This window comes from Pseudomonas syringae KCTC 12500, assembly GCF_000507185.2.
In the GTDB taxonomy this organism is placed as follows: Bacteria; Pseudomonadota; Gammaproteobacteria; order Pseudomonadales; family Pseudomonadaceae; genus Aquipseudomonas; species Aquipseudomonas syringae.
This window is the reverse complement of sequence record NZ_AYTM02000002.1, coordinates 4714730-5176102: the sequence shown is the minus strand read 5'-3', so window position 1 is coordinate 5176102 and position 461373 is coordinate 4714730. Positions and strand designations below refer to the sequence as shown.

At 58.5% G+C, this 461373-nt stretch carries 397 protein-coding genes, 1 tRNA gene and 12 pseudogenes (2 of these 410 only partly in view); 169 read left to right on the top strand and 241 right to left on the bottom strand.

Annotated elements, in window-relative coordinates:
• Positions 1-548 carry the 3' end of an ATP-binding protein gene (locus V476_RS23175; protein ID WP_032629035.1) on the top strand. Its footprint begins 2437 nt before the window's first position, so only the last 548 of its 2985 coding nucleotides appear in the window; its start codon lies beyond the left edge, outside the window; the stop codon is at positions 546-548.
• The gene (locus V476_RS23170; RefSeq protein ID WP_003420894.1) at positions 545-922 is read left to right on the top strand and encodes a response regulator; all 378 of its coding nucleotides are present in this window, start codon (positions 545-547) and stop codon (positions 920-922) included. Before V476_RS23175 ends, V476_RS23170 begins: the two co-directional genes overlap by 4 nt.
• A 22-nt stretch (positions 923-944) precedes the next feature.
• Here the strand turns inward: V476_RS23170 and V476_RS23165 are convergent, their stop codons facing one another.
• From V476_RS23165 to V476_RS23150, 4 genes are all read right to left on the bottom strand, one after another.
• A complete protein-coding gene (locus tag V476_RS23165; protein ID WP_024959808.1) occupies positions 945-1682 on the bottom strand; it encodes a DUF72 domain-containing protein in 738 nt (245 codons plus the stop codon).
• Complete coding sequence (locus tag V476_RS23160; protein WP_003318400.1) at positions 1682-2113, bottom strand: hypothetical protein; 432 nt, start codon at positions 2111-2113, stop codon at positions 1682-1684. Before V476_RS23160 ends, V476_RS23165 begins: the two co-directional genes overlap by 1 nt.
• A 174-nt stretch (positions 2114-2287) precedes the next feature.
• Positions 2288-3148, bottom strand: coding sequence for a CAP domain-containing protein (locus tag V476_RS23155; protein WP_024959807.1), 861 nt, complete (start codon positions 3146-3148; stop codon positions 2288-2290).
• Positions 3149-3264: 116 nt separating this feature from the next.
• Entirely contained in the window at positions 3265-3507 is a 243-nt protein-coding gene (locus V476_RS23150) for a hypothetical protein (protein WP_003349168.1), read from the bottom strand.
• 206 nt (positions 3508-3713) lie between these two features.
• Between V476_RS23150 and V476_RS23145 the strand changes: the two genes are divergently transcribed.
• The gene (locus tag V476_RS23145; protein ID WP_024959806.1) at positions 3714-5021 is read left to right on the top strand and encodes an APC family permease; all 1308 of its coding nucleotides are present in this window, start codon (positions 3714-3716) and stop codon (positions 5019-5021) included.
• Between the two features lie 90 nt (positions 5022-5111).
• Here the strand turns inward: V476_RS23145 and araH are convergent, their stop codons facing one another.
• From araH to V476_RS23125, 4 genes are all read right to left on the bottom strand, one after another.
• Positions 5112-6077 carry an L-arabinose ABC transporter permease AraH gene (gene araH / locus V476_RS23140; RefSeq protein WP_004403886.1) on the bottom strand — a complete coding sequence of 322 codons (966 nt, stop codon included), beginning with the start codon at positions 6075-6077 and terminating at the stop codon, positions 5112-5114.
• 40 nt (positions 6078-6117) lie between these two features.
• Entirely contained in the window at positions 6118-7641 is a 1524-nt protein-coding gene (gene araG / locus V476_RS23135) for an L-arabinose ABC transporter ATP-binding protein AraG (protein ID WP_024959805.1), read from the bottom strand.
• 54 nt (positions 7642-7695) lie between these two features.
• Positions 7696-8709 carry a substrate-binding domain-containing protein gene (locus tag V476_RS23130; RefSeq protein ID WP_024959804.1) on the bottom strand — a complete coding sequence of 338 codons (1014 nt, stop codon included), beginning with the start codon at positions 8707-8709 and terminating at the stop codon, positions 7696-7698.
• 183 nt (positions 8710-8892) lie between these two features.
• Complete coding sequence (locus tag V476_RS23125; protein WP_024959803.1) at positions 8893-9765, bottom strand: SMP-30/gluconolactonase/LRE family protein; 873 nt, start codon at positions 9763-9765, stop codon at positions 8893-8895.
• Positions 9766-10044: 279 nt separating this feature from the next.
• On the opposite strand from V476_RS23125, the gene V476_RS23120 reads away from it, so the two are divergent.
• Positions 10045-11193: an aldose epimerase family protein gene (locus tag V476_RS23120; RefSeq protein ID WP_003420913.1), complete on the top strand. Its 1149-nt coding sequence runs from the start codon at positions 10045-10047 to the stop codon at positions 11191-11193.
• A gap of 50 nt (positions 11194-11243) precedes the next feature.
• Here V476_RS23120 and V476_RS23115 read toward each other — a convergent pair whose 3' ends face one another.
• Genes V476_RS23115 through V476_RS28655 form a run of 4 tightly spaced genes read right to left on the bottom strand, consistent with a single transcriptional unit; the run spans position 11244 to position 13907 of the window.
• Entirely contained in the window at positions 11244-12140 is an 897-nt protein-coding gene (locus V476_RS23115) for a metal ABC transporter substrate-binding protein (RefSeq protein ID WP_003349192.1), read from the bottom strand.
• Positions 12141-12151: 11 nt separating this feature from the next.
• A complete protein-coding gene (locus V476_RS23110; RefSeq protein ID WP_024959802.1) occupies positions 12152-13021 on the bottom strand; it encodes a metal ABC transporter permease in 870 nt (289 codons plus the stop codon).
• A complete protein-coding gene (gene aztA / locus V476_RS23105) occupies positions 13018-13764 on the bottom strand; it encodes a zinc ABC transporter ATP-binding protein AztA (RefSeq protein WP_016568024.1) in 747 nt (248 codons plus the stop codon). Before aztA ends, V476_RS23110 begins: the two co-directional genes overlap by 4 nt.
• Positions 13761-13907 carry a hypothetical protein gene (locus V476_RS28655; RefSeq protein WP_154219799.1) on the bottom strand — a complete coding sequence of 49 codons (147 nt, stop codon included), beginning with the start codon at positions 13905-13907 and terminating at the stop codon, positions 13761-13763. The genes aztA and V476_RS28655 overlap by 4 nt, the downstream gene beginning before the upstream one ends.
• Positions 13908-14120: 213 nt before the next feature.
• Between V476_RS28655 and V476_RS23100 the strand changes: the two genes are divergently transcribed.
• The 3 genes from V476_RS23100 (at position 14121) to V476_RS23090 (ending at position 17241) form a co-directional block, all read left to right on the top strand.
• Positions 14121-15341: a putative DNA modification/repair radical SAM protein gene (locus tag V476_RS23100; RefSeq protein ID WP_003405604.1), complete on the top strand. Its 1221-nt coding sequence runs from the start codon at positions 14121-14123 to the stop codon at positions 15339-15341.
• Positions 15338-16177 carry a TIGR03915 family putative DNA repair protein gene (locus V476_RS23095; RefSeq protein ID WP_003348380.1) on the top strand — a complete coding sequence of 280 codons (840 nt, stop codon included), beginning with the start codon at positions 15338-15340 and terminating at the stop codon, positions 16175-16177. Before V476_RS23100 ends, V476_RS23095 begins: the two co-directional genes overlap by 4 nt.
• A 218-nt stretch (positions 16178-16395) precedes the next feature.
• Positions 16396-17241 carry an NAD-dependent protein deacetylase gene (locus V476_RS23090; protein ID WP_024959801.1) on the top strand — a complete coding sequence of 282 codons (846 nt, stop codon included), beginning with the start codon at positions 16396-16398 and terminating at the stop codon, positions 17239-17241.
• Here V476_RS23090 and V476_RS23085 read toward each other — a convergent pair.
• Positions 17238-19601, bottom strand: a complete 2364-nt coding sequence (locus V476_RS23085) for a DNA polymerase II (protein WP_024959800.1) — start codon at positions 19599-19601, stop codon at positions 17238-17240. The genes V476_RS23090 and V476_RS23085 overlap by 4 nt on opposite strands.
• A gap of 223 nt (positions 19602-19824) precedes the next feature.
• Between V476_RS23085 and V476_RS23080 the strand changes: the two genes are divergently transcribed.
• Positions 19825-20265, top strand: a complete 441-nt coding sequence (locus V476_RS23080) for a CBS domain-containing protein (RefSeq protein WP_024959799.1) — start codon at positions 19825-19827, stop codon at positions 20263-20265.
• A gap of 53 nt (positions 20266-20318) precedes the next feature.
• Here V476_RS23080 and V476_RS23075 read toward each other — a convergent pair whose 3' ends face one another.
• Together V476_RS23075 and V476_RS23070 are read right to left on the bottom strand one after the other, a co-directional pair.
• The gene (locus V476_RS23075; RefSeq protein WP_003318380.1) at positions 20319-20864 is read right to left on the bottom strand and encodes a DUF4174 domain-containing protein; all 546 of its coding nucleotides are present in this window, start codon (positions 20862-20864) and stop codon (positions 20319-20321) included.
• A gap of 124 nt (positions 20865-20988) precedes the next feature.
• A complete protein-coding gene (locus tag V476_RS23070) occupies positions 20989-22191 on the bottom strand; it encodes an aspartate aminotransferase family protein (protein WP_024959798.1) in 1203 nt (400 codons plus the stop codon).
• A 103-nt stretch (positions 22192-22294) separates the two neighbouring features.
• Between V476_RS23070 and V476_RS23065 the strand changes: the two genes are divergently transcribed.
• Complete coding sequence (locus V476_RS23065) at positions 22295-23200, top strand: LysR family transcriptional regulator (RefSeq protein WP_003420933.1); 906 nt, start codon at positions 22295-22297, stop codon at positions 23198-23200.
• Positions 23201-23281: 81 nt separating this feature from the next.
• On the opposite strand, the pseudogene V476_RS29490 reads toward V476_RS23065, so the two are convergent.
• Together V476_RS29490 and V476_RS29485 are read right to left on the bottom strand one after the other, a co-directional pair.
• Positions 23282-23881 (bottom strand): annotated as a pseudogene (locus tag V476_RS29490) (methyl-accepting chemotaxis protein); the annotation flags it as partial.
• A 255-nt stretch (positions 23882-24136) separates the two neighbouring features.
• Positions 24137-25183: pseudogene (locus V476_RS29485) on the bottom strand (methyl-accepting chemotaxis protein); the annotation flags it as partial.
• Between the two features lie 224 nt (positions 25184-25407).
• Between V476_RS29485 and V476_RS23055 the strand changes: the two are divergent.
• Entirely contained in the window at positions 25408-25914 is a 507-nt protein-coding gene (locus V476_RS23055) for a GAF domain-containing protein (RefSeq protein WP_003318374.1), read from the top strand.
• A gap of 7 nt (positions 25915-25921) precedes the next feature.
• Here V476_RS23055 and V476_RS23050 read toward each other — a convergent pair whose 3' ends face one another.
• From V476_RS23050 to V476_RS23040, 3 genes are all read right to left on the bottom strand, one after another.
• A complete protein-coding gene (locus tag V476_RS23050; protein WP_003318372.1) occupies positions 25922-26173 on the bottom strand; it encodes a hypothetical protein in 252 nt (83 codons plus the stop codon).
• Positions 26174-26265: 92 nt separating this feature from the next.
• Positions 26266-27105 (bottom strand): TauD/TfdA dioxygenase family protein, encoded by an 840-nt coding sequence (locus tag V476_RS23045; protein WP_024959797.1) that lies wholly within the window; start codon positions 27103-27105, stop codon positions 26266-26268.
• An 82-nt stretch (positions 27106-27187) separates the two neighbouring features.
• The gene (locus V476_RS23040; RefSeq protein WP_235810964.1) at positions 27188-28417 is read right to left on the bottom strand and encodes a YegJ family protein; all 1230 of its coding nucleotides are present in this window, start codon (positions 28415-28417) and stop codon (positions 27188-27190) included.
• Positions 28418-28552: 135 nt separating this feature from the next.
• Between V476_RS23040 and V476_RS23035 the strand changes: the two genes are divergently transcribed.
• The gene (locus V476_RS23035) at positions 28553-29056 is read left to right on the top strand and encodes a GNAT family N-acetyltransferase (protein WP_024959795.1); all 504 of its coding nucleotides are present in this window, start codon (positions 28553-28555) and stop codon (positions 29054-29056) included.
• A gap of 289 nt (positions 29057-29345) precedes the next feature.
• Positions 29346-29924: an ATP phosphoribosyltransferase regulatory subunit gene (locus tag V476_RS23030; RefSeq protein ID WP_024684113.1), complete on the top strand. Its 579-nt coding sequence runs from the start codon at positions 29346-29348 to the stop codon at positions 29922-29924.
• A gap of 58 nt (positions 29925-29982) precedes the next feature.
• On the opposite strand, the gene V476_RS23025 is transcribed toward V476_RS23030, so the two are convergent.
• Positions 29983-30882 carry a LysR family transcriptional regulator gene (locus tag V476_RS23025; RefSeq protein WP_024959794.1) on the bottom strand — a complete coding sequence of 300 codons (900 nt, stop codon included), beginning with the start codon at positions 30880-30882 and terminating at the stop codon, positions 29983-29985.
• Positions 30883-31066: 184 nt separating this feature from the next.
• Between V476_RS23025 and V476_RS23020 the strand changes: the two genes are divergently transcribed.
• Together V476_RS23020 and V476_RS23015 are read left to right on the top strand one after the other, a co-directional pair.
• Positions 31067-32083 (top strand): zinc-dependent alcohol dehydrogenase family protein, encoded by a 1017-nt coding sequence (locus tag V476_RS23020; RefSeq protein ID WP_024693156.1) that lies wholly within the window; start codon positions 31067-31069, stop codon positions 32081-32083.
• A 122-nt stretch (positions 32084-32205) separates the two neighbouring features.
• A complete protein-coding gene (locus V476_RS23015) occupies positions 32206-32664 on the top strand; it encodes a metallophosphoesterase family protein (RefSeq protein ID WP_017278254.1) in 459 nt (152 codons plus the stop codon).
• Positions 32665-32835: 171 nt separating this feature from the next.
• On the opposite strand, the gene V476_RS23010 is transcribed toward V476_RS23015, so the two are convergent.
• From V476_RS23010 to tssA, 13 genes are all read right to left on the bottom strand, one after another.
• Positions 32836-32964: a hypothetical protein gene (locus V476_RS23010; protein WP_024959793.1), complete on the bottom strand. Its 129-nt coding sequence runs from the start codon at positions 32962-32964 to the stop codon at positions 32836-32838.
• A 59-nt stretch (positions 32965-33023) separates the two neighbouring features.
• Positions 33024-36527: a type VI secretion system membrane subunit TssM gene (gene tssM, locus V476_RS23005; RefSeq protein WP_024959792.1), complete on the bottom strand. Its 3504-nt coding sequence runs from the start codon at positions 36525-36527 to the stop codon at positions 33024-33026.
• Between the two features lie 13 nt (positions 36528-36540).
• Positions 36541-37428, bottom strand: coding sequence for a type IVB secretion system protein IcmH/DotU (gene icmH / locus V476_RS23000; protein WP_024959791.1), 888 nt, complete (start codon positions 37426-37428; stop codon positions 36541-36543).
• Entirely contained in the window at positions 37410-38741 is a 1332-nt protein-coding gene (gene tssK / locus V476_RS22995) for a type VI secretion system baseplate subunit TssK (protein ID WP_024959790.1), read from the bottom strand. Before tssK ends, icmH begins: the two co-directional genes overlap by 19 nt.
• Positions 38738-39247 (bottom strand): type VI secretion system lipoprotein TssJ, encoded by a 510-nt coding sequence (gene tssJ, locus V476_RS22990; protein ID WP_024959789.1) that lies wholly within the window; start codon positions 39245-39247, stop codon positions 38738-38740. Before tssJ ends, tssK begins: the two co-directional genes overlap by 4 nt.
• 271 nt (positions 39248-39518) lie before the next feature.
• Positions 39519-41063 carry a sigma 54-interacting transcriptional regulator gene (locus V476_RS22980; RefSeq protein ID WP_373365878.1) on the bottom strand — a complete coding sequence of 515 codons (1545 nt, stop codon included), beginning with the start codon at positions 41061-41063 and terminating at the stop codon, positions 39519-39521.
• Entirely contained in the window at positions 41050-43641 is a 2592-nt protein-coding gene (gene tssH / locus V476_RS22975; RefSeq protein WP_024959787.1) for a type VI secretion system ATPase TssH, read from the bottom strand. Before tssH ends, V476_RS22980 begins: the two co-directional genes overlap by 14 nt.
• 9 nt (positions 43642-43650) lie before the next feature.
• Positions 43651-44658, bottom strand: a complete 1008-nt coding sequence (tssG, locus tag V476_RS22970; protein ID WP_024959786.1) for a type VI secretion system baseplate subunit TssG — start codon at positions 44656-44658, stop codon at positions 43651-43653.
• Positions 44622-46409 (bottom strand): type VI secretion system baseplate subunit TssF, encoded by a 1788-nt coding sequence (gene tssF, locus V476_RS22965; RefSeq protein WP_024959785.1) that lies wholly within the window; start codon positions 46407-46409, stop codon positions 44622-44624. The genes tssG and tssF overlap by 37 nt, the downstream gene beginning before the upstream one ends.
• Positions 46410-46506: 97 nt before the next feature.
• Positions 46507-46917, bottom strand: a complete 411-nt coding sequence (gene tssE, locus V476_RS22960) for a type VI secretion system baseplate subunit TssE (protein ID WP_080278476.1) — start codon at positions 46915-46917, stop codon at positions 46507-46509.
• Positions 46918-46928: 11 nt separating this feature from the next.
• Complete coding sequence (gene tssC, locus V476_RS22955; protein WP_024959783.1) at positions 46929-48404, bottom strand: type VI secretion system contractile sheath large subunit; 1476 nt, start codon at positions 48402-48404, stop codon at positions 46929-46931.
• 28 nt (positions 48405-48432) lie between these two features.
• Positions 48433-48933 carry a type VI secretion system contractile sheath small subunit gene (gene tssB / locus V476_RS22950; protein WP_004417964.1) on the bottom strand — a complete coding sequence of 167 codons (501 nt, stop codon included), beginning with the start codon at positions 48931-48933 and terminating at the stop codon, positions 48433-48435.
• 31 nt (positions 48934-48964) lie between these two features.
• A complete protein-coding gene (gene tssA / locus V476_RS22945) occupies positions 48965-50515 on the bottom strand; it encodes a type VI secretion system protein TssA (RefSeq protein ID WP_024959782.1) in 1551 nt (516 codons plus the stop codon).
• A gap of 601 nt (positions 50516-51116) precedes the next feature.
• Here tssA and V476_RS22940 point away from each other — a divergent pair.
• The 6 genes from V476_RS22940 to V476_RS22915 all read left to right on the top strand — a co-directional run bounded on the left by V476_RS22940 (position 51117) and on the right by V476_RS22915 (position 59508).
• Positions 51117-51635 carry an Hcp family type VI secretion system effector gene (locus tag V476_RS22940; protein ID WP_024959781.1) on the top strand — a complete coding sequence of 173 codons (519 nt, stop codon included), beginning with the start codon at positions 51117-51119 and terminating at the stop codon, positions 51633-51635.
• Positions 51636-51703: 68 nt separating this feature from the next.
• A complete protein-coding gene (locus V476_RS22935; RefSeq protein WP_024959780.1) occupies positions 51704-53737 on the top strand; it encodes a type VI secretion system Vgr family protein in 2034 nt (677 codons plus the stop codon).
• Positions 53734-54615 carry a DUF4123 domain-containing protein gene (locus V476_RS22930; protein ID WP_024959779.1) on the top strand — a complete coding sequence of 294 codons (882 nt, stop codon included), beginning with the start codon at positions 53734-53736 and terminating at the stop codon, positions 54613-54615. The genes V476_RS22935 and V476_RS22930 overlap by 4 nt, the downstream gene beginning before the upstream one ends.
• Positions 54605-57985: a toxin VasX gene (locus tag V476_RS22925; protein WP_051128935.1), complete on the top strand. Its 3381-nt coding sequence runs from the start codon at positions 54605-54607 to the stop codon at positions 57983-57985. The genes V476_RS22930 and V476_RS22925 overlap by 11 nt, the downstream gene beginning before the upstream one ends.
• A gap of 4 nt (positions 57986-57989) precedes the next feature.
• Positions 57990-58733: a hypothetical protein gene (locus V476_RS22920; RefSeq protein WP_024961348.1), complete on the top strand. Its 744-nt coding sequence runs from the start codon at positions 57990-57992 to the stop codon at positions 58731-58733.
• Between the two features lie 199 nt (positions 58734-58932).
• Positions 58933-59508 carry a GNAT family N-acetyltransferase gene (locus V476_RS22915; protein WP_003367325.1) on the top strand — a complete coding sequence of 192 codons (576 nt, stop codon included), beginning with the start codon at positions 58933-58935 and terminating at the stop codon, positions 59506-59508.
• A 70-nt stretch (positions 59509-59578) separates the two neighbouring features.
• Here V476_RS22915 and V476_RS22910 read toward each other — a convergent pair whose 3' ends face one another.
• The gene (locus V476_RS22910; RefSeq protein ID WP_024961347.1) at positions 59579-61147 is read right to left on the bottom strand and encodes a TerC family protein; all 1569 of its coding nucleotides are present in this window, start codon (positions 61145-61147) and stop codon (positions 59579-59581) included.
• 654 nt (positions 61148-61801) lie between these two features.
• On the opposite strand from V476_RS22910, the gene V476_RS22905 reads away from it, so the two are divergent.
• From V476_RS22905 to V476_RS22885, 5 genes are all read left to right on the top strand, one after another.
• Positions 61802-62083 (top strand): hypothetical protein, encoded by a 282-nt coding sequence (locus V476_RS22905; protein ID WP_003424123.1) that lies wholly within the window; start codon positions 61802-61804, stop codon positions 62081-62083.
• 154 nt (positions 62084-62237) lie between these two features.
• Complete coding sequence (locus V476_RS22900; protein ID WP_024961346.1) at positions 62238-62579, top strand: FKBP-type peptidyl-prolyl cis-trans isomerase; 342 nt, start codon at positions 62238-62240, stop codon at positions 62577-62579.
• Between the two features lie 129 nt (positions 62580-62708).
• Positions 62709-62936 carry a hypothetical protein gene (locus V476_RS22895; RefSeq protein ID WP_003317903.1) on the top strand — a complete coding sequence of 76 codons (228 nt, stop codon included), beginning with the start codon at positions 62709-62711 and terminating at the stop codon, positions 62934-62936.
• 50 nt (positions 62937-62986) lie between these two features.
• Positions 62987-63691, top strand: coding sequence for a YoaK family protein (locus V476_RS22890; RefSeq protein ID WP_017278376.1), 705 nt, complete (start codon positions 62987-62989; stop codon positions 63689-63691).
• A 65-nt stretch (positions 63692-63756) separates the two neighbouring features.
• A complete protein-coding gene (locus V476_RS22885; RefSeq protein ID WP_024961345.1) occupies positions 63757-64719 on the top strand; it encodes a class I SAM-dependent methyltransferase in 963 nt (320 codons plus the stop codon).
• Positions 64720-64776: 57 nt separating this feature from the next.
• Here the strand turns inward: V476_RS22885 and V476_RS22880 are convergent, their stop codons facing one another.
• Both V476_RS22880 and V476_RS22875 read right to left on the bottom strand, forming a co-directional pair.
• Complete coding sequence (locus V476_RS22880) at positions 64777-66396, bottom strand: methyl-accepting chemotaxis protein (RefSeq protein WP_024961344.1); 1620 nt, start codon at positions 66394-66396, stop codon at positions 64777-64779.
• Between the two features lie 194 nt (positions 66397-66590).
• Positions 66591-67430: an IclR family transcriptional regulator gene (locus tag V476_RS22875; protein ID WP_024961343.1), complete on the bottom strand. Its 840-nt coding sequence runs from the start codon at positions 67428-67430 to the stop codon at positions 66591-66593.
• Between the two features lie 241 nt (positions 67431-67671).
• Between V476_RS22875 and V476_RS22870 the strand changes: the two genes are divergently transcribed.
• From V476_RS22870 to moaA, 9 genes are all read left to right on the top strand, one after another.
• Positions 67672-68700 carry an ABC transporter ATP-binding protein gene (locus V476_RS22870; RefSeq protein WP_024961342.1) on the top strand — a complete coding sequence of 343 codons (1029 nt, stop codon included), beginning with the start codon at positions 67672-67674 and terminating at the stop codon, positions 68698-68700.
• Entirely contained in the window at positions 68697-69569 is an 873-nt protein-coding gene (locus V476_RS22865) for an ABC transporter permease (protein ID WP_024961341.1), read from the top strand. Before V476_RS22870 ends, V476_RS22865 begins: the two co-directional genes overlap by 4 nt.
• A 3-nt stretch (positions 69570-69572) precedes the next feature.
• Entirely contained in the window at positions 69573-70367 is a 795-nt protein-coding gene (locus tag V476_RS22860) for an ABC transporter permease (protein ID WP_003348289.1), read from the top strand.
• Positions 70368-70383: 16 nt separating this feature from the next.
• The gene (locus V476_RS22855) at positions 70384-70674 is read left to right on the top strand and encodes a (2Fe-2S)-binding protein (RefSeq protein WP_003304481.1); all 291 of its coding nucleotides are present in this window, start codon (positions 70384-70386) and stop codon (positions 70672-70674) included.
• Complete coding sequence (locus V476_RS22850; protein WP_024961340.1) at positions 70671-72062, top strand: FAD/NAD(P)-dependent oxidoreductase; 1392 nt, start codon at positions 70671-70673, stop codon at positions 72060-72062. Before V476_RS22855 ends, V476_RS22850 begins: the two co-directional genes overlap by 4 nt.
• Positions 72059-73243: an NAD(P)/FAD-dependent oxidoreductase gene (locus tag V476_RS22845; RefSeq protein WP_024683124.1), complete on the top strand. Its 1185-nt coding sequence runs from the start codon at positions 72059-72061 to the stop codon at positions 73241-73243. The genes V476_RS22850 and V476_RS22845 overlap by 4 nt, the downstream gene beginning before the upstream one ends.
• Complete coding sequence (locus V476_RS22840; protein ID WP_024961339.1) at positions 73240-74292, top strand: ABC transporter substrate-binding protein; 1053 nt, start codon at positions 73240-73242, stop codon at positions 74290-74292. The genes V476_RS22845 and V476_RS22840 overlap by 4 nt, the downstream gene beginning before the upstream one ends.
• Before the next feature lie 149 nt (positions 74293-74441).
• Positions 74442-75788: a cation:proton antiporter gene (locus tag V476_RS22835; RefSeq protein ID WP_024662739.1), complete on the top strand. Its 1347-nt coding sequence runs from the start codon at positions 74442-74444 to the stop codon at positions 75786-75788.
• Between the two features lie 265 nt (positions 75789-76053).
• Positions 76054-77052: a GTP 3',8-cyclase MoaA gene (moaA, locus tag V476_RS22830; RefSeq protein WP_003317890.1), complete on the top strand. Its 999-nt coding sequence runs from the start codon at positions 76054-76056 to the stop codon at positions 77050-77052.
• Between the two features lie 39 nt (positions 77053-77091).
• Here the strand turns inward: moaA and V476_RS22825 are convergent, their stop codons facing one another.
• The 3 genes from V476_RS22825 to V476_RS28500 all read right to left on the bottom strand — a co-directional run bounded on the left by V476_RS22825 (position 77092) and on the right by V476_RS28500 (position 78684).
• Positions 77092-77625, bottom strand: coding sequence for a DUF3833 domain-containing protein (locus tag V476_RS22825; protein WP_024961338.1), 534 nt, complete (start codon positions 77623-77625; stop codon positions 77092-77094).
• Between the two features lie 17 nt (positions 77626-77642).
• Positions 77643-78161 carry a chalcone isomerase family protein gene (locus tag V476_RS22820; RefSeq protein WP_017278384.1) on the bottom strand — a complete coding sequence of 173 codons (519 nt, stop codon included), beginning with the start codon at positions 78159-78161 and terminating at the stop codon, positions 77643-77645.
• Between the two features lie 205 nt (positions 78162-78366).
• Positions 78367-78684: a hypothetical protein gene (locus tag V476_RS28500; RefSeq protein WP_024961337.1), complete on the bottom strand. Its 318-nt coding sequence runs from the start codon at positions 78682-78684 to the stop codon at positions 78367-78369.
• Positions 78685-78718: 34 nt separating this feature from the next.
• Between V476_RS28500 and V476_RS28360 the strand changes: the two genes are divergently transcribed.
• Positions 78719-79078, top strand: a complete 360-nt coding sequence (locus V476_RS28360) for a hypothetical protein (RefSeq protein ID WP_161780175.1) — start codon at positions 78719-78721, stop codon at positions 79076-79078.
• 224 nt (positions 79079-79302) lie between these two features.
• On the opposite strand, the gene V476_RS22805 is transcribed toward V476_RS28360, so the two are convergent.
• From V476_RS22805 to V476_RS22790, 4 genes are all read right to left on the bottom strand, one after another.
• Positions 79303-81264 (bottom strand): methyl-accepting chemotaxis protein, encoded by a 1962-nt coding sequence (locus V476_RS22805; protein WP_050428350.1) that lies wholly within the window; start codon positions 81262-81264, stop codon positions 79303-79305.
• A 371-nt stretch (positions 81265-81635) separates the two neighbouring features.
• A complete protein-coding gene (gene poxB / locus V476_RS22800) occupies positions 81636-83354 on the bottom strand; it encodes a ubiquinone-dependent pyruvate dehydrogenase (protein WP_024961335.1) in 1719 nt (572 codons plus the stop codon).
• 156 nt (positions 83355-83510) lie between these two features.
• Positions 83511-85400 (bottom strand): penicillin-binding protein 2, encoded by a 1890-nt coding sequence (gene mrdA / locus V476_RS22795; RefSeq protein ID WP_024665435.1) that lies wholly within the window; start codon positions 85398-85400, stop codon positions 83511-83513.
• A 138-nt stretch (positions 85401-85538) separates the two neighbouring features.
• Positions 85539-86003, bottom strand: coding sequence for a winged helix-turn-helix transcriptional regulator (locus V476_RS22790; RefSeq protein WP_024662734.1), 465 nt, complete (start codon positions 86001-86003; stop codon positions 85539-85541).
• An 88-nt stretch (positions 86004-86091) separates the two neighbouring features.
• On the opposite strand from V476_RS22790, the gene V476_RS22785 reads away from it, so the two are divergent.
• The 5 genes from V476_RS22785 to V476_RS22765 all read left to right on the top strand — a co-directional run bounded on the left by V476_RS22785 (position 86092) and on the right by V476_RS22765 (position 88799).
• Complete coding sequence (locus tag V476_RS22785) at positions 86092-86949, top strand: SDR family oxidoreductase (RefSeq protein WP_024961334.1); 858 nt, start codon at positions 86092-86094, stop codon at positions 86947-86949.
• Positions 86950-87046: 97 nt separating this feature from the next.
• Positions 87047-87355: an RcnB family protein gene (locus tag V476_RS22780; protein WP_003317877.1), complete on the top strand. Its 309-nt coding sequence runs from the start codon at positions 87047-87049 to the stop codon at positions 87353-87355.
• Between the two features lie 336 nt (positions 87356-87691).
• Positions 87692-88180 carry a DUF3828 domain-containing protein gene (locus tag V476_RS22775; protein ID WP_016567990.1) on the top strand — a complete coding sequence of 163 codons (489 nt, stop codon included), beginning with the start codon at positions 87692-87694 and terminating at the stop codon, positions 88178-88180.
• 63 nt (positions 88181-88243) lie between these two features.
• Positions 88244-88447 (top strand): hypothetical protein, encoded by a 204-nt coding sequence (locus V476_RS22770; protein WP_004404016.1) that lies wholly within the window; start codon positions 88244-88246, stop codon positions 88445-88447.
• 154 nt (positions 88448-88601) lie between these two features.
• Positions 88602-88799, top strand: a complete 198-nt coding sequence (locus tag V476_RS22765; RefSeq protein ID WP_024961333.1) for a hypothetical protein — start codon at positions 88602-88604, stop codon at positions 88797-88799.
• Positions 88800-88805: 6 nt separating this feature from the next.
• Here V476_RS22765 and V476_RS22760 read toward each other — a convergent pair whose 3' ends face one another.
• On the bottom strand, positions 88806-90257 hold the full coding sequence (locus tag V476_RS22760; protein WP_024961332.1) for an MFS transporter: 1452 nt from the start codon (positions 90255-90257) through the stop codon (positions 88806-88808).
• 61 nt (positions 90258-90318) lie between these two features.
• A complete protein-coding gene (locus V476_RS22755) occupies positions 90319-91638 on the bottom strand; it encodes an Nramp family divalent metal transporter (RefSeq protein ID WP_004417997.1) in 1320 nt (439 codons plus the stop codon).
• 303 nt (positions 91639-91941) lie between these two features.
• On the opposite strand from V476_RS22755, the gene V476_RS22750 reads away from it, so the two are divergent.
• Entirely contained in the window at positions 91942-93360 is a 1419-nt protein-coding gene (locus V476_RS22750) for an MFS transporter (protein ID WP_024961331.1), read from the top strand.
• Between the two features lie 21 nt (positions 93361-93381).
• Here V476_RS22750 and V476_RS22745 read toward each other — a convergent pair whose 3' ends face one another.
• Positions 93382-93606 carry a DUF6555 family protein gene (locus tag V476_RS22745; RefSeq protein WP_003349366.1) on the bottom strand — a complete coding sequence of 75 codons (225 nt, stop codon included), beginning with the start codon at positions 93604-93606 and terminating at the stop codon, positions 93382-93384.
• 429 nt (positions 93607-94035) lie between these two features.
• Here V476_RS22745 and V476_RS22740 point away from each other — a divergent pair, with 429 nt between their 5' ends.
• The 5 genes from V476_RS22740 to V476_RS22720 are packed head-to-tail and all read left to right on the top strand — an operon-like array spanning position 94036 to position 99983.
• Positions 94036-95487, top strand: a complete 1452-nt coding sequence (locus V476_RS22740) for a UbiA family prenyltransferase (protein ID WP_024961330.1) — start codon at positions 94036-94038, stop codon at positions 95485-95487.
• Positions 95484-96800 carry an FAD-binding oxidoreductase gene (locus tag V476_RS22735; protein WP_024961329.1) on the top strand — a complete coding sequence of 439 codons (1317 nt, stop codon included), beginning with the start codon at positions 95484-95486 and terminating at the stop codon, positions 96798-96800. Before V476_RS22740 ends, V476_RS22735 begins: the two co-directional genes overlap by 4 nt.
• On the top strand, positions 96797-97537 hold the full coding sequence (locus V476_RS22730) for an SDR family oxidoreductase (RefSeq protein ID WP_024961328.1): 741 nt from the start codon (positions 96797-96799) through the stop codon (positions 97535-97537). The genes V476_RS22735 and V476_RS22730 overlap by 4 nt, the downstream gene beginning before the upstream one ends.
• Positions 97534-98502 (top strand): lysylphosphatidylglycerol synthase transmembrane domain-containing protein, encoded by a 969-nt coding sequence (locus V476_RS22725; RefSeq protein WP_024961327.1) that lies wholly within the window; start codon positions 97534-97536, stop codon positions 98500-98502. Before V476_RS22730 ends, V476_RS22725 begins: the two co-directional genes overlap by 4 nt.
• A 53-nt stretch (positions 98503-98555) precedes the next feature.
• Entirely contained in the window at positions 98556-99983 is a 1428-nt protein-coding gene (locus tag V476_RS22720; RefSeq protein WP_024961326.1) for a glycosyltransferase family 39 protein, read from the top strand.
• A 55-nt stretch (positions 99984-100038) separates the two neighbouring features.
• Here V476_RS22720 and V476_RS22715 read toward each other — a convergent pair whose 3' ends face one another.
• The 4 genes from V476_RS22715 to V476_RS22700 form a co-directional block, all read right to left on the bottom strand.
• Positions 100039-101865 carry a glycoside hydrolase family 15 protein gene (locus V476_RS22715; RefSeq protein WP_024961325.1) on the bottom strand — a complete coding sequence of 609 codons (1827 nt, stop codon included), beginning with the start codon at positions 101863-101865 and terminating at the stop codon, positions 100039-100041.
• A complete protein-coding gene (locus tag V476_RS22710) occupies positions 101858-102658 on the bottom strand; it encodes an SDR family oxidoreductase (RefSeq protein WP_024961324.1) in 801 nt (266 codons plus the stop codon). Before V476_RS22710 ends, V476_RS22715 begins: the two co-directional genes overlap by 8 nt.
• 66 nt (positions 102659-102724) lie before the next feature.
• Positions 102725-103762 (bottom strand): NADP(H)-dependent aldo-keto reductase, encoded by a 1038-nt coding sequence (locus tag V476_RS22705; protein WP_024961323.1) that lies wholly within the window; start codon positions 103760-103762, stop codon positions 102725-102727.
• A 97-nt stretch (positions 103763-103859) separates the two neighbouring features.
• A complete protein-coding gene (locus V476_RS22700; RefSeq protein WP_024961322.1) occupies positions 103860-105671 on the bottom strand; it encodes an ABC transporter ATP-binding protein in 1812 nt (603 codons plus the stop codon).
• An 88-nt stretch (positions 105672-105759) separates the two neighbouring features.
• On the opposite strand from V476_RS22700, the gene V476_RS22695 reads away from it, so the two are divergent.
• Positions 105760-106185, top strand: a complete 426-nt coding sequence (locus tag V476_RS22695; RefSeq protein ID WP_003348499.1) for a DUF1810 domain-containing protein — start codon at positions 105760-105762, stop codon at positions 106183-106185.
• Positions 106186-106192: 7 nt separating this feature from the next.
• Here the strand turns inward: V476_RS22695 and V476_RS22690 are convergent, their stop codons facing one another.
• The 3 genes from V476_RS22690 to V476_RS22680 all read right to left on the bottom strand — a co-directional run bounded on the left by V476_RS22690 (position 106193) and on the right by V476_RS22680 (position 109145).
• On the bottom strand, positions 106193-107263 hold the full coding sequence (locus V476_RS22690) for a DUF1615 domain-containing protein (RefSeq protein WP_003317857.1): 1071 nt from the start codon (positions 107261-107263) through the stop codon (positions 106193-106195).
• Between the two features lie 87 nt (positions 107264-107350).
• Positions 107351-108259 carry a glutaminase B gene (gene glsB / locus V476_RS22685; RefSeq protein ID WP_003424029.1) on the bottom strand — a complete coding sequence of 303 codons (909 nt, stop codon included), beginning with the start codon at positions 108257-108259 and terminating at the stop codon, positions 107351-107353.
• 70 nt (positions 108260-108329) lie between these two features.
• The gene (locus V476_RS22680; protein WP_024961321.1) at positions 108330-109145 is read right to left on the bottom strand and encodes a class II aldolase/adducin family protein; all 816 of its coding nucleotides are present in this window, start codon (positions 109143-109145) and stop codon (positions 108330-108332) included.
• 150 nt (positions 109146-109295) lie between these two features.
• Here V476_RS22680 and V476_RS28495 point away from each other — a divergent pair, with 150 nt between their 5' ends.
• Entirely contained in the window at positions 109296-109517 is a 222-nt protein-coding gene (locus tag V476_RS28495; RefSeq protein WP_154619083.1) for a hypothetical protein, read from the top strand.
• Positions 109518-109857: 340 nt separating this feature from the next.
• On the opposite strand, the gene V476_RS22675 is transcribed toward V476_RS28495, so the two are convergent.
• The 7 genes from V476_RS22675 to V476_RS22645 all read right to left on the bottom strand — a co-directional run bounded on the left by V476_RS22675 (position 109858) and on the right by V476_RS22645 (position 116805).
• The gene (locus V476_RS22675) at positions 109858-112260 is read right to left on the bottom strand and encodes a TonB-dependent receptor plug domain-containing protein (protein WP_024960591.1); all 2403 of its coding nucleotides are present in this window, start codon (positions 112258-112260) and stop codon (positions 109858-109860) included.
• A 281-nt stretch (positions 112261-112541) separates the two neighbouring features.
• Positions 112542-112943 (bottom strand): ExbD/TolR family protein, encoded by a 402-nt coding sequence (locus V476_RS22670; protein WP_003317853.1) that lies wholly within the window; start codon positions 112941-112943, stop codon positions 112542-112544.
• Position 112944: 1 nt separating this feature from the next.
• A complete protein-coding gene (locus V476_RS22665; RefSeq protein WP_024960590.1) occupies positions 112945-113673 on the bottom strand; it encodes a MotA/TolQ/ExbB proton channel family protein in 729 nt (242 codons plus the stop codon).
• Between the two features lie 128 nt (positions 113674-113801).
• A complete protein-coding gene (locus V476_RS22660) occupies positions 113802-114635 on the bottom strand; it encodes an energy transducer TonB (RefSeq protein ID WP_024960589.1) in 834 nt (277 codons plus the stop codon).
• A 350-nt stretch (positions 114636-114985) separates the two neighbouring features.
• Positions 114986-115480 carry a copper chaperone PCu(A)C gene (locus V476_RS22655; RefSeq protein ID WP_024960588.1) on the bottom strand — a complete coding sequence of 165 codons (495 nt, stop codon included), beginning with the start codon at positions 115478-115480 and terminating at the stop codon, positions 114986-114988.
• Positions 115474-116079 (bottom strand): SCO family protein, encoded by a 606-nt coding sequence (locus V476_RS22650; RefSeq protein ID WP_003424002.1) that lies wholly within the window; start codon positions 116077-116079, stop codon positions 115474-115476. Before V476_RS22650 ends, V476_RS22655 begins: the two co-directional genes overlap by 7 nt.
• A gap of 174 nt (positions 116080-116253) precedes the next feature.
• Complete coding sequence (locus V476_RS22645; protein ID WP_003317850.1) at positions 116254-116805, bottom strand: TetR/AcrR family transcriptional regulator; 552 nt, start codon at positions 116803-116805, stop codon at positions 116254-116256.
• 178 nt (positions 116806-116983) lie between these two features.
• Between V476_RS22645 and V476_RS22640 the strand changes: the two genes are divergently transcribed.
• Together V476_RS22640 and V476_RS22635 are read left to right on the top strand one after the other, a co-directional pair.
• Positions 116984-118144, top strand: coding sequence for an efflux RND transporter periplasmic adaptor subunit (locus V476_RS22640; RefSeq protein WP_024960587.1), 1161 nt, complete (start codon positions 116984-116986; stop codon positions 118142-118144).
• Positions 118145-118177: 33 nt separating this feature from the next.
• A pseudogene (locus V476_RS22635) lies at positions 118178-121287 on the top strand (multidrug efflux RND transporter permease subunit).
• Positions 121288-121344: 57 nt separating this feature from the next.
• Here V476_RS22635 and V476_RS22630 read toward each other — a convergent pair.
• Both V476_RS22630 and sfnG read right to left on the bottom strand, forming a co-directional pair.
• Positions 121345-122937 carry a sensor domain-containing diguanylate cyclase gene (locus V476_RS22630; RefSeq protein WP_024960586.1) on the bottom strand — a complete coding sequence of 531 codons (1593 nt, stop codon included), beginning with the start codon at positions 122935-122937 and terminating at the stop codon, positions 121345-121347.
• A 320-nt stretch (positions 122938-123257) separates the two neighbouring features.
• Positions 123258-124358 carry a dimethylsulfone monooxygenase SfnG gene (gene sfnG, locus V476_RS22625; protein ID WP_003423982.1) on the bottom strand — a complete coding sequence of 367 codons (1101 nt, stop codon included), beginning with the start codon at positions 124356-124358 and terminating at the stop codon, positions 123258-123260.
• Positions 124359-124679: 321 nt separating this feature from the next.
• Between sfnG and V476_RS22620 the strand changes: the two genes are divergently transcribed.
• On the top strand, positions 124680-125015 hold the full coding sequence (locus V476_RS22620) for a hypothetical protein (protein ID WP_024960585.1): 336 nt from the start codon (positions 124680-124682) through the stop codon (positions 125013-125015).
• Positions 125016-125222: 207 nt separating this feature from the next.
• Positions 125223-126260 carry an LLM class flavin-dependent oxidoreductase gene (locus V476_RS22615; protein WP_024960584.1) on the top strand — a complete coding sequence of 346 codons (1038 nt, stop codon included), beginning with the start codon at positions 125223-125225 and terminating at the stop codon, positions 126258-126260.
• A 507-nt stretch (positions 126261-126767) separates the two neighbouring features.
• Here V476_RS22615 and V476_RS22610 read toward each other — a convergent pair.
• The 4 genes from V476_RS22610 to glnT form a co-directional block, all read right to left on the bottom strand.
• A complete protein-coding gene (locus V476_RS22610; protein WP_003423978.1) occupies positions 126768-128108 on the bottom strand; it encodes an FMN-binding glutamate synthase family protein in 1341 nt (446 codons plus the stop codon).
• A 15-nt stretch (positions 128109-128123) separates the two neighbouring features.
• Positions 128124-128807 (bottom strand): GltB/FmdC/FwdC-like GXGXG domain-containing protein, encoded by a 684-nt coding sequence (locus V476_RS22605; protein WP_024960583.1) that lies wholly within the window; start codon positions 128805-128807, stop codon positions 128124-128126.
• Positions 128804-129724 (bottom strand): class II glutamine amidotransferase, encoded by a 921-nt coding sequence (locus tag V476_RS22600; RefSeq protein WP_024960582.1) that lies wholly within the window; start codon positions 129722-129724, stop codon positions 128804-128806. The genes V476_RS22605 and V476_RS22600 overlap by 4 nt, the downstream gene beginning before the upstream one ends.
• A gap of 143 nt (positions 129725-129867) precedes the next feature.
• Complete coding sequence (gene glnT / locus V476_RS22595; protein WP_003317840.1) at positions 129868-131202, bottom strand: type III glutamate--ammonia ligase; 1335 nt, start codon at positions 131200-131202, stop codon at positions 129868-129870.
• Positions 131203-131490: 288 nt separating this feature from the next.
• Between glnT and V476_RS22590 the strand changes: the two genes are divergently transcribed.
• Positions 131491-132096 (top strand): helix-turn-helix domain-containing protein, encoded by a 606-nt coding sequence (locus V476_RS22590; protein ID WP_003348330.1) that lies wholly within the window; start codon positions 131491-131493, stop codon positions 132094-132096.
• A 48-nt stretch (positions 132097-132144) separates the two neighbouring features.
• Here V476_RS22590 and V476_RS22585 read toward each other — a convergent pair whose 3' ends face one another.
• The 4 genes from V476_RS22585 to V476_RS22570 form a co-directional block, all read right to left on the bottom strand.
• Entirely contained in the window at positions 132145-133311 is a 1167-nt protein-coding gene (locus V476_RS22585; protein WP_024960581.1) for an acetyltransferase domain-containing protein, read from the bottom strand.
• A 140-nt stretch (positions 133312-133451) separates the two neighbouring features.
• The gene (locus V476_RS22580) at positions 133452-134012 is read right to left on the bottom strand and encodes a gamma carbonic anhydrase family protein (RefSeq protein ID WP_003317836.1); all 561 of its coding nucleotides are present in this window, start codon (positions 134010-134012) and stop codon (positions 133452-133454) included.
• An 11-nt stretch (positions 134013-134023) separates the two neighbouring features.
• Positions 134024-134929: a GTP cyclohydrolase FolE2 gene (gene folE2 / locus V476_RS22575; RefSeq protein ID WP_003317835.1), complete on the bottom strand. Its 906-nt coding sequence runs from the start codon at positions 134927-134929 to the stop codon at positions 134024-134026.
• A 174-nt stretch (positions 134930-135103) separates the two neighbouring features.
• The gene (locus tag V476_RS22570) at positions 135104-136012 is read right to left on the bottom strand and encodes a LysR substrate-binding domain-containing protein (protein WP_003408081.1); all 909 of its coding nucleotides are present in this window, start codon (positions 136010-136012) and stop codon (positions 135104-135106) included.
• Between the two features lie 207 nt (positions 136013-136219).
• Here V476_RS22570 and V476_RS22565 point away from each other — a divergent pair, with 207 nt between their 5' ends.
• The 9 genes from V476_RS22565 to V476_RS22520 all read left to right on the top strand — a co-directional run bounded on the left by V476_RS22565 (position 136220) and on the right by V476_RS22520 (position 147381).
• Complete coding sequence (locus V476_RS22565) at positions 136220-137740, top strand: ABC transporter substrate-binding protein (protein ID WP_024960580.1); 1521 nt, start codon at positions 136220-136222, stop codon at positions 137738-137740.
• A gap of 102 nt (positions 137741-137842) precedes the next feature.
• Positions 137843-138760 carry an ABC transporter permease gene (locus V476_RS22560; protein WP_003348343.1) on the top strand — a complete coding sequence of 306 codons (918 nt, stop codon included), beginning with the start codon at positions 137843-137845 and terminating at the stop codon, positions 138758-138760.
• Between the two features lie 8 nt (positions 138761-138768).
• A complete protein-coding gene (locus V476_RS22555; RefSeq protein WP_003396030.1) occupies positions 138769-139677 on the top strand; it encodes an ABC transporter permease in 909 nt (302 codons plus the stop codon).
• Between the two features lie 16 nt (positions 139678-139693).
• Complete coding sequence (locus tag V476_RS22550; RefSeq protein WP_024960579.1) at positions 139694-140695, top strand: ABC transporter ATP-binding protein; 1002 nt, start codon at positions 139694-139696, stop codon at positions 140693-140695.
• Positions 140692-141714 carry an ABC transporter ATP-binding protein gene (locus V476_RS22545; RefSeq protein ID WP_024960578.1) on the top strand — a complete coding sequence of 341 codons (1023 nt, stop codon included), beginning with the start codon at positions 140692-140694 and terminating at the stop codon, positions 141712-141714. The genes V476_RS22550 and V476_RS22545 overlap by 4 nt, the downstream gene beginning before the upstream one ends.
• Positions 141711-143138, top strand: a complete 1428-nt coding sequence (locus tag V476_RS22540) for a M20 family metallopeptidase (RefSeq protein WP_024960577.1) — start codon at positions 141711-141713, stop codon at positions 143136-143138. Before V476_RS22545 ends, V476_RS22540 begins: the two co-directional genes overlap by 4 nt.
• Positions 143135-144286, top strand: coding sequence for a M20 family metallopeptidase (locus V476_RS22535; RefSeq protein ID WP_024960576.1), 1152 nt, complete (start codon positions 143135-143137; stop codon positions 144284-144286). The genes V476_RS22540 and V476_RS22535 overlap by 4 nt, the downstream gene beginning before the upstream one ends.
• A 76-nt stretch (positions 144287-144362) precedes the next feature.
• Positions 144363-145738 (top strand): IS3 family transposase gene (locus tag V476_RS27675; protein WP_103715870.1). Its coding sequence is split into 2 segments (ribosomal slippage): positions 144363-144834 and positions 144834-145738, totalling 1377 coding nucleotides; the frame shifts between segments, so codons are not numbered across the junction.
• A gap of 119 nt (positions 145739-145857) precedes the next feature.
• Positions 145858-147381 (top strand): amidase, encoded by a 1524-nt coding sequence (locus V476_RS22520; RefSeq protein ID WP_024960086.1) that lies wholly within the window; start codon positions 145858-145860, stop codon positions 147379-147381.
• 9 nt (positions 147382-147390) lie between these two features.
• On the opposite strand, the gene phnP is transcribed toward V476_RS22520, so the two are convergent.
• The 15 genes and pseudogenes from phnP to V476_RS29475 all read right to left on the bottom strand — a co-directional run.
• Positions 147391-148143 (bottom strand): phosphonate metabolism protein PhnP, encoded by a 753-nt coding sequence (gene phnP / locus V476_RS22515; protein ID WP_024960087.1) that lies wholly within the window; start codon positions 148141-148143, stop codon positions 147391-147393.
• Positions 148134-148700 carry a phosphonate metabolism protein/1,5-bisphosphokinase (PRPP-forming) PhnN gene (gene phnN / locus V476_RS22510; RefSeq protein WP_003403600.1) on the bottom strand — a complete coding sequence of 189 codons (567 nt, stop codon included), beginning with the start codon at positions 148698-148700 and terminating at the stop codon, positions 148134-148136. Before phnN ends, phnP begins: the two co-directional genes overlap by 10 nt.
• Complete coding sequence (locus tag V476_RS22505; protein WP_024960088.1) at positions 148700-149845, bottom strand: alpha-D-ribose 1-methylphosphonate 5-triphosphate diphosphatase; 1146 nt, start codon at positions 149843-149845, stop codon at positions 148700-148702. The genes phnN and V476_RS22505 overlap by 1 nt, the downstream gene beginning before the upstream one ends.
• Positions 149839-150555, bottom strand: coding sequence for a phosphonate C-P lyase system protein PhnL (gene phnL / locus V476_RS22500; protein ID WP_024960089.1), 717 nt, complete (start codon positions 150553-150555; stop codon positions 149839-149841). Before phnL ends, V476_RS22505 begins: the two co-directional genes overlap by 7 nt.
• A gap of 41 nt (positions 150556-150596) precedes the next feature.
• Positions 150597-151418 carry a phosphonate C-P lyase system protein PhnK gene (gene phnK, locus V476_RS22495; protein ID WP_024960090.1) on the bottom strand — a complete coding sequence of 274 codons (822 nt, stop codon included), beginning with the start codon at positions 151416-151418 and terminating at the stop codon, positions 150597-150599.
• Positions 151415-152287: an alpha-D-ribose 1-methylphosphonate 5-phosphate C-P-lyase PhnJ gene (locus tag V476_RS22490; RefSeq protein ID WP_170855885.1), complete on the bottom strand. Its 873-nt coding sequence runs from the start codon at positions 152285-152287 to the stop codon at positions 151415-151417. Before V476_RS22490 ends, phnK begins: the two co-directional genes overlap by 4 nt.
• A gap of 11 nt (positions 152288-152298) precedes the next feature.
• Positions 152299-153378, bottom strand: coding sequence for a carbon-phosphorus lyase complex subunit (locus V476_RS22485; RefSeq protein ID WP_024960091.1), 1080 nt, complete (start codon positions 153376-153378; stop codon positions 152299-152301).
• Complete coding sequence (phnH, locus tag V476_RS22480) at positions 153378-153974, bottom strand: phosphonate C-P lyase system protein PhnH (protein ID WP_024960092.1); 597 nt, start codon at positions 153972-153974, stop codon at positions 153378-153380. Before phnH ends, V476_RS22485 begins: the two co-directional genes overlap by 1 nt.
• Positions 153974-154438, bottom strand: a complete 465-nt coding sequence (gene phnG, locus V476_RS22475; RefSeq protein ID WP_024960093.1) for a phosphonate C-P lyase system protein PhnG — start codon at positions 154436-154438, stop codon at positions 153974-153976. The genes phnH and phnG overlap by 1 nt, the downstream gene beginning before the upstream one ends.
• 14 nt (positions 154439-154452) lie before the next feature.
• Positions 154453-155172, bottom strand: a complete 720-nt coding sequence (gene phnF, locus V476_RS22470) for a phosphonate metabolism transcriptional regulator PhnF (RefSeq protein ID WP_024960094.1) — start codon at positions 155170-155172, stop codon at positions 154453-154455.
• Between the two features lie 36 nt (positions 155173-155208).
• Positions 155209-155997 carry a phosphonate ABC transporter, permease protein PhnE gene (gene phnE, locus V476_RS22465; protein ID WP_024960095.1) on the bottom strand — a complete coding sequence of 263 codons (789 nt, stop codon included), beginning with the start codon at positions 155995-155997 and terminating at the stop codon, positions 155209-155211.
• A 28-nt stretch (positions 155998-156025) separates the two neighbouring features.
• Positions 156026-157036 (bottom strand): phosphonate ABC transporter substrate-binding protein, encoded by a 1011-nt coding sequence (phnD, locus tag V476_RS22460; protein WP_003396071.1) that lies wholly within the window; start codon positions 157034-157036, stop codon positions 156026-156028.
• A 44-nt stretch (positions 157037-157080) separates the two neighbouring features.
• The gene (phnC, locus tag V476_RS22455; RefSeq protein WP_003346938.1) at positions 157081-157914 is read right to left on the bottom strand and encodes a phosphonate ABC transporter ATP-binding protein; all 834 of its coding nucleotides are present in this window, start codon (positions 157912-157914) and stop codon (positions 157081-157083) included.
• Between the two features lie 227 nt (positions 157915-158141).
• Positions 158142-158906, bottom strand: coding sequence for a methyl-accepting chemotaxis protein (locus V476_RS29480; RefSeq protein ID WP_370683538.1), 765 nt, complete (start codon positions 158904-158906; stop codon positions 158142-158144).
• Between the two features lie 93 nt (positions 158907-158999).
• Positions 159000-160031 (bottom strand): annotated as a pseudogene (locus V476_RS29475) (HAMP domain-containing protein); the annotation flags it as partial.
• Between the two features lie 333 nt (positions 160032-160364).
• Here V476_RS29475 and V476_RS22445 point away from each other — a divergent pair.
• The 3 genes from V476_RS22445 (at position 160365) to V476_RS22435 (ending at position 163804) form a co-directional block, all read left to right on the top strand.
• Positions 160365-161192: an HDOD domain-containing protein gene (locus V476_RS22445; RefSeq protein WP_024960097.1), complete on the top strand. Its 828-nt coding sequence runs from the start codon at positions 160365-160367 to the stop codon at positions 161190-161192.
• A 170-nt stretch (positions 161193-161362) separates the two neighbouring features.
• Entirely contained in the window at positions 161363-163339 is a 1977-nt protein-coding gene (locus V476_RS22440) for a DNA topoisomerase III (RefSeq protein WP_024960098.1), read from the top strand.
• Between the two features lie 63 nt (positions 163340-163402).
• The gene (locus V476_RS22435) at positions 163403-163804 is read left to right on the top strand and encodes a RidA family protein (protein WP_024960099.1); all 402 of its coding nucleotides are present in this window, start codon (positions 163403-163405) and stop codon (positions 163802-163804) included.
• Between the two features lie 6 nt (positions 163805-163810).
• Here V476_RS22435 and V476_RS22430 read toward each other — a convergent pair whose 3' ends face one another.
• The 4 genes and pseudogenes from V476_RS22430 to V476_RS29465 form a co-directional block, all read right to left on the bottom strand.
• Entirely contained in the window at positions 163811-164122 is a 312-nt protein-coding gene (locus tag V476_RS22430; RefSeq protein ID WP_024960100.1) for a DUF6482 family protein, read from the bottom strand.
• A gap of 178 nt (positions 164123-164300) precedes the next feature.
• On the bottom strand, positions 164301-166097 hold the full coding sequence (locus V476_RS22425) for a methyl-accepting chemotaxis protein (protein ID WP_010410346.1): 1797 nt from the start codon (positions 166095-166097) through the stop codon (positions 164301-164303).
• 162 nt (positions 166098-166259) lie between these two features.
• Positions 166260-166985: a methyl-accepting chemotaxis protein gene (locus V476_RS29470; RefSeq protein WP_370683537.1), complete on the bottom strand. Its 726-nt coding sequence runs from the start codon at positions 166983-166985 to the stop codon at positions 166260-166262.
• A 132-nt stretch (positions 166986-167117) separates the two neighbouring features.
• Positions 167118-167873 (bottom strand): annotated as a pseudogene (locus V476_RS29465) (MCP four helix bundle domain-containing protein); the annotation flags it as partial.
• A 204-nt stretch (positions 167874-168077) separates the two neighbouring features.
• Between V476_RS29465 and V476_RS22415 the strand changes: the two are divergent.
• On the top strand, positions 168078-169022 hold the full coding sequence (locus tag V476_RS22415) for a DNA/RNA non-specific endonuclease (protein WP_024960102.1): 945 nt from the start codon (positions 168078-168080) through the stop codon (positions 169020-169022).
• A gap of 97 nt (positions 169023-169119) precedes the next feature.
• Here V476_RS22415 and V476_RS22410 read toward each other — a convergent pair whose 3' ends face one another.
• The 4 genes from V476_RS22410 to V476_RS22395 form a co-directional block, all read right to left on the bottom strand.
• Entirely contained in the window at positions 169120-170040 is a 921-nt protein-coding gene (locus V476_RS22410) for a substrate-binding domain-containing protein (RefSeq protein ID WP_024647905.1), read from the bottom strand.
• An 18-nt stretch (positions 170041-170058) separates the two neighbouring features.
• Positions 170059-172044 (bottom strand): methyl-accepting chemotaxis protein, encoded by a 1986-nt coding sequence (locus V476_RS22405; protein ID WP_024960103.1) that lies wholly within the window; start codon positions 172042-172044, stop codon positions 170059-170061.
• A gap of 208 nt (positions 172045-172252) precedes the next feature.
• Positions 172253-173089 carry a DUF1206 domain-containing protein gene (locus tag V476_RS22400; RefSeq protein WP_016567949.1) on the bottom strand — a complete coding sequence of 279 codons (837 nt, stop codon included), beginning with the start codon at positions 173087-173089 and terminating at the stop codon, positions 172253-172255.
• 108 nt (positions 173090-173197) lie between these two features.
• Entirely contained in the window at positions 173198-174289 is a 1092-nt protein-coding gene (locus V476_RS22395; protein ID WP_024960104.1) for an SMP-30/gluconolactonase/LRE family protein, read from the bottom strand.
• A gap of 199 nt (positions 174290-174488) precedes the next feature.
• Here V476_RS22395 and V476_RS22390 point away from each other — a divergent pair, with 199 nt between their 5' ends.
• From V476_RS22390 to V476_RS22380, 3 genes are all read left to right on the top strand, one after another.
• Entirely contained in the window at positions 174489-174860 is a 372-nt protein-coding gene (locus V476_RS22390) for a hypothetical protein (protein WP_003315516.1), read from the top strand.
• A gap of 2 nt (positions 174861-174862) precedes the next feature.
• On the top strand, positions 174863-175045 hold the full coding sequence (locus tag V476_RS22385) for a DUF1289 domain-containing protein (RefSeq protein ID WP_024960105.1): 183 nt from the start codon (positions 174863-174865) through the stop codon (positions 175043-175045).
• 105 nt (positions 175046-175150) lie between these two features.
• Positions 175151-176404, top strand: a complete 1254-nt coding sequence (locus tag V476_RS22380) for an MFS transporter (protein WP_003423883.1) — start codon at positions 175151-175153, stop codon at positions 176402-176404.
• Between the two features lie 6 nt (positions 176405-176410).
• Here the strand turns inward: V476_RS22380 and V476_RS22375 are convergent, their stop codons facing one another.
• Positions 176411-177160, bottom strand: a complete 750-nt coding sequence (locus tag V476_RS22375; RefSeq protein WP_024960106.1) for a carbon-nitrogen hydrolase family protein — start codon at positions 177158-177160, stop codon at positions 176411-176413.
• Between the two features lie 161 nt (positions 177161-177321).
• Between V476_RS22375 and V476_RS22370 the strand changes: the two genes are divergently transcribed.
• From V476_RS22370 to V476_RS29455, 11 genes and pseudogenes are all read left to right on the top strand, one after another.
• Positions 177322-178623, top strand: coding sequence for an Nramp family divalent metal transporter (locus V476_RS22370; RefSeq protein ID WP_024960107.1), 1302 nt, complete (start codon positions 177322-177324; stop codon positions 178621-178623).
• Between the two features lie 186 nt (positions 178624-178809).
• On the top strand, positions 178810-180921 hold the full coding sequence (locus V476_RS22365; protein ID WP_024960108.1) for a TonB-dependent siderophore receptor: 2112 nt from the start codon (positions 178810-178812) through the stop codon (positions 180919-180921).
• Positions 180922-180974: 53 nt separating this feature from the next.
• Positions 180975-181703 (top strand): DUF4198 domain-containing protein, encoded by a 729-nt coding sequence (locus V476_RS22360; RefSeq protein ID WP_024960109.1) that lies wholly within the window; start codon positions 180975-180977, stop codon positions 181701-181703.
• Positions 181704-181977: 274 nt separating this feature from the next.
• Positions 181978-182844, top strand: coding sequence for a formyltetrahydrofolate deformylase (gene purU / locus V476_RS22355; RefSeq protein WP_024960110.1), 867 nt, complete (start codon positions 181978-181980; stop codon positions 182842-182844).
• Positions 182841-183743 carry a bifunctional methylenetetrahydrofolate dehydrogenase/methenyltetrahydrofolate cyclohydrolase FolD gene (gene folD, locus V476_RS22350; protein ID WP_024960111.1) on the top strand — a complete coding sequence of 301 codons (903 nt, stop codon included), beginning with the start codon at positions 182841-182843 and terminating at the stop codon, positions 183741-183743. Before purU ends, folD begins: the two co-directional genes overlap by 4 nt.
• On the top strand, positions 183725-184966 hold the full coding sequence (locus tag V476_RS22345) for an FAD-dependent oxidoreductase (RefSeq protein WP_024960112.1): 1242 nt from the start codon (positions 183725-183727) through the stop codon (positions 184964-184966). The genes folD and V476_RS22345 overlap by 19 nt, the downstream gene beginning before the upstream one ends.
• 13 nt (positions 184967-184979) lie before the next feature.
• Entirely contained in the window at positions 184980-185285 is a 306-nt protein-coding gene (locus V476_RS22340) for a sarcosine oxidase subunit delta (RefSeq protein ID WP_003396121.1), read from the top strand.
• Positions 185282-188188, top strand: coding sequence for a 2Fe-2S iron-sulfur cluster-binding protein (locus tag V476_RS22335; protein WP_024960113.1), 2907 nt, complete (start codon positions 185282-185284; stop codon positions 188186-188188). Before V476_RS22340 ends, V476_RS22335 begins: the two co-directional genes overlap by 4 nt.
• Positions 188189-188191: 3 nt before the next feature.
• Positions 188192-188764, top strand: a complete 573-nt coding sequence (locus tag V476_RS22330; RefSeq protein WP_024960114.1) for a sarcosine oxidase subunit gamma — start codon at positions 188192-188194, stop codon at positions 188762-188764.
• A 214-nt stretch (positions 188765-188978) separates the two neighbouring features.
• Positions 188979-190061 (top strand): annotated as a pseudogene (locus V476_RS29460) (HAMP domain-containing protein); the annotation flags it as partial.
• A gap of 90 nt (positions 190062-190151) precedes the next feature.
• A complete protein-coding gene (locus V476_RS29455; RefSeq protein WP_371834353.1) occupies positions 190152-190919 on the top strand; it encodes a methyl-accepting chemotaxis protein in 768 nt (255 codons plus the stop codon).
• 104 nt (positions 190920-191023) lie between these two features.
• On the opposite strand, the gene V476_RS22320 is transcribed toward V476_RS29455, so the two are convergent.
• Positions 191024-191914: a LysR family transcriptional regulator gene (locus V476_RS22320; RefSeq protein ID WP_024960115.1), complete on the bottom strand. Its 891-nt coding sequence runs from the start codon at positions 191912-191914 to the stop codon at positions 191024-191026.
• Positions 191915-192022: 108 nt separating this feature from the next.
• Here V476_RS22320 and V476_RS22315 point away from each other — a divergent pair, with 108 nt between their 5' ends.
• On the top strand, positions 192023-192898 hold the full coding sequence (locus tag V476_RS22315) for an MBL fold metallo-hydrolase (protein WP_024960116.1): 876 nt from the start codon (positions 192023-192025) through the stop codon (positions 192896-192898).
• Between the two features lie 122 nt (positions 192899-193020).
• A complete protein-coding gene (locus V476_RS22310; RefSeq protein ID WP_024960117.1) occupies positions 193021-193419 on the top strand; it encodes a hypothetical protein in 399 nt (132 codons plus the stop codon).
• 87 nt (positions 193420-193506) lie between these two features.
• Here V476_RS22310 and V476_RS29105 read toward each other — a convergent pair whose 3' ends face one another.
• The 4 genes and pseudogenes from V476_RS29105 to V476_RS29445 form a co-directional block, all read right to left on the bottom strand.
• On the bottom strand, positions 193507-193632 hold the full coding sequence (locus V476_RS29105; RefSeq protein ID WP_003315538.1) for a hypothetical protein: 126 nt from the start codon (positions 193630-193632) through the stop codon (positions 193507-193509).
• A 55-nt stretch (positions 193633-193687) separates the two neighbouring features.
• Positions 193688-195175 (bottom strand): chemotaxis protein CheW, encoded by a 1488-nt coding sequence (locus tag V476_RS22305; protein WP_024960118.1) that lies wholly within the window; start codon positions 195173-195175, stop codon positions 193688-193690.
• Positions 195172-195639 (bottom strand): annotated as a pseudogene (locus V476_RS29450) (methyl-accepting chemotaxis protein); the annotation flags it as partial. The pseudogene V476_RS29450 and the gene V476_RS22305, both read right to left, overlap by 4 nt.
• A 207-nt stretch (positions 195640-195846) precedes the next feature.
• Positions 195847-197211, bottom strand: a pseudogene (locus V476_RS29445) (PAS domain-containing protein); the annotation flags it as partial.
• Positions 197212-198136: 925 nt separating this feature from the next.
• Between V476_RS29445 and V476_RS22295 the strand changes: the two are divergent.
• From V476_RS22295 to V476_RS22285, 3 genes are all read left to right on the top strand, one after another.
• The gene (locus tag V476_RS22295; protein ID WP_024960120.1) at positions 198137-199483 is read left to right on the top strand and encodes an LLM class flavin-dependent oxidoreductase; all 1347 of its coding nucleotides are present in this window, start codon (positions 198137-198139) and stop codon (positions 199481-199483) included.
• Positions 199480-200439 (top strand): D-isomer specific 2-hydroxyacid dehydrogenase family protein, encoded by a 960-nt coding sequence (locus V476_RS22290; protein ID WP_024960121.1) that lies wholly within the window; start codon positions 199480-199482, stop codon positions 200437-200439. Before V476_RS22295 ends, V476_RS22290 begins: the two co-directional genes overlap by 4 nt.
• 76 nt (positions 200440-200515) lie before the next feature.
• The gene (locus V476_RS22285; RefSeq protein WP_024960122.1) at positions 200516-201490 is read left to right on the top strand and encodes an aliphatic sulfonate ABC transporter substrate-binding protein; all 975 of its coding nucleotides are present in this window, start codon (positions 200516-200518) and stop codon (positions 201488-201490) included.
• 59 nt (positions 201491-201549) lie between these two features.
• On the opposite strand, the gene V476_RS22280 is transcribed toward V476_RS22285, so the two are convergent.
• From V476_RS22280 to V476_RS22270, 3 genes are all read right to left on the bottom strand, one after another.
• The gene (locus tag V476_RS22280; protein WP_027902985.1) at positions 201550-203085 is read right to left on the bottom strand and encodes an amidase; all 1536 of its coding nucleotides are present in this window, start codon (positions 203083-203085) and stop codon (positions 201550-201552) included.
• Between the two features lie 223 nt (positions 203086-203308).
• Positions 203309-203941, bottom strand: coding sequence for an ANTAR domain-containing response regulator (locus tag V476_RS22275; RefSeq protein ID WP_003407311.1), 633 nt, complete (start codon positions 203939-203941; stop codon positions 203309-203311).
• Positions 203938-205086, bottom strand: coding sequence for a transporter substrate-binding domain-containing protein (locus V476_RS22270; RefSeq protein ID WP_004412535.1), 1149 nt, complete (start codon positions 205084-205086; stop codon positions 203938-203940). Before V476_RS22270 ends, V476_RS22275 begins: the two co-directional genes overlap by 4 nt.
• A gap of 728 nt (positions 205087-205814) precedes the next feature.
• Here V476_RS22270 and urtA point away from each other — a divergent pair.
• From urtA to V476_RS22215, 11 genes are all read left to right on the top strand, one after another.
• Positions 205815-206996: an urea ABC transporter substrate-binding protein gene (gene urtA / locus V476_RS22265; protein WP_024960123.1), complete on the top strand. Its 1182-nt coding sequence runs from the start codon at positions 205815-205817 to the stop codon at positions 206994-206996.
• A gap of 66 nt (positions 206997-207062) precedes the next feature.
• A complete protein-coding gene (gene urtB, locus V476_RS22260; protein ID WP_003407314.1) occupies positions 207063-207965 on the top strand; it encodes an urea ABC transporter permease subunit UrtB in 903 nt (300 codons plus the stop codon).
• A 1-nt stretch (position 207966) separates the two neighbouring features.
• Entirely contained in the window at positions 207967-209109 is a 1143-nt protein-coding gene (gene urtC, locus V476_RS22255; RefSeq protein WP_024960124.1) for an urea ABC transporter permease subunit UrtC, read from the top strand.
• Positions 209106-209843 (top strand): urea ABC transporter ATP-binding protein UrtD, encoded by a 738-nt coding sequence (urtD, locus tag V476_RS22250; protein ID WP_003367067.1) that lies wholly within the window; start codon positions 209106-209108, stop codon positions 209841-209843. Before urtC ends, urtD begins: the two co-directional genes overlap by 4 nt.
• Before the next feature lie 2 nt (positions 209844-209845).
• Positions 209846-210535, top strand: a complete 690-nt coding sequence (gene urtE / locus V476_RS22245; RefSeq protein WP_004410673.1) for an urea ABC transporter ATP-binding subunit UrtE — start codon at positions 209846-209848, stop codon at positions 210533-210535.
• Between the two features lie 22 nt (positions 210536-210557).
• Positions 210558-210998, top strand: a complete 441-nt coding sequence (gene ureE, locus V476_RS22240; protein WP_024960125.1) for an urease accessory protein UreE — start codon at positions 210558-210560, stop codon at positions 210996-210998.
• Entirely contained in the window at positions 210995-211726 is a 732-nt protein-coding gene (locus tag V476_RS22235) for an urease accessory protein UreF (RefSeq protein ID WP_024960126.1), read from the top strand. Before ureE ends, V476_RS22235 begins: the two co-directional genes overlap by 4 nt.
• A 33-nt stretch (positions 211727-211759) precedes the next feature.
• Positions 211760-212455, top strand: a complete 696-nt coding sequence (locus V476_RS22230) for an urease subunit beta (protein ID WP_024960127.1) — start codon at positions 211760-211762, stop codon at positions 212453-212455.
• A 3-nt stretch (positions 212456-212458) separates the two neighbouring features.
• On the top strand, positions 212459-214171 hold the full coding sequence (gene ureC, locus V476_RS22225) for an urease subunit alpha (RefSeq protein ID WP_024960128.1): 1713 nt from the start codon (positions 212459-212461) through the stop codon (positions 214169-214171).
• Positions 214172-214198: 27 nt separating this feature from the next.
• Positions 214199-214870: an urease accessory protein UreG gene (gene ureG, locus V476_RS22220; protein WP_024960129.1), complete on the top strand. Its 672-nt coding sequence runs from the start codon at positions 214199-214201 to the stop codon at positions 214868-214870.
• Entirely contained in the window at positions 214867-215724 is an 858-nt protein-coding gene (locus tag V476_RS22215; RefSeq protein WP_024960130.1) for an urease accessory protein UreD, read from the top strand. The genes ureG and V476_RS22215 overlap by 4 nt, the downstream gene beginning before the upstream one ends.
• Before the next feature lie 226 nt (positions 215725-215950).
• Here the strand turns inward: V476_RS22215 and V476_RS22210 are convergent, their stop codons facing one another.
• From V476_RS22210 to V476_RS22200, 3 genes are all read right to left on the bottom strand, one after another.
• The gene (locus tag V476_RS22210) at positions 215951-219070 is read right to left on the bottom strand and encodes an efflux RND transporter permease subunit (RefSeq protein WP_024960131.1); all 3120 of its coding nucleotides are present in this window, start codon (positions 219068-219070) and stop codon (positions 215951-215953) included.
• Positions 219067-220170 (bottom strand): efflux RND transporter periplasmic adaptor subunit, encoded by a 1104-nt coding sequence (locus V476_RS22205; protein WP_024960132.1) that lies wholly within the window; start codon positions 220168-220170, stop codon positions 219067-219069. The genes V476_RS22210 and V476_RS22205 overlap by 4 nt, the downstream gene beginning before the upstream one ends.
• 76 nt (positions 220171-220246) lie before the next feature.
• A complete protein-coding gene (locus V476_RS22200) occupies positions 220247-220861 on the bottom strand; it encodes a TetR/AcrR family transcriptional regulator (protein WP_003396139.1) in 615 nt (204 codons plus the stop codon).
• Between the two features lie 87 nt (positions 220862-220948).
• Here V476_RS22200 and V476_RS22195 point away from each other — a divergent pair, with 87 nt between their 5' ends.
• Positions 220949-222421: an efflux transporter outer membrane subunit gene (locus V476_RS22195; protein WP_024960133.1), complete on the top strand. Its 1473-nt coding sequence runs from the start codon at positions 220949-220951 to the stop codon at positions 222419-222421.
• Positions 222422-222459: 38 nt separating this feature from the next.
• Here the strand turns inward: V476_RS22195 and V476_RS22190 are convergent, their stop codons facing one another.
• Positions 222460-223551 (bottom strand): NADH:flavin oxidoreductase/NADH oxidase, encoded by a 1092-nt coding sequence (locus V476_RS22190; protein ID WP_003396141.1) that lies wholly within the window; start codon positions 223549-223551, stop codon positions 222460-222462.
• Positions 223552-223610: 59 nt separating this feature from the next.
• Between V476_RS22190 and V476_RS22185 the strand changes: the two genes are divergently transcribed.
• Positions 223611-223946: an ArsR/SmtB family transcription factor gene (locus tag V476_RS22185; protein WP_003315550.1), complete on the top strand. Its 336-nt coding sequence runs from the start codon at positions 223611-223613 to the stop codon at positions 223944-223946.
• A gap of 196 nt (positions 223947-224142) precedes the next feature.
• Here V476_RS22185 and V476_RS22180 read toward each other — a convergent pair whose 3' ends face one another.
• The 16 genes from V476_RS22180 to thrS all read right to left on the bottom strand — a co-directional run bounded on the left by V476_RS22180 (position 224143) and on the right by thrS (position 239629).
• Complete coding sequence (locus V476_RS22180; protein ID WP_024960134.1) at positions 224143-225765, bottom strand: methyl-accepting chemotaxis protein; 1623 nt, start codon at positions 225763-225765, stop codon at positions 224143-224145.
• A gap of 577 nt (positions 225766-226342) precedes the next feature.
• Positions 226343-227665: an MFS transporter gene (locus tag V476_RS22175; RefSeq protein WP_024960135.1), complete on the bottom strand. Its 1323-nt coding sequence runs from the start codon at positions 227663-227665 to the stop codon at positions 226343-226345.
• Positions 227666-227748: 83 nt separating this feature from the next.
• The gene (locus tag V476_RS22170) at positions 227749-228627 is read right to left on the bottom strand and encodes an SMP-30/gluconolactonase/LRE family protein (RefSeq protein WP_024960136.1); all 879 of its coding nucleotides are present in this window, start codon (positions 228625-228627) and stop codon (positions 227749-227751) included.
• 47 nt (positions 228628-228674) lie between these two features.
• Entirely contained in the window at positions 228675-229607 is a 933-nt protein-coding gene (gene kce / locus V476_RS22165) for a 3,5-dioxohexanoate:acetyl-CoA acetone transferase (protein ID WP_024960137.1), read from the bottom strand.
• A 90-nt stretch (positions 229608-229697) separates the two neighbouring features.
• Entirely contained in the window at positions 229698-230486 is a 789-nt protein-coding gene (locus V476_RS22160; RefSeq protein WP_024960138.1) for an SDR family oxidoreductase, read from the bottom strand.
• The gene (locus V476_RS22155; RefSeq protein ID WP_024960139.1) at positions 230483-231205 is read right to left on the bottom strand and encodes a GntR family transcriptional regulator; all 723 of its coding nucleotides are present in this window, start codon (positions 231203-231205) and stop codon (positions 230483-230485) included. The genes V476_RS22160 and V476_RS22155 overlap by 4 nt, the downstream gene beginning before the upstream one ends.
• Positions 231206-231514: 309 nt before the next feature.
• Positions 231515-231793, bottom strand: a complete 279-nt coding sequence (locus tag V476_RS22150; protein ID WP_024960140.1) for a hypothetical protein — start codon at positions 231791-231793, stop codon at positions 231515-231517.
• A 386-nt stretch (positions 231794-232179) separates the two neighbouring features.
• Positions 232180-232256 (bottom strand) — tRNA-Pro (locus V476_RS22145).
• Between the two features lie 88 nt (positions 232257-232344).
• On the bottom strand, positions 232345-232701 hold the full coding sequence (locus V476_RS22140; protein ID WP_003315559.1) for a MerR family transcriptional regulator: 357 nt from the start codon (positions 232699-232701) through the stop codon (positions 232345-232347).
• Complete coding sequence (gene ihfA, locus V476_RS22135) at positions 232682-232984, bottom strand: integration host factor subunit alpha (protein WP_002553164.1); 303 nt, start codon at positions 232982-232984, stop codon at positions 232682-232684. The genes V476_RS22140 and ihfA overlap by 20 nt, the downstream gene beginning before the upstream one ends.
• 3 nt (positions 232985-232987) lie before the next feature.
• Positions 232988-235366, bottom strand: a complete 2379-nt coding sequence (pheT, locus tag V476_RS22130) for a phenylalanine--tRNA ligase subunit beta (protein WP_024960141.1) — start codon at positions 235364-235366, stop codon at positions 232988-232990.
• 27 nt (positions 235367-235393) lie between these two features.
• Entirely contained in the window at positions 235394-236410 is a 1017-nt protein-coding gene (gene pheS / locus V476_RS22125; protein ID WP_003367019.1) for a phenylalanine--tRNA ligase subunit alpha, read from the bottom strand.
• Positions 236411-236514: 104 nt separating this feature from the next.
• Positions 236515-236871: a 50S ribosomal protein L20 gene (rplT, locus tag V476_RS22120; protein WP_002553161.1), complete on the bottom strand. Its 357-nt coding sequence runs from the start codon at positions 236869-236871 to the stop codon at positions 236515-236517.
• A 29-nt stretch (positions 236872-236900) separates the two neighbouring features.
• Positions 236901-237095 (bottom strand): 50S ribosomal protein L35, encoded by a 195-nt coding sequence (gene rpmI, locus V476_RS22115; RefSeq protein WP_002553160.1) that lies wholly within the window; start codon positions 237093-237095, stop codon positions 236901-236903.
• Between the two features lie 60 nt (positions 237096-237155).
• Positions 237156-237707, bottom strand: a complete 552-nt coding sequence (gene infC / locus V476_RS22110; protein ID WP_170855886.1) for a translation initiation factor IF-3 — start codon at positions 237705-237707, stop codon at positions 237156-237158.
• Positions 237707-239629 (bottom strand): threonine--tRNA ligase, encoded by a 1923-nt coding sequence (gene thrS / locus V476_RS22105; RefSeq protein ID WP_003315564.1) that lies wholly within the window; start codon positions 239627-239629, stop codon positions 237707-237709. Before thrS ends, infC begins: the two co-directional genes overlap by 1 nt.
• Before the next feature lie 349 nt (positions 239630-239978).
• Here thrS and V476_RS22100 point away from each other — a divergent pair, with 349 nt between their 5' ends.
• Positions 239979-240284 carry a hypothetical protein gene (locus V476_RS22100; protein WP_003416229.1) on the top strand — a complete coding sequence of 102 codons (306 nt, stop codon included), beginning with the start codon at positions 239979-239981 and terminating at the stop codon, positions 240282-240284.
• A 295-nt stretch (positions 240285-240579) separates the two neighbouring features.
• The gene (locus V476_RS22095; RefSeq protein WP_003315566.1) at positions 240580-240792 is read left to right on the top strand and encodes a cold-shock protein; all 213 of its coding nucleotides are present in this window, start codon (positions 240580-240582) and stop codon (positions 240790-240792) included.
• A 66-nt stretch (positions 240793-240858) separates the two neighbouring features.
• Here the strand turns inward: V476_RS22095 and V476_RS22090 are convergent, their stop codons facing one another.
• Complete coding sequence (locus tag V476_RS22090) at positions 240859-241212, bottom strand: I78 family peptidase inhibitor (RefSeq protein WP_024960142.1); 354 nt, start codon at positions 241210-241212, stop codon at positions 240859-240861.
• A gap of 309 nt (positions 241213-241521) precedes the next feature.
• Between V476_RS22090 and V476_RS22085 the strand changes: the two genes are divergently transcribed.
• Positions 241522-241716: a hypothetical protein gene (locus tag V476_RS22085; protein WP_003315568.1), complete on the top strand. Its 195-nt coding sequence runs from the start codon at positions 241522-241524 to the stop codon at positions 241714-241716.
• Between the two features lie 22 nt (positions 241717-241738).
• Here V476_RS22085 and V476_RS22080 read toward each other — a convergent pair whose 3' ends face one another.
• From V476_RS22080 to V476_RS22045, 8 genes are all read right to left on the bottom strand, one after another.
• A complete protein-coding gene (locus tag V476_RS22080) occupies positions 241739-242764 on the bottom strand; it encodes a nucleoside hydrolase (protein WP_016567905.1) in 1026 nt (341 codons plus the stop codon).
• A gap of 23 nt (positions 242765-242787) precedes the next feature.
• Positions 242788-243192: a D-ribose pyranase gene (gene rbsD / locus V476_RS22075; RefSeq protein WP_003320864.1), complete on the bottom strand. Its 405-nt coding sequence runs from the start codon at positions 243190-243192 to the stop codon at positions 242788-242790.
• Positions 243189-244109 (bottom strand): ribokinase, encoded by a 921-nt coding sequence (gene rbsK / locus V476_RS22070; RefSeq protein ID WP_024684328.1) that lies wholly within the window; start codon positions 244107-244109, stop codon positions 243189-243191. The genes rbsD and rbsK overlap by 4 nt, the downstream gene beginning before the upstream one ends.
• A 30-nt stretch (positions 244110-244139) precedes the next feature.
• Complete coding sequence (locus tag V476_RS22065) at positions 244140-245156, bottom strand: LacI family DNA-binding transcriptional regulator (protein WP_024960143.1); 1017 nt, start codon at positions 245154-245156, stop codon at positions 244140-244142.
• Position 245157: 1 nt separating this feature from the next.
• Positions 245158-246150, bottom strand: coding sequence for an ABC transporter permease (locus tag V476_RS22060; protein WP_016567902.1), 993 nt, complete (start codon positions 246148-246150; stop codon positions 245158-245160).
• Entirely contained in the window at positions 246147-247700 is a 1554-nt protein-coding gene (locus tag V476_RS22055; protein WP_024960144.1) for a sugar ABC transporter ATP-binding protein, read from the bottom strand. The genes V476_RS22060 and V476_RS22055 overlap by 4 nt, the downstream gene beginning before the upstream one ends.
• 53 nt (positions 247701-247753) lie before the next feature.
• Positions 247754-248713 (bottom strand): sugar ABC transporter substrate-binding protein, encoded by a 960-nt coding sequence (locus V476_RS22050; RefSeq protein WP_024960145.1) that lies wholly within the window; start codon positions 248711-248713, stop codon positions 247754-247756.
• Positions 248714-248906: 193 nt separating this feature from the next.
• Entirely contained in the window at positions 248907-249131 is a 225-nt protein-coding gene (locus tag V476_RS22045; RefSeq protein ID WP_003315580.1) for a YgdI/YgdR family lipoprotein, read from the bottom strand.
• Positions 249132-249268: 137 nt separating this feature from the next.
• Between V476_RS22045 and V476_RS22040 the strand changes: the two genes are divergently transcribed.
• From V476_RS22040 to V476_RS22030, 3 genes are all read left to right on the top strand, one after another.
• Complete coding sequence (locus tag V476_RS22040) at positions 249269-249520, top strand: DUF1654 domain-containing protein (RefSeq protein ID WP_004418201.1); 252 nt, start codon at positions 249269-249271, stop codon at positions 249518-249520.
• Between the two features lie 4 nt (positions 249521-249524).
• The gene (locus tag V476_RS22035) at positions 249525-250226 is read left to right on the top strand and encodes an endonuclease (RefSeq protein WP_003423784.1); all 702 of its coding nucleotides are present in this window, start codon (positions 249525-249527) and stop codon (positions 250224-250226) included.
• A gap of 222 nt (positions 250227-250448) precedes the next feature.
• Complete coding sequence (locus V476_RS22030) at positions 250449-250685, top strand: DUF6555 family protein (protein WP_003315582.1); 237 nt, start codon at positions 250449-250451, stop codon at positions 250683-250685.
• A gap of 75 nt (positions 250686-250760) precedes the next feature.
• Here the strand turns inward: V476_RS22030 and map are convergent, their stop codons facing one another.
• The 4 genes from map to V476_RS22010 form a co-directional block, all read right to left on the bottom strand.
• Positions 250761-251552, bottom strand: a complete 792-nt coding sequence (gene map, locus V476_RS22025; protein ID WP_003423781.1) for a type I methionyl aminopeptidase — start codon at positions 251550-251552, stop codon at positions 250761-250763.
• Positions 251549-251806, bottom strand: a complete 258-nt coding sequence (locus tag V476_RS22020) for a ParD-like family protein (protein WP_003346037.1) — start codon at positions 251804-251806, stop codon at positions 251549-251551. The genes map and V476_RS22020 overlap by 4 nt, the downstream gene beginning before the upstream one ends.
• 87 nt (positions 251807-251893) lie before the next feature.
• A complete protein-coding gene (locus V476_RS22015) occupies positions 251894-252091 on the bottom strand; it encodes a hypothetical protein (protein WP_003393020.1) in 198 nt (65 codons plus the stop codon).
• A 102-nt stretch (positions 252092-252193) separates the two neighbouring features.
• Complete coding sequence (locus tag V476_RS22010) at positions 252194-253225, bottom strand: Ldh family oxidoreductase (protein WP_024960146.1); 1032 nt, start codon at positions 253223-253225, stop codon at positions 252194-252196.
• 271 nt (positions 253226-253496) lie between these two features.
• On the opposite strand from V476_RS22010, the gene V476_RS22005 reads away from it, so the two are divergent.
• Both V476_RS22005 and V476_RS22000 read left to right on the top strand, forming a co-directional pair.
• Positions 253497-254525 (top strand): FecR family protein, encoded by a 1029-nt coding sequence (locus V476_RS22005; RefSeq protein WP_024960147.1) that lies wholly within the window; start codon positions 253497-253499, stop codon positions 254523-254525.
• A 225-nt stretch (positions 254526-254750) separates the two neighbouring features.
• Positions 254751-255143: a Fe2+/Zn2+ uptake regulation protein gene (locus tag V476_RS22000; RefSeq protein WP_024960148.1), complete on the top strand. Its 393-nt coding sequence runs from the start codon at positions 254751-254753 to the stop codon at positions 255141-255143.
• 30 nt (positions 255144-255173) lie between these two features.
• On the opposite strand, the gene V476_RS21995 is transcribed toward V476_RS22000, so the two are convergent.
• Entirely contained in the window at positions 255174-255362 is a 189-nt protein-coding gene (locus V476_RS21995; protein WP_003393013.1) for a hypothetical protein, read from the bottom strand.
• A 244-nt stretch (positions 255363-255606) separates the two neighbouring features.
• Here V476_RS21995 and V476_RS21990 point away from each other — a divergent pair, with 244 nt between their 5' ends.
• Positions 255607-257415 carry a monovalent cation:proton antiporter-2 (CPA2) family protein gene (locus V476_RS21990; protein WP_017277858.1) on the top strand — a complete coding sequence of 603 codons (1809 nt, stop codon included), beginning with the start codon at positions 255607-255609 and terminating at the stop codon, positions 257413-257415.
• A 37-nt stretch (positions 257416-257452) separates the two neighbouring features.
• Here the strand turns inward: V476_RS21990 and V476_RS21985 are convergent, their stop codons facing one another.
• From V476_RS21985 to moaB, 3 genes are all read right to left on the bottom strand, one after another.
• The gene (locus tag V476_RS21985) at positions 257453-258379 is read right to left on the bottom strand and encodes a glycosyltransferase family 2 protein (protein WP_024960149.1); all 927 of its coding nucleotides are present in this window, start codon (positions 258377-258379) and stop codon (positions 257453-257455) included.
• 89 nt (positions 258380-258468) lie between these two features.
• Positions 258469-259680: a molybdopterin molybdotransferase MoeA gene (locus tag V476_RS21980; RefSeq protein ID WP_024960150.1), complete on the bottom strand. Its 1212-nt coding sequence runs from the start codon at positions 259678-259680 to the stop codon at positions 258469-258471.
• Positions 259681-259686: 6 nt separating this feature from the next.
• Positions 259687-260226 carry a molybdenum cofactor biosynthesis protein B gene (gene moaB / locus V476_RS21975; protein WP_002553131.1) on the bottom strand — a complete coding sequence of 180 codons (540 nt, stop codon included), beginning with the start codon at positions 260224-260226 and terminating at the stop codon, positions 259687-259689.
• A gap of 75 nt (positions 260227-260301) precedes the next feature.
• Here moaB and mobA point away from each other — a divergent pair, with 75 nt between their 5' ends.
• Together mobA and V476_RS21965 are read left to right on the top strand one after the other, a co-directional pair.
• Positions 260302-260907, top strand: coding sequence for a molybdenum cofactor guanylyltransferase MobA (gene mobA, locus V476_RS21970; protein ID WP_024960151.1), 606 nt, complete (start codon positions 260302-260304; stop codon positions 260905-260907).
• A gap of 96 nt (positions 260908-261003) precedes the next feature.
• Entirely contained in the window at positions 261004-261228 is a 225-nt protein-coding gene (locus tag V476_RS21965) for a YgdI/YgdR family lipoprotein (protein ID WP_003315600.1), read from the top strand.
• A gap of 77 nt (positions 261229-261305) precedes the next feature.
• On the opposite strand, the gene V476_RS21960 is transcribed toward V476_RS21965, so the two are convergent.
• A complete protein-coding gene (locus tag V476_RS21960) occupies positions 261306-262196 on the bottom strand; it encodes a pseudouridine synthase (RefSeq protein WP_024960152.1) in 891 nt (296 codons plus the stop codon).
• Positions 262197-262381: 185 nt separating this feature from the next.
• Between V476_RS21960 and V476_RS21955 the strand changes: the two genes are divergently transcribed.
• A complete protein-coding gene (locus V476_RS21955; RefSeq protein ID WP_024960153.1) occupies positions 262382-263236 on the top strand; it encodes a shikimate dehydrogenase in 855 nt (284 codons plus the stop codon).
• A gap of 3 nt (positions 263237-263239) precedes the next feature.
• On the opposite strand, the gene V476_RS21950 is transcribed toward V476_RS21955, so the two are convergent.
• Both V476_RS21950 and quiC read right to left on the bottom strand, forming a co-directional pair.
• A complete protein-coding gene (locus tag V476_RS21950) occupies positions 263240-263896 on the bottom strand; it encodes a TetR/AcrR family transcriptional regulator (protein ID WP_024665557.1) in 657 nt (218 codons plus the stop codon).
• A 107-nt stretch (positions 263897-264003) separates the two neighbouring features.
• Complete coding sequence (gene quiC, locus V476_RS21945; protein WP_024960154.1) at positions 264004-265911, bottom strand: 3-dehydroshikimate dehydratase QuiC; 1908 nt, start codon at positions 265909-265911, stop codon at positions 264004-264006.
• Positions 265912-266528: 617 nt separating this feature from the next.
• On the opposite strand from quiC, the gene V476_RS21940 reads away from it, so the two are divergent.
• On the top strand, positions 266529-267857 hold the full coding sequence (locus V476_RS21940) for an MFS transporter (RefSeq protein WP_003423759.1): 1329 nt from the start codon (positions 266529-266531) through the stop codon (positions 267855-267857).
• Between the two features lie 616 nt (positions 267858-268473).
• Here V476_RS21940 and V476_RS21935 read toward each other — a convergent pair.
• A complete protein-coding gene (locus tag V476_RS21935; protein ID WP_003423758.1) occupies positions 268474-269361 on the bottom strand; it encodes a DMT family transporter in 888 nt (295 codons plus the stop codon).
• 236 nt (positions 269362-269597) lie between these two features.
• On the opposite strand from V476_RS21935, the gene V476_RS21930 reads away from it, so the two are divergent.
• Positions 269598-270854, top strand: coding sequence for an OprD family porin (locus V476_RS21930; RefSeq protein WP_024960806.1), 1257 nt, complete (start codon positions 269598-269600; stop codon positions 270852-270854).
• Positions 270855-270912: 58 nt separating this feature from the next.
• On the opposite strand, the gene pcaC is transcribed toward V476_RS21930, so the two are convergent.
• The 8 genes from pcaC to V476_RS21890 form a co-directional block, all read right to left on the bottom strand.
• On the bottom strand, positions 270913-271311 hold the full coding sequence (pcaC, locus tag V476_RS21925) for a 4-carboxymuconolactone decarboxylase (RefSeq protein ID WP_003423756.1): 399 nt from the start codon (positions 271309-271311) through the stop codon (positions 270913-270915).
• Entirely contained in the window at positions 271308-272669 is a 1362-nt protein-coding gene (locus V476_RS21920) for a 3-carboxy-cis,cis-muconate cycloisomerase (RefSeq protein WP_024960807.1), read from the bottom strand. The genes pcaC and V476_RS21920 overlap by 4 nt, the downstream gene beginning before the upstream one ends.
• Positions 272670-272693: 24 nt before the next feature.
• On the bottom strand, positions 272694-274043 hold the full coding sequence (gene pcaK, locus V476_RS21915; protein ID WP_024960808.1) for a 4-hydroxybenzoate transporter PcaK: 1350 nt from the start codon (positions 274041-274043) through the stop codon (positions 272694-272696).
• A gap of 86 nt (positions 274044-274129) precedes the next feature.
• Positions 274130-274732: a protocatechuate 3,4-dioxygenase subunit alpha gene (gene pcaG, locus V476_RS21910; protein ID WP_024960809.1), complete on the bottom strand. Its 603-nt coding sequence runs from the start codon at positions 274730-274732 to the stop codon at positions 274130-274132.
• Positions 274733-274743: 11 nt separating this feature from the next.
• Positions 274744-275463, bottom strand: coding sequence for a protocatechuate 3,4-dioxygenase subunit beta (gene pcaH, locus V476_RS21905; RefSeq protein WP_003416184.1), 720 nt, complete (start codon positions 275461-275463; stop codon positions 274744-274746).
• A 138-nt stretch (positions 275464-275601) separates the two neighbouring features.
• Positions 275602-276522 (bottom strand): pca operon transcription factor PcaQ, encoded by a 921-nt coding sequence (gene pcaQ, locus V476_RS21900; protein WP_024960810.1) that lies wholly within the window; start codon positions 276520-276522, stop codon positions 275602-275604.
• 52 nt (positions 276523-276574) lie between these two features.
• Positions 276575-276817 carry a glutaredoxin family protein gene (locus V476_RS21895; protein WP_003315616.1) on the bottom strand — a complete coding sequence of 81 codons (243 nt, stop codon included), beginning with the start codon at positions 276815-276817 and terminating at the stop codon, positions 276575-276577.
• 57 nt (positions 276818-276874) lie between these two features.
• Positions 276875-277945 (bottom strand): acyltransferase family protein, encoded by a 1071-nt coding sequence (locus tag V476_RS21890; RefSeq protein WP_024960811.1) that lies wholly within the window; start codon positions 277943-277945, stop codon positions 276875-276877.
• A 247-nt stretch (positions 277946-278192) separates the two neighbouring features.
• Here V476_RS21890 and V476_RS21885 point away from each other — a divergent pair, with 247 nt between their 5' ends.
• The 15 genes and pseudogenes from V476_RS21885 (at position 278193) to V476_RS21810 (ending at position 295123) form a co-directional block, all read left to right on the top strand.
• On the top strand, positions 278193-278507 hold the full coding sequence (locus V476_RS21885; RefSeq protein WP_003315618.1) for an ElaB/YgaM/YqjD family protein: 315 nt from the start codon (positions 278193-278195) through the stop codon (positions 278505-278507).
• Between the two features lie 4 nt (positions 278508-278511).
• Positions 278512-278904: a phage holin family protein gene (locus V476_RS21880; RefSeq protein ID WP_003392988.1), complete on the top strand. Its 393-nt coding sequence runs from the start codon at positions 278512-278514 to the stop codon at positions 278902-278904.
• Complete coding sequence (locus tag V476_RS21875; RefSeq protein ID WP_003346087.1) at positions 278901-279257, top strand: hypothetical protein; 357 nt, start codon at positions 278901-278903, stop codon at positions 279255-279257. The genes V476_RS21880 and V476_RS21875 overlap by 4 nt, the downstream gene beginning before the upstream one ends.
• 179 nt (positions 279258-279436) lie before the next feature.
• Positions 279437-280768: a deoxyguanosinetriphosphate triphosphohydrolase gene (locus tag V476_RS21870; RefSeq protein ID WP_003392987.1), complete on the top strand. Its 1332-nt coding sequence runs from the start codon at positions 279437-279439 to the stop codon at positions 280766-280768.
• Positions 280769-281017: 249 nt separating this feature from the next.
• A complete protein-coding gene (locus V476_RS21865; RefSeq protein WP_024960812.1) occupies positions 281018-281410 on the top strand; it encodes a response regulator in 393 nt (130 codons plus the stop codon).
• A 359-nt stretch (positions 281411-281769) separates the two neighbouring features.
• Positions 281770-282396 (top strand): response regulator transcription factor, encoded by a 627-nt coding sequence (locus V476_RS21860; RefSeq protein WP_003423744.1) that lies wholly within the window; start codon positions 281770-281772, stop codon positions 282394-282396.
• A gap of 8 nt (positions 282397-282404) precedes the next feature.
• Positions 282405-284732: pseudogene (locus tag V476_RS21855) on the top strand (transporter substrate-binding domain-containing protein); the annotation flags it as partial.
• Between the two features lie 420 nt (positions 284733-285152).
• Positions 285153-287423, top strand: a complete 2271-nt coding sequence (locus V476_RS21850) for a hypothetical protein (protein WP_024960813.1) — start codon at positions 285153-285155, stop codon at positions 287421-287423.
• Positions 287416-289707, top strand: coding sequence for a hypothetical protein (locus tag V476_RS21845; RefSeq protein ID WP_235810931.1), 2292 nt, complete (start codon positions 287416-287418; stop codon positions 289705-289707). Before V476_RS21850 ends, V476_RS21845 begins: the two co-directional genes overlap by 8 nt.
• Positions 289704-290231, top strand: a complete 528-nt coding sequence (locus V476_RS21835) for a hypothetical protein (protein WP_024960815.1) — start codon at positions 289704-289706, stop codon at positions 290229-290231. Before V476_RS21845 ends, V476_RS21835 begins: the two co-directional genes overlap by 4 nt.
• 83 nt (positions 290232-290314) lie before the next feature.
• Positions 290315-291616 carry a site-specific integrase gene (locus V476_RS27650; protein ID WP_080278583.1) on the top strand — a complete coding sequence of 434 codons (1302 nt, stop codon included), beginning with the start codon at positions 290315-290317 and terminating at the stop codon, positions 291614-291616.
• A 264-nt stretch (positions 291617-291880) separates the two neighbouring features.
• Positions 291881-292213: an IS66-like element accessory protein TnpA gene (gene tnpA / locus V476_RS27640; protein WP_235810930.1), complete on the top strand. Its 333-nt coding sequence runs from the start codon at positions 291881-291883 to the stop codon at positions 292211-292213.
• Complete coding sequence (gene tnpB, locus V476_RS28980) at positions 292210-292545, top strand: IS66 family insertion sequence element accessory protein TnpB (RefSeq protein ID WP_024960816.1); 336 nt, start codon at positions 292210-292212, stop codon at positions 292543-292545. The genes tnpA and tnpB overlap by 4 nt, the downstream gene beginning before the upstream one ends.
• An 83-nt stretch (positions 292546-292628) precedes the next feature.
• Positions 292629-294155, top strand: coding sequence for an IS66 family transposase (gene tnpC / locus V476_RS21815; protein ID WP_024960817.1), 1527 nt, complete (start codon positions 292629-292631; stop codon positions 294153-294155).
• Positions 294156-294280: 125 nt separating this feature from the next.
• A complete protein-coding gene (locus tag V476_RS21810) occupies positions 294281-295123 on the top strand; it encodes an AraC family transcriptional regulator (RefSeq protein WP_024960818.1) in 843 nt (280 codons plus the stop codon).
• Between the two features lie 264 nt (positions 295124-295387).
• Here the strand turns inward: V476_RS21810 and V476_RS21805 are convergent, their stop codons facing one another.
• The 10 genes and pseudogenes from V476_RS21805 to V476_RS21765 form a co-directional block, all read right to left on the bottom strand.
• Positions 295388-297301 carry a DUF3732 domain-containing protein gene (locus V476_RS21805; RefSeq protein ID WP_024960819.1) on the bottom strand — a complete coding sequence of 638 codons (1914 nt, stop codon included), beginning with the start codon at positions 297299-297301 and terminating at the stop codon, positions 295388-295390.
• A complete protein-coding gene (locus V476_RS21800) occupies positions 297298-297762 on the bottom strand; it encodes a three component ABC system middle component (RefSeq protein ID WP_024960820.1) in 465 nt (154 codons plus the stop codon). The genes V476_RS21805 and V476_RS21800 overlap by 4 nt, the downstream gene beginning before the upstream one ends.
• Positions 297755-298912: a hypothetical protein gene (locus V476_RS21795; protein WP_024960821.1), complete on the bottom strand. Its 1158-nt coding sequence runs from the start codon at positions 298910-298912 to the stop codon at positions 297755-297757. The genes V476_RS21800 and V476_RS21795 overlap by 8 nt, the downstream gene beginning before the upstream one ends.
• A gap of 406 nt (positions 298913-299318) precedes the next feature.
• The gene (locus V476_RS28350) at positions 299319-299903 is read right to left on the bottom strand and encodes a transposase (RefSeq protein WP_146050750.1); all 585 of its coding nucleotides are present in this window, start codon (positions 299901-299903) and stop codon (positions 299319-299321) included.
• Positions 299904-300125: 222 nt separating this feature from the next.
• Complete coding sequence (locus tag V476_RS21785) at positions 300126-301043, bottom strand: hypothetical protein (RefSeq protein ID WP_146050749.1); 918 nt, start codon at positions 301041-301043, stop codon at positions 300126-300128.
• Positions 301040-302002 carry an MvdC/MvdD family ATP grasp protein gene (locus V476_RS21780; protein ID WP_024960824.1) on the bottom strand — a complete coding sequence of 321 codons (963 nt, stop codon included), beginning with the start codon at positions 302000-302002 and terminating at the stop codon, positions 301040-301042. Before V476_RS21780 ends, V476_RS21785 begins: the two co-directional genes overlap by 4 nt.
• A 292-nt stretch (positions 302003-302294) precedes the next feature.
• Positions 302295-302480: a hypothetical protein gene (locus V476_RS21775; RefSeq protein WP_024960825.1), complete on the bottom strand. Its 186-nt coding sequence runs from the start codon at positions 302478-302480 to the stop codon at positions 302295-302297.
• A gap of 1058 nt (positions 302481-303538) precedes the next feature.
• Positions 303539-303901 (bottom strand): OST-HTH/LOTUS domain-containing protein, encoded by a 363-nt coding sequence (locus V476_RS21770; RefSeq protein ID WP_346243011.1) that lies wholly within the window; start codon positions 303899-303901, stop codon positions 303539-303541.
• A 66-nt stretch (positions 303902-303967) separates the two neighbouring features.
• Positions 303968-304230, bottom strand: a pseudogene (locus V476_RS29200) (NYN domain-containing protein); the annotation flags it as partial.
• Positions 304231-304439: 209 nt separating this feature from the next.
• Positions 304440-305429, bottom strand: a complete 990-nt coding sequence (locus V476_RS21765) for an RES family NAD+ phosphorylase (protein WP_146050748.1) — start codon at positions 305427-305429, stop codon at positions 304440-304442.
• A 529-nt stretch (positions 305430-305958) separates the two neighbouring features.
• On the opposite strand from V476_RS21765, the gene V476_RS21760 reads away from it, so the two are divergent.
• The 3 genes from V476_RS21760 to V476_RS21745 all read left to right on the top strand — a co-directional run bounded on the left by V476_RS21760 (position 305959) and on the right by V476_RS21745 (position 311770).
• A complete protein-coding gene (locus V476_RS21760; RefSeq protein WP_024960827.1) occupies positions 305959-307221 on the top strand; it encodes a hypothetical protein in 1263 nt (420 codons plus the stop codon).
• A 143-nt stretch (positions 307222-307364) separates the two neighbouring features.
• Positions 307365-309905 (top strand): nuclease-related domain-containing DEAD/DEAH box helicase, encoded by a 2541-nt coding sequence (locus V476_RS21755; RefSeq protein ID WP_024960828.1) that lies wholly within the window; start codon positions 307365-307367, stop codon positions 309903-309905.
• Positions 309906-311314: 1409 nt separating this feature from the next.
• Complete coding sequence (locus V476_RS21745; protein ID WP_024960830.1) at positions 311315-311770, top strand: hypothetical protein; 456 nt, start codon at positions 311315-311317, stop codon at positions 311768-311770.
• Positions 311771-312124: 354 nt separating this feature from the next.
• Here V476_RS21745 and V476_RS21740 read toward each other — a convergent pair whose 3' ends face one another.
• From V476_RS21740 to V476_RS21730, 3 genes are all read right to left on the bottom strand, one after another.
• Positions 312125-312544: a hypothetical protein gene (locus tag V476_RS21740; protein ID WP_235810954.1), complete on the bottom strand. Its 420-nt coding sequence runs from the start codon at positions 312542-312544 to the stop codon at positions 312125-312127.
• A 76-nt stretch (positions 312545-312620) separates the two neighbouring features.
• Positions 312621-312839: a hypothetical protein gene (locus tag V476_RS28345; protein ID WP_154232066.1), complete on the bottom strand. Its 219-nt coding sequence runs from the start codon at positions 312837-312839 to the stop codon at positions 312621-312623.
• A 524-nt stretch (positions 312840-313363) separates the two neighbouring features.
• A complete protein-coding gene (locus V476_RS21730; RefSeq protein WP_024960833.1) occupies positions 313364-313750 on the bottom strand; it encodes a hypothetical protein in 387 nt (128 codons plus the stop codon).
• Positions 313751-314114: 364 nt separating this feature from the next.
• On the opposite strand from V476_RS21730, the gene V476_RS21725 reads away from it, so the two are divergent.
• Both V476_RS21725 and V476_RS21720 read left to right on the top strand, forming a co-directional pair.
• Positions 314115-314393, top strand: coding sequence for a helix-turn-helix domain-containing protein (locus V476_RS21725; RefSeq protein ID WP_024960834.1), 279 nt, complete (start codon positions 314115-314117; stop codon positions 314391-314393).
• Between the two features lie 1067 nt (positions 314394-315460).
• Positions 315461-316759: pseudogene (locus tag V476_RS21720) on the top strand (ATP-binding protein); the annotation flags it as partial.
• 93 nt (positions 316760-316852) lie between these two features.
• On the opposite strand, the gene V476_RS21715 reads toward V476_RS21720, so the two are convergent.
• Complete coding sequence (locus V476_RS21715) at positions 316853-317197, bottom strand: YggL family protein (RefSeq protein ID WP_003346101.1); 345 nt, start codon at positions 317195-317197, stop codon at positions 316853-316855.
• Between the two features lie 338 nt (positions 317198-317535).
• Between V476_RS21715 and dacB the strand changes: the two genes are divergently transcribed.
• Positions 317536-319002, top strand: a complete 1467-nt coding sequence (gene dacB, locus V476_RS21710; RefSeq protein WP_003346102.1) for a D-alanyl-D-alanine carboxypeptidase/D-alanyl-D-alanine endopeptidase — start codon at positions 317536-317538, stop codon at positions 319000-319002.
• 52 nt (positions 319003-319054) lie between these two features.
• On the opposite strand, the gene V476_RS21705 is transcribed toward dacB, so the two are convergent.
• Together V476_RS21705 and rlmKL are read right to left on the bottom strand one after the other, a co-directional pair.
• Complete coding sequence (locus V476_RS21705; protein WP_024960835.1) at positions 319055-321445, bottom strand: sensor domain-containing diguanylate cyclase; 2391 nt, start codon at positions 321443-321445, stop codon at positions 319055-319057.
• A 202-nt stretch (positions 321446-321647) separates the two neighbouring features.
• Positions 321648-323900: a bifunctional 23S rRNA (guanine(2069)-N(7))-methyltransferase RlmK/23S rRNA (guanine(2445)-N(2))-methyltransferase RlmL gene (gene rlmKL, locus V476_RS21700; protein WP_003416174.1), complete on the bottom strand. Its 2253-nt coding sequence runs from the start codon at positions 323898-323900 to the stop codon at positions 321648-321650.
• A gap of 588 nt (positions 323901-324488) precedes the next feature.
• Here rlmKL and rmf point away from each other — a divergent pair.
• Positions 324489-324704, top strand: a complete 216-nt coding sequence (gene rmf, locus V476_RS27630; protein ID WP_002553055.1) for a ribosome modulation factor — start codon at positions 324489-324491, stop codon at positions 324702-324704.
• A gap of 141 nt (positions 324705-324845) precedes the next feature.
• On the opposite strand, the gene V476_RS21695 is transcribed toward rmf, so the two are convergent.
• Positions 324846-325877: a quinone-dependent dihydroorotate dehydrogenase gene (locus V476_RS21695; RefSeq protein WP_003346110.1), complete on the bottom strand. Its 1032-nt coding sequence runs from the start codon at positions 325875-325877 to the stop codon at positions 324846-324848.
• A gap of 477 nt (positions 325878-326354) precedes the next feature.
• Between V476_RS21695 and V476_RS21690 the strand changes: the two genes are divergently transcribed.
• Both V476_RS21690 and V476_RS21685 read left to right on the top strand, forming a co-directional pair.
• Positions 326355-327566, top strand: a complete 1212-nt coding sequence (locus V476_RS21690) for a CmpA/NrtA family ABC transporter substrate-binding protein (RefSeq protein ID WP_024960836.1) — start codon at positions 326355-326357, stop codon at positions 327564-327566.
• 14 nt (positions 327567-327580) lie between these two features.
• Positions 327581-328156 carry an ANTAR domain-containing response regulator gene (locus tag V476_RS21685; RefSeq protein ID WP_003392969.1) on the top strand — a complete coding sequence of 192 codons (576 nt, stop codon included), beginning with the start codon at positions 327581-327583 and terminating at the stop codon, positions 328154-328156.
• Between the two features lie 59 nt (positions 328157-328215).
• Here the strand turns inward: V476_RS21685 and V476_RS21680 are convergent, their stop codons facing one another.
• Complete coding sequence (locus V476_RS21680) at positions 328216-329463, bottom strand: glycoside hydrolase family 68 protein (protein ID WP_003423725.1); 1248 nt, start codon at positions 329461-329463, stop codon at positions 328216-328218.
• Between the two features lie 902 nt (positions 329464-330365).
• Here V476_RS21680 and V476_RS21675 point away from each other — a divergent pair.
• The 5 genes and pseudogenes from V476_RS21675 to cobA all read left to right on the top strand — a co-directional run bounded on the left by V476_RS21675 (position 330366) and on the right by cobA (position 338241).
• Entirely contained in the window at positions 330366-331577 is a 1212-nt protein-coding gene (locus tag V476_RS21675) for a nitrate/nitrite transporter (protein ID WP_003423722.1), read from the top strand.
• Positions 331578-331584: 7 nt separating this feature from the next.
• Positions 331585-333246: a bifunctional protein-serine/threonine kinase/phosphatase gene (locus V476_RS21670; protein WP_024960837.1), complete on the top strand. Its 1662-nt coding sequence runs from the start codon at positions 331585-331587 to the stop codon at positions 333244-333246.
• 276 nt (positions 333247-333522) lie between these two features.
• A pseudogene (locus V476_RS21665) lies at positions 333523-334722 on the top strand (NAD(P)/FAD-dependent oxidoreductase); the annotation flags it as partial.
• Between the two features lie 26 nt (positions 334723-334748).
• Positions 334749-337469: a nitrate reductase gene (locus V476_RS21660; protein ID WP_024960839.1), complete on the top strand. Its 2721-nt coding sequence runs from the start codon at positions 334749-334751 to the stop codon at positions 337467-337469.
• Between the two features lie 10 nt (positions 337470-337479).
• Positions 337480-338241 carry a uroporphyrinogen-III C-methyltransferase gene (gene cobA / locus V476_RS21655; RefSeq protein ID WP_017277874.1) on the top strand — a complete coding sequence of 254 codons (762 nt, stop codon included), beginning with the start codon at positions 337480-337482 and terminating at the stop codon, positions 338239-338241.
• A gap of 87 nt (positions 338242-338328) precedes the next feature.
• Here cobA and V476_RS21650 read toward each other — a convergent pair whose 3' ends face one another.
• The 8 genes from V476_RS21650 to ppsA form a co-directional block, all read right to left on the bottom strand.
• Positions 338329-339363 (bottom strand): OmpA family protein, encoded by a 1035-nt coding sequence (locus tag V476_RS21650; RefSeq protein WP_003315685.1) that lies wholly within the window; start codon positions 339361-339363, stop codon positions 338329-338331.
• A gap of 105 nt (positions 339364-339468) precedes the next feature.
• Positions 339469-340059: an RNA polymerase sigma factor SigX gene (gene sigX / locus V476_RS21645; RefSeq protein WP_003315686.1), complete on the bottom strand. Its 591-nt coding sequence runs from the start codon at positions 340057-340059 to the stop codon at positions 339469-339471.
• An 82-nt stretch (positions 340060-340141) separates the two neighbouring features.
• Entirely contained in the window at positions 340142-340966 is an 825-nt protein-coding gene (locus V476_RS21640; RefSeq protein ID WP_003315687.1) for a mechanosensitive ion channel family protein, read from the bottom strand.
• A gap of 2 nt (positions 340967-340968) precedes the next feature.
• Positions 340969-341217, bottom strand: a complete 249-nt coding sequence (locus V476_RS21635) for a hypothetical protein (RefSeq protein ID WP_024960840.1) — start codon at positions 341215-341217, stop codon at positions 340969-340971.
• An 85-nt stretch (positions 341218-341302) separates the two neighbouring features.
• Positions 341303-342298: a zinc transporter ZntB gene (locus tag V476_RS21630; RefSeq protein WP_003315689.1), complete on the bottom strand. Its 996-nt coding sequence runs from the start codon at positions 342296-342298 to the stop codon at positions 341303-341305.
• An 11-nt stretch (positions 342299-342309) separates the two neighbouring features.
• On the bottom strand, positions 342310-342798 hold the full coding sequence (rraA, locus tag V476_RS21625; RefSeq protein WP_003315690.1) for a ribonuclease E activity regulator RraA: 489 nt from the start codon (positions 342796-342798) through the stop codon (positions 342310-342312).
• Positions 342799-342896: 98 nt separating this feature from the next.
• Positions 342897-343886 (bottom strand): alpha/beta fold hydrolase, encoded by a 990-nt coding sequence (locus V476_RS21620; protein ID WP_024960841.1) that lies wholly within the window; start codon positions 343884-343886, stop codon positions 342897-342899.
• Positions 343887-344078: 192 nt separating this feature from the next.
• On the bottom strand, positions 344079-346454 hold the full coding sequence (gene ppsA / locus V476_RS21615) for a phosphoenolpyruvate synthase (protein ID WP_004418234.1): 2376 nt from the start codon (positions 346452-346454) through the stop codon (positions 344079-344081).
• Between ppsA and V476_RS29440 the strand changes: the two genes are divergently transcribed.
• Together V476_RS29440 and ppsR are read left to right on the top strand one after the other, a co-directional pair.
• The gene (locus V476_RS29440) at positions 346401-346637 is read left to right on the top strand and encodes a hypothetical protein (RefSeq protein ID WP_373365893.1); all 237 of its coding nucleotides are present in this window, start codon (positions 346401-346403) and stop codon (positions 346635-346637) included. The genes ppsA and V476_RS29440 overlap by 54 nt on opposite strands.
• 39 nt (positions 346638-346676) lie before the next feature.
• A complete protein-coding gene (ppsR, locus tag V476_RS21610) occupies positions 346677-347495 on the top strand; it encodes a posphoenolpyruvate synthetase regulatory kinase/phosphorylase PpsR (RefSeq protein WP_003347114.1) in 819 nt (272 codons plus the stop codon).
• A 34-nt stretch (positions 347496-347529) separates the two neighbouring features.
• Here the strand turns inward: ppsR and prpF are convergent, their stop codons facing one another.
• The 5 genes from prpF to V476_RS21585 all read right to left on the bottom strand — a co-directional run bounded on the left by prpF (position 347530) and on the right by V476_RS21585 (position 354532).
• Positions 347530-348720 (bottom strand): 2-methylaconitate cis-trans isomerase PrpF, encoded by a 1191-nt coding sequence (gene prpF, locus V476_RS21605; protein WP_024960842.1) that lies wholly within the window; start codon positions 348718-348720, stop codon positions 347530-347532.
• Positions 348721-348856: 136 nt separating this feature from the next.
• Entirely contained in the window at positions 348857-351445 is a 2589-nt protein-coding gene (gene acnD / locus V476_RS21600) for a Fe/S-dependent 2-methylisocitrate dehydratase AcnD (RefSeq protein ID WP_024960843.1), read from the bottom strand.
• Between the two features lie 209 nt (positions 351446-351654).
• Complete coding sequence (prpC, locus tag V476_RS21595; RefSeq protein WP_024960844.1) at positions 351655-352782, bottom strand: bifunctional 2-methylcitrate synthase/citrate synthase; 1128 nt, start codon at positions 352780-352782, stop codon at positions 351655-351657.
• Positions 352783-352922: 140 nt separating this feature from the next.
• Positions 352923-353816 (bottom strand): methylisocitrate lyase, encoded by an 894-nt coding sequence (gene prpB, locus V476_RS21590; protein ID WP_024960845.1) that lies wholly within the window; start codon positions 353814-353816, stop codon positions 352923-352925.
• Positions 353813-354532, bottom strand: a complete 720-nt coding sequence (locus V476_RS21585; RefSeq protein ID WP_003315698.1) for a GntR family transcriptional regulator — start codon at positions 354530-354532, stop codon at positions 353813-353815. The genes prpB and V476_RS21585 overlap by 4 nt, the downstream gene beginning before the upstream one ends.
• A 297-nt stretch (positions 354533-354829) precedes the next feature.
• On the opposite strand from V476_RS21585, the gene rloA reads away from it, so the two are divergent.
• The 4 genes from rloA to pabB all read left to right on the top strand — a co-directional run bounded on the left by rloA (position 354830) and on the right by pabB (position 359302).
• On the top strand, positions 354830-355366 hold the full coding sequence (rloA, locus tag V476_RS21580; protein ID WP_024960846.1) for a retropepsin-like aspartic peptidase RloA: 537 nt from the start codon (positions 354830-354832) through the stop codon (positions 355364-355366).
• 4 nt (positions 355367-355370) lie between these two features.
• On the top strand, positions 355371-356906 hold the full coding sequence (gene rloB, locus V476_RS21575) for an osmotic stress tolerance membrane protein RloB (RefSeq protein ID WP_003416135.1): 1536 nt from the start codon (positions 355371-355373) through the stop codon (positions 356904-356906).
• Positions 356906-357883, top strand: coding sequence for an alpha-L-glutamate ligase-like protein (locus V476_RS21570; RefSeq protein WP_161420918.1), 978 nt, complete (start codon positions 356906-356908; stop codon positions 357881-357883). The genes rloB and V476_RS21570 overlap by 1 nt, the downstream gene beginning before the upstream one ends.
• A 75-nt stretch (positions 357884-357958) precedes the next feature.
• Positions 357959-359302: an aminodeoxychorismate synthase component I gene (pabB, locus tag V476_RS21565; RefSeq protein ID WP_024960848.1), complete on the top strand. Its 1344-nt coding sequence runs from the start codon at positions 357959-357961 to the stop codon at positions 359300-359302.
• Positions 359303-359436: 134 nt separating this feature from the next.
• Here the strand turns inward: pabB and thrH are convergent, their stop codons facing one another.
• Positions 359437-360054 carry a bifunctional phosphoserine phosphatase/homoserine phosphotransferase ThrH gene (thrH, locus tag V476_RS21560; protein ID WP_024649038.1) on the bottom strand — a complete coding sequence of 206 codons (618 nt, stop codon included), beginning with the start codon at positions 360052-360054 and terminating at the stop codon, positions 359437-359439.
• A 139-nt stretch (positions 360055-360193) separates the two neighbouring features.
• Here thrH and V476_RS21555 point away from each other — a divergent pair, with 139 nt between their 5' ends.
• Positions 360194-360928 carry a phosphoadenylyl-sulfate reductase gene (locus V476_RS21555; RefSeq protein WP_003423678.1) on the top strand — a complete coding sequence of 245 codons (735 nt, stop codon included), beginning with the start codon at positions 360194-360196 and terminating at the stop codon, positions 360926-360928.
• 91 nt (positions 360929-361019) lie between these two features.
• Here V476_RS21555 and cysB read toward each other — a convergent pair whose 3' ends face one another.
• The 4 genes from cysB to V476_RS21535 all read right to left on the bottom strand — a co-directional run bounded on the left by cysB (position 361020) and on the right by V476_RS21535 (position 364611).
• A complete protein-coding gene (cysB, locus tag V476_RS21550) occupies positions 361020-361994 on the bottom strand; it encodes an HTH-type transcriptional regulator CysB (protein ID WP_003315705.1) in 975 nt (324 codons plus the stop codon).
• Between the two features lie 150 nt (positions 361995-362144).
• Complete coding sequence (locus V476_RS21545) at positions 362145-362639, bottom strand: universal stress protein (RefSeq protein ID WP_003315706.1); 495 nt, start codon at positions 362637-362639, stop codon at positions 362145-362147.
• Between the two features lie 76 nt (positions 362640-362715).
• Positions 362716-363636, bottom strand: coding sequence for a 5'-nucleotidase (locus V476_RS21540; protein WP_003406772.1), 921 nt, complete (start codon positions 363634-363636; stop codon positions 362716-362718).
• Between the two features lie 3 nt (positions 363637-363639).
• Entirely contained in the window at positions 363640-364611 is a 972-nt protein-coding gene (locus V476_RS21535) for a putative 2-dehydropantoate 2-reductase (protein WP_024960849.1), read from the bottom strand.
• A gap of 233 nt (positions 364612-364844) precedes the next feature.
• On the opposite strand from V476_RS21535, the gene V476_RS21530 reads away from it, so the two are divergent.
• On the top strand, positions 364845-365921 hold the full coding sequence (locus tag V476_RS21530) for a 3-deoxy-7-phosphoheptulonate synthase (protein WP_024960850.1): 1077 nt from the start codon (positions 364845-364847) through the stop codon (positions 365919-365921).
• A 90-nt stretch (positions 365922-366011) separates the two neighbouring features.
• Here the strand turns inward: V476_RS21530 and V476_RS21525 are convergent, their stop codons facing one another.
• Complete coding sequence (locus V476_RS21525) at positions 366012-366299, bottom strand: GNAT family N-acetyltransferase (RefSeq protein WP_003315710.1); 288 nt, start codon at positions 366297-366299, stop codon at positions 366012-366014.
• A gap of 461 nt (positions 366300-366760) precedes the next feature.
• Here V476_RS21525 and V476_RS21520 point away from each other — a divergent pair, with 461 nt between their 5' ends.
• Positions 366761-367012 carry an Lpp/OprI family alanine-zipper lipoprotein gene (locus V476_RS21520; RefSeq protein WP_003347084.1) on the top strand — a complete coding sequence of 84 codons (252 nt, stop codon included), beginning with the start codon at positions 366761-366763 and terminating at the stop codon, positions 367010-367012.
• 172 nt (positions 367013-367184) lie between these two features.
• Here V476_RS21520 and V476_RS21515 read toward each other — a convergent pair whose 3' ends face one another.
• From V476_RS21515 to V476_RS21505, 3 genes are all read right to left on the bottom strand, one after another.
• On the bottom strand, positions 367185-368150 hold the full coding sequence (locus V476_RS21515) for a L,D-transpeptidase family protein (RefSeq protein ID WP_024960851.1): 966 nt from the start codon (positions 368148-368150) through the stop codon (positions 367185-367187).
• Between the two features lie 112 nt (positions 368151-368262).
• Positions 368263-368544 (bottom strand): hypothetical protein, encoded by a 282-nt coding sequence (locus V476_RS21510; RefSeq protein WP_003315714.1) that lies wholly within the window; start codon positions 368542-368544, stop codon positions 368263-368265.
• 56 nt (positions 368545-368600) lie between these two features.
• The gene (locus tag V476_RS21505) at positions 368601-369206 is read right to left on the bottom strand and encodes an arylesterase (protein ID WP_024960852.1); all 606 of its coding nucleotides are present in this window, start codon (positions 369204-369206) and stop codon (positions 368601-368603) included.
• Between the two features lie 10 nt (positions 369207-369216).
• Here V476_RS21505 and V476_RS21500 point away from each other — a divergent pair, with 10 nt between their 5' ends.
• Positions 369217-369900, top strand: a complete 684-nt coding sequence (locus V476_RS21500; protein ID WP_003406778.1) for an ABC transporter ATP-binding protein — start codon at positions 369217-369219, stop codon at positions 369898-369900.
• Positions 369900-372416: an ABC transporter permease gene (locus tag V476_RS21495; protein WP_024960853.1), complete on the top strand. Its 2517-nt coding sequence runs from the start codon at positions 369900-369902 to the stop codon at positions 372414-372416. The genes V476_RS21500 and V476_RS21495 overlap by 1 nt, the downstream gene beginning before the upstream one ends.
• A 92-nt stretch (positions 372417-372508) precedes the next feature.
• Here the strand turns inward: V476_RS21495 and greB are convergent, their stop codons facing one another.
• The 5 genes from greB to V476_RS21470 all read right to left on the bottom strand — a co-directional run bounded on the left by greB (position 372509) and on the right by V476_RS21470 (position 375985).
• A complete protein-coding gene (gene greB, locus V476_RS21490) occupies positions 372509-372982 on the bottom strand; it encodes a transcription elongation factor GreB (protein ID WP_024960854.1) in 474 nt (157 codons plus the stop codon).
• Positions 372983-373029: 47 nt separating this feature from the next.
• Positions 373030-373359: a hypothetical protein gene (locus V476_RS21485; RefSeq protein WP_003316621.1), complete on the bottom strand. Its 330-nt coding sequence runs from the start codon at positions 373357-373359 to the stop codon at positions 373030-373032.
• Between the two features lie 104 nt (positions 373360-373463).
• Positions 373464-373772, bottom strand: a complete 309-nt coding sequence (locus tag V476_RS21480) for a hypothetical protein (protein ID WP_003316620.1) — start codon at positions 373770-373772, stop codon at positions 373464-373466.
• Between the two features lie 244 nt (positions 373773-374016).
• Entirely contained in the window at positions 374017-374451 is a 435-nt protein-coding gene (locus V476_RS21475; RefSeq protein WP_003316619.1) for a DoxX family protein, read from the bottom strand.
• A 112-nt stretch (positions 374452-374563) separates the two neighbouring features.
• Positions 374564-375985 (bottom strand): MltF family protein, encoded by a 1422-nt coding sequence (locus V476_RS21470; protein WP_024960855.1) that lies wholly within the window; start codon positions 375983-375985, stop codon positions 374564-374566.
• A gap of 180 nt (positions 375986-376165) precedes the next feature.
• Between V476_RS21470 and V476_RS21465 the strand changes: the two genes are divergently transcribed.
• The 3 genes from V476_RS21465 (at position 376166) to V476_RS21455 (ending at position 378915) form a co-directional block, all read left to right on the top strand.
• Positions 376166-377005 (top strand): TatD family hydrolase, encoded by an 840-nt coding sequence (locus tag V476_RS21465; RefSeq protein ID WP_024960856.1) that lies wholly within the window; start codon positions 376166-376168, stop codon positions 377003-377005.
• An 84-nt stretch (positions 377006-377089) separates the two neighbouring features.
• Positions 377090-378565 (top strand): methyl-accepting chemotaxis protein, encoded by a 1476-nt coding sequence (locus V476_RS21460; protein ID WP_024960857.1) that lies wholly within the window; start codon positions 377090-377092, stop codon positions 378563-378565.
• 107 nt (positions 378566-378672) lie between these two features.
• Complete coding sequence (locus V476_RS21455; RefSeq protein WP_003392889.1) at positions 378673-378915, top strand: hypothetical protein; 243 nt, start codon at positions 378673-378675, stop codon at positions 378913-378915.
• Between the two features lie 12 nt (positions 378916-378927).
• On the opposite strand, the gene V476_RS21450 is transcribed toward V476_RS21455, so the two are convergent.
• The 12 genes from V476_RS21450 to kdpF all read right to left on the bottom strand — a co-directional run bounded on the left by V476_RS21450 (position 378928) and on the right by kdpF (position 393622).
• Positions 378928-379725, bottom strand: a complete 798-nt coding sequence (locus V476_RS21450) for an acyl-CoA thioesterase (RefSeq protein ID WP_024960858.1) — start codon at positions 379723-379725, stop codon at positions 378928-378930.
• A gap of 119 nt (positions 379726-379844) precedes the next feature.
• On the bottom strand, positions 379845-380606 hold the full coding sequence (locus V476_RS21445) for a CHAD domain-containing protein (RefSeq protein WP_004418259.1): 762 nt from the start codon (positions 380604-380606) through the stop codon (positions 379845-379847).
• 24 nt (positions 380607-380630) lie between these two features.
• A complete protein-coding gene (locus tag V476_RS21440) occupies positions 380631-382640 on the bottom strand; it encodes a transglutaminase TgpA family protein (RefSeq protein ID WP_080278589.1) in 2010 nt (669 codons plus the stop codon).
• Entirely contained in the window at positions 382637-383620 is a 984-nt protein-coding gene (locus V476_RS21435) for a DUF58 domain-containing protein (RefSeq protein ID WP_024960860.1), read from the bottom strand. The genes V476_RS21440 and V476_RS21435 overlap by 4 nt, the downstream gene beginning before the upstream one ends.
• A complete protein-coding gene (locus V476_RS21430; protein WP_003392881.1) occupies positions 383590-384507 on the bottom strand; it encodes an AAA family ATPase in 918 nt (305 codons plus the stop codon). The genes V476_RS21435 and V476_RS21430 overlap by 31 nt, the downstream gene beginning before the upstream one ends.
• 811 nt (positions 384508-385318) lie before the next feature.
• Entirely contained in the window at positions 385319-385597 is a 279-nt protein-coding gene (locus tag V476_RS21425) for a lipoprotein (RefSeq protein WP_003316607.1), read from the bottom strand.
• A 96-nt stretch (positions 385598-385693) separates the two neighbouring features.
• Complete coding sequence (locus tag V476_RS21420; RefSeq protein WP_024960344.1) at positions 385694-386386, bottom strand: response regulator; 693 nt, start codon at positions 386384-386386, stop codon at positions 385694-385696.
• On the bottom strand, positions 386383-389046 hold the full coding sequence (locus V476_RS21415) for a sensor histidine kinase (RefSeq protein ID WP_024960345.1): 2664 nt from the start codon (positions 389044-389046) through the stop codon (positions 386383-386385). The genes V476_RS21420 and V476_RS21415 overlap by 4 nt, the downstream gene beginning before the upstream one ends.
• Positions 389047-389113: 67 nt before the next feature.
• Positions 389114-389686 (bottom strand): potassium-transporting ATPase subunit KdpC, encoded by a 573-nt coding sequence (gene kdpC / locus V476_RS21410; RefSeq protein ID WP_024960346.1) that lies wholly within the window; start codon positions 389684-389686, stop codon positions 389114-389116.
• 54 nt (positions 389687-389740) lie between these two features.
• Positions 389741-391819 (bottom strand): potassium-transporting ATPase subunit KdpB, encoded by a 2079-nt coding sequence (kdpB, locus tag V476_RS21405; protein ID WP_017278185.1) that lies wholly within the window; start codon positions 391817-391819, stop codon positions 389741-389743.
• Positions 391820-391829: 10 nt separating this feature from the next.
• The gene (kdpA, locus tag V476_RS21400; RefSeq protein WP_003419975.1) at positions 391830-393524 is read right to left on the bottom strand and encodes a potassium-transporting ATPase subunit KdpA; all 1695 of its coding nucleotides are present in this window, start codon (positions 393522-393524) and stop codon (positions 391830-391832) included.
• A 2-nt stretch (positions 393525-393526) separates the two neighbouring features.
• Positions 393527-393622, bottom strand: coding sequence for a K(+)-transporting ATPase subunit F (gene kdpF / locus V476_RS21395; RefSeq protein WP_003406089.1), 96 nt, complete (start codon positions 393620-393622; stop codon positions 393527-393529).
• A gap of 242 nt (positions 393623-393864) precedes the next feature.
• Between kdpF and V476_RS21390 the strand changes: the two genes are divergently transcribed.
• Entirely contained in the window at positions 393865-394128 is a 264-nt protein-coding gene (locus tag V476_RS21390) for a helix-turn-helix domain-containing protein (RefSeq protein ID WP_003316599.1), read from the top strand.
• Between the two features lie 83 nt (positions 394129-394211).
• Here the strand turns inward: V476_RS21390 and V476_RS21385 are convergent, their stop codons facing one another.
• The 5 genes from V476_RS21385 to V476_RS21365 all read right to left on the bottom strand — a co-directional run bounded on the left by V476_RS21385 (position 394212) and on the right by V476_RS21365 (position 409217).
• A complete protein-coding gene (locus tag V476_RS21385) occupies positions 394212-399017 on the bottom strand; it encodes an RHS repeat domain-containing protein (RefSeq protein WP_024960496.1) in 4806 nt (1601 codons plus the stop codon).
• A gap of 96 nt (positions 399018-399113) precedes the next feature.
• On the bottom strand, positions 399114-399599 hold the full coding sequence (locus V476_RS21380) for a hypothetical protein (RefSeq protein ID WP_024960495.1): 486 nt from the start codon (positions 399597-399599) through the stop codon (positions 399114-399116).
• 36 nt (positions 399600-399635) lie between these two features.
• On the bottom strand, positions 399636-404834 hold the full coding sequence (locus V476_RS21375) for a hypothetical protein (protein WP_024960494.1): 5199 nt from the start codon (positions 404832-404834) through the stop codon (positions 399636-399638).
• A gap of 49 nt (positions 404835-404883) precedes the next feature.
• Positions 404884-407370 (bottom strand): hypothetical protein, encoded by a 2487-nt coding sequence (locus V476_RS21370; RefSeq protein WP_024960493.1) that lies wholly within the window; start codon positions 407368-407370, stop codon positions 404884-404886.
• A gap of 38 nt (positions 407371-407408) precedes the next feature.
• Positions 407409-409217: a hypothetical protein gene (locus tag V476_RS21365; RefSeq protein WP_024960492.1), complete on the bottom strand. Its 1809-nt coding sequence runs from the start codon at positions 409215-409217 to the stop codon at positions 407409-407411.
• A gap of 281 nt (positions 409218-409498) precedes the next feature.
• Between V476_RS21365 and V476_RS21360 the strand changes: the two genes are divergently transcribed.
• From V476_RS21360 to V476_RS21340, 5 genes are all read left to right on the top strand, one after another.
• Entirely contained in the window at positions 409499-414580 is a 5082-nt protein-coding gene (locus V476_RS21360; RefSeq protein WP_024960491.1) for an RHS repeat-associated core domain-containing protein, read from the top strand.
• Positions 414581-414979: 399 nt separating this feature from the next.
• Positions 414980-415540, top strand: coding sequence for a fimbrial protein (locus V476_RS21355; RefSeq protein ID WP_024960490.1), 561 nt, complete (start codon positions 414980-414982; stop codon positions 415538-415540).
• Positions 415541-415647: 107 nt separating this feature from the next.
• Positions 415648-416394, top strand: coding sequence for a fimbrial biogenesis chaperone (locus V476_RS21350; RefSeq protein WP_024960489.1), 747 nt, complete (start codon positions 415648-415650; stop codon positions 416392-416394).
• Positions 416395-416431: 37 nt separating this feature from the next.
• Positions 416432-418945, top strand: a complete 2514-nt coding sequence (locus V476_RS21345) for a fimbria/pilus outer membrane usher protein (RefSeq protein WP_024960488.1) — start codon at positions 416432-416434, stop codon at positions 418943-418945.
• Positions 418946-418992: 47 nt separating this feature from the next.
• Positions 418993-420108, top strand: a complete 1116-nt coding sequence (locus V476_RS21340; RefSeq protein ID WP_024960487.1) for a fimbrial protein — start codon at positions 418993-418995, stop codon at positions 420106-420108.
• Positions 420109-420149: 41 nt separating this feature from the next.
• On the opposite strand, the gene V476_RS21335 is transcribed toward V476_RS21340, so the two are convergent.
• The 3 genes from V476_RS21335 to V476_RS21325 form a co-directional block, all read right to left on the bottom strand.
• Positions 420150-421688 (bottom strand): hypothetical protein, encoded by a 1539-nt coding sequence (locus tag V476_RS21335; RefSeq protein ID WP_050428341.1) that lies wholly within the window; start codon positions 421686-421688, stop codon positions 420150-420152.
• 102 nt (positions 421689-421790) lie between these two features.
• Positions 421791-423989: an autotransporter outer membrane beta-barrel domain-containing protein gene (locus V476_RS21330; protein ID WP_024960485.1), complete on the bottom strand. Its 2199-nt coding sequence runs from the start codon at positions 423987-423989 to the stop codon at positions 421791-421793.
• 297 nt (positions 423990-424286) lie between these two features.
• Positions 424287-426365: a hypothetical protein gene (locus V476_RS21325; protein ID WP_024960484.1), complete on the bottom strand. Its 2079-nt coding sequence runs from the start codon at positions 426363-426365 to the stop codon at positions 424287-424289.
• Positions 426366-426771: 406 nt separating this feature from the next.
• Here V476_RS21325 and V476_RS21320 point away from each other — a divergent pair, with 406 nt between their 5' ends.
• Entirely contained in the window at positions 426772-427521 is a 750-nt protein-coding gene (locus V476_RS21320; protein ID WP_010426439.1) for a response regulator, read from the top strand.
• Positions 427518-428558, top strand: a complete 1041-nt coding sequence (locus V476_RS21315) for a sensor histidine kinase (protein WP_003423602.1) — start codon at positions 427518-427520, stop codon at positions 428556-428558. Before V476_RS21320 ends, V476_RS21315 begins: the two co-directional genes overlap by 4 nt.
• Before the next feature lie 8 nt (positions 428559-428566).
• On the opposite strand, the gene V476_RS21310 is transcribed toward V476_RS21315, so the two are convergent.
• The 8 genes from V476_RS21310 to V476_RS21275 form a co-directional block, all read right to left on the bottom strand.
• Positions 428567-429613 (bottom strand): AI-2E family transporter, encoded by a 1047-nt coding sequence (locus tag V476_RS21310; RefSeq protein WP_003394617.1) that lies wholly within the window; start codon positions 429611-429613, stop codon positions 428567-428569.
• A 69-nt stretch (positions 429614-429682) separates the two neighbouring features.
• The gene (locus tag V476_RS21305) at positions 429683-430501 is read right to left on the bottom strand and encodes a DUF4892 domain-containing protein (protein ID WP_024960483.1); all 819 of its coding nucleotides are present in this window, start codon (positions 430499-430501) and stop codon (positions 429683-429685) included.
• Positions 430502-430640: 139 nt separating this feature from the next.
• Complete coding sequence (locus tag V476_RS21300) at positions 430641-431495, bottom strand: alpha/beta fold hydrolase (RefSeq protein WP_024960482.1); 855 nt, start codon at positions 431493-431495, stop codon at positions 430641-430643.
• A complete protein-coding gene (locus V476_RS21295; RefSeq protein ID WP_024960481.1) occupies positions 431492-432301 on the bottom strand; it encodes an alpha/beta fold hydrolase in 810 nt (269 codons plus the stop codon). The genes V476_RS21300 and V476_RS21295 overlap by 4 nt, the downstream gene beginning before the upstream one ends.
• A 250-nt stretch (positions 432302-432551) precedes the next feature.
• Positions 432552-432995, bottom strand: coding sequence for a hotdog fold thioesterase (locus V476_RS21290; RefSeq protein WP_003343540.1), 444 nt, complete (start codon positions 432993-432995; stop codon positions 432552-432554).
• A 62-nt stretch (positions 432996-433057) separates the two neighbouring features.
• Positions 433058-433513 (bottom strand): phosphohistidine phosphatase SixA, encoded by a 456-nt coding sequence (sixA, locus tag V476_RS21285; RefSeq protein ID WP_024960480.1) that lies wholly within the window; start codon positions 433511-433513, stop codon positions 433058-433060.
• On the bottom strand, positions 433510-433854 hold the full coding sequence (locus V476_RS21280) for a DUF4389 domain-containing protein (protein WP_016567778.1): 345 nt from the start codon (positions 433852-433854) through the stop codon (positions 433510-433512). Before V476_RS21280 ends, sixA begins: the two co-directional genes overlap by 4 nt.
• Before the next feature lie 24 nt (positions 433855-433878).
• A complete protein-coding gene (locus V476_RS21275; protein WP_003316574.1) occupies positions 433879-434904 on the bottom strand; it encodes an NAD(P)H-dependent glycerol-3-phosphate dehydrogenase in 1026 nt (341 codons plus the stop codon).
• Between the two features lie 286 nt (positions 434905-435190).
• Here V476_RS21275 and V476_RS21270 point away from each other — a divergent pair, with 286 nt between their 5' ends.
• The 3 genes from V476_RS21270 (at position 435191) to fabB (ending at position 439099) form a co-directional block, all read left to right on the top strand.
• The gene (locus V476_RS21270) at positions 435191-437128 is read left to right on the top strand and encodes an ATP-binding protein (RefSeq protein WP_016567777.1); all 1938 of its coding nucleotides are present in this window, start codon (positions 435191-435193) and stop codon (positions 437126-437128) included.
• Between the two features lie 221 nt (positions 437129-437349).
• Positions 437350-437865: a 3-hydroxyacyl-[acyl-carrier-protein] dehydratase FabA gene (fabA, locus tag V476_RS21260; protein ID WP_003316569.1), complete on the top strand. Its 516-nt coding sequence runs from the start codon at positions 437350-437352 to the stop codon at positions 437863-437865.
• Between the two features lie 10 nt (positions 437866-437875).
• Positions 437876-439099 (top strand): beta-ketoacyl-ACP synthase I, encoded by a 1224-nt coding sequence (gene fabB, locus V476_RS21255; RefSeq protein ID WP_003394585.1) that lies wholly within the window; start codon positions 437876-437878, stop codon positions 439097-439099.
• Between the two features lie 252 nt (positions 439100-439351).
• Here the strand turns inward: fabB and V476_RS21250 are convergent, their stop codons facing one another.
• A complete protein-coding gene (locus tag V476_RS21250; protein ID WP_003316567.1) occupies positions 439352-440080 on the bottom strand; it encodes a dienelactone hydrolase family protein in 729 nt (242 codons plus the stop codon).
• 90 nt (positions 440081-440170) lie between these two features.
• Positions 440171-442078 (bottom strand): molecular chaperone HtpG, encoded by a 1908-nt coding sequence (gene htpG / locus V476_RS21245; RefSeq protein WP_003423593.1) that lies wholly within the window; start codon positions 442076-442078, stop codon positions 440171-440173.
• Between the two features lie 313 nt (positions 442079-442391).
• Between htpG and V476_RS21240 the strand changes: the two genes are divergently transcribed.
• Positions 442392-442652 carry a lipoprotein gene (locus tag V476_RS21240; protein WP_003316565.1) on the top strand — a complete coding sequence of 87 codons (261 nt, stop codon included), beginning with the start codon at positions 442392-442394 and terminating at the stop codon, positions 442650-442652.
• Positions 442653-442745: 93 nt separating this feature from the next.
• Here the strand turns inward: V476_RS21240 and brnQ are convergent, their stop codons facing one another.
• Complete coding sequence (gene brnQ, locus V476_RS21235) at positions 442746-444059, bottom strand: branched-chain amino acid transport system II carrier protein (RefSeq protein ID WP_024960479.1); 1314 nt, start codon at positions 444057-444059, stop codon at positions 442746-442748.
• Positions 444060-444360: 301 nt separating this feature from the next.
• Between brnQ and V476_RS21230 the strand changes: the two genes are divergently transcribed.
• Complete coding sequence (locus tag V476_RS21230; protein WP_024960478.1) at positions 444361-444936, top strand: GNAT family N-acetyltransferase; 576 nt, start codon at positions 444361-444363, stop codon at positions 444934-444936.
• Positions 444937-445035: 99 nt separating this feature from the next.
• Here V476_RS21230 and sucD read toward each other — a convergent pair whose 3' ends face one another.
• The 9 genes from sucD to sdhC form a co-directional block, all read right to left on the bottom strand.
• Complete coding sequence (gene sucD / locus V476_RS21225; RefSeq protein WP_003316562.1) at positions 445036-445917, bottom strand: succinate--CoA ligase subunit alpha; 882 nt, start codon at positions 445915-445917, stop codon at positions 445036-445038.
• Complete coding sequence (gene sucC, locus V476_RS21220) at positions 445917-447083, bottom strand: ADP-forming succinate--CoA ligase subunit beta (RefSeq protein WP_003316561.1); 1167 nt, start codon at positions 447081-447083, stop codon at positions 445917-445919. Before sucC ends, sucD begins: the two co-directional genes overlap by 1 nt.
• A gap of 208 nt (positions 447084-447291) precedes the next feature.
• The gene (lpdA, locus tag V476_RS21215; RefSeq protein ID WP_003394569.1) at positions 447292-448728 is read right to left on the bottom strand and encodes a dihydrolipoyl dehydrogenase; all 1437 of its coding nucleotides are present in this window, start codon (positions 448726-448728) and stop codon (positions 447292-447294) included.
• Positions 448729-448900: 172 nt separating this feature from the next.
• Positions 448901-450136 (bottom strand): 2-oxoglutarate dehydrogenase complex dihydrolipoyllysine-residue succinyltransferase, encoded by a 1236-nt coding sequence (gene odhB, locus V476_RS21210; RefSeq protein WP_024960477.1) that lies wholly within the window; start codon positions 450134-450136, stop codon positions 448901-448903.
• Positions 450137-450177: 41 nt separating this feature from the next.
• Positions 450178-453009 (bottom strand): 2-oxoglutarate dehydrogenase E1 component, encoded by a 2832-nt coding sequence (locus tag V476_RS21205; protein ID WP_003394564.1) that lies wholly within the window; start codon positions 453007-453009, stop codon positions 450178-450180.
• A 259-nt stretch (positions 453010-453268) separates the two neighbouring features.
• A complete protein-coding gene (locus V476_RS21200) occupies positions 453269-453973 on the bottom strand; it encodes a succinate dehydrogenase iron-sulfur subunit (protein WP_003316554.1) in 705 nt (234 codons plus the stop codon).
• A 12-nt stretch (positions 453974-453985) separates the two neighbouring features.
• Positions 453986-455758, bottom strand: a complete 1773-nt coding sequence (sdhA, locus tag V476_RS21195; protein ID WP_003394562.1) for a succinate dehydrogenase flavoprotein subunit — start codon at positions 455756-455758, stop codon at positions 453986-453988.
• 3 nt (positions 455759-455761) lie between these two features.
• A complete protein-coding gene (gene sdhD / locus V476_RS21190) occupies positions 455762-456130 on the bottom strand; it encodes a succinate dehydrogenase, hydrophobic membrane anchor protein (protein WP_003316551.1) in 369 nt (122 codons plus the stop codon).
• Positions 456124-456498: a succinate dehydrogenase, cytochrome b556 subunit gene (sdhC, locus tag V476_RS21185; RefSeq protein WP_003423585.1), complete on the bottom strand. Its 375-nt coding sequence runs from the start codon at positions 456496-456498 to the stop codon at positions 456124-456126. The genes sdhD and sdhC overlap by 7 nt, the downstream gene beginning before the upstream one ends.
• Positions 456499-456859: 361 nt before the next feature.
• Between sdhC and gltA the strand changes: the two genes are divergently transcribed.
• Positions 456860-458149, top strand: a complete 1290-nt coding sequence (gene gltA, locus V476_RS21180; protein WP_002552974.1) for a citrate synthase — start codon at positions 456860-456862, stop codon at positions 458147-458149.
• Between the two features lie 65 nt (positions 458150-458214).
• Here gltA and V476_RS21175 read toward each other — a convergent pair whose 3' ends face one another.
• The 4 genes from V476_RS21175 to V476_RS21160 all read right to left on the bottom strand — a co-directional run.
• Positions 458215-458826 carry an START domain-containing protein gene (locus V476_RS21175; RefSeq protein ID WP_024960476.1) on the bottom strand — a complete coding sequence of 204 codons (612 nt, stop codon included), beginning with the start codon at positions 458824-458826 and terminating at the stop codon, positions 458215-458217.
• A gap of 56 nt (positions 458827-458882) precedes the next feature.
• Complete coding sequence (locus V476_RS21170) at positions 458883-459140, bottom strand: YkgJ family cysteine cluster protein (RefSeq protein ID WP_024960475.1); 258 nt, start codon at positions 459138-459140, stop codon at positions 458883-458885.
• 94 nt (positions 459141-459234) lie between these two features.
• Positions 459235-459876, bottom strand: coding sequence for a translation initiation factor 2 (locus V476_RS21165; RefSeq protein ID WP_074907932.1), 642 nt, complete (start codon positions 459874-459876; stop codon positions 459235-459237).
• A gap of 114 nt (positions 459877-459990) precedes the next feature.
• Positions 459991-461373 carry the 3' portion of an aminotransferase-like domain-containing protein gene (locus tag V476_RS21160; protein WP_003423583.1) on the bottom strand. The gene runs 57 nt beyond the window's last position, so 1383 of the gene's 1440 nt are visible here — the last part of the coding sequence; the start codon falls outside the window, past its right edge; the stop codon is at positions 459991-459993.

The window sequence follows — 461373 nt, the reverse complement described above, 5'->3', positions numbered from 1 at the left end:
CCGTCCAGGCCATAGCTTCTCTTACTGTCAACAGCTCTGCGTCACTGGAATCCTTTCACAAGAGCTTCGGTGCGCGCCTGTTCGCCCTGAGCCAGGCGCACGATGCACTGGCGCGTGCAGAATGGATTTCCACCGAACTGGTCGACCTGATAGAGCAGCTGCAGGAGGTGAACTCGGGGGCACACAGGATCTGTTTCGAAGGCGACCCGGTGACCCTGGAGCCGCGTTTTTCACTGACGCTCTCCATGGTGCTCCATGAACTGATGGCCAACGCAGTGCAACACGGTGCGCTTTCTTCAGCAGCAGGTCAGGTGGCAGTGAGCTCGACGCTGACTGCCGCCCCCTCCCCGCCCACGCTGAAGATCGAATGGAAGGAAACAGGCGGACCGCCGGTCGTCGCAACCACTGTGAAAGGCTTTGGCTTGCGCTTGATACGCCGCAGCATAGAGCGAGAACTCAAAGGCCAGGCCGACATTCAGTTCGCCCGTACAGGGATCATCTGGTCAATGCTGATTCCCTGGCCAGACAAACCGGAAAGCCACTTATGAGCTCAGAATCGAACGACCAGACCTCGCTCCCCAAAGTGCTGTTGGTGGAAGACGAGACCATGCTCGCCATGTTGATGGAAATGCTGCTTGAGGATCTGGGTTTCGCGACCGCTTACCACGCCAGCACGCTGAACGAAGGCATTGAATATGCACGTAACGGCGAGTACGACCTGGCCATCCTGGATATCAACATTATCGGCGGTAACTCGTTCCCGATAGCCGCCGCCATTGCCGATCGCGGCATACCCTTCATGTTTTGTTCCGGTTACGGGCGGCTGGGGATCCCCGACACGTGGCTCGACCGACGTTGCGTTGCCAAACCGTTCAGTGCCGAGCAACTGAGCGAAGCGTTGAGTGAGCTGCTTCAGGTCTGACCACCGCAGCCGCTCTTGCCCGTTACTCAGCCCTATTGCACTTAACCAGTGCCTGCAGCGCGAGCGCGTCACCCACAGCGGCTCCGCTGGCCGTGTTGTCAAAGATGCACCAGGTCTCGATTCCCTGTGCTACAGACGCTGACGCTCGCCCGGCCAAGCCTTCCAGATGCTCGACGGTATAGGCGCTGTGATAAATTTTCGGTGCACCGTGCAGGCGCCAGTAGTGAGCACCCTGCCACCCAACGGGCAGGTGCCCATCGCTGATCACTGAAGGATCGGCAGCCACCTGCGCAATGCGATGCTCGATCAGCAGCCCCTGAGCCTGCCGCCAGGATTGATGGCGCGGTTCCAATACCACCCTCCCGGCGTACTGATTGCGTAATGCTTTGAAAAACCCTTCAGCTATCTGTGGTGCATAGTCCAGAGAGGGCGGGAGCTGGACCAGCAGACAGCCCAGCTTGTCATCCAGCGCAGTGCATTGAGAAAGGAACGTAGCTAGAACGGCCTCGCACTCGCGCAGACGGAGTTCGTGGGTAATGAGTTTCGGCATCTTGACCGAGAAGCGAAACCCGGCGGGCACCGACTGCGCCCAGCGTGCGTAGGTCTCGGCACGATGTGGACGATAGAACGAGCTGTTGATCTCGACCGCGTTGAAGCGCGAGGCATAGCGCTGCAAGTGGCTGCCTTCGTCAGGGAAGTCGGGCCAGTGCTCACGCGCCAGGCTCCAGCCTGCACAGCCGATATAAAGTCCCGGCATCATCAATACAGCACCTTGCCGGCCTCACGCATGAAGATTTCAACGGTCTTGGGGCCGACACCGGCGAACTCGCAGAGTCGCTTCTCGAAGTGCGCCTGGTCCTCACTCACCTCGCGGATTCGACCTATCTTGCCCGCATAATCGTCATTGAGCTTGGCGCACAGCGCAGACAATCTATACGCCGTTGACTCGTCGTAGCGCACGTAATGAGCCTGCCCGAGCATGGCGACCAGCTCTCGGTGGGTACAGTGAGCAAGCTTGCGCGGGGTGTCGCGCTGGTGTTTTTCGACGATAACGCGATAGGCCTCGCAGGCAATGTCGGCCTGAATGCGCTTGCCCATCAGAAAGCTGGCAACGAACCACTTGAACAAGGCCTTTTCGAGGTTCTCGCTGAAACAGATATTCAGCTCTGCAGCATCAATGGTTCGTTTCATGACGTCTGTTACACCTCGCTGACGTTGCCACCGGACACACCGTTCAAGCGCGCCTCTTGTGGTACAACCGACCCTTGCTCATCAGCGAGGGTTTTCAAATAACATCGAACGGGCGACAAACGGTATTCAGATTGACTGCCAGGTGTTCCAAGTCGCTGCGGTGCTGGCTGCCGATCAGGGCGCACCAAACAGCATGGTCCAGTACACACCGTAATCAGCGTTGGTAGCCGTCGCATAGGCCGCGCCGACCTCGGTAAACATCGGGTTCATCAGGTTGGCGCAATGCCCCGGGCTGGCCAGCCAGCTCGCCATGGCCTTGCTGGCCGTGCTCTGCCCTGCAGCAATGTTTTCACCGATCTGCCGTCCGCCGTAACCGGCAGCACGCGCGCGGTCCGCCGGCGAGTCATTATCAAAACCGCGATGGGTAAAGTAATTCTCGCTGGCCATCGACTGGCTGTGCCCCTGCGCGGCGGTTTCCAGCGTGGTATTCCAGCTCAACGGCCGAGCCGACGGAAAAGGCCGCTTGCCACACATGCGTGGCTTGGCACGCGCGGCATTGACCTGCGCCAGCAGCGCCCGGCCAGCGGAGCGCGCGTCTTCAAGGCTCTCGTCGATCAACGGCTTCGCCAGCACTACACGCCAGTCACCACCCTGCCGAGTGATGCCGATGTCAGCGTATTGCGGGTCGAGCAACGCGCCGCAGTAGCGGCTACTGAGCATCTCGAACGCTGCATCGGCGCTTTGCGCGCCGGCCAGTCGCAAGGTCCGCACAATGACCGCCTGATAGCCGGATGCCTTGAGTGCGTCACGTAAGTTACCACTGAAACCGATGGGCAATGCCACGCTGGAATTGAGCGCCAGGGCTCTGGAGATGTTTGTCGTACGCGCTTCGCAACGCTGCGGCTGGCCGCGAAAATCATTGATTGCCTGGACCAGTCGCTGCTCTTCGGCAGCACTGACAGGGCTCGCGTACAGGGGCAACAACGGGACCAGGTACAACCAGATACGCCAGGAACAACGGGGCAGTGCGGGCATGAGAACGGACTCGGAGAGGAAAAGGCGTGGCATGCATGTCAGAGCCCGAATAAGACCCGAAAAAGCGCTCATGGTTCACGCTGCACACTTGAGTACGGTACCGCCCCGCCATGCGCTCAAAGCTTGCCGATCTCGCCAGTGGCCTCACCAATGCTGGCAAGCGTTACTTCCATATCATCGATAGCCTGTTCAAGTGCCACGAACGATTGTTCAATGACCTCCCTGTCGTCCACTGTCTGATGACCGCGCAGGCTCTCTGCACGCTCGAGTTCACTGAGCTGCAGATCAGCCACTTGCTTGCGTAACGATTGCAGGGTTGCCCAGACTGACCTGAACTGTTGCTGGCTGCTATGACTCATGTTCGCCTCTTGGCTGATCCGTCAAATGTCTCATTGAGACCCCTCCCCGACGCAATGCTCCGCCTTTTTTGCCAACAGCGTTCATTTCAGCATCAAGCCGGCAAACAGTGCCGCTGGTCCAGGCCAGCCGCCATCGTTTTGAATTTACCTGTCGCGCGACGCTCTGCTGTTGATACCCGCATCTGTAGAGAAAGGAATCCTTGACCATGGCCACTGCCGAGACTTCATCGCTGCGCCGGGCAATCACGGCGCCCATGCTGACCCTGTTCATCCTTGGCGACGTGCTCGGGGCTGGCGTCTACGCATTGGCCGGCACGATCGCCGGACGCGTCGGCGGAGCCATCTGGGCGCCCTTGCTGATTGCCCTGTGCTTTGCCTTGTTGACTGCAGCGTCCTACGCCGAACTGGTGACCAAATACCCGCGTGCGGGTGGTGCCGCGGTGTACGCCGAAAAAGCCTTCGGCAAGCCGCTGCTGTCGTTTCTGGTTGGCTTTTCCATGGTCGCGGCAGGTGTTACCAGCGCTGCCGGGCTGGCCGTTGCGTTTGCCGGCGACTACTTCCAGGCACTGGTCGACTGGCCTGCGCAATGGGTCTGTGTGGCATTTCTGGTCATCGTCGGCCTGCTCAACGCACGCGGTATCAAGGAATCGCTTTCAGCCAACCTGGTCATGACGGTCATCGAGCTGAGCGGTTTGCTGATGGTCATCGCAGCAGCAGTGTGGTTCGTCAGCCAAGGGCAAGGCGTGCCGCAACGGGTGTTCGAACTGGACACCGCCTCACCTGCCACGGCGATTCTCGGCGCATCGCTGCTGGCGTTCTATTCGTTCGTGGGGTTTGAAACCTCGGCCAATCTTGCCGAAGAGATCAAGGACGTGCGCAGGGTCTATCCACGTGCCCTGTTCGGCGCGCTGCTGGCGGCGGGTGCGGTGTACATGCTGGTTGGCGTGGGCGCGGCGATGGTCCTGCCCGTTGATCAATTGAAAGATTCGCAAGCCCCCCTGATGGACGTGGTCAGTGCCTCGGGGCTCGGCATACCTGCGCCGTGGTTTGCAGTCATTGCGCTGATTGCGGTAGCCAACGGCGCGCTGTTGACCATGATCATGGCCAGCCGACTGACCTTCGGCATGGCTCGCGAAGGCCTTTTACCTGCGGTGATGGGTTCGGTGCTGCCCAAGCGGCGCACGCCGGGGCTGGCGATTCTGGCGACCACTCTGGTAGCCATTGCCCTGTCCTTCACCAGCACCCTGACCATCCTCGCCGAAACCGTCGTGCTGTTGCTGCTCTTCGTGTTTCTCAGCGTGAACATCGCCGTGCTGGTGCTCAAGCGCGACAAGGTCGAAGCCGGGCACTTTCAGGTGCACTGGGTTATCCCGCTGCTGGGCATTCTTTCGTGCCTGTTGCTGCTCACTCAGCAAGGTCCGGAAACCTGGCTGCGGGCGGGCATCATGCTGGCGGTCGGTGCTGCGCTTTACGGACTGACCCGGCTGGGCAGCTCAGCGCTGGCGTCGCAGTAGCCACACTTTTGGCGGTTGATGAAGCGCAGTAACAGACTGAATCAGGTATGAAGCCGGGAGCTGGTTCAAGAGAGCCAGCGCCCGGACGACTCAGCGCCTTTTCATGCGGTCAATGATCACCGCCAGCAACAGGATCGTGCCGCGGATCACATACTGATAGAAGGTGTCGATGTTCTTCAGGTTCATCGCATTCTCGATAATCGCCAGAATCAGCACCCCGGCGATCACATGACGGATCATGCCGATGCCGCCACTCAGCGAAACCCCGCCCAATACGCAGGCAGAGATGATCGTCAGCTCGAAGCCCTGCCCGATCATCGGCTGACCCGAGGTCATGCGTGAAGCCAGCACCACACCCGCCAGCGCACCGACCAGGCCGTGGACGGCGAAGATGATGATCTTCGTACGGTCCACGTGGACACCCGCCAGCAGCGCGGCTTCCTGGTTGCCGCCGATAGCCATGGTGTTGCGCCCGTAAGTGGTGTAGTTGAGCAACCAGCCGAAGAATATGAAGCAGGCGATGGTGATCAGAATCGGTACTGGCACGCCGTACACCTGACCATTGCCAAAGATGAAGAAATCCTCGTTGGAAACGCCGACTGCCTTGCCGTTGGAGAAAATGTACGCCAGGCCGCGCACGATCTGCATCGTTGCCAGAGTCGTGATCAGGGCATTGATGCGCAGCTTGGCGATCACGATGCCGTTGATAAGGCCCACGACCAGCCCGAGCGCCAGGGCTGCAGAGACGCCAAGAAACACACTGTCGGTGTCGCGGATGACGATACCGGCGATCACCCCGGAACAGGCCAGCACCGAACCGACCGAGAGGTCGAAGTGCCCGGACGCCAGGCAGAAGAGCATGGTGCAGGCGGCGATGCCCACGGTGGAAATCGCCAGGCCCAGGCCGCGCATGTTCAGCGGCGACATGAAGTTATCGATGAACACGGCACACAGCAGGAAGATCCCCACGGCCGCCAGGAGCATCACCCAGTCATCGGCAAAACGACGCAGGTTCATGCCCTGACGGGGAGCCTGCAGGCTGGATTCGGTAGACATACGCACCTCTTTTTTATTGTTCATGGTCAGGGACCGATTTTCAGCCGCGCGTGCGAGGCAGAGCCAATTGCAGGAGTCGCGACTCGTCAGCCTCGTCGCGATTGAGTTCACCGGTGATTGTGCCTTCGCTCATCACCAGAATGCGGTCTGAAATACCCATCACTTCCATCAGATCGCTGGAGACCACAATCACCGCAATACCGTCCGCGGCCAGGTTGTGAATGATCTCGTAAATCTCGGATTTGGCCCCGACGTCGATCCCGCGAGTCGGCTCGTCCAGCAGCAGGACTTTCATGGGCATCGACAGCCAGCGGCCAAGAATCGCTTTCTGTTGATTACCGCCCGAGAGGTACATGATCTGCTGCTCGGGCGATGGCGTCTTGACGTTCATCGACTTGATCTGGCTGCGCGCATTGTCACGCTCCCAGCGGCCCTGAATCAGGCAACCGAGATTCACATGCCGCGGACGCGCACCAATGTTGATGTTCTCCGCGACGCTGGACAAAGGCACGATGCCTTCCTTCTTGCGGTCCTCGGGGCAGAGCAGGATGCCGGCCTCGATGGCATCACGCGGTGACTTCAGTGTCAGCGGTTTGCCGTCCAGTTGCAGGGTGCCTGCAGAGCTGCGGGTAAGCCCCGAGAGCAGGCGAAACAGCTCGGTACGACCGGCGCCGACCAGACCGAAGAAGCCCAGCACTTCGCCTTTCTGCACGGCAAAAGTGACCGGCTCATGAAGGCCCGGCCCCAGCAGACCGGTAACCCGCAGGCTTGGCCCCTGATGCTCGCGCGGACGGTAGTTGTAGATGTTCTGGATATCGCGACCGACCATGCAGGTCACCAGTCGGTCATGGTCGAGATCGGCCATCTGCTCGAACGTCTTGACGAAGCGTCCGTCCTTGAACACCGTCACCGCGTCACAGACACGGAAGATTTCTTCCATGCGATGCGACACGTAAAGAATCACTCGGCCCTCGTCGCGCAGGCGCACGATGATTGCCATCAGTCGGTCGATCTCACGCGCCGACAGGCTGCTGGTGGGCTCGTCGAAGGCGATGACGTGGGCATTGCGCGACATGGCCTTGGCGATCTCGACCAGTTGCCGCTGGCCCAGCGAGAGGTCGCCCAGACGTGTGCGTGGGTCAATCTCGTCAGCCAGCCCTTTGAGCAGCTCGCCGGCGCGGCGATACATCGCACCGCGATTGATCAGGCCGAAGCGATTGGGCATGTGCCCGAGCAACAGGTTCTCGGCAACGGTCATTTCCGGCACCAGGTGCAGTTCCTGGTGAATCACCGCCACGCCCGCCGCAATGCTCTCGGCGGTGGACTTGAACTGATAGCTCTGCTCGCCGATCTGCAAGGCGCCGCTGTTGGGCTGATAAGAGCCGCCGAGAATTTTCAGCAGCGTGGATTTACCGGCACCGTTTTCACCCATCAACGCATGGACGCTGCCGGGGCGCGCTTCGAAACTGATGTCCGAAAGCGCCTTGACGCCGGGGAAGACCTTGCCGATGCCGTTGAAGCGCAAGGCACCGCCTGTGGCGTATTGCTCGATAGCCTGTTGCATGAACCAATCTCCTCGCACGTGTGAGGGGCCTGAACACCAGGCCCCTCGTTCAGCTCACTTCCACAGACCACGCTCGGTCAGTATTTCCTGGAAGTTGGTGCGCTTGATCAGTGTCACGTCGTCCAGGGCGGTGTACTTGGGTGGTTCTGTGCCCTTGGTGGCCCACTCGTAAACATGCAACGCGGTGTCATAACCCTCTTTGCCAGGGTTCGGCAACATAGAGCCAAAGAAGCCGCTTTTTTTCTTCTTGAGTTCGTCGATCGCATCGGTGCCGTTGATACCGATCCCGATCACGTTGTCTGCTTCAAACCCATTGGTAGAAGTCGCACGTACCCCACCCAATACGGTGTTGTCGTTCATACCGCCGATGATCAGCCTTTTGGCATCGCCTGGCAGTTTTGGCAGCGCCGAGTTGGTGGCGTCCATGCTGCCTGGCACATCGAGGGTTTTCTGTGCGGTGAAGACAATATGGTCTTTCGGCAAGCCGGCTTCCTCAAGCGACTTCACCGAACCATCCGTGCGTTTCTTGCCGGTATCCAGCTCGTTATAAGTGTTGATGATCGCGTAGGTGCCCTTCCAGCCATCCTCGTCCCACTTGCGATTTTTCGCTTCCTTGGCCATTTCGACACCCTGCTTCTGGCCTACTTCAAAGGCAGCCATGCCCAGGTACGGCACGTCCTCCATGAAGTTGCCCTTGGCATCGACAAAGCGATCATCCACGGCCATGACTTTCAACCCCAGCGCTTTGGCCTTGGCCACGATCGCAGGGCCGAGCGACACGTCCGGCGGGCAGATCACGAAACCCTTGGCACCGTTGGCGGCGAGGTTATCGATAGCGGTCAGGGTCTTTTCACCGTCTGGCACGGCAATCTTGATGACGGTAAAGCCATGCTCCTTGCCGGCTTTTTCGGCACCCGCCCATTCGGCCTGGAACCACGGTTCTTCAGCCTGTTTGACCAGAAAGCCGATTTTGACTTGTTCGGCAGCGGAAGTGATGCCACTCATGCCCAGAATGGCGGTAGTGACGGCGACACAGCACAGGGAACGAATCCCGTGACGACTCAACATAGCTAGCTCCTTATTTTTATTGAATAGCTACAGCGTTCAGCGAGGTGGCGGTCGAGAACGCGAATGCGTCCGAAACCGGTCAAATAGTCATACCATATAACGGGTGACTGCTATGTAACCTAATGTCACCCCTGCATCTACCCTCATGCTGCCGCCAAAAAAGACGGCGGCGCGACACGCTTGTCAACCGGCGAAACGCTGACACGGCGTGCCCTTGACGCCGACCTGCGCCATCAGCAGCGCACCGTCGAAGCGACCCTTTGCATCGGCAGGTGCGGCACTGGTGACGTACAGCGTTTCCAGGTCAGGACCGCCGAATACACAACTGGTGGGATGGCTGACTGGTAACTCGACAACCCGGTCAACGCTGCCATCCGGGGCAAAACGGATCAGGCAATTGCCACCCCAGCGCGCATTCCAGACATACCCTTCGGCATCCATCGCCGAGCCGTCGGGTGAGCCTCGATGGTGTTTTGCCGCCCATACCTTGCGTGGCCCCAAAGCACCGTCTGCGAGCACCGGATAGTGATAAATGACGTCGTCCAGGGTATCGGCGCTGTACAGCACGCTACCCTCTTCATTCCACAACAGGGTGTTGACGATCCCCTGCCCGTCCAGCAAACGGGTCACGCGAGCATCAGGCTCAACGCGGAACAACCCGCCTGAACGACGCACCAGAGGCACGTCGCCGCCCTCGGCATCGATGTTGTTCTGCATGCTGCCAAGCCAAAGGTGGCCGCGTGCATCGCAGCGGGCTTCGTTGGCGCGATTGCCGGGAGTGGGGTCTGCCACGCAGAACGGCAGCAAGGAAGTCTTGTCGGAGTCCAGGTCCAAACGATAGACGCCGCTGGCCAGTGTCACCAGTGCATCACCCTGCTCGGTCGGAATAAAGGCAGAGACCGGCTCAGGCATGCGCCATTGGCGGATCTGTCCGGCGACCAGCCGACACACCAGAAACCCGGAAATGTCGACCCAGTACAAAGCCTGCTCCTCGGCATCCCAGAAGGAGCCTTCGGCCAGCTTGAAGCGGTGCTCGGAAACGGGCAGCCAGTTCATGAAAAATGTCCTTTGTTATTGTTGTAAAGGCACTTTTGGATATTTGTGTCGCTGTCTTGTCCAACCTCTGCCTGCGCCGCTGCATTGCTCGGCGTCAGGCTGCATGGCAAAAAAACCGGCAGATCGGCTAAGGTGAGTCACAAGCCTTCAGCGACGATGGCACTACTAAATAGTATTACAATTTATTTTTCAAGCTGCATTTTATAGGCTATACATCCATGCATCGGCTTGAATCCGATCAAATAGTCTTACCAATAACAATAAAAGCAGGCAGATCAGATGAAAAAACATGCGCTCCTCAGCACCCTTGGACTGTCCTTGATGATCAGCACCCTGACCGCACAGGCCGCGGCACTCTCCAGCGAACACAGCACGTTTGGCCAACTGCCCGACGGCTCTGCCGTCGAAAAATACACCCTGCGCAACAGTCACGGCGTGCAGGCCAGCATCATCACCTACGGCGCGACGCTGCAATCGCTGCTGGTGCCTGACAAGGCCGGAAAGGTCGAAGACATCGTCCTGGGTTTCGACGATGTGCAGGGCTACCAGAACAACGGTACTGTTTATTTCGGCGCGACCATCGGCCGCTTCGGCAACCGGCTGGCAGGCGGCAAATTCAGCCTGGATGGCAAAACCTATCAGGTCCCGCTCAACGACAAGACCAACGCGCTGCACGGCGGCACGCAGGGCTTTGACAAGCGCCTGTGGAAGGCAGAAGAAACCAAGACCGGTGATTCGGTCGGCGTGAAACTGACCTATCTGTCGCCGGACGGTGAGATGGGTTTTCCAGGAGCCCTGCTGACCGAAGTGACCTACAGTCTGAACGAAAAGAACGAGCTGAAGATCGACTACCGCGCCACCACCGACAAACCGACGGTGCTGAACCTGACCAACCACAGTTATTTCAACCTGGCCGGCGCTGGCAGTGGTGATGTGCTCAAACAGGTCGCCACCCTGCACGCCTCGCACTACACCCCGGTCAACGACAAGCTGATCCCGACCGGCGAACTGCCTGCTGTGGCTGGCACGCCCATGGACTTCCTCAAGCCCACCGCGTTTGGCAAACACATCAAGGATGACCATCAACAGCTGAAATACGCCGAACCCAAGCAAGGCGGGTTTGATTTCAACTGGGTGCTCGACACCAAGGGTGACGTGAAGAAACTGGCCGCCGAGGTCAGCGATCCGCAGTCAGGCCGCAGACTGCAACTGTTCACCACAGAGCCCGGCGTGCAGCTGTACACGGGTAACTTCCTGGATGGCAGCATTCACGGCAAGGCAGGCAAGGTCTACCCGCACTGGGGCGCCTTTACCCTGGAAACGCAGCACTACCCCGATGCACCCAACCAACCGAAATTCCCCAGCACCCGACTGGATCCTGGCAAGGCCTACACCCAGACCACTGTGTTTAAATTCCTCAACGACTAAAGCGTTGAGCTGCCCGGCGCCCGCAATCAGGGCACCGGGCAGCTTCAGGCTTACTGATTGCGCTTCATTGCCGCAGTCAGAGTATCGACGTTGTAACGGAACATCTTGGCGTAGGTTGGCGCCGGGCCGTCGGCTGGCGACAAGGACTCCACGTACAGTTCACCCCCTGGTTGAGCGCCACTGGCTTCGGCTATCTGCTTGACCAGACGCGGGTCGCTGGAGTTTTCAAAGAAGTAGGCACTGACATGTTCGGTCTTGATCTGACGGATCAGTTTCGACACATCGGCGGCCGACGCCTCAGACTCGGTAGACAAGCCCAGCGGCGACAGGAAGGTCACACCATAGGCATCGCCAAAGTAGCCGAACGCGTCATGAGAGGTGAGGATCTTGCGTCTGGCAGCCGGAATCGAACGGATCTGATCGCGAGCGTAGGTATCCAGTTGCTGCAACTCAACGATGTAGCGATCACCATTGGCCTGATACACGCTGGCCCCTTCCGGATCGGCTTTCTTCAGCGCCGCGACGATGTTGCGCACATAAATCACGCCATTGGCCGCGCTGTTCCAGGCATGCGGGTCGACAATGCGTTTGCCGTCCTCATCCATGCTGCGCGTCTTGATGCCCTCGGACAGCACCACCGGCTGCCCCTTGTAGCCTGAAGCCTTGATGAGACGATCCATCCAGCCCTCCAGATGCAGGCCGCTGACAAATGCCAGATCGGCGTTTTTCAGCGCCTGGGCGTCACTCGGTGTCGGCTCGTAGACGTGAGGATCGCCGTTCGGACCGATCAGCGATCGAACGTGCACACGTTCACCGCCTACCGTACTGACCATATCGGCAATGACCGTGAACGAAGCAACGGCTTCCAGCGGTTTGGCCTGGGCGAGGCTGGCGAATGCCGACAGCGCCAGTGCAGCCAGGGAACTCAACATCATCAATCGTTTCATGACGTACCTTTTCAGTGAGCCAGGTGAGGTTTGGGGAACAGCCGACGCACGATGCCCGTGCGCCCGAACAACAGGGAGATGCCGTAGAACGCACTGGCCGTGAGCACGATGGCCGGCCCCGAGGCGACGCCTAGGTGGTAGGAAACGATCAGCCCGATCAGCCCGGACAAGGTCGCCAGCAGCGTCGAAATCACCATCAAGCCACTCAGCGAGTTGGTCCAGAAACGTGCGGCGGTTGCCGGCAGCATCATCATGCCCACCGCCATCAGCGTGCCCAGCGCCTGAAAGCCTGCGACCAGGTTGAGCACCACCAGCAGCAGAAACAGAACGTGGTACAGCGAGCCGCGCCCGCCGACCGCGCGCAGAAAGCCCGGATCGAAGCACTCCAGCACCAGCGGCCGATAGATGATCGCCAGCAGGATCAGGGTGAAGGAGGCAATGCTGCCGACCATGTAAATAGCGGTGTCATCAATGGCCAGAATGGTGCCGAACAGCACGTGCAGCAGATCGACGCTGGAGCCGTGCAGCGAAACAATCAGCACCCCGGTGGCCAGCGAGGTCAGATAGAAGCTGGCAAAGCTGGCGTCTTCGCGTAACGAGGTCAGTCGACTCACCAGACCGGACAGCAAGGCCACTGCCAGCCCGGCGATCAGGCCGCCGAACCCCATTGCCGGCAACGACAGCCCGGCGACCATGAAGCCCACCGCTGCGCCCGGCAGCACCGCGTGGCTCATCGCATCGCCCACCAGGCTCATGCGCCGCAACATCAACAGCACGCCGACCGGTCCCGAGCCGATGCCCAGAGCCAGACACGCCACCAGCGCGCGACGCATGAAACCGAATTCGATAAACGGCTCAACCACCAGGCTATAGAGCATCATGCGTCGTCCTCGGCATCACACAACAAGGCATCCGGGCTCCAGTACTCAGCCATGTTGCGCGCCTTGCGCAGGTTGGCAACGCTGAGCACTTGCGCTGTCTCGCCCCAGGCGATGGCTTCGCGAGCCATCAGCAAGGTTTGCGGGAAGTGCTGACGGACCTGTTCGATATCGTGCAATACGGCAATCACCGTGCGCCCCTGCCCGTGCCAGGCACGCACCAGCTGCAACAAATCACGCGTGGTGCGCGCGTCGATGGCGGTGAACGGCTCATCCAGGAGGATCACCGAAGCGTCCTGCAACAGCAGTCGGGCGAACAGCACCCGCTGAAACTGACCCGATGACAGCGAGCCCACGCTACGCCCTTCGAACCCCTCAAGGCCGACGGTCATCAGCGCCTCGCCGGTCAGACGCGCATGATTGCGCGTCAGACTGCGGAACGGACCGATACTGTGCCAGGCGCCCATCGAAACGGTATCGGCGACACTCAGTGGAAAGCTGCGATCGATTTCCGCGGCCTGCGGCAGATAGCCTATCGTGCGGGTTGCAAGACGCCCCCGGTCGACGCGTCCCTGAGCAGGCTTCATGGTTCCGGCGATGGCCTTGATCAGCGTCGATTTGCCCGCGCCGTTAGGCCCGACGATAGCGGTCAGGCTACCGGCCTCGAAGCGCCCGCTGATGTGGTGCACGGCCGGACGGCGTTCATACGCCACCGTAAGGTTTTCCAGAGCGATGGCGGCACTCATGGAACTGCCACCGACCAGCCAATGGCCAGCCAGAGCAATGTCAGTATCGCCAGGGAAAACAGGACCCGCTTCCAGGCCGCCTGGGCCAGCACGGAGCCTGCTATCGAAGCGCTTGCTGTCGAAGCGTCAGAAGGATTTTTCAAGTAAAAATAACCCGCAACTATTTGTTACAGTATTACATACCAAACGTGCAAGTGTTATTAAATAACGTTCATGCTGGCACCTTGCTTTCCAGTCGTGCAGATAAACGCCGGGACGGATCCGATTCGGCATCGCCTCGCAGAACTCCGCCGTGCGGTACTTGTGACACTGCACGCACCCCTATACTGTATATACAAACAGTCAAGGGGCACTTCATGCAGCTTATCGACAAGCTCAGCATTCTGGCAGACGCCGCCAAGTACGATGCGTCGTGCGCCAGCAGTGGAGCACCCAAGCGCAGCTCGCAGGACAAGTCCGGGCTCGGCTCTACCAATGGCATGGGCATCTGCCACAGCTACACGCCGGACGGGCGTTGCGTGTCGCTGCTGAAGATTCTGCTGACCAACTTCTGTCTTTACGACTGCCAATACTGCGTCAACCGTCGCTCCAGCGATGTGCCCCGTGCGCGCTTCACTCCCGAAGAAGTGGTCACGCTGACGCTGGACTTCTATCGCCGCAATTGCGTGAGCGGGCTGTTTTTGAGTTCCGGGATCATTCGCTCTGCGGACTACACCATGGAGCAACTCGTCGAAGTCGCCCGGCTGTTGCGCGAGGTGCATGAGTTTCGCGGCTACATCCACCTCAAGACCATCCCTGACGCCGATCCTGCGCTGATCGAAAAGGCTGGTCGTTATGCCGACCGCCTCAGCGTCAATATCGAGCTGCCGACCGACCTGAGCCTGCAGACCCTCGCACCGGAAAAAGACGTCGCGTCGATCAAGCAAGCCATGCAGACGATTTACACCGGCGAGCAAACGGTGCGCAACGAGCCTCGCTCGCCGCGCTTTGCGCCTGCCGGGCAGAGCACGCAGATGATTGTCGGTGCCGATGCCACCGACGACAGCACTATCCTGCACAGCGCGCAGTCGCTGTACAGCAACTTCAAGCTGCGCCGGGTCTATTACTCTGCGTTCAGCCCGATACCCAACAGCCCCAACAGCGTTCCGCTCGCGGCACCGCCCCTGATGCGCGAGCATCGCCTGTATCAGGCTGACTTTCTGCTGCGCGGCTATGGTTTCACTGCCGGTGAACTGCTCGACGGCCCCGGTGATCTGGCGCTGGACATCGACCCCAAACTGGCCTGGGCGCTGGGCAACCGACAGGTTTTCCCCCTGGATCTGAACCAGGCCGACCCGGCACTGATCGCCAGGGTGCCGGGCATTGGCATCCGCACCACGCAGCGGCTGGTCGAGTTGCGCAGACAACGGCGCATCCGCTACGAAGACCTCACCCGCATGCGCTGCATACTGGCCAAGGCCAAGCCGTTCATCATTACCAGTGATTACCACCCGCCGCACGCGGAAACCACCAGCGAGTTCCTGCATCACCAGTTGCGCGACCGGCCTCAGCCTCAGCAAATGGGCCTGTGGGGATGATCTGCCTCGACTGCGACGACCTGTTCGTCACCTGGCGGCAACAGGCGCGCTGGCTGTTGAGTCACGAAATCGACCCCAGTCAGGTCAGCTGGAAGTCGCCGGATGCCGCCGATCTGTTTGGCAGTGAGGAAGACTACCCCAAAGAAGCCGGGCCGTTTCAGGCACGGGTTCCGCTGGAGCTGGTGCAACTGCTGGAAAGCGCCTCGCGTTACCGGGGCGATCAGCGCTGGAGCCTGCTGTACGAAGTCTTGTGGCGCGTTACCCATGGGGATCGCACGGCGATGATGGCCGGTGACAGGCTCGGCAGTGAATTGCATCGCCGCCTTAAATCGGTAAGGCGCGAGGCCCATCATCTGCACGCCTTCCTGCGGTTTGTCGCGCTGCCGTCCGTGGCTGACGACGAAGCCCTGATGCGCCCGCAGTACGTGGCCTGGCACGAACCGGCGCACGATATTCTGCTCAGTGCCAGCGAGCATTTCATCGGCCGCATGGGTCAGCACCGCTGGATGATCGCAACGCCTCAGGACGGCGTGTATTACGACGGCCAACAACTGATTCATGAGCGACGCTGCCCGCAAGCCTGGCAGACCATGGCCAGGCAGGTGGAAGACCCGCATGGCGAACTGTGGCTGACCTACTATAGCCACATCTTCAATCCTGCGCGCCTGAACCCCAAGGTCATGGAAGGCCACTTCCCTTCGCGATTCTGGAAGAACCTGCCGGAAGGCCCGCTGATTCCGGCCCTCATCACCCAAGCCCGCACCGGCAAGCAGCGTGATGGCCAGGCTAGCGACATCGCCGCCAGACGCGGCAAGAAGATTGCGCTGAAGGACTGAGCGCGAGGGACAGAGCCCTCCTCACCTGCCCGTTACGGACACACGCCCCTCGCGTCGGAGCACAGTGCCCTGACCGACGACGTAGCGATCCGCTGCCAGGACCCGCGATTGAACCAACCTCTGCCACGGCGGCTCACAGCTGTGGCATCCGCGACGCTGCCTGCACGCCAGATGATAATGTGACCCGTCACAAGAGGCAGGCCACCCGAGGTTCAAACATGCTCGACAGCCCAACCCGACATCTGCTCGACACGCTATGCCAGACGATGGCCGACAAACCGTTTCTGGTGGTGACCGGCGCAGGCATCAGCACCGCTTCCGGCATTCCGGACTACCGCGACAAGGATGGCGTGCGGCGCGGCAAGCAGCCGATGATGTATCAGGAATTTCTCGGCAACCCTGCAGCGCGCCAGCGCTACTGGGCACGCGCTATGCTCGGCTGGCCGCGGATACGCGCGGCACAGGCCAATGCTGCGCACCGGGCCCTGGCTGCGCTGCAGGCTAAAGACACTATCACGGGACTGATCACCCAGAACGTCGACGCACTGCATGCGCAAGCCGGCAGTCGGGACGTCATTGAGCTGCACGGCAGTCTGCACCGGGTACTGTGTCTGGATTGCCAACAGCGCAGCGAGCGGGCAGCCATTCAAGAGCAGATGCTGGAGCAAAACCCTTATCTGATCGGCGTCCACGCAACACAGGCACCGGACGGCGACACCCTGCTCGACCCGGCTTTCGAGGCCAGCTTCAAGGTGCCCAACTGCCCGCACTGTGAAGGCGACAAGCTCAAGCCCGACGTGGTGTTCTTCGGCGAAAACGTCGCCGCGCAGACCGCTGCCAAGGCTACGCAGAGTGTCGAGGAGGCCGAAGGTCTGCTGGTGGTCGGCACCTCGCTGATGGCCTGGTCGGCATTTCGCCTGTGCAAGGCCATGGCCGAACAGGGCAAGCCGGTCATCGCCATCAACCATGGCAAGACCCGGGCCGACGAACTGCTTGAAATGAAAATCGAGGCGTCCTGCGAGCAGGTATTGCCGTGGCTCGCTGAGCAGCTGGTTTCGCGCTAGAACAGCCCTAACTGCCCACCAATCAGGGTGCTGAAATCGTCGTCCACGAAGGGCAGGATGGCATCTGCCAGCGGTTGCAATTGACGAGTCACGTAGTGATCGTAGTCAATCGGGGCGTGACGAATTTCCAGCGGCTCCGGCCCGGCGGCGGTCATCACGTAGCTGATCCAGCCGCCACTCTGATACTGACGCGGTCGGCCCTGCTGGTCGTTGTATTCATCGGCCAGCCGCGCGGCGCGCACATGGGGCGGCACGTTACGCTGGTAGTCATCGAGCTTGCGACGCAAGCGCTTGCGGTAGATCAACAGGTCATCCAGCTCGCCTGAAAGGGTGCGCTGCACGTAGTCACGCACATAATCCTGATACGGCTGACGCTTGAAGATCCGCAGGTACAGCTCCTGCTGAAACCGCTGAGCCAGCGGCGACCAGTCGGTGCGTACGGTTTCGAGGCCCTTGTAGATCATCTCTTCGAAACCGTCAGCACGGGTCACCAGACCGGCATAACGCTTCTTGCTGCCCTCCTCCGCACCGCGCACGGTGGGCATCAGGAAGCGCCGAAAATGCGTTTCGTATTGCAGCTCAAGGGCACTGTGCAAACCGTACTCGGCGTGCAAGTGCTCGCGCCACCACTGGTTGACCTGCTGCACCAGCGCCTTGCCGATGCTTGCTGCCTCTTCCTGCCCATGAGGGCGACCCAGCCAGACGAATGTCGAGTCGGTATCGCCGTAGATCACGGTGTAGCCCTGCGCCTGAATGAGGTCGCGGGTCTTGAGCATGATTTCATGCCCGCGCAGGGTGATCGATGAAGCCAGGCGCGGATCGAAAAAACGGCAGCCGCTCGAACCCAACACACCGTAGAAGGCATTCATGATGATTTTCAACGCCTGGGACAAGGGCGCATTCTTGTCGCGCTTGGCGGCTTCCCGCCCCTGCCACACGCGCTCGACAATGGCTGGCAGGCTGTGACGGGTGCGCGAAAAGCGCGCGCCGCGAAAGCCTGGCACCGACTCGCTGTCCGCAGGATGCCTAAGGCCTTCGATCAAACCCACTGGATCAATCAGAAAAGTACGAATGATCGACGGATAAAGGCTTTTGTAGTCCAGCACCAGCACCGACTCATACAGCCCTGGCTGGGAATCCATGACAAAACCGCCAGGGCTGGCCTCCGGCAGGCGCTCGCCCAGGTTGGGCGCAACGAAACCCTGGCGATGCATCAGCGGGATATACAAATGGCAGAACGCCGCAACCGAACCACCACTGCGATCGGCAGGCAGGCCGGTGACCGTGGCGCGCTCGAGCAGAAAAGTCAGCAATTGGGTCTTGGCAAAGATGCGCGTAACCAGTTCGCAGTCCTTGATGTTGTAACGTGCCAGCGCCGGCTTGTCCTCGGCGAACATGCGGTTGATTTCGTCCATGCGCTGATAAGGCGTGTCGATAGCCTTGCCTTCGCCCAGCAGGGTCTGCGCGACGTATTCAAGGCTGAACGACGGAAAACTCCAGGTCGCCGAGCGCAGCGCCTCGATTCCGTCGATGATCAGCCGGCCGCTCACGTCGGCAAAAAAATGGTTGTTGCGACTGCCGTGCTCACGCCAACCCATCGCTTCACCACCACGCCCGAGCCTTAATGGCACTTGCAGGCGCTGGGCATGCTCATGCAGCACGCGCAAATCGAACTGGATAACGTTCCAGCCGATAATCGCGTCAGGGTCGTGCAGCGCCAGCCACTCGTTAAGGCGCTCGAGCAACTGCGCGCGGGTATCGCAATAGTCGAGCTGAAAATCCAGCGCCTCGTCGCCACCATTGACCGGGCCCAGCATGTAGACCTGGCGCTGACCACAGCCCTCCAGCGCAATCGAATACAACTCGCCGCGGGCCGTTGTTTCGATATCCAGCGAGACCAGCTTCAGGTTGGGACGGTAATCGGGTGCCGGCTTGATCTGCGCGTTGCAGAGCACGCCATCGGCATCCGGCGTGCCGCCAAACTGCACCGGCGCAGTGATGAAGCGCTCCATCAGGTAGCGTTCTGGCGGTCGAATGTCCGCTTCGTAGACGTCTACATTGCCCCTGCGCAGCAGCTTTTCGATATTCATCAACTGGCGGTGCTGCTGGCAGTAAACACCCAGCACCGGGCGGTGACGGAAATCACAGAGTTCCAGCGGGCGCAGCTCCACGCCACGCTCGCTACGCAACAACGATCGGGCTCGCTCGCCCTGATCGGCGGGAATAAAGGCAACCGAGGGCTGGCAAGGCAGGCGGATATGGCGCGGGCCCTGATCGGTGGCCAACCAGAAGTCGACCTCGGTCCCGGCGGGCGTGTCTTGCCAGTGCCGACTCAGGATAAAGCCCTGCTGTACATCCAACGCTGTTACCTCGACCGCCCGGTGAAACGAATGATTCTACTTGGCTATGAGGCCAAAGGCGCGCCTGACAGGCGAATTAACGGCACATTGAGGGCGCGGATAATTGATTCCTCCTATTCCCGTGATCCTTATTTACTGCTTGCTCGTTTCTGCGTGCTGGATGATTCTGTAGTGGTTCTGGCAATGCACTACAGCCATCCAGGTCCCGATCACGGAGAGCCCCATGAAAACCGTCGCCCAGCTACTGAAATTGAAAGACCTGCAGAACCAGCAAGTGCATACCATCGGACCGGATCAGATGGTGCTCGAAGCACTCAAGTTAATGGCTGAAAAGAACATCGGTGCGCTGCCGGTAGTCGAGGGCAACGTGGTGGTCGGCGTCATCAGCGAACGTGACTATGCGCGCAAGGTGGTCCTCAAGGGGCGCTCGTCGGTGGGTACACCGGTGAGGGACATCATGAGCAGCAATGTGATCACTGTCGACTCGCAGCGCAGCGTCGAGGCGTGCATGGGCATCATGACCGACAGCCACCTGCGCCACCTGCCGGTCGTGGAAGGCGGACAGTTGCTGGGCCTGCTGTCCATCGGTGATCTGGTCAAGGAAGCCATTGCAGAACAGGCTAGCCTCATTCAACAGCTCGAGCAGTACATTCGCGGCGAATGAACTGAGCAACACATCAGGCGCAGCGCGCTATCGCCGCGCGCCACGCCGTTCACTCAGTCGTCCAGCGTCTTGCCAGGCGCCCCGCCCTTGACCGGCTTGCCCGGTTTTTCGGCCGGCGCAGGTTTGGCTGGCGGCTCGGGAGCAGGTGCTGCGGCTTCCTGCTCGCGCATCGGCATCTGATCGATAGTGGCGAAGATTTCCTTGGGGTCTAGCGATTCCGGATTTTTGAGAGTCTTATCGACCTTTTTCTCGCCGTCCTTGCCCACCAGAATGACCTTGGTCCCCGCCCCCGCCCCGAGCTTAAGCTCACGGATCAATGCCATGGTCGACTGCGGGTCCATGCTTTTGCCGTCGCGCTCGCCCATGGTGTTGACCACTGTGAACAACACCATATTGCGCTGTGCAAAGGCCTCACGGTTGGCAGGCTCATCCAGTGACTTCTTGAGCTTGACCAGCACCGGATCTATGGTGCTGGGAGCGATGATGATCAAGGGACGCGACTTGCCGCGCTCCTGTGCCAGAGGGCCGTCGTTGTCAGCGGCAAGCGCTGTACCGGCAGCGACAAACAGGGTGGCGAGGGTCAGGGACCGGATTAACATGGTGGGCTCCTTTCAAATCCATTGGGTAGCCATCGCGTACAGACCGACACGATGCTGGTCTGTTCTACCGCATATGGGTCATCCCGGTACAGCCCGATGTAGTCCTTTTCCTTAATCCGTTGCGTCAGGCCGAGCGTACAAACGAACGATCACAGGCGCTGTCGAGGCTCGCCGCCAGGCCTTGGACAATCTGCGCCACTTCCGCGGCGTCCAGCACCAAGGGCGGCAACAGGCGGATGATTTTGCCCCGAGTGACATTGATCAGCAGGCCATGTTGCTCGGCTGCAATGCGTGTCAGTTCAGGTATCGCCTGGCGCAGTTCGATACCGATCATCAAACCCTGGCCACGAACGTCCAGCACGTTCGGGTGAGCACCCAGTGCATTGCGCAGCCCGGCCAGCAACTGCCGGCCTTGCAGTGCGGCGTTTGCCACCAGCGCCTGTTGTTCGATGATATCGATCACCGTGCAGCCGACCCGGCAGGCCAGCGGATTACCGCCGAAGGTACTGCCGTGGCTGCCGGGCGTGAACAGTTGCGCCGCCCTGCCCCGCGCCAGGCAGGCACCGATCGGTATGCCGTTGCCCAGCCCCTTGGCCAGGGTCATGACGTCCGGGACGATACCCTCATGCTGAAAGGCAAACCACTTGCCGGTCCGGCCCATCCCGGTCTGGATTTCGTCGAGCATCAACAGCCAGTCACGCCGCGTGCAACGCTCTCTCAAGGCCTTGAGATACCCGGCCGGTGCCATCTGCGCGCCGCCCTCGCCCTGAATCGGCTCGACCAGCACGGCGCAGATCCGATGCCCATAGGTCGTGCAAACCTTGTCGAACGCCGCCAGATCGCCAAATGGCACCTTGATGTAATCGCCGGGCAAGGTACTGAAACCCAGGCGTACGGCCGGCCCGTCGCTGGCCGACAGTGTGCCCAATGTGCGGCCGTGAAAGGCGTTTTCCATGACCACGACCAAGGGCCGTTCGATGTCCTTGTGCCAGCCATGCAGACGCGCCAGCTTGAGCGCCGTCTCGTTGGCCTCGGCACCGGAATTGTTGAAAAACACCGCGTCCAGCCCCGACAAGGCCGTCAGTTTCTGCGCAAGGCGCTTCTGCCAGTCGACGGTGTACAGATTGGACGTGTGCAACAGCAGGCCCGCCTGATCACGAATCGCCTCGACCAGCAGTGGATGCGAGTGCCCCACGTTGGTCACAGCCACGCCTGCCACGGCGTCCAGGTACTCGCGCCCGCCCTGGTCCCACAGACGTGTGCCCAGACCATGGGTGAAACTCAGGGCCAAAGGTTGGTAAGTGCTCATCAGGCAGGTGGCGGTCATGAGGTGAAGCTCCTTGGGTATGTTTCGGTTTTTGCAGTATCGTTAACCACCCCAAATGGATAAACAGCGAAATACTTCAATCATTTTAAAGCTGAGATTGATAATGGATTTGTTTCAGGCAATGCGCGTGTACGTGAAAGTGGTCGAGGCAGGCAGCCTGACGGCAGCGGCGCAAGCGTGTTCGATTTCCACCACCATGGTGGGCAATCACTTGCGCGCACTGGAGGAACGCCTGGGCGTCAGCCTGTTGCAGCGCACCACACGCCGTCAGCGATTGACGGAATTCGGTACCGCGTATTACGAGCGTTGCCTCGAGGTGCTGGGGCTGGTGGCCGAGTCCGAGCAGTTGGCCGAGCAGGCCCACGGCGACCCCACAGGTACACTGCGCATCACCGCGCCACTGACATTCGGTTCGGAAGTATTGGCGCCTGCTCTGGTCGAATTTTCGCGACGCTTTCCCGAGGTCAAGCTCGACCTGGTGCTGACCAATCAGCGTCTGGACATGATCGACAATGGCTTTGACGTCGCCATTCGCCTGGGCAACATTCCAGAATCCTCACCACTGATCGCTCGCCCCCTGCAGGATTACACCTTGACCATCTGCGCCGCACCGGACTATCTGGCCCGTCACGGCACGCCGACGCATCCAGAGGATCTTCGTCAGCATAACTGCCTGGCGTTCGCCTACCCGGCGGGAGACGAATGGCGCACTGCCGGCACACAGTGGCGTATGACTGGCGCCGACGGCGACGTGCTGGTGGAGGTAAGCGGTTCGATGGTGGCCAACACTTCCGCCGGTCTTTATCAGGCGGCTCGTGCAGGCATGGGCGTAGTGATGCTTCCGGATGCGCTGGTGCAGCGAGACTTGCAGGAAGGCCGGCTGGTTGCGTTGTTCCCCGACTACCATTTGCCCAGACGACCGACAAACCTGCTGTATGTACAGGATCGCTATCGACTGCCCAAACTGAGAAGTTTTGTGGAGTACGCGACGGGGCTTTGGGGGCGGTAAAGGCTTACCGCCGGAGGGTTAGCGGGTCGACTCCGGCGCGCAGCCTGTGCGGTGCGCGCCGGGGTTTACCGGGAATGAACGTCAGACCCGGAATCGACTGACCAGGCTCTGCAGATGCACGCCCAGACGAGCGAGCTCTACGCTCGACGCGGCAGTCTCTTCACTGGCGGAAGCCGTCTGTTCGGAGATGTCTCGCACATTAAGAACACTGCGATTGATCTCTTCGGCAACGGCGCTCTGCTCTTCGGCGGCAGCGGCGATCTGATGGTTCATCGTCTCGATCGTCGAGATTGCCTGAGTCATGTTATTGATGGAAACACCCGCATTGCGTGTCAGCTCGACACTGTTTGCAGTCAGTGCCTGGCTGTTGTCGAGGATCGTTGCCACCTGCGCCGTACGGGTATGCAGACCGCTGATCAATGCCGCGATCTCTTCGGTCGACGTCTGCGTGCGCTGGGCCAGGCTTCTCACTTCGTCAGCCACCACCGCAAAGCCTCGGCCTGCTTCGCCCGCACGCGCGGCTTCGATTGCAGCGTTGAGGGCCAGCAGATTGGTCTGCTCGGCAACGGCCTTGATGACATCCAGCACACCACCAATCTTGTTGCTTTCGTTCTTGAGCTCGTCCATCGCGGACTTGGAATGCGTGACTTCAGTCGCGAGTTTCTCGATCTGAGCAACTGCCTTGGAAACCACACCGTCGCCTTCGCGAGCTTCTTTCGATGCGTTGACCGCAGCATGTGACGCCTGCTCTGCGTTGCGTGCAACTTCCTGAACGGTCGCAGACATTTCGTGCATCGCAGTGGCGACCTGATCGGTTTCGCTCTTCTGGCTGTTGACGCCGGCGCTGGTCTGCTCGGTGACGGCTGACAACTGTTCGGCGGCACTGGCGATTTGTGTCACGCCGTCGCGCAGGCCACCAATAAGCTCGCGCAGGTTGCCGGTCATGCGCATCATGCTGCCCTGCAGCTGGCCCAGTTCGTCCTTGCGGGTGATCACCTGATTGTTCGTCAAGTCACCATCAGCGACACGCTCTGCCAGTTTCAGTGTGTCACGCAGCGGGCCTACGATAAGGTTGGTAATTATCCATGCCGCCAGGGCGCTCATGATCAACGCTGCAATCAGCCAGACAGAGAGCAGCATCTTGGCCTGACTCACATCTTCCACTCTCAGGTTGACCTGGTTCTCGGACAGCTTGTCAGCACATTCAAACAGAATGCCGATGTCTTTGGTGATGCCTGCCTGAGCCAGATCAATCCTGGCCTGCGCCGCGGTGAACTGATTCAAGGTGTTCTGATAGCTGATCACCGAGTCCACAAGATGCTTGATGATCGCCGACTGGCCATCGAAACCTTGCAGATTTTTGAACGATTCGATAACCGTATTCATCGATGTTTCCGCTGGGGCACGGTTCTCCGGCTTCAGCGAATAGGTGTAGCCACGCAAGTCAAAGCGCATTTTCTGGAACAGCGTCATCGCCTGCACGATGGCGTCGCGCTGTGCGGGAGTGCCGTCATCGGATCGGGCAATGGCGTTGAGCTTTTGCAAATCGTCAGCGCCTGCATCGGCATACTGGCCAAACACCGAACGGGTAGCCTCACGGGCAGCGGTCGCCTGCATGAGGTTGTCGTAGTGGATACGGTAATCCTTCAAGGCGTCTGCGGCAGTATTGACCAGCGGCACATTCAACGGGGAGTCGAACACCTTCTGCGCGTACTTCACATGATTTTCGAGACTTTCGAAAGCTTTCAGCCAGTTGCTGGCGCGCTCGGCGTCATAGTTGACCGAATAAGCCAATCGGGCTATCCGGACGTCCCGCGTGAGCGAGCTCAGCTTGCCGATGTCGGAAATACGCTCGCTTCGTTCACTCAGCGAGGTGATGCCTGTCCAACCCGTCAGCGCGATCAGCACCGTCAGTACGATGACCAAAGCAAACCCGAGCACAAGCTTGGACCTGACAGAAATATTGCGCAGAGTGTTTATCACAGGGAGTCGCTCTTTCGTTGGTCATCAGTGGAGTACAAGAGGCCTGTCCTTGCCAGCTAGCTATACAATCCACAAATGTCGGCAGCGAGGCTTCAAACTTTAAAACTGGCGTCAATATTTCGCTTGAAAATAAATCCTCGCAGGCGCGACCAACCCCGATGGCATTTTCATTCCAGTCAGTTAGCATGGGCCGTTACCCACACTTGGGTATTCTGGAGAAGTGCATGAGTCTGGAATTGATCGCCTCAAAAAGCAGCTTGTTGACCATCGAGGAGCGCGCTGCGATTGCCGAGATCGAGGCCACGACCAATGTGCTGCGACTTGTCACTCGCCTGACAGGCATGCGCTTCGCTGGTATCGCCAAATTTACCGACGCAGACTGGATCGCCTGTTCTGTCTATGACCCCACTGACCTGGGTATGGACGACGGCGATGTGTTCGAACTCGAGACCACACTCTGTAACGAGTTTTGTACCAATCCCCAGGCACTGTTCGTGCCGCAGATCAGCACGAACGGCCGGTATGCGAACCTGCCAGTTGTGAAGCGCTACGCCATCGAAAGCTATGCGGGCGTGCCGATCTACCTTCCCGACGGACAGCTGTATGGTGCGTTATGCGCTCTGGACTCCAGAACGACGCTGTTTGACGACCCCGATCTGGCGGAAACCCTGACCCTGTTCGCCCGATTGATCGGGTGCATTTTCTTCGCCAACATCAACGAAGGTAGCTGACCCGAGCTCACGGGCTGCCGGGCGGCTCTGCCAGCGCGTACAAGGGCATCGACTCAAGCAAAGCGCTGCTGAACTGGCCTTCGTCGAGTTGCATGCGATGTCGGGGCGGAACGGGTGTCGCAGGGTGATCGCTGTCCAGCAAGGCTTCGACAGGCAGATCGATCCCGAAATGAGGAAATGGCTCCTGAGCCACCCAACCGCCAGCGGCCAGGACCAACAATAGAAAAATACCCGCAATGGGTTCTTTGGGTCTGCACATTCTCGTTTCTCCAGTCCGGCAAAACGATCCGGCTCATGATGAGCCACTCAGTATAAAAGCCAGGGCGTCACCCGGCTCTCGCGGTCGTCGCATTACGCGAAGGGCTCTTCGCCCTGCAACTTGGTGCGGTGCATCATTCGCCCGCACTCGGGGTCATAGGCTTCGGCCCGGTGCATGGTGCCGGTGTTGTCCCAGATCACCAGATCACCGACCTGCCACGCATGGCTGTAACTGAACGCCTCGGACGTGGCCCACTCGCGAAGGCCGACCAGAATTCGCGCACTTTGCGCCAGGCTGAGGCCAACGACTTGCTGCGCGGTGCAGCCCAGAATCAGCGACTTGCGACCGGATCGGTGCTTCCAGACCAGCGGCAACTCCTTCTCGCCGATAGCCTGCATGGCCTCGAGCATCGCAAGGCCAGGCTCCGGATTGTAATAGAGTAACGATGCCCATGGGGCATGAATGACGCGCAGACCGTCGTAATGCTGTTGCTCAGCGCTCGATAACCCCTCATACGCCGCGTAAGTGTTACAGAAACCCGTGTTGCCTCCCCAACTGGCCGGCACCTTGCAGGACAACAGTGAAGCCAGAATGGGTGAATCGCTGCTCGTACCGTCTATGTGCCAGTAGAGCGAACCTTTGAGAAACTCCGCGCCTGCCGGATTCTCTTTCACATCCAGGCTGATCCGGGTGATGTTCTGCCCATCGCCGGGTTCAGGGCAGAACGTACCCAGCGTGCGAGTGAAGGCTATCTGCTCTGCATCGGAAAAATGAATCTGCGGGAACACCAGCACCCCTCGCTGCTCCAGCAGTTCCCGGATCTCCCCAGCAAAACGCCCCGACAGCAGGTCCTGCTTGCCGTTGAAAACACGCGCGCCAATGCCTGGCTTGATGGGCTCCTGCGACAGCTGAACGAGCGAAGTGGCTAACATGGTGCGACCCTCTTCATAAGTGAACACAACGGTACACTTATGAAGAAATGGAAGCAATAGCTCTGTTTTGCCGCGGGACGTTTTAAAGGGAATGCAGGTAATTACCCAAGTGATCGTGCAGGAAGAAAGCGAGCAATACTCCGATAAGCATTGCCAGCAAATCCAGCGCTCTGGCCTTGCCCCATATCGGCGTGCGCTCCCGGAGTCGAAAATACCAGGGGCCCGTACAGAGAATCAGACCCTGCCCCAGGAACCAGACAAGAGCAATGAAAAGCCCAGTGCTTAAGAGGCTGTCGTTTCTGACAATCAGAGAACCTGTCGACTGACTCAAGGCAGCAAAATAAAGGCCGACCACCCCGATGACCGCCATCGTCAGCCCGATGGGCCAGGCTGGAAAACCGCGACGCTGTACGTGCTTTTCAAGGTTCGAACAATCTCCCTCCAACAGCTCGATGGTTCTCGGCCATCCTGCGATACGCGCAAGCGTCAGTACGTCATGGCCGTTGCTGTTGGTCGCCGCAGAATCTGCCCCCATGTACAGAAGCGTGGCAACGAAATTGCAATTACCGGCGAGGGTTTCGCGATGGATCATTTGCCAGCCCGAGTCGTCGTAGTCAGTGGCCAGACCCGGATCATCCCGAAGGCCCTCTTCCACGGCACCCTGTGCGTTGAGTCCCATCGGATGCTCAAGCCGCTCCAGCTTGTTCAAGGCACGTTTATCCGATGCACTGTCCAGTGCGCGCGTAAAGCAGACCGGTGACTTGCCCTCTGCTGGCGGAACAAGCATAACGGTCCCCGCCTCACCAAAGTCCAACCCCCACGCCTGGTCATGCTCGACGCGCTCGGCCGCAGACATGCCGGACCGCAGGGCATCGATAGTGAAACCGCCGAATGCGCGACCGCCAAACACATAGACCCAGTCATTCAAGCGGTCCAGGGAAACCGACACAGGGTCCCCGGCATTTATCGAACTCACCCACACAGGCTCATTCATGAGAATGCCCGAGAGGGTCAGGCCGTCGAAATCGACATCCGTGACCCACATGTTCTCAACCGATGGGCTGTCGGGATCGGCTGAGTCAGTCGTGAAGGACACCTTTACGGCAGCCAGGTCCAGCGCTTTTACAATTCGGCGACGCTCCCAGGACATCTCGCGCCAGAAGAATCTGAACGTGCGCTGCGCACTGGCAACCGCGACACGAAAGTCCTCGCTCTCGCCTTCAACACCGTAAATTTTTTGCTCCGTCATTGGCAGGGTCATTCCTTGTTTGATGAGTGCGAACAGAATGGCGGTGTCGCGGCCCTCATTCAATTCGGCTGTTTTAAATACATTACTTCTTGAGTCACTGTGGCGCCAATCTCGATATTAGCTGCTTGCGGCGAGGATAATCCGCTGCCAAAGTGCCTCGAACGAACGCCTGATATGCAATTCAAGGAAAGAATCAACGTGCACGCCCCTGCCCCGCAAATCCTCATCCAGCGCATGGCCGACATTCACCTCGAAGGTGTCACTGCACTCTATAACGAGCCTGCGGTGTGCCGTCAGGTGTTGCAGATGCCCTATCAGTCCATCGAAGTCTGGCGCAAACGCCTGGCTGCCAGTACCGAGCGACACGTGAAACTGGTGGCGCTCCATGGCAACGAGGTGGTAGGCAGCATTGGCCTGGAGCAGTATTCGCGCAGTCGACAAAGCCATGTCGGCGCTATCGGTATGGGCGTGGCGTCGGCCTGGCAGGGCAAAGGCGTCGGCTCGAAGTTGCTGGCAACCGCACTGGACATCGCAGACAACTGGATGAACCTGCACCGGGTGGAGTTGACCGTGTATGTCGACAACGAAGCAGCCCAGGGTCTGTATCGAAAATTCGGTTTCGAAACAGAGGGCCGACTGCGCGACTACGCGGTGCGCGATGGCCTGTTCGTCGATGCCTTGAGCATGGCGCGGCTCAGATAAACCGTGTCTGTCAACACCGCGACTTGAGCGATGCGTTAAAGCATGCAAGGATCAGCCATGAATCAATTTCCCCAAAGCAACCGACATCACCACCACAGCCCGCTTCAAGGTGCTGCGGTTGCTTGTGCTCATCGATTGGCCAGATATAGATCCACGTTCTGACCCATCAGTGAAACCGACCAAGGCGCCCATGGCGCCTTTTTTATTGCCTGAAAAAACTGGAGATCATCACCCATGACCATGCTACGCGGAACCCGCATCGTGACCGGAACAGAAGCAGCAACCCTGCGTGACACAGAAAACCGTTTCCGGAGCTATCTTCATCGAAGCCGGAGCTGAGGAAGCGATAGTGCCGGCCTTATGGGGCCAGGACACCTTTATCGAAAAAGCCGGCGGCAGCGAAATCATCGGCCAGATGTGGGCCTTCGAGGACAAGGCCGGACGCCCCTGTTGCCTGATACCCGAAGCCACGGCGCTGTTTCAGGAGCGCAGCGAAGCGCTGCTTGAGGGGCGACGTGAAGCAATGTTTTTCTACGTGGCACGCTGTTATCGCTACGAGCGCCCGCAAGCCGGACGCTACCGCGAATTCACCCAGCTGGGACTGGAGATCCTTGGCCCGTCGCCGCAGCAAGCGTTGCTGCGCAGCCAGGCCATCTGCACAGGCTTTCTGGATTCGCTGGGCCTGGACTATGAACTCAATACCGCCGTGAAACGGGGCCTGAGCTACTACCTGGAAGGCAACGGCTTCGAGGTACGTTGTTCGCGCCTGGGTGCGCAGCAACAAGTGGTCGGCGGCGGTGCCTATCGAGAGGGTGCCGGGTTTGGCATCGGACTGGAGCGGCTGGTATTGGCGCTTGGGTGCGGTTGACCTCGCTTGCCCGGAAGCGTCTTGCAAAGAGGCGCTTCTCTACCCTGCTGCTCGTGTTTCAGCGCACATCAAACCAACGAAGATGGAGCTTTGGAAAATGCTCTCTCAGCCAGGCGATGAATGCTTGTACCTGTGGGGCCAGATGCGTGCGGCTCGGATACAGCACAGACACCGGACGCGGCAACGGGCGAAATTTCTCAAGTACCTCGACCAGCTCTCCGCTAGCCAGAAATGACTCCACCGCAATGCCCGGGGCCTGAAGAATACCGAACCCCGCAAGCCCGCACTGCACATAGGCATTGGACTCGTTGACAGTGATGCCGCCACGCGGTGGCAAAGCAAAATCGTCGCCATTCAACGAGAAATGCCAAGGTAAAGGCCGGTTGCTCTGGCCAGACAGAAAACTGACACCACAATGGCCTGCCAGCTCGTCCAGCGTCTCGGGTGTGCCGAAAGCTTGCAGGTAAGAAGGCGCGGCGCAGGTCACCATCGTAGCCCTGCCTATTTCCCTGACCACCAGACTTGAATCGGGCAGCTCTCCGATGCGCAGTGCGCAGTCGATACCCTCTGCGACCAGATCCACCGTGCGGTCCGTTACCCCCAGCGCCAGCTCTATGTCGGGGAATGCCCGAGTAAATCCTTTCAGGCTTTCCATGAAACTACGCTGGCTGAAAGCCGCAGGAATATCGATCCGAAGCCGCCCCCGCAGCGTCGAGCCGTTTCGGTCGAACATGGAGGTGGTTTCGGCAAGATCAGCCAGATTGTTCTTAACTCGCTCGTAAAAACGCTGACCTTCCGCAGTGAGTTTGACGCTGCGGGTCGTACGTTGAAACAGTCGAACATCCAATGATGCTTCAAGGTCCTGAATGATCCGGGTCACATGTGGACGCCCGACCTGCGTGGCATCCGCCACTTTGGTAAAACTGCCCAGTTCGGCAAGTTTCACGAACACCTGCATCGACTGTAAAAGGTCCACCGACGAATCCCCCCAGAAACACAAACCGAGCCATTGTTGCCTCGCAGGATAACAATCCTGTCGATTTCCGCCCATTTATCTGCAACAGCGTTTTACCAACAATGACCTCAGCGGCTACAAGGCAGATGCCCCTGTGCGCCCCCACATGATTTGCTGGAGACATTAAATGAAAGCGTGGCTGTTAAAAGACTTCGGGCTCGAAAATCTGGTTCTTGGAGACGCTGAAACGCCAGTTCCCAAAGCGGGTGAACTGCTGATCAAAGTCGGTGCTGTATCGCTCAACTTCCGTGACAAAGCGATTGTCGACGGCATCTATGAACCGCATCGCGTTCCCAAGCCACTCATTCCGGTCAGCGATGCAGCGGGTACTGTTGTGGCGGTAGGCGAAGGCGTCAGTCGCTTTGCGGTAGGCGATCGAGTGAACTCGCACCTCTACTCACGCTGGATCGATGGCCCTCCAGGCCCGGACGAACCGGACTATTGTTTCGGCTCGCCTTTGCCGGGCGGCTTGGCCGCCTACATGATCATTCATGAACAAAGTGCAGTCCGTGCACCCGATGCCATGTCGGATGAAGAAGCCGCTACATTGCCGATTGCCGCATTGACGGCGTGGTATGCGCTGGTTGATTTCGGTCAGGTAGAAGCTGGACAGACCGTCCTTGTGCAAGGCTCAGGCGGCGTGTCGATCTTTGCCGCTCAGATCGCGACGGCATTGGGTGCCAACGTCATTGCGACCTCCAGCAAGGATGAGAATCTGCACGCAATGAAGGCGCTGGGGACAGTCGCTGGAGTGAATTATCGAACCCATCCCGAGTGGGCAGACGAAGTCCTCAAACTCACCGATGGCAACGGGGTCGACCTTTTGCTGGACGTGGCAGGCGGCGACGGCATCAACCAGTCGATTGCTGCAACCAAGGCAGGCGGGCGCATCGCGCAGATTGGTTTCCTGACCGGCCAGACCTCGGCACTGAACCTGATGCCGATGATCTTCCGTCAGACCACCTTCCGCGGCATTGCCGTAGCACCTCGCTCGTCGTTTGAGCGGATGAACGCGTTTCTCAACGAGCATAAAATTCGTCCGGTGATCGATCACGTTTACCCTTTCGAACAGGCTCGCGAGGCTTATCAACACTTGGCCAGAGGTGCATTTGGCAAGGTAGTGATCAAAGTCGATCAGGCCTGACAAGGGCTTGAGGCTGCGACGCGCGAGAACGTCTCATGCGTCGCAGACTGCGTTCGCCTGTCAACCATTCAAACTCAACGGGTTACACTGCACCACTCCCCCGCCGCAGACCGAGGCCCCGTATGAAAGTTGGTGTAATTTCCGACACCCACGGACTGCTCCGTCCTGAAGCCATCGCTGCGCTACAGGGCTGCGCACAGATCATCCATGCCGGTGACATCGGCAGCCAGGATATCGTCGAGCAACTGACCGCCATCGCCCCGCTGCACATCGTGCGCGGCAACAACGACATGGATGCAGACTGGGCAAAACCCATCGCCGATCACCTGCGCTTCGACATCGACGGCTGGCAAGTCCTGCTGGTCCACGACATCGCCGACGTTCCAGCGCTAGTTGATGACAGCGTGAAACTGGTCGTGACCGGCCACTCGCACAAACCCCTCATCGACTGGCGCGGCGACACGCTGTACCTGAATCCGGGCAGCGCCGGACGGCGGCGTTTCAAACTACCGGTGACGCTGGCGCTGCTTGAGGTGAGTCCGGATGCGATTGAGCCGAGTCTGGTGCAGCTGGTTGACTGAAACACAGGGCTAAGGCTGCGTATTCCTTCACGCAAAAACGGGGTTTCGAGCAATGATTATCGTCCCCAGGCTCCGCATGGGAATGCAGTTCGTGACGCTCCGCGTCACCCTGAACGCAAGACTCATCCCTGTATCGATAAACGCTCCGAATGCCGATGCAACACAGGACCTCTAAAGATCCTGCGACATCAGATAACGCTCCTTGCCCCACGCCTCAATACGCTCCAGAACCCGCCAACCGCGCTTGGCGTAGAACCTGTGTTGATCATGGGTATGCGGCAATGCAGATAGACCTTGCATGGCTGCAAACTCATGCAAGGCCCTTTCTATTAATCAGCATTACAGTTCATTAACTGGCATCAAAGCTGCGCAGGCATACGAAAATCGCGCAACGCACTCATATCAAACGGATTGGGTGCCCGCTGGCTCGACAAAAGATAGTTGGCGCGCATACCGCCCACGTCGGCCTTGAGCAGCAGAACATCGCGCCCTTTCAAAGGCTCGATCTGCATCAGCTCCAGAAGGCGAAACAGCGACCAGGGACCGGTGTTTTTTTCAATCCCCAGTGGCCTGCCAACCATCCCTTCCATCACCAGACTCGTACGCCCCTCTTCAGCATCAGCAGGCCATTTGAACAAGGTCGGAACGATGGGGCCATGCCGATACTCCAGTGACTGCTCGCCTAGCCGGAACTCTGCGCGGCGAACATTTGGGTCGAGCGTATAGGGTTCAAGGAAAAACTGCACCTGCGGTTCTGGCGTACGATGGGCAAAGAAACTTTTGCGGATTCGATGCACACCCGCCATCTGATCCAGATAAGCACGGCTCATGGGCAGGCTGTAGCCGTCAATGCTGCGCAGTTTGTATCGCCCCGGATCACCATTGACGAAAGGTTTCAGGTAATTATCAAAGAAGCGCTCGGCTATCCCCTGCGAGCCGAAGAACTCGCGAAAATCATTAAGCGCCACATCACTGCTGCTGTGTGCATGAAACGGATAGCGCTTGTCGAGAGACTGCTCATAGAAACTGTAAAGCTCGGCCTTGTAGCGCTGGTTGAGGTACCGATGAGACTGATACAGCACGAAGCTCCAGGTGTCCTCCGCAAGCGTATTGAACAACCCGCCCAGAGGCTGCGCCAGACCGGTCGCCGCGTTGCGCAGGTTGCTCAGTGCATCCCGCTGTCCAGACATCCGTCCCTTTGCCATTTCGTAGGCAGCAAGATCGGGCTGACCTGAGCGCCCCAAAGCAGCCATTTGCATCTGCAACTCATTGATCGCGTTCAATGCGGCAATCAGTTCGGGAGTCGGACCATTATCCCCGTCCAGTAAACGGTGTAAGGGATCAAAACGGCGCTGCAACGATTTCTTTGCCGTCCCGGGCAGACTGACGGTCACCGTCTGCTCAACTTTATCGCCAATCGCGGCCACTTGAGTAACTGGCGATGGTCGCGATACAGCCTTATCAGCTTCAGCCTTCATTGCGTCGAGACTGTCTGCAAGGACCGGAAAAAGAGTGTTGTCACGTACTTCGATCAGTAATTGCAACAACGGTGAATGGGCTGCCGTCAGCCCGGCCATCTGCACAGCAGCCGCACCAGGCCCCTCGAAGGGTTGCAGCGAAACCCGTCCGATCGCTTCGGCCCAATAATCGGCATAATCCCGGAAATAGAGCTTTTCCAGCTCGACCATCAGCACCCGCAGCTGTTGTGCATCGAACTGCGCGCCTTCACCCAGAACCCAGTTGTCATGCATGAGTTCGGTCACTAAACCCGTGCCACGAGTGACGAAATACTGCTCATAACCATGGCGGGTGTAGAGCCCGGGAATTCGGTAGTCAGTACCCGCCAGTAAACCTGCCTGAGGGCCGACGTGGTGGGCCAGACTGTAGTCCGGGAGTGTACTTGCCCTTTCGCGCAATACTCGATAAACGACGCTGGCAAAGGACTCGTTGCGCAGAACCTGTCGAGCCTGTGCCACTAACGCGTCGTTTACAGGGTAGGCAAAGGACTGAGCAAGCAGACGTTCGAAATGCTGAGTCAGCTGGTTCTGAGCCTGCGCATGACCGATATAACGAACTGACCAGTCGGTCGCTACCCACGCTTTCAGCGCAGAGGGTTCCCGGTGCTCGTCCTTGACCAGCATCAGGTAGGCACGCAGGCTATCCAGCAACTGCTCGCGATCCCCCAGACTAGCCATTATGCGCGCCTCGATCATGTGGGCCACGCGTGGCAGCAACTGCCTCTGCAGCTCCGCATGATAGGTGCGCCTCAGAACATCGTTGGCAGGCTTGCCCTGATAGAGGCCACTGCGTTCATACAGCCCGACCTCATCGCCTTCCGGAAATACGCGAACCGCCAGATAAAGCGTGTTCAAGCTATCAAGGACCGTCAGCAGATCGTCCTCGGCGCCCAGTGATGATCTTTGGTGGGCCCATTGCTCGCCCAGAACACGCAGCCTTTCCAGCCGATCATGATTGGCACTGAAACCGGTCGCCCACAGCACACCGAACACAGACAAGAACAACAACGCCGCGCAACACATACCCCGCTGACGCCACTGAATCTTTCGGCGTGCTGTTTTATCGAAAATCGCGAGATCGGCCTCAGGGAAAATCACATGCCGTAGCAGATCATGAATAAACCGAGCTTTCCCGAGATAGCGGTTCGGTGATCCGGTGTCGCTTTCCCTGTCAGAGGGCTGATCATTCTGAAGAAATTGCGGCGCTCGGGTCAGGTAAAATCCACGAAACTGACTGGCACGCTGATAGCGATTTCCGGAAAATGCCAGCTCGACAAAGACGCTCAGTCGATACGCGATGCCTCCAAGCTGGTTGGGGAACTCAAGCATTTCGCCACGGCGTCGGCTGTCCCGCTCCTGATGAATGCGAGTGATAACCTGACTGCCAAGGCGTTGCAGCAAGGCATCGAACGCCTTGCCAAGAACATCGACGTCACTGCCTTGCTCGCCCTGCCGGAACGTAGTGCCCAGGACCTGTTCACTTTCTTCCCGGGAGAGTTGATCGAAAAAGGCGTCGAAGCCTGCAACCGAGTCGGCTTTGGTCAGTACCAGGTAAACCGGCACATCGACATGCAACTGATGAAATATGTCGTCCAGGCGAGCCCGCACGTCTTCGGCGATTTTCTCCAGACGCTTGTCGTGCTCGTCAAACAAAGTGTCGACTGGCAGTGTTACCAGCACCCCGCTGAGTGGATGCGCGCGGTGGCGGCCTCGCAACAACTCCAATAACGTGGTCCATGCACTGCCGTCGACCTCGGGCACGGGCTGCTCAAAATAGCGCCCGGATGTGTCCAGCAGAACTGCCTGCTCAGTGAAATACCAGCCACAACTACTGGTGCTGCGCATATCGTGCGTCAACCTGCGCCCGCGCCTGTCCAAGGGAAAATCGAGCCCGGAAAAATCCAGCAGACTGGTCTTGCCGCTACCTTTGGGGCCGATCACTGCATACCATGGCAGCTCATTCCGGCCCCGAGTACCCAATACGCCGTACAGGTCCGAATCCTTGAGCACGCGCAAGGCATCCCTGAACCGCCCCACAAGTTCCAGGCGCTCTTTTTCTACCGCGACAGTTCTACGCAGATGCTCCTGACCTGCCGGGCTTTCCTCCGCCTGCCTTTTCTGCAAGCCGCGGCGCCAGTTAAAGAATACAACCCCGAGGCCCCAAATCAGCAACAACATGCTGATAGTTGCAAGGCGCGCAACGGGACTCTTCCAGAACCTGTTATCAGCCATCGCCAGCAATGGCCCGAATATCCAGATACAGGCAGCCAGCGTCAGTACCAATAGCAGCGACCAGAACCAGCTGCTGCCCAATAGCGTCATGAGTTTTTTTAACAAGATTTTCACTGCATTTCTCATTTCAAGACCGCCGCTCAATGACTACCGCATCCGCTGACTGATAAGGCCTGAGTACGGCCTCACGCTGCTCGCCGAGTACCCAGGCAAATCCGCAATACAGCGCGGTCAGGCTTATAGCGGTAAACAACACAACCAGCCACGCAGGCATAATGCGCAGCCGGTCGGCTGCGCCGGAGCGCGCGCCCTGCCAGTGAGGCGAAAGCGTTCGCGAAACGTCGCCTCTTACGTGTTTTATCTGCAGATAGAGGTTATGCCGGATATCTTCCAGCTCGTTGCCATTGCGACGATGGGAGCGGTACTTCCCCTCAAAACCGAGTGCCAGGCACAGGTACATCAACTCGAGCATCGAGAGATGCCTGAAAGCGTTTGCGGAGAGCTTTTCAAGCAGTTGAAAGAATTTTTCGCCGCCGAAGGTTTCCTTGTGAAAGCGGCTTAGCAGACTGATCTTCGACCAGTCACTCTGGCTACCCCAAACGGTGTTCAGCACAGCTTCATCCACTACCGTACACAGTACATAGCGCGCGGCCAGCATTTGATCGTTTGCTATCGCGTTTCGCCTTGCCCTGGCTTCGAACAGTTTCACCTGGTCGGAAAGCTGTACGTTCAGAAGATGGATATCCCCAACGTCATCTGCTGCGCCCAGCTTTGCCACCTGAGCCAGCAGTTCGCTGGCTGCAGCAACCAGTGGATTGACGTGGCTACCGGCCTTTCTTTCCGATACTCGCCGAGTGCTGCAGAGCAACTGCTCCTGCAGACCTTCGAAAAGATTCGTGTGGTGGGTGTCGGTGAAGTAGCCGCTTCCCGACTCGGTATTGTCCCGGTCGAACGCAGCATGATCTTCGAGACCGCTTTGCACATCCGCCACCCTGTTCAATTTCTGATCGCCCAGAACTGCAGTTCAAGACCGGGAAACTCCCCTGATACATGGAAAGCGAACCCTCCCGACTGATCGATCCCGGTCTGCTCCCGGTCATCGACATCGAGAATGAAATAGCTCTTGGCAGCATGAAACGGTATTTGCCGAGGCGCCACAGGCAGAGGCCTGATGCGTAAGCCTGGCAAATGCAAGCTCACCAACTCGCGAATACGTTCTACCGAACCGACTTTAAGATGCGAAGGCAGTCGCAGACGCAGTTCTTCAGCATCGCAATCTGCACGGGCAGCAATAATGAATGAGGCATCCCCCAATAGCTCACGATCCACCCGAGGCGAAACCAGAACTCCATATTGTCGAGGCTGCAACTCCAGTTCCTGAGCCTGCTGTTCGAGAACCATCGACAGCATCTGACGAATCTCGAACATTACGCCTCTGAATGTGCCGCCCTGGTCATTGTGCTGATAAGTAACCTCCAATCGAGGACGTCTGCTTTCACCGCCAAATGTCGATAACTCGCCCAACAGCGACAGCAGTGCGCGGTATAGCTCTTCAGGGTGGAGGCTTCGAATATTGAGATAGTGTTGAAAAACCAATGCATTGCGATTGATCAGCTGCAACATCATCAAATCGCTTGCCTCTGCGCCACTGGCCTGACCACGAACACCGATACGTTCGGCAATCACGTCACCACGGTGATTCAGCAGACCTGCCACTTCCCTCAGGCACGACATCACATATCGGGAACCGCTGGCGTTGATAAAGGCAGGTGAAAACTCGAGGTCCAGCGAAAGCGACTTGTCAGGACTGCAGATCAGAATGTGGCAGACCTTAAGCATGCTGTAGGTGTGCTCTCCCTGGGGCTCCCCCATAAACAATCGGAACTCTGGGCGGGCGCACAAAACTGGCGTGGAACGGTCTTCACCCGCGTTTGAATCGCGGATGCTCGTTGAGTAGCTTGTAAACCGTGCGACCACATCCGGCTGTTCGTGACTGCGCGACTCAATGCAATTACCTGCCATGATCGGCAGTGCCAGGTACACCGACACGTTTGAAGTATTGGGAGGAATATCCAGCGCCAAAGGACTTTCATGGCCGCGTATATCGAAGACACTGCCATCCGGCAGGATGCCCGAGGCCTGGGCAATCACGATCTGCCCTGAACCCAGAAATTGCGGATCAATTTCCAGGGCTGTAAAGCCCCAGTTGTAGGCGCCTGCCAACCGAGTCCGAATCCGCAACTGATCGTCATAGTAACGATCATGATGCTGAAAGTGCTGCGGGCGAAGCAGCATGCCTTCCTGCCAGACAACCTTGTGCGAATTCATAGCGACTTTCCTGTGCGTGTTGGTCTGTCTGCCAGTTGAAGGCCGGAATCCCCCAATACGAAAACAGCACTGTTCTGTTGGTTGGGGAAGATTTGAATCACCTGACGCCAGCGGGTCTCGGACACGTTGCGGTAAGCCGCGAGCACCGCGACATAACGACTGCTGTCGTCGAGTTTCAGCTTCAACTCAATACTGTCGCCGGGACGAAGTTGGAACTCCTCACTGGCCACCAGATCATTTCCCAGTACCTGCCCGGTACGTTTATAAAGCGAGAGAAAATCCATGCTCTCAAACGTGACGGGACGCCGAAGTTCAAGCAGCTTGAAAACAACCGGAGACGGTCTGCCATTCACATCGGGATTCAGTCGATCATCCGCGTTCAGTCTGATATCCAGACGTGTTTGCGTTGAGTACGGCGATAGTGCGGAGCAACCCGAGATCAAAACCAGGAGTACTATCAGTACCTTTTGGAAGACTCGGGTAACACAAGAGCTAACCGAGATCATTTCTGGAAATCCTGACGCAGGGCCGCAATCGAAAAAGCATGCGACGCTGGCATCTCTTTTTCATGCATCGAATCCTGACGCAACGCATTCAGTGGGATAGAGGGTTCTGGACTGCCCAGCGCGCGGTATTGATCATCACTGAACTTGAAATGACCTTTGCACCCTCCGAGGCAAATCAGCGCAACGAATGTGATAGGCACAGTGCGCCAACAATGAAAGTTCATTGGAACGTCTCCAGACAAGAAATTAACTAAACGTGATTATTGAATGGCTAGGTACGCCGTCCATGAGCAGCACCGATCTTCAGATGTGCCAGGCGATAAAGCAGCGTGCGCCGCGACACCCCCAACGTGCGTGCTGCAAGGCTCCGGTTACCGCCGCTATCGCGCAGACTCTCAAGCAGAACGCCACGCTCGAACTGTTCGATGCGCTCACGCAGAGAAAAACCAACCGGATGGCTTGGCGAGTCGGCGGCAACGGGAAAATGTTCCGATCGCAACTCCCCGTCTTCACATAACAATACTGCACGCTCGACGAATCCCTTCAGCTCTCGAACGTTTCCAGGGAAGGCATAACCCGATAACGCACTCAACGCGGCTTCCGACCACTGCACAGGCTCTCGCCGTGAATTCTGGCAAGCTATGCCGGAGAAATGCCGGGCCAGTATTTCGATGTCTTCCACGCGATGACGTAGCGGAGGAAGCTCGATAGGGAACTGCGCCAAGCGGTAGTAGAGGTCTTCTCGAAAGCGCCCTTCGGCGACCAATGTCGGTAGATGGCGATGAGTCGCCGCGATGATTCGCACATCCACCTTACGAACGTCGTTGCCGCCCAGTGGACGAATCTCGCCCTCCTGCAAGACCCGCAAAAGCTTTGCCTGTAATTGCAGCGGCATATCGCCAATTTCGTCGAGTACCAGCGTACCGCCATCAGCTGCGTCGAACAGGCCAAGCCGATCACGATCGGCGCCGGTAAACGCGCCTTTGCGATAACCGAAGAGTTCGCTTTCCAGAAGAGCTTCTGGAAAGGCGGCGCAATTCTGTACCACGAGCGCGTTGGAGCGACGAGGCCCGTGTTCGTGAATGGCACGAGACACTATCTCCTTGCCTGTACCGGTCTCACCGGTCAGCAACACTGTGCAGGTACTGTTGAGAATCTTGCTCAGCAGATGGGTGGTTCGATCCAGGGCAGCGCTACGCCCTATAAGTCCAAAGCGCTCTGCCTGCAGGGCGCACCTGCGCGGATGAAGCCTCGCGCCCACTGGCCCGGCTGATGAATGCAGAACGGATAATTGAGAAATCACAAACGACCCTAGCGCGCCCAGGGATTCTGCGTAGCCTTCCAACTCTCCAGAATGCCTGCTCACACAGACCAGCACCCCGACAGTTGTCCGCTCACGATTGTGCAGCGGAACGCACAGCAGTGATTTCCACTCTTGCGCCTGTACCGGTAAAAAGCTGGTTCCGTAAAGACTGCTGCTGATTTTCGGCACGCTGACAACCCGGTTCTGAAGCAGACAGAACTGCAGTAAAGGCTCGTCCCGATAGTCTTTAAGTGAAGTCGTTTCCTGGTCAGGCTGAATGACGCTGTCGATGGCTTGCGCAGCAAGGCAGAGGCGCTTATGGCTCGCGTCGAGCAGAAACAACTGGCTTGCCTGACAGTTACTGAGCTCGGCAGCAGATAGTACAAAATCATGCTGCAACGACTGGCTGTCGGCTGATCGGGAGAGCGCCGAGTATCGCGAAACCAATGTTTGCGCATAGCCTAATGGGTCGTGTAACGAATGAAAGGACGAGACCACCTTATTCGAACTCACAGACAACACCACCTGAACTGTCCAGTGTTGCGTGAACCCTGACGACTTTGTCACCACGGCTCATGGCGCCAAGTAAATGGTCTGCTATCAAAGGGGTCAGACTGGACTCCAGTAACTGATCGATCAGCCGGGCGCCGCTGTCGTCTTGCGTACACTGTTCAAGCAGATGACAAACCAGATCATGCGAATGGCTGAAGGTCAGGCCACGGGATTGAAATCTCTCGCCAAGACGAACCAGTTTTAGCTCGACCAGTTCACGCAGCGCCGACCCCATGATCGGGTAATAAGGCACAACCCGCATTCTAGCCAGCAATGCCGGTTTGAAATGCGCACTCAGTATCGGTTTCAGCCTGGTTTTCAGTTCTTTGACATCAGGTCGTCTGCCCTCGTGGCAGCTTGCATGGATCAGATCGGCACCTAGGTTGGAGGTCATCAGAATGAGTGTGTTGCGGAAATCGATTTCCCGGCCCTCTCCGTCGTTGGCCGTGCCTTTATCGAAAATCTGGTAGAACAGATTCAGTACATCCGGATGAGCCTTCTCCACCTCATCGAGCAGAATGACTGAATACGGTTTGCATCGAACGGCATCGGTCAACATGCCCCCTTCGCCATAACCAACATAGCCCGGAGGAGCGCCGATCAATCGGGAAACGGTATGCTTCTCCTGAAATTCGGACATATTGATCGTTGTGAGAAAACGCTCGCCGCCATATAACAGGTCAGCCAGAACAATGGCTGTTTCCGTCTTGCCCACTCCGCTGGGTCCGACCAGAAGAAATACGCCTGTTGGGGCACCGGGTGCATTCAAATCCGCAGCCGATGCCCGGACTGCCTTTTCAATGGTCAGCATCGCCGGTTCCTGACCCCGGATGCGCATACGCAGTTCTGAGGAAAAGCTGTTGATTGCCGAACTGTGCTCCTGAGCCAGACGCGATACAGGAATCCCGGTCCAGCCACCCACTACTTCAGCTATCAGCCTGGGGCATACTTCAAAGCTCACGAGACGGTCGTTCAGTTGAGTATCGCTCAAGGTCTGTCTAACCTGGGTCAACTCGGACTCGAGCGCGCGTATGGACTCACACCCACTCGCCTCAGCCGACTGTGCTGCTCGTTCAGCCAGTTGTTTGCGCAATTCCAGCAGACGCTCGACGACTGCCCGTTGATCAGCCCACCTACACTCCAGCGCTACAGCCTCGCTCTGCAGCCGTGACAGATCGGAAGCCAGCGTCTCCAATGCCTTGTCATCAACCGACAGACCGGCATTGGCATCACGCAGCACTGCCTCGGACTGCCTCTGCTGACGCGCCATCTCGCTTCGTAGATATTCAAGACGCTCCGGCACGGCGACCAGACCGATTCGTGCTCGAGCGCAAGCTGTATCAAGCAGATCGATTGCCTTGTCCGGCAACTGTCGCTCGGTGATATAGCGCGCCGAAAGCCGGGCGGCGGCGACTACAGCATCATCGCGCAGATAGACACCATGAGTACGTTCATATAGCGGAGCAAGCCCGCGCAGAATGGTGATGGCCTGCTCTACTGTAGGCTCCAGCACCCGGACCGGTTGAAAGCGGCGTGCAAGCGCCGGATCCTTTTCAAAGTATTGCCTGTACTCGGCCCACGTCGTCGCTGCAATTGTCCGTAACTCGCCGCGTGCCAACGCCGGTTTCAACAGATTGGCCGCATCCGAACCGCCCGCCTGCGCGCCGGCGCCGATGAGTGTGTGGGCTTCATCGATGAAAAGAATAACCGGCCTGGATGAGGATTTGACCTCGTCAATTACGCCCTTCAAACGACGCTCGAACTCGCCCTTGATACTGGCACCCGCTTGGAGCAGCCCCATATCCAGAGACAGTAATTCAATGTTTTCTAATAGATCGGGGACTTCCCCGTGAACGATTTTAAGCGCCAGCCCTTCGACAACCGCAGTCTTGCCGACACCCGCCTCGCCCACCACAATGGGATTGTTCTTGCGTCGACGAGACAGGATATCGATCATCTGACGCAGACAGTCATCACGGCACAGCACAGGATCGAGCAACCCCTCCCTGGCCTGCTGCGTCAGGTTATGAGTGAAGCGTTCGAGCAGCGAATCACATTGATTCACTGACGGTTTTGTTACCTCCGGCATCTGTTCGGCAAGGGCATGATCGCGAAAGCGCTCGATATTAATCTTCGCCAATAATGGCTGGTATGGACGGTCGGCGTAGCGCAAGGGATTACGCAGCAAGGCAAGAATCAACGCAGACTGATCAATCAGGCTTTGGCCCAGATCCAGATTGGCAATCAACAGCGCGTCCTGAAGCCATTGAACAAGTTCAGCAGAAAATGCCGGGCTCCGGGTAGCACTTTGCTCGACCGGCGGGTGAAGAAACCCTGCAAGTTCGTCAGCCCCAACCTCGGCGTCCAGTAGCGCACGGGCAAGCATTCCATCAGGTCTTTCCAACAGGGCAAGCAACAGGTCTTCAACCAGAATTTTGCTGCTGCCTCTCGAAACGCATCGTTCGGCCGTTCCCTCCAGTTCTCCGCGTGTAGGCGCATCGAGGGCATTGACGAGTTGCTGCAAATCTACATCGATCATGAGTCGTCCTTAATGTATCGGTCTGTTGAGCATGACCAGACCCAGGGCATGCTCGCGCCCGAGCCATGTGGTCCAGCCCAGGTGACAGGTGTTCGATTGGCCAATGCGCAGTTCTCTGATGTCTTCATGGCGCAGCTCAAGACAAACGTCGTAGTCCAAAGGGTCGCGCAATGTGAATCGGACAAGAGCGCCCAACGGACGGTAGCCAGGGCCGATGGGTAAAAATTCGTGGAACCGCTCCCAATCGAGTTCTTTCACGTGGACGCGGAACTTGCCACTCCGATCAGGGACCCGATTACCCAGCACAACAGCGCGTCCTAACTGATGATTGGTCACTCCAAGGCAATTAAGCTGAACGCTGCGAACATCGACGGTTCGCTCAACGCACTGCTCGATAAACAGCTGAGCGTGCTTGAAGTAATAACGAAGCACCGACTCGATCAAGGCAGCCGAATGAGCGCGCAGGCTCAAAAGCCCCAGATAGGGCAACAGCCGTTTCCAGTTCAATTCGGGAGTTTCGCGAATGCGCTGCCCGTGCAGGCCGATCAGTGCAAACAGCTGTTCGGAAAACGGATCTGTCGCGCCACGGGTGAACATGGCGTGATAGCGATACTTGCGCCATACGGGGAGCATTAACATCTGCAATCGACGATTAAAGATATCCAGAAAATCGCGAGTCACATTAGGCTTGTCCCGCTCACCCAAGGCTTGTTCAGCATAAAAAGCGGGTAATGGAGAGCTGGAACCGACCAGGCTCATCACATTTAGATCAAGTCGTACGTGCAACTGACCCTGCTCGTAAAAAAGCTCCATGCATTCAATATCACTGCCAGGAAATCCAAGACCCGGATTTGCCCGCAATTCGAGAAAATCATGAACGCGGTGCTCATCCGTATCCGGATGGATTTCACGCAAAGTATTGAGAATCAGCGGTATCGCCTGATAAACAGAGTAACGCCGTATGTCCTGACTCAGCCTGGCTAAAGCAGCGGTTGCATACCCATGCGCGGTGCCCATTCGTATCCTCCACCTTGTGTGCTCTTTACATGCAGTTCGTGAAAGGAATTCAGGCTCGCGTAGAGCGCAAAGAATTCGTTGAGGACGGAGGCGAACAAGAACAAGCTGCCCTCCCCTGCAAAGCCGTCAGGTTCGACGGTCAACTCCGTCCTGACTCCCCTTACAGGCAGCCCGTCATGCAGGCAGTCGATATGTTGGTGCCGAATGGACTTCAACCCGCCCAGGAGATGCTTGCTGACTTTCTCTGCCTGCGAATCGTAATACCGAGGCAAATCGTACGTTTCGAGAATCACTTTCAGCGCTTCGATATTTTCGAGCGACAAGTAGTTGAGCGACATGTTGCTGATCACACGCCAGAAAAAATCCCCGTTCATGGGTGGCGCAAATGTTTTTGTGGCAGGCGATATATTTCTGAAACGCAAAAAGTCAGGGGTCCCCTCACATGGTTTACATAGGCCTCCTGCCTTGATGTGCCACGGAAGGTCACCGTTAGTGCATGTCATTTCAATAGACATTGTCTCGTCAGTTCGCCCCGCTCGAAGACCGAAGCTTAAAAATGTATCGAGCCCCTTGTGTTGCAGGGAAGTACGATGCCTCACGCTGTAGTAAGGCGAGTTAGTATCCACATCGACCGCAGCGTCATGTTCAAACGATTCAAAGGGTACGTAATTCTGATAGCCCAGCCCTCCAGGCTGCCAGCCAACAACCTTATCGACCGAGTACACACCACAACCGCCGTGTGCGTAATGCGCAGGAATGAGCAGATATTCGTCCTGCCGGGCATCCGCAAGAATGGGCAAGGCATCCTGTTTGAACAGGTTCACGACCGGCGTGCAGTAAAGCTTGATGTTTTCGAGGGTAGGACGAAGGAGTTGCATGTCCTTTCCTTGCACATCAAAAACAAGTTGTAACCCGCGCGCGCGCTTCAGCAGGTCGTCAGTCAATGAGTGAATGACATCGAAACCGATAACGTCGACAAAAAGGAACTTCTCAGGGAAAAAGAAATACTCTTGCAGGTAGCGATAGCCCCGAAAGGTATTTAGTGGGTAAGGAATCAACGACTCCTCTTCAGCGAAGCCTACAGGTTTCACTTGCTCCACAGGAATCATCAGTTCGATCGCTTTGCCTGAAGAGTTCAGTAACGGTTCGCCCATCGCATCAAGAGGCAATAATGTGATGCCCTTGAGCTTCTGCATCATCGCGAAGTAAATAGCTTGGCTGACGCGACGCTCACCCGCCAGGTGCAAGCGCAACTGACTGAACTTTACCTCGCCTAAATGGCTGTCTCCATTCATCGCCAGACACAGCTTCAGCGTTGTCCCGCCCCCGCTTGACGAACAATAGAGGTGAGTCAGTTTCAACGGTAATACCTGAGTGGCAAAGCAGGTACGGAAATGGCACACCTGATCATTCACTGGTTCGCTTTCTACAGGTGTTGCTCGCTCCACCACGAAACCCGGGCCGGAGCCGTCCAGAGCGTCAAACTGAAGCATGCTCACCGAGGGCAGAGGTCGAAGGTAATTGGGCCATAACAACTGCATGAGGGAGTGGGTCAGCTCAGGTAAGTCTTCATCCAGTTTTTGACGCAAACGGCCCGTCAGGAAAGCAACTCCCTCGAGTAAACGTTCTACGTCCGGGTCCTGGCCCGCCTGCCCTAAAAAAGGAGCCAACGCCGGATTACGTTCGGAAAACCGACGTCCAGACTCTCGAAGAGCCGTCAGTTCTTCTTGATAATAGTGGTTAAATGACACCGTTTTTTCTACCTGGCCGATCGTAAATCGATAATGAAAAATCTGGGTGTAAAACTGTGGATAATTGGCGCACCGCTTCGCGAGGCGAAAAACATACTCAAACAATGCTTATTTTGCCGTCGCCACCGAGCAGTGCAGAAAATCGAATGGACTTCTTTACACCTGCAATGTCCAGAGCCGCACCGATCGAGAATGTTCGCCTCAGCAGACAACCTTCGTATTCTTCCACCGTCACGTGAACATCGAACAATCGTGGTTCATATGTTCGAATCATCTTTTCGATGATCATGCGAGAGTGCCTAAGCGTATCGTCAAGGCTCAGCCCCATATTGTTCAAGTCAGGCAAACCATAATCAGGCAGCATCTTTACGCTACCGGCTCGCCTACCCAGCATCTTGGTCAGATGAGCCGATATCGACATCATTAACTGCTCCTCTTTGTCAAAAGACTGCTGTTGCAGTACGTCACCTGCCAGGCGTTGAAAGAGGCTACCTTTTGGATTCATCATCAACAGATGTTCTACTCTTTATCCATTTTGCCCACCAGCGACAGCGTAAAGTCAGCGCCCATGTACTTAAAATGAGGACGAACATTTAGACTGACCCGGTACCAGCCGGGATCACCCTCCACATCACTGACAATGACCTGTGCCGTGCGCAGGGGCCGTCTGCCACGTACTTCTGAACTCGGATTATCCTGATCCGCAACGTACTGACGTATCCATTTGTTAAGCTGACTCTCCAGGTCCGCTCGCTCTTTCCAGGAACCTATCTGCTCTCTCTGCAGCACCTTGAGGTAATGTGCGAGGCGATTGACGATCATCATGTAGGGCAGTTGAGTGCCTAGCTTGTAATTAAGCTCGGCTATTTTCCCCTCTGGATTGTTGCCAAAAAACTTGGGCTTCTGTACTGAGCTGGCAGAAAAGAATGCCGCATTGTCGCTGCCCTTGCGCATGGTCAATGCGATAAAGCCCTCTTCCGCCAGCTCGTATTCACGACGGTCAGACACCAGTACCTCAGTCGGAATCTTGGTCTCGATTTCACCCATACTGTGGAAGTGGTGTAAAGGCAGGTCTTCAACAGCACCTCCGCTCAAAGGGCCAATGATGTTGGGGCACCACCGAAATCTGGCGAAGCTGTCTGTCAGCTTGGTAGCAAATGCATAGGCCGTATTGCCCCACAGATAGTGCTCGTGGTCGTTCGAGACGTCTTCCTCATAGGCAAACGTCTTCACCGGATTTTCCTTCGGCCCGTAGGGGCTGCGTAAAAGAAAACGCGGTACTGTCAGTGCGAAATAACGCGCGTCTTCCCGCTGCCGAAAGCTTTGCCATTTGGCGAACTGCGGCCCTTCGAAGTGATCTTTCAGATCCTTTAGATCGGGCAGACCGGTGAACTGCTCAAGCCCGAAGAAATCGGGGCCCGCAGCCGCAACAAAAGGTGCATGCGCCATGCAGGCAACGCTTGAAACGTACTGCATGGTCTTGACATCGGGAGCGCTTGGCGAGAAGAAATAATTAGCAATGATCGCGCCCACGGGATTACCGCCAAACTGACCATATTCAGCGGTATAGACATGTTTGTAGAGGCCCGATTGAACCACTTCAGGCGAGCCTTCAAAATCGTCCAGAAGATCTTGCTTGGAAACACTTAACAACTCGATTTTTATATTTTCGCGGAAATCGGTTCTATCAATCAGTAACTGCAGCCCGCGCCATGATGCTTCCAACGCCTGAAACTCTGCATGATGGATGATCTCGTCCATCTGGCGACTCAGCTTGACGTCAATCTCGGTAATCATCCGATCAACCAGCGCTTTTTTGACTGGCTCATTGTTATTACGCGGTTTCAGCAGTTCTTCAATAAATGCAGCCACCCCTCGTTTGGCAATACCATAGGCGTCGTCACAAGGCTCTAATCGGGTATGTGCAATAATCTGATCGAGAATTCCATGGTGAAGCTCACTTGCATCGCGCTGCGGTATGGCTTTTGTGTTCATATGTTAATTCCTGACAATGGGTCCGATGTTACTGTTGCGCCGCGACATCCAGGCCAAGCTCATCCAGCACGTTCTTACGCGATGTTTCATCCGTAATGACCTGCTCGATGGCCTTACGAAAAGAAGGCATGTTCCCCAACGGCCCCTTGAGCGCCATGAGGGCGTTGCGCAGCTCCATCAACTTTTTAAGCTCAGGAATCTGTTCGACGAGACTGGCAGGGTTGAAGTCTTTCATCGAAGAGACCTTGATGCTGACAGTGAGATCGTTAGCCCCGCTTTCAGCCTGCAAGCGGTCAGGTACATTCAGTACCAGCTCAAGCTCCTGCTTCGCCAGCACATCATCGAAATTGTTCTTGTCGATACTGATTGATTTACGGTCCTCAAGCTTTCGCTCGTCCGCGCGCTGTATGAAATCGCTAAGAACCAGCAACTTAAGTGGCAGCTCTATTTCTTCCTGCGCGCCACCAACAGCAGGCTTGAACGTCACGTTGATCCGCTCTTTGGGCGCTACAGAGCCTTCTCTGGCCATTCCATTTCCCCTCAATTTATTAAACTGTACGTTAGCCATCAATAAATCTTTCAAGGTCGTGATGACACAACCTCTGGTAAATCACTTCTTTGCGCGCTGCTGCCTTATCGTTCAGCGCCGTTCGCTCGTAACAGCTATATAACAAGCGCGACACATCGAGGAAGATCGCGGGTTCCCATGCCGGGAGGCTTGCTGATTGGAGCTCCTGATCAAGATACTCAAGTTGAACCTTCGCTAACTCGTATTTGTTTGCATCGATACAGAGACGTGCGATGCATAGCTTGCAGAAAAATCGCTCTCGCCCGCCTTCCACACCGTTCAAGTGATCATTCACTAATTGCACAGCGGCTTTAAGCCCTTTTGTCTGCAAAACCGGCAGTGCGTCGTGGTACCGCGAACTTCGTTCTGAGGCGTCATGCTGACTTTCGCTGCCACACGCATTTCCGACATGGACCTCGGCAGGCAGGATATAAGCGGCGATCCACTGTAATGTCTCCGCGTCTGCAAACGGCACACCGTCGTGAAAGCGAAGTTCAACAAGGTCTGGAATGCGCTTTAAAAGCAAAGCTAACTGAGCTTCCACTTCGCGCATTGCCGCTTCGCCCCCCAGGGCTTTCAGACAGTTCCAGACCATTCGCTGACCATCAAACCAAAAAGGCGACCCTGCAAGACTTGCTTCAACATCCACAATAAGGTCTGCGTAAAGCCCCTGTTCGAATCGCTCTTGGTAACTGCTCAATTTGTCAGCGGGCAACCTCCTTAACAGGGTTATTTTTTCACTGTTTCTCTCAGGAAGACTGTCCACTGCATACCAGGCCTGCGAGCGACCCAGGCGGAAAGCTCGCGGATCTGTAGTTTTCTGCTTAAGCCACCATCTGCAAAGGCTGCGTACCGAGTTCTCTTGCACACTTAACGTCCGCTGGGCATCTTTCTCATTGTCGATGTGAGAGTCACTTGAAAACAACTGGACCGCAGCCTGCTTGACACGCTCCACCACCTTCACAGGCTCTTTCTCAACTTGCTCAGCACGCTGAATCATACGGGCGAGCCGTCTTCTCAACGGCAGCAGCAAAGGGGCATCGCTTCCCATATACAGATTAAATATCTCATCCAGGCCATCAAGCTGTCTGAGCAGTTGCTGGAATTCAGGAAGCTGGTGAGTAATGGAAGTATCTTCTCCCAGCGCCTTGTCGATTTTCAGCAAGAGCCATTGCATAGTCGCTGAACGTGTTCGTAGTTTTTTGGGATGAAAAAGCAGCCAATGCTCTTTGCACAAACAATGAATCAATCCCAGCCCCGCAGATAATCCGTTAACAGACTCGCATTCATATAGAGCCCACGCCAGCCAGCTGGCGACGCGCAGGTCTTTGGACTGATTTGAAAGGATATGTTCGCAGCCCTCTCTGATCCGCAGCCAGTCTACATTCACTTCCCCGAGAATGGCCTGTGCACCGCCCAACTCACGCTCCAAGGCTTCAAACGCCGTAGAAAAACGGATGTCTTCGCCTGCATAATCACCCGTTGCGACAGGATGCCGGGCCAGATCCAGATATCGAATAGAGAGTTTGTCTTTATTGGCCACTGCTCATATTCCCACACACCGTGCATTTCATTGTTAACGATTTTTCCAACCACTCATAAAGCCAGACAGACCTTATCGCCATGAAAACCAGCAAGCAAGGTGACACCTGAAAGATATTAAACTTTCGGAAAATTCTTACAAACAAACGAAGAAAATACGTAGGAACGCATATGATTTATGTACCAAGATATTTAACAACCTAACTATCTATTGACTAAACACGCGGTCACATGATCATCAGAACACACATATATATTCGGCTTAAAACTCACCTAGGAGGCGCCATGAAACGTCCAGCAACCTTGCCACTAGCACGTACAAAATTCATGACCTTCCGCACAAAAAGACCAGATATAAAAATATGGTTATATTCGGAGGCAATCCTGGAAAGCTGCGCAAAAAAATTAAAATAGTGCGCAGAGACTTGCGCAAGTCACTCGAAAAAACCCACAGCGAGCGGCACCCTTACATCCTTTCAAATGGCCAAACCAGCTGACAATACTGACTTAAGAGACACCTGGCACGTAACTTGTTATAGCGATGCTTCGACCTCCAAGCCGATTTGCTTGTGAGGCGCCACCGACTGTAAGGAAGGACGTTAATGCCTACACCCGCCTATATGACTGTCATAGACGCCAATCAGAAAATACTGACAGCAGGAGCTTTCACAGCAGACTCTGTCGGCAACGTCTATCAGGAAGGCCATGAAGATGAAGTAATAATCCAGGCATTCAGCCATAACATCATTAAACCCTGTGATCCTCAGTCAGGGCAGACTACTGGCCAACGAATTCATGGTCCTGCGTGTGTCACGAAAACTTTCGACAAGACCTCGCCATTGCTTCTGGAGGCTCTTTGCTCAGGCTCAAAGCTAAGCGAAGTCGAAATCAAGTGGTACCGGACGTCTATCGATGGCAAGCAGGAACACTATTACACCACCACCCTGGAGGATGCGGTCATCGTCAACATCAAGTCCTACATGCACAACTGCCAGGATCCGACGAACTCGCACTTTGGACACCTGGAGGACGTTCAATTCAGCTATCGCAAAATAACCTGGGACCACGTAAAGGCCACTACTACCGGGTCTGATGACTGGAGAAGTCCGAAGTCGGCATAACTCCGCTGCCCCGGCGGTTCGACAGGATCGGCGGGGTTTTCATAAACCGGCTAGGCACGGTGGTCCATATGACGCTGAACCCCACTGATAGACCTTATTTCAGCCTGAGCATCGACGGCCCTGAGCATGATTTTCAAATCCTTTCATTTACCGGCCATGAAGCGATCAATCAGCCCTTCTGTTTCAAGCTTGAGCTGGTCAGCGAGCGCGCTTCGCTCAATCTCGAAAGCCTGCTGAATTGCCCCGCATTTCTGCAGTACACATCCAGGGGCAACGGCATTCATGGAGTGATCGATCAGGTTTCCCAAGGCGATTCCGGCAGGCGTCTTACGCACTACTCAGTCACCTTGCGACCGAATCTGGCAAGGCTCAGGCATCGTACCAATCAGCGTATTTTCCAGAATCGAACAGTAAAGGAGATTATTGAGCAGGTACTGAAAGAACATCACCTGATAGGCGACGCCTACAGCTTCCAGCTCGGTATGACTTACCCCGAACGCGAATACTGCGTGCAGTATGGCGAGTCCGACCTGCACTTCATCCAGCGGCTTTGCGAAGAGGAAGGCCTGCACTACCACTTCAAACACAGCCACACAGCACATCAACTGGTGTTTGGTGATGACCAGACCGTATTTCCTAAACTAAATCCGGTTATCTATAAGCCGGACAGTGGCCTGGTACCGGGTGATTCGGTCATCAAGCGCTTCAGGTTGCGCCTGGAAACACGTACAAACAGCGTTACTCATCGCGATTACCACTTTGAAAAACCACTTCTGAAAATGGAAGGCTCGGCATATGACGACGCCCGGCCGGAGCTGGAGCACTACGAATACCCAGGCGGCTTCATTCATCGGGATCGAGGAGCGCATCTGGCGAGCCGCGCACTTGAGCGCCATCGCCAGGATTACCGACTGGGCGATGGCCAAAGTGATCAACCCACCTTGGTCAGCGGCCATTTTCTACCTTTGCGCGAGCACCCCAACGAGGAATGGAACGACCTGTGGCTGTTGACCGAAGTTCGTCATGAGGGCCGCCAGCCGCAGGGGCTTGAGGAGTCCGCCCATGCATTACAGAACAAGGGGGGCTTTCATCAGGGCTATCGCAATACCTTTCTCGCTACGCCGTGGCCATCCTCGTATCGCCCTCCCCGGCGTCATCCCAAGCCAAGAATATTCGGCAGCCAGACCGCTGTGGTCACCGGTCCGAAAGGTCAGGAAATACACTGCGACCGGCACGGCCGGGTCAAAGTGCAGTTTCATTGGGACCGCGAGGGACAGGCCAATGATCGCAGCAGTTGCTGGGTAAGGGTTTCGTCCGGTTGGGCCGGTCATCACTACGGCAGCATGGTCATCCCGCGAGTGGGTATGGAAGTACTGGTGACGTTCCTTGACGGCGACCCTGACCGTCCATTGGTCAGCGGCTGCCTGTATCACGCAGAGCACGTCCCACCCTACGATCTGCCTGCACATCAGACGCGCAGTGTATTCAAGACCCTGAGCAGCCCCGGTGGCAATGGTTCCAACGAGCTGCGCATCGAAGACCGGGCCGGTCAGGAGCAGATCTACGTTCATGCCCAGCGCGACTGGGAGCAGAACATTGAGCATGAGCAGAAAATCCGGGTCGGTCATCATCGGCATGAGCGGATCGAAGGCAACAGCTACAGCGAGTTCAAGATCGAGGAACATCGGACTGTCGATGGCGACCGGCTGACCGAGGTAAAAGCGAGCGATCACGTCACGGTGGGCGGAACCCGGCACATCAAAGTGGGTGATGGATTACTGGCCCACGCCGGACAGGAAATCCACCTCAAAGCCGGTAACAAACTGATCATCGAGGCAGGGCTGGAAATCACGCTAAAAGCAGGCGGCTCCTTTATCAAGGTCGATGCCAGTGGCGTGACCGTGAACGGGTCTCAGATAAAGCTCAATTCGGGGGGCAGCCCCGGAAACGGCTCTGGAGCAAACCCGCTACTTCCGGGTAATGCAGAGCGGCCAGAAGCTGGCGAATCAGGTGACATGCTTATCTCCGCACAGCGACAGGCAATGATACGCAGCCCATTGTGTAGCCAATGCTCGCAAGCAACCGAAGAACCGAAAAAATGAATCAAGCCAATTATCTGTTGATTGACGGAGTGCTCAGACCTGACGCCGTAAAACAGCTATACCAGTGCGACGAACCTATCGAGATCGCTCCGCTTTATCTCGGCACACGGTGGGCGGAGATCATGGATTTAGGCCCGGTACTTGTGCGCGCGGTTCATCCCTCCGAACTCATAGCGCAGTGGCATCGACATCCTGAACAACGTATCGACGCCTGCATTTTTTTCAGCAATGCGTCCTTGAAAATCGTCTCTGAACATTTGCAGCGTTTCCTGAGCCCCCTTGGTTATCTCGGTCATTCAAGTCTGCTGCGCTTCGCAGATCCGCTGGTGATGCACTATTGGCTATCGAGCTATGACCCTGAACATTTGAACTTGACGCTAGGCCCCATCGATCAACTCTGGGTTCAGTCACCCCTGCGCAGCTGGCAACAAAACCTCGATCCAGCGATCACGACATTTGTTAACGAGCGTGCGCAAAAAGTCTCTCGAGCGCATTTTCCTCTGGTGAGCGAACGTCAGTTGCAAGCCTTCGAAAGCTGCCATCGATGGCTATTCGAAGGGCGCCTATATGAATGGATCAAAAAGCAGGATCCGCGGGCCTTTCTGGATCAGAGCGACGATCAAATCGAAATCTGGCTGACGCATGTCGTGGACAGCGCAATTGAGTGGGGGCTGGTCAGTCAGTACGCACTGGCGACCTGGGCCGACATCTGCCACGACTGGGGCCTGGGCTTTGTAAGCTCGCCAAAGGGCCACTACCAATCCTGGTGCGCTCAGTCCCCCGAGCATCAGCATTTGCCACCGGAACTGCGCATAAACGCACTCGATGAATACCGTCAGAAAGTTCGTACCGACAGAGATTCCATGCATGACCGATAAATCCGGCACACTAACGCAACGACGTGCTGCAACGTTCGCCAAGATACCCGCCACGGCTACCAGTCTGTGCCCTTTCCGAAAACCTGAAGTCGCCATCGTGCCAGTGCGCTATGCGCTGGACCGCTCCCGCTACGATGCCGCGCCCGAGAAGCTGAAACCGCTACTCAAGGGCAGCCGCTGGGCGGTGATGCCGAAGCTGAAAACACGCAGCTATACCCTTCGCCAGCTGTATGACGGCTATGTGTATGTCTACGACGAAACGGCCGAAGTGTTGCATGAGTACGCGGTGTCAGCCGCCACCGGCAACCTGAGCCGTATTGTCTGGACCGATGCGCAGCTTGGCAGCGACCAGCGCAGTGGCGGCAGCGATGCCAAGCCTTTTCTGCTCTATCCGCGAAACAACCTGCTGCGCATCGCCTTTTCAGCGCAGCAGTGGACCTGGCGAATTTGCGAACACCTGCGTTCGAACCCGGCAAACCGCTCTTCATGGATGAAAGCGCTGGATCTGAAACGCTACTGCATGACCATGGCCGAGCCGGATACCCTGCCGTTGAACCGCATCGCCGAGGCGGTGGCGGACATCGACAAGGAGCATGTGGTTGGTGATGACCGCTTTGCAGACTCGGCGATTCCTACATCCAAGGCCTCCAGCGAAGAAACCCAGCCGCTGTTTTCGCCAATCGGCGCTGACGTTTTCTGGCAGGGCAGCGTAGAAGATCAGGACAGCTCCCTGCTCATCGCTCTTGATGATCCGCTGGCCATTTTCAACGATCTGGGCATGCAACTGGCCGCCGATCAGGCCGCTTACCGCAACTGGCAAGCCGAGCACGAACACAAGATTCAGATCGCCCAGACTGTCACCGCACTGTGTGGCGCTGAAGGCGAACCGGAGAAATTGCCGGCATCGGTGCGCAGCAATGCGGCGCTTACCCACCAGTACCTGAGCGACGTCGAAGCCTATTTTGAACAATGCATGTTTGAACAAGACCAGATCGGCAACAACACCGCTCCCGGTGGCGTACTGTTGCTGTCGGATGTTTTCAAGAGCCCGGAGATGCGTAAATCGATTGAAATGCGATACGGCAGCGCGCCCTCCGACGAGGCCCTGCAAGCCTGGAAAGATCGCCACAAATGGCGGCGCGAGGTCGATCTGAGCGGTGCGCGTGCGTACCTTCAGCAGCACCTGCCAACCGGCGACACACTGCTGCAACAGGTGCGTGACACGCAAAGCGACTTTCGGCAATGGTCGACCCATCTGGGCACAGAACCGCTCAAGCTGTTTGTCGACACCACCCACCCAGAAAGCCTGCTGTATCTGCAAACAGTCATGCTCAACCTGCAGATCATTTACGCTCAGGACAACGCCGCCAGCGCCTGGCTCGCCGAGCAGGAAGCCAGCGACAGCAGCCCGTTTGGCAACTTGCGCTACGGCTTCTCACCGGCGCTCAAGCACGCGCTGCATCAGGAGGCCAACGCGCTGTTGAACGGCCTTGGCGACGTCACCAACCTGGCCACCCGAATCGGCGAACTCAACGGCACGCTCAATCACCAGGGCTTTGCCGACAAGCCGTGGATGAAGGCGTTGAAACAACCTGTTCAGGACACCTTCAAAGCCCTCGGCCAACTGGCCAGCAACGCAGGCAAAGCGACGTTCGAAAGTATCCTGCTGGCCTGGGTGCCCATCGACAGCCGCCTGGCGGTGGGCAAGCAGCAGAACATCGTTGCACTGATACGCACGCTGTTGATCGGTCAGATTTTGCTCGACTCAAAGGCGCGTATTGCAATCGATCACACAATGCTCGCGAAGCTGAAAAACTGGATCAACGAGTGGCGGGTACTCAACAAACAGATCAGCGACACCCGCCGCAGCTGGCTCTATCCAACCGCTTACAACCCCCGCAAAAGCATCGCCAGCCACCTGCGTGCGCTCGAGCAAAAACTTCGCCTGCACGAACTGAGCATGCCAGCCCTGCTCGACTTTCAGAACAACGAATATGCGAGGCAACTGCAGGGCGAGATTCGCCAGCACTTCCAGTCAGGCAAAACACTGGCCAAGGACTGGCTCGCTTCCGCCAAACGCTGGATCGACAACCTGGGCGGTATGGCGGGCTCGATCACCTGGGGCGTGATCATGCTCAACTTCATCAACACCGCCTTCACTTATCGCGACCTTACTCGGGATGGCGACTTCAGCACCAAGGACATCGGCAAGGTGACGTATGGGTTGGGGTATAGCTTTAACTTGCTGATGGCGGTGTTTGTTGAAGCGCCGTGGGCAATTATCAGGGATGCGACGCCGGTGCTGATCGATGGCAAGAATGTCGGGATTCTGGATCGCTCTGCGGGTTATTGGAGGGCGAAGGGAAATCTCGCGTGGGGTGATGCGGTACGTGGGTTCAGGGTTTCGATGGTGGCGATGGGGGGGGTTGGGGTAGCGGCGTCTACGTTGGAGTTGATAGACATCTACGATGACCTGACTAAAACAAAAACAACTGAAGAGGCAACTGTCACACGTATAAAATTTGGTTCAGTAGGCCTTATGGCGATAGGCAGCACATTCCAGCTCGCTGCAGGAATTCTTCCAACCAGTTCTTATACATTGGTTGCAATGAACCCGTGGTTTAGCGTAGCAATTCTGCTAACAGGTGTGATTTATCTATTGACTAATATGGCGTTGAATTATTTCAAGCAAGATAGCGTTGGATGGTGGCTGCGAAAATGCAGCTGGTCCAAATCAATCAACTACCATTATTCAACAGATGCAGATGGTCAACTTGAAGAAAAACTTGCTCTGCTCACGATACAGCTGAGCCCTCAGGTTCATGTTAAAAGCACCACACGCGACGAAGACCATTATTTTGGTAGAGATACCCCCTATAGCGCTCCGGTACAATACGGTGCTGGTGTGCAAATTCTTCTGCCAAGCGCAGTGCGCGGACAATCAGTACATTTCAATATCATCAGTAGTAAACGTCCACTGGGCGTGCTGCCTGTAGCAAAAATTGATGACCCGATACTCGACCCCTTTCTCGATAGAGGACAGTTCAAGAAGGTTGATCAATTTAAAAAGCTTGTCAATCAGCCCGCTCGCAAAGCCCAAGAAGATTTCACATTTCCGCTTATGCCCCCTGAAAGTGAAGATGTTGTTTGGGAAACCTGGGTGCCGCTTGAGAAAGACGCAACGTATCTGGAACTACAAATATGGTATCCCGACAGTCTGATAAGACCTGGTCAACAGGACGTAGGCTACCTGTTTCAACTGAAACTTGATAGTCAGGGAGATACAGCAGTCGACGGGCTGGCACATGTCGAACTGGAAATAAAAGCGTCTAGTCGAATCAGCACCTTGACACTTGAAATAGCGGAATAACATCATGACTGATAAAACGAAAGCCCCTATCTTGCAAAAAACAAAAAACAACATCGCTGATGATTCAGGTAATGCTAAAACAATCAGTCCGAGCCTAGCGAGCAACGATATTTTTAACTGGTCCATAAAAACCATGGCAAGATCCCCCAATGAAATATTTTGGACCCAGCTAGGTACGATATTTATATGCGCGCTGCCCATGAGCTTCTGCATATGGCTTGGCAGGGATGTCTATCTAGAGAAGCCCTCTGAGGCACTTTTTCTGGTGTACACATTTGCGGGCGCCGCCATCTACATCATAGCGTTAGGCGTCCGCCAAAAAACCATCTACAACTACACCATCAAAACCGACAGAGCCCACCTCGAGTACTACCTCCACTACCCCGACTTCGCCTCTTCCTTTTTCAAAGGCATCGCCATCTCCGTGATCATGCTGTTCGTATTCGTAGCCATACTCACCGGCTCGCTGCTCTTCCTGATCGGCCCCGTGGCCATGGTATTCATCGCAGCCATCAAGCTACTCAACTGGGAAAACCCCATCCACCACGAACAAAGCCTGCCATGGGGCGAGTACAACTTCGTCACTGTCGACCGCAAACGCTTGATGATCATCACGCACCGCACGGACGTCACTCTCGGCTTCGAGGTCCGCTTCCAGCACGAGGTACTGTTCAACAAGTACCTGAGCTTTCTCCACACCGTGCTCCCCTCCACGGCTGAGTTCACCGAAAAAGCCTGGAAGTGGTAACACACCCAAGCTAGGCTCTGTACGAAAAGTCGGCGAGCGAAGGTCAGGCGAGGCAAAAACAGGCGAGGAAGCGGAGTCTACGTGTTGTAAATGAGCATTCCGAGCCTGTTTTTAACGAAGCATCACCGAGCGCAGCCACTTTTCGTACAGAGCCTAACGTACACGCCGGACTTCAAGCCCTACCCACCAAGGCCTCACCATGATCCAGATCCGCCCCATGACACCGGAAGATTTCGAGCGCTTCTGGCCCACCTTTCAAGCTGTCGTCATCGCTCAGGAAACCTACGCCTACGACCCTGCCCTCACTCAGGAGCAGGCCCGCGATTTGTGGATGAAGGCGCCGCTGCACACGTTGATTGCCGAGGAAGATGGCCAGCTGTTGGGCAGCTATTACCTGAAGGCTAATGCGGCAGGCCCGGGTAATCATGTCTGCAACTGTGGCTATATGGTGACGGACGCGGCGCGGGGTCGTGGTGTGGCGCGGTTGATGTGTGAGCATTCGCAGCAACTTGCGCGCGACAGCGGGTTCCTGGCGATGCAGTTCAATTCGGTGGTCGCCAGTAATGAGGTGGCGGTCGGGTTGTGGAGCAAGCTGGGTTTCGAGACGGTCGGGCGGTTGCCCAAGGCTTATCGTCATGCCCGATTGGGCCTGGTGGATTGTCTGGTGATGTTCAAGTGGCTGGCTGATGAGCCTGTGGCCAAAGAGCCTGCGCAGCCCAAACTGATTGGCCGCAAGAATATCGAATCCGTGGTGTCGCGTCCGCGTCGAAAATAAGCATGACGCGCACATGAAAACGGGGCCTGCTCAGCATGAGCAGGCCCCGTTTTGCATTACAGCTCGGTGCTTATTTGCCAGCCCCCATATCGGGCTGCTTCTGCAGCAACACCCGAGTCACTCGACGCTCTTCCACCCCGACGACGTGCAGGTTCCAGCCCTGCCAGCTGAGGCTGTCGCCGGTAGACGGCAGGCGATCGAGCAGGCTCATGACCAGTCCGGCGAGGGTCTGATAGTCCTCGGTCGCCTTGACCTGGAAGCCGGTGCGCTCGCGAATCAGGCTCAGGTTCAAGGCACCCGATACCACGAAGTCCTCGCCCTGCTCGACAATGTCCGGTCCTTCCACTTCGCTGGCGTCAGGCAGCTGGCCAGCGATGGACTCGAGAATGTCGGTCATGCTCAAGACGCCGATGAAGTCACCAAACTCGTTGACCACAAAGGCGATGTGCGTCGATTCCTTGCGCATCTGCTCCAGGGCATTGAGGATGGTGAAGCTTTCCAGCAGGTTGATTGCCTTGCGCGACATCAGTTTCAAGTCGGGCTCGTTGCCGGACAACAGCTCCTTGAACAGCTCTTTCTTGTGCACGAAGCCCAGCGGCTCATCGATACCGCGCTCGCCAATCAGCGGCAGACGCGAGTAGGACGAGTGCATCAGTTTCAGACGGATCTTCTCGGCGCTGTCGTTCAGGTCGATACAGTCGACTTCCGCCCTCGGCGTCATCACTGTGCGAATCGGCCGCTCTGCCAGCTGCAGTACGCCGCTGATCATCACGCGCTCACGACGGTCGAACACCGGCTCGCTGCTTTCCCCATCCAGCATGTCGGTGATTTCCTCATCGACGTCACCAGACTCCAGCTTGCGACCGCCCAGCAGGCGCATCACCGCGTGGGCTGCCCGCTCGCGGCGCGGCAGGTGGCCATGAGCCGACTTCTTGCTGCGCTTGCGGGCGATCTGGTTGAACACTTCGATGAGGATCGAGAAGCCGATGGCCGCATACAGATAGCCCTTGGGAATATGGAAGCCCAGGCCTTCGGCGGTCAGGCTGAAACCGATCATCATCAGGAAGCCCAGACACAGCATGATCACCGTCGGGCGGCTGTTGACGAATTTGGTCAGCGGCTTGCTGGCAATCATCATCAGGCCGATGGAGAAGATCACAGCGATCATCATCACCGACAGGTGCTCGACCATGCCGACGGCGGTAATCACCGCATCCAGCGAGAACACGGCGTCCAGTACGACGATCTGCGCAACGATAGGCCAGAACAACGCATAGCCCGCATTACCGGCGCGCTGGGCGACGTGGCCTTCCAGGCGCTCGTGCAGTTCCATGGTGGCCTTGAACAGCAGGAACACACCACCAAACAGCATGATCAGGTCGCGACCGGAGAACGTCTTGCCGAAGACCTCGAACAAAGGCTCGGTCAGGGTCACCATCCACGAGATGCTCGCCAGCAGGCCAAGGCGCATGATCAATGCCAGCGACAGACCGATGACGCGCGCCTTGTCGCGTTGTTCAGGGGGCAGTTTGTCGGCCAGGATGGCGATGAACACCAGGTTGTCGATGCCCAGCACCAGTTCCAGCACGATAAGGGTCAGCAGGCCAAGCCATGCCGTGGGATCAGCGATCCATTCCATGGTTTATGCAGCCTCACGATAAAAATGGCAGGGGTTGGTATGGGTCACTGTAGACCAGACACCATGGCTGAACGTCAGGCATGGCGTTGCAGCGTCAGGACGCGAAGGTCTGCCGTAATCCATGCAGTGCAAGAGGCTAAGTAGAGAGACGTTCGAATGGAGCGGCCTGCTCGGTAACAGTGAGATCACCGGCCAGCCATAAGCGATGGGAGGAGGACAACTCGGAGGCTCCTGGAGGGTATTCATACAGTCCTGAAAATCAATACGGGCGCTGATCGTACAATACACATAGATGTTTCGTACGTTGAGAAAGTATTACAAGACTTGACCACGGAGCATGCTGCTTGCTGCTTGCTGAGCAGCAAATGAGCACAGGGCGACGTTTTGTCACACCTCCAGGCACTACCAGTTGTCTGACAACAGAATGGCGCGGGTAGATGCGCCAATCCATTTGTTTTAAAATGTTTCCATACCGTCAGGCATGCGCAGTGCTGCTCGCGATCCGTTTCAACGTCGCCCTTCACTGCTCGCCTGAACAGAATCATAAAAAGAAAGCCCGTCATAGACGGGCTTTTTTCGTTTTCAGCTTTTGCATCCGATGCCCTCGACGGCATCCGGGCAACCCGTTTTCTTAACCTTTGAGGTGATTTACCCATGCTGCGCATCGTTGTTGTTCATTTGTTCCAGTGGCTCAAGCGTCTGTCGTCCGCGCTGTTCTTCCGCAGCGCAGAGGACAACTATTCGCGCAGCTTCACACGGGAAGACGATGACGAAGGCCGCTGGACCTTTGTTTCGATCGTCATCGTTCTGACCCTCAGCCTTTATTGCCTGGCGGGCCTGGGTTACTACGCCAAGACCAATATCTGGGACGGCTTCACTCAAGAGCAGAAAGAGAACATCGCGCAGGCCATGGTGGTCAGCTCGCAGAATCTCTGACAGTTACTGGGGTTCGACTAAACGGGGGAAGCGAAAGCTTCCCCCGTTTTCGTTTCCACCGGTTTGTCATGAGGCGGCTTGTCATGAAGCGGCTTTTCTGCGAGAAAGCCCGCTCGCGCCAATGACAGAGCGCGCTGCCACCGGAAGCTTGGCAATGAGCAAAGAATTACAGATTACCGATCTGCACCCCGGCGAGGGCAAGGCAGCGGTAAAGGGTGCACTGATCACCACGCATTACACCGGAACCCTTGAAGACGGGACTGTGTTCGATTCCTCCCACGAGCGTGGCAAGCCGTTTCAGTGCGTGATCGGCACTGGTCGCGTCATTAAAGGCTGGGACCAGGGCCTGATTGGCATGAAAGTCGGCGGAAAGCGTCAATTGTTCGTCCCCGCTCACCTTGCTTACGGCGACAGAAGCATGGGCGCGCACATCAAGCCCGGTGCCGACCTGACGTTCGAAATAGAACTGCTGGAAGTGCTGACCCGCGACGATTGAGCAGCTTGCCTTGCAGATCAGCCTGAATCGGCCGATACCCTGACGCACAGGCACACGCCTGATTGCTTGTTATCGCAGAAAAAGCCATGCTCCGGGTATGGAATTCAAGGTCTTGGCACAGGAACACGTATGGCGCTCAATAAGTCGACTCAGGAGCTGAAGCGACACCTGAAAGGGACAGCAACCAACCTGGAAAACACGGCGGAAGAAATTCTCAAACTCGCCTCGCAGATGAACGATGTGGATGTCACCGCAGTGCTGCAGATGGTCAACCGTCTTTACAGCGATGCCGACCAGCTCAAAGCCTATGCTGATGAGGTCAAGGCCAAGCGGATCGTGCGCGCCAAGCCGCTGTAAATCGCTGCACCCAAGTTCAGACGCGCTTTCTTCGGTCCAGAGGACCTTCGATGCTGCCACAGCCCGCCACTTCCAGCGTCAGCCCAAGGCATCTGAGCCTGCAGAAATGGCGTGGCCGGGTCGGTATGGGGCTGGTTGCGAGCCTGTCGGTTCTGGCCGGCATGACCGATGCCATTGGCTTCATGGCGACCGGCGATTTCGTTTCGTTCATGAGTGGCAACACCACCCGGCTTGCCGTTGCGATCAGTGATGGCGACCTGAGCGTGACGGTGCGTCTGACCCTTGCAATCCTTGCTTTCATTGCCGGCAATGCGCTGGGCGTGGTGGTTGTGCGCCTTGGCGGGCGGCGTGCCCTGCCTTTGCTGCTGGGCATCGCCACGCTGCTTTGTGCGGCTGCCGCATGGCCACTGGAAAGCAACATGCTCGCGCTGATCTGGGCGATTCTGGCAATGGGCATGCTCAACGCCGCCGTCGAGCAGGTCAACGGGCTGCCGGTCGGTCTGACTTACGTGACCGGTGCGCTGTCGCGTTTCGGTCGTGGCCTGGGGCGCTGGATGCTGGGGGAACGCCGGGACGGCTGGCGCGTGCAACTGGTCCCCTGGGTCGGCATGTTCATCGGGGCCGTGATAGGCGCGCTACTCGAGCACCGCCTGGGGCTCAACGCCCTGTTGATCAGCGGCAGCTTGTCGGCGTTGCTGGGACTGGTTTCGCTGAAAATCCCGCACCGCTGGCAACGTCAATACATGCCACGCTGAACCCTGCGATGCCCATCTGCTGAAATACGTTTACCATACGCAGCTTTTCCTGACCGATCTGCGCCATGACCCCTGAAGCACTCGCGATTCTGCAACAGCACCTGATCGACGCGTTCAACAACGTCCCGAATGAAACCCGCCGCCTGTTTCACGGCCGTGGTCGTGTGTGGCCAGGGCTGGAGCACATCACCGTCGACTGGATGCAGGGCGTGGTGCTGGTCTCGGTGTTCAAGGAGCCTCTTGAATCCGAGCTGGCAGCATTGATGCAGCTGTTGCACGCGTTGATCGAAACGCCCCAGTGGCAGCACAGCCAGGCTCACACCCTACTGCTGCAACACCGCTATCTGCCTCAGAGCACCACCCAATGGCTGACCGGCGAGGTCGTGGATGAATGGGTGATCACCGAAAACGGCCTGCGCTACAAAGTCGATTTCGGCAAAAAGCAGAACAGCGGGCTGTTTCTGGACATGCGCTACGGCCGTGAATGGGTGCAGGCTCAGGCCAAGGGCAAACGCATCCTCAATCTGTTCGCCTACACCTGCGGCTTCTCGGTCGCCGCCCTGGCCGGGGGGGCCGACCACGTCGTGAATCTGGACATGGCCCGTGCTGCGTTGAATCGCGGTCGCGAGAATCATCGCCTCAATGATCAGGACCTCAGCCGCGTGACCTTTCTGGGCCATGACCTGTTCAAGTCCTGGGCCAAGGTCACCCGTTGCGGCCCTTATGACCTGGTCATTATTGACCCGCCGTCCTTCCAGAAAGGCAGTTTCATGCTCGACAAGGACTACCAGCGTGTCCTGCGTCGATTGCCGGAGTTGCTGGACGAGAACGGTTCAGTGCTGGCGTGCATGAACGATCCCGCACTGGGACCGGACTTTCTGATTCAGCACACCGCAGTCGAAGCACCTTGCCTGCGCTTCGAGCAGCGCCTGGAAAACCCGCCGGAGTTCCCCGACGCTCGCGTTGAGGGCGGCCTGAAGGCGCTGGTGTTCAAGGCAGAAGGCCTGAGCCGCAGCGGATGGGCGTAACGGGCCGGGGCTGACCGCCTCTTATACGCCGAAGAGGCTGTCAGGTTTTCAAGTGACTCAGGCACCCAAACGCGCAATCACATCCCCGAGACCAGTAGAAAGGCCCCTCAGTTCCTGACTGGCGTTCTGGGTACGTTTGACGTTGTCCTGATTGGTCACGGCGATGGCGGTGATTTCCGTGAGGTTGCGCGAGATGTCCTCTGCCACGGAAGTCTGCTCTTCGGCAGCCGTCGCAATCTGGCGATTCATGTCGCGAATATTCTCCACGGCCATGGTAATGCGCTGAAGGGTTGCGCCAGCGTTCGCGACCTGCTCCACGCTCTCTTCACTCCGCGCCTGACCGCCCTGAATGGCCTGCACCGCATCACTGGCACCGGTTTGCACCGAATTGATGATCTGATTGATTTCGGAGGTTGAAACGGCAGTACGCTGCGCCAGTGTACGAACCTCGTCAGCCACCACCGCGAAACCGCGTCCGGCGTCACCGGCCCGTGCGGCTTCGATCGCGGCATTCAGCGCCAGCAGATTGGTCTGATCGGCAATGCTGCGGATCACTTCCAGCACTTTGCCAATACGGCCGCTGTCGGTTTCCAGTCGCTCGATGACATCGGCCGTCAAAGCGATCTCGTTGCGCATGCGGGTGATGGTCGCAATGGTCAATTGCATGACCCTCTCGCCATCCTGAGCGCTCTGGTCGGCCTCATCCGCAGCTCGCGCAGCATCGGCGGCATGTCGGGCAACGTCCTGAGCGGTGGCAGACATCTCGGTCATGGCGGTCGCGACCTGATCGGTACGCTCGAACTGCTCATGAGTGCCTTGCGCCATCAACTCGGCAATGGCATTCAACTCGCCGCCCGCCGTGTCCAGATCGGTGCTGCTGCGCTTGAGGCGGTTGAAGGTGTCGGCCAGGAAATCCCGCAGGGTATTTGCGGCAACGGCCAGACGACCCAGTTCGTCCTGTCGCGTGACCTCGACACGCGCCCCGAATTTGCCTTCGCTCAACTGGGCGACGTATTCGATAAGCATGCGAATGGGCGCAATCAGGTTGCGATTGACCATCCACAGCGCCAACAAACCGACCAGCAGCGCAGACACCAGCATCACCACGGCACCGACCAGAATGGTACGTTGGGCTTCATGGCTGATGGCAACAGACTGAGCGTCGCTGCTCTTGTGCAATTGATCGACCAGACCAGCCATCTGCTCGCTGGTAGGACGGTCGACGCCTTTGACCGCCATGTCACCCGCGCCAGCGTCACCGCCCGCAGCAACAAACGCATCACGACCGGTCCGGTAGGCCTTACCCAGCGCCTGGTGTGCCTGCTGCAGCGTCTGCACCTGGCTTTTCAGCGCCGCGTCGGTGCCGTGCATTTCAGCAAGCCGACCCAGCGTGCCTTGCACCTTGCGCTCTTGCTCTTCGAACTGCCCCCAGTACTTGTCGCGCTCGGCGGGTGTTTTGCCACGCAACAGGACGTTTTTCCACTCCTGGACCTGAATCTTGAACTCCAGGTTGGCTTCGTCCACCAGTTGCGACGCCCGGACCGGGCCGTCGATAAGGCTGCGATAAGCCTGCACGTTATCGGAGAGAAAGTTGAAGCAGGCCAAGGCAATGACCAGCACAAGCGCAAGGCTACCGCCGAGCAGACCTAGAATTTGCAGTCGCAGGGATTTGGACATCAGGACGATCTCTGGAGAAAAAGAATCCGCGGGATACGCGAAAGTTGCAGGCACGTCCCTGTAGACCGATCTTGTGGATCAGCTATGTGTGGCCCCCAAGATCAGCATCGGCTCACGAAGATTTTTCTTTAAAAACAGCGATGATCGGCAATAAACCCGATTACAGAACAAAACAGCAGCGGGTAACCTGCTGCCTATTCAACCTGCCCAAACACCTGGCTGGGCCGCCGCAGCGAAGGGTCGAACGGGTTGATTCGGGCACTGATGGCTGTGGCTTCGCGCTTGAGCAGTTCGACCACGGTCATCAGGCGATCTGGCCCCAGCCGATCGGAGATGGTCGCCACGCTGAGCGCAGCCACTGCGCGACCGCTGCGGTCCAGGATCGGCACAGCAAGCCCGGCCATGCCCGGAAGCGCGCCGGTGTTGCGCCCCGCGTAGCCCTGGCGTCGTACGTTTTCCACCTCCGAACGCAGAAATACCTCGTCGTACAGGTGAAAATCCTTGAGCCGTGGCAGGTTGTAGGCAATGACCGTTTCCCGCTCGTCCTCGGGCAGAAACGCAAGAATTGCCAGACTGCCCTGCCCCACGCCCAAGGCTACACGGCCGCCGATGTCGCCGGTGAATGTGCGGATCGGGTACGGGCCTTCGCTGCGGTCCAGGCAGATCGCGTCGAAACCGCTGCGTGCCAGCAGAAACAGCGAGTCACCCAGTGAGGCGGACAGGCGCAAAAGGCTGGGGCGCACCACGTCACGCAGGTTGCCGGTATTACCCGCCTTGGCGGCCAGGGCGAAGAACTCGATGCTCAACCGATAACGTTTGCTGAGCAGATCCTGCTCGACCATGCCCTCATCCATCAGGCTGCGCAGCAAGCGGTGCGTGGTAGGTTGCGACAGCCCGACACGCTGGGCGAGTTGCGTGACCCGCTCGCCGCCTTCGTCACAATCGCCCAGGCAGCGCAGTACCGCGAACAGACGGGAAACGGCTCCCACTCCGACTTCAGCTTTCTCGCTATTCCGATCAGTGGAATTATCAATGGCAATATCTCTTTATATTTCCACTAAAAGAATTAATCCAAAGAAAAATGTTATTCAGTGAAATTCTCTGTTGAGCCCATCCTAGCCTTCGCCCTACTCTCAGTCCACAGGGGCGATTTGAACAATCATCGGTAGCCGACGCAGAGCGAGCACCAACGTCCACAGAACTGTATGACTTCATTTCGCATCTGCCCATGACAAACGCGTGCTTCGGCGCGCATGCACAAAGGTGGAAGCAGGCATGGCATTTCTGCAGCTCGAAGGACTCTCCAAACGCTACGGCTCCATTGACGCGGTGGTTGCCACCAACCTGGCCGTCGACAAGGGCGAATTCGTATCACTGCTCGGCCCTTCCGGCTGCGGCAAAACCACCACCCTGCAAATGATCGCCGGCTTCGTTGACGTCAGTGACGGACGCATTGTGCTCGACGGGCGCGACATCACCCATGCCAAACCCAGCAGCCGAGGCCTCGGCGTAGTGTTTCAAAGCTATGCGCTGTTTCCGCACATGACCGTGGCTGACAACGTTGCGTTCGGCCTGCGTATGCGCAAGGTGCCTGCCGCCGAGTTGCACCCGCGTGTCAAACGGGTACTGGAACTGGTGCGCCTCGGTCAGCATGCCGAGCGCTACCCGCGCGAGTTGTCCGGTGGTCAGCGCCAACGGGTCGCATTGGCTCGCGCACTGGTGATCGAGCCGCCAGTGCTGCTGCTCGACGAGCCGCTGTCCAACCTGGACGCCAACCTGCGCGAAGAGATGCAGTTCGAGATCCGCCGCATTCAGAATGAAGTCGGCATTACCACGCTGATGGTCACCCACGATCAGGCCGAAGCCCTGTCGATCAGCGATCGGGTGGTGGTGATGCAGGCCGGTCGTATCACCCAGATCGACGAGCCTTACAAGCTTTACGAACACCCGCGCACACGCTTCATTTCGGGTTTTGTCGGCAAGGCCAACATGTTGCAGGGTGATCTGGACAGCAGCGGCATTCCGCAGATTCGTCAGGTGCCCGGCGATGGTAGCCTGACCCTCAGCCTGCGTCCCGAGAAGATCGATCTGGTGGCACCTGGCTGCGGACGACTGTCCGGACGCATCGTCACCCGTTATTTCCTCGGCAGCCAGTGGCTGTATCGCATCCAGACCGGCATTGGCGAAGTGACGGTAGTACGTCGCAACGACGGCCAGGCGCCGCTGGAACAAGGCGCGGCGGTCGACATGGACTGGCCCAACGAGTTGCTGCGCGTGCTGGATGCCGACGAGGTGCGCGCATGAGCCTGCTGAGCGAAATGCGTCAGGGCGGCCGCGGCTACTGGCTTTCAGCTCCGGCGCTGGCGCTGTATATCGGCTTGCTGGTGTTGCCGCTGGGTCTGACCCTGGTGCTGTCGTTCAACATGTTCGATTATCAGGTCGGGGTGAAAAGCGACAGCTACACGCTGGCCAACTATATGGCCGTGGTCACCGACTCGTATTTCTATGAAATCTTCCTGCGCACCTTCTGGATCAGTGCGCTGGTCACCCTGCTGTGCGTGCTGATCGGCGTCCCCGAAGCCTACATTCTCAGCCGCATGGGCACGCCGTGGCGCTCGATCTTCCTGATCCTGATTCTCACGCCGCTGCTGATCTCTGTGGTGGTCCGGGCGTTCGGCTGGAGCCTGCTGCTGGGCGCAGACGGTCTGATCAATCAGGTCATCCAGTTCATGGGCGGACGCCCGGTGAAACTGCTGTACACCCCGTTTGCCGTGGTCATCGCGCTGGTCCACGTCATGTTGCCGTTCATGATCATTCCGGTCTGGACCTCGCTGCAGAAGCTCGACCCCACAGCCGAACAGGCCGCGCTGTCGCTGGGCGCCAGCCAGGCGAAAGTCATGCGTCTGATCGTGCTGCCGCAGGTCATGCCCGGTGTGCTGTCCGGCTCGCTGATCGTGTTCGGTCTGGCCGCCAGCTCATTCGCCATTCCCGGACTGCTCGGCGGACGACGTCTGAAGATGGTCGCCACGGTGATCTACGACCAGTACCTGTCGGAGCTGAACTGGCCGATGGGCGCGACCCTTGCCGTGGCGCTGCTGCTGGTCAACCTGCTGGTCATGCTGTCCTGGAACCGCATGATCGAAGGCCGTTACAAAAAAACTCTGGGGGAATGATCCATGTCCAAGAACGGTCCGTTGGCCCTCTCGTTTCATGCGCTGGTGGTGATCTTCATGATGGCCCCGCTGGTGGTGGTGTGCCTGGTGGCGTTCACCCCGGAAAACACCTTGAGCCTGCCCACCACCCACTTCTCGCTGCGCTGGTTCAAGGCCGTCTTCGAGCGCGCCGACTTTATCGATTCTTTCTACAACAGCCTGATCCTGGCGTTCGTATCGGCGACGCTGGCCACCCTGATCGCGGTACCCGCTGCTCTGGCGATCACTCGCCATACATTCCCGGGCCGCAATTTTTTCAATGCCCTGTTTCTGTCGCCGATCATCATTCCGCACCTGGTACTGGGGGTGGCGATGCTGCGCCTGTTTGCACTGATGGGCGTGAACGGCAGCTTCACCTGGCTGATCTTCGCCCATGTGCTGGTCATCACGCCTTACGTACTGCGCCTGGTACTGGCAGCGGCAATCGGCATCGACCGCAGCGCCGAGCACGCCGCCGAGTCCCTGGGGGCCGATCGTTTCACGCTGTTTCGGCAGATCACCCTGCCAATGATCCTGCCCGGCGTGGCAGGCGGCTGGTTACTGGCGTTCATCAACAGCTTCGATGAAGTCACGCTGTCGATCTTCGTCACCTCGCCCGCGACCCAGACCCTGCCGGTGCGCATGTATGTCTACGCCACCGAATCCATCGACCCGATGATGGCCGCCGTGTCGGCGCTGGTCATCGCCCTCACCGCCGCCACCATGATCCTGCTCGACCGGGTCTATGGGCTGGATCGCGTGCTGGTCGGCAAACACTAACCGGAGCTTTGACGTTATGGCATTGCTGAAACGACTGACCGAACATGACCGCCCGGTTCTGCCCTTTACCCTTGACGGCCAACCGGCCAGCGGTCTGTTGGGCGACACCTTGCTGACTGCGGTACTGACCGCCAGCGACCACTTGCGCGGCAGTGACTTCAGTGCCGAACCTCGCGCCGGTTTCTGCATGATGGGCGCCTGTCAGGACTGCTGGGTAAGGCTGGGTGACGGTCAGCGCGTGCGTGCCTGTTCGACGCTGCTGGAAGCCGGTCAGGCGGTAATTCGTGAACCGGGGCGCTGCGTATGAGTGATCAGGCCATTGCCATTGTCGGCGCAGGACCGGCCGGTATTCGCGCCGCCCAGACGCTACTGGCTCACGGCATCAAGGCCTGCCTGATCGATGAAGGGCTGCGCGGCGGCGGCCAGATCTACCGTCGCCAGCCGGACAACTTCCAGCGCTCGGCCAAGGCGCTCTACGGTTTTGAAAGTGCCAAGGCGGTCGCGGTGCACGAAGCGCTCGACACGCTGGCAGCGCAGATCGACTACCGGCCGCAGACGCTGGTCTGGAATGCCGAAGATCATCAACTCGATACCCTGCAAAACGGTACCGCTGCCACCGTCGATTTCAGCCACCTGATCGTCGCCACCGGTGCCACGGATCGCATTCTGCCGGTGCCCGGCTGGACCCTGCCCGGCGTGTACAGCCTCGGCGCAGCGCAGGTCGCGCTCAAATACCAGGGCTGCGCGATCGGCCAGCGCGTGGTGTTTTGTGGCAGCGGCCCGTTGCTGTATCTGGTCGCCTATCAGTACGCCAAGGCTGGCGCAAAAGTGCTGGCGGTGCTCGACAGCGCGCCGTTTTCGGCGCAATGCAAGGCATTGCCGGCGCTGCTGGGCCAACCGGCAACGCTGGCCAAAGGCATCTACTACCGCGCGAGGCTGAGCGCGCACGGCATTCCGGTGCATCAAGGTGCGCAGCTGACACGCATCGACGGGGAAAAACGCGTAGACGGCATTCAATGGCAACGTAACGGCAAATCAGGCCACCTGGCCTGTGACGCGGTCGCTTTTGCCCATGCACTGCGCAGCGAGACACAACTGGCCGACCTGCTGGGCTGTGAATTCGCCTGGAGCGCGCTCAACCGGGCGTGGCTGCCGACCCGCGATGACTGTGGACGCAGCAACGTCTCAGGCATCTATCTGGCGGGCGACGGCGCGGGAATCATGGGCGCAGACGCTGCGGAAATGGCCGGAGAACTGGCCGCGCTCGGGCTGCTGCAAGACATCGGCGTGGTCGCAGACACCGCCCGTATCGACACGCTTAAAAGTGCCTTGCGACGCATCGAACGCTTCCGCCACGGGCTGGAAACCGCGTTTCCGTTCCCTGAGGACTGGGCCGCCAACGTGGCGGATGACACGCTGGTGTGCCGCTGCGAAGAAGTCTCTGCAGGCGAGATTCGCAGTGCCGTGCAGGACGGTCATTGGGAGATCAACCGGGTCAAGGCTATGTGCCGGGTCGGCATGGGTCGCTGTCAGGGTCGGATGTGTGGCCTGGCCGCGGCCGAGATCATCGCCCGCGAGAGCGGCCGGTCCGTCGAGCACGTCGGCCGCCTGCGCGGTCAGGCACCGATCAAGCCGCTGCCCTTCGGTCTGGGGATGCAGCCCATGGAGAAGCAATCGGTGGAGACGCAACCATGAGCACACTGATTGAAACCGATGCGATTGTCATCGGCGGCGGCATTGTCGGCGCCTCGGCAGCCTTGACGCTGGCCCTGAAGGGCAAGCGGGTCGCCTTGCTGGAACGCGATTTTTGCGGATCGCACTCCAGCGGCGTCAATTACGGCGGCGTGCGGCGTCAGGGCCGTCCGCTGTCGCAGTTACCCTTGTCGCAACGGGCGCACCAGATCTGGGGCAACCTGCGCGAGCTGATCGGCATAGACGGCGAGTACCAGCGCTCGGGCCACCTCAAACTGGCGCGCAGCGAACAGGACATGAACGCCTTGCGCGCCTACGCCGAAGCCAGTCAGGGATTCGGCCTGGATTTGCAGTTGCTTGATCGCGATCAACTGCGCGCGCGTTATCCCTGGGCAGGCGATGTTGCTGTCGGTGCATCGCTGTGCGCCGACGATGGACACGCCAATCCACGCCTGGTGTCGCCGGCCTTCGCCCGCGCTGCGCGTCGGGCAGGCGCGCAGGTGTTCGAGCAGGCGCCGGTCAGTGAAGTCAGCCACGACGGCAACGTGTTCGTCGTCACCACCGCCAGCGGCCTGACACTGCGCGCCACCTGGCTGCTCAACTGCGCCGGGGCGTGGGCCGCAGCGCTGGCCGCACAATTCAACGAACCGGTGCCGATGTATTCAGGGCACCCGGCAATGCTGGTGACCGAACCGCTGCCGATGTTCATGGACGTCAGCACCGGTGTCGAAGGCGGCGGCATTTATGCCCGGCAAGTGGCACGTGGTAATTGCGTTCTGGGCGGCGGACAAGGCTTTGCCCTCGACCCGGCACGCGCCAGACCGGGACAGGCGGCGGTGCTGGATATCCTGCGCAACGCCGTCGAACTCTACCCGCCACTCGCCGGCGCCCAGGCCATTCGCACCTGGAGCGGCACCGAAGGCTATTTGCCGGATCGCGAGCCGGTGCTGGGCCCGAGCCTGACTCGTCCGGGCCTGCTGCACGGCTTCGGCTTTGCCGGGGCGGGCTTTCAGATCGGTCCGGCAGCGGGTGAAGCGCTGGCAGAATGGGTCTGCGACGGCGCATCACGGATCTCGCTCGATGCCTTTTCCATCAACCGCTTTCAGCAAATCGCTCTGCAACCCCCTGCCATCGAACCTGTTACGAACGTCATCCCATTGCACAGAGGAAGGTCGTCCCTATGAAAAGCACCAAACGTCTCGCCCTCACCGGGCTGTCCTGCCTGCCGCTGGCCGCCGCACTTCTGTCCACGCCTGCCATGGCCGAAACCACGCTGTACCTGGGCATGAACGGCGGGACCATGGAGCGCCTGTATACCGATCAGGTGCTGCCGGCGTTCGAGAAGGCCAACAACGTCAAGGTGGTGATCGTGCCTGGCACGTCGGCCGATATCCTCGCCAAGGTTCAGGCGAGTAAGGACAACCCGCAGATGCACGTCATCTTTCTCGACGACGGCATCATGTACCGGGCCATTTCCATGGGCCTGTGCGACACGTTGCAACCCAGCGCCAGCCTGGCAGACCTGCCTGCCAAGGCCAAAATCAAGGAACAGGCAGCAGCCGTCAGCCTGGGCGTGACCGGCCTGGCCTACAACACGCGAATGTTCAAGGAACAGGGCTGGAGCGCGCCCACCTCGTGGATGGACCTGGCCGATAAACGTTTCAAGGACAAGGTGGTGTTCCAGTCACTGGCCTCCTCGACCTTCGGCCTGCATGGCTTTCTGATGTTCAACCGTATCCAGGGCGGCAGCGAGAAAGACGTCGAGCCCGGCTTCAAGGCCTGGCCGAAAACCATCGGCCCGAACGTGCTGGAATACATCGCCAGCTCGGCCAAGATATCGGAAATGGTCCAGACCGACGAAGCCGCCCTGTTCCCGCTGACGCCGACCCAGGTCACTGCGCTGAAGATCAAGGGCGTACCGGTGGAATATGCATCGCCCAAGGAAGGCGGCGTGGTGTTGAACGTGGCTGAATGCGCGATAGCCAATAACAACCAGCCGGAGCTGGCGCAGAAGCTGGCCGCTTATCTGCTGACGCCGGAAGCACAGGCGCCTGCGCTGGAGTTCGGTGACCAGATCCCGTCGAACCCGAAAACCCCGACCACTGACAAGACACGCAGTCAGGTCGAGGCCATGGAGAAGTACCTGGAAACAGCAGTGACCATCGACTGGGATCAGGTCAATCAGATCCGTCCCGAGTGGAACGCACGCTGGAGCCGCAGTATCGAGCGCTAGACGTCAGCGGCGACGCCGAGAGGCATCGCCGTGTGTAAAAGACGCACGCTGATTGCCATCCGGCAAATTATTTCAACTTATTACCGTACAAGGGAGTCCCACCGTTACGCCCTCTTCTTCGGGCGCATTTTGACGGTGGTTCTTTCTCTATGAGTTTTATTGTGTGCATGGGCGTGCTTGGCGTGCTGTTGATGCTATTGGCGCTCACTTCCTCTTACCTGCGCTGGATGCCGGTGACCACATCGGCCGTGTGCCTGGCGTTCGGCTTCGGCATCGGCCCGATGGGCCTGGATATCGTCGATCTGGATTTCGAAAAGTCCTACGAGTGGCTGGAACGCCTGACCGAAGTGGCGGTGCTGTTTTCGCTGTTCGGTACAGGTATCAAGTTGCGCCTGCCCTTGCGCGGCAAAGCCTGGCACTCAGCCTATTGGCTGGCCGGGCCGGTGATGCTGGCGACCATCGCTGGTGTGACTGTCGCGGGGCACTACATCATTGGTCTGGACTGGGGCGTGTCGTTGTTGCTCGGCGCGATGCTGTCGCCGACCGACCCGGTGCTCGCCGGCATGGTGCAGGTCAACAATGCCCAGGATCAGGACCGCCTGCGCTTCGGCCTGTCCGGCGAAGCGGGCCTCAATGACGGAACCGCGTTTCCATTCGTGATCTTCGCCTTGCTGTACCTGAGTTCCGGGGGCGCGATGAGCGACTGGGTCCAGGGATGGCTGATCAAAGACCTGGTCTGGGCGGTGCCGGCCGGTTTGTTGATTGGTTACGGCATGGGCCGCGGGGTCGGTCATCTGATGATCTTTCTGCGCATCAAGAACGCCGACAGCACCACCTCGCCCAATGACTTTCTGGCGCTGGCCCTGATCGCTCTGGCTTATGTATTCGCGCAAAGCGTGGGTGCCTTTGGCTTTCTTTCGGTATTTGCCGCTGGGTTCGGGCTGCGTCAGGCCGAGGTACGTGTCACGCGTTCAGAGCTGCCGTCCGAGCATGTCGCGCAGCCGGTCCTCGGGCATATGACGTCATCCCTCGAACAGGGCACGGTCGCGCAGGTCGACGACATGAGCGATTCGCAACTGGCTGCCGGCGTGATGATGGGCGATATGCTGGCGTTCGGCAGTCTGGTGGAGCGCGCCATGGAAGTCCTGCTGATCACCCTGCTGGGCGCGGCGCTGGCGATGTACTGGGACTGGCGCGCCATCGGCCTGGGGATCGCGCTGTTTTGCGTGATTCGCCCTGCCAGCGTCTGGTTGCTGGTGAGTCGCCGTCTGCTCAACGTCAGGCAAAAAGCACTGGTTGGCTGGTTCGGCATTCGCGGCATCGGCAGTCTTTATTACCTGTGCTTCGCCTTGTCACATGGTCTGGCACACGACGTCGGCCACGTGGTGATCGGCATGACCCTGTCGGTTGTTGCGCTAAGCATCCTGGTACACGGCATCAGTATCCAGCCTTTGCTGGAGCGTTACGAGCGCAGTACTGCCGCCAGTCCTGACTGATCAGCCATCAAGGCAAAGCGCCATAGAGCGTGTCGATGAGCGTATTGGAACAAGCAATTGGACTGCGGCATTTCGACTCGGTTAGCGTGGCGCCTATGCAGCCAGTGCAAGCAGCAATGCGTACAGCTACTATGTAACTCGTGCAAGGCACTTTGCCAGTCTGCAATCGATCCTGAAATCAGGACACCGCAAATTGGCTGAACCCTTGTCACGCACTGGCCTCCAAATCCGGTAATACAGCCCAATCGATTATTTAGAAGGTGAAATGTCAGAACCCGTCCTGATGGACCGCTTTGCACGTAAAGTCGATTATCTGCGTATGTCGGTCACCGACCGCTGTGATTTTCGCTGCGTGTACTGCATGGCCGAAGAGATGACGTTTCTGCCTCGGCAACAGATTCTGTCGCTGGAGGAGATCCTCCAGGTGGCCGAGCGCTTCGTGGCACTGGGCACGCGCAAGATTCGTCTGACCGGTGGTGAACCGCTGGTACGCGCAGGTGTGGTGGGGCTTTGCGAGAAGATCGCCGCCCTGCCCGGCCTGCGTGAACTGTGCATGACCACCAACGGTTCGCAGCTGGACAAACTGGCTGCCCCGCTGTTCAAGGCCGGCGTCACGCGTCTCAACATCAGCCTGGACAGCCTCGACCCACAGCGTTTCCGCGAGCTGACCCGTACAGGCGATCTGCACAAAGTGATTGCCGGCATCGATGCCGCCAACGCCGCCGGTTTTGTGCACACCAAGCTCAACTGCGTGGTGATGCACGGCCGCAATGATGATGAGATCAACGACCTGTTAGCGTTCGCCATCGATCGCAACCTGGACGTCTCGTTCATCGAAGAGATGCCGCTGGGCATCATCAGCGAGCACAGCCGCGCCGAGTCCTTCTACTCCAGCGATCAGGTGCGCGAACGCATTGCCGAACGTTACACGCTGGTGCCTTCGACTGACTCGACTCAAGGGCCATCGCGCTACTGGCGCCTGGCCGAGGCGCCGGGCATTCGCATCGGCTTCATCTCCCCGCACAGCCATAACTTCTGCGGCACCTGCAATCGCGTGCGCATGACCGTCGAAGGTCGCCTGCTGCTGTGCCTGGGCAACGAGCACTCCGTGGATTTGAAGGCGGTATTGCGCGCCAATCCCGGCCAGCCGGAAAAGCTCGAAAAAGCCATCATCGACGCCATGCAGCTCAAGCCGTGGAGCCACAACTTCACCCACGACGATGGCGTGCAGGTGGTGCGCTTCATGAATATGACGGGCGGCTGACAGCCGCCCTGAAGGATGACGCCTCATACGAGGCGTTGTTTATTTACCGGCCTTGCGAAAGAACAAGGTGATCTGCCCGACTTCGACACCCAGCTTGGTCATCGACGAACGATTGGCCATGGTCTTCTCGTCGATCAGGTACATCCAGTCATCCAGGCTCACGTCATACTCGGTGCCATCCACCGGCAACCTGAGCACATAGTTCCAGTGGAAGCTGTTGCCTGACAATTCGCCATAGGCCTCGCCAACTACATCACCAGCCGTGCCCTTCCAGCGCCCTGGGCCATCGGGACGCAAGCGCCACTCCCTCACCTGCTTGGTGCCATCGCTGTAGCTGAAGGCCTCATGCATGACCAGCACTTCGCCTTCACTGTGCCCGTCGATCACCACGGTAAAGCGCTTGGTGACTTCACCAGAGCGTTTTTGAAACATTCCCCAGGCCTCGACACGCCCGGTGAAGTACTGGCGCAGATCGAGCTTCGGCGCTTCCTGACTGTAACGGGTTACCGGCACGCCACCGCAGCCGCTCAGTACAAGCCCCACACACAGCATTAACATCCACTTTCTCAGCATGCGCCCTCCTTGATGGGTCATGAGCCGGTACTGCCGAGCAACTGCTCGCGAAGTTCGGGGTTACGGGTTTTCGGGTCCAGCCAGATGGAAAAGAAAGCCTTGGCGAACTGGCTGTCGGGCACCACATGCTGGAGCTTGTCACCCACATAAAACCGCGCTTCGCGGCCAGGCAGATAGACGCCGGTAATCTTCATGCCCGGCTGGACGTCGACAAATGATTGGTTCATCTGCTGGCGCCATTCAGTCAGTTGCTGTTCGGTCACCTTCGAACCGGAAATACGCTTGATCTCATCGATACTGGCATCGACCAGATCTTCCCGGTCAATGTCGCGGTGGTAGGTCAGCTCGAGAGCCAGCGGTGCATCCGCGACGAAGGGCTTGGTGGGGCTTAGCAACCTGGCCGTATAGACACGAAAGCCGAACAGGCTCAAATCGCCACCGCCGACGACCTGAGCATTGGGCAATGCCTCGCGCCAGTCCGCCGAAGCGCCGGCGCTAAGTAACATCACCAACCATAACCATCGTGGCGCACGCATCGGCAACCTCTGTATAGGCACTGCCACGACTTCAATGGCAGGCTGGGAACGAGACGAGTCAGATGCACTGACTCACTCCCGGAATCTATACCAGCAAAATCACTTTGTACAACCGATAAGGCCTTCGCCCTCCCGATGCCGAAAACCAAAAAGCCTGTTCCCGATCGCGGATCGGGAACAGGCTTCAAGACATGCGATGACCTGCTCAGGCAACCTGCGAGTGCGCCTGCCGACGAGTGTTCTGCCACTCACCTTTCAACGCCTGCAGCGTGTCCTCCATGTAGGCACGATCGGCAGCGGCCTTCTTGCCAACATAACCCTGGCCACGACGGAACATCTTCAGGGCTGCGCGCATTTGCGGGTGCGCATCACGAAACTCGTGCTCTTGCGTGAACGGCGACATGGCGTCGACGCGAACTTCACCCGACTCGGCTACCCAGGCGATATGGTTATCCAGCGTGTCTTTGCACGCAGCAAACAGACCAGCCAGTTCATCAATAGTCGGTTGTGTGTTGATATTCATGTTGATGCCCCTTCGCTCATAGACTGTTCAATAATTGATACGTCAAGTTCATGCGCCAGAACTTCAGCAACGCAACACGATTGAATGTGCGTTGAATACCGTTCCAGCCCTCAAGGACATGCAGGTAGCCTTGATGAAGAGCCGCTACACAGCGGCATCAGCGCAAAGAGAAGAAGTCACGAAACCCAAAGACCCGGCCCAGGATCGGCAATCGATCCGTTACAAGCATCATGAGGACATTTCGCCAGCTTCTCGCCCTTATCGACGACAAATGCCAGTTCAGCTCCATCAATCTGCCTTGTGGGCAGCCTACATCCGGGAACATCTCGACGGCTTGCCGAGCCTGTTCATCACACCTTTTGCAGCGCTCCCGATCAGGGAGACAGCTGCATAATGCAAGGGCAAATGGAGTGCGTCAACGATTATGTAGTGATTATTTTTAGTCACTACATAATCGTAAGCGGGACGTGGGGTTACGTGAAAAGGTGACTGAAGGGTCATGGCTGACGGACTATCGATGGTGATCAGAGACCGCGGCACGACAGTATCCGCAGACCAACAAAAAGGCCTGAAAACTTTCGCTTCCAGGCCTTTTCACAACACACTAACAGCTTGTTGTCAGCTCACCTTGAAGCGACCCACCAGCCCCTGCTGCTGCTCAGCCAGACGCGCGAGTTCGCGACTGGTGACGGCAGTCTGCTCGGCACCGGCACTGACCTGGATGACCAGCGAGTTGATGTCGTCGACGTTGCGGTGGATCTCTTCGGCCACCAGGCTTTGCTCTTCAGCGGCCGAAGCGACCTGGATGTTGCGGTCGCTGATGGTCGCGATGCCCTCGGCAATTTCTTCCAGCAGTTCACCAGCGCGTACGACGTTGCTGGCACCCTCCTGCGCCTTGCCCAGAGTTTCCTGCATCGACGCGGCAGCCCGTTCCGAGCCGGACTGCAGGTTGGCGATCATTTTCTGGATGCTGACGGTAGAGTCCTGAGTCTTCTTGGCCAGATTGCGTACTTCGTCGGCAACCACCGCGAAACCACGCCCCTGCTCGCCGGCACGTGCAGCCTCGATAGCTGCGTTGAGCGCCAGCAGGTTGGTCTGGTCGGCGACGCCACGAATGACATCGAGCACCGAGGAGATCGAGTTGCTCTCGCCCTTGAGCTCGTCAATGATCCGTGAAGTTTCTTCAGCCTGCACCGAGAGCCCCTGAATCAGGCCGATGGTGTTGTCGATTTCGGTCTTGCCCTGCAGGGTGCTGTTGTTTACGCGCTGTGACATCTCGGCCGCGTCAGTGGTGCTGCGTGCTACATCCTTCACCGTGGCACTCATCTCGCTGATGGCAGTAGCGACCTGATCAGTGCCCTGGCGTTGTTGCGCCACGTTCTGATTGGTTTGCAACGCCACTGCGGAAGACTGCTCGGCGGCGGTGGCAACCTGTGCCGTGGCGCTGCCGATGTCGCGGATGACATCACTGATCTGTTGCGCCATGTTGTCCAGATTGCGCGAGATCTCGCCGAACTCGTCCTTGCCGACATAACGGGTCCGGGCGGTCAGATCACGTGTGGAAAGTGCCATCAGCGTGCGGTTCACATCGACAACCGCAACCTTGATGTTGCGGATGATCACCGACGCCAGCCACAGCACCACGATCAGCATCAGAACGACAGTGGCAACAGCCACGTACAGGCTGCTTTGAGCGGAGCTACGCGCATCCGTTGCCAGGCCGACGACGTTCTGGCCAAGCTCTGCTTCTACATTGGCCATCATGTCGATACGCGCGGTGGAAAGGTTGAACCAGTCTTCCGGCTTGACGTTGAGCGGGTCACCCAGCGGAGTATCGAAGCCCAGACGCTGCAAGCGCGCCACTTCCAGCGAGCCCGGCTGCTGCATGACATCATTGAGTTTGGTCTTGAATACTTCAGGTGACCAGCGTTGAAAGGCTTCGAGGTAGCCGGAGAACTCTCCCAGGTTACGACTGAAGCGCGATAACAGTGGCGCATCAAAGCGATTCTGGTTGAATGCCTGAACGAGCAGTACGCGCTCGCGACCGGCACGCTCCTTCATATCCACGAACTGGTTGAGCGAACTCAAGCCGCGCAGTATTTCCGGATCTTCGATACTGGCTTCCAGCGAATAGGAGAACCCGACGAGTGTTTTGATAACGTCGGTGAACCGCGTAGAGGACTCGGTGTTGTTGATCCCCAGCGTATCGATCTTGAGACGCAGCGCGTTCAGGTCGTCCAGTGCGCGGTAGACTTTGTCGGGGCCGGGAATGCCGTCGGTCGACTGGGTGCGCATCTCGCTTATCGCCTTGTCGGTTTCCTGACGGAAGGCCTTCAGCTTGTCCTGCATGGACTTGCCGCCGCTGCCCAGAAACACGCCGCTGGCGCCGCGCTCACGCTGAATGGTGGTGACCACGTTACTCAGTTTCTGTGCAACCGCGGTGGCTGTCACTGCGCGCCTCATGTCACCGAGGTTTTCGCTTTTGTCAGCGACGAACAGACCTGCGAAGGCCAGAAAGCCTAGCAGGGGGAATATTAAAATAAGCAGCAGTTTCATACTCAAAGGAGCATTTCTAAGCATTGCAGACCTCATGACATGCAGACTTTTCTATAAAGAATATCCAGGGCGTAACGTTCTGTAGCGTCGACGTTTTTTTGTCGCCAGGGACAGTTCGGTAATCAGCCTGCCGTAGCCGGTCTTGCTCCCGTATGACTGTCTCGGCTGCCTGCCGGGAAGCTTTACCCACTATTTGAATTTGTTAATTCAAATAGCGAATTCAATAAAGCACAGAGTGCGAGAAGTTTGGATCCACAAAGAAATGACCGACTTGCACAGTCATCGCGAGAAAAGAAATATAGAGACACCGAAATTGTCACCTGTAACAGCGGTGACAATCTCAGCGGATAGAAGTTGCAACTTTTTCTATTCATCCCATAGGTTTTTATAATGTATTAACGCAGGTTGGTTTTCGCCAGTTCCACCACTTCACTGCCGCGCCCGCTCATGATCGCGCGCATCATGTACAGGCTGAAGCCCTTGGCCTGGGCCAGCTTGATTTTCGGTGGAATGCCCAGTTCCTGTTTGGCCGTGACAACGTCGATCAGCACCGGACCGGGATGATCGAACGCCTTGCGCAAGGCAGCCGGCAACTCTTCGGCGTTCTCGACACGCAGGCCCAGAATGCCTGCACCCAGGGCAATACCGGCGAAGTTGGTTTCATGCAGGTCAGTGCCGTGCGGCACATAACCACTGGCTTTCATTTCCATGTCGACAAAGCCCAGCGAGCTGTTGTTGAACACCACCATCTTGATAGGCAGGTTCAGCTGACGAATGCTCAGCAGATCGCCCAGCAACATCGACAGGCCGCCGTCGCCACACAGGGCGATGACCTGACGATCCGGATGTTCAGCCTTGGCCCCTAAAGCCTGTGGCAAGGCATTGGCCATCGAGCCGTGGTTGAACGAGCCGAGCAGACTGCGCTTGCCGTTCATGTGCAGATAGCGCGCAGCCCACAGCGTCGGCGTACCGACGTCGACGGTAAAGATCGCATCGTCGTCCGCCTGCTCGTCGACCAGTCGAGTGAGGTACTGCGGATGAATCGGCGTGCCATCTGGCGTCGGGGTGGCCAGCTCGTCCAGTTCTTCCCGGGCCTTGGCGTAGTGCTTCAAAGCCTTGTCGAGGAAACGGCGATCGGTATGCGGCTTGAGCTTTGGCTGCAGCGCTTCCAGGGTTTCCCGCACCCCACCAACCAGACCCAGCGCCACCGGCGTACGGCGACCAAGCTGGGTCGGATCGAGGTCGATCTGGATGATGTCGGCTTTTTCGGGGTAGAAATTCCGATACGGAAAGCTGCTGCCCAGAATGACCAGTGTGTCGCAGGACAGCATGGCGTGGTAGCCGGAGCTGAAACCGATCAGGCCGGTCATGCCGACGTCGAACGGGTTGTCGTACTCGACGTGCTGCTTGCCGCGCAATGCGTGAACGATCGGCGCGCCCAGCGTATCCGCCAATGCCAGAAGCTGCTCGTGAGCACCCTCACAACCCGCACCGCACAGGAGTGTGACGGCTTTGGAAGCGTTGAGCATGTCGGCCATCGACTGCAAGTCGTTTTCGGCAGGCACGACCTTGGGCGCCGTGGCTTCGATCCATTTTGCCGCGACATCCGGCGCATCGCTGAGCGCCACGTCGCCCGGCAAGACAATCACCGCCACACCTTTCTGGCTGATAGCGGCACGCATGGCACGTTCCAGCACGCGCGGGAACTGCTCGGGGTTGCTGACCAGCTCGACGAAGTGGCTGCACTCCTTGAACAGCTCCTGCGGATGGGTTTCCTGAAAGTAATCCAGACCGATTTCCGAGGACGGAATATGCGCAGCAATGGCCAGTACCGGCACACGGTTGCGATGGCAATCGTACAGGCCATTGATCAGGTGCAGGTTGCCCGGTCCACAGCTGCCGGCGCAGACCGCCAGCTTGCCGCTGGACGCTGCCTGGGCACCGGCAGCAAAGGCTGCGACTTCTTCATGACGGGTGTGCATCCAGCGAATCGAATCGGTGCGTTCCAGGCTGTCGGTCAGGCCGTTGAGGCTGTCACCGGACACCCCCCAGATGTGCGAAACACCTGCCGCTGCGAGGGTTTGCGCGAGGTGGTCGGCAATGGTCTTGGACATGCGGGGTTCCTTGTCGAGGCAATGATAATGAGTTCGATAAAACGCGCGCAGCGCTCTGCCACGCCTGTTGTGGTCGACCCGATGCATTCTCGACAGTTCAGAAAACCTGAGCCCTGTTCAGGGCTCGGTCATTCGGCCAGCGCTTTAAAACGCTGATCAGGCGTGCGGGTTGCCCGGTGCCTTGACGGGTGCTGCGTACTCCGGTTTGAGCTTGCCCTCGCTGTCGAGCAGCCAGGCATCAAGAATCTCCCGCACCACAGGACCTGCTACCCGGCCACCCGCCTCGCCGTTCTCGATGGTCACCGACACGACGATCTTGGGATGGTCAGCCGGCGCGAAGCCGACGAACAAGGCGTTGTCGCGGTTACGTTCCAGTGTTTTCAGACGGTTGTAGCGCTCACCCTGCTTGATCGCCACCACCTGCGCCGTACCACTTTTGCCGGCGATGCGGTACTGAGCGCCCTTGGCCGCATCCCGCGCAATGCCGCGCGGGTCGTGCATGACCATCTGCATGCCGGTATTGACCTGATTCCATTCGTTGGGATCGTGCAGCACGATGTTTGGCATCGGATGCTCGTCGACGGGTGCCTTGTCACCGACTTCCATCGCCAGGTGCGGGCGATGCCAGACACCCTTGCTGGCAATCAGGGAAGTGGCCTGAGCCAGCTGCAACGGCGTGACCTGCATGTAGCCCTGCCCAATGCCGAGAATCACCGTTTCGCCAGGGAACCATGCCTGGCGACGCGTGGCCCGCTTCCATTCGCGGGACGGCATCAAGCCTGCAGACTCCTCGAACATGTCCAGCGACACCTTCTGGCCGATGCCGAACATGGTCATGTAGTCGTGCAGGCGGTCGATGCCGAGCTTGTGCGCCACGGTGTAGAAATAAGTGTCATTGGAACGCATGATCGCGGTGTCCATGTCCACCCAGCCATCGCCACTGTGGTTCCAGTTACGGTATTTGTGATCGAAGTCCGGCAACTGGAAATAGCCGGGGTCGAAGACCTTTGTCGAGGCCGTCACCACGCCGCTGTCGAGACCGGCAATCGCCACTTCCGGCTTGACCGTCGAGCCCGGCGCGTAGAGGCCACGCAGCACGCGGTTGAACAGTGGCCGGTCGATAGAATCGCGTAGCGCCGCATATTGTTTGAAGCTGATGCCGGTGACAAACAGGTTGGGGTCGAAGCTTGGTTTGCTGACCATCGCCAGCACGTCGCCGGTTTCCGGGTCCAGTGCAACCACGGAGCCGCGCCGATCACCCAGCGCGTTTTCTGCTGCGGCCTGCAAATGCGCGTCCAGCGTGAGGGTGATGTTCTTGCCCGGCACCGGATCAGTGTGTTTCAACACTCGCAGCACGCGGCCCTGGGCGTTGGTTTCGACCTCCTCATAGCCTACGTGGCCGTGCAACTCGGACTCGTAGAAGCGCTCGACACCGGTCTTGCCGATGGACTGCGTGCCGCGGTACTCGTTGTCGAGATGCGCCGCTTCCTTTTCGTTGATACGCCCGACGTAGCCGATCGAATGAGCGAAATGAGCGCCCAACGGGTAGTGACGGACGAACTGCGCCGCCACGTCCACGCCCGGCAGCAGGTACTGATTGACCGCCAGCGTTGCGATCTGCTCTTCAGTGAGTTCGTAGAGCAATGTTGCCGGCTCGAACGGGTGACGAACCTGCTTCAGCTCCTTGTCGAACAGAATCCGGTCTTCGTCGGGCAATTCCAGCAGGGTCATCAGTTCATCGATCACCTTGTGCCAGTCGCCAGCGCGCTCGCGGGTCAGGGTCAGGTTGAAGCTGGGACGATTGTCGGCAAGCACTTCGCCATTGCGGTCAAAGATCAAACCGCGCTCGGGCGGGATCGGCAGCACGTGAACACGGTTGTTTTCGGAAATGGTCGAGTGATAGTCGAACTCTGTCACTTGCAGGAAATACATGCGCGCGACCAGACAGGCAGCCAGCACGCCCACCAGCACTGCGCAGGCAATCAGGCGCTGATTGACCAGCCGCGTCTCTTTTTCGTGGTCTTTCAGAGGAATTGGATTGGGCATTTCTACAGCTTCTCGGTGAAGGGCAAACGGCGCAACTGAACGTGTATATAAAGATTTCGGCGCGCACCATACCAAGAAGCGGCTGATTGCAGGCGATCGAGCCGACAATCGCAGGATGAAAAATCTGTCAGAAAAGACTCATTCGGGCGTGGTATGCAGCGTATTCGACGCTTCGCGGGCGTGCATGATGCGCGGCAGATTGGTCTCGATCCAGGTGACGAGGGTTTCAACCTGCAAGGCGACCTCTTCGCCCATCGGGGTCAAGCGGTACTGAACATGCGGTGGCACCACCGGCAACGACTTGCGGCTGACGAAACCATCATGTTCCAGATGCTGGAGCGTTTGCGCGAGCATTTTCTCGCTCACCCCGCCAATCTTGCGGCGTATTTCGCTGAAGCGATGCATGCCACCCCGCAACACCACCAGCACCAGCACACCCCAACGGCTGCAGACGTGATTGAGCACCACCCGCGAAGGACAGTCAGACGCCAGCACCTGGCCCTGACGAACCAGCGCCAACAGCGTCTCGGCCACTTCCGGCTGGAGGCCTTGCTGCACACTATCTGATCGCGGGGCACTTGATTGCGAAGCGGATTCGCTCATGACACTTACCTTTTTGTACGTACTTACTAAAGGTAAGCATCATGACTATGCTGGCGCTTCCTTTCAACCTGATTCAAGGAATCATTCCATGATCGTTGTCACCGGTGCCACCGGCCAGCTTGGCCGCCTCGTCATTGAACAATTGCTCAGCCGCGTACCTGCTTCGCAAATCATTGCAGCCGTGCGCAGTCCGGAAAAAGCCGCCGATCTGTCCAGGCAGGGCATTCAGGTTCGCCAGGCCGACTATTCGCAGCCTGCGACACTGGACAGCGCATTTGCCGGCGCCGACAAGGTGCTGCTGATTTCCTCCAGCGAAGTGGGCCAGCGTTTGCCGCAGCACAAGGCGGTAATCGATGCAGCCAAACGTGCCGGGGTCCAGCTGCTGGCCTACACCAGTGTTCTGCATGCCGACACCTCGGCGCTGAGCCTGGCCAAAGAGCACCGCGAAACTGAAGACTACCTGCGCGCCAGTGGCCTGCCGTTCGCCTTGCTGCGCAATGGCTGGTACACCGAGAACTACACGGCGGGCATTCCGGGCGCACTGGCCCATGGCGCGGTCATGGGCTGTGCCGACGAGGGTCGTATCAGCTCCGCTTCGCGTCTGGATTACGCCGAGGCGGCCGCTGTGCTGCTAACTTCGAAAACAGCACAGGCCGGTAACGTGTATGAACTGGCAGGCGACGAGTCCTACACGCTGTCCGAATTTGCAGCGCAGCTGTCAACGCAGAGCGGCAAGTCCCTGCCTTACGTCAACTTGCCACAGGCCGAATTCGAAGCAGCGCTTATCCAGGCAGGCCTGCCTGACTTCGTGGCCCGGTTGCTGGCCGACTCCGATGCCGCGGCTGCCAAGGGCGCCCTGTTCGATGACAGTCGCCAGTTGAGCGCGCTGATCGGCCGCCCAACCACCCCGCTCTCTGCAACCATCGCCGAGACACTGAAAGGCTGAGCACAGCAAACCCGATCGAATGATTTGCAACAGTGAGGGTCCGAGTTATTACGAGGCATTAAGCCATCGCCTGATACCAAAGACTGGGAGTCTTCACATGAACAGCAAATCGTTGATCGCCTGCATGACCTTGCTCGGCTGCTTTTCCGCCGTCACCCTGCCGGTTCACGCAGCAGAGACGGCGGACCCGAAAGTCACCGAATCCAAGGACAACGTCCATGAGCTGGAAGTAGGCTCCCGTGTTCCGGAAAAATATCGCCGCAGCGATCTGGAAGTGAAGGACTGGAAAAGCAAAGGCCTGGAAACACCCGCCAAGGAAAGCGAATGGGTGAAAATTAACGACAAGTACGTGCGTTTCCAGAAGGTCAATGGCCAGATCATGGAGATCGTGCCGGTCAAGAAGTAAGGGCTACTCTCCTTGGTGCTCGCGCTCTGCGCGAGCACGCCCCGCTGACAAGGTTTCACGACAAACATACCAGCGCAGCGTATGTTTCGATAACCCCGCTATGCAAACGCCTCTATGAAAATGCTCGACGCATGGCAAGCATTCTTTGAATGCAGTGGGAAATTCCCGGGTCCGGGGAGTGCCAGCAGCGTACAGCGCATTAAATAAATGACCTCAATCGGCCTCCGCCCCCCTGCTGCACATGACCAAAACCATTGCTTTTTTGTCCACTTGGCTTACAAATGCACTGTCATGTGCCTGTCACCCTCACCGCCACCTTTTCTGCGAGCCCGCTCCATGTCCAGAACCGTCGCCATTGCCTTCGCCTGCCTGCTTTCCACCACTGCCCATGCGGCCTGCCCGGCTGCAACCCCGGTCGACACGGCGCGCTGGATCTATGAGAAGCACCAGGATTTTTATCTGAACGGCAAAGGCAGCGCTGATTATTTGTCCAAACCTCTGCTGAGCCTGCTCAAGAAGGACTGGGCGTGCCAGAACGGCGATCAATGCGCCGTCAGTGCCAACCCGTGGACTGACGCGCAGGACGGTGATGTGCAAAAGCCGATCGACTGGAAGCTGGTGTCCACTTCGGACAAGCAGGCGGTGGTCGAAATGACCTATAACCTGGGTTACAAGGACGCCCCGCAGCAGCCGGTCGCCAGCCAGACGACACGCCTGCTGCTGGCCAAAAATGCCAACAGTTGCTGGGTGCTGGAGAATCTGCAGGGGCCACAGGGTGTCGCGCTGATGCAGAGCCTGGAGGAATTTCCCTACGAAGGTGATTGATCGGCCTTGAAACAATCCGCCATTCTCGGTATCACAGGCACTTGAATTTCACGAGCGAGCACCATGAATACCTTTGAGCAATCGATTATTGAGGCTGCGCAGGCCGCCACGCCCAATAACACCGATGCCGAACGCGAAGCTGCCAGAGTTGCCGCCACGCAGGCGGTAGCCGAAATCATGTCCACCCGCAAAGGGCTGGACCGCACTCTGGCGCTGGCCGAGTTGCTGGACTCCTACTCGGAACACGATGATCAGGAAGACGAATAGATCGCTCGGCACGATGCGAAAAAATGATTGGCCTGTTTATTTACCTGCGGCACTAAAGAAAACCGGCCTTGCCGCCGACAACTCGGTTGGGTGGATTGATGATTGCCCCCCATTCATTTAGTGCGCTCGGATGCGACCTATAAGGGCACCATCCGTGCAGATCGAACAGTTGCAAGACATGCAGGCGTACATCAGGCGTACTGCCGACGACCTGGAACTTGGTTCGGCCAACCTGGCCGGACATCTCCTGTACCTCGAGCGAACTTCCCGGGCACACGAAGCGCAAGAGGTCAGTGAGCGGATCATCGGCCTGCAGGCGTCCGTGGACAGCCTGCGCGGCATATTCCGTTAACGCCCCCTATCGGTCCCCGGGCTGCGACAACGGTCTGGCCACATCTTCCAGAGATTTGCGCTCGGCAGCCGTGCCCCATATCGATTGCACAATCGCCGCCAGCAACATCAGCCCTGCTCCGATCAGATAGCCGATTAGCACATTGCTGCGCTCGCCGGTTTCGATCAGCTCGCCGAACAGCGTCGGGCCAATCATCCCACCCAGCCCGGTACCGAATGCGTAAAACACCGCAATCGCCAGGGCACGAATTTCCAGTGGAAAGGTTTCGGCGACGGTCAGGTAGGCCGAGCTGGCCGCTGCCGATGCAAAGAAGAAAATCACCATCCAGGCGATGGCCTGCTGGGTAACGTCCAGCAAGCCTTGCTGGAACAGGTAGCCACTGATTGCCAGCAGTATGCCCGAAACGCCATACGTGAGGCTGATCATCACCCGTCGTCCTACCACATCAAACAGTCTGCCTAGTAGCAGCGGGCCGCAGAAGTTGCCCAACGCCAGTGGCAGCACATACCAGCCGACGCGCTCGGCCGGCACGCCATAGAAGTCGGTCAGTACCAGTGCGTAGGTGAAAAAAATCGCATTGTAGAAAAACGCCTGGGCGGTGAGCAGCGTCAGGCCTACCAGCGAACGCTGACGGAACGTCACCAGCAACGTTCTGGCGACCTCGCCCAGCGGCGTGTGGTCACGGGCATGCAGCCGCAGGGGGCTGCCCGACACGGCGGGCAATACGTGGCCCTGGCGCTGCAAGTCTGCTTCTATCTGCTCAACGATCTGCTTCGCCTGTTCAGCCTGGCCATGTATCAACAACCAGCGCGGGCTCTCTGGCAACCACAGGCGCATCAGCAGAACCAGCAGCCCCAATACCGCGCCGATCCCGAAACACAGGCGCCAGCCCAGCTCGGCCCCGATCCACAGCGGGTCGAGCAAGACAATCGAGCCAATCGCACCGAGCGCGGCGCCCAGCCAGAACGTGCCATTGATGGTCAGGTCGACCCACCCCCGATAGCGGGCCGGGGTAAATTCCTGAATGGTCGAGTTGATTGCCGTGTACTCGCCGCCGATGCCCATGCCGGTCAGAAAGCGGAACAGCATGAAGCTCCATACACTGAAGGAGAACGCCGTGGCGGCCGTCGCGCCGACATACAGCAGCAAGGTGATGAAGAACAGTTTGCGACGCCCGAGACGGTCCGCCAGCCAGCCGAAGAACAACGCGCCCAGCACAGCACCGGCAATGTAGGCGGCGCCCGCCAGGCCAATGTCACTGTTGCTGAGGTTGAGCGCCGGGCTGGCTTTCAAGGCCCCGGCTACCGAGCCTGCGAGGGTCACTTCCAGGCCGTCCAGCAGCCAGGTGATCCCCAGCGCCACGACCAGCAAGGTATGGAATCGCCCCCAAGGCAGGCGGTCCAGACGTGCGGGCAAATCGGTTTCGAAGACGCTGCCCTTATCGCTCGGTGTGCTCATGTCCGGCTACCTGACGGCTGACATTGGTGTCAGGTGTGAGAGTCGCTGCAGCCGATCAAGTTCAGCTGATCCAGAACCACAGCAACGTCAGGTTGGCCGCCGAGATCAGCCCGAACAGCCCCCAGGCAGCCGTTTTCACCAGCCGGCTGTTGACGAACGGCCCCATCAATTGTGGGTCGCTGGTAAAACGAATCAACGGCCAGAGCGCGAAAGGCAGTTGCAGGCTCAGCACGACCTGACTGAGCACCAGCATCTGCCCCACCGAGCTGTCACCCAGCCAGACCACGCCGATCAGCGCCGGAATCAGTGCCAGCGCCCGAGTGATCAAACGCCGCTGCCAACACGGAATCTTCGCCTGCAGAAAACCTTCGAGCACCACTTGGCCGGCGATGGTGCCGGTGAAGGTCGAGCTCTGCCCCGCCGCCAGCAAGGCAATACCGAACAGCACGCTGGCGATCGCACCACCCACCAGCGGATCAAGCAGGTGATAGGCGTCCTGAATCTCGACCACCTCGGTATGCCCGGTCTTGTGAAAAGCGGCAGCAGCAAGGATCAGAATCGCCGCATTGATCAGCAGCGCCAGACTCAACGAACCGATGGTATCGAGCCGTGCATAGCGAATGGCGCTGGCCTTGCTGGCCTGGTCGGAACCGTTGACCCGCGTCTGCACCACCGATGAGTGCAGATAAAGGTTATGCGGCATAACGGTGGCGCCCAGAATGCCGATGGCGATATACAGCGGCTCCTGGCTGCTCAACACATCCCAACTCGGCTTGAGACCCGCGACGACGTCGGGCCAGAACGGCTTGATCAGAAACAATTCGACGGCGAAGCAACTGGCGATGGTTGCAATCAGCCCCAGCACGATGGCTTCCAGACGACGAAAATTGGCGCCCTGCAAGGCCAGCACAATCAGCGTATCGAAAGCGGTCAGCGCCACACCGGTGGTGATGGAAACGCCGAGCAACAGATGAAACGCCAACGCAGCCCCCAGCACTTCCGCCAGATCGGTGGCAATGATCGACAGCTCTGCAAGCAGCCACTGGCCCTTGGCGACCTTGCGGCTGTAGCGGGCGGCGGACAACTGCGCAAGGTCACGGCCGGTCGCGATGCCCAGACGCGAGCAAAGGTTCTGCAAGACCATTCCCGAGAGGCTGGCCAGCACCACCACGAACAGCAGTGAATAGCCGAAGCGCGACCCGGCCTCGATGGCTGTCGCCCAGTTGCCAGGGTCCATGTAGCCGATGGAAACCAGCAGGCCCGGCCCGACGAACAGCATCATCTTGCGCATCAAGGACGCGTTCGGCGGAATGGCCACACTGTCAGTGGTCGCCGAGGGACAGAAAGGGGCAGTGGCTGTGGTGGGCAGTTTGTACGTCACGGGAACCCGGCATGCAGAAAGTGAAGGTCTAATCCTAAGGTTTTGCGACACATGTTGATACATCGCTGATGGCTTCATGCCTGCGGTTTTTTTTGCACCGCCATTCCTTGCCAAGCCATCAATGCATTTACCTCATCACCAAGTGACACTAGCGCTCTAATGGATCCGATATAAAAAATCGAAAAACTAATCCTGTGAACAATTTTTCATCTTTTAAACCTCAATAACCGCATTAAAAGACCATTGATTACAACTTGTAAGGAGTAGTATCCAGGCCTCAACAAGAACTCAGGATGGCCATCCATGAACTCATTACCTCATACCGAGGCAGCCGCGAACGAGCCGTTGCGGGCAGCGTATATCTCGGCGCGCATTGACAGACTGCCTGCTGTCGCGACCATCTGGCGACTGGTCGCGCTGCTGTCCATCGCCGGTTTTTTCGAGCTTTACGACCTGTTCCAGACCGCCTACATCAGCCCCGGCCTGATCCGCGAAGGAGTCTTCGCCACGGGCAGTCAGGGCCTGTTCGGCTTCTCCGATCAGGCGGCCTTTGCCTCGGCGACTTTTCTGGGCCTGTTCTTCGGTGCCAGCCTCGTCAGCCCGATTGCTGATCGCTACGGACGCCGCGCGATCTTCACCTTCGCGCTGATCTGGTACACCGTTGCCACTGTGATCATGGGCCTGCAGACCTCTGCACTGGGCGTGATTGGCATGCGCTTCGTCGTGGGTATTGGCCTGGGCGTCGAATTGGTCACCATCGACACCTACCTGTCAGAGCTGGTGCCTAAGCGCATACGCAGTTCGGCGTTCGCCTTCGCTTTCTTCATTCAGTTTTTGTCAGTCCCCAGCGTCGCGCTGATGTCATGGTGGCTGGTGCCCCAGGACCCTTTCGGTTTTTCCGGCTGGCGCTGGGTAGTGATCAGCAGTGCAGTCTTTGCCTTGTTCGTCTGGTGGTTGCGCTCGGCGCTGCCGGAATCGCCGCGCTGGCTGGCGCAGCAGGGACGCTTCGATGAAGCCGAGCGAGTTCTGGACGGAATCGAGGCGCGCTGCATCAAGGACCACGGCAAACCACTGGATGAGCCTGAACCGGACAACGTGGCCCTGTCAGGCAAAGGCCGATTTGCCGACATGTGGCAACCGCCCTATCGTCGTCGCGCCTTGATGCTGATCGTCTTTCACGTTTTTCAGGCCATCGGTTTCTTTGGCTTCGGCAACTGGTTGCCCGCCCTGCTCTCTGGTCAGGGCCTGAGCGTCACCCACAGCCTGGCGTATGCGTTCGTGATTACCCTGGCTTATCCGCTGGGGCCGTTGCTGTTCGTGAAGTTCGCCAACCGCTTCGAGAACAAGTGGCAAATCGTCGGTTCCGCATTAGGGGCCATGATCTTCGGCAGCCTGTTCGCGTTCCAGACCAGCGCGGCAGGACTGATTTTCTGCGGGATCATGATCACGTTCTGCAACGCATGGCTGAGCTTCAGCTATCACTCGTACCAGGGCGAGCTGTTCCCGACCAATATCCGCGCTCGCGCGGTAGGCTTCTGCTACTCGTTCAGCCGACTGTCGACGGTGTTCAGCAGCCTGCTGATCGGGATATTTCTCGACCACTTCGGCACGCCGGGCGTACTGGCCTTCATTGTCGGCAGCATGTTGATCGTGATCGTCACCATCGGCCGGTTCGGGCCGCGCACACGCAATCTTGCGCTGGAGCAGATCGCTCACCGCTGACGAGTGCAGGGTTGAGTGGGCTCAGGCCTGAGCCCACTCAACGTTGGTGACACCAAAGTGCTCGGCGTAAGGTTTGGATACGCGAGCAACCTTCTCCAATCTATATTTAGGTATGCGTGCGAGGCCTGCATCGACACTTGCACAGTGCCATGCTTGAGCGTTGTCCATATTCTCGGTTCGTATATAAAAACTCTTGAACGAACCATTTAGCAGATAATCAATGCGGTAATGCTTTGGAAGTGCCATTGAAAGCCTGATCCTTTTTTCAGCAGTGACTTGAAGTATAGGTGACTCTATTCATGGCGAAGAAATTCATTATTTTTTTGATGTCTGCGACCAATGAACACCTCAAGCGCAGTCCGCGCGGGGCCGGGATCTGCAACGGGTCAAGCGGAGTCGCTGATATCGATCGGCAAAGAATCGCCGGAAGCGCACTGCCTCGGCCAGATCGCGATGGGTCGCGCGGGACTCGCCAGCCATCACCGTTGCCACCGCCAGATTCCGGTCTTTGATCGAATAACGGATCAATAGCCGTTGTGTGGCGAATAGTGTCAAACAGCTGATTTTTCTGACGCCATCGGCACGGCTCAATTATGAACAGCGTTTAACTTTATTGAAGTGGCGAATGTCCGTTTTCGTTCCATAGTGCGCTCACGTTCACAGGAGCAACTATTCATGCCCGGTAGTCAAGGAAGAATTCTTGAGGTTCATACACCGCTGGTTGTCGACCTCGACGGAACATTGCTGCGATCTGACATGCTGTTTGAAACCGCAGTGGCGTTTATCCGTAATCATCCGTTAAAGCTATTCAGTCTTTTCACCTGGCTGCTGCAGGGCAAGGCGTATCTCAAGCAAGGCCTGGCGCTGGGTACCGAGATTGACGTAGCGTTACTGCCGTTCAACGCTGACGTCATTGATTACATTCAGACCGAGCGGCAAACCGGTAGAAGCGTGATTCTGGCTACCGCCTCCCACGAAACCCTCGCCAACCGGATCGCGGCACACCTGCAACTGTTCGATCAGGTGTGGGCCTCGGACGGTACAACCAACCTTTCGGCGCATCGCAAACGCGATTTGCTGGTTAGCCATTATGGTGAGCAGGGCTTCGATTACATCGGCAATTCCCGGGACGATCTGTGCATCTGGGGTGTCTCACGCAAGGCCATCGTCGCCAGCCCGCTTGCCGGTGTGGAGCGCAAGGCGCGGGCACAAGGCAACGTCGAGCAGGTTATCCAATCGGCAGCGTCCGGGACCAGCGCCTGGCGCAAGGCGCTGCGCCTGCACCAATGGCTGAAGAATGCGCTGATTTTTATGCCCCTGCTGGCTGCTCATCAGGTCCAGAACACGCAGTTGCTGCTCGACGGTTTGCTGGCCTTTCTGTGTTTCGGGCTGTGCGCATCCAGTGTATACCTGCTCAACGACCTCCTTGACCTGGCAGACGACCGCCACCACAGAAGCAAGCGCGAGCGCCCGTTCGCCAGTGGTGCGCTGTCGATAAAATCCGGCCTGCTGGTCATACCGCTGTTGCTCGCCGCAGCCTTCTCCGCTGCGGCAACAGGATTGCCGTGGCAATTTTCGGCGGTGCTGGCAGCCTATTACCTGCTGACGCTGGTTTATTCGCTTTACCTCAAGCGCCACATGGCCGTCGACGTCATCGTTCTGGCGATGCTCTATACCACGCGTATTCTGGCCGGTGCTGCCGCGTTTCAATTGCCACTGACGTTCTGGATTCTAGCGTTTTCGATGTTTCTGTTTCTCAGCCTTGCGCTGGTCAAGCGCTATGCCGAACTGCGCGAAGCACGACTGCGCGCTGTAACAGGCAAGACGGCTGGCCGTGGTTACTACCCGGGCGATCTGGACATGATCGCTTCATTGGGGGCCTCGTCAGGCAATCTGGCAGTGATGGTGCTGGCGCTTTACATCCATGAGGGTGCGACGGTGGCTTTGTATCACCACCCGCACGTTATCTGGCTGGCCTGCCCATTGCTGTTGTTCTGGATCACCCGGATCTGGATGCTCACCCATCGCGGTGAAATGAACGAGGATCCGGTGGTTTTCGCGATTCGCGACCGGATCAGCCAGGGGATCGGCTTGCTGTTCCTGCTGGTGTTCTGGGTCGCAGCATGAGCGGGCCTCTTTACTCCTGGGGCCGTTACCCGCAGGTTGCCCAGCAGGGTCACGAATGTGATTCGATAAAACGATTGCCCGCGCACATCTCGCAAACCGTTGCACGCCATCACACCAGCCTGCCCTTCGGCAACGGCCGCAGCTACGGCGACAGCTGTCTGGCCAGCAGCGATCACGTACTGGACATGCGCGGGCTGGGTCGCTTCATTGCTGCCGACTGGCAGCGCGGTGTGGTGCAACTGGAAGCGGGCATGACACTGTCGCAACTGCTCGCGGCAGCGATCCCGCACGGCTGGTTTCTACCGGTCACGCCTGGCACACAGTACGTGACGATAGGCGGCGCGCTGGCCAATGATGTGCACGGCAAGAACCATCATCGGCGCGGCACCTTTGGCTGTCATGTCAGGCGTTTCGAGCTGATCCGTCACGGCGAGCCGCCCATGATCTGCTCGGCCGTGGACAATCCCCGTTTTTTCGCCGCCAGCATCGGCGGCCTCGGTCTTACTGGCGTTATCAGCTGGGTCGAGCTGCAGCTGATGCCGATCCGCAGCGCCCAGATCGACAGTACGGCAGTGCGCTTCGCCAATCTGGCGGAGTTCTTTACGCTGTCGCAAGAGCTGGATGCGCAGCATGAATACAGCGTCGCCTGGATCGACTGCCTGGCCCGCGGCGCCCATAGCGGCCGCGGGGTTTACATCGTCGGCAACCACGCCCGTTATGGGTCACTGTCGGTTGAGGCGCGCAATCGCCTGAGCGTGCCGTTCACGCCTCCGGTGTCGCTGGTCAACAGCCTGTCCTTGCGTGCGTTCAATTCTCTGTACTGGCACGCGCATTCAGACCTGCCAACGCCCCGCCGCACCACCTGCGAGGCGTTCTTCTACCCGCTGGATCGAATGCTGCACTGGAATCGTCTTTATGGTCGCAAGGGGTTTCAGCAATACCAGTGCGTGATTCCCGAGCACTGCGCACCCCAGGCCATGCAGCTGCTGCTCGATGCCATCGCAGCCTCGGGACAGGGATCATTCCTCGCAGTGCTCAAGCGCTGCGGTGACATCGTCTCGCCGGGGCTGCTGTCTTTTCCGATGCAGGGCACCTCGCTGGCACTGGACTTTGCGCAAACGCGCGATCTGGCCGAGTCACTGTTCCCGCGTCTGGATGCCATCGTCCGTGATGCGGGTGGACGACTGTACCCGGCCAAGGATGCACACATGAGCGGCAGCGACTTCCGTCAGGCCTATCCGGCGTGGGAACAACTGGAAGCCCTGCGCGACCCCTCTTTGATGTCCCGCTTCTGGAAACGAGTGATGTCATGAAAAAGATTCTGATCATTGGCGCTACATCAACCATCGCCCATGCCTGTGCCCGACGCTGGGCTGCGCAAGGCTGCGATTTTTTCCTGGTCGCGCGCAATACGGACAAGCTCGCGGGTAATGCCGCCGACCTCAGGGCCCGCGGTGCCGGACACGTAGACACCTATCAAATGGACGTCACGCACTTCTCGGCGCACCCGGCGATGCTGGCCGATTGCCTGGCTGCACTTGGGCAGATAGATATCGTGCTTCTGGCTCACGGCACCTTGCCCGATCAGAAGGCCTGCGAGCAAAACGCAGGGCTGGCTGTGCAGGAATTCATCACCAATGGTGCATCGGTGATTGCCTTGCTAATCGTGTTGGGCAAGCATTTCGAGGTCCAGCGTTGCGGCACACTGGCGGTGATTTCCTCGGTCGCGGGGGATCGCGGACGGCCTTCCAATTATCTGTACGGCTCGGCCAAAGCTGCCGTCTCGACGTTCTGCGACGGGTTACAGGCGCGGATGTTCAAGCTGGGCGTACACGTAGTGACCATAAAGCCAGGCTTTGTCGACACGCCCATGACCCGGGGTCTGCCACTGCCGGCCTGGCTGGTGGCACAACCGGCAGACGTTGCCGAACGCATCGTCAATGGCATCGCACGCCAATCAACAAGCCTTTACGCGCCCGGCTTCTGGGCATGGATCATGTGGGTGATTCGCTCGATCCCGCAGCCATTGTTCAAAAGGCTCAACCTGTGACCGGCTCGCTGTTGCTGTCCGGATGGCGCTATCGGGCAGTGCTTCTGTCGATCGTCTTCTCGGCCATGGGGTATCTGGGTTTCTCGCTGTGGGGCGGCTGGCAGGCGGTCAGCGCAGCGACGGGCAAGGTCGGGCTGCTCGGCATCGGCGTGGCGTTGTTGATGTCTGCAATCAACTACGCGCTGCGCTTCGTCCGCTGGCAGCTCTACCTTTCAGTGTTGGGGCATCCGTTGGCCTGGCGAAAAAGCCTGCGGATCTATCTGGCTGGCTTCGCCCTGACCACGACTCCCGGCAAGGCCGGTGAAGCGCTGCGTGGCGTATTGCTCAGGCCGCTGGGCGTGCCGTACCCGCAAAGCTTTGCCGCGTTTGTCAGCGAGCGTCTTTCCGATCTGCTGGCCATCGTACTGCTCACGCTGTTCGGACTGTCGTGGTATCCGCAGGCGCAGCCGATGATCCTGCTCGGTCTGGCACTGGTTCTGACGGGTTCGCTGGTGCTGTCTCGCCGTCACTTGCTGGAGCGTTTACAGGTTTCACTGCCCACAAAAAACACGCGAGTCAGCAGCCTGTGGCAGCAGTTGTTCAACGTGCTGCTTGCCGCTCGCCAGTGCCTGCATGGCAACGTGCTGCTGACCGCCAGCCTGCTCAGTTTGCTGGCCTGGAGCGCCGAGGCACTGGCGTTTTACTGGATGCTTGGCTGGATGGGCGCGCAGATCCCGCTGACCTTTGCCGTATTTACCTATGCACTGGCGATGCTCGCGGGGGCCTTGAGCTTCATGCCGGGCGGCCTGGGCAGCGCCGAAGCGGTGATGGTCGGACTGCTGATGTTCAAGGGCATGCCGGGGGCCGATGCGATTGCTGCGACATTGCTGATACGTCTGGCGACCCTGTGGTTTGCGGTGGCCATCGGCGCCGTGATGCTCTCGCGCTTTACCGGCGCGGTACCCGCACCGACTCCTCAGCCCTGAGGCCGTAACACAGACGCTCGACATTTTTGTTCATCTCACGGAGGAGCGGTTCAATGCCACTCGATTCGCGCACATCGATGTGTATCCCCCTGTTTTTGCTAGGTGCCGCCATCACGGCGAGCTTTCTGGCCTCCAGTGGTCCGGTGCAATGGATGGACAATGGCATGTTCCTGGCCAACGCCCATGAGGGTCAGTATTTCAGCCAGTCGCTCGGGCCACTTGAGCATCCGTTTTATCAGCTGTTCAATACGATTTTTTTCAACCTGTTCGGTGCACGCTCGCTCAGCCTGCTGAATTCGGTGCTTCTTCTGCCGCTGGCTTGGGTGGTCTACCGATTGGCGCAGAGCGTTGGCGCGGGTGCACGCCAGGCGCTGCTCGCTGCCGCGGCGACAACACTGACCCATGGCGTGTTCTGGGTGTCGACCAAGGCTGAGGTCTACCTGTTGCACACGCTGCTCGTGCTACTGGCCTATGCGCTGTATTTCAATGACAGTCCCGTTTTGACGCCGCTGAAAAAACTCTTCGCGATTGGCGTCCTCACCGGGCTGGCGGCCTCGGTTCATCAACTGACGTTCGTGGTTCTGCTGCCGCTTTACCTGCACCTGCTGTTTCAGCACAAGGCGCGAGTATTGATCACCCTGCCCGGCTTCATGCTTGGTTTCGCGGCGGCCGCTGTTGCGGTAATCAATGACCTGAACGCCGGGATGGGCCTGCTGGATATTGCGCATCGTTACATGACCGGGGCCAGCGCGACCGTTGCAGGGCCGGAGTGGGAAGGCAGTCTGTTGCGTTTCGACAAACTCCTCGAGGAGAAGAGCGCGGTCGCGCTGTTGCTGCTGTCGCTGATCGGGCCGCAACTGGCGGGGCTGCTGCTGTTTCCCAGGGGAAGCCGGCCGCGCTTGTTATGGAGCGCCGCGCTGCTGAATCTGGTGTTCGCCATTTCCTACAATGTGACCGACCGCTTTACCTTTTTTCTGCCCGGTGCAGCGATACTGACGATCCTCGGCATGATTCAGTTGCGGCGTATCCTGCCCCGCACAGCGGCACGCGGCACGTTGCTCAATCTCTCGGCATTGTCGGCACCGGCAGCCGTCCTGCTGACGTATTCACTCTACGCCAACGGGGTTATCACCCTTCCGGCGCACAAGGAGCAGCTGCCCTATCGTGACGATATTCGCTACTTTATGGTGCCCTACCTGCGCGACCGGTCCGCTGAGCATTTCGTGCGCGCCTACGAGCCGGTAGTGCCCAAAGGTGCGTTGATCATTGCCGACTGGACACCGATGGGCGCGATGCGTTCGGCGCAAGCGATCGGGCTGCTTGCCGGACGCACGCTGGCGACCTGTGATGACGACGTGGCGATTCGGGCAGCCATGCGCAGCAACGGCGTTTATCTGCCGCGGTTGAGTTATTGCGCGACTGTGGCGCAAGACCACCGACTTGAAGAACAGCCAGTGGGGTATTCATTGCACGCCGAGTGAAACGAATCATGGCTGAAGCGTTGAACGTCCCTTCATGATCCGTTTGTTCACCGTGTCAAGGCTGCCAGAGCGCCTGCCCGCCGCCCAGTTTGCGGTCCAGAAAGCTGGCCGCACTGATCAGCGCCAGATGGCTCAGGGCCTGAGGCGTATTGCCGAGGTGATGAGCATGCGCGTCGAACTCTTCGGCGTACAAGCCCAGCGGATTGGCGTAACGCAGCAGTTGCTCGAACTCCAGGTGCGCCTGTTCGACCCGACCGGCGCGGGCCAGACATTCGACGTACCAGAACGAGCAGGCCACGAAGGCGCCCTCCTCACCTGCCAGGCCGTCATCATGATCGTCGTCGTTGCGGTAACGGAACACCATCCCGTCACGCACCAACGCGCCCTCGATGGCATCCAGCGTCGCCAGCCACTTGGGATCGTTGGCGCCGACGAAGCGCACCAGTGGCATCAGCAACATCGAGGCATCCAGATTGCGGCTGCCCTTGTGCTGCACGAAGTGCCCCAGGTCGTCGTTCCAGAAGTTCTCCCAGATATCGTTGTGGATCTCCTCGCGCACCTTGGTCCAACGCTCGAACGGCCCCGACAGCGAACGCTTGAAGGCCAGGCGCAGAGCCCGGTCCAGGGCCACCCAGCACATCAGCCGCGAGTGCAGGAAGTGCTGGTCGCCGCCGCGCATTTCCCAGATGCCCACGTCCCGGTCGTTCCAGTGCTCGCACACATAGTCGACCTGGCGCACCACGTGCTGCCAGCCGTCATGGGAGATGGCATCGCCGTATTTGTTGGCCAGGTAAACGGCGTCCATCAGCTCGCCGTAGATGTCCAGCTGAACCTGCTTGTACGCTTCGTTGCCAATGCGTACCGGCTGCGCACCGCCGTAACCGGACAGGTGATCGAGATGCTCTTCCGGCAGCTCAGCGTGGCCATCCAGCGCATAGAGAATGCCGAGCTTCTCGGTCTGTTCGCAGCAGTCATCCAGTCGCCCGCGCACCCAGCTCATGAAGGCATTGGCTTCATCGGTGTACCCCAGACGCATGAACGCATACACGGTGAACGACGCGTCACGTATCCAGGTGTAGCGGTAATCCCAGTTGCGCTCACCGCCCTCGGTTTCCGGCAGACCGAACGTCGCGGCGGCAACGATGCCGCCGTGCTTGCGCGAGGTCAGCAGCTTGAGCGCCAGCGCCGAGCGAGTGACCATTTCACGCCAGCGCCCGGTGTAGTGCGACTGCCCGGACCAGCGCCGCCAGAACTTCAAGGTGTCATCGAAATAACGCGAGCACCGGCCAGCAGCGACATTCGAATCATCGATTCCGCCGAGGATGAACTCGATGGTCTGGCCCTTGTGCATATGAAATTCGGCCACGGCGTCGTGCTGCTCAAGACGCAACGGTGTCGTCGCCGACAAACGCATGCCCGGTTGCCAGGCGGCTTCGAAACAGATGTCCTGACCATCGACCCGCGCGGTGGTGTCGGCACGGCTGTAATCCATGCGCACCCGACAGCGCATGCGCAGCGTGGCCTCGCCAAAGCGCACCTGAACGCGGCGCACGATGCGCGGCAGATCATCCTGATCCTCGCCGATCGGCATCAGGTCGGTGACTTCCACCACCGCGTCCTCGGAAATCCAGCGGGTTTGCAGGACGTTGGTATCCGGCAGATAGATCTGCAGCCGCCTGGCGTCAGGTAGATCGGGCGCCAGCTGAAAGATCCCGGCGTCGGGCGTGTCCAGCAGCGCAGTGAAAATCGACGGGCTGTCGAAGTCAGGCCAGCAGCAGAAATCGATACTGCCGGTGTTGGCAATCAGCGCAGCACTGCGCATGTCGCCGATGATGCCGTGATCCTCGATACGGTTTTGCGCCTCTGCGGGAAAGTCAGCCATTGCCACGGAACTCCGGATAGAGGGTCATGCCCCCATCGATGAACAGGGTGGTGCCGTGCACATAATCCGAGGCATCGGACGCCAGCCAGAGCACCGCATTGGCAACATCTTCCGGCTCGCCAATACGACCATAAGGGATCAGTTTGAGCATTTCCTTCTCGGCGTCGCCCTTGCGTGCATCGGCATTGATCGGCGTGCGGATGGCACCGGGAGCAACGCTGTTGACGCGAATCTTCAGCTCGCCGACTTCCTGGGCGATGCTGCGCATCAACAGGTCGACGCCGCCCTTGGACGCTGCGTAATTGACATGCCCGGCCCATGGAATCAGCTGATGCACGGAGCTCATGTGAATGATCTTGCCCATGGCCCGTGACACTTCAGGGCGCATGCCCTGCTTGATGAACTGGCGCAGTGCCGCGCGGGCGCAGAGAAACTGCCCGGTCAGGTTGACGTTGATGACGGTATTCCAGTCTTCGAGGGACATGTCGACGATCGACGCGTCCTTTTGCAAGCCGGAATTGGCGACCAGAATGTCCAGCGCGCCGAAATGTTCGATGGTCTGTGCAAACAGCCGCTCGACGTCTTCTTCTTTCGAAACGTCGGCCCCCACAGCCAGCGCCTTGCCCCCGGCCGCACGAATCTCTTCGGCCAGCTTCTCGGCAGGTTCAGGTTTGGAGTTGTAGTTGATCACCACGGCGGCACCGGCCTCTGCCAGCCCGCGTGCAGCGCCTGCGCCCAGACCGGAACTGGCGCCGGTAACGATTGCGACTTGTTGCTTGAGTGAGATGTGCATCAATTTCAGCCTCGGAGTAAGCGTACTAGTGCTGACTGGCGAGGCTGAAATTAAGTTCAGTGCAGGTTATGGCGCAGGGTTGGGCTGCGAGGTGTGAATGGCTTCGATACCGGCGATGACTTCATCGGACAGCGTGACGTCGATGCTCTGCAGATTGATCTTCAGTTGGTCCAGTTTCGTGGCACCAATGATGTTGCTGGTCACGAACGGACGGCTGGTCACGTAGGCCAGCGCCATCTGCGAAGGATCCAGACCATGCTCGCGAGCCAGCGCTACGTACTTGGCCGTGGCGGTGACGGCCTGCGGGTTGTTGTAGCGCTGGAAACGCTCGAACAGGGTCAGACGGCCATCGGCCGGACGTGCACCGTCCAGGTACTTGCCCGCCAGCACACCGAACGCCAGTGGCGAGTACGCCAGCAGGCCAATCTGTTCGCGAATGGCGATTTCCGCCAGACCGACTTCAAAGGTGCGGTTAAGCAGGTTGTAGGGGTTCTGGATGGAGACGGCACGTGGCAAATCGAGGGTTTCGGCCAGGTGCAGAAAACGCTGAGTGCCCCACGGCGTTTCGTTGGACAGGCCGAAGTGACGAATCTTGCCCGCCTTGACCAGATCGGCCAGTACCGACAGGGTTTCTTCGATTTCGACGGCCTGATCATCCGGGTCGTGGGTGTAACCGAGCACGCCGAAGAAGTTGGTCTTGCGATCCGGCCAGTGCAACTGGTACAGGTCCAGGTAATCGGTGTTCAGACGCTTGAGGCTGGCTTCCAGCGCCGCAGTGATGTTTTTGCGGTCGAGGCGCGGATTGCCATCGCGGATGTGATCCATCCGACCTGGACCGGCGACCTTGCTGGCCAGTACCCAGTCGTTGCGGTCGCCGTACTTCTTGAAGTACTCGCCGATGATGCTTTCGGTCTTGGTGTAGGTCTCGCCACGCGGCGGCACCGGGTACATTTCTGCCGTGTCGAGGAAGTTGACCTTGGCATCCTTGGCCATACGAATCTGTTCGAATGCTTCATCCTGGGTGTTCTGCTCGCCCCAGGTCATGGTGCCCAGACAGATCGCGCTGACCGACAGATCGGTTTTGCCCAATTTACGAAATTGCATCGATGTCTCCGTTTGATTCAAAAAGATACAGCTTGAAACAGGGCTCCCATAAAACGCTGACTGGTCATTCACTGCAACACTTTTTATGCGGTTTTACCTAGCGATAACCCTGCGCCTGCAGATCGAATAGCGCGGCGTAGCGCCCTGCGGCGGCGATCAGGCTGTCATGATCACCGCGTTCCAACACCCGCCCGTGCTCCAGCACCACGATGTGTTCGGCGTTGCGCACGCTGGAAAACCGATGCGATATGAGCAGCGTCATGCGCCCTTTGGCGTACTCGCGAAAATGTTCGAATACCGCCGCTTCTGCCCCGGCATCCAGGGCGGCAGTCGGCTCGTCGAGAATCAGGATATCGGCGTCGCGGCGCATGTAAGCGCGTGACAAGGCGATTTTCTGCCACTGCCCACCGGACAGTTCCTGACCTCCCGCAAACCAGCGACCCAATTGTGTGGCGTAGCCTTTGTCGAGTTGTTCGATGAACTGCGCGGCCATGCCCTGCGCCGCCGCGTCGCGCCAACGGCCTTCATCATGGAAGGCCTGAGTGTCGCCAACGCCGAGGTTCTCGCCGACCTGAAACTGATAGCGAATGAAGTCCTGAAAAATCACCCCGATGCGCGAGCGCAAAGCGTCTTCGTCCCACTCCTGCAGGTCGCTGCCGTCCAGCAGAATGCGGCCTTGATCGGGTTGGTAGAGACGCGTCAGCAGCTTGATCAGGGTGGTTTTTCCCGAGCCGTTCTCGCCCACCAGGGCCACGCTGCGCCCCGGCGCCAGGTGCAGATCGATATTTTCAAGTGCCGGACGGCTGGTCCCCGGATAAGTGAAACTGACGTTCTCGAAGCGCATGCCATCACCGGGATGCGCGCCCACGGTCAGGCTGCCAGCAGATGGCGTAACCGGCTGACCGAGGTAGACATACAGGTCAGCCAGATACAGCCCGTCCTCGTACAAACCACTGATGGCGCTGAGACTGCTGCTCACCGCGGCCTGACCCTGTTTGAACAGCACCAGGTACATGGTCATCTGCCCCAGGGTGATCCGCCCGTGTATCGCATCGACCACCACCCAGGCGTAGGCCAGGTAAAACGCAGCCGTGCCCAGCAGACCGAGCAGGAAGCCCCAGCCATCACGGCGCACCGTCAGGCGCCGGTCTTCGGCATACAGACGCTCGAAGGTGTCGCGGTAGCGCTTGAGCAGCAGCGGCGCGAAGCCGAACAGCTTCACCTCCTTGATATAGCCCTCGTGGGAGAGCAGTGTTTCGATGTAGTTCTGCCGACGGGTTTCCGGAGCGCGACGGGTAAACAGGCGGAACGCGTCGCCGGAAAAATGCGCCTCGGCAAAGAACACCGGCAACGCGCCGAGCACTAGAATCAACAACGCCCAAGGCGAGAAATGCACCAGCAACACGGCAAAGCTGATCAGCGAAATGAGGTTTTGCAACAACCCCAACGATTTGGTCACCAGTGCCAGCGGCCGTGTGGAGGCTTCACGCCGGACGCGCACGAGCTTGTCGTAGAACTCGGAGTCTTCGAACTGCGACAGCGACAGGGTCTGGGCCTTCTCCAGAATCAGGGTGTTGACCTTCTGCCCCAGCAGCACCCGCAGCAACGCCTGCTGCACGGAAAGCCCGCGCTGTGCTGCCGCGAGCAGAGCCAGCACACCGGCTTCGAACAACACATAGCGCAGCACCGGCCACAACGGTGCTTCGCCCGCACTGGCGTGCAACTGCATGGCAGCGACCACCGCATCGACGATGCGCTGGCCGAGCCAGGCGGCCAGCGCGGGCAGCAGGCCGGCGATCAGCGTGGCGACGATCAGCCCGATGGACAGCGCTCGGGAGGTGGTCCAGACCAGATGCATCGCGCGCAAGGCCTGGTGCATGAACGAAATGAAACGCTTAAAAACCGGCATACGCTTAAAAACTCTTCAGACAGGTCGAACCCCCATGTCGGGCGGCCATCATACGACCACAGGTTCGTTGAAAAACAGGAAACTCATCATGAAAGATGCTTACAACCTGCAACGCTTTGTCGATGCCCAGCAACCGCTGTTCCAGCAGGTGCTGACGGAACTCGAAGCCGGACAGAAACGCTCCCACTGGATGTGGTTCGTGTTCCCGCAGATCCAGGGGCTGGGGCGCAGCGACACGGCGCGACACTACGCAATCACCGACCTCGATGAAGCGCGGGCTTACCTGCAACACCCCGTGCTGGGGCCGCGTCTGGAACAGTGCGCCGCAATCATTGCGCCTCAGGTAGAACGTTCGGCGCGACAGATCTTCAGTTCGCCGGATGACATGAAACTGCATTCGAGCATGACCCTGTTCAGCATCGCAGCACCTGAGCGGCCCGTGTTTCAAAAGGTGCTGGATACGTTTTTCGGAGGCGAGCGAGATGCGATGACGGTAAAACTCCTGTCACGGTGATTCAACCTCACTTGGGCGCACGCTGCACGCAGCGTTCGCGTCGGTCGTCGACGCGCTCGGCAAACCAGGCGGTGGTGAGGTTACGGGTGATTTTCGGGCTTTTCAGGGTAATGCCGGGCAGGATGGCCCTGGGCAAAGGTTTGCCCGCCGCCCTGTCCGCCAGGGCGAAGACCTTGCTGTACAGATCGGTCTCCTCGAATTCCAGCGTGTCGCCCTGCTTGAGCTGGCTCCATATCTGCGACTTGTTCATGCCCAGCCGATCGCCCAGCGTGCGTACTGCCAGTTCGGTGGAGCCCGGCGAGGTAGAGTCAAAGCGGATCAGGTCGCCATCCAGCGCCAGCTCGATGCCGGTCGCTCGGCTCACGGCATTCTGGAACGCGGCATTGCGACTGGCGTACCAACCGGCATTGAAGTCGGCAAAGCGGTACAACGACTGGGTGTAGTTGACCGGGTAGCCCAGCAGGTGAGCGATACCGAAGTACATGCCGCCACGGCGGGTGAAGACTTCGCGGCGGATCGAACCATCGACCGTGTAGGGGTAATCCTCGGCGTGTTTCTCGGCAAAGGCGATGCTGACCTGCATCGGCCCGCCGGTCTTGACCGGGTTGAAGTTGCCGAACAACGCCTGACCCAGCGGCACCATGCCGATGAAGTCATCGAAGATCGCGCTGAGGTCTTTTTCGGTGCGCGCAGAATCGAGGCGTTTGCCGTAAGTCTTGCCATCCGGCGAGCGAACACGTAACGCGGTGGCGATCAGCGCATTGGGAATGTGCAGTCGCGCAGCGCGGCGATTGATTTCAGCGCGGGCGATGTGGCCCATGTCCGGCACTGCAGGATCGACTTGAAAGGTCGATTCCTGCTCGGTAACGGCCATCACCGAGCACAGGTTTTCGGTGGTCAGCGGGATCTTCTGCGCGGCAAACGCGGCGTGAATATCCGTGGCCCATGCCTGGCGATCCGTAGCAGTCGCCGGCATCAGGCGCATGATCTGCGCGCGCGCCTGTTCAGGCGTCAGTTCGGGCTCCTGGACCCGCTGCGTGCCACAGCCTGCCAATATCAGCAACCCGACGCTCAGCATGAGCGATTTGCATAGCCTTCTATTCAATCCATGACTCCTGTCTGGTTCGCGCTTCGACGCGCGGTTCACTTCAGAAGGCTTTTCACCTCAAAAGACCGACCAGTCGACCCTCGCGCTGAGTTTTTCCAGCGCAGCCATACCGACAAGGGAATTGCCCGCTGCGTTCAACTCCGGGGACCACACACAGACTGAAGCACGCTCGGGCACGATCGCAACGATACCACCGCCTACCCCGCTCTTGCCCGGCAGGCCTACGCGATAGGCGAAGTTGCCGGCCTCGTCGTACAGGCCGCTGGTGGCCATGATCGAGTTGACCTGGGTGGCCTGCCGAGCAGTGACGATCTGCTCGCCGCTGTGAGCGCAAAAGCCCTGATGAGCCAGAAAACCGAATGCTTTGGCCAGATCGATACAGTTCATGCTCAGCGCACAATGATGGAAGTAGCTGCGCAGCACGTCTTCCACATCGCCGTGAAAATTGTCGAAGGATTTCATCAGATAGGCCGCCGCGGCATTGCGCGAACGGTGCTGGTATTCGGAGTCGGCGACTTTGGAGTCGGAAGTGATCGCCCGATTACCGCACAGGCGTCGAACGAAGTCGCGCATCGACAGCGACGGTGCTGCGAACCGCGCCTGGTTGATATCGCAGATCACCAGCGCACCGGCATTGATGAACGGATTGCGCGGCCTGCCCTGCTCGAACTCCAGCTGCACCAGCGAGTTGAATGGCTGGCCAGAAGGCTCGTGTCCGAGACGCTGCCAGATCTCCTCGCCCGAGTGACCGATGGCTTGTACCAGGCTGAACACCTTGGAAATGCTCTGTATCGAAAACGCTGTTTCGGCGTCACCGGCGCTGAACACCTGACCATCGTTGCCGTACACCGCGATGCCCAGCTGATCTGGCCGGACCTCGCCCAGTGCCGGGATGTAATCGGCTACCTTGCCCTGACCAAGCAAGGGTCTTACTTCATCGAGGATTTCGTTCAGCAGGTCTTGCATGTGTGCGCCCCTTGTTTTGGCTGCGCACACTACACCAACCTAAAGCGCCTCGCATCACTGCGTTGCAGGGTCACGTCTTGTAATCGGTGTCGTTGCGCTCCAGCTCGCGAATCAGGGCATCCCAGTGCCGTGCGACACCCGGCGCATGGCCGTCCTTGATGGCCTTTGCCTGCTGCTCCACCTTGGCAATCACCTCGCGCGGCGGGAACACAAGTTCGGCGTTACCCGCCGACTGTGCCGCAATCTGAATATTGCAGGCGTACTCAAGGGCATGAAGCTGCTGAAACGCATGCTCGACACTCACCCCGCCGGTCAGCAACCCGTGGTTGCGCAGGATCATCACACTCTTGTCACCCAGGTCCGCGATCAGCCGTTCGCGTTCACTCAAGTCCAGCGCAATGCCTTCATAGCCGTGGTAAGCAACCCGGCCGGAGAAGGCAATCGAGTGCTGGGAGATGGGCAGCAGGCCGTCCTTCTGCGCCGACACGGCGATACCGTCACGGGTGTGCGTGTGCAGCACCGCCTGCAGGTCGTGGCGCGCAGCATGAATGGCACTGTGAATCACGTAACCGGCGTAGTTGATACCCAGCCCGGTGGGGTCATCGACAATCGTGCCGTCAATATCGACCTTGACCAGGTTGGACGCGGTGATTTCATCGAACAGCAGCCCGAACGCGTTGATCAGAAAGTGCTCGTCCGGGCCCGGCACGCGTGCCGAGAAATGCGTATAGATATGATCGGTCCAACGCTTGAGCGCCGCCAGCCGATAGGCTGCCGCCAGCTTGACCCGGACTTCCCATTCTTCCGGCGACACTCTGTCGCGCACGCTGCCGCTACCCGACGGCGTCGTACCTGACTGGACTGGCAAAGCGCTGACGTTGCTCATGGTATTGCTCCTGGATGACTTCTGACTGATCAGCAAGACTAGGCGCATGGGGATTCAATTAAAAATCACATTTACTTCTAAGCTAATTATAAAAAATGAGAATATTAAAGTCAGTCCTTCTACCGCCTTTGCACATTTCCACGAAGGTCTATGATTATTTCTAAAGGCTATTTAAATAACTTTTTATATAGCGATATGCTCCAGAATTGGCAAACCCCCATGGAGCATCGCATGTCCAATATCGCAAGATTTCTTTGCCGTATCAGTCGCTTCACAGCGGCCGACGCTCTGCGTCACACGGCGGTTTCGGGATGTCAGGTGGATTTAGGTTCGACTCAGGTCACCTTTTCGCCCCTCGGCGAGTCACTTTGATGGGGCCAAAGTGACCAAAGCCCCTGGCTCCGTTTCCGGCCCGACTTCGTCGGGTTCCTTCGCCCTGTCACTGATCCGGGGGTCGCCGCAACGGGCCATCCATGGCCCGGTGCGGCTTGCTCGGCGTCCTGCCGAGTTACCCCCGGATCAGCGTCAGGACTCAGCCGTCACTTACGTCGCAATTTGCGTTGTCAGTGCCATCGAGCCAAGAAGCGCTTTTGTTTATGTGCAGTGACTACGAGTAAGGCATAACGTTGTGTTGCAGCACAGATATGACGCGCAGCGTCACGAGCTTTATGCAAACGCAACGTATTGGAACGACAGTCAGCGGCAAATCGCGCTACCAGTTATACGTCACCTTGCCGTAGTAATAAGCGCCGCTGTACCCGTAGGGAGAGAATGTGCTGTAGGCCAGGTTGCCGCCGCTGGAGGAGAAGTCGTTGAGCTTTTCCGGGTATTTGTCGGTGACGTTGTCGCCGCCCAGGGTGAAGACCCAGCTCTTGAGTTTGTAGTCGACCGCCAGGTCCAGCAGCCAGGCGGCGCTGAAGGTCTGGTCGTTGACCTTGTCGGCCTGATAGCTGGTGAACTCGCCGTAGCGGACCAGGTTAGAGTGCAGCGCCCAATTGCCGAACGTCAGGTCATTGCCCAGTGTCAGTTTGTGTTGCGGCGTGGTGTCGCCCAGCAAACCGATGCGCTCCCTGCGGTCTACCCGCACCAGGTTCACCCCCAACTGATCGAGAATCGCCGGATTGGCCTTCACGTCGGTGACTTTGGTGTGGTTGTAGTTGTAACCCACCGTGCTGTTCCAGCGCACACCGTTGTCGAACTGGTAGCGGTAATTGGCGACCAGATCGACGCCATCGGTGCTGGTGTCCGTGGCGTTGGTGAAATAACGGGCACTGGTGTAGTTGATATCGCCTACGCCATTGCTGCGCAGGTAATTGATGGCGGTGTTATTGAGCACCAGATTGGAGGACAGCGAGATACGGTCCTGAATGTCGATGCGATAGACGTCGGCGGTCACGGTCAGGCTATCCAGCGGCTGGAGTACCAGGCCCAGGCTGTAGTTGCGGGACTTTTCCGGCTTGAGGTCTTCGGCACCCAACAGTTGTGCAACGTTACTGCCGGCCGGAAACGTGCCCGCTTCCTGGATGGTGTTGCCAATCAGCTGCGACGACGTGAAAGTAAAGTTCTGCTGCGCCAGTGAAGGCGCGCGGAAGCCTGTCGATATGCTGCCTCGCAAGGCCACCTGCGGAGTGAAATCGTAGCGCGCCGAAAGCGAGCCGCTGACATTGGAACCGAAATCGCTGTAGTCCTCGTGGCGGACGGCAGCCGACACACCGAGCTTCTCGGTCAGATTGGTTTCCAGGTCCAGATACTGTGCGAAGTTGTGTCGCGAGTAACTGCCTGCATCCGCCGCGCGGAAACCGCCCAACCCGGAACTGCCGGTCTGGAAATACGACTCTGGCTGCCCTGCCTCGATCTGATAGCCTTGCCGCAGGTACTCCGCGCCAAACGCAACCGATACCGGATAAGGCAGCCACGCTGCATTGAATTCTCTGGACAGGTCGAGGCTCAGTTGCCTCTGATCATTGGTCAGCGTGCCGTTGTAAAACGAGCGCGGCGTGTTCAGCCCCAATGAGGTGTTAATGGTTTTGGTGCGCAGCTCATAAGAGTTTTTGCCATAGTTGGCGGACAGGTCGTAGTGCCAGTCATACGCCAGTTCACCGCGCAGGCCAGCGACCAGCGAGGTGTCTTCGAGTGTGCCGTTGATCAGTGGCAGATAGCCGTTTGGATAAATCGCCGTAATGTTATTCGAAGCATTGCTCGGCCGATAGAAAGCGGCGGTTTCACCACGCCGTTTGCTGTAGCCCCCAAAGCTGTAGAACTCCGCAGCATCGCTGAAGCTGTATTCGGCGTTGTACTGCAGCTTGCCCTCGTGCGTCTGTGGCTCGCCCTGGCGAAACACCTGCTGACCGTAAGTGGTGGACCCGACACTGGACGCTCGCAAGTCGTCACCGGCACGGTTGGTGTAGTCATTGTTGGCACCCTCACCGGACAGGTTGAACGTGCCGTTGTCGCCCAGGGCAAAACCGGTATTGCCCGATACTTGGCGCTGAATGCCGTCGCCCTTCTTGTATTGGCCGTACTGGCTGGAAATCGACCCGCCATGGTCGGCGCTCTTGAGAATGATGTTGATCACCCCGGCGATGGCATCGGACCCATAACGTGCCGACGCACCGTCGCGCAGGACTTCGATATGGTCGATGGCCGACAGCGGAATGGCATTCAGGTCGGCAGGTGCCGAACCACGTCCGACCGCCCCGCCCAGATTGACGAAGGCGGATGTATGCCGGCGCTTGCCGTTGACCAGCACCAGCACCTGATCCGGCGAGAGGCCACGCAGTTGCGCCGGACGTGTCAGCTCCGCACCGTCCACCAGGCTCGGCCGTGGGAAATTGATCGAAGGAATCAGACGAGCCAGCACGGCGCCCAACTCGCTGGAGCCGGAACTGCGCAGGCTGTCACCGGAGATCACATCGACAGGCGACAGCGAGGCGCTGGCGGTACGCTCCTGCGCACGGGTGCCGGTCACGATCACTGTACCCAGAGTGGACGCACCCTGATTAGCTTGTTCATCTGTCGCTTCGGCGGCAAAAGCGCTTGCACTGATACCTGCGACGCACAGCAAATTGGCTGAAAAAATCGCCGTGGCCAATACGTTGCGTTTGAAATTCCCCATACCACTACCCCTTGAAAATCCCTGATCCAGAAACTTTGTTCTGGTTACAACGAGCGATCCGTGCGGCGGACGGTGGCGATCATTACGGTGTCTGATTGGTGTTCCGGTAGCCCGATGCGATATAGCTTAATGACATTGATTTAAATATTTAAATACCAATAACGAATAAGTATCTGCATTTGTGTCCGTACTGAAAAATGCCTGCGATGCAGACAAAAAAAGGCCGCACCTGCCTGAGGATGCGGCCCAAAACCGTTGAAGCTGTAGGTGGTATAAATCTGCTACTTGGCAGTGATCACGGACAATTTGGTAATCCCGGCACGTTCGATGGAAGCCATGGCGCGCGCGACTTCTCCGTAGTTGACGCCATTGTCCGCCTGCAATTGCACGCGCACGTCAGGGGTCTTGTCCTTGGCCGCCTTCAGGCTGCTTTCCAGCAAGCCCGGCTGGATTTCGTCCTTGTTGATGAACAGCTTGCCCTGCCCGTCGATGCTCACCACCAATGGGTCTTTCTGCTCCACTGGCGCGACCGATTCGGTCTTGGGCAGGTTGATCGGGATCGAGTTGGTCAACAGCGGCGCAGTAACGATGAACACCACCAGCAGCACCAGCATTACGTCTACCAGCGGCGTGACGTTGATCTCGCTCAGCACTTCATCGGTATCTTGAGTAGAAAAAGCCATCTCAGGAGGCCTCCTTCACGTTCTGCCCGGCGTGGACGCCCGCAGTGCCGGACTTCAATACCGGATGCAGCAGCACACGGAAGGCGCTCTTCTGCGCCAGGCTATAGAAGTCATGGGCAAAGTCATCCAGATCGGCAGCGGTCAGTTTCAGGCGTCGCAGGAAGTAGTTGTAAACCAGCACTGCGGGCACTGCGACGGCAATACCGACACCGGTAGCCACAAGCGCCGCGCCGATCGGCCCGGCCACCGTTTCCAGGCTCGCAGAACCGGCCGCACTGATGCCCTTGAGGGCCGACATGATGCCCCAGACCGTACCGAACAGACCGATGAAAGGCGAAGTGCTGCCGATGCTGGCGAGGATGGCCAGACCGGTTTCCAGCGAGCGGCGCTCGCGAACGATCTGCTGACGTAATGCGCGCTCAAGGCGGTCCTGATGGTTGATGGACTGACTGAGGTCATTGGCCTGCGTGCCATCCGGCACCTGAATGGCGGCGTAACCGGCCAGGGCGACACGAGCGGCAGCGCCCGGTTGCTCCTGGGCCAGTTGCGCGGCCGAATCCAGACTCGATGCCGCCCAGAACCGCTTGTGGAACTTGCGATCCTGAGACTTCAGACGCGAAAACTGCACGCCCTTGAGCAAGGCCAGGCCCCAGGTCGCGACGGAAAAAAGCACCAGCAGCCAGATGACCGCGTGTTCGATGGATTCAAAAGGCGAAGCAAGTAGATTCATGGCGCAGCTCTCTCTGAACAAAGTCTGAACAAGGCATGGAGTGTGTCGCGATGCGCCTTTGGTTCAGGTAGCTCGCCAGGTCAATCGAATAGCCGGATTTGATCGTGAAACGTTTTGATCTTGAAGCCTCATTTGATCTTGAAATCAATGGGCACGCTGACCCAGCCATCCTGGGCTACATCGCCCTGCTTGGCCGGAACGAAACTCCAGCGTTTCACCGCAGCAAGCGCGGCGTCATCAAGCTGCTCGCGGCCACTGCTCTTCTGTATTTGAATCTCGCCGGGCTTGCCGCTAGCCAATACATGCACGCGCAACAGCACAGTGCCTTCCCAGCCGCGACGCATGGCCAGCGATGGGTATTCCGGAGCCGGGTTGCGCAAGTAACCCGCACTGGCCGAGGCCGGGGTCACCGGCTTTGGTGCCGGCGGAGCGGGTGGCGCAGGCGCGGCGACAGGAGCTGTCGGTACGGGAGGTGTGGGTGGCTGTTCAACCGGTTTGGCCACGGGTTTCACGACCGGCTTGACCACCGGTTTGGGCGGCTGTGGCTTGGGCTTGGGAATCGGTTTGGGCGACGGAGGTTTGATGGCCAGTTCGTCCTCGACAGCAGGTGGCGGCTCGACCACCGGTTGCACGACAGGCTCGGGCGGTGGCGGCGGTGTTTCCACAACCGGTGGCGCAGGCTGGGAAAACTCGATGGTCATCGGCGGGATTTCAGGTGGCACAACCGGCAACGCCGACGTCGGGTTCTGGCTCAGCCAGTAAATGATCGCGCCATGGAACACCAGCGCCAGCGCACCGAGCAAAATGGCTTCGCGCCGTCCGAGAATCGGCTTGGGGGTGCTTTGCAACCGCGATAACGCCAGCGGCGCACGGAAAGGACGCCCCAGATCGACCAGGTCGCCACTCGGCGTCTGGCGCCAAGGCACGTCATGTGCACTGGCTGCGGTCTGGACATTGCCCATTGATACACTCCTGCATTTTCATGATAAAAATCCAGGTTCTGTTGGTATCAGTCACCTTCCTTAGGCCGATGTGGCGAGGCAATCATCGCCGAAAGAGCTTTGTTCCTGAAAAGAATATTTGGTTCGTCGGTTAGATCCTAAATGCATATAGGAGGCGGACGTTCCGCGTTCGCTTTTGAACGTGCAGTGAGGCACAGAGTTGTGACGCGGAGCGTCACGAAAGGCATTCCCATGCTGAAGCGTGAGGAACGATAGGCGTCATGTAGGCTGTGCCGGCCTCTTCGCGAGCAAGCTCGCTCCCACAAGACCGGTTTATAACGATGAGTGCCCAGCGTCCGATGCTGCAAGCCTCAATGGCCGCTGTGATCGCCGTGGCTGCTGTGCTCGTCGCTGGTCAGTGACTTGGCGACTGCGGTGACCTGGAGCGATTGCTTCGTGCCCTTGGCGTCTTCCACGGTCAGGGTCAGAGGCACCTGGTCGCCCTCTTTGACCTGGGCGGACAGGCCCATGAACATCACGTGGTAGCCATCGGAATCGAGCATCACCGGTTTGCCAGCCGGCAGGTCGACCGAGTTGACGCGCTGCATGCTCATCACATCGCCTTTCATGCTCATCTCATGGATCTGCACGGTTTTCGCAACAGGTGAAGCAACGTCGACCAGCTTGCTGTCCGTGTCCGCGGTGATGCGCATGAACGCACCCGTGGCGGACTGGCCCGGCACGGTGGCACGCACCCAGGCATCATCGACGCGTGTTTCGGCCAGGGCCTGAGCGCTCAGGCCCAACAGCGAAAGGGTCAGCAACAGCGGTTTTGCGACGTTACGAATCAGAACGGTCATCAGCATACTTCCATCAAAGTGAGCAGATCTTCGGTGCATTGTTGGGCGGACAGCCTGTGCGACAACCCCAGGCGCAATACACCGCGGGTGTCGTAGACGTAACTGGTCGCGGTGTGCGAGATCGTGTAGGTGTCACCCAGTGGGACCTTCTCGAAGAATACGCCGAACTCCTTCGCCGTTGCCGCCGTTTCTTCAAGCGTGCCGGACAGTGCAACGAAGGTCGGATCGAAGGCCTTCACGTAGGCGTCGATCACTTCGGGCGTATCGCGCTCCGGGTCCAGGGTAATGAACACCACCTGCAGCGTTTTGCCCTCCTCGCCCATCAGCTTCCTGATCTGTGCAGCTCGCGCCAGCGCGGTGGGGCAGATGGCCGGGCACTGGGTGAAACCGAAGAAGATCATCGGCATGAGGCCGCGAAAACTCGACAGCGTCTTGACGTTGCCTTGCGAGTCCTTGAGCCGGAAGTTGCGGCCGACAATCTCGTTGCTCATGTCCTTGCCGTGCTTGAACGGCAACGCATTGGAGCTGCCACAGCCGGTCAGCAGGCCAAGGCTCAGCAACGAGAGGCCTGCGACCACCTCGCGGCGTGTCAGATGTTGCGTCATGTCTTGCGTCCCCTGAGGATAAGGCGCGTGGGTTCAGACAAATTCAAAGGCGGCGAATTTACCACTCAAGGACCATGGGGAATACCGCCAATCCTGTATCAAGGCATGAGCAGACGCGCAAACGTCGCGCTCATGGGCTGCAATAGGTCATGCGACAAAACAGCACAGGCTGGCTTATCGTGCCGCCGCGCCCTGCAGGAAAAACTGGGTCACCAATGCGCCCATGCCGACGCGTGCCACACGGCCGCGGCGTTCGGCGTCGACCATCCCGGAGAGCAGCGCTGCGAACATTTCGGTAAGGACGGCGGCACCGACGTCGATCCGGAACAGACCTTCACGCTGACCGCGCAGGAAAAATGCATCCAGGGCGTCAGAGTAAGGCAACCAGCGGCGCCCCCCGCTGCTTTCGTCGAGCGAATCCGGGCGCCACTGAAATACCAGAAAGACCAGCATTTCGCGGTGCATGAGGTGGTTGTCGACCAGCCGCTGAAGTGCTTCCAGCGGCGGAGCATGCTGCAGATCCGCGTCGGCAACCATCTGGTTCATCAGGTCCGAGGCGTGATTGAGCAGCAGTTCCACGAGATTGGCGCGAGTACCGCAGAAGCGGTTGAGCGTCGCCTTGCTGACACCAGCCGCCTGAGCAATATCCTTGAGCGTACCGTTGGAATGGTCGACCAGCGCAACGGCCAGAGCCTTCAGAAATTTGTCGTCAGCAGGTAATTCCATTGGGTACGTCTTCAACTCGTATAAGTGGCGGGCGGCGCATTGTGCAGAAACCTTACCGCGTTCTCAAAGCCTATACACAATTAGTCACTAAAGCCTCATGTGAGTCAATATTGACTCATCGCCTTTCAGAGTGGATCATTCGCGGCTTTAGCATCTGATGGCTGCGGCCGGGTGAATGATGAGTAGTTTCAGCGATTGGCGTGTCATGTCTGCAGTAGCCCTGCTGGCAGCGTTGGGTCTGACCGGGTGCGAGCAGAAACAGCAGCAGGATCACGCTGCATCGAAAGCGCCCAAAGAGGTGGAAGCCATTATCGTCAGCGCCGAATCGTTCACGCTCGTTGACGAATTGCCCGGCCGTATCGAACCGGTGCGTGTGGCGCAGGTTCGCGCCCGGGTGGCCGGTATCGTGCTGAGCCGCAACTTCGAGGAAGGCGCCGACGTGAAAGCCGGCGCAGTGCTGTTCCAGATCGATCCGGCGCCATTCAAGGCCGCGCTGTCCAAGGCGCAGGGAGATCTGGCACGGACTCAGGCCACGCTGTTCGAGACTCAGGCCACGGTCAAGCGCTATGAGTCGCTGGTGGAAATTGAAGCGGTGAGTCGCCAGACCTTCGACACGGCCCGCTCCGCGCTGCAAAACGCTGTTGCAGCGAAGCGTTCGGCCGAGGCCGATGTTGAAACAGCCAGGCTGAACCTGAGCTATGCCACCGTCAAGGCGCCGATTTCAGGCCGCATTGGCCGCGCTATGGTCACCGAGGGCGCGCTGGTCGGTCAGGGCGAAACCACGCTGCTGGCAACCATTCAACAACTCGACCCGGTCTACGCCGACTTTACCCAGCCGGCCGCCGACGCCTTGCAGATGCGCGCCGCGATACAGGAAGGCCGCTTGCCCAAGGGCGGCGAAGACGCGTTGTCACTGAGTGTCGACGGCACCGATTACACGAGCACTGGCACCCTGCTGTTTACCGATGTCGCAGTAGACCGGACTACCGGCCAGGTTTCGTTGCGTGCCCGCTTTGCCAATCCCAAGGGCGTGCTGCTGCCCGGCATGTACGTGCGGGTACGCACACCGCAACGCGTTGACAGCAACGCCATTCTTGTTCCGCAGCGCGCCGTTCAGCGCTCTGGTGACGGTGCAGCCCGCGTGCTGGTGATTGCCCAGGACGGCACGGTCGAAGCGCGCCCGGTAAAAACCGGGGCGATGCAGGATTCGCGCTGGCAGATCACTGAAGGCCTGAAGGCAGGCGAACAGGTCATTGTCGGCAACATGACCGGGCTCAGCGCCGGTGACAAGGTCGCCCGCAAATCGCCCTCCGCCCAGCCGCAGGCCACAGCGCAGTAAAGCCGCCTTCAGCGCGACCGAGGATCACTGTCCATGTCTCTCTTTTTTATCAAGCGCCCTAACTTCGCCTGGGTACTCGCCCTGTTCATCTTGCTCGCCGGGTTGATGGCTCTGCCGTCTTTGCCTGTGGCGCAGTACCCGGACGTGGCGCCACCGCAGATCACCATCACCGCAACCTACCCCGGCGCATCCGCGAAAGTGCTGGTCGATTCGGTGACCAGCGTTATCGAGGACGAGCTCAACGGTGCCAAAGGGATGCTGTATTACGAGTCGACCAGCAACTCGACCGGCAGCGCGGAAATCAACGTGACGTTCGTGCCGGGCACCAACCCGGACCTGGCTCAGGTCGAGGTACAGAACCGTATCAAAAAAGCCGAAGCACGCTTGCCGCAGACGGTCCTCAGCCAGGGCCTGCAGGTCGAACAGGCCAGCTCCGGTTTTCTGTTGATCTACACACTGAACTACAAGGACGGCGCGGCCAACAAGGATACCGTCGCGTTGGCCGACTACGCGGCACGCAACGTCAATAACGAAATAAGCCGGGTGAACGGTGTCGGCAGGCTGCAATTCTTCGCTGCCGAAGCCGCGATGCGGGTATGGATCGATCCGCAGAAGCTGGTGGGTTTCGGCTTGTCCATCGACGACGTGAATGCCGCCATCCGGGCGCAGAACGTGCAGGTTCCGGCAGGCAGTTTCGGCAGCAGCCCGGGCTCGTCATTGCAGGAGTTGACCGCCACCCTGGCGGTCAAGGGCACTTTGGACAACCCGGAAGAGTTCGGGCGCATCGTTCTGCGTGCCAACGAGGACGGCTCTGCGGTGCACCTGTCCGATGTGGCGCGGGTGGCGGTCGGCAGCCAGGATTACAGCTTCGAATCACGCCTGAACGGGCAACGGGCCGTCGCCGGTGCCGTTCAGCTGTCGCCGGGTGCCAACGCGATCCAGACGGCCAGAGCCGTCGAACAGCGGCTCACCGAGCTGTCGGTCAATTTCCCGGAAGGCGTCGGGTTTTCGATACCGTACGACACCTCGCGCTTCGTTGACGTGGCGATCGACAAGGTGATCTACACCCTCGTTGAAGCCATGGTGCTGGTGTTTCTGGTGATGTTCCTGTTTCTGCAGAACATCCGTTACACGCTGATCCCGACCATCGTGGTCCCGGTGTGCCTGGCAGGGACACTGGCGATCATGTACCTGATGGGCTTCTCGGTGAACATGATGACCATGTTCGGCATGGTGCTGGCCATTGGTATTCTGGTCGACGACGCCATTGTGGTGGTGGAAAACGTCGAGCGGATCATGGCTGAAGAAGGCCTCTCTCCCGCCGCCGCCACGGTCAAGGCGATGCAGCAGGTTTCCGGGGCGATTTTCGGCATCACGCTGGTCCTGGCCGCCGTGTTTCTGCCACTGGCGTTCATGGGCGGCTCGGTCGGGGTCATCTACCAGCAGTTCTCGCTGTCGCTGGCCGTGTCGATTCTGTTTTCGGGTTTCCTGGCCCTGACGTTCACCCCCGCGCTGTGTGCCACGCTGCTCAAGCCGATCCCGGCCGGGCACCATGAAAAGCGGGGGTTCTTCGGTGGTTTCAATCGCCTGTTCGGCACGTTCACCGACCGTTACGAGCGCGTCAGCTCCAGCATGATCAAGCGCGCCGGCCGCTACATGCTGCTGTACCTGGGTATCGTCGGTCTGCTGGGCTTTTTCTACCTGCGCCTGCCGGAGTCCTTTGTGCCCGTGGAAGACCAGGGCTATCTGATCATCGACGTGCAACTGCCCCCCGGTGCCACCCGTTCACGTACCGACCTCACCGCGCAATTGCTTGAGAACTACATGCTGTCCCGCGAAGCCACTGGCGCGGTGACCATGCTGCTGGGGTTCAGCTTCTCGGGCATGGGTGAAAACGCGGGTCTTGCGTTCCCGACCCTGAAGGACTGGTCGGAGCGCGGCAAGGGCCAGTCGGCGGCTGAAGAAGCGGCGGCGTTCAACCAGCATTTTGCCGGGCTCGGCGACGGCACGGTGATGGCAGTGACGCCACCGCCTATCGACGGCCTGGGCACCTCGGGCGGCTTCTCGCTGCGTCTGCAGGACCGCGCAGGCCTGGGCCGTGAAGCCTTGCTGGCGGCACGCGACAAGCTGCTCGGCGAGGCCAACGGCAACCCGAAGATTCTCTACGCGATGATGGAAGGCCTGGCCGAAGCGCCGCAATTGCGCCTGAACATCGACCGCGAAAAAGCCCGTGCGCTTGGGGTGAGTTTCGAGTCGATCAGCAACGCCCTGTCCACCGCCTTCGGTTCCTCGGTGATCAGTGATTTCGCCAATGCCGGACGTCAACAGCGCGTGGTCGTGCAGGCCGAGCAGAGTTCGCGAATGACCCCGGAAAGCGTGCTCAAACTCTACGTGCCCAACAGCAGCGGCACGCTGGTGCCGTTGGGTGCCTTCGTTTCGACACACTGGGAACAAGGCCCGGTGCAGATCGCACGCTACAACGGGGCTACCCCGCGTTCAGGATTTCCGGCGACGCAGCGCCGGGGGTCAGTACCGGCGAGGCCATGGCTGAAATCGAACGGATCGTTTCCGAGCTGCCGCAAGGCATCGGTTATGAATGGACCGGCCTCTCCTATCAGGAAAGACTCGCCAGCGGCCAGGCGGTCGGACTGTTCGGCTTGGCACTGCTGGTGGTGTTCCTGCTGCTGGTCGCGCTCTATGAGAGCTGGGCGATCCCGCTGGTGGTGATGCTGATCGTACCCGTCGGTGCGTTGGGTTCCGTGCTGGCCGTGACGGCCGTCGGCATGCCCAACGATGTGTATTTCAAAGTCGGCCTGATCACCATCATCGGGCTGGCGGCGAAAAACGCGATTCTCATCGTCGAGTTCGCCAAGGAGCTGTGGGATCAGGGCCATTCACTGCGCGACGCGGCACTTCAGGCTGCGCGGCTGCGCTTTCGGCCGATTGTCATGACCTCGCTGGCCTTCATCCTTGGCGTGGTGCCGCTGACCCTCGCCACCGGCGCGGGGGCTGCGAGCCAGCGCGCCATCGGTACAGGTGTTATCGGCGGCATGCTCAGTGCAACGTTGCTGGGCGTGGTACTGGTGCCGATATTCTTCGTCTGGGTGTTGTCCGCGCTGCGCCGCAAACCGCATGCGCAATAGATTGCCGACGATCAGCAACTGTCTGAGAAGTGATAGCCAAGAGGCGGCCGACGGGCATCAATCGCGCTGGCCCGACCTTGGCTCCGTGTCGGCTCGCGCATCCGCCGAGGCCTTGACGCGGGTCCAGGCCGGCAATGTGCCGGTCGCGTTTTCCGACGCCACATTCACCCGGTTGCGACCCTGCGATTTGGCGGCATACAACGCGCGGTCAGCAAGCTCGATCAGGCCTCGCTGATCGAGCTGACGATCCGTGCCGACGAATGTCGCGACACCCAGGCTGATCGTCACGATGCCAAACGGGCTGGCAGGATGTTCGATCTGCTCGTCACGGATTGCCTGAAGGATCTTCTCGGCCACCTGGCGAGCGTTCGACTCATCAGTACCGGGCAACACCACCGCGATCTCTTCACCACCATAGCGGGCGGCGACGTCACTGGGACGGCGAATGAACTGCTCGACCACTCGAGCCAGCGCAATCAGGCATTCATCACCGGCCAGATGACCGTAATGATCGTTGTAGCGTTTGAAATGATCGGCATCGATCAGAATCAACGACAGCACAATGCGCTCGCGTCTGGCGCGTTTGAATTCGACTTCCAGAAACTGATCGAAACGTCTGCGATTGGCCAGCCCGGTCAGTTTGTCTTCAGAGGCGATCAACTCCAGGTGCTGGTTCAGCTGGATCAGGGCTGCCTGGGAATCGAGCAGCTGGTCTTCTGCACGTATGCGGCTGTGGATATGCCCGATCAGACGAACGCCGAGTCCGATCACCAGGCCGAGCAGCACCAGCATGACCAGAATGGACTGCCTGGTCTGGCCCAGCCAGTCGAGCATGGCTTCTTTCTGTCCCAGCGCAACCACGGTGACGATCGGGTAGACATCACTGCGTTTGAACGCATAAAAACGCGGGACACCGTCGATCCTGGAAACGAACTGAGCGGTGCCGGACACTTGGCCGCGTTTCGACGTAAAAATGGGCGTCGATGACAGGTCGCGACCGATTTCCTGCTCCAGATGGGGATAGCGTACCCGCAGCTGTCCGGTGGTCGACGTCAGACTGATGATGCCGGTTCGGCCAACCTTGATATCCGAATAGAACTTCAACAGATGATCTACGCCGATGGTCACAACCATCAGCCCGGCAAAACTCGCATCGGGATTATTGATGCGTCTGCTGACCGATATGACCCATTCGCCGGAGGCGCGGCTGCGAATCGTCGGGCCGATGTAAGGGGCTTTGTCAGGCATCTGCAAGTGGTGCTGAAAGAACTGGCGCTGCCCACTGTTGATGCCTATGACTTTGGGATTGCTCGAGAAGATGCAAATCCCGTCGGCGTTGTACAGCGACACGGTATCGATCTGCGGCAACGCGCCCATTTCACGCGCAATGACCCACCTCAGACGCTCGATCTGTTCAGGCCCGGCGCCGTCCTTTTCGACACGCTCCGTCAGGCCGATCAGCATCAGCTCGCTCTGTTTGAAAATGCCATCCGTGTAGGTACTCAGCGCTCCAGCCAGATTGATCGTGCTGGTCTGGATGTTTTCCAGAGTGTTGCGGCGTGCGGTCCATGCTTGCCAGGCCATCAACATCACCACGCAGGCGCACACTACGAAGATCAGCCATGACGCAAGCCGAAGGTCGCGTTTCAAAACTTGCCTCCACAACAGGTGAGAACCAGTGCATCTGGTTTTTCTGAAAACCGGACCTGATTGCTCAGGGGCCATCGACAATCCTTTCGCTATCAAATGCCATTGTCGGCAAGTGCTCGGCCATACCTGGAAGGCCTGGCATCGATAAAAGCATGCCAGCGAGTGGCATCATAATGCCACGTGCAACTGTATATGGGTTGATCGGGGTTGAACATACGGACACAGGCGCACACTGGATCACAGTGGCGCCTGATTTTATGACGGGCTGTAAATGCGACTGGCTTACAGGGGCAAGGCGGGTTATCGACAGTGGCCTGAGGTCAAGCCGTCTCGGCGACAGGCGTGCGTTGCGCAGCGGCTTCCAGCTCGCGTACCAGAGGCAACACGTGCTGACCGAAATAGGCGACTTCTTCCTGGAAATGCAGGAACGCTGAAAGGACCAGGTCTACGCCAACGGACTTGAGCTCCACGATGCGCTCGGCAATCTGCCGGGGTGTGCCGATCAGGTTGGTCTTGAAGCCGTCGTTGTACTGCACCAGATCCTGAAAGGTGGATTTGGCCCAGTTGCCCTCGCCTTCCGGACTCGACTGGCCAGCCTGTTTCGCGGCATCACCAAAGGCGTTGACGGCTTCCGGGTCAGCCTTGTCGACGATTTCGGCCAGCACGGCACGCGCCTCCTCTTCGGTATCCCTGGCAATGATGAACGCGTTCACGCCGATCTTCACCGAATGCCCGTTCGCGGCTGCCTTGGCTCGAATGTCATCGACCTGCGCCTTGATGCCTTCGACAGTATTGCCGTTGGTGAAATACCAGTCCGACACCCGCGCCGCCATATCACGTGCAGCCCGAGAGCTGCCGCCCTGAAAGATCTCCGGGTGAGGACGCTGGATCGGCTTGGGTTTGAGGGTGTAGTCGTGGAAGCGATAGAAATCACCCTTGAAGGTGAAGTTGTCGGTGGTCCAGATCCCCTTGAGCGCGCGAATGAACTCCTCGGAGCGCCGATAACGTTCGTCATGTTCCAGCCAGGGCTCACCGATGGCCTGAAACTCGCCCTTGAACCAGCCGCTGACTATATTGACTGCCACGCGCCCGGCCGTGAGCTGGTCAATGGTCGCCAGTTGTTTGGCGGCTACCGACGGAGTCCATGGCCCGGGCAATATCGCGGCGATGACCTTGAGCTTTTCGGTCGCAGCCAACAGTGCGTGGCTGAAAGCTACGGATTCATGCTGGAATTCGGCACCATAGCCGGCGGTAAAGCGGATTTGCGTCAGCGCATAGTCGAAACCGGACTGCTCGGCGATCTGCGCCAGTTTGCGGTTGTAGTCGATGGTCCAACTGGTGCGCTGTTCGATCTTGCTGACTACCAGCCCACCACTGACGTTGGGGACCCAGTACGCAAATTTTATGGACGATTGGCTCATACGGTACTCCTCTGCTGCAAGCTTCCCGAGCGCATTAAGCACAAGGGCCTGCACATCCACAGAGCAGCAACCATGCCATCCAATAAAAGACAGGCAGATCAAGGTGTTGCAACGGCTGGCGTGCAGCGTCAACTGTCCGCCCCACACCATGCTGTGGAACGACTGTTGCCTGAGCAGCAGTTCCACGGGATATTTGGCCTGGCGCAGGATGTGATTTGTTGAAAACAAGCCGACGAGAGGCAGCTCTCCCGGCTATCCAGGATCGCGTTGCAGTAGTAAATTTTGGATCCAACGAACCCGCATTCATCCGCAGGAGCACCGATGAAATTGCATGCCTGTTTTCTGGCCCTGATGATCCCTGCCCTGTCGGCGCATGCTGAAGGCAAAAGCATATCCATCCCCCATGATCGAACCGGTCAGCACGCACTGGTAGAGAAAAGCGGCACCGCAAAGGAACGGGTGGTGATCACGCGGCGTGAAGGGATACTTGGGGTGATCTACTCCAAGCGGGTCTATAACTGCGCCAACCACACGGTGAACCTGGTCGGCACCGGTTCCACACTGGAAATCATGGAGCAGGCAAAGGCCGTGAGTGGCATGGGTCCGGTGATTCGCGACTCCACGGCTGAGTACATTGAATCCGAAGCCTGCAGTTGATCCCAAGCTGATCGGGCCTGCCCCGGCTGAATCCGCAACATCCGAAAGCGCCTCCTTTGAGGCGCTTTTTTCGTTTCTGCTGTTGCGTTTTGCAGCGAAAAGCAGCGCCGCAAAAAACACTTGCACCGAAAGTATTACGGTATACCATCAGACAACAATAACTCATCACGCCGGTGCAGGCGCCAGGATTTAAGCGAGGTAAGTGTCATGAAGTTTTCGTTGTTCGTGCACATGGAACGCTGGGATGAAAGTGTCAGTCATCGCCAGCTTTTCGAGGACCTGACCGAGCTGACGCTGATGGCCGAGCAAGGTGGTTTCAGCACGGTCTGGATAGGCGAACACCACGCGATGGAATACACCATCTCGCCAAGCCCGATGCCGCTGCTGGCGTATCTGGCGGCCAGGACCACACGTATTCATCTGGGCGCCGGTACCATCATTGCGCCGTTCTGGCATCCATTGCGGGTCGCGGGTGAATGCGCGCTGCTAGACGTGATCAGCAACGGGCGCATGGAAGTCGGCTTGGCACGCGGTGCCTATCAGGTGGAGTTCGACCGCATGGCCGATGGCATGCCAGCCTCCGAGGGCGGCAAGGCGTTGCGTGAAATGGTCCCTGTGGTACGTGCGCTATGGCAGGGTGACTACGCTCACGATGGCGATATCTGGAAATTCCCGACCTCGACTTCTGTGCCCAAGCCGATCAACACGCCGCCGATGTGGATCGCTGCGCGCGACCCCGACTCGCACAATTTCGCCGTGCAGAACGGCTGTAACGTGATGGTCACCCCGTTGATGAAGGGTGACGAAGAAGTTGTCGACCTGAAGAACAAGTTCGACGCCGCGCTGGCCAATAACCCTGACGTGCCCCGTCCGCAATTAATGGTGCTGCGCCATACGCATGTGCATGCCGCAGATGATCCCGAAGGCTGGAAAGTGGGTGCCACCGCCATCGCGAAGTTCTACCGTACCTTTGACGCGTGGTTTGGCAATAAACAGACGCCGGTCAATGGTTTTCTGGCCCCTAGCCCGGAAGAGAAATTCAAGGAGCGTCCGGAGTTCGAACTGGAGAACATCCGCAAAAACACCATGATCGGTACCCCTGAGGAGATCATTCCGCGTATTCGTCACTATCAGGAGTTGGGTGTCGACGAGTTCAGCTTCTGGTGCGATAACAGCCTGCCCCACGCCGAGAAGAAAAAGTCGCTCGAGCTGTTCATCAAGCATGTGGTGCCGGTGTTTCGTTGAGTGTTGAGATTGCCTGAGAGGCCCAGGAAAATGCTGCTCAGACCATAATATTGATCCTCCACACGCTCTGCACTCATCGTTATGCGCAAGTCCTGGATGCTCCAGGTAAAAGGCTTCCAGGCTTCTGCCCGAAGGGCGTAGGAGCGAACTTGTTCGCGAAAGCGCGAGTGTAATCGGCAAAAATACGTCGATTGAGAAGCCTTCTTCGCGAACAAGTTCGCTCCTACGGCCTTCGGCCAGAATCAAAAATCACATTGCGACTCTCGTTCCCACGCGTGGTAATGCCTTTCGTGACGCTCTGCGTCACAGAGCGTTTCTGTAATATCAGGTAGGTTGGGGTCCGGCTCAGATCACCTTTTCGCTCCTCGGCGACCTACTTTGATGGGGCCAAAGTAGGCAAAGCCCGCAGCTCCGTTTCCGGCCCGACTTCGTCGGGTTCCTTCGCCCTGTCACTTACGTCGCAATTTGCGTCGTCTGTGCCATCGTGATCGAAAGCACGTTATGGCGTCAGTAACCAGAACCAGACCCCGGAATCCACGATGTCCCGGCCAGGGGCACGCGGGCCATGGCTGCTGATTCGACGGTCAGTGCCACCAGGTCTTCCGGGTCGAGGTTGTGCAGGTGTGATTTACCGCATGCGCGGGCCATGGTCTGGGCTTCGAGGACGAGTACGCGCAGGTAGTTGGCCAGGCGCCGGCCGCCTTCGACCGGGTCGAGGCGTTTGGACAGTTCCGGGTCCTGGGTGGTGATGCCCGCCGGGTCGCGGCCGTTTTGCCAGTCGTCGTAGTAACCCGCTGCCGAGCCGATCTTTTTCAGTTCTTCGTCGAGCCGCGGATGGTTGTCACCCAGTGCTATCAGTGCCGCCGTGCCAATCGCCACTGCGTCGGCACCCAGCGCCATGGCCTTGGCCACGTCGGCGCCGTTGCGGATGCCGCCAGAGACGATCAACTGCACCTTGCGATGCATGCCCATTTCCTGCAGCGCCTGCACGGCCTGCGGGATGGCAGGCAGAATCGGAATGCCGACGTGTTCGATGAACACTTCCTGAGTCGCCGCCGTACCGCCCTGCATGCCGTCGAGCACGATCACGTCGGCGCCCGCTTTTACGGCCAGTTTCACGTCGTAGTAGGGACGGCTGGCACCGATCTTCACGTAGATCGGCTTTTCCCAGTCGGTGATCTCGCGAATCTCGGCAATCTTGATCGCCAGATCGTCCGGGCCGGTCCAGTCCGGGTGACGGCAGGCCGAGCGCTGATCGACACCGACCGGCAAGGTGCGCATGCCGGCCACCCGTTCGGTGACTTTCATGCCCAGCAGCATGCCACCGCCGCCCGGTTTGGCGCCCTGCCCCAGCACGATCTCGATGGCATCGGCCTTGCGCAAGTCGTCCGGGTTCATGCCATAACGCGATGGCAGGTACTGATAGACCAGATGCTGCGACTGACCACGCTCTTCCGGGGTCATGCCGCCGTCGCCGGTGGTGGTGCTGGTCCCGGCGATGGTCGCGCCGCGCCCCAGTGCTTCCTTGGCGTTGGCCGACAACGCGCCGAAGCTCATGCCTGCAATGGTCACGGGGATTTTCAGATACAGCGGCTTCTTGGCAAAACGATTGCCGAGCACCACGTCAGTGCCGCACTTCTCGCGGTAGCCTTCCAGCGGGTAGCGCGACACACTGGCGCCGAGCAACAGCAGGTCGTCGAAGTGCGGCAGTTTGCGCTTGGTGCCGCCACCACGAATGTCGTAGATGCCGGTTTCCGCAGCACGCTGGATTTCCTGAATGGTCAGGCGATCGAAGGTGGCCGACTCGCGCAGGACTGGAGCAGGTTTGTGGCTGATAGGGTCGCTCATGGTAATGCTCCTGGATCAGTACGCGGAGGCGTTATCGACTTTGAAGTTGTACAGCTGACGGGCCGAGCCGTAGCGTTTGAAATCCGCTGCCTTCTCGTTGAAGCCCGCGCGATTGAGCAACTCCTGCAACTCCTGCAGATGCTCTTCACGCATCTCCTTGGCGATGCAGTCAGAGCCCAGTGACTCGACCTTGCCTTTGACGTAGATCCGCGTTTCATACAGCGAGTCGCCCAGCGCATCACCGGCGTCGCCGCAGACCACCAGCCGGCCGGCCTGGCCCATGAAGCAGCTCATGTGGCCGATGCTGCCGCCGACCACGATGTCGATGCCTTTCATGGAAATCCCGCAACGCGCCCCGGCATCGCCTTCAATTACCAGCAAGCCGCCATGTGCCGTTGCGCCGGCCGCCTGCGAGGCACTGCCCTTGACCCGCACAGCGCCGGACATCATGTTTTCCGCGCAGCCGACGCCGACATTGCCGTGCACAGTGATCGACGCTTTCTGGTTCATCCCCGCGCAGTAGTAACCCGCGTGGCCCTGGATATCGATGGAGATGGCTTCGTTGACGCCGACCGCCAGGTTGTGTGCGCCATCGGGATGCGTGACCAGCCATTCGCGGTCCTGTACTTCCTTGACCTGATCGTGCAGGGCCTGATTGAGATCACGCACGGTGGTGCTGGAAAGATCGACGGTTTTCATGGACGTGCTCCCTCGGCTGGCTCGCGTTCCCAGATGTACATGGTGGCCGGGACCGGTTCCCAGACCCTGGCGTTTTCAATCCCCGGCAGGCTGGACAGCGCCTGGTATTCCGAGGCCATGGCGACGTAGTCATCGGTTTCCGCTAGGATTGCCGGCTTGCAGGCGATCGGGTCGCGAATCACCGCAAAACCATTGCGTGTGCCGATGGCGAAAGTAAAGAAGCCATCGAGGTCTTCGAGCGACTTGTCGAGTGCCTGTTTCAGGCTGTCGCCCTGTTGCAGACGCCAGGCCAGATACCCCGCCGCCACTTCGGTGTCGTTATCGGTCTCGAAATGAATACCCTCGCGGCGCAGGTTCTGGCGCAGACGAAAGTGATTGGACAGTGAGCCGTTGTGCACCAGGCACAGGTCGGAGCCCGTGGAGAACGGGTGACTGCCTTCCATGGTCACGGCGCTTTCGGTGGCCATGCGCGTGTGGCCGATGATGTGGCTGCCTTTCATGGACGCCAGACCGAAACGTTCGGAAATCTCCCGCGGCAGGCCCATGCCCTTGAGGATCTCGATGCTCTGCCCGGCACTCATGATGCGCACGCTCGGTGCCAGCTCCGCCAGCGCGGCACGCACCGGGGCTTCTTCTGCCTGAATCTTCAAGACCACAGCGCTGGCGTTCTGAAACCAGTCCAGCGGCGCGCTCAACCTGTCTTGCAGCGCCGCGATCAACGCCGTGAAATCATACTGTTCGGTGGTGGCCTGCAAGGTCAGCTTGACCCAGCCCTGCGCCACTTCATCGCCATAGATGGCGAACCCGGCACTGTCCGGTCCGCGGTCGGTCATGGCTTCGAGCATCGGCTCGAACAACTTGCCGAGTTGCGACTCCAGCGCCGGGCTTTTCAGATACAAACCAACGATTCCGCACATACGCCTCACCTTGTTCGGGAGCGGCAAGCTTTTAGCTGCAAGCTAAAAACCAACCGCGTAGACAGAGAAATCAAACACGCCGCAATCCGCTTCTTCTTGCAGCTTGCCGCTTGAAACTTGCAGCTGCTCTCTGAAACTTGCCGCTAGAAAAACTCGATATAGCGCTTCACTTCCCAGTCGCTCACGTGGCGGCTGTATTCCACCCATTCCATGCGCTTGAGGCGGATGAATTCATCGACAATCTCGCTGCCCAGCACTTCGCCAAACAACGGATCGGCCTGCAATGCATCGCAGGCTTCGTTGAGCGACTGCGGCAGGGTCTTGATGCCCCGTGCGGCAATCTCTTCGAGGCTCAATTTGTAGAGGTTCTCGTTGCAGACGTGATCGATTTCCAGTTGCCGGTCGATACCGTCGAGCCCTGCGGCAATGATCGCGGCGCTGACCAGATACGGATTGCAACCGGCGTCAGGCAGGCGAAACTCCAGGCGGCCGTAAGGCACGCGTACCATCGCCGAGCGGTTGTTGGCACCGAAGGCAATAAACGCCGGAGCCCAAGTGGCGCCCGAGAGTGAATTGCCGACCACCAGGCGCTTGTAGGAGTTGACCGTGGGTGCGGCAAAGGCACACAGCGCAGGCCCGTGAGCCAGCAGGCCCGCGGCGAAGTGATAGGCCAGCTTCGACAACCCCATGCCGCTCGGATCGCTGGCATCGTGGAACAGGTTCTTGTTGCTGGCACTGGCGATCGACAGGTGAAAGTGCATGCCATTGCCGGCACGTTTGGGATCAGGCTTGGGCATGAACGAGCAGATCATGCCCATGTCATTGGCGATCTCTCCGGCGGCCATGCGGAAGAAGGTGAAACGGTCAGCCGATTCCATGGCCTCGCTGTAGGTGTAATTGATCTCGAACTGGCCGTTGGCGTCTTCGTGATCGATCTGATAGATGTCGAAACCCACCGGCTGCAATGCTTCGGTCAGGCGCTCGAGAAACTCGCGAGAGCGCGACAGCCCCTTGTAGTCGTAGCAGGGCTTGTCGAGGTTATCGCTGGCATCGACCATCTGCAGGCTGCCGGTGACATCGCGCTTGAACAGACTGAACTCGGGCTCCAGGCCGGTATTGAGGGTCCAGCCACGCTGGCCGAGGCGTTCGACCTGCTGCTGCAACACGTAACGACTGTCATAGGGCCAGGGTTTGCCATCCACATGGCCGATGCACACCACCCGTCCATAGCCCGGCTGCCATGGCACCGGGGTCAGCGACGACAGATCACCCCGGGCCATGAAGTCCGGCCCGTGAGGCTCCATGCCCATCCCGCAGATCGCGAAACCGGCAAAGCCGGCACCGTCCTCTGCAACCATTTCCAGACCTGTCACAGGAACCGATTTGGTCTTGGCCGAACCATGAATGTCGACGAACTGAGCCAGTACGTACTTGATGCCGTGCTGTTCGATCAGACGCTGTGTTTCGGGTGGCAACATGGGACGTGTCTCCTGGCAAAAGCAAAACGTTTCAGGGAAGGGCCGCTGTTCACTGCCTCTCGGTGCATATTCCGAACAGGAAAGTTACTTTCCCTTTAGGAATGCAAAGCGCTTGCCAGTTCGGTATGTCAGTCAAACGAAGCAACTCATGAGGGGTAATTCTGCTGTTTATATGGGAAACTCGTTTTCCCTCTGGGAATAATCTGCACACCGGCCACACCACGGCCTGTCGAAACGCACATTCCCAGTGCGAAATAAAAATTATTGAACGGAAACTGTGCAAAGCCGATGAACATGCCGACCGAACCACATCCGAAATTGAAGCTCGAGCAGTACCTGGGCATCCAGATCAAGCGACAGCGCCAGGCTCAGGAATTGAAGCTCGCCGACGTGGCGCGCATCGCCGGTATCAGCCAGGGCATGCTGAGCAAGATCGAGAACGCGCAGGTCTCGACCAGCCTCGACAACCTCAGCCGCCTGTGCGACGTGCTGGGCATGCCCATGTCCAAACTGTTCAGCCAGTATGACCAGCAAGGCAGCAGCGCCCTGCTGGTGAAGGCCGATGAAGGACTCGAAGTGGTGAGGCGCGGCACCGAGAAAGGCCACACCTATCACCTGCTCAACCATACCCGTGGGCCGAAGAAGAGTTTCGAGGCGTACATGGTGACGATGGACGATGCCAGCGAAGAGTTTCCGACCTTCTCACACCCAGGCACGGAGTTTTTGCACCTGCTGGAAGGCGAACTGATCTACCGCCACGGTAACCAGTTATATCCGATGCAGGCCGGTGACAGCCTGACCTTCGACGGCGACATCCCCCATGGCCCCGAGCAACTGGTGCAGGTGCCGATCAAGCTGCTGTCGATCATGAATTACGGGGCGCACGGAGATTGACGCCAGGCGAGACGCGGTACGCCAGCAGGCGCACCGCTATTGCGGGGATTAGAAGTATTTCAGCCAGCTGATATCGCGACGACGAGCCTTGAGCGCGGCGAACCAGCGCACCGCCGGGAACAGCAGTAAGGCCAGTACCACCGAGGTCAGCCAGACGCCCCACATGTGGTCGAAACCGAAGTACGTGCCCTGATTGGTGCCCCAGATCGCCAAGGCAATCAGGTAGAGGATCTTCAGCACGTAAAGGTGCAGCAGGTAGAAAAACATCGGCGCCGAACCGAGCACCACTAGCGGCCTTAACCAGCTTTTCTCCTGACTGCGTTCGAAGGCGATGAGGATCAGCAGACCAATCCCCAGCGTCAGGCAGATGAACAGCAGCGAGGGCGGGTATTTGGTGATGTTGAAGAAGCTCATGAGCGTCTGTATACCGCTGTCGCCGACGCTCCACGGCTTTTCACCGTAGCCGTTGATCAGGCGCAGAACCACGAAGCCCAGCAACGCCCCTGCCCCACACTTCCACAGATTCGCACGGCGTTTCGCCGCATCGTAGCTGCTTGAGAACCAGGGGCCTGCGGCGTAGCCCAGTGCGATGATGCCGATCCACGGCAACAACGGATAAGACGTACGCAAGCGCAGGTTATCGGAAGCCTCGATCCAGCCACGGTCGTGCAGAATCGCCCACGGCACGTGCATGGCCGACTCGACACCGAAATGCACCGTGTCCAGCAGGTTATGCCCGGCGATGATCACCACGCCGATGAGCACCAGCGCCCAGCGCGGCAGAAACACCATCAGCGACAGCGCGACCATGCTCAGGCCGATGGCCCAAATCACTTGCAGGTAGATGATGGTCGGCGGGAACTGGAAGGTCCAGGCAAAGCTCACCAGCGTGAACTCCAGCGCAATCAGAAACAGACCGCGCTTGAGCAGGAACGCCGCAACGTCGGTTTTGCCCTGGTGTTTCTCGCCATAGAGGAACGCAGAAAGCCCGGTCAGCAGGACGAACAGTGGCGCACACAAATGCGCCAGCGTCCGGCTGAAAAACAGCTCGGGCGCGGTGGTTGTGACGTCCATCGGGTCGATGACCTGGTGGTGCATGAAGAACGTTTCGCGGACATGGTCCAGCAACATGAAAAGAATGATCAGCCCGCGCAGAGCATCGATTGAGCGCAGTCGTGATGCGGGTGCCCGGTTTGAGTGAACAGCTGTTGTCATGAAAAGTCCAAGGTCCGTGATGGGGGGCTAATGGCTTGTAGCTGCAAGCTGCAAGCTGCAAGTGGAAAGCTTCAAGCTTTTAGCCTCTAGCTTGCAGCTTATAACTTGCCGCTTGCCGCTTGCCGCTGGCGCGCAGCGCTTCAAAACTCGTTCTGAAGCGCTTTGTAGCCGCGTACCAGATCAATATTGGTGTGCGCCACATCTTCGGAAAACTCCGAAGCCGAAATGCTCACCGGTGGAAATTGCGAAAGGTCAGTGCCCGGCCCGATCCGTGTGGTGGACGGCACGTAAAAGTGCTCCGGCAAATCGCGACCGTCGACTACCGAGTTGTGCCTGACCACACTGCCGTTGCCGACCTGGCAATTGAACAACACGCTATTGAACCCGATGAACACGCGATCTCCAACTATGCAAGGTCCGTGCACGATGGAGCGATGGGCAATCGAGGTGAACTCGCCGATGGTGACAGCAGCACCTGATTTCGAATGGATAACCACGCCATCCTGAATGTTGGAATTGGCACCGATGACGATCGGTTCCATGTCTCCGGTGGCATCGACTTCGTCGGCGCGGATCACGGCGTAGGGCCCGACAAACACGTTGTCCTTGATGATCACCTTGCCGCAGATGATCGCGGTTTTATCGATGTAGGCGGACTCGGCAATGACCGGCAGATGGCCGGAAGGATTTTTACGGATCACGGAATGAAACCTCAGGACAGGTAGTTGGAAGTCTGGGCAGCGGCATCGTGCGGGTGCAGGCTTTCGAAGTGACGAACGCTGACGCTGGAAGCTGCATAGCGGCCCTCGAGTGCTTGCTGGACCTTGCGCGCAGCGTCTTCGACGTACATCAGGTTCTGGCCGTTGAGCCGTGCGAAGGCCTGTTCGTCGGCGCGCTTGACGGCGGTTTGCACCGGAGTGCCCAGCGCCTGCTCGACGCTATCGATCAGCTTCATCAGCCCCAGTTCAGCCGCCTGCTCCGCCACCCGCACCTGCACCGTCGCAACGCTGCGTTGGCTGTGCGGCGTGGCAAACGATGCGTTCTCGCGTAACCAGGCGGCGACCTGCATCGGATCGACAAATGACTGCCTGCCGAAGCGCGCCGCGAATGCCTCTTCCAGCAATTGGCGAGACAATGCAGCCGAGCACGGACAGGTGGACGAGTAGGTGACATCCACCGAACTGTCGAGACACAACCGACCGGCATGCCAGGTGGCATCGAGCGTCACAGGGTAGGATTTCCAGCCGCTGAGCCCTTCGGTGATCAACGCCGGACGACGGCACAGCAGATTGAAGCTCAGCTTGAGTCGGGCGTGGCTGGAGTGACAGTCGAGGTGGCTCTCGACCATGGCTTCCAGCAAGGCAGCCAGCGTATCCGGGCTGACGATCTGGCGCTCGGCATAGCCGTCGAGCAACCGATAGAGCCGCGACATGTGGATACCCTTGACGCTCGGGTCGGCCAGATCGACCTGCAGATCGACATGCGCGTGAACAGGATGACGAATGCTCGCTTCAGCCAGTCTGATCGGCACTTCCACACCTTGCATGCCGACCCAGTCGAGTGACACCAGCGCCGGGGAAATTTCCGTCAGGGCAACATCCGGGAGAGGTTTGTTCATGTGCGTCGTTCGTCTCGTTGGCGAACTTCACCACGCGGGCGAAGCCTGATGTTGGCGGTTCACAGCCGTGCAGCACACGGCCATAAATTCGTTACACTATAACATCATGCTCGCGAACTTCATCAACCAAAGGTTACTCACTCCACACAACGCTCCTGCAATACCGCCAGCGGCTCAGGTCTTTGCCAGCTCCTCGATCAGAAAATCACGAAAGGCAGCGACTGCCGCCGGCAGATTGCGCCCTGCCATGCTTTGCAACTCGATACGCCGTGCCTTCATGCCATCGTCACTGATCGGCAGCGATTTGAGCTGTTTTTCATGGGCGCGTTTATCCAGCGTCATCTCGCTGGACAGGCTGATTCCGCCCTCCTCCCGAACAAACCGCAGCAAGGCGCCGATGTAATTGCTGGTCAGCACCGGATCGAACAGCAGGCCCTGCACACCGCAGCAGATATCGAACAACTGGCGCAAGGTCGTGTCGGTGTTGGTCAGGGCGATGGCGTAAGGCTGCAGTTCAGCCAGCGTGACCTCCTTGCGTGCGGCCAGCGGATGGTTATGACTGACCACTGCGCAGATCGCGCCGCTGTGGATGTGCTCGACCTTGATCTCGTTCTGCGGCGTCAGGCTGAAAGTCAGGCACAGGTCAGCGTCGCCCGAGCGCACCCGTTCGGTGGCTTGCGCCGGGGCGCAGACCTCCATCGAGAAATGGATGCCTTGGTACTGCCGCCGAAAACGCGCAATGCACTGCGGCAGAAAATCCAGGGCAAAGCCCTCCGAGCAGGCGATGCGCACATGCCCACGCTGCAAGCCTTGCAGCTCGGTAATTTCCAGTACCACCTGCTCGGCCTCAAGCTGTGATTTGCGTGCATAGGCCGCCAGGCGAACCCCCGCCTCGCTGAGCATCATGCCGCGCGCCTGACGCTCGAAGAGCACCGCATCCAGCTCTCGCTCCAGTTTGCTGATCTGCCGACTGACCGCCGAAGACGCGACATTGAGGCGGATCGAGGCTTCGCTGATCGATCCGCACCGCGCCACTTCGAGGAAGTAGCGCAAGGCCGTGGACTGTACGCCGTAGAGTTGCATCGATGCTCCTGCGTTGCCTTTTCAGCAATGAAAGGTTCGAAATATTGTGCTTGTGGCATTGATACGCTTTGCCTAGAGTCATGTCGAGGCGCAACTCATCAAAAGAAGCCAATCAAAAGAACACTGCGGCCTCGTTGTTTCCCCTCTTCTCGCATTTGCGACCCACTGCCCTTTGATACATCCACTTTGCCTTTTGGAGACGACGGCATGGGAATCAAGGGTTTCGCTCGCAGCATCGCGCTATTGAGCCTGTTCAGCAGCTTCTCCGTCCTGGCCGGCAAGGCTGACGACACACTGGTCTACGCCTCGGACAGCGAACCGGAAAACATCAGCCCCTATCACAACGATTTGCGCGAAGGCGTGATCCTCGGTCGCCTGATCTGGGACAACCTGGTCTATCGCAACCCGGACAATGGCGAGTACCAACCGATGCTCGCCACCAGCTGGAAACAGGTCGACGATACGACCATCGATTTCCAGCTGCGCCAGGGCGTGAAGTTTCACAACGGCGACCCGTTTACCGCAGATGACGTGGTGTTCACCCTCAATTATGTGGTGTCTCCCGAGTCCAAGGTGGTCACGGTACAAAACGTCGACTGGATCAAGGGCGCCGAAAAACTGGGCGATTACAGCGTTCGTCTGCACCTGAAAAAGCCCTTCCCACCTGCGCTGGAATACCTCTCCAACGCCGTACCGATGTTCCCGAAAAAATATTTCGAAGAAGTCGGGCTGGCAGGCTTCAGCCGTAAACCGATCGGCACCGGGCCTTACAAGGTGACGGCCATCGCCACCGGCGAAGGCGTGAAGATGGACAAGAACCCGGACTACTTCAAGGACAGCCCTCAGGGTCAGCCAAAGATCGGGCACATCAACTTCAGGGTGATCGCCGATGCCGAAACCCGTCTGGCCGAGCTGATGACCGGTGGCGTCGACTGGACGTGGCGGGTTGCACCGGATCAGGCGGAAAACCTCAAGGCCATGCCCAATCTGGTGGTGACCAGCGGTGCGACCATGCGCATTGGCTTTCTGATTCTCGACGCGCGCGGTACCTCCAGCGCCGATTCGCCGATGAAGCACCTGAAAGTACGTCAGGCGATCAACTACGCGATCAATCGGGACGGGCTGGCTTCGCAACTGGTCGGCGGCGAAAGCAAACCGTTGCAAGTCGCCTGCTACCCTGGCCAGTTCGGTTGTGACACCACCGCCGCCACGGTCTACAACTACGACCCGGCAAAGGCCAAGGCGCTGCTCGCCGAAGCCGGCTACCCGAACGGCTTTGAAACCGAAATCTTCGCTTACCGCGACCGCGACTACGTGGAAGCCATCATCGGCAATCTGCGCGCCGTAGGCATCAACGCCAAGCTGCGCTACCTGAAGTACGCCGCCCTGCGTGATCAGCAGCGCGGCGGTAAGGTACCGATGTCGTTCCAGGCCTGGGGCTCGTTCTCGATCCTCGACACCTCGGCGTCGGCCGGCACCTGGTTCAAGGGCAACCCCGACGACAACATCAAGGACCCGCAAGTCCAGGGCTGGCTGCAGACCGCCGACAACGCGCTGGACCCGCAGGTGCGCAAGGACAACTACCGCAAGGCGTTGCAGCGCATCAGCGAGCAGGCCTACTGGGCGCCGCTGTTCAACTACTCGATGAACTACGCCTATGTCTCGGACCTGAATTTCAAGCCTTACCCGGACGAGCTGCCGCGCTTCGTGCTGTCGAGCTGGAAATAAGCGCTTGCCCAGGCCAGTCGGCGAACCGGGCTGTGAGGCGCACGACGCGTCTTGCAGCAGGTTCAGCCACCCCGTCACTCCCTGAACACAAGGTCACTTGCCATGTTCGGATTTCTCTTGCGCCGCCTGGGCATCGCCCTGTGCGTAGCGATTACCGTGTCGGTGATCAGCTTTTCCCTGCTGCACCTGTCCGGCGATCTGGCCACTGCCATCGGTGGCCCGGAAGCCAGCAGCGAGCAGATCGAACAGATCCGGGTGCAGTACGGCCTCAACAAGCCGTTGGTTACGCAGTATTTCGAATGGCTGGCCGACGTGGTGCGTCTTGATCTGGGCGATTCGTTCTTCTTTCAGGAGTCGGTCTACAACCTGATCGCCTCGCGCCTGTCGATCACCCTCGGACTGGGAGCGATGGCCCTGAGTATTGCGCTGCTGATCGCCATTCCGCTGGGTGTGCTGGCCGCGGTGAAACGCGACACGTGGATTGATCGCCTGGCACTGAGCATCGCAGTACTGGGTCAGGCCATGCCGAGTTTCTGGTTCGCACTGATGCTGATCGTGGTGTTCTCGGTCACCCTGAAATGGCTGCCGGTATCAGGCAATTCGACCTGGGCGCACTTCGTGATGCCGGCCATCGCCCTCGGTTATTACGCCACGCCGGCGATCATGCGCCTGACCCGTGCGGGCATGCTCGACGTGCTCAATTCCGATTACATCCGCACCGCGCGGGCCAAGGGCCTGCGCCCCGCCACCGTGCTGTTCAAGCATGCGTTGCGCAACGCGCTGATTCCGGTGGTGGCCCTCGCCGCCGTGGAATTCGGCTTCATGCTCGGCGGTTCGGTGGTCATCGAAACGGTTTTCTCGCTGCAGGGCATTGGCCAGCTGGCCTGGGATGCGATTGCCCGTGACGATTTCCCGGTGGTGCAGGCGGTCGTGCTGTTGATTGCGGTGATCTACATCGTCCTCACCCTGCTGGCCGACGTGCTCAACGCACTGCTCGACCCGCGCATCCGCGTGAAATAGGAGGCCCCATGAGCACAACCACCTCATCGCCGCTGCTGATCAACGATTACCAGCCTCCAGCGCGCAGCGTCTGGCGCACGTTGCGCAGCAGCTTCGCGCATCGCGGCTTCGCCATCGGCGCGGTACTGCTGCTGATCATCCTGCTCGGCGCACTGCTCGCCCCCTGGCTGGCCCCCTACGACCCTTATGCGCAGGACGTGATGTTGCGCATGAAACCGCCGGTGTGGATGGCCAACGGCACCTGGGACTACGTGCTGGGTACCGACAAACTGGGCCGCGATTACCTGTCACGCCTGCTCTACGGCGCACGCATCTCGCTGTTTATCGGCTTATCGGCCGCGCTGATCTCCGGAATCATCGGCACCATCATGGGTCTGCTGGCCGGCTACTTCGGCGGCAAGACCGATGCACTGATCAGCTACCTGATTACCACCCGCCTGGCGATGCCGGTGGTGATGATCGCGCTGGCCTCCGCGTCGCTGATCGGTGGCTCGCTGAAAGTGGTGATCGTGCTGCTTGGCTGCCTGCTCTGGGACCGCTTTGCCGTGGTGGTACGCGCTGCCGTGCAGCAGATTCGCGACGCTGAATACGTCGCCTCGGCCCAGGCCCTGGGCTGCTCGACGCTGCGCATTCTGGCCAGCGAAATCCTGCCCAATCTGGTCGGTGCGCTGATCGTCGTGGCTACGCTGGAAATGGCTCACGCAATCCTCCTCGAGTCGGCCCTGTCGTTTCTCGGGGTTGGCGTGCAGCCGCCCATTCCTTCATGGGGGCTGATGATCGCCGAGGGCAAACCGTACATGTTCTTTTCCCCTTGGGTCATCGCCATTCCCGGCGTCGCCCTGATGGTGCTGGTGCTGGGCATCAACCTGGTCGGTGACGGCCTGCGCGACCTGATCCTGCCCGACGGGCGCAACTGACAGAGGAGATACGCACATGGCGCTTTTGCATGTTGAAAACCTGCGTGTCGAGATTCCTCTCGGGCAAGACACGCTGCACGCAGTGCGCGGCCTGGACTTTCAGGTCGAGCGTGGCGAAATGCTGTGCATCGTCGGCGAGTCCGGCTGCGGCAAATCCCTGACTTCGCTGGCGCTCATGGACCTGCTGCCGCGCAAGGCCCGGCGTACCGCAACGACGCTGAGCCTGGACGGCATCGACATGCTGACCCAGAGCGAGCGGCAGATGTGCGACCTGCGCGGCAACCGCCTGGCGATGATCTTTCAGGAGCCCATGACCTCGCTGAACCCGGCCTACAGCATTGGCGATCAGCTCAGCGAAGTGCTCACCCGACACCGCAAGGTGTCCCGCAAGGAGGCCCTGCAGCGCGCCGCGCAAATGCTCGAGAAAGTCGGGATCAGCAACGCGAGCGAGCGCTTGCGCCAGTACCCGCACCAATTGTCCGGAGGCCTGCGCCAGCGGGTGATCATCGCCATGGCCCTGATGTGCGAACCGGACGTGATCATCGCCGACGAACCGACCACTGCGCTGGACGTGACCATTCAGGCGCAGATCCTGCGCCTGATCCGCGACATTCAGAAGGAGCTGGGTCTGGCCGTGATCTTCATCACCCACGACCTAGGGCTGGTGGCACGTATCGCCGACCGGGTCGCGGTGATGTACGCCGGACAGATCGTCGAGACCGCCCCGGCCATCGAGTTGTTCGAGAACCCGCAACATCCCTATACCCGCGGCTTGCTGGCAAGCATACCGATCCCCGGGCGCACTCAGCCGGGCCAGCCGCTGGGGTCGATTCCGGGGCTGGTGCCCAGCCTGGTGGGCGAGCAACACGGCTGCGCATTTCGCAATCGCTGCCCGCAGGCGATCCCCGCCTGTGCCGACGACATCCCGCCGATCAATAGCCACAACCACATGACCCGCTGCCTGTTTGCCGCAGCGGGCGCCGAGCCTGCGTTTCACCTTGAGGGCGTACCGTCATGAATACCGCCGTGAAACAGGTTCCGAATCCCAGCGTCAAGAAAGACATCGCGCTGGAGCTGTGCGATATACGCCGCGAATTCAGCATCAGTCGTGGTTTTTTCAAACCCAATGCCACGCTCAAAGCCGTCGATGGTGTGTCGCTACGCCTGATGCGTGGCGAAACACTCGGGCTGGTCGGCGAATCGGGCTGCGGTAAAAGTACCCTGGCGAAGATGCTGCTGGGGCTGCTTGCGCCCAGCAGCGGCGACGTACTGGTCAACGGCAAGCACCTCGCCGGCACCGACCGCAAGGAGATGGCGCGGCGCATTCAGCCGATCTTTCAGGACCCCTACTCGTCACTCAACCCGCGCAAGACCCTGCGCGAGATCGTCACGCTGCCGCTGATCGTGCATGGCATCGGCACCCCGGCCGAACGTCGCCAGCGCGCCGAAGCGATGATGGACGTGGTCGGCTTGCCCAAGCGCGTGATCGACAGTTACCCGAGCCAGCTTTCCGGTGGCCAGCGCCAGCGTGTGGCGATTGCCCGGGCGCTGGTGATGCGCCCGGATGTGTTGATCTGCGACGAACCGACTTCGGCGCTGGACGTTTCGGTGCAAGCGCAGATCCTCAATCTGTTGCAGGACCTCAAACAGGAATTCGGCCTGACTTACCTGCTGATCAGCCACAACCTGGCCGTCATCGAACATCTGGCCGACCGCGTGGCGGTCATGTACCTGGGGCGGATCGTTGAAGAGCGCAGCCGCGAATCATTGTTCGCCCGGCCCGGCCATCCCTACACCCAGGCGTTGCTGGACTCGGTGCTGACCCCGGACCCGCATCTGGGGATTCCCGATCTGGGTTTGCACGGCACCTTTCCCAATCCCATGTCGCCGCCGTCCGGCTGCGCCTTTCATCCGCGCTGCCCGGCGTGCATGCCGGTGTGCAAGGAAAAAGCCCCGGCCATTGGCCGCATGGAAGGCGGAACCGTCCGCTGCCACCTGCACGACACCTCGAAACCTCTGGAGCAGATGCCCTCATGAGTAGCCGTTCGCACGCCATTGAAAACGTCACTGAACAGTTCGACAACGGCGCCTTTTTCGCCCTGCTCGGCAGAAGCGTTGCCTACCCGACCCAAAGCCAGGAGGCCGAGAGCCTGCCCGAGCTGTATCGTTATCTTCATGAGTTCATCACCCCGCATGTCGAGCGCCTGGGTTTCAGCGTTACCGTGCATGACAACCCGGTCGCCGGACGCGGCCCACTGATGATCGCCACGCGCATCGAAGCCGCTGAACTGCCAACGCTGCTCAGTTACGGCCACGGCGACGTGGTTCGCGGCTATGACGCGCAGTGGCAGACAGGCCTGTCGCCGTGGCAGGTGATCGAACGTGGCGAGCGCTGGTACGGGCGCGGCACCGCCGACAACAAGGGTCAGCACCTGATCAACCTGACGGCACTGGAGCAGACCCTCAAGGCTCGCGATGGCAAGCTGGGCTTCAACGTCAAACTGCTTCTGGAAATGGGCGAAGAAGATGGCTCTCCCGGACTGAGCGCATTCTGCCAGGCCCACGCCGAAGAGCTCGCCGCCGACATCTTTATCGCCTCCGATGGCCCGCGCCTCGCAGCGGCACGCCCTACCCTGTTTCTCGGCTCGCGCGGGGTGTTCAACTTCGAGCTGACGGTGAACCTGCGCGAAGGTGCGCACCATTCCGGAAACTGGGGCGGCCTGCTGGCCAACCCGGGGATCATTCTGGCCAATGCGATCGCCAGCATGGTCGATGACCATGGCCGGGTGAAAGTCGCAGGGCTGATGCCCAAAGCCATTCCCGACGCTGTGAAGGCCGCGTTGGCGGATATCGAGGTCGGCGGCGGCCCCGGCGATCCTGACATCGACGCCGACTGGGGCAACCCGGCGCTGTCGCTCAGCGAAAAAGTCTTCGGCTGGAACACCCTCGACGTCCTCGCTTTCAAGACCGGCAACCCGGACGCCCCGGTACACGCCATTCCCGGCAAGGCTCACGCGTTGTGTCACATTCGCTTTGTGGTCGACAGCGATTACAACGCGTTCATCCCCGCGGTGCGCGCGCACCTCGATGCCCATGGCTTCGATCGTGTCGAGGTCAGGCAGACGCGTATGGACGTGATGCACGCCACGCGCCTGTCGCCGAACAGCCCGTGGGTCGGTTGGGCGCTGGATTCGCTGGCCACCACCACCGGCAAGAAACCCGCACTGCTGCCCAATCTGGGCGGTTCGCTGCCCAATGACGTGTTCGCTGAAGTGCTGGGCCTGCCGACGGTCTGGGTGCCACACTCATACCCGGCGTGCTCGCAGCATGCGCCTGATGAGCACTTGCTGGCTCCGGTGGTCAAGGAGAGCCTGCAAATCATGGCCGGACTGTTCTGGGACCTCGGCACGGACGGCGCACGACTGACACGGGAGCAGCGGGCACAGGAGTTGAGTGAATGAATGAGGCACAACTGCACGCCACCGCATGGCTGGCCGAGCAATATGAGGCAATGGAATCGCTGCTGCAGCGCCTGGTCGATACCGATTCCAACAGTTACGACAAGGTCGGCGTCGACGCGGTCGGTGACCTGCTCTGCGCACAATTGCAGGCTGACGGAATCAGCGTCGAGCGTATCCCGGTCGAGGGTTTCGGTGATGTGTTGCTGGCTGAATTGCCCGGCGGACCCGGCAAGCCGGTGTTGTTGCTGGGTCACCGCGACACCGTATTCCCCAAGGGCACCACTACAACACGCGGCTACACAAAAGACAGTGAGCTGGCCTACGGCCCTGGCGTGGCCGACATGAAAGGCGGACTGGTGCTCAACTGCTTTGCGCTGAAGGCATTGAAACGCGCAGGCCCGCTGCCGTTCCCGGTGCAGATTCTGTATACCGGCGACGAGGAAATCGGCTCCGCCAGCGCTCGCAGTCACATCGAACACTACGCCCGCCAGGCGCGCGCGGTGCTCAATCCCGAGCCAGGGCGCGCCAGCGGCAATGTGGTCAGCGCGCGCAAAGGCGGTGCCACGCTGATCATCGAAGTCAACGGCCGCGCAGCGCATTCGGGAGTCAATCATGCCGACGGCGCCAGTGCCATTCAGGCGCTGGCGCACAAGGTGATCAAGTTGCATGCGTTGACTGATTACGCAGCGGGCATCACCACCAATGTCGGGCTGATCTGCGGTGGCACCTCCAGCAACACGGTAGCGCCCAGCACCACGGCGAAGCTCGACGTGCGCTTTGTCGAGCTTCGCCAATGGACGGAAATACTTGCCGCCGTGCAGGCGATCGTCGCCGAAGAGGAACTGCCCGGTACGTCAGCCAGACTGCTGGAAGCCACCACCTTCCTGCCGATGGAAGCCCGACACAGCACCGAGTTGCTGAGTATTTATCAGCGCCTCGCGCAGGAACTGGGTTTCAGCGTGGAAGGCGAATTCACCGGGGGCTGCGCCGACTCGGGTTTTACCGCCAGCCTGGGGATCCCGACCCTGTGCGGCCTCGGCCCGGTGGGCGGCAAGGTCCACACCGACCGCGAGTACCTGGAACTGAACACCCTGGTGCCCAGAGGCCAGGCGCTGGTCGCGACGATTCTGGCGCTGGGGGATGTGTGACGCAGAGCGTCACGAAATGCATTCCCACGCGGAGTGGTGTGACCCCCGAAGGTTGGATGCAACCTTTGGAGGCGTCATGGGTAAATATACAGAGCAGGCAAAACTCGCAGCCGTGAAAGAGTATTGTGCTGGCAAGGCAGGTTTGAGGGATGTTGCGCATCGCCACGATGTGGATTTTTCCTGCCTTAGGCAGTGGGTTGCGGCCTATCAGATTCATGGCGTAGCGGGCCTGCAAGAGAAAAAACGCCAGCGCTACAGTGACGAGTTCAAGCTGACTGTTTTGAAGCGCATGCATGATGAGCGTTTATCTCTGCGCCAGACAGCGGCCTTGTTCGATATCCGTCAGTTCGGCATCATCGGTCTATGGCAGCGCCATTATGAAGAAGGGGCCTTTGATGCCTCCTCCAAGCCACCCACAAAAGCCGGACGCCCAAGAAAGATGACGACTGCACTTCCGCCTGTGAACGCCCCCTCAATCGACGATGAATCGCGCTCGCGTGACGAGTTGCTTGCCGAGGTGAAGCAACTGCGGATGGAGGTCGACTATCTAAAAAAGCTCGATGCCTTGGCTCAGAAGAAGCAACGAATAGCGCAACAGAAAAAGCGCAAATCGTAACCGAACTGAGACTGGGGCATTCTCTGGGTGGCCTGCTGAAGCTTGCCGGTCTGGCGCGCAGCACTTTTTACTATCAACAAAAGGTACTGCAAGCGGGCGATAAGTACGCCGGGCTGAAAGACCTGATTCAGACAGTTTTCTACGATCATAAAGGCCGGTATGGCTATCGTCGTATCACGGCGGCGTTGCGGCGCGCAGGCCATCTTGTGAACCACAAGACGGTGCAGAAACTGATGGGGCAGCTTGGCCTGAAGAGCCTGGTGCGAGTGAAGAAATACCGCTCTTACAAGGGCGAAGTAGGCAAGGCTGCGCCCAACATTCTCAAGCGTGATTTCAAGGCCCAGCACCTTAATGAAAAATGGGCCACGGACGTCACCGAGTTCAAAGTGGGAGGCCAGAAGCTCTATCTGTCGCCCATCATGGATCTGTACAACGGCGAAATCATTTCCTATGCAATCGCCAGGCGCCCGCTGTACTCCATGGTGGACGAAATGCTTGAAGGAGCGTTCAAGAAGCTTGAGCCGCATGAAAAGCCTATTTTGCACTCAGACCAGGGCTGGCAATATCGGATGCCTGTTTACCAACGATTACTCAATGAGCATTCGATCACATGCAGCATGTCGCGCAAGGGCAACTGCTACGACAACGCGGCTATGGAAAGTTTTTTTGGCACGCTGAAGTCCGAGTTTTTCTATCTGAACAAATTTAACAATCTGGATGAGCTTCATGCGGGCATCGACGAGTACATTGAGTATTACAATCAGTCACGCATCAAACTGAAACTTAACGGCCTGAGCCCTGTGGAGTTCAGAATGCAGGCCGCTCAGGCAGCGTAGAAATAATCGTCCAACCTTCGGGGGTCATACCAGAGCGTGCGGAACGATGAACATTCGGGCCAGTATCGTAGCCATGCTCCGCACCCAGCGTTATACCTAAGTCCAGTGAGGAACACTCCATGCAAAAATCGTCTGAGCTGCTCGGTAAATCCGCCACCGAACTGCGTGCGCTGATCGGCAACAAACAGCTCTCTCCGGTGGAATTGCTGGACGCCTGTATCGAGCGGATTGAACGCCTGAACCCGAAGATCAATGCCTTCGCCGCGACCTGTTTCGAGCGCGCCCGCGACGAGGCACTGCTGGCCGAACAGGCCGTCATGCAGGGCAAATCTCTGGGGCTGCTGCATGGCCTGCCAATCGGCATCAAGGATCTGGAAGAGACCGCCGGGGTACTCACCACCTACGGCTCGCAACTGTTTCGCGACAACATTCCCGCGCAGGACAACCTGTTCGTCGCGCGCCTGCGTGCGGCCGGGGCAATCATGGTCGGCAAGACCAATGTTCCGGAGCTGGGCGCAGGCGCCAATACCCGCAATGTTGTGTGGGGCGCGACCGGTAACCCGTTCAATCCTGAACTGAATGCCGGCGGTTCCTCGGGGGGATCCGCCGCCGCACTGGCCGTCGACATGGTGCCGTTGTGCAGCGGCTCGGACACCGGCGGTTCGCTGCGCATTCCCGCGGCGCTGTGCGGTATCGTCGGCCTGCGTCCTTCACCAGGGCTGGTGCCGAGTGAACGCAAGAAGCTCGGCTGGACACCGATTTCAGTGGTAGGCCCCATGGGCCGCAATGTTGCCGATACCCTGCTGCAACTGCGCGCCAGCGCCGGGCTGGGGCAGTCCGACCCATTGAGTTATGCCATCGCCGCTGACGAGTTCGCACCGCGCCCGATCGACCTCAGCCAGCTGCGCGTCGGCTACAGCGAAGACTTCGGCGCGTGTGCTGTGGATGACAGGATCCGTGCCGTCTTTCGGGAAAAGATCAGCGCCCTGAAATCGCTGTTCAAGTCCTGCGAAGCCATCGACCTGAATCTGACCAGCGCCCATCGCACCTTCGACGTCCTGCGTGCCGAAGCCTTCGTCGCCGGGCTGCAGGACGCTCACGACCGCGACCCTGATGCACTGGGGCCCAACACCCGCGCCAATTTCGACATGGGTGCCGCGATGTCGCTGCAGGACTGCGTCAAGGCGCATGGCGAGCAAAGCCGGATCTTTCGCGGCTTTCAGAAACAATTCGAACACTACGACCTGATCCTCGCGCCCACCACGCCAGTCTCGCCCTTCCCCTGGAACGAGCTGTACCTGCGCGAAGTCAATGGCGTGCCCCTGGACAATTACTATCGCTGGCTGGCGCTGTGCTACACCATCACCCTGACCACCAATCCGGCGCTGTCCCTGCCCTGCGGCGCCGACCACAACGGTATGCCGTTCGGGCTGCAGGTGATCGGCGGATTTCGGGGCGATGCGAAACTGCTGGCCTGCGCCGAGGCGATCGAGCAGGCAACGCTGAATGATCCACGCCTGTCACGTCCGCGTCCCGACCTGCAAAAACTGCTGGCCTCGGCGGTCGACCTGACCCACATCGTCACGCATCCGCCGATCTATGGCGGGTCGAGAACGGGCAAGCCGGAGATTGGCGCGATGTGAAGACCTCGCTCAGAACACACTCATCTCATCCCGCCCTACCACTACATTGCCCGGCAACTGCCCTGAGTGCTCCATCAACCACGCATCCAGCGTATGGCCGACATGCGTCAGCATCGCCCTGTCCGGTCTTAGCCACTCGATGGTTTGCAGCGCCAACGTCAAGTCGTTGTGATTACGCGGCGGCTGAGGCTGTGGAGGCATGGAGCAGTCGAGCACCAGCAGATCCAGCGGTGCACGTTGCAGATACTCGCGGGTGTCGTCGGGTAAGCCGACGGTGTCGGTCAGGTAGGCAAAACGTTGCCCTTCACCTTCGAACAGGTAACCGAACGTAGGTTTTGAGTGCGCCAGTGGCAGCGCTGTAACCTGCAGCGCGCCCAGTGCACGGCGTTCGAATGCGGCGAATGGCTGGCTGAAATCCAGAATGCCGGGGTGTTTGTAGAGGTCGGCCAGGCCTTCCGGATCCGCCGGGCCGTGGACCGGAATCACCAGCCCCTGACCCCAGCGCAGGTGCAACAGCCCCTGAGCATGGTCGGCGTGGTAGTGCGTCTGCAGAATCCCGCTCAGGCTACGCGGCGGAAAACGCTCGGTGAGGTCGGTCAGTCCGCTGTCGATCAACCAGCGCTGGTCGGCGCATTCGATCAGCGCGCTGCACGGCAAGCGGCGCAGATCATGGTCGGCACGCGCGGCAGCACACGCCATGCACTGACAACCGTAGACCGGCACCTGTCGGGCATCACCGGTGCCCAGCAGGGTCAGGCGCATGCGTGGCGCTTGTCGAGCAAGCCGAGCAGCGTGGCAACGGTGTGTTGCAGATCAGCGGAATTATCCAGCGGGAAGACCTGCGGATTGCTCGCCAGCAAATCTCCGGCAAAGCGCGAGTTGCGCGCAAGGCGCTCCTCGATTTCCGCAAGGCTTTCCCGGTTGCGCGCCAGCAGGCGCTTGCGCAACACCTCCTGATTGACGGTCAGCAACACCGCCAGCAGCGTGGGATAGCGCGCCTGCGCCTTTTGCAGATGCGCCCGGGAGCCGTTGATCAGGACGTCATGGCCTTCCAGCAGCCACTGATCGATCTCGACGGGAATGCCGTAGTGCAGACCATTGGCCTGCCAGCTCAAGGCGAACGCGCCTCGCTCGCGCATCTGCTCGAACTGCTCGACGGTCACCGCCTGCGCCGCCTCGCCCACCGCTTCGGCGGAACGGGTGATCACCCGCCGAACGATTCGGCAGTCGCGTTGCGCCAGGGTATCCCGGGCCGCGTCCAGCAGGCTGTCCTTGCCTGATCCGGACGGCCCGATAAGATAGATCAACCTGCCAACCATCAAAACACCCTCTTGCCTTGTCGCCAGACCTTGTCGATAACCGGCAGGCCAGCATGATCACGCGCCTGGATCAGATCAGCACGCAGCCCGACCCGGATTTCACCACGATCCGCTAACCCGGCAGCCACGGCCGGCGTGCGGCTGACCATGTTGACCGCCTGCGGCAGGTCACATGCGTTGTCCTGAGCGGCGAGCATGAATGCAGACTGCAACAGACTGGCCGGGTAGTAATCGCTGGACAGAATATCCAGCAGCCCGTCCGTGGCCAGCGATGCTGCCGCCACGTTACCGGAGTGCGAGCCGCCGCGCACGATGTTCGGTGCGCCCATCAACACGCTCATGCCCAGTTGCCGACAGCCACGGGCCGCTTCGAGTGTGGTCGGGAACTCGGCGATGTTCATGCCGAAACCCGCCGACTCCTCGACATGCGCCATGGTTGCATCGTCGTGACTGGCAATCGACAGGCCGCGCGCCAGGCACAGCTCGACGATCGCACGCCGGTAGCGGTCGGCGTACTCGTTGGAGTTGGCCACCTGCTCGACGATGAAACGGTCCATTTCCTCGTTATTCATGTGGTACTTGCCCATGTAGTACTCGCGGTACTTCGACTCCAGGGCAAACTGACGTTGGCCGGGCGCATGGTCCATCACCGAGACCAGTTGCACCAGTGGCTGGTCCACCAGATCGCGAAACACGCTCAAGGTATCCGGGTGACTGACCTCGCAGCGCAAGTGCAGCACGTGCTCGGCGCGAGTCAGGCCTGCCGCATTGGCGTCGGCAATCGCCTGCAGCATGGCGGGCAATTGCTGCATGCGCTTGCCTTTGGGGTTGATGTCGCCGATCGACAGCGCGTCGAACACCGTGGTGATGCCCGCGGCGACGATTTGCGCATCGTGGCTGATCACCGCCGACATCGACGGCCAGTCAACGCCAGGACGCGGCGACAGGTGCTTTTCGAGGTTGTCGGTGTGCAATTCCACCAGTCCCGGCAGCAGGTAATCGCCCTGCATGTCCTGGGCCTGACTCAACTGGCTGCATCCACTCTCGACCTCGGCAATCAGGCCGTCACGGACCACCACAGTGCCGGTGAATACCTGTTCGGCCGTCACCACGCGGGCGTTACTGAAAACCTGTTCGTTCAGCATTGCAGCAACTCCTTGGCGGTGAGGTCCACCGGGGTCATGTCGAGTTGACGATTGGCGACTGCCTCGCGGGCGTCGCGATCATGGAAAATACCGATCAGGGCGGCACCGGCCCGTTTGGCCTCATCGACCAGTTCCAGCACCACCCGGCGGTTGGCGTCGTCCAGCGACGCAGTCGGTTCGTCGAGCAACAGCACCGGCCATGGCACCATGAACGCGCGCGCGATGTTGATACGCTGCTGTTCGCCACCGGAAAACGTACTGGGCGCCAACGGCCACAGGCGCTGCGGAATATTCAGCCGCCCCAGCAGCAGTTGCGCGCGCTCCTGAGCCTGCTCACGGGACCAGCCGCGCGCCAGAGCCGGTTCCATGACCACGTCCAGGCTGGACACACGCGGAATCACGCGCAAGAACTGGCTGACGTAGCCGAGCGTTTTGCGTCGTACCTCAAGCACCTGGCGCGGGGTTGCGCCGACCAGTTCGGTCCACTCGCCTTCATGCTGCACGCGAATGCTGCCGGCGGCAGGCAGGTAATTGCCGTACAGGGTGCGCAGCAGCGTGCTTTTGCCCGCGCCGGATTGCCCGCTGAGCACCAGGCATTCGCCAGCGCGCACCGAGAAATTCAGCCCGCGCAGCACATTGAGGACCACGCCGTTGTGCTGATGCAGGGTGAAGGTTTTCGACAGGTCACGGACCTCGATCAAGGTTGTCATCGGGCTCACCTCTTCTGTACAGCATGTTCGGACAGTGCGGCTCATGGCTGCAATACCGAGGACACCAGCAGTTGCGAATACGGGTGCTGCGGGTCATCGAGAATCTGGTCGGTCAGGCCGCTTTCGACCACTTCCGAGCGACGCATGACCATCAGCCGGTCAGCCAGCAGCCGCGCGACCGCCAGATCATGGGTGACGATGACCACGGCCAGATCCAGTTCGCGCACCAGCCCGCGCAACAGATCGAGCAAGCGGGCCTGCACCGACACGTCGAGCCCGCCGGTGGGTTCGTCCATGAACACCAGTCTCGGGCTGGAGACCAGATTGCGGGCGATTTGCAGGCGCTGCTGCATGCCGCCGGAAAAGGTCCGCGGCAAGTCGTCGATGCGCTGCGGATCGATCTCCACCTGGGTCAGCCAGTCCAGCGCGGCACCCCGCAACTGCTGATAATTGCGCACCCCCTGCGCCATCAGACGCTCACCGATATTGGCGCCGGCCGACACGCCCATGCGCAGGCCATCACGCGGATTCTGTTCGACAAAGCCCCACTCGGTGCGCAGCAAGGTGCGCCGCTGCGCCTCACTGGCGCTGTACAGGTCGAACCAGTCACCCTCCTTGCTGCGATAGTCGATGCTGCCGCGGTCCGGCGGGCAACGTCCGCTCAACAGCGAGAGCAGCGTGGATTTCCCCGAGCCGGACTCGCCAACGATGCCCAGCACTTCGCCGGGGTACAGATCGAAACTGACGTCCTGACAGCCCTTCTGCACACCGTACAGACGGGTCAGGCCGCGCACCTTGAGCAGCGGCTGCACAGCCTCGGGAAGGCGCTCGCGCGCCGGGTCCAATGAACGTGCACTGATCATCGGTCGTTCTCCTGCTGTTTGACGCGCTGGGCGCAGTAATCGGTGTCGGAACAGACAAAGCTCTGCGTCCCGGCATCGTCGAGAATCAGCTCGTCGAGAAAGGAATCATGGCTGCCGCAGATCGCACAGCACTGCTCCCAGCGCTGCACCTCGAACGGGTGATCTTCAAAGTCCAGGCTCACCACCTGCGTATACGGCGGCACGGCGTACAGACGCTTTTCGCGCCCTGCGCCGAACAGCATCAATGCCGGGCTCATGTGCAGCTTGGGGTTATCGAATTTGGGAATCGGCGACGGATCCATCACATAGCGCTCATCGACCATCACCGGGTAGGCGTAACTGGTGGCGATATGGCCGAAGGTGGCGATGTCCTCATAGAGTTTGACGTGCATGACGCCGTAATCATCCAGCGCGTGCATGGTCCGGGTCTCGGTTTCCGAGGGCTCGATGAAACGCAGCGGCTCGGGAATCGGCACCTGATAGACCATGATCTGATCGGCGTGCAGCGGTGTTTCCGGGATTCGGTGACGGGTCTGGATGACCGTCGCCTCGGGCGTGCGCTCGGTTGTGGCAATGCCAGCCGTACGGGCAAAGAAACGCCTGATCGAGACAGCGTTGGTGGTGTCGTCAGCGCCCTGATCGATGACCTTGAGCACATCATCGGCGCCCAGGATTGCGGCGGTCAGTTGCATCCCGCCGGTGCCCCAGCCATACGGCAGCGGCATTTCGCGCCCGCCGAACGGTACCTGGTAACCGGGGATCGCAACCGCCTTGAGCAAGGCGCGACGAATCATGCGTTTGGTCTGCTCGTCCAGATAAGCGAAGTTGTAGGCCTCATCCCGTGCAGGCCTTTGCTGTGCAGTGTTCATCGGTGCATGAGTCATTGGTCGCTCCCCGGTTTCGGTGCAGACTTGCGCAGCTTGCGGATCAGCTCCAGTTCGGACTGGAAGTCCACGTAATGCGGTAGCTTGAGGTGTGAGACGAAACCCGCCGCTTCAACGTTGTCGCAGTGAGCCAGGACGAACTCTTCCTGCTGGGCCGGTGAGAGGATCTCTTCGTTGAATTCCTCGGCGCGCAGCGAACGGTCCACCAGTGCCATACCCATTGCCTTGCGCTCCGCGTTACCGAACGCCAGGCCGTAACCCCGGGTAAACTGCGCGGGTTCGCTGGCCGAGCCGACGAACTGATTGACCATCTCGCATTCGGTGACTTCGATGTCGCCAATCACGATCGGGAAGCCCAGTTCTTCAGGTTCGATCCAGACTTCCACCTCGCCGATACGGATTTCCCCGGCGAACGGGTGATTGCGACCATAACCGCGCTGGGTCGAATAACCCAGCGCCAGCAGGAATCCCTCATCGCCACGCGCCAGTGCCTGCAGGCGCTGGGCACGACTGGACGGATACTCCAGCGGCTCGCGGGTGATGTCCGCGACGCGCTCGCCATCGTCGACTTCGGGCTTCATCAGCCCCTCCTTGGCCAGCAATCCGAGCACTCGCGGGCAGGGCTCAAGCGTGGCGTGCGGGGTGACTTCCGGGCCTGGGTGCTCGCCTTCGGCCAGCAGGGTGAAATCCAGCAAGCGATGGGTGTAGTCGAAGGTCGGCCCCAGCAATTGACCGCCAGGGAGGTCCTTGAACGTGGCCGACAAGCGACGGTTGAGCTGCATGTTCGAGGTATCGATGGGCACGCTGGCGCAAAAGCGCGTCAGCGTGGTGCGGTAGGCGCGCAGCAGGAAGATCGCTTCGATCAGGTCGCCCGCCGACTGCTTGATCGCCAGTGCAGCCAGTTGCGGGTCGTACAGCGAGCCTTCGCTCATGACCCGAGCAACCGCCAGCGGCAGTTGCTGGCGGATCTGCTCGACGTCGAGTTCGGCAATACCGGTGTCGCCACGACGCCTGTTGGCCAGCAAGCGGTGAGCATTATCGATGGCCTGTTCGCCACCCTTGACTGCGACGTACATCAGGCACACTCCTGCACGCGGGTACTGCGTGGCAAGCCGAGCAATCGATTGCCCGAAACAAAGAACACATCCAGCCCGCAAGGGAAGACATTACATGCTTCACGTGCGGCCCAGAAACCTTCATCCAGCGGCAGGGCCACCGAATGGTGTCGCTCGATGCCCGGACCGCTCCAGGCAAGCGCCCGCCCGCCTTGCAGGTCAGGCAGCTGGATCAGCAAGGTGCAGGACTGATCCGGGTAGCGGTCATTGCCGGTATCGAAATCGTGCAGTTGCAGGGCAGTCGATGCATCGAGCAACGCGAAGCGCGCTGCGTGCCGCTCAGTGACAATCGGGCTGCCGCAATGAAAGGCAATGTTCGCGCGAATCGCCGGGGTATCGAATGCCGGTGCCAGCCACACTGGCGTGTCCAGGTCCAGTAACGCCAGGCACAAGGCGTGGGTTGCACTGTCCAGGCCCTGCAAGGCCGGCGGCTGGTGCGCGCTGGGCAAGGTCTGGATCACGCCCGGCCCGGACAACGCCTTGAGGGCGACACGAAAACTGCGCTGGGCATCCAGTACCGGATCGGTGAAGGCAGGTTGCAAAAGGACGGCATTCATCAGTCTTCTCCTCGGACCAGGGTAAAGAATTCGACTCTGGTGGCAGCGGCCTCGGCGTCCTTGCGCGCCCGACGCTCGGCTTGCGCACGCGCCAGGGGCTCGATCAGCTCGGACAGCCACCAGGCCTGCTGCGCGCCCTGCAAATGCGCGTCGGCCAGAGCCGCCAGTTCGGCGTGGCGCTTATCGCGTCCAGCCAGATAGCTGTAGCCGGTGCGCCCGTCGGCCAGACGCACCACACAGCGCGTCACGCTCATTTCGCCGAGGTTGAAAGCTGAACCAGTGCCGCCCATACGGCCGCGCACCAGGGTCATGCCGATTTCCGGGGCGCGGATCATCTGGTAATCGGTGTCGCGTAGCGCCGTTTCGTGGCGGTTCAACTGCTCGCGGCTCGGCTGATCGGCATGAGCGCGGGCCAGTACGCCCATCCAGTGCTGACGCGCCGTTGTTTCGGGAGTTGCTTGCATGGAACACCTCGGTGTCAGGTCGTCTTGAAAGGAGTCGCCACTTGATACTGGAAGCGATCGGCGCGGCTGACCGAGCGGGAAAGCTCCACCGGCTGCCCCGCCGGGTCACAGGAAACGGTCAGTACGGTCAGCGCCGGCATGTGTCGGGGCATCAGCAACCACGCGGCCTCTTCGCGGGACGGCAGGCGTGCGCCGATCAGGCTCTGCGCACGGCTCAACGGCAACTCGCGCTCAGCCAGGTACTGGCGCACCGAGCCGCCGCGGTAATCGGCCAGCAAATCGCTGTAACGGGCGCTGTAGCGGTGGAAGATCAGGCTGACCGCCTGGCCGTCCAGTTTGCGCAGTGTCTGCAGTTCGATCAGCGGCGCGTGCTCGTCCACTCCCAGATACTGGGCATCTTCACGGCTGGCCTGACATTCCTGACGACGCAGCAGGATCGCTTCCACGCCCAGGCCCTGCGCCGACCAGGATTTGCTGTAGGCGCTGTCAGCCTGCATCGGATAAATCAGCGGACGCTCCAGCACTTGAGTGCCTTTGCCCTGACGTCGCAACACGCTGCCCTCACGTACCAGTTCATCGACCGCGCGGCGAATGGTGTGGCGGTTGACGCTGAAGCGCTCGGCCAGCTGGAATTCGGCGGGCAGGAAATCGCCGGGCTGATAGGTGGTCAGCTCTTCACGCAAGATGTTGGCGAGCTCGTGGTACATTGGGCCAACTTGTCTAGACAACTGCATGGTTAAAAAAAGTGTTCATTGAACACCCCTCTTCTGTCAGATGAATTGCTTGCGCAGACGCTGCGACACAATGTCGATCACGCTTACCACAACGATGATCACCAGCAGCACGGCGCTGGTCTGGACGAACGCAAAGGCGCGAATGTTTTCCCAGAGGATAACCCCGATGCCTCCTGCGCCGACCATCCCGACCACCGTCGCCGAGCGCACATTGGATTCGAACCGGTATAGAGCATAGGAGATCCACAGCGGCATGACCTGCGGGATGACCCCGTAGATGACTTCCTGCAAGGCGCTGGCACCGGTGGCGCGCACCCCTTCGACCGGTCCGGGCTCTATGGCTTCGACAGCCTCGGCGAACAATTTGGCGAGGACCCCGGTGGTGCTGATCCACAGCGCCAGCACCCCGGCGAACGGCCCCAGCCCGACGGCTACCACGAACAGCATCGCAAACACCATCTCGTTGATCGAACGAAAAGCGTCCATGCAGCGCCGCAGCGGCAGGTGAATCCACCACGGCGTGATGTTCTCGGCGCACAGAATGCCCAGCGGTATCGAGCAGACAATCGCCAGCGCCGTGCCCCACAGAGCAATCTGGATAGTCACCAGCATTTCCTTGAGGTAACTGCGCCACTCACGGAAGTCCGGAGGGAAGAAATCGGCGGCGAATGTGGCCATGTTCGACGAGTCGCGAACCAGTGCCATCGGGTTCATTTCTGCGCCGTGCCAGGCCCAGGCCAGTGCAGCGAGCAACAGGCCCCAACCCAGATAACGGGACCCGTTGGGTTTGCCCGCGACCTGGGTATAGGCAACATGAGTGGTCATGACGAACTCCTGATTGTGAACGGCTGGCTCAACCTGCGGAGCTGCCTGCGGTTTTCTGGTTCAGCTCGGTGATGCGCTCCTGCAACTTGCTCAGGCTGGCATCGATATCCTTGAGACGGGCGGCTTTCTCCTGCTCGTCCAGCGTGGTGCTGGCCACCACTTCGGTGCGCTGCTTGAACAGTTCGAGTTGGCGAATGGGCAACAACTGGTCGTCGCTGGACTTGAGAAACTTACCCATCTGCATGTTCTTCAGGACGGTTTTCTCTTCGTCGGTATTGCCGTAACTGGTGAAGAATTCACGAATCTTTGCCTTGTCCTGGTCCGACAGCGCCTTGCTCCAGACAATCGGGTCGGCCGGGATCAGCGGCGATTTCCAGATCACCTTGAGTTGCTCGACCTTGTCGGGCTGAGTCACGGCCAGGCGATCCCAGCTTTCGGTGTTGAAGGTCGCAACGTCCAGCTGACCCTTGGCAACGCTGAGGGCGTTGACTTCATGACTGGAGTTCAAGGTGCGCTTGAAGGCGGTGGACGCATCGACATGGTTTTTTGCAAACACGTAATAACCTGGCACCAGATAGCCCGAAGTGGAGTTCGGGTCACCGTTGCCGAAGGTCAGGCTCTTGGCGTTCTTGAGCATGTCTTCGACGTTATTGATCGGGCTGTCCTTGCGCACGATCAGCAGGCTCCAGTAGCCCGCGTCACCGTTGGCGGCGGAGGTCTGGGCAAAGATCTCGCCGTTGGAGCGGTCCACCGCTTCCATCGCCGCTTTGTTGCCCAGCCAGGCCACGTCCACCTTGTTGAAACGCATGCCCTGAATCAGGCCGGCGTAGTCCGAGGCGAAGGTGGCGTTAACCTTGAGACCGGTCTTGCGGCTCATGTCATCGAGAAACGGCTGCCAGATACTTTTCAGGTTTTGCGAAGACTCGGTGGACATGATGCCGAAATTGATGGCTTTTTCTTCTGCGGCCTGGACCGTGCCCAACGCGCAGGCAGTCAGCAAGGCGGCAGAGGCGAGAAGACGACCGATACGCTTGAACATGCAGGCTCTCCGGAAAATGTCAGGTGATGGTTGTCGAAAGGACGTCAGACTTTGGCCAGCGTCAGGCTGGCTTTTTGCCGCACACGCCGGCTTCGTTCGGTGATCATCAGACTCGCGTCCGCGTCTGCACCGTAGAGGTCGTTGAGAAACTGTTTGCTGAGGTCCTGCGCCAGACCATCAAAATGGATGCGCCCCGACTTGAGAGCCACCGCACGCGGGCAATAGCGCACGGCATAATCGACCTGGTGCAGGGTCACCACGACCGTCTTGCCGTCGCGGCGGTTGATGTCGGCGAGGATTTCCATGACGCGGCGGGCCGATTCCGGGTCCAGCGAGGCAATCGGTTCGTCGGCGAGGATCACTTCGGCGCGCTGGGTCAAGGCCCGGGCTATCGCCACTCGCTGCTGCTGACCGCCGGACAGGGTCGAAGCCCGTTGCGCGGCAAGGTCCGCCAGCCCGACCCTTTCCAGCGCAGCCATTGCACGCTGTTTTTCCTCGTTATTGAACAGCGCAAGACTGCCGCGCCAGCGTGGCATGCGCCCCAGACAACCGAGCAGGACGTTGTCCAGCACGCTGAGGCGATTGACCAGATTGAATTGCTGAAAGATATAACCGATGTCGGCGCGCAGACGTCGCACCTGGCCGTTCAGGCGACCCGAGGACTGAACCTCGCGCCCCAGCACCTGAACCTGTCCGCCATTGCTGCGATCGCAGCACGCCAGGCCGGCGAGATGCCGGAGCAGCGTTGACTTGCCCGAACCGGAAGCGCCAATCAGCGCAACCATCTCACCGGGTTGTATAGACAACGCAAGGTCAATGAGCGCGCTTTTATGGGAAAAGGTCTTGTTCAGGCCTTGTACATGAATGGCTTCGTTCATGAGGCTTCTCGGTCTGTGCACGACCCGGGACAGGTCGCATTTGGTTGTCAACCAAACTGAACCTGTGTTGTTGCAGCCTCATGAAGCTCGAATGACGGGGTCATAACAGTTTGTCGCAGATGTTGTTGCGATGCGCACACGGTCAGCGATGCAGGGCGTCGGGATTCGGTTCCAGACGCTCTGCCTGCGCCGCCCAGGTATGAGCAGCGGCGCAGAGAATGGCCGGATCAGATCCTGAAGCTGCCCACCAGTTGCTGCAGACGCGCGGCCTGCTCTTCCAGCGAGTTGCAGGCATCCAGGGTCTGGCGCAGGTTGTCGACGCCCAGCTGGTTGAGGGTGTTGATATGGGTGATGTCGACATTGATCGACTCGACCACCGAGGTCTGCTCCTCGGTTGCCGCCGCGACCGACTGGTTCATGCCGTTGATCTCTTCGATGCGGCGGGTCACGCTGCTCAGACGCTCGCCGGCCAGGTTGGCGATGCCGACGCTGTCCTCGCTCTGACGCTGGCTCTCGGTCATGTTGGTCACTGCGTCGCGAGCGCCGACCTGCAGCTCTTCAATCATGGTCTGCACTTGCTGGGCAGAATCCTGAGTGCGATGCGCCAGGTTGCGCACTTCGTCGGCCACGACCGCAAACCCGCGCCCTGCTTCACCGGCACGCGCCGCTTCGATGGCCGCGTTGAGCGCCAGCAGGTTGGTCTGCTGGGAAATGCTGGTGATCACTTCAAGAATCTGCCCGATGTTGGCGGTCTTGCCATTCAGGCTTTCGATGTTCACGCACGACTCGCTGATCTTCCCGGACAGCTCGTTCATCGCCTTGATGGTCTGCTGCACGACGTTCTGGCCGTCGCTGGCCAGGCCGCTCGCATCGCTCGACTGCTGCGAGGTGCGCGCCGCATTCTGGGCGATTTCCTGGGCTGCGGCGCCCAATTCGTTGATCGCCGCCGCCACGCTTTCGGTGCGGTTGGACTGCTGGTCCGAGTTGCTCATGGACGCATTGGAGACCTTGACCACCCGAGTGGCAACCTCGCCCAACTGTGCGGCAGTCGAAGCCACTTCACGAATCGAAGTGTGAATGCGCTCGACGAAACGGTTGAACGACTCGGCCAGTTCACCGAATTCATCCTGCGAAGTGATGGCCAGACGCTTGGTCAGATCGCCCTCACCGTCAGCGATATCACGCATCGCACGGCCCATCTGATGCAAGGGCTGCATCAACACGCGAATCAACAGACCCAGCAGCAGGATGATCACCACCACCACTACCACCATGGCCGTGATGGCCGAGGCACGGAACTCGGCCAACATGGCGTAGGCGGAATCCTGCTCGAGTACCAGTGCCACGTACCAGTTGGCCGTCGAAACACCTTGAACAGGCGTGAAAGAAATGATTTCCGGCTTTTTACCGGAGTCGATTTCGGTCACACCCGTGGTAATTTTCGGAGTGTTGGTCGGGTAGGCTTCACTGATGTTCTTGAGCACCAGTTTGCTGTCCGGGTGCACCAGAATCTTGCCGTCGGCACTGACCAGAAATGCATAGCCATGGCCATCGAAGTTCAGCGAGTTGATGATCTTGGTGACGTTGTCCAGAGCGATATCGGCACCGGCCACACCCACGAACTGATTCTGGAACTTGACCGGTGTGGCCATGGTCATGACCAGCTTGCCGGAAGATGCCGCGATGTAGGGTTCGGTCACAATGGTGCCGGGCGCATTCTGTGCCGCCTTGTACCAGCCACGCGCACGCGGATCGTAGTCAGCGGGGCGATTGGCGGACGGCACCGAGAACATCACACCTTCGGTGCTGCCAAAGTAGCTCAGCTGAAAACTTTCGCTGTAGGCCGGCAGGCCGATGGCGCGCTGCAACTGGGGCAGTTCCTTGCCATCCGCGGCGATCTGCTGCGACATCGACTGCAGCAATTGCATGCGGCTTTCCAGCCAGGTCTGAATATTCTGCGTGGTGAGCGTACCCAGTTGTTGCAACTCGGACTTGACGCTGGATTTGAGTGACTGACGCTGGCGATAGTCATTGACGACAATGAACACGCTGAACGCAACAACCACAATCAATGCAGCGGCAAGAAGGATTTTCTTGCTGAACCCCAGACTCTTCATAGCGGATACTTCCACGGCAAAAAACCAATAAGGACGATCTCTGGATCGCCAATCAAACTTCACAACGGTGCCGTCTATTTCACGTTACAACCCACAGGCCGTTCAGCAACCGGAGCCGATACACCTGCCGCGGCGTCAATCACCAGGCAGGTCCGAGTATCGACACCTTACAAAGACGCTTGTATCGCCATATCGGCGCGACCCACGAGTCCTTGATTATTTTTTTCGTCGGGGGTCGAGATGTCCTTCCCATAATCGACACTCAAGCGTGCAGAACATGAAAAACTGGCTATGGTTGAAATCATCCCCCGCCCTGCACAGGATGGTTTCACCATGCCAAGTATCGAGCAACTTTTTGACGGTTTGCATAGCCTCCCGAGTATTCCCAAAGTGGCTCAGGACTTGATGCTGCAATTTGACAATCCCTCTTCCAACCTGGAAAGCATTGCCCGCAATATAGAAAAAGACCCGGTGATTGCGGCCAAGGTATTGCGCTTGGCCAACTCGGCGCGCTTTCGTGGTTCGAGGGAATCCTCGAGCATCGAAGACGCGGCCATGCGCCTGGGTTTCAATACGTTGCGTACGCTGGTAATGGCCTCGGCAGTGACCGGTGCCTTCAAGGCCGGCCCGAGTTTTGATCTCAAGGGGTTCTGGCTGAAAAGCTTTCAGGTGGCAGGGATCTGCCGGATGCTGGCGAAACAGACCGGTGCCGACCCTGAAATCGCCTTTACCTGCGGGGTCATGCATAACATCGGTGAGTTGCTGATCCAGACCGGCGCGCCCGATGTGGCCGAGCGCCTGAACAACGCCGCTAAAGCCGGGACGCCAGGGCGTGCAGCCAGCGAAACCCTGCAACTGGGTTTCAGCTACCCGGAAGTCGGCGCAGAACTGGCCAGTCGCTGGCATCTGCCCCAGGTCATTCGCGACGCAATCGCCTATCAGGCGACTCCGCTGAAGGCACCGAAGGACGCGTCTTTACCGAGGATCGTCGCCCAGGCCATCACCATTTCGGACGCGCTGGAGGCCCATGGCGGCGCGACATCTCAGGCGCAGCAGGCGTCAGGCGGGCCGCTGATGGAAGGCATCGATCTGGACGCGCTGTTTGCCGGGTTGCCAGCGGTGCTGGAAGCCGACAAGACGTTTTCCGAATTGTTGAGCTGAGCCACCGGCAACTCTAAAGGCTGAACCGCGCATGCGGGCATGGCGTTGAGCGGTCCATTGCTGAGGCCGCACAGTGCATTTATCTGTATATCCATACAGATAAAACTTGCCCGCTACGCATTCAACGTTCATCCTTGCAGCCCTTGCACCGGTAATCGACGACGGTAGTCATGCGGCTGTTTCTCTGCGAAAAACCTTCCCAGGCCAAAGACATTGCGGCTGCGCTCGGCGCGACCCGGCGTGGCGACGGCTGCTGGGTGGGTGCCAATGCGACGGTGACCTGGTGCATCGGCCACCTGCTGGAAACCGCCCCGCCCGATGCCTACGATGCACGTTACAAACGCTGGGTGCTGGAAGACCTGCCCATTGTTCCGGAAAAATGGAAGATGCTGGTCAAGCCCAGAACTGCCAGCCAGTTCAAGGCAGTCAAACGACTGCTGGGTGAAGCCCGGGAACTGGTGATCGCCACCGATGCCGACCGTGAGGGCGAAATGATCGCCCGCGAACTGATCGAGCACTGTCGCTATCGCGGGCCGATTCAGCGCTTGTGGCTGTCGGCACTGGATGACGCCTCGATTCGCAAGGCGCTGGCGGCGCTCAAGCCCGGTGCCGACACGTTCAGCCTGTATCACTCGGCACTGGGCCGATCACGCGCCGACTGGCTGATCGGCATGAACATGAGCCGTCTGTTCACGCTGCTGGGTCGACAATCCGGTTATCAGGGCGTGTTGCCAGTGGGCCGGGTACAAACCCCGACCCTGCGACTGGTGGTAGACCGTGATCGCAGCATCGCCAACTTCGTCCCGGCGCCCTACTGGGCGATTGACGTCAGGCTGCTGCATGACAATCAGGCCTTCATTGCCCAGTGGCGCGCGCCGTCGGACGCCTGCGACGATCAGGACCGCTGCCTGAACCAGGCGCTGGCGCAACAGGCTGCGCACGACATGCACGCCGCAACCAGCGCACGACTGGTCAAGCTGCGCACCGAGCGCATTCGCGAAGCCGCGCCCTTGCCGTTCGACCTGGGCACCCTGCAGGAAATCTGTTCGAAGAAGCTCGGGCTCGGCGCGCAGGAAACCCTCGACATCGCCCAGTCCTTGTATGAAACCCACAAGGTCATCACCTACCCGCGCAGCGATTGCGGGTACCTGCCGAACAGTCAGCACGGTGAAGCCGCAGGCATCATCGCGGCGCTCTGCAAGGCCGACCCTGCACTGGCAGGCCTTTCCCCGCACCTCGACCCACAACGTCGGTCACGGGCCTGGAATGACAGCAAAGTGACGGCGCACCACGGCATCATTCCCACCGCGGCGGTGCGTGGCGTAGAACGTCTGACCGGCAAACCGCGAGCGGTGTATACCCTGATCAGGGCGCGTTACCTGGCCCAGTTTCTGCCCAACCATGAATACGACCGCACCCAGGCTGACTTCGACTGTGCAGGCCACGCGCTGCGTGCGGTGGGCAAGCAGATCGTCGAGCCGGGCTGGAAGCGTGCGATGCCCGAAGCGCTGGCACCTTCCAAGGGTCGCGAAGCGCCTGCCCCGCAGCCGTTGCCAGCATTGTTTCAGGGCTGCGAGTGTGCGATCACCGAGGTCATCCTCAAGGACCTCTGGACCCAGCCGCCGAAACCGTTCACCGAGGGAGACCTGATCAAGGCGATGAAGAACGTCGCCAAACTGGTGGAAGACCCGCTGCTCAAACAGAAGCTCAAGGACACCACCGGCATCGGCACCGAAGCCACCCGCGCCGGGATCATTCAAGGCCTGCTGGACCGTGGCTACCTGACCAAGCAGGGCAAATCGCTGTGCGCAGCACCGGCGGCCTTCAGCCTGATCGACGCCGTGCCGCGTGCCATCGCCGATCCGGGCACTACCGCCATCTGGGAGCAGGCGCTGGACATGGTCCAGAGCGGCGAAATGAGCCTCGAAGAGTTCGTTGCCAAACAGGCGGCGTGGATGAGCAAACAGGTCAGCCGTTGCGTCGGCATGCGTATGAGCATCAGCGGGCCGGCCAGCCCGGCAGGCGTTGCGCCGCCCTGGAAGAAAAAACGCAAGACCACAAAGCGCGTCGCCAAGCCCCCCACCGCCACAGCGGACACTGCGGCGAAAAAGCCACGGCGTGCTGCCAGACCGGCCGCCAAGGCGTAGGCCGGAACGGCGATAGCCAGATCAGCCACTGCACATTCAAGCGTTACAAACAGGTGTTATAACATGTCAGACCGAGAGCTCATCATTCCGCCCACCATGCAGTCGATCATGGACCGTGCAGGCTATGCGCCTGCGGTCAAGGTTGGGGATACCCTGTACTGCGCGGGCCAGGTGGGGCGTACGCGGGATATGGAAGTCATTCTCAACCCAGAGGCGCAATTCATCGCCTGCTGGGAAAATCTGCGCACCTTACTCGCCGAGGGCGGCTGCACCTTCGACGATATCGTCGACATGACCACTTATCACGTCGCCATGAGCGAGCACATGGCGGTGTTTCGTGAAGTGAAAAACCGCATTTTCCCGCGTGGCCAATGTGCCTGGACCTGCATCGGCGTTGCCGAACTGGCGCACCACGGGTTGCTGCTCGAAATCAAGTGCGTTGCGGTCAGGCGCAACAACACCTGATCGACATCACAGACTCGAGCGCAGGGGTATCTTCTGCCGCGAAGTTTGTGCCTTCACATCGTCCAGACCGACCATTTCGTCATGCGCCACGGCCTGGGTCATGAACAGTTTTACGTCAGACACCGAAGACAGCACCTTGCGCGCCTCTTCCACCGAAGCAACGTGCAGGGTTTTTCCGCTCGAATCTTCCACCGGCACAGACTTGCCGTCGAGCTTTGCGTGCAGCACGTAGGAACCGCCTTCCATGGAGATCAAATCGAGTTCACGAACCGTTTGATCGTTTGCATGCTTGGTCAGGTCTTGAATGTTCAAAGTCACACCTCCGGTGGCGTTCTGGAAATCAGCGCCGCTTGAAAATGGAGCTTTTATTGGCGCAAACGTTCAGTCCTTTCGGGTCAGGCCAGCCTGAACACGCCTGCCGTCGGTGCATGAAACACATTGAGCGATGTCACTGTGGGTCGGCATCGAACACCGGGCGCGCACGTCGCGCCCTCGCTTATTTACCCAACAGCAGCGCTGCGTCGAAGCCCATCCGCAAGTTGCCCCAGTGGCGCCCCTCGAAAAAGAACGGCACATCGATTTCGGTCATGATCTCTCCGGTATCGCGCAAATAAGTCTGCAACAGAAAACGCTGCTTGTTGCCTGCGGCGCGCAGACCAATCGGGTCGGAGAACATACGTTTGTTACGGCACACCGGCAGATCGACTTCACGATTGCCGGTAGGCTTTTGCGATACCCAACTGTTGTTGACCGGGCAGTAGCCTTTGCTGTCGACGATGAAGGTGACCTTGCCGCCGCGTGTGCCCTTGGTCAGCTTGTCGCATTCTTCCTGGCAGATTTGCGCAAAACGCTCGGTGTAACCGGTGGTGTATTGTTTGGGGTCTGTGCCCGGAATCAGCTTGTAACTCTGATCGAACAGATTGACGCCCTGTTTATGCAGCTCGACCAGGCGTGCTTGCAGAATGTCACGGCACTGGCTAGCGCGAGTGATCGCCGCATCCAGTTCGCCATGCCCAAGCACAAATCGCCCCAACAGCGCCTGCACCTGCTCGGCCACGCTGGAAAGATCCCGGGTGGCCGTCGCGGAGTGCTGCATGCGCTGGTCGATGGCCTGGCTATCGGAATAGATCCGCGTTACCCGTTCATTGATCCCCGTGTTTGTAGAGGCAAACTGCTGAATATGAGCAGCGATGTCGGCGAGCTTGTCGTTGGTCGACTCGAAATCGCCGATCATGCTTTCGAAATGGCCGGACGCACGCTCTACCACCAGCTGGGTTTCGCGGGCGCTGTGGCTGATCTGGATGGTCTGTTCGTGTGTGGAGCTGACTTCCTGAAGCATAGCGTCGATGTTGCGCGAGATGTCGTCAGTGGCTTTGCTGACGTTTTGCGCCAGCGTGCGCACCTCGTCAGCCACCACCGCAAAACCTCGACCACTCTCCCCCGCCCGCGCCGCTTCGATGGCCGCATTGAGCGCCAGCAGGTTGGTTTGCGAAGAAATCTGCTGAATAAGACCGACAATCGACTTGATGCTTGATGAACGCTCATTCAAGCCTGAGACCAGTCCACCGAACTCATTGAGGCTGCTGGATATCTGGCTGATGTTTCCGGTCACTTCCAGCAATTCGGCATAAGAATCGCGCGCCATGCTCAGGTTCTGCGCGGTGGTGCTGGAAATGCCCTGGGTCTGTTGCGAGACGTCCTCGATGCTGCCCACTGCCATGTTGCTCTGGTCCATCACTTCTCTGGCGAAGCGTGCCTGATCGGTTGCGCTGTCGCTGGAATCACTGATGTTCTTCAGCGAACGCGCTGACTCGACGGCGATCTGTACAGTCAGCCCTTGAATGCTGCTGATGATCTCGCGCTGTTTGGCCAGAAAGAGATTGCAGGTACTGGCCAGCCCGCGAATTTCATCATGAGTGAGCAACGGCAGATCCTTCGACAGATCACCCTCACCGCTGGCGACCTCTTCGAGCGCGCGGGTCATGGACATCACAGGACGCACGATCAGGTGGCGGAAATACCAGACCATGAAGCTGACCATGACCAGCGTGAACAGCGTGCTCAACAGAATCGCATTGCTCAGCAGATCAAGCTGACTCTGGATCACGCCCAGCGCGGCAGGGTCCGTTTGCGTGCCGCGCAATTGCAGCATGATGTCGGAACGAATGTTCAACGCGACCCAATACAGCAAGGCGCTGACCAGGACCAGCAGGAAAAGGCTCGATAGCTTCTTGGTCAGCGTGTTGAAAAACTGCTTTTCAACTGACTCGTACAAAGCCTTTAACGTCTGCATTTTGCTGCTCCTGGGTACAAGGGTGATTCCGGTGCGATGGTTAACGTCTGTCGCTACCAAAGCTTTAATGCGTTCGCCTTCAGCGGAGGCGGAAAAACTTCGACCACGCAGCTCACGGCGCTTTTCGCGCCGCAGAGTACTGCAGAGCTGGGCAATTTGATATCACAGCTGAAAGCGATCGACCGATTGTGAAAGCTGCCCGGCCATTACCGACAGTTCATCAGTCGTACTGGCGGTCTGGCCGATAACCCGGCTATTGCCCTCGGACATGCTGGCAATCATTTCTACCTGATGAGCGATTTCATTACTCGCCAGGCTTTGCTCACCAATGGTGCGGGTGATGTCGTTGACCAGTTGCGTGGTGCTCAACGTGGCATCCAGGATATCGCTGATCGCGCGCTCCACTTCGGCGGTGACCGCCATGCCCTTGTCGACCTGAGCCACACCGGCTTCCATGCTGGTGACCGCCTCACGGGTGCTCTGCTGAATGCGCGCAACCATGGTGGTGATTTCCTGAGTGGAAGCACTGGTGCGTCCGGCCAGGCTGCGCACTTCGTCGGCCACCACGGCAAAACCACGGCCCTGCTCGCCAGCACGGGCAGCCTCGATGGCCGCGTTGAGTGCCAGCAGGTTGGTCTGGTCGGCAATGCCCTTGATGACCTGAATAATATTGAAGATTCCTTCCGAGTCCTTGTCCAGCGTACGGATCACCTGAGCCGACTGCTGCGCCGAGCGGGCAATGCTGTCCATGTCACTGACCACCTGATGAATCACCCGACCGCCGTTCTTGGCCAGGGATTCGGCCTGACTGGCCATTTCAAGGGCCTGCCCGGCATGCCGGGTGATTTCTTCAATGCTTGCGGTCATCTCGCTGGTCGCCGCCGACATGGTGCCGGCTGCCGAACTCTGTTGCCGGCTGCTGTCGGCCACCTCATGGCAACCACTGCTGAGCTGACGGCTCATGCCACTGACGTCGTTGGCATTGCTGCGCACCACTTCGATCATGCTGCGCAGGTCACGCTGCATGATCGCCAGGCTGCGAATCAGCATGCTGGCTTCGTCACGGCCACGGGACTCGGCGATAGGTTCGCGCAGGTTGCCATGGGCAATACTGTCGGCAATACGGCTGGCGGACGCGAGCGGGATCATGATGCTGCGCGTCACCCAATGCCCCTGGATCAGCAGCAGCAAAATACTGATCGAAAGCACGACCGCCAAGGTCACATTGGCACTGCTAATCGCCTGACGAGTGCGCTCGCCGCTGGCTTTGGAATTGTCCTCAATCAGGTCACTCAAGCTCGACATCTGCCCCTCCAGTTGCGTGAAGGCGCTGGAAAATGTGCCCAGCTCTTGCTGCGCGCGGTCCGGACTGTCGATGGCCAGCCCGACAATCCGCTCGCCTGCGCTGATATAGGCGTCGAGGCTCGGCTTGAGCCTGCTCAGCTCTGCCTTGAGGGCTTCGGTGAGCGGCAGTTGCAGGTTATCGCTCACGACCTTGCGAAACAGTGCGGCATGCTCTTTGAGGGATGCCTGCACTTCATCACGCGAACTGTTGCTCCTGCCAAGGCCGAACAGCATCGCTGACAGCACATCGGCGCGCAGCGCGTCGTGCATCATGTCGGCTTGCAGGTGATTGCCCAGCGCAGCCATGCTGACTTCACTGTCGAGCATCGCCGCCTCCATGCGCGTATTACCCAGGTAGTTGACCAGGCTGATGATCATGACGGTCAGTACACTGGTGCCTATCAGCAAGAACAGACGTAGTTTTATCGACATCCTGTAGCCCTCCGGTCAATGAAATAACGCGAGCTGCGGATTGCTCTTATCTACAGCTTATCGACGCACGTTGCCAGATACTTAAGCCTATTTAACGGATTTTGCCGAATCGTCAGTCGATCATGTCAAACGCCCAGCCTGACGCCGCGCTGTAACGCGTCTATGGTGAACTAAAGACATTCAATCCCCACAGGAGCAAGCACTGTGCCTGACAAGAAGTTCGCCATCGATCTCGCCTACCGGCCCCGCCTTGCCGACCTCAAACCACTGACGTCGACTACACCCTTACTCGAACCACAGGCGCTGGCCGCAGGACGCACCACACCAGCAAGCGACTTGAAAAAGCGCACCGGCTATGCCGAGAACTTCCTCGGTGATTTCATCGTGCCCTGGCCGACTGCCGACGAGGAACTTGCGCCAGATGTCTATCCTTTGAAGAACACGGGGGATCGCCTCGATTACACACATTTTTCCATCACCATGTCGCGCAGTCGGCGTCTGGCGCTGTATGTCGGCGTCAACATTGATGGTGCCAATAGCGTGGAGGTCAAGCGCAGCAAGGATTCCTGGGCATTCGACGGCCGTCTGCCCGCCGAGGCGCAGATTGGCGAAAGTGTGTACGCCGACAACCTGCTGGATCGCGGCCATCTGGTTCGGCGTCAGGACCCTAACTGGGGCAAGGAAGCCGAAGTTGCCAACAGTGACACCTTCCACTTCACCAACTGCTCGCCACAGATGGGTGCGTTCAACCAGAAGACCTGGCTGGAACTCGAGGACTACATTCTCGATAACACACGGCGCTGGAAATCACGGGTAACAGTATTCACCGGGCCGGTGCTGCGCGACGACGACCGCAGCTACCGCAACGTCAAAATACCTTCGGCATTCTGGAAAGTCGTGGCCTTTCTCGGCGATGACGGCAAGCCTTCGGCCAGCGCCTACATGATCGACCAGACCCGCGAGCTGGGTAAGCTGGACATCATGTTCGGCCCGCTCAAAACCTGGCAACGCAGCGTCGCGCAGATCGAACAACTCACCGGTATCCGCTTTGGCGACCTGTCCAGCTACGACGGGTTCTCCAACGAAGAGCGCCTGACCGGCACACGCATCGAAGCCCAGATCCGCGGACCGCAGGATATCCGGGTCTGACTTGCCGATAAGCGCGGCCTGCTCCACGTTCGATCCCGAGTGTGCAGCAAGGACACAAACGTGTGACGCCCGGCGCCACACGTTTGCAACCTGCGCACTACTCGAACTGCTGACGATTTTCCGGAGTAATGAGCTTGAACGGCACCCAGATGACCGGGGACGCCAGGGTTTCGCCGCGCGCCATGCGCATCGCGGCATCCACTGCGCCGTCGGCCTGCCCGAGCGCATCCTGAAACACGCTCACCGCCATCTTGCCTTCAGCCATCAGCTTCAAACCGTCCGGGGTGCCATCGATCCCGCCCACCAGATAATCACCCGCCTTTTTGCCGGTTTTTTCCAGCCCCATGATTGCCCCAATGGCCATTTCGTCATTGTTGGCAGCGATGATGGAGAAGTCCACGCCCTGCTTGACCCATTCAATCACGATGGTCGCAGCCTGACTGCGCTCCCAGTTGCCGATTTTCTTCTGCACGACCTTCATGTCCGGGTACTTGGCGACCACCTTCTCCACGTCCTCGGTGCGCATGACCGATGATTTGTTGCTCGGGTCGCCGACCAGAATCACCACATTGCCCTTGTAATTGGCGCGGCGGGCCAGCTCTTCCATCTGCAATGTGCCGGATTCCAGTTCGTCAGAGCCGACGAACGCCGTCAGCGCAGGCCACTTGGCAGGCTCCGGATTGCGATTGACGAATACCAGCGGAACCTTGGCCTCGTTGGCCAAACGCATCATTTCCGGCGCACTTTTGCCACTCACCATTGCGACGACGATGGCATCGACTTTCGAGTTCACCAGATTGCGAAACTGCCGCATCTGCAGCTCCACGTCGTCCTGGCCGTTTTCCATGAAAATGTCGGCGTCCAGCAGGGCTACCTGTTTCTCCACGCCGTGGCGCAGGATGGTCTGGAAGTTGTCGTTGTATTTGGCCATGCCTACACCGATCAGCGGCGTGGCAGCCTGCGCCAGGCCAGCGAACAGCAGGCTCGCACTCAGGGAAATCGATAACCACTGTTTCATGTTCTGACTCCCGGGGCGTTAAACGCTGAAATGATGAAGCAGCTCGCGCTGATCCCTGGCCATTTTCGACAGGTCCTGACTGCTGATTGCCGATTGCTCGGCACCGTCGGCGGCCTGCTGGGCGGAATCGTTGATGTGGGTGACCATGCGACTGGTCTCCTGCACCGTCGCGCTTTGCTGTTCAGTGGCCGCAGCGATCTGAATGTTCATGTCGCGAATCACATCCACCGCCTCGCCCATTTCCACCAGCAATTGATCAGCGCCGGAAGCCAGTGTCACGCAATGGTCGGACTGGATCTGGCTTTCGTTCATCACCTCTACCGCCGAATGGATCTTGCTCTGCATCTGGCCGATCATTTCCTGTATCTCGCTGGTTGAGGTTTGAGTGCGACCGGCCAGCGAGCGTACCTCATCGGCCACCACCGCAAAGCCCCTGCCCTGCTCGCCAGCCCGCGCCGCTTCGATGGCGGCGTTGAGCGCCAGCAGGTTGGTCTGTTCGGCAATGGTGCGAATGGCGTCGACGATACCGTCGATGTTCTGCCCGTATTTCTGCAACTCGTCGGTCACCGCAGACGCCTTGTTGACCTGTTCAGCCTGCTGGCGAATGTTGACGATGGTTTCAGCCACGCGCTTTTGCACTTTCCCGGTCAGCTCACTGGTGCTGTCCACCGCGCCGCGTGTGTCCTGAGCCCGACGGGCGACTTCCTCGACCGTGCTCTCCATTTCAGTCATGGCTGACGCGGCAGAGTTGAGCCGATCCTTCTGCTCGTCCACCACGCGGGTCGTCTGCTCACTGATCTGCGCGTTCTGGCTGGCGGTCAGCGCCAGGTTGTCGGCCGACCCGATCAGTTGACGAAACGTCTGTTGCAACGACTGGGTGAATTCATTGAGATAACCACCCAACTCACCAAACTCATCGCGGCGGCTGACGTCGAAACGTACCCGCATGTCGCCACTGGTGAGCGTCTTCAAAACCTCGCGAAACGCAGCCAGAGGGCGACGAAGGCTGAAGGCGACCCATGTGCCGATGATTGCTGCCGCCATGACGGCCAGCAGGCAGGCGATCAGCAACAGGCTAAGGCTGGTGGCAATCGTCGAATCCGCCCCGGCCTTGGCGTCGTTGGCCACCGCCAGTGACTGATTGCCGAACTCGCCGATCTTGCTCAGCGTTGCTTGAAGACGGGTTTCCGCTGCCTGGCGCTGCTTGTCGACCTGCTCGGCGAGTGCCGCTTCCTGCCTGTAGGCCTGATAAACGCCGTCGCTGCCAGTCAGATCGTTAAGCAGGCGGTTGACCATCACTGCGGCAATCCGGCCAGCGCGCGGGTCGGCTGCGATGAGCTCCCGTGTGCGGGTACTGATCACCTCATCCTGCAAGTTGAGTACGCGCTGCAAGGTCTGAATATTCGGTGTGGCGGCATGGGCAGCCAGACCATCGTAGGATTTGCCGACCTCCAGTAGCAGCTTTTCCCCCGCTGCCACCGTCTCTGCGGAACCGGCGTTGCGCTCGCGGGCAATATAGTCACGAAGATAACCGGTCAGTTGCGCGCCCTGACTGCTGCTGTAGCCCTGCAACACTCGGCTCTGAAGTGCCTGCAGAACGTGCTGCCGATGGCTGGCAATCAGCGTCTGCGCCTGCTCGGCATAAGCAGCACTCAGTTGGCGTTGCTGGTTCAGGTTGTCGCGCAATTCAGCATGATCGCCAATATAGGCAGGCGTGCTGTCCAGCAACTGATTGAACCGGGTCATGCTCTCGTTGAACGGCTGCTTGCCATCGTCGATCTGTTTGGGATCAGTGCTGACCAGAACCCCGAGCAGTGCCTGGTTGGCGCGCAGCACATGCACGTATAGCTCGCTCGCCGCCCTGCTCAAGGGTGCGGATTGCCCTGTGATGACGCTGATCCGATCGCTTATGGAATGAGTGCTTTGATAGCTGATACCTGCCATGGCGAGCAGCAGTACCACCAGCACAGCAAATCCACCGATCACTCGCTGAAGAATGGTCATGGCTATCCTCTTTTATTTTTATTGCGCTGAATCTGATCCGGGCCCGCGTGGAGAACGTCAGTCCGGAAAATTATCGCAGCGCTAAAGAGAATGTCGGCCGCGCCAAGGGCGACTTGAGACGTAGATCACATTATTTTTACTGGCAGGCACCCCTGAAACGGACTGCCTGACCTGAGACGTCACGCAGTCCTCCGCCAAATGCGGGTGTTCAGCGGAAATGACGCGCCACGGCCTCCGGCGCATCAGGCACGTCCATATTGATCCGGCGCCAGGCCGCCTGAGCAAAGCTGTACACCGAAAACGCAATCAGCCCAAGTGCCACGATCAGCAATACCAGGCCGCCTGCGGGCAGATCCTGCAAACCGTTGAGCGCATCTTTCATGCCCGGCGGGTGCATGGCCTGATAACTGGAGCCGCTGACCGCCAGTAATACGGCGATTTCGATGAACGCCACGCCGCGGGCGATCAGGCCGAAGCGCGAGACAGGACGCACGTATTTCATGACGTCTTCGTCGGCCTCGAAATACTTCTCGAAGGACGCCTTGTAGCCCTTGATGATGTGCACAATGCCCAGCCCCAGGGGCACCAGGGCGACCACATAGACCAGCAGATTGGAATGATCCCAGGACAAAATGGCTGCGAGCAGGTCCTTGGCCTGCCCGCCATCCGATGAGCCTCCGGAGCTCTTCAGCCCACTGACTAGCAGGCCCAAGGCAAAGAACGCCAATGCGCCGTACGTAAAGCCGCCCACCAACAGACCGCCGCGAATCACCAGCCCTTTGAGTTCGCGGCCATGATGATCAACGTCCCGGGTAGCCTGCAGGACTCGCCATGCCGCGAACGCCAACAGACCGACGATCACCACCCCGACCAGAACGCCGCCGAAAGGCTGGCTCAACAGCGCTTCAAGACTGCTGTGGCTGTCGGCCGGCTGCGAGGAGCCCTGCGCCGCCAGTACCGCGAACAGACCGATAATCAGATAAACAACACCACGGGCGGCATAACCGCCTCGTGCAAGTAGAACCAGGCCGCGTTGCGCCGACATAAATAACTATCCCTGAAAGTAATTACAGGAACAGACCGGGCACGGCCCAAGGGGTTCGACCCGATTGACGACGCGTCGTGTCATGCGCCGTCATCGGGTCACGCGCCGTCAGGCAAACGTAGCGCCGCGCGCGTTCACGAACACCGAATAAAGCGAATGGCTGCTGGCCATGAACAGCCGATTGCCCTCTCGCCCGCCGAAACAGATATTGGCGCAGCGTTCGGGCAGACTGATATGACCGATGGCCTTGCCTTGAGGGTTGAACACTCGCACGCCGTCGAGTTTCTCCATATCCGCCTTGGGATCACCGTTACCGCCCCAGCCGCACCACAGGTTGCCGCCCTCGTCGCACTTGATGCCGTCGATGGCCGCGTAGTCCAGGCCTTCGATAAGCTTGCGCCGCTCGCCCAGCGTGCCGTCTTCGTTGACCGCTATCGCCCAGATGAGGCCGTGGGGTTTGGCGCGTCCTTCAACAACGTACAAGGTTTTCTCGTCCGGCGAAAAGCACAGGCCGTTCGGACCTGCCAGATCATCAATCACTCTGGAGACCTTGCCGTTCGAGGGGTCTATGCGATAGACGCCGAAGGGTTGCTCCTGCTTGACCTTTTGACCTTCGTAGTTGCTTTCGGCCTGGAAGGTGGGATCGGTGAACCAGATAGACCCATCACGTTTGCAGGCGATATCGTTGGGCGAATTGAAAGGTTTGCCCTCAAAGCTGTCGGCCAGCACGGTGATACGCCCGTTGTACTCGGTACGCGTCACCCGCCGTCCCTCATTGGTCGTGCTGGAGCCCTCACAAACCAGCAGTCTTCCCTGACGGTCGCGACACATGCCATTGGAAAAGTTCGAGTGCTCGCGGTACACCGACAGCTCACCCGTCACCTCATCCCAACGCATGATGCGATTGTTGGCAATGTCGCTGACCAGCAAGTAGCGACCGTCACCGATCCACACAGGCCCTTCGGCCCAGCGCATGCCGCTGGCCAGCTTCTCGACGCTGGCATTGAAGATTCGTATGTGGGTAAAGCTGTCGTCCAGCACACTGACCAAAGGGTCGGGGTAGCGTTGGGTCAGCGGCTGAGCGCTGGAAAGACGCGGCAATGCGCCAATGGCGGCCACGGTCGCCGAAACGGCCAGTGACTGTTTAAGAAAGCCCCTGCGGCTGTGATCAGGTGTATTGCCTGGCGATGAGAAGTCCATGATGAGCATCCATTATCTTTATTGTCGGAAAGGCGCGCGTCTTGCGGCCGCACGTCATCCTACAAGATACCGCTGGATGGCTTGAATAATGGCCGTGTGCGATCAGACTTCGCCTGCAGATATACCGTCTCTCATGCTTCGACACACACTCGCGATAAGGTATCTTGCGCCACTCCTTTTCAACGACCCAAGGTCCACCATGCCATCCAGCAAACGCGAACAGGCCCAGACAGATCGGCGTCTGGTGAGCGCACTGACACACGCCTGCGAGACCGCCAAGGCCGAGATGCCCGGTTTCTGCTGGCTGACTCATGAAGTCGATTACGCGGCGTTCCCGGCCAGCCTGCAGGTGGTGTGGGTGTTTGATACGCTGGCTGACAAGAACGCTGCGCTGGAGCGCGGGTTGGACAAGCGCATGATCGGTCTCACGGTAGAGGCACTTGACGATGCTCAGGTCAGCCTGTCGAATGCAGCGGCGCATGTGCATGTCGACTGCGAAGAGCAGTGCCTGCGCGAGAATGCAGGCGATTGGCAGCAGCGCATCAAACGCAAATACGCCAGACGAGGTTGAGCATAGCCAAGGACATCGAAAACCCGTGCATTTCCGTGTGCCAGCTCAGCGGTGATCTGTGCGTGAGCTGCGGACGTACCAAGGACGATATCCGCAAGTGGAAGCGCATGAAACGGCCTGAAAAGATGGCGGCCGCGCAACGCGCAACCCAGAGGCTGAAAAGCCTGCAGAAAAAGAGCATTTGAAGCCTAAATTTCATCTTGGGTGCGGAAACTTCTTTAAAACGGCCCGGGTCAGTATTACCCGTGACTCGGTTGCCTGGAGTCGGACGAATTACAGGAACCTCACTCTTGGTCAGTCATGCAGATCGCCGCAACACCCTTTCACTGGATAGCCTGAATTTCTTCCTTGCCGATGTGCGCGATGGCCTGGGCCCGTATCTGGCGATCTATCTGCTGGCGGTGCACAAATGGGACCCGGCCAGCATCGGCGTGGTGATGACCATTGCCGGTATTGCCGGACTGCTGACCCAGACACCTGCCGGGGCGCTGATCGACAGAACGCCCTACAAGCGCGCCATGATCGGTGTGGCGGCCTTGTTGGTGACGCTGAGCTGCCTGATTCTGCCCTTTACTTCGTCTTTTTCAGTGGTCGCCCTGACCCAGGCGTTGAGCAGCATTGCGGCCTCGGTATTTGCACCGGCCATCGCGGCCATTTCGCTGGGCATCACCGGGCCCAAAGCGTTTACCCGCCGTACCGGGCGCAACGAAACCTTCAACCACGCTGGTAATGCCTGCGCAGCCCTTTTGGCTGGCGGCTTCGCCTACCTCTTCGGTCCTATCGCGGTGTTTTACCTGATGGCCGCCATGGCGCTGGCGAGTATTGTCGCGGTCAGCTTCGTTTCCGCAGACGCGATCGATCACGACGTGGCTCGGGGCTTCGACGCCAGCCACGAGGTCAGTGGTCACCAGCCGTCAGGCCTTTCTGCGCTGTTAAGCAACAAGCCGCTGCTGATGTTCGGTATCTGCTGCGCGCTGTTCCATCTGGCCAACGCAGCAATGCTGCCGCTGGTTAGCCAGAAGCTGTCACAAATCAATATGCAGATGGCGACACCGCTGACCTCGGCGTGCATTGTCGCGGCCCAACTGGTGATGGTGCCGGCCGCGCTGCTGGTCGGCATGAAAGCGGATGTCTGGGGGCGTAAGCCGCTGTTGCTGGCCGGCTTTCTATTCTTGCCGATTCGCGGTGTGCTTTACACCCTTTCCGACGATCCCTATTGGCTGGTGGCGGTGCAGATGCTCGACGGCATCGGCGCTGGCCTGTTCGGTGCCTTGTTCCCATTGATGGTCAAGGACCTCACTCAAGGCAGCGGGCGTTTCAACGTGAGTCTGGGCGCGCTGTCCACGCTGTTCGGGCTGGGTGCAGCGCTGAGCAACAGCCTGGCCGGTTTTGTCGTGCATGCAGCAGGTTACAGCGCGGCATTTCTGACCCTCGCCGGTGTGGCAGCGGTAGCGTTCTGCCTGTTGTGGCTGACGGTGCCGGAGACCCTTTCGCGCTCGCATAACGAAACCGGGCTCAAACCGGACAATGCCGTGGGCGCGTGACCACCCTTAGTCCACAGTAACCGCCTTTACCTGCCAGCCCTCGCGCTGGCGGGTTGCGACTACCAGACCGCCACCTCCACCTTCCATCCCGCCAACCCAGCGCCCTGCCTCGTCCCACAGACAACTGCGCCCCGCCGACTGCCATCCGCCAGTCGGCCCACCATGATTGGCCATCAATACCGGCAGCGAGTGACGGCCGGCATGCCCCGAAAGCAATCCGGCATCGTATTCATAGCCGCCCGGCGAGATCAGCACACTGACTGCGTACACCCAGGATCCGCCTTGCGCCATACGTTGCGCGTGCTCGGCGTGGGCGAAGTCTGCACACACGCACAGACCGATTCGCTGCTGATCAACGAGCAGATAGCCGTCCTCGTTGCTGGCATTGAACACGACGTCTTCGCCGGGATGCAGGTATTGCTTGGCATAGGCGATGACATCGCCCGCGGCGGTGAAGGTCAATGCGCCGATCAGGACACTGTCGCTCGGCCCCCTGAGTGGCACGCCAACGGTGGTCGTCAATTGCAATTTCACCGCCAATGCCACGAGCGGCGCCAGACGCGCATCGTCTGCAAGCAAAGCCAGCTCGCGAGCCAATTCCGGCTCGTAGCCTGTCAGTGACAATTCGGGAAACAGCAAGTAACTGGCGCCCAGCTCAGATGCCTGTTGCATGAACGCCAGGTGCCCGGAGAGATTGTTTTCGATATCTCCCCGCGCAGAGCAGAATTGGGCAGCGGCGAGTATTGGAAACGTCATTGGCTCTCCAGAGAAGACAGGATTGGCAGACTCGAGCTTAGCCCGGCTCGCAGTCGGTTCACACATAGTTACATTTTCACTCACGACCAATGTTGTACGACGTCTTATCTTGTCTGGCAGTGACTGACATCTCATTACAATAAAAAATGGAGATTCACCGCATGCCGCATACCCCGTCTCTCAAAGAAACGGCCACGCCAGTAGCCGAACCCCGTCTCAAGAAACTTGCCAAGCTATTGGGGCCCGGCATTATCGCCGTGCTGTCCTGGCTGGGCGCGGGCGACCTGATCACCTCATCGGTTGCAGGCGCCAGCTATGGTTACGCCATGATGTGGGTACTGGCGATTTCGCTGTTGCTCAGGTTTCTGATCGTCAACATCATCGCCCGCTTCCAGCTCTGCAATAACCAGGGCATGACCATCCTTCAGGGTTACGCGCAGCTGCATCCGCTGTTTGCCTGGTTCATGCTTGGCTACGCATTGCTCATGGGGCATTTGATAAACGCCTACATGATCAAGGGCGCTGGCGAGGCGCTTGCCATGCTGCTGCACATCGACCAGCCACTGCTCTGCTCCGTCGCAGTGGTGATTGCCGTGTGGCTGTTGGTGGGGCGCAATATCTACGCAATGATCGAAGGCGTGATGAAGGTGCTGCTGGCCATCATGACCCTGGCATTTCTGACCCTGGCGATCATGTCCGGACCCGATGTCACCGGCATCATCAAGGGCACCATCGGCTTCAGTATTCCGCCTGATGAAGGCGTGCACGGTGCGCTGCTGGTGGCGGTCTCGGTGATCGGCGCCGTGGCCGGGTCGATCGCCAACTTCGTCCACCCTTACGTGATGCGTGAAAAAGGCTGGACCGGCCCCGAGCACAAGCGCATCCAGCGCAACGATCTGCTGTTCGCGGTGATCGTCGGCATCATCATCAACCTGGCCATCTGGGTGGTGGGCGTCGAAATCCTGCGGCCCAACGGAATTCAGGTCAATACCCTGGCGGATCTGGGCAAGGCACTGGAAATCTTCTTCGGCCCGCTGGGCTGGTACATCTTCTTCATCGGCGTATTCGCCACGCTGTTCGCCAGTATTTCCGGCAAGACCACAGCCTTTCCGATGCTGATCACCGATGCCTTCCAGCACATCCAGCCCAAGCGCCGCGAACGCTACGGCAAAGTGTTCCACCACGACCCGATGCACCGGTGGTTCATGCTGTTCATTCTGGTCACCCCGCTGATCTGGTCGCTGCCCGGCATGCCGGACTTCGTGACCCTGACGCTGGGCGTCAACGCGCTGAATATCATCGGGTTGCCCGTCATCTCGCTGGGGCTGCTGATCATGTCCAATCAGAAGTCACTGCTGAGCAAGGAATACCGCAACAACTGGTTCGAAAACATCGCGCTGACCTTCGCCACCGGACTGGCGTTGTGGGTGGCGTTTCAACTCGGGACAGAGTTGCTGGCGTAAGTGAGCAAGGTCCATTTCCTCAACGGAAATGGACCTTGCACTTTATCCCCTTTCCCACCACGTGAATCCTGAGCATCAACCCGGGATGCCTGCTGATAGATGCAACGGTTACATCTCTCGTCAACAAACAACAATAATTCTCAAAGGAGATGTTATATTGTATCTATTACTATCAGGAAGTCTCATATGTCGTCTCGTAGAATCGCGTCTCTGGCAGGCTTGGCAATCGGAGTTTTGGGCAATACGGGATACGCGGAGGAAGGCCCGCAGACCATTGAACTGGAAAGCGTCAACGTCACCTCCGACTATCAGTACGAGACCGCCACCAGCCCGATCCAGGGCTACCGCGCCACCCGCTCGGCCACGGCCACCAAAACCGACACTGCCATCGCGGATATCCCGCAGTCGATCAGCGTCGTACCTGCCTCAGTGCTCAAGGACCTTGGCAGCAACAATGTCGAGCGCGCGCTGGATTTTGCCGGCGGCGTATCGAAGCAGAATAACTTCGGCGGGCTGACGCTTTACGAGTACAGCATCCGCGGCTTTACCACGTCCGAGTTCTACAAGGATGGCTTCAGCGCCAACCGCGGCTACCCTGCCACGCCGGATGCCGCAAACATCGAACGCATCGAAGTGCTGAAAGGCCCCGCCGCCAGCCTGTACGGGCGTGGCGATCCGGGCGGCACGGTCAATATCGTCAGCAAAAAACCCCAGCCTGAAGCCTTTACCACCTTACAGACCAGCGCAGGCAGCTGGGATCGCTATCGCACCGCGCTGGACGTCAACACGCCGCTGGATGAAGAAGGCAATCTGCTTTCGCGGGTCAATCTGGCCGTAGAAGACAACAACAGCTTTCGTGACCATGTAGAGAGCAAACGGGTGTTTGTCGCCCCGTCCTTCAGTTGGCAATTGAACCCTGACACCCGTCTGCTGGTGGAAACCGAGTTCGTCCGACACACATCGACTTTCGACCGAGGCGTGGTCGCCCCCAACAACAAGTGGAGCGGCGTGTCGCGTTCGACCTTCCTCGGCGAGCCGGCCGATGACATCGATAACGACAACAACATGGTCCAGTTTGCGCTGGACCACCAGCTCAACGATGTGTGGTCGCTGCGCCTGGCCAGCCATTACAAACAGGGCGAGATGTCCGGTTTTGCCAGCGAGGCGCGCCCGCTGAACGCCGACGGGCACACCGTCAATCGGCGTTATCGGGAGCGCGACAATAATTGGCATGACAGCATCACCCAGTTAGAGTTACGCGGCCGTTTCGATGGCATGGGGGTCGAGCACGAGGTGCTGATCGGCACCGAGTACGAGAACTATCGCAAGAACGAACGCGTCACGACCATCGCCGGCAGCCCCTACGCCATCGACATCTACAACCCGGTCTACGGCCAGCCGAAACCCGCCGGCGCACGCTCCGGTACTGATTTCTACGAGCATGTCGAAAGCCGCGCGCTGAACCTGCAGGACCAGATTGTCTTTACCGACAAGCTGCGCGGCATGATCGGGGTACGCTACGAGCACTTCGATCAGCAGGTCGATGACTTCACCACCAACGCCACCTCCGGTCAGCGCCAGGACGCTTTCACTCAGCGCGCCGGGCTGCTTTATCAACTCACACCGCAGGTCGGCCTGTTCGCCAACGCCTCCACCTCGTTCAAGCCCAACAATGGCCTGGATGCCGCCGGCAAAACCTTCGACCCGGAAGAAGGCGTCGGCTACGAAGTCGGGATCAAGAGCGAACTGTTCGACGATCGCCTGAGCACCACCCTCGCCGCCTTTCATATCGAAAAGGAAAACGTTCTCGCGCTGGATCCGGGCACCGACACCAATCGTGCGGTGGGCAAGGCTCGCAGCCAGGGCTTGGATCTGCAATTTACCGGGCAGGTCAGCGAAGCCATTCGGGTCATCGGTGCCTTCGCCTACATTGACGCCGAAGTGACCAAGGGCGACCAGAGCATCCCCACCGGCAGTCGCATCCTCGGTGTCGCCAAACACAGCGGCAGCCTGCTGGGCGTCTATGAGTTCCAGGAAGGCGCGCTGCGCGGCTCGGATGTGGGCGCGGCGTACACCTACGTGGGCGACCGCTCGGGGCAGTCAGGCGCTGACTTCGAGCTGCCGGCCTACCAGACCGTAGACCTGCTGGCGCATTACAAAGCCAGCGACAACGTCACGGTAGGTCTGAACCTGAACAATATTTTCGATGAAAAATACTACGAGCGCTCCTACAGCAACTACTGGGTCGCGCCTGGCGAACCGCGCAACTTCACGGTCAGCCTGACCCTCAGTCTCTGACGCCCATGACCACCCGATTCACAACACCCCGCTCCCAACAACAAGGACGCATCATGCTTTCAAGCAAACCTTTCCTGGCCCTGGGCCTGCTCGGCGCTTTGTTCGCCAGTCACGTCAATGCGCACGGTCTGTGGACCGAACAGCGTCGCGGCAATATCGAAGTGGTCTACGGTCATGGCGCCGAAGACAACGCCTTCAAGGCGCAGAAAGTCAGCGGTGCGTGGGCCTACGACCTGCAGGGCAAAATGATCCCGGTGACGGTACAACGCCTTGACGACCACGCGCGTCTGGTGCCGCTCAAGCCGCCTGCGGTCATGAGCGTTGCGCTGGATAACGGCATGTGGACGCGCAACGCCGGGAAGCAATGGATCAACGAGGGCCGCAGCAAGGTGCCCAACGGCACCGACTCCATCCACACCTTCAAATACAGCGTGGCGATTTACGCCGAAGGCGCGCACCTGCCAGCGTTCAACAAACTGAATTTCGTGATCGTACCGCAGACCGATCCCTTGAAAGTCGGCGCAGGCAAAGCACTGCCGGTGCGCGTACTGATCGACGGCAAACCTGCCGCCGGCATCAAACTGATCGGCGATTACCGCAGTGCACCGGATGTCGTCAGCGCCGAAACCGATGCACAAGGTCTGGCCAGCGTCATCGTGCGTAACGAGGGGCTGAATATCATCGCGGCCGAGGTCACGCTGCCGGTCAAGGACAACGCCGACATCGCCGAACGCGGCTTGTTTACCTCGCTGACGTTTGTTGGTGAGGCGCATCACGAGTAAACCCCCTTCCTGCTTCCGGAAAACGCCTGCTGCAGGCGTTTTCTGTCTTCAGGAGCGTGAGCCTGAGCTCCGCTCTCCCGGCTGCTTCGCCCCTCCATATTCCCTTTAGTAAACAAAGTTTCCAGAAACCCCTGGACGCTGGATTTCCTTTCGCCTATAAACAGCACTCAAGAATATTAAATTCCTGTAGAGAATTTTATTCGCCAACGAAACCCTCTGCATCTGACCATTTTCGCCCTGCGCCAAACTGCCGCCATCCTTCAGAGGACACGCCATGCAACACGAGAAGAACCATTTCATCCTGAAGATCAGCTGCCCGGCGACCTCCGGCATTGTCGCGGCGGTGACCTCCTACCTGGCTGGCAACAGCTGCTACATCGGTGAAATGGCCCAGTTCGACGATGAGTACAGCGGCACTTTTTTCATGCGCGCAGTGTTTCGTTTCAACGATGGTCATGAGGGCGATATCCAGCAGTTGAAAGCCGGCTTCGACGCTGTGGCCAACGACTTCGCCATGCAGTGGGAGCTGCACGACACGCGCCGGCCGATGCGTGTGCTGCTGATGGTCAGCAAGTTCGATCACTGCCTGACCGACCTGCTGTACCGCTACTACAAGGGCGAAATGGACATGACCATCACCGCCATCGTCTCCAATCACCTGGATCTGCGACCGATGGCCGAACGTGAGGGCATTCGCTTCATCTACCTGCCCGTGACCAGGGAAACCAAGGCTGCGCAGGAAGCCGCGCTGATGAAGGTGGTCGATGAAACCAGCACCGAGCTGGTGGTGCTGGCGCGCTACATGCAGATTCTCTCCGACGACCTGTGCCAGCAACTGGCGGGTCGGGCGATCAATATCCATCACTCGTTTCTGCCGGGTTTCAAGGGCGCCAAGCCCTACCATCAGGCTTACGAGCGCGGCGTGAAGCTGATCGGCGCCACCGCGCACTACGTCACCAGCGACCTGGATGAAGGTCCGATCATCGAGCAGGAAGTGCAGCGCGTCGATCACGTCTACCTGCCTGCCGACCTGGTCGCGGCGGGACGCAATAACGAAACCATCGCGCTGTCGCGGGCAGTCAAGTACCACCTGGAGCACCGCGTGTTTCTCAACACGGATCGAACGGTGGTGTTCCGATGAGCGCACACATCATCGACGGCAAGGCCGCCGCCGCTCGCGTTCTGCAACAGGTCAAACACGATGTGGACACCTTGAAGGCCGAAGGCATCGAACCGGCGCTGGCCGTAATCCTGGTAGGTAACGACGCGGCCAGTGAGGTCTACGTACGCAACAAGATCCTGCGCGCCGAGGAAGCCGGCATTCGCTCGCTGGAGCACCGACTGCCGGCCGACAGCAGCCAAGCACGCTTACTGGCGTTGATTGCCGAATTGAACGCCGACAACACGGTAAACGGCATTCTCCTGCAACTGCCCTTGCCCGCTCACCTAGAAGAAAACCGCGTACTGCAGTCTATCGATCCGGGCAAGGACGTAGACGGTTTTCACAGTGAAAACGTCGGAGGCCTGAGTCAGGGACGTAACGTACTGACGCCCTGCACGCCCAGCGGCTGCCTGCACTTGCTTGAAGAAACCTGCGGCGATCTAAGCGGCAAGCATGCGGTGGTGATCGGTCGTTCCAACATCGTCGGCAAACCCATGGCCGCCCTGCTGCTGCAAGCGCATTGCTCGGTGACGGTGGTGCATTCGCGCAGTCACGACGCCAGGGCCTTGTGCCAGTTGGCCGACATCGTCGTGGCGGCGGTTGGCCGTCCGCGCCTGATCGATGCCAGCTGGCTCAAGCGCGGCGCGGTGGTGATCGACGTCGGTATCAATCGCATCGAGGACCACGGCCGTAATCGCCTGGTGGGCGATGTGGATTTCGACAGCGCCATCGAAGTCGCCGCTGCCATCACCCCGGTTCCCGGCGGGGTCGGCCCGATGACCATCGCTTTTCTGATGAAAAACACCGTGACTGCTGCCCGGCAGCGAGCCCACGCGCAACGCAGCCAATCGGAGGCCGTATGCCTTTCAACCTGTTGAAATACGGGCTCAGCTCGGAGTACCCGGTCGAGGTAGATCTGCCTGCGCCCAAGGAACTGAAGTCCTCCTACGACGTGGTGATCATCGGCGGCGGCGGGCATGGCCTGGCTACCGCCTACTACCTGTCGAAATACCACGGCATCACCAATATTGCCGTGCTGGAAAAAGGTTACCTGGGCGGCGGCAATACAGCGCGCAACACGGCGGTGATCCGCTCCAATTACCTGACCAGCGAAGGCGTGAAGTTCTATGTCGAGTCGGTGAAGATGTTTCAGGGCCTGTCCAACGAGTTCGACTTCAACATCATGTACTCCGAGCGCGGCCAACTGACCCTCGCGCATACCGACGCCACGGTCCGGTCGTTCCGCCAGCGCGCCGAGGTCAACAAGCATTTCGGCGGCCGCACCGAGATGATCGACCGCCAGCAGATCCGCGAACTGGTGCCGAGTCTCAATCTGGACCCCGGCCATCTGCCGGTACTCGCCGGCCTGTGGCACATCGACGGCGGCACCGCCCGGCATGACGCGGTTGCCTGGGGCTACGCCAAGCAGGCGGCCAAGCGCGGAGTGGAAATTCATCAACTGACCGAAGTGCAGGAACTGGTGATCGAGAACGGCACCATTAAGGCGGTGAAGACCAATCGCGGCACCATCCAGTGCGGTTGCGCCGTGCAGGCGGTGGCAGGTATGAGTTCGCAGATGATGAAGAAGGCCGGGATTCGTTCGCCGATCCAGACTTTCCCGCTGCAAGCGATGGTCACTCAACCCTTCAAACCCTTTCTTGACCCGCTGGTGAGTTCGTCCGCCCTGCACTGCTATGTGCAGCAGACCAGCCGTGGCGAAGTGGTGTTTGGCGGTGGCTCTGATCCCTACCCGTTGTTCAACAGCCGCTCGACGCTGGACCTCAAGGAAAGCCTGCTGGCCCACGCCATCGAGATGTTTCCGTTTCTGGCCAACGCCAAACTGATGCGCCAATGGGCCGGGATCACCGACATGACCCCGGACTACAGCCCGATCATGGGCCTCTCCCCGGTCAGGAATTACTACCTGGATGCGGGCTGGGGCACCTGGGGCTTCAAGGCCACGCCGATCTGCGGCAAGACCATGGCCGAACTGGTGGCCAGCGGCGGCAAGGTGCCCGAGTTGATCAAGCCATTCGCGCTCGAGCGCTTCTCGACCTTTCAGCAAGTCAACGAAATGGGCGCAACAGCGGCCAGCCACTGACGGAGAGCGACACATGAAAATCATGACCTGCCCGCTCAACGGGCCGCGCAACATCAGCGAGTTCACCTACGGCGGGGAATTCAAACACATGCCCGACCCGCAAACCTGCAGCGACGCCGAGTGGGCCGATTACGTGTTCAACAGTGAGGACACGCTGGGCGTGGTGCGCGAGTGGTGGATGCACAATCCCTCCAGCTACTGGTTCCTGGCCGAGCGCCACACCGGCAGCGACGAGATCATCCGCACCTTCGATCCACGCGAACTATTTACCGCACGTATCGACTTCGCCCCTCTCGCCTCCAAGGAGATCGCAGGATGACCACCCCCGCCCGCCTGCCCGCGCCCATGGGCCTGCTGATCGATCGCACCCGGCCGCTCACGTTCAGCTTCGATGGCAAAACCTATCAGGGCCTGCAGGGCGACAGTATTGCCAGTGCGCTGCTGGCCAACGGTCGCTTCCTGCTTTCACGGTCATTCAAGTACCACCGCCCGCGCGGTCCGCTGACCATGGCCGGACAGGACGCCAACAGCCTGATCCAGTTGCCTCACGAGCCCAACGTAATGGCCGACACCGTTGCCCTGCAGGAAGGCTTGCAGGCCACCGGCCAGAACTTCAGCGGCTCGCTGGACAACGACCGGGACGCGTACCTGGGCAAGTTCTCGAAGTTCATGCCGGTGGGGTTCTACTACCGCTCGTTCTACAAGCCCAAGGGCATGTGGAAAGTCTGGGAACCGGTCATTCGCAAGAAGGCCGGCCTTGGCGTGCTGGACCTGACGTTCCAGCCCGAGTACTACGACAAGGCCTACCTGTTCACGGATCTGGCGGTGATCGGCGCGGGACCTGCCGGCTTGCAGGCAGCACTGAGCGCCGCCAATGCCGGCGCCAAGGTGTTGCTGATCGAACAGCAGCCGATCCTCGGCGGTTCGCTGGCGTATGCCCGCTTCGATGTCGACGGCCTGCGTGCCGAACAGCTGCGGCGTGAACTGGTCGCTGCAGTAGAAGCACATGACAATATCCAGGTGCTCAAGCAAGCGACCTGCAATGCCTGGTTCACCAACAACTACCTGCCGGTGATTCAGGGCAAGCGTTTGTACAAGGTGCGCGCCACGCACTGTCTGGTGTGCAGTGGCTCGTTCGATCAGCCGGTGATTTTCCGCAACAACGACCTCCCTGGCGTGATGCTGACCAGCGCCGTACAGCGGCTGATCAAGTTGTACGCCGTCAAGCCTGGCAAACGCGCGGTGGTGCTGACCGGCAATGATGACGGTTACCTCGCCGCACTGGATTTGCACGATCAGGGCGTCGACGTGGTCGCAGTGGCCGACATGCGCAGCAGCCCGTCGGACCGGACGCTGCGGCTTGCTCTGGAGAAGCGCGGCATCGTCTGCCACGTGAACACAACGGTCTATGAAGCGCTGCATGAGAAAGGCATGCGCCATGTGAGCGGCGCCGAACTGCGCAAGATCACCGGCCAGGGTCAGGTGGCGAACAGCGGCTCGCGTGTCGACTGCGATCTGTTGTGCATGTCAGGCGGCTATATGCCGGTCTACCAGTTGTTGTGTCAGGCCGGCGGCAAGCTGGCCTATGACGATCAGCAGGCCGAATTCGCCATCAGTAGCCTGCCACAGAACCTGAGCATCGCAGGCTCGGTCAACGGTTACCACGCGCTGGACAACGTACTGGCCGATGCCGCCCATGCCGCCGCCAGCGTGGTCTCGGCACTTGGCCTGGCATCGGCTGACAAACCTGCCGCGCTGCGCAGCGAAGCGCAGGTCAACTTCGCCTGGCCGATCTTCCCGCACCCTGACGGCAAGGACTTTGTCGACTTCGACGAAGACCTTCAGGTACGCGATATCGTCAATGCCACGCGCATCGGCTATCGCGACATCCAGTTGGTAAAACGCTATTCCACGGTGGGCATGGGCCCCTCACAGGGTCGTCACTCGGCACTGCCTACCGCACGACTGGTGGCTGCCTCGACCCAGCGCAGTGTCAGTGAAACCGGCGTGACCACGGCCCGGCCGCCCTTCGAGGCAGAGAAACTGGCACATGTTGCAGGTCGTGCCTTCGATCCGTATCGGCAGACGCCCATGCACCAGCGTCATGTGCAGGCAGGCGCGAAAATGATGCCGGCCGGGATCTGGCAGCGTCCCGCGTTCTATGGCAAACCCTCGCAACGCGATGCCTGCATGCAGCAGGAAGCGCTGCACGTGCGCAACAAGGTCGGCATCATCGACGTGTCGACACTCGGCGGCCTGGACGTGCGCGGCCCCGATGCCGCCGAGCTGCTCAACTGCCTGTATACCTTCGCCTTTCTCAAACAGCCGGTCGGGCGTTCGCGTTATGCGCTGATGACCAACGAGCAAGGCGTGGTCATCGACGACGGCGTTTGCGCGCGCTTTGCCGAACAGCATTTCTACGTCACTGCCACCACCAGCGGTGTGGATCGCATTTATCAGCAGATGCTCAAGTGGAATGCCCAGTGGCGTCTGAACGTGGACATCACCAATGTCACGGCGGCCATTGCTGCAGTCAACGTGGCAGGTCCGGATTCGCGCAAGGTGCTGGAGCAGGTCTGTACCGACCTTGATCTGTCTGGCGCAGGTTTCCCTTATCTTGGCGTGCGCCTGGGCACTGTTGCCGGTATCAAGGCGCGGCTGTTGCGGGTCGGCTTTGTAGGTGAACTGGGCTACGAGATCCACGTTCCCGCTCGTCACGCGCTCAGGCTCTGGGATGCACTTGTCGAGGCTGGCAAGGCCTTCGACATGCGTCCGTTCGGCGTCGAGACGCAACGCCTGTTACGTCTGGAAAAAGGCCACGTCATTATCAGCCAGGACACCGACGGCATGACCCACCCGGTCGAGATCGACATGGGTTGGGCCGTCAGCCGCAGCAAGCCGTTCTTCGTCGGCCGCCGCTCGGTGGACATCCTCGAAGCCCGGCCGCAGAAGCGCAAACTGGTTGGCTTCACCCTGCCCAAGGCCAGCCCGCTGCCGCTTGAGGGCCATCTGGTGCTCAAGGGCCCGGACATCAGTGGCAATGTGACGTCCTGCGAGTACTCCTCGACCCTGGGCATGATCATCGGCATGGCCTATGCCGCGTTCGACCAGAGCACTCCCGGCCAGCAGATTCCGATCCGCGTCGAAGATGGCGTGGTGGTTCAGGCAACCGTCGTGAAACTGCCCTTCTTCGACCCTGAAAACCAGCGCCAGGAGCTCTGACCCATGACCAGCCTTATCCAGAACAGCCCTGTCGGCGCCACCGCGCGCGCCTTGTGCACGCTGCAAGACCTGACCGATCGGCCACGCGTGGGATTTCGCGGCACGCAAAGCGCTGACTACCTCACGGCACGCGGTTTCAGCCTGCCCGAGGCACCGAACCGCGCCGTCACACAGGCGGACGGCAGCCATGTTGCGCGCCTTTCGCAGACCGAATACCTGGTGCTGGGCAGCCCGCTTGATGACGGGCAGCGCATCGCCGATGAAGAAGCGCGCTGGGAGCTGGACCACAGCGCCAATTACCTGCTGCCTCGCGAAGACAGCCATGCCTGGCTGCAACTGAGTGGCGAGTGTATCGCCGAGGTGATGGCCAAGCTGTGTGGCGTAGATCTGCGTCCCAACGTTTTTGCGCCAGGTTCGGTGGCGCAGACCTCGGCGGCGCGCATCAATGTGATCGTCATCAACCTCGGCGCGCAGGCCGAACCCTGTTTCCAGATCCTCTTCGATCGGGCTTCGCTGGCTTACTTCAAGGACGCGATGCTGGATGCCATGACCGAGTTTGGAGGACGCTATTTATGAACCCCGGGTTACTGCGTTACTGAACAAAGGTCGTGTCGTGCTCATAAACGACAACAAGTGTCTGTTACCGCCAAGCCAGTTAAAGAATGCCGGCAAAAAGCCGTTGACCTGTTGGTAGACCATAAGAACGACTCTCAGGCCAACGCCTGGTGGCGCAGACTGCGTCCATGCAGCGCCCAACACCTGCGGCAGTAACGGACATCCCGGAGCTCAAATGAATATCAAACAGAAATTGACTTGGGCGTTCGCAGTCATTGCGTGCTTGCCCATATTAGTCGTTGCCGCCATCGTGATCGTGAATCTGCGTGACAAGGCGACCAGTGATTTCGCGGACAGCAGCGCGCGCGAAATTCGTCAGGTCGACAATGCCATGCAGCTGTTTTTCGACGGCATTACGCAGAACGTCAATTACATCGCGGCGCACCCGCTGATCGCCGGGGCGAGCGATGATTTCCGAAACTACATGGGCGCAACGCCTCCCCCGCAGTCAGAGAATGACAGGCAGGCGACCGAGCTGTTCGCCAGTATCGCCAAGGCTCACCCAGCCTACTCCTACGTCTCTTATGGTCTGATCAACGGTAGCTACATCATGACGCCGGAAGACCCGAAAATGAGCAACTACGACCCGCGTGTGCGGCCGTGGTACAAGACGGCGATGGCCAATGCCGGCAAGACCGTGCGTAGCGATGCCTATTACTGGGCCAACGACGATGCAGTACTGGTCAGCACTATCCGGGCGATACCCAACAAGCTGGGCAACCCTGGCGGCGTGGTCAATATTGACGTATCGCTCAAGCAACTGACCAACATCGTCAAGCAGATCAAACTGGGCGAAAGCGGCTATCTGATGCTGATGGAAAAGAACGGCACCGTGCTGGTCGATCCGAAACAGCCCGAGCATAACTTCAAGAAACTGGGCGAACTGGGCGACGGCTTCAGCGATCTGGCGAAAACCGCCAGTGGTCTGGTCGAGGTGACACTTAACGGCGAACGCTACATGGCCAATGTGTACTCGTCCGAGCAACTGGGCTGGAACTTCATCGGCCTGATCAAGCAGGACGAAGTGATGGCCTCGGCCACCCGCCTGACCTGGTTGATCGGTATCATCGCGGCGGTGCTGGCGGTGGTCTTTGCAATTGTCGGTGCCAGTTTCGCCCGCGTTATCGTGCGTCCGATCCACAGTGTTTCCAGTGGTCTGGAAGGCATCGCGGGCGGTGAAGGCGACCTGACCCAGAACCTCGCCGTGCGCGGCAAGGATGAAACCGCGCAGCTGGCGGGCTGGTTCAACAAGTTCCTGACCGCGATCCGCAGCCTGATCCAGCACATTGGGCAGGCGGCCGGGAAGATTCTCGAAGCCTCACACAGTTCGACACGTGTCTCCAACGACATGGCCGAAGCTGCTGGCCGACAGCGCGAAGCGGTGGACATGGTCTCAACGGCGTTTCATGAAATGGTCGCTACCTCCAATGAAGTCGCCCGCTCCTGCAGCCAGGCCGCCGACTCGGCCGACAACGGTCAGCAACAGGCGCGTGAAGGTCAGCGGCAGATCGATGAAGCGGTGCGCAGCGTCGACCAGCTCAGCGAAGAGCTAACCCGCTCGGCCAAGGACATGACGCAACTGGAAAAGGACAGCGCAGGCATTCAGTCGATCCTCAACACCATCCGCTCGATTGCCGAGCAGACCAACCTGCTGGCGCTCAACGCGGCCATCGAGGCGGCACGTGCAGGCGAACAGGGTCGCGGCTTTGCCGTGGTGGCCGACGAAGTCCGTGCACTGGCCAAACGCACGTCGGACTCGACTGCAGAAATCGACAGCTTGCTGGGCAACCTGGCCAAACGCACTGCCTCGGTGGCGCAACAGATGCATGCCAGCCTCGACGTGTCGCAGCAATCGGTGACCAAGATCGGACAGGCACGCAGCAGCTTCGGGCAGATCCGCGAGTCAGTGGATGTGATTCGCGATATGAATACCCAGATCGCAACCGCCGCCGAGGAACAGCATCAGGTGGCCGAAGACATCAACCGGCACATCAGCCAGATCCATGGTGATGCGCAGCTGATCGCCGAACTCTCGGACTCGGCCCGCGCGGATTCCAGAAGCCTGGAGATGCTGTCCAGTGAACTGGACGGCCTGGTGCGCAAGTTCAAGACCTGATACTGCACACATGGAGCGTGGGAACGATGGGCGTCTGTGCGTACCCTATCGTGCCCATCCTTCGCGTGTTCTGGACACTCTGAGCCCTGTCCACAGCAGGAGATCTAATCTCCGTCCCTCTCAAACCATTCAGTCAGAAAATCCAGAAAAGTGCGCAGCGTTGCTGACTGATGGTGCCTTGAGGTGTAGATCGCGTGTATCCCCAGAGCCCGTGGCTGGTACTCCGGCATCAGGGCGATCAGCTTGCCGCTTGCAATCAACGGCGCCGCCGAATGCACAGGCTGCAGACTGATACCGGCGCCCGCCACTGCGGCCTCCAGCAGCACCACTGAATCGTTGGCACTCAGGTTGCCGCCGACCGGCACACTGAGCGGCAGTTGCTGGCGGGTGAACTCCCAAAGGCTTTTGCCGAAGTACGAATAGGTCAGGCAGTTGTGGGCAGGCAGTTCCTGCGGCCTGGACGGCGTGCCGTGCACGGCGAGATAGGCTGGAGAAGCACACACCACCGAATCGCATTGCCCCAGCGGACGGGCAATGACATTGGGGTCCAGCTGATTGGTGATGCGGATCGCGAGATCGATTCGCTCGCTGACCAGATCCACGGCCTCGTTGCCGATAAGCAGGTCTGCCGAGGTGCCGGGATAACGGCGCAGGTAAGCCGTCACCGCGGGTGCCAGAACGGCCAGCGCCAGTGACTGCGAACAGGCGATGCGCAGCATGCCGCGTGGCTCCTCGATTTGCGTATCGGCCGCCAGCGGCACCGCGTCGGCCAGCTCGATCAACTGCTGGCAACGCAACAACGTCACTTGTCCGGGGGCGGTCAAGCCGAGCTTGCGCGTGGTCCGGTGCAGCAGTCGCGCTCCGGCCCAGCTCTCCATCTGCGCCAGATAACGTGTGACCATTGCCCGAGACATGTCCAGCGCCTCGGCGGCGGCTATGAGGCTGCCCCTATCGTTGATAGCGATGAATACCCGTGCCGCTATGATCCGATCCACGATTCGTCCGATATAAGCAATCAATAGTTGCCAATACTGAGGCTTTTGTTTCATCTGAGGCAACATAAGATAACGACCTCAGTCCTGCCCGAACGAAGGTCGTACCCCATGTTGCGTAAATCCCTGCTTGCCCTGTCCTTCGCTGCTCTGTTCCCTCTCGCAGCCCAGGCCGCAGCCCCCCTGGCAATCGAGGTGTATAACCCGGCTGAAAAAGCCGTCTTCCCGGTGTCATCCGAACTGATCACGGGCAAGCATGACGCGGTGCTTATCGATGCGCAGTTCCAGCGCAACGACGCCGAGGCCTTGGTGCAAAAGATCAAGGCCAGCGGCAAGCAACTTACCACCGTCTATATCAGCCACAGCGACCCGGATTACTACTTCGGTCTGGACGTCATCAAAGCCGCGTTCCCCGAGGCGAAGATCGTCGCCAGCGCACCTACCGTGAAGGCGATCAAGGCGTCGATGCAGGGCAAACTCGCCTACTGGGGCCCGATTCTCAAGGACAATGCGCCAGCCAGCCTGGTTGTGCCGGAAGTGCTCAAGGGCGACCACCTGACGCTTGAAGGCCAACCGTTGCAGATCAAAGGCCTTAACGGCCCGGCGCCCGAGCGCAGCTACGTATGGATTCCCTCCCTCAAGGCAGTGGTCGGCGGTGTCGTGGTCTCCAGCGGTATTCATGTCTGGGTCGCTGACACGCAAAGCCCGAAATCGCGTCAGGACTGGCTCGCGACACTCAAAAGCATCGAAGCGCTGAAACCGGCCACCGTGATTCCGGGTCATTACCTGGGCGAGGTCCCGTCAGGCACCCAGGCTGTGACGTTCACCGCCGACTACCTGAAGTCCTTCGAAGAACAGACCGCCAAGGCCAAGGATTCCGCCACGCTGATCGACGCCATGCACAAAGCCTGGCCGCAACTGGCCGAACCGGCTTCGCTGGAGATGAGTGCAAAGGTCATCAAGGGCGAGATGAAGTGGCCGAATTGATCCGGCACCTGTAAGGCCCCGGCGGAGCGCTGCGAATATCAGCAGGGGCCAGGCTTTTACATGCGCTGCGCACATGCACTCAGCTATGGTCAGACGCCCATATCAGTCGCTATGCTGCGCCCATGAACGCCCCTCTGAAAGTCCGTAACCCCTGCCCGCCCGGCGCTTGCGACTGCAAGCGCGAGCTGCTGGACGCGGAAGATGCAGACCTGCGGATTCTGCTGCTGTCTCGCGACGCGGAAAAAACCCTGCTGGATCGCCTGGAGCGTATCGAAAGTCTGGAAGATCTGGAGCACATGCAGCGCAAGATTTTCCAGCAACTGGGCGTGCGTGTCGACATCGCGCCGGGCTTCAATGAAGTGCGCACCATGCGCGGCATCAGCATTGTCGTCGAGGAAAAGGTCGGGCTGTGTCGCAAGACGCGTCAATCGATTCCTGCCGCCATCCGCCGCGCCCTGGAAGCACGTCCACAGATCGCCTATCAGTTGCTCAACGCCAACGACCTGCTGCGCGACGCGTGAGTCGAGACAAAGCCCAGTCAGGCTTTCAGAAACGACAACGCCCGGCCTGAACAGACCGGGCGTCACGTGAACACTACCGCAAGCTGATCAACAAACCCCAGGCGGGATGCCGTCCTTGTTGAAGTCTTTCAGGCGTTCCTTTTCTTCGGGCGTGGAGTGCGCTGGCACATCGCTTTGCGGTTCCGGTTTTTTCTCGTCTTTCTTGTCAGTCATGGTCGTTGACTCCGCTGGTGGACACTCAAATAAGGCCACGCGCGGAGCATTCGGTTCAGACTGATTGCACAGTGCGGCGCTGATCGACGTTGCATTCCAGTTGCCTGGCCAGCCCCTGCAGATCGAGTAGGGTCGCGCGCCAGCTGCGCTCCTGACTGCCGACACTGACCAGCGAACGGACCCGGTCGTTGACCGAAATGCCCTTGCCGGTACTGGCTTGCCAGCCCTGTTCCAGCATGGCCGGATCGAACTGATTGAACGCGTCGATCGCATCGACGCGGTTCACTGCAAAACCGAAGCACAGCCGCTCGCCACGCACGATCAATACACGCGTTGCTTCGGCCTGGACCTGTGCGCCTTCGCCCAACAGGCTGCTCAGGCAGATAAGCGGCACCTGCTCGCCGCGCAGATTGAACTGCCCCAGCAAATGCGTTTCCGGCTGCGACAGGCCGATCAGTTGCTGCGGCATGCTCATGATTTCCACGATCTGGCTCAACGGCGCCACGAAGCGGGTCGGCGCATCGAACAGCAGGCAGGCGTGGCGCAGCATGGCCTTGGTCACATCGTGCGAGGCCTGGGCAGGTTTGACGTCGTGCTGGTAAACCTGGGTGTAGCTTTTGACTTCCGGGCGCTGCAGCAGCATCGGATGATCAAGCAACAAGGCCTGCTGCCCCTCCTCCAGGTTCATTACCCCGGCCAGCAGCTCTGGATGCGGCAGGCCATAGCCCGGCGCCGCCAACAGGCTGTCCGGATCCTGACGCTGAATGGCGACCATGCGGTCGTAGCCAAACCCGCACACCCGCCCGTCTGGCGCAGTCAACAGCAGCAACTGCGGCTTGGACGTCTGACGCTGATGGTCCAAGCCAAGCACTTCGGACAAGTTGAGCGCCGGGACCTTGGTGCCACGCACCGAGGTGACGCCAAAGCAGCAGTCACTGGCAAAGTCCGAGGCTGTGATCTCGGGACCGTCCACCAACTCGGTCACAACGCTGGCATCGATACAGAAGTTGCGGCCATCGCACTCGAATACCAGGTAATGCAGCAAGCGACTCTTGGCGGCCAGCGCCTCATCCTTGAGCACTTGCGCGTTGGGGTCGGCAGCGAACAGTACGCCTGGCAAACCACTCATGAAGGCAAGATCGAGCTTGTAGATCATCCGCGACTCTTCGGCGCCGAGCAGCAGAGAGGGCAGCAGCCCGACAGCGCTGCCCTCGGGCCCCAGCGGGCTGAACTGAGAATCACGGGCCTTGAGAATGTCGCACACCGCGTCAATCGCCAGCCCGAGGTAGCCACCGCCGTACTTGAGAATCGCGACCAGTGGCGTCGGCGAAGACATATCGCCACCCTCCGCCAGTTGAGCCCGCAGGTCGACCAATGGCACCGGTTTGCCACGCAGGGTAAACACCCCACGCAGCGCTCCGCGGGTCAATGGATGGGGATGCAGATCAGCGGGCCAGTGCACGGCCTCCATCAATGCATCGGCAACCACCGCCAGATACACACCATTGATCTGCACGACGCCATAGGCATTCAGGCTGCTCATGCAGGTTGTCCGATGGATACCTTGTTCAGAGTTTCGGTGTAGCCGGTCAGGTTGGCTTTATGCAGTTCGATGATCAGGGTCTCGACTTCCTGCGCCGACAGGCGTTGCTTCTCTGTCGCCGTGTTGATCCCGTCGATCGCCTGCGTGGTCTGCATCACGCCTTCCACGATGTGTTCAAAGGCTTCGCCGGCACTGCGCGAAATCTCGTTGCCCGACTCGATCCGGCTGACGGTTTCCAGAATCAGCTTGTTGATTTCCTTGGTCGCACGCGAGGACTTCTCGGCCAGCTTGCGCACCTCGTCGGCGACTACCGAAAAGCCCAGGCCATGCTCACCGGCCCTGGCCGCTTCGATGGCTGCGTTGAAGGCCAGCATGTTGGTCTGGCTGGCGATCTCGCTGATCACCTGAATGATGTCCTGAATGCCCTCGGCGGACTTGGCAATCATGCCCATTGCGTCGGACGCCTTGACCAGCGTCTGCGAACCGGAACTGGCCTGCTCACGCGTCATTCTGGCCAGATCGGTGGCCGTCTCGGTACTTTGCGCCACATAGGAAATGGCGTTCATCAGTGCTTTTACCGACTCGCCCATGGCGCGGGTCTTGGCCTCTATCGCCTGTTCCATCTCAACCTGACGGGTAATGTCAGTGGCGAATTTCACCACTTTGAACGGCAAGCCGTCGAGGTCGAAAATCGGGCTGTACGTCGCCTGAATCCAGATTTTCTGCCCGTATTTGCTGACACGCATGAAGCGCCCGGAATAGAACTCGCCCTGCCCCAGCCCGTGCCAGAATTCACGGTACTCGGTGCCGCGCACGTATTCTTCCTCACAGAAGATACGGTGATGCTTGCCTTTGATTTCCAGCAGGCCATAACCCAGCGCTTTGAGGAAGTTGGCATTGGCGGTGATGATGTTGCCGGCCATGTCGAATTCGATGACGGCCTGGGCGCGGTCGATGGCATTCACCTTGCCCTGGTCCTCGACGCTGGTTTCCTTGGCCACAGTCACGTCGAGCGCGAATTTGACGATCTTGTAGGGTTTGCCCTGCGCATCGAAAATCGGGTTGTAGGTCGCCTGAATCCAGATCTCCTTACCGTCCTTGCGCTTGCGCTTGTACTCGTTGGCGTCGTACTCGCCGCGCCCCAGCTTCTCCCAGAGCTCACGATACTGCAGGCTGCTGACAAATTCTTCGGAGCAGAACATACGGTGGTGTTCACCGACGATTTCGTCGAGATCGTAGCCGAATACCGCCAGAAAATTGCGGTTGGCGTGCAGCACCTTGCCCGTCAGATCGAATTCGATCACCGCCTGGGAGCGCTCGATGGCCGTCACCTTGCCCGCGGACTCAGCCTGACGAATGCGGCTCTCGGTCACATCGTTGGCGAACTTCACGACCTTGTAAGGACGACCATCCGGGTCGAAGATCGGGTTGTAAGTGGCGCTGATCCACAGCTCGCGACCGTTCTTGCCGATGCGCTTGTATTCGCCGGAGTCATACTCACCACGTTCAAGCTTGGCCCAAAAGGCACGATAGGCCGGGCTGTTCAGGTATTCGTCTTCGCAGAACATGCGATGGTGCTGACCCTGAATCTCGTCCAGACGATAGCCCAGGACCTTGAGAAAGTTTTCGTTGGCGTTGAGCACGCGACCGTTCAGGTCGAATTCGATAATGCCCTGCGAACGATCAATGGCCGCAACCTTGCCTTCGTACTCGGCATTGGACTTGCGTTGCGCAGTCACGTCCGTGGCGAACTTCACGACCTTGAACGGATTGCCCTGCTCGTCGAAGACCGGGTTATAAGTCGCCTGCAACCAGATCTCGCGCCCGTTCTTGCCCAGGCGCTTGTACTGCCCTTCGTCGAAAGCACCCTTGCCCAGTTTTTCCCAAAACGTCGCATATTCAATGCTGGACGCATGTTCCGGCGTACAGAACATGCGGTGATGCCGACCCTGGACCTCATCCAGCCGATAGCCGACGCAATCCAGAAAATTGGTATTGGCCCGCAGGATATTGCCTTCAAGATCGAACTCGATCATCGCCTGGGAACGGTCAATGGCCGTCATCAGCGAGTGAAGATCAAGTTCCAGCCTGGCCCTGTCCTTGTGGGTGCTTTCAATCGTGGTCGACATGTGGAAATACTCTGCGAGTAAGCATCTATGGAAGTATTGTTATGAAGCGCCGGTCTCTGCGAGCCCTGTCAGACACACCAATGTGTGGACTATGGAGGCTGCCGATCAAGCCGGTTAATCGTCTTTCTCAATGCCGTCCATAGCGCGAACTGTCAGGCCGTCAGCGCTGGATGGAATGACCGACTCCACTTGGCAGGTAGCTGTAGTATTAACATCGGCATCAAACGGAACAGCTTTAGGGCCGCTATTTCGCCATCACACAGACAGGCTACCGGTCGTCAGCGAAGAGCGCTTCGAACACCACGCCTCTACCGACGTCGAACACCTCTTGTTCATCAGGCATAAAACCAGATGACAAGAATGACAGCGCCAGTCCAGCCCAGGGTCAGCAAGAAGGAAAGTCCAGCAAGACGCGGATCCATGGAACTCCTGTTCTAGAAGGCTTGGGTAGGCTGAGGGCTGCATACGTAGGCCTGTATCGGCCGGATCACCGACATATCAATTATTTTCGTCACCTTGAAACACTGTAGACGTGCAGGTTTTGTCCTGGATCAATGTTTGTTCGCTGCGACCCGGTCAGGTACTTGAGCAAGGCGCCGGTCAGATATTTCACGAACAGATAATCAGGCCCAGGACATGGCGTACGAAGGGAAATCCTTAAAATTTAAATAACGCATAATTTGTAAATTAATAATTATTTAAATTAATAATAAACCTATAACAAAAAAGAATTTCACGGCAGTTTTTTATAGGAATACCGTAATCCCATTACCGACCCCTTTCTCCAGGCGGAGGTGAATCTACCTTCCTCATCACGCCCGGGGCACACTTCATGAGCAAACAACGACACCTTAAACTTGGCGCCATGGTCCACGGGGTCGGCCATGGCTGGGGCGAATGGCGCCACCCGCAAGCGCTGGCCAACGCCAGTGTGAATTTAGGGTTTTATCAGCAACAGACCCACCTGGCAGAAGCGGCCCGATTCGATTTCGTGTTCATTGCCGACAGCCTGCACATCCACGAGAAATCCAGTCCTCACTACCTGAATCGCTTCGAACCCTTGACCATTCTGTCCGCACTCGCAGCCACCACCCGGCACATCGGTCTGGTAGCAACGGTCACGGTCAGTTACACAGAGCCCTTCCAGGTCGCTCGCCAGTTTGCCTCACTGGACCACATCAGCGGCGGCCGGGCTGGCTGGAACGTGGTGACGTCGTGGCTGAGTGGCACCGCCGATAACTTCAGCAAGGGCGAACACCCGCCACATGCGGTGCGCTACCGAATCGCCAAAGAGCATATCGAGGTGGTGAAGGGCCTTTGGGATTCCTGGGAAGACGACGCTTTCGCCTACGACAAGCAGAAAGGCGAGTTCTTCACGCCAGGCAAACTGCACGCGCTGAACCACAAGGGCGAATTTTTCTCGGTGAAAGGCCCGCTCAACATCGCCCGGTCGAAGCAGGGTCAGCCGGTGATTTTTCAGGCAGGCACTTCCGAGGCCGGGCGTAACTTCGCCGCTCAGAATTCGGATGCGATCTTTGTCCACGCCGAGAGCTTCGATGAAGCACGCGCCTACTATCAGGACCTGAAACAGAGAGCTGGCGGCTTTGGCCGAGATCCCCACGCGCTGTCGATTCTGCCGGGTATTCGCCCGATTGTCGGGCGTGATGAGGCCGAGGTGGAGAGCCGCTATCGCCAGGCCGTGGAGCTGGTGACGATCGAAGATGCCATTGTCGCCCTTGGCCGCCCCTTCAATGATCACGATTTCAGCCAGTACCCACTGGACGAACCCTTCCCGGAACTAGGTGATCTGGGCTCCAACAGCCAGAAAGGCGGTTCGGACCGGATCAAGCAACTGGCCAGAGACGAAGGCCTGAGCCTGCGTGAGGTCGCCCTGCGCTTCTCCCTGCCCCGCCGCGACTTCGTCGGCACGCCCGAACAGGTTGCCGACGCGATACAGACATGGTTCGAAGCAGGCGCAGCCGATGGCTTCATCATCAACAGCGTCCTGCCGGACGGTTTGCAGTATTTCACTGAACAGGTGGTGCCGGTGCTGCAGCAGCGCGGACTGTTCCGCACCGAATACACCGGCAATACGCTGCGTGACAATCTCGGTCTTGAAATACCGGCCAATCGTCATGCAAAGGCTGTCGCCCATCAATCAGACGAGGCTGTGGCATGACTCGACTCGTGATAGCCAGCCAACTGGATGATGACTTCAATCAGGTCATCAGCGAGCGGCTTGCAGTGACCCATCCAGAAGCCAGGGTCATCGGCGTACCGGCCGGCGTGCCGAGCGACCTGCCCGGCGAGGTCAGCATTCTGCTGGCGCGCCCTATCAATGTGCGTGGTTATGAAGCCCCTGCCTCACCGCCTCCGGGCTGGCCTTATGGCCTGAAATGGATTCAGGTGGTGTCTTCGGGCATCGACTTCTATCCCGGCTGGCTGTTCGACGGCCCGCCGGTCAGCACCTCCCGGGGCAGCGCGGCAGAAAACATTGCCGAGTTCTCGTTGGCCGCCATTTTCGCTGCTGCCAAACACTTGCCGGACATCTGGGTGCATGACTCGCAATGGAATTTCACTGCACTGACACCGCTCAAGGGCACTACGCTCGGGATTCTCGGCTTCGGCGCCATAGGTCGCAGCCTGGCCGGTAAAGCGCTGGCACTGGGCATCACCGTCGTGGCGTTGCGGCAGAGCCAGACGCCGTTCGAGGTTGATGGCGTCGAAAGCGCGCGCGACATTCACGAGCTTTTTTCCCGCGCCGACCATCTGGTACTGGCCGCACCTCTGACACCTGCCACACGGCACATCGTCAACGCCGACGTACTGAACAGCGCCAAACCCGGCCTGCACCTGATCAACATCGCCCGTGGTGGCCTGCTTGACCATGAGGCGCTGCTCAAGGCGCTCGATAGGGAAACCATTGGCCTGGCCTCGCTGGACGTCACCGAACCTGAGCCACTGCCGGACGGTCATCCCCTGTATGCACACCCCAGAGTACGCCTGTCACCCCACACCTCAGCGATCTCCAGCAACAGCCGCCACGAAATAGCCGACAGCTTTCTGGCCAACCTTGACCGTTTTCTCAGCGGGCAGGCCTTGCAGAATCAGGCTGATCGCCAGCGCGGCTACTGACACAGATCATCCTCATTGCGCTGCGTGGGGATACCACTCCTGACACTCAGCGTCACCTTCAAATACCGAGCGTGCCATGCCCAAACCGATAAAAAACACACAAACCGGCTATCGTCGTCCGCTGCTGGCAGGTCTGCTCGCGGCGTTGGCCTTGTGCATCACCTTCCCTGCCGAAGCGCAGGAAACGCTGCGAATCGGTTACCAGAAATCGTCGACGCTGATCACCCTGCTGAAAACACAGGGCATTCTGGAAAAAGCCCTCGCGCCGCAAAACGTCACCGTCACCTGGCATGAGTTTCCGAGTGGCCTGCCGCTGCTAGAGGCTTTGAACATCGGCAACGTGGACATCAGCGCGGATGTGGCGGACACCGTACCGATCTTCGCCCAGGCAGCGCAGGCCCGGTTGACCTACTTTGCCCAGGAAGCGGCCTCGCCTTCCGCGCAGGCGATCATCGTCCATAAAAACTCGCCCGTGCAGCAGTTATCGGATCTGAAAGGCAAAAAGGTCGCGGTCACCAAGGCGGCGGGTTCTCACTACCTGCTGATCGCAGCATTGAAAAAGGCCGGTCTGACATTTTCCGATATTCAGCCCGCTTACCTGTCGCCCGCCGACGGCCGCGCGGCCTTCGAAAACAATAAAGTTGACGCCTGGGTCACCTGGGAACCCTTCCTGACCAGCGCCCAACGGCAATTGCCGACGCGCACTCTGGCTGACGGCAAGGGATTGTCCAGCTACAAGCGTTATTACCTGACCGGCACCGGCTACGCCAAGGACCACCCACAAGTGCTCAGCGTGGTTTACGAGCAGTTGCACAAGGCAGGCATCTGGCTCAAGGCCAATCCAAGCGAAGCAGCGCAGCTACTGAGCCCTTTGTGGGGCAATCTGGATATCGAAACGGTTGAAATCGCCAACAGCCATCGGACTTATCAGATCCAGCCAGTCACGCACGATCAATTGGACGAACAACAGCATATCGCCGACGCCTTCTTCGCTGCTGGCCTGCTGCCCAAGGCGGTGGATGCGCAGGATGTGGAGGTGTGGAGGCCTTGAGAAATGAAGGGCACACCCGCTCGCATGGAGCGAGTATGCCCCTCGATCAGTCTCCGGACTCAAACACCCGGAGGCGTGGGAAACGTTCCGCGGGCGGTTTCATAAGCCTGCGCGACACGCAACGCCAAGGCATCCTTGAAGCGCGGCGCGACGATCATCATGGCGACCGGCAGTCCGTCGGCCAGACCGGCCGGGACTGACGTGGCCGGGTGGCCGGTCAGGTCGAACGGTGCGGTGTTGGCCAGCATGTTCAACGCGCTATGCACGTACTCTTCAATCGGCGCGTCGGCGGCGGTCAGTGTGGTCGCCACGAACGGCATGGTCGGCATTACCAGCACATCGAACTGCTGGAAGGCTTCATCGTATTGACGGGTGAGCTCCGGCACCAGCATCCGCGCCTTGGCGTAGTACGCACCGTGCAGGTTTTTCAGGCTGTAATGCCCGGTCAGCGCCACAGCACGCACGCTGCTGGATAACGCATTGGCGTGTTCGCGACGCTTGGCGCCGAAGTAACTCATGATCTCGGGATCGTAGTAGCCGTCGACATTCATGCCATAACCGTTGCCTTGCAGCATCTGGTAGGCCGCGCCATCGGTGGCGATGACATTCCACATGTCCAGCGCCACCCCGCGGTGCCACGGCGCACTGGCGTCACCAACCGTCGCACCGAGACTTTCCAGTTGCGCCACGGCAGCACGAACCAGTGCGTCAACCTGCGGCTCGGACATGCCGGGAATCGCGAAGCCTTCACGCAGCAGGCCTATTTTAAGGCCTGCAACGCCTTGATCGAGGGTCGCGACGCAACTGACGGCTGGCGGGTTTTTCTGTCTTGAATCGAGCCCGTCGGCGCCGGCGATCACATCGAGCATGATCGCGCAGTCGCGCACGTTGTTGGCCATCGGGCCGACATGGTCGATGGTCCGTTCAATCGGGAAGGCGCCGGTGTAAGGCACCAGGCTGTAGGTGGGTTTGTGTCCGACGATGCCGCTCCAGGCCGACGGCATGCGGATCGACCCACCCTGGTCGCCACCGATGGCCATGTCCACTTCCTGCAGCGCGACCAGCACGGCGCTGCCGCTGGATGAACCACCTGCGTTGCGGGTCAGGTCCCAGGGGTTTTTCACCGCGCCGGTGGCCGAGGTAAAACTGGCTCCGGAGAAACACAGGTCTTCGCACACCGACTTGCCAATCACCGTCGCACCGGCGGCCAGCAGGCGCTTGACCACCGTGGCGTCTTCGGACGGCACGTAACCATCAAGGCTCAGCGAGCCATTGGCCATGGGCACACCGGCCACCGATACGTTGTCCTTGATAACCACCGTCCTGCCTGCCAGCGGGCCACTGGCAGCACCGGCAATGTGGGTCTTGACGTACCAGGCCCCGTACGGGTTCTCGGCCGCAGCCGGTTTGCTGTGTTCGCGCAACGGCGCAGGCTGGGCAACATGCGCAGCGTACAGGGCATCGATGGCTTCGTAGGAACCCAGAGTTTCGTCTGCGAGACTCAGGAACGACTCCATCTGACTGTCTGACAGGTCGTAGCCATGGTCCTGGGCGGCAATCAGAAAGTCGGCTTTGCTGGGACGTTTTACGGACATGGTGTTCTCCAGATAACGGTAAGGACAGCCCGGGTTCAGGCAGTCATTGACTGGAGCCGCCTGCGCAGGGCGCGCACAGGCCTGGGCTCGATCCGGAGGACGTCGTTGTCCACGCCGGTCGCCACGCGGTGTTCCATACCTGCCGGGTCAGGGCGTATGGCAACCTTCCGCGCAGAAGAGGATCAGGCGTGGCGCCCGACACTCGAAGCTTGTCTGCAACCTGTCAGGAACAGGCTTGTTGAAACAGTTCATGGGCCTTGACCAGCGCCTCGGCGATTTTTTCCACCGGCTCGCGCTTGGCCATCGCCTGATCACGCAGCGCGTTGTAGGCGTCCGTTTCAGACAGGCCCTTGGTTTCCATCAGGATGATCTTGGCCTGCTGCACGGTGCGCATGACCGCCATGCGCCCTTCCAGGCGCTTGACGTGCTTTTCCCGTTCCCGCGTCTTGCGGGCCTGGCTGAGGGTGATGGCCAGAGCGGTCAGCAGGCCGAACGAGCGGACCGGCGACGGAATCACCGAACAGGCGTTGAGCTGCACCAGCGCCTCTACAATGATCGGGTTTTCATAGGCGATCACCGGAATGATCGGCGGCGTCGAGTGGTGCAGCAGCCAGGGCGTGTTGGTCGACAGGCTTTCCGGCGATACCGCCAGTACGATCACATCAGCCTCGCTGTGCAGACGCTCGGGGATCGGCCACTGCACCCGCACCTGACAACCGATGCGCTGCAACTGAGCGATCAGGTTGCGACCGTCTTCGTCATCGGGATGCATCACCAGCACGCTGATATCGCGCAGGTCTTTGATGCCGCCTGCGCTGTCGTTGCGCAAACGTTTCTTGGCGGCACGCAGGGTCATGGACGCCTCCCGGTCAGGCTGGACCAGCCATTGAAGTCAGGCGCCACTGCATAAGGGTCGGGCTTCAGCGCTTTCTGACTTTCGTAAAGGATGTCGAACTGCCCGTCGGCATTGGCACGGCCGATCCGCGAGTACAGGTAGGTATGGTGGTTGTGTTCATCGATACGCACCCGCCCCTGAGGCGCGTCGTATTCCAGACCACGCATGGTCTGCAACACACTCTCCACTTCGGTACTGCCAGCACGAGCGATCGCCTTGGCCAGCAGATGGACCTGAAAGTAAGCGGCCTCCCAGCAGCGGTCGGTCACCTGATGCTGGCCAAACATTTCCCGGTACTGGGCGATGCACTGGCGATTGAGCGGCGTGTCGATCGACTGGAAATAAGTCGCTGCCGAAATGTGCCCGGTGCCCAGATGGACGCCCATCTGCTGAATGTCGGTCTCGCTGGTGGTGACACTGGCGATCGGCATGACCGCTGGGTCGAAACCGGCATCGGCGTAGGCCTGATACAGGTGCGCCATGGTGTCGCCGACCACTGTCGAAAAGATGAACGAGGGTTTCAGCTCTCTGGCCTTGACCATGAGCCTGGCGAAGTCCTCTGCCCTGGCGTTTTTCAGTGGCAAATAGTATTCGCCCAGCTTGCTGCCGCCCCGCTCGTAAAGCAGGTCGCTCATCAACCGGTTGGTTTCGTACGGGTAGACGTACTCCGAGCCGATCATCAGCACGCGACTGCCGAAGTGATCGAACATGTAGCTGCCCAGTGGCACCGCGTTGTGGTTCGGCGTGGCGCCGGTGTAGATGATGTTGCGCGAATACTCGAAGCCCTCGTAGTACACCGGATAAAGCAGCAATGCGTTGTAGCGTTCGACGACAGGCAATACGGCCTTGCGCGCCGCCGAGGTGTAGCAACCGAAGAAAAACCGCAGGTTCTCTTCGCGAATCAGCGATTCGACATGCATGGCAAACAGCGCAGGCGTGGAATCCGGATTGCGGGTGATCAGTTCCAGAGGACGCCCATTCACGCCCCCGGCGGCATTGATCTGATGAATTGCAAACTGTGCGCCGCGCATTGTTGAACACTCACCGGCAGCGGTGACGCCGGTATTGGAAAACAGACCTCCTATGCGGATCGACGGGTCAGTCATGCCTATAAACCTTTCACGTGAGATGAGACGCCCGCAGGTGGCCGGGAGCCTGAAAAGAAGACTGAGCGAATAACCGCGGATTCAACGGTGGCTCTCAGGCGGTTGTGCCTGGGGCTGGCGTGACGGCAGTGTCAGGACCAGTCGTGCGAGGGACCTTCCACACCTGCCGAGAATGGGCGTGTGGCAAGAGACCCTGCGAGGGTGTCGGGCAGGCTCATGCAGGGAGCGGGCCATGCGTGACGAGGCGCGTCAGGGGGAAGCGAATTCGTTGGCGAAGACGGCCGTGCATACGTGGGGTTTAGGTCGCCTCGAACATTGCCTTCGCGAACAAGTTCGCTCCTGCAAAAGCCCAATATCTCAGTCTATGCATGAGTACATATCGCGAGAAAAAAGGGACTTCTGCATCACGCTTTTGGTGCGTAGAAGCGCTGCTCGCGCCAAAGCGGCGCATGTCGGTATGTTCGTGCAATTAATGCAGGGATGCTCTGCCTCAGGGTTTCGAAACGCGCGCCAACAGCGGTTTCGCCAGTTGGCATTGCCCTTGCTAAGTTCCTCCTGAGACATCGCGCCAGCTGTTTGCCCTACGCCCCTCTCGGCAAGTAGGGAGACACCTCGCGTACGACTGGATCGGACGCAGTTGTCCCGCCAGATTCGGCACAAAAGCCTGACCTCCCGCCCATTGATTTGGCCGGGACGTCGGGCTTTTTTCATTCCTGGGAGATAAGTGAATGCACAACGACAAACGCCGTTTGATCAAGCATGCTCTGTTGCTGGGCGCGATCAGCCTGCTGCCGTTTTCCCTGATCGGTCAGGCGCAGGCGGACGAGACTGTGAAAGTCGGCATCATCCACTCGCTGACCGGCACCATGGCCATCAGTGAAGCCTCGGTGGTCGACGCAGAAAAACTGGCCATCGAAGAGATCAACGCCAGTGGCGGCGTGATGGGCAAAACCATCGAGCCGATCGTCGAGGACGGTGCCAGCGACTGGCCGACCTTCGCCGAGAAGGCACGCAAACTGCTGGAAAACGACCACGTTGCGGTCACCTTTGGCGCGTTCACCTCGGCCTCGCGCAAAGCGGTACTGCCGGTCTTCGAGCGCAACAAGGGCCTGCTCTACTACCCGACCTTCTATGAAGGGCTGGAGAAATCCCCGGCCATTATCTACACCGGTGCCGAAGCGTCGCAGCAGACCCTGGCGGCCGTCACCTGGCTGATGGCCAACAAGGGCAAAAGCGTCTATCTGGTCGGTTCCGACTACATCTGGCCACGCACCACCAACAAGCTGGCACGGGCGTCGGTGACCAAACAGGGCGGCTCCATCGTCGGCGAAGACTATCTGCCGCTGGGGGCCATCGAGTTTTCCTCGGTGATCAACAAGATCAAGGCGGCCAAGCCGGACATCGTACTGTCGACCATCGTCGGCGGCTCCAACGTGGCGTTTTACAAACAGCTCAAGGCTGCGGGTATAGACAGCAGTAGCCAGACGCTGATGGGGCTGGCGATCACCGAAGAGGAAGTCACCGGCATCGGTGCGGAAAACCTCGTCGGCTTCCTGACCTGCATGAGCTATTTCCAGAGCCTGAAAAACCCGGTCAACGAGAAATTTGTCCAGGCGTTCAAAACGCGCTATGGGCAGCAGCGCGTCGTCGGTGATCCGATGGCAGCGGCGTACACCGCGGTGTACCTGTGGAAAAAGGCCGTCGAGAAAGCAGGCAGTTTCGACGTGCCGAAAGTGATCGCCGCATCCTCGGAACTGACCCTCGATGCGCCCGAAGGCGAGATCAAGGTGCACAAGGACAACCACCACCTGTGGAAGCGTGCGCGCATCGGCACCCTCAATGCACAGGGCCAGGTCGACGTGATCTACGAGTCGGCACCGATCGAGCCCAACCCCTTTCCGAAACTCTGATTCCGGCCCGGACGCGATCCGCTTCGCGCCCGCTTTCGTCAATGTGCAGCAACAGGTAGCGACGGCATGACTCTCGATACGCTGGTAATGCAAGTCTTCAGCGGGTTCTCGCTGTTTTCCGTGCTGGTGCTGATGGCACTCGGGCTGACCATCGTGTTCGGCCTGATGGGCGTGATCAACATGGCGCACGGCGAACTGATGGCGATGGGCTCATACATGACCTACGTCACCTCCGTGGTGTTTCAGCGCTACTTTCCCGAGCTCATGGGCTGGTATTTCATCATCGCCATCGGGATGGCCTTTGTGGTGACCTTCGCCTTCGGCCTCCTGCTGGAACGCTGCTTCATCCGCTTCATGTACAACCGACCGCTCGACACCCTGCTGGCGACCTGGGGGCTGTCTCTGGTCCTGCAGCAGCTGTTCCGCCAGGTCTTCGGCCCCAAGGAAGTCAGCGTGCCCACCGTGCAATGGTTGCAGGGCGCATGGAAAATCAGCGATGGGCTGGAGCTGCCCCTCAACCGGATTTTCATCATCGGTCTGACCTTCGTGATTGCCGCCGCGGTGTTCCTGTTTCTCTACCGCAGTCGCTGGGGCCTGCGCATTCGCGCCGTGACCCAGAACCGCGCCATGGCCGGTGCAGCCGGGATCAATACCGCGCGGGTCGACTCGGTGACCTTCGCGCTGGGCTGTGGCCTTGCGGGCATTGCCGGCAGTTCGTTCACCATGCTTGCGTCCACTGGCCCGGTCAGCGGTCAGCAGTACCTGGTGGACACCTTTATCGTCGTCGTGTTCGGCGGCGTGGAAAGCTTGCTGGGCACCTTCCTGTCGGCGTTCGCCATCGGCCAGACCCAGGTTTCGCTGGAATACCTGACCACCGGCTCCATGGCCAAGGCGATCACCCTGCTGGTGGTCATCGTGCTGCTGTTTTTCCGCCCCAACGGCCTGTTCGCCACGAAAGTGAGACGTTGAGATGAATGACATGACTGAAAAGCCGACGCTGCGGCCGCAGGCCACAGTGCCGGGCGCAGGCAAGCCAGCGGGTGGCTGGTTGACGCTGATCGAGCACTACAGCCTGATCTGGCTGTCGCTGCTGTTGCTGGTGGCGTTACCCCTGATACTGGGTGATTTTCGCCTCGGTCTGGCCGGCAAATACCTGAGCCTGGCGTTCTGCGCAGTGGGCATGGTGATGATCTGGGGCTACGGCGGCATCCTCAGCCTCGGCCAGGGGATTTTCTTCGGCCTGGGCAGCTACATGATGGCGATGTATCTCAAACTCGAAGCCACCGCCACGGACGAAGCGGCCAGCGCCCTCGCCGCTTTCTACGGCTCGGCACTGCCGGACTTCATGATCTGGAACAGCGTCGAAGCCCTGCCCTGGTGGTGGAAGCCGTTCGAGTCGGCAACCTTTACCCTGGCGGCGATCCTGATCCTGCCTGCGCTGCTGGCGTTTCTGTTCAGTTATGCCTACTTCAAAAAGCGCGTGGGCGGCGTGTACTTCTCGATCATTACCCTGTCACTGGCCTCGATCATGTCGATCATGATCATCGGCCAACAGGGCTACACCGGCGGCGTCAATGGCCTGACCGATTTCAAGACGGCCTTCGGCCTGAGCCTGCAGACGCCCCAGACGCCCTGGATTCTCTACCTGATTACCACACTGTTGCTGCTGGCCAGCGTCGCGATGTGCGGGTTCATTCTGCGCAGCCGCCTGGGCAAGGTGATCGTGGCAATCCGTGATCGCGAAGACCGGGTGCGCTTCTCCGGCTACAACACTGCGCTGTTCAAGGCCTTCATCTTTGCCGTGGCCGCACTGATTTCCGCGCTGGGCGGGGTGATGTTCACCTTGCAGGTCGGCCTGGCGTCGCCCTCGCTGGTGGGCATCATTCCGTCCACCGAGATCGTCATCTACGCCGCACTGGGTGGGCGCCTCTCGCTGGTGGGTGCGGTGTACGGCACGCTGCTGATCGGTACGGCAAAAACCTGGCTGTCGGAAAACTTCGTCAGTTTCTGGCAGTACTTCATCGGTTTCCTGTTCATGGCCGTGGTGCTGTTCCTGCCCACCGGGCTGGCCGGGCTGCTGCAGCGCCTGAGCAACAAGGAGGCGCAGTCATGAGTGCAATGTTACTGAGCGTCGAAGACCTGACCGTGTCATTCGACGGTTTCAAGGCGGTCGACAACCTCAATTTCTATGTCGAGGAAAACCAGGTGCATGTGGTGATCGGGCCCAATGGCGCGGGCAAGACCACCCTGCTCGACATGATTTGCGGCAAGACCCGCCCGAGTGCCGGCAGCATCCGCTTCAAGGACCTGCAACTGGCGAACATGATCGAGTACCAGATCACCCGCGCTGGCGTGGGTCGCAAGTTTCAGAACCCGTCGGTCTACGAAGACCTCACCGTGCGCGAAAACCTCGATATTTCCTCGCCGGACAAGCGCGGCATCTTCAACTGCCTGTTCGCCGGAAAGAATGCGGCGCTGAATGCCGAAATCGATCAGACCGCCGAAATGATCTTTCTCAAGGACCAGTTGGGACGCAAGGCAGGGCTGTTGTCCCACGGCCAGAAACAGTGGCTGGAGATCGGCATGCTGTTGATGCAGCGCCCTGAGCTGCTACTGCTCGACGAGCCCGTCGCCGGCATGAGCGCAGGCGAGCGGGAGAAAACCGCTGGCCTGCTCAAGCTCATCGCCAAGGGTCGCGCGATGGTGATCATCGAGCACGATATGGAGTTCGTGAAATCGGTGGCCGACAAGGTCACCGTCCTGCATCAGGGCAAGACCCTGGCCTACGGCTCGATGGATCAGGTGCAAAACGATCCTCGCGTCATCGACGTCTACCTGGGGCACTGAACATGCTGAATGTCTCTCACCTCAATGTGTATTACGGCGACAGTCACGTGTTGCGTGACCTCAGCCTGGAGTTGGCGGCAGGCGAGTCACTCGCGGTCATGGGCCGCAACGGCATGGGCAAGACCACGCTGCTCAGAAGCCTGGTCGGCATGTTGCCGACGCGCAGCGGCAGCATCACCCTCGCCGGGCAGGAGCTGGCCGGCAGCAAGAGCTACGAGAGGGTCGCCGCCGGGGTCGGTTTCGTGCCTCAGGGGCGGATGATCTTCCCCTACCTGAGTGTCGAGGAAAACATCCTCACCGGCATGCAGGGTGCGCCTGCCGCGCCGATTCCCGACTACATCTTCGAATACTTCCCGGTGCTGTTCGAAATGCGCCGACGCAAGGGCGGCAACCTGTCCGGCGGTCAGCAGCAACAGTTGGCCATCGCGCGGGCGCTGGTCTCCAACCCCAAGGTGTTGATCCTCGATGAGCCCACCGAAGGCATCCAGCCGTCGATCATCAAAGACATCGCCAAAGCCCTCAACCTGCTGAAAAAGGAACGCGGGTTTTCGCTGATTGTTTCCGAGCAAGTGCTGTCGTTCGCCATGGCGGTGGCAGACCGCTACCTGATCATCGAAAAAGGCGAATTCGTGCACAGCGAAGTCCGCGAGACCGTCGACCGCGAGCGCATCCTGCGCTACCTGACAATCTGAACAACGCACAGGAGCCATCGCCATGCTGATACTCGACCGCATTCTGGGCCAGGCCAGCGACCCTGCCCTCGCCGACCGCTTGCATGACCTGAGCCACGCCGGTCAGGTCGAAACCCTGAGCCTGTCGGGCAGTGACATTCAGCGCCATCGCCTGCGTCTGGCCAGCGACCGGGGCACCGACTGCGCAATCCGCCTGGAACGCCACCAACAGCTGCGCAACGGCTCGGTGCTGATGCTCGACAGTCAACGCGCCATCGTCGTACAAATGCAGGATCAGGAATACCTCGACCTTCGCCCAAGGGACTCGGCAGCGGCGCTGGAACTGGGCTACTTCGCCGGCAACATGCACTGGGCGGTGCGCTTTGCTGGAGACACCTTGCAGATCCCGCTCAACGGCCCGGAAGCTGACTACCTCGAGCGTCTGGCGCCCATGCTCGCGGACGGCCGGGTGCAGCGCGCATGAACGCCTCGAGCAGCCTGTTGCTGGCCCTGCAGCAGGCCGACAGTTTCTTTCCCGGCGGCGCGGTAGCGTGGTCGTGGGGTCTGGAAACGCTGGTCGCTGACGGGCACCTCGGCCACGGCGAAATCATCCCGCCACGACGTCGGCAACGGACTGTTCGCCATAGCCGCAGTGCCGAAGTGCATGGTTTCGTCGAGGGCCAGTTGCGCCATCGCTGGAACAGTTTTGACCGAGTGTTTCTGCTTGCCGCCTGGCACGCGGCTGATGACCCGCCGGCGTTGATGGCTATGGACGCCCAGATCGAAGCGTTGACCCTGGCCGAGGAACTGCGTCAAGGCTCAAGACGTGTCGGCCAGGCATTGCTGGGCGTGCATGTTGCGCTGGGCACATCGGGCGCGGCGTCCTATCAACAGCAGATTTTGGCAGGCAACACACCGGGCCATCTGCCCGTGGTGCAGGGCCTGCTCTGGAATCACCTCGGCATGCACCGCGATCACTGCCAGCTGGCTGCCGCGCACGCCTTGTGTACCGGCCTGGTCAGCGCCGCCGTGCGGCTCGGGGTCATGGGCCACATCGATGCGCAACGGGTGCTGACCGATATTCAACCGCTGATCACCGAACTGCTGGCGCAGGAGCCGCCGTCGCCGGACGACGCATGCGGCTTCACACCCATGGGCGAAATCGCCGTGATGCGCCACGAAACCCAGGACCTGCGCCTGTTTGCCAATTGAACCGGCCCTCTAATGACAGCTCTGGAGCCCCTCATGTTGCTGACCCCGACCGAACTTGAACGACTCACGCTGTACACCGCTGCCGAGCTGTCACGCAAACGCCGCAGCAAGGGCCTGCGCCTGAACTTCCCGGAGGCCTCGGCACTGATCGCCGACGAGATCCTCGAAGGCGCGCGTGAGGGTCGCAGCGTCGCCGAGCTGATCGGTTTCGGCTCGACGATCCTCAACACCGATGACGTGATGCCAGGGGTCGCCGACCTGCTGCCGGTGCTGCAGGTCGAGGGCACGTTTCCAGATGGCACCAAACTGGTCACCGTGCATCAACCGATCCGGCCGGGCCGACTGCCGCTGGCGGTCATGCCGACACCGGGGGAGATCCTTTCACCTGACGGCGATATCCACCTCAATGGCGACCGGCCGACCGCCACCCTGCGCGCGATCAATACCGGCGACCGGCCTGTGCAGATCGGCAGTCACTATCACTTTTTCGAGGTCAACAAGGCGCTGGATTTTCCGCGTGAACGTGCCTTCGGCATGCACCTGGATATTCCCGCAGGCACGGCCGTGCGCTTCGAACCCGGCGAGCTGCGCGAAGTGCAACTGGTGCAGTTTGGCGGAACTGGCGACATCCACGGCTTCAGTGGCCTGACCAATGGCAACCTGCACGATCCGGCCTGCAAGCTCGCAGCGCTGGAGCGTGCCCGCGCCCAATACTTCAAGGGAGCCTGAACCATGGCAACGATGACGCGCAAGGAATACGCCGCCATGTACGGCCCCACGACTGGCGATGCCGTGCGCCTGGGCGACACCTCGTTGCTGGCCGAAGTCGAGTTCGACCACTCGGTGCCCGGCGATGAATGCCTGCACGGCGGTGGCAAGACGCTGCGTGACGGCATGGGCCTGATGCCCGGGCATGACAGCGCTGACGGCGCTCTGGATATGCTGATCTGCAACGCGCTGATCATCGACCCGGTGATCGGTATCGTCAAAGGCGACATCGGTATCAAGGACGGCAAGATCGTCGCCATTGGCAAGGCCGGCAACCCGCAGATCATGGACGGCGTACATCCGCGCCTGATCTGCGGCGTCGCCACGACCGTACGCGATGCCGAGGGCCTGATCGTCACCCCCGGCGGTATCGACGTGCATGTGCATTTCGACTCCGCGCAACTCTGCGATCACGCACTGGCAGCAGGTCTGACCACGCTGATCGGCGGCTCGCTGGGGCCGATCACGGTCGGCATCGACTGTGGTGGGGAGTGGAACGTCGGCAAGATGTTGCAGGCTGCCGAAGCCTGGCCGATCAACTTCGGTTTTCTGGGACGCGGCAATTCCAGCAAGCCCGAATCGCTGCTCGGGCAACTGCGTGGCGGCTGCCTGGGGCTGAAGATTCACGAGGACTGGGGCGCCATGCCGGCAGTGATCGACACCTGCCTGAAAGTTGCCGACGAATACGACTTTCAGGTGCAGTTGCACACCGACACGCTCAATGAATCCGGGTTTCTCGAAGACACGCTGGCGGCCATTGGCGACCGCACCATTCATATGTACCACACTGAGGGTGCAGGCGGCGGACATGCGCCGGACATCATCAGCGTCGCCGGAAAAAGCAACTGCATCCCCTCCTCGACCAACCCGACCAACCCCTACACTGTGAACACGTTCGACGAGCACCTGGACATGATCATGGTCTGCCACCACCTCAATCCGGATGTGCCGGAAGACGTGGCGTTCGCCGAATCGCGAGTGCGACCGCAGACCATCGCCGCCGAGGACATCCTGCACGACACCGGCGCCATTTCGATCCTGGGCTCCGACAGCCAAGGCATGGGCCGTATCAACGAGGTGATCTGCCGGACCTGGCAACTGGCGTCGAAAATGAAAGACCAGCGCGGTCGCCTGCCGGAAGAAACCACGGCACTGGGCGATAACGAACGGATCAAGCGTTACATCGCCAAATACACCATCAACGCCGCGCGGGTATTCGGCATCGACAGCTACATCGGCTCTCTGGAGCCCGGCAAGCTGGCCGACCTGGTGCTCTGGCGGCCGGCCTTCTTCGGCATCAAGCCGGAGCTGGTGGTCAAGGGTGGCTTCATCGTGCACGCCGTAATGGGTGATTCCGCCGCCTCGCTGTACACCTGCGAACCCTTGGTGATGCGCCCGCAATGGGGCGCGTTTGGCGAGGCGAAACAGGCGCTGTCGGTCAACTTCGTCAATCGTCTTGCCGTCGAGGCCGACACCGCCACGCGACTGGGGCTCAAGAAGCAACTGCTGCCCGCGTTCGGCACTCGCACCCTGCGCAAGTCCGACATGCTGCACAACGATGCCTGCCCGGACATCCGCGTCGACCCGCAGACCTTCGATGTGTACGCCGACGGCGAGCGCCTGCACTGCGAGCCGGTCAGCGAAGTGCCACTTGCGCAGCGCTACATGCTGCGTTGAAACCATCTCCGCACAGGAAACCCGCCAATGAGCCAAACCACGAATGCTCCCGCTCCATCTTCCGAACATGCCGCTGCCCGCCCGCATCCCGGCGCAGCGCGTGTCGGCATCGGCGGGCCGGTCGGCTCGGGCAAGACACGTCTGCTGGAACAACTGATCCCGCGCTTTATCGCACGAGGCACCGAGCTGGCGATCATCACCAATGACCTTGCCACCCGTGAGGATGCCGAGCGTGTGCAGCGCAGCGGACTGATCGACCCGCAGCGGGTTCGTGCGGTGGAAACCGGTGCCTGCCCGCACACGGCCATTCGTGAAGACCCGACCCTCAACCTGCAAATGGCCGATGAGCTGGAAGCGCGCTTCGGTAATCTTGATCTGGTGCTGATCGAATCCGGCGGCGACAACCTGGCCTCGACCTTTTCGCTGGATCTGGTGGACTACTGGATTTTCGTCATCGATGTGGCAGGCGGCGACGATATCCCGCGCAAACGCGGCCCCGGCGTGCTGAGCTGCGACCTGCTGGTGGTCAATAAATACGACCTGGCACCCTATGTGGGTGTCGACCTGCCGCGCATGCGGCGCGAGTCGGCGCAGGCGCGCAACGGCCAGTCAGTGCTGTTTACCAACTGCAACACCGGCGAAGGCGTCGATGCGGTGGTTGAAGCGATAAGCCGTGCCGTGTTGTTCGACCGCACATGAACGCCCATCAATCGTCACTGCCCGCACAGACGAAAAGCACGGCGCACATTGCCTTCAGCAAAGCGCCTTCCGGGGCCAGTTATGTGTCTCGTCAGGAGGTCGGCTACCCCTTCCATCTGGGGCGTACCCTGACCCTGCCGCAGGACCCGCCCGGCATGGCGGCGGTCTACCTGCAATCGTGCTCGGGAGGCCTGTTCGCCGGGGAACAACTGCACCTGCATCTACACGCGGGGCCAGGTACACAAGTGCACGTCAGCACCGGCGCTGCGACGGTCGCGCACAGCATGCTAGAACAATCGGCGCGGCAGACCGTGACACTGGTCGCCGAAGCCGATGCGCTGCTGGAGTACCTGCCGATGGCGACCATTCTGTTTCCACAGACACGACTGCACAGCCGGGTGGACGTGACATTGCACCCCGGCGCACGGGTGCTGCTGTGTGATGCATTCTGCCTGCATACACCTCAAGGCAGCGAAGGACTGCCTGACTTTTACCGCGCCGATCTGCAGGTCTACAGCCCGGCCGGAAAATTGTTGGCCGGTGACCGACTGGCAATGACCGGCGCAGACCTGCAACGCCGACTGCCCGGCGTAAGCGGACAACGGCAAGCCTTGGCAACCTTCATGCTGGTGGGTCAGGGTTTACCGGTAGAGGATTTGAAACGGACGTTACGCGAGGCGTTACACGACGTTGCCGATAGCTACCAAGGCATCAGCGCATTGCCGAACGATTGCGGCGTGTCGGTACGCGTGATGAGCGCCGATGCAGTAGCGTTGCGTAATGCCCTGCACCTGGCCTGGGCATGCGTTCGGCAGCAATTGACAGGACTTGCGCCGCGGGTGCGGCGCAAGTGAGCAGCCAGGCCGTTGCAGAGCACTTTCCAGGCTCAAACGACTTACAACTTGCCTTCCCAGCGCCGAAAGAGAATGCTGGCATTGACCCCGCGAACCCGGTTAGGCGAGATTACTCTCATGAGGACGAGCGGGTCTTGCAACGCCAACACCGGACGCATGTGCGGCAGTCGATTTTGTAGAACTGATCGCAAAGCCGCACTCCGCCTTTAAGCGTAACGACTCATGATCAAATCCCCTTCATCTCTGTGCCAGTTGAGGCGTAACTGCTGGAGTTTCGGGGCTGCGTTCCTCTATCCGGACGGATTTTGAACCAGATCGAATACATGGCTGGCAGGAAGACCAGCGTCATGACAGTCCCGCCGAGGGTGCCTCCGATCAGCGTGTAGGCAAGCGTGCCCCAGAACACCGAATGGGTCAGGGGAATGAACGCCAGGATCGCCGCCAGAGCCGTGAGCAGCACCGGGCGTGCCCGCTGTACGGTCGCTTCGACCACCGCATGAAACGGGTCCAGCCCTTGCTTTTCGTTGTGGTCGATTTGCCCGATCAGGATCAAGGTATTGCGCATCAGAATGCCGGACAGCGCGATCAGCCCGACCAGGGCGTTGATACCGAACGGTTGATTGAACAGAAGCAATGTCGGTACCACGCCGATCAAGCCGAGCGGCGCGGTGAAAAACACCATCATCATCGCCGACATCGAACGCACCTGAAGGATGATGATCAGCAAGGTAACGGCAATCATGATCGGAAACAGCGGAGCCAATGCCACTGTGGCCTTTGCCGACTCCTCTATTGATCCGGCCTGCTCGATCCGATAGCCCTGCGGCAGGCTGTCGATAATTGGCTGCAGTGCTTTCATGATACCGGCGGAGACATCCGGCGGTTGCAGATCTTCAGCAATATCACCGCGCACGGTGATAGTCGGCACACGATCTCTTCGGCGCAGAATCGGGTCTTCCATGCGCACTTCGACCACTCCGGTCTGCGACAGAGGAATACGCTGACCGGCAGCCCCTACCAGCGTGAAACCCTCGATCTTCGCAGGGTCCAGGCGGATGTCACCCGCCGCCCTGCCCATCACGTCCACTGAACGGATATCTTCGCGGACAGACGTGACTGGGACACCTGAAAGCAGGAACTGCAATTGCCGGGCAACTGCGCTTGAGGTCAGCCCGACGGCCTGCAAACGATCCTGATCCAGAGAGAAGTGCAGCGTGGGTACTCGTGTCCCCCAATCGCTGTTGACGGTACGCATCATCGGACTCGCCGCCATCACGGTTTCGACCCGCGCGGCGATCTCGCGCAATGTGTCAGGGTCCGGCCCGCTCACGCGATACGCCACGGGAAACGGTGAATAAGGACCGAACACAAGCTGTGTGACCCTGACCCGGGCTTCAGGTGCAAGTCCGTCAGCAACCGCCTCACGAATCCGTAGCTTGAGCGCCTCACGTGCTTCCTGGCTTTCAGTCAGTACAACGATCTTTGCAAACGACGGGTCGGGCAACTCCGGCGCCATTGCCAGATAAAAGCGTGGCGAGCCCTGGCCGATGTAGGACGTGACGATCTTCGCGGCATCCTGCTTTTTCAGCCATGCCTCTACTTTGGCGGTGGTGGCGCTGGTCTGCTCGATGGATGTGCCGTAGGGCATCTGCACTTCGATCAGCACTTCCGGACGATCGGAAGTCGGGAAGAATTGTTTCTTGACTGCCCCCATCCCGAGAATCGCCACCACAAATGCAGCGATAACCGCACCCGCCACCCACCACTTCCTGGCAATGACGTGGGCCAGAATCCGCCTGAAACGATTGTAATGCGCCGTGTCGTAGATGGCGGCGTGTCCGCCTTCAACCGGCTTGATTTCCGGCAGCATCTTCACCCCCAGATAAGGTGTGAAGACCACTGCAACTATCCAGGAAGCAATCAGGGCGATGCCGACAATCCAGAACATGTTGCTGGTGTACTCGCCGGCAGTCGACTGCGCAAAGCCGTTCGGCATGAAGCCGACCGCAGTCACCAGGGTACCGGCAAGCATGGGCGCCGCTGTGTGGCTCCAGGCATAGGCTGAGGCCTTGATCCGGTCGTAGCCCTCCTCCATTTTCACCACCATCATTTCGATGGCAATGATGGCGTCGTCCACCAACAGGCCCAGCGCCAGGATCAGTGATCCCAGGGTAATACGATCAAAGTTCTTGCCCGTCGCTTCCATCACGACGAAAACCATGGCCAGCGTCAGCGGTACCGCTGCAGCGACCACCACACCGACTCGCCAGCCCATGCTGAGGAAGCACACCAGCATCACCACAAGCAGGGCGACGAAGAATTTGATCATGAACTCGTCAACGGCCGAACCGATGTTCACCGACTGGTCAGTGACTTTTGAAAGCGTCATTCCCAAGGGCATGCCTTGGTTGATGCTGGCCGTTTCTGCATCCAGCGCCTTACCCAGGTCCAGCCCGTTCCAGCCGTCGCGCATCACGATGCCCAGCAACAGCGCAGGCTCACCCTGATTGCGGACCATAAAGGTCGCGGGGTCTTCGTAACCGCGCTCCACTGTCGCCACGTCCTGGAGCTTCAGCGTTTTACCCCGCGCCACAATCGGCGTATTGCGGATTTTCTCAAGGGTGTCGAAGGCACCGTCCAGGCGCAGAAAAACCTGTGGCCCGCTGGTCTCAATCGAACCGGCGGGCGTAAGGACGTTCTGGTCGTTGAGCGCCGAAAAAATATCTTGAGGAGCGATACCCAATGTTGCCAGCCGCTCGTGGGAGAACGACACGAAAATTCGTTCGGCCTGTTCGCCGATGATATTGATCTTCTTCACGCCCGGCACATGCAGCAGACGCTGGCGCAGCGACTCGGCATCGCGTACCAGCAGCCGCTGCGGCTCACCTTTGGCTTTCAACGCAAACAGCGCAAAGGTCACGTCCGAGAATTCATCATTGACCATCGGACCAATGACCCCCGCAGGCAATGACTTCGCGGCATCACTGAGTTTCTTGCGCGCCTGATAAAACTCTTCCTGCACCTGAGAAGGTGGCGTCTTGTCCTGGAATGAAACCATAGTGAATGCCAGACCTGGCCGGGTGTAGGTCTCGCTACGGTCGTACCACTTCAATTCCTGCATGCGTTTTTCAAGCGGCTCGGCGACCTGATCCTGCATCTCCTGAGCGGTTGCGCCAGGCCACGCAGAAATAACGGTCATTTGCTTGACGGTGAAAGGCGGATCTTCCGCACGCCCCAGTTTGAAAAACGAAAGCGTACCGGCCACGCCGATCAAAATAATCAGAAACAGCGTGATGGCGCGTTCGCGAACGGCCAGTGCAGAAAGGTTGAAACGTCCCGGACTCATGGTCGTGCCTCGGCGGTGATACCACCTTGCTGCACGAGCACTTCCTCACCGTCGTGAAGCAAATGCGTGCCCAGTGCCACGACCTGCTCACCGGCCTCGAGACCGCCACTCACATTTGCCGAATCGTCACTCACACCCAGCAGTTGCACGGCGCGCCAGGTGACTTTTGCAGGCGTACCCGCAATGACCCAGACACCCGGGCCTCGACCCGGGTCATGCAGAGCGGCAATGGGTATCGCCAGCGACTGCCGGCCAGCCTTGCCGACAGCGATATCGAGGGACACCGTTGAACCCAGAGGTGCACTGATGTTTGAGCGTTCAAGCACATACCTGGCTTCAAACGTACGCGTCAGCGGGTCTGCGGCGTCAGAGAGCAGCCGCAGCCTTGCCGGTATGACGCGCGCACCGTCGCCATACAGTCTGGCCTCAGCCCGATCCCCCATAGTCGGCCGCAAGGTTTCAGGCAGATGGACAATGGCTTCACGTGGCCCGGCCTTTGCCAGCCTGACCACGGGCTGGCCTGCGCTGACGACCTGTCCAGGCTCGACCAGGGTATCGACCACCACGCCGTCGGCGTCCGCCAGTAAAACGGCGTATCCGGTTGCGTTACGCGCCACGCTGGCCTGCGCTTGTGCAGCACTTAGCTCTGCCTTGGCGGTGTCGGCCAGGGATTTGATCCTGTCGTAGGCGGACGCGGATATCGCACCAGCAACAACCAGATCACGATTACGCGCTTCGTCATCGGCGGTCTGCCTGGCTCGCGCCACAGCCGCGGCAACCGCCTGCTGTTGGGCCTGAGACTGAAGCCCAAGGTCAACGGGGTCCAGGCGCATCAGCGGCTCACCGCGCTTGACGGTCTGGCCGGTATCAACCAGGCGCTCAAGCACCTTCCCGGAAACCCGAAACCCCAGGTCGCTCTGAACCCGAGCGACCACAACCCCGGTGAATGAACGGGAGGCTTGATCAGTATTTGCAACAGTGGCCGCCCTTACCAGAGGCGGCTGGGTACGTGGATCGCGTCCCCCGGACGACTCGCTGCACGCAGTCAGGAAGAGAGGCAATAACAACAACGCAGTGGCTTTGGGTCTGAACAGGAGCATGGGATCCCTACTTGAAATCAAGTGAGCAGGAAAACGATTCTCCGCAAAGTGACCAAATTAGTCAATGGTCACAATTTCAGGGTGCCAGACTTCGCAGTATCAGCGCCGACAGATGGACCGGAGCCGTCGACACGATGTCGAGGTTGTATTGCAATTGCACCGGGTTGATGTACGGACGCATGACCAGGTGAATGGCCTGAACGGCCTCGTCCAGAGGTGTCTTGCGTTCGAACTCTCCCGACTCCCTGCCTTCAAGAACGATTTGCTGGATGAGCTGGCGAATACGCTCGTCGTGCGCGGCAGCAGAAGGCCACTGATCGCGGCCTGCGACAGCGGCTATGTCATACAGCTTCCGGTCGTGAAAAAACAGGTCGCTACCGGCCTCCACAAGCGAGCGGAACAGGCGGCGCAGCCTCTCGGAGGCCGTTGGCGCGTCGCTGATGGCCGAGTTCACCAGCGCCATGATCATCGCCAGCCGGTTCGAGCAGATCACTTCGCCGATGGCTTGCTTGGAGTCGAAGAACTTGTAGATGTAGGCCTTGGAAAAACCGATGGCCTTGGCCAGATCGGAGACTGTGGTTTTCTCATAGCCGTAGTGGCCGAAATGCTGTGTTGCCGCTTCAACAACCTGATCGCGAACGCTGTGGTCGGAGGGACCACGCGTTGGGGATGTCTTGATTTGATTAGTCATGTTTCCAGCTTAGCTATGTGAACACTCATTGACAACAAGTGACCGGATCGTAATATAGTCACAACCTGATCATCTCAAGGAATTTCCATGCGCACGCTTTGTACTTATGTACTGGTCATGAGCACCGGCCTGCTGTCGGGCTGCGCCGTGGGTCCGGATTACCAACGCCCGGATGCGCCCCTGCCTGACCGCTATCTGACTCAACCACGTGGCGCTGCGAATATTACCGCGCATCCGCTTGTCAGTGCCGCGTGGTGGGACGGTTTTGATGATCCGTTACTGAGCAGCTTCGTGTCACGCGCACTGGCGCAGAACCTCGATCTCGCTCAAGCCAGCGCGCAACTGGCTCAGGCACGCGCCGGAGCAGATGCGGCAACCGCCGCCCTGCTCCCGTCGGGCAACATCGATGCACAGACGGCGCGGGCTCATCAATCGGTAGATACTCCACTCGGCCAGGTGCTGAACTCGGCACCTGGCTACGATCGTTATGGCAATTCCTATGAAGCCAATCTGACCGCAAGCTGGGAGCTGGATGTTTTTGGCGGTTTGAGACGCAGCCGACAGGCTGCACTGGCTGAATACCAGGCTTCGCAGGCAGGTGTTGCGGCTGCGAGGCTCGCTGTGGCAGCCCGGACCGCCGATACCTACATAACCATCCGTGGTCTGCAAGCCAGGCTGGCGATCACAAACCGACAGGTTAAAACCCGGCAAGACCTGCTGGAAAAAGTCCAGCTCCTTCATGAGCGTGGTCTGTCGCCTGACTATGAAGTTCGTCAGATCGAAGCTGAGCTTTTACAGGTGCAGGCAACAGTGCCGATTCTGCAAACAGGTCTCGACGCTGCAATGAACGCGCTTGACGTGATGCTGGGCGTACCACCTGGCACTCATCGGGGCTCTCTGGCTGAAACAGGTCGAATCCCACACGCACCCGCGCTGGCATCGACAGGAACGCCAGCCGATCTCCTGCGTCGCAGACCTGATCTGATCGTGGCCGAGCGGCGCCTCGCCGCTTCGAACGCGCGTATCGGCGTGGCGATCAGCGAGTATTACCCCAAACTCTCACTCAGCGCATTGCTGGGCAGCGCCACAGCCGTGTCGAGCGGCAATCTGTTTACCGGTGGTGCCAGTCAGTCAGCAGGTATTTTGGGGCTTCGCTGGAGGCTTTTTGATTTCGGCCGGGTGAACGCCCGGATCAGTCAAGCCAAGGGACAAGAGGCAGAAGCTCTGGCGGCTTATCGACAGTCAGTTTTACGCGCCACTGAGGACGTTGAAAATGCTTTTTCTTCGTTGGCCAGCCGCGAAACTCAAGCTGCAATGCTAGGTAAAAGCGAAACTGCGCTTGCTTCTGCCCGGCAATCCTCATTCGCAAGCTACAGCAAAGGTGCTGCCAGTTTGATCGAGGTTCTGCGCGCCGACGAGAAAATGCTGCAGGTCGCTGACACCAAGGCGCAGGCACACGTCGAATCCGCGCAGGCGGCGGTCGCCGTATTCAAAGCGCTGGGTGGTGGTTGGCAAACGCCTACCACCACTTCAGCAGAAGATAAGGTGCATACGCTGTAGGTGCCACCAACGCATGCATATCTTCAGGTCAGGCGTGCTCAGCGATAACGTTCAAGCCAGTGAGCGTAAGGCGCAGGCAAGGTCCAGGCCGATTTTTCAACGCCCAGTTCTTTCGCCGCGAAGTAGGCCCAATGCGGGTCGGCCAGATGTGCACGACCAATCGAGACCAGATCGAGCTGGCCTGACTTGACCGCCTCTTCAGCCAGCTTCGGTTCGCCAAAACCCCAGGCGCTGGTCACGGGAATATCTGCTTCACGGCGCACACGCTCGGCAACCGGCCCCATGAACGCAGGCCCCCACGGAATGTTGGCGTCCGGGGTGCTGAAACCGACGCTGACGCTCAACAGATCCAGCCCGCCAGCCTTGAAGCGGCGCGCCAGTTCGATCGATTCTGCCAAAGTCTGCTCGTCGCGACCGTCGTATTCGATCACGCCAAAACGTGCGGTGAGCGGAAGGTTCTCAGGCCAGACTTCACGCACTGCAGCCAGGGTTTCCAGCAGGAAACGGCTACGGTTATCGAAGCTGCCGCCGTACTCATCGGTGCGCTGGTTGGAGTGCTCGGAGAAGAAGCTCTGCCCCAGGTAGCCGTGGGCAAAATGCAACTCGATCCATTCAAAGCCGGCATCGCGGGCGCGACGGGCAGCATCGACGAAGTTCTGGCGAACACGAGCGATGTCTTCCAGGGTCATGGCGCGCGGGACTTTCGGCAGATTGGCACCGAACGCGATGGCGGACGGAGCGATGGTGTCCCAGCCGCGCGAATCGGACGCTGCGATATGGTCATCACCTTCCCATGGGCGATTGGCGCTGGCCTTGCGACCGGCGTGGGCAATCTGAATACCCGGCACGCATCCTGCGGCCTTGATGGCTTTGACGACAGGCACGAATGCCTGCGCCTGCTCGTCGTTCCAGATACCGGTGCAACCTGGGGTAATACGCCCTTCCGGCGCAACGGCGGTAGCTTCGACCACCAACAGGCCCGCACCACCGCGCGCCATACTGGCCAGATGCACCTGGTGCCAGTCGTTGATAACACCTTCGGTTGCCGAGTACTGGCACATCGGAGGAATGGCGATTCGATTGCGCAGCGTGACGTCTTTCAGTTTGAAGGGTTCGAACAATGCAGACATTGGAAAGCTCCCGTAGGCCAGATGACTTTTGATTTCAGTTGTTCGATGGTAATCGAACTATGGCAATAAACGAAAGCCTTGATATCATCCCCGGCATGCGAACCTTCCAACACCCCGATCCTGAAGACCTCACCCTCGAACGCTTACTCTATGCCTTGAGTGATCCCGTTCGCATGGGAATCGTGCGCTGCCTGGCCGGCGTTGCAGAGGCCACCTGCGGCGAACTGGACGGCGGACGCCCGAAATCCAGCATGTCCCATCACTTCCGCGTGCTACGCGACGCCGGGCTTGTACAGACGCGCAACGTGGGCACCACGCACATGAACTCGCTACGTAAACAGATGCTCGAGAGCCGTTTCCCGGGTTTGCTGGACAGTATTCTGGCTCAGCATTGACGTAAAAAGGCATCAGCCCTGAGACAACCTGCGCTGCCATTTCATTGCATGAATTTCGATGCGCTGCTCGGGATCGTCATCGAGGCACCAAAGGTTAGGCGCATTTTTTTAATATGCAAAAAAAACCGGCATTAGCGCTTCGACTAATACCGGTTTTTTCAGCAGGGTGATCCTGTTGACGATACGCTTCCAGACCTTAAAGCCGAAACTTGCCAACTTCTGTCTGCAGGCTGGTGGCGAGGGTCTTCAGGCCGCCGCTGGTCTTGAGCAATTCCTGAACCGACATGTTGTTCTGTTCAGCCATTTGCGCGGAGCGCTCGACGTTACGTGCGACATCCTGGCTGGCTGCGGTTTGCTCACGCAGCGCGAAGGATATCTGGTCGACCACCTGCAGAACCTTGCCCGAACTGTCGCGAATCTCGATGATCGCTTGACCGGCGGTGCCAGCCATTGCAACACCTTCGTTCACTTCCTGAACGCCGCTGCGCATGCTCTCGACGGTTTCCCGCACGCCCGCCTGAATTTTCTCGATCATCCCGGCGATTTCCTTGGTGGACTTGCCGGTGTTCTGCGCCAGCAGGCGTACTTCGTCGGCAACCACTGCGAAGCCACGGCCTTGCTCACCGGCCCGAGCAGCCTCGATGGCAGCGTTGAGGGCCAGCAGGTTGGTCTGGTCGGCAATGCCCTGAATCACGCTGACGATCGATGAAATGTGCTCGGAGTGCTGACCCAGACCTGCGACCTGAGTGGAGGAAAGCTGCACGGTCCGGGCGATGCCATTCATGCTGGACAAGGTGTTTTCGATGACCTGCGCACCATCTTTCGACTGCTGCCCTGAACGGCTGGCGAGTTCATGCGCCTCGTCGGCGTTTTCGGAGACGTGATGGATGCTGACGGTCAGTTCTTCGATTGTGGCCGCCATCGCCGAGGCGGACGTCGACTGTTCCTGGATCGCACCGGACAGTTGCTCGGAGGCACCGGAAATCTGTTGTACGGCAACGACCAGTTGATTGGCCGCCTGGCTGATCTGTTGAATCATTTCGCGCAGGCGATTCTGCATACGATCAAAGGCTTTCGGCAGTTCGTCGTGGCTGCTGGTGTCGATCACAGTGTCCAGCTTGCCATTGGCAATTGCCGTTGCGGCATCTATGGCCAGTTGCAAACGCGCCGTGGTGCTTCGCCCCAATACAGCGGCAAGGATCATCGCGAGAACAGCCGCGGCCAGGCCGCCGCACATCAGAATCATGATCGCAAACCGCTTGGCATCGGCCATTTCCTGACTGCGCTGAACCAGCAACTTTTGCTCGGTACCGCTGAGTTCAGAGAGCAGAGCACGCATGCTGTCCATCTTGGCTTTGTCGGCCCCCGAGCTGATGCGTGCATCCAGTTGATCATCAGCTGCACCGCGTGCAGTCAGATCACGGCGCAGAGCGATGATCGGATTGATGTCTTCGTCGAGCCAGCGCTTCTGCATCTCACCCAATGCAGCCAGGCGGCGCTGCTGTTCCGCATTGTCGGCTGTCAGGCGCTTGAGCGAATCGAGTTCTTCGGTGAAACGCCTCTCCCCCGCCACCAGTGGTTCCAGGAAGGCATCCTTCGAAGCGATGACAAACCCCCGCATCCCGGTCTCGATATTGATCAGTTGTTCAAGGGCGAGTTGCGCGTCGCTCAGCACCTGATACGTATGAACATTGCTATTGGTAGCGTCTTCGACCTGCTCGAAACCTCTGTAAGCACTCGCGACAAGGACGGCGATAAGCACGATGATCGCAGCAAAGCTGAGGTAAAGCTTTTGCGAGATGCTGAGTTTGCTGAACATGATGTCGGTCCTGAACTAGCCATTCCGTGGCTTACATGATGGGCGCTATCAATCGTAAAAATGGGCTGAACCAACTTTTATGATTGATGTCATTGAGATATTACTCATGTCGCCCGCCAGCTCAGTAACTTTAGGGGCTGCAACTTCACCGGACCTGAATAAAAGCTCTATTCTCCTCTAAAGCAATGATATTCAAAGATAAAAAATTTTTATTACACTTGGCATCTGATTGACTGTAGTGCCAGAAAAAACTTGACGCCTGAGAATTTATGACGTCATTTTTTTGCTCACAGCAGTCAAGGTACGTCCTGATTGCGACAGCCTAAATGTCGCTAACAGCAAGTAATGGTCGGAAAAGTAATACTTTATTCTCCCCTCTTCAATTGGCTGGACGGCCCGGCAAGCGAATGCTGCCATTCTTGAAAGTGGCACTTTCTGATTGAAACGGGGACGGACTTTGAGCGATGGCGCTATATTTCCTGTCCCCGCAGACTGACTCATTAGTCAGATATCCAGCGTCCTTACCAGTCACTTATTGCCATGTCAGATCAAAGCCAGGCGGCATCCCTGTCCACCTTCACACGCTCCGCTGCACCGTCAGCGACTCCGGACGGTGAGAAAACAGTTGCAGAAACGCCCCGCCCAACGCGCAACCGGCCATCACGAAAAAACACACAGTATAACCGCTGAGGCTGGTCCAGCCGCCGCCCATCGAAATCAGCGTCCCCATCAGTACCGGGGCAATACCGCCGCCGATGAACATCGCTGTGGTGATGATCCCGTTGGCTGTGGAGGTCGCCGAAGGTTGTGCCGAGTCGGAGGCGACCGCGTAGTAGATGGGCCAGACAGCATTGGCGACCAGACCGAACAGCAACTGCACGGCGATGACGATCAGGATGGTGTTGGCGAAGTAAAAGGCCCCTACGCTGACCGCCATCCATATGCCGCAGATGATCAAGGTGATGCGCCGACCGATGATGTCCGACAGCGACGGCCAGATTAATTGCCCGAGGATGCCGGTCAGGGTGAACACCACGCTCATTCCCGCCGATTCAGCCAGCGACAGGTTGAGGATGTTGTACAGGTAGGCCGGCAGGACAATGTTGACGCCCATGTACACCACTTGCGTAAGCAGGGTGTTACCGGCAGTCAGGGCGATATTGCGGTTGTTCAGCGTCGCCTTCACCGATTTCCAGACCTGGCCTTTTACATTGGTCGACGGCGTGCTGTCCGGCGGGGTCATGCCTTTGGCAGCGATGTCCACGTACAGTTGGGTGATGCGCTCGGCAGTCGAATAACGTGCCCAGAAGATCATCAATGGCAGTGCTACCACGAAGGCGAAGAAGAACACATAACGCCAGTTTTCCTCACCGTAGGTGCTGATCACGAAACTGGCGACGATGCCGCTGAGCATCGCGCCGATGGGGTAACCGGTATGGTGCGCGCCCAGGGCAAAACCGCGACGTTCTACTGGCCACCACTCGGCAGTATTGCTGACACCGACAGGCTCGCCCCAGCCAGCGCCCAGATTCACCCCAACGCGCAAGGCGATGAAACTGGCCAGGCTGCCACTCAATGCCTTGAAGCCCGACAGAAACGACAGCGCGGTGTAACCCAGTACCAACGGCACCTGAAAGCGCGCCCGCTTCCATCCTCCGCCGTAGCGATCGCTCCAGATGGAGCCGGGAATATCGAGAACGGCCAGCGCCAGCATGACCACCGTCGCCACCGTCCCCCACTGGTCCGCAGACAGGTCGAAATGCTTGGAAATCGTCGGGCCCAGGCGCAAGACGATCTCGCGGTCATAGGCGTTCAAAATCCAGATCATCCAGCAGACCAGCAACGACACCCACGAAAAACGATGAATCTTGCCCAGCGATGCGTTCTTGTTATTTGGCATGGGAAATCTCCAGGCGTGCTGCACACGCCCCAGCGAGAAAGGGTCCAGTCGTCCTTAACGTTCAGGTTCGGTCTGTCGGCGGGTTAACTGGCAAAGCGCCGCTCGGCGATGCCTTTCACACCCAGCCCGGTGATGGCGAACAGGGCACCGCGCTGCTGGCCATCTTGCGGAAAGCGCGGCAACGGCGGCTTGGCCATGGAGGTCACAAACAGTGTGTCCAGATTCGAGCCGCCGAAGGTCAGACTGGTCACTTTTTTCACCGGCATGTCGATGATGCGATCCACCTGCCCGTCAGGGGTGTAACGCACCAGCTTTCCGGCATACACCAGCGCTTGCCACAGACAGCCCTCGGCATCCACGGTGCAGCCATCCGCCGCGCCCCCTGCCGAGGTGTCGACCTTGGTAAAGGTGCGTCTGTTGGCGACTGCACCGCTGGCGTTGTCGTAATCGTAGGTCCAGATCTCCCCCGACCAAGTGTCGGCGAAATAAAAGGTGTCCCCGCCCGGACTCCAGCAAGGACCGTTGGACACGATGATGCCTTCATCCAGGGTGTGCAGGCTCAAGTCCGGATCGAGGCGATACAGCTTCGCGCTGGCCTGATCCTCCTGCGTGTCCATCGAGCCCACGATGAACCGGCCCTGCCGATCGACCTTGCCATCATTGAGGCGATTGTTCGGCAAACCGGGCTCAGGGTCGACGATCAGCTCGAGATCGCCGCTCGGCAGGTCAAGGTTGTAGATACCGGTCTGCAACGCGACAAGCGCCGCGTCGCCATGCTTGCGCAGGGCCATGGAGCCGATTTTCTGGCCGACATCCCAGGCGCGCAGTTCACGCCCGTCGTCCGTGCAGCGCAGGACGCGGCCGTCGAAGCTGTCGATCCAGTACAGGCGCTGTTGCTCGACATCCCAGACCGGGCCTTCGCCCAGCGTGGTCTTTACGTCGACAACGATTTCGATACGCATCTTTCACCTCTGTCTTGTTGTTATTGAGATGACATATTTTGCGGCGACTAGAAATTAACCTTGTCCTGCCCCTTCAGATCGAGCATTTCACGGGCCTCATCCGGCGTCGCCACCTGCCCGCCCAGCGCTTCGATCACCGTGCGGATACGCTTGACCTGATCGGCATTGGACGCCGCCAGCTTGCCCGGTCCGTCCCACAGCGAATCCTCCAGACCGACCCGCACATGACTGCCCATCGACAGGCCCATGGTGCCCAGCGGAATCTGATTGCGACCGGCACCCAGGATCGACCACTGATAGGCATCGCCAAACAGCCGGTCAGCCGTACGACGCATGTGCGCCAAGTCTTCAGGATGCCCGCCGATACCGCCGCGCAAACCGAATACCGACTGGATGAAAATCGGTGCCTTGAGCAACCCGCGCTGCAGAAAGTGCGCTGCGGTGTACAGATGACCGATGTCGTAGCATTCAATTTCAAAGCGTGTGCGGTTCTCGGCGCAGGTATTGAGGATGTGTGCGATGTCGCGGAAGGTGTTACGGAAAATCCGGTCGTCGCTCTCGGCCAGATAGGGCCGCTCCCAGTCGTGCTTGAATTCGCTGTAGCGATCCAGCATTTCGTACAGCCCGAAGTTCATTGACCCCATGTTCAACGAGGCAAGTTCCGGCTTGAGCTGCGCCACCGGCTGCAGGCGCTCTTCCACGCCCATGGTCGGCGCGCCACCGGTGGTGATATTGATCACCACGTCGCTCTTGGCCTTGATCTGCGGCAGGAACTGCCGAAACAGATCGACATCCTGACTGGGCCTTCCGTCATGTGGGTCGCGGGCGTGCAAATGAACAATCGAGGCCCCGGCCTCGGCGGCACCGATGGCTGCATCGGCGATTTCCTGCGGCGTGATCGGCAAATGAGGCGACATCGACGGCGTGTGGATTGCTCCCGTGACGGCGCAGGTAATGATGACCGGACGTTTTTTGGGCATGAGCATTCTCCATTCTTGTTGTTGGCGAGAAGTCTGATGTGGAACATGACTCGGACGACGTCCGGTCATCGTTGCTATCGAGCCGAATCCTTAAAGATATTCGACGTTGCCATCCACACTGATGGCCTGCCCCGTGACGTTGCGGGCGGCGGGCGAACACAGAAAGAGCGCCATCGCCGCAACGTCCTCGGCGGTGACCATGCGCTTGAGCGAGATCTTTTTCAGGTACTCCTCGCGCATCACCTCCTCCGGCACGTTCATCTGTTGCGCACGGGCCCGAATCACTCCGTCCATGCGTGGACCTTCGACGATACCCGGCAGCAAGGCATTGACGCGGATATCACTTTCCCCCAACTCGGACGCCAGCGACTTCATCAGCCCGACAATCGCCCATTTGGTCGCGGCATACGGAGTGCGCCAGGCATAGCCAAGGCGACCGGCGACCGAGGCGATATGGATCAGGTGGGCATTGGGTGAAGCCTTGAGCAACGGCACCGCATGATGAGCGACGCGGTACTGCCCGGTGAGATTGATGTCGATGGTGCGCTGCCACTCCTCTTCGCTAATGGCATCGATACCCGCCGTCGGCCCGGCGATCCCGGCGTTGTTGATCAGCACATCAAGACCATCGAAGCGTGCTCGCTGCACCCTGAATACCGCTTCGATCTGCGCCGGATCAGCGACGTCTGCGTGGGTGGCGACGCTGCCTGGATGGCGATCGAGGAATGCCGCAATGGCCGCCTCGCTAACATCGCACACGTGTACCTTTGCCCCCGCTTCCAGATAGGCCGCCGCCAACACCTCACCGATCCCGGCTGCACCGCCGGAAATAAGGACGCGCAGCCCTGCATAGGGAACCAGACGATTGAGAACACTCATGCTTTTTTCACTCCCGAGACACGCGACCTGGAGCGGTCGCTGTTTGCGATCAGGCGCGTCAGAGAGTCGGCAGCCTGCATGATGTCGTCGGTGACAGCTGCACGAGCCGCCGCCCCATCACGCGCGGCCAACGCCTCGACGATACGGTTGTGTGCTTCCATCGAACGCTGGAGATGCGCCCTGTCAGGCGCAACCAGCGCGAAACACGGACCGATGTGCAGCCAGAAATTCTCCACCGCCGCAACGATCAGCTCAGCCTTGGCCACCGCATAAATGCGTCGGTGAAAGGCAAAGTTGGTCCACAGATAGAGCGCGACATCAACGCTGTCGGCAGCCTTCTGCATCTGCCCGCAGAGCTGGCTGATGTCGGCAAGATCGGCGTCGTTGAGCAGGATGACCGCTTTCTCGGCCAACAGACCTTCCAGCGCCACCCGCGCATCGCGAATCTCGCGCAGCCGCTCCGGGGTCATCATGGGCACACGCAGCCGGGCAGTTTCGGTGACTTCGAAGGCGTTCTCAGCACTGAGGCGATTCAAGGCCTCGCGCACCGGCATCGGACTGGAACCCAGCGCTTCGGCAAGGCCACGAATCGTCAGCTTCTGACCCGGCTGAAAGCGCCCGCTCATCAACGCTTCACGGATCTGCCGGTAGACCTGGTCCTGGAGGGTATCGCGAGAGACCTGCCGCATGGCGGGCAGGAGGATGGGATGATCTGCCATGGGGAGTGACTCATATTGGCTTTCTTATGGCACAAATATGTGATCACAAATAACATATGTCAAATTGTTTTTTTGGAGGTGGTGGGCACCTTAGTCGGAGCTCACGTCGCGGGCACACGCGCAAAGCGTTGGTGCGGGGGAACGTCGCCACGGATTTTAGGTAACAGCTATTGGCTATTCCGAGTGGCTGGATGAGGACGCTGGCACGGGGCTGTGCCTGTTATAAAAAGCGACAGGCCTTTTATGTGCAAGCAAGCAGCGCGAGAAGGTTTCAGCCCTCAATACCGCGTTTTACATAGGTCGTAAGGTTCAAAGCCAAGCGAATAAAAACTTGATATTGATGCCGATGATAATCAACGCCGTCAGCAGACCGGGTAAACGCCAAAGGCCAAGCAGCAGAAACAGGAAAGGATTTAAAAGGCCTATCAGAATCAGGACAACCGTGTGGATCCCCGAGCCTGCCGAACCAAGCAGGTCCCAAATCAGCACCCCCACCCATATCGCCCAACACGCATACATGGTTATACCGTCGACCCGGTAAAAGGCACGCTTGAAAGCACTTCCCAAGGTATCGGAATCATTGAGCATCAGTGCATCCATACATAAATTGATCTGCTCGATAGTAGCCGAACCGAATCGCGAAGCTCCAATACCCTTCTCAAACTGAGTCTCAGCGGCGGGGCAACGTCATGCCAATGCGTGAAAAGTGGGAGCGTCAGATCAGCAGGGAATATTATTGACTGGGCCTGACAGCACCGCCTAAGCGTTCCATGAAATGGTTTTCGAACGGGACCAATGCTCGGATACTGGATATCTGATGGATGCTGCAAACATGGTGTCAGCAATTGACTCGCGTGGGCCGGGTCTGACATTTTTGAAAAGGAGGCAGGCATGAAAAACCAACGAGTCACGCAAAAGTCACGCGCATGAAAAAGGCCAATGCTGCAAACATTGGCCTAAGTCATTGAATTATATGGTCGGGACGGAGTGATTCGAACACTCGACCCCTAGCACCCCATGCTAGTGCGCTACCGGACTGCGCTACGCCCCGACTAGGCGTGTATCTGTTTTGCAACGTGCGAAAACGTTGAGGAATATACCCTAAGCATTTGAATTTTGGAAGTATCCTGACTGCTCAATTACGCCTTGAGCATGACGAGTACGTCTTCCAGCTCCGCAATCATCTCGCGGATCATCTGCTTGTACTGCTGGGTGTCGTCCTTTGGTTCACCGCTGGTAAGACGAAGTCGGGCGCCACCGATGGTGAAGCCCTGATCGTACAGCAGGCCGCGGATCTGGCGGATCATCAGTACGTCCTGGCGCTGATAATACCGACGGTTTCCGCGTCGCTTGACTGGGTTGAGTTGAGGAAACTCCTGCTCCCAATAACGCAGAACGTGCGGTTTTACCGCGCAGAGCTCGCTGACCTCACCGATGGTGAAGTAGCGTTTGCCGGGGATCGGCGGCAGCTCGTCGTTATGACTTGGTTCCAGCATATGCCTCAACTCGGGCCTTCAGCTTCTGCCCTGGACGAAAGGTGACCACACGGCGCGCCGTAATCGGAATCTCTTCACCGGTCTTGGGATTTCTCCCAGGCCGCTGGCGCTTGTCTCGAAGGTCGAAGTTGCCGAAACCTGACAACTTCACCTGCTCGTTATCTTCCAGAGCGTGCCTGATTTCTTCAAAAAACAGTTCGACCAGTTCCTTGGCTTCCCGTTTATTCAGGCCCAGCTCTTCGTACAGACGTTCGGCCATCTCAGCTTTCGTCAGAGCCCCCATACGCTACTTCCTTAACGTGGCGTTTAACCTCTCCTCAAGCGAGGTGAGGATAGCAAGTGTCGTTGCGTTTACCTCATCGTCATTAAGAGTGCGTGATGGATGCTGCCAGGTCAAGCCGACTGCAAGGCTTTTTCTATGCGGATCAATGCCTTTACCCTGGTAAACATCAAATAACCTGAGGTCTGTGAGCCACTCGCCTGCATTTTCACGAATAACGTCCAGAACTGCACTGGCCGAAACATCCCGATCAGCCAGCAGTGCCAGGTCGCGGCGCACTTCAGGGAAGCGCGACAGCTCGTGGAATTTCGGCAGACGGCCGGTCGACACTTCCGCCAGAACCAGCTCGAAAACAAACACCGGACGATCCAGGCCGAGGGTTTTCGACAGTTCCGGGTGAATGGCGCCCAGGAAACCGACTTCACGGCCATCACGCTCGATGCGAGCCGTCTGGCCTGGGTGCAAGGCAGGATGCTGACCCGGCGTGAAGGTGAACTCGCCCAACGCACCGGCAAAGCCCAGAACCGCTTCAACGTCAGCCTTGACGTCGAAGAAATCGACTACGTCGCGACCTTGCGCCCAGCCTTCCGGCAGGCGGCTGCCGCACACCACGCCAGCGAGCATCGGCTCCTGCTTCAAGCCGTCGAGCTGACCGACGAAGCGCAGGCCGCTTTCGAACATCCGCACGCGATCCTGCTGGCGGTTGAGGTTGTGCTGCAGGGCTTTGACCAGACCGGGCCACAGCGAGGCGCGCATGGCGGCCATGTCATTGGAGATCGGGTTGGCCAGCAGCAAGGGCTTGGCGCCCGGCGAGAACAGCTCGAACCATTTCGGGTCGATGAAGCTGTAGGTGATCGCTTCCTGATAGCCGCGGGCAACCAGCAGGCGGCGCAGCTCAGGCAGATCGCCCTTGGCTTCGGCCTTGGCCTGAGGAGCCAGACGGGCTTGCGGATAGCGGACCGGCAGACGGTTGTAGCCGTACAGACGCGCCAGCTCTTCGATCAGGTCGACTTCAAGGCTGATGTCGAAACGATGACTTGGCACTTCGACACGCCATTGCCCATCGGCTTCAGCAGTCACAGCCAGACCGAGACCTTTCAGCAGGCGTTCGATTTCGGCATTTTCGATCACCAGACCGAGCATCTGCTCGACGCGGCTGGCGCGCAGCGTAACCGGGGCAATCGACGGCAAATGCTGCTCGCTGACCACTTCGATCACGGGGCCGGCTTCGCCACCAGTGATTTCCAGCAGCAGACCAGTGGCCCGCTCCATGGCTTCACGGGCCAGTTGCCAGTCCACACCACGCTCATAGCGGTGCGAAGCGTCGGTATGCAAACCATAGGAACGCGCCTTGCCGGCCACCGAAATGGTGTCGAAGAACGCGCTTTCCAGGAAAATATCGCGAGTACTTGCAGTCACACCGCTGTGCTCGCCACCCATGACACCGGCGATCGCCAGCGCGCGCTGGTGATCGGCAATGACCAACGTGTCGGCACGCAGGCTGACTTCCTGACCGTCGAGCAGGACGAGCTTCTCGCCCTCCTCGGCCATGCGCACACGAATCCCGCCGTTGATTTCGGCCAGATCGAACGCATGCAGAGGCTGACCCAGCTCCAGCATCACGTAGTTGGTGATGTCGACAGCGGCATCGATGCTGCGCACGTCGGAACGACGCAGACGCTCGACCATCCACAGCGGGGTCGGACGCGAAAGGTCGACGTTGCGGATGACACGGCCCAGGTAGCGCGGGCATGCAGCCGGCGCCAGGACTTCTACAGGGCGCACTTCATCGTGTACAGCGCTGACAGCAGCGACCTGCGGACGGGTAACTTCAGCGGCGTACAGCGCACCGACTTCACGCGCCAGACCGGCCACCGACAAGCAGTCGCCACGGTTCGGGGTCAGGTCGACCTCAATGCTGGCATCGTCCAGGCTCAGATAGACACGAATGTCCTGACCGACTGGCGCATCGGCTGCCAGCTCCATCAGACCATCATTGCCCTCGCCGGCCTGCAACTCGGCAGCCGAACACAACATGCCGTTGGACTCGACGCCGCGCAGCTTGGCTTTCTTGATCTTGAAATCGCCAGGAAGCTCGGCGCCGATCATGGCGAATGGAATTTTCAGGCCCGGACGCACATTTGGCGCACCACAGACAACCTGAAAGGTTTCGCTGCCATTGCTGACCTGACACACACGCAGCTTGTCGGCATCGGGATGTTGCTCGGTGCTCAGCACCTCCCCCACCACCACGCCGCTGAAAACGCCGGCGGCCAGCGTCACGCTGTCAACCTCAAGACCGGCCATCGACAGACGAGCAACCAGCTCGTCGCGGGAAACCTGCGGGCTTACCCAGCCGCGCAGCCATTGTTCACTGAATTTCATCCTGCTCTCCTGAAGGGTTCGTACGACTTAGCGAAATTGCGCGAGGAACCGCAAATCGTTGTCGAAGAACAGGCGCAAATCATTGACGCCGTAACGCAGCATGGCCAGACGCTCTACGCCCATGCCGAACGCAAAGCCCTGAAACTCTTCAGGATCGATGCCGGACATGCGCAGCACGTTCGGGTGGACCATGCCGCAACCCATGACTTCAAGCCAGCCGGTCTGCTTGCAGACGCGGCAGCCCTTGCCACTGCACATGACGCATTCCATATCCACTTCCGCCGAGGGCTCGGTGAACGGGAAATACGAAGGACGGAAGCGTACGGCCAGCTCTTTCTCGAAGAACACACGCAGGAATTCTTCGATGGTGCCTTTCAGATCGGCAAAATTGATGTCGCGATCAACCAGCAGACCTTCGATCTGGTGGAACATCGGCGAGTGGGTGATATCCGAGTCGCTACGGTACACACGGCCTGGGCAGACGATGCGGATCGGCGGCTGCTGCGATTCCATGGTGCGTACCTGTACCGGCGAGGTATGGGTGCGCAGCAGCATGTTCGCATTGAAATAGAAGGTGTCGTGCATCGACCGGGCCGGGTGGTGGCCTGGGATGTTGAGCGCCTCGAAGTTGTGGTAATCGTCTTCGACTTCAGGGCCTTCGGCGATGCCGTAGCCGATGTGCGTGAAGAATTGTTCGATACGTTCCAGAGTACGGGTAATCGGGTGCAGACCACCTGAGGTCTGACCGCGGCCTGGCAGGGTCACATCGATGCATTCGGCTGCGAGCCTGGCAGTCAGTTCTGCCTGCTCAAACGATGCCTTGCGTGCATTGAGAACCTCTGTGACACGTTCCTTGGCAACGTTGATCAGCGCACCGACTTGCGGACGCTCTTCAGCAGGCAGGTTCCCCAGGGTCTTCATCACCTGAGTCAACTCGCCTTTCTTGCCGAGGTAGTGAACCCGGATTTGCTCCAGGGCATTGATATCTTCGGCGCTTTGCACAGCCTCAAGAGCTTGAGAGACCAGCGCGTCCAGGTTTTCCATGTACAGACTCCAGATACAAAATAGGGGAAGAGCTGAAGGCTCTTCCCCTATTTATGACGTTTAACACCGGCCCCGGAGAACCGGGGCAAGTGATTGTCGGGGACTTAGGCCAAGGTGGCTTTAGCTTTCTCGACAATCGCAGCAAACGCCGCTTTTTCGTTCACTGCCAGATCAGCCAGAACCTTACGGTCGATCTCGATGGACGCTTTTTTCAGGCCGGCAATGAAACGGCTGTAGGACAGACCGTTAACACGAGCACCAGCGTTGATACGAGCGATCCACAGAGCGCGGAACTGACGTTTTTTCTGACGACGGTCACGGTAGGCGTATTGGCCTGCCTTGATTACCGCTTGCTTGGCAACACGGAATACGCGTGAACGCGCGCCGTAGTAGCCTTTTGCAAGTTTCAGAATTTTTTTGTGACGCTTACGGGCAATGACGCCACGCTTTACACGAGCCATGAGTTACTTCCTCTATATCTTGATCAAAATTAACGAAGGCGCAGCATGCGCTCGACTTTTGCCACGTCAGACGGATGCAGCAAGCTGCTACCGCGCAATTGACGCTTACGCTTTGTCGACATTTTGGTCAGGATGTGGCTCTTGAAAGCGTGCTTGTGCTTGATGCCGTTGGCGGTTTTCAAAAACCGCTTAGCTGCACCACTTTTAGTCTTCATCTTTGGCATGTTCGGATACTCCGCATTCAGTTGATAAATATAACCGCAAGGCCTGCCGTGCCCTGGTGGTTATTTCTTCTTTTTCGGGGCGATGACCATGATCAGCTGGCGTCCTTCCATCTTAGGATGCTGTTCGACGGAACCGTATTCGAGCAGGTCACCTTCAACCCGCTTCAACAGCTCCATACCCAGCTCCTGGTGGGCCATCTCACGACCGCGGAATCTCAACGATACCTTGGCCCTGTCCCCGTCACTCAGGAAACGTACCAGGTTGCGTAGTTTTACCTGGTAATCCCCTTCCTCCGTCCCTGGACGAAACTTGATTTCTTTAACCTGGATCTGCTTCTGGTTCTTCTTCGCTGCAGCAACCTGCTTCTTCTTCTCGAAGATCGATTTGCCGTAATCCATCACACGGCAGACCGGAGGGAGTGCGTCGGCAGAAATCTCTACCAGATCCAGCTTCGCCTCTTCGGCAATACGAAGCGCTTCATCAATCGAGACGATGCCAATCTGCTCGCCGTCAGCGCCAATTAAACGAACCTCGCGGGCCGAGATATTTTCATTGATCGGGGCCTTGGGTGCAGCTCGTTTATCTTGTCTCATTTCACGCTTAATAATAATTACTCCGTATCTTGGCGACCACGCCGGGAAACCGCTTGTGCGAGGAATTCAGCGAATTGGGCGACCGGCATCGAGCCAAGGTCAGCGCCTTCACGTGTACGCACAGCGACAGTTTGCATTTCAACCTCCCGATCTCCAATCACGAGGAGATAAGGAACCTTGAGCAAAGTATGCTCACGGATTTTAAAGCCGATCTTTTCATTTCTCAAGTCAGACTTGGCACGAAACCCGCTTTCGGCCAGAGTTTTTTCCACTTCGAGGGCAAAATCGGCCTGTTTGTCAGTGATATTCATGATCACTGCTTGGGTAGGCGCCAGCCAGGCCGGAAATGCGCCTTCGTAATGCTCGATCAGAATTCCGATAAAACGCTCGAAGGATCCAAGAATCGCGCGGTGCAACATGACCGGATTCTTGCGACTGTTGTCTTCCGACACGTACTCGGCACTCAAGCGGATCGGCAGATTGAAGTCCAGCTGCAAGGTGCCGCACTGCCATACCCGACCGAGACAATCCTTGAGGGAGAACTCGATTTTCGGACCGTAGAACGCGCCTTCACCCGGCTGCAGATCATAAGGCAGACCTGCGCTATCGAGTGCAGAAGCCAGCGCCGATTCGGCACGGTCCCAAAGCTCGTCGGAGCCTACACGCTTTTCAGGGCGAGTGGACAATTTGAGTTCGATATCCTTGAAGCCGAAATCGGCGTAGACATCCAGCGTCAGCTTGATGAACGCGGCGGACTCGGCCTGCATCTGGTCTTCGGTACAGAAGATGTGCGCATCGTCTTGAGTGAAGCCACGTACGCGCATGATGCCGTGCAAGGCGCCCGACGGTTCGTTACGGTGACAGGCACCGAACTCGGCGAGACGCATCGGCAGCTCGCGGTAGCTCTTCAGGCCCTGATTGAACACCTGCACGTGGCAAGGGCAGTTCATCGGCTTGATCGCGTAGTCGCGACTTTCGGACTCGGTGGTGAACATATTGTCGGCGTAGTTGGCCCAGTGCCCGGATTTTTCCCAGAGCGAGCGATCAACTACTTGCGGAGTCTTGATCTCGAGGTAGCCGTTTTCACGCTGCACTTTGCGCATGTACTGCTCGAGCACCTGGTACAGGGTCCAGCCCTGCGGGTGCCAGAAGACCATGCCCGGCGCTTCTTCCTGGGTATGGAACAGACCAAGACGCTTGCCGATCTTGCGATGGTCGCGTTTCTCGGCTTCTTCGATGCGCAGAATGTAGGCCGCCAGCTGCTTCTTGTCAGCCCAGGCGGTGCCGTAGACACGCTGCAGTTGCTCGTTCTTGGCATCGCCACGCCAGTAGGCGCCAGACAGCTTGGTCAGCTTGAATGACTTCAGGAAACGCGTGTTCGGCACGTGCGGACCGCGGCACATGTCGACGTATTCTTCGTGGTAATACAGGCCCATGGCCTGCTCGTTCGGCATGTCTTCGACCAGGCGCAGCTTGTAATCTTCGTGACGGGCAGTGAACACCTCGATCACTTCAGCGCGCGGGGTGACTTTCTTGATGACGTCGTAATCTTTTTCGATCAACTGCTGCATGCGCTGCTCGATCGCCGCCATATCGTCAGGCGTGAACGGGCGCTCGTAGGCGATATCGTAATAGAAACCGTCGTCGATCACCGGGCCGATGACCATTTTTGCAGTCGGATACAACTGCTTGACCGCGTGTCCTACCAGGTGCGCGCAGGAGTGACGGATGATTTCCAGTCCTTCCTGATCCTTGGGGGTGATGATCTGCAGGCTGGCATCGTTTTCGATCAGGTCGCAGGCGTCGACAAGCTTGCCGTCGACCTTGCCGGCAACGGTGGCCTTGGCCAGACCGGCACCGATTGAAAGCGCGACATCGGCTACGGAAACCGCATGATCGAATGAACGTTGACTGCCGTCGGGAAGAGTAATAGTTGGCATGGCGCCTCCTCTCCTAGTGGTGACCCCTACCAAAGGTCACGTGGGTTGGGATGAGCCAGTACGTGATCCGGTGGTATGCCTGCCTCACAGTGGCAGGAGCCTTGGGGCCAACCTTGAACCGGACCAGATGACTGGAATGTACGAAAAAACCTGCCTGCGCTGCACCGAAAGCCATAGGCCATGGGGCGCTTGAAAATAACAGGACGCGCATCCTACCACAGCCAGGCCGACCGGGATGCACATCCACGCAAATCAAATGGAATTAACACGGCGCCTGAACTGGCAGGCTTCATGGGCGTCAGAAACCAGCGAGACCCCGTACGTTTTTTCCAGCAATAAGGAGAACACCATGAAGTTTTCACGCCTGACCAGCCTCCTCGTCTGCAGCGCCGCCCTCATCCCGCTGGGTGCTCACGCCGCGATGGACGGAGCGACACGCACTACCTTCACTCAGGAATGCGTTGCTGCGGCCAAGAAACAGGGGCTGAATGACAAGACCGCCGCGACTCACTGCGAATGCGGTGCAAAGCAGGTGGACAGTCATTTCACCGACAAGGAAATAGCCTCGCTCAAGGACACCAAGGCAGCGCCTCCCGCTGCATTGACGGCAAAACTGCAAAAACTGGTCGCGGAAAACTGCACGGCGACAAAATAATCATTTTTTTCAGCTGGGCTAAACCGCGCGCGGCAAGCACTGATGGCGGTTGGCCCAGACTCTTCTGAAAGCCATTGAAATCATGGCTTTAAGCGCCATTGATAAAGCCTGTTCTGTACTGGGTCTGGCACCTCGGAGGGCGGTTTGCAGAGTATGGTGAACTGCATATACGGGACCTTTACGCAAAGCGCCCACCTTAATAGCTGTTTTTTTGCTCATTTCGACTATGATAGCCCGGTGTGCCCAGTTGGCCTGAGCAGCACGTTACTGAAAATTATGTTTCTGGAGATACACCATGTCTAATCGCCAAACCGGCACCGTAAAATGGTTCAACGATGAAAAAGGCTTCGGCTTTATCACTCCACAAGGTGGCGGTGACGACCTGTTCGTACACTTCAAAGCAATCCAGAGCGACGGTTTCAAAAGCCTGAAAGAAGGCCAGACCGTTACTTTTGTTGCTGCTAAAGGCCAGAAAGGCATGCAAGCAGAAGAAGTTCAGGTGGCCTGATTCACCTGACACAAAAAAAACCCCGTCATTGACGGGGTTTTTTTATGCGCAAAAGAAAGTACCGGCTCAACCGCAATTGATCCGGGTGACCTTCCCCGATGCGTCGGTGTTGACGTTTACCCGCTCGGATCGGTATTCCAGCGTGACCATGTCGTCAGGACCGAGAATGCGCGCATCCTGCGAACCGGAACGGGCGCGGACTTGAGAAAGGAGGTCTATGGACGCTTGCTTGCCAATGGCGAACTGGGCAAGCCCTGCATCACAGCGGCCAGGTATCGCGTTGCTGGCTGGCGCGTCGGCCTTGACGGGCGCTTCAGCACTGGCACTGGCACTGGCACTGCTATCGGAAGCCGTACTGCTGCAGCCTGCCATCAATGAAGCCACGACCATAAAACCCAATGTTGCGAATTTCCGGGGCATACACCCTCCTCTGCCAATGAACATTTCCAGACCTGTCCGACCGCGCTCGGGCGCGTTGGTTGCACGGTCCGACCGAGATGCCTTGCGTAACCTGTTGATCTGTCTGGAACGGGAGTCTGCCTTGGCATGACACTGGACGCGCGAAGAAATCGTCACAAAACGTTTATCGCCGGTACTCATTGAACCGGGCTATCAGGATCATGTGTAAGTAGAAGTGTCAAAATGCGCGGGGGATGGTTTACTGCCAGAGACACAAGCGCCGGGACGCGAGCAGCGTGTACGTGGCCCTTCACTGGAGATCAGACAGACATGACAGCCATAACCCTAGACGCCGACATCAAGGCCAAGTGGCCTCAGGGCCACTGCTCGCACAGCCCCGGGAATCCGGAAGAGCTGATGATCATCGCAGTCGACCTGCTGATCAAGGAACTGGGCACCGAGGGTGCCCGCTCCTTCATCAGCCAGGTGCTGAGCCGCTATGCGGCGGCAGGACTGCCCGCCTGATACGCGGCTTCAGAATGCGTGACTACTTGAGACGCGCCAGTCGCTCGGTCAGCAGATCGAAGAAACCCTGAGCGTCGCCGTTCTCGACCCAGAATACGTTCTGCGGCTGCTTGAGCGTGCCGTACCAGTCGGCCACTGTCTGACCGAAACCGATCCCTTCACGAGTGTCCACCGCCACGTTGATCTGCCTTCCGGAGAACAACGCGGGCTTGAGCAGCCAGGCAATCACGCTGGCATCGTGTACAGGTCCACCGGGCAAACCGTAATGCTCCATGTCCAGCTTGACGTATTCATTGAGAATGCCGTCCACCAGCTTGCCAGCATTGTTGCCCAATGCGGCGATCTGCTTGAGGCGCTGTTCACTGGTGAGAATCTTGTGGGTCACATCCAGCGGCACGTACGTCAGCTTCACACCACTGGCCAGAACGATCTGCGCAGCGTGGGGGTCGGCGAACAGATTGAATTCGGCAACCGGAGTGATGTTACCGCCGTTGAAATGCGCGCCGCCCATGACCACCACTTCCTTGATGCCCTGGGTGATTTCCGGAGCTTGCACCAGCGCTAGCGCCAGGTTGGTCTGCGGGCCGAGCATGGCGATGGTGATGCTGTGCGGCTTGGCCTTGCTCAGGGTGCGAATCAGGTAATCGACAGCATTGCCTTCGGCCAGCCCCTTGGCGGGCTCATGCACGGGCACACCCGGTAAACCTTCCTGACCGTGAACGTTCTCTGCATAGATCGGTGTACGCACCAGCGGCTTGGGCGCACCGGCATACACAGGCACCTCTTCGCGCCCGGCCCACTCCCGCGCCAGCCTGGCGTTGCGCGAGGTCTTGTCGAGCCGCACATTGCCGGCCACCGTGGTGATAGCCATGACGTTCAGCTCTTCAGGTGACGCCAGCGCCAGCAACAACGCAACGACATCGTCCGCACCTGGATCGGTATCGATGATCAGATCGCGCTTTTCAGCCGCCTGGACAGCAGCAGTACCGAGAATGGACAAGAGCAACGCTCCACGAATGAACTGCCTGGAAAACTGTATCAATGTCATATGAAACTCCCTTTCTTGAATAACTAGAAGACGACTCCGGATACCAGCGCCACATTACTGTACGGCTGACATTCTCCGGTACGGATGATTGCCTTGGCCTTGCGACTCAAGACCTTGAGGTCTTCATGGCTTATCCAGCGTTGTTGCCCCAATTGGTCGTCGAGATTCAGGCTTTCGATCACCTGCAACGCAGGCGGCTTGACCTCGGCCATCTCGCTGGCCAGCACATGGCTTTCAACCTGCATTTCACTCAGCACGACATCCAGCACACTGATGAAATCCGGCACACCGCGGGTCAGCGCGAGGTCGATCAGTTCGACGCCTGCCGGTACTGGCATGCCGGCGTCGACGATCATCAGGATGTCACCGTGGCCCAGCGATGCAATCACGCGGGACAGGGCAATATTGAGTAACGGGGTCTTTTTCATAGCGAATTGAATTCCTGTACTTCCTCAAACGTCGGGATGGACGGCTGGGCACCCGCTCGGGTGACGGAGATGGCCGCCGCAGCCTGACCGAAACGAATTGCCTGCAACTCGCCATGGCCTGCGGACAATGCCGCCGCAAAACCGCCGACAAAGGTATCACCTGCAGCGGTGGTGTCCACGGCCTGCACGCGTCGCGCTGGAATATGCTCCATGCCAGACGCATTGGCGAACAGGGTTCCATGCTCGCCGAGGGTAATGATCACGTTGCGCGCGCCGGCCGCCAGCATGGATGATGCCGCGTTTTCAGCGGCAGCCGGTGAGTCAACGTTTACACCGGTCAGGGTCTGCGCTTCGCTTTCGTTCGGGATCAGGTAGTCGATCAGGGCATACCAGTTTGCCGGCAAGGGCTCGCTGGCAGGCGCAGGATTGAGAATGACGGTCTTGCCCAGCGCACGGGCGCGGGCCAAGGTATGGAAAACGGTCTCGGTCGGCACTTCGAGCTGGCAGATGACGATTTGCGAATCCGCCAGCAGCGTGTCGAAGCGCTCGATCAATGCCGGACTGAGCCGACCATTGCCACCGGCCACGATGACAATGGCGTTCTGGCTGTTGGCGTCGACCACGATCGAGGCGATACCGGTGGACACGCCCTCAACGACGGTCACCGCCTGACAATCGATCTGCTCGGCCAGCAACGCTGCACGCAATTGTTCGCCGTAGGCATCGGCCCCGACACAACCGATCATCGCCACGCTGGCGCCCAGACGTGCCGCAGCGACCGCCTGATTCGCACCCTTGCCGCCCGGCACGGTGTCAAATGTTTCCCCGCTCAAGGTCTCGCCGGGACGCGGCAGACGCTGGGCGCGGATGACCAGATCCATGTTCAGACTGCCCACTATCACTATTTTTGCTTGCATGGCTCATTAATCCGTTGCTGTACGTGCACGTCATTCGTTGGACAAAGTGTTTGGCGCTGCCGTGGACTCGCGCACCACGACGCTGGGCGTCACGAGTCTTTTTTCGGCAGGAAGCCCATGGGGTGTGGTGATTCTGCTCAGCAGCATTTCTGCAGCGGTTTCGCCCAATTGCATGATCGACTGCCCCACGGTGGTGAGCGCAGGATAAACGTAGCGACTCATCTGGATATCATCGAAACCGATCACCGACAGGTCCTGAGGCACGCGAATCAAGCGCTCGGCGGCGGCGCGCAGCACACCGATGGCAATCACGTCGTTGCCGGCAAAAATCGCGGTCGGCGGGCGTTCTTCCAGCAGTTGGCGCGCGGCCTCATGACCGGCAGAGCTGGTGAACTCACTGTGCAGCGCCCATTCGGCCCGGACCTGGACGGACGCCTGCTGCAGGGCGCGCCGATAACCCGCCAGACGCATCTCGGCCACGGTGCTATGAACTGGCCCGCCGATACAGGCAATGGCGCGATGCCCCAGGTCCAGCAAGCGCCGAGTCGCCAGATAAGCGCCCTGCTCATGGTCGATACGGATCATGTCGGCATCGATACCGTCCAGTTCCCGGTCAACGATCACCAGCGGCGTACGGACCTCGGCAAGTCCGCCTGCAACACCGGCATCACCACCGACCGAAGAGACAATCAGACCGTCCACGCGCTTTTCCAGCAGCACTCGCAGATAACCACGCTGTTTCTCCGGATTGTCATCGGAGTTGCAGAGGATCACACAAAAACCATTGCGCTCGCAGTAATCCTCGATGCCCCGCGCCAACTCGGCGAAGTACGGGTTCATACCGTTGGGAATCAACAGACCGATGGTCGAGGTGGTCTTGGCCTTCAGCGAACGCGCCACTGCACTGGGCACATAATCGAGCTGTGCAATGGCGGCTTCGACCTTGAGCCTGACCGGCTCGCTGACCGGCCGGGTCTTGTTCAGCACGTGGGAAACCGTGGTGTACGAGATACCCGCAAGGGCCGCGACATCCTTGATGGTTGCCATATCAGCCCTGGCGCCGAGCCCGGTGGCTGCGATAGGTGTCCAGCACCACAGCGATCACGATCACCGCACCGGTGATGATCCGCTTGGTCGGCTCGGTCGCACCGATCTGCGCCAAGCCTGCGGCCAGCACAGAAATGATCAGCACACCGAAAAAGGTGCTGATGATCGAACCGCGACCGCCCATCAGGCTGGTACCGCCGATCACCACTGCCGCAATGACCTGCAGCTCGAGCCCGGCACCGGCATTAGGGTCGGCCGCTTCCAGCCTGGATATCTGGAACAGTGCCGCAACACCGGCCAGCAGCCCCATCAGCGAGAACACCAGAATCTTGTAAGGCTTGGGATTGATACCCGCCAGACGCACGGCCTCTTCATTGGTGCCGATGCCGATCAGGTAGCGACCGAAAACGGTGCGGGTCAGTACCGCCTGAGCGACGAAGATGACCAGCAAAGCGATGATGAAGGACGGCGCAATGCCAAAGGCAATCGGATCGGACAGCCAGGCGAACGAATCACCGATGTAGGCGGTACGCGAATTGGTCATCTGATAGGCCGCGCCACGGGCCATTTCCAGCACGCCCAGAGACACGATGAACGAAGGGATGCGCCAGGCAACCGTAATCGAACCGGTGATCGTACCCGCCAGCGTCGCACAGGCAATGCCCAGTAACGCAGCCGGAAACACGCTCCAGCCCCAGCCGAGGATTGCCACACTGACCGCCGAAGCAGCCAGGGCCAGCACCGAGCCGACCGACAGGTCGATGCCGCCGATGATGAGGATCAGCGTCATGCCGACCGACAGCACCATCAGGTCCGGGATCTGGTTAGCCAGCATGCTGAAGGTCTGGTAGGACAGGAAGTGATCGCTGAGCAGCGAGAACAGCACGATCATCACCAGCAACGCACCGGCCAGCCCGATGTAGGTACCGAGGCCAAGGTAGTTGCCGCCGCGACGGACCGGCGCGGTCAGCGTCGGAGAAGGAGTATTTTTCATGAGTCGTTCCTGGGCGCCGCATCATTGAGCAGCGCGTCACGTTTCTGATAACCGGCGAAGGCAGCGGCCAGCAATTGGTCCTGGGTCCAGCTGTCGCGCTCGAACGTGTCGATCAGGCGACCGGCAGACAGCACGCCGATACGATCACAAATCAGCATCAGCTCGCGCAGATCACTGGAAACCACCACCAGCGCCCTGCCCTGACGGGTCAGTTCGGCCAGCAGCGCGTAGATATCGAACTTGGCACCGATGTCGATGCCCCGTGTCGGCTCGTCGAACAGCATTACCGTGCAGTCACGTTCCAGCCAGCGACCGATCACCACCTTCTGCTGATTGCCACCCGACAGCTCGGAGACCAATTGGCCCGGACTGGAACTGCGAATGCGCATGGCCGCCACCTGGCGCTGCGCCAGTTTCAGCTCATCATCACTGTTGACCAAGCCCGCGCTGGAAATCGAATGCATGTTGCCCAGCGCAATGTTGGCGCTGATCGATTGCGACATCAGCAGGCCTTCGCTCTTCCGGTCTTCCGTGATCAGCGCGATACCCTGCGCCACTGCGTCGGATGGCGAGCGAATGCTGACCTTCTGCAGCGGCCTTCCGACTTCGATGTCACCGCTGTCGGCAACGTCTGCACCGTAGATCAGGCGCAACAACTCGGTACGCCCGGCACCGATCAGCCCGGAAATACCGAAGATTTCACCTCGACGCACGTCGAAGGACACATCCTGAACCTTGCCGGCGCGACTGAGCCCCTTGACTGACAGCGCCACCTCGCCAATCTGCCGGGCGCCCATGTCGATATGCTCGCCGAGCTCACGGCCAACCATCAGGGTCACCAGTTGCTCACTGTTGTATCGGGAAATCGGCTCGACACACACCAGTTTGCCGTCGCGCAGCACGGCGATGCGCTGGGACACCCTGGCAAGCTCTTCAAGCCGATGGGATATGTAGATGATCGAGACGCCCCGCGCCTGCAGTCGGGTGATCTGCTCGAAGAGCATTTCCACTTCACGCGAGGTGAGCATGGCAGTGGGTTCGTCGAGAATCAGCACGTGACAGTCGCCGATCAGGTTGCGTGCGATCTCGACCATCTGTTGGTGGCCAATCCCCAACTCGCCGACCAGCGTGTCGGGATCAATCGCGTCCAGCCCCACTTGGGCCATGGCCTCGATCGCGTTTTCGCGCAAGCGCTTGCGGTCGATCCAGCCGGCCCTGCGGGGCAGGTCATGAAGAAACAGATTTTCGGCCACGGTCAGGGTCGGCAGCAGGTTGAGTTCCTGCATGACCATACGAATGCCGAGTTTTTCGGCCTGGGTACGACTTGCCGGCTGATAAGGCTGGCCCTGGAATTCCATGTTTCCGGTGGTAGGCGTTACCAGCCCGCCGATGATTTTCGACAAGGTGCTTTTACCGGCACCGTTTTCCCCGGTCAGGGCCAGCACTTCGCCACGCATCAACGTCAGGTCGACGTCACCGAGTACAGGCTGTGCGTAGGTTTTGCCGATGCCACTGACCGAAAGAACAGCTGTCTGAGCAGACGCTGACATACATTTCTCCCAGCGCCCGTCCTCTGCGGACGGGCACCTTTACACGGCGTGGATCAAGGTTGAGTAACGAGCTGCACCGGCGTTTCGATCACGCCCTTATCGTTGGTATCGACCTTCTCGCCTTTGACCAGCTTGAGGGCAGCGTCTATGCCGAAGACCGCCTGCTTGGCTGCGTACTGATCGGCCGTGGCCAGAACCCGGCCATCCTTGAGCATCGGCTTGATCGCATTGATGTTGTCGTAGCCCACGACCATGACCTTGCCAGCCTTGCCTGCCGCACGCACTGCAGAGACGGCGCCCAGCGCCATGCTGTCATTACCGGCCAGCAGGGCTTTCAGGTTCGGGTATTCATTGAGCATCGCCGAGGCCACAGCGTTGCCCTTGTCGATTTCCCAGTTACCGGACTGCGTGGACACCACTTTCATTTTCGCTTCGTCCATGGCGTCCTTGAAACCGGCGGTGCGTTGCTGAGCATTATTGGTGGTCGACACACCTTCGATGATGCCCACCTCGTCGCCAGCGGTCAGTTTCTTGGCCAGATAGTCGCCCACCAGCTTGGCACCCTTGCGGTTGTCAGGCCCTACGAACGGAATTTGCAGGCTCTTGCTTTTGAGCACGTCGACATCGAGCTGGTTGTCGATGTTGACGACCTTGATTCCGGCATCGGTGGCTTTCTTGAGCACCGGTACCAGCGCTTTGGAGTCGGCGGGCGCGATCACCAGCGCATTCACGTTGGAGGCGATCATCTGCTCGACGATGCGGATCTGCGCCGACGTGTCGGACTCATCCTTGATCCCGTTGGAGATCAGGTCGAATTCGGTGGCATGTTCTTTCTGGTAGGCCTTGGCACCGTCTTCCATGGTCAGGAAGAACTCGTTGGCCAATGACTTCATGACCAGTGCAACCTTGGGTTTTTCAGGCGTCTGGGCATAGACGGTAGAAAGGGGCATGACTGCCGTGACGGCAGCAAACATGGCGACAGCGAGAAGGCGTCCAGCGAATGGCAGCTTCATGAGTTCATCTCCGATCTTGTGATTATTGTTCGGGCGAACGGCGCAGAATCGATGCCGGGCATCGCCGCGCAAACGTTTGCGAGGAGCGAACTATGGAAAAAGCTGCAGCCTTTGTCAATCCACCGGAAATTAAATCTTCCCGAGCTGCCCGTCCCCGCTAGCGCAGGGAACGGGCGTCACAAACAGTCGGGTTTCACTCTTCAGGTTTGACCGTCGCCACATCATCGGCCTTGATCCGGATTGTCTTGCCGGAGATATCCTCGAACTCGTAGAAACCGTCGCGCGTCTTGGTCTTGGGCATGTCTTTGGTCACATACTGAGTGCCGTTTTGCAGCGTGACGACCGAGGGCGTGGAACAGCCTGCCAGCAGCACAACTGCCGAGGCCAGTAACGGAAATGCCAGTGACTTGATATTCATGTGTGACTCCGGAAACGTCAGGTTTTTTTCAAGGCAATAGTGTGCCACTTCGAGCGCTTTATCTTACATAGATGTTGCGAAAGATCCGACACTCAAATACTGTATGCCCGTACAGCAATATTCAGGGACCTTTTTCCGTGGCAAAACAAAGCACAGCGACCCCCTCCACTCCCGGCCCTTACGAGCGCATGGGCATGCGGGTACAGAAGATCATCAACTCGCCCACCGCGCAGAAATCCAGGGCTGCCCTGCTCTTTCGTCAGCCGGACGAGGCAGAAGACGACTGGGCACAGCTCCTTGAAGAAATAGCCGAGAACGACAATGTCACCCTCGCCTGGCGCGACGACGGTGGCGTGCAAATCTTCTGGACGCTGCCGAAGGAAGACTGACGGCATGACGTTTCGATTTTCCTCACTGCTTTGCACTACCCTGCTCATCACCGCCTCATTCGCCGCTCAGGCACAAGCACCGCGCACTTTCAGCGAAGCCAAGAAAGTTGCCTGGGGCTTGTATGCACCGCAGTCGACCGAGTTTTACTGCGGCTGCAAATACACGGGCAATCGGGTCGATATCGCTGGGTGCGGCTATGTACCGCGCAAGAGCGCCAAGCGCGCCAGTCGTATTGAATGGGAACACATCGTGCCTGCCTGGCAGATCGGGCATCTGCGCCAATGCTGGCAGAACGGCGGGCGCAAGAACTGCACAAAAACTGACCCGGTCTACAAACGCGCTGAGGCAGACCTGCATAACCTGGTGCCCAGTATCGGCGAGGTCAACGGTGACCGCAGCAACTTCAGCTTTGGCTGGATACCCGAGCAAAAGGGCCAGTACGGTTCATGCCTGACCCAAGTGGATTTCAAGGCCAAAAAGGTCATGCCTCGCCCCTCGATACGCGGCATGATCGCACGCACTTACTTCTACATGAGCAAACAGTACAACTTGCGCCTATCGCGCCAGGACCAGCAGCTCTATCAGGCCTGGAACAAAACCTATCCGCCTCAGGCATGGGAGCGCCAGCGTAACCAGCAGGTCGCTTGTGTCATGGGACGCGGTAATGACTTTGTAGGCCCGGTAGACCTGAAATCGTGTAAATAACTACGATTGATCAAAGGCCGAGCCCTCAAACGGATGGATTGCTCGGCCATTGACCGATGCACTTGAGTGAATCCAAAACCACTCATCGGACAACTGTTAACTCAAACCATGAACAGTACGATTTTCGTTCTACTCTCTGAAAACAAGGGCGTGATCGGGAAGACTCTGCCCGTGCATATGCCAAAAAAATCAGGCTGATTATCACGTTCGCAGGCAGGAAAGATGAATCATCAAACGGAATTTGAAATTCACTATCAATTCAACGGCGAACCTCACTGCTTTCTGCATCATGCAAAGCAATTGTGTCAGAGCGACGCATTGCATTGTGCGACCCTGCATGCAGGTGTCGGGACCGTGAGCGGCAATATATCCGCAGGCCCGATGGGCGTCGCAACCTTGCAGGCCAAGCGCTTTGGCGTGACGCAGGTACATTGGAGAAGGTCTCCGCTGCAAGCCTGAAGCATCGTCCCCTTCAACCAGACAATGGCCTTCGAAAAAGGCCATTGTTCATAGGTATTGCCAGCCGCTTCCGGATCAGATGGCAGGGTAATCGCCTGTGCCATCAGGCCACGGCGTTAGCAGCTCGAAACCGGTCGAGGTGACGGCAACCATATGCTCCCACTGCGCAGACAGTGAAAGGTCGCTGGTCAGAACCGTCCAGCCATCCGGCAGTGTCCGGGTGCCAGCCCTGCCTGCATTGATCATCGGCTCGATGGTGAACACCATGCCGGGTTTCAGCTTGAGGCCTTTGCCCTGTGCACCGTAGTGTAGAACCTGCGGCTCTTCATGGTACTTGCGCCCGATGCCGTGTCCGCAATATTCGCGCACCACGCTGAAGCCTTCGCGATGAGCGACGCTCTGGATGGCGTAACCGATATCACCCAGGGTTGCCCCAGGGCGCACTGCATGGATACCGGCACGGGTTGCCTCATAAGTCGTCTCGACCAGACGCCTGGCCAGAGGGCTGACCTCACCCACCAGGTACATCCGGCTGGTATCGCCGTACCAGCCGTCCTTGATGACCGCGACATCGATATTGACGATGTCGCCTTCCTTGAGGATATCGGTGGCAGAAGGTATGCCATGACACACAACGGCATTCGGAGAGATGCAGGTGGTCTTGGTAAAACCGTGATAGCCGACGTTCGCAGGAATCACTTTCAGCTCTTTGACGATGTATTCATTACAGATATCGTCGAGCGCTTCGGTGCTGACGCCAGCCTTGACGTAAGGTGTGATCATCGCAAGCACATCGGCGGCCAGTCTGCCGGCTATACGCAGCTGCACGAGATCCTGTTCGGTCTTGATACCGATAGCGCTGCTCATGAGGCCGCCTTGGACAGGCTGGAAGCTGAAGGCTCCGAGACATTGAAGTTCGAAGCGGTCAGCACGGTCTCACCAGCATTTTCGAGACGGATCAGCATCTGGCAGATCTCGCTGTAATCCAGCGCTGGGTGCAGTTCAGCGAGCATACCGACACGCATCCAGTGCTCGGCCTGCGCATTGATGGAGCGGCTGAGCGCAACGCTGGCAGAGCGCAGATTGGCGTGCATGTTTTCGGAGATTTTTACCAGACCCATGATTCACCTCAAGTTGAATATATGAAGCATATACGTTACGTATACTCACAATCAACCCAAGGCGTGCCGTGGCTGCGATCAGCCACGTTATTCCATCGCGCTGGCTTGGCGGTATTCACCGCCAACGCGGGCGGCCGCGATTACGATCGACACCTCCGGCTCGTAGGCATTGAACTGGCGCAGTCCGGCCGCCAGCCGGAGAAAATCCTCGCGCTGCATTTCGTTGACTGAAGAGAGCGTACGGTGTTGTTGAGCAATCGGGCTTTGCGCTGACTTAAGGGACATGACAGACCTCATTCGTTCTTTACTGTTCATACATACAGTATTTTGAACCGCGCGCTGATACAAGACCAATCGCGACGAATGGTCGGTGAATTTGTAAATCCCTCAATGCCCCGCCAGGGCCTGCAGGCGCTCCAGATCAGCCTGGGCGATGCTGATGCCGTGCACCATCGATTGCGCGCGTTCGCTATAACGCCGATCCCCCGGCAGACGCTCCTGCCCTGCCCCATGGAGCTGTCGTACCAGCTCCTCGCTGCGCTGTGCAAACGACTGACCGCTGCCCTTGTCAGGGTCGATGACGATCAGCAACTGACCGGTCCAGGGCGTCTGTGCACCGGGATGCTTCGACCAGTCGAATTCGAACGAGAAATTGCCCCCTGTCAGCCCTGCTGCCAGCAGCTCGACCATCATCGACAATGCAGAACCCTTGTGCCCGCCGAACGGCAACAACGCGCCACCCTCGAGAATGGCGCGAGGCTCTTCAGTGGGCTGGCCGTCACAATCGACACCCATGCCCGCCGGCAGCAGTCGACCTTCACGTGCGGCGATCTGTACATCACCGTGGGCGATGGCGCTGGTCGCCAGGTCGAAAACAATGGGTTCGCCGCCTGCGCGGGGCGCGGCGAAAGCAATCGGGTTGGTGCCGAACAGGGGCTGACGCGCACCATGTGGCACAACGCAGGTCATGCTGTTGACCATGCTCAGGGCGACCAGCACCTGTTCGGCGAAAGGCTCGACATCCGGCCATAACGCAGCGAAGTGATGAGAGTTGCGGATGGCCAGAACCGCAATGCCGGCGCTGCGCGCCTTGTCTATCAACAGGGCTCTGGCTGCCGCCAGTGCGGGTTGGGCAAAACCGCCTCCGGCATCGACCCGGACAAACGCAGCGCCGACATCCTCGACCACCGGCACAGCCTTGCCATTCACCCAGCCGCTCGCCAGCGATGAGAGATAGCCGGGGATGCGAAAGATGCCATGGCTATGCGAGCCGTCGCGCTGGGCACTGGCGCAGTTCTCGGCAAGCACCTCGGCAACCTCCGCACTTGTGCCATGAGCGACAAAGATTCGGCGCAACAGATCTGTCAGTTGCTTGAGGGAAACAATCCGGGTCGACTGATCGGCAGAATTGGCGCGCATCTGAAACTCCTGTTCATGGCGGTAGATCGAGAACGCTAGCGAGAATTACAAGGCGAAGGCAGGCCCCGAGAGTAGCGCTGCGGATTGTGCAAAGACACTCCCAAAGGTAATAACCTGATCGCAGCGGACAGACTGAGACGGGAAGTTTTCAATGAGACCCGCTTGCATTCACCAGAAAATACGCAGCGCCTTGATGGGCAATAGCCTGCAAATGTTCTCTCTGCCTGAAATCAAAGGGTAGAATGCGCCGAAGGTATAGGCCGGAGCGCCCATGAGCGACCCTCTTTTCAGCAACGCAGAACACGACGCGATCACCGATGCCGCTGCGCATTGGTGCATGCGCCTGCATGCAGAAGACTGTAACGTCGCCGAACGAAAAGCATTCGAGCAGTGGCTGAAGGCCCACCCCCAGCATGCGGTCGAATACAACGCCATGCTCGAGGTCTGGGATATCGCCGGGCAAATCGAACCGCTCAATCCGGCACCTGTGCGCCAAGCCCAGGCTGACCGGCCCGATCACGTTCGACCTCGTCGCGGTGGCCGCTGGGCAAAACTGGCCGCAGCCGCAGCGGTGGTTGCCATGGCGCTGCCGATTGCAGGGTACGTCGGCTGGCATCAAGGCTGGCTGCCTGACGCCTACGAGACTTACAACGCCGATACCGCCACACGTCTGGTCATGCTCGAGGACGGCAGCCGTGCCGAGCTGAACCTGGGTACCGAGCTGACCTATGCCAATTATCGGGATCGACGCAGCGTCACGCTGACAAAGGGCGAGGCGTTCTTTGAGGTCAGCCACGACAGCACGCATCCCTTTGTCGTCGATGCCGGTGCAGGCAGCATCAGGGTCACCGGCACGCGCTTCAATGTATGGATGTATCAGGATCAGGTACGCGTGACGCTGGTCGAAGGGTCGGTTCAGATCAACAGTGATCGTGCGCATCCTTCTTCGAGCCACGCCCTCGCCCCCGGCATGCAGGCCATCTACAAAACCGGCGACGACGCTCCACTGATCAGCCAGACCGAAGCACGCGATACCAGCCTGGCGTGGCGCAATGGCAAGCTGATCTTCAATGATCTGCCGCTCAGCCAGGCACTGCCGCTGATCAATCGCTACCTGCAAACACCCATTCTGCTGGCGGACAGCGCAACCGGTGCCATGCGCCTGGGCGGCAGTTACAACACCCACGACCTGTCGAGCCTGCTAGGCTCTCTGCCCAAGGTGTTGCCGGTGTATGTGACGCAGAATCAGAACGGCAACCCGGTACTCAACCGCCGTACCTCCGACACACCGAAAGGCTGATCGCACTCGCGGTCTTGCAGATGCATAGCCAATTCGGCTGCGCCCATCGTCGGAACAATCTCCTCTCGCACCCGACGATTCTTCATCTAACCTCAAGCGCACCACGCTGCAGCGAGCCTGTACAGACTGGGCCGCGTATTTTTTTCCGCCGAACACTGAGGTTTTGCCGAGCTCGTTCGTCTTAGTAATTGAGAGTGTTTAAAAAGCCTGAAAAGGAGTTTGCGGATGTTCAATCGCCAAGGAATCACGACTCGCGCCCTGCTGCGGCAAACTGCAGTGGCTGCGCAGGCACAGTCGCCCGCTCTGGAGACCGAGCGGCCCGGAAACGAGCACATCCGGATGCTCCTGAAAAGCTTTGGCCTGCGCACCAGCCTGGTCAGGCTCAAGGTGCTCGACGCGCTACTGGTCTCGAGCGAAGAAGGCCACCCTCTGGGAGTACGCGGCGTACACAGCCAGTTGCTCAGGCTTGATGTGCCGCTATCGTTTCTCAGCGTGCGCGAGGTCCTCAAGCGCCTGTGCGACGAGGGCGTGATCGACCTCAACGACGACAAGACCTACAGCCTGCACCCCCGGGCCCGGGAATGGCTGGGGGAAGTGGGCAAGGACGGTGCCCGGTAAATCCGTCTTCGTCGCACCGGTCACCAGCGCTTAGCGCTTGACCTTGCGCCGCATGATGCCGTTGAGGATCACTACCAGCACCGCCACGCTGATGGCGATGTACTGAAAGGTCTTTTCGGTGATGGCACCGCTGTTTTGCAGATGCGACAAGCCCAGCATGATCGCCAGAACGCCGAGGGCGATCAGAATCGAGTAAATCAAACGCTGCTTGTTGGTCATAACGGTTTCCTGAATGCTCATTAGCCGGCAACTGACGCTGCCTGTTTGCGGGCATATCTTACGCCGATGCGCAACGGATGGCATCGTCACCCTACCTATCACTCTCCTGCGCACCCTTTCATGTACGTTCTATCAACGACGTTGATTATCGTCATGCCGCGATGCGCGTTGCCGTGTAAAACTCCCATGCTTTAATACCGCCCCTGCTTCAACCGTGTGTTCAATTATTACCAAGGAGTTTTACATGCCCCATGAAGGCAGCCTGCTGCAGGTCGCAGTGGTATTTCTGCTCGCCGCCGTGCTGACTGTGCCGCTGGCCAAGCGGCTGAAGCTGGGCGCGGTGATCGGCTATTTGTTCGCCGGCGTGATCATCGGCCCTTCGGTATTGGGCCTGATCGGCGATACCGAGAGCGTCAGCCATATTTCCGAACTTGGCGTGGTACTGCTGCTATTCATCATTGGCCTGGAGCTTTCGCCCAAGCGTTTATGGGTCATGCGCAAATCCGTGTTTGGCGTGGGCATGGCGCAGGTGCTGCTCACCGGTCTGATCATCGGTGGGGTCGCCTTCGGTGCCTTCAACCAGTCGCTGAACACGGCGGTCATTCTGGGCCTTGGCCTTGCCCTGTCGTCCACGGCCTTCGGCCTGCAGAGCCTGGCGGAACGCAAACAACTGAATAGCCCGCACGGCAGGATGGCGTTCGCCATTCTCCTGTTTCAGGACATTGCGGCGATCCCGCTGATTGCCATGGTGCCGTTTCTGGCCGGAGCCGATCATGCAATGGACACTGGCGAAAGCATCAATCACGGCCTGCGCGTACTCGGCAGCATTGCCATCGTAGTGATTGGCGGACGCTATCTGCTGCGTCCAGTGTTCCGTATCGTCGCCAAGACTAAAATTCAGGAAGTCTCGACCGCCACGGCCTTGCTGGTGGTGATAGGCACGGCGTGGCTGATGGAACTGGTGGGGGTGTCCATGGCGCTGGGCGCGTTTCTCGCCGGCCTGTTGCTGGCCGACTCCGAGTACCGTCACGAACTGGAAGCACAGATCGAACCGTTCAAGGGGCTGCTGCTGGGGCTGTTTTTCATCAGCGTTGGCATGGGCGCCAACGTCGGCCTGTTGCTCAGCTCGCCGCTGATCGTGCTGGGCCTGACGCTGTTGCTGATCGCAATCAAGTTGCCGATGCTGTTCCTGATCGGTCGCACCCTTGGCGAACTCAACAACCGCAGCGCGTTGCAGTTGGGCCTGGTACTGGCCGCAGGCGGCGAGTTTGCCTTTGTGGTGTTCAAGATCGGCAGCGCTCAGGGGCTGTTCGAGGCCGGGCTGTACGACATGCTGGTGTTGACCATCACCTTGTCGATGGCGATCACGCCGTTGCTGTTCATTGCCCTGGCGCGCTGGATCAAACCCAGGATCAAGCCCGTCGAGGTGCCGGCCGAATACCGCGATATCCAGACCGACAAACCACGGGTGGTGATTGCCGGCATGGGCCGTATGGGGCAGATCGTCGCGCGTATCCTGCGCGCGCAGAAGATTCCTTTCATCGCCCTGGACACAGCCGTCGAGTCCATCGAGTTTTCACGCAGCTTCGGCAATGTCCCGGTCTTCTATGGCGACCCGTTGCGCCCGGAAATACTGCGTGCCGCCAAAGTCGATGAGGCCGAGTTCTTCGTCATCGCGACCGATGATCCCGACACCAACATCAAGACTGCCGAGCTGATCCGCAAGCTGTATCCGCACATGAAGATCATTGCCCGCGCACGCAACCGCCAGCATGTTCATCGGCTGATGGACCTTGGCGCTCACGCAGTTCGCGAAACGTTCTACTCGAGCCTGGAAATGAGTCGCCAGACCCTCATGGGCCTGGGCCTCAGCGAAACACAGGCCGACGCGCGCATCAGTCGCTTCAAGCGTCATGACGAACAGGTGCTGGCCGCTCAGCACGAGGTGTATGACGACGACGCCAAGGTCCTGCAGACTGCCCGCGAAGCCAGGGCCGACCTGGCGCAGCTGTTCGAGTCAGACCGTCTGGACGAAGAAGCCGCGAAAAGCTGACCTGCTCATGCGCCGCAGGCCTGGTCTGCGGCGCAACTCAGGCGTAAGGGCTATCCCAGTAACGTGCGTACATGCCGAGCTTCTTCTTCACGCCGCGGGGCAAGTGCTTTTCCTGCCGACTCAGCTTGTAGGCCAGCAGCTTCAGCGCATTACGCACGAACGACACAGGCCACCAGAGAATTCGCCGGGGACCGAGGAATTTCAGCTCGGACTTGACGTAACGCATGCCCTCGCCACCGATGCCGCCAAAGGTTTCGTAGATCCACGCTTCGCGGGCCTGGAACACGCCGATATCGAAGTAACGGCGAAACTCTTCACGCAGGCTGTAATTGTGCGAATGACGGCATACTGCCGAACCTTCGTAAGCCGCTTTCCAGCCATCGATAAGCATTTTCGCGGTGACGTACATGTCTTCAGAGAGGATCACATGCCGCGGGAAACCGCCAATGGCCCGCAACGCTTCGCCTCGATAGGCCGCAAACGAGTTGGACATAAATGGGGTCTTGATGCCCAGCGTACCGGCATCGGCGAGGGTCTTGACCTGCGAGGTTGGCGGGTAATTGAACAACCGCGCATGCTGGGCCAGCAGATTGGCGTCCTTGTGCGGCAACTGTCGCCCGCATACCGCACCGACCTTAGGGTCGGCGAATGGCAGCAGAAGGTTGGCGATGGCATTGATGTCTTCAACATACGCATCCTGGGTCATGAAGACGTACACGTCATAGTCGGGATGCAGATCGACCATCATCTGCCGGGTGCCGCCGTGGTTGAAATCCTTGCTGTCGATACGCAGTACATTGGCACATAGCGATTGCGCCAGCTCCAGCGTGCCATCCGAGGAACTGGAGTCCACGATCAGCGTATCGAAGCTGGCAGTCTGCGCAGCCAGTGAATCCAGCAGACGCTCCAGATCCTTGCGTCCGTTGTAGGTCGGGATCACACAAGCCACTCTCAATGGCGCCATAACAATACTCCAGGGCGAAGTCCGGTTGCCCACTGTGTCAGCGTTGTTGAGAGTAGCTCATGCTTACCCGCCCCACCATTCGAATGCACTCAGCCGAGCACTTCACTCAACGGGATGAAGTTGACCCAGTCACCTTCGGCCACGGTCGAGCCTTCGCGGACTTCAATCAGACCATCGGCCCACGCAGCGCTGCGCAGCACTCCTGAGCTCTGATTGCGATAAGCCACGGCCCGGCCCTGCTCCAGACGACCGCGCAGGTACTCGCGACGATTGCCAGGACGCGTCCAGACAAACCCGGCGGGCACCGGGAACTGCAAGGGTGCGACGTCGATCACGCCCTGGCGACGCAGCAGGTAAGCCCTGGCCAACAGGGCGAAAGTGACCAGCGTAGAGGCCGGATTGCCAGGCAGACCGATTACCGGCACACCCCGAAAATGCCCGAAGGTCAGCGGCTTGCCAGGCTTGATGGCCAGCTTCCATAGCGTCAGCTCGCCCTCTTCACGCAATGCGTGGCCGAGGAAATCCGCTTCGCCCACGGACACTCCGCCTGTGGAGAGAATCAGATCGACACCCTGCAGATTCGCCAATGCAGCGCGAGTCTTTTCCAGATCGTCCGGCAGGATGCCTGCATCCACGACCTCGCATTCGAGCCGCTTCAACCAGCTGCATAGCAATACCCGGTTGCTGTTGTAGATCTGCCCCGGCCCTAACGGCTGACCGGGCTCAATCAACTCATCACCCGTGGACAGCACCGCGACCCGCACGCGACGAATGACCTCAAGCTCGGCGAGGCCCAGCGAGGCCGCCAGACCCAGTTCGATCGGACCCAGCCGCGTGCCGGCGGCCAGAACGGTATCACCGACCCGGGTTTCCTGGCCTTGCGGACGAATATTCTGCCCGACACCCAGCGGTTCGTTGAACCGCACACGCTGATCCGCCAGCACCTCGGCGTTTTCCTGCATCTCGACGCAGTCAGCGCCTTCCGGCATCGGCGCGCCGGTGAAAATACGCGCACAGGTGCCAGGGGCCAGAGCCTCGGGGGCCTGACCGGCGAAGATACGCTGACTGACCGTCAACGGCTCGCCGTGCCAGTCCGCCGCGCGCAAGGCATAACCGTCCATGGCGCTGTTCGGCCAGGGCGGCAGATCCAGCGTGGAGACCAGATCCACTGCCAGTACCCGGCCTTCGGCATCAGCCAGCGAGACCCTTTCGCGCTCGGTGATCGGCGTGGCCTCAGCCATCTTCAACAGACGCGCAATGGCGTCTTCAACAGGCAGCAGGGTTTTCGGCTGGTTGCTCATGAGCACTCAACCACGGGTCGCACAGGGCTCGGCCTGCTTGAGGTGAGGCACAAAGTTGCAAGGCCGGAAGCGCGAATCCAGTTGCTGGGCAAGAATGCCGTCCCATGCCGTACGCACTGCATTGGTGGAGCCCGGCAGGCAGCACACCAGGGTGCCATTGGACAGGCCGGCCAGCGCACGGGACTGAATGGTCGAGGTGCCGATATCCGGTACCGATATCTGCCGGAACAGCTCACCAAAACCATCGACCTGCTTGTCCAGCAGGCAGGCCACGGCCTCAGGCGTGCTGTCGCGGCCGGTAAAGCCGGTGCCACCGGTGATCAGCACGACCTGCACCTGATCGTCGGCAATCCAGGTCGCTACCTGAGCGCGGATCTTGTACAGGTCATCCTTGAGCAGCACGCGCTCGATCAGACCGTGGCCTGCGTCGGTCAGGCGGTCGACGAACATCTGGCCCGAGGTATCGGTTTCACGGGTGCGGGTATCGCTGACGGTCAGTACGGCGATATTAAGGGGTACGAAAGGTGTGTCAGCCTTGGCTTTCATGGCCTCATCCAGTTGTTAAGAAAACAGGCGGGTGTTATATCACAGCACTCCTTTTGACTGCCCGACGAGTGTTTGATGAATGTTCCTGCCCCACTGCCGCCCTGCTCGATTCTGCTGCTGGCCGGAGGCCGGGGACAGCGCATGGGCGGGCGTGACAAGGGCCTGATCGAGTGGCAGGGCACTGCGCTGATCGAACATCTGCACCGACTGACGCGGCCGCTGACCGACGACCTGATCATTTCCTGCAATCGCAATATCGATCACTATGCGCGTTACGCCGATCGACTGGTGCAGGACGACGATACTGACTTCAACGGTCCTCTGGCCGGGATCCGCGCCGCACTGCCTCTGGCGCGGCATCGATGGTTGCTGATCCTGCCCTGCGACGCACCTTTGGTCGATAAGGCGTTGCTGCACGCATTGCGTGAAAAAGCCGCTGAATACCCGGAGCGACCGATAATGGTGCGTGAAGGTCAGCACTGGCAGCCGCTTTTAGGTATGATCCCTGTCGCTCACGCCGCAACGCTGGAAGCCGCATGGCAGGCCGGCGAACGCAGCCCGAGACGGGCTCTGGAACCGCTGCAGCCAGTCGCTCTGCAACTGGAAGCCGGCGATCCACGCCTGGCCAACCTGAACACTCCCTGTCTGTTGACCGGGATCAGTGAAAACCGCAACAAGTGACTGGTCATTGAAGTTGCTGCGGGTGTATACGGAACTTGCTGACGGTGTATCCGTCTGAGAGTTCAGCAAATCAAGAATCCATCTGGAGACACAGTAATGAAACAACGGACCCTTCCCGCTGCCTTCCTGCTTGCACTGAGCATTGCCTCCCTCGCCGGCTGCGCATCGCCCACTGTGATCACCTTGAACGATGGTCGTGAAATCCAGGCTGTCGACACGCCGAAGTACGATGAAGACTCTGGCTTCTACGAGTTCAAGCAACTCGACGGCAAGCAGACACGCATCAACAAGGATCAGGTACGTACCGTCAAGGATCTGTGATCCGGGCGTCGCGTTACTGATTTGAAAAAACCCGCCGAGTGCGGGTTTTTTTTACCTGTCATTTCACTGTTCCTGTACTACCAGTCGAGCTGCAACAGGCTCTCGAAGTGGCGCTGTTCGCCATTGAGCGGGTCGACGAAGCGCAAGCTGCTGGCCAGCAGCTTCAACGGATTCCGATAGTCGTCCACAGGGTCTTTCACCACGTCCGGGTAAAACGGGTCGTTGCAGATGGCAGCGCCCAGTGCAGCCATGTGTACACGCAGCTGATGCTTTTTGCCGGTCACCGGGCAAAGCCTGTAGCGCCACAATTTATCCTGCCGTTCAAGCACCTCGATCTGCGTACGGGTGTTGCTCGCGCCGACACCTTCCTGCATGCGAAAGAACGGTTCACCCTCGACCAGACGGCTCTCGTGCAAACGCGGAAATGTCAGCTCCGGCAGCGCTGGCGCAATGGCCTGATAAAACTTGTCGATGCGCCGGGTGGGAAACAATGTCTGATAAGCCGAGCGCGTCTGTCGGTTGGCGGAAAACAGCACCAGCCCCGCGGTGTGCCGGTCGATGCGGTGCAGCGGCACCAGATCAGGATTGCCCAGGCGATGAATCAAGCGCCGCAGCAAGGTTTGCTCGACGTATTCGCCTGCGGGCGTCACCGGGAGAAAGTGCGGCTTGTCAGCCACCACCAGATGCTCATCGGCGTAGAGGATCGTTTCAACCACAGGGATCGGCGTTTCGTTGGCAACCTCACGAAAGTAGTGAACACGCAGCCCTTCCCGGTACGCCAGATCAGGCGCGATGGCCTTGCCGTTTTCATCCAGCACCCGGCCGCGAGCAAACCGATCCAGCCACTGTTCGCGGCTGATGGCCGGAAATTTCGCGCACAGGCAATCGAGCACCGTGGCCCACGAGCCCGGTGGCAGATACAACGTACTGGCTTGCTGCTGTGCGGCGCTGAAGACGGACTCGGACATGCGGGGGACTCGAACTCGTGTAAGCCTGAAGCGGCTGCCGTGGATTATCACTGATTAGTGCGATCACCGCACAACATCGCTGCGTGGTAATCGACTTCTGCCTGCGGCAATATTAACCATCTGGTACATTCCGTTTAACACCTGCAGCCAACCGGGCAGTGACACAAAAACAAGAGATGTATTTTATGACTCACGCTGAAAAACCTTCCATCCTCGCCGGCCTGATCGGCTCGGGCATCCAGGCCTCGCGGACACCTGCCATGCACGAGCGTGAAGGCGATGCGCAGGGTATGCGCTATCTGTATCGGCTGATCGATATCGACGCCCTGCAACTGGACGTTGATGCCCTGCCCCGGCTGCTTGAAGGCGCCCGACAGTGTGGCTTTACCGGCCTGAATATCACCTTCCCCTGCAAGCAGGCGGTCATCCCGTTACTGGATGAGCTGTCCGATGAAGCACGCGGTATCGGCGCGGTGAATACGGTGGTGTTCAAGGACGGTAAACGCATCGGTCACAATACCGACTGCCTGGGCTTTGCCGAAGGTTTTCAGCGCGGCCTGGACAAGGCCCCACGCCAACAGGTGGTGCAGATGGGTGCAGGCGGCGCGGGCGCTGCCGTGGCGCATGCGCTGCTGAGCGCAGGCGTCGAGCGCCTCAGCGTGTTTGAGGTCGAGCCGCAACGCGCCCAACGGCTGGTGGACAACCTTAACCAGCACTTCGGTGCCGGGCGTGCTCAGGTGGGCATCGACCTGCCTGCGGCAATGGCCGAAGCAGACGGATTGGTCAATACCACGCCGGTCGGCATGTCAAAACTGCCAGGCACGCCTTTGCCGACCGAGTTGCTGCGGCCTGAACTGTGGGTGGCGGAAATCATTTACTTTCCGCTGGAAACCGAACTGCTCAAGCATGCCCGCGTACTGGGCTGCCGTACCCTGGATGGCAGCACCATGGCGGTGTTTCAGGCGGTCAAGGCCTTTGAACTGTTCAGCGGCCAGTCCGCCGACGCAGAGCGGATGATGGCGCACTTCCATACGTTGTAAACGTCAGCGCTTGAGATAACGCAGCACAGCGTCGCAGATCATTGCTTTGTGGCGCTGCTTGACCTCCTCGCTCCACAACTCGATCTGAAAGATTTCGCTGAAGGTATGGCGATTGGAGATCCGGTAGAAGCAGAACGAGCTGATCATCAGGTGCAAGTCCACCGGATGAACACCCTCACGAAACAGGCCGCTGGCTTCGCCACGACGCAGGATGCCGTCGAGCGCCCTGATGATGTTCTGGCTCTTGGCATGAATCGATTCGGACTGTTTGACGTTCTCGCCGTTATGGATGTTTTCGATGCACACGATGCGCACGAAATCGACATTGCTGTCGTGGTGATCGAAGGTGAACTCAACCACGCGGTGAATCGCTTCCACAGGCTCGAGTTCGGATAGATTGAGCTGGCTCTCGGTGTTGCGAATCGCGCCGTAAAGTTTTTCCAGCACTTCGACGTACAGCTGTTCCTTGCTGCCGAAGTAGTAATAGATCATCCGTTTCGAGGTTTTGGTGCGTTCGGCAATGGCATCGACGCGCGCACCCGACAGGCCATGGGCGACGAACTCGGCAACGGCGGCCTGCAGAATGTCTTCGCGGGTTTTTTCCGGATTGTTCTTGCGCCCTTTCGATGCAACGGCAACGGAGTCGTCAGTAGTTTTCATTGTTGGCTCATGACCACGAGTGATGCGCGGAGTATGCAGCCGACCGGCAACTGAGGGAAGCCGCGAGGGCGTCAAACCCTCGCAGCAGCCTTGCAATCGGATTCGCCTTACAGACGCGCCTGACGTGCTGCCACATTGCGCGCCTTGGCCATCGCGGCCAGACGCACCGGGACGTTGGCAGCGCCGTACCCTACGTAGCCGTTCTTGCGCTGCAGGATTTCGAAAAAGAAGCGCCCGTCAAACGCATCGGTGTAGACGTGGAACAACTCGCCACCCTGCGCATCGCGATCATAGAGCACGTTGTAATACGCCAGTTCACTGAGAAACTCCTCGTCGAAATCGAAGCGCGCCGCCAGGTCATCGTAGTAATTGAGCGGAATGTCCAGCAACGGTACGCCCGCTTCCTTGGCGCGGCTTACTTCGGCAAAGATGTCTTCGCAGGAAAATGCAATGTGGTGCACACCCGAGCCGCGATAGCTCGACAGCGCATGAGAGATGGCTGTATTGCGATTCTCGGAGATATTCAGCGGCAAGCGCACGGTGCTACAACGGCTGCGCAGCGCACGGCTTTTGACCAGACCATAGGGGTCGGGCAAGACCACTTCATCGTCAGCCTCAAAGTCCAGAATGCTTTTGTAGAACAGCACCCAGCTGTCCAGGCTGTCGGCCGGCAGCGCCATAGCCATGTGGTCGATACGCTGCAACCCGCCCTTGGCGACTGCTTGCGGATCGACGACAAAATCGCTGTCGTAAATCGATTCTCCCGGCGCGGCGTTATCCACCAGATAGATCAGGCTGCCGTCAGGCGCGCGGACCGACGGAATCTCCCGCTCGTTGGGGCCGACCAGGCCACGATAGGGCTGGCCCTTGAAGGCACGCGCACGTTCCAGCGACTGATGACCGTCGTCGACGCGCAAGGCGGTCGCGCATAATGAAGGGCCGTGCGCCTCGAAGAAGCTGTGGGCAAAGGAATAGGGTTCGGCATTGAGCACAATCCTGATATCACCCTGCCCCAGCAGACTGACCGCCTTGGAGCGATGCTGACCCAGCTTGGCAAAGCCCAGCCGTTGCAGCCAGCCCGACAGGCGTGCGCCATGGCTCTCGTCAACGGCAAACTCGAGGAACTCGACCCCATTGTAGGTACTGGCCGCGGGTGGATTGAAAAGGATTTCGGGAACCGCAACCGGCTCGTCACGCGCCATCAACTGGCGGGTTTTCTCTTCCAGATAGAGCAGCGAACGCAGGCCGTCCGCGGCATTGGCGCGTGTCGGCGCTGCACGGAAGCCATCGTTGAACACTTCCAGCGACAACGGCCCGGTATAACCACTGCGCAGGATCGGCGCGAGAAAGCCGGCCAGATCGAATTCACCCTGGCCCGGGAAGCAGCGGAAATGGCGGCTCCACTCCAGTACATCCATCGCCAGAAGCGGTGCGTCGGCCATCTGCACGAAGAAGATCTTGTCACCCGGGATCTGCGCAATGGCGCTCGGATCGCCCTTCAGCGACAGGGTATGAAAGCTGTCGAGCAACACGCCAAGCGCCGGGTGGTCGACCTGACGCACCAGGTTCCAGACCTGTTGCCAGGTGTTCATATGCTTGCCCCAGGCCAGCGCTTCATAACCGACTCTCAGGTTACGGGCACCGGCGCGCTCGGCCAGCAGGCCCAGGTCATCGAGCAGAATGCTTTCGTCGCCCACCGAATCGGCAGACACATTGCTGCAGACCAGCACCAGATCGGTGCCCAGTTCCTGCATCAGATCGAATTTGCGTTCGGCACGGTCGATATTGCGCTGCAGACGATCACGGCGGCAGCCTTCAAAATCGCGGAACGGCTGGAACAGGGTGATGGCAATGCCCAGGTCGGCACACATTTGCCTGATGTTGCGTGGGCTGCCGTCGTAATACAACAAGTCGTTTTCGAAAATCTCGACGCCGTCAAAGCCAGCTGCGGCGATGGCTTCGAGCTTTTCGGGCAGAGTACCGCTCAAGGATACGGTAGCAATTGAACGCTGCATGCTTTTCAGCTCCTGGATGAACGCGACCTGCTTGGGTCGCGACTGGACAGCACCGCATTCCTGGCCTTTCCCGGCCTTATTCAGAGGTGCGAGTAAAGTATTTGCCTGTGAAAACACTACAGCAACATAAAGTGTACGAACCGGTTAGTTTTACGTTCGATTATCGAACAAAAGCCGTTTTACTCAATTGACGCTGTATCTCGTAATGCTCAACATCGGCATCACATTGCAGGATAGACCCGCAGTCCAACATTTCGATATTCGCTCCATCAGCAGCAAACCCATAACAATTCAAAAAACAGGAACATTGCTCATGCGCACCCTTCTCGCTTTGCTCGCCCGCTCACCCGTCCGTCTCACCAGATGTCCTGTTCGACGAAGCCGCCCGGCCAAAAGCCCGGCCACGGTCTGCGTCGCCTGAAACATTCCAACACACTTACGCGGCCCAACCTGTAAATTGTCGGCCCGACGGATCGTTTCGAGGACAGCCTGAGTCTACAGGCCAGTCGAATCACGGTTCTACGACATCACTTTACCTGCACAACGCCTGCATCGAGTGGACTTCTCAGTCCGACTGTTGCCAGCAGCACAGTCCTGGAACGGATGGTTAGAACATCATGCTTAACACCCAGACCAACCCTGTCGCCCAGGCCGCCCGTGCCGGGATGGGCGAAAAGATCCGCGGCGCGCTCGCCGTAGGCAAGACTCGCTGGGGCATGCTCGCCCTGGTGTTCTTCGCCACCACGCTGAACTATATCGACCGGGCCGCGCTCGGCGTCATGCAGCCCATCCTCGCCAAGGAAATGAGCTGGACGGCGATGGACTACGCCAACATCAACTTCTGGTTTCAGGTCGGTTACGCGGTCGGCTTCGTACTGCAGGGCCGCTTCATCGACAAGGTTGGCGTGAAGCGCGCATTCTTCCTCGCGGTGCTGCTGTGGAGCCTGGCCACCGGTGCTCACGGCCTTGCCACTTCCGCTGTCGGCTTCATGGTCTGCCGCTTTATTCTGGGCCTGACCGAAGCCGCCAACTACCCGGCCTGTGTGAAAACCACGCGGCTATGGTTCCCTGCTGGTGAGCGCGCGGTGGCCACCGGCATCTTCAACGCCGGCACCAACGTCGGTGCCATGCTGACCCCGGCCCTCCTGCCGGTGATCCTCACGGTCTGGGGCTGGCAGGCCGCCTTCGTGGCGATGGGTTCGCTGGGGCTGCTTTGGGCCATCACCTGGCGCTTGAAGTACTACAACCCCGAAGAGCATCCGACCGTCAGCAAGACCGAACTGGACTACATCAATAAGGAAGTCGAACCGGCGCCGGTCAAGGTGCCGTTTACCGGCATCCTGAAGATGCGGGGCACGTGGGCATTCGCGCTGGCATATGCGATCACTGCTCCAGTGTTCTGGTTCTACCTGTACTGGCTGCCGCCGTTCCTCAATCAGCAATACAACCTGGGGATCAGCGTGACGCAGATGGGTATACCGCTAATTCTGATCTGGCTGACGGCTGACTTCGGCAGTGTCGGTGGCGGCATTCTGTCGTCCTGGCTGATTGGTCGTGGCATGCGTGCGACTACTGCGCGGCTGTTGTCGATGCTGATCTTTGCCATCACGATCTGCAGCGTGGTGTTCGCGGCCAATGCCAGCGGGCTGTGGGTGGCGGTACTGGCCATTTCGCTTGCCGTGGGTGCGCATCAGGCTTGGACGGCGAATATCTGGAGCCTGGTGATGGACTACACCCCCAAGCACATGATGAGTACCGTGTTCGGCTTCGGCGGCATGTGTGCGGCCATCGGCGGGATGTTCATGACGCAGATCGTGGGTGCGGTGCTGACCGCCACCAATAACAACTACAACGTGCTGTTCACCATGATCCCGGCGATGTATTTCATTGCCCTGATCTGGATGTACTTCATGGCCCCTCGCAAGGTTCCGACGCTCAGCGAGTAATCGTCTGACACCATCAAAAAGGCCCGGCTCACTCAGTGACCGGGCCTTTTCGCTATCGTCCCTACGCTCTGCGCAGAGTGACGAGAAGTTTTCTCCCGTGTAACTCTCGTTCCTCACTCCGCGTGGGAATGCAGTTCGTGACGCTCCGCGTCACACGGCGGGTTTTCTTTGTCAGGTGGATTGGAGTTCGACTCAGGTCACCTTTTCGCCCTGCGGTGTCAGTGGAGTTCGTTTCAGGTCTAAGGTTCGCTTTTCGAGCGCGATGGTACTGACGACGCAGAGTGCGACGTAAGTGACGGCTGAGTCCTGGCGCTGATCCGGGGGTAGCCTGGCAGGACGCCAGGCTAGCCGCACCGGACCATGGATGGTCCGTTGCGGCGACCCCCGGATCAGTGACAGGGCGAAGGAACCCGACGAAGTCGGGCCGGAAACGGAGCCTGGGGGTTTGCTTACTTTGGCCCCATCAAAGTAAGTCGCCGAGGGGCGAAAAGGTGACCTGAGCCAGAAACATATCCAACTGCTATCGCAGAACCGCCATGTAACGTGGAGCGTCACAAACCTTATGCCAACGCTGAACACTGGCATCGACGTCAATCAGCGCCTTCAGCGCCACACATTACCCACCCTTGCGTCGCTGTTGCCACGCCGCCGCCAGACCGCTGAGGCAGATGATGGCGATGCCGGCCTGCGCGGTCGGAGACGGGGTGTGGTCGAAGACCAGGTAGCCCAGCAATCCAGCGAACACTATCTGGCAATAACTAAACGGCGCAAGCATGGCCGGAGCGGCGAAGCGGAAGGCCTGGGTGAGCAGCAAATGCGCCGACATCCCGCACGCACCCAGCGCCAGCAGAAACGGCAAGTGCTTGAGCGCTGGCACTTCCCAGAAGAACGGCACCAGCGCACTCATCAACAGCGTATTGAACAGCCCCGCGAAAAAATTGCTGGTGGTCGGACTGTCGAACGGACTGACCAACCGCGTCAGGAGTTGATACAGCGCAAAACACAAAGCCGATGAGAGCGGCAACAGAATCGCCGGGGTAAACAGCTCGCCGCCCGGATGAATAATGATCATCACCCCGACAAACCCGACCACCACCGCTGTCCACTGCCCGCGCGTCACACGCTCGTGCAGCAGCGGCACCGATAACGCGGTAACCAGCAACGGCGCAAGAAAGTTGACCGCCGTCGCTTCCGCCTGCGGGATGAACATCAGGCTGCTGGTAAACAGCAGACTGGTGCCCAGCAACGCCAGTGCGCGCAAGGCCTGCAGGCCAGGACGCTTGGTGCGCAACACCCGCAACCCCGATGACGGCATGAAGATGCAGGCCATCAGCAGCGTGTGCACCACATAACGCGCCCAGACCACCAGAATGATCGGATAGAAGCCGGACAGGTACTTGGACAGGGTGTCGTGACTGGCAAACAGAAAAGTCGCCAGAAGAATGAAGCCTATACCTTTGAGAGGTTGATTGACGCCGGACAACGGCGTGCTGGCAGTACTCATTGCGCTTCCTTGTTCAAGTTTCAGCAGCCCGACGCCGTGGCCGAACGCGCTCTCTACCCATATTTGCCCGTGAGCATCGCACACACGTTTGCGGCTTCTCGCAGGAAATGTTCGAACCGGTTCATTAGCGTTCGATAATCGCCCGAAACGACTGTTTCACAATTGCACGGGGCGTTACGCCATTTCACTATCGCAGCCAGTTACACGACTCAATAACTACAAAAAAGGTCTGTTCCATGCGCGTGAATTCCCCCTGCAAACTCCTTTGCGGCCTGTCGGCGGCTGTCGCTGCAAGCCTGACGCCCATCAGCGGCCACAGTGCCGGGTTCGTCGAAGACGCCAAGGTCAATCTGAACCTACGCAACTTCTACATCAACCGCAACTTCGTCGACCCGGCCAATACGCAGAACTACGCCGAGGAGTGGACGCAGAACTTCATCCTCGACGCCCGCTCCGGCTTCACCCAAGGCACCGTCGGCTTTGGTGTCGACGCACTGGGCCTCTACTCGCTCAAGCTAGACGGCGGCAAGGGTACCGGCGGCACACAATTGCTGCCCATCCATAGCGATGGACGCCCGGCCGACGACTTCGGCCGTCTGGCAGTGGCCGGCAAGGCACGCTTCTCGAAGACCGAATTGAAGGTCGGCGAGTGGATGCCGGTGCTGCCGATCCTGCGCTCGGATGACGGCCGCTCGCTGCCACAAACCTTTCAGGGCGGGCAGATCACCTCCAAGGAAATCGACGGCCTGACCCTTTACGGTGGTCAGTTCCGTGGCAACAGCCCGCGCAACGACGCAAGCATGGAAGACATGTCCTTGAATGGCCGTACCGCGTTCACTTCCGACCGCTTCAACTTTGGCGGCGGCGAGTACGTGTTCAACGAAAAGCGCACCCAGGTCGGCGTGTGGTACGCCGAGCTTGAAGACATCTACCACCAGCAATATTTCAACCTGCTGCACAGCCAGCCGTTGGGCAGCTGGACGCTGGGGGCCAACCTTGGCTACTTCCAGGGCAAGGACGATGGTCAGTCGCTGGCCGGCGATCTGGACAACAAGACCTGGTCAGCGCTGCTTTCGGCACGACACGGTGGCAACACCTTTTACTTGGGCCTGCAGAAAGTCAGCGGCGACAGCGCCTGGATGCGCGTCAACGGCACCAGTGGCGGGACCTTGGCCAACGACAGTTACAACTCTAGCTTCGACAATGCCAAGGAGAAATCCTGGCAGTTGCGCCATGACTATGACTTCGTAGCTATGGGCGTGCCCGGTTTGACCCTGATGAACCGCTACATCAGCGGCGACAACGTGCACACTGGCGCCATCACCGACGGCGAAGAGTGGGCACGGGAAACCGAGCTGGCCTATGTATTCCAGAGCGGCGCGTTCAAAAGCCTGTCAGTCAAATGGCGCAACTCCACCATGCGTCGCGACTACAACACCAACCAGTTCGACGAAAACCGCCTGATCGTCAGCTACCCGCTGTCGCTGCTCTGATCCGAACAGGACGCCGCCGTGGCCGAGGGCGCTGCGGCGGCGTTCTCGATCACCGCTCTCAATTGTCCTGCAATGACTCCACGCCCATTTCATCCCACACCGCTTCAGCCAGATGGAACGTTGCATTGGCCGCAGGAATGCCGCAGTAGATAGCGCTCTGCATCAGCACTTCCTTGATTTCCTCGCGGGTCACGCCGTTGTTTTTCGCGGCCTTGAGGTGCAGGCGCAATTCGCCTTCGCGATTCATGCCGATCAGCATCGCGATGGTGATCAGGCTGCGCGTATGGCGCGGCAACCCCGGACGCGTCCAGATATCACCCCAGGCGTGACGAGTGATCATCTCCTGAAACTCTTCATTGAACGGCGTCAGTTTGCTCAGGCTGTTATCGACATGCGCATCGCCCAGCACCGCGCGGCGCACCTGCATGCCGGCTTGGTAACGTTCGTCTTCGGTCATTGGGAAATCCTTGTGTGTTCGGCCACGGCGCGCTCGACCCAATGGCGAGCCTGGCCAAGGTAATGAGCCGGATCGAGCAGACGATCCAGCTCGTCAGAAGAAAACTGCTCGCTGACCTGCGGGGTTTCGCCGAGCACCTGACGCAAATGCGCGCCCTGCTCCACCGCACGCCGGCAGCACTGCTCTACAAGATGGTGGGCAGCATCGCGCCCGATGCGCTGAGCCAGCGCAATGCTCACTGCCTCGGCGAGAACCAGGCCTTTGGTGGATTGAAGATTGATCGCCATGCGCTCGGCATCGACCTGCAGACCGGGTATCACCTGCAAGGCCTGCTGCAGGGAACCGGAGACCAGACAGCACAGTTCCGGTAAGGTCTCCCACTCGGCATGCCACAGGCCCAGGCTGCGTTCGTGCTCCTGCGGCATGGCCGACAGCATGGTGGCCACCAGCCCCGGTGCGCGAGTGGCGGTGCTGATCATGACCGCGGCGCCGACCGGGTTGCGTTTGTGCGGCATGGTCGAAGATCCGCCCTTGCCCGGCGCCGAAGGCTCGAAGACCTCGCCCACTTCGGTCTGCATCAACAGGCTCACATCGCGCCCCAGCTTGCCGAGACTGCCGGCGATCAGGCCCAACAGACCGGCAAACTCCACCAGTCGGTCGCGCTGGGTGTGCCAGGGCTGCTCGGGCAACGCCAGTTGCAATTCATCGGCCAGCGCTTCGGCCACCGAAAAGGCCTGATCGCCCAGCGCCGCGAGGCTGCCGGACGCACCACCGAACTGCAGGCACAGCAGGCGCGGTTTGATCTCGTTCAAGCGCTGTCGATGGCGAGTGACTGCGCCCAGCCAGCCGGCGATTTTCATCCCCAATGTGACCGGCGTGGCCTGCTGCAGCCAAGTGCGTCCGGCCAGGGGCGTGCAGGCATGACACTGTGCCTGCTCAGCCATCGCATCGGCCAGTCGACTGAGGTCACGCTCAAGCAGCACGATGGCTCGACGTAGTTGCAGGACCAGCCCGCTGTCCATCACATCCTGACTGGTCGCGCCCATGTGCACGTAGCGCTCGGCTTCAGCGCTGCGTGCGGCAATCTGTTTGCCCAGCGCCTTGACCAGCGGAATCGCTGAATTGCCGGCACTGCCGATGGCGATTGCCAGCGCGTCGAAATCGAACAGCCGTGCGTCGCAGCTCAGCTCGATGTCGGCGACCACCTCGGGCGGGATCAGGCCGACGCGCGCCTGTGCCCGGGCCAGCGCAGCCTCGAAATCGAGCATGCCCTGCACCCGGCCTTCATCGGAAAAGATCTCGCGCATTTCGGGTTGCATGAAGTAGGCATCGAAAAGTTGATTGCTCGCTCTGTTCACATCACCACTCCAGATTGAAAGGTTTCAGGTAGCGTCCGAATGACTGACCCAGCCCTTGATCAGCACCGCTATCGCGGCCAGCGCCGCCGGGATGACCAGCGCGGTCAGCACCTGCTCGAACGTCCAGCCCAGGCCCAGCAGCGTGGCACCGGCCCAGGCGCCGAGAATGGCGCCGAAACGGCCTATCCCGAGCATCCACGACACGCCCGTGGCACGCCCCTGAGTGGGGTAAAAACGCGCTGCCAGCGACGGCATTGCCGACTGCGCGCCGTTGATGCACATGCCGGCCAGCAGCACCAGTGTCGCCAACAGCGCGACATTACCCAGACTCTGCCCGACCAGCCAGGCGAACACCCCCGCCAGTGCATAGGCACAACCAATGACCTTGTGCGGGTTGTAACGATCCATCGCCCAGCCCACGCCCACAGCACTCAACACCCCGCCGAACTGAAACAGCGCGCCAATAAAGGCCGACTGTTCCATGCTCGCGCCGCTGTCGCGCATCAGCGTCGGCAGCCAGCTGGTCAGCAGGTAGACGATGACCAGACCCATGAAATACGTCAGCCACAGCAACAGCGTGCCGGCACTGTAGTTGCCGGAGAAGATCACTTTCAGCACATTGCGGCTGCTGACCGTTTTCTGTTCGGGAACGCTGAAATCAGTGATACCGGCCAGCGCCTTTGGCGCAATCGGTGCCAGCACCTTGCGGATCCGCTCTGCACCGCGATTGCGTACCACCAGAAACCGCGCCGACTCCGGCAGCCAGACCATCAGCACCAACCCCAGCAGGAGGGGCAGAATACCGCCCAGCATCAGCAGGCTATGCCAGCCCATGCTGGGGATCAGTTTGGCTGATACAAAACCGCCGCACGCCATGCCCAGATTGAAACCGCAGAACATGCTCGTCACCAGCAACGACTTGAGCCGCTCGGGGGTATATTCCGACAGCAAGGTGGTGGCGTTGGGCATCGCCGCGCCAAGACCCAGCCCGGTCAACAGGCGCAGTACCAGCAATTGATCGATGTTGCTGCTGTAGGCTGAGGCCAGACTGAAAAGACCGAACAGCAGCACCGCGACCACCAGCACCACCTTGCGCCCGAAGCGGTCGGCCAGCGGGCCGGAACCCAGCGCGCCGAATACCATGCCGATCAGCGCAGCGCTCATCACCGGCCCCAGGCTGGCCCGATCGATCCCCCAATCCTGGCTGAGTGCGGGTGCAATGAAGCCCATTGCGGCCGTATCGAGGCCGTCGAGAAACACGATCAGAAAACACAGCGCAACCACTCGCCACTGATACCCGGATAGCGGTTGTGCATTGATGAAGGCCTGAACGTCGAGCGTACTCGACGCGGGGCTGCCGGCGGAAAGCGTCATGGAGGGTCCTTTTATTTTTATAGGGTCGCCTGCCGATGCAGGCGCCTTGAAACGCACGCACATTGATTGCTGAATCGACAAGCGATTCAGAAATCGAAAAACACTGTCTTGCCCTCACCCTGTACGCGGATATCAAAACGATAGGCCGTCTGCCCCTCGTGCGTGCAACGACGTGCCACCAGGGTTTCGCGGCGCGGGGGCTGCTCAATCAGATTGAGCACCGGGTCCTGCGCGTTCGCCTGGGCTTCGTCGTCGAAATACAACCGCGTCTGCAGATGAATATTGATGCCCCGCGCAAACAGCGAAACATTGATGTGCGCCGCCATCGGCACGCCCGCCGCATTGCGCGCCGAGCCTGGTTTGATGGTCTTCAGGATCCATTGGCCATCGTCCGTGGTAGCCGTGCGACCAAAGCCGTTGAACGGCCTGTCCGGGTCGAATTCGCTGTGATACGCACCCTGATGATCCGCCTGCCAGAACTCCAGATAGGCATCACGGATCAGGTGACCGTTGCCGTCGAAGACGTTGCCCAGCAACACGATGTGCTCGCCGGGCGCCTCGGGCCTGGCCATCTCGTTCCAGATTTCCAGCTCGCGGGTCGGGTTGCCGGCCACCTGCGGTGCAAGACCGATGTGAACGTAAGGGCCAGCGGTTTGCGAAGGGGTTTCCTGCAGCAATTGAACGGGCATGTCGGGCCTCCTCAGCAGTTTTCGAAGTGAGTCTTGCGCTGGCCGCGCAACACGATGTCAAAGCGATACGCCAGGCAATCCATCGGATTGCCCAGGCCGAGGTCGAGCCTGGCAATCAGGCTCTGCACGGCGTCTGGGTTGGCGATGGCCTTGACGATCGGGCAGATCGGAATCAGCGGGTCGCCTTCGAAATACAACTGAGTGATCAGCCGTGTGGCAATCGACGGCCCGCTGATCGACACATGAATGTGCGCCGGGCGCCAGTCGTTGGGACCGTTGCGCCACGGGTAAGGCCCTGGCTTGACGGTACGGAAGCTGTAATTGCCTTCGCTGTCGGTCAACGCACGTCCGACGCCGCCGAAATTGGGATCGATAGGCGCCAGATAGGCATCGCGCTTGTGGCGATAACGCCCGCCGGCGTTGGCCTGCCAGATCTCCACCAGCGTATGCGGGATCGGCTTTCCGTACTGATCGCAGACCCGCCCGGCCAGCAGGATACGCTCGCCGATGGGCAGCCCACCGTTGTTGAAATTGAGCAGCAGGTCGTTATCGTGCTGGCCGAATTTCAAATGCGAGAAATCCGGGCCGGTGGTTTCGGAAATGGACTGCGGGATACTGACCAGCGCCTGACGCGGCGAGCGCAGGATCGAGGTCTTGTAATCAGGGGTGAGAGCTTTTGGATGCCAGTTTCGGTCACGAATGACGAAGCGGCTGTTGTCCGCGGCAGACATGGCGTTCTCCTCGTTTTTCTTATGGGGGCGCGCAGGCGTCGATCACATGCGCTACAGGCTGCGGCGAAGTGTCGCGTGATCCATGCTTACAGAGAACTGAAATAAACCCAACGATCCATAACCAATTGGTTATGGATGCTAGATGTTGCGATAGGCCTCTCCAAGGCGCCGCAGCTCGTCCACGCACCACTGCGCTGCGCGCGTGAGTGGCAAGGCCGGGTTGCTGCACAAACCGACCGAACCGCCCGGTTCACGAATACCCATGTCCAGCTCGACCAGTGTGCCGCCTTTCAACTCCAGCGACACGGCATCCAGCGGCGCGATCCACACCGCATCGCTGCATTGCACATAGCGACGGCTGAGGGTGAGCGAAAGGGTTTCAAGGCGCTGACGTGGCATGCGGATACCGCACTGTACGAACAGGCTGTCGGCAAACTTGCGGATGGTCGTGCCTGCCAGCGGCAGCACCAGCGGGAACTGCTCCAGACTTTCGGGCTTGAGCGGCGCAGCCAGCAACGGGTGATCGCTGCGCACCACCAGCGTCATCGACTCGTTGTACAGGTGCTCGAACGTCAGGCCCTGAATCTGCGGACTGTCCGTCATGCGCCCGACCACCAGATCCAGCTCCCCTACCCTCAATTGCGACAGCAGATAGGCACTGGGCCCGGTCATTACGCTGACGATCAGCGCCGGGTGCTGCTGGTGCAGGCGATGAACCACCTCGGGCACCAACAGGCTTTCGGCCGTCGACAGTACGCCCAGTCGTGCAGTGACCGTGTCGTGCTCACCCGAACGCAGACTGCTGACGCCCTCGCGCAGGGCCTGCACGCTGGGCCCGGCAAAGCGCATGAACGCCACGCCCGCTTCAGTGAGTGCCGCACCACTTTTACTGCGCACGAACAGCGTGGTGTCGAGCAGGGTTTCCAGCTCTTTGAGACTTTTCGACAGCGCCGGCTGACTGATCGCCAGAACGTCGGAAGCACGCGCCAGACTGCCCTGCCGGGCCACTTCTAGAAAGCAGACCAGATGGCGAAATTTGATGCGTGTATCGATATTCACTGCGCGTCGTGTCCGGTAAATGAAAGGGAATGCAGCTCAACGACAAGGCCGCTCAACGACTCAGAAACGACGCCACTTGAGGCGCGTCAAATGGCCAGTCCAGCTCGTCGCCGGTGTCGACTCGCCGCAACACAGGAACGCGCAACTCGTAGCGTTCAAGCAGTTGCTCATCCTCGCAGATGTCGACCAGCTCAACCAGCAGGCCGTGTTCGATGGCGAACGGCAGTAAAACCGCTTCGGCAACCTCGCACAGCGGGCATCCCAGGGTGCTGAACAGCTGACATTCGGGGGGCATGAGTCGATCCTCGGCGAATCCTCGGCAAGCGGAAATTATTCTAGGCGCGCACCGGGATCACGTCGACACCCGAAAATGCGCCTTGCTGAACGCATTGGCGCGATCCAGTACCGGTTTCTCGAAACAACGATAACCGACCCAGCCATAGCACACCGCCGCAGCCATCATCAGCAGCGCGAAAAACAGGTTGTCCAGGTAGCTTTCGGGCCAGGCTCCCACCAGACTCCAGACCCTGCCGATCACCCCCAGCACCAGCAGATGAGACAGGTAGACCGTGTAGGACATATCGCCCACGGCAACCAGAAACCCGGGCACCCGCAGGTGTCGACGCCGTTCGAGCAATGCCAGCGTCACCACCAGCATGCCGAACGTGCCGCCGACCATGAGCATGCGCAGCAACCCCTGACTCTCATACAGCCGGTAATAGCCGATCAGGGGCACCGCCGCCAACAACGCGACACCGAGCAGTAACCAGACCGCAGCAGTCGGCACGCGGGCACTGTGGCGACCGTAAAAGAACAAGGCCAGCGCGGCGCCAAGCATGAACTCGAGGGCATAGGGATGCAGGATGATCTTTACTGCCGGGGAATAGTCCTGCCAGTCTGCCAGCGTGTTGAACGCCACGATGATCAGACACCAGCCGCCGAGCAGAAACGGCAGGCTGCGCTCGCGAAACAGCAGAAAGCCGGAGAACACCACGTAAAACCACAGTTCGAACAGCAGCGACCAGGCCACCATCACCAGCAGCACCTTGTCGTTGGGCAACAGCAGGAACGACATGATCAGACTGGACGAGCCATGCCCGCTGTTGACCATGCCCGGCTGCACCAGATAAACCGCCAGGGTGATGAAAAAGTACAACCAGTACGTGGGATAGATCCGCGATACCCGATTGAACAGAAACCGCTGGGCTTCGATTGCGCTCTGAAAACGGCCACGGCTGACAATCACCATGACGAATCCGCTGATGACGAAGAACAGATCGACGCCCAACTGAAAAAAATCGAGCCAGGGCGGCAGAAGGATATCGCCCCCGGAAAACTTGCTCTCTACCGACATCATGTGAAACAACACAACGCCAAGGACCGCTACGCCCCTGAGCCCCTGCAGGGAATACAGCCGCTCCATGCCTCTCTCCATTCAACGGATGTCGCGCGCGCCAGGCCATCCCGTGGTCACGCGTGTGGAGCATAGCCAATGGCCAGAAGTACGGAACCCCAATCTTCCAGTGGTTGCGGTTTTTCCTGGCAGATACTTTTGGAGTAAGGTGCAACTGCAGTGTAAAGCCTGATCGAACAAGATGCGGCAATCGAAGTGAACCTTCAGGAATCACCTGTACTCGAAACATTCATACGCCCACCAAACGGAGAACATCATGGCCCGCGAAACTGCACAGAATGCTCAGGAAATCCTGAGAGCCGACTTCCAGGTGCTGGTTGCCGACACTGAGAAATTACTGGCGCATACCGCCTCTCTGGCGGGTGATCAGGCCGATGAACTGCGCGCCCAGATCCGTGAAAGTCTGCTGCGTGCCAAGGAAACCCTGAAGACCACCGAAGATTCGTTGCGCGAGCGCGGTGAAGCGGCAGTGGTTGCCACCGAAGATTACGTTCAGAACAACCCCTGGCAGTCAGTCGGTATCGCCGCAGGTGTCGGCTTTCTGATCGGTCTGCTGGCTACAAGGCGCTAACATCATGACTCTGGGAACGGAATCAGCACCGCCCGAGGGAACTCCGGGCGCTTCACCGCGGCGCCTGGGCGCTGCCTTCCTTGGCCTGTTGCACACTCACGTCGAGCTGTTCGGCATCGAATTGCAGGAACAGAAAGCGCGAACCGTCAGCCTGCTGCTGTTCGCCGGTCTGGCCTTGGTTTTCGGCCTGCTGCTGCTCACCGGGCTCTCGGCCTTGCTGCTGATCGTTCTGTGGGACAGCTATCGCCTGGCCGGCATCGTTGGCCTGTGTACGTTTTACCTGCTAGCCGCGATCTTCTGTGGATTGCGCCTCAAGGCAGCGATCTTCGACGAGTCTTCGCCCTTCCACGCGACCCTCGAAGAACTGGCCAATGACCGTGAGCGATTGATGCCATGAGTGAACCCAAGTCGCACCAGAGCAATACTCGTCGAGAACTGCGCAAGGCATTGATCCGCCTGCGCATGGAAATGCACCGCCAGGAAATCCGCCACGAATCGACGCAACTGATGCAGCCGTTGCAACGCTTTCGCGGCATCCGCCATGACTGGAAAAGCGCGCTGGGCTTTCGCCACGCGCCCCTCTGGGGCGTGGGCTCGGTCGCCCTGCTGGGCTTCCTGAGCGGCAAACGTGCCAAGACCGGGCGTACCAGCCTGTTGGGCCGCCTGTTGAAGCTGGGCATCACGCTGACGCCGGTGGTCAAGGTCGCCATGCAAGCGCGCGCCCTGCAGAATCGCAATCGCAAAGTCTGATTGCGCCACGCGTCTAGCATGATCCTGGCCTGACGGTACTGGCCTTAATACAAATGCCTGCTCAGGTTTTCCGGAGCAGGCATTTGTTTTTCCATGGGGCCTGTTTTCATCGATGCGGCCCTTGCGGCAGGCGTGTCGAACCGGGAAGCTACGCCCCTATTATTGACGGAGTGAACGCATTGGATTGGCAAACACTGCTTAACCGCGAACGACTGGGCAAGACCCTGCACAGCCCCGAGGAACTGGGGCGCAGTCCGTTTCACAAGGACCATGACCGGATCATCTTTTCCGGGGCCTTCCGCCGCTTGGGACGCAAGACCCAGGTGCATCCGGTGTCCAGCAATGATCATATCCATACGCGCCTGACCCATTCGCTGGAAGTCAGTTGTGTCGGCCGTTCGCTGGGGATGCGTGTCGGCGAAACGCTGCGCTCTGCCCTGCCTGAATGGTGCGATCCGAGCGACCTGGGCATGGTCGTGCAATCGGCTTGTCTGGCCCACGACATCGGCAATCCGCCGTTCGGCCATTCGGGCGAAGATGCAATTCGCAACTGGTTCAATCAGGCGGCCGGGCGCGGCTGGCTCGACGCGATGAGCGACACCGAGCGCAATGACTTCCTCAATTTCGAAGGCAATGCCCAAGGGTTCCGGGTGCTGACGCAGCTGGAATACCACCAGTTCGACGGCGGCACCCGCCTGACCTACGCCACATTGGGCACATACCTCAAATACCCGTGGACCGCACGCCACGCGGACTCGCTGGGCTACAAGAAGCACAAGTTCGGCTGCTATCAAAGTGAACTGCCGATCCTTGAGCAGATCGCCGGCAAGCTGGGTTTGCCGCAGCTCGAAGACCAGCGTTGGGCGCGTCATCCGCTGGTGTATCTGATGGAGGCGGCCGACGACATCTGTTACGCCCTGATCGATCTGGAAGACGGTCTGGAGATGGACCTGCTCAACTACGCAGAAGTGGAATCGCTTTTGCTCGGGCTGGTCGGCGACGATCTTCCGGAAACCTACCGACAACTGGGCCCGGGCGACTCACGACGGCGCAAACTGGCAATCCTGCGTGGCAAGGCCATCGAGCACTTGACCAACGCGGCCGCCAGAGCCTTCGTCGAGCAGCAGGACGCCTTGCTGGCAGGCACCCTGCCTGGCGACCTGGTCGAGCACATGCACGGCCCGGCCAAACGCTGTGTGCTCAACGCCAAGGACATGGCGCGCAAGAAAATCTTTCAGGACAAGCGCAAGACACTGCATGAAATAGGTGCCTACACCACGCTGGAGATCCTCCTCAACGCATTCTGCGGCGCGGCCGTCGAGCAGTTCGGCGGCAGGACGCCATCGTTCAAGCATCGACGCATCCTCGATTTACTGGGTAACAGCGCGCCCGATCCCAAGGCACCGCTGCATGCCTCGTTCCTGCGCATGATCGACTTCATTGCGGGCATGACCGACAGCTACGCCAGTGAAATGGCCCGGGAAATGACTGGCCGCTCCGGCCAAATATAGCCTCCATCGACCAGCCCGCAGCCTGAACGCACACAGGCAAAGGCTGGTCAGACCTGATCACCCCGCAAAACTCAGACAGGCCCTACATGCATGTCAGACGGGTCCTATCGCAGCTTTTCTTGCATCCCTCAATAATTCCAGCCACTTCAACTGCCATCCGGCACGTCATCCATCCGCCTGCGATACTCACGGGTCCGCACGCCGCCTGCCGACGCCTGAACGCCTCGCCAGGGCTTTTCCGGAACGCTCATGTCCACACATAGCCTGCGCATCCTTCTGGTGGAAGATCACCCGTTTCAATTGATCGCCACTCAGGTGCTGCTCAACAACCATGGCTACTTCCTGCTGACGCCCGTGCTGACGGCTGCCGAGGCCATGGCCGCCATGCAACGCAGCGCCGAACCGTACGGGCTTGTGCTGTGCGATCAGTGCCTGCCGGACATGTCAGGCCTCGACCTGATCGACGAGGCAGCCCGACACGGCTGGCTGCGCCAGGCGATTCTGCTCAGCGGCTTGCCGGATAAACAGCTTGAAAACCTGCAGCAACTCGCCCTGCAGCGCGATCTCCCCCTGCTCGGCTGCCTGAGCAAGCCCCTGCACGGGCCCGACCTCAGCCGCCTGCTGGGGCACCTCGTTGACTGACGTCGGTAAACCGGCTTTATCCGCTTTCAGATAGGCCGTGTAAAAACAGATACATACCTTAACACCGACAAACCGTACCGATTAAATACGACGTTCAGACGCGTAGGAAATCAGCAGTCAACATGAATGATGATTCCAGAAAGTAATAAACATTTGATGCATCACTCGTCAAATACACATTGAAATAAGCGTTAACGTTTAAACACACTTGTGTTCTACGTAGGCTTTTACGTACTCCGATACGCTAATTTTTGTAGGACTTTTCCTATATATGCCTGCCGAGCAAGTCTCTTTATGTGCCTGCCCGAACATCTGAGCTAAGGTGCGCGCTTTCTTCACTGCTTGTTATGGAATGGAATATGAACTCAGTTTTTATCATCGACGATCATCCGGTCATCCGGATGGCGGTCAGAATGCTCCTGGAGAATGAAAATTATGAGGTGGTCGGCGAAACCGACAACGGTGTCGACGCCATGCAGATGGTGCGTGAATGCATGCCCGACCTGATCATCCTCGACATCAGCATCCCCAAGCTCGACGGCCTCGAGGTGCTGGCCCGCTTCAATACGATGGGGCTGCCCTCCAAGATTCTGGTGCTGACGTCGCAGACCCCCAACCTGTTTGCCATTCGCTGCATGCAATCAGGTGCCTCGGGTTATGTGTGCAAGCAGGAAGACCTTAGCGAACTGCTCAGTTCGGTGAAAGCGGTATTATCCGGCTACAATTACTTTCCCAGTCAGGCGTTGACGTGCGCAGTTCGTGAAGATGGCCAGACCAACGAGCTGGAGCTGTTCAAGTTGGTCAATGACCGCGAACTGATGGTCTTGCAGTTATTTGCCCAAGGCCGTTCCAACAAGGAAATAGCCAAGGGCATGTTTCTCAGTAACAAAACCGTCAGCACTTACAAAACACGGCTTATGCAAAAACTGAAAACCAGAACCTTGGTAGAACTTATCGAGATGGCAAAACGCAACGCGCTAGTGTGAGAAAACGGATGCCCAAGCGCTTCAGACAATTATTAATACTGGCCACAAGCCTGTGCCTGGGCTGGGGTGCTGAGGCCGGTATTCATGCGGCCGATCACTACACCCTGCTCGGCCGTTCGAGCCCGGCGCACATGGACGTGAAGCTGGACAGTCACCAGTGGCAGTGGGTGCGCGGGCAACGCGAACTGATTCTCGGCACCTCGAACCCCGATTACCCGCCCTTCGATATCACGATTTCAGGGAACGATTACGAAGGCATCACTGCCGATTATGCAGGGATCATTTCGGATGCGCTGGACCTGCCCGTCAGGGTCCAGCGTTTCGAAACCCGTAATGCGGCGATCAAGGCCCTTGCCGCAGGCCAGATCGATCTGCTGGGCACCGCCAACGGTTTTGAAGCCGTCGATCGCAATATCAGGCTTTCACAGCCCTACTCGGTGGACCAGCCCGTTCTGGTCACCCGGGTCGGAGACACCCGCCCCCTGAACGAGGGCCTGAAAGGCATGCGGCTGAGCATGGTCTATCACTACCTGCCGCCTGCCGAGGTCGAAGCGTCCTATCCCGGCGCAACGCTGAAGACCTATCCCTCTTTTCAGAACGCCATCAACGCAGTCGCCTTCAATCAGGCGGACGTGTTCCTGGGCGATACGATTTCTACCCAATACATCATCAACAAGGGTTATCTGAACAACGTGCAGATGTCGAATTTCGGCAAGCACGAGCCCAACGGTTTCAGCTTCGCGGTCAGCAACGAAAACACGCAACTGCTGGGCATCATCAATCAGACGCTGAAAGCCATCCCCGTCGATGAACGGATCAATATTTCCAGACGCTGGAGCACGGGCAGCGACCTGATGCTCACCGACCAGAAGCTGCAACTGACGCAACGCGAGGAGCGCTGGATCGCTCAGCACCCGACCGTGCGCGTGGTCGTCAACGAAGCGTATGCACCGCTGACATTCTTCGATGCCAAGGGCAACTTCCGCGGCATCACCGCCGACTTGCTCGAACTGGTGCGCCTGCGTACCGGGCTCAGGTTCGACGTCAAACGCTCGCCCAGCCTGACCGACATGCTCAATCAGGTCGACGAGGGTCAGGCAGACATGATTGGCGCGCTGGTGTCCAGTGATGCGCGTGAGGACCGATTCAGCTTCACCCGCCCCTACATCGACAATTCGTTCGTGCTGGTCACCCGCAAGGACCAGGGCGCCCCCAGCTATCTGGAGCAAATGGACGGCAAGCGTCTGGCAATCACCCAGGGCAGCCCGGTGCTCGACTGGCTAAGCCGCAAATACCCCAGGGTCGTGCCGCTGGAGATAGACAACCCGTTCCAGGCGCTGGACATGTTGTCACTGGGCCGGGCGGAAGGTGCGGTCATCTCGCTGCTCAGCGCAGACTATTTCCTGTCTTCCGGGATCTTCGAGGAGCGTTTGCAGATGACCGCCACCATCGGCGAGGATCCGGCGCTGATTTCCATGGCGACCTCACGCAATGCCATCGAGCTGAGCTCGATTCTCGACAAGGCACTGGCAAGCATCGCACCGCAGGACATGGCAGCGATCAACAACCGCTGGCGCGTTTATACACCCTCACGTGCCAACTGGCATGACTATGAACGGCTGATCTATCAGATTGTGGTGGGTGCAGGCCTGTTGCTGCTGGGCCTGCTGGCCTGGAATGCCTGGATGCGCCGGCAGATACGTCAGCGTGAAGCGGCGGAACGGGCTCTGGGCGATCAGTTCGAATTCATGCGCGCCCTGGTCGAGGGTACGCCGCATCCGATCTACGTGCGGGATCGCGAAGGTATGTTGCGCATGTGCAATGACAGCTACCTCAGGGTGTTCTCCGCGCAACGGGAAGACATCATCGGCAAGAGCGCCACCGAAGGGGTGCTGGGCAACGCCTTCGAAGCCCGGGAATACGCTGCCGACTATCAGCGGGTCATGGCCAGCAATACCGCATTGATCCTCGACCGCCCTCTGCGCATTGGCGATCGACAGCTGACCATCTACCATTGGATCCTGCCGTTTCGTGACTCTCTGGGCGAAGTACAGGGCATCATCGGTGGCTGGATCGACATCAGCGAGCGTCGCCAGCTCATCGAAGACCTGCAGGCTGCCAAGGAACAGGCCGACGCCGCCAGCCGAGCCAAAAGCACCTTCCTTGCCACCATGAGCCATGAAATCCGCACCCCGATGAATGCGGTGATCGGCATGCTGGAGCTGGCGCTCAAACGTGCCGATCACGGCGAACTGGATCGGTCCGCCATCGAAGTCGCCTACAGCTCGGCCAACGACTTGCTCGACCTGATCGGCGATATCCTCGACATTGGGCGTTTTCCTACTCACTACAGTTGTCAAAACTACTAAAAAGCACTGATTTCATTAGCCAAACCGAAATTAAAATGCGCCCAAAAAAATTGACAACTATCAAGAAATCGCCATCCTTACGATGATATTATAATACTTAAAAACGTAACTAAAATTCAAATGAAAATTGTCACACTATTTTTTGATATCATACAAAACACTTAAAGCCTTGGATTTACCAACCTAAACAACAGGACAGAAAAGCGGAACAACTTAACAACTCTATAATATAGAACAAACACATTAACAAAATTAAACACATGCAACTTACCTGCCAAATAATCATATAAACCCGATACATTTAACGCAACCTAAAACTTGCGGCTAACACATTGACAATGAGTAAAAATCAATATTACCTAGTGAGAAATTCACTAGTAGATAATCATGATCGCCACCCTTTTCCTTTCAGGCTATCCGCGCGACTCCATATGCCAAGCCGCACTTGATGCAATAGAGCAAGGTAGATTATCCAATACCGAGAAAAGCGGTGCGTGGATCCGAAATACTAATTTAGCCAATGCATTTTTGGATATTACCGACCGACACCTTACTATTGAAGATATGCGGTCGCAAAAAAGCGCCGAGATTTTGCTGAGAGGCTTTGAAGGATTCATTGTCGAACAAACAACATATGGAAAACGCCAAGGTTCTAAAGTTTATGGTCAGGTTTTAACGATGCTCTCGGATTGTTTTGGCTTCGAGCTTGAAAGTGCTATAACTAGGCAAAAGGAATCAAGCAAGCGCTATGCCGACTCGATAGCTTATTATGAAAGCTGCGCGAAGAATCTAGGAAAACTGACTTATTATGAAGGCTGGTATTTGAAAGCGAATACTGGCGAAAAGAAATTTATACAACTTTCACAATTTTATAAGCAATACGGCCAAAAACACACCAACTATTATCTCCAAATAATGAAGAATGCTTTCAAGAAATATTCTGAGGACTCTGTTGCTGCATACATTAAACAAATGTCTTTCATGACCAGAAGGATTTGCGCAACTTACCCATCCATCAAAGAACTTAAAAGACTCACGGACCCTGTAGAAGTAAACAACTTCACAGAGCAATGCTTTTCCTATGGGTTATTACACACAATTGCCAAATCAAACAAGCTTGAATCGTTTTATCAAGCGTGGGCTGACATTGTAGCGACATTTAAAAAATCACTGGTCGGCTCATACTTTATTGCAGAACCTGCACACCCAATAATCACCCCATCATTTAAAACCTCTGTCCAAACATACAAAAATAAAGATAATGATTACGACAGAACACTGACGCCAATCCCTCTGACCCTGAAGGATGATGGCGCGTTAGAAGTTCTTGAAAGTCAGCTCAAAAAAAATCGAGACTACCTAATAAAAATATGCCGAGCATCGTGCGCTCAAGAGCTAGCAAGTTATCGACGTTACAGAAATCTTGCCAGAAGAGGTACTGTAATCTCGCTCGATAGGGCTAAAGTATACCCTGACGATTTTTCCGAAGCGGACCTTTGCGCAACTTGGAGGAAAGCTCCTTATATCAACAAGAGAAACTTGACATCTTTAAACATATTACAAGATGAGATTAAAGCTCCACTTTACACATTAAAATCAAGAACTCTTCTACCCTTCATGTATCTGTTAGTAATTTACAACCCCGCGATCACTCAATCGTGGTTCAAATCATTTGAGCTTTACAATCGTCACAATATGATGACAGGGTTCACCCAGTCAGCAAGCGGTTGGAAAGCACGTAGCCGCAAGAAGCGGGCAAAAAAGATGCAGATAGTTTCGCTTGACCATAAATCGGTGAAACTCTTTAAGTCAATGATCAAGCTCTCGGAAGAAGCACGCAATTACCTTAAAGATAAGGGATCTCAAGCATGGCGTTACCTGTTGTTGGCGAATCGCGGTGGCCTGGAAGTACCTACAAGGATGAAGAACATTCCTTCTTGGAAAAACGAAGATGCCAGTGGCTTTTTCAAAGCAAATCTTCTGTCAGGTATACCATCAGCTCGTCCGGATAAGCATATGACTACGGTGGTTTCGCGGTTAACGCTCAAAGGAATCCGTGCAGATCAGATTGTCATCAAATACTTTGATTCGCTAAGTGAGGTCGAAGCGTCGAAAGCCGCTGGCCATACACGGCACACGAGAGCCTTGATGGCAAGATATATACCGCCAGCAATTAGACACTTCTTAATGAGTAGATGGCTTAGACAATTTCAAAACGCAATCATATATGATGTTATGAAGGACAGCGATTATCTTCTGCGGAGCATGGACTTCAACACAGAGGAAGACCTAAACCTTTTTCTACAAAATATCCGACCAGACTACGATTTTGAGATCAAAAGTAGAGCACGCAGCAGTTCTTCGGAACTTAGCACGGGCGAGGAAAGCGATCGTATCTACATCAGCCTTAACAAGCAGAAATTAATTGTGCTGCTTACCATCTATGAAATGGGCGTCTATGCAGCTTCCAAGGGTATTAGACTAACTGAGGGGGCCGTGAACTGGTTCAGGATTGCTAGCTTAGTAAGAGTTGCGGGGAACCTAGCAAACGAAGGTCAGCTGGGCACGGCCTGCTCGCAGGCCGCAGCTCACCTGTTAAAAAATACTCAACCATCCTCCGATGTCGCAAATCGCCTTGCAGGAGTAATTTATGCCTGACAACTTAGACGAAAAAATTACCGGCCTTTCTGTAGAAGAAGCGGTGTCCCTGTTAGAAATTTTCGATAAAGGTCAGAATTGGCACACTGCCGAACTAGTGCGAGATCGAGTGTTTTCCACACTTACAGTTGGTGCCTCGCTTTATAAACCTTATTGGTTTTCGGCTGACACACATTACAATGACAATATTTGGACGCAGAATCTAGCTGATGGACATGGCGGATACTACACAAGAACAATTGACTTCAATGTTCGGGTGGCGAACGGCTTGCTGTTAACTCACAAGAAAAATAAAAAACTGCTCGGTTGCATTAAACACTTGATAGCCATTCAAGTGCATCCTCGCTTCAACAGTACTTTTTTCAAACCGTCGTATGCGCAATTAATGATAACGAAGTCTTTATATATTGCGGACTGGCTCTTGTTAAATCTTGAGCGATTTTCAATACTTCAGTACGATCTAGGACTTGTCAATCAAAACGATTATACCTATCTCCTTGGAAGGATCGCCGACCTACCAATAAGCGAGGCCGTCTACAATTTAAACTCTAAGGCGGAGATCTACATCAGACGTCAAATCAATCTAATAGATGAAGATGATTTCCAAAAAACATTGGTCGCATCGCCCAGGATTGCTCAGTTAATTCCGAAACACAATCGCCGAATGAATCTTACAGATGACGAACTCGTACGTGCGCACTACGTATTTTTGAAGAGAGGATGGTATAAATCCTCAAGAGGTGCTCTTATACTCAGCACATCTAAATTACTCCAACAGCTATACAGGGAAACTCTGCATGGCATGAACCAGCGACCCTCCCAAGGGCGGTTCGACGAGCTTGATATTGGCCAAGAGTATTACACCTGTGAATTCGAAGCCGTAGAGGTTGTCCTTGGATACCATGAAGGTGTAGATCTCAAGCTGTTGGGTAGCTATATCCAAACGCTTCGCAAAATCGTCATTTATGAAACAGAACCCCTGTTTCATATCGATAAGCCCGCGATCCTTTCCCAATCCATACGACGAGTCATCGCGGGGCGAACTCGTAAACCAGACGGACGATACCAAACTGCACCTGTAGAAGTGGTAGGAAAAATGTTGCGATCCAGCCTGGAGTTCGTGATTGAACATGCAGACAACATCTTGAAAGAGATGCTTCGGGCACTTAAGCAACATATAGATGGCAATAAATCGAAATCCGGTATTCCGGGTAACTATAGACCGTCTGGCATTGTACTTGCTGGAGGACTCAGCCCTACACGCTGGTCCATCTACAGAGATTCAAGCAACTTCTATCGTGACTTGCGCAAAGGTACCGGACTGAGTGAGCTTTACCATATTCTTATGGGGAGCGCGGCAGTAGCTATTTGCACACTAACTGCTCGTAGGCGAACGGAGGTATGCAAATTAGATTCCATGACTTGCCTTCAACCATACACTGACCCTTCAGCTCCTGAAAATAAAGAAACCAACTATACACTTAGGTTCGGAGATGAAAAAACGGGCGCAGGCGAACATACAGAAGAGATAGAGCGACCTATCCCCCGCGTAATTGCTCAGTTTATATACAAAGTTAAAAGGTTTAATGAGCAGTTGTTAGCAATGGGCTTAATACCCGAAAAACACGTTCTTTTTCAAACGGTGAATCGTGCGGACGGTCGAGTATCGAACGTCTCCTCTAATGGCCTCTATGATTTTCTCGACTTAACATTTGACTTTTTTGAGGCTCCGACTGTTAAAGGAAAAGACGGGGTCGAAAGGCGTTATTACCTCAGACCTCATCAGCTTCGTCGATTCTTTGCCATGGTTTTCTTCAACTCATCGAGCGACCATAAAATCCATGCAATCGCATGGATGTTAGGGCACACGAACTTGACTTCATTTTGGCGGTACGTAACCGAAGTAGTCGGCGGACGGGCCCTAATCGAAGCCAAAGCTAATACCTTGACTCATGCCATTACCGACGAGTCTAGTCCGATTCAAAACCTAAACGGCCTGATTGAACAACTGAAGAAAGACTACGCCACGAAGCAAGTTCATATTAAGACGAGCGAAGAGCTTAACGATGACCTTCATTATCTCTCGACTGCGGGATTAATTGAACTAGAGCCTACTTTTGAAGAATACCTCAAAGGCGAGCATATTGAACACGACATTCTTACGTACTTAAAGCAAGGCACCGTGGAGTTTGAGCCAAACTTCTTCGATGTGAAGGACAAAGACGACGCCGTGATCCACAAATTCGTTTTGGTTCTTAAGGTTCATGATAAGGAAGAAGAATGACCGGTAAATCAAATAAAAGTGCTGAGCACGTCGAAAAGAAATTTCACTTGCTTGTTGAGGTTTTGAAAAGGCCACAAGAGTTTCGAACTCATACGCTACTGGGAAAGGCTTTGCGTAGGCAGTCTACTTTTTCTGGGTTTTTTGACTCAGGGCTGGGATTGGATGGATGCTCAATAAACACCTTCAAGTCCTGTGCGAACGCTGTCATTCCTGGCGGATTTAGAGTCGTCGACAATCTCCGCTTGCAAGCACTGAAAGTTTTTGATGAAACATCTGCGCCGCGTGAGCGTTCTGACACTGTTAGATCACTTCAAAAAAGCATCAAGCTTCAAAATAAAAATATCCAACATCTTGAAGAGCACGTACTTCGCATGACCTACATACACAGTAGAATTATGCACATGTACAACCGGCTCGCTGACCTCTCTCCTGATCTTGTGCGTCCAACCTACGTAAAAGATCGCGCGGAAATCTATTCATTAATAGCCGCACTCGACCTAGTCGAATTCTGGGACCTAACATGAGCAGGGCACCTGTCAGACTTATCACATCAGTTTCGACCAATTTTGATCTACCACTGGTCGTCCGGCCGGATGGCGGTGTGGATATGAAATCAGCAGAGTCCCTACCGATAATGCGCTATCCTGATGGCCGCATTTGTTATTTCGCTAACATGTTCGTTTTAGAGCTATATAGCGAAGGTCATTCGCTGACAAATCGGGGAGGTACTTTACGAACATATATGTCTCTTCTCTCTCACATTATAAAGTATGCCTATTACAATCAGCTGACGTTCCCACAGTTCACAAACAACAGATTTCAACTTTTCATGCGTTCACTGGATGGGTTCCTAAAAACAGGAACCAAGCGATCTCCCAATCAACAAATCAGGATCATATGCCAATCTTTGGATTTTCTCGAATATGTCGGTAAAATCATAGACAAGCCTAACTTTGTCAGCAAAACCGGAATCATTCGAGCACATAGAATTAAAAACTTTAACAAGGAGAGTAATGACTATCTCAACAATAATGCCTACTCTGCGTGCCGAACAACACGATGGGATGTGGAAAATATGCCCAATTACATGGATCCTGGCCGTGGAAGTGCTATGGGTATTGGCGCGCTAACCGCACTAAAAAAAGCAACTATGGATGCATCATCGCCATTTCTTGCTCAGAGAAACGCATTGATAATTGAACTGATGCACGCAACAGGCAGCCGTCGTGGCGAGACCAGTCCAATCAAAACTAACGACATCAAGAATGCACTTGGAAATTCTAATACTCCCAATTGCCTCATGCTTAAAACATTGAAGCATGGACAACTTGAATACCGCGAGGTTGTTTTACCGAAGATGACTCTTGAAATGGCCAACGAATACATCCAAAGCTCTCGACGCTCTAAGATAGGAAAAACCATTGGCCCCCGCAATGACCATGGCTATCTGTTCGTATCAGAAAGAACAGGCGCCCCATTATCGACGAACACTATAACCAATATCTTTGGAAAATTGCGCAAGCATGCTGGAATTATCGAAAAAGCTCACCCCCACATGCTCCGACATTTATTTATCCACGAGCATATGGACGAGCTTGTATTCCTGCTCGAAAATAGCATAGACACCTCCGTACACAGTCCTCAGCGCATTGACCTTATCGCTAGTCTTAAGCTAATGCAACGAACCGGACACCGAAGCTTTAAGGGGCTTAAGCACTACTTGGAACAATATTATGAAGACCTTACTAAGCTACTGTTACCGGACAAACTTGCTCGGCGAGAAACTGCATTACGACTAATACCGGGACAAATTCCCGCAATGCTAGCTGTCATCAAAGATATGGACGCCAGACAAATAAGACCATTTGTAGAACGCATACTTACAGCTTTACAGGCTGACTTAGGCTAGGCGTAATCCGTAACCATGGTTCGTAGTAACGGCGATGTTTTTCCGTTCGCCCAAGCTAAAGCCATTGCGGCTCTCAAGGCTGCGGCCTGAACTGATACTGTCATCGGGAAAAGCAAGTATAAGCTTTCGCAGCCATGTCCGGCCATAATGTGGGGTACCCCGTAACCGTCCGGGCAACACACCTTCCTGACACCGTCGCTTGAGGCGATGGTGTCCACCTAAATTTAAGTGGACACCATTTTTAGCCTTTTTAAGCGGACGCCTATGCCACAAGAACGCCGTTCCTATTCCAAGTCATTTAAGGCCCAAGTCATCGCCGAGTGTGCGCAGGCTGACACCTCAATTGCCAATGTCGCCTTGACCCACAACCTCAATGCCAACCTCGTCCATAAATGGATTCGGGTGCATGGGCAGAAAAACCTGGCACTGCAAACTGCCTTTATTCCGGTCAAGGCAGGGCCGTCGATAGCGACGCATCAGGTTATTCCTGCGGCGATTCGAATCGAAGTGCCTCATTCAAAAGGCGTAGTCGTGGTGAGCTGGCCAGCAGAAAATGCAGCGGCATGCTCTGCTTTTTTACGAGACCTACTGCGATGATTCGCATCGACGCCATCTGGCTCGCCACCGACCCCATGGACATGCGCGCCGGCACTGAAACCGCGCTGGCGCGGGTCGTGGCCGTGTTCGGTGCGGCGAAGCCGCACTGTGCTTATTTGTTCGCCAACCGCCGCGCCAATCGCATGAAGGTTTTGGTGCATGACGGTGTAGGGATTTGGCTGGCCGCTCGGCGCTTGAATCAAGGGCGGTTCTTTTGGCCGGGCGTGCGGCACGGCTCTGAAGTCGAGTTAGATGCAGAGCAACTTCAAGCCTTAGTGCTCGGTTTACCTTGGCAACGCGTTGGTTCCGGCGGAGCCATCACGTTGCTCTAACTCTTCTGCAATGGCGCGCTTGCCAGCGCAATTAGCCCATCAGTCTATCGCCGCCACTAGCCCTCTCTGGCAAAATCGGCGGCATGACTACACATCCGAATCTCGATCAATTAAACCCTGAAGAACTGCGTGCCTTGGCGGCGCAGTTGATCCAGCGCGTCGAGACGATGGACAAGCAAATCACTCATCACAAGTCGGTTAACGAGAAACTGGCCCACGAGATCGCGCTGCTCAAGCGCTTCAAGTTTGCCAAGTGCAGCGAGCAGTTGAGCCCGGATCAAGCCAGCCTGCTCGACGATTTGATCGATACGGATATCGCTGCTATCGAAGCCGAACTTGAGGCGCTGCAACCGGCACCTGTCGAAGCCAAAGTGCGCCAGCAACCCAAGCGCGCACCGCTGCCACCGCAGTTTCCTCGCACACTGATCCATCACGAACCGGACAACAGCCACTGCCAGTGCGGCTGCGCCCTCAAGCGCATCGGAGAAGACGCCAGCGAAAAGCTCGACTACACGCCCGGCGTATTCACCGTCGAGCGTCACATCCGTGGAAAGTGGGCCTGCGAGCAGTGCGAAACGCTAATCCAGGCGCCGGTACCGGCGCACGTCATAGACAAAGGCGTGCCGACCGCAGGCCTGCTGGCCCACATCATGGTGGCCAAGTTCGCCGACCATCTGCCGCTGTATCGCCAAGAGAAAATTTTCGGCCGCGCCGGGCTGCCCATCGCCCGTTCGACCTTGGCGCAGTGGGTGGGCAACTGCGGCGTGCAATTACAGCCGCTGGTTGATGCGCTGCGCGAAGCCGTGCTGACGCACGGCGTCGTTCACGCCGACGAGACGCCGGTACAAATGCTGACGCCTGGCGCGAAAAAAACTCATCGCGCTTACGTCTGGGCCTATGCCACCAGTCAGTTCTCCGACCTGGCGGCGGTCGTTTACGACTTCAGCCCGAGCCGCGCTGGCGAACATGCCCGAGCCTTCTTGGGCAGTTGGAACGGCAAGCTGGTCTGCGATGATTTTGCCGGCTACAAGGCAGGCTTTGAACTGGGCATTACGGAGATCGGCTGTATGGCCCATGCCCGCCGGAAGTTCTTCGACTTGCACGCGACCAACAAGAGCCAGGTCGCCGAAAAAGCGCTGCACTACATCGCGGCCTTATACGAAGTTGAACGAGAAGTCCGAGAGCTGGAGCCGGGTGATCGGCAGCGAATACGGCAGGAAAAAGCAGCGCCAATCGCCGACGCACTTCATACCTGGATGATCGCCCAAAGACAGCTTGTGCCTGAGGGTTCGGCCATCGCCAAGGCGCTGGATTACAGCCTCAAACGCTGGATAGCGCTGACGCGCTATCTCGATGACGGTGCTGTGCCCATCGATAATAACTGGTGCGAGAATCAAATCCGGCCGTGGGCTCTTGGGCGCTCGAACTGGCTGTTCGCTGGCTCGTTACGTGGCGGTAAACGTGCGGCGGCGATCATGAGTTTGATCCAGTCGGCGCGGCTCAACGGGCATGATCCATATGCGTACTTGAAGGATGTTCTTACACGCCTGCCGACGCAGCGTGCGAGTGAAATCGATCAGTTGCTGCCGCATAAGTGGCAGCCGATTTAATCACACAAGAAGTGGTGTCGGATGCAAACGGTGTATTCGCTTGACGCTATGCAGAAACCGCAAGAACGATCAAATACTTCGTCCATTCGTTTGATAACGTTGCTCTGACTTCAAGGAGCATCGTAATGCTGAATATCGAGAGAGCCCTGTGGTACATCGAGCTGGAGCTGGGATCCGACCTCGATCTGGGACGTGTTGCGCGTCATTGCAACCTGTCTCCTTTTGCCCTTGCCCGTTTGTTTGCGCTGTCGACGGGCTGGCCAGTAATGCGCTACATCCGGGCTCGGCGTTTGAGCCAGGCGGCGCTAACCTTGCAGCGGGGAACACCTGACATCCTGAAAGTAGCGCTGGATGCTGGTTACAGCTCCCATGAAGCTTTTACACGCGCTTTCCGCGATCAGTTTGGGTTCACTCCGAAGCAGGTTCGTGAACGCAAAGATGAACACCTATCCCTGGTGGAGCCTCTACGTATGAAAAAAATGAATCTGATAACACTCTCAACACCACGCTTTGAAACTAGATCCGAGTTTTTCATTGCGGGTCTGGGAGATCGTTTTACCATCGACAGGAATGAAGGCATTGTCGGTTTGTGGCAAGCGTTCGAGCCTTACATAGGGCAAGTGCCATGTCAGGTGAACCACTGGAACTATGGTCTGTGCTGTAATCCTGGAGATGACGGAAGTTTTGAGTATATTGCCGGCACCGAGGTCTCCTGCATCGAAAGTCTGCCCCCAGCTTTTCGGTACTTTAAAGTGCCACAGCAAAACTATGCGGTGTTCCGACACCTACATCATATTTCAAAAATCCATCAGACATTTTTCACCATCTTCAATCACTGGTTGCCTGACTCTGGTTACGTGCTTGCCGACGCCCCCGAGTTCGAACAATACAGTTCTGATTTTGAACCGGCCCAAGGCAAGGGTTACGTGGATGTGTGGATACCGATTGTAAGAGTCAAGGCATCATGACTGAGGGTTTCGACGCCTGCTACCTAGGAAATTGAATGGGTGACGTCGCCAAACGGTTACTCGAAGGTGTGTTAACCATACGCTTACGGTACCCCTCCCTCGACGGTCGGGAATTGGCCCACTTTGGTGTGTGCCGAAAGGCAGCGGAAGCATGCAGCATTTTCGCTGCATTTTAGGAGCACGGAAGGCTGTTCCTGGCCCCTCAACCCAAACGGACACCATAGTGTTGGCGCAGCTTCGAGGGGCGGCTCTGGAGGAAACGGCCTAGATCAGAGCCGAATCCGTATGCCAATCTGCACGGACAAATTTTTTAAAATCGTACTGCCCCAGATTGAGGTTTTGAGCGTGGTCTAGGATTATCACCTGTGGATAAAACCCAGCTTCAGCTTTTATTCTGTGGATTTCTCGGAGGATATTTATATATAGTTCCTGCACCTTGCCTGTATCCGCGTCCGAGGCATTAACGGTACTGGCGTCTGGAAAGTAGACCTGGCTTGGCTGGTCCAAGAAGAGAAAACTTGGCACGCTGGAATTGGGAAAGTTACAAAACAACCTCAACATACCTAAAGAAGCTGCCATATGGAAAGCCAACCAGTTAGCTCCACTGCCCATATCTGACAATAGTACATCCCCAAACGTAGTATCTTTGTGAGACAGACTCAGTTCATCAAGCTTCATGCTCAGTCGGGGCGGCCTGAAATCATCTTCGAAATCCAACCGATCGCACAAAGCACTCATCCATCTTGCAAGTTTTGTTTCAGCTCTTACTTTAGCGGCAGCGAAATCAAATCTCGAAAGCTCTTCTTGCAATCGTCGGAGATCTGCTTTGAGTAGTTTAAGTAAGGAGGTGTCTTGGGCACCTAAATCATCCATCACTCTTTTCGCAAAATCTATCTGAATTTTGTAGTAACCTAATGCCTCAGAAAGGCTTTTGTATTCCTGAAAGTTTTTTTCAAAGACGTCTAGAGTTTTCAACTCTTCTTCAAGCCGTCGAATCACAGGCAGAACTTCTCGACGCGTGCTTTCAAGCGACTCAAGCTGTTCCGAGTCATATCTTGCAAAATTGGCCATGGAAGCAATTTCTGCGTTCAGGCTTTCCATAGCTGTAACAAACTTCTCCGCCTCTTTAGTCATTTCTGGAACGTCTTGACTACAAACCGGGCAGGTAACTGGATTATGCCCTACCTGAACACCCCTCTCGATATCACTCTGATGGTGCCTCAGGGTTTTTGTAGCATATTCGCGAACAGTCCTGAGCTGCTTGATTTTCTTATTCAAAGAATCTAACTGAAGTTGTGTCTCTGCCAAACGTTTAGCAACGTGCTCGTACCTCCTTGTCGCATCAGTTTTCAGATAATAATCATCAGCCAGTTTGGGAAGGGACTTGCATGACTCGTAAATCTGAGCGACGGTTTCAAGCGGTGGTGGTGTAATTCTGACAAGAGCGTAATAATTTTCTAGAAGCTCTCGCAACCTACTGCCGTGCCTTTTACTTTCGTCAGCGTTTCGTTCACCCTCCCGCTCAAGCTTCCTTATCTTACCAGTAACGTCATCAATCTGGCGTTTTACGCTATAATACTCATCATTTACTAAGCCCAAAAATATAGGTATCTGATCCAACACATCCTTACGCTTATATACATCTTCCATTTTTGAAAACAAAGCATGCTTGCTGGCAATCAGATTTTGATACTGGTATAAAAACGGAGTCATGTTTCTAATACTGGCTTTGCCGGACTTGCGCTCAGCATCCAATGGGCTAGGGTTATTCACTCTCAGCCCCAGATAGCGTTCTATATCATCCTGCCCGGCACCTTTTATTCGTAACAATGGTAGATCTATAAAATAGTCAGCTGTAATGCCTTTAATTACAGATGAATTGGTTTCTAATTTTACGTAGACCTTTGAAGACCCCTCTAACTTCCATGCCGGACGGGCGATCACGAGATGCCCTTCCTTGATTTTAAGTACCAGACAATAAAGATTGGCGAATGACTCTATGCGTCCTTTGGGGATTGTATTCAAACTAGAGCACAAACAGTAATCCACGATTTCGATCAACGCACTCTTACCGCGTTTTGAAGCACCAGTAACAATATTGAGGCCCTTGGTGAGCCTCACTCGGCGCTCGGTCCCGTCGTGTCCAAATATAATAATTTGCTGGATGTAGCAGTTCATACTTTAAAAACTCCGAGCTTGTAAAAACAAGCGGCTAATTCTTCCTTAGATAGGATTACACCCAGATTGTAAGCGGCCCTGAAGTACTCCTTTACCGTCGAATTTGTAGTATCATTACGCAGCCGATCTACTGGCATGTTAACGAGCATGATGTCGAGTTCATGCCCCCTAGCCGAGTATGCAAGCATTGCCAAACGCACATGCTCCGAGTAATTTGTCACAGCTAATTGCAATGCAGACACCCTGCTGCGCTTATTTGCTGTTTCCAAAAAAGCACTGTAGATTGTGCTTGTATTTTTGCAAGATGCCAGTGGGACCCTTGACTCTCGCCTCAACACGAGTGGAACCACCAAATACACAAGCTGGAATGGTACAGGCTTTGCGTAGCCGTTTACAAACTGCTCAATTAAATCGGCAAGCCAAAACGGACTCAATGCCAGCGTAATTTTCTCATCAATCATTGATATCGGACTCCAGGATTCTCCAGCGGAAATCTGAAGTATTTACGTAAGAATGGAGCATGCCTCTAGTAAATTTTTTCGCTTCAATACTGTTGCCAATTCCGTTTACGGTAATCCCCCTGAGCGCCGCAACATATAATTTCTTAGTAACTATCAAAAGATCCCTTGGTGTCTTACTAAGCGGCGCTAGATCTAAAATGTGCGACTCCTTGTAGAGCCTTAAATCTTCTCCAATACCACCTTCAGATTTCTTGAAATCTTTCAGAATGAATGGGTCATCCTCGGCTGTGATACCGATTGTAAGGCTATAATAGTAGTAATCTTGAGCTGCTCGCATAACTTGATCTGGATAAGGTATAAGGTTTATTTCTTTAATACATCGATGATCGTAGATCTCATCGCTACACTCAATATCTGCCAAGTCCGCAAAAAATATGTTACCTCCTGCGTCTAGGGTGTCACGATATGACACAAGGTGGTGTGCAACTTCGTCCCTTTCCAAGTCCCAAGAGTTTGTAGCCGTTACCCCTTTAACTGCAATTTCACCTAGCAGCGCTCTAATGACATTACTTTTAGATTTTGGCGAAATCGCCATAAGCGCATTATGAACAATGAGTGAATCATATAATTGCGATGCGTGTTCAGAGGAATGCTTGAGAACTACTCTGCCAATTATTTCTTCAAGATCAGCCGAAAAATACTGTTGATCAAAATCATAAACTGCCTTCACGAATGGCATTATTGTTTTAAATTTAGTTGAGTTTGACATGACTTCATCGGCTTTAGCCTTCAGTTCCAAATATCGAGCTAGTGGCGACAAATCATTCCATCGACCCATCAGCGATTCAGCACGAACTAGGGAACTCGTGAGTAAAACAAGCTTTGAGTAGGGGCCCAAAATTTTTCTGTTTACGACCCAATTTTTCAATGTTTTCCAGAAGTCTGGATGGGTATCAATGAGCACGTGTTCTGGGTCATCATGATGTTTGACCTCATATTGATATCCAGTACTAGTAGTTATGTCTCCCAGCCGTTCTAGATTAATAATCGCTCCTGCCGGGGACTCCAGACAGATTTTCAATGCGGTCAAATATTGATAAAGATTGCCGAGCTGGCTCAACGCCGCGCTATTTTTTGCTGGCGAAGCCATCTTTTTTCTCCATGTCCGATGAACCGACTCTGTTCACACAGCTGTCCCTGAGGAAGGAATTTAAACGCTTTTGGCAGTGATTACTGCGGTATTACGTGCCGACAGCACATGTCAAAAAATTTACGGTCCAGAAACAGGTCAGTTTGACTAGGATTCAGGACGTCATGCTACCAGTAACATCATAAAGCCACTGCACAAAAAAAGCTCCTGAAGCACATTGTTTTCTGCTGACCATATGGCGGCGACTAACAACATTCTGAGACCTGAAAGCCGCCATCCCGGATGGAGCACTAGCGGAATGCCCACCAAACAAAGCCGCTGGGTTATCCGCGTAGCGGTCCTCCTATCCCAGACCCGCTACGCGGAATCGATCCAGCGGTTTGCCTATCCGGCGCATCTCATCCAGCTAAGCACCATCCCAAGCTTGAATAGCCCCAAGATCCGCCGCGTCAGTTGCAGCAGGCACGTCGCCTGCCATGATGCCCTCGCGAATACGGTAAACTAGTAAATTCTGCATGGATGGCGCTCCGGGCCTCCGCAACGAAACCTTTGATGGGGAGGTGATGTGGCCCCAATTGAGTCGATGATGCCGAAACCGTCCATGGCTGCCCGCTCGCATTTCCATGGGCTCGGTGGCGAGCCATAAGGTGTCGACGCGAATCATCGCAACAGGTCTCGCAGAAAGACAGAACATGCGGCTGCATTTTCTGTCGGCCCACTTACTACGACCGTCCCTTTTGAATAAGGCACTTCGATCCGGATCGTTGCGGGAATACTTTGATTCGCCGCTATTGGCGGCGGTGCTTTGATAGGGATAAAGGCAGTTTGGGGTGTCAGGTTTCTGCCCATGCACCCGAATCCATTTATGGATGAGGTTGGCGTTGAGGTAGTGGGTTAAAGCGACATTAGCAATCGAGATATAAGGCTCCGCACACTCGGCAATGACCTGGGCCTTGAAGGATTTGGAACAGGAAGGGCGTTCTTGTGGCATGGGCGTCCGCTTAAAAAGGCTAAAAATGGTGTCCACTTAAATTAGTGTGGACACCATCGCCTTAAGCCTTAAGCCTTAAGCCTTAAGCGACGGCGTCAGAAAGGTGTGTTTCCCGGACGGTTACGGATTTATGGGCAAACACTGACTACGTCGCGCCACCTCGAACTCAAATAAAAAACCGTGCAGCGCCATTGGCAACGGTTCTCCGGCCTATCGAATTAACTATTGATTGTGTGAAGCTGAATTTTTTTGAGATTTACCAGCGGTGCTACGCGGGTGAGTGGGGTTTTTCGAAATCCCCATCGATTCAGCCCCGCCCCTTGTACCCTGCTGAGCAGGCTTACCATCTTTTCCCGGTGGGCCTTGGAGACCGGGAATCCCTGGGGGACCAGTTGGCCCTGTAAGTAACTCACGAAGCTCGTGATCCGAGCGAAGAGAGTCCACTACTGAAGGTGCTTTGTGCTCATTTCCCATCATGACCATCCCGGTCAGACTTAAAACCAGCAACCCTGCGATGAAATTTTTGGCGGCCCGGTGGGCGACAGCCATGGCCGTCACTTTGACATTCACACTTGCACGGTTTACATGGATCCGCTTCACGGTGTTAAGAATACGTGTTCGATGATAGTCTTGAGCAGTTATGCCTGGCTCAGGGAGAATCCCTTGGATTGAATGTCCCAGATAGCTTTGGCGCTCTTGCCCGCGAATCGCCCAGTGGATTGCGTCACAGAGCTGAACAACCAGATAAAGTGCCACAATGCTCAATCCCCAACGCCAAATCCCAAGAGGTAGGTTAACGGTCCCGGCGGCTTGGGCAATGATGACACCGGTAGTTATGGTGGCTGCGATTGAGGACAGGCCAACTATCGTTGAAAGCCTGGAATCAACGCTCCGCTGGCGGTCCTCATTACTTTCCAGAATGGACTCGTAATCTTCGAGAAGCGCTTTTAGAACGTCATCTTCTGCGTTAGCTATTTTCGACTTTGTGTCTGTTAGCTCAACGTCCTCAATTTCAGCTCTCCGGTTCTTCTGTCCCTCGCTTTCTACGACAGCCCATGGAACGAACACGTCGCAGAAGCTTGAGCCGAGGAGCATCTTCCTCGAAAGCTTTCCGAGTCGATCCCCAAATCTTGAACTCAATTTTCGCCCCTCCCGGCCAGCCAAAACGCAACTCCCTCAGAAATCCCTAGATCAAGCTGATCATCAAGCCAAAGCCATTGCCCGCTTGGGTTGACTTCAAGAAATACGTATTCGCCCTGGTCGGAAAGAATTAAATCGATACAACCGAACTGAAGGTCTAGTAATCCCATCAGCGCTTGAAGTTGGGTGACAACCAAAGGCGGCAGTTCAATCACAGAGTGAGGCAGCTTTGGATTCGCCGTGCGGCGCCAATCCACCGAGGCCTGGGGATCAGTTTGTGAGTGGATAGCAGCAGAATAAAGCTTATCACCGACCACGGTCACCCTAATATCGTAAAGCTTCTTGATATGCTCTTGATAGATCGAAGGAGCCCATTTCGCGTCATCCAGCTCCTCAAGATCGGAGCGAGTCATCAATGTAGTGAATATCGAAAACTCTTCCCCACTTTCTATAAAATGCCCTGATCGTGCTGGCTTTACGACTAAAGGCCCGAAATCACTGTTCGCCTTGCGTATGGCGACTGGATCATTAGAGACAATAGTTCGGGGTATCCGCAACCCTACCTGCTTTGCGATCCGCAACTGATAAGGCTTAAATTCAGCCTTCCACACCGCGGTGGGTGCGCTCATCCACCTCGCTTGCTGGGACTGCAAACCACCCAGCAATGCTGCACGGTTTTCTCGTAAACAAAAATCATAAATCCCAGGATCCATTCCCTTTGGCAGTGGAGGACTTCGCATCCGACGATACCAAATGGCAGAAGCTGGAAGACAGTTGCCACTTAAGCTGATGGATGTCCTGTCTGCTTCCTGGAAATCGAGCGTTAAGGAGGCGTTGAAAGGGAAATCCTCTGTGTTCACACGCCTGTGCTCGACGCCCCACCTCGACAAGAAACCCACTACATGATCAGTTGCGACATCAGCAACGGTACTGATGATGAGCACATTCCTATCACTCATCGTCCGTTGTCTCATTCTCTACCCTGGTGATGCGTGTGCTCCCGCCTGCGGCAACCCCCGCATTTGTCGCGTCGAGCCACAATCCGTCAACCAGCAGCTGAGAAATCTGTCGATTGGTGTCATACCTAAGGCGTTGCGGTTCACTGCCTTCAATAGGCGTCGCGAAACGGGTAATAAATGGACGAGCACTGATCAGCCTTGGCACGTGTATCCCCTATTTTCCTAAATTTAAAAATTAGCTGCCTAGCCAATTCCCAGTGACAAAAGACTATTTTTACTAGCTAAAACTGGATCAATTGTCGTCCGTAGTCTCCAGCTTCACCTCAGTGACGTAGGTCTGGCGAGACAGTACATACCCCTCGTCTGAGCGATCCAATACTGCCGGGATTTGGTCATCAAGCATCTGTTGGTCGCGATACTCCGACTGACCGAAATCAGCAGGCTTAGCGCGCGAGACAATGAGGGGGCGAGCATTCATGAAAATCTCCGTTTCCTGGGAGGGGGTGGGTATTCATCTATAGCATATTTAATGACTTCCAAAGACTGGGCCAATCGCCCTCTATGAGTAAGCGGCGCAAGTATTTCGCGTGGCCAGACGGGAGACCCCATTTTTGATTCACCGAGTGCAAACGCTTCTTGAGATTTGAGATGCGTACAGGTACGGCAGATCTGAGTTCAACAGCATGAACGGCATAAAAAAGAGGTCGGTTGCTTTGCTTCTATGAGCCAGCGACCTGCCGCTGGTGATCTTAGATTCACAGCGGTGCTTCATGCCGAGATGGGTGTGGAAACTCAACCGAGGGGGTTTTCATGAACGAATTCGAGCCCGAAATGATACCGCTCGTCGGAATTTATTTTGCGGATTGGGCTTGTGTACCTAAACCTCGAAATTGCTTGAAAGCGTCGTACGAAGCAACGGGAGAACTCTGGATACCTCACAGAGCCAATTCTACGAAAATCACACGTTCAGAAAAATGCCCGTGCTAGACGGGCGCTCTTCCGGCATCCCTATCGAACCGCTAGAAATGCGTTTTTTCAACGGCTACTATCACCGCAACACATTAAACATACAACGAGACATCAGCACTCTCAGAGTATTGCGCGTTTTCACAGGCGTCAACTTTAGGTGACGGTCAGTGCACCGCCATGTGGACATCCAGGGGCAAAAGCGCTTTCCTGGCCGATAAACAATTGGGAGAGTTTAAATGTTGAGATATATACCCGAAGAGCTGATCCGCGCCCTACAGGCAGCTTACTGGTCGATTCGATTGATACGCTTGATTCAGCAATTCTAATCAGCAGTTTGGTGGGGGCCTCGGCCCCTGCTTCCACCTTCACCGGAGGCAATGATTGGTTGATCAGCTCATTGGGGTTGAGCGTCGGCTACTGCCAAAGAATTTTTCTGCAAGAAAAAGGCCCCGCCTAATAAACCCTTCCCACTCGTTCATCAAAACGATGCTCCGCGGGCAATCCTGGATATGGATTTTTCCGTTCGCCGCGAACCTGCCCTTCCTGTAGTAAAACCAGACGGCGCGGTTACAAGCCAGACCGGCTTTCGACCCGTCCGATCAGGGATGGTGTCGTTTGTGCTGCTACCTTACGAATGGTGCGAATGAACATCCCAGTACCTTCAAATCGCATGTCTATGTCGAACAGCTGTGATGCGCGGATGAGATCGCCAAGCTTCTTGAAGCCATAATTCACGACCGAAAACGAACTGTTGTTCCTGATGTATTCGGATACCTGACTAAGGTGTGACCACCCATCATCACTCGCCGTTTGTTCGACTGCATTTCGTAACAGACGGACCAGAGTCGTGTCACTACGCAGCTCGTTGCGTCCCTTCTTTTTGGGCTGACTGTGTGGGGCAGCCTTGTCGTCGTCGTGGGAGACTCTCAAATTTTCGACATAGATGAACGAGGTGCAGACCGAAACAAATGCAGAGGGCGTTTTCGTTTCACCCAATCCGTAGACTGGAAACCCACTCTCTAGGTGGCGTAGTACCAAGGGCGTGAAATCGCTGTCGCTGGTCATCAAAGCGAAGGCATCAATGTTTTTGCTATAGAGGAGATCCATGGCATCGATGATCATGGCCGCATCGGTAGCATTTTTCCCTTCGTGTAGGCAAATTGCTGCATGGATCGAATTGCAAAAGGATGCAATCGTTCCACCCAGCCGGAAAGATGTTCGCTTTTCCAATCTCCGTGCGCATGACGAACATTCACCATGCCGTATTTCGCTAACTCCTCAAGCACGCCTTAAACAGCACTGTGGCTGACATTGTCACAGTCGATCATTAGAGCAATCCGCTTTTGCTGCATCTCAACTTCCTTGTGTACGAAAATGTGCTGGGATCACGGGTAATCCACACCATCGAAGCGGCGCAATTATTAGATTGTTTGCACTCTGTCATCACCGCCTCGCTGAAACCCATCCATTACTCGTCCTTGAAAAGCATCTTAAAAGGTTGAAGGGGAGGATCATCATATTCTTTGCGCGCAATGCGTCGCGTAGACTCCGCTCTAAGCTGCTTAAGTTCATCCATAACCTGAGAGTGTTCTGCAATAAATTCTAATTCATTACCGTGAAATGTTAGCGCGGCAAGCTCATTTCTTTGATTTGAATCCACCCCTTTAAAACTTCTAAAATAGCTCGGCCGGTAGCTTTCGTCACATTGTGCCAACCAGCCAGCTACCAAGTCAGCCGATTGAAAATCACTCGCCGCCATAGCGAGGTTGGTACTAGAGTTTATCTCTCCCCAGATTTCATCTTGAAATCCTTTTCTGACTTTAACGGAGTTATAGGTAACGCCGTGAAAACCGTCGAATTTCAGATAATTGTCGTACACATGGTTAATCACTTCATAAAAGCGGCTGTCTTGGGTCTGAAAAAGAGTATGCAAAAGTTTGGAAAATTCAGAGCCACCAGAATTTGCATCTACTAAACGTGCATCTTCACTGAACGAAAAGTAGCTCAACAGGAAGTAATCACCAGGCTGGATGCCACATTCCCTAAGTGCGACGTACGGATGGTCAGCTAGGTAAAGCTTACGCTCGCCTTCGCTATTGAAACGACCTATCGATACGGGTGCGGTGTTAGGCATTGGTGGATGAAACTCTTCGCGTTCTACCGTACCGTTTAAAAATTTATCTAAATCTACCGTTTTGATAGGTCTGACACGGGAAAAAACTGAGCCTTTAGGAAATATTTTGTACTCCAATCCAAAAGCAGCCGCGTCGATGCTTGTCGCAGTCGATTTAGGAAATAAAATTTTGCGAATTGCTTTACAGTACCCCTCGACACCAATTTGCGGATCAAACTCTTCAAAACTCAACATCACATCTCCTAAAGTTTGATACCCACACACATCCTTTGTTTGAACAGGTTCAACACTTACGGCCACCAGGCGATCAGAAAGAAATCTCATCAGATCGGAGGCTGTGGCACCATCCTATTATATCAGCCACTGCAATACTATGGCGGATTGGCTCAGCGGGAAAGCCAGTCAGTGTAAGACAACAACTTCGGCCACCACGATTCCTTGGCACCGAATTGAGCCATGGCTCTGTCATACTCCATTTTGCTAACGAGCGCGCGAACTGCCTTGCTGTCGTCAAGCAGGACGGCACGCAGATGATGGTCGACCTCGCCTTGAAGAACCGTATGCTGTAGTCGCCAGAAAAGCTGTTGGTTGAGGAAATGTCGGCATCTGGACCCATTATCACGCCGAATTTGTCTCGTTAGCCGCTATGCCTTGCGGGAAGCATGGCTTTCGAGACTGAGAGCCGCTTCGCGTGAGGTACCCAGCATTACCAGATTCTAAACGGGCACGTTTTAACAGTCCTCTAATCGCGGCTATGGCTACCCGTTGTGCCTGAATCATGCTGGGGGCCCTAAACCGCCAGCCCTTCTGGCCGACACAGATCCACGCCCAGAAACTTTCGAAGGAAATCTGATTGAATCGCTCCGAATCTGGCCCGCTGGTACCCCCAGGCGAGCCCTCTGAAATGAATCAGCTTATTCGCGGGATTCTAAGTCAAACTCTTAGGTACCGAAAACGAATTATTGCAGTAGGCTCCTTGTTTGGCGCAGGCGGCCCTGTCCTGACGTTATTTGCCTATCTGCATGTAATACAGCGAGTAGATTTATTTTTGCCATCACTCGCTATGGGGCCAGCTTTGCTCACGTGGCTAGGCTGCACAGTTTTGTTGTTTTTGCTTGCCATAGTGAGCATCGTCACTCCAGCAATCTTATTCGCAGCGCTGACATCATTATTCGGCCTACCCTCGGCAGATGCAGGCAAATTAGCACCTAGGCTCGCTTTGCTTGTAGCAGGTGGCTTTGCGTTCTTAATACTATTCTCGTACGCTGTAATTCCGGAACACTTTATTTGGTCAATTCCACTCATGTGGTTGTCTGGTCTTTTGACACTAGCAGCTTTGCTCGCTGGCACCCCGGAAAGGAGACAAAAATACTTAATAAAGATACAAGGTGAAGATTGGTACCGAAGCAGATCGGCGGCTTTCATATTTTTTGCGTCTATGATCTACTTCTTAACCGTCATAATGGGCATATCGCCGTCGCTTTTCATCACATGGTCCCACTCCGATGAAACCTCACAATTGGAACGAGCCATCGTCATCGTAGCTTCAATTCTTTGGATGTTTTTGATCTGTCTTCCTACCGTCGTTTATTATAATACAGATGGTACCTTGGCGAAAAAGGTATCAAATGTCGTGTTGTCAGGTGTATCGGCAATCCTAATATTTTTCATGATATCTCCTTTCATGTTTGAAGTAGTAGCCTATGCCTCTGCGTCAACGGTGAAATTAAGAGACACCCAAGTCTCAGAGTATATCGTAAGTAAAAAATACCCTAGAGCGACATTAGATACGGCACTGTGGGAAGTCAGAGATCTGAAAGACGAAGACAAAAACTTTACGATTAAAGCATTCCCACTGTTCCGTCTTGGTGACACCTTACTGCTATGCCCAGCCAGATACGCGAACACTGTAAGGAATCATATCGCGGAAATTTCCAAATATTGTTTTGATACCATGGCATCAGAGATGACTCGGGCTGCCCCCTCGGAAACGGTCTCGCCATTCTATCTGAAGGAAACCTACTGTGGCCGCGTGGTTACCAGCCCTCCCCGCATTTTGAAGAAAAACCAACAATGCGTCTTCGCGCCGTCGGGGCCTTACTCCCCACGCAGTTGACTGGCAACACCGCCCCTAGACGAATCGCTGGGCGTACTGTCCCATGACAGCGCTCAGTACAGAGCCAAGCAAACACCCGTTGCGGCACTCAGCTTGGTCCTAGAAACTGTGCTCAGGCGTAAAAGCAGTAGGTGAAGCAATAAATGGCAAGAATGATCCCGCAGCACGGCCCTCATGAAACAAACAGCCACGGTGAGCGAACTCTCTACAAGGCGTTGGAAAGCGGCCTACCTGATGATTACACGGTGATACACAGCCTCCCATGGCTGTGTTCTGCTGTAAAAAAAATCGACCCCGACGATGCACCCACTGGCGAAATTGATTTCCTGATCGTCCATCCGGTCAATGGGGTTTTGGCCCTAGAGGTCAAGAGCGGAAAGTACCGGGTCGAAAACTCTGTTTTCGTGCACGAAAGAAAGAACTTCACTATCGACCCCGTCGGCCAGATGAGAAGAAACCTCCATGGCTTGTCGTACTGGATTGGGGTGAAACCGTCGCTGCGTCTCAGGATTGGATACGGCTACATATTCCCCGACTCAGATTTTCAGGCAATACCTACGTCCTCCGGGATGTACGACACAACCTCCAGCCCACCTCAACCGCTATATGTGGACTTCCTGGGGATGCCGGACGCGCCAGGTCATATAGTAGCGCTTATGGAATACTGGAAAAGTGCCCTTGGCAATCCAAGCCTAGGTGCCTCCCGAGTTAGTGAACTCATCAAGTTCCTCACACCCACCATCGACGGCCACCCTCAATGGGGGAGCCGTGTCTTGTATGACAACAAAGTCTGGCTCCAGTTAACCCCCGAGCAAAGCTCCGTCGTGCGCTCAGTGATCAAGAACCAAACCTCCCTCGTCACTGGATGGCCTGGGACAGGTAAAACGTTGATCGTGATCGAAGCCGCTCGAAAGCTGGCGCTCGACGAAAAGCGCGTTTTGGTAGTGTCCTTCAACACGAAGCTCACTGACTTTATCCGCACGCAGCTTCTGGACGAAAAATCTTGCACCGTGCTGACGTGGCACGGCCTCTGTAGACAAGCCGCTTCGGCTCTCGGGCAGGATCACGGTGCCGACGAATGGTACAAAACTACCTGCCTCGAACAGTTGAAAGCTGCCATTGCAGCGGGTTTGCTGGGTGGCTACGACGCGCTGGTAGTTGACGAATCTCAAGCGTTTTTGCCAGCCTGGTGCGAGACCTTAGTAGCTTGGTTTGAACATAAACCGAAGGCCTTCTTTTGTGATGAGACCCAGGTTTTTTCCTTTGAGCGCGATACCGTTTCCCTGAAGGTCCTAAGCGAACTATTAGGAGTCGAGCCATTCCCACTCACAATCATTCTGAGGATGCCAAAAGCTGTTACTGAGATCCTATCAGAGGTGGTGCCACCTAAGCTCCAGCATTATTCTCCCCGAGACGTAGAGCACGACACCGCTCAAGAATTGATAACCCTCACACCCTGCGAAGACCTAATAAAAATCAGAGCGAGTCTGAACAGCGAGGGCGTCCGCAGTGAGGACATTATCGTTCTGACAGGATCAATCGTAGGCAGGCTTTATTACGATTTCCTAAAGAAATCCAGTATACCGAACGAAACGATTGCTAAATTTCGTGGTTTAGAAGCGCCGGTAGTTTTAATAATTGGAGCTGAGCAGCTAAGTACTGCGGAGCTTTTCAGCGCCTACTCCAGATCAACCTCTAAGTGTATCGCGATATACAATGCTCACAACCGCTACTGGAGAAGCAGAGAAGGCTTCCAGTCGAGGCTCCAAAACAGACCCGAAAGCTCGGCAATGCTCAAGAAAGAGCAGGTTAACCTGCGTATAAAAAACCTAATCAGAGGAAGCACCGGTACTGAGTTGCAGAACCTGAAAAGTCTGAACATCGGATGGGCAACCGAATGGAAAGCGTGGTTGATAGAGATTGATTGCCATGAAACTCAGGTACGCCTTTGGCTGGATTATCTCTGCCACCAGTTAATACATCCCATTTACCTATGGGAAAAAGGCACAATGACAAAGTTTTTTCACGTCAAGATAGACAAGTATGACGATAGAGAAGCGTGCCATAACGCCCCTGCTTCTCTGGAAAGCTGTGACGTCTGCCAGCGGTTAACACCACATACCGACACCAGCGCACCTGTGTGTACCCTTTGTGAAGCCCCGGAACGAAAATTACTGCCTGTTGACCCAGCGGTAATTGAAGAAATGCATTTGCTAGACGCACTGATCACTTCGCGGTTACCGAACGACGTCACCCTAAAGCTTCAGCCCACGCTTCCAATCAGCATCGCTGCGGCAGCCGCGTTAATGCGTGCGAACAAGAAGAGAGTGCGTAAAAACGTGCTTCTTGTTCCGCTACCCTCCGGCAAAAGCTTTTACCTGGCTGCATTTACATTCTTGCAGTCAAGAATTGCCACTCACGCACGTAACACGCCAATGCCCATAAACGACTTGGCTGACGAAATTTACCATCGGTTTAAGCTGCTACAGAGCATCACATCTATCGCATGGAGAAGCATTTTTTCGAATGCAGTGTCGACCTTTTACCAGAAAGGATACTTAAAAAAGGCTGGCAAAGGGTTTTACCTGCCTGTGGAGGACGACATCGCTCCTATTCCCGCACGTCCCGCACTGGTTGGCTTTGACATTGATAACGACAGCTTAGATCTTGTGTCGCTGGTTTAGGCAGAAAGTCCCGTACAGTGATATGGCTCCCACCTATCCGTTGATTTTTTACGGGTTTGCAGACGGGACATCGAGGTTACGCCATAGAGGCTCGCATACAGGTAGCAAGGCCCTTGCTCACCACTTTCACGAGCCGAGCGCTCGTCTAAGTACCTTTTGATGAAATGGGTTTTTCCAGCTCCCAAAGCGCGCTCAGCATTACAGCGAATTCCGCCTGCACGTTATCATCAAGGTAGTAGTTCAGAAATCGAATAGTTTCACCGGTGTGATGCTTGCCATGCGATCAGAACTCCGGCGATGCGGTAAATGGGTGGCCATCATACCCGCGTTGAAGCGGATTAAATTTCAGCTCGCGCGCGAGAACAGTATCAGCGATGAGGTGTGCATCATGGAGGTGGGCGATGACGCTCCTTACCTCACCCTCTGTCATATCACTCACCAACTCGGCTTGGACGTCGTCGGTATCTCGCTGAAATAAACATGATGTGGAATGGGTAGAGGGACGTGGCGAATCTGCTATGCCCCCTCTTCGCCTAGTGATTTTCTATTGGCGGCGGGCGCGACGGGCTGTCTAAAGGAGACTTCCTCCGCTACTAGTGTACTGGTTGCAAAATAAGTTACCCATGCGCGACAGAGTAAACCATTGATAAATTTTGATTTTTTCAAGGATTACCAACTGATTTTTTTCGAAAACAGCACACTAGCAAGTAAGTTTATAAGCCCAACACTGAATGAACACTAGGCACCTAGAGCTGAACCACTAAAAATGACAATGACACTATTTGATCTTTAACGCTTTAATATATAACCACTGCGCCAATTTTTTTTAAAAACCCCACAAACACTCTTGACAGCACCACACATAAACTGCTTTTATCTACGTACAAATTCTAAATCCAAATCTGGATCTCAGAAAAATCACCCCTGTTGATAACTTCAAAAATAGAGCTTCCTGCTGATGAGATATTGGACTTATTACATACGACTAACAACTACATCAAAAATTAAACTTTATCTGCCCCTACCCTTCTTGGACGAATAGTTGGCGACGGCGACCGAATAACGTGATTACCTCAGCGCCTGAGATTGCATAATTCAGGACACACAAACTAAATAAGTCATATGTGAAACCCTAGCCATTCTAGGAACTACGGATAAAAATTTGCTTTTCAACATTGGGAAATTGCTTTCTGCAATTATTGCCCCTGCGACACTTTAGGCTGAAATAACAATATCAGACAGCCCCCCGCTGATGCAACGTCGCTGAGCCCTTAGCAAGGATGAATTGAACTTTTAACACTCTAGACCCGCTACTAAATATCCAGTCCGACGTCGAAGTGGTCGCGCCTGGTAGACATTTAGTGGAATCGCCTTAGCCAGTAAATTCCTCCGTAATAAAGGAGCAATCCATGATACCGAAGAAACTCCCCATTAGCAGGCGCGACTTGCAATCAAAAAAAATATCTTCTTCAGCAAAGGCCCTGAGAAAATTAGCACCTGAAGTTGGCACACACGTGAAAGCGCTCAATATCATTGCAAAGATTCTGGGCTATAACGATCTCTATGACTTCCAAAATTCGGCACTACCGGCAGTAGAAACCAATCATTCGCAAGCAGAAATAGACCTTTATATCGCACAAAGGACATTCAAAATCTCGATTTTTCTGAATATATCTAACTACACTCAATGCTTGCAGATAGCCCGACAACTTAAACTCACTCTTTTTGAGTCTCTCAGAATGCCGTCGACTACGGGAATTATATATTCCGTAGATGAAGATTTGAAATCCGCCCAAGTATTGAATCAAGGTCCAACGATCCCGATCATAATGAAGAAGCGCAAGCGCTTGCTGCTTCCCCCCTAATCCATTCATCCTGCGCGCACATGGGACTCTCATGATCACTTTAATCTGATGCTCTCGAAAGCAATGTGCTGATTATGCATATTGCTTTGTTATACGTAGGGCCGCCACGCCGACCATTAGGGATATCCCTATCTCCCCCCGGATTCCACGCTCCAAGATGACCAAGCACGGCCCAACCGCAGGTCAATGTTGACTCGGCGGACTTCATTTTATCGTCGCTCACCCGCAACGCAGCAGCGTTAAAATGAACGATCTCAGACTTCGCAACGAGTGCTATCGATTCATAGGGCTAACCAAGTCAGGCCGTTCTGATACTGCACTTAAAGGGGTGTACTGTTTGCGATTCCTTACACCTTAATGTTCATCTGGGTCTACCTGAACATTGTACTCCCGCAGTAAATCGTTAATGGCGCCAACAATCCTCGGCTCTCTGATCAGCTCCAGAGTGGTGTAGGACACAGCAACGGCAATCTTCATCGCCTCCGGTACCAAGCTCAGTGGATCAAAAGGCCAAATTTGAATCCGGCTAACGGTCTCATCCTTAAACGCGAACGTCTCGACTACCGTGATGGATGACGAGATTTGACCCCAGTGCTCAAGGCTAACCCCATATGTTCGTTGAGGTCGGTCAGCGAGCATGGTGTGCTTGTCCAAAAAACTGTCGCCCACTTGAGCGCAACCCTCAGGATCGAAGTTCTTGACATATACATCGGTGAGACGCGGCGATGAAACGCACGAGCAAAGCACCGGCCATGGGGTTCGACCGTCATTCAACGTATACTCCTCGCTGAAATGCTGGAGCAGTCGCCGTAAAAGGTCTGGGTGATTCGCCATTATGAGGGTTGAGCAGTCAGTCATTTTTGAGTTCGCTTGTGCCAAGCCAATCGCGAGCAAGCCCGTGAAGCAGTTCGATCAGCTTCTGGTACTCAGCTAGCGTTCTAAGTTCGCTGGGTGCTTTGTTGTCAAATTCAGGGTGCCTCTGCTGCCACCAGCTCTCTGTCATCTCCCCGTGTGTGGTGTAGAGATCTAAGACTCGGACGATCACATCTGTTCGAATGTCAGCGATCATTCGCTCTCCACTTTCCGCTACGGCTGCACGGGGAGGCTGCGAAGGGTTGGAATCGAACAAAACAGTCCGCTTATAACTACCCCAGTGTCCATCCACATCTCCGCTCAAAATATTGCCAGTAGAGGTCTCAACCAGATAGCGTGGCAGGCCTCGCCTAGGCTTGAACCGTGTAATCCGAGTTACACGCCCTAAGGCGTAAGCCCCCTCATGCGCTGAACCAGCATCGGTTGGAGACAAAACTTGGATTGTGTCGATTGACACGCCCTTCTCTTTCCCACTCAAGACCCGGTCGAGCAGCACGAGACTTGGGGTCATCATCATCCGATGCTCTGGGAAATCTGTGAGTCGCGCCCCAAAGTAGCAGGCTTTCGCACAGTAAAGTTCGGCGTCCAAAGAATGCAAGACGTGGTCGTAGAAGGTTTCGCTATTTACCCCACCGCTCAAGGACGCTTTCAAGTGAGTTTGAAACACGATATTGACCCTCATCGCTCAGAAGTTGGAGTTAGCCGCCTCACCGAAACTGCTCAACCAGGATTATCAAGACGGCACTGCTCGCACAGTACACGGACCCAGCCTTTCGTCCCGCGTTCAAGCACGCCCTTGTTACCACACAACTCGCACGTCACGAATGACATGCCGACCACTGTGTCGATCACGCCGTTGCTGTAGTCATCAGTGCCGGAAAACATGCACCTCAGAATTCCCATCTTGTGTTTAATTTGGGTAGCGACGATCTGTGGCCTGCCAGTTGCTTCTACGTGCAACTGAAGTTGCCTGCACATGGTAGCTATCAGAGGAGCCCAGCCATCTCCGCAGTGAATCCCCCAGAGGTAGTCGTCAGGGTCTGATTCTTTGATATCGAAGATTTTAGGAAATTTGGACAGTAGAGTGCGTTCAAGATCTTCTTTCACTTGCAGCTCCTATAACGACAATTACATTGACACTTATTAACTTGGGGAGCAGACATCGAACGATTACGGCTGTAGGCGTGCTCATCCAAATGCTGAGTTCAGTCCTGCCAAGCCCAAATAATGTCACCCCGCGGTTTCAAATAAATATTATGAAATCACGTTCACGACCTCCAATAGGAAACCAAACAGACAAACCGAACAGGGATGAAAAGCTCACAGACACCTCAATTATCGGCAAAAGCGGGTTCCGAAGGCCGAAGACGCAACCTAATAGCAGCACTGTGAGCGTCAAACTAGGACCTATGTCCCAGTTAATCTAAACCAAGTTTTGTTCAAATACCAGCTTTTCTAGCTGGGTGCTTGCGTGGAATTTCAAGAAGCTTTTGGCATCACGTTGCGTAGGTTGAGGCTTTCAAAGGGCCTTACCCAAGAAGCGTTCTATGATGTCGTGTCGGAAAGCTACGTGAGCAGGCTGGAAAAAGGAAAGCGGACCCCGACGTGGGCTCTTATGACCGAGATCGCGCTCGTTCTGGAAATGGATCCCCTCATTCTTATCACCCTTGCAGTCGCAGAACAGCGCCAGGTCAACGCGTCAGAGCTGGCTGATAGCGTGGCTCTAGGGGTCAAAAACCTAGTGGGTTGACCTTGGTTATTTCACCGAGATATTAAACCGAATCGCTTTCAAAGCATCCCCTACTGGGAGTCTTGTTAAAGCCATGGTTAGCGAACAACAAACAGACAGACAGAGCGGCCCGCGCAGCCGTTAGCGATCTTTCGGCGCGACAGCCCAACAACAGACGATAGCGACCGTGATGCCGCGTGACAGGCGTGGTCGCCGTTGCTCCCAATGCTCAGGGCCTGCCCTCAAGAAAGCGTTGACCGAGGGTAGCAACGGCGGACCATTAATAAAGGGAAAACTATAAAGGCAGAACGAAATCAGAAACTAACGCTGTATACTGCGCCCCCCTAAGACCTCATCAAAATCACGAAAGCCCAAACTCGCTCCTCCGCTCGCAACTTACAACCACCTCACATGCGCTCTGCAACTAATACATTCCACGCTTAAGGCCTTCCATAGTTTCTAACAGCAGACATACAAGCAATAGCGCTACTACAGACCTGACGATGAAGCATATGACTCAAGGCCCTCAACGATCACAATAGCATGTCGATTAAGCGAGCCATTACCGACAGACTGTCAAGCTGGCGCTAGGAAAAACACGAGACATCGATAATTGGAAAACTACGAACAGGAAAAAATATCGTGTCGGAATTCCGTCCTTAATACTCATTCAATAGAAAAAAAGGAACTCATCTCTTAATTACTCTGACCCGAAATCAAGCCCACACAAAAACGAACTTAGCTAATCTCAGTAGGCAAACCGCAGTATGTCGATAATACTAAATTAACCCGATTACTGTAATATTATTTCTATTTACATCCTATGACATAAGAGCCAAAAATGGTTAATAGCATCGCAGTTTGTAGAACATGGTTGACATCCACTCAGCGCTTCTCGCAGAAAATTCAGCGTAGGCTGACTCCCCGGGACTTGGTGGCCTAACAACCTCCTAAAGTTTAATGACAAATTGAGAGGCGTTTAGTGGGGGTGTATCCAGTTACAGTTTTCGGGAAAAGAGCTAGAAATAAAGAGGGTAAGGACTAAGAAATGGAGGTTTTTGACAACTGTTTGTCGTGGGTGGCAAAACGCCCGCATCGAATCCGGGCGGCTGTCACTCAACCCCGAGCGGGCGAATCTGCGCCGGCTGGTAGAGTCGGTGCTCAGGGTATTCGACGGTCTGGCGCGGCAGAAGGACCTCGAACTGGTGCTGGAACTGGACAGCAGGATCAGCGCCGACGTGCTGATCGACCCGCTGCGCTTCAAACAGATACTGTCCAACCTGGTCAGCAACGCCATCAAGTTCACCCCGATGGGGCGAATCAAGGTCGTATTGCAGGCAGCCGAAAGCCCGAACCCGCAACTGCTGCATCTGCACATCACCGTTCAGGACAGCGGCATCGGCATCAGTGTCGAAGACCAGCAACGCTTGTTCGAGCCGTTCGCCCAGGCCGATAACACTGGACAAATGGCGCGTACCGGCGCCGGACTCGGGCTGGTGATCTGCCGCAACCTGTGCATGATGATGGGCGGCAATCTCTCGCTCTACAGCACACCGGGGCACGGCACTCGGATCAGCATGAATCTGGTGCTGACCACACTGGAGCCTCTGACCGGGCAGCCCGTCGTTGCGCAGCCGGCAGCCGTCGCTCATCAGGCCCTCAGGATCCTGATCGTCGACGATCATCCAGCCAATCGACTGCTGCTTTGCCAGCAGCTCGGCTTTCTCGGCCATCACTGCGAAATGGCCGAAAACGGCGCGCAAGGGCTTGATCGCTGGAAAACAGATGCCTTCGATCTGGTCGTCGCCGATTGCAATATGCCGATCATGAACGGCTACGACATGACCGCTGCGATCCGCGAACATGAGCGCACCTGCGAACGCCAACGCTGCCCTGTCTGGGGCTTCACGGCCAACGCGCAGCCTGACGAGATCGAGCGCTGCCGGACGGCGGGCATGGACGACTGCCTGTTCAAACCCATAAGCCTCTCGATGCTCAGCGAACGGCTGACAGCCATCGCCCCGCTGGCGCCCACACGAGCCCTGCCCTTCAGCCTCGACAGCGTCAGCAACCTGACCGGTGACCGTCCTGAAATGGTTGAGCGTCTGCTCGCGCAACTGCTGCACAGTAACCACGAAGACCGGCTGTTGCTGGCCAGACTGATACCGGAAAACAATCGTCAGAAAACCCGCGACCTGGCGCACAGGATCAAGGGCGCGGCACGCATCATCACCGCTTCACGGGTGGTCGATGCCTGTGATGCGCTCGAACTGGCCTGCGAACCGGACACACCCGATGAACAGTTCTACACCTGCCAGCAGGCAGTCGAACTGGCCATGATCGAGCTTGAGGACGCACTGATGCTGCAACAGGCAAAACCTGACTGAGCGAGCGCCGGAGACGATACAACGAAGGGGTATAGACGGGAGACGTGCGGGGAACAAGCAGGGGAAGCAGGCGCTGGCCTGCTTCCCTTTACATCAGGCGGCCGGATTGATTTCCTTTTCCGGGTACCAGACGTCGATCAGCGGGCTGACAGTGACTTCTGTCAGTTCGCTGCGGCCCTTGAGCCAGGCTTCGACAGCAGCACGCTGCTCTTCGCTGACCGAGCCACGCTTGCTCAGGCAAACCAGACCGAAGTCGTCGCCGCCCACATAGCCAAGACCGTTGGCTTCCATTGCTTCTTTCAGGAAAGCGTCAAGGAAAGCATCGATTGCCTTGTCGTCCAGCTCTTGCTTGAAGTCCAGGTTCAGTTCAAAACCCAATTCCTGGAACTCGTCCACACACAGTTTTTTGCGCAGACGGCGGGAGCGGTTAGTGGCCATGGGACAATCCTCATCAATAAATATCGGGCGGCACTTTACCAGCTTGGCGATTTAAAAGCCCGACAATTGCGGCGTGTGGTGGATATCCGGCGTTGCGACGCCCGTGAACGCCGAATCAATAAAAAATAGCATTTACCGGCTTGCCCCCCGGTCACAAGCCTGCCCCGCTTGGGGCATAATGCGGCTCGTTTAATGCGTGGCATTGTGTGTTACAAAAAAAGCCCGCCGCGCATTCACTACTATAGTTATCGAAATCGAATCGACATTTGCAATAGTTACCGAGGGAATTCATCCATGCCCTCTTTTTCGTTTCCCTCTTTGCAGTAGGGTTTTAGTCAATGATCAAGTCGCTACGTCCATTGTTGCTCGCGTCACTCCTTTTGCCCCTGGCTCTGCCCTCCTACGCCGCCGTCATCAACACCACGCTGCCCCCCAAGGTTCAACAGGCCATGAAAGCCAGCAAACTCGGCGATGACGCACTGTCGCTGGTGATGTTGCCGCTCAATGGCCCCGGCACGCCCACCGTGTTCAACGCAGACGTCTCGGTCAATCCGGCTTCCACCATGAAGCTGATCACCACCTACGCGGCCCTGGAAATGCTCGGCCCGACCCACCAGTGGAAAACCGAATTCTTCACCGACGGCACCCTGAGCAATGGCGTGCTGCGCGGCAACCTGTACCTCAAGGGCGGCGGCGATCCCAAGCTGAATATGGAAAAGCTCTGGCTGCTGATGCGTGACCTGCGGGCCAATGGCGTGCAGCAGGTGACCGGCGACCTGGTACTGGACCGCAGTCATTTCGTGCAACCGCAATTGCCGGTGTTCAACGATGACGGCAATGACGACAACAAGCCGTTTCTGGTCAAGCCAGACGCACTGATGGTCAACCTCAAGGCGCTGCGCTTCGTGACCCGCAATGATGACGGCAGGATTCTGGTCTCGGTCGAGCCGCCGATTGCCAGCATCCGCATTGATAATCAGGTCAAGGCAAGCGCCTCGAAACAATGCACCGGGGATGTGCGCTATAACCCTGTCACGCAGGCCGATGGCAGCGTCAACGTGACGGTCACCGGCCAGCTGGGCAATGGCTGCAACTCACAGACCTACCTGTCACTGCTGGACCACCCCACCTATGCAGCTGGCGCAGTGCGGGCCATCTGGCAGGAACTGGGCGGCACCATTCAGGGCAAGGACCGCGTTGGCGTGCTGCCCGGCAATGCCAAGCTGCTGGCCAAGGCCTTTTCTCCGGATCTGGTGGAAGTCATTCGTGACATCAACAAATTCAGCAACAACACCATGGCCCAGCAACTGTTCCTGAGCCTGGGCGAAGAGTTCCGCAACGAAGCTGACGGTGACGACGGCAAAGCCGCACAGCGTGTCATCCGTCAGTGGCTGGCGAAGAAAGGCATCACCGCGCCGCATCTGGTCATGGAGAATGGCTCCGGGCTGTCGCGGGCCGAGCGTGTCAGCGCGCGTGAAATGGCGGTGATCCTGCAAGCGGCGTGGCGTAGCCCCTATGCTGCCGAGTTCATGAGCTCGATGCCGCTGGCAGGTCTGGACGGCACCATGCGCAAGCGACTCAAGCGCACCCCGCTGCTCGGCGAGGCGCACATCAAGACCGGCACCCTGAATACCGTGCGTGCGATTGCCGGCTTCAGCCGCGACAGCAACGGCAACACCTGGGCCGTCGTGGCGATTCTCAACGACCCGCGTCCGTTCGGCGCATCCTCGATACTCGACGAGGTACTGGTCGATCTGTATCGGCAGCCCAAGCTGACCAACACCACGGTCTCGATCCAGCAATAACCAATCGATACCGACAATCAGCAGGCCCGCTTGCGCAGCGGGCCTCTCTGCATCAGCCCTGCTCGGGCTCTACCCGGTCGCGACCGGCCTGTTTGGCGGCGTAGACTCCGGAGTCGGCGCGCAGCAACATCGCGTCGATACCCTCACCCTCGCGCCAGCTGGCGATCCCGAAGCTGCCTGTGACCACCTGATCGACGCCTTCGATAACCTGCTTGCGCAGTTCCTCGCGCAGGCTCAGTGCCAGTTGATAGGCCTGGGCACCCCGCGTTCCGGGGCAGATCACCATGAACTCTTCACCACCCAGACGGCAGAACACATCGTCGCTGCGCAGCCGCTGGCTGATCTTTTCCGAGATGGCCTTGAGCACCTGATCACCTGCGGCATGCCCAAAGCGGTCATTGATGCGTTTGAAGTGATCGATATCGAGCATGATGATCGACAGGTTACCGCCGTGCCGGTCGATTCTTTTCAGCTCGGCCTGCATCCGGTCCTGAAAGTAGCGCCTATTGTAGGCACCGGTCAGTACATCGGTGACCGACAGCGCACGCAACTCCTGCTCGACGCGCTTGAGGTCGGTGATATCCGATACAAAGCCATGCCAGAGCACGCTGCCATCGGCCAGGCGTTCGGGCGTTGACGCCGCGCGTAACCAGCGCAGCCCTTTGCGTGGCAGCTCGACGCGGTACTCTTCGCTCCACGGTGTCAGGTGTTCGGCACTGATCAGAATGGAGCTTCTGACCCGCACCAGGTCCACCGCCTGTATGCGTCGCAGGATAGTTTCGGAATCGCCCAGCAGATGCTCTTCGTCCACCTCGAACAGTTCGCACATGCCGGCGCTGGCGTACCTGAAACGTGCGCTGCCATCGACGGCCAGGTGGTACTGGTAAATGCCGCCTGGCACTTGCGAGCCAAGCTTTTTCAGCAATTGCCCCTTCTCGGCCAGGGCCTGATTGACGCGCTTGTGCTCGGTGACGTCGATGCACACCGCCAGGTACCCGGTCCAAAGCCCCTGATCGTCACGCACCGCAGTGACCAGCATGTTCACCACCAACGTGCTGCCATCGCTGCGCTGCAGGATCCACTCCTGCGAAGGGTGGTTACCGTCCTGCACGGCATCGAGAAACATCAGTTGCGAGGCGCTGATAGATTGCCCACGGCTTTTGCTCAAGCGGCTCGCACGGGCCTCCAGATCGGCTGACTGGTAAAAGTCCATGAGGCGGAACCTGCCCAGCACATCCTCCTGTGCATAGCCGAGCATTTTCTGTGCACCGACATTGAACGTCTTGATCAGCCCGTCAAGATCGGTCGCGATGATCGCTACTTCGGTCGCCGCGTCCAATACACTGCGCAACTGCCCATGCGCAGCCCTCAATTGCTGCTCGCGCTGGCGTAGCTCGCGGGTGCGCTGCGCCACCCGTTGCAGGGCGCGCTGACGCTGGCTGATCAGACTGTAGAGCAAGGCGCTGAGCATCAGGCTCAAAAGCCCTCCAAGCCACAACACCCGGCCAGGCATCATGATCTGGTTGTTCAGGCTGAAAATCTGCGTAGGGCGAACCTCGACCAGATAATCCCTGTCGCCCAGGCTCAGCAGGCTGCTGGCGTACAGCGGACTGCCTATCGCAGGGAGCGGCGACTGGTAGACCTGCTCGGGTGTTTCCGGCGAACTCAGGTCGAGCATGGTCACGGCAAGGTTGTCTTGATCTGCCGTGCCGACGTTCATCAATTGCGTCAGGCTGATCACTGCGGTGACGTAGCCCCTCAATTGTGCAACCGGTTGGCCAATCGAGAACACGGGCGCGACCAGCAAAATGCCGTAGGTGTCAGATGGCTCCAGAGACAACAGGCGGATACGCGGCGTTGCGACGGTTCGTTTCAGCAACCGCGCACGTTCCAGCGCGGCACGGCGCACCGGCTCCGAGGCAATATCGAACCCCGCTGGCGTCGGAATGTTGCTGAGGGTCTGGATGAATCGAACCGGGAAATACTCATTTCGTGCCGCAGCGATTTTCAAGGCGCCGTTTTCATCCATCTCGCGTATGGCATATCCGGGCGAGCCGTCCTCACGCGACTGCCTTTCAAAAGCCGCCCGCTCGGCCTGCAGCACCTTCGGGTTCCAGGCATACGCCTGTGTCCCAATCAGCAACGGCGCGACGAACCCGTCGAATTCGGACGGTTCGACCTGCTGGGAGTAGATAAAGAAGCGAGCCAGGGTGTCGAGCCGGGTAACCTGCCTGTCCAGACGCTCCTGCAGGCGACTGAAGCGCTCCGCAGCAATGATGTCGAAACGCTGACGCAACTGGCGCTGATACAACTCATTGTCGGCCAGCGCCAGCATGATCGTCAGTGCCGCGCCGACCAGCAATGCCAGGACGGCGATAAGCCACGCTGAAAGCTGACCATTGATGAAACTCAGAATTCTGAGCTTGAACCGCTTGACTGTCATACACACAAACTCAAGACGCCAACATACGGAAGCGTCAGGCTGGCTATGACTTCTGTTATAGCTATTCGCCAGTAATTTTCATAGGCTTATGCCTGTTTCAGGATGATCCGTTGGTCTGTCCGCAAGGACATACAAACGAGTGCAGGAGGTGTCGCGAGGCGCGATCAACGGACCGTTACCGATCCGTTCATCGCGCACCGGATCAGCTACGCGCCATGATTTTCCAGGCGCGGTGGATCTTGCCATTACGAGCGAAGTCCTGGTCGATGGTGTGCGCGGTAATATCCTCGACCGCATAACGCTGACTCAGGTTTTCATCGAGCACAAACTTGCGGAAGTTGTTGGAGAAGTACAACACGCCCCCCGGTGCCAGACGCGCCATGGCCAGATCGATCAGCTCGACCTGATCACGCTGGACATCAAAAATGCCTTCCATGCGCTTAGAGTTGGAGAACGTCGGCGGGTCGATGAAGATCAGGTCGTACTCGTCGCGGTTGGCCTGCAGCCAGGCCATCACGTCGCCCTGCTCCAGACGATTCTTGTCGGAGAAACCATTCAACGACAGGTTGCGACGCGCCCAGTCCAGATAGGTCCGCGACAGGTCGACGCTGGTGGTGCTGCGCGCACCGCCCTTGGCAGCATGCACACTGGCCGTCGCCGTGTAGGCAAACAGGTTCAGAAAGCGCTTGCCGGCCGCCTCGCGCTGGATACGCATGCGCATCGGGCGGTGGTCGAGAAACAGCCCGGTGTCCAGGTAGTCGGTCAGATTGACCAGCAACTTGACGCCGCCTTCGCTGACTTCCAGAAACTGACCCTGGGCACTTTGACGCTCGTACTGCTTGGTGCCGCTCTGACGCTCGCGACGCTTGATCACCACGCGGTTCTTGTCGATGTTCAGTGCTTGCGGAATGGCCGCCAGCGCATCGAACAGTCGCGCTGAGGCCTTTTCCGGATCGATGGACTTGGGTGCTGCGTATTCCTGAACATGCACCCAGTCGTGATACAGATCGATCGCCAGCGAGTATTCAGGCATGTCGGCGTCATACACGCGGTAGCAATCGATCCCTTCGCGACGCACCCACTTGCCCATCAGCTTGAGGTTCTTTTGCAGGCGATTGGCAAACATCTGCCCGCCTTCGCTCAGGCGCGCCTGCTCGACCACCACCGGTTCCGGCTTGATCGGGTTGCCGTTCTTGTTGAGTTTGCGCTCAACGACTTCAACCTCGACAGGGTTTTCGCGTTCGATCTGACGCTGCTCGGGGGTGCGTCGCTCGCCGGTCACGAACTGGTCAGGCGTGACCTTGATCAGTAGCAGTTTGCACGGCAAGGCGCCGTTCCAGAACGAATACTGTTTGTGGCTGCGAATGCCCATGCGCTTGCCGAGGTCCGGCGCGCCGGTGAACACCGCAGCCTCCCAGTTGAGGCAGGCCTGACGCAGGCGCTCACCGAGGTTCTGGTAGAGATACAGCAGGCTGGCTTCATCTCCCAGACGCTCGCCGTACGGAGGGTTGCAGATCACCAGGCCTTTCTGGTTCTGGTCGGGACGCGGTTCGAAGGTCGCGACTTCGCCTTGATAGACCTTGATCCAGTCACTCAGGCCGGCACGTTCGATGTTGTTGCGTCCCGGCTGGATCAGCCGCGGATCGGCTTCGTAACCGCGAATCCACGAAGGTGTCTTGGCCAAACCGGCTTCGGCGCGGGCCAGCGCTTCGTCGTGCAGCTTGCGCCACAGCGCCGGGACGTGGCCCAGCCAGGCCGAGAAGCCCCAGCGTTCACGCTTGATGTTCGGCGCGATGTCGGCGGCGATCATCCCGGCCTCGACCAGGAACGTACCGACACCGCACATCGGGTCAGCCAGCGCGCCGCCCTCGGCAGCAATACGCGGCCAGCCAGCGCGGATCAGGATGGCGGCAGCGAGGTTTTCCTTCAGCGGTGCAGCGCCCTGCTGCAGGCGATAACCGCGCTGGTGCAGGCTGTGCCCGGACAGGTCGAGGGACAGAATGGCTTCGCCGCGATCCAGACGCAGGTGCACACGCAGATCGGGGTTGATTTTGTCGACCGAAGGGCGCTCGCCATCTGGCGTGCGCAGCTTGTCGACGATCGCATCCTTGACCTTCAGCGCACCGAAATGGGTGTTGTCGATGCCCGAACCATGGCCACTGAATTCCACGGCAATGGTGCCGTCGGATTCGAGATGATCCTGCCACTCGACATCCAGCACGCCGTGGTAAAGGTCTTCGGCATCCTTCATCGGGAAGCGCTTGAGCACCAACAATACGCGGTTGGCCAGGCGCGACCAGAGACACAGCCGGTAAGCGGTCTCCATGTCGGCCGAGCCGCGAATGGCTGAAGTGTGCTCGCGGGTCTCTTGCAGACCCAGCGCAGTGGCTTCCTCGGCAAGCAGGCCCTCGAGGCCTTTGGGGCAAGTGAGGAAAAGTTCGTAGCGATCCGACATGTGTATTCCAGGGCCTGAGCCGTCTGCGGCGGGCAACGCATTGCCCTGCCAGATTTGAACAGGCGTCTTTCATGGAGAACGCCTGCGTGGCACGTGATGTGTGCCGATCCACCGCATGATCCTGTCATGTCATTGCGGCAGTTTTGGCGCGTATTAGAACAGATATCAGGCAAGGCGATGTCGGCAATAAAGGCGCGCAGTCAAAAGTCTTTTTTTGAAAAGTCACATTTTCGCAGCCTTACTGTGACCCTTCGTCGCTTAAGCAGCCAAGGCATTGAGCCAGTATATGAGCCTGATAAGCGATCTCAATGAGCTCGCAAACCCCCATGTTCACGGGGCTGCAGAAAAAATCGTGGTTGAAACAGGTCAGCGCTTATTGCTCGACAGACCTGAATGTGACGTGCTTATGACAAAACGATCATTCACACCGCCCTGCGCTTTGGTTAGAAATCGTCTCAGGTCATCGCCGCAACGGTGATGGCATCAAGGCCCGCGACGCCGGCAGCGGGCCCCAACGGCAGAAGATTCTGCCCGACCTCAACACGGGGTCTCAGGGATATTACAGTCAACAGACGAGGGCATTACCCTATGAGAAGACTTAAGCGTGATCCGTTGGAAAGAGCATTTTTACGCGGTTATCAATACGGCGTTCATGGTAAATCCCGTGAGCTTTGCCCTTTTACTCTACCGTCAGTACGCCAGGCATGGATCAATGGCTGGCGCGAAGGACGCGGCGACAACTGGGACGGTATGACCGGCACTGCGGGCATCCACAGACTCAACGAACTTCACGCGGTCGGATGAGGCGATTCACATCAAAGACTTTCAGGCCTCTGTCGGGCCATACATGACTGACTGATTCACACCTGCACCATGCACGCCCGACCCGGGCGGCGGGCCAACGCCCAGGGGCTCTCTTGCAGAGCCCCTTTTTTTACCCCGGGTTCAGCGTGCGGCGCGAGGCATCGCCGCAATGGCATCCACAGACTCGCGAATCAGCGCAGGGCCCTTGTAGATGAACCCCGAATAGATCTGCACCAGACTGGCACCCGCAGCGATCTTCTCGGCGGCATGCCGGCCTTCGGTGATCCCCCCGGCGGCGATGATCGGCAGACGACCCGCGAGCTCACCGGCCAGAACCTTGACGATGTGCGTGCTTTTTTCCCGAACCGGAGCGCCCGATAAACCGCCCGCCTGATCTGCATGCGGAAGGCCTTCGACGCCTTGGCGGCTCAGCGTGGTGTTGGTGGCAATGACTGCGTCCATACCGGACTCGATCAGGGCTGCGGCCACCAGCACGGTTTCTTCGTCGGTCATGTCCGGGGCAATCTTGATCGCCAGTGGCACACGCCTGCCATGCCGTTGCGTCAGTTCCTGCTGGCGCAGGCTCAGGGCCTGGAGCAGTTGCTTGAGCGAATCGCCGAACTGCAGGCTGCGCAGCCCCGGCGTGTTGGGCGAACTGACGTTGACCGTGACGTAGCTGGCATGGGCATAGACCTTGTCCAGACAGATCAGGTAATCGTCGACCGCGCGCTCGACCGGCGTGTCGAAGTTCTTACCGATATTGATACCCAGAACGCCGCGATACTTTGCCGCTTCGACGCGGGACACCAGATTGTCGACGCCCAGATTGTTGAAGCCCATGCGATTGATGATCGCCTCGGCGTTGGGCAAGCGGAAAATACGCGGCTTGGGATTGCCCGGCTGCGGACGTGGCGTCACTGTGCCGATCTCGACGAAACCGAAGCCCAGTTGCGCGAAGCCATCGATCGCCGCACCATTCTTGTCCAGGCCGGCTGCCAGCCCCACGGGGTTGGGAAACTCAAGGCCCATCACACTGACCGGCAACTTCGCCGGGGACTTGCTCAGCAGGCCATTGAGGCCCAGCCGTCCGCCTGCACCGATCAGGTCCAGCGACAGGTCATGAGAGGTTTCCGGGGAAAGTTTGAACAGTAACTGGCGGGCCAGGTTATACATGGCGGGATGGGCTCGTGAGCAGCTGAATTCAGGGTGGCGATTATAGACGTGTGCGGGCCTGTCACGCGAGGCGCGCGACAAACTTGTTGCGCGCCCTCTCCCGGCGATGGCATATGCCTTGCTTGAAACCGCTATCGGCACTCACTCCAACGGCGGAGCGGTGCATGGACAACGGCGTCGCTTCAGCCCCTTGCACTGGCACTCAGCGTTATATACAGCTCTGGAAAGCCCGAATTACAGGGTTTTTCACGCTTCTGCCAGAAGGGCGTAGGAGCGAACTTGTTCGCGAAGACCGTGTTTCAGACGATAGATTTTCAGCGATTGTACCGGCCCTTTCGCGAACAAGGCGGATCGCCGCCCCGGTCGTCCTACCGCCTCCGGCCAGAATCAAAACAGACTTGTATATAACGAAGAACGACTCGGCATCGGGTCGGACGACGCCTTTTTTCTGGACGGACCTTTGATGAAGCACGCGCGATGAACGAACGAACCGGTAATGCGCTGGACTGGGTGGCCGGTAGCGACGCCCCGGAAATGAACAGCCTGGACGTGGGCTTCATGGCATTGACCGACTGTGCCCCGCTGGTGGTAGCGGCCACGCAGGGTTTCGCCCAGCCTTACGGCCTGAGCCTGAACCTTGAGCGTCAGACTTCCTGGGCCGGGCTGCGCGACAGACTGGTCAGCGGGCAGTTGCAGGCGGCACACAGCCTGTACGGCCTGATCTACGCCGTGGAACTGGGCATCAGCGGTGGCCCGGCGACCGACATGGCCATCCTCATGGGGCTCAACCAGAACGGCCAGTGCATCAACCTGTCCCGCGAATTACAGCAGGCCGGCGTGATCACTCCTGAAGCACTGGACAAACGCGCGCACCAAAGCGGCTCAAAGCTGACCTTCGCGCAGACCTTCCCCACCGGCAACCATGCCATGTGGCTCTACTACTGGCTGGCCAGCCAAGGCATTCATCCGCTCGATGATGTGACCAGTGTCGTGGTGCCGCCCACGCAAATGGCGCAACACCTGCAGGCCGGGCGCATCGACGGTTTCTGCGTCGGCGAACCCTGGGGCGCCAGCGCCGTACAGCAGCAACTGGGCTTCACCATGGCGACCAGCCAGTCGATCTGGCCGGATCACCCGGGCAAAGTGCTGGGCTGTACCCGTGAGTTTGTCGAGCAGAACCCCAACACTGCCAGAGCGCTGATCATGGCCGTACTGGAAGCCAGCCGCTTCATCGAGGAAAACGACGATAACCGGCGCAGCACCGCGCAACTGCTCAGCGGTGCCGATTACCTGGACACCTCGGTGGACTGCATCGAGCCGCGTTTGCTCGGCCAGTACAGCGACGGTCTCGGCAATCGCTGGCAAGACCCTCACGCGGTCAGCTTCCATGCCCAGGGACAGGTCAACTACCCCTGGCTGTCTGACGGCATGTGGTTCATGACCCAGTTCCGACGCTGGGGCCTGTTGCGCGAAGACCCGGATTACCTGGCGGTGGCCAGCCGTGTGCAGCAACTCGACCTGTACCGTCAGGCCGCCAGTGCGCTGGGCATCGACGTACCTGCCGCGACCTTGCGCAGCAGCCAGATGATCGATGGCAGGGTCTGGGATGGCAGCGATCCGGCAGGCTACGCGCGTAGCTTCAAGCTCCACTCGCTGGCCGACGACGTGCCCGCTGTGGCCAGTCGTTGAAGGAGAACGTAACCATGCTGCGTATCCTGCTTATCAATGACACCGCCAAAAAGGTCGGTCGCCTCAGGTCAGCTTTGATAGAGGCCGGTTTCGACGTGATCGACGAATCCGGACTGGTCATCGACCTGCCCGCGCGCGTTGAAGCCGTGCGCCCGGACGTCATCCTGATTGACACTGAATCGCCAGGTCGCGATGTGATGGAGCAAGTGGTGCTGGTCAGCCGCGACCAGCCACGTCCCATCGTGATGTTCACCGACGAGCACGATCCAGGCGTGATGCGCCAGGCGATCAAATCCGGGGTCAGCGCTTATATCGTCGAGGGTATCCAGGCGCAACGGCTGCAACCTATTCTGGATGTGGCGATGGCCCGCTTTGAAAGCGATCAGGCGCTGCGCGCGCAATTGCATGCCCGCGACCAGCAACTGGCCGAGCGCAAGCGCATCGAACTGGCCAAGGGGCTGCTGATGAAGATGAAGGATTGCAACGAAGAGGACGCTTACACGCTGATGCGACGTCAGGCAATGAGTCGTCAGCAGAAGCTGATTCAAGTGGCAGAGCAGATTATCGCGATGAGCGAACTGCTGGGCTGAAGCCACGAAGAACGCCTGTCCGCACAGGCGTTCTTCACAGGTTACAGGGGCACAGCCTGTCAGCTCAGCTGTACATCCTTCATCGCCGGGACGTAGCCGTAGTCATACTCTTCCTGCACGAACGAGCGGTCGCCCTTCAACAGGATTCTGACCGTCGGCGCCTCGGTGCCGCCGATACGGTAGTCATCGCCGCTGGTGGGCACGCTGTCAATGAACGAAGTCACCAGGCCGTTCGGCATCACGCAGTGGGAGTATGTCTGGAAAGGCTGTGCAGGCGGATTGCCCAGCACCAGTCCGGATGCGTTCATCGGCCGGTAAGGCCCGAACAAATGCTCGCCCACAAAACCGTAAACACCATCCGGCCCGGTTACACCGTCGGCATACGTAAACTTGTGGCTGATGGTGAACAAATAATACTTGCCGTCCTGAAAGACATAATGCGGACGTTCGGTCTGATCATTGACACCCACCGCTGTCACCAGTGGCGGTAATATTTCCCACTCTTCACCGCTGAGATCCTTAGCAACCGCCAGACCGATACAGCCCACTTGAAAACGCGCACCGCCCACTTCTTCATGGCCGGGTGGCACCGGGCCAAGTTCCGCAGCACCCACTGAATGCGTACCGCGCTCGCCGGCGACATTACCTTCAAAGACCATATACAACTTGCCATCATTGGGATCAATAAACGGACTGGGGTCGCGGAAGTTCCACGTCGAGTTCTGCGCTTCGGTTTGATAATAAGTGCCGTCGGCCTCGAACAGTTTTTTGACCTGGGTAAAGTCTTTCAACTCCACGCCCTGATCGGACGTTACAATACGGCCGCGTACTTTGGCAATTGTCGCCCCCGGTGTCACGCAGGTGTAGTAAAGATCAATATCACCCTTGTCATTCAACAGTACCGGTGTGCCCGCCCACTCACGGGTGGTGGGCGACACGCCTTCGGCCATGACCCGGCCACCGAAGATCCAGTTTTTGCCGGTCCGCGAATACCAGTAGCACATGCGCGCCCGCCCGTGACGATCTTCCCAGTCGCGCTTGATGTCGTAGCGGCCGTTGGCGCCGAGATACTGCGGGTCGTCGGGGTGGCGATCGGCGGTCAGCGTGACAATGACCGACCAGCCGTTGACTGAAACCACCGTGCCGTCAAGCTCGCGCAACGGCATGGTGTCCCAGATGAAGACCTTATCACTCATGACCGGGAAGTCCGGTTTTACCAATGGCTGCGTGGTGGTAGGGTCATTTTCATTGACCTTCAACGCATCGGCACGGGACCAGATGGTAGGTGCGTAATTGATGTTACTCATGATGATGATGTCCTTTGCAGGCGCCTGTACAAGCAGCGCGGATAGGAAGGCAACACGGCAGGCATGGGTGCAATGCCGAAGTGCAGAGTGTGTCGGGCATTCAGGTGTCGAGGACAACCGGAAGCCTATAAAAGGGCGAGTAGCCGATTACTTCTTTCAAAGTAAGCATTTATCGAAATTGACTGGCAAACTGCAACTACAGATTACCGGATTGAAAAGTGAAATCACTTTTTTGAATAAGCGTCACACGTTGCGACAGAAGCGATGCTCTCAGACATACCACGCAAAGTAAATTAAATATTTGCAGCGTTGTTATCGTACAACTGTGCGAGCTGCGTATTGACTTATATACATTAAGGTCATCATCGCTGCGTATCGAAACAGCATCACAATGACAGTACTTATACGCAAAACTGATGGCACATTAAATAATATTAAATAGTTTGAACTTTAATAAAATATTCTTGAATCTTGTTAACTGCCTGTTTCTGTTGACTGATACGGACTGTGCAAGCCGTTATCTGGCTTTTCGCCGCCACGCCCTTTTTTGCAGCGTACCTGCCGACCCACGCCCGGTTCGAGGTCATAGATCAGTCTGCTCGCAGATCCTGAAAGCCATACAACCTGCCTGCGACGTAAGGCTGACACGCTTGCACCGCCCTTGGCCCATCTATTGCTAAAGCAATCTCACCGGTAGCCAACGGCGGCTATCACCTTTTACGACAAAGACGTCGCTCATCTCTTTCCGCCCCCGTGGACAGAGAGGCGACGTTTTTGCGTTTTGGCCCCGGCGAAGGGGCCGGTGGAGTCGCCGTCATTCGGAACACTCCACCACAGCGTCTGAATAACCCGTGTCGCGGTCATGGCCCGACTGACTAACTAGCAGATGATGAGGTGTGCACATGGATACAAGCTTCTGGAAGGCAGGCCACAAACCGACCCTGTTCGCGGCCTTTCTCTATTTTGACCTGAGTTTCATGGTCTGGTACCTGCTTGGCCCGCTGGCGGTGCAGATTGCCACTGACCTGCACCTGACCACTCAGCAACGTGGCCTGATGGTCGCCACGCCGATTCTGGCGGGCGCGGTGCTGCGCTTCTTCATGGGCCTGCTGGCCGACCAACTGTCGCCCAAGACTGCCGGGGTCATCGGCCAGGTGATCGTTATCGGCGCACTGCTGGTTGCCTGGCAACTGGGCATTCACACCTATGGCCAGGTGCTGGTGCTGGGCCTGTTCCTCGGCATGGCCGGTGCTTCGTTCGCTGTCGCGCTGCCCCTGGCGTCGCAATGGTATCCAGCCCAGCATCAGGGCAAGGCCATGGGCATCGCCGGTGCGGGCAATTCCGGCACTGTCCTGGCCGCGCTGATCGCGCCGGTGCTGGCGGCCAGTTTCGGCTGGGGCAACGTCTTCGGCCTGGCGCTGATCCCGCTGGTTCTGACCCTGATTGCCTTCACCCTGATGGCACGCAACGCCCCGCAACGCAGCAAACCCAAATCCGTGGCAGACTACCTCAAGGCGCTGGGTGATCGTGACAGTTGGTGGTTCATGTTTTTCTACAGTGTGACATTCGGTGGTTTCATTGGCCTGGCCAGCGCCCTGCCCGGCTATTTCAACGACCAATATGGCTTGAGCCCGATCACTGCCGGTTACTACACCGCTGCCTGCGTATTCGGTGGCAGCCTGATGCGTCCGTTGGGTGGCGCGCTGGCCGACCGTTTCGGCGGGATTCGCACGCTGACCGTCATGTATGCGGTTGCCGCAATCGGCATTGCCGCCGTGGGCTTCAACCTGCCGAGTTCGTGGGCAGCGCTGGCGCTGTTCGTGGCTGCCATGCTGGGTCTGGGTGCTGGCAACGGCGCGGTATTCCAGTTGGTACCGCAGCGCTTCCGCAAGGAAATCGGGGTCATGACCGGCTTGATCGGTATGGCGGGTGGCATCGGTGGCTTCCTGCTGGCGGCAGGCCTGGGCACCATCAAACAGAACACCGGCGACTACCAGTTGGGCCTGTGGCTGTTCGCCGGCCTGGCGGTACTGGCCTGGTTCGGCCTGCTGAACGTCAAGCGGCGCTGGAGAACCACCTGGGGTTCGGCCGCAGTCACGGCGGCTCGGGTCTGAAACGCCGATGACCCTGCAACTGCAGTTTGCGCAATTCAGCGCCAGCGGACCGCGAGCGGAAAATCAGGACGCCGTGCGCCTGGTCACGCCAGTCCCGGCGCTGGCGGCCAGCAAGGGCTATCTGTTCGCCCTTGCCGACGGCGTCAGCCAGTGTGCCGACGGCGCACTGGCCGCGCAGTCGACCCTGCAGGCGCTGGCCCTCGACTATTACGCCACGCCGGAAACCTGGGGCGTGGCGCAGTCCCTTGATCGTCTGCTGCTGGCGCAGAATCGCTGGCTGCTGGCCAACGGCCTGTTGACCACCCTCAGCGCTCTGGTGCTGCGCGGTCGGCGCTTCACCCTCGCCCACGTCGGCGACTGCCGGGCTTATCGCTGGCAGTCCGGGACGCTCAAACGCATCAGTGAAGATCACGTCTGGGAACAGGCCGACATGCAGCATGTGCTCAAGCGTGCGCTGGGTCTGGACCAGTACGTGGTCATGGATTACCTGGACGGCGAGCTGTGTGAGGGCGAACGCCTGCTGCTGGTCAGCGACGGGGTCTGGGCGACGCTGGGCGATGCGAGCATTCGCTCGATTCTGGGCGAACAGCACGACCTGGACGCGGCAGTCAAAACCCTGGTCAGCGCGGCGCACCTGGCCGGCAGTCAGGACAATGCCAGCGCCCTGCTGATCCAGGTCGACACGCTCGGCGAAGACGATCTGGGGGATGCGCTGCTGCAACTGCAACAATGGCCGCTGCCACCCGCGCTCAAGGCCGATCAGGCATTCGAGGGCTGGAAAGTCGGTGGCATCGTGGCGCAGTCACGCCAGTCCATCGTTTATCGCGTCACCGATATCCATGAGCAGCCCTGGCTGCTGAAAACCCTGCCGGCCAGTCGCCATGACGAGACCGGTGCCGGTCAGGGGCTGCTGCTGGAAGAGTGGTTTCTGCGCCGGGTCGCCGGGCGCTTCTTTCCCGAGATACACCCGCTGCCAGACCGGCAGCATCTGTATTACGTGATGCGCGAGTACCGCGGGCACACACTGGCCGAGCTTTTCACTGGCAAAGGGCCGTTGCCGCTGGCCCAGTGGCAGGACCTCGCCACGCGGCTGCTACGGGCCACGGGCCTGCTGCATCGACGCAACATCATCCATCGCGATATCAAACCGGAAAACCTGCTGCTGGCCGACGACGGCGAGTTGCGCCTGCTGGATTTTGGCCTGGCGTTCTGCCCGGGCCTTTCGGCGGTCAATACCGAAGACCTGCCCGGCACACCCAGCTATATAGCACCGGAAACCTTCAACGGCGCGGAACCGCATCCGCAACAAGACCTGTACGCAGCGGGCGTCACCCTGTATTACCTGCTGACAGGGCAATACCCGTACGGTGAGATCGAAGCCTTTCAGCACCGTCGCTTCGGCACACCGATACCTGCCAGTCGTTACCGACCGGATCTGCCGCAGTGGCTGAGCCAAAGCCTGGACAAGGCACTGCACGCCGACCCGAACCAGCGTTATGAAACCGCCGAACAGTGGTTGCTGGAACTGGAGCAGGCCGAGCATCGTCCGCTGGTGGCCAAGCCGCGTCCGCTGCTGGAACGCGAACCGTTGAAAGTCTGGCGAACACTGGCCCTGCTCTCCCTGCTGTTCAATCTGGTGCTGATGATCTGGTTGATGGGCCGCCACTGAGCCCTTGCGCCCCGCTTCTGTGCAACGCGCCTCAACGCAGTGCAGAAAGGGTCTGCATTATCGGCTGCACGCCGCGCAGGCCGGCAAGTCCGAGTTGGCACAAGCGCTGCATGGTCCTTGTTAGATAATTCATAAAACGCCGCCCTCAACGCTGAAGGCTGCGTCTCCCGAGAGAACGGGACCGGACAAAGGCGTCCTCGTCAGGCCACTGACGGGACGTCTTTTTTTGTTTGCGCGAAACGTGTCGAGCACGCGCTGCAGTGACTCGGAGGCAAGATGACCAAACTCAAACTGGTGATGATCGGCAACGGCATGGCCGGCGTGCGCACACTCGAAGAGTTGCTGAAACTGAGCGAAGACCTTTACCACATCACGGTCTTCGGCGCCGAGCCACACCCCAATTACAATCGCATCCTGCTGTCGCCGGTACTGGCCGGCGAACAGAATTTCGAAGACATCGTGCTCAACGACCTCGACTGGTACGAACGCAACGGTATCCAGTTGTTGCTCAACCGTCGCGTGGTAAAGATCGACCGCATCAAACGCCTGGTGATCGCCGATGACGGCACCCAGGCCCATTATGATCGGCTGCTGATTGCCACCGGTTCGCGGCCCTTCATACTGCCGATCCCCGGCAACACGCTGAACGGCGTCATCGGTTATCGCGACATCGGCCACACGCGACAGATGATCGACACCGCCGTCACGCACAAACGCGCAGTCGTCATCGGCGGCGGGTTGCTCGGCCTGGAAGCGGCTAACGGCTTGAGCCTGCGCGGCATGCACGTCACGGTGATTCATAACGGCCAGACGCTGCTGGAGCGCCAACTGGACAAGACCAGCGGAAGGATGCTGCAAGCGGCACTGGAGAAGCGCGGCCTGAGCTTTCGCCTCGACGAACAGACCAACGCCCTGCTCGGCGATGATCAGGGCCGTGTAACCGCAGTGCAATTCAACAACGGCGACAGGATCGACGCCGATCTGGTAGTCATGGCAGCAGGCATACGGCCCAACACCGAATTGGCCGAGCAAGCCGGCTTGCCCTGTAACCGCGGCATTCTGGTCAATGACACCTTGCAGACCTACGACCCGCGCATCTACGCGATTGGCGAATGCGTCAGCCACAGGGGCATCGCCTATGGACTGGTGGCGCCGCTGTTCGAGCAGGCCCGAGTGTGCGCCAATCACCTTGCGCAACTGGGCTTTGCGCGTTATCCGGGCTCGGTCACCTCGACCAAGCTGAAAGTCACCGGCATCGATCTGTTTTCCGCCGGCGATTTCCTGGGTGGCGAAGGCACTGAAAGCATCACCCTTTCCGACCCCATCGGCGGTGTCTACAAGAAACTGGTAATAAAGAACGATGTACTGGTCGGCGCCTGCCTGTACGGCGACACCGCCGACGGCAACTGGTACCTGCAGCAGATCCGTGATGGCCAGGGTATCGACGCCATACGCGACCACCTGATGTTCGGCAAACCCGTCGCGCCAGAGGCTGCCGGCGCATGAACAGCCTTGCCCTCCACACCACTCAAGTCACGGCGTCTACCTGCTGCTATTGCGGCGTGGGCTGCGGCGTGCTGATCGAACATGACAGCGAGCATATTCTTGGTGTCAGCGGCGATCCGAAGCACCCGGCCAACTTCGGCAAGCTGTGCAGCAAAGGTTCGAGCCTGCACCTGACCGGCGACATCGAAGCCCGCGCGCTGTACCCGGAACTGCGTTTGGGCAAGGGCCTGGCGCGCAGCGTCACCGATTGGGATACCGCGCTGGAGCACGCGGCCAATGTGTTCGCCGAGACCATTCGCGAACACGGTCCCGACAGCGTCGCCTTCTACATTTCCGGCCAGTTGCTGACCGAGGACTACTACGCCTTCAACAAGCTGGCGCGCGCACTGATCGGCACCAACAATATCGACAGCAACTCAAGGCTGTGCATGTCCTCGGCCGTAGCTGGCTACAAGCGCAGCCTGGGTGCCGATGCACCGCCCTGCAGCTACGAAGACATCGAACTGAGCGACTGCGTGATGATCGTCGGCAGCAACATGGCGTACGCGCACCCGATTCTGTTTCGTCGCCTGGAAGAGGCAAAAAGCTGTCGTCCGCAGATGAAACTCATCGTCATCGACCCACGGCGCACCGACACCTGCGAACTGGCCGACCTGCACCTGGCGATTCAGCCCGGCACGGACGTCGCGCTGTTTCACGGCATCCTTCATATACTGATGAACGAACGGCTGATCGACCCGGCGTTCATTGCCGCGCACACGCAGGGCTACGAGGAGCTGGCCACGCTGGCCGGTGATTACCCGCCCGAACACGTGGCCGCCCTCTGCCGCATCCCCCTTGAACAACTGCACACCTGCGCCCGCTGGGTGGGCGAAGCTCCGGCTTTTCTGTCGCTGTGGTGCATGGGGCTGAATCAGTCCACAGCCGGCAGCGCGAAAAACAGCGCGCTGATCAACCTGCACCTGGCGACCGGGCAGATTGGCAAACCCGGCGCAGGCCCCTTCTCGCTCACCGGCCAGCCCAACGCCATGGGCGGACGTGAGACCGGCAGCCTGTCCAACCTGTTGCCTGGCCATCGCGACGCGGCAAATCCTCAGCATCGTCAGGAGGTTGCAGACTACTGGGGCGTCGACAGCCTGCCTGCCAATCCCGGCCTTTCAGCCATCGAACTGTTCGAGCAATTGCAGGGCGGAACGATAAAGGCCCTGTGGATCGCCTGCACCAACCCGGCACAGTCACTGCCCGACCAGAACCGCATCAGGCAAGCGCTGGAAACCTGCCCGTTCGTGGTACTCCAGGAAGCCTTCAAGACCACCGAAACCGCGCGTTATGCCGATCTGTTGCTGCCTGCCGCCAGTTGGGGCGAGAAAGAAGGCACGGTGACCAACTCCGAACGGCGCATCTCCAACGTGCGCAAGGCCATTCAGGCGCCCGGCGAAGCGCGCTCGGACTGGGCAATCACGGTGGATTTCGCTCAGCGCCTGCAAAAACGCCTGCAACCCGACGCACCCGCGCTGTTCGATTTCGCGACACCCAAAGCCTTGTTCGATGAGTTCAAGGGCCTGACGGTCGGGCGCGATCTGGACATGTCCGGAATCGACCGCGAGCTCATCGACCAGCGGGGCCCGCAACAATGGCCCTTCCCGCGTGGCGCTAGCAGCGGCACGCGGCGCCTTTACAGCGATGGAGTCTTTCCCACCGATTCAGGCCGGGCGCAGTTCCTGTCCGAGCCTTACATTGCCGCCAGGGAATTGCGCGATGCCGACTACCCGCTGACGCTCAACACCGGCAGGCTGCGCGATCAATGGCATGGCATGAGTCGCACCGGCACCGCTGCGCGTTTGTTCGGACATGTCAGCGAAGCTGTGCTGAGCCTCAATCCGCAGGACATGCTCAGCCATGACCTGCAACCCGGCGACCTGATCAAACTGATCAGCCGGCGCGGCGAACTGCTGTTGCCGGTCGGCAGCGAGGACAGCGTTGCAGTCGGACAGGCCTTTGTGCCGATGCATTGGGGCGACAGGTTCCTCAAGGGGGGGATCAACGTGCTCACCCAGCCAGCCTTCGACCCGGTCTCGAAACAACCGGAACTCAAGCACGCCGGCGTCAGGATCGAAAAAGCCTACCTGCCCTGGCAATTCTTTGCGCTGGTCGAGGGCAACGTGCAACAACGGATGGAAAAGCTGCGCCCCTTGTGCGACGCCTTCCCCTACCTGAGCATGGGCCTTGCCGGACGCGAGCGACCGGCTCTGCTGATACGCGCAGCCAGCGCACAAGCACCCGATTCAGCGCTGCTAGAGCAGATTGATCGTGTACTGGGCCTGGATGAAGGACCGGTCATGGCGTATGACGACCCCAAACGCTCGATCGGCAAGCGAGTACGTATCGACTACCAATGTATTACCGCGATTCGTCTGGCCGGTGAAACACTTGCCCAGCATTGGCTGCAGACGTTGTGGCTGGAACAGCGCGTCGATGCTTCACTGCGGCGCTGGCTGTTGGCACCGCTGAGCAGCGAACCGGGCAAAGACTCGACACAGACTCGCGACAAGACCTTGTGCAACTGCATGAACGTCAGCCAGAACGCGGTCATGAGCGCTATCGAGCGTGGCCTGGACCTGAATCAACTCAAGACACAGTTGGGCTGCGGCACCCAGTGCGGCTCGTGCGTGCCGGAAATAAGAAGACTGATCCATACCGTGGCGGTTACAGAATGAGGAATGCGGCATGAGCGCAAAAGTATGGCTGGTGGGCGCAGGCCCCGGTGACCCGGAGTTGCTGACCCTCAAGGCAGTGCGTGCCTTGGCTGAAGCCGACGTGGTGCTGATCGACGATCTGGTCAACCCCGCAGTGCTGGAACATTGTCCGGGAGCGCGGGTCATCGCGGTCGGCAAGCGCGGCGGTTGCCGTTCGACGCCGCAAGCGTTTATCCATCGCCTGATGCTGCGCTATGTACGTCAGGGCAAATGCGTGGTTCGCCTTAAAGGCGGCGATCCTTGCATCTTCGGACGGGGCGGTGAAGAGGCGCAGTGGCTACAGGAGCGCGGTGTTGCCGTGGAGCTGGTCAACGGCATTACAGCGGGTCTTGCCGGTGCAACACAATGCGGCATTTCGCTGACCCTGCGTGGTATTAGCCGTGGCGTGACGCTGGTCACCGCTCACACTCAGGACGACAGCACCCTCAACTGGCAGGCGCTCGCGCAAGGCGGAACCACCCTGGTGGTTTACATGGGCGTGGCGAAACTGGCGGAAATTCGCGAGAGCCTGCTGGCAGGCGGAATGAGTGGCGAGATGCCGGTGGCGATGATCGAGAACGCTTCGCTGCCGTGGCAGCGCGAATGCCGCAGCTCCCTGAATGACATGCAACAGGACGCAGCCGCTTTCCAATTGAAGAGCCCCGCCATTCTGGTGATCGGCGCGGTTGCCGCGTACAGCAATGAGCTGCTGAATCAAACGCTGATGGACCACGCACAGCTGAATGCCGGCTGACATCAAGCCCGCCTGAACAGACGCAATGCCAAATCGCAGGCAAAGAAAAGCCCGGCCTAAGCCGGGCTTTTCAGTACAAGCGGCTAATTACTTAGCTTGAGCTTCTACTTCTGCTTCTACGCGACGGTTAACTGCGCGGCCAGCTTCAGTTGCGTTATCAGCAACTGGCTTGCTTTCGCCGTAACCAACCGAGTTTACGCGGCTAGCGCCAACACCGTACTGGTTAACCAGAACCTGTTTAACGGCGTTTGCACGACGCTCGGACAGTTTTTGGTTGTAAGCGTCAGGACCGACGGAGTCAGTGTGACCTTCAACAGTGGTGGTGGTCTGTGGGTACTGCTGCATGAAGTCAGCGAGGTTCTTGATGTCGCCGTAGCTGTTAGGCTTGACTACGGATTTGTCGAAATCGAACTTCACGTCCAGCTCAACACGAACCACTTCGGCAACTGCTGGGCAGCCATCAGCGTCAACGGTAACGTTGGCTGGGGTGTCCGGGCACTTGTCGACGTTGTCGCACACGCCGTCGTTGTCGCTGTCGGAGCACACTTCAGCTACTGGAGCTGGTGCTGCTTCAACTTTCTTGCTGCCGCCACCGAAGTTTACGCCGATACCGACGCTTGGAGCCCACTCGGTGTCGCCTTGGTCGATGTTGTATTGAGCTTCAACGCCAGCACGGGCGTAGAAGTTGTCAGTGAAGTAGAGCTTGGCGCCGCCGCCGATGTTGGCGAAGGTAGAACCGTTACGACCGTTACGACCGTTCTGGCCAATGCTCTGGTCGGAGAAACCGGCAGAAACGTATGGACGCAGCATGTCGCCTGGGTTGTTGAAGTGGTAGAGAGCGTCCAGGGCAGTGTCTGCGCCCTTGATGTTCTTGCCATCATCGCTACGAACGTTGTGGACTTCGTCGTAGCCCAGACGCAATTCAACGTCGTCGGTCAGGAAGTAGCCAATCGAGCCGCCGAACAGGTTGCCGTTGTTTTTGAAATCACGGGCGCTGTCGTACATTTCTTTCTTGGCGAAGCCTTCGATTTCGACTGCGCCTTGGCCTTGAGCCAGCGCGCCGAACGAAGTTGCGGCAACAATAGTACCAATGGCCAAGCCCAAGGTGTTTTTCAGTTTCATCCGTTAAATCCCCATCTGATGATTATTAAGCAGTCCCACACATGGGGACAACTCAGCGGCAAGTCTACCAGACCTTGCCAGTTTGTTAGAGATATTTGCACCGTATTAAGTTTCGGCGATTCCCGCAAATTTCTCTCGTAATTTATCTAAAGCCCGCTTGTAACGCATTTTCGTTGCGCTCAAGCCCATGTGCATGATGTCAGCGATCTCCTGGAATTCAAGTTCTGCAACAAAACGCAGCACCAGAATCTCCCGATCGATCGGGTTCACATACACAAGCCAGCGATCAAGTCCGCCCCGTTCTTCAGGTTTGGGCGCCTTTTCTTCCGACGCTTCCTCAAGTGGATCCAGACTCAGCGCGTCCATCAAGCGACGCTTACGCCGTTCCTTCCTGTACTGCGTGATGCATTCATTGTAGGTGATGCTGTACAGCCAGGTTTTAAATTTAGATTTACCTTCAAAATTTTTCAACCCATACAACACTTTAAGCATCACCTCCTGACAGACATCATCAGCATCGCGATCGTTCCCCAGATACCGCGCACACACGTTAAAAAGTGTTCGCTGGTAACGGCGCATCAATTCTTCGTAGGCCCGCGTCACATTGAACAGCTCAACGTGGGCGCGCGCAACCAGCTCCTCATCTGAGAGCTCGCGTGGGTCGTAGCGCGTCGAAAACGGTTGAGGTTTATTCAAAACAAATCTTGCCGACAGTCAGGTCAATGTCCGCCATGGCCTGTATCGGCAACCTGGCGGCATACATTAGCAGGTTAACCGCTTAACGGCTGCTTACTCTCTGCTCGAGCAGGATGCGGTTGGAAAACGACACCAGCTCCCCCTCGTCTGTCAGTAGCGTTGTCTTGACCGTACCGATTTCCTCGATTTGCCCTTCCGTATCGCCTATCTGTACCTGTTGTCCAACCTGAAACAGCTCGCGGACGTAAATTCCGGCAATGATCTGCCCGGCAATTTCGCGACTGCCGAGGCCCAGGGCAAGCGCCACTGTCAGACCAACGGTAATCAGCGCAATCACAATAACGTGGTTCAGCAGGTCGGTCTTGACCTCGAGCTGGCTGATAGCGACCGAAATACTGATGATAATGACCAGCCCCTGGGCAATTCGCCCCAGGCCGGCAGAGTAATCGATCCCTACGCCTTCGGCAGCACCGCGTACCAGGCCATTGACCAGTTGCGCCAGCAGCACACCGACCAGCAGCACCAGCGCAGCACCAAATACCTTAGGCAAATACAGCGCCAGCATGTCGAGCGTAGCTGAGACCCGCTGCAGGCCCAATGATTCAGCGGCCGATACGAGGAATATAAGCAGAACGAACCAGTAGACGACCTTGCCGATCAGCGTGGAGACCGGCACTTTGACGCCAGCGCGGCCGATGATCTTGGTCAGGCCGGTACCGCCGACCAGACGATCAAGGCCCAGTTTGGCCAATAGTTTGGAAAGTAGCGCGTCGAGCAGCTTGGCGACGACAAAACCAAGCAACACCACAACCAAGGCGCCGAACAGGTTGGGAATGAAGTTTGCGACTTTGGTCCACAATGCAGTCATTGCAGCAAGAAGGCTCTGGGTCCAGAGGTTCAGTTCCATGCTCAATCAGCCTTATCGATAGAACGCGCACCACTCGAGGTGCGACGAGAAACGGGAGAGACGTGGGCCGAGCCGTTGTTCACAGCAATCATCAGCGCCTCAGACCAGCGGCCCAGCAACCCGAATAACACACCGGCGCCGACCTGGCGATTGGCGGTCTTCAGGACGCGTCCCAGACATGCGTCATCATCCCGGCTGGAGGATGAAGAATTGAGCATGTCGCGTAAAGATTCTTCAAACGGATCGTGCATCAGGCACCTCACGTAATGTCATTCAAAGACGCGACGCGAAAACAACAAGTCACACAAGCTCACCAAAAAACCATCCAGGCTCACCCTATACCCAACGCAAACGGCGGAACAGCCACCACTGCCCTGCGCCCAGTGCGACGATCAGCAGACAGGCCACCAGAAAGCCGTACGAACTGGCCGAACCCGGAATGCCGCCAACGTTGATACCCAGCAGACCGGTGAGAAAACTCATCGGCAGAAAGATACAGGTAATGATCCCGAAGCGGTACATGGTGCGGTTCATGTGCTCGCGCAGGCGCCGGTCCTCGGACTCCAGCAGCAGCCCCACCCGCTCGCGGGTCAGCTCGAGCTCTTCCAGATAACGGGTCAGGCTGTTGTTCAGCTCATTCCAGTAATCAGCGTCGTCATGGGCAAACCAGGACAGCTTGATGCGTGAAAGCTGACCATAAATATCCCGCTGCGGCCCAAGGAACCGGCGCAGGCCGGCAGCGCGTCGACGGATGTGCAGCAGCTTGCCATGCTCGGGATTGTACCGTTCGTCGGCGTCGTTCTTTTCTTCCTCTTCATCGACCGACTCGGTCAGTTCACCCACCAGGTCCTGAACCTTGTCAGTGAGGTGCTGCGCGAGGTGCAGAATCAGCTCCGAGGCGCTCTTCGGGCCTTTGCCCTGCCCCAGCAGCTCAATCAGTTCCTCAGTGGCGCGCAACGGACGCAGGCGCAGCGAGATCACCCGCTGCGCGGCAGCGAAGATACGCACCGAGACCATGTCTTCAGGTTCCGCACCGGGATTCAGATTCACGCCGCGCAGAAACAGCAGCAGCTCCTGCTCCGGCAACGGCAACAAACGCGGCCGGGTGTTCTCTTCCAGCAACAGGTCGCAGGCAAACTCGCTCAGACCGCTGCCGGTGCGCAGCCAGGCATGCGTCTGCGGATGGCTACGATCCCAGTGCAGCCAGAGGCTTTCTTCTGGCTGCAATGCAAGGTCCTGCAACTCGGTTCGAGCGATGAAACGCGCCCCACCCTTACCGTCCAAAACGAGGGCATGAACCAGCCCCCACTGCGCGTTTGCTTCATCGAACATGGATACTTCGCTTATTCCGGCATGGTCAGAGGTGATGGAGAAATGATGACGCCGTTGTTGTCGGCATACAGATACTCACCGGGGCGGAACGTCACGCCGCCAAAGGTCACCGGCACATTCAGTTCGCCTATGCCGCGCTTCTCGGTTTTCTTCGGATGACTGGCGAGCGCCTGGACACCCAGATCGGTCTGGGCGATGACGTCCACGTCACGGACGCAGCCGTAGATCAACATGCCTTCCCAACCGTTCTTTGCAGCCTTGTCTGCCAGCATGTCACCCAGCAGCGCGCAACGCAGCGAACCACCGCCGTCGACGACCAGTACCTTGCCCTTGCCGTCGAGCTCGACCTGCTCCCTGACCTTGGAGTTGTCCTCGAAACATTTCAGCGTGACGATCTGGCCACCAAACGAATCGCGGCCGCCAAAATTGCTGAACATCGGCTCCACGACCTGAATCAGGTCCGGATAGGCGTCACACAGATCGGGGGTGAGGTAGTGCATGGGACAACTCCTTTCATCGGCTATTGGGACGCGATTGATACAGACGGTTTAGTGAAACAGACACGACCGGATGAGCCTAACCATAGCGACTTTAACGGCTAACTGCCCACCGCGACCTGAAACTCTGCAACCTGTTCAGGAACGGAGCGCTCGCCAAGCCACTCGATCACGCGCGGCCAGACCTGCTGCTGCGCGGCCTTGCTGACCAGCATCTGCACATGATCGAAATCCTCGCTGAAGCCGTGTTCGCGGCTCAGGCAGAGGAATTGCCTGTGTTCGCTGCCGATCTGCTCGAACAGTTCACGGCAAGCCCACACCGGGTCCTGATGGTCGCCGGCCGCAGCGACAGCCAGAACCGGCACCTGAACCGCGCTCAACCCTGCCCACCAGTTGTTGTCACGCTCACCGAAACGTCCGAACAGCCCGTGCCAGCGCATGCTTTCCAGAACCAGACCGATCGGCTCGTCTTCCGGACCGCGCTTGAAACGCGGTCCGGAGATATGCTCGAAGGACCTCAACAGCAACTTCGCAGACCATTGCAGTGGCGGGACTTTCAGCGGCCAGTAGGTGCGGCTGACCTGGCTGCCGAACAGCGCCACGGACGCCGCAGTGTCAGCCCCCAGATACTGACCGCCCAAGGCTGCCGCCAGGCTTGTGCCGCCCAGCGAGTGGCCGATCCAGTGCGGTATCTGGCCACTTTGCTCGACGACGAACGCGGCAATGGCTGGCAAATCGAAGCGCGCGTAGTCCGCCACGCAATTGCTGCGATAACTCAGGTTGCGAGCCGACAAGCCATGGCCGCGCATTTCAGGAATCCACACGTCATAGCCGGCCCGCGCCAGATACGCGCCCAGACCGATGCCCTTGGGCGAATACCAGAAACGCCGGTTGGAAAAGCTGCCATGTAGCAGTATCACCGGAGTGCCACGCACATCCGGCTGATCGACGCGCCCCAGCCGGGTCACCGCCAGTTCGACACTGGCGTCGGGGCTGTTGGCAGGTTTGAGACGGTAGACGTCCTCGACCAGATCGCCACGACGCTCGGCGCTGATCAAGGCCACAGGGAAAAGCTGGCTGCTGCTCTGCATATCACTCTTTATCTGGTTTGACAGACGGGATGAAACCACGCGTTCCGGGGTCTCGCGGTGCGCCATAAAAAAGGCGGCTTCCGAAGAAACCGCCTCATTCATACACCTGAACCACATGACGGCTCAGGCCGCGTTCGCGTCACACGGCCGCCCGGTCGTGTAAGGGACGTGCCTCAGGTAAGCCGCCACCTGTCAGACAGGCGCCTGCGCCTCGGCGAGGAAGAACCAGGTCTCCAGCACCGAATCGGGGTTAAGCGACACACTCTCGATGCCCTGATCCATCAGCCAGCGCGCCAGATCCGGGTGATCGGAAGGCCCCTGCCCGCAGATGCCGATGTACTTGCCGGCTTTGTTGCACGCCTGAATGGCATTGGACAGCAGCTTTTTGACCGCCGGGTTACGCTCATCGAACAGGTGGGCGATCACGCCGGAGTCGCGGTCGAGACCGAGCGTCAGCTGGGTCAGGTCGTTGGAGCCGATGGAGAAGCCGTCGAAGTACTCGAGGAACTCTTCCGCCAGAATCGCGTTGGACGGCAGTTCGCACATCATGATGATGCGCAGGCCGTTTTCGCCACGCTTCAGGCCATTGGCGGCCAGCAGATCGATCACCTGGCTCGCCTCGCCCAGGGTGCGGACGAACGGCACCATGATCTCGACGTTGGTCAGGCCCATCTCTTCGCGCACACGCTTGAGTGCACGGCACTCCAGCTCGAAGCAGTCACGGAAGTTCTCGCTGATATAGCGCGACGCACCGCGGAAGCCCAGCATCGGGTTTTCTTCTTCAGGCTCGTAGAGCTTGCCGCCGATCAGGTTCGCGTACTCGTTGGACTTGAAGTCAGAGAGGCGCACGATGACCTTCTTCGGCGTGAACGCGGCGGCCAGAGTACTGATGCCCTCGACCAGCTTTTCGACATAGAAACCGACCGGATCATCGTAACCGGCGATGCGCTTGTCGACGCTTTCCTTGATTTCCGGTGGCAGCACCGAATAGTTGAGCAGCGCCTTGGGGTGCACGCCGATCATACGGTTGATGATGAACTCCAGACGCGCCAGACCGACACCGGCATTGGGCAACTGGGCGAAATCAAAGGCACGGTCCGGGTTGCCGACGTTCATCATGATCTTGAACGGCAGATCAGGCATCGCATCGACCGAGTTGGTCTTGATATCGAAGCCCAGCTCGCCTTCGAAGATATAACCGGTGTCGCCCTCGGCGCAGGAAACCGTGACACCCTGGCCATCCTGAAGGGTGTGCGTGGCGTTGCCACAGCCGACCACTGCCGGGATGCCCAGCTCACGGGCGATGATCGCCGCGTGGCAGGTACGACCGCCACGGTTGGTGACGATTGCGCTGGCGCGCTTCATGACCGGCTCCCAGTCCGGGTCGGTCATGTCCGACACCAGCACGTCACCGGGCTGGACCTTGTCCATCTCGGACACGTCCTTGATGATGCGTACCTTGCCCGCGCCGATGCGCTGACCGATGGCACGGCCTTCGACCAGTACCTTGCCGGTCTCCTTGAGCAGATAGCGTTCCATGACGTTGGCCGAAGCACGGCTCTTCACCGTTTCCGGGCGCGCCTGGACGATGTACAGCTTGCCGTCGTCACCGTCTTTGGCCCACTCGATGTCCATCGGGCACTTGTAGTGCTTCTCGATAATCATCGCCTGCTTGGCCAGCTCGGACACTTCGGCATCGCTCAAGCAGAAACGCGCGCGATCGGCAGGCTCGACGTCGATCACCTTGACCGAACGACCGGCCTTGGCTTCTTCGCCGTAAATCATCTTGATCGCCTTGCTGCCCAGATTGCGACGCAGTATCGCCGGGCGACCAGCCGCCAGCGTGTCCTTGTGCACGTAGAACTCGTCCGGGTTGACGGCGCCCTGCACAACCGTCTCGCCCAGGCCGTAAGCGCCGGTGATGAACACCACGTCGCGGAAGCCGGACTCGGTGTCGAGGGTGAACATGACACCAGCCGTGCCGGTTTCGGAGCGCACCATGCGCTGCACGCCCGCAGACAGCGCGACCAGCTTGTGGTCGAAGCCCTGGTGTACACGGTAGGAAATCGCACGGTCGTTGAACAATGAAGCGAAGACTTCCTTGGCGGCACGGATCACGTTCTCGACGCCGCGGATGTTCAGGAAGGTCTCCTGCTGGCCGGCGAACGAGGCATCCGGCAAGTCTTCGGCCGTTGCGGAGGAACGCACGGCCACGGCCAGGTTCGGATTACCCGCAGAGAGCTCGGCAAACGCAGTACGGATCTGGGCGTTGAGCTGCTCGGGGAACTCGGCCTCCATGATCCACTGACGAATCTGCGCACCGGTGCGGGCCAACGCGTTGACATCATCGACGTCAAGGGCGTCCAGCGCAGCATGGATCTGCTCGTTCAGGCCGCTGAGCTCGAGAAAGTCACGGTAGGCCTGGGCGGTAGTCGCGAAGCCGCCCGGCACCGAAACACCAGCACCTGCGAGGTTGCTGATCATCTCGCCGAGGGACGAGTTTTTGCCCCCCACGTGCTCTACATCATGGACGCCGAGCTTATCGAGGGAAACTACGTACTCTACCAAGGTGATCTCTCCACTAACTGTGTTCGTTGTTGGGAAAAGCTCATTCACCTGCGCCACATGCGGTGTGGCTTCAGGCGTGTCTGCCCGGACGTACAGATCGGGCGTTCAAAACCGAGTGTGCAAAACCATGCGTGCAAAAAAGCTGCACCTGCGGGCTCTCATGGAAGGCCAGCACGCCTATGATAGCCAGAATTCGTCAACTGCTTAAGGCCTGGGACAAAAATGAAACGATCCGCTTTCTTCATCTCGGACGGCACGGGTATCACCGCCGAAACCCTGGGCCAGAGCCTGTTGGCACAATTTGAAAACATTACGTTCAACAAGTTCACCAGGCCCTATATCGACAGCGTCGAGAAGGCGCGGGCGATGGTACAACAAATCAATAATGCCGCCGACAAGGACGATGTGCGGCCGATCATCTTCGACACCATCGTCAATCAGGACATTCGCGAGATTCTGGCGACGTCCAATGGCTTCATGATCGATATCTTTTCGACCTTCCTCGCTCCGCTGGAGCAGGAGCTTAGTTCACACTCGTCCTACTCCGTGGGTAAATCGCATTCCATCGGGCATAACTCCAATTACATGGAGCGCATCGAGGCGGTCAACTTTGCGCTGGACAACGATGACGGCGCACGGACACATTATTACGACAAGGCCGATATCATCCTCGTCGGCGTCTCGCGCTGCGGTAAGACCCCGACCTGTCTGTACATGGCCATGCAGTTCGGTATCCGGGCCGCCAACTATCCGCTGACCGAAGATGACATGGAAAGGCTGCAACTGCCTGCGGCGCTCAAGCAGCATCGCGAAAAACTGTTTGGCCTGACCATCGACCCGGACCGTCTCACCGCGATCCGCCACGAGCGCAAGCCCAACAGCCGCTACTCCAGCTACGCGCAGTGCGAATTCGAGGTGCGCGAGGTGGAAAGCCTGTTCCGCCGCGAGAACATCGCACACATCAATTCCACGCATTTTTCGGTGGAAGAAATCTCCGCCAAGGTGCTGGTCGAAAAAGGCGTGGAGCGACGTTTCAAGTAGACGCTGCGAGCCCCCCCCTTGCAAGCTGACGACTTCAGGCGCCTGGCTGCGGCACCCGCACCCAGCCTTCCATCAGCACGCGGGCGCTGCGGCTCATCAAGGCCTTGGTGACTTTCCAGTCACCGCCCTCCTGAACGGCCTGGGCGCCGACCCGCAATGTGCCGGAGGGATGGCCAAAGTTGACCGCACTGCGTGCCTGACCGCCAGCGGCCAGATTCACCAGCGTGCCCGGAATGGCCGCCGCTGTGCCGATGGCCACCGCAGCCGTGCCCATCATCGCATGGTGCAGCTTGCCCATCGACACGGCGCGTACCAGCAGCTCGATATCCTGCGCAGCCACAGGCTTGCCACTCGACGCCACGTAATCGGCGGGCGCAGCGACAAAGGCCACCTTGGGCGTGTGCTGGCGTGCGGCAGCTTCATCGATGTTGCCGATCAGGCCCATGCGCAGCGCACCGTAGGCACGAATGGCCTCCAGACGGGCCAGCGCCTGCGGATCACCGTTGATATCGCCCTGCAGCTCAGTGCCGGAGTAACCGATATCGGCGGCGTTAACGAAAATCGTCGGGATGCCGGCATTGATCATGGTCGCCTTCAGAATGCCGATGCCGGGCACCTCCAGCTCGTCCACCAGATTGCCCGTCGGAAACATCGAGCCGCCCGCGCCCTCTTCGTCCGCCGCCGGGTCGAGAAACTCCAGTGGCACTTCAGCTGCCGGGAAGGTCACGCCATCCAGCTCGAAATCACCGGTTTCCTGCACCACGCCGTTGCTGATCGGCACATGGGCGATGATGGTCTTGCCGATGTTGGCCTGCCAGATACGCACCACCGCGACGCCGTCCTGCGGAACACGGCCCGGGTCGACCAGGCCACTGGTAATCGCGAACGGCCCCACGGCCGCTGACAGGTTGCCGCAATTGCCGCTCCAGTCGACAAACGGCTTGTCGATGGATACTTGGCCAAACAGGTAATCGACATCGTGGTCGGGCCTGCTGCTGCGCGAAACAATCACGCTCTTGCTGGTACTCGACGTTGCCCCGCCCATGCCGTCGATCTGCTTTTCATAGGGGTCAGGGCTGCCGATGACCCGCAACAGCAGCGCATCCCGCGCCGCGCCCGGAACCTGTGCAGCTTCGGGCAGATCAGTCAGCCTGAAAAACACACCCTTGCTGGTGCCACCGCGCATGTAGGTGGCGGGGATGCGGATGTGGGGTGAATGAGCCATGAATTCGTTGTCCTGTTCAAAGAGCGCGCTGCGCGCTCAAAATCGGACGCAGAGCGTCCAGAACTGCATGCCAACGCGGAGCATTGGCACGATAGTGCTCTTGCGCACGCTTATCGTTCCTCACGCTCCAGCGTAGCTATGATGCAGTAGCCTCCAGAAAGTCCTGAGCAAAACGCTGCAATACGCCGCCCGCCTCATAAATAGAGAGCTCTTCGGCGGTGTCCAGACGACAGGTCACCGGCACCTCGACGCGCTCGCCGTTACGGCGTTGAATCACCAGCGTCAACGTCGCGCGCGGTGTGCGCTGGCCGATCACATCGAAGGTTTCGCTGCCGTCGATGCCCAGGGTCAGACGGCTGGTGCCCGGCTTGAACTCCAGCGGCAGCACGCCCATGCCGACCAGATTGGTGCGGTGAATACGCTCGAACCCTTCTGCAGCAATCGCTTCGACGCCCGCCAGCCTGACGCCTTTGGCCGCCCAGTCACGGGACGAGCCCTGCCCATAGTCGGCACCGGCAATGATGATCAACGGTTGCTTGCGCGCCATGTAGGTTTCGATGGCTTCCCACATGCGTGTGACCACACCTTCGGGTTCGATACGGGTCAGCGAGCCTTTTTTGACCTTGCCGTCGACCACTGCCATCTCGTTGACCAGTTGCGGGTTGGCAAAGGTCGCGCGCTGGGCGGTCAGGTGGTCGCCCCGATGGGTCGCGTAGGAGTTGAAGTCTTCCTCCGGCAGGCCCATTTTCGCCAGGTACTCGCCCGCCGCACTGTCGAGCATGATCGCGTTGGACGGCGACAGGTGATCGGTGGTGATGTTGTCCGGCAGCACGGCCAGCGCCCGCATGCCCTTGAGCGTGCGCTCTCCGGCCAGCGCGCCTTCCCAGTAGGGCGGGCGACGGATGTAGGTGCTCATCGGACGCCAGTCGTAGAGCGGCTCGACCTTCGGCCCGCTGTGCTCTTCAATGGCAAACATCGGGATATAGACCTGGCGGAACTGCTCCGGCTTGACCGACGCCTGCACGACGGCATCGATCTCTTCATCGCTCGGCCAGATGTCCTTGAGACGGATTTCCTGGCCCTCGGCGACGCCCAGCACGTCGTTTTCAATATCGAAACGGATGGTCCCTGCAATGGCGTACGCCACCACCAGGGGTGGCGAGGCCAGAAAGGCCTGCTTGGCATAGGGGTGAATACGCCCGTCGAAATTACGGTTACCGGACAAGACCGCCGTGGCGTAGAGGTCACGGTCGATGATTTCCTGCTGGATCAGCGGATCGAGCGCGCCGGACATGCCGTTGCAGGTGGTGCAGGCAAAGGCTACGACGCCAAAACCCAGTTGCTCCAGCTCCGAGGTCAGCCCTGCTGCGTCCAGGTACAGCGCCACGGTTTTCGAGCCAGGTGCCAGCGATGATTTCACCCACGGCTTGCGCAGCAGCCCCAGGCGGTTGGCGTTGCGTGCCAGCAGACCGGCAGCAATGACGTTGCGCGGGTTGCTGGTGTTGGTGCAACTGGTGATCGCAGCGATGATCACCGCGCCGTCGGGCATCTGCCCCGGCACCTCGTCCCATTGCCCGGCAATCCCTCTGGCCGCCAGATCAGCGGTGGCGACCCGCGCATGGGGGTTGGAGGGCCCGGCCATGTTGCGTACCACACTGGACAGATCGAAACTCAGCACCCGCTCGTACTGCACCTCGCTCAGGCTGTCCGACCAAAGACCGGTGTGCCGGGCATACAGCTCGACCAGCTTGACCTGCTCGTCCTCGCGACCGGTCAAACGCAGGTAGTCGATGGTTTGCGAATCAATCGAAAACATCGCCGCCGTCGCGCCATATTCAGGCGCCATGTTGGAGATCGTCGCCCGGTCGCCCAGGGTCAGACTCGACGCACCTGCGCCGTAAAACTCCAGATAGGCACCGACCACTTTCTGCTGACGCAGGTATTCGGTCAGCGCGAGCACCAGGTCGGTGGCGGTGATGCCTGGCTGATGGCGCCCGGTCAGTTCGACGCCGATGATGTCCGGCAGACGCATCCACGAGGCGCGCCCGAGCATGACGTTCTCGGCCTCGAGCCCGCCGACGCCGATGGCAATCACACCCAGGGCGTCGACATGTGGCGTGTGGCTGTCCGTGCCCACCAGTGTGTCGGGAAAGGCTACGCCGTCGAGCACCTGCACCACCGGTGACATTTTCTCCAGATTGATCTGGTGCATGATGCCGTTGCCCGGCGGGATCACTTCGACGTTCTTGAACGCCTGCTTGGTCCAGTCAATGAAATGAAAACGGTCTTCGTTGCGACGGTCCTCAATGGCGCGGTTCTTGGCGAACGCCTGCGGGTCATTACCGTCGGACTCCACTGCCAGCGAGTGATCGACGATCAGTTGCACCGGAACCACCGGGTTGACCAGCGCAGGATCGCCGCCCTGCGAAGCGATCGCGTCACGAAGCCCGGCAAGGTCGACCAGCGCGGTCTGACCCAGAATATCGTGGCAGACCACGCGTGCCGGGAACCAGGGAAAATCCAGATCACGCTTGCGCTCGATGAGCTGGGCCAACGAGGCATTCAAGGTCGCCGGATCACAACGGCGCACCAGGTTCTCGGCCAGCACCCGCGAGGTGTAGGGCAGCGTGGCATAAGCTCCGGGCTTGAGCGCCTCGACGGCTGCCCGAGCGTCGAAATAATCCAGTCGGGTGCCAGGGAGCGGTTTGCGAAATTCACTGTTCATTGCGGGACTCGATCACGGAGTGTTCGGAATACGGGTGGGGAGCTTCAGCGGCTCCCCTGCCCCCTTTTAGGCTCTGTACGAAAAGTGGCTGCGCTCGGTGATGCTTCGTTAAAAACAGGCTCGGAATGCTCATTTACAACACGTAGACTCCGCTTCCTCGCCTGTTTTTGCCTCGCCTGACCTTCGCTCGCCGACTTTTCGTACAGAGCCTAGCGCTGTTCCAGAGGTACGAACGCGCGCTGTTCGACGCCGATGTACTCGGCGCTCGGGCGAATGATGCGGTTGTTGGCGCGCTGCTCGAAAACGTGCGCGGCCCAGCCGGTCAGGCGTGAGCAAACGAAGATCGGCGTAAACAGCTTGGTCGGGATGCCCATGAAGTGATACGCCGAGGCATGGTAGAAGTCGGCGTTGGGGAACAGTTTCTTCTGCTCCCACATGACCTTGTCGATGGCCTCGGAGACCGGGAACAGCACAGTATCGCCCACTTCCTCGGCGAGCTTCTTCGACCAGCCCTTGATCACCTCGTTGCGCGGGTCAGACTCCTTGTAGATCGCATGGCCAAAGCCCATGATCTTTTCCTTGCGCTCCAGCATGCCCAGCGTGCCTTTGGTTGCCTCTTCAGCCGAGGCGAAGCGCTGAATCATTTCCATTGCAGCCTCGTTGGCACCGCCGTGCAGCGGGCCGCGCAAGGTGCCGATGGCTGCCGTGACGCAGGAATACAGGTCCGACAGGGTCGACGCGCAGACGCGGGCGGTGAAGGTCGAGGCATTGAATTCGTGCTCGGCGTACAGAATCAGCGAGACGTCCATGACCTTGCGGTGCAGTTCGCTGGGCGCCCTGTCCAGCAGCAGGTGCAGAAAATTCCCGCCGATGGAGTCTTCGTCCGAGGTGCAGTCGATACGTTTGCCGTCGTGACTGAAGCGATACCAGTAACACATGATCGCCGGGAACGCTGCGAGCAGACGGTCGGTTGAGTCGCGCTGCTGATCGAAACTGCGCTCCGGCTCCAGGGTGCCGAGCATGGAAGCACCGGTGCGCATCACGTCCATCGGATGCGTGTCGGCGGGTATGCGCTCCAGCACTTCTTTCAGGGCCTGCGGCAGATCGCGCAGGCGCTTGAGCTTGTCCATATAGGCGGACAATTCGGCCTGATTGGGCAGCTCGCCGTACAGCAGCAGGTAGGCCACTTCTTCAAAACGCGCCTCGGCGGCCAGATCGCGCACGTCATAGCCTCGATAGGTCAGCCCGGCACCGGCCATGCCTACGGTGGACAACGCCGTCTGCCCGGCAACCTGACCGCGCAGCCCGGCACCGCTCAATACTTTTGCTTCAGCCATGGTGTTCTCCAATTTTGTTTTTGTGTGATGGGGCGCGAAGACTGTGGTTCAGACGGTACATCTTCGAAGAATATACCGGCCCTTTCGCGAACAAGTTCGCTCCTACGGCCTGCGGCCAGAAGCCCGGTATTTCACAGGCATCACCCCTTCTTCTGCGCAAACAGCGCATCCAGCTTCTGCTCGAATGTGTGGTAATCGATCGCGTCATACAGCTCCATGCGCGTCTGCATGCTGTCGATCACGTTTTTCTGGCTGCCGTCACGGCGGATTGCGCAGTAGACATTTTCCGCAGCCTTGTTCATCGCACGGAATGCGGAAAGCGGATACAGCACCAGCGACACGTCCGCCTCGCGCAGCTCATAGACCGTAAACAACGGCGTGGCGCCGAACTCGGTGATGTTGGCGAGGATCGGCACGCCTGCGCGGTTGGCGAATTGCTTGTACATCGCCAGTTCGGTGATGGCCTCGGGAAACACCATGTCCGCGCCGGCTTCAATGCAGGCAGCGGCACGTTCCAGCGCCGACTCCAGCCCTTCAACGGCCAGCGCATCGGTACGCGCCATGATCACGAAGCTGTCGTCAGTCCGGGCATCCACGGCAGCCTTGATCCGGTCGACCATTTCCTGCTGGGAAACGATTTCCTTGTTGGGACGGTGCCCGCAACGCTTGGCACCGACCTGATCCTCGATGTGAATCGCCGCCGCCCCGGCCTTGATCATCGAGCGCACGGTCCGCGCCACGTTGAAAGCCGAAGAACCGAAACCGGTGTCGACGTCCACCAGCAACGGCAGATCGCAGACGTCGGTGATGCGCCGCACATCGATCAGCACGTCTTCAAGACCGGTGATCCCCAGGTCCGGAATGCCCAGTGATCCCGCCGCGACTCCGCCACCTGACAGATAAATGGCCTTGAACCCGGCACGCCTGGCGAGCAGTGCGTGGTTGGCATTGATCGCGCCGACCACTTGCAGCGGCTGTTCGCTGGCGACTGCATCGCGGAAACGCTGGCCGGGAGTGCTGTTGTTATGACTCATTGTTTACCTCGGTCGGAAGTCGTCTGGGAAGCGGCCTGATAGTGGCGCTCGATGTTGCGTCTGGACGCGCCGATATGGCGGCGCATCAACAATTCCGCCAGCTCACCGTCGCGGTCGGCGATGGCGTCGAGAATGCGGTGATGTTCGGCAAAGGCCTGGCGAGGCCGGTTGGGCGTGGTGGAATACTGAATGCGGTACATGCGCACCAACTGGTAGAGCTCGCCGCAGAGCATCTGGCTGAGGGTGCGATTGCCGCTGCCCTGGATGATGCGGTAGTGAAAGTCGAAATCACCCTCTTGCTGGTAATAGCCGATCCCAGCCTGAAACGCGGCGTCGCGTTCGTGGGTATCCAGAACGCCGCGCAACTCGTCGATTTCGGCCTGGGTCATGCGTTCGGCGGCCAGACGACAGGCCATACCCTCCAGTGACTCGCGAATTTCATAGAGTTCGATCAGTTCGGCATGACTGAGCGACACCACCCGGGCGCCCACATGCGGCACACGAACCACCAGGCGCTGCCCTTCGAGCCGGTGAATCGCTTCGCGCAGCGGTCCGCGACTGATGCCATAGGTGCGAGCCAGTTCCGGCTCGGAAATCTTGCTGCCGGGGGCAATCTCGCCTTTCACGATGGCCGATTGAATGCGTCGGAAAACGTTCTCGGAGAGGGTTTCCGAGTCGTCGGCAACCGTCATTGTTTCTTCGACCACCTGCAGCATTGTCGACACCTCATGACTATATGCGCTCAAATCTAGCCATATTTGCTCAATACGTCAAAGCCAAACCCTGCATTGTCGACAATCAGCCAAAACGAGCAAGCGCTGCTCGACACAGCAACCTGAACAGCCACACAGGTTGATCACTGGCAGCTGCAGGGCTTCATGCTAGAATGCGTCGCGTCCGTACAGCGCGCTCCGCAGCGGAGCCAGCGTCTGCGAACCGCCTGCCCTATCATCATCAGGTCAATTCCATTTGCGCCCTGACCCTGAAGTTGTTCGCTCATCGCGCCAGGATTTATGAGACTGACTACCCTCCCCACACTGTTCAGCCTTCTGTTTTTGCCCGGCCTGACCCTGGCCGCCAACAAGACAGTCTATGGCCTCAATGAATACGCCAGGCTGAGCGAAATCGATATCGAGATCGCCGCCAAGCTCGACACCGGCGCCAAGACCGCCTCACTGAGCGCCCGCGACATCAAACATTTCAAGCGCGATGGCGAAAGCTGGGTGCGCTTCTATCTGGCCAGCGACAGCAAGCATGTACACCCCATCGAGCGCCCCCTGGCGCGGGTCAGCAAGATCAAGCGGCGTGCCGACGATCTCGACCCGGATGACGACAATCGGTATTCGTCACGTCCGGTAATCAGCCTCGATATCTGTATGGGTGAATCTTTACGCACCATAGAAGTGAACTTGACTGACCGAAGTGCTTTCCAATACCCGCTTTTGATCGGCTCCGAAGCCTTGAAACGCTTTGATGCGCTGGTCGATCCAAGTCTTAAATATGCGGCAGGGAAGCCCGGCTGCGCTTCCGTCGCTCAAAACGCAGAGTAAATCCATGCGCTCTCTTACACTCCATCTGAAGATCCTGATCACTGCCCTGGTGACCCTCGGCATCGCGATCACGGCCTATCAGATTCTGGCGCTGGGCATACCCGTCAGCGAAGACGAAACCGATGACCTGTGGAATATCGACGCCAAAGTCGAGTTCGTCGCCAATCCCAAGGATTCGGTGAAGGTGCAAATGTTCGTGCCGCCGCTGGCCCACGACTACATCAGCCTCAATGAAAGCTTCATCTCCAACAATTACGGCGTCAGCGTCAACCGCGCTGACGGCAACCGTAAGGTCACCTGGTCGGCCCGTCGCGCCACCGGCAACCAGACCCTTTACTACCGACTGGTGCTGACCAAGCGTTACAGCGGTGAAAAACCCAAGGTCAAAGGGCCTATCTTTCGCGACAGCATGACCGTCGAAGGCCCGGAAAAGATCGCCGCGGAAGCGCTGCTGGCACCCATTCGCCAGCATTCGGCGGACGTTGAGACGTTCATCACCGAGGCGATCAAGCGCGTTAACAACCTGAATGACGATAACGTCAAACTGCTGCTGGCCGGTGATAACTCGGCGTCCAACAAGGCCCGGGTCACCGAGCTGCTGCTGTCGATCGCCCACGTACCGCTGGAAAAAGCCCACACCATTCGCCTGGATGCCGAGCAGCAGACACCGGAACTCTGGCTGCGCAGCTTCAACGGCAAGGAATGGCTGTACTTCAATCCTGACACCGGCGAAGCCGGCCTGCCGGACGATCGGCTGCTCTGGTGGACCGGCGAGGAAGGCCTGGTCAGCGTCGAAGGCGGCAAGAAGGTGCAAGTCACGTTCAGCCTCAACAACAGTGAAATGAACGCGATGCGCCTCGCCAAACTGACCGACGCCAGCACCGACTCGGACTTCCTGGCCTATTCGCTGTACGGCTTGCCGCTGCAGACCCAGCAGACCTTCATGATCATGGTCATGATCCCGATTGGCGTGCTGGTCATCCTGATTCTGCGCAACCTGATCGGCCTGCAGACACTGGGCACCTTCACCCCGGTGCTGATTGCGCTGGCGTTCCGGGAAACGCAACTGGGCTTCGGCATCGCACTGTTTACCGTGATCACCGCGCTGGGCCTGTCACTGCGCTCGTATCTGGAGCACCTGAAACTGCAAATGCTGCCGCGCCTGTCGGTGGTACTGACCTTCGTCGTGGTGCTGATCGCCGCCATCAGCCTGTTCAGCCACAAGCTCGGGCTGGAACGCGGCCTGTCGGTTGCGCTGTTCCCGATGGTGATTCTGACCATGACCATCGAACGCCTGTCGATCACCTGGGAAGAGCGTGGCGGCAGCCATGCCATGAAGGTCGCCATCGGTACGCTGTTCGCCGCGTCGCTGGCGCACCTGATCATGAGCGTGCCGGAACTGACCTATTTCGTCTTTACCTTCCCGGCTGTGCTGCTGGTGCTGGTCGGCTTCATGCTGGCGATGGGCAGATACCGTGGCTACCGGCTGACCGAACTGGTGCGCTTCAAGGCATTCCTGAAAGAGGAAAAGGCCAAGTGATCGGCTGGTGGAAAACCTGGAAGGCGCTCGAAGCCCGCGGCATCATGGGCATCAATCGACGTAACGCCGACTACGTGCTCAAGTACAACAAGCGCAGCCTCTATCCGATCGTCGATGACAAGATCATCACCAAGGAGCGCGCCATCGCCGCAGGCATTCATGTGCCGGAGATGTACGGCGTGATTTCCACGGAAAAGGAAATCGACAGGCTCGACGAGATCATCGGCGCGCACAGCGACTTCGTGATCAAACCCGCACAGGGCGCAGGCGGCGATGGCATTCTGGTGATCGCCGACCGTTTCGAGGAGCGCTTTCGCACCGTCTCGGGACGCATCATCAGCCACTCGGAAATCGAACATCAGGTATCCAGCATCCTTACCGGCCTTTATTCATTGGGCGGCCACCGCGACCGCGCACTGATCGAATACAGGGTCGTGCCGGACCCGATCTTCAAAAGCATCAGCTATGAAGGCGTACCGGACATCCGCATCATCGTGCTGATGGGGTATCCGGTGATGGCCATGCTGCGCCTGCCTACCCGCCAATCAGGCGGCAAGGCCAACCTTCACCAAGGCGCCATTGGCGTGGGTGTGGACTTGGCCACCGGCGTCACCCTGCAAGGCACCTGGCTGAACAACATCATCAGCAAGCACCCGGACACCACCCACTCGGTGGATGGCGTGCAACTGCCCAACTGGGACGGCTTCATGAAGCTTGCCGCCGAGTGCTACGAGTTGTGCGGCCTGGGCTACATCGGCGTCGACATGGTGCTGGACCAGGACAAAGGCCCGCTGATTCTGGAGCTCAACGCCCGTCCCGGCCTGAACATTCAGATCGCCAACGACAGCGGCCTTACCCATCGCACTCAGGCCGTCGAGGCGCGTCTGGAGCAACTGGCTCTCGAAGGACGCCAGGAATCAGCGCAGGAGCGGGTCAGCTTTGTCCAGGACCTGTTCGGTCATGTGCCTGGCGTCTGAACCGACATACCGCTAGGACTGCCGCACCGGCAAGGCTACAATCGCCAGCCGCGTTTCCAAGACCGATATTCGACGATGCCGATCTGTTCGATACACCCCCTGCCCTACAGCGCCGACCCGATCGCGTTCTTTGCGCGAATCCGCGAAGCGCCGGGTGCGGTGCTGCTCGACAGCGGCAGGCCTACAGCCGTGCGGGGCCGACATGACCTGCTCAGTGCATGGCCGCTGCAGGAACTGAGCGTTGCCGATGATGAAGACGGCGCCGCCTACCTCCAGCGCTTGCGCGACAGCCTCAAGGCGCTCGGCGCAGCGCAACTGCCTGACGAATGCGAGCTGCCCTTCGCTGGCGGCCTGATCGGTTATCTGAGTTATGAATTTGGTCGACGCCTGGAGCCGTTGCCGGATCAGGCCATTGATGACCTGCAACTGCCCGAGGCCCGTCTGGGGCTCTACGCCTGGGCGCTGATCAGTGATCATCAGGAGCAGACCAGCCAGCTGATTTTTCACCCGTCTCTGGCCGCCAGCGAGCGCAAACGGCTGATTGAGCTGTTCTCTGTCGATATCCCTGAGCCGCACACGGAGTTCCGTCTCAGCCAGCCGTTTCAGGCCAGCATCAGCGCGGATAACTATCGCCATGCTTTCGAACGCATTCAGGCCTACATTCAGGCCGGTGACTGCTACCAGGTCAACTTTGCACAACGCTTTCAGGCGCAGTGCGTCGGTGACCCATGGGCCGCCTATTGTGCGCTGCGAGCAGCTTGCCCGACGCCGTTCGCCGGCTACCTGAGCCTGCCGGGGGCCGATGCGATTCTGAGTCTTTCTCCCGAGCGCTTCGTGCGGGTCAGCGCCCGGCAGGTCGAAACCCGCCCGATCAAAGGCACGCGGCCACGCAGCGCCGACCCGGCGCAGGATGCTGCCTTCGCCGCCGAACTGCTGGCCAGCGACAAGGACCGCGCAGAGAACCTGATGATCGTCGATTTGCTGCGCAACGACCTGGGCCGCAGCTGCCGCATCGGCTCGGTGAAAGTCCCCGAGCTGTTCAGCCTGGAAAGCTACCCCAATGTGCACCATCTGGTCAGCAGCGTGACCGGAGAGCTGGCCGCTGGCAACGATGCACTGGACCTGATCGGCGGCAGCTTCCCCGGCGGCTCCATCACCGGCGCACCGAAGATCCGCGCCATGCAGATCATCGACGAGCTGGAGCCGACCCGCCGCAGCCTGTATTGCGGCTCACTGATGTACCTGGACGTGCGCGGCGAAATGGACAGCTCGATCGCCATCCGCAGCCTGCTGGTCAAAGACGGACAGATTTCCTGCTGGGGCGGTGGCGGCATCGTCGCCGACTCGGACTGCGAGGCGGAATATCAGGAAACCTTCACCAAAGTCCGCGTACTGCTGGAGACGCTTGAAGCACTCTGAACCGCTCTGCGTCGCAAAGAGGACGCAGAGCGTCCAGAACGGCGTACCGACGCAGAGCGTCGGCACGATAGCCAGATCATTTCGTGACGCTCTGCGTCAACTGTCTCCAGTCGCGCGCAACCGAGGCTTCGCCCTCAAAGCATCAAATCCCGATTCGAGGCCTTGATGAATTCCTTTTTCAGGTCATCGAAAGTGTGCACCGCCGGAAACTGCGGGAATTCGCGGATCACGTTGTCAGGAGCGTGGAACAGGATGCCAGCATCGGCCTCGCCCAGCATGGTCGTGTCATTATACGAATCGCCGGCAGCAATGATCCGGTAATACAGGCTCTTGAAGGCCAGCACCGACTGACGCTTGGGGTCTTTCTGGCGCAACTGGTAACTGACCACCCGGTCGGTCTCGTCAGTGATCAGGCGATGACACAGCAGGGTCGGAAAACCCAGTTGCCGCATCAGCGGCTGAGAAAACTCGTAGAACGTGTCCGAGAGAATCACCACCTGAAACCGCTCGCGCAGCCAGTTGACGAAGTCCACGGCGCCCTCCAGGGGCTTGAGGGTGCCGATCACTTCCTGAATATCCGCCAGTTTCAGACCATGTTCATCGAGAATGCGCAGGCGCTGCTTCATCAGCACGTCGTAGTCGGGAATGTCCCGCGTGGTAGCACGCAGCGATTCGATGCCGGTTTTCTCGGCAAAGGCGATCCAGATTTCCGGGACCAGCACACCCTCAAGGTCCAGACAGGCAATTTCCACAGCACACTCCTCAGACCATTCACTCTCGGCGGAAGTGGCACTCTAGCCGCTGGCAGCGGCCACTGAACAGCGGATTTTGTTACCATTGCCGCCATCACGAGCGCTTAAGCGCCACTCTTGCATTTTAGGAAGCCGCCTGATGAGCCAACCTTTCGACGTCGCTGAACTGGCGACGACCTATGCGAACAAATCTGCACAAGACATTCTGAAACTGGCCTTCGAGCACTTCGGCGACGAACTGTGGATCTCTTTCAGCGGTGCCGAGGACGTGGTTCTGGTCGACATGGCCTGGAAGCTGAACAAGAACGTCAAGGTCTTCAGCCTCGATACAGGGCGCCTGCATGCGGAAACCTATCGTTTCATCGAGCAGGTCCGCGAGCACTACAAGATCGAGATCGAGATCGTTTCGCCCGATCACAGCAAGCTTGAACCTTTCGTCAAGGAAAAGGGCCTGTTCAGCTTTTACCGGGACGGCCATGGCGAATGCTGCGGCATCCGCAAGATCGAGCCGCTGCGGCGCAAACTGTCTGGCGTCAGCGCCTGGGCAACCGGCCAGCGCCGTGATCAGAGCCCCGGCACGCGCAGCGCCGTTGCCGCGTTGGAAATCGACAGCGCTTTTTCGACAGCCGAGCGCACGCTGTACAAATTCAACCCGCTAGCGCAGATGAGCAGTGAGGAAATCTGGGGCTACATCCGCATGCTGGAGCTGCCCTACAACAGCCTGCACGAGCGCGGCTTCATCAGCATCGGCTGCGAACCCTGCACCCGCCCGGTATTGCCGAACCAGCACGAGCGCGAGGGTCGCTGGTGGTGGGAAGAAGCCACGCAGAAGGAATGCGGGCTGCATGCGGGCAATCTGATAGTGCGCGACTGACGTCGCGAGCTACAAGCTACAAGCTACAAGCTACAAGCTACAGCCTGCGCGCTTTTACTTGCAGCTTGCAGCTTGTAGCTCAAAACTGCTTCTAATGCACCGGCAGCTCGACATTGGCAAACAGCTCTTCCATTTCCTGCTTGTTATGGCACTGAATCGCCTTGGCCATGACTTCACGGGTCAGGTGCGGCGCAAATTTCTCGATGAAATCGCACATGAAGCCACGCAGGAAGGTGCCGCGACGGAAGGCAATTTTTGTAACGCTGGACTCGAACAGATCACTGGCATCGAGCACCACCAGGTCGCTGTCCACTGCCTCGTCTATCGCCATTCTTGCCACGATCCCCACCCCCAGGTTCAGCCTGACATAGGTCTTGATCACGTCGGCATCCGCCGCCGTGAACACGACCTTGGGCACCAGCCCGCGATGGCTGAACGCTTCGTCCAGCTTGGAACGACCGGTGAAGCCGAAGACGTAAGTCACGATCGGGTATTCAGCCAGCAGTTCCAGCGTCAGCTTCGGCGCCTTGGTCAACGGGTGACCCTGCGGCACGACAATGCAACGGTTCCAGCGATAGCACGGCATCATCACCAGATCGCTGAACTGCTCGAGCGCCTCGGTGGCGATGGCGAAGTCAACCGTCCCGTCAGCGGCCATTTCGGCGATCTGCATCGGTGAACCCTGGTGCATGTGCAGCGCGACATCCGGGTATTGCTTGATGAAGTTGCTGATCACCGGCGGCAAGGCATAGCGCGCCTGGGTGTGAGTGGTGGCAATCGACAGCGTGCCCTTCTTCTCGTTGGAGAATTCCTGGGCAATCTGCTTGATGCTCTCGACCTTGCGCAGGATCTCGCCCGCTGTCGTGATGATGCGCTCGCCTGCAGGTGTCACACGCGTCAGGTGCTTGCCGCTGCGGGCGAAAACCTCGACGCCCAGTTCATCTTCAAGCAGACGGATCTGCTTGCTGATGCCGGGCTGGGAGGTGTAAAGGCTCTGGGCCGTCGCGGAAACGTTGAGGTCGTGGTGCGCCACTTCCCAAATGTAGCGCAGTTGTTGGAGCTTCATATGTATCCCTCAAAGCAGATAAACCCTATGGGTATCGGCGACGGTATATAACTGGATTAATGGTGAGACGAATAATTCTAGAACTTTTTATCACCTTTGTAAGGTGATCGCACGCTCGATTTCATTAAAACCACCAATTGGACCTTTCCTCTACCCCCGCCCCTTTTTCAACATCATCGGAACCATGTAGACCGGCACATCGGAAAACTGCAGGACCCTGGCAGCCGTGCGGCCCACCGAGGTGCCCTCTTCCATCCTGCGGCTGTGACTGCCGACCACCAGCAAATCCACATTCAGCCTGTGCGCCTGTTCGAGAATCACGCTGGCAGGCTCGCCCTGAACGACACGCACCGTACGAATCAGGGAAAGGTCCGAGTGCCCTTCCCCCAATTCTTCACGAAACCCGTCGAGCATTCGTTGCTCTATTCCACTCAGAAACGCATTCACACCTTTGCCGCGAAGCTCTTTCAGCGCTTCCTCGCCCAGGTAACTCTGCAGCACCGACTCGGCGAACAGGCCCAGAGGCTCGACGACATGGATGACGTACAGCTCGGCGTTGAACGTTCGAGCCAGCGCCAGCGCGTGCTGCGTTACGTAAGGCGCGTACAGACCGAGGTCTGCGGCATACAGCATCGAACGGACCATACAACCTCCCGTACAACCGGAATGGCGGAGATTGACTCAGCGTAGCAGCGCATCATCGGCTGTGACGGCGGACTTCTCAGCCCCCGTCGGCAAGCGGCACGATTTCGTTGCTGATGCCGTGCGGAACGTGTCCCGTCGCGACCACATCACGCGCCTTCTCGCAGTGGCCGGGCTGATCGTCGAAAAACACATCGGCGGCGAACGCTTCAAGGAAGGCCGACTTTTGCAATCCACCGAGAAACAGCGACTCGTCCAGACGAATGTCCCATTCGCGCAGGGTGCGGATCACGCGCTCATGGGCAGGTGCCGAGCGAGCCGTGACCAGCGCGGTGCGAATCGGGCAGCTTGCGTCGGGAAACTCGCGCTGCAATTGATTGAGTGCGGCAAGAAACGGCTTGAAAGGCCCGCCGCGCAACGGCTCGCGAGCCCACTCACGCTCGCTGGCCTGAAAGGCTGCCAGCCCGCCGCTTTGGTAAACCCGCTCTGATTCGTCGGAAAACAACACGGCGTCGCCATCGAAGGCAATCCGCAACTCGGCGCTGGCTGCACGCCGTGCACCACCCGAAAGGATGGTCGCGGCCGCGAACCCGGCGTCCAGGGCGCTGCGTACATCCTCGGCATGCGTCGAGAGAAACAGGTGGCAGCCAAACGCTGCAAGATACGGGTAAGGACTGCGTCCGCCGGCAAAGGCGGCGCGGCTGATGTCGAGGCCATAATGCTGAATCGAGTTGAAGACTCGCAGCCCGGTATCGGCACTGTTGCGCGACACCAGCACCACTTCGACGCGCGCCTTTTCCAGGCTGGCATTGAGGCTCAGCAGTTTTTCGACCAGCGGGAACGCATCGCCCTGCGCGAGGATTTCGTCCTCATGCTCGATCTGATACTTGCGGTAGGCCTCGACCCCATCGGCCATGTACACCTCATGACTGTCGCGCAGATCGAACAGCGCGCGCGATGAAATCGCCAGTACCAGCTTGTGGTCTTCAGCTTCTGTCATGAATCACTCCTTGCTTGCCGGGTGGTTGCCCCGATCGATGAACGCCAGTGCCTGATAAAGCGCCCGCACGCGAGGCATGTCAAACCCGGCGGCAAGCGCTGCTGCGAGGGGCCGGGCATAAATGGCGTCCAGCTCCAGCGGGCGTCTTTCGGCCAGGTCGTGGTACATGCTGGGCCTGTAATCCGGCATGCTTTCGGTCACCGTAAACAGATGCTGCGCGAAACCCGGCGGCAACGCATGTCCACAGGCCTCGGCGCCCTGCACGACCTCGTCCATCAGCGACCGGATCAAGGCCTGGCTGTCAGGGTCGGCCATCAATCGGCCGGTACTGGTCTGCAACAAGGCCGACAGCCCGTTATAGGGCACATTCCAGACCAGCTTCTGCCAGCGGGCCTGTTGCAGATTGGCCATGACCGGTGCGTCGATGCCGGCTGTCCTGAACAGGGCCGCGCAGGCTTCGACAACCGCCATGCGCCTCGCCTCATCTTCAGCCGGGCCGCTGTGATAGCCGATACTGACCGCGCCGAAGGCTTCATGGGCGACGACGCCGGGCGCAACCCGGTTGACGCAGACGAAGCACAGCCCGCCGAGTATGTGCAGGCTGTCGGGCAGGACATTACGCAGCTGGTCTTCGACAGCCAGACCGTTCTGCAACAGCAGCACGCTGGCGTTTGGCGCAGCCGCCTGGCGAATGATCGGGCCGAGCGCGGCATTGCCGGTGCTCTTGGTGCCGACCAGCAGCCAGTCACAAGGTGGCATTTCAGCCGCCGAGCGATACGCCTGAACAGGCTTGAGGGACAGCTCGCCATGCACGGCGCTTTTGACCTGCAAACCTTCGCGTGCCACCGTGTCAAACTCGCTGCGCAGCAGAAAATGCACATCGTATCCGGCACGCGCCAGCATCAATCCGTAAAAGCCACCGATGGCACCCGTACCTATGATGCCGACGCGCGGACGACGGGAATCAACACTCATGACCTCTCCCTTGACTGTCTCGCTATTTGCGGCCGTACACTATCCGTCGCAGCGGATTGTCTTGCAATAAGGCAGCGCATCTCGGCCAAAGACCTGGCCGATACCTCGTTTACTTATTGTCGAACAACGCGATAACGCGCTAAGGTTCGGCTCCCCGCTGCGCTCAAACCTGCTGGGCACCGCCGCACGGGGGACCGTTGGCGGCCAGTACCCGCGACCTGATGAGTAACACGATGGCTGATTTACCGATTGACGACCTCAACGTTGCCTCCAACGAGACTCTGATCACTCCGGATCAGCTCAAGCGCGACATCCCCCTGACCGATGCTGCCCTGCACACCGTCAGCCAGGGCCGCGAAGTGATTCGCAACATTCTCGATGGCCATGATCACCGCCTGTTCATCGTGATCGGCCCGTGCTCGATCCACGACCTGAAGGCAGCCAAGGAGTACGCCGGGCGTCTCAAGGCGCTGGCGGCGGAAGTGTCTGACACGCTGTATCTGGTGATGCGCGTCTACTTCGAGAAGCCACGCACCACGGTAGGCTGGAAAGGCCTGATTAACGACCCGTACCTGGATGACTCGTTCAAGATCCAGGATGGCCTGCACATCGGTCGCCAGCTGCTGCTGGATCTGGCCGAGATGGGGCTGCCCACCGCGACCGAAGCCCTGGACCCGATCTCTCCGCAGTATCTGCAGGACCTGATCAGCTGGTCGGCCATCGGCGCACGCACCACAGAATCCCAGACTCACCGCGAGATGGCTTCAGGCCTGTCCTCGGCAGTCGGTTTCAAGAACGGCACCGACGGCGGCCTGACGGTTGCCATCAACGCCTTGCAATCGGTGTCGAGCCCGCATCGTTTCCTGGGCATCAACCAGGAAGGCGGCGTGTCGATCGTGACCACCAAAGGCAATGCCTACGGTCATGTGGTGCTGCGCGGCGGCAACGGCAAGCCCAACTATGACTCGGTCAGCGTTGCGCTCTGCGAGCAGGCGCTGAACAAGTCCGGCATTCGCCCGAACATCATGGTCGACTGCAGCCATGCCAACTCCAACAAGGACCCGGCGCTGCAACCGCTGGTGATGGAAAACGTCGCCAACCAGATCCTGGAAGGCAACGAATCGATCATCGGTTTGATGGTCGAGAGCCATTTGAACTGGGGCTGCCAGGCGATTCCCAAGGACCTGTCGGAATTGCAGTACGGCGTGTCGATTACCGATGCCTGCATCGATTGGCAAAGCACTGAAAAGACCTTGCGTAGCATGCACGCTAAACTCAAGGATGTGCTGCCAGCTCGCAAGCGCAAGTAATTGCCTGACCGACTGCACTGTAATAACGAAAACGCCGAGCAAATGCTCGGCGTTTTTTTATGCTTACTGTCTGTCGGTAGCTACAGGTCGTCAGAGCTTGGCCGCCTGCGACTGCAGATCATGCAGCTCCATGTAACGCTCGACATAAGAGCAGGACGGTATGACGGAATAGCCCATGCTGTCGGCATAATCGAGCGCCTCCTTGGTCAGGGCGGCGGCAATTCCGCGCCCCCGCAAGGCGTCCGGTACGAAGGTCCGATAGAAGTCCAGGGTCTGCTTGCCGAGATCCATATACGTCAGATAGGCACGGTGGCCGTCGATAATGATTTCGAAATGGTGGCCGACTTCGTCATGGTGGATGGACAACGCCTCGCTCATCGCTACTCCTCGCGGGTCTTGGAATTTGACCCCTACCTTACCGGTCTTTTTCAGGCGAAGGAACATCTACGCCACCCAGTGTCTGTTTTCGACACCGGTAGAGCACTGCCGATCTCGACGGACATCACATTGAGATAGTAGGCGCCATTAGCGACTATGCTCAAGCGCGGTCGATGTAAAAACACCTGGAAATGCTCACGTGCCGACCGACAGTCAATCAGGCATGGTCTTACGCGTACTGTTCGGAACGCCTAAGCAAGGCAAAGGTCCAGTTAAAGTGGATGGTTTTTGTACAGAACGCCTGAGAAGTAACGCGGAACGCTTTCAAAGCGAGGAATTTTAGCAGCTTCTTGCGCTGGGTCCGTTTACTTACTACAAACAATGGGTACTATGTACGCCGGTCGTTTTCTCATTTTCGAGAGATGACTAATTTGAAAAAAAATTCCTTGAAGGTGAACACGATGAACAACGTTCTGAAATTCTCTGCTCTGGCTCTGGCCGCAGTTCTGGCTACCGGTTGCAGCAGCGTATCCAAAGAAACCGAAGCTCGTCTGACAGCTACCGAAGACGCAGCAGCTCGTTCGCAAGCACGTGCCGACGAAGCCTACCGCAAGGCTGACGAAGCTATGGCTGCTGCTCAAAAAGCTCAGCAAACTGCTGACGAAGCCAACGAGCGCGCTCTGCGCATGTTGGACAAAGCCAGCCGCAAGTAATAATCCCCCGGGATTATTGAAAGCCGACCCGGCAACGGGTCGGCTTTTTTTTGCCTGTTTTCTGGCTCGGTGATTGCGTGCAATAGCCTGAATGACTGTTCTGCTGTATCAGGAAGATAACTAATTTTTGCCAAAGCTCCGCATTGGCACGAGAGCAATTGCTGGCGACGATTTACTGAAAAATCACCGATTCTTCAGCATTCGCAGGCGCTTTGCCCGGTTCTGCGATCTCCACCGGCATGCCGTCTTCGGCCGCAACCACATCACGTACCACGTCCCAGTTCATGCGCAGGTTGTTGGCCAGGTCGTCACGCTTGAGCAGCGCATTGATCACCGCAGTGTGCTTGTCGACCACCGACGGGTTGCCCAGGTCATCAACCGGCGTGTGCGCTTCCAGGTAAACCTTGCCACCGCTGATGCCGAACTTGTAAGGCTCGCTGATGATGCGCACGGTCGTACCGACCGGGGCCATGTCGGCCAGTTCCAGCACGTTATTGTTGTACATGCGGAAACAGCCGTGACTGGTGCGCATGCCGATGCCGAACTTCTTGTTCGAGCCGTGGATCAGGTAGCCGGAAAGCCCCAGGCCGAATTTGAACGGCCCCAGCGGGTTGTCCGGACCGGCCGGTACCACGTCTGGCAGCGGATCGCCATCAGCCGCATGCTCGGCCTTGATCGAGGCCGGCGGCGTCCAGGTCGGGTTCGGCGTCTTGGCCGTCACCTTGGTCACGCCAATCGGCGACCCCCAGCCTTCACGACCGACACCCAGCGGATAGGTGTGCACGACATTCTGCCCCTTGGGGTAGTAATACATGCGGTATTCGGCAAGGTTGATGACAATCCCTTCGCGCGGACCCGGCGGCAGAATGAAACGGGTCGGCAGCACGATGTCCTTGCCTGCACCCGGCAACCAGGGATCGACGCCAGGGTTGGCAGCGATCATTTCCAGGTAGCCCAGATCATATTGGGTGCCCAGATCGGCGAAGGTGTCTTCGTATTTGGCCTTGATGACCTGCACCTGCCCCACGATGTCTTCGCCGGGCGGCGGCAACGGAAACTCCAGTGCATGGACAGAGCTCGCCGCGCACAGAGCAGCAAGCGACAGACAGCGGGTAACGGCTGGAATGCGCGACAACATCCGGGAAGATCCTTCGGGTAACGACTAAAGAGATGGAAGCAAGAACTGAAGTGTACACCGGCCCTTGCCAGATCGGGGATATCTGCGGCTGGCCTTCCGGCAGTGATGACAGCTAGAGTTCAGGCCAGATCGGATTCATACCCCTGCGCTGCGCATCCATGATGGCCTTGCACAAGGGACACAGACGCTCATCGCGCATGGCCTGCAGTTCGACGGCGCGCATTTGCGGCTGGGCCGGCAACAACGTGCCACACAATGTACGGTCGATCGAGCCGCCCAGCTCCAATTGGCGAGCGATCAGATGGACGCGCACTTCCTGACAGGCGAACAGATCCAGCTGCTCATCGGGTTCAAGCATTTGATAGGCATACAGGGACCAGGCGGGACGCGGCATGGGGGGCTCCAGATCGGGGGCGCCACATTAGCCGAAAGCCCCCGCCCGGGAAAGCCTCAAAGCAGCGGTTTCAGGCTCGGCCAGACATTTTCCAGCAACTTGCCCTGAGCGGCCGCCGCCGGATGCAGACCATCGGCTTGCATCAGTTCGGGCACCCCGCCTACACCTTCGAGAAAGAATGGCACGAAGGGGACCTTTTTCTCCTTGGCCAGGTTGCTGTAAACCTCTTCAAAGGCCCTGGTGTAGCGTGGCCCGTAATTGGGCGGGATGCGCATGCCCAACAACAGCACTTTGGCACCCGCCGCCTGCGAGCGGCCAATCATCGATGAAAGGTTTTGTTGCAATTGAGCAGGCTGCTGGCCGCGCAGGCCGTCGTTGCCGCCCAACTCCAGAATAACCAGTTCCGGTTTATGCTCTGCAAGCAGCGCAGGCAAACGCGCCTGGCCGCCTGCACTGGTGTCGCCACTGATCGACGCATTGACCACCTTGTCGTCGAATCCCTCCTTGCTCAGACGCTGTTCCAGCAGGCTGACCCACCCCACGCGGGTATCCAGCCCGAAAGCCGCACTGATACTATCCCCAACGATCAACACCGTGCCCGCCAACGCGCCCTGTGACAGCAGCAGTAACCCCAGGCCAGCACTTAAAAACAACGCACGCATCGGATTCTCCATGAGTGAAAGTATTCTCAGTGCCCAAAGCCTCAGCAAAGTAGTCCCCAGCACCGAAGGTGACCTGACCATCCTGCACGAACTCTCCCTGGAACTAAACAAGGGCGATACGCTGGCCATCGTCGGTGCCTCCGGTTCGGGCAAATCCACCCTGCTCGGCTTGCTGGCCGGGCTGGACCTGCCGAGCGCCGGTTCAGTCATCCTTTCGGGGCGCAACCTCAGCGAACTGGATGAAGACCAGCGCGCCAGAGTGCGGGCCGAGCACGTCGGGTTCGTGTTTCAGTCGTTCCAGCTACTCGACAGTCTGAACGCGCTGGAAAACGTCATGCTGCCGATGGAGCTCGAAGGCCGCAAAGACGCCCGTGAAAAAGCCCGCGACCTGCTGGAACGGGTGGGCCTTGGCCAGCGTCTGACCCATACGCCGCGTCAGTTGTCGGGTGGTGAACAGCAACGGGTCGCCATTGCCCGCGCCTTCGCAGCCGACCCCGACGTGCTGTTCGCCGACGAACCCACCGGCAACCTCGACAGCCACACTGGCGAACGCATCAGCGACCTGCTCTTCGAACTGAACAAGGAGCGCAACACCACGCTGGTGCTGGTCACTCACGATGAGCGTCTGGCGCATCGCTGCCGTCGCCTGATCCGTCTTGAAGGGGGCCGACTGGTCGCCCCGCTGGAGCCTTGATGGCACGTTTGCCTTTTGCCCGCCTGCTGAGCCTCGCTGTCCGCCAACTGATGCGCGATGCCCGCGCCGGAGAATTGCGGGTGTTGTTCTTCGCCCTTCTGGTCGCCGTGGCGGCGAGCACCGCCATCGGTTATTTCGGCGCCCGTCTGAACGGCGCAATGCTGCTGCGGGCGACCGAGTTCCTGGGTGCCGATCTGATCCTCGAAGGCTCGAGCCCGGCGCGTGCCGAGCAGGTCGAAGAAGGCAAACGCCTGCAACTCAAGCATGCGCAGATCGTGGTCTTTTCCAGCGTGATCGCGACCGACGCCGGTATCCAGCTGTCGAGCATCAAGGCAGTGGACGACGCTTACCCATTGCGCGGCGAACTGAAAAGCGCCGCAGACCTGTACCAGCCGGAACAGGCTGGCAGCGGTCCGCAACCGGGTGAAGCCTGGGTCGAGGCACGCCTGCTTCCTGCGGTCGACCTGAAGGTCGGAGACGACCTCGATGTCGGCTCCAAAACCTTGAAACTGACCCGCATACTGACTTACGAGCCAGACCGGGCAGGCAACTTCTACAGCCTGACCCCGCGCGTGATGATCAACCTGCAGGACCTTGCCGCCACCGGCGTGGTACAGCCGGGCAGCCGGGTCACCTATCGGGAGATGTGGAGCGGCCCGCCGGAGGCACTGGCGGCCTATCGCAAAGCCATCGAGTCGGGTCTTGAGCCGCATCAGGAAATCAAGGACGCCCGCGATGGCAGCCAGCAGATTGGCGGCGCACTGGGCAAGGCCGAACGTTATTTGAATATGGCCAGTCTGGTCGCCGTGTTGCTGGCGGGCGTTGCCGTGGCGCTGTCGGCATCCCGATTCGCAGCAAGGCGCTTCGATGCCAGCGCCCTGCTGCGCTGCCTGGGACTGTCGCGCGGCGAGGCGATGACCCTGTTCAGCCTGCAACTGGCGATCATCGGCTTGCTGGCCAGCCTGAGCGGTGCCTTGCTGGGCTGGCTGGCACAGCTCGGTCTGTTCGCGCTGCTGCAAAATCTGCTTCCGGCGACCGTTCCGCCAGGCGGCGTACTGCCTGCGCTGGCCGGCATGGGCACCGGGCTGGTAGCGCTGGCCGGTTTCGCCCTGCCGCCGCTGGCTGCACTGGGTCGCGTGCCGCCGCTGCGCGTCCTGCGCCGCGACATGCTGCCAATCCCCGCCAGCTCCTGGCTTGTGTATGGCGCAGCGCTGCTCGCGCTGGGCTTGATCATGTGGCGTCTGAGCCTGGATCTGGTCCTGACCTTCGCCCTGCTGGGTGGCGGCATCGTCGCCGCGCTGCTGCTCGGCAGTCTGCTGTTACTGGCGCTCAACAGCCTGCGCCGCCTGCTGTCCGGCGCCTCGCTGCCCTGGCGACTGGGCCTTGGTCAACTGCTACGTTACCCGCTGGCCGCTGCTGGACAATCACTGGCTTTCGGACTGATTCTGCTGTCGATGGGCTTGATCGCGCTGCTGCGCGGTGAGCTGCTCGACACCTGGCAAAATCAGCTGCCCAAGGATGCACCGAACTATTTCGTGCTCAACGTACTGCCAGCCGACAAAGAAAACTTCGCCCAGACGCTGAGCAAGCTGTCCACTCACGCAGCGCCCCTTTACCCGGTGGTGCCAGGACGCCTGACCAGCATCAACGGTGAACCGGTCAGCAACTTCGTGACCAAGGATTCGCGCGGTGAAAATGCCACGCGTCGCGACCTGAGCCTGACCTGGGCCGCCGAGCTTCCCGAGGGCAATACCCTGACTGCCGGCAACTGGTGGAAAGCGTTGCCTGATTCCGGGCAAAGTGATGCCACTCCCGGTGTCTCGATCGAGGACAAACTGGCCGACAGCCTGAAAATCAAACTGGGCGACCGCCTGAGCTTCATCGTCGGCGGACTGACCCGCGAAGCCGTAGTCACCAGCCTCAGGGACGTGAACTGGGATACCTTCCAGCCCAACTTCTTCATGATTTTCCAGCCCGGCACCCTCGCCGACTTGCCGACCACATACCTGACCAGCTTTTACCTGCCACCCGGCCAGGACAAGCAGATCGTCGAGCTGTCGCGCGCCTACCCGTCCATCAGCATTCTGGGTGTAGAGGCCCTGCTCGCGCAGGTACGCAGCATCCTCGATCAGGTGACCCTGGCCGTGCAGTTCGTTCTGCTGTTCGTGCTGGCCGCAGGTATCGCGGTGCTGTTTTCCGGATTGCAGGCCACGCTGGACGAACGCATCCGGCAAGGCGCACTGCTGCGCGCACTGGGCGCAGAGCGAGCGCTGCTGATCAAGTCGCGGCGCATCGAATTCGGTTTGCTGGGGGCTGCCAGTGGCGTACTGGCGGCGTTGGGCTGTGAGCTGGTGAGCTTCGTGCTGTACCGCTACGCCTTTTCGCTGGAATGGCAGCCACATCCATGGCTACTGCTGCTCCCGGTGATCGGCGCCTTGCTGGTCGGTGGTGCGGGTGTATTCGGCACCCGCCGCGCACTGAACGTCAGCCCGCTGACCGTGCTGCGCGAGGGTTGAGGCTACTCACAAATCCAGTGGGGGCGAGCTAGTTGTGTATAGCGATCAGCGCTCCGCGTGAGAATGCAATTGCGGACGCTCTGCGTCCGGCCTCACTTTTCGTAATCAATCGAGTTCACGAACCACAGCTTCTCGCCTTCGGGCGTATTGACCAGCACCTCGTCGCCCACTTCCTTCTTCAGCAAGGCGCGAGCCATGGGCGAGTCGATGGAGATGTAGTCGTTGCGCCCATAGATTTCGTCATAACCGACAATGCGAAATTTCTTGAGATCGCCCGCTTCGTTCTCGATCTCGACCCAGGCACCGAAGAACACCCGCCCTTCCTGCTCCGGGGAATACTGCACGACACGCATGTCTTCGAGGCGCTTGCGCAGATAGCGCACGCGCCGGTCGATCTCACGCAGCAGCTTCTTGTTGTACTGGTAATCGGCGTTTTCGCTGCGATCCCCGAGCGATGCCGCCCAGGCGACCTTTTGCGTAATGTCGGGCCGGTGCTCTCGCCACAGGTAGTCGAGTTCTTTCTTCAGGGCTTCATGCCCGTAAAGGGTGATGATCTTTGTACTCAAGAAGTTTCTCCGGCCCGGCAAAAATCAGTTCGACAGGCGACAAAGACTCAACGTCGCGCCACCTCATGCTGGATGCAGCCGTCGTAATAGACCTTGGTCACCGCATCAGGCTTGAGCCGCGACTCGCTGTCGTAGGTCTGTTCCGTGATACGCAATGCCATGGGCCGCATCCATTGTTTGGCAAACTTGCGCGCCTGCAGCTTCTGCCGCGCGCCATAGCGAGTAACGCCTGATAACTTGGAGGCCTGCGCACCGCCCGCAATAGCCGAGCCCCAACGACACAGATAACGCTCGTTTTCCGTGGCGTTTCTGGCCTGAACGGAAAAAGCCAGCCCGGAAAGCGTCAGGCACGCCAGAGCACAATAGACCAAACGCATGCGAAAACCACCTAATCCTTTGATAAGGCGGCGATTTTGCCTGTCCATTCACGCGTCGGGGGCCAGCAATATGCCTTCTATGCCCATTGGCTGAATCAGGCGATTCAACCCAGCGTAATAAGACCCTGCCGGGCGATGCGGGTCAGGTCATGAATCACCTGCCCGACATCATCTGCCTGCGGCGATTGCACCACGGCGAGGTCGAATTGATCGTCGGCAAAATGACTCAGCGACTGGTGGGTCTCGGCGAACTGAATCAGAAACGCACAGGAGCCGCCACGCCGACGCGGCCAGCCGTCGAGATAGCGCAACAACGTGGGCTGATGGGAACCGCTGAGAAGGATTTTCGGGTTCTTGCGGGACAAGACCGTGCTGATCGGGGAAAGACGAATGAGGGGGCGCAGGTTGTTCATGGTGGTTTCTCTGCCTCGCAAGATCCGCTGGGCAGCGGTGAGAGGCAACACCGAACCAACGTTTTAGCGGTATTTCGACAAGACTTCAGCCTTGCCAGGCGCCCCGCAAGTAGTTGTTAAATCGGCGCTTGAGCACGCATCCTAGAGAAACGTCCCATTCATTGTCAATTGCCATTCATGGCGGGTGCCTGCAAACGCACAAGGCCCGCTACAAGAGCGGGCATTGCACAGCAAGCGTAGCCGGTTATCGGGCGATGATACGGTCCAGCGACAACTTGCCTGCACCTTCGATGAGTACTGCCACGGCACCGCCAAGCAGTGCCAGCGCGTACTCGTAGCCGTTGTTGGCCATGAAGAAGCCGTTGTGGATGTGCACGGTGAAGATCGCCACCAGCAACAGCAGGATCACCACGACCGCAGCGGGACGAGCCAGCAGCCCCAGCAGCAGGCCCAGGCCACCAAAGAATTCGGCGCTGCCCGACATCAGCGCCATCAGGTAACCCGGCGTCAGGCCCAGGCTTTCCATGTACTGCGCAGTGCCTTCGAGGCCATAACCACCGAAGGCGCCGAACAGTTTCTGGCTGCCGTGCGCGATGAACGCGATACCGACGATGACGCGCAGGACAGTCAGGCCGTAACCGGCGCGAGTGGTGAGGACCGACTTGATCAATGTGTTCATGGAGGACTTTCCGTGAGTGATGGGTGATTAACAGCGAGTGGCGCCATGATAATCAAATTCACTCATGTAAAAACCGCAAATAACGGCGTATAAAAATCGAATAAATCGATCTTTAGCGTTTTAGCGCTGGTTTGGGCCCGCTCTTTTCCAGCGAGTCGCGCTCGCGATCAAAGGCCAGGTAGTACTTGTTCACGCTGTTCACGAACGCCACGACATTGGCACCGCCCTGCTCCATCGCCACGCGCTCGGTCTGGAAGAACCACTGGTTCGGATTCAGCCCGCGACGCCGCGCTTCCTCGCGCATACCCTGCACGCGCTCAGGTCCCAGGTTATAGGCGGCCATCACGAATGCCATGCGCTCGCGTTCGTTGACCCGTTTACTGGAGAAATACTTGCGCTGGATCAGCGCCATGTAGCGCGAACCGGCTCGGATGTTGTCGTCAGCGCTCTGGATGCTCGGCACGCCAACGCTTTTCGCTGCCGAAGGCGTGATCTGCAACAAGCCTGTGGCGCCGCCACTGCCCTTGGCAGACGGGTCGAGTTTGGATTCCTTGAACGCGAGGGCTGCCAGGTCAAGCCAGTCCATGCCCTGCGCATCGGCATGGCGCTGCAGCATCGGACGCAGTTGTTCAAGACGCTGCAGGTTGTTGCGCACTAGCGGGTTGTTGACCTTGTAGGTGTTCTTGTACGCGTTGGCGAACACCTGATCCTGCTGGGCCGACGGCTTATAGTCTTTGAGGAAATCGTCGACACTGGCCCGCAACTGGGTGGCGTTGTCACGTACAAACCAGCTGATATCACCGTGGGTCTGCAAGGTCAGGCCGCGTTCGATGCGCAGTTTGGGCATGATCCGCGCCCAGCGCTCGGCAATCGGCTGCTCGACCAGCGTCATCGGATAGATTCCGGCCTGGACCATTTCCAGCACATCCTCGACGGCCAGACTGGGGTCGACCCATTCGATTTTTGCCAGAGGCAGCTTGCGCAGCTCCAATTGTCGATTGACCTGATGCAAGGCTTCGTCGGCAGCACTGCCGGTGGGCAGGCTCAGGGTCTTTCCGGACAATTGATCCACACGGCGCACACTGCGCTGACCGCGAACGCCGACCAGCACCAGAGGCACGTCGTGCACGATCGGTGCGCTGGCCTGAATGCCCTTGGCGTCGCTGACATCGAGCAGCTCGCCGGGCGCGATCATGTCGCCTTCTCCGCGCTGCAAGGCGGTGAGCAGCTGGTTCTTGGCCTTGGGGATGACCTTGATCGTGACCTTCTGCCCCGCACGGGAGTGGCTGTTGAGGTACTGCTCGAAGGCTTGCAGGCGATGATATTCGACGCCGATTTCCTGACCCTTGACGTCGCCGGAGCTGTTACGGCTCTGATTGACCAGCACGCGCAGCACCTTGCTGCTGCGAATCGCCGGTAAATCGCGCACCTGCACCGTGTGCTGCACGACCTCGGGACCGGTCTGACGAGCAGAAACCTGCAAGGGCAGCAGCGGTAACAGGCACATCAAAGACACAAGCGCGGATCGGATCATTCACTTCCCCAGGGCAATGCCGGAAAGAAACAGGAAAAAGGAAATCTTGAGGTCACGCAGCAGCATCGAGCAGCGAAGGAAATCGTTGAACCCTCAGGTTCAATCGCTTGAATACCCAGCGTTTTCTTGTTGTGGCCAGAGCTCTGGTATGCTCGGCAGCCTTCAGCTGGAGGTAGCACCATGCAACTCATCGACATCGGCGTCAATCTGACCAACGCAAGCTTCGCCTCGCAGCGACAGGCGGTACTCGACCGCGCCTACGCCGCAGGCGTCGAACAACTGGTGGTGACCGGCACCAGTGTCGAGGGCAGCGAACACGCCTTGCAGCTGTGTCACGAGCTGGATGAAAGCGCGCAACGCCTGTTCTGCACGGCGGGAATCCACCCGCATTCAGCGAGCGATTGGACCGGCGACACCGAGAAACAGTTGCATGCCCTGCTCAGGGAAAATCGCGTTCGCGCCGTGGGTGAATGCGGCCTGGATTACAATCGCGATTTCTCGCCTCGCCCCCAACAGGAAAAGGTCCTCGAGGCGCACCTGGCCATGGCCGTGGAACTGCAATTACCGGTGTTCCTCCACGAGCGCGACGCCAACCAGCGGTTGCTGGAGATTCTGCGCGACTACCGCGACCGCCTGCCCGCGGCAGTCGTGCACTGTTTCACCGGTGAGCGCGCCGCGCTGTTCAGTTACCTGGACCTTGATCTGCATATCGGCATCACCGGCTGGATCTGCGACGAGCGACGCGGCACCCACCTGCACGCACTGGTGGGCAACATCCCTCGCGGCCGGCTGATGCTGGAAAGCGATGCGCCCTACCTGCTGCCACGCAGCCTGCGTCCCAAGCCGAAAAACGGTCGCAACGAGCCGGCTTACCTGCCGGAAGTCTTGCGCGAAGTAGCCTTGCACCGGGGCGAAACGCAGGAAGACCTCGCACGCCACAGCACAGATTGCGCGCGGCAGTTTTTTGCCTTGCCGGTGCTGAGGGACACCTCAGAGAATGAAAATCTGCAGCTTTGTTGACCCGCATCAAGGCGCTCTTCGTTGGCTGAGGCACAGTGATGGCATCTTGCTGCTATTTCAACCGATTACCGAAGAAGACCACTCATGGGCTCATGGCTTGGCAACCTGTCACTGAAATATAAGTTCTGGGCCGTCAACGCGGTCGCTTTCGTCACCACCCTGTTGCTGGTGCTGTACGCCATGCAAACTGAACAACACGCGCGCACGGATGCGTCGCGTCAGGCAGCACAAGCGCAGGCGCGCCTGCTCGCCGCCTGGCCCGTCGACGCAGCGCTGCCCTCCAGCGATACATTGCTGACGTACCGCCAAGGTCAGACACCGGTCGTCGATGGCCTTGCGCTGCCGGAACTGGCTGACGCCCGCGACTGGGTGACGCTGGACAAGCCCGCTGGCGATCAATGGCTGAGCGGTGCGCAGATCATCACCCGAGGCGCCGAGCAACGGATTGCGCTACTGGCATTCACCCCGACCTTCATGCAAATCCTGCTGGATCGCTTCACGCACTACGCGATGGCGGTGTTCGTGCTGATGTTATTGATGCTCTGTGCCTCGCAGCTGCTGATTCGCTTTCTGCTCAGCCAGCTCAACGCACTCAAAGACGTGATGCTGCACGTCGAAAAAAGCGGCGATCTGGCGGCCCGTGTTCCCAACCGCAGCGACGATGAAGTCGGGCAGATGGCCAAGGCCTTCAATGCCATGCAGGCCGGTTATCAGCGAGTGGTCAACACCGTTTCGCAAACTGCTGGCCGTCTCGATCAGGGCGCAGCGCATCTGGCGGCGGGCATGAAGGAGGTGCGCCAAGGCATGCTCGGTCAGCAAAGCGAAACCGATCAGGTGGCCACGGCCATCAACGAAATGACGGCCACGGTCCATCACATTGCCCAGCACGCTACAGCCACCCGCGATCAATCGCAGACGGCAGACGCACTGGCGGGCAGCGGCAAAGTAGTGGTCGACCGTGTGCAGGTGTCCATCGCGGGGCTTTCCAGCGGCGTGCAGCAAACGGCGGAAATGATCCAGCGCATGGCCGAAGACAGCCAGAAGATCAACGGCGTGGTCAGCGTCATCCACAGCATTGCCGAACAAACCAATCTGCTCGCCCTCAACGCAGCCATCGAAGCCGCACGCGCCGGGGAAATGGGTCGGGGGTTTGCCGTGGTCGCCGACGAAGTACGCAATCTGGCGAAACGGGTGCAGACCTCCACCGATGAAATCACCACGATGGTCTCGACCCTGCAAAGCGGCACCCGCGATGCCGTGGATTTCATGCAGGAAAGTTCGTACAAAGCCGACGAATGCGTGCAGCAGGCGCGGGAAGCCGGTGATGCGCTGGCGGCGATTGCCGGTGCCGTGGCACAGATGCGCGAAAGCAATACGCAGATCGCCGTCGCGGCCCAGCAGCAAAGTCAGGTCGCCGAGGAGATGAACCGTGCAGTGGTGAGTATCCGCGATGTCACCGAACGCACGGTGATCCAGACAGTTGACTCGGCCAGCACCAGTGACGAGCTGGCTACGCTGGCAGGCGAACTGAATGCCGCCATTGGCCAGCTCAAGCTGTAACAGGCTATCGCCGCGATAGACAGGCTTGACTCGTCAGCCCTCTGCGCGCGGGCCTATCCTTCAGGCATTGAACGACGCTTTACGCGTTGCCTGAAGAGGACCGCATCATGAACAAGCCACTTTCCGATCTGCAATTGAATCAATGGCGTGACAGCAACGACAGTCAGGAGCACTCGACCAGTCTGGCCCTGTACCTGATCGCCGTACCGCTATTCATTCTGGCGGCCCTGCTGATCCTCAACGGCCTGTTTTCCGAAAGCCTTTCATCGGTTGCAATCGGTGTGATTGGCCTGGTGGCGGCGCTGGGTTTTCAGCGCCAGAACGCCGCACGGGCCGCCCGCAAACCTTGATCCGGTTGCCGGTCAGCCAAACACGGTGACCGTCTGGCGACTGATTGCGATCAGCTCGCCGTCGGGGCTCCACAATGCCGCGGCGGTATGACCATAGCCATCGCGGGCATGCTCGATGACTGCGCGGTAGCTGCACCACTGCAGGGTATCGAGCGATGGCTGCGGCTGGACGAACTCAATGGTCCAGGTCAGTGAACTGCCGGGGGCCGGCTTGTCCAGATGCGGCAATATGGCAGGCGGCCAAGTGTCCACGAGCGCCAGAATGTGCGCTTCGCTCATGGGCGTGGCGTGCGGCTCACCGCGAAAGCGCACGTAGCCGCCTATCGCAGGCGATCGGGTATTGCTGAACGGCATGCCGCCCAACGCCCAACGGATGTCCATGAAACGCAGGTAGTCAGGCATTACGCCGCTAGCGAACGGCAACTCCGGGCATTGTTCAACCGGTTTGAGGACCGGCGCAGCCTCCGCGGAAAAGGTGATCATTGATTCCCGAGGGGCACCGAAGCTGCCTTGTATCAGGGTCATTACCTGACCGTTCTGCATGGCGCGTCCCAGCACCTGACTGACTGCCTTGCCATGACGCAGGATGTCGACCTCGAAAGCAATCGGCACCCCGGGCGCGGCCGGCCCGACAAAGGTGATCGCCAGCGAACGAACCGGCCTCCCTTCCGGCACCTCTGCACGCATCGCTTCATAGGTCAGCGCAGCCATGAGTCCGCCAAAGCAGGCACGTCCCTGCGACCATTCGGCAGGGATCGTGACGGAGCGCGGATCACGATGCAGCGCATCGATCAGTTCAGAAAAGGTCATGCTCACTCCACACGTCAACACACAAGTGGATGGATGATAACCATCCTCTTAGTTAACGACACGCCGCATAATGGCCATTTTTGCGGCCTGAATGACTTGATCCACAACAAATGACTGGATCAGAAACAGGCCTTCGCCAAGCGTTTGAGCGAGGCTTCGGCCTTACGTTCGGCACGTACTATGCCGATTTGCCAGCCCGGCACACAGGGAGCCAGATCAGGTTGTTCGGCAGCCTGCGCCAGCCATTGCAGATGATCATGCCAGTCGCCCAGTTCGCCTTGTGCGGACTTGAGCCGGGCCTGCATGTTTTTCGGCTGATGACTGAGTAGCGGATAGGCTTCGGCAGCGTATCGCACGCGCTTGATCAGCAAGCGCAGGTCATGCCGATCGTGCCCCGGCTCGGCGATGGCCACACGCAGCTTGTGCCATTGCTTGTCCATGCGTTTTTCAATGGTCTTGCGCAGGCCCCGTAACATGCCTTGACGCTGTTGCAGGCGCAGCAATTCCGGGAACCGGTCAATCAGCTTGAGCAGACGGGTCAACTCGGGCGAGCTGGCGACCTTTGGGCAGGCGCTTTCCAGGTAGCGGTTGCGTGTGAATGCGGCCTCGTTCAAACCCTGCTCTTCAAGAAACCCGGCGAGCACCTGCATATCACGCAGCGGCGTGGTCAGTTGGCCGACCGCCTTGGCCGCGTCTTCCAGCTCTGCCGCACTCGGGTTTTCCCTCAGGGGCCGCAGTACGCTGCGCAGACGGCGCACCGTGGTACGTAAATCGTGCAGCGCTTCGCTGTCAGTCGAAACGGCAAGACGTGCCTGACACGCGAGCAATTTGACATCCAGCGCCAGCACTTCGGCGACCAGATGATCCACCATTGAAGACATGCAATTCCCCTTCGACAAACTGATTCATGAATGCCTGTCCCTGACGGCTGACAACCTCCATGGCAAACCCCGGCGCAACGTGCTCAGTGCCTGCCTCAAGCGGCTTGCCGAAGCCAGCCGCCCAGCGTAGCGCTGCGCTTGAAATTCGCGGATGAAACCTTCAATGGCCTCGGCATGCTGCGGAAAGTAGAGCACCGCCCTGCGGCAGAATGCGTCAGCGCCTTCACCCGGCATACGACGCAGACCATGGCGGGCGAGCAAGCGTTCAAATGCGTTGAACACACGCAGTTGCGAGTCGCTTTCGCGTTGCCAGGGTTTGAACAGCCATAACGCGACCAGGCCCAGTGAAAACAGGCTTCCCAGGACAAAAACCGGCGCCTGGAAGCCTGAAAACCAGCGACCGAGAATTTGTAACTGCTGTTGTCCCTGATAGCCCAGCACCCAGCGCTGCCAGCCGTAATTGAGGTTATCCCAACTGAGGCGCAGGGCGTTGACCCAAGGCACGTTGCGGTAGCGTAACGCTGAATAGGGCGAGTCCTGCAGAAACGCTTCGTCCGCCGCCAGCGCCTGCTCCAGGCCTTGCTCGATACGTTGCGGCGCCACCGCTGCAGTCGGGTCGACGCGGCGCCAGCCCACGCCCGGCTGCCAGTATTCCACCCAGGCATGCGCGTCGAACTGGCGAACCGTCAGGTACTGCCCATCGGGGTTCAGTTCGCCACCCTGATACCCGGCCACCACCCGCGCCGGGATGCCCGCCGCGCGCAGGACAAAGGTCATGGCACCGGCATAGTGGGCACAAAACCCCTGACGACTGGCAAACAGGAACTCATCGATGCTGTCATTGCCCAGTGGCACCGGCTTGAGGGTGTAGTGAAACGGCTGATCGCTGAAGTAACTGAGCATCGCCGCGACCATGGCGTCCGCAGTAGTGTAGCGGCGGCGCAGTTCATCGGCCCATTGCCGCGCCTGATCATTGCCCTTGGCAGGTAATTGCAGGTCCTGACGCTGGATCTGCTCGCTGGACAGCGGATCCCGGACGCTTTGCGGCCATGAGTTGACGGCGTACAGCAGCGACTGCTCGACGGGGCGTCTGCGCTGCAGGCGGAAGTCGCTCATCTGCCGCACATCCGGCAACGTGGTTTCTGCCACGTCGAGGCTCGGCAGCCACGGCCGGCCGCTGGCTTCCATGACAACGCTGTAGGCCAGCGGCTCACCGCGTTTCTCCCACTGCGCAATCTGTACGGTCTGGGCACGTGCCGACTGCGACCAGCGACGTCCATCGAACTGCTCAAGGGTCAGACCACGCCAGTACAGCTGGTTGCGCGCCGGGATCGGCCCTTCGAAACTGGCGCGGAACACCAGCGCAGGTGATTTGCTCAGCTCGGCCATGTCGCCGGGTGCCATGTTGTCCGACAGGCCGGTGACGCCTTTGTTGCTCGGCTGCGGCAGCGACCAGAGTGGGTCCAGACGCGGAAAGAACAGAAACAGCAGGAGCATCAACGGCAGTGCCTGCGCCATCAGCTTGAACGCCAGCTTGAGCGTATCGACCGACCTGCCGGCCAGGTCCGTGTGTTGCAGGCCGATCAACGCAGCCAGCAGCGCGCTGACCGGCAGCAGACTGAAGAGCGCCCACAGCAGGTTGTCTTCGAACAGATAGCCGACCGCCACGCAGAAGAAACCAAGAAAAATCAGCACACGCGCGTCACGGCGATTGTTCATTTCCAGCATTTTCAGAACGAATGCCGCCACCAGTAATGCAGCCCCGGCGTCCAGCCCGACCAGGCTGCCGCGCGCCAGATACACGCCACCTGCGGTGCCCACCAGCAGCCCGGACTTGACCCAGGTGCCAGGCAGTCGCACGCGCATGCGGAACGCTTGAACGCGCCACACCGTGCAGCCCAGCCAGAGAATCATGATCGACACCGGGACATGCAGCGCGAACGGCAACACCACCAGTGCCTGCGCCACCAGCAGCCAGGTCAGGCTGACACGCGGAATGGGCGCGGCGGGAACTGCCTTAACCTTGTCGTTCATGATCGATGGCCGTACAACGCAAGGGCGCGCAGGCAGACTTCGCGGTGTGCATCACCGCTGTCCACCGCCGACAAAAAGCCCGGTAACCGCAGGGCAAACGGCTGCTGCCGTTGCGACAGCTCCAGCACCCAGTAACACAGGCGCGACAGGCGCTCCTCGATATCCCCGCCCAGCGCCATGAAGTCCAGGCACAGGTCATGGCCACTGAGGTCGGTAAAATCCTTGATCAGCAGTCCCTGCCCGCGGGAATACGCTTTCCAGTGCAGACGACTGCGATTGTCACCCGGCTGGTAGCTGCGCAGGCCCTGATAATCATCGACACCGGCCCCTTGAGTGGCATGGCCACCGTCCTCGGCATGCGGCTGCACGCCCTTGAGCAGCGGCATGGTCCCGGACAAGGGCCGAGGATAGATCAAGGCGCTCTGCTCCAGATCGAGCCAGCTCCAGGCGCGAAAGATGCCCAGCGGAAACACACTCTCGATGCGCAGCCTTGGCGCACGCAGCCAACCGCGCTTTTCGGCGGGCAGTGTCAGCTCCAGGTCGGTCAAGCCGCGAGGCAGCACGTCGCCTGACTGCAACGCCGTCGCGCTCCAGCCCAAGCCCAATGCGTGGTGAGCCTGCCCGGCACTTTCCAGGCGCAGGCGCAATTGCACCGGCTCGCCGACGAATACCGAACGCGCAACGCCCGCACTCAGAACCAGACCGCTGACGTTGCGGTAGGTGTGCAGGATGGCCAGCACGCCTATCGACAGCAACAGAAAGGTCAACCCGTAGGCCAGGCTGTTCTGGTAATTGATCGCCACCAGCAGCATGAGCACCAGCACTAACGCGTAAATCATGCCGGTGCGTGTCGGCATGATGAAAATGCGCCGGTGGTCGAGGGTAATGCGTGACGCTGGCGGAATTCGCCTCGACAGCCAGCGTTGCCAGAGCGGTTTGAGCGGTTCGATCAAAGCACGGGCACCTCGCGCAACAGCCACTGCACCAGCGCACCGCCGCCATGCCCGGTCGGATCGCTGCGTTCACGCAAGCGGTGGCCGATCACCGACGGCAGCACCGCCTGCACGTCCTCGGGAATCACGTAATCACGCCCCAGCAACATTGCCCAGGCCCGTGCTGCGGCCAGAATCGCCAGGCTCGCCCTGGGTGATAGCCCGTAGGCGAACTGAGGCTGACTGCGCGTCGCTTCGACCAGTCGCAGGACATAATCAACCAAGGCATCACTGGCACGCACCTGCCGCGCCTGCGCCTGGAGCTGACCAAGCTGGGCGTGATCCAGAATCGGTTGCAGACGCGGCAACAGCTCGCGGCGCGACTCACCCAGCAGCAAGGCTTTCTCTGCGGCTCTGGCCGGGTAGCCCATGGAAATACGCATCATGAACCTGTCCAGTTGCGACTCGGGCAAGGCAAAAGTGCCGCCGGAACTGAACGGGTTCTGAGTCGCGATCACAAAGAATGGATCGGGCAACAGACGCGTCGCGCCTTCAATGGACACTTGCCCTTCTTCCATGGCTTCCAGCAACGCGCTCTGGCTCTTGGGCGTGGCGCGGTTGATCTCATCGGCGAGCACAAGCTCGGCGAAAATCGGCCCAGGATGAAAGGTGAACTGCCCACTGTCCCGATCAAATACCGAAGTCCCCAGGATGTCGCCTGGCAACAAGTCAGAAGTGAACTGAATACGCTGATAACTCAGACCGAGAATTTTCGCCAGCGCATGACTGAGAGTGGTCTTGCCCATCCCCGGCAAGTCCTCGATCAGCAAATGCCCGCCGCCGACCAGACACGTCATCGCCAACCGTACCTGCGCCTCCTTGCCCAGCACCACCTCATTGATCGCGCTCAGGCACGCATCGAGTTTTCTACCCATCGAAAGCCCCTTCCGGCAACTGCTTCATGACTGTGGGACTGCAAGCGATGCCAGTGTCCGAACACTTTAAAGTGAGCGTAGGCCGTTTCGCCAGAGTTGGTTAGGCCTACCGTCTCGCCAAACTGAAGATTTGTAACGCAGAGCGTCACGAACGGCATGCCGACGCGGAGCATCGGCACGATAGTCACAGGTCGGCTGTGTTTCGAGCCATGCGAATGCCATGCGGCACTGATGACCTGGTGGGAGCGAGCTTGCTCGCGAAGACGGTGTTTCAGTCGATGCATTTTCGGCGCTTGTGCAAACTCTTTCGCGAGCAAGCTCGCTCCCACAGGTCCGGGGTGTTTTCGGGCCATGTGAAACACTCACACAGGGCCGGGGTGTTTTCGAGCTATGTGGATTACTCACACAGGTCGGCTGTGTTTCGAGCCATGCGAATGCCCTGCGGCACTGATGACCTGATGGGAGCGAGCTTGCTCGCGAAGACGGTGTTTCAGTCGATGCATTTTCGGCGCTTGTGCAAACTCTTTCGCGAGCAAGCTCGCTCCCACAGGTCCGGGGTGTTTTCGGGCCATGTGAAACACTCACACAGGGCCGGGGTGTTTTCGAGCTATGTGGATTACTCACACAGGTCGGCTGTGTCTCGATCCATGCGAATGCCATGCGGCACTGATGACCTTGTGGGAGCGAGCTTGCTCGCGAAGACGGTGTTTCAGTCGATGCATTTTCGGCGTTTGTGCAAACTCTTTCGCGAGCAAGCTCGCTCCCACGGCCTTCGGCCAGAATCAAGAGCGGACCTGTGTATCGTCAGGTGTCAACGGCCAGCGCGGGACTCGCGGATGTAGAAGCGGGCTTTCTCGGACTTCTCGGTGCAGCCTTCAAACGCCTCGAACTGCTGCTGAGTCTTGGCACCCGTCAACAGCGACAAGGCCTTGGAGTAACTGACCGTTCCGGCGAAACCTTCAGCCTTGGCCAGATCCAGCTCATGCCAGGCAGCGTCGAGCTGAGTGGCGCAGCTGTCGCGATATCCGGTCTTGCCAGCACAACCTGCAAGAACCAAAACAAGCAATGGCAGACAGATAAGGGCTTTCATGCGGGTGTTACCTCAAAAGAGAACAGGGAGTGTGCGGCTTTGACGGTGGGCGGCAGTAAAAGTGCCGCAGCACGGGGCTATGCTCGCTTTTTTCATCTAGTGTTCAGCCAGCAGTCGATACCCTATTCCAGGCTCGGTGAGGATGAACCGCGGGGCGGTCGGATCATCTGCCAGCTTCTGCCGCAAATGCCCCACCACGATACGCAGATAGTGACTGTCTTCGGTGTGGGTAGGCCCCCAGATATCCTTGAGCAATTGCTGCTGGGTAATGACCCGTCCGGGATGCCGCGCCAACTGTGCCAGCACCGCGTATTCCTTGCGGGTCAGCGCCACTTCCTGACCGTCGAGCAGCACGCGCCGATAGGCGAGGTCGACGGTGAGCGGCCCGAACTCAAGCGCAGAATCGGGCTTTTCACTGCCCGACGCCTGCCTGAGCAGCGCCCTGATTCGAGCCAGAAACTCTTGAATGCCAAACGGTTTGGTCACGTAGTCGTTGGCGCCGGCGTCCAGCGCCTGAACTTTCTGTGCCTCGCTGGCGCGCACCGAAAGCACCAGCACCGGCACGGCCGACCACTCGCGAAACTCGCTCAGCACCTGCTGACCGTCCATGTCCGGTAACCCAAGATCGAGCACCAGCAAATCCGGTTTGTTCAACGCCGCCTGAGTCAGCCCCTCCGCGCCTGTGGCGGCTTCCAGCACCTTGTAGCCCTGCGACACCAGACTGATGCGCAGGAACTTGCGAATCTGCGGCTCGTCGTCGATGACCAGAATGGTAGTCGCCTGGCTCAAGCGGACTCCTCCAGTTCCACATCCGGCTGCGCCTGCAGCGGCAGAAACAGAGTGATACGTGTACCCAGCCCGTCGATGCCCTCCTCGACCGTTAGCCGCCCACCGTGCGCGCCGATCATACCCTGACAGATCGCCAGCCCCAGGCCCGTGCCCTGTCCGCCGCGATCACCGCGAGCTGCGGTGTAGAACATGTCGAAAATCTTCGCTCGTTCGTCCTCGGGAATACCGGGGCCTTCATCACTGACCGAGAAAAACAGTTCACTGTCGACCACACCGGCCGCTACTTGCAAGCGTCCATCGACCGGCGAAAAGCGCGCAGCGTTCTCAAGGACATTGACCAGCGCCTGCTCGATCAGCGCCGCGTGCACGTACAGCAGCGGCAGCTCGCCAGTCACCTGGGTGCTGACCTGCAATGGCGCCAGTACGGCACGCAGCCGATTGAGCGCGCTGCCGACGATATCGGCGGGCGACACCCAGTCGCGGGCCAGCTTCAGCGCACCGTGCCCCAGACGCGTCATGTCCAGCAGGTTCTGGATATAGCGGTCCAGGCGCTCGGCTTCATCGCGGGTACCTTCCAGCAGCTCGCGGCGATCCTCCAGTGGAATGGCTTCACCCAGGGCCAGCAGGCTGTCGATGCTGCCGCGCATCGAGGTCAGCGGGGTACGCAGGTCGTGGGATACCGAAGCCAGCAAGGCGCTGCGCAATTGCTCGGTTTCGCCGTGTAGACGCGCGGCTTCAAGCTCCTGGGCCAATTGCGCACGCGCCAGCGCCTGCGCCAGTGGCTGGGTGAGCGCCGCCAGCAGACGTCGATGCTGCGCAGTGAACGACTGGCCTTCCCGCGCGCATACCCCAAGTAAAGCCAACGGCCCTTCTTCTGCGGTGATCGGCCACCACCACCAGCGTCCGGACGGCAAGGTGCCAGTGCCACTGCCCGCGGGTTGATCGTGCTTCCAGGCCCAGTCGGCAGCAGCACGCTCGGCTTCCGAGAAGGTCAGCGGCCCGCCGGTTTCGACCACCCAGCCGCCCTCTCCGTCGCGGTCGACCAGACAAAGGTGCAGTTCCTTCCAGCCGGAGAAATGCTGTTCTGCTGCGCTGAACACCGCTTTACCGTCAGTGGCGGCAGTCATCTTGCGCGACAGGTCGAGCAGCTCACTGGTCTGCTCCTGGGTATCGCGCAACGCCTGCAACTGCCTGCGCTGACGTGCTGCGAGCTTGCCGGTCAGGGCCGACATCAGCAGGAAGAACAACAGCGTCAGCACGTCTTCTTCGCGCTGGATGTTCAGGGAAAAGCTCGGCGGAATGAACAGAAAGTCATACGCCAGGAACGATAACCCGGCACAGGCCAGCGCCGGGCCCATGCTGCTGCGCACGGCGACCAGCAATACCGCAGCAAGAAAGATCAGGGAAATGTTCGGCAGCGCCAGCACGCCTGCAACGCCCCAGGCCACCAGACTGGCGATCAACGTGGCGACGAAAGCCAGGCCGTAATCGAACCACACCACTTCTCGAGCCGGGCGCGCACGCGGCGGCTGATCGGGCAGTTCCTCGCTGTCGTCGAGCACCGAGATTTCCAGCCCGTGCCCTTCGCGCAGCAAACGCGCAGCCACACCGCCACCGAAGATCTTACGCCGCCAGTGCCGACGCGACTGGCCGACCAGCACCACGCTGGCACGCCGTTCGATGGCATGCTGCACCAGCGTTCGGGCAACCTCCCCGGCGCGCAGCGAAACCGCTTCGCCGCCGAGCCGCTCAGCCAGTTGTTGAGCGCTTTGCAGACGCGCGCGGGACTGCTCGTCGAGGGTTTGGCCGTCGTCCACATGCACGGCGCTCCAAGGCAGATGGCGACGCTGGGCAACCCGACTGGCGTGACGCACCAGACGCTCGGCATGGATATCACCGTCGATGCCCACCAGCATCCGCCCGCGAACAGCCGGGGCCGACTGGCCCAACTGCCGGTAGCCCTGCGCCAGATCGTTATCGACCTGCGCCGCCGCCGTCTGCATGGCCATTTCGCGCAGCGCGGTGAGGTTGGTCTGGGTGAAAAAGGCGTCGATGGCGGCGCGTGCCTGTTCCGGCACGTAGACCTTGCCGTCGCGCAGGCGCTCCAGCAGTTCACGGGGCGGCAGGTCGATCAGCACCAGATCAAAGGCTTCCTGCAACACCCAGTCCGGCAGCGTTTCACGCACCTGCACGCCGGTGATGCCGCGCACCTGGTCATTCAGGCTTTCCAGATGCTGGACGTTGACGGTGGTATACACATCAATGCCGGCGGCGAGCAGTTCCTGAATATCCTGCCAGCGCTTCGCGTGTCGACTGCCGGGCGCGTTGGTGTGCGCCAGTTCGTCGACCAGTACCAGGCTCGGCGCAGCCTTAAGCAGCGCGTCGAGGTCCATTTCTTCGAGGGTCATGCCGCGATAGTCAGTGCGCAGCAAGGGCTGTTGCGGCAGGCCGTTGAGCAGCGCCTCGGTTTCTGCGCGGCCGTGGGTTTCGACCACGCCCGCCAGCACCTTCACCTCTTGGCGCAGCTGCGCGTGAGCCGCCTGGAGCATGGCGTAGGTCTTGCCGACGCCTGGCGCAGCCCCGAGAAAAACCTTCAGCCGCCCGCGCCCCTCGCGGGGCAGCTGGGCCAGCAGTGCGTCAGCTCGACCGGAATCACTCACGTTGGTTACCACCCTCTTTCTGATCAGCTACAGCTTAGTGAATCTGCTGCGTACACGGCGCACTTTGTTACAGCTGCGCGTTGCGCGGTGCAGACGGTAACTGATTCAGGCTCATATTCAAGGCCAATACGTTAACCACCGGTGGACCGATCAGCGGACGCTGAGTATTGGCGTCGATCAGCGCCTGCACTTTGTCCAGCGGCAACTGGCGCGCCGCTGCAACACGCCCGGCCTGCCAGGCCACCGCTTCAGGCGAGAGGTGCGGGTCAAGTCCGCTGCCGGAGGTGGTCAGCAAGGCCATTGGTATCGGTTCCTGCGAGACGTTGGCCAGTTTGGCGGCGTCCTCTTTCACGCGTGTCGCCAGCGCCGGGTTGCTCGGCGCGAAGTTACTCGCGCCGCTGGCCACGGTCGCGAATGCGCCAGCCGAGGGGCGCGACTGGAACCACTCATCGCCGGTGAACGACTGGGCGATCAGCGCCGAGCCACGCACCTTGCCCGATGCGTCATACACCAGGCTGCCATTGGCCTGCTGCGGAAACGCCACTTGCGCAACCCCGGTGACCACCAGTGGATAGGCCACGCCGGTGATCAGGCTCATCAACACGATCAGGCTCAAGGCCGGACGCAATACATTGGACATCTGCACATCCTCAATCAGGTGAGGCTGCACGCCGACCGGCGTGCAGCACAGGCTTCAAACAAGGCCGAGTGCGACCAGCAGCATGTCGATCAGCTTGATGCCGATAAACGGCACGACGATGCCGCCCAGGCCGTAGATCAGCAGGTTGCGACGCAGCAGGTGAGCCGCGCTGGCCGCCTGCACACGCACGCCACGCAGGGCCAGCGGGATCAGTACGACGATGATCAGCGCGTTGAAGACGATGGCCGAGACAATCGCGCTCTGCGGGCTGGCCAGCTTCATGACGTTGAGCACACCCAGTTGCGGGTAGATCGAGGCAAACAGCGCGGGCAGCACGGCGAAGTACTTGGCCACGTCGTTGGCAATCGAAAAGGTGGTCAGCGCACCGCGGGTAACCAGCAACTCCTTGCCGATCTGCACCACGTCCAGCAACTTGGTCGGGTCGCTGTCAAGGTCAACCATGTTGGCCGCTTCGCGTGCGGCCTGGGTGCCGTCGTTCATCGCCATGCCGACGTCGGCCTGGGCCAGTGCAGGTGCATCGTTGGCGCCGTCGCCACACATCGCCACCAGACGACCTTCGCCCTGCTCCTGGCGAATTCGCTCCAGTTTCTTCTCCGGCGTGGCTTCAGCCAGCACGTCGTCGACACCGGCCTCGGCAGCAATCGCTGCGGCAGTCAGCGGGTTGTCGCCGGTGACCATCACGGTCCGGATACCCAGCTTGCGCAGTTCTTCGAAGCGTTCGCGAATGCCTGGCTTGACCACGTCCTTGAGATGGATCGCGCCCAACAACCGACCGTTGGCGCAGACCAGCAGCGGTGTGCCGCCGGTCTTGGCGATCTTTTCGACCTCGCGGGCCAGTACAGGCGGCAGCTCGCTGCGCTGCATGTCGATAAAGGCCAGCAGCGAATCCACCGCGCCCTTGCGGTACACGTGGCCCTGGTAATCAACGCCGGACAGACGTGTGTCAGCGCTGAACGGCACAGCCGTCACCGAGCTCAGGGTCGGCTCGTTCATCGGGTGCAGGTTGCGCAGAAACTCGACGATGGATTTGCCTTCTGCCGTGTCGTCGGCCAGCGAGGCCAGCAAAGCACCCTCGCCCAGTTCCTTCGGGGTCACGCCCGGAGCAGCGTAGACGGCGGCGCAGCGACGGTTGCCGAAGGTGATGGTGCCGGTCTTGTCCAGCAGCAGCACATGCACATCGCCTGCGGCTTCCACGGCGCGACCGGACTTGGCGATCACATTGAGGCGCACCAGGCGGTCCATACCGGCAATGCCGATGGCCGACAGCAGACCACCAATGGTGGTGGGGATCAGCGTGACCAGCAACGCCACCAGAAACACCAGCGGCAGGCTGCCACCGGCGAAGTGGGCGAACGGCTGCAAGGTGATGACCACCAGCAGAAAGATCAGGGTCAGGCCGATCAGCAGGATATCCAGCGCGACTTCATTGGGGGTCTTCTGCCGTTTGGCACCTTCGACCAGCGCGATCATGCGGTCCAGCGTCGATTCACCGGGGTTGGCGCTGATGCGTATCAGCAGCCAGTCGGAGACCAGCCGGGTGTTGCCGGTCACGGCCGAGCGATCGCCACCGGATTCGCGAATCACTGGCGCGGATTCGCCGGTAATCGCAGCCTCGTTGACCGCAGCGATGCCTTCGATGACTTCGCCATCACCGGGAATCATTTCGCCGATCTCGACGCGCACCACATCACCCTTGCGCAACTCGCTGGCATTGATGATGCGCAGGCTGCCGTTGTCGTCCCTGATACGTGCCTTGAGCCCTTCGCTGCCCGCCTTGAGACTGTCGGCGCGGGCCTTGCCGCGGCCTTCGGCCAGCGCTTCGGCGAAGTTGGCGAACAGCACGGTGAACCACAGCCACAGGGCGATCTGTACGCAGACCGAAGTCGGCACCTGCGGGTTGGGGATCACGCAGAGCACGGTGGTCAGGATGGCGGTCAGTTCCACCACCAGCATGACCGGCGAACGCTTGAGCTGACGCGGGTCGAGCTTGACGAACGCCTGCACCAGCGCCGGACGCCACAGGGCAGCGATTCCGGTTTTTGCCGACTCGGTGGCCTGCGATTCAGTAGATTTCGCAGCAGCATTTTTTGCAGGATCAATAGGTAAGTTCATGATCGGTTCCTCAGAAACCCAGGCTCAGGTGTTCGGCAATCGGCCCCAGTGCCAGGGTCGGCAGGAAGGTCAAACCACCCACCAGCAGAATCGTGACGGTCAGCAGGGTGACGAACAGCAGGCCGTGGGTCGGGAAGCTGTTCTGGCCCTGCGGCGCGGCCTTCTTCATGGCCAGGCTACCGGCCAGGGCCAGCACCGGCAGGATGTAACCGAAGCGGCCGATGAAAATCGCCAGGCTGAGCATCAGGTTGTGGAACACGGTGTTGGCACTGAAACCGCCGAACGCCGAGCCGTTGTTGGCCGTGGCCGAGGTGTAGGCGTACAGCAACTGACTGAAGCCGTGCGGGCCAGGGTTGCTGACAGCACCGGCCGGGCCTGGCAGGCTCGCTGCAATCGCGCCCAGCACCAGCACGCCGACCGGCATCACCAGCAGGGTCGCGACCAGCAGCCGGACTTCCTGCGCTTGCAGCTTCTTGCCCAGGTATTCCGGGGTACGGCCAATCATCAGGCCTGCAAGGAAAACGGCAATCAGTACGTTGAGCAGCATGCCGTTGAGGCCGACACCGACGCCGCCGAAGATCACTTCGCCGACCATCATGTTGACCAGTGCGACCATGCCGGTCAGCGGGTTGAGGCTGTCGTGCATGCCGTTGACCGAGCCGTTGGAGGCCGCAGTGGTAGCGACTGACCACAGCACCGTGCCGGTGGTGCCGAAGCGGGTTTCCTTGCCTTCGAGCGGTGCGGTCTGCTCGACACCGGCGATGTTCAGCGCCGGGTTGGGCTGGTACTCGGCCCACAGCGAGACCGCGCCGCCGATCAACAGCAGCGCCAGCATGCAGCCGAGAATCGCGCGGCTCTGGCGCATGTCCTTGACGTAGTGGCCGAAAGTGAACACCAGTGCAGCCGGGATCAGCAGGATCGATACCAGCTCGAACAGGTTGCTCCAGGCAGTGGGGTTCTCGAACGGATGCGCCGAGTTGACGCCAAAGAAGCCGCCGCCATTGGTGCCCAGTTGCTTGATGGCGATCTGACTGGCCGCAGGGCCCATCGGCAGGCTCTGGTCAGCGCCTTGCAGGGTCAGTGCGTCGATGTAATGGCCGAAGTTCTGTGGTACGCCCTGCCAGACCAGAAACACCGCCAGCACGATACTGATCGGCAACAGCCCGTAGAGCGTGGCGCGGGTCATGTCGGCCCAGAAGTTACCCAGGCTCTGCGATGAGCGACGACTGATGCCGCGACACAGCGCGACCAGCACTGCCAGGCCGGTCGCGGCGCTGACGAAGTTCTGCACGGTCAGGCCGGCCATCTGGCTCAGGTAGCTGAGCGACGCTTCGCCGCTGTAGGCCTGCCAGTTGGTGTTGGCGACAAAACTCATGGTGGTGTTGAAGGCCAGCGACCACTCCATGCCCGGCAATTGCTGCGGGTTGAGCGGCAGCATGCCTTGCAGCATCAGGATGGCGAACAGCACGACAAAGCCCGCCAGGTTGAACGCCAGCAAGGCCCAGGCGTATTGCTTCCAGGACTGTTCGGTTTTCGGGTCGACGCCGGAAATCCGGTAGCAGGCGCGCTCGACCGGCCCCAGCACCGGGCTCAGCCAGGTGCGCTCGCCTTCCATGACCCGGTAATAGAAACGTCCCAGCCACGGCGCAGGGGCCAGCAGCAGGACCAGAAAGGCCAGGATCAACAGATAATCGTAACTGTGCATGATCACTCCTGACTCTGGTCGGCGCGCAACAGCGCCACCAGCAGATAGATGAACAGCCCGACTCCCATCAACAGAGAGATACCATCCATAACGCTCATTGAAATTTCCCCCATCAGGCAACACCGATACGGCGCAGGCCGCGTGGGGTGATTGTCCGCAGGCAGGGTGTAAAGGCGCGAGATCGACAGGCTGGCCGGGGCGTAAAGAAGCTGTAAAAAAGCGCTACAGCCTTGACGGCGCAAGGCCTTCACGGTCCTGCGGCGCTGTCATTTATGTCAGGTTCGCGTTAGGGGTTGCAGGGGTATCGTGGTGCGGCGATCTTCAGGGAAAGGACTTCACCATGCTTCGCGACAATGGAAAACCACCCGGCACCACGCCGCCCTCCCCAGCCCCCCCCGCCACCGTCCAGCTGACTGTCAAGGAACGACAAGTCCTGGAATGGGTGGCGATCGGCAAATCCGCCTGGGAGATATCCCGAATACAAGGGTGCTCGGAAGCGACCGTGCACTTTCATACCAGCAATATCCGCCGCAAGTTCGGGGTGACGTCATTGAAGGCGGCATTGGTGATGGCGATCAGGCAGGGGGTGATTTTGGTGGAGTGATATACAAACGTACTTCAAGCGTCTGGTTTAAACCGGGCAACGGCAGGTAGGTCGTTGACCGGTTATGCTAAAGCCCCATGTTACTAATCAGGATTATAACCCAAGAAACGTTTTGTATCTCCTTCGGGGAGTCTTATGTCACTGGGCTTCGCCAGTCTTTTACCCAGCTCTATCCTTTGTTGTTGAGCAGTGATAGCCTGATTAACATCAATTTCTTTCTCCTGAAGCTTTAAATTCGCTCGCGCCTCTTTAGTGATAGCACGCTTACCTATTTTTCTGTTTGCATACACAAAATCCGCTTTTGCTTCGGTATATAATTGTTCGTACTGGTTATATAAGTTCTTCGCTTGTTCGTAATCATTTTCAATCCTGCTCGGCACTGCCCTACCCGTATTCCTTTGTACCGCCTTAGCGTTGTCAAGTCTTCTCGTCTGTTGTTCAAGTTGACGCTTTGCTGCGTCCCTATCCAGCCCCTTTGCTATAGATCTCTTTTCAAGCCTTTTCGCAGTATTGGGGGTTATCTTTCTCAGGTGAACAGCTCCCCCTTTGGTGTTGAGACGCAAAGCCTCCGGGACAGATTTTATTACCCTCGGATCCGTACTAAGACGCGCGGACAGACGCCTTATTATCGTCCCCACGATACTATGCCCCGACGGATCCACGCTGTTCACAGGATCCCCCTCGACATACGCATACCCATTCACCCCGCCCTCGCCAAACGGGCTCCAGCTATCAGGGCTGTTGAAGCGCATCAACACCGGGCTGTAGGCACGATAGCCATTGCCCAGCATTTGCCAGCCGGTATCCGCCTCGGCCAGTTCGCCGTTGAACCCCAGTTTGCCAAGTGGGGCGTCTTCACCGCTGGCGTGGCCGTAGGCCGTATACCACCTCCGATTGATCCCGTTGGCATCGACTTCACCGAGCACGCTGTCACTGTCGTTGGTAGCAAGCAGCACCGTCCGATCGATCTGCTGTTCGGCCAGCAGGTAGTCGTCGCCACGCATGAAGGTGCTCTGGACATGGCTACCGAGTTGATTGGCCAGCTCCCCGTCACGATAGAAGCGCAGGTCCCTGTCCTCTCCGCGGGTCTCCCCTGTCAGTTGGTCCTGGGGGTCATACTGGTAGTGAATGCCGGCTGAGGGCGTGCCTACTTCGATCAGGCGGCCGAGGGGGTCGTATTTAAGCGTGCGCCCGGCTTCGTCGATGTCCAGATTGCCGTCCAGGTCATAGTGAAGCTTGATTTCAGGCGGGTAGTGCGCGTGGTTACTGTTTGTTACCCGGCTCAACTGCACGGGATCGTCACCTTCGTAAAAATACCGAGCGTTGTTGGTACCGCCATCGAAGCTGGTCGTGACGACCGTCAGGTTGTTCGCGCCATCGAAAGTGAAGTTCTGCGTCAGGAGAGTCCTGCCATAGGGGTCCACCGGCCGCTGAGTGCCAGTGCATTGATATTGAGTCAGGCGGCCGGAGGCATCGTACTTGTAGTTTTCGTCACGGAGTATTTCCGTGCCCTGGCTCAGGGTACGCTGGACCATGTTATCCACATCGTCATAGACCTGAACCATCTGCTGCTTGACACCATTGAGGTCGAATACACGACTGACTTCCCGTCCCAGATCATCATATTCAAGGCTGATCGCGACGGTTCTCTCGCGGCTGCCGTCGGTCTTGTCGGTGGTGGTGATTTTTGCGAGCCGACCAAAGGCAGTGTCATAGTCGAACGTTGAATACACCTCACCCAGCGAAGTTTCGTAAAGACGACCGCAGTTGTCATAACGATTGACCTGCTCCTGCCCCAGCACATCGGTGTAAGACAGCAACAGGCCCTGTCGGCTGTAGCTGTAAAACATCTCGTAGGCTTTGCCAGCAGAGGTGCGCGTCTCGCTTTTCAGCGAGCCGGTACTGTAATAAGCGCGATCCAGTATCTCGCCCTGCTCCTCGGAATGAATCAGACGGGCGTTCTGCCGATCGTAACTGTAATCGGCAGCCACACCCGGCTCCGCAGTCTTGCCAGGCGCTGGCGTCGTCGCGGACTCTTTCGGCAGACCGGCCTTGCAGGTGGTTTGAGGTTCAGGCTCCGCTTCGGACTGCACCCTGCGCCACGGCTCATCGCCCACCTGGGGCTTGTATTCATAGTCGATTTTCCGCTTGCTGGGCAGAGTTACCGTTTTGGGTTGCAGCAGACCGGGGTCGTAAACAAGCGTACGTTTACGCCCCCCGGTGACAGACGTGACCAGGCGATCCAGCCCGTCGAACGCCTGCTCTCCCAGCACAATGCTTTTGCCGTTGTGCTCGATGCCGATACTGACGGGCAAGTCTTCGCTGCTGTGGCTTGCATAACTGCGACGTACGATCGCCCGGCTTGGCAATGTGGACTCGATCACCCGATCGAAGACGTCATAGAGATAGGTGGTGCGCCGGCCGCCGTTTGCCACCCCGATAACTTCCTCGACACGGCGGCCAAGACCGTCGTAATGGTACTGGCTCAGACTGACCGAGTTGCCCGCCTGATCCAGGCGCTCACTACGGGTCGGCTGTTCGAACAGGCTCATCCAGGACTCGGTGAACTCGCTCTTGCCGACGCCACCGGGGCCCTCGATCCAGCTACGCTGAATTGGCCCTTGCGATTGCGACGTACCAATGGGGTCGGTCTCTTCGACCGTCTTGACGTTATCCGGCCCGGTGACGGAACGCTGTTCGCCCCAATCGTCGTATTCGAAGAGGCTCTTCAGAGCCAGGTTTTGCTCATCCAGCCAGTCGAATTCGGTTTCGCTGATCATCAGCCCCCATGCGTCATAAACGGCAGCGTAGGTCTGTCGCGGTATGTCGATACGTGCAGGGGTATCTGCGTCATCCCGCTCCTCGTAGATAACCCGGTTGAGGCCATCGAAGTGACTGCAGGTTTTTACCTTCTTGACGTCGATGAGCGTCTGCATGGCCTGATCAGTGGCCTTGGCACATAGGCGATACTCATAACTTCTGGTCGCCTTATAGAGATCATCATCTGGCGCCACGGTTTCACTCAGTACACGGCGCAGACTGTCGTAGACATAACGGATTTCCACGTTGTTGTCGTCGCGATTGAGCAAGGGTTCGCCGTTGAGCAAAGAGTCCTCCAGCGTAATGACCTTCTTCGTGTTATCGAAGCCGGTCACGGTCTGTTCGGTTTGCAACACAGTCTTGCCATAAATCTCGCTGTCAGGGGTGCTGTAGGCATACTCTGTGCTGGTTGCATTCTCACCCATGATCACCCGTTGCAGTTTGAGCCGGCCGTGCAGGAGTGCGTTGTTCGGCTCATTGAAGTATTCATAGGTGGTGAGGCGCTGCTCGTGCTCATCATCAGCGGCCTGCATCAGTAACGCCTCGCTTTGCGGTGCAAGCCATTCCTGCAGCTGACCGCCATCCACCGCAGGCAATGCCAGGTAACGATAACGGGTGATCAGGACCGGAGCATCGCCGTAGCCGGATGCCGCAGGAATAACCTGGCTGCTTTTCATCCAGCGCACGAAGCCTTCAGGGTCTGGCGGGCATCCGTCCTCACCGTCGGCCGGATACCACTCACTGACCTCGACCACACCGTTGGCCTGAGTCTGAGTGAGCAGGTTGCCGTGCTTGTCATAGGTGCTGCTGACGACTTCACTGCGCGGCACACTGCCGTCTGATGACAGCCGCCAGGTGGTCTCGACCTCTTTGGGTAACTGACAATAGGCGGGCTGAGTCAAAAAGGGTTGCCCCGGCTCGATGTAGTAGCGAGTGTCCACCTGCATGACCGTAAGGTTCTTGCGCGTGGTTTCTCGAGTAAGCAGGTGAAACTGGTTGAACGTCCGTTCGATGCTGCGCTCGGCGTCAGCCTCGCCTGCAACCTGAACACGCAATGTCTCAGTCGACGAATACTCATACGGCTCCGCCCCGAGATATCGATACAGATTGTCCAGACCGTTATCTTCCCAGGCGATATCCAGCCCGGCGCCCAGAAAGTTGCGCTGGCGCCCGGCGCTGTCCTGATAGGTGTAATGGACGTCCATTTGTGCCTGACCGAATCCGGGCGTTGTGCGATGACGCGTGACTCGGGGCAAAGGGTCACGTGCCGCCTTGGCAGGAAACTGATGGCCGCTGTCGGTGTAAAAGATCTCCTCCCGACCGCCGACGGGTGTTTCCACCGACGTCATGCACAAATGGTCACGGATCCGACTGTATGCAAAACGCCAGGAGGCCGCATTGTCAGTCGGCAATTCGATACGATCGACACGGTGATCCGATCCGCCCAGCACCATTACGAATGTCGCATCCGGTTCCTCGCCAGTGGTCATACGCAGCTTCACCGCTGTCTCTTCGCGGCTGACACCGAGCAATATCTGGCCCGAGTCATCCTTGATTTCGCTGAGCATCTGATGCCCGCCGAAAGAGGTGTAATCCAGTGTGACGCTGTGACCTTCAGGAGCAAGTACGCGCACCGGCAGCGCGACTCTGTTGGTCCCGCTGCCACGCATTTCAAGCTGCTCCACCAGACCCGACTTGTGCATCACCCGGTAGTGGGTCTCGTCCTCCTTGTAAAAGTGAAAGCTGTCGATTTTCTTTTCCGACATCAGCATCTGGCCGTCGCCGGTGCCATCGACCTTGAATGTCTCACCGCTGCTCAGCGATATGATCTGGCTACCCGGATCGTACTGCGACAATTGCAGATTCCAGCCCAGACCAAAGCCGCTGTCCTGTCGGTTGAGAGGGTTATAGTTGAGTGCCAGCGGCACGCCCGGGCCACGTAATCCGTTGGTCTTGACGTCGGGCAAGGTAATCGCCACCGTATATTGCCCGGTACGGGGGTCAACGCCGCTCTGTACATAACTCAGGAAGTTGAACGCGTTGGAGTGTACGGAAGTCGATGCTGTCATGATTCATGAACCTCGAACTTTATAGAGTGGGATAACCGTCACCCCATGCGGGTGACGATTAACACGTTGGCCTGACAGGTCCGGTTGTGCTGAGGGCTAATCCGATACATCGACACGCACGCAGGACAACTTGCCTTTTATGTTTTCACCCCCGCTATACGCCTTGGTCAAAACAACGCCGCGAGTGATAATGCTGTCGACCGGTTTGCCTCTGAGCTGGTCGATGGAGATCCAGACTGTTGTAACGGGGTCGATATAGGTTTCGAGTCCAAATACCCAGCCTCCCGAATCATCGCAATCTCTGGACTCCAGGAGTATCTTCATGGCCGAACGCACGTTATCCAGCTTTATAAAACTCATCTGATCGTTTGTGCATTCATGATCACCCTTGTTGAGACGAACCACGTCGTCCTTGGCGACAAACGTGCAGTTCTTGCCGCCGCCATCGGAGGTTTCTGCGAGCATGATGAGACGAACCGGCTCTGCCGGGGGCTTGGGTACGGGCCTGTGGGACGGGACTAACGTACAGCCTGCCAACCCCGCAAGAGCCAGGTACGCGAGGGTTTTATTCAGCGCATTCATGGTGATGACTCCCTGTCAATTTGTTGCGTCAATGCCTCATTGAGGCCGGGTTTCCGAATACAAGGTATGCATGAGGCGGTTGCGCCTGCCGGAGCCGCTGGGCAGAAAACTGATTCGCCGTTTATGGGCATTGCCCTGCTTATCGATCAACAGGACTACCAGTACGCTCATCAACTTGTCGCGGGCGGGATCACCTTCCGGGATATATGTAAGGCCCCGGAGGCGATGCAGGCTGATAATCAGTTTGCCGGTCTCGAATACGGACGTATCGACGTCAATGTCCAACGTGTGAACGTTCCCCATCACATCCTTGAGCGCTTCGTCAAAGCGCACCTTGCTCACATCGCCTTTGACCGCCGGGTCGTCGAAGATAAACCCCGTCCAACTGAACATTACTTCTGCTGCCTGCTCGCTCTCCCAGAGAATGATCGAGGTATTGATCACGTCACTGCCGGGCCTGGAGGGCAGAAACTTCAGCGTCTCGAACTTTACCTCTTGCTGGGTATCGGGGTTAGTGACATTCAGCTTCCAGTAATCGGTGGTATTGAAGTGCAAATCGAAAGGATCATCTGGAGAGCCTTCTGGAGGCGGATCAACCGAAGGATCTGTGCCATTGTTATCCAGACGTTTCGGAATGAAGGTGTAATTGCGGGTATCGAACGTGGGCAAACGTCGCGGGTTGATTTCGACCTTGCTGTTAACCTCTTCGTACTGCACCGAGGTCCACCACTTGCCGTTGTCATCCTGAAAGGTCGCATAGAAAACACCGCTGAAACCGGGTTCTGCCCGACTATGCAGGTAGAAGTCCTGGGCGACTGGCCGTGGAACATCCAGACCCGACTCAGCAGCGAAAACGCCAGCCCCGGACAACTCGAAGCGGTTATGTTGTTTACGCACGCGCCAAGCCTGGTCATCACCTTCGGGCATGCCGTCCAGAGTGGGGAGCACTGACTCGATGTTTTGTCCGGTGATATCGTCTACCAGACGCATGGAAGCCATTTCGGTGGGGCTCAGCTGGTAATCGACACCGTCCACCGGCATCACCTGGGTCTTGACCTGCAGCCTGAGCTGCTGATAACCGTTGGGGTACAGACTACCCGTCCTGTGGTCAGGCGACGACGTGCCGGGGACCGTAACGGTGAACATCGACATTTCTTCCCAACGACCTTCGTCGATCACTTCAGACAATTCGATGACGCTATAGCCACACGCAAGAACCACCCCGTTGTTCACCACTTCACAGCTCACCACGCTGCTGGCGACAAGCGTCTGGTCGGGCGGCATGAAAAGCCCCTGCCGATCGACCGTGCCTGGTCCGCCCACCACCTTCCAGCGTCGCTCAAGACCGGGCAGCAGTGCACGGTCATCCTGTAACTGCACCGCCACCATTGGCCTTGCTCTGGGGACGAAAGCCGGCTCGATGCGCAGCATTTGTTGCCCATTGGCGACAAGCACGGTAGCGATGCCATAATCATTGCCCAACGCCTCGATCTGTTGCACGGCCAGCGCTCTTTTCCCGGACCTGGCGTCTGGACTGAAGAGCGCGCCCTTGTCGGCCTGACTCAACCTGCCAAGCTCAGCACCCAGCAGCGTCCAGCTCACCGGGCTGCCGTCAAGCGTCGAAGCAGCCAGAGAGACCGTTTGCAGCGTAGCCCCTCCCGGTACTACCGTTACACGCGGCACCAACTCCATGCTCCGTGATACCACACTGACCAGCGCCGAGACCTTGACGACAGCGCCTGACTCTTGATAGGCGGCGGTGATCACCACGCGAATCGCGTCATGGCCGATCGCCTCAAGATCCGCTGCTGTGTAAACGCCGCTGGAAGAGATGCTGCCGCTTCCGGCAGCCACGTGGCTTTGAATGCTTAACGCACTCCAACTGGTGGCCGGTATTTCTTCGCCTTGTGAGTTGCGCAGGACGAAACGCTGGGTCTGCCCGGCCGCCAGGGTCGAGAACATTGGCGTAATGCTGGCCTGTGTTGCACGAAGACTGCCAAACAACAGCAGGTCATGTGCGCGATGCTGCTCAAGCGGTTCAAATACGCGCCCACCGGTAAACTTCAGGGTGTCCAGCATCTGCAAGCGTTCACGTTCGATCATCGACAGGGTCTTTTGCGCGAGCATCAACACCGTGCCGTATGCTGGCTGATTGTCTGCCCCGCGATCATCAGGTATTGGATAAACGAAATCGTCTGTTGGCGGAAACAAGCCTTCGCCCTCGCCATCCTGCGCGTGCATGAACAGCATAAGCGCGCCATCCCCCGCACTTTCCATGCGCGCATCGCTTGAACGCGGCGCGGCGCGGGCAAGAAGCCGCAAGCTGCCTGGCGTCTGGACGTGGTAGCGATTGAGCTGTGCCTGCAGCACTGAGAAAACCCGGCGATGAAGCGCAATCTGTTTGAACTCCTGAGCGAAGAAATCCGCCAGTTGCTGATTGATCGCCTCATCGACGCCCCCCAGGTTACAGGCAACGCCGGCTCCGCCAGCCAGATCGAGCAGCACATGGCCCTCCTCGCCCACGAAGAGGTCAACCGTCATCGCCAGCCTGAAGCCCATCGGCTCGCTGATGATGAAGCTGCCGGACACGGTGGTCGCGCTTCCCTGCGGCTGATGCAGGCCGCTGTAGCGGCCAGACACGATATGCATCGTGACCAGAACACTGCTGTAGCCCGGCGACTCAGGCAGAAACGACAGAACCGGCACACCCAGTTCGACCTGCTTCAGACGAACAGTGTCGCCTTGTCGCTCATCCACAACGATGTCGCCGGTGAACAACGGCAAGAAGTCCAGCTCCTGATAGCGCTCAATGTATTGCTGTTCCATATGCCGGTTGAGATCGCTGCGACTGACCACTGCGACGGCTCCCCAGCCCTGGGTCAAAGCACCGGCACCGGCACCGGCGCGCTGCACAATACCGCTCAATGAACGAGGCATTGCAGTGCCCGCCGTACCCAACGCTGGCTGCCCGGTCAGTGCCTGCAGCGCCCCGGTCGAGTCACTCAATGGCAGCGGCAGAATCAGGTGCCCGGCCATCATGCCAAGTATGTCATCGAAAAGTTCTGCGAACACGACAACGAAGCGCTCAGGTGCGTTGGCATCACTGCTGTACACACCCTCGGGATCTATCCAGCCCGGCCCGCTCCAACTCCAGGTAACCGGGAGGACTCTGCCGTTGACGACGACTTTCAGCTCGGCACGCTGATCGTTGACGCTAACCAGCGTGATGGGCAGCATCGGTGAGTGGCGAAGAACCAGTACCTGGATTGACTGGGTGTGCTGATCGTCGCTGACCGTTATTGTGTCCAGAACATAGGTATTCCCAGCGCCCCCTGGGCCGGCGATGTAAAACTTCTCATGCGGCGCATCAATGCCATCCTCGAGCGTCCCGCTTTGTCCGGGCACCGGATCGACCACGGTCCATTTCAGGGGAGTTGTGCGCGAACTGCGTGCTGAGAGCGCTATCCGTTCACCGTAATTACACACCTGAATCAACGGGCTGACGCTGACGCTGCTGGCCATCACCGTCAACAATGCCGTACTGCAATGTCCGGACACCGGGTCCGTTGCCTTGATCAATACGCGTTGAAAACCCTGCCTCACGGGCAGCGCTGCAGGAGCCGTATACATGCCTTGCGTATCAATTTCTCCCGGACCTTCAGTATCGCCGTCCACTGCATTCGTCCGGGACCAGATGAGGCCTTCGCGCGCAGGCCGGGTGGTAAATTGCAGTGTTTCTCCCATGCCGATCAGTGCCTGCTGCTCGACGATACTGAACGTGGACGCACCGGGATCGATACGACCGAACACTGCCAGGTCATAAGGCAGACGTTTGAGTACAGGTTGCAGCACTTGCTCGTCAGGCAATAACCAGCCGCCCAGAAAACGCTCGGCGCCGGTTGCATCCAGGGTTTTGCTCAACCCTTGCAACAGTGCGTGTTTGACGGTGTAGGCCACGAAACCGTTGATCTGCTCCAGTTCCCCGGCACTCAGGTTGTCCAGCGTTCCCGGAACGGCGCTGACTTCATGATCGAACAGATAAGGCGCATAAAGTTGCCCTTCCATTGCCTGATCATCTGACTCACTTTCAATCAGATGAAACTCATGCTTGAGGCTGATGTTGAATGTCGCGTTGTGCGATTGCCATTGATCGCTGTCCAGCGCCCTGTAGCGAAAGCCCAGCGTGCAGGGGAATTCCCAGGTCTGCATGGTCTGGGTGTACTCGAAATCAATGGTCAGAGGATGCTGGGTGTTGAAGGCCTGGACACTGAAAGGCTCCGATTCGAAGACATATTCCGCACTTCGATAGTCTCCAGCAGGAACTGCAAATGTGCCGGCCCGGGCGACCATCCGCTGCAGCGGTTTATCCTCCGAAACGATGAAGCTGAAGTCGGGTGCCTGGAGCATTTGCATCACCGCATGGCCAAAGGCAGCACGGTGCAACGCGTGGGAGGAAAACACGGCGGTCGCCGAATACGAAAGCTGAGCATCGTTGGGAATCAGGTAACGGAAGTCGGACTCGTCACCCGGAATCCCGCCACTGACGCCGTACTCCATGGTCGTGAACAGTAACAAGGCGCCTTTTTTATGCACCGATGTGGCATCGGAGCTTTCAAGCTGTGAGCGCACATCAATTCTGCGTACGTTAAGCAATTCGTTGCTCTGCTCGTTGAAAATGCCCAACCTGAACAGCTGTTGCGGATTTTCCGGGTTGGTCAACCAACCCTGAAAAAACTCACCGACCTTGCTTTGTTCGGTAGTCCCGCCCGGAAAATCCAGCGTAAGGTTTTCAGCCAGACCAAGATCCACAACCAGATCCGCGCTCTGACTGCTCATTTGCAGATCAAAATCCAGGTGCGGCGCGTTCAGCGGATCGTAGGTAGCGATTCTGTGAACATTGTGCCGTCCTTGAACGTTCTCCAGCACGGTATGCAAACCGGCGATTACTGAAATGCGCCAGGCCAGCAGGGAATGCTCCAGGGCACTGTGTTTGAACGACAAGGTTGGCGCACCGAGAACACAGCCCGAGAAAAAGTGAGAGTCATGCGTATCGGGAATCGCGATACTTCCGTCCGGCACCGGACGCGACAGCCCCTGAGCCACACTCTTCTGGTAAAGGTAGTCAAGCAGCTCGTTGACCTTGTCGCCATCCAGAGCAATGATCGCGTCCCAACCTCTCAGACGCGTGGTATTTTTCATCCATGCCAGCAGACTTTCCGCTGAATAACCAGCCATGACATCACCTCCTGTGATGTAGATAAACATAAGACCGACGTACGCTCGGTTAGGACGTCTGTACTTTTTTGTCTTTCATCAATTCCAGATCTCCGGCAAACCGGTCCAGCGGCAGCGGCAATATGATATGCCCTTCTATGATGCCAAGGATTGAATGCGGGGCCTCGACAAAGATCAGCACAAACCGGTCAGTCGAAGGTACGTCGGGGGTGTACAGGCCGTTAAGGACGTTCCCGCCCCCGACACCGACTCTCCACCGGGTGCCTGGCATCGGAACGCCATTGGCAAACGCTTCCAGTTGAACCTGATCGGCGCGAATGTTCACAGCGTTCACGCGCTTCCAGAGGGTCACAACTTTTGGGCCTTTCACACCCCTTAAAACTTTCAATGTTCTTACCACGTCCAGAACTTCCGAAACCTTTACGGTGTTGACGACTTTCACGGTTAACAAGGGTGTCTGATGCTTTACCAGTACCCACGAAGAAACACTCGCCTGCCCGCTGGTCACGACGATCTGATCCAATACGTAGGTTTTGCCGGGCACCTTTGATGCTGCGACATAACGGTGATCACCATCAGCCAGTGCGCTGGGCTCCAGAACACCGCTTTCGCCAGCCACCGGATCCTTGATCGACCAGTCCATTTCCTCTGTGCCGAGCGAACCTGCCTCCAGCTCCACCGTCGCCCTGGCGTCACACACCTGGATCAACGGATTGAGAGTGATCGGATTGGTCACGATCGTGACCAGGGCCGAACTTTGATAGTTCGAGTCGGTGTCAGTGGCCGTCACCCGAACACGTGTGAATGGAAGCTCGGTTAGAGATGTTTCTGGCGCGTAGTACCTGCCGGAGTTGTTGATGGCGCCGTAGTTCTGTGCATCACCCTGCAGAAGTTCGGCAGTCCACCTCACATTCGCACCCGGCGGTTGAATGGCAAACGTGGTGGAACTGTCGACAGCCATCAGGTGCTCCGCAGGGCTGACGACAAAGTCTGCCCCGGAACTGTTGATACGGCCGAAGACGGCAATGTCTCTGGGCGCACGCAGTACGTCAGGCACAATGGCTTCGTTGAAATTGAGGTCGATACTGTCCCGGATAAACGAGCTGATCGGCACACGAGTAGCGAGTTTGCCTTCCAGTACGGCTCTGATGTCGGACTCGAACGGATGCGTATCCAGCTTCTCGAAATTGCTCTTTACCGACGCTATCAAGAACAGTAATGAAAAGCTGTTTACTGGTGGATCGTTCTCTGCGACATCCGGTTCGCTGCTGGTGGTACTTATCGTGAGACTGGGGATCAGAACGAGGTCGTTGTTTTCTTCGGCGAAGTTATAAATGCACCGTATCTCAACCGTGATGACCTTGCTCATGACCAGTAGCAGCACACCGCCTGGCAACGTAAGTATTACGCTGGGGGTCGCTTTGGGCTTCCAGGTCAGTTCCACCATGCCATCGCCAATGAGTTCCACCGACAAAGGTGCGCTCCCGAATGCGTCAAGCCAGGTCTCGTTTTTGTAGACATTTGCCTGGACTGGCACGCCATCGATTTGAACCGGGACATTCTGGCTGCTCGATTCGGACGTTTTCAGTGTGCCCGACGTGGCCGTCGCCTTGACCAGTCGGCCGGAGCCATCATGGAACGTGTTGAACACCACGCCTTCAATAATCGAAGCAATGGTCCTGGTCACTTCACCGATGAACAGTGCCGCCTTGAACGTACGCTCCGCACTGAACAACACCGTGGCCGAATAATCTTTACCAACATCATCCGGTATCAGGTATTGGTACTCTACCGGGATGTCGCCGCCTTCCTGACTGCCTTCCAGGCGAATGAACACCAGCACGGCCCCGTCGCCGTAGTTGGCGGCCTGCGGGTCGAGAGGCGCGGCAGGATTGGTCTGGGTGCGCAGTTTGAAGGACTGGGGGTGCATCAGATTATTGGTGCCACGCTTGATCACGCCCAACGTCCATACGCGCTCCTCGTCCGGCAATGCAGTGAACAGGGCTTTGAAAAAATTTCCGCCGAGTACCCGGTCAGCCCTGTCAACCGCGAAGGTCAGAATGAAATTGTCACTGTCCTTGAGGTCGAGCCGCACCCGCCCATCACTCTGGACACTGCCAGGAACCTTTTCCAGCGCGAGATCCAGTGTCAGTTTCGGACCTTGAAGCGCATCGATATGAATCACTCTGTCGGCTTCCCAATTATCGACGTTATTTCTCATCGTCAATTGCGTTCCGCCCAGAATGGAACAGGTCAATGTCGCATGAGACTGACCCAGGTCATTGTTCGAGAACGTCAGCCTGGGCGTATCCAGAATGAAATTGTGAATACGTTCTTTGAAGCCGTCGCTCAGTGCCACCTCTCCGCTCACAGGCTTCAGATAAGCGTTCGACGAAAATCGCGCGATGTATTCCTGAAGCAACAGGTTATTCACCTTGCCCCGGGCCATTGCGGCGATGGAATCCCAGCCCCACATAACATTGTTGTCGGGGTTTTTCATCCACTCGGCCAGGCTGTTCAGCGTGTTATTGGTCATAGGATTGCGTCCATGCAAGTGTCGGGTCATGCCGGTAGCTATCGCGTCGTGCGTCCGCTTGCCGGCCCAAAAAAAAGATCTTCCAGCACCGTGAAACCGATGGACGGAAACTGCGTGTAATTCGCCCCTTCATCAAAGCTGACTTCAACCTTCACGGTGTTGGTCTGACTGTCTCTTTGCAGACTTTCCAGAAAATCCCTCGGGATAATCACCGATACCTTCCTGGCATCGTATTCCGCCTCACTGAGCGGTTCGGCTGCACCGGTACGTAGCCCGACCGTCTGCTCCGATCCCGATTTCAACAAGCCAGTGGCCTTGATTCGTACCCGTTGTCCGGGCGCCATGTAGACCCAGGAAGCCAGGTCAAGACCGGCACCTTCTGGCGATACCTCAGCGAGCGAGAGCCGGCCATCAGTGGCGCGTGGGCGCATGATCTGGATGGAAGGCCAACCGGAGCCCAGGCCTCTGACTTCCAGATCGAATACTTTCGAGGTACCCGATTGCGGCGCTGAATCGACCTTGTAATACACGGCCAGACGCTTGCCCATATTGGCCGGGACCGCTGTGGGCGGGATGAGGAACAGGCGCGAATCGTCTGGCGAAGGATCAGCGATAAAGGTGCCCGTGCTTCCGTAACCATCCCAGTACATCTGTACCGTGGAGTCGTCGCCGATGACTGCGTCTTTCGGTATGCGAATCGTCGCCCCCCTCTCCAGCTGCGAGGCAAAGATATAGCCCTTCACCCCCCCTTCAACGGGATTCTCAATGATCGCGTCTTCGATAACGGGCACCGGTAGATCGAGTGGCCGACGCAGAATGACCTTGCGCGGCAACGAGCTGGCTGCATGGCCGGGTCGCGCGTACTGGTACACCAGCTCGATTTCCTTGCCGTTATTGGCATAAAGCCAGGCCTGAGCCAGCGAGAACTGCAGTACGCCACTGTCGAGATTAGAGATGTCAGCCCTGAGGGTCTGCACCAGCCGATTGCCGCTGGAGACGTAAACCACGACATCGTCATCGATCTGAATGCCGAAAGGGTCGATCAGCAGGGTGATGCCTTCAGGAAAGGCCTCCGGGTCCAGTGAGCCGCCGCTGAAATCCTTGATGGTCAAGGCGGGCAATAACGCCGCTGAGGGTGCGACGATGGCCAGAGACTGGGTGACCGAAGCCGTTGTCGATGTGGAATCGGCATATTCGATGCAGTAGCTCATCAGAGCGAAGCCATTTTCAATTGCCGCAAACTCGTTGGTTTCTATCGGCCACTGCAAAGGCTGGCCCACCTCTTTCAGTGTCAATACCTGGGAAAAGAACAGAGGGTACAAGTAATCGCCTTCGGCGAAATAAAGATCCAGCGTGAGGGTCACCCTGTCGCCCTCGCGCATGGCCAGATACGGCGGCGTTACGATCAGCACCCCATCGACTTCCCACAGCAGGTCGGGATCAAGCTTCAGATCGTGAGACTCCCTGCATTGCGGCACCCCCAGCCCGGCGGCCGTTGACGGCGGTTTACCGACATAGAAGAACAGGCGCAGGGATTCATCGGGGCGACCATCGACTATGTAGGAGTAAAACACCCACCCCTTATCAAGCCTCACCAGCAACGGATTATTGATCAACAGGGGCATGCCTTCAGGCTGCAATCCCACGACCTCGATCAAATCGTTGATATAGTCCTCCACTGCGCCCAGAGCGCCGCAACCTCGCCAGTTGGGCATGAACCGATCGCCGTTCTTGATGCCTGGGTAGTTGATCCAGGTAATCAGGTCGGCACTGCCCAGCTGTTCCAGATCGAGGTAGTTCCCGGGCTGCAGGTCGGGCACCTTGGGGGCGGGAAGATCCAGCGCCATGAGTGAGACTCCTTTCTCGTTTCCGCCTGAAATGGGTATATCGCAAGGGTTGCCCCTGAGGATGCGGATAGGATTTTTTTACGCCGATGCATATCAATTGCCCACTAGCACTACTGCTAGGTTGTTGCCCGGGTACGGACTGTTAGGGTTAGGCAAGACCTCCAGCCACACCGACGCCCAAGGTGTTGAGGCTTGGGGGTCGTCATTGACCAGAGCGCAAGGACTGCACAATCGTCAGACACCGCTGCGCTTGTCACGCATCAATCAGCGAGGTCCGCTCCATGGCTGCTTCTACTTCCGTGCACTCCAACGCGCTCAATTTCATGAGTTGTCTGAAAAGCGGCGTTGACCCACGCACCGGGCTGTACAACATATCGATCAGCATGCCCGATCTGCAAAGCAATGACCTGCGCGGGCCGGGGTTCCGACTCGACATGTCCTACAGCCAGCTCAATACGCTGGACAGTGGCTATGGCCTGGGCTGGAACCTGCAGTTGTCACAATACGATCCTGCCACTCAGATCCTGTCCCTCAGCACGGGCGAGACCTTCCGGGTCGACGGCACCAGCAGCACCGGTCAGCTGACGATGACGGAGAAGAAACTCGACACCTTCCACTTCTACAAGCTGGACCAAGAGTCTTACCGGGTGGTGCATAAATCAGGTCTGGTGGAAATCCTCAGACTGCACAGCAGCGGCAATAAAAAAATGGCCTGGGCGGTAAAAATCATCGCGCCGTCGGGGCACAGCATTGCGCTCAAACACACGGCGTTCAACAGCAGCACCTACAGGCTTGATTCGATCACTGACGACCTGGGTCAGACGTTGCTGGAAATCGCACGCAGCAGCACCTCCGTCGAGCTGAACCTGCACCCGTATGCCGGCACTGGCGGCACTCCGCTGGCACGCTTTTTAATGACACTTGCCGGCAGCGACAAACGCGTGTCGCGCATCACCCTGCCCACCGACAATAATGCGTCCTGGCGCTTCGAATATGGCCTGGAGAATGGCAATCAGTTATGCGTCAAGCATGTAGAGACACCTACAGGAAGCAGCGAAGACGTTTACTACCAGGACGAGGGCCATACATTTCCATCCAGCGCCGCTCGCCTGCCCATACCCAGAGTGACAAGACACGTCATCGATCCCGGTCTCAAGCTGGCAAAGCTCGATGTGCGATATACCTACAAGGACGGCCAGCAACGCTCACGAAATTTTCTCGGTGCAGGGTTGCCCATCGCCTGGGAAGACAACGGCCTGGACAACCTCTATAAATATTTGCAGGACTACGACTATGTCTGCACCGAAAGCCTGTGGGTCGACAACAAGGCCGTGCGCAGCATAGAGCGGACCTTCAACCGCTTCCACCTGCAGACCATTGAAGTCACCACCCAGAACGAAAATCAGCAAACGGTCACGACCGCCTACAACATCCTGGAGGGCGTGCATTACTCAAAGCAGCCCGCCGATTGTCAGCTACCCAGCAAAGTCACCACCCGCTGGCAACGGCTCGACGAGCCTGAGCGGACCCGCACAGAGACCGTCACCGATACCTATGACAGTTACGGCAATCTGCTGGTGCATACACGAGCTGACGGGATGGCAGAAATCAGCAGCTGGTACCCGGCCGGAGGTGACGATGGTTGCCCGGCCGATGCGGAAGGGTTTGTCTCCCGACTGAAAGAAAAAGTGTTCAAGCCCGCCCTGTCGTCGCAACCCGGGGCCCCTACTCTGTCCACGCGTTATCGCTACCGCATATTGCCCGCACTGACCGGCAGCGGCTCACCCGACTGGATTGTGCCGGAAGGCGAAACACTGCTGCAGCTTGAAAGCGATGGAACCTCTGTGGAGCTGCAGAGGATCCTGCTGGAGTACATCAACCAGCCGGACGCGCCTTTCCAGCATGGTCGAACCGGGAAAAATATCGAGTCCCTGAATGGAAACGACACCGTTACCGTCTACGAGTACAGCAATAGCGAGAGCGAGCAACTGAAAGTCCCGGTACAACTCATCGACATCATCACTATCGGTTTCGACAACGCCCGCATAAGCAAGCAGCAACAACAGTCATTGTTGACAGGCCAGGTGCTGCTGACCCTGGAAGAAGGCGTGGAGACCCGCTATATCCATGACGCGCTCAACCGGCTGATCAAAGAAACGATCGCACCGAATTCGACTGCCGGTCATGAAGCCAGTCGCGAGTACCTGTACACCCTGTGTTCCGCTCCGGCGCAGCAGGCAGAACAAGTGCTGGTCGATGCCCGCAAGGTCAAGACCCGTTCTGTCATGGACGGTCTGGGCCGGGCAATACTCGAAGAAAGGGACCACGTCGACAGCAATAATCCGCACGCGATGCACATGATCCATACAGCGCACTACAACGCCTGGAACAACGTGCAATACGAAACGGATTACGACTGGTTCGACAACCAGCAACGGTTCACCACGCGTAACACGTACACCTACGACGACTGGAACGGCCAGTCTGTCATTACCACTGATCAAGGCGTGCAGACCCACCAGTACTACGACCCCATCGGCAATGAAGAACATGATGGTCCTATTCAGAGGCGCTGGGTGCAAAGCGGTGAAGCAGAGCCTCTGATCAGTGGCCGCAGCGAGACCTGGCTGAACATGTTCGGTAAGCCGGTCAGGATCAAGAGCCAGAACGCAGCTGGGATGGACCTTGGCTCACAAAGCTTTCTCTACGACGGACTGGGACGCTGCACAGAGCAGACCGACGAGTCAGACCACAAAACGCAGTTCAGTTATGACGCCTGGTCGCGCATGGTCAACACACGCTTGCCAGATAGCAGCGTGGCACGCCGTGATTATGCACCGCACAGCAACACCGAGCTGCCGATCGGCCTGGAGATGATTCATCCGGACGGTATTACCATAACCCCGGCAGGTAAACAGACGTTCGACGGGCTCGGGCGCCTGACACTGGCCCAGGCTGGGCAACGTATCGAGCGTTACGAGTATGAGGACGGTCACCGACAGGTCAAAACACGCAAAACGGCCAAGGGTGACGACATAAGCTACACCTACAACCTGGCACTCACCGACCAGATCGTCTCCAGTACCGCACCGGATGAAACCGCCGGGTTTGGCTATGACAAGGTCAGCGCCCGCCTGACCTCTGCCACCAATCAGCAGGGTAAGCGCGGTTACGCTTATGACGCGCACAACCAGTTGACCAAAGAGACCTGGAAAGATCGACAAGACCGGACTTGGATAACCCAGTATCGGACATCCTTGCAGGGCCGCACGATGTCTCGCACCGATGTCGAACAAAAAGAAGTCAAAAGCCCGGGGAAAGGCGTCGTCAAAGGCCGGCTCAAAGGCGGCGTTAAGCATCGCGTCAAAGGTGTAGAAACGACTTACCGGTACGACGGGTTCGGCCAGCTTAAAAGCGTCGTCCAGGGCAACGTGAAGGTAACCATCATGTATGACCCACTCGGTCAGCCCAGAGAGATGACAACCCACGATCAGGCCGCAGGAACCAGCCTGATAACCCGCATGGAGTATGACGACCAGGGACAGGAAGTTCTCAGGACGCAGATTGCAGGCGATCACCCGGTACGTACGCTGGAACAGCAATGGCAGCCCGACGGACTCATGCAAAGCCGTCACCTGCAGGAAGCGGGCAACAGGCTGCTGCTGGAAGAATTCAGGTATGACGCTCGAAGTCGTCTGACCGGCGTCAGCTATTCAGGCAGTAAATTGCCGGTGCACGCCTCCGGCAGGGCGATACTCAAGCAGACGTTCAACTTCGACGAGCTGGACAACATGACCCTGAACCATACCGAATTTGCCGATGAGAGCACCGAGACAGCTATCTTCCGCTATGGCAAAGAGGGTGACCCCGACTCCAGGGACCGATGCCAGTTACTCGGCATCACCTACCGGCCTGCGCGGAGCACACCGGATCCGACGTTCCGCTATGACACCAACGGCAATCAACTCAATGACGAGCACGGCAACCAGTTGGACTACGACAGCCAGAGCCGCCTTTCACGGGTGGAGAAACCGACGGGGGAGCCGATCAATACATACGCTTACGACGGCCATAACCAGTTGGTCACCACCCGCAATGGCAGTGACAGCGAAATACTGCGTTTTTATCAGAACCAGCAGTTGAGTAGCACGGTGCAAGACAACCGACGCACTCTGTTTCTGCACATTGATGAGCAACCTGTCGGCCAGCAGACCGTCGGAGAATCTGCAGAAACCCTGCTATTGCTGACAGATGCGAACCTGAGCGTTCTTGCCGAGTTCCAGCAGAACACATTGCGAACAGCTGTATACAGCGCCTACGGAGAACGCCACAGCGATGACGCGTTGCTCAGCGTCGCAGGGTTCAACGGCGAGGTATGCGAAAAAGACACGGGCTGGTACCTGCTCGGCAATGGCTACAGAGCCTACAACCCCGGCATGATGCGTTTTCACAGCCCCGACTCCTTGAGCCCCTTCGGCGCAGGCGGGCTCAACCCCTATACCTATTGCCTGGGCAATCCCATCGCCTGGCGCGACCCCACCGGGCATGACGCCAGCTCACAGAGCGGCAGGCTGCGACGGCCCGATGAGGATGCGATACCGGCAGAAATGCCGGGGGGCATGGGAATAGAGTCCTGGGCCATGGTGGCGGTTGGCGTAGTGTTCACCGTACTCGGTGTCTACGCGACAGTTGCCACGCTTGGATTGGCCACACCCGTCTCGGGCCCTGTAACGGTTCTGGGTTTATCGATGAGCGCACAGGCGGCTGCCTACGTTACAGCCGGAGTGTTGGCGACAGGGACCACTCTCAGTGCTGCATCCACTGCTGCCAGTGCTTATGGTGCGGCGACGGGAAACAATACAGCAATTCAAGCAGGGCAGTACCTCGCCTACGCGGGGGGAGCTTTAGAGATCGGTGGGGGGTTCTTGAAAAGTGCGGTTAAAAGCGCGATCAAGGCTGGGACCCGGGCACTCAGTCGAGCAGCCTATCAGACAAAACTGGGCTCGGCATTGACCTCAGTAAACGCGACGTCTATCTCGCCTGTGACCGGCGTCGACCGGCTACCAGGATTGAAAGGAACCTTGAGCAGAACGCAACAAGGCGCAGTCGACGCATTGACGACCATGCTCAGGAGGAGGAATGACGTATCGCTCGCTGGCAACCTTGCCTCAACAAAAACCGCCTCGACTCCATTTGCCAGTGTTCCCGCCGCTAGAGTGCCATCTATTCCAAGGGCTGTAGCTCCAACTCCAGTAGCGCCACCGCCACGGCCACAGAGTTTTTGGCAAAAATTTTTCCCGCTAAGACAACAGTATTTACCCCGTATCGGAGGAATCGGCGACTGGCGAACCGTCAGAAATTAAATTTCAATTTCTCGCCATCGACAGCTATAAGCGCTTGTCGGTGGCATCTTGGCCTGACTTGCCAAGCTGATTGCCAATACTGAATCATCCATTATCCAGACCTTCTAATGCGTTATGCCAAGTATCAAGACGTGTGTAATTTATGCCAGGCCGTAACCTGCGAACGTTTTAAATCTGACATATAACAAAGCACACATCCGCAAACAACAATATACGACACTAGTTTAGGAAATATCCTACACCCCCCGCCATTAAACAAAGCCTTCCAGAGACTTTGCAACTAACACCTCTGCTGTAAACTCCCGCCCCGTCATGACACGCAACACAAACGGTGTCTCAAGACACCATAAATAGTTACATTTTCACTCTTGTAACGTTAATACTTATAAGGTTTTTATCGTGAACAAAATGCTATCCGTACTGGGCCTTGCTCTGGCAACTACATTGAGTGCCACTGTCGTATCCGCAAACCCCGGCCCCGGCACCATCCGTTTCGAAGGCAAGATCACCGCTACCACCTGCCCTATCGAAGTGGTCAATCCGGGCGATGGCTCTATCGGCAACCTGGTGAACATGGGCTCTGTCGAGGCCAGCCGCTTCACCGGCATCGGTGACGAACTGTCTGGCAAGAGCTTTGCCCTGCGCGTCAATGACGACGGCAGTTGCGGCCTTACGGCTGGCGACCCGAATACGGCCAAAGTTACCTTCATCGGGAACGCGGACAGCAGCGGCGAATACTTCGCTGTCACCCCTACTGCCGACGGGGCAAAGGGCGTTGCGATTGTGATCAAGGACCAGACCGGGACCTCCATCAAACCAGGCGACGCCTCGGCGGCTTATCCACTGGTCGAGGGGGGTGTCACCGACATGGTGTTCAACGCCTACTACCGTTCGACACTGGCTACCGTTCAACCCGGTGCCGCTTCGGCGGATGTACAGTTTGTTGTCGCGATTAACTGATACATCGACTCATTCGCTCACCGTGTAAAAACTAACCGTTCTTTCACGTGAAGCATCTTCAATACGTTCAGGTCCGCTTCGGGCCTGAACGTACAAGGTAACTTTCCATGATTTTCCAACAGGCGTTTAAACCACCTGCGATTGCGGCGTGCATGCTGTTATTCATGTGCGCAGCTTATATACCCGCCAGTCAGGCAGCCTTGACTGTCAACGCAACTCGCATCGTGTTCGACGGCGACAAGCGCAGTACTTCGGTGGTCATATCCAATCCCAGTGATCGCCCGTTCGCGGTGCAGACCTGGGTAAATACGGAGGCAGACGACACGGTCACCGTCGTTCCATTCGCACCTTCGCCGCCACTTTTCCGCCTCAATCCGGGCAAGGAACAACAGGTACAGATCAATGGCCTGCCCCACGACCTGCCCTCCGATCGTGAATCATTGTTCTACTTCAACGTGCAGGAAATACCTCAGGCCAGCCAGTCGCAAGGCAATGTACTGAATATTGCCCTGCGCACCCGTATCAAACTGTTTTATCGCCCGGCTCTGCTGACTGACAACCCTATTGCCCGCCTCAAGGACCTGCAATGGTCGGTCAGGCAGATTGCGGGCAAGGCAGAGTTGACCGCGATGAATCCGACGCCCTTTCACGTGTCGTTCATTCGCCTCGAAGTCTCCGGCGATGGCAGGACTGAAAAGCTCAGGGAGGTCGCCATGCTTGGCCCGTTCAGCTCTCGCCAATACGAGCTCAATGAAACGAAAGCCGGACCGGGCCTCCAGGTGGTGTTTTCCGCGATCAACGATTACGGCGGCTACAGCACGCCGCTAACAGCCACGGCCACGCTGACTGACTGAACCAGCGCTGGCCCGCTTCATCCCCAGGACATTGAACATGACCCTATTACCCGATTCCGGGCTCATACCAGTGCGCCTGCGCTTTATGCAGATGCTGATTGTGTGCGGCAGCGTTGCCGTGCCGCTGGAACTCACCAGAGCGGCAACCCCCGCCAATTTCCAGTCCGGTTTCCTGCGTCAGGGCCAGGACTATGACAGTGAGGCCGCGGCCAGCGTGCTGAACCACTTGTCAGTTGTCGAAAGCCTCGGACCAGGCGACCATTGGGTAGAAATCCACGTCAATATGCGCTATTTCGGCCAACGGCAGATCCGTTTCGATGCCGACCCGCAAGGCAACGGTCTGCTGCCCTGCCTGTCGCGAGAATTGCTGGAGCAGATCGGCGTACGCCTCGACAGTCTGGCCGACCCGGCCTTGTTGCAAGTCGCTTGTGTCGCGCTGGGCCAATTGATTCCGGACGCCAGGATCGTACTGGACGGAGGCAGACTGCAACTGTCGATCTCGATACCGCAGATCGCCATGCGCCGCGATGCCAATGGGCGAGTGGAGCCCGCGCTTTGGGATTACGGCATCAACGCCGCCTTCATCAATTACCAGACCTCGGCGCAACAGACCACCCACAGGGAGACAGGCACCAGCAGCAGTGCAGACCTGTACCTCAACACCGGTATCAACCTGGGGTCATGGCGGTTACGCAGCAATCAAAGCGTGCGTCAGGATGCACAGGGACATCGCGAGTGGACCAGAGCCTACGCTTATGCACAGCGCGACCTGCCCGGCACGCACGCTAACCTGACCCTCGGTGAAACCTACACCGGCGGCGATGTCTTCCGGAGCATGCCGATCAAGGGCGGGTTGATCAAAACCGATCAGGAGATGCTCCCCGATTCCCTGCAGGGTTACGCACCTGTGATTCGTGGCGTAGCGCAAAGCAGGGCCAAACTGGAAGTCCTGCAGAACGGCTACCCGATCTACTCCACGTATGTCAGTGCCGGCCCCTATGAAATAGATGACCTGAACACTGCAGGCAGCGGCGAACTGGAGATCGTGCTGACCGAGGCCGATGGGCAGGTACGGCGTTTTACCCAACCTTACTCGACCATGAGTAACCTGTTGCGCGAAGGCGTCTGGAAATACAGCGCAGCCTTGGGCCGCTTCAACGGTGCCTACGCCACCGAGCATCCCTGGTTATGGCAAGGAACGCTGGCCGTTGGAACAGGCTGGAACTCGACACTTTATGGCGGACTGATGACCAGCGACTTCTACCATGCCGCTGCGCTGGGCGTGTCACGAGACATGGGCGTCCTGGGAGCGATGGCGTTCGATGTAACCCGGTCACGCGCCAGCATCGATCAGCCCGGTCAGTCCAGCGTGCAGGGCATGAGTTACGCCATCAAGTACGGCAAGGCGTTCACGACCCATACCAATCTGCGCTTCGCGGGTTACCGCTACTCCACCGAAGGCTATCGGGATTTCGACGAAGCCGCCAGTCAGCGCAGCGACGACGATACGTTCACAGGCAGCCGCAGAAGTCGCCTGGAGGCTTCGGTTCATCAGAGAATCGGCGCACGCAGCAGCGTGGGCCTGACGCTGTCGCAACAGGATTACTGGGGCAGCGATATCGAGCAGCGCCAATTTCAATTCAACTTCAACACCCATCGTGCCGGGATCACCTATAACTTCTACGCCTCACAGTCGCTGAGCGTAGCCAGTAACCGCGGCAACGACCGGCAGTTCGGCCTGAGCATCTCGATGCCCCTCGACACCGGCCATTCGAGTAATGCCACATTCGACCTGCAGAACAGCGCCAATCGCCACAGTCAACGGGGCAGCCTGAGCGGCAGCCTCTACGAAAACCGGGTCAATTATCACGCCAGCCTGAGCAACGATGATGGAAAGCAGCAAAGTGCCAGCCTTGCGGCCGGTTATCAGGCGCCCTTCGCCAGCCTTGGCGCCGGTGTGACCCAAGGCAATGATTATCGAAGTACATCAGTCAATGCCAGCGGCGCCTTGTTGCTGCACGCCGACGGCATCGAGTTCGGCCCGAATCTGGGCGACACCATCGCCCTGGTCGAAGTGCCCGATACACCAGGCGTTGGCATACAGAACGCGACCGGAGTCAGGACCAATAGCCGCGGCTACGCATTGATGCCCTATCTGCGCCCCTACCGTTACAACCCGATCGCCTTGCAAACCGACCAGTTGGGCCCCGAGGTGGAAATCGATAACGCCAGTACTCAAGTGGTGCCTGCCAGGGGGGCGGTGATCAAGACCACCTTCGCTGCGCGCACGGTGACACGCCTGGTCATCAATGCGACCACGCAAAGTGGCAAGCCGCTGCCATTCGGCGCTCAGGTCAGCGACGCGCAGGGCAACATCCTGGGCATCGCAGGCCAGGGCGGGCAGGTGTTGTTGTCCACCGGCATGCAGGCGCAAACCCTCGATGTCCACTGGGGAGAGAAAATCGACCCGCAGTGCCGCCTGCACATCGACCCCGCCGGCATGCCTCTGACCAAGGGCTATCGAATGCAAGACATGACGTGCGCCCAGTGACATCAGGTCTGAGCCATCCGCGACATTGTTATTTCAGGAATCACCCCATGAACACTGCATTGAATGCCCTGCTCCCCAGTCTGATCCTGTTGGGGGCCAGCTATAGCGCTGCGGCTTATTCCGACGTACAGGACGACACCCCCAGCAACGATTGCTACTGGGTTTCCTCTCCGGGAATAAAGGATTACCGGCGCGACATCGGCACGCTATACGTCCCAAAAGACGCTGCAGTGGGCACCTTTATCGGCAGCATCGATATGCTTCACGCCACAACAGACCAGGCTGGCCTGGAAGCGGCCTGCAAAAATGATGGAACGGCTCTTCTGGAATTCAACGCTACGGCAACGGCTCCGATATTTTCGGGCACGGTGGAGCCTATAAACGGGGAAGACCTCACCGGCAAGATACTGCAAACCAATATTCCGGGCGTCGGGGTGCGGGTAAGACTGGAGTATCCGTATGACAGGAACTGCCCCAATTGCTTCACGCCTGTAGGTGGCAGCGCCTCTGTTCCGTTCATCGGCATCAACGACCACCAGAAAATGCTCACGAGCCTGCGTTTCCTTCATCTGAACAACTACCTCACGCTGGTCAAGACCGGGCCGATTCCTCCCGGCCCCAATGTGCTCAATGGCAGTGAACTGTTCTCCGGAAGCGTGACGACGCTTGGCAGGATCATGAAGTTCGGGCTAACCGGCACAATACTTCAGGCACAGTGCAGCGTTGGTGCAGATCCGGTTAGTGCCGACCCGGTGCAGTTGGGTGAGTGGGACAGCACTGACTTCACCGGTCCCGGCTTCACCACGCCTGCGGTGCCGTTCAGTATTGCGTTGAGTAACTGCGAGACCTACACGGGCGCAGGCTTCGTGGCAACGGCGCATATCCAGCTCGATGGTGTCGAAGGCTCGGTTCCCGAGGGCCCAGTCGGCAGCGGGGTGTTCAGCCTGACCAGCGATTCGGACGCCAAGGGCATGGGGATTCAGGTCCTAAAAGGTGACGGCGTTACGCCCATGGAGTTACAGACCGAAGTGCCCCTGATCGCGATCACACCCGGCAACGTTGTGCTGAACTTCTACGCCCGCTTCTATCAGACTCAGGCCAGCAGCGCGATCCGGCCGGGCAAGGCCAAAGGGGCACTCAGCTTCACGATGACCTACAAATAGCACTGCACCGTGGACTGCCGACCTGGCGGTCCATGACCTTCTCAGGCGTACAACGTCGCTCTCAGTGAAGGGAAAGGCTGCCAGGAGAGCGTCTGATCGAAACTCACCCGCACTCGTACATCCAGCTGAGTGCCGATCATAAATCTGTTCAAATCCGTTTTGCTGATGTGACCGGCATCGATTTCATCGTCCACTACCGGCACCGGGTGCTCGTCGAGCACGCTGACCACTAGCAAAGCATTATCAGCGCTGCTTAAGCCATGCACCTCAACGCTGACAAACTGGTCAGTGCCCATGAATGACCAACTGTCGAGCGTGAACCGCGCGTACCCGCCCTCGGCAATGTCATGCAGGCTCAGACGCCCCCCGGATACTTTGTCACATTGCACGACTGGAAAGCCTGTCATGCCCATGATACTCAGCGTATGCCGGTCGGAAATATGTGGTGAGTCGGCGCTTTTTTCGAACACCTCGTAGTACACCGGGATTGACTTGCCGAAATGCTGGGCAATTTGTGTCGGAGGAACGCTGAACAGTCTCGAGTCTGCGATTTCCGTAAGAAAGGAGCCCACACTGCCTGGCTCGGCCCATTGAACGCGGACGGTCTCACCGGGAAAGATCACTGCATCCTCAGGTATCGATACCGTCGTGCCCTGAAAGGCATCTACCGGATCAAGCCTGCTGGTGCTTGCCGAGCCTGCGGCCTCCTGAACCCTCGGGGGCGGTAACACACGCGGGACTGGCTGAGCGCACACCAGCAGCGTAACAGCCAGCGCCCGAGGCCCGGCATTGCCGGAACGATCCTTCAGTCTGTAGGACGCATAGCGAATGCCATCGCCGCTCTCGAGAATCAGTTGCCTGCCGAAGGCGATATTGATTGCGCTACCGATATCGGACGCTTCAAGCGTCAAGGTTCCGGTGTGCTCCGACCCCGTCGGCGTGCTGCTCCAGTACCAGGTAATGATGTCCCCTGGGCTCGGCGAAAAATAGGCAGGCACCTCGGCCAGCAGGGTATCGCCATGAGTGTCCAGCCAGGCCGCCGTGAGACCGTCACTGATGATTTCTTCCGGAAAAATCAGCGCCCCTTCGTCTTCGAATACCGGTGCCGTTTTATCAATGACAAAGACCAGTGTTTCGGATTCGGTCTGCACCTGATTGGCGGTCTCGACGCTATAACGGAGTCGATGCTGGCCTTCGATAAGGTATTGCTGCGCGATCATGCTGAACAGATCGGCGGACTGCACAGGTTCGGTCCAGATCTTCTCCTCCAGCAGCATGTCATTCCAGTAAACGCGCAGATACTCGGGATCGCCCGGCGAGGGCCCGGAGTTCTGCCACATGGGAAAATCGACCCGCAATGGGGCGAGCCAGGCACTGCTGGGAAGCAAATTGGGCTCACCGCCGGGTACATCAGGAAGGAGTTCGGCGATGATGGGCGGCGCAAGTAAACTGCTCTTGCGCCTTGAAGCCGGCCTGAACAGGATTCTGATCCGTTCGAGCCACTTTGAAATCACAGGCATGAGCCGGGCCTCCAGCACAATGAAGCGGTGGCCGACCCGTTTGCCGACCGCCATGCCCATCAGTTAACACCCTGTTTTTTTCTGCGGATACTGGCACAAGTGATAGGACCGTTGGCGCATCAGCGCCAGCGATCAAACATTATCCGCCCCGCTTCGCTGTCGCTACCAACTGTAACGCAAGCCCACACTGGCACCCCACGGCTGCTCGATGGCATCGCCATTGCTGTAATCGAAATCAGCATGCAACTGCAGGTTGTCAGAAAGCGACACCGAAACACCCGCCCCCAACTCGCCACGGGAACCGGAGAGGTCGTTGTTGAACACGTTATCATTGACCTTGACCTCGTTCCTGTTGACGAACTCGTGAGCAACGGCCACCCGCACATAAGGTTGCAGCGTACGTCCTTTGCCCAGGTCGAAACTGCGCCCCGCTGTCGTACCGACCTTGCCGAGCAGCGACCGGCTGCGGTCACCTTCGGCACGCATACCGTTGTCCAGTGCGTAGTCCTTGCCCTGAACGACCAGGCCCGCCAGCTGGGTATAGGGTTCGAGAAAATAACCGTTGTCCAGCTTGATGTGCCGACCCAGCTCCAGCGACGCGCCAACCCCCAGATTGTCGTAGTTGCCGCGCGCGCGGGAACCATCGCTGAGATTGACTCTGGCCTTGTTCTTGAACTGATTGAGCTTGATCACGCCATCGACGTAATAGCCGCTCTCGCTGTCCAGCCAGGTGCTGTAAGCGCCCAGCGAGTAGCTGTCGACCTTGCCACTGGCACCGTGATCCAGACTGAGGTCGGACGTACTCTGCCCGATCATCACACCTGCCAGCCATTGCCCAGACCCCATAGGCAGCTTGCCATCTGCGCCGAGCGCGACACCGCTCTGAACCTGCTGATATCCGAAGCCTGAGGCGTCGGCGACATTGAATTTGTTGCCGTAGGTACGTATCCAGCCACCGGAACGGGCCTGGTCCATGCGCAACTCGCCCATGCGCGAACGTAGCGTCGTCAACTCCCCGTACCAGACTGTCGGCACCGTGTTGAACAACGCCATGACAGTTTGTGCCGCGGGACTGATGGTGCGAGTGGTGGTATCCAGATACCAGTCGTTGTCGCCCTGCTTGATCAGGTCATAGGACCAGGCGCCCAGATCCACTGCGCCGCCTGCGAGCGAAAAGCTGGCATCGCCGGCTGCCGCATGCACGACGTGCAAGCTGGTATCGCTGAGCGGATCGACACCCGTGCTGCCAATAAGCAAGGTATGACTGCCGGTCGCGTTGCCCGTGATGTCAAGAAAGTCAGTGGCCTGGCCACCGAAATCCACATCCATCATGAAGGTGCCGCTCCCTGACAGGCTTGCGAGTGACAAGGTGTAAAACGCGGCCGCGTCGCCAAACCTGACCGAGCCGCCGTTCATGGACAGTTCATTCACCTGACCATTCTCGACCATCACCCACTGGCCCTGGCTACTGAGCGACAGGCTGGATACGTTCTCCAGGCGCCCGGTCAGGGTCGCATTATTTTGCAGTGACAGGCTGGCGGTACTGCCCTCACCCGCCGATACATCGCCCTGCAGATGGCTGTTGTCCACGGTCATGTGCGCCGTTGAACCGTCGATCAACTCCAGTATCTTGCCATTGCCGCCAGTCAGCGTAGAACCATTGTTGACCTGGATATCGGCAGTCGCGGGCGCGCCGGTGGGCGTTCCGACGATCAGCGCTGACCCGGTGATACCTTCGACCCGGGTTCCTTCAAGGACCAGCAGATTGCTTGAGGGCACGGCCGGGTCAGCGCGCAAGCGCACGCCATATTGCTGCCCGGTAATGGTGCTGCCGGACGCCTTCACCGTGGAGTCCCACATCTCCATACCTCTGCCATTGGTGCCAGTGGCCGTTACTGAAGTACCTTCCAGGGTCAGGTTGCTGAGCGAGCCGGCATTTATTCCGCGATTGGTGGCGGTGATCGTGCTGCCGTTGACGGTGGCCGTGGAGCCGACCAGTTGCGAACTTTCATTGCCCATCCCCAGGCCATCCGCGCCGCCTGTCAGGACGCTACCGACGATCAACGCATCTGCCCCGGTCAACGAGACGGCTGAAGAGCTTGTCCCCCCACTGACCTGACTGCCAGTAAGCGTCAGCTTGGCTCCGGTGATCGTGGATATTTGCAGGGTGGTCGCGCCGTTGGCGGTCAGATTCCCGGTGCTGACAACCCGATAGCTGTCCAGCGGGCCTGTTGCATCGATGGTCTGCGGCGTATCGACAAGGATTTGCGCAAGCGCATGACTACCGGTCAGCAAGGGAGAAAGAAAAATAACGGTCTTTAGTGTCCATGAAAGCGGACGCAGCACGAAGGGAGCATTCATGAGGATGCATTACCTTGAGGTAAACCAGGTTGAACCCCGTGACGACTGCCCGAAAGCGGCCTCGGGAGGGAGGCCGCAAGACTAGCGGGATCCAACTGAATGCTCTGTAGGACGCTTCCTAGATAACAGTAGGGAGGTTCTGACAGCAGATGATCGTCGGGGAAAACACCGATAAGCGTAGGTGACATGACCCGGTACGCGTCGGCCTTCCTAAACCGTTTGGGAGCAACCTGAGTCTGCTTATACCCGGCAGGGTGACTGCGGCAGGCCGCAGGCACCGTCTGCCGGTGACCCTCCTTAGTTTTCCGTTGGTTGACCTGTTTTGAGCACGATAGGACAAGACCCGTTTGCGTCGTACATCCCTACCCGGGCGGTGGTTTCCAGCGAGGTAATGGTTTCGCCTCCCATGCTGAAGGAGTACCTGATCCTCGCGCTCCCGTTTGGGCTGCTGCCTGAAGGATTGTAGATAGGCAGAATGTGTTTATCGTAGGGCGTGACCAGCCAGATGAAACCGGTGGCCGGATGGCTGCCTCCCAGCACGATAACCTCGTCTTTTTCGGTGCCGTAAATAGGCGCGTCGCCCTTAGATCCCTCGGAGCCATACCAGTGCAAAGTGACGGTTTCATTGTCCGACAGATATTTCGAAAGATCCGGAACGCGGACCCGTATACCTGGTTCACCCTCCCCCGGATTTTCGATGCCGTCGGCGAAGAGTGAATCGCAATTCAGCCAGCCATTAGGACTGGTGCCCTCGAAAACCGGGGCTTCCGGGATGATGACAATGGCATTTACCTGGACCAGAGTGTCCGGCGAGTGTTGCGTGTTTTCTGAATCGGGCGCATGGATGCGGTAATGAACCGGCAAGTCATCGCGATTGCCTTCATGATCAATGTAACTCCAGGGTATTTCAACCTCACGCGCGGAGCCTGCCGTGTCAGAAACAGTCACGGTGTATTGCGCCTCTGCTACATGGCTCGTGCCCCAGTAGAAATCGATAATTTCTCCCGCTTGAAGTTTTTGATACAAATTGAAACTGACCTTGGCAGGCTGGTTATAGTCCGCAGCTGTCAGGATGTTCACTAAATTGGACGTCTGGCCACGGACCTCGACCGGCAGTAATGCGCCGTTGACTGGATCAGGCCACCCAGGGCCGGTTATAGGGTCAGGGCCGATAGTGGCGAAATTGACATTGACGCTGATGCTTTTCACTTCGGACGGAACGACACCACGCAGGATTCGATAACTCACAGCGGTGGGCTGGTCGCCGCCGTTCGCTTGATTGTATTGCCCCTGCAGAACCAGATCAGGGACTCTGATCGAAATCGGAAAATCTGGAGAGCTGCCGACTTCGTCAGGTCGAAGCACCTCAGTACCCCAAGTGACTTCGGTACGGTCGGCCGCCTTCCAGTTATCGAACGACTCGATCAACACCTCGACCCCAAGTCTCGCATCAGGCAGGTTAATCAACTTTTCTGGAGGCTGTGCCAAGGGCACGACGGGCTCTTTCAAGTTGTCGGGCAATAGCCCCAGCGCCACGTCGATGCGTTTTGGGCTGGAAAGCGAAGTGCGATTGGTGGCTTTGTCGACCAGAATGTAAATGGCGTAGTAGGGCTCGTCCCTGGACGCTTCAATGGCCGAAACGGGGAATGTCACCGTATTATTCGTCGGGCTGGTCAGTTCAACGACACCAACCGGATCCGGCAGTTCTTCAGCACTCTCTGGCAACGGCGTGCCAACCCAGTAGAAGGCTACCTTGTCGCGGGGTTTCCAGTTGTCATAGTCAGGCAGCGTGCCGACCAGACCGCCCGGGTTTGCATCCAGAAACGCCTGGGTCAACTGATCTGTAGCCAGAACCATCTGCTCAGGCTCAAGATGCTCGCCCGGCGGCGTGGTATCGACGATCAGGTCGATCGACGGGCTGATGGTCTCTTGATCATTCGGTTGCCTGATCCGGTAGCGCAAACTGTAAGCACCGTCTGCAGGTTTTGCCAAGCCTTGCATTAAACTACTCAGCGGAATATCGATCACCATTGGAAAGGTGTCAGGATCAACCGGTGCGGTAACGGTATCGCTAAACACTTCTTTAAACGCGTCGTTATCCGCCGCTGCACCGATAGCCCAATCGATGAAAAAAGTATCGGAGTCGCCCGGGTCAGTGACCAGTCCTGCCCACTGAGGCAGGGTGACCTTGAGAAATTCGCCAGCCAGGACATCCTTGTTCAGCGTTCCATCGGCCGGGTCCACAATGCCCGCCACCTGTGCAGGGGCAAGGTCTGCGTCGATCCCTGAACCGCGTTGACTGCGCGCCAGCCGGTAGGCGATACGCGCTTTTTGTTTGTCATCTAACGTTGCTGTTGTTTTTGAATCGACCATCATCAGCACTCCTTTGCTATCCGATTGCCGCCCTGTTTATGCAGAAAACGTACGGGCGGATTGATCATGCACCCAGGGTCTGTTGCCGTTGCATCGCGAGCCGATACAACGGCAACAAACCCTGGCCGTCTCGACAAAAGTTTGTCTGCCAGAACCAGCCATCCAGGCCGGTAGCCCCTTCGATTAAACGGTAGTCGCGCGACGCTGGATACTGTCATTAGTACCAGGGGTGCGCTTTGCAAGGCACGCTCGACAGGCGCTCGTATCAATCTCGATACATTTATGACATGCGCCCGACATTCGATCACGCCACCCTACCGCCGAGCTTCCCGGCGAAGTAGCATGAGGGGCAGCGCTGATCTTCAACAGCGGCCAGTCCATGGCGGCACAAGCAGGCGACAGACGCATTATGCAAGCACTTCCCGATACCTCCCTGGATGCCACATCGACCGATCAGCGCTGGAGCGTTCGTGCGCTGATCGTCGATGACGATGTGGCCATTCGCGAACTGCTCTGCGACTACCTGACGCGCTTCAATATCAACGCCAGTGGCGTCACCGACGGCACACAGATGCGTCAGGCGCTGACCGCGGAAACCTTCGACGTGGTGGTGCTGGACCTGATGCTGCCCGGTGAAGACGGGCTGTCACTGTGCCGCTGGCTGCGCAGCACGTCGGACATCCCGATTCTGATGCTGACCGCACGCTGCGAACCGACTGACCGGATCATCGGTCTGGAACTGGGTGCCGACGATTACATGGCCAAGCCGTTCGAGCCGCGTGAACTGGTCGCGCGCATCCAGACCATTCTGCGCCGGGTCCGCGACGAACGCAGTGATCAGCGCACCACCATTCGTTTTGACGCGTGGCGCCTGAACAGCGTCCTGCGCCAGTTGACCGCCGCCGATGGCCTGGTGGTGCCGCTGTCCAACGCCGAGTTTCGTCTGTTACGTGTGTTTCTCGAACGGCCGCACCGGGTGCTGAGCCGCGAGCAGTTGCTCGATGCTGCCCGCGGCCGCTCAATCGAGGCGTTTGACCGCAGTATCGATTTGCTGGTCTCGCGTCTGCGCCAGAAGCTCGGCGATGATCCGAAAAATCCACAACTGATCAAGACCGTGCGCGGTGAAGGCTATCTGTTCGATGCCAGGGAGCTGGGTTGATCCGCAGATTCGACACGCTGTTTGCGCGACTGTTTGGTGGCGCTCTGTTGGCTATTCTGTTGGCGCACCTGCTGGCCTTCATCTGGTTCACGCAGTACGGCATGCGCCCGCCGCCACCTACCGCGTCCAACACCGAGCATGGGCAATTCGATCAGCGGCCCATGCACAGACCGCCGATGCTCGGCGGTCCGCTGATATTGCTGTTCTTCCAGTTCATCACCCTGATCATTGCCGCGTGGTACGGTGCCAAGGCCCTCAGCCGTCCCGTGCAGAGTCTGAGCGAAGCAGCCGAGCGCCTGAGTGAAGACCTCGACAGCCCGCCACTGGAAATCAGCGGCCCGCAGGAAGCCCGACAGGCTGCGCAGACGTTCAATCTTATGCAGCGCAAGATCCGCGAACAGATGCAGCAGCGCGGGCGCATGCTGGCTGCGGTATCCCACGACCTGCGCACGCCCCTTTCACGGCTCAAGCTGCGTGTCGAACAGATCGAAGAGCCCAGGCTGCATGGCCAGATGACTCAGGATCTCAATGACATGATCAGCATGCTCGACGCCACCCTCGCCTACCTCAATGAGCACCGGCGCAGCGAAGGCCTGCAGCAATTCGACCTGCAGGCGCTGATCGAATCGCAGGCCGAGAATGCCCAGGACAATGGCGACGACGTGCAGTACGAAGGCCAGTGCAAACCGCTCAAGACGCAGCCGATGGCGCTGCGCTCGTGCCTGCAGAATCTGGTCGACAACGCTCTGCGTTACGCTGGTAGCGCGCGTATTGTGATTGAGGACAGCGCCGATCACGTGCGCATATCGGTCGTTGATCACGGACCGGGGATTGCGCCCGAGTTTCACGAGACAGTATTCGAACCGTTCTACCGTCTGGAAGGTTCTCGCAACCGCAACTCCGGCGGAATCGGCATGGGTATGAGCATTGCGCGGGAAGCCGCGCGGCGCATCGGCGGCGAGCTATCGCTCACGCAAACGCCAGGCGGCGGCCTGACGGCAATCCTCGATCTGCCACGACGCAGAGCGACTGCATAGCCCGCCCGCTAGCGGGGACGCGCCCGCTCGCTGCCGACCCAATCGGTCAACAGGCTATAAGCGACTGCCAGAAGCGTCGGGCCGATGAACAGGCCGATGAAACCGAATGCCAGCAATCCGCCGAACACACCCAACAAGACAATCACCAGCGGCAGATTGCCGCCCCTGCTGATCAGGTATGGCTTGAGCACGTTGTCCACGCCACTGATGATGAACATCCCCCAGATGCCCAGAAATATCGCCATGCCGTACTCGCCCTGCCAGACCAGCCAGGCAGTGGCAGGCAACCAGACCAAGGGCGGGCCCATCGGGATCAGACTGAACAGAAAAGTCAGAATACCCAGCACCAACGCGCCGGGAATACCCGCGATCAGGAAGCCGATCAGCGCCAGTACCGCCTGGGCCGCTGCTGTGCCGATGACGCCGTTGACCACGCGCTGCACTGTGCCAGCGACCAGATCCAGATAATACTGGGCGCGCTCGCCGATCAGGCGTTCCAGCAGGCTGAGCACGAAGGCGGCCAGGCGCGGACCGTCCCTGTAGAAGAAGAAGGCGAAGACGATGCTCAGGGTCAGTTCCAGAATCCCGCTGCCGATCTGCGCACTGCGTGCCAGAATCCAGTTACCGACCTGACCCAGATGCGGCTTGAGCGTCGCCATGAACGCCGCGCCTTGCTGATCGATGGTGGTCCACAGCGCGACCAGTCGTTCGCCCACCAGCGGAATACCCGCCAGCCATTGCGGTGGGTCGGGCAAGCCGTCGACCTGAATGTCCTTGATCAAGCCCGTGGCGTCACGCACATGGTCGGCAAGATTGAAGCCCAGCCACACCAGCGGCGCCGCGACCAGCAGCATCCAGCACAGGCACATCACCAGTGCAGCCAGCGACTCACGGCCCTTGAACCAGCGGGTCAGCAAACGCATCAGCGGCCAGCTGGCGAAGGCCAGTACCGCGCCCCAGACCAGCGCCGACCAGAATGGCGCCATCACCCAGAGACAGGCACCAAACAGCGCCAACAGCAGAATCTGCACCAACAGACGGTCATTGTTGAACATGCGCTATTCACTAAAAAGGATCGGAGGAAGCGAGCATAATGGCGAACCTGCCTGTCCGCCATCACTGTTCTAGCGGATAACCTCGATCTTGAGCCCCTTGCCTTCAGTGACGCCCGCCTCGAGCCGGGACGCGCGAACGCCTTTGGCGATCAGGGCGTCAAGCCAGGCGCCGGCACTGGGCCCGGACACGGTGGCGCGCAGGCTGCTGTCCAGGTTCAAGGCGCGAGAAACAAGAGTAACCCAGGCATCCTGCGGTTCGCCGCTCAGTCGGGGCAGTTCCAGCTTGCCGGTGCTGCGCAATTGGCGCAGCAAGGTGGCAGAGGTCGGCAGCAGTTCGCCCAGTGGCGCAGAGGATTCAAACTGCTCGACGTGCAGGTAGGCCCGGCGGTTGCCACGGGTGATGCTGTAAAGCGCTACCAAGGTGTCACTGCGCGGTTCTGCCAGACGCAACAGAAGGTAAGCCTGGCGGTCATCCGCACCATACAGTTTGGCGTTGCCGAACACTTCGTTGGCCCACAGGCTGCTTTCTCCGCAGTCGCGCGCCTGACACCAGAACAGAAGTTCGGCGCCTTGCTGCTGCAAGGATTCGCGAGCTGCGGTGAAGGCGTCGTCGGAAGTCCGCTCGGCAGGTAATTGATAGGTAATCGACGTCAGATTGCCGCGCGCACTGACCTGGCCATCAAAACGCAACTGGCCGCTGATCTTGCGGATCGAGCCCATGGGGTAGACCCGCTCGAGCTCGGCAGCCGGACGATAATCGACGATTTCCGTATCGGCCAGACGCGGCAGAATTTGCAGATCACTGCTGCCTGTTACGTCGGCGGCGCAGAGCACAGTGCTGAACATCGACAGGCACAAGGCGACAACGGGAACACTTGATAAACGCATGAGTGCTCTCATTGGCAGGCAAGCAGGGAACGAAAATATAAAAGATCGCCAGCGAGGCGGTCACCAGAGGCTGCGGATTGATCCATCACGGTTGACTCCTGTTTCAACCCGTCCAGCGTCGACAGTTGCCGGGCTCAAGTCAAGAAGCAGCGAACAAGCGATTGATACAGTGTGCAACAGCGCTCGCACCCTGCTCGTCGTTCAGGTGCAGATGATGACCGCCTTCAAGCTGCACGACGTCGAAAGGCAGCCCGGACAGCATGAGTTGGTTTTTCGCCAGCATGCCGCCTGTAGCGACCAGCAGTTGCGTCGGGCAACGGATAGCGTTTACGAAAGACATCGCCTGCTGATGTGTAAGACGAATCGCAGATGGCAACGTCAGGCGGCTGTCGCTGCGCCAGGTATAGCCGCCGGGTACCGGCATCAGACCGCGCTGGGCGAGTAATTCGGCAGCCTCGCGACTCACCGGGACCACGCCTTTCATACGCGCCTGAACAGCACGTTGCTGATCCTCGTAAACCGGCTTTTTCTTGCCTGACAGCCTGAGCTGCGCCTGCAGAGCGGAGCCCATCCGCCCGGCGGCGGATTCAGGGTCGCCGGTCAAGGGAATCAAACCATCGATCAGGGCCAGCCGCGTGACCCGCTCCGGCAACGACCCGGCCAGCAATACCGAAATGATCGCGCCCAGCGAGTGGCCCATCAGGGCGAAGCGCTGCCAGCCCAATTGCTCGGCGACCTGCAGCACGTCGAACACGTAGTCGGCCAGCGCATAGGACGCCCCGGCAGGCCGATGCTGTGAATGACCATGCCCGGCCAGATCGAGCGCTACGATGCGCAGGCCCTCCAGTCGCGGTGCCAGGCGTGCAAAGCTGTTGACGTTGTCGAGCCAGCCATGCACGGCAATCACCGGCTGGCCGTCTTCGGGGCCGTAAAGATGAGCCGCCAGTTCGATATGCCCCAGATTGAAACGCACCTCTTCCATGGCAAACGTCACGCCGTCACCCTTGAGGCACTGCGTGCGTCCCAGCGAGCCAGCAGCGTCTTGAGCAGCAATGCGGTTTCATCCGGTCGTTCAAGAGGAAACATGTGCCCTCCAGGCATGGACAGGTATTCGCCTTCGCGCATGCGTCGGGCCAGATAGCCATGATGAGGCATGATCACCCGGCTGTGTGTGCCGCGCACCATCGCGAGTGGCACCTTGAGTTGCCGTGACGGCACTGGGCTGGTGTGCGGGATGCTGCGGTAGATGCTGATCTCGGTCGCCGGGTCGAAACGCAGACGCCACTGCCCGCCGTCCTCGCGCAGACCATGTTGCAGGTAAGCGGTCAGGCAGTCGGGATCGAAGCGGCTGAACAGGGTCTTGCCAGCGAAGTAGGCGCGTGCCGACGGCAGATCATCAAACGCCTCACGACGGCCCAGGGTACGGCCCGCTGGCGTGATGCGGTCGATAAAGCCCAAGCGCTTGGCGGCGCGTATGAACAACTGGTCAGCCAGCCCCAGCACCGGCGAATCGAGCATCACCACGCCCCGGTAGAGTTCCGGGCAGCGCAATGCGGCATGCAGATGCAACACGCCGCCGAGCGAGTGCCCTACCCCCCACACCGGGCCAGGCTGCTCGCGCAGATGGTGAAGCAACTCATCGACCAGATTCAGCCAGTTGTCATCCACCGGAAAACGCGGATCATGGGCGTGTTGCTCAAGATGGGCCACCGAAAATTCCGGTGCCAGCGCGCAAAACAGCTTGCTGTACGTCGCCGAAGGGAAGCCATTGGCGTGAGCAAAGAACACGGGTTGCGACATGCCAATACTTCCATGAGCGGGCGAGTCACGATTGTGCCAAGTTGCTTCGCAGATCGGCAATGACTGGAACCGCCATCGCAGGTGTCACTCCGGCCATCAGGATCACCCGATACGGCGGTCGGAGCGGCATGAAGGCCTATAAAGCCTGGGTGAAATGGTCCAGACAAGCCTTTATGTAGGCGACCTGAAAACCAAAAGACTGCCTGAAGAGAGCCTTGGCTTAAGCAGAGGGATTAATAGCTGAGAACACTCAATTGACTGGAGGCTCTTTGCCATGCGCTACGACGGCCACCGTCAAGCGTGAAATGCAGCTTGGCTTGCCTTCGTCGTTGCTGATGCGGATGTCCCATACATGAGTGGTCCGGCCTATGTGCACAGGCCTGACCACACCGGTGACACGCCCGCTACGCACACCACGCAAATGGTTGGCGTTGACCTCCAGCCCGACGCAGAAATACTTGCTCGGGTCGACGATCAGGTAACTGGCCATTGACCCCAGCGACTCGGCCAGGACCACGGAGGCACCGCCGTGCAGCAGTCCGAAAGGCTGGTGGGTACGTTGATCGACCACCATGCTGGCCGTGAGGGAGTCATCGGTGAAAGACTCGAAGCGAATGTCCAGCACTTCACCAATGGTGTTTTTTTGAGCCGCCATAAGGGCTTCGATATCGGGAGCCTGACGCCATATGCTCATGCTGAATCCTTTTCCCGGGAGAGCCGCATTCGCGGCGGTTATTAATTGCGCGTACAGACCGTTCAGACGTGCCTGACGCTGTTGAGGCGCATCCCGCCTGCCACTACGAACTCGCCTTCCAGCTCGGCAAGACTGGCCGTCCTCATCGGCTCGGCCTGTCGCGGACTGCCGTGTGCCAATACCCCGATCAGCTCGCCCACCAAAGGCTGATGGCTGACCAGCAGCACTTCATCGATACCCAGCTTGTCCAGTTGCGCCAGCACCTCACGCGGGCTGCTGTCGGGTGTAAGCCAGGGTGCGGTGACGATCGAGCCATCGAAGGCCAACGACTGACGCACCAGCTCGGCAGTCTGTTGTGCACGCACATAGGGGCTGGCGATGATCCGTTGCACGGGCTTGTCAGTCAGTTGCAGCGCACTTTTCAACACTTCCTCACGCCCATGTGCAGTCAATTCGCGCTCCGCATCACTGCGCGCCCGCGACTGCGCTTCGCCATGACGCAATACCCAGACCTTCATGGCTTTGGTTCCTGATCGCGCACCGGCTGTACCGCTGGCGGGACATTATGAGGAACCTCGCCTTCGGGCGCACGCGGTGCTGGCCAGTCGCCAAAAGGCCAGGGCTTATGGTCGCTGTGAAACGTCCCGAAACGACCGATCTGCGCCAGGTACTGGCTGATGCTGTCGCCGAAGTTCATCAGGCCACCATTCGGCGCACCGTAAATCAGGCGGTAGACCAGTTGCACCAGCACCACGCCCGCCAGAATGATCTGGGCAACGTGCCATACGCCCAGAAACAGCAGCATCCACAGAATGCGCAGCAGGATCGATTCGTTGTGCTGGATTTTCGACTCGTTCAAGACCTTCTCCTGATCAGACTGAATTCAATTAAAGCCGGTAATCGAAATGAAATCGACGTCCGTCTTGGGCTCGGCCCGCATCAGCGCCTCGATTACCTGGCTGAGCGTACGACCTTCAAAAAGAATCGCGTGCAGCCCGGCGACCAATGGCATATAGACCTGCACTTCCTGCGCTTTGACCTTGAGCACCTTGAGGGTGTTCACACCCTCGGCCACCTCGCCCAGGCGTGTGACCGCTTCTTCCAGCGTCAGCCCCTGGCCCAGGGCAAACCCGACCTGATAGTTGCGGCTTTTCGGCGAGGAACAGGTGACGATGAGATCGCCCACCCCGGCCAGGCCGAGAAAGGTCATCGGGTTGGCACCCTGGCTGACCGCGAAACGGGTCATTTCCGCCAGCGCCCGGGTGATCAGCATGCTCTTGGTGTTTTCGCCCATGTCCAGCGCCACCGCCATGCCGGCAATGATTGCGTAAACGTTCTTCAGTGCCCCGCCCAGCTCGACGCCAAACCGGTCATTGCTGGCATAGACGCGAAAGGTGCGCCCGTGCAATGCCGCCTGAACCTCCTGACACAACGCCTCGTCTTCGCTGGCAACCACCGTTGCGGTCAACGCATGCTCGGCGATTTCCCGCGCCAGATTGGGCCCGGACAACACGCCGATACGCGCTTGCGGGACGATCTCTTCGAGGATCTGACTCATCAGCTTGAAGCTCTGCGCTTCGATACCCTTGGTCAGGCTCACCAGCATCTTGCCATTCAGGCGCTCGACGTGAGGCGACAGCACCGAGCGCAAGGCACTTGATGGCAAGGCGACGAAGATCAGTTCACTGGCGTCGAGCACCGCCGTCAGGTCGGTGACCGGTTCGACTTCAGGACGAATCTTGATGCCCTTGAGGTAACGGGGGTTTTCACGATTGACGCGAATGGCCTCAGCCTGCTCCGGATCACGCATCCATTGACGAACCTGATGGCCGTTCTCGGCCAGCAGATTGGCAATGGCCGTACCGAAGCTGCCACCGCCAAGCACCGCGACGGGTTGCTGTGTGGTCATAAAACTATCCATCCAGAGCCATTCAAGTGGCGATGTGATCATTATACGGAGCAACACGTTATCAGCTAGCGACAAAGCTGATCCGTTAAGCAGTCAGGACAGCATCAATCGAACAAGTTCGCTGGAAACACGCGCCATCTCGGTTAACATGCGCGCACAGCATGAATCATCGTGATGGCCGGCCTTGCCTTGTGCAGCCAGACCGATTCGCGACCACCGGGCAAACAGGCATGGACGCATCAATCGAACAACCTCAGCAGTGCCTTGCGCGCGAGGCGCACAGCCGATGAAGTTTCGGCACTGGGACATCAATACCCGCACGCAGATCATCAGCCTTGGCCCTGCCCTGTTGCTGACGGCTTTGCTGATCAGCTTTTTTACTTTCGTGCGTATTCAGGATCTGCGTCAGGAGCTCAATCACACCGGGCAGTTGATCGCCAATCAGCTGGCGACCGCGGTCGAGCCGGGCGTGACCACGGGTGATATCGAGGGGCTCAAGGCGCTGATGCGCGCCACCCTGTCCATGCCCAGCGTTCGCTATGTGGAAATTCAGGACAGCTCCAATACCGCCGTGATCTACATAGACCAGCCGCGCGACAACGAGCAGCAGGCCCGGCAGATGGAAGTGTTCCTGGCACCCGTTCAGCCGCAGCGCACCACCATTCACGGCAATCCCGGCTCGCCTGCCTCAGGAAAAAGCCAACCCGCGCAGGGCGCTTCACAGCGTTATCTGGGGCGGGTGCTGGTGGGCATGTCCAGCGAAGCATTCAGCCGACGTCAGCAGGAGATACTGCTCAAGGCTGGCGTCCTGGCGATGGTCGCTTTGCTGTTCGCCTTTCTGCTGGCGCGTAGCCTGGCTTTGAGCCTGTCCAGGCCCATCAGTGATATGGGCGAAGCGCTCAAGGCGATTCAACAGGGCGATTACCACACGCCCATGCCGGTCAGCGACGACGCCGAACTGGGCGCGCTGGCGCGGCACATCAACAACCTGGCAGAGAACCTGCACCGCGCCAGCCTCGAGCAGCAGCGCTCGGTGGCACAGCTGATCCAGACCCGGGAAGAAGCCGAACAGGCCAACCGCGCCAAATCTGATTTTCTGGCCATGATGAGTCACGAGCTGCGTACGCCCATGAACGGTGTACTGGGCATGCTGCAGCTGCTGGAAACCACGCACATGACCCATGAGCAGAGCGAGTATGCGACGCTGGCGACCGAATCCACCGAGCATCTGCTGCGGGTCATCAACGATATCCTCGACTTTTCCCGCATCGAGCGCGATGCCCTGCAGATGGAAGGCATACCGTTCAACCTGGCGGAACTGGTCAGCGCCTCGACCCACGCCTTCAACCACAGCGCCGCGCAACGCACGCTGCTGCTGGAGCTGCACATTCAGCCAGGCCTTGAGACCTTGAACGTCATAGGCGACCCGACCCGCATTCGCCAGATTCTGGTGAACCTGATCGGCAACGCGCTTAAATTCACCGAGCAAGGCAAGGTCTGCGTCGACGCCAGGTGGGCAATGCTCGACGATGAGCTGCTGCACTTTACCTGTGCGGTACAGGACAGCGGCATCGGTATCGACGCCGAGCGACTGGAATCGATGTTCGATGCGTTCAAGCAGGCCGACAGCTCTATTTCCAGACGTTACGGCGGCACGGGGCTGGGGCTGCCGATTGCGCGGACTCTGGCCGAACGCATGGGCGGTACCTTGCACGCCGAGAGCGAGGAAGGGTCCGGCTCATTATTCACGCTGCAGATCCCCCTGCCCGTCTCGCGCGACGCTTCGGTGGCTATTGCCAAGCCGCTGTCGACACTCGACTCACACGGCCGGGAGCGCAGCATCTTGCTGGTCGAAGACAACCCGGTGAACCGCACCGTGGTGCAGGCCATGTTGCGTAATCTGGGGTGCGAGGTCGACATCGCTGTCGACGGTGCCGAAGCAGTGGCGAAGGCAAGCGCAGGCAATCACGCGTTGATTCTGATGGATTGCCGACTGCCGGTCATGGACGGCTATGAGGCCACCCGTCGAATCAGGCAACTTTCCGGGCTGGAGCGAATCCCAATCATTGCCCTGACCGCCAACGCGTTACAGGGTGATCGGGACGCCTGTTTGCAGGCAGGGATGGATGATTACCTGCCCAAACCGTTCAAACATGCTGATTTACAGCAGGTTTTGCAGCGCTGGCTGTCCTTTGAAGCACCTGTGACTGGCGATAAATGTTAAATTGCGGCAGTCTTGGCACCCAGATCGGCCAGCAAAATCGGCTGAATGACAAAATTCAGTGTACAGGTGTACCTTGATTTCACCTGCGCTGTGACTTTCATTACAACGCAACAGTCTATGAGTAGGCTGCCGGACAGGGTCCTGGCGAAATTAGCGCGCCAGGACTGGCGTTCGGGCCAGTGGCGCCACAACCTGCCGCACAAGATTATTGAGGAGCTCGCATGACCAAACAACACGCCTTTACCCGGGAAGACCTGCTGCGCTGCAGTCGTGGCGAGCTGTTCGGCCCAGGTAATGCGCAACTGCCCGCCCCCAACATGCTGATGGTTGATCGCATCACGCACATCAGCGATGAGGGCGGCAAGTTCGGCAAGGGTGAGTTGGTCGCCGAACTGGATATCAATCCGGACCTGTGGTTCTTTGCCTGCCACTTCGAAGGTGATCCGGTCATGCCTGGATGCCTGGGCCTCGACGCCATGTGGCAGCTGGTCGGCTTCTATCTTGGCTGGCAGGGCAATCCCGGCCGTGGCCGTGCCCTGGGTTCAGGCGAAGTGAAGTTTTTCGGTCAGGTTCTGCCTACCGCCAAGAAAGTCACTTACAACATCCACATCAAGCGCGTCCTTAAGGGCAAGCTGAACCTGGCCATCGCCGACGGCTCAGTGAGTGTCGACGGTCGCGAAATCTATACCGCCGAAGGCCTCCGGGTCGGCGTGTTCACTTCCACTGAAAATTTCTAAGGGTACTCGCATGCGCCGCGTCGTTATCACTGGTCTGGGTATTGTTTCCTGCTTGGGCAATGACAAAGAGACCGTCACCGCTAACCTGCGTGCTAACCGCCCTGGCATCCGCTTCAACCCGGAATATGCCGAAATGGGTCTGCGCAGCCAGGTTTCCGGCTCCATCGACCTGAATCTGGAAGAGCTGATCGATCGCAAGATCTTCCGCTTCGTCGGCCACGCGGCAGCCTATGCCTACCTGGCGATGAAAGACGCTATCACCGATTCGGGCCTGACCGAAGAGCAGGTTTCCAACGTGCGTACCGGCCTGATCGCCGGCAGCGGCGGCGCCTCGACCCTGAACCAGATGGAAGCGCTGGATACCTTGCGTGAGAAAGGCGTCAAGCGCGTTGGCCCCTACCGCGTCACGCGGACGATGGGCAGTACCGTTTCGGCCTGCCTAGCCACACCATTCAAGATCAAGGGTGTGAACTACTCCATCTCGTCCGCCTGCGCCACCAGCGCACACTGCATCGGCAACGCTGTCGAGCAGATCCAGCTGGGCAAACAGGACATCGTCTTTGCCGGTGGCGGCGAAGAAGAGCACTGGAGCCAGTCGTTCCTGTTCGACGCGATGGGCGCACTGTCCACCCAGTACAACGAAACGCCGGATAAAGCCTCGCGTGCCTACGACGCCAAGCGTGACGGTTTCGTCATTGCTGGTGGTGGCGGCATGGTGGTTGTCGAAGAACTCGAACACGCATTGGCGCGTGGCGCGAAGATCTACGCAGAAATCGTCGGCTACGGCGCGACCTCCGATGGCTACGACATGGTCGCACCCAGCGGTGAAGGTGCCATTCGTTGCATGAAGATGGCGCTGGGCGACATCGACTCTGGTGCCATTGACTACATCAACACCCACGGCACCTCGACTCCGGTCGGCGACGCCAAGGAAATGGAAGGCGTGCGCGAAGTATTCGGCGCCAACGCTCCGGCGATCAGCTCCACTAAGAGCCTGTCGGGGCACTCGCTGGGCGCCGCAGGTGTCCACGAAGCGATCTACTGCCTGCTGATGATGGAGAACAACTTCATCGCAGGTTCGGCCAACATCGAAGAGCTGGACCCGGTGGTTGCCGACATGCCTATCCTGCTCAAAACCAAGGAAGACGCCAAGCTCGATCTGGTCATGAGCAACAGCTTCGGTTTCGGTGGCACCAACGCCACGCTGGTCTTGAAGCGCTGGGCGGGCAAGTAATACTGCTTTTGCCACAAACAAAGAAGGCGCCTTTCGAGGCGCCTTTTTTGTGAGTCGGAAAAACGTGGCTAGTGCTCTTCGGTATATCTGCGGGGACGATGGATCTTCAGAACACCTCTCGCTCCTCACGCCCCAGCGTGGGAGTGCAGTTCACGACGCTCTGCGTCGCAAGAGGACGCAGAGCGTCCGGACCGGCATGCCCACGGAACGGTAGTGTCATCCGGCACGCCTTAGGGGAAGATCGTTGTTCCTTCAGCCGAACACTTCTTTCAGCAAATCATGCATCGACTTGAACGCGCGGCTCGATACTTTGGCGTCGTACATCATCATGCCCGGCACGTTGGCGTGCGGATCGGTGAAGGAGTGGAATGCACCGCCGTAGCTGTACAGTTGCCAGTCCACGCCAGCGGCGTTCATCTCGTCTTCGAAAGCCGGCAGTTGCTCTTTCGGCACTAACGGGTCAGAAGCACCGTGCAGGACCAGCACCGAGCCCTTGATGTTTTTGGCGTCAGCCGGGTTGGGTGTGTCCAGCGTGCCGTGGAAGGAGATCGCGGCTTTCAGTTCGGCACCGGTACGCGCAAGCTCCAGAGAGCAGCAGCCGCCGAAGCAGAAACCGAAGGTTGCGATTTTGCTTGAGTCCAGAGACGCCCCCCCCTGACCCAACAACTGGTCAAGTCCTGCCTGCATACGCTTGCGCAACAGGCCGCGATCGTTCTTGAGCGGCGTCATGGCAGCGCCCGCCTCGTCATTGTTACCTGGACGAATCTGCTGACCATACAGGTCAGCCAGCAACACTACATAGCCCTCGGCTGCGACCGCTTTGGCAATGTCTTCGGCACCCTTGCTGACACCCATCCAGTTAGGCGCCATCAACAGACCCGGCTGTGCAGCAGTAGCTTTTGTGTCGTACACCAGACGGCTTTCATAAGGCTGACCATCAATCTGATAGACCACAGAACGAATTTCGATATTGCTGCTCATTACTGACTCCTGATCGTTGGAGAGATGGAGGACGTTTCGCGGGAACTGAAACAAAAAACCCGCCGAGGCGGGTTTCTTGTCAACCGGCTATCAAACCGACAGTTCTACCAGCAACTTGTTCAGACGGCGCACGTAAGCGGCCGGATCCTTGAGGCTGTCACCAGCGGCCAGCGCGGCCTGATCGAACAGGATGTGCGACAGATCGCCGAAGCGGTCTTCGCTCTGTTCGGCATCGAGCTTGCTGATCAATGGGTGCGCAGGGTTGAATTCGAAGATAGGCTTGGAATCCGGCACCTTCTGCCCGCTTGCTTCCAGAATCTGACGCATTTGCAGACCCATATCCTGCTCGCCAATGGCAAGAATCGCAGGCGAATCGGTCAGACGATGGGAAACCCGCACTTCGCTCACCGACTCACCCAGCGCGGCTTTCAGGCGCTCGATCAGGCCTTCCTTGTCCTTGGCGATCTCTTCCTGAGCCTTCTTGTCCTCTTCGGAGTCAAGCTTGCCCAGATCCAGGTCACCACGCGCCACATCCACAAAGCCCTTGCCGTCGAAGTCGCTCAGGTAGCTCATCAGCCACTCGTCGATACGATCGGTGAGCAACAGCACTTCGATGCCTTTCTTGCGGAAGACCTCAAGGTGCGGGCTGTTCTTGACCTGTGCGTAGGATTCGCCAGTGAGGTAGTAAATCTTGTCCTGACCTTCCTTGGCACGCGCCAGGTACTCGGCCAGAGAAACGCTCTGTTCGCCGCTGTCGTCGGACGTCGATGCGAAACGCAGCAGACCGGCGATTTTTTCCTTGTTGGCGAAGTCTTCTGCCGGACCTTCCTTGAGGACCTGACCGAAGTTTTTCCAGAAGCCCTTGTACTTCTCGGGCTCGTTTTTCGCCAGCTTCTCCAGCATGTCCAGCACGCGCTTGGTCAGCGCCGACTTCATCGAGTCGATGATCGGGTCTTTCTGCAGAATTTCACGGGAAACGTTCAGCGACAGGTCATTGGAGTCGACCACGCCCTTGACGAAGCGCATGTACAGCGGCAAGAACGACTCGGCCTGATCCATCACAAACACGCGCTGCACGTAGAGCTTGAGACCACGCGGTGCTTCACGCTGATACAGATCGAACGGCGCACGCGCAGGCACGTACAGCAGCGAGGTGTATTCCAGCTTGCCTTCGACCTTGTTGTGGCTCCAGCTCAGCGGGTTCTCGTAGTCGTGCGCGACGTGCTTGTAGAATTCCTGGTACTCCTCGTCCTTCACCTCGGTGCGCGGACGGGTCCAGAGTGCGCTGGCGCGGTTGACGGTTTCCCACTCCAGCGCCGGAGCCTCCTCGCCTTCGGCTGCCGGAGGCTGCTCTTTGGGCAGCTCGATCGGCAAGGCAATATGGTCGGAGTATTTCTTGATGATGTTGCGCAGGCGGTAGCCGTCAGCGAACTCTTCTTCACCGTTTTTCAGGTGCAGAACAATACGGGTGCCACGATCAGCCTTGTCGACGGTGGCGACTTCGAACTCGCCTTCGCCCTTGGAAGACCAGTGCACGCCTTCGCTCGCTGGCGTGCCGGCACGACGGCTGAACACTTCGACCTGATCGGCAACGATGAACGCCGAGTAGAAGCCCACGCCGAACTGACCGATCAGGTGCGAGTCCTTCTTCTGGTCGCCGGACAGGTTTTTCATGAAATCGGCGGTACCGGACTTGGCGATCGTGCCAAGGTGGGTGATCACGTCTTCACGGCTCATACCGATGCCGTTGTCTTCAAGCGTAACGGTCTTCGCGTCCTTGTCGAAGCTCACACGAATTTTCAGCTCCGCGCCGCCTTCCAGCAACTCGGGCGTGGACAACGCTTCAAAACGCAATTTGTCGACCGCGTCAGACGCGTTCGAGATCAATTCGCGAAGGAAAATTTCCTTGTTGGAATACAGCGAATGGATCATGAGGTGCAGCAGTTGCTTTACCTCGGTCTGGAAGCCCAGGGTTTCCTTTTGAGTTTCCACACTCATAATCATCAAACTCCGATCTGGATGGTATAAGCCGTCACGGTCAGGCAGCAGCCTGTGTGACAGCGGGTAGTCATCAAGGTGGGGGCTGGGTCGGGGATTTCAAGAGCCAATGATGCCTGGAGCGTGTTTCGTGCGCCGGGCACGAGGCGAACCCGCCTGCTCGGCGCTCGCCGGAGCGGCTGATGATCGGCGCGCTTTCATCAGCCTGTAACGACCGTGAAACGGCGCCCTCCATTATTGTCGTCACGGGTGGAACTTAACCCTCGGGGGCAGGCTCTTAGGCTCGTGAATACTTAATAAGGAGAAACACCCCATGCGTAAATCTTTAGCCTATGCCTTGATGCTTTCTGCCACCCTGGGCCTTGCCGCCTGTGACAAAAAGTCCGAAAACACTCAGCAAGATGCCAACAAGGCAGCTCAGCAGTCCCAGGAGTCGATGGAAAAGGCTCAGGAAAAAGTGAATGACGCGGCCAAGGAAAGCCAGGAAGCCGCTCAGAAGAACGCTGAAGCCGCTCAGCAGCGCACCAATGAAAACGCCGACAAGGCGCCAGAAGCAGCACCAGCCACCAAGTAAGGCTGACACGCTCGCAGAACTAAAAAGGCCCGCTTATAGCGGGCCTTTTCATGCAACACGATTTTTCCTGCGCAATCGTCTAAAGCCGGGCCTTCAAGCCAGCGCCTCGCTGCGCTTGCCCATGACCCTGTCGACCACCACTGCTACTGCCAGCGTGACAACCGCAGGCACCAGCCACGCAAGCCCCTGATCACCCAGCGGCAGATGGCTCAGAACAGCGGGCAACGCGTCGGCGAAACCGGCGCCCTTCAGCGCATCGATCAGACCAAACACCAGCGAAACCAGCATCACGGGCGCCACTACGCGTCCCTGGCGCTGCCAGAGCCCCTTGCAGAAGCTCAGCGCGACCAGAACAATGCACGGCGGATAAATCGCCGTGAGCACCGGAATCGAAAACTGGATCAGTTTAGTCAACCCGAGATTGGACACCAGCAGCGAGAACACGGCGAGGATAATCACCAGCGTTCTGTAGGACAGCGGCAGCACCTTGGCAAAGTATTCGGCGCAGGCACAGGTCAGGCCTACTGCAGTGACCAGACACGCCAGGGAAATCAGTACGGCAAGAAAACCGCTGCCCAGCGAACCGAAGGTGTGCTGTACGTAGGCATGCAGAACCGCTGCGCCATTACTGGCACCTGCGGCCACGGCGTGGCTGCCGGAACCTAGGCGAAACAGACTGACATACACCAGCGCCAACCCGACCCCGGCGATCAGCCCGGCAATGATCGCGTAGCGCGTGATCAGACGGGGCGATTCGACACCGCGAGAGCGGATCGCGTTGACGATGACGATACCGAAGACCAGCGCCCCCAGTGTGTCCATGGTCAGGTAACCATTGATGAAGCCCTGGGAAAACGGCGCTACGGCGTACGCCGGCTCTGCCTCCCCTATTCCGCCTGCCGGCAAGGCGAATGCCGCGATGCCCAGTACCGCCAGCGCGATGATCTTCAGTGGTGCCAGAAAGCGTCCCACTGTATCGAGCAGGCGCCCCGGGTACAGCGACACCCAGAACACCACCAGAAAGTACACCAGGCTGTAGAGGAACAACGCCATCGGCGTGTCGCCGGTCAGAGGCGCCAGTCCGACTTCGAACGAGACCGTGGCGGTACGTGGCGTGGCGAACAATGGACCGACCGCCAGATAGCAGACGGCAGCGAGCGCCCCGCCGGCGATCTTGCCAATCGGACTGCTCAGGGCATCCATCGCGCCCCCGACCCTGGCCAGAGCAATCACGGTAATGACCGGCAAGCCAACTGCGGTGACCAGAAAGCCCAGCGCCGCCATCCAGACATGCGGCCCGGCCTGCAGACCCACTATGGGGGGGAAGATGATGTTGCCAGCCCCGACGAACAGGGCAAATGTCATAAAACCGAGTGCCAGGATGTCCTGGCCTTTCAACACTTTCATTACGAGGGACCACACGGAATCGAAATAAGGGATGGGACGTCACCCATGAATGGGGCAGACGCAGCCCGTCGGCGTAAGACGTGGCAGTACCTTGCGAAACGCCCCTCGTGAGGGCAACGCAAAAACGGCGGACAGGGTAGCCAACTTCGCTCGAAAATGCACTGTCTCAGGGCGAGCCACCCGACGACGCACCCTGAACTGGCAGTTGCAAAAGCCGCTGTAAAACCAGAAATGCCTGACAGACCAGGCGTTTCCTAGCGGATAGATTGGCCCTCCTCTCTATACCCGGCAGCTTATTTCCATGCCTGACATCACCCATCTGAGCGCGATACTCACGCCGACCCTGTATACGCCACGCCTGGTCCTGCGGCCCTTGCAGGTTGCAGACGCCGCAGCGATGCAACACCTGTTCAACCAGTGGGAAGTGGTGCGTTATCTGACCCACCATGTGCCCTGGCCCTACCCTGACGGAGAAGCGCTGCGTTATATCCGCGAGGACGCAATGCCAGCCATGCAGGACGGCGAAGAGTGGCACTGGTCGATTCGTCTTTGCGGCGAACAGGATCATCTGATCGGGGCCGCGTGCATGATGGATGAGCCAGACAACAATCGCGGATTCTGGCTCTCCCCACCCTATCAAGGGCTGGGCCTGATGTCGGAGGTCTGCGTGGCCATCGACCGTTTCTGGTTTGAAACCTTGAAACGTCCTGTTTTGCGTGTAGCCAAATCGGCCTTGAATGAAGCGTCGTGCCGCCTGTCGCGGCGTGAAGGCATGCGTCTTGTGACCGTCCAGGAAGCGCAGTTTGTTTGCGGGACCACCCAGGAGCAGATATGGGAATTGACCCGCCAGGAATGGCAGATGAACAACAATCGATAGGAGAACACAGGACCAGGACGCCCCGCGGCCTTTTTCAGACGCCCAAACAAAAGCCACCCGAAGGTGGCTTTTGTCGATTACCCGAAAAGCAAGCGAGGCTTACTTGGTCGGCCAACCGGTCAGCTCGGCCAGGGCCTTGCCGATATCTGCCAGGGAGCGCACGGTTTTCACGCCAGCGTCCTGCAGTGCAGCGAATTTCTCGTCTGCAGTACCTTTACCACCCGAGATGATTGCACCGGCATGGCCCATGCGCTTGCCCGGAGGAGCAGTCACACCAGCGATGTAGGAAACAACCGGCTTGGTCACGTGTGCCTTGATGTAGGCAGCCGCTTCTTCTTCAGCCGAACCGCCGATCTCACCGATCATGACGATCGCTTCGGTCTTCGGGTCTTCCTGGAACAGCTTCAGGATGTCGATGAAGTTCGAGCCCGGGATCGGGTCACCGCCGATACCAACACAGGTGGACTGACCGAAACCGGCGTCAGTGGTCTGCTTCACAGCTTCGTAAGTCAGGGTGCCGGAACGCGACACGATGCCTACCTTGCCTGGCAAGTGAATGTGACCTGGCATGATGCCGATCTTGCACTCGCCCGGAGTGATGACGCCTGGGCAGTTAGGACCGATCAGGACCACACCCAGCTCGTCGCACTTGACCTTGGCTTCCAGCATGTCGATGGTCGGGATGCCTTCGGTGATGCACACGATCAGCTTGATGCCGCCGAACGCTGCTTCAAGGATGGAATCCTTGCAGAAAGGAGCCGGAACGTAGATGACGCTGGCGGTTGCGCCAGTGGTGTCTACCGCTTCTTTCACAGTGTTGAACACGGGCAGGTTCAGGTGCGTGGTGCCACCCTTGCCTGGTGTCACGCCGCCAACCATCTTGGTGCCGTAGGCAATGGCTTGCTCGGAGTGGAAGGTACCTTGCGAACCAGTGAAACCCTGGCAGATAACCTTGGTGTCTTTATTGATCAGGACGCTCATTACTTGCCCTCCGCGGCTTTGACAACTTGTTGAGCAGCGTCGGTCAGGCTGGTAGCAGCGATGATGTTCAAACCGCTTTCTGCCAGTACTTTAGCGCCCAGCTCAGCGTTGTTGCCTTCAAGGCGAACAACAACCGGGATTTTAACGCCGACTTCTTTCACTGCACCGATGATGCCTTCGGCAATCATGTCGCAACGAACGATGCCGCCGAAGATGTTGACCAGTACTGCAGCGACGTTGGCGTCGGACAGGATGATCTTGAACGCTTCGGTAACGCGTTCCTTGGTGGCACCGCCGCCAACGTCAAGGAAGTTTGCAGGCTTGCCGCCATGCAGGTTGACGATGTCCATGGTACCCATGGCCAGACCGGCACCGTTGACCATGCAGCCGATGTTGCCTTCCAGCGCAACGTAGTTCAGTTCGAACTTGGCGGCGTGAGCTTCGCGAGGATCGTCCTGCGAAGGATCGTGGAAGCCCTTCAGCTTTGGCTGACGGTACATGGCGTTGGCGTCGATGTTGATTTTGGCGTCCAGGCAGTGCAGATCGCCGTCAGCCTTGATCACCAGCGGGTTCACTTCCAGCAGTGCCAGGTCATGGTCCTGGAACAGCTTGGCCAGACCGGTGAAGATCTTGGCGAACTGAGTGACCTGCTTGCCTTCCAGACCCAGCTGGAATGCTAGATCGCGACCCTGGAACGGCTGAGCGCCGACCAGTGGATCGATGGTGGCCTTGAGAATCTTTTCAGGAGTGTCGTGAGCGATCTTCTCGATGTCCACGCCACCTTCGGTGGAAGCCATGAACACGATACGACGGCTGGAACGATCGACCACAGCGCCCAGATACAACTCTTTGGCGATGTCGGTGCAGGACTCGACCAGGATCTTGGTCACTGGCTGACCGTTGGCGTCAGTCTGGTAAGTCACCAGACGCTTGCCCAACCACTGTTGAGCGAACGCTGCAGCGTCTTCCTTGCTGCGAACCAGCTTTACGCCGCCCGCCTTACCGCGACCACCTGCGTGAACCTGGGCTTTGACGACCCACTCGGTCCCGCCGATCTTGTCGCAGGCTTCTGCTGCTGCTTCCGGGGTGTCTACCGCGTAACCCTTGGATACTGGCAGGCCGTACTCAGCGAACAGCTGCTTACCCTGATACTCGTGAAGATTCATGCTTATTACCGTCTTCGTTTAGGTACTGCGCATTCGGTGCTGCACGTCAGCGTGCCGCACCACCTGTGACCGCTACTCCGGGTGGACTCCGCAAGTGCCGTGGGACACTCATGAAGCCGCCTGAGAGGTCGAGTCCGGCGCAGATTCCGCGGTTAGCCTTGCTTGCAAGGCCAACGACGGGCACTGCGCCGTGGTTTCTCTTGTTGTCTTAGCGTTTTTTGCGATTCTGGATATGGATGGCGCCGCCATTCACAGCCAGTGCAGCTTCATGCAGCGCTTCGGACAGGGTCGGGTGCGAGAAGACCATCATGCCGATGTCCTCTGCGCTACTGCCGAATTCCATCGCGATTGCGCCCTGCTGTACCAGTTCTGCGGCGCTCGGGCCGATAACGTGAACACCCAGTACGCGATCGGTCTTGGCGTCGGCAATGATCTTGACGAAACCGCCGGTGTCGTTGGCTGCCATGGCACGGCCACTGGCTGCGAACGGGAACGTACCGACATTGACTTCAACGCCTTCGGCCTTGAGCGTCTGCTCGGTCTTGCCGACCCAGGCGATTTCCGGGTGGGTGTAGATAACCGACGGGATCAGGTTGTAGTTCATCTGGGCCTTGTGGCCCTTGATGCGCTCGACAACCATGATGCCCTCTTCGGAGGCCTTGTGCGCCAGCATCAGACCGCGAACCACGTCACCGATGGCGTATACGCCCGGTACGCTGGTGGTGCAGTAGTCATCAACGTAGATGAAACCGCGCTCATCCAGATCCACACCGCTGTCCGAAGCCAGCAGGTCAGTGGTCACAGGGCGACGGCCCACGGCAACGATCAGACGGTCGAAGGTGATCGACTGTTCGCCGGCAGCGTCGGTGTAGCTGACCACAACCTGTTCGCCTTCGACCTTGGAACCGGTCACGCGAGCGCCCAGTTTGATGTCCAGGCCTTGCTTGTTGAAGGTTTTCAGCGCTTCCTTGGAGACCGCTTCGTCGGCTGCCGGGATGAACTTCTCCAGCGCTTCCAGAACGGTGACCTGAGCACCCAGGCGAGCCCACACGGAACCCAGTTCCAGACCGATCACGCCAGCGCCGATGACGCCCAGACGTTGTGGAACCTGCTGGAATTCAAGAGCACCGGTCGAATCGACGATGACTTTCTGGTCAACAGGCGCTGGCGGAATGTCGATAGGACGCGAGCCCGATGCCAGGATCACATGGTCCGCTTCGATGATTTCGACAGTGCCGTCGGCTGCGGTCAGTTCAACCTTTTTGCCGGCCAGCAGTTTGCCGTGACCCTGCAACGTGGTCACGCCGTTGGCTTTGAACAGGCTGGCGACGCCGCCGGTCAGGCCTTTGACGATCGTCGACTTGCGGCCAATCATCGCTGGGATATCGATGTTCAGTTCAGATGTCGAGATGCCATGTACGCTGAAGCCGTTCTTGGCTTCATAGAATTTCCAGGAGCTGTCGAGCAGTGCCTTGGAAGGAATGCAACCTACGTTCAGGCAGGTACCGCCGAGGGCCAGTTTGCCCTCCTTGTCCTGATACTTCTCGATGCAGGCAGTCTTGAGACCAAGTTGCGCAGCCTTGATGGCGGCAACATAACCGCCAGGGCCTGCGCCAATCACTACCACGTCGAATTTCTGGGACATAACAAAGAGTTCCTCTTTAGCTGCGAGCTTTTAGCTGCAAGCTGCAAGTCAGTCCGCGTTTCATCGCGAGGCCGACTTGCGACCTATTGAATTAGGTGAAACACATCAGCCCCGACTGTTCGCCTTTCGCTTCTGACTTGAAGCTTGAGGCTTGCAGCTCGAGGCTACTCCATCAGATATCCAGCAGCAGACGAGCCGGATCTTCCAGCAGGTTCTTGATGGTCACGAGGAAGGTTACCGCTTCCTTGCCGTCGATCAAACGGTGATCGTATGACAACGCCAGATACATCATCGGGCGAATCACAACCTGACCATTGACCGCCATCGGACGCTGCAGAATGTTGTGCATGCCCAGAATTGCAGCCTGTGGCGGGTTGACGATCGGCGTCGACATCATCGAACCGAAAGTACCACCATTGGTGATGGTGAACGTACCGCCGGTCATCTCGTCGATGGACAGCTTACCGTCGCGGGCTTTCTTGCCGAAGGTGGCGATGCCGCCTTCGATTTCAGCCAGGCTCATGTGCTCTGCGTTACGCAGAACCGGTACGACCAGACCGCGATCGCTGGAAACCGCGACACCGACGTCGGCATAGCCGTGGTAAACGATATCGGAACCATCGATCGACGCGTTGACAGCCGGGAAGCGTTTCAGCGCCTCGGTGGCAGCCTTGACGAAGAACGACATGAAGCCCAGACGTACGCCGTTGTGCGACTTCTCGAACAGGTCCTTGTACTTCGAACGCAGCGCCATGACTTCGGTCATGTCGACTTCGTTGAACGTGGTCAGCATCGCCATGTTCGACTGAGCTTCGACCAGACGCTTGGCAACGGTTGCGCGCACGCGGGTCATCGGCACACGCTTCTCGGTGCGATCGCCAGCGGCGACGACAGGAGCAGCGGCGGCGGCAGGCTTGGCAGCAGGTGCAGCGGCCGGAGCGGATTTCTTCGCTTCAACGGCAGCAACCACGTCTTCCTTGGTGATACGGCCGTCTTTACCGGTGCCCTTGAGGCTGGCCAGGTTGATGCCGTTTTCTTCAGCCAGTTGACGCGCAGCAGGCGCAGCAATCGGGTCTTCTTCGCCAGCAGATGCAGCTGGTGCAGCGGCGGGTGCCGAAGCAGACGCCGAGGCAGGCGCAGCAGCAGGTGCCGGAGCAGCAGATGCTGTAGCACCGTCATTCAATGTCCCGAGCACTTCGTTGGACAGGACGATGGCGCCCTCTTCCTTGGTGATCGCGCCCATCACGCCGTCAGCTTCGGCCAGCACTTCGAGGACAACCTTGTCAGTCTCGATATCGACCAGCATTTCGTCACGCTTTACCGCATCACCCTCTTTTTTGTACCACTTGGAAATGGTGCCGTCGGCAACGGATTCCGGGAAAGAGGGGGCTTTAATCTCGATAGCCATTATCTGTAATTCCTTAATTCGGTTTCTAATGCTCGAAGGCGTTAAACAGTGAAGGCATCTTGCAGCAGTTTTTCCTGCTGCTCGGCGTGCATCGACGCGTAACCACAAGCCGGAGCGGCAGAAGCATCACGACCGGCGTACTCGAGAACGAGTTCACGTTTGTGGTTGCCCATGCTGCGACGCAGGTGGTGTTGACTGCTGTACCAGGCACCCTGGTTCATCGGTTCTTCCTGACACCAGACCACATGCTGCAGGTTGGTGTAAGGCGCGATGGTTTCCATCAAATCATCTTCAGGGAACGGATACAGCTGCTCGAGGCGAACGATGGCGATGTCTTCACGCCCTTCGGCACGGCGTTTTTCCAGCAGGTCGTAGTAAACCTTGCCGCTGCACAGCACCAGACGCGTGACCTTGGCCGGATCGAGGGTATCGATTTCCGGAATGACGGTCTGGAACGAGCCTTCGGCCAGATCTTCCAGGGTCGAAACAGCCAGCTTGTGACGCAGCAGCGACTTCGGTGTCAGCACGATCAGCGGCTTGCGCAGCGGACGGATGACCTGACGACGCAACAAGTGATAGATCTGCGCCGGAGTCGTCGGTACGCACACCTGAATGTTGTGCTCGGCGCACAATTGCAGGTAACGCTCCAGACGTGCCGACGAGTGCTCTGGCCCCTGCCCTTCGTAGCCATGAGGCAACAGCATGGTCAGACCGCACAGACGGCCCCACTTGTGCTCGCCGCTGGTGATGAACTGGTCGACAACCACCTGGGCACCGTTGGCGAAGTCGCCGAACTGGGCTTCCCAGATAACCAGCGCATCAGGCTGGGTGGTCGAATAGCCGTATTCGAATGCCAGTACAGCCTCTTCCGAAAGGAACGAGTCGTACAGGTCGAAACGTGGCTGACCGGAGTACAGATTCTGCAACGGGATATAGGTCCCGGCGTCTTTCTGGTTGTGCAGCACGGCGTGACGGTGCGAGAACGTACCGCGACCGATGTCCTGCCCCGTCATGCGGATCGGGTGACCTTCGAAGGCCAGTGTGGCGTACGCCATGGTTTCGGCGTAACCCCAGTTGATCGGCAAGCCACCGGCCTGCATCTTCTGGCGGTCTTCGTAGATTTTCTGAACCTGACGCTGCACGACGAAACCTTCCGGCAGCTCCATGAGCTTGGCGGACAGTTCCTGCAGGGTCTTGAGATCGAAGCTTGTATCGTGACGCGCAGTCCAGGCATGACCCAGATATGGACGCCAGTCGACGAACAATTCCTTGTTCGGCTCCTTGACCAGGCTTTTCACTACGTGCAGACCATTGTCCAGCGCGCTGCGGTAGTCGTCGACCTTGGCCTGAACGCGGGCATCGTCGAGAACGCCGGTCTTGATCAGATGCTCGGCATACAGCTCGCGGGTGGTGCGCTGCTTGGTAATCTGCTGGTACATCAAAGGCTGGGTGCCGCTAGGCTCGTCAGCTTCGTTGTGACCACGGCGACGGTAGCAGACCAGGTCGATCACGATGTCACGCTTGAACTGCATGCGGTAATCGATGGCCAGCTGGGTCACGAACATCACGGCTTCAGGATCATCCCCATTCACATGGAGGATCGGTGCCTGGATCATCTTGGCAACGTCGGTGGCGTACTCGGTAGAACGCGAGTCCAGCGGGTTGCTGATGGTGAAGCCCACCTGGTTGTTGATGACGATGTGGATCGTGCCGCCCGTCTTGAAGCCGCGAGTCTGCGACATCTGGAAGGTTTCCATGACCACGCCCTGGCCGGCAAATGCCGCGTCGCCGTGGAGGGAAATCGGCAGAACCTTGTCGCCGTTCGGATCGTTGCGACGATCCTGACGCGCACGCACAGAACCCTCGACCACTGGAGACACGATCTCCAGGTGAGACGGGTTGAAGGCCATGGCGAGGTGAACCTCACCGCCTGCGGTCATGACATTGGAAGAGAAGCCTTGGTGGTATTTGACGTCACCGGAGCCCAGTTCCACTTTCTTCTTGCCTTCGAACTCGTCGAACAGGTCGCGAGGGTTCTTGCCGAAGGTGTTCACCAGCACGTTGAGGCGGCCACGGTGGGCCATGCCGATCACGACTTCCTTGGTGCCATAAGACCCGGAACGCTGAATCAACTCGTCGAGCATCGGAATCAGGCTTTCGCCGCCTTCCAGACCGAAACGCTTGGTGCCCGGGTATTTGGTGCCCAGGTATTTTTCGAGGCCTTCGGCTGCGGTTACACGCTCAAGCAGATGGCTCTGAATGTCAGCCGAGAACACCGGACGGCCACGGACACTCTCGAGACGCTGCATGAACCAGTTGCGCTGCTCGGAATCCACGATGTGAGTGAACTCGGAGCCGATGGTGCGACAATATGTCTGCTGCAACGCTTCATGAATTTCGCGTAGGCTCGCTTCCTCTTTGCCGATGAACAGGTCGCCGGCACGGAAGGTCGTATCGAGATCGGCATTGGTCAAGCCGTAATGATTGATCGACAGATCCGCAGGCGCAGGGCGCTGCCACAGGCCCAGCGGATCGAGTTGGGCAGCCTGGTGGCCACGCATCCGATATGCCTGGATCAGTCGCAGCACTTCAACCTGCTTCTTCTCGTGTTCGCTGCTCACACTGCCGGCGGACACCGGTTGAGCGCGGCGCTGGTTTTTGGCCAGCAACACGAAATGATCGCGAATGGTCGAGTGCGATACATCAGTGGCAGAGCTGCCGTCTGCTGGCAACTTCTGAAAGTAGGTGCGCCATTCTTCTGGCACAGCGTTAGGGTCGTGCAGGTAAAGCTCATAGAGCTCTTCCACATAGGCAGCGTTACCACCGGATAGGTGGGCACTGTTCCACATGCGCTGCATCACGCTTTCTTGCATGCTTGGTCACCCTCGGTAAGGGGACACCACCGGCGAAGACACCAGAGCAATCCTGAAATAGTCGTGTGCAGCGACTGTATCAAGTCACCAGGGATCACGCAGATAGTCCGGGTACCAGCCCGGATGCCCCTGCTGGTCTCATTTCTTCAAAATAAGAGCCGCAGCTTTGCGAGCTGCTGCTCAGGTTAAAACTACGGCGCCGGTTGAAGCCTGCGCCGTAGCCACTTCAGTGTAACGGTGTAACAGATAAAGCGATGAATCAGACGCCGTTCTGCAACAACATGTTGCGTACGTGACCGATAGCCTTGGTCGGGTTAAGACCCTTCGGACAGACGTTGACGCAGTTCATGATGCCGCGGCAGCGGAATACGCTGAACGGATCATCAAGCGAAGCCAGACGCTCACTGGTGCGAGTATCACGGCTGTCAGCCAGGAAACGGTAGGCTTGCAGCAGTGCAGCAGGACCCAGGAACTTGTCGGGGTTCCACCAGAAGGACGGGCAGGAAGTCGAGCAGCAAGCGCACAGGATGCACTCGTACAGACCATCGAGCTTTTCGCGCTCTTCCGGCGTTTGCAGACGTTCGATGGCCGGAGCCGGCGTATCGTTCTGCAAGAATGGCTTCACCTTCTCGTACTGCTTGTAGAAGATGCTCATATCGACGACCAGGTCACGGATAACCGGCAAACCAGGCAGCGGACGTACGATCAGCTTGTTCTTGGCAACGACAGCCGACAACGGCGTGATGCAGGCCAGGCCATTCTTGCCGTTGATGTTCATGCCGTCGGAACCGCACACGCCTTCACGGCACGAGCGACGGTACGAAAAGCCTTCATCCTGCTCTTTGACCAGGGCGAGCACGTCCAGCACCATCAGGTCCTTGCCACCGGTATCGACCTGAAACTCCTGCATGAATGGTGCAGCGTCCTGATCAGGGTTGTAACGATAAACACTGACTTGCAACATATCGGTCACCCCTTAATAAGTCCGAATTTTCGGTTCAAAAGTCGGGACAGTCTTCGGCGAGAAGTTCACGGCACGCTTGGTCACACTCTTGTCACCCGGGAAATACAGGGTGTGGCACAACCAGTTCTCGTCATCGCGATCTTCAAAGTCTTCACGAGCGTGAGCGCCGCGGGACTCTTTACGATGCTCTGCAGCAATCGCCGTGGCTTCGGCAACTTCCAGCAGGTTTTGCAGTTCAAGCGCTTCGATACGGGCGGTGTTGAACGCCTGGCTCTTGTCGTTGATCTTGACGTTGGCGATACGTACACGCAGATCAGCCAGCTGGGCGATACCCTTCTGCATGTATTCGCCGGTACGGAATACACCGAAGTAGTTCTGCATGCAGCTCTGCAGTTCTTTACGCAGGGTTGCAACGTCTTCACCGGTGGTGCGCTCGTTCAGGCCGGCAAGGCGTGCAAGGGCAGCATCGATGTCGGACTCGGAAGCGCGCGCATAATCGACGCCTTCACGCAGAGCTTGCTCGAGGTGGATACCCGCAGCGCGGCCGAACACCACCAGATCGAGCAGCGAGTTGCCGCCCAGACGGTTGGCGCCGTGAACCGATACGCAAGCCACTTCACCTACCGCGAACAGACCTGGAATGATCTGGTCGACGCCCGCCGCATCCTGAGTGATCGCCTGGCCGTGAATGTTGGTGGCAACGCCGCCCATCATGTAGTGGCAGGTCGGTACGACAGGAATCGGCGCGGTTGCAGGATCGACGTGAGCGAAGGTCTTGGACAGCTCCATGATGCCTGGCAGACGGCTGTGCAGCACTTCCTCACCAAGGTGATCGAGCTTGAGCATCACGTGATCGCCATCGGGACCACAGCCGTTACCGGCAATGATTTCCTTGACCATGGAACGTGCCACAACGTCACGACCGGCAAGGTCCTTGGCGTTAGGAGCATAACGCTCCATGAAACGCTCGCCGTGCTTGTTGATCAGGTAACCGCCTTCACCGCGGCAACCTTCGGTGACCAGTACACCTGCGCCGGCAATACCGGTCGGGTGAAACTGCCACATTTCGATGTCCTGAACCGGTACACCGGCACGCAGCGCCATGCCGATACCGTCACCGGTATTGATCAGGGCATTGGTGGTCGACGAGTAGATACGGCCTGCACCGCCAGTCGCCAGCACGGTTGCATTGGCGCGGATGTACGAGGTTTCGCCTGTCTCGATGCAGATCGCGATGATGCCGACAAAGGCGCCATCATTGTTCTTCACCAGATCAACTGCATAGTATTCGTTTAGGAATACAGTGCCGGCCTTCAGGTTGGCCTGATACAGGGTGTGCAGCAGCGCGTGACCGGTACGGTCGGCGGCAGCGCAGGTACGGGCAGCCTGCCCGCCCTTGCCGAAGTCCTTGGACTGGCCACCGAACGGACGCTGATAGATACGGCCCTGCTCGGTACGGGAGAACGGCAGGCCCATGTGCTCGAGCTCGAAGACCGCTTCCGGACCTACGGAACACATGTATTCGATAGCGTCCTGGTCACCGATGTAGTCGGAGCCCTTGACGGTATCGTACATGTGCCAGCGCCAGTCATCGTTTGGATCGGCGGAAGCGATTGCACAGGTGATGCCACCCTGGGCGGATACGGTGTGCGAGCGGGTCGGGAAGACCTTGGTGACCACGGCAGTCTTGTGACCGCCCTGGGCGAGCTGCAGCGCAGCGCGCATGCCGGCACCGCCACCACCAATGATGATGGCGTCGAAAGAAAGCGCATTAATGTTAGCCATGGATCAGATACCCCAAAGAATCTGCACGCCCCAGACGAAGTAGGCGAACATCAGAACGCCACATACCGCCTGGAACAGGAAACGTACTGCAGTTGCGGACTTGCCCAGCGCCATCGGCGTCAGGTAGTCGGTCGCGATGGTCCACATGCCGACCCAGGCGTGAGCGCCAAGGGCAACGAGAGCCAGAAGACTGAAGATACGCATTCCGTTGTGAGCGAACAGACCATGCCATTGGGCGTAGCTCAGACCCGGGTGAAAGACCATGTAACCGATCAGGAAAATGAAATAAGCCGCGAGCACGACTGCGGAAACACGCTGAGCCATCCAGTCATAGAGGCCCGAACGCGACAGGTTGGTGACGTTGGTTACCATATCCATACTCCCGCCAGAAGAATCAGAATCACGGAGACCGCGATAACGATTTTGGAGCCCAGCTTGCCGCCTTCAAGCGTCTCGCCTACCCCCGAGTCCATGATGAGGTGACGAATACCGGCCACCAGGTGGTACAGCAGGGCAGACAGAAGTCCCCAGATGATCAGCTTGGCCAGCGGACTGGTCATATACGCCTTGACTTCACCAAATCCCTCTTCGGAGGCCAGCGACTTGTCCATTGCATACAGCATGATTGCAATACCGACAAAGAGGATGACACCGGAGATGCGGTGAAGGATGGACGTGTAAGCGGTGACTGGGAGCTTGATGGTCCTTAGGTCTAGATTTACAGGTCGTTGGCTATTCACGGCTTTTTTTCACACTGAAGAGCCCCTAACAATCAGGGCAAGTTGTTGGGAAGTGCACTGGTCAGGTACCCACCACCCAGGAAGTGACGACCCCCTTGAAACAGGCCAAAAGCCTCTGGCGGTCGGACGCCGAGTATAGACAGTTAGGTTACTAATGACAACGCGCAGACTTACCGCCAATAGCGGATTGCGTTGCTGTGACAAAAGGCGTAAACGGCAGTAAACCGTCTGCAAAATCCACGGCCGAGCCCTTGCGGAACACGACTTTAGGCAAATTGACTTTAGAATTTATCTCACTATAGTGATGCGGGCCCTGCGTGGGGGGCCTGTCTGATGATTTGAAGCATAAATAGGAGGCCACATGGCTGACAAAAAAGCGCAGTTGATCATCGAGGGCGCTGCCCCCGTCGAGCTGCCAATTCTGACCGGTACAGTGGGTCCGGACGTGATCGACGTACGCGGCCTGACCGCCACCGGCCGCTTCACATTTGACCCTGGTTTCATGTCCACGGCCTCTTGCGATTCGAAGATCACCTACATCGATGGTGATAATGGCATTCTGCTACACCGCGGCTACCCGATCGAACAACTGGCCGAGCAGTCCGACTATCTCGAAACCTGCTACCTGCTGCTCAACGGTGAACTGCCCACCGCCGAGCAGAAAGCCCAGTTCGTGGCCGTGGTCAAGAACCACACGATGGTTCACGAACAGCTCAAGACCTTTTTCAACGGTTTCCGCCGCGACGCCCACCCGATGGCCGTCATGTGTGGCGTAGTCGGCGCCCTGTCAGCGTTCTACCACGACTCACTGGACATCAATAACCCGCAGCACCGCGAGATTTCTGCGGTCCGCCTGGTCGCCAAAATGCCGACCCTGGCAGCGATGGTCTACAAGTACTCCATGGGTCAGCCCATGATGTACCCGCGCAACGACTTAAGCTACGCGGAAAACTTTCTGCACATGATGTTCAACACCCCGTGCGAGATCAAACCGATCAGCCCGGTGCTGGCCAAGGCGATGGACAAGATCTTCATCCTCCACGCCGATCACGAGCAGAACGCTTCGACCTCCACCGTGCGCATGGCAGGCTCTTCGGGCGCCAACCCGTTCGCCTGCATCGCAGCCGGTATCGCAGCGCTCTGGGGCCCTGCCCACGGCGGCGCCAACGAAGCGGTACTGACCATGCTCGATGAAATCGGCGATGTGTCGAACATCGACAAGTTCATTGCCAAGGCCAAGGACAAGAACGATCCGTTCAAGCTCATGGGCTTCGGCCACCGCGTGTACAAGAACCGTGACCCGCGCGCGACCGTAATGAAGCAGACCTGCGACGAAGTACTGAAAGAGCTGGGCATCACCAACGATCCTCAACTCGAACTGGCCATGCGCCTCGAAGAGATCGCCCTGACCGACCCATACTTCATCGAGCGTTCGCTGTACCCGAACGTCGACTTCTATTCGGGCATCATCCTCAAGGCCATTGGCATTCCGACCAGCATGTTCACCGTAATCTTCGCCCTGGCGCGGACTGTCGGCTGGATCTCGCACTGGAAGGAAATGCTCTCCAGCCCTTACAAGATCGGTCGCCCTCGTCAGCTGTACACCGGCAACGTGCAACGCGACATCGTCGCCCTGCAAGACCGCAAGTAAGCGCCACGCGCAAAAAAAAGGGCTGCCATTGGCAGCCCTTTTTTGTGCGCGCTATCCAGTGCGGATCATTTGGTTTGCGCGGCACGCTCCCTGAGCGCTTTCAAGGTGTTGTACGGTGCATCGACAACGAACTTGTTGGCCAGCATCGACGGCACACTGCCACCCGGCTCGGTGTGAACCTGATAGGTCACTTCAGTCTGGTTCGGCCCCTTCGGCACCATTTTCCAGAAGCCTTTGACCTCGGTCACCCGCACATAGCCCTTCTCCTCGGGGATATACGAAGGCTGCTCTTCGAGGTTACGGGTAACACTCCCGTCAGCACCTTCCTGAGTGGTGATCAACAACACGGAATCGCGAGGCGTCACCGGCCAGGGCGTATTGAACTGGCTGTAGGTCCAGGTCTTGTTGCCTTCGTGCTTGAGCACTTTCTGCAACTTGCACTCATGAATCCAGGCGCAGGCCCCTGCGACATCCTCCTGAAGGGCACGCAACTTGCTCACGCTGGCGTTGATCAGCGCAATACCCTGATACGCCTTGTAATCGGAACCAGGCACGTCGCTCAACGAGACCTTGATGCCATCCTGATTCTTGACCTCTTTCCACTCTTCAGCTTGCGCCGTTCCGGCAAGCATTACAGTGAAGCCACAAGCAACAGCCATGCGATACAGCGGACCCATTGTTCTATTCCTTGTTTTGAAGTTCCGAAGAAGCATTTGTGCTCGAGAACACTGTTTCAGGCCACCGCAGTGGCTTTTTCCCACCAACCGATCAGGCGAATGGCATCCGCCTGGTCGGCACCGCAGACATCATCTGCCGCCTTGAACTGACCGCACACCGCGGGCCGCTCAGCCCTGCCGAACAAGGCGCACAAAAACTCGACCGACAGATGCAGACAGCGCTCGCCAGCAGGCTTTCCGTCAGGCATACCGGGTATGGGAGACGTGATGGAAGGCGCTATGCAGCACGCGCCACAACCGGAACGGCAGTCCATGACCAGACACCCTTTTGTGAAAATTAAAAAAGAGGAAGGATATTAACCGTCAAAACGTCTGTTTGAAAACGCCGTATCGGACGACAGGCAGGACTTACTGCTTGAATTTGAAGTCCAGCGCAGCGCCCTCTACATCGCGACGGTTGTCATTGCGCATCTGCAATTGCATTTCGTTGGTCAGCAATCGCCCCTCGAGCTCGAACGGCCCGGGGTTCGCAGAGTCGCCCTTGTCGCTGAACATCTGCGGCAATATCGGCTTGCGCTTGTTGGTAATCACCTTGGCAGGCGGGTCGAGCTCCTTGACCAGCTCGGGAGGCAGGCTCAGGTCCAGCTTGGGTGCTTTGATTCGCACATCCTTGACGCTGGCGGTCTTGGCATCCTTGGCGTTCTTGCGCTTGCTCGCAGGTGCCTTGGCTGCCGCAACCCTGGAAGAGGCTTTTTCGGAAGTCGCCGATTTGACGCTCTGAGGTGCTGCAGGTTCTGATTTTTCCTTTCCGACCACCACAGGCACGACTGGCACGCCCGGCATCAGCTGATGCATGGTGTCCGGCGCCTTGATTTGCTTGGCATCGGTGGCGGCTGCCTGCGCAGGTGCCTCAGTCTTCAGATGCACCTCGGGCGATACCGGCGCGGTGATGACCGCCTCGGTCTTGGGTTTGGGCACAGAGGTATCCGGAGCGTCACAACCACTCAGAAGTACGACGACAAGCAATCCGAGACAGCGAAAAACATTCATAGGCAAAAAGTCAGGCAAGACAGTGGCAAAAAGCCGGAAAGAAACACATGCTGTCCTTTTGAGGCCAACCTGACAAGACAAGAGTTCCGAAGAATTGACAAATATCTTTGCCAATCAATAAGCCTGAACAGCCTCCTGACACAACTGCTTGGACAGAATCCCCAGTGTCATCAATGCGCGCTCGGCTTCCTTGTTCCATTTCATGCCGCAATTCAAACGAATACAGTGGTTGAACTGCTCGGTATTACTGAAAATCAGCCCGGGCGCGATGCTGATGCCCTGCTCGAGCGCACGCACATGCAATTCCTGGGTATTGACCCTGCCCGGCAGACTGACCCAGAGGATAAAGCCCCCTGCGGGACGACTCATCTGCGTACCTTCGGGAAAGAACTGCTGCACCGCCAGCTGATACGCACTGAGGTTCTTGCGGTATTCGAGACGAATGAAGCGCAGGTGCCGATCGTAGCCGCCGTTTTCGAGGTAAGCCGCGACGGCCATTTGCGTCACGCTGCACGCCGAGTGAGTACTGAAGGTCTGCAGGCGCTGAATTTCCGCCTGGTATTTGCCGGCTATCATCCAGCCGATGCGCACACCCGGTGACAAGGTCTTGGAGAAGCTTGAGCAGTAAATCACCCTCCCCAGCCGGTCGAACGCCTTGAGCGCCTTGGTCCGCCCTACTTCGAACATCAACTCGCCGTAGACGTCGTCTTCAACCACCTGGATATCGAAATCCGAGGTCAGACGCAGCAGGTTTTTCTGCCGCTCCTCAGGCATGGTGCCGCCCAGTGGATTGCTCAGCCGCGAGGTCAGTACCAGTGCCTTGATGGACCATTGATTGGCCGCCAGCTGCAAGGCTTCAAGGCTGATGCCGGTGGCCGGATCACTGGGGATTTCGATGACTTTCAAACCCAGCAGGTCGGCAAGTTGCAGCAACCCGTAATAGGCTGGCGATTCGGCGGCAATCAGATCGCCGGGCCGCGTCAACACCCGCAGGGCCATCTGCAGCGCATCCACGCAGCCGTGAGTGATCACCACCTCTGACGGGTCGACCACCACGCCGGCGTCACGCATGCGGATGGCGACCTGCCTGCGCAAGGGTTCGAAGCCAGGGCTGAACATGTAACTGAAGGCCCGCGGGCTGTGAAAGCGCGTGACCTTGGCCAACTGCTGATGCAATGCGCGCACCGGCAGGTAATCCACATGAGGCACGGCAGCTCCAAGGGCGAACACACCTTCGCGGCGGGACTCTTCGAGTACCTGCTGGATAATGCTGCTGCGTGTGACCAGGCCGGGCCGCTCGACCCGCGCGATATCCGGGGTCGAAGCTGTCAGCGCGGGGGTTTGATGGACGTAGTAGCCGGACTGAGGACGCGCGCGGATGAGCCCCTGATCTTCAAGATTCGCGTAAGCCTGCAATACAGTGGCATGGCTGACGTTGAGCTGCGAACTCATTTTGCGGACGGACGGCACCCGCTCGCCGGGCTGATACACACCACG

Coding starts and splice junctions, on each gene's coding strand:
- V476_RS29480 (WP_370683538.1), bottom strand. CDS start 158,906: ATGAGCAACTCGGACCAGCAGTCCAACCGCACCGAAAGCGTGGCGGCG.
- V476_RS22235 (WP_024960126.1), top strand. CDS start 210,995: ATGAACGCCTCGAGCAGCCTGTTGCTGGCCCTGCAGCAGGCCGACAGT.
- phnN (WP_003403600.1), bottom strand. CDS start 148,700: ATGGTTGGCAGGTTGATCTATCTTATCGGGCCGTCCGGATCAGGCAAG.
- V476_RS21540 (WP_003406772.1), bottom strand. CDS start 363,636: ATGACAGAAGCTGAAGACCACAAGCTGGTACTGGCGATTTCATCGCGC.
- V476_RS22550 (WP_024960579.1), top strand. CDS start 139,694: ATGGCGCTTTTGCATGTTGAAAACCTGCGTGTCGAGATTCCTCTCGGG.
- ppsR (WP_003347114.1), top strand. CDS start 346,677: ATGAAACGATCCGCTTTCTTCATCTCGGACGGCACGGGTATCACCGCC.
- V476_RS22905 (WP_003424123.1), top strand. CDS start 61,802: ATGCTGCGCATCGTTGTTGTTCATTTGTTCCAGTGGCTCAAGCGTCTG.
- V476_RS22180 (WP_024960134.1), bottom strand. CDS start 225,765: ATGTTCAGCAAACTCAGCATCTCGCAAAAGCTTTACCTCAGCTTTGCT.
- V476_RS22020 (WP_003346037.1), bottom strand. CDS start 251,806: ATGGGTCTGGTAAAAATCTCCGAAAACATGCACGCCAATCTGCGCTCT.
- V476_RS22030 (WP_003315582.1), top strand. CDS start 250,449: ATGAATCATCAAACGGAATTTGAAATTCACTATCAATTCAACGGCGAA.
- V476_RS23160 (WP_003318400.1), bottom strand. CDS start 2,113: ATGAAACGAACCATTGATGCTGCAGAGCTGAATATCTGTTTCAGCGAG.
- V476_RS22160 (WP_024960138.1), bottom strand. CDS start 230,486: ATGAGTGTTCTCAATCGTCTGGTTCCCTATGCAGGGCTGCGCGTCCTT.
- quiC (WP_024960154.1), bottom strand. CDS start 265,911: ATGCAGCGTTCAATTGCTACCGTATCCTTGAGCGGTACTCTGCCCGAA.
- V476_RS21520 (WP_003347084.1), top strand. CDS start 366,761: ATGAACAACGTTCTGAAATTCTCTGCTCTGGCTCTGGCCGCAGTTCTG.
- V476_RS21275 (WP_003316574.1), bottom strand. CDS start 434,904: ATGACCACACAGCAACCCGTCGCGGTGCTTGGCGGTGGCAGCTTCGGT.
- V476_RS23095 (WP_003348380.1), top strand. CDS start 15,338: ATGATCTGCCTCGACTGCGACGACCTGTTCGTCACCTGGCGGCAACAG.
- V476_RS21880 (WP_003392988.1), top strand. CDS start 278,512: ATGACTCTGGGAACGGAATCAGCACCGCCCGAGGGAACTCCGGGCGCT.
- V476_RS22825 (WP_024961338.1), bottom strand. CDS start 77,625: ATGCTGAGAAAGTGGATGTTAATGCTGTGTGTGGGGCTTGTACTGAGC.
- V476_RS21810 (WP_024960818.1), top strand. CDS start 294,281: ATGCTGAATATCGAGAGAGCCCTGTGGTACATCGAGCTGGAGCTGGGA.
- kce (WP_024960137.1), bottom strand. CDS start 229,607: ATGCCCAAAAAACGTCCGGTCATCATTACCTGCGCCGTCACGGGAGCA.
- V476_RS22775 (WP_016567990.1), top strand. CDS start 87,692: ATGTCCAGAACCGTCGCCATTGCCTTCGCCTGCCTGCTTTCCACCACT.
- V476_RS28350 (WP_146050750.1), bottom strand. CDS start 299,903: ATGCCACAAGAACGCCCTTCCTGTTCCAAATCCTTCAAGGCCCAGGTC.
- V476_RS22210 (WP_024960131.1), bottom strand. CDS start 219,070: ATGAGTCCGGGACGTTTCAACCTTTCTGCACTGGCCGTTCGCGAACGC.
- V476_RS21940 (WP_003423759.1), top strand. CDS start 266,529: ATGCTTAACACCCAGACCAACCCTGTCGCCCAGGCCGCCCGTGCCGGG.
- V476_RS22835 (WP_024662739.1), top strand. CDS start 74,442: ATGAGTTTTATTGTGTGCATGGGCGTGCTTGGCGTGCTGTTGATGCTA.
- V476_RS22660 (WP_024960589.1), bottom strand. CDS start 114,635: ATGGGCAATGTCCAGACCGCAGCCAGTGCACATGACGTGCCTTGGCGC.
- tssK (WP_024959790.1), bottom strand. CDS start 38,741: ATGAATTCGCACAAGGTTGTCTGGCAGGAAGGCATGCTGCTTCGCCCG.
- rlmKL (WP_003416174.1), bottom strand. CDS start 323,900: ATGTCGGATCGCTACGAACTTTTCCTCACTTGCCCCAAAGGCCTCGAG.
- V476_RS22095 (WP_003315566.1), top strand. CDS start 240,580: ATGTCTAATCGCCAAACCGGCACCGTAAAATGGTTCAACGATGAAAAA.
- phnE (WP_024960095.1), bottom strand. CDS start 155,997: ATGACCACTCATGTTGCCTATACCCAGGTCGCGGGCAAACCCAACGGG.
- V476_RS21350 (WP_024960489.1), top strand. CDS start 415,648: ATGATTTTCCAACAGGCGTTTAAACCACCTGCGATTGCGGCGTGCATG.
- V476_RS21955 (WP_024960153.1), top strand. CDS start 262,382: ATGACTCACGCTGAAAAACCTTCCATCCTCGCCGGCCTGATCGGCTCG.
- tssJ (WP_024959789.1), bottom strand. CDS start 39,247: ATGATCTCGGTTAGCTCTTGTGTTACCCGAGTCTTCCAAAAGGTACTG.
- pcaH (WP_003416184.1), bottom strand. CDS start 275,463: ATGTCTGCCGCGGACAACAGCCGCTTCGTCATTCGTGACCGAAACTGG.
- kdpC (WP_024960346.1), bottom strand. CDS start 389,686: ATGTCCAATGTATTGCGTCCGGCCTTGAGCCTGATCGTGTTGATGAGC.
- V476_RS22885 (WP_024961345.1), top strand. CDS start 63,757: ATGACCCCTGAAGCACTCGCGATTCTGCAACAGCACCTGATCGACGCG.
- V476_RS21505 (WP_024960852.1), bottom strand. CDS start 369,206: ATGCGTGCGTTGTTTTTAAGTGCTGGCCTGGGGTTACTGCTGCTGTCA.
- V476_RS23025 (WP_024959794.1), bottom strand. CDS start 30,882: ATGCAGGTGTTCGTGAAACTTGCCGAACTGGGCAGTTTTACCAAAGTG.
- V476_RS22675 (WP_024960591.1), bottom strand. CDS start 112,260: ATGGGGAATTTCAAACGCAACGTATTGGCCACGGCGATTTTTTCAGCC.
- sucD (WP_003316562.1), bottom strand. CDS start 445,917: ATGAGCGTCCTGATCAATAAAGACACCAAGGTTATCTGCCAGGGTTTC.
- V476_RS21365 (WP_024960492.1), bottom strand. CDS start 409,217: ATGGCGCTGGATCTTCCCGCCCCCAAGGTGCCCGACCTGCAGCCCGGG.
- V476_RS22820 (WP_017278384.1), bottom strand. CDS start 78,161: ATGCGTGCGCCACGATGGTTATGGTTGGTGATGTTACTTAGCGCCGGC.
- V476_RS22545 (WP_024960578.1), top strand. CDS start 140,692: ATGAATACCGCCGTGAAACAGGTTCCGAATCCCAGCGTCAAGAAAGAC.
- V476_RS21425 (WP_003316607.1), bottom strand. CDS start 385,597: ATGAAAGCCCTTATCTGTCTGCCATTGCTTGTTTTGGTTCTTGCAGGT.
- V476_RS22700 (WP_024961322.1), bottom strand. CDS start 105,671: ATGCCGGTTTTTAAGCGTTTCATTTCGTTCATGCACCAGGCCTTGCGC.
- V476_RS22400 (WP_016567949.1), bottom strand. CDS start 173,089: ATGTCGGCGCAACGCGGCCTGGTTCTACTTGCACGAGGCGGTTATGCC.
- V476_RS21470 (WP_024960855.1), bottom strand. CDS start 375,985: ATGATCCGATCCGCGCTTGTGTCTTTGATGTGCCTGTTACCGCTGCTG.
- V476_RS23110 (WP_024959802.1), bottom strand. CDS start 13,021: ATGATGCTCTATAGCCTGGTGGTTGAGCCGTTTATCGAATTCGGTTTC.
- cysB (WP_003315705.1), bottom strand. CDS start 361,994: ATGAAGCTCCAACAACTGCGCTACATTTGGGAAGTGGCGCACCACGAC.
- V476_RS21780 (WP_024960824.1), bottom strand. CDS start 302,002: ATGAGTGATAGGAATGTGCTCATCATCAGTACCGTTGCTGATGTCGCA.
- pcaC (WP_003423756.1), bottom strand. CDS start 271,311: ATGACCGAAGACGAACGTTACCAAGCCGGCATGCAGGTGCGCCGCGCG.
- V476_RS23045 (WP_024959797.1), bottom strand. CDS start 27,105: ATGTTAGCCACTTCGCTCGTTCAGCTGTCGCAGGAGCCCATCAAGCCA.
- V476_RS23170 (WP_003420894.1), top strand. CDS start 545: ATGAGCTCAGAATCGAACGACCAGACCTCGCTCCCCAAAGTGCTGTTG.
- V476_RS27650 (WP_080278583.1), top strand. CDS start 290,315: ATGAAATCAGCAGAGTCCCTACCGATAATGCGCTATCCTGATGGCCGC.
- V476_RS22920 (WP_024961348.1), top strand. CDS start 57,990: ATGACTGATAAAACGAAAGCCCCTATCTTGCAAAAAACAAAAAACAAC.
- V476_RS29470 (WP_370683537.1), bottom strand. CDS start 166,985: ATGTCGGCGGCGACCAGCGAGATGACCGCAAGCATTGAAGAAATCACC.
- pabB (WP_024960848.1), top strand. CDS start 357,959: ATGCCGATCTGTTCGATACACCCCCTGCCCTACAGCGCCGACCCGATC.
- V476_RS22665 (WP_024960590.1), bottom strand. CDS start 113,673: ATGAATCTACTTGCTTCGCCTTTTGAATCCATCGAACACGCGGTCATC.
- V476_RS22190 (WP_003396141.1), bottom strand. CDS start 223,551: ATGTCTGCATTGTTCGAACCCTTCAAACTGAAAGACGTCACGCTGCGC.
- V476_RS22090 (WP_024960142.1), bottom strand. CDS start 241,212: ATGCCCCGGAAATTCGCAACATTGGGTTTTATGGTCGTGGCTTCATTG.
- ureG (WP_024960129.1), top strand. CDS start 214,199: ATGAGCCAAACCACGAATGCTCCCGCTCCATCTTCCGAACATGCCGCT.
- fabA (WP_003316569.1), top strand. CDS start 437,350: ATGACCAAACAACACGCCTTTACCCGGGAAGACCTGCTGCGCTGCAGT.
- sfnG (WP_003423982.1), bottom strand. CDS start 124,358: ATGAGCCAATCGTCCATAAAATTTGCGTACTGGGTCCCCAACGTCAGT.
- mrdA (WP_024665435.1), bottom strand. CDS start 85,400: ATGCCCAATCCAATTCCTCTGAAAGACCACGAAAAAGAGACGCGGCTG.
- V476_RS22585 (WP_024960581.1), bottom strand. CDS start 133,311: ATGACAACAGCTGTTCACTCAAACCGGGCACCCGCATCACGACTGCGC.
- V476_RS22805 (WP_050428350.1), bottom strand. CDS start 81,264: ATGCTTAGAAATGCTCCTTTGAGTATGAAACTGCTGCTTATTTTAATA.
- folE2 (WP_003317835.1), bottom strand. CDS start 134,929: ATGAACAAACCTCTCCCGGATGTTGCCCTGACGGAAATTTCCCCGGCG.
- V476_RS22695 (WP_003348499.1), top strand. CDS start 105,760: ATGAAAGATGCTTACAACCTGCAACGCTTTGTCGATGCCCAGCAACCG.
- poxB (WP_024961335.1), bottom strand. CDS start 83,354: ATGTCCAAGACCATTGCCGACCACCTCGCGCAAACCCTCGCAGCGGCA.
- V476_RS22610 (WP_003423978.1), bottom strand. CDS start 128,108: ATGAGCGACCCTATCAGCCACAAACCTGCTCCAGTCCTGCGCGAGTCG.
- mobA (WP_024960151.1), top strand. CDS start 260,302: ATGAATGTTCCTGCCCCACTGCCGCCCTGCTCGATTCTGCTGCTGGCC.
- kdpA (WP_003419975.1), bottom strand. CDS start 393,524: ATGCACAGTTACGATTATCTGTTGATCCTGGCCTTTCTGGTCCTGCTG.
- V476_RS22915 (WP_003367325.1), top strand. CDS start 58,933: ATGATCCAGATCCGCCCCATGACACCGGAAGATTTCGAGCGCTTCTGG.
- V476_RS22140 (WP_003315559.1), bottom strand. CDS start 232,701: ATGCTGGAACCAAGTCATAACGACGAGCTGCCGCCGATCCCCGGCAAA.
- V476_RS21385 (WP_024960496.1), bottom strand. CDS start 399,017: ATGACAGCATCGACTTCCGTACACTCCAACGCGTTCAACTTCCTGAGT.
- tssB (WP_004417964.1), bottom strand. CDS start 48,933: ATGGCCAGAGAAGGCTCTGTAGCGCCCAAAGAGCGGATCAACGTGACG.
- V476_RS23020 (WP_024693156.1), top strand. CDS start 31,067: ATGAAAGCGTGGCTGTTAAAAGACTTCGGGCTCGAAAATCTGGTTCTT.
- V476_RS21175 (WP_024960476.1), bottom strand. CDS start 458,826: ATGGGTCCGCTGTATCGCATGGCTGTTGCTTGTGGCTTCACTGTAATG.
- V476_RS22050 (WP_024960145.1), bottom strand. CDS start 248,713: ATGAAGCTGCCATTCGCTGGACGCCTTCTCGCTGTCGCCATGTTTGCT.
- kdpB (WP_017278185.1), bottom strand. CDS start 391,819: ATGAACTTACCTATTGATCCTGCAAAAAATGCTGCTGCGAAATCTACT.
- V476_RS21640 (WP_003315687.1), bottom strand. CDS start 340,966: ATGGAACTGAACCTCTGGACCCAGAGCCTTCTTGCTGCAATGACTGCA.
- V476_RS21995 (WP_003393013.1), bottom strand. CDS start 255,362: ATGACCAACAAGCAGCGTTTGATTTACTCGATTCTGATCGCCCTCGGC.
- tssH (WP_024959787.1), bottom strand. CDS start 43,641: ATGATCGATGTAGATTTGCAGCAACTCGTCAATGCCCTCGATGCGCCT.
- V476_RS22565 (WP_024960580.1), top strand. CDS start 136,220: ATGGGAATCAAGGGTTTCGCTCGCAGCATCGCGCTATTGAGCCTGTTC.
- V476_RS21325 (WP_024960484.1), bottom strand. CDS start 426,365: ATGATGGTCGATTCAAAAACAACAGCAACGTTAGATGACAAACAAAAA.
- V476_RS21795 (WP_024960821.1), bottom strand. CDS start 298,912: ATGGCTTCGCCAGCAAAAAATAGCGCGGCGTTGAGCCAGCTCGGCAAT.
- V476_RS22605 (WP_024960583.1), bottom strand. CDS start 128,807: ATGAAAACCGTCGATCTTTCCAGCACCACCGTGCGTGATCTCAATCAG.
- V476_RS21960 (WP_024960152.1), bottom strand. CDS start 262,196: ATGTCCGAGTCCGTCTTCAGCGCCGCACAGCAGCAAGCCAGTACGTTG.
- V476_RS21530 (WP_024960850.1), top strand. CDS start 364,845: ATGGCTGATTTACCGATTGACGACCTCAACGTTGCCTCCAACGAGACT.
- V476_RS22360 (WP_024960109.1), top strand. CDS start 180,975: ATGCTTTCAAGCAAACCTTTCCTGGCCCTGGGCCTGCTCGGCGCTTTG.
- V476_RS22195 (WP_024960133.1), top strand. CDS start 220,949: ATGCGCACGCTTTGTACTTATGTACTGGTCATGAGCACCGGCCTGCTG.
- V476_RS21170 (WP_024960475.1), bottom strand. CDS start 459,140: ATGGACTGCCGTTCCGGTTGTGGCGCGTGCTGCATAGCGCCTTCCATC.
- V476_RS22555 (WP_003396030.1), top strand. CDS start 138,769: ATGAGCACAACCACCTCATCGCCGCTGCTGATCAACGATTACCAGCCT.
- rloA (WP_024960846.1), top strand. CDS start 354,830: ATGAGACTGACTACCCTCCCCACACTGTTCAGCCTTCTGTTTTTGCCC.
- V476_RS21690 (WP_024960836.1), top strand. CDS start 326,355: ATGAACGAACGAACCGGTAATGCGCTGGACTGGGTGGCCGGTAGCGAC.
- V476_RS21980 (WP_024960150.1), bottom strand. CDS start 259,680: ATGAGCAACCAGCCGAAAACCCTGCTGCCTGTTGAAGACGCCATTGCG.
- phnL (WP_024960089.1), bottom strand. CDS start 150,555: ATGACAACCTTGATCGAGGTCCGTGACCTGTCGAAAACCTTCACCCTG.
- V476_RS21310 (WP_003394617.1), bottom strand. CDS start 429,613: ATGTTCAACAATGACCGTCTGTTGGTGCAGATTCTGCTGTTGGCGCTG.
- glsB (WP_003424029.1), bottom strand. CDS start 108,259: ATGCAAGACCTGCTGAACGAAATCCTCGATGAAGTAAGACCCTTGCTT.
- rbsD (WP_003320864.1), bottom strand. CDS start 243,192: ATGAAAAAGACCCCGTTACTCAATATTGCCCTGTCCCGCGTGATTGCA.
- V476_RS22745 (WP_003349366.1), bottom strand. CDS start 93,606: ATGGCACTTCCAAAGCATTACCGCATTGATTATCTGCTAAATGGTTCG.
- V476_RS22440 (WP_024960098.1), top strand. CDS start 161,363: ATGCGGCTGTTTCTCTGCGAAAAACCTTCCCAGGCCAAAGACATTGCG.
- V476_RS22155 (WP_024960139.1), bottom strand. CDS start 231,205: ATGGCAGATCATCCCATCCTCCTGCCCGCCATGCGGCAGGTCTCTCGC.
- glnT (WP_003317840.1), bottom strand. CDS start 131,202: ATGTTGCCACCCGAAACACAGCGTCTGATCGAACAGCACGGCATCAAG.
- V476_RS22740 (WP_024961330.1), top strand. CDS start 94,036: ATGCCCGGTAGTCAAGGAAGAATTCTTGAGGTTCATACACCGCTGGTT.
- V476_RS21545 (WP_003315706.1), bottom strand. CDS start 362,639: ATGGTCCGTTCGATGCTGTATGCCGCAGACCTCGGTCTGTACGCGCCT.
- pcaG (WP_024960809.1), bottom strand. CDS start 274,732: ATGCCCGTTCAATTGCTGCAGGAAACCCCTTCGCAAACCGCTGGCCCT.
- pheT (WP_024960141.1), bottom strand. CDS start 235,366: ATGAAATTCAGTGAACAATGGCTGCGCGGCTGGGTAAGCCCGCAGGTT.
- V476_RS23130 (WP_024959804.1), bottom strand. CDS start 8,709: ATGTTGAGTCGTCACGGGATTCGTTCCCTGTGCTGTGTCGCCGTCACT.
- dacB (WP_003346102.1), top strand. CDS start 317,536: ATGATCAAGTCGCTACGTCCATTGTTGCTCGCGTCACTCCTTTTGCCC.
- V476_RS22275 (WP_003407311.1), bottom strand. CDS start 203,941: ATGACCCTGCGTGCCGCCAAGAAACGTTTGCGCAACGACAGCGCAGGC.
- V476_RS21745 (WP_024960830.1), top strand. CDS start 311,315: ATGATACCGAAGAAACTCCCCATTAGCAGGCGCGACTTGCAATCAAAA.
- V476_RS23145 (WP_024959806.1), top strand. CDS start 3,714: ATGGCCACTGCCGAGACTTCATCGCTGCGCCGGGCAATCACGGCGCCC.
- V476_RS22340 (WP_003396121.1), top strand. CDS start 184,980: ATGAAAATCATGACCTGCCCGCTCAACGGGCCGCGCAACATCAGCGAG.
- V476_RS21950 (WP_024665557.1), bottom strand. CDS start 263,896: ATGAAAACTACTGACGACTCCGTTGCCGTTGCATCGAAAGGGCGCAAG.
- V476_RS21680 (WP_003423725.1), bottom strand. CDS start 329,463: ATGAGTAACATCAATTACGCACCTACCATCTGGTCCCGTGCCGATGCG.
- V476_RS22100 (WP_003416229.1), top strand. CDS start 239,979: ATGAAGTTTTCACGCCTGACCAGCCTCCTCGTCTGCAGCGCCGCCCTC.
- V476_RS23055 (WP_003318374.1), top strand. CDS start 25,408: ATGAGTCTGGAATTGATCGCCTCAAAAAGCAGCTTGTTGACCATCGAG.
- V476_RS22520 (WP_024960086.1), top strand. CDS start 145,858: ATGCAAAAATCGTCTGAGCTGCTCGGTAAATCCGCCACCGAACTGCGT.
- V476_RS21850 (WP_024960813.1), top strand. CDS start 285,153: ATGATCGCCACCCTTTTCCTTTCAGGCTATCCGCGCGACTCCATATGC.
- V476_RS29455 (WP_371834353.1), top strand. CDS start 190,152: ATGGCCGAAGCTGCTGGCCGACAGCGCGAAGCGGTGGACATGGTCTCA.
- V476_RS22295 (WP_024960120.1), top strand. CDS start 198,137: ATGAGCAAACAACGACACCTTAAACTTGGCGCCATGGTCCACGGGGTC.
- V476_RS22770 (WP_004404016.1), top strand. CDS start 88,244: ATGAATACCTTTGAGCAATCGATTATTGAGGCTGCGCAGGCCGCCACG.
- V476_RS21465 (WP_024960856.1), top strand. CDS start 376,166: ATGCAACTCATCGACATCGGCGTCAATCTGACCAACGCAAGCTTCGCC.
- tssG (WP_024959786.1), bottom strand. CDS start 44,658: ATGGGCACCGCGCATGGGTATGCAACCGCTGCTTTAGCCAGGCTGAGT.
- V476_RS21555 (WP_003423678.1), top strand. CDS start 360,194: ATGAGCCAACCTTTCGACGTCGCTGAACTGGCGACGACCTATGCGAAC.
- phnG (WP_024960093.1), bottom strand. CDS start 154,438: ATGCAAGCAACTCCCGAAACAACGGCGCGTCAGCACTGGATGGGCGTA.
- V476_RS28495 (WP_154619083.1), top strand. CDS start 109,296: ATGATTATTTCTAAAGGCTATTTAAATAACTTTTTATATAGCGATATG.
- V476_RS21250 (WP_003316567.1), bottom strand. CDS start 440,080: ATGAGCAGCAATATCGAAATTCGTTCTGTGGTCTATCAGATTGATGGT.
- V476_RS21335 (WP_050428341.1), bottom strand. CDS start 421,688: ATGGGCATGGCGGTCGGCAAACGGGTCGGCCACCGCTTCATTGTGCTG.
- V476_RS22895 (WP_003317903.1), top strand. CDS start 62,709: ATGGCGCTCAATAAGTCGACTCAGGAGCTGAAGCGACACCTGAAAGGG.
- phnH (WP_024960092.1), bottom strand. CDS start 153,974: ATGAATGCCGTCCTTTTGCAACCTGCCTTCACCGATCCGGTACTGGAT.
- V476_RS22505 (WP_024960088.1), bottom strand. CDS start 149,845: ATGCTGAACGAACAGGTTTTCAGTAACGCCCGCGTGGTGACGGCCGAA.
- V476_RS23165 (WP_024959808.1), bottom strand. CDS start 1,682: ATGATGCCGGGACTTTATATCGGCTGTGCAGGCTGGAGCCTGGCGCGT.
- V476_RS21685 (WP_003392969.1), top strand. CDS start 327,581: ATGCTGCGTATCCTGCTTATCAATGACACCGCCAAAAAGGTCGGTCGC.
- htpG (WP_003423593.1), bottom strand. CDS start 442,078: ATGAGTGTGGAAACTCAAAAGGAAACCCTGGGCTTCCAGACCGAGGTA.
- V476_RS21650 (WP_003315685.1), bottom strand. CDS start 339,363: ATGAAACTGAAAAACACCTTGGGCTTGGCCATTGGTACTATTGTTGCC.
- V476_RS21800 (WP_024960820.1), bottom strand. CDS start 297,762: ATGATTGATGAGAAAATTACGCTGGCATTGAGTCCGTTTTGGCTTGCC.
- V476_RS22710 (WP_024961324.1), bottom strand. CDS start 102,658: ATGCACATCTCACTCAAGCAACAAGTCGCAATCGTTACCGGCGCCAGT.
- V476_RS22200 (WP_003396139.1), bottom strand. CDS start 220,861: ATGACTAATCAAATCAAGACATCCCCAACGCGTGGTCCCTCCGACCAC.
- V476_RS22850 (WP_024961340.1), top strand. CDS start 70,671: ATGAGTGATCAGGCCATTGCCATTGTCGGCGCAGGACCGGCCGGTATT.
- V476_RS22000 (WP_024960148.1), top strand. CDS start 254,751: ATGTTCAATCGCCAAGGAATCACGACTCGCGCCCTGCTGCGGCAAACT.
- V476_RS23050 (WP_003318372.1), bottom strand. CDS start 26,173: ATGTGCAGACCCAAAGAACCCATTGCGGGTATTTTTCTATTGTTGGTC.
- V476_RS22650 (WP_003424002.1), bottom strand. CDS start 116,079: ATGACGCAACATCTGACACGCCGCGAGGTGGTCGCAGGCCTCTCGTTG.
- V476_RS21440 (WP_080278589.1), bottom strand. CDS start 382,640: ATGAACGACAAGGTTAAGGCAGTTCCCGCCGCGCCCATTCCGCGTGTC.
- V476_RS21535 (WP_024960849.1), bottom strand. CDS start 364,611: ATGAGTGTTGATTCCCGTCGTCCGCGCGTCGGCATCATAGGTACGGGT.
- rloB (WP_003416135.1), top strand. CDS start 355,371: ATGCGCTCTCTTACACTCCATCTGAAGATCCTGATCACTGCCCTGGTG.
- V476_RS22330 (WP_024960114.1), top strand. CDS start 188,192: ATGACCAGCCTTATCCAGAACAGCCCTGTCGGCGCCACCGCGCGCGCC.
- V476_RS22910 (WP_024961347.1), bottom strand. CDS start 61,147: ATGGAATGGATCGCTGATCCCACGGCATGGCTTGGCCTGCTGACCCTT.
- V476_RS21835 (WP_024960815.1), top strand. CDS start 289,704: ATGACCGGTAAATCAAATAAAAGTGCTGAGCACGTCGAAAAGAAATTT.
- V476_RS22080 (WP_016567905.1), bottom strand. CDS start 242,764: ATGACATTGATACAGTTTTCCAGGCAGTTCATTCGTGGAGCGTTGCTC.
- V476_RS22205 (WP_024960132.1), bottom strand. CDS start 220,170: ATGCTCCTGTTCAGACCCAAAGCCACTGCGTTGTTGTTATTGCCTCTC.
- V476_RS21330 (WP_024960485.1), bottom strand. CDS start 423,989: ATGAATGCTCCCTTCGTGCTGCGTCCGCTTTCATGGACACTAAAGACC.
- V476_RS23065 (WP_003420933.1), top strand. CDS start 22,295: ATGGATTTGTTTCAGGCAATGCGCGTGTACGTGAAAGTGGTCGAGGCA.
- V476_RS22270 (WP_004412535.1), bottom strand. CDS start 205,086: ATGACTGACCCGTCGATCCGCATAGGAGGTCTGTTTTCCAATACCGGC.
- V476_RS23075 (WP_003318380.1), bottom strand. CDS start 20,864: ATGTTAATCCGGTCCCTGACCCTCGCCACCCTGTTTGTCGCTGCCGGT.
- V476_RS22670 (WP_003317853.1), bottom strand. CDS start 112,943: ATGGCTTTTTCTACTCAAGATACCGATGAAGTGCTGAGCGAGATCAAC.
- map (WP_003423781.1), bottom strand. CDS start 251,552: ATGAGCAGCGCTATCGGTATCAAGACCGAACAGGATCTCGTGCAGCTG.
- V476_RS21230 (WP_024960478.1), top strand. CDS start 444,361: ATGCCTGACATCACCCATCTGAGCGCGATACTCACGCCGACCCTGTAT.
- V476_RS21670 (WP_024960837.1), top strand. CDS start 331,585: ATGACCCTGCAACTGCAGTTTGCGCAATTCAGCGCCAGCGGACCGCGA.
- V476_RS22170 (WP_024960136.1), bottom strand. CDS start 228,627: ATGCGTATCGAAATCGTTGTCGACGTAAAGACCACGCTGGGCGAAGGC.
- V476_RS22390 (WP_003315516.1), top strand. CDS start 174,489: ATGCCATCCAGCAAACGCGAACAGGCCCAGACAGATCGGCGTCTGGTG.
- V476_RS28345 (WP_154232066.1), bottom strand. CDS start 312,839: ATGATCGCTGACATTCGAACAGATGTGATCGTCCGAGTCTTAGATCTC.
- rraA (WP_003315690.1), bottom strand. CDS start 342,798: ATGCACTACCTCACCCCCGATCTGTGTGACGCCTATCCGGACCTGATT.
- V476_RS22880 (WP_024961344.1), bottom strand. CDS start 66,396: ATGTCCAAATCCCTGCGACTGCAAATTCTAGGTCTGCTCGGCGGTAGC.
- V476_RS21845 (WP_235810931.1), top strand. CDS start 287,416: ATGCCTGACAACTTAGACGAAAAAATTACCGGCCTTTCTGTAGAAGAA.
- phnC (WP_003346938.1), bottom strand. CDS start 157,914: ATGAACGAAGCCATTCATGTACAAGGCCTGAACAAGACCTTTTCCCAT.
- V476_RS22215 (WP_024960130.1), top strand. CDS start 214,867: ATGAACGCCCATCAATCGTCACTGCCCGCACAGACGAAAAGCACGGCG.
- V476_RS22600 (WP_024960582.1), bottom strand. CDS start 129,724: ATGTGCGGAATCGTTGGTTTGTATCTGAAAAGCCCGGCGCTGGAGTCG.
- V476_RS22005 (WP_024960147.1), top strand. CDS start 253,497: ATGAGCGACCCTCTTTTCAGCAACGCAGAACACGACGCGATCACCGAT.
- V476_RS21715 (WP_003346101.1), bottom strand. CDS start 317,197: ATGGCCACTAACCGCTCCCGCCGTCTGCGCAAAAAACTGTGTGTGGAC.
- lpdA (WP_003394569.1), bottom strand. CDS start 448,728: ATGTCCCAGAAATTCGACGTGGTAGTGATTGGCGCAGGCCCTGGCGGT.
- V476_RS21370 (WP_024960493.1), bottom strand. CDS start 407,370: ATGACCAATAACACGCTGAACAGCCTGGCCGAGTGGATGAAAAACCCC.
- V476_RS21515 (WP_024960851.1), bottom strand. CDS start 368,150: ATGTTGTCGCGCATTCCAGCCGTTACCCGCTGTCTGTCGCTTGCTGCT.
- urtE (WP_004410673.1), top strand. CDS start 209,846: ATGCTGAATGTCTCTCACCTCAATGTGTATTACGGCGACAGTCACGTG.
- pheS (WP_003367019.1), bottom strand. CDS start 236,410: ATGGAAAACCTGGACGCGCTGGTCTCTCAAGCTCTTGAGGCTGTGCAA.
- V476_RS21380 (WP_024960495.1), bottom strand. CDS start 399,599: ATGAATGCGCTGAATAAAACCCTCGCGTACCTGGCTCTTGCGGGGTTG.
- moaB (WP_002553131.1), bottom strand. CDS start 260,226: ATGAAAGCCAAGGCTGACACACCTTTCGTACCCCTTAATATCGCCGTA.
- V476_RS22645 (WP_003317850.1), bottom strand. CDS start 116,805: ATGGAATTACCTGCTGACGACAAATTTCTGAAGGCTCTGGCCGTTGCG.
- V476_RS21885 (WP_003315618.1), top strand. CDS start 278,193: ATGGCCCGCGAAACTGCACAGAATGCTCAGGAAATCCTGAGAGCCGAC.
- V476_RS22690 (WP_003317857.1), bottom strand. CDS start 107,263: ATGCTGAGCGTCGGGTTGCTGATATTGGCAGGCTGTGGCACGCAGCGG.
- V476_RS21775 (WP_024960825.1), bottom strand. CDS start 302,480: ATGAATGCTCGCCCCCTCATTGTCTCGCGCGCTAAGCCTGCTGATTTC.
- prpC (WP_024960844.1), bottom strand. CDS start 352,782: ATGGCTGAAGCAAAAGTATTGAGCGGTGCCGGGCTGCGCGGTCAGGTT.
- V476_RS21990 (WP_017277858.1), top strand. CDS start 255,607: ATGCCCCATGAAGGCAGCCTGCTGCAGGTCGCAGTGGTATTTCTGCTC.
- urtC (WP_024960124.1), top strand. CDS start 207,967: ATGAATGACATGACTGAAAAGCCGACGCTGCGGCCGCAGGCCACAGTG.
- V476_RS21525 (WP_003315710.1), bottom strand. CDS start 366,299: ATGAGCGAGGCGTTGTCCATCCACCATGACGAAGTCGGCCACCATTTC.
- urtA (WP_024960123.1), top strand. CDS start 205,815: ATGCACAACGACAAACGCCGTTTGATCAAGCATGCTCTGTTGCTGGGC.
- V476_RS22620 (WP_024960585.1), top strand. CDS start 124,680: ATGAAATTGCATGCCTGTTTTCTGGCCCTGATGATCCCTGCCCTGTCG.
- V476_RS22035 (WP_003423784.1), top strand. CDS start 249,525: ATGACGTTTCGATTTTCCTCACTGCTTTGCACTACCCTGCTCATCACC.
- V476_RS22435 (WP_024960099.1), top strand. CDS start 163,403: ATGTCAGACCGAGAGCTCATCATTCCGCCCACCATGCAGTCGATCATG.
- phnF (WP_024960094.1), bottom strand. CDS start 155,172: ATGCAGTTGTCTAGACAAGTTGGCCCAATGTACCACGAGCTCGCCAAC.
- V476_RS21390 (WP_003316599.1), top strand. CDS start 393,865: ATGCTTCGCGACAATGGAAAACCACCCGGCACCACGCCGCCCTCCCCA.
- V476_RS22230 (WP_024960127.1), top strand. CDS start 211,760: ATGTTGCTGACCCCGACCGAACTTGAACGACTCACGCTGTACACCGCT.
- V476_RS22445 (WP_024960097.1), top strand. CDS start 160,365: ATGCCAAGTATCGAGCAACTTTTTGACGGTTTGCATAGCCTCCCGAGT.
- V476_RS21495 (WP_024960853.1), top strand. CDS start 369,900: ATGGCACGTTTGCCTTTTGCCCGCCTGCTGAGCCTCGCTGTCCGCCAA.
- V476_RS23080 (WP_024959799.1), top strand. CDS start 19,825: ATGAAAACCGTCGCCCAGCTACTGAAATTGAAAGACCTGCAGAACCAG.
- V476_RS22055 (WP_024960144.1), bottom strand. CDS start 247,700: ATGTCAGCGTCTGCTCAGACAGCTGTTCTTTCGGTCAGTGGCATCGGC.
- V476_RS21890 (WP_024960811.1), bottom strand. CDS start 277,945: ATGGAGCGGCTGTATTCCCTGCAGGGGCTCAGGGGCGTAGCGGTCCTT.
- V476_RS23155 (WP_024959807.1), bottom strand. CDS start 3,148: ATGCCCGCACTGCCCCGTTGTTCCTGGCGTATCTGGTTGTACCTGGTC.
- V476_RS21295 (WP_024960481.1), bottom strand. CDS start 432,301: ATGTCGCAACCCGTGTTCTTTGCTCACGCCAATGGCTTCCCTTCGGCG.
- rmf (WP_002553055.1), top strand. CDS start 324,489: ATGAGAAGACTTAAGCGTGATCCGTTGGAAAGAGCATTTTTACGCGGT.
- V476_RS22890 (WP_017278376.1), top strand. CDS start 62,987: ATGCTGCCACAGCCCGCCACTTCCAGCGTCAGCCCAAGGCATCTGAGC.
- sdhD (WP_003316551.1), bottom strand. CDS start 456,130: ATGGTAACCAACGTCACCAACCTGTCGCGTTCGGGCCTCTATGACTGG.
- V476_RS22860 (WP_003348289.1), top strand. CDS start 69,573: ATGTCCAAGAACGGTCCGTTGGCCCTCTCGTTTCATGCGCTGGTGGTG.
- V476_RS22045 (WP_003315580.1), bottom strand. CDS start 249,131: ATGAATATCAAGTCACTGGCATTTCCGTTACTGGCCTCGGCAGTTGTG.
- V476_RS28500 (WP_024961337.1), bottom strand. CDS start 78,684: ATGAATATCAACACACAACCGACTATTGATGAACTGGCTGGTCTGTTT.
- fabB (WP_003394585.1), top strand. CDS start 437,876: ATGCGCCGCGTCGTTATCACTGGTCTGGGTATTGTTTCCTGCTTGGGC.
- V476_RS21630 (WP_003315689.1), bottom strand. CDS start 342,298: ATGTTCGATGAAGCAAACGCGCAGTGGGGGCTGGTTCATGCCCTCGTT.
- V476_RS22150 (WP_024960140.1), bottom strand. CDS start 231,793: ATGCTCAATGATTCCGATACCTTGGGAAGTGCTTTCAAGCGTGCCTTT.
- V476_RS22015 (WP_003393020.1), bottom strand. CDS start 252,091: ATGTCCCTTAAGTCAGCGCAAAGCCCGATTGCTCAACAACACCGTACG.
- V476_RS21500 (WP_003406778.1), top strand. CDS start 369,217: ATGAGTGAAAGTATTCTCAGTGCCCAAAGCCTCAGCAAAGTAGTCCCC.
- ureE (WP_024960125.1), top strand. CDS start 210,558: ATGCTGATACTCGACCGCATTCTGGGCCAGGCCAGCGACCCTGCCCTC.
- V476_RS21240 (WP_003316565.1), top strand. CDS start 442,392: ATGCGTAAATCTTTAGCCTATGCCTTGATGCTTTCTGCCACCCTGGGC.
- V476_RS22010 (WP_024960146.1), bottom strand. CDS start 253,225: ATGCGCGCCAATTCTGCCGATCAGTCGACCCGGATTGTTTCCCTCAAG.
- V476_RS21360 (WP_024960491.1), top strand. CDS start 409,499: ATGGCTGCTTCTACTTCCGTGCACTCCAACGCGCTCAATTTCATGAGT.
- araG (WP_024959805.1), bottom strand. CDS start 7,641: ATGCAACAGGCTATCGAGCAATACGCCACAGGCGGTGCCTTGCGCTTC.
- V476_RS22730 (WP_024961328.1), top strand. CDS start 96,797: ATGAAAAAGATTCTGATCATTGGCGCTACATCAACCATCGCCCATGCC.
- V476_RS21305 (WP_024960483.1), bottom strand. CDS start 430,501: ATGCGTTTATCAAGTGTTCCCGTTGTCGCCTTGTGCCTGTCGATGTTC.
- V476_RS21475 (WP_003316619.1), bottom strand. CDS start 374,451: ATGAACACATTGATCAAGTCGGTCCTCACCACTCGCGCCGGTTACGGC.
- V476_RS29105 (WP_003315538.1), bottom strand. CDS start 193,632: ATGACTGACAAGAAAGACGAGAAAAAACCGGAACCGCAAAGCGATGTG.
- V476_RS23010 (WP_024959793.1), bottom strand. CDS start 32,964: ATGCAAGGTCTATCTGCATTGCCGCATACCCATGATCAACACAGGTTC.
- purU (WP_024960110.1), top strand. CDS start 181,978: ATGCAACACGAGAAGAACCATTTCATCCTGAAGATCAGCTGCCCGGCG.
- tnpB (WP_024960816.1), top strand. CDS start 292,210: ATGATTCGCATCGACGCCATCTGGCTCGCCACCGACCCCATGGACATG.
- V476_RS22865 (WP_024961341.1), top strand. CDS start 68,697: ATGAGCCTGCTGAGCGAAATGCGTCAGGGCGGCCGCGGCTACTGGCTT.
- V476_RS21445 (WP_004418259.1), bottom strand. CDS start 380,606: ATGTCTTCAATGGTGGATCATCTGGTCGCCGAAGTGCTGGCGCTGGAT.
- V476_RS21765 (WP_146050748.1), bottom strand. CDS start 305,429: ATGAGATTTCTTTCTGATCGCCTGGTGGCCGTAAGTGTTGAACCTGTT.
- V476_RS22900 (WP_024961346.1), top strand. CDS start 62,238: ATGAGCAAAGAATTACAGATTACCGATCTGCACCCCGGCGAGGGCAAG.
- V476_RS22535 (WP_024960576.1), top strand. CDS start 143,135: ATGAATGAGGCACAACTGCACGCCACCGCATGGCTGGCCGAGCAATAT.
- V476_RS22785 (WP_024961334.1), top strand. CDS start 86,092: ATGATCGTTGTCACCGGTGCCACCGGCCAGCTTGGCCGCCTCGTCATT.
- V476_RS22315 (WP_024960116.1), top strand. CDS start 192,023: ATGTTGCGTAAATCCCTGCTTGCCCTGTCCTTCGCTGCTCTGTTCCCT.
- odhB (WP_024960477.1), bottom strand. CDS start 450,136: ATGGCTATCGAGATTAAAGCCCCCTCTTTCCCGGAATCCGTTGCCGAC.
- V476_RS22310 (WP_024960117.1), top strand. CDS start 193,021: ATGAACGCCCCTCTGAAAGTCCGTAACCCCTGCCCGCCCGGCGCTTGC.
- V476_RS21930 (WP_024960806.1), top strand. CDS start 269,598: ATGCGCGTGAATTCCCCCTGCAAACTCCTTTGCGGCCTGTCGGCGGCT.
- urtD (WP_003367067.1), top strand. CDS start 209,106: ATGAGTGCAATGTTACTGAGCGTCGAAGACCTGACCGTGTCATTCGAC.
- sixA (WP_024960480.1), bottom strand. CDS start 433,513: ATGAAGGTCTGGGTATTGCGTCATGGCGAAGCGCAGTCGCGGGCGCGC.
- V476_RS22285 (WP_024960122.1), top strand. CDS start 200,516: ATGCCCAAACCGATAAAAAACACACAAACCGGCTATCGTCGTCCGCTG.
- V476_RS22845 (WP_024683124.1), top strand. CDS start 72,059: ATGAGCACACTGATTGAAACCGATGCGATTGTCATCGGCGGCGGCATT.
- V476_RS21895 (WP_003315616.1), bottom strand. CDS start 276,817: ATGCCCCCCGAATGTCAGCTGTTCAGCACCCTGGGATGCCCGCTGTGC.
- V476_RS22735 (WP_024961329.1), top strand. CDS start 95,484: ATGAGCGGGCCTCTTTACTCCTGGGGCCGTTACCCGCAGGTTGCCCAG.
- V476_RS23070 (WP_024959798.1), bottom strand. CDS start 22,191: ATGACCGCCACCTGCCTGATGAGCACTTACCAACCTTTGGCCCTGAGT.
- V476_RS22715 (WP_024961325.1), bottom strand. CDS start 101,865: ATGGCTGACTTTCCCGCAGAGGCGCAAAACCGTATCGAGGATCACGGC.
- V476_RS22720 (WP_024961326.1), top strand. CDS start 98,556: ATGCCACTCGATTCGCGCACATCGATGTGTATCCCCCTGTTTTTGCTA.
- V476_RS22395 (WP_024960104.1), bottom strand. CDS start 174,289: ATGGACTTCTCATCGCCAGGCAATACACCTGATCACAGCCGCAGGGGC.
- V476_RS21705 (WP_024960835.1), bottom strand. CDS start 321,445: ATGACAGTCAAGCGGTTCAAGCTCAGAATTCTGAGTTTCATCAATGGT.
- V476_RS21875 (WP_003346087.1), top strand. CDS start 278,901: ATGAGTGAACCCAAGTCGCACCAGAGCAATACTCGTCGAGAACTGCGC.
- gltA (WP_002552974.1), top strand. CDS start 456,860: ATGGCTGACAAAAAAGCGCAGTTGATCATCGAGGGCGCTGCCCCCGTC.
- V476_RS22280 (WP_027902985.1), bottom strand. CDS start 203,085: ATGTCCGTAAAACGTCCCAGCAAAGCCGACTTTCTGATTGCCGCCCAG.
- V476_RS22085 (WP_003315568.1), top strand. CDS start 241,522: ATGACAGCCATAACCCTAGACGCCGACATCAAGGCCAAGTGGCCTCAG.
- V476_RS21450 (WP_024960858.1), bottom strand. CDS start 379,725: ATGACCTTTTCTGAACTGATCGATGCGCTGCATCGTGATCCGCGCTCC.
- moaA (WP_003317890.1), top strand. CDS start 76,054: ATGTCAGAACCCGTCCTGATGGACCGCTTTGCACGTAAAGTCGATTAT.
- V476_RS21620 (WP_024960841.1), bottom strand. CDS start 343,886: ATGCAGAGCAGCAGCCAGCTTTTCCCTGTGGCCTTGATCAGCGCCGAG.
- V476_RS22485 (WP_024960091.1), bottom strand. CDS start 153,378: ATGTACGTCGCAGTCAAGGGTGGCGAACAGGCCATCGATAATGCTCAC.
- cobA (WP_017277874.1), top strand. CDS start 337,480: ATGAGCGCAAAAGTATGGCTGGTGGGCGCAGGCCCCGGTGACCCGGAG.
- V476_RS22790 (WP_024662734.1), bottom strand. CDS start 86,003: ATGAGCGAATCCGCTTCGCAATCAAGTGCCCCGCGATCAGATAGTGTG.
- V476_RS22840 (WP_024961339.1), top strand. CDS start 73,240: ATGAAAAGCACCAAACGTCTCGCCCTCACCGGGCTGTCCTGCCTGCCG.
- V476_RS21935 (WP_003423758.1), bottom strand. CDS start 269,361: ATGAGTACTGCCAGCACGCCGTTGTCCGGCGTCAATCAACCTCTCAAA.
- prpF (WP_024960842.1), bottom strand. CDS start 348,720: ATGGCTCATTCACCCCACATCCGCATCCCCGCCACCTACATGCGCGGT.
- V476_RS22930 (WP_024959779.1), top strand. CDS start 53,734: ATGAATCAAGCCAATTATCTGTTGATTGACGGAGTGCTCAGACCTGAC.
- V476_RS22615 (WP_024960584.1), top strand. CDS start 125,223: ATGAAGTTTTCGTTGTTCGTGCACATGGAACGCTGGGATGAAAGTGTC.
- V476_RS21340 (WP_024960487.1), top strand. CDS start 418,993: ATGAACACTGCATTGAATGCCCTGCTCCCCAGTCTGATCCTGTTGGGG.
- V476_RS22290 (WP_024960121.1), top strand. CDS start 199,480: ATGACTCGACTCGTGATAGCCAGCCAACTGGATGATGACTTCAATCAG.
- sucC (WP_003316561.1), bottom strand. CDS start 447,083: ATGAATCTTCACGAGTATCAGGGTAAGCAGCTGTTCGCTGAGTACGGC.
- V476_RS23100 (WP_003405604.1), top strand. CDS start 14,121: ATGCAGCTTATCGACAAGCTCAGCATTCTGGCAGACGCCGCCAAGTAC.
- V476_RS21860 (WP_003423744.1), top strand. CDS start 281,770: ATGAACTCAGTTTTTATCATCGACGATCATCCGGTCATCCGGATGGCG.
- V476_RS21455 (WP_003392889.1), top strand. CDS start 378,673: ATGAACAAGCCACTTTCCGATCTGCAATTGAATCAATGGCGTGACAGC.
- V476_RS22065 (WP_024960143.1), bottom strand. CDS start 245,156: ATGGCAACCATCAAGGATGTCGCGGCCCTTGCGGGTATCTCGTACACC.
- acnD (WP_024960843.1), bottom strand. CDS start 351,445: ATGAACAGTGAATTTCGCAAACCGCTCCCTGGCACCCGACTGGATTAT.
- tnpC (WP_024960817.1), top strand. CDS start 292,629: ATGACTACACATCCGAATCTCGATCAATTAAACCCTGAAGAACTGCGT.
- V476_RS23115 (WP_003349192.1), bottom strand. CDS start 12,140: ATGAAACGATTGATGATGTTGAGTTCCCTGGCTGCACTGGCGCTGTCG.
- V476_RS22780 (WP_003317877.1), top strand. CDS start 87,047: ATGAACAGCAAATCGTTGATCGCCTGCATGACCTTGCTCGGCTGCTTT.
- V476_RS21430 (WP_003392881.1), bottom strand. CDS start 384,507: ATGGGTAGAAAACTCGATGCGTGCCTGAGCGCGATCAATGAGGTGGTG.
- V476_RS21510 (WP_003315714.1), bottom strand. CDS start 368,544: ATGCCGCGTCCCGCCTGGTCCCTGTATGCCTATCAAATGCTTGAACCC.
- V476_RS23015 (WP_017278254.1), top strand. CDS start 32,206: ATGAAAGTTGGTGTAATTTCCGACACCCACGGACTGCTCCGTCCTGAA.
- V476_RS22540 (WP_024960577.1), top strand. CDS start 141,711: ATGAGTAGCCGTTCGCACGCCATTGAAAACGTCACTGAACAGTTCGAC.
- V476_RS22870 (WP_024961342.1), top strand. CDS start 67,672: ATGGCATTTCTGCAGCTCGAAGGACTCTCCAAACGCTACGGCTCCATT.
- V476_RS21375 (WP_024960494.1), bottom strand. CDS start 404,834: ATGGCTGGTTATTCAGCGGAAAGTCTGCTGGCATGGATGAAAAATACC.
- V476_RS21805 (WP_024960819.1), bottom strand. CDS start 297,301: ATGAACTGCTACATCCAGCAAATTATTATATTTGGACACGACGGGACC.
- tssC (WP_024959783.1), bottom strand. CDS start 48,404: ATGAACACAAAAGCCATACCGCAGCGCGATGCAAGTGAGCTTCACCAT.
- V476_RS22370 (WP_024960107.1), top strand. CDS start 177,322: ATGCCGCATACCCCGTCTCTCAAAGAAACGGCCACGCCAGTAGCCGAA.
- V476_RS22345 (WP_024960112.1), top strand. CDS start 183,725: ATGCCTTTCAACCTGTTGAAATACGGGCTCAGCTCGGAGTACCCGGTC.
- V476_RS22405 (WP_024960103.1), bottom strand. CDS start 172,044: ATGACCATTCTTCAGCGAGTGATCGGTGGATTTGCTGTGCTGGTGGTA.
- ureC (WP_024960128.1), top strand. CDS start 212,459: ATGGCAACGATGACGCGCAAGGAATACGCCGCCATGTACGGCCCCACG.
- phnK (WP_024960090.1), bottom strand. CDS start 151,418: ATGATCAGTGCACGTTCATTGGACCCGGCGCGCGAGCGCCTTCCCGAG.
- rbsK (WP_024684328.1), bottom strand. CDS start 244,109: ATGCAAGCAAAAATAGTGATAGTGGGCAGTCTGAACATGGATCTGGTC.
- V476_RS22060 (WP_016567902.1), bottom strand. CDS start 246,150: ATGAAAAATACTCCTTCTCCGACGCTGACCGCGCCGGTCCGTCGCGGC.
- V476_RS22175 (WP_024960135.1), bottom strand. CDS start 227,665: ATGCCAAATAACAAGAACGCATCGCTGGGCAAGATTCATCGTTTTTCG.
- V476_RS22365 (WP_024960108.1), top strand. CDS start 178,810: ATGTCGTCTCGTAGAATCGCGTCTCTGGCAGGCTTGGCAATCGGAGTT.
- V476_RS21205 (WP_003394564.1), bottom strand. CDS start 453,009: ATGCAAGAAAGCGTGATGCAGCGCATGTGGAACAGTGCCCACCTATCC.
- V476_RS21965 (WP_003315600.1), top strand. CDS start 261,004: ATGAAACAACGGACCCTTCCCGCTGCCTTCCTGCTTGCACTGAGCATT.
- V476_RS21460 (WP_024960857.1), top strand. CDS start 377,090: ATGGGCTCATGGCTTGGCAACCTGTCACTGAAATATAAGTTCTGGGCC.
- rplT (WP_002553161.1), bottom strand. CDS start 236,871: ATGGCTCGTGTAAAGCGTGGCGTCATTGCCCGTAAGCGTCACAAAAAA.
- V476_RS21635 (WP_024960840.1), bottom strand. CDS start 341,217: ATGCACGATCCGTTTGAAGAATCTTTACGCGACATGCTCAATTCTTCA.
- urtB (WP_003407314.1), top strand. CDS start 207,063: ATGACTCTCGATACGCTGGTAATGCAAGTCTTCAGCGGGTTCTCGCTG.
- phnP (WP_024960087.1), bottom strand. CDS start 148,143: ATGCGCCTGACCCTGCTGGGCACCGGTGATGCCCGACAGGTGCCGGTC.
- V476_RS21985 (WP_024960149.1), bottom strand. CDS start 258,379: ATGGCGCCATTGAGAGTGGCTTGTGTGATCCCGACCTACAACGGACGC.
- V476_RS21320 (WP_010426439.1), top strand. CDS start 426,772: ATGCAAGCACTTCCCGATACCTCCCTGGATGCCACATCGACCGATCAG.
- V476_RS22855 (WP_003304481.1), top strand. CDS start 70,384: ATGGCATTGCTGAAACGACTGACCGAACATGACCGCCCGGTTCTGCCC.
- V476_RS22590 (WP_003348330.1), top strand. CDS start 131,491: ATGAACATGCCGACCGAACCACATCCGAAATTGAAGCTCGAGCAGTAC.
- V476_RS21270 (WP_016567777.1), top strand. CDS start 435,191: ATGAAGTTTCGGCACTGGGACATCAATACCCGCACGCAGATCATCAGC.
- brnQ (WP_024960479.1), bottom strand. CDS start 444,059: ATGAAAGTGTTGAAAGGCCAGGACATCCTGGCACTCGGTTTTATGACA.
- phnD (WP_003396071.1), bottom strand. CDS start 157,036: ATGTTCAAGCGTATCGGTCGTCTTCTCGCCTCTGCCGCCTTGCTGACT.
- V476_RS22425 (WP_010410346.1), bottom strand. CDS start 166,097: ATGCAGACGTTAAAGGCTTTGTACGAGTCAGTTGAAAAGCAGTTTTTC.
- V476_RS22560 (WP_003348343.1), top strand. CDS start 137,843: ATGTTCGGATTTCTCTTGCGCCGCCTGGGCATCGCCCTGTGCGTAGCG.
- tssE (WP_080278476.1), bottom strand. CDS start 46,917: ATGATGAATCCAAAAGGTAGCCTCTTTCAACGCCTGGCAGGTGACGTA.
- thrS (WP_003315564.1), bottom strand. CDS start 239,629: ATGCCAACTATTACTCTTCCCGACGGCAGTCAACGTTCATTCGATCAT.
- V476_RS21675 (WP_003423722.1), top strand. CDS start 330,366: ATGGATACAAGCTTCTGGAAGGCAGGCCACAAACCGACCCTGTTCGCG.
- V476_RS22335 (WP_024960113.1), top strand. CDS start 185,282: ATGACCACCCCCGCCCGCCTGCCCGCGCCCATGGGCCTGCTGATCGAT.
- V476_RS21865 (WP_024960812.1), top strand. CDS start 281,018: ATGTCCACACATAGCCTGCGCATCCTTCTGGTGGAAGATCACCCGTTT.
- V476_RS22925 (WP_051128935.1), top strand. CDS start 54,605: ATGACCGATAAATCCGGCACACTAACGCAACGACGTGCTGCAACGTTC.
- V476_RS22680 (WP_024961321.1), bottom strand. CDS start 109,145: ATGAGCAACGTCAGCGCTTTGCCAGTCCAGTCAGGTACGACGCCGTCG.
- ihfA (WP_002553164.1), bottom strand. CDS start 232,984: ATGGGGGCTCTGACGAAAGCTGAGATGGCCGAACGTCTGTACGAAGAG.
- V476_RS22640 (WP_024960587.1), top strand. CDS start 116,984: ATGAGTAGTTTCAGCGATTGGCGTGTCATGTCTGCAGTAGCCCTGCTG.
- aztA (WP_016568024.1), bottom strand. CDS start 13,764: ATGAGTGCCGCCATCGCTCTGGAAAACCTTACGGTGGCGTATGAACGC.
- V476_RS22305 (WP_024960118.1), bottom strand. CDS start 195,175: ATGAGCAGCCTGAATGCCTATGGCGTCGTGCAGATCAATGGTGTGTAT.
- V476_RS22705 (WP_024961323.1), bottom strand. CDS start 103,762: ATGCAATTTCGTAAATTGGGCAAAACCGATCTGTCGGTCAGCGCGATC.
- V476_RS23090 (WP_024959801.1), top strand. CDS start 16,396: ATGCTCGACAGCCCAACCCGACATCTGCTCGACACGCTATGCCAGACG.
- V476_RS21290 (WP_003343540.1), bottom strand. CDS start 432,995: ATGAGCATATGGCGTCAGGCTCCCGATATCGAAGCCCTTATGGCGGCT.
- V476_RS22655 (WP_024960588.1), bottom strand. CDS start 115,480: ATGCTGATGACCGTTCTGATTCGTAACGTCGCAAAACCGCTGTTGCTG.
- V476_RS22935 (WP_024959780.1), top strand. CDS start 51,704: ATGACGCTGAACCCCACTGATAGACCTTATTTCAGCCTGAGCATCGAC.
- V476_RS23150 (WP_003349168.1), bottom strand. CDS start 3,507: ATGAGTCATAGCAGCCAGCAACAGTTCAGGTCAGTCTGGGCAACCCTG.
- V476_RS21165 (WP_074907932.1), bottom strand. CDS start 459,876: ATGAATGTTTTTCGCTGTCTCGGATTGCTTGTCGTCGTACTTCTGAGT.
- V476_RS21755 (WP_024960828.1), top strand. CDS start 307,365: ATGGCAAGAATGATCCCGCAGCACGGCCCTCATGAAACAAACAGCCAC.
- sdhA (WP_003394562.1), bottom strand. CDS start 455,758: ATGGCTAACATTAATGCGCTTTCTTTCGACGCCATCATCATTGGTGGT.
- V476_RS21480 (WP_003316620.1), bottom strand. CDS start 373,772: ATGAACAACCTGCGCCCCCTCATTCGTCTTTCCCCGATCAGCACGGTC.
- V476_RS21585 (WP_003315698.1), bottom strand. CDS start 354,532: ATGCTGCAGGTGGTCGAAGAAACAATGACGGTTGCCGACGACTCGGAA.
- V476_RS22940 (WP_024959781.1), top strand. CDS start 51,117: ATGCCTACACCCGCCTATATGACTGTCATAGACGCCAATCAGAAAATA.
- V476_RS21660 (WP_024960839.1), top strand. CDS start 334,749: ATGAACAGCCTTGCCCTCCACACCACTCAAGTCACGGCGTCTACCTGC.
- V476_RS22760 (WP_024961332.1), bottom strand. CDS start 90,257: ATGAGCACACCGAGCGATAAGGGCAGCGTCTTCGAAACCGATTTGCCC.
- V476_RS21200 (WP_003316554.1), bottom strand. CDS start 453,973: ATGTTGCAAGTCAGTGTTTATCGTTACAACCCTGATCAGGACGCTGCA.
- V476_RS22185 (WP_003315550.1), top strand. CDS start 223,611: ATGGCAATAAACGAAAGCCTTGATATCATCCCCGGCATGCGAACCTTC.
- V476_RS22375 (WP_024960106.1), bottom strand. CDS start 177,160: ATGACGTTTCCAATACTCGCCGCTGCCCAATTCTGCTCTGCGCGGGGA.
- folD (WP_024960111.1), top strand. CDS start 182,841: ATGAGCGCACACATCATCGACGGCAAGGCCGCCGCCGCTCGCGTTCTG.
- V476_RS22490 (WP_170855885.1), bottom strand. CDS start 152,287: ATGAACACTGCACAGCAAAGGCCTGCACGGGATGAGGCCTACAACTTC.
- V476_RS23120 (WP_003420913.1), top strand. CDS start 10,045: ATGAAAAAACATGCGCTCCTCAGCACCCTTGGACTGTCCTTGATGATC.
- V476_RS21345 (WP_024960488.1), top strand. CDS start 416,432: ATGACCCTATTACCCGATTCCGGGCTCATACCAGTGCGCCTGCGCTTT.
- V476_RS22750 (WP_024961331.1), top strand. CDS start 91,942: ATGAACTCATTACCTCATACCGAGGCAGCCGCGAACGAGCCGTTGCGG.
- V476_RS21695 (WP_003346110.1), bottom strand. CDS start 325,877: ATGTATAACCTGGCCCGCCAGTTACTGTTCAAACTTTCCCCGGAAACC.
- tnpA (WP_235810930.1), top strand. CDS start 291,881: ATGCCACAAGAACGCCGTTCCTATTCCAAGTCATTTAAGGCCCAAGTC.
- rpmI (WP_002553160.1), bottom strand. CDS start 237,095: ATGCCAAAGATGAAGACTAAAAGTGGTGCAGCTAAGCGGTTTTTGAAA.
- V476_RS22410 (WP_024647905.1), bottom strand. CDS start 170,040: ATGAAACAGTGGTTATCGATTTCCCTGAGTGCGAGCCTGCTGTTCGCT.
- V476_RS21485 (WP_003316621.1), bottom strand. CDS start 373,359: ATGCGTTTGGTCTATTGTGCTCTGGCGTGCCTGACGCTTTCCGGGCTG.
- araH (WP_004403886.1), bottom strand. CDS start 6,077: ATGTCTACCGAATCCAGCCTGCAGGCTCCCCGTCAGGGCATGAACCTG.
- pcaK (WP_024960808.1), bottom strand. CDS start 274,043: ATGACGCTTTCCGCCGGCAGCCCCGCGTCGAGTACGCTCGACGTTCAG.
- prpB (WP_024960845.1), bottom strand. CDS start 353,816: ATGAGTCATAACAACAGCACTCCCGGCCAGCGTTTCCGCGATGCAGTC.
- kdpF (WP_003406089.1), bottom strand. CDS start 393,622: ATGAGCGTTATGGATGGTATCTCTCTGTTGATGGGAGTCGGGCTGTTC.
- V476_RS23125 (WP_024959803.1), bottom strand. CDS start 9,765: ATGAACTGGCTGCCCGTTTCCGAGCACCGCTTCAAGCTGGCCGAAGGC.
- V476_RS22570 (WP_003408081.1), bottom strand. CDS start 136,012: ATGCAACTCTACGGCGTACAGTCCACGGCCTTGCGCTACTTCCTCGAA.